396 protein-coding genes, 8 tRNA genes, 1 other RNA gene, 4 pseudogenes and 2 riboswitches (2 of these 411 cut by a window edge) are annotated in these 455157 nt (G+C 66.2%); of the genes and pseudogenes, 155 read left to right on the plus strand and 254 right to left on the minus strand.

Annotated features, from left to right (window positions below):
* The 4 genes from frc to AB4Y35_RS14595 all read right to left on the minus strand — a co-directional run.
* A protein-coding gene (gene frc / locus AB4Y35_RS14580) for a formyl-CoA transferase (RefSeq protein WP_368704869.1) crosses the window boundary here: on the minus strand, positions 1 to 456 show its beginning. Its footprint begins 795 nt before the window's first position; 456 of the gene's 1251 nt are visible here — the first part of the coding sequence; the start codon lies at positions 454 to 456; its stop codon lies beyond the left edge, outside the window.
* Positions 457 to 492: 36 nt separating this feature from the next.
* A complete protein-coding gene (gene oxc / locus AB4Y35_RS14585) occupies positions 493 to 2241 on the minus strand; it encodes an oxalyl-CoA decarboxylase (protein WP_368704870.1) in 1749 nt (582 codons plus the stop codon).
* A 65-nt stretch (positions 2242 to 2306) separates the two neighbouring features.
* Positions 2307 to 2435, minus strand: a complete 129-nt coding sequence (locus AB4Y35_RS14590; RefSeq protein ID WP_368704871.1) for a hypothetical protein — start codon at positions 2433 to 2435, stop codon at positions 2307 to 2309.
* Between the two features lie 149 nt (positions 2436 to 2584).
* Positions 2585 to 3304 (minus strand): GntR family transcriptional regulator, encoded by a 720-nt coding sequence (locus AB4Y35_RS14595; protein ID WP_368704872.1) that lies wholly within the window; start codon positions 3302 to 3304, stop codon positions 2585 to 2587.
* Positions 3305 to 3553: 249 nt separating this feature from the next.
* Between AB4Y35_RS14595 and AB4Y35_RS14600 the strand changes: the two genes are divergently transcribed.
* Positions 3554 to 3916, plus strand: coding sequence for a hypothetical protein (locus AB4Y35_RS14600; RefSeq protein ID WP_368704873.1), 363 nt, complete (start codon positions 3554 to 3556; stop codon positions 3914 to 3916).
* Positions 3917 to 4040: 124 nt separating this feature from the next.
* On the opposite strand, the gene AB4Y35_RS14605 is transcribed toward AB4Y35_RS14600, so the two are convergent.
* Complete coding sequence (locus AB4Y35_RS14605; RefSeq protein WP_368704874.1) at positions 4041 to 5756, minus strand: long-chain fatty acid--CoA ligase; 1716 nt, start codon at positions 5754 to 5756, stop codon at positions 4041 to 4043.
* Between the two features lie 81 nt (positions 5757 to 5837).
* Positions 5838 to 6611 (minus strand): SDR family oxidoreductase, encoded by a 774-nt coding sequence (locus AB4Y35_RS14610; RefSeq protein WP_342920633.1) that lies wholly within the window; start codon positions 6609 to 6611, stop codon positions 5838 to 5840.
* 372 nt (positions 6612 to 6983) lie between these two features.
* Between AB4Y35_RS14610 and AB4Y35_RS14615 the strand changes: the two genes are divergently transcribed.
* The 3 genes from AB4Y35_RS14615 to AB4Y35_RS14625 all read left to right on the plus strand — a co-directional run bounded on the left by AB4Y35_RS14615 (position 6984) and on the right by AB4Y35_RS14625 (position 11818).
* Positions 6984 to 8090 carry a porin gene (locus AB4Y35_RS14615; protein ID WP_368704875.1) on the plus strand — a complete coding sequence of 369 codons (1107 nt, stop codon included), beginning with the start codon at positions 6984 to 6986 and terminating at the stop codon, positions 8088 to 8090.
* A gap of 484 nt (positions 8091 to 8574) precedes the next feature.
* The gene (locus AB4Y35_RS14620; RefSeq protein WP_368694678.1) at positions 8575 to 9792 is read left to right on the plus strand and encodes an MFS transporter; all 1218 of its coding nucleotides are present in this window, start codon (positions 8575 to 8577) and stop codon (positions 9790 to 9792) included.
* Between the two features lie 205 nt (positions 9793 to 9997).
* Positions 9998 to 11818 carry an AMP-binding protein gene (locus AB4Y35_RS14625; RefSeq protein ID WP_368704876.1) on the plus strand — a complete coding sequence of 607 codons (1821 nt, stop codon included), beginning with the start codon at positions 9998 to 10000 and terminating at the stop codon, positions 11816 to 11818.
* Between the two features lie 28 nt (positions 11819 to 11846).
* On the opposite strand, the gene AB4Y35_RS14630 is transcribed toward AB4Y35_RS14625, so the two are convergent.
* The 5 genes from AB4Y35_RS14630 to AB4Y35_RS14650 form a co-directional block, all read right to left on the minus strand.
* Entirely contained in the window at positions 11847 to 12230 is a 384-nt protein-coding gene (locus tag AB4Y35_RS14630; protein WP_368704877.1) for a hypothetical protein, read from the minus strand.
* Positions 12231 to 12308: 78 nt separating this feature from the next.
* Positions 12309 to 13910, minus strand: coding sequence for an FAD-binding protein (locus AB4Y35_RS14635; RefSeq protein WP_368704878.1), 1602 nt, complete (start codon positions 13908 to 13910; stop codon positions 12309 to 12311).
* Between the two features lie 25 nt (positions 13911 to 13935).
* Positions 13936 to 14760 carry an anti-sigma factor gene (locus AB4Y35_RS14640; RefSeq protein WP_368705408.1) on the minus strand — a complete coding sequence of 275 codons (825 nt, stop codon included), beginning with the start codon at positions 14758 to 14760 and terminating at the stop codon, positions 13936 to 13938.
* Positions 14761 to 14831: 71 nt separating this feature from the next.
* Positions 14832 to 15338: a sigma-70 family RNA polymerase sigma factor gene (locus AB4Y35_RS14645; protein WP_368705409.1), complete on the minus strand. Its 507-nt coding sequence runs from the start codon at positions 15336 to 15338 to the stop codon at positions 14832 to 14834.
* Positions 15339 to 15407: 69 nt separating this feature from the next.
* The gene (locus tag AB4Y35_RS14650) at positions 15408 to 15575 is read right to left on the minus strand and encodes a hypothetical protein (protein ID WP_368686430.1); all 168 of its coding nucleotides are present in this window, start codon (positions 15573 to 15575) and stop codon (positions 15408 to 15410) included.
* Between the two features lie 510 nt (positions 15576 to 16085).
* On the opposite strand from AB4Y35_RS14650, the gene hfq reads away from it, so the two are divergent.
* Both hfq and AB4Y35_RS14660 read left to right on the plus strand, forming a co-directional pair.
* Positions 16086 to 16586, plus strand: a complete 501-nt coding sequence (gene hfq, locus AB4Y35_RS14655) for an RNA chaperone Hfq (RefSeq protein WP_342920640.1) — start codon at positions 16086 to 16088, stop codon at positions 16584 to 16586.
* A gap of 236 nt (positions 16587 to 16822) precedes the next feature.
* Positions 16823 to 17011: a hypothetical protein gene (locus AB4Y35_RS14660; protein ID WP_368704879.1), complete on the plus strand. Its 189-nt coding sequence runs from the start codon at positions 16823 to 16825 to the stop codon at positions 17009 to 17011.
* A gap of 143 nt (positions 17012 to 17154) precedes the next feature.
* Here the strand turns inward: AB4Y35_RS14660 and AB4Y35_RS14665 are convergent, their stop codons facing one another.
* Together AB4Y35_RS14665 and AB4Y35_RS14670 are read right to left on the minus strand one after the other, a co-directional pair.
* Positions 17155 to 17901 carry a DUF2968 domain-containing protein gene (locus AB4Y35_RS14665; protein ID WP_368686433.1) on the minus strand — a complete coding sequence of 249 codons (747 nt, stop codon included), beginning with the start codon at positions 17899 to 17901 and terminating at the stop codon, positions 17155 to 17157.
* Between the two features lie 48 nt (positions 17902 to 17949).
* A pseudogene (locus AB4Y35_RS14670) lies at positions 17950 to 18093 on the minus strand (sigma-54-dependent Fis family transcriptional regulator); the annotation flags it as partial.
* A 126-nt stretch (positions 18094 to 18219) separates the two neighbouring features.
* On the opposite strand from AB4Y35_RS14670, the gene AB4Y35_RS14675 reads away from it, so the two are divergent.
* The gene (locus AB4Y35_RS14675) at positions 18220 to 18684 is read left to right on the plus strand and encodes a DUF2147 domain-containing protein (protein WP_368704880.1); all 465 of its coding nucleotides are present in this window, start codon (positions 18220 to 18222) and stop codon (positions 18682 to 18684) included.
* Positions 18685 to 18804: 120 nt separating this feature from the next.
* On the opposite strand, the gene AB4Y35_RS14680 is transcribed toward AB4Y35_RS14675, so the two are convergent.
* The 6 genes from AB4Y35_RS14680 to typA form a co-directional block, all read right to left on the minus strand.
* Complete coding sequence (locus AB4Y35_RS14680; protein WP_368704881.1) at positions 18805 to 19260, minus strand: transposase; 456 nt, start codon at positions 19258 to 19260, stop codon at positions 18805 to 18807.
* A 200-nt stretch (positions 19261 to 19460) separates the two neighbouring features.
* Complete coding sequence (gene zapE, locus AB4Y35_RS14685; protein ID WP_342920645.1) at positions 19461 to 20558, minus strand: cell division protein ZapE; 1098 nt, start codon at positions 20556 to 20558, stop codon at positions 19461 to 19463.
* A gap of 116 nt (positions 20559 to 20674) precedes the next feature.
* A complete protein-coding gene (gene lpdA / locus AB4Y35_RS14690) occupies positions 20675 to 22105 on the minus strand; it encodes a dihydrolipoyl dehydrogenase (RefSeq protein WP_368704882.1) in 1431 nt (476 codons plus the stop codon).
* 145 nt (positions 22106 to 22250) lie between these two features.
* The gene (gene odhB / locus AB4Y35_RS14695; protein WP_342920646.1) at positions 22251 to 23522 is read right to left on the minus strand and encodes a 2-oxoglutarate dehydrogenase complex dihydrolipoyllysine-residue succinyltransferase; all 1272 of its coding nucleotides are present in this window, start codon (positions 23520 to 23522) and stop codon (positions 22251 to 22253) included.
* A 105-nt stretch (positions 23523 to 23627) separates the two neighbouring features.
* The gene (locus AB4Y35_RS14700; protein ID WP_368686437.1) at positions 23628 to 26492 is read right to left on the minus strand and encodes a 2-oxoglutarate dehydrogenase E1 component; all 2865 of its coding nucleotides are present in this window, start codon (positions 26490 to 26492) and stop codon (positions 23628 to 23630) included.
* 338 nt (positions 26493 to 26830) lie between these two features.
* Positions 26831 to 28657, minus strand: coding sequence for a translational GTPase TypA (gene typA / locus AB4Y35_RS14705; RefSeq protein WP_342920648.1), 1827 nt, complete (start codon positions 28655 to 28657; stop codon positions 26831 to 26833).
* Between the two features lie 410 nt (positions 28658 to 29067).
* Between typA and AB4Y35_RS14710 the strand changes: the two genes are divergently transcribed.
* The 4 genes from AB4Y35_RS14710 to AB4Y35_RS14725 all read left to right on the plus strand — a co-directional run bounded on the left by AB4Y35_RS14710 (position 29068) and on the right by AB4Y35_RS14725 (position 34296).
* Positions 29068 to 29571 (plus strand): MarR family winged helix-turn-helix transcriptional regulator, encoded by a 504-nt coding sequence (locus tag AB4Y35_RS14710; protein ID WP_028204820.1) that lies wholly within the window; start codon positions 29068 to 29070, stop codon positions 29569 to 29571.
* Positions 29572 to 29660: 89 nt separating this feature from the next.
* Positions 29661 to 31262, plus strand: coding sequence for an efflux transporter outer membrane subunit (locus AB4Y35_RS14715; RefSeq protein WP_368704883.1), 1602 nt, complete (start codon positions 29661 to 29663; stop codon positions 31260 to 31262).
* A gap of 77 nt (positions 31263 to 31339) precedes the next feature.
* Positions 31340 to 32620 carry an EmrA/EmrK family multidrug efflux transporter periplasmic adaptor subunit gene (locus tag AB4Y35_RS14720; protein WP_368704884.1) on the plus strand — a complete coding sequence of 427 codons (1281 nt, stop codon included), beginning with the start codon at positions 31340 to 31342 and terminating at the stop codon, positions 32618 to 32620.
* Positions 32621 to 32727: 107 nt separating this feature from the next.
* On the plus strand, positions 32728 to 34296 hold the full coding sequence (locus AB4Y35_RS14725) for a DHA2 family efflux MFS transporter permease subunit (RefSeq protein WP_368704885.1): 1569 nt from the start codon (positions 32728 to 32730) through the stop codon (positions 34294 to 34296).
* 117 nt (positions 34297 to 34413) lie between these two features.
* On the opposite strand, the gene truB is transcribed toward AB4Y35_RS14725, so the two are convergent.
* The 9 genes from truB to AB4Y35_RS14770 all read right to left on the minus strand — a co-directional run bounded on the left by truB (position 34414) and on the right by AB4Y35_RS14770 (position 46880).
* Entirely contained in the window at positions 34414 to 35412 is a 999-nt protein-coding gene (truB, locus tag AB4Y35_RS14730; RefSeq protein ID WP_368704886.1) for a tRNA pseudouridine(55) synthase TruB, read from the minus strand.
* Between the two features lie 8 nt (positions 35413 to 35420).
* On the minus strand, positions 35421 to 35786 hold the full coding sequence (gene rbfA, locus AB4Y35_RS14735; RefSeq protein WP_042272510.1) for a 30S ribosome-binding factor RbfA: 366 nt from the start codon (positions 35784 to 35786) through the stop codon (positions 35421 to 35423).
* Between the two features lie 185 nt (positions 35787 to 35971).
* Positions 35972 to 38929, minus strand: a complete 2958-nt coding sequence (gene infB, locus AB4Y35_RS14740) for a translation initiation factor IF-2 (RefSeq protein WP_368704887.1) — start codon at positions 38927 to 38929, stop codon at positions 35972 to 35974.
* A 155-nt stretch (positions 38930 to 39084) separates the two neighbouring features.
* Positions 39085 to 40560 carry a transcription termination factor NusA gene (nusA, locus tag AB4Y35_RS14745; protein ID WP_069267875.1) on the minus strand — a complete coding sequence of 492 codons (1476 nt, stop codon included), beginning with the start codon at positions 40558 to 40560 and terminating at the stop codon, positions 39085 to 39087.
* Positions 40557 to 41015 (minus strand): ribosome maturation factor RimP, encoded by a 459-nt coding sequence (rimP, locus tag AB4Y35_RS14750; protein ID WP_028204813.1) that lies wholly within the window; start codon positions 41013 to 41015, stop codon positions 40557 to 40559. The genes nusA and rimP overlap by 4 nt, the downstream gene beginning before the upstream one ends.
* 501 nt (positions 41016 to 41516) lie before the next feature.
* Positions 41517 to 43286: a 23S rRNA pseudouridine(2605) synthase RluB gene (gene rluB / locus AB4Y35_RS14755; protein WP_368686443.1), complete on the minus strand. Its 1770-nt coding sequence runs from the start codon at positions 43284 to 43286 to the stop codon at positions 41517 to 41519.
* 62 nt (positions 43287 to 43348) lie between these two features.
* Positions 43349 to 44341 (minus strand): SMC-Scp complex subunit ScpB, encoded by a 993-nt coding sequence (scpB, locus tag AB4Y35_RS14760; protein ID WP_368704888.1) that lies wholly within the window; start codon positions 44339 to 44341, stop codon positions 43349 to 43351.
* 339 nt (positions 44342 to 44680) lie between these two features.
* Positions 44681 to 45880, minus strand: a complete 1200-nt coding sequence (locus AB4Y35_RS14765) for a pyridoxal phosphate-dependent aminotransferase (protein WP_368704889.1) — start codon at positions 45878 to 45880, stop codon at positions 44681 to 44683.
* 97 nt (positions 45881 to 45977) lie between these two features.
* Positions 45978 to 46880, minus strand: coding sequence for a LysR substrate-binding domain-containing protein (locus tag AB4Y35_RS14770; protein WP_368704890.1), 903 nt, complete (start codon positions 46878 to 46880; stop codon positions 45978 to 45980).
* A gap of 425 nt (positions 46881 to 47305) precedes the next feature.
* Here AB4Y35_RS14770 and AB4Y35_RS14775 point away from each other — a divergent pair.
* Positions 47306 to 47692: pseudogene (locus AB4Y35_RS14775) on the plus strand (transposase); the annotation flags it as partial.
* A 298-nt stretch (positions 47693 to 47990) separates the two neighbouring features.
* The gene (locus AB4Y35_RS14780) at positions 47991 to 48278 is read left to right on the plus strand and encodes a hypothetical protein (RefSeq protein ID WP_368704891.1); all 288 of its coding nucleotides are present in this window, start codon (positions 47991 to 47993) and stop codon (positions 48276 to 48278) included.
* Positions 48279 to 48516: 238 nt separating this feature from the next.
* Here AB4Y35_RS14780 and AB4Y35_RS14785 read toward each other — a convergent pair whose 3' ends face one another.
* Entirely contained in the window at positions 48517 to 48831 is a 315-nt protein-coding gene (locus AB4Y35_RS14785; RefSeq protein WP_069267881.1) for a hypothetical protein, read from the minus strand.
* A gap of 286 nt (positions 48832 to 49117) precedes the next feature.
* Here AB4Y35_RS14785 and AB4Y35_RS14790 point away from each other — a divergent pair, with 286 nt between their 5' ends.
* From AB4Y35_RS14790 to AB4Y35_RS14805, 4 genes are all read left to right on the plus strand, one after another.
* Positions 49118 to 49840 carry a YdcF family protein gene (locus tag AB4Y35_RS14790; protein ID WP_368704892.1) on the plus strand — a complete coding sequence of 241 codons (723 nt, stop codon included), beginning with the start codon at positions 49118 to 49120 and terminating at the stop codon, positions 49838 to 49840.
* A 159-nt stretch (positions 49841 to 49999) separates the two neighbouring features.
* Positions 50000 to 50227, plus strand: coding sequence for a hypothetical protein (locus AB4Y35_RS14795; RefSeq protein ID WP_342920661.1), 228 nt, complete (start codon positions 50000 to 50002; stop codon positions 50225 to 50227).
* A gap of 257 nt (positions 50228 to 50484) precedes the next feature.
* On the plus strand, positions 50485 to 50745 hold the full coding sequence (locus AB4Y35_RS14800; protein WP_028212153.1) for a hypothetical protein: 261 nt from the start codon (positions 50485 to 50487) through the stop codon (positions 50743 to 50745).
* Positions 50746 to 51014: 269 nt separating this feature from the next.
* Positions 51015 to 52319 carry an EAL domain-containing protein gene (locus tag AB4Y35_RS14805; RefSeq protein WP_368704893.1) on the plus strand — a complete coding sequence of 435 codons (1305 nt, stop codon included), beginning with the start codon at positions 51015 to 51017 and terminating at the stop codon, positions 52317 to 52319.
* Positions 52320 to 52360: 41 nt separating this feature from the next.
* Here AB4Y35_RS14805 and arfB read toward each other — a convergent pair whose 3' ends face one another.
* A complete protein-coding gene (gene arfB / locus AB4Y35_RS14810) occupies positions 52361 to 52765 on the minus strand; it encodes an alternative ribosome rescue aminoacyl-tRNA hydrolase ArfB (protein WP_368694667.1) in 405 nt (134 codons plus the stop codon).
* A gap of 244 nt (positions 52766 to 53009) precedes the next feature.
* Between arfB and AB4Y35_RS14815 the strand changes: the two genes are divergently transcribed.
* Both AB4Y35_RS14815 and AB4Y35_RS14820 read left to right on the plus strand, forming a co-directional pair.
* Complete coding sequence (locus tag AB4Y35_RS14815) at positions 53010 to 53681, plus strand: VC0807 family protein (RefSeq protein WP_368701492.1); 672 nt, start codon at positions 53010 to 53012, stop codon at positions 53679 to 53681.
* Between the two features lie 122 nt (positions 53682 to 53803).
* On the plus strand, positions 53804 to 56338 hold the full coding sequence (locus AB4Y35_RS14820; protein ID WP_368704894.1) for an FUSC family membrane protein: 2535 nt from the start codon (positions 53804 to 53806) through the stop codon (positions 56336 to 56338).
* Positions 56339 to 56358: 20 nt separating this feature from the next.
* Here the strand turns inward: AB4Y35_RS14820 and AB4Y35_RS14825 are convergent, their stop codons facing one another.
* Both AB4Y35_RS14825 and AB4Y35_RS14830 read right to left on the minus strand, forming a co-directional pair.
* Entirely contained in the window at positions 56359 to 56553 is a 195-nt protein-coding gene (locus AB4Y35_RS14825) for a hypothetical protein (RefSeq protein ID WP_368686453.1), read from the minus strand.
* A 113-nt stretch (positions 56554 to 56666) separates the two neighbouring features.
* Positions 56667 to 57128 carry an Lrp/AsnC family transcriptional regulator gene (locus AB4Y35_RS14830; RefSeq protein ID WP_028204798.1) on the minus strand — a complete coding sequence of 154 codons (462 nt, stop codon included), beginning with the start codon at positions 57126 to 57128 and terminating at the stop codon, positions 56667 to 56669.
* A gap of 125 nt (positions 57129 to 57253) precedes the next feature.
* Here AB4Y35_RS14830 and AB4Y35_RS14835 point away from each other — a divergent pair, with 125 nt between their 5' ends.
* Positions 57254 to 57862: a cysteine dioxygenase gene (locus AB4Y35_RS14835; protein ID WP_368704895.1), complete on the plus strand. Its 609-nt coding sequence runs from the start codon at positions 57254 to 57256 to the stop codon at positions 57860 to 57862.
* Here the strand turns inward: AB4Y35_RS14835 and AB4Y35_RS14840 are convergent.
* Genes AB4Y35_RS14840 through AB4Y35_RS14855 form a run of 4 tightly spaced genes read right to left on the minus strand, consistent with a single transcriptional unit; the run spans position 57859 to position 62596 of the window.
* The gene (locus tag AB4Y35_RS14840; protein WP_368704896.1) at positions 57859 to 59223 is read right to left on the minus strand and encodes an MFS transporter; all 1365 of its coding nucleotides are present in this window, start codon (positions 59221 to 59223) and stop codon (positions 57859 to 57861) included. The two genes, AB4Y35_RS14835 and AB4Y35_RS14840, sit on opposite strands and share 4 nt — an antisense overlap.
* A 60-nt stretch (positions 59224 to 59283) precedes the next feature.
* Positions 59284 to 60381, minus strand: coding sequence for an NAD(P)H-dependent flavin oxidoreductase (locus tag AB4Y35_RS14845; RefSeq protein ID WP_368704897.1), 1098 nt, complete (start codon positions 60379 to 60381; stop codon positions 59284 to 59286).
* A 36-nt stretch (positions 60382 to 60417) separates the two neighbouring features.
* Entirely contained in the window at positions 60418 to 61608 is a 1191-nt protein-coding gene (locus AB4Y35_RS14850) for an acyl-CoA dehydrogenase family protein (RefSeq protein ID WP_368704898.1), read from the minus strand.
* 34 nt (positions 61609 to 61642) lie between these two features.
* Positions 61643 to 62596, minus strand: a complete 954-nt coding sequence (locus AB4Y35_RS14855) for an IclR family transcriptional regulator (RefSeq protein WP_368704899.1) — start codon at positions 62594 to 62596, stop codon at positions 61643 to 61645.
* Between the two features lie 186 nt (positions 62597 to 62782).
* Here AB4Y35_RS14855 and AB4Y35_RS14860 point away from each other — a divergent pair, with 186 nt between their 5' ends.
* The gene (locus AB4Y35_RS14860; RefSeq protein ID WP_368704900.1) at positions 62783 to 64039 is read left to right on the plus strand and encodes a CaiB/BaiF CoA transferase family protein; all 1257 of its coding nucleotides are present in this window, start codon (positions 62783 to 62785) and stop codon (positions 64037 to 64039) included.
* A 23-nt stretch (positions 64040 to 64062) separates the two neighbouring features.
* Here the strand turns inward: AB4Y35_RS14860 and AB4Y35_RS14865 are convergent, their stop codons facing one another.
* The 5 genes from AB4Y35_RS14865 to AB4Y35_RS14885 all read right to left on the minus strand — a co-directional run bounded on the left by AB4Y35_RS14865 (position 64063) and on the right by AB4Y35_RS14885 (position 69012).
* Complete coding sequence (locus AB4Y35_RS14865) at positions 64063 to 66405, minus strand: mechanosensitive ion channel family protein (protein ID WP_368705410.1); 2343 nt, start codon at positions 66403 to 66405, stop codon at positions 64063 to 64065.
* Positions 66406 to 66683: 278 nt separating this feature from the next.
* Complete coding sequence (locus tag AB4Y35_RS14870) at positions 66684 to 67328, minus strand: NAD(P)-dependent oxidoreductase (protein ID WP_368704901.1); 645 nt, start codon at positions 67326 to 67328, stop codon at positions 66684 to 66686.
* Between the two features lie 105 nt (positions 67329 to 67433).
* The gene (locus tag AB4Y35_RS14875; RefSeq protein ID WP_368704902.1) at positions 67434 to 67889 is read right to left on the minus strand and encodes an Rrf2 family transcriptional regulator; all 456 of its coding nucleotides are present in this window, start codon (positions 67887 to 67889) and stop codon (positions 67434 to 67436) included.
* A gap of 125 nt (positions 67890 to 68014) precedes the next feature.
* Positions 68015 to 68473, minus strand: coding sequence for a hypothetical protein (locus AB4Y35_RS14880; protein WP_342920670.1), 459 nt, complete (start codon positions 68471 to 68473; stop codon positions 68015 to 68017).
* A gap of 2 nt (positions 68474 to 68475) precedes the next feature.
* Positions 68476 to 69012: a GNAT family N-acetyltransferase gene (locus tag AB4Y35_RS14885; protein WP_368704903.1), complete on the minus strand. Its 537-nt coding sequence runs from the start codon at positions 69010 to 69012 to the stop codon at positions 68476 to 68478.
* 59 nt (positions 69013 to 69071) lie between these two features.
* Here AB4Y35_RS14885 and AB4Y35_RS14890 point away from each other — a divergent pair, with 59 nt between their 5' ends.
* Positions 69072 to 69653 (plus strand): DJ-1/PfpI family protein, encoded by a 582-nt coding sequence (locus tag AB4Y35_RS14890; RefSeq protein WP_342920672.1) that lies wholly within the window; start codon positions 69072 to 69074, stop codon positions 69651 to 69653.
* Positions 69654 to 69798: 145 nt separating this feature from the next.
* Positions 69799 to 70128: a hypothetical protein gene (locus AB4Y35_RS14895; protein ID WP_368704904.1), complete on the plus strand. Its 330-nt coding sequence runs from the start codon at positions 69799 to 69801 to the stop codon at positions 70126 to 70128.
* A 16-nt stretch (positions 70129 to 70144) separates the two neighbouring features.
* On the opposite strand, the gene AB4Y35_RS14900 is transcribed toward AB4Y35_RS14895, so the two are convergent.
* Positions 70145 to 71962 (minus strand): ATP-binding protein, encoded by a 1818-nt coding sequence (locus tag AB4Y35_RS14900; protein ID WP_368704905.1) that lies wholly within the window; start codon positions 71960 to 71962, stop codon positions 70145 to 70147.
* A 406-nt stretch (positions 71963 to 72368) separates the two neighbouring features.
* Between AB4Y35_RS14900 and AB4Y35_RS14905 the strand changes: the two genes are divergently transcribed.
* Positions 72369 to 73571: an ammonium transporter gene (locus AB4Y35_RS14905; protein WP_254314253.1), complete on the plus strand. Its 1203-nt coding sequence runs from the start codon at positions 72369 to 72371 to the stop codon at positions 73569 to 73571.
* 69 nt (positions 73572 to 73640) lie between these two features.
* Here the strand turns inward: AB4Y35_RS14905 and AB4Y35_RS14910 are convergent, their stop codons facing one another.
* Both AB4Y35_RS14910 and AB4Y35_RS14915 read right to left on the minus strand, forming a co-directional pair.
* Positions 73641 to 74390 (minus strand): SDR family oxidoreductase, encoded by a 750-nt coding sequence (locus AB4Y35_RS14910; protein WP_368704906.1) that lies wholly within the window; start codon positions 74388 to 74390, stop codon positions 73641 to 73643.
* 132 nt (positions 74391 to 74522) lie between these two features.
* Positions 74523 to 75440, minus strand: coding sequence for a LysR family transcriptional regulator (locus AB4Y35_RS14915; protein WP_368704907.1), 918 nt, complete (start codon positions 75438 to 75440; stop codon positions 74523 to 74525).
* Between the two features lie 277 nt (positions 75441 to 75717).
* Between AB4Y35_RS14915 and AB4Y35_RS14920 the strand changes: the two genes are divergently transcribed.
* From AB4Y35_RS14920 to AB4Y35_RS14940, 5 genes are all read left to right on the plus strand, one after another.
* Positions 75718 to 77265 carry a class I adenylate-forming enzyme family protein gene (locus AB4Y35_RS14920; RefSeq protein WP_368704908.1) on the plus strand — a complete coding sequence of 516 codons (1548 nt, stop codon included), beginning with the start codon at positions 75718 to 75720 and terminating at the stop codon, positions 77263 to 77265.
* A 481-nt stretch (positions 77266 to 77746) separates the two neighbouring features.
* On the plus strand, positions 77747 to 78583 hold the full coding sequence (locus AB4Y35_RS14925; protein WP_368704909.1) for an IclR family transcriptional regulator: 837 nt from the start codon (positions 77747 to 77749) through the stop codon (positions 78581 to 78583).
* Between the two features lie 400 nt (positions 78584 to 78983).
* Complete coding sequence (locus AB4Y35_RS14930; RefSeq protein WP_368704910.1) at positions 78984 to 80348, plus strand: MdtA/MuxA family multidrug efflux RND transporter periplasmic adaptor subunit; 1365 nt, start codon at positions 78984 to 78986, stop codon at positions 80346 to 80348.
* 6 nt (positions 80349 to 80354) lie between these two features.
* Positions 80355 to 83477, plus strand: coding sequence for an MdtB/MuxB family multidrug efflux RND transporter permease subunit (locus AB4Y35_RS14935; protein ID WP_368704911.1), 3123 nt, complete (start codon positions 80355 to 80357; stop codon positions 83475 to 83477).
* A gap of 4 nt (positions 83478 to 83481) precedes the next feature.
* Complete coding sequence (locus AB4Y35_RS14940) at positions 83482 to 86778, plus strand: efflux RND transporter permease subunit (protein WP_368704912.1); 3297 nt, start codon at positions 83482 to 83484, stop codon at positions 86776 to 86778.
* A gap of 47 nt (positions 86779 to 86825) precedes the next feature.
* Here AB4Y35_RS14940 and AB4Y35_RS14945 read toward each other — a convergent pair whose 3' ends face one another.
* The 5 genes from AB4Y35_RS14945 to AB4Y35_RS14965 all read right to left on the minus strand — a co-directional run bounded on the left by AB4Y35_RS14945 (position 86826) and on the right by AB4Y35_RS14965 (position 90354).
* Entirely contained in the window at positions 86826 to 87089 is a 264-nt protein-coding gene (locus tag AB4Y35_RS14945; RefSeq protein WP_368704913.1) for a hypothetical protein, read from the minus strand.
* A 34-nt stretch (positions 87090 to 87123) separates the two neighbouring features.
* The gene (locus AB4Y35_RS14950; protein WP_254357527.1) at positions 87124 to 87666 is read right to left on the minus strand and encodes an outer membrane protein assembly factor BamE; all 543 of its coding nucleotides are present in this window, start codon (positions 87664 to 87666) and stop codon (positions 87124 to 87126) included.
* A gap of 71 nt (positions 87667 to 87737) precedes the next feature.
* On the minus strand, positions 87738 to 88205 hold the full coding sequence (locus AB4Y35_RS14955) for a hypothetical protein (protein ID WP_368704914.1): 468 nt from the start codon (positions 88203 to 88205) through the stop codon (positions 87738 to 87740).
* A gap of 130 nt (positions 88206 to 88335) precedes the next feature.
* Entirely contained in the window at positions 88336 to 88899 is a 564-nt protein-coding gene (locus tag AB4Y35_RS14960; RefSeq protein WP_368686471.1) for a peroxiredoxin, read from the minus strand.
* A gap of 162 nt (positions 88900 to 89061) precedes the next feature.
* On the minus strand, positions 89062 to 90354 hold the full coding sequence (locus AB4Y35_RS14965) for an EAL and HDOD domain-containing protein (RefSeq protein WP_368704915.1): 1293 nt from the start codon (positions 90352 to 90354) through the stop codon (positions 89062 to 89064).
* Between the two features lie 408 nt (positions 90355 to 90762).
* Between AB4Y35_RS14965 and AB4Y35_RS14970 the strand changes: the two genes are divergently transcribed.
* Both AB4Y35_RS14970 and AB4Y35_RS14975 read left to right on the plus strand, forming a co-directional pair.
* Positions 90763 to 92736, plus strand: coding sequence for a putative bifunctional diguanylate cyclase/phosphodiesterase (locus tag AB4Y35_RS14970; protein ID WP_368704916.1), 1974 nt, complete (start codon positions 90763 to 90765; stop codon positions 92734 to 92736).
* 48 nt (positions 92737 to 92784) lie between these two features.
* On the plus strand, positions 92785 to 94227 hold the full coding sequence (locus AB4Y35_RS14975; RefSeq protein ID WP_368705411.1) for an HDOD domain-containing protein: 1443 nt from the start codon (positions 92785 to 92787) through the stop codon (positions 94225 to 94227).
* A gap of 70 nt (positions 94228 to 94297) precedes the next feature.
* On the opposite strand, the gene AB4Y35_RS14980 is transcribed toward AB4Y35_RS14975, so the two are convergent.
* From AB4Y35_RS14980 to AB4Y35_RS15045, 14 genes are all read right to left on the minus strand, one after another.
* Entirely contained in the window at positions 94298 to 95683 is a 1386-nt protein-coding gene (locus tag AB4Y35_RS14980) for an EAL and HDOD domain-containing protein (protein ID WP_368704917.1), read from the minus strand.
* 328 nt (positions 95684 to 96011) lie between these two features.
* A complete protein-coding gene (locus AB4Y35_RS14985) occupies positions 96012 to 96812 on the minus strand; it encodes an ABC transporter substrate-binding protein (protein WP_368704918.1) in 801 nt (266 codons plus the stop codon).
* Positions 96813 to 97142: 330 nt separating this feature from the next.
* On the minus strand, positions 97143 to 98195 hold the full coding sequence (astE, locus tag AB4Y35_RS14990; RefSeq protein ID WP_368704919.1) for a succinylglutamate desuccinylase: 1053 nt from the start codon (positions 98193 to 98195) through the stop codon (positions 97143 to 97145).
* Positions 98179 to 99519 (minus strand): N-succinylarginine dihydrolase, encoded by a 1341-nt coding sequence (gene astB, locus AB4Y35_RS14995; protein WP_368694651.1) that lies wholly within the window; start codon positions 99517 to 99519, stop codon positions 98179 to 98181. The genes astE and astB overlap by 17 nt, the downstream gene beginning before the upstream one ends.
* A gap of 9 nt (positions 99520 to 99528) precedes the next feature.
* Positions 99529 to 100992, minus strand: coding sequence for a succinylglutamate-semialdehyde dehydrogenase (astD, locus tag AB4Y35_RS15000; RefSeq protein WP_368704920.1), 1464 nt, complete (start codon positions 100990 to 100992; stop codon positions 99529 to 99531).
* Between the two features lie 2 nt (positions 100993 to 100994).
* Positions 100995 to 102029 (minus strand): arginine N-succinyltransferase, encoded by a 1035-nt coding sequence (gene astA, locus AB4Y35_RS15005; RefSeq protein ID WP_368704921.1) that lies wholly within the window; start codon positions 102027 to 102029, stop codon positions 100995 to 100997.
* On the minus strand, positions 102026 to 103105 hold the full coding sequence (gene aruF / locus AB4Y35_RS15010) for an arginine/ornithine succinyltransferase subunit alpha (RefSeq protein ID WP_368686480.1): 1080 nt from the start codon (positions 103103 to 103105) through the stop codon (positions 102026 to 102028). The genes astA and aruF overlap by 4 nt, the downstream gene beginning before the upstream one ends.
* 42 nt (positions 103106 to 103147) lie before the next feature.
* Positions 103148 to 104365 carry an aspartate aminotransferase family protein gene (locus AB4Y35_RS15015; RefSeq protein ID WP_368686481.1) on the minus strand — a complete coding sequence of 406 codons (1218 nt, stop codon included), beginning with the start codon at positions 104363 to 104365 and terminating at the stop codon, positions 103148 to 103150.
* A 230-nt stretch (positions 104366 to 104595) separates the two neighbouring features.
* Positions 104596 to 105567: a GlxA family transcriptional regulator gene (locus AB4Y35_RS15020; protein WP_324154137.1), complete on the minus strand. Its 972-nt coding sequence runs from the start codon at positions 105565 to 105567 to the stop codon at positions 104596 to 104598.
* A 156-nt stretch (positions 105568 to 105723) separates the two neighbouring features.
* Complete coding sequence (locus AB4Y35_RS15025) at positions 105724 to 106512, minus strand: ABC transporter ATP-binding protein (protein ID WP_368704922.1); 789 nt, start codon at positions 106510 to 106512, stop codon at positions 105724 to 105726.
* A 23-nt stretch (positions 106513 to 106535) separates the two neighbouring features.
* Complete coding sequence (locus AB4Y35_RS15030; RefSeq protein ID WP_158758056.1) at positions 106536 to 107249, minus strand: ABC transporter permease; 714 nt, start codon at positions 107247 to 107249, stop codon at positions 106536 to 106538.
* Positions 107250 to 107262: 13 nt separating this feature from the next.
* Positions 107263 to 107952, minus strand: coding sequence for an ABC transporter permease (locus tag AB4Y35_RS15035; protein WP_028204762.1), 690 nt, complete (start codon positions 107950 to 107952; stop codon positions 107263 to 107265).
* 318 nt (positions 107953 to 108270) lie between these two features.
* Positions 108271 to 109023, minus strand: coding sequence for a CbtA family protein (locus AB4Y35_RS15040; RefSeq protein ID WP_368704923.1), 753 nt, complete (start codon positions 109021 to 109023; stop codon positions 108271 to 108273).
* Between the two features lie 13 nt (positions 109024 to 109036).
* Positions 109037 to 109255: a CbtB-domain containing protein gene (locus AB4Y35_RS15045; RefSeq protein WP_368686485.1), complete on the minus strand. Its 219-nt coding sequence runs from the start codon at positions 109253 to 109255 to the stop codon at positions 109037 to 109039.
* A 39-nt stretch (positions 109256 to 109294) separates the two neighbouring features.
* Positions 109295 to 109440: riboswitch (cobalamin riboswitch) on the minus strand.
* Positions 109441 to 109484: 44 nt separating this feature from the next.
* Between AB4Y35_RS15045 and AB4Y35_RS15050 the strand changes: the two genes are divergently transcribed.
* From AB4Y35_RS15050 to AB4Y35_RS15060, 3 genes are all read left to right on the plus strand, one after another.
* The gene (locus AB4Y35_RS15050) at positions 109485 to 110114 is read left to right on the plus strand and encodes a histidine phosphatase family protein (RefSeq protein ID WP_368704924.1); all 630 of its coding nucleotides are present in this window, start codon (positions 109485 to 109487) and stop codon (positions 110112 to 110114) included.
* 129 nt (positions 110115 to 110243) lie between these two features.
* Positions 110244 to 110588 carry an AbrB/MazE/SpoVT family DNA-binding domain-containing protein gene (locus tag AB4Y35_RS15055; RefSeq protein ID WP_368704925.1) on the plus strand — a complete coding sequence of 115 codons (345 nt, stop codon included), beginning with the start codon at positions 110244 to 110246 and terminating at the stop codon, positions 110586 to 110588.
* A gap of 7 nt (positions 110589 to 110595) precedes the next feature.
* Positions 110596 to 110934, plus strand: a complete 339-nt coding sequence (locus AB4Y35_RS15060; protein WP_368704926.1) for a type II toxin-antitoxin system PemK/MazF family toxin — start codon at positions 110596 to 110598, stop codon at positions 110932 to 110934.
* Positions 110935 to 110958: 24 nt separating this feature from the next.
* Here AB4Y35_RS15060 and AB4Y35_RS15065 read toward each other — a convergent pair whose 3' ends face one another.
* The 6 genes from AB4Y35_RS15065 to hpnI form a co-directional block, all read right to left on the minus strand.
* On the minus strand, positions 110959 to 111996 hold the full coding sequence (locus AB4Y35_RS15065; protein WP_368704927.1) for a patatin-like phospholipase family protein: 1038 nt from the start codon (positions 111994 to 111996) through the stop codon (positions 110959 to 110961).
* Positions 111997 to 112039: 43 nt separating this feature from the next.
* On the minus strand, positions 112040 to 112621 hold the full coding sequence (locus tag AB4Y35_RS15070; protein ID WP_368704928.1) for a hypothetical protein: 582 nt from the start codon (positions 112619 to 112621) through the stop codon (positions 112040 to 112042).
* A 78-nt stretch (positions 112622 to 112699) separates the two neighbouring features.
* Complete coding sequence (locus AB4Y35_RS15075) at positions 112700 to 113797, minus strand: lysylphosphatidylglycerol synthase domain-containing protein (protein ID WP_368704929.1); 1098 nt, start codon at positions 113795 to 113797, stop codon at positions 112700 to 112702.
* Positions 113794 to 114693: a hopanoid biosynthesis-associated protein HpnK gene (hpnK, locus tag AB4Y35_RS15080; RefSeq protein ID WP_368705412.1), complete on the minus strand. Its 900-nt coding sequence runs from the start codon at positions 114691 to 114693 to the stop codon at positions 113794 to 113796. The genes AB4Y35_RS15075 and hpnK overlap by 4 nt, the downstream gene beginning before the upstream one ends.
* Positions 114693 to 116114 (minus strand): hopanoid biosynthesis associated radical SAM protein HpnJ, encoded by a 1422-nt coding sequence (gene hpnJ / locus AB4Y35_RS15085; protein WP_368704930.1) that lies wholly within the window; start codon positions 116112 to 116114, stop codon positions 114693 to 114695. Before hpnJ ends, hpnK begins: the two co-directional genes overlap by 1 nt.
* A gap of 87 nt (positions 116115 to 116201) precedes the next feature.
* Positions 116202 to 117491: a bacteriohopanetetrol glucosamine biosynthesis glycosyltransferase HpnI gene (gene hpnI, locus AB4Y35_RS15090; protein WP_368704931.1), complete on the minus strand. Its 1290-nt coding sequence runs from the start codon at positions 117489 to 117491 to the stop codon at positions 116202 to 116204.
* Between the two features lie 702 nt (positions 117492 to 118193).
* On the opposite strand from hpnI, the gene AB4Y35_RS15095 reads away from it, so the two are divergent.
* Positions 118194 to 119198 carry an LLM class flavin-dependent oxidoreductase gene (locus tag AB4Y35_RS15095; RefSeq protein ID WP_368704932.1) on the plus strand — a complete coding sequence of 335 codons (1005 nt, stop codon included), beginning with the start codon at positions 118194 to 118196 and terminating at the stop codon, positions 119196 to 119198.
* Positions 119199 to 119222: 24 nt separating this feature from the next.
* Here the strand turns inward: AB4Y35_RS15095 and AB4Y35_RS15100 are convergent, their stop codons facing one another.
* Positions 119223 to 120332 carry an alpha/beta fold hydrolase gene (locus AB4Y35_RS15100; protein ID WP_368704933.1) on the minus strand — a complete coding sequence of 370 codons (1110 nt, stop codon included), beginning with the start codon at positions 120330 to 120332 and terminating at the stop codon, positions 119223 to 119225.
* A gap of 395 nt (positions 120333 to 120727) precedes the next feature.
* On the opposite strand from AB4Y35_RS15100, the gene glgC reads away from it, so the two are divergent.
* The 5 genes from glgC (at position 120728) to AB4Y35_RS15125 (ending at position 126682) form a co-directional block, all read left to right on the plus strand.
* The gene (glgC, locus tag AB4Y35_RS15105; RefSeq protein ID WP_368704934.1) at positions 120728 to 121993 is read left to right on the plus strand and encodes a glucose-1-phosphate adenylyltransferase; all 1266 of its coding nucleotides are present in this window, start codon (positions 120728 to 120730) and stop codon (positions 121991 to 121993) included.
* A 93-nt stretch (positions 121994 to 122086) separates the two neighbouring features.
* Positions 122087 to 123577, plus strand: coding sequence for a glycogen synthase GlgA (glgA, locus tag AB4Y35_RS15110; RefSeq protein ID WP_368704935.1), 1491 nt, complete (start codon positions 122087 to 122089; stop codon positions 123575 to 123577).
* A 161-nt stretch (positions 123578 to 123738) separates the two neighbouring features.
* Entirely contained in the window at positions 123739 to 124611 is an 873-nt protein-coding gene (gene pdxY / locus AB4Y35_RS15115) for a pyridoxal kinase PdxY (RefSeq protein ID WP_368686498.1), read from the plus strand.
* 101 nt (positions 124612 to 124712) lie between these two features.
* Positions 124713 to 125174, plus strand: a complete 462-nt coding sequence (locus tag AB4Y35_RS15120) for a hypothetical protein (protein ID WP_368704936.1) — start codon at positions 124713 to 124715, stop codon at positions 125172 to 125174.
* A 293-nt stretch (positions 125175 to 125467) separates the two neighbouring features.
* Complete coding sequence (locus AB4Y35_RS15125) at positions 125468 to 126682, plus strand: branched-chain amino acid ABC transporter substrate-binding protein (RefSeq protein ID WP_368704937.1); 1215 nt, start codon at positions 125468 to 125470, stop codon at positions 126680 to 126682.
* Between the two features lie 7 nt (positions 126683 to 126689).
* Here the strand turns inward: AB4Y35_RS15125 and AB4Y35_RS15130 are convergent, their stop codons facing one another.
* From AB4Y35_RS15130 to AB4Y35_RS15140, 3 genes are all read right to left on the minus strand, one after another.
* Positions 126690 to 128597, minus strand: coding sequence for a DUF3857 domain-containing transglutaminase family protein (locus tag AB4Y35_RS15130; protein WP_368704938.1), 1908 nt, complete (start codon positions 128595 to 128597; stop codon positions 126690 to 126692).
* 76 nt (positions 128598 to 128673) lie between these two features.
* Complete coding sequence (locus AB4Y35_RS15135) at positions 128674 to 129660, minus strand: helix-turn-helix domain-containing protein (RefSeq protein WP_368704939.1); 987 nt, start codon at positions 129658 to 129660, stop codon at positions 128674 to 128676.
* Between the two features lie 102 nt (positions 129661 to 129762).
* A complete protein-coding gene (locus tag AB4Y35_RS15140; protein ID WP_368704940.1) occupies positions 129763 to 131013 on the minus strand; it encodes an aminotransferase class I/II-fold pyridoxal phosphate-dependent enzyme in 1251 nt (416 codons plus the stop codon).
* Between the two features lie 117 nt (positions 131014 to 131130).
* Between AB4Y35_RS15140 and AB4Y35_RS15145 the strand changes: the two genes are divergently transcribed.
* The gene (locus AB4Y35_RS15145; protein WP_368704941.1) at positions 131131 to 132009 is read left to right on the plus strand and encodes a LysR substrate-binding domain-containing protein; all 879 of its coding nucleotides are present in this window, start codon (positions 131131 to 131133) and stop codon (positions 132007 to 132009) included.
* A gap of 31 nt (positions 132010 to 132040) precedes the next feature.
* Here the strand turns inward: AB4Y35_RS15145 and AB4Y35_RS15150 are convergent, their stop codons facing one another.
* From AB4Y35_RS15150 to AB4Y35_RS15165, 4 genes are all read right to left on the minus strand, one after another.
* Positions 132041 to 132691: a hypothetical protein gene (locus AB4Y35_RS15150; RefSeq protein ID WP_368704942.1), complete on the minus strand. Its 651-nt coding sequence runs from the start codon at positions 132689 to 132691 to the stop codon at positions 132041 to 132043.
* A gap of 243 nt (positions 132692 to 132934) precedes the next feature.
* Positions 132935 to 133630 carry a histidine utilization repressor gene (gene hutC, locus AB4Y35_RS15155; RefSeq protein WP_368686503.1) on the minus strand — a complete coding sequence of 232 codons (696 nt, stop codon included), beginning with the start codon at positions 133628 to 133630 and terminating at the stop codon, positions 132935 to 132937.
* Positions 133631 to 133679: 49 nt separating this feature from the next.
* Positions 133680 to 135215 carry a histidine ammonia-lyase gene (hutH, locus tag AB4Y35_RS15160; protein WP_368704943.1) on the minus strand — a complete coding sequence of 512 codons (1536 nt, stop codon included), beginning with the start codon at positions 135213 to 135215 and terminating at the stop codon, positions 133680 to 133682.
* A gap of 124 nt (positions 135216 to 135339) precedes the next feature.
* The gene (locus AB4Y35_RS15165; RefSeq protein ID WP_368704944.1) at positions 135340 to 136272 is read right to left on the minus strand and encodes a LysR substrate-binding domain-containing protein; all 933 of its coding nucleotides are present in this window, start codon (positions 136270 to 136272) and stop codon (positions 135340 to 135342) included.
* Between the two features lie 115 nt (positions 136273 to 136387).
* Between AB4Y35_RS15165 and AB4Y35_RS15170 the strand changes: the two genes are divergently transcribed.
* Positions 136388 to 137302, plus strand: coding sequence for an NAD-dependent epimerase/dehydratase family protein (locus AB4Y35_RS15170; protein ID WP_368704945.1), 915 nt, complete (start codon positions 136388 to 136390; stop codon positions 137300 to 137302).
* A gap of 108 nt (positions 137303 to 137410) precedes the next feature.
* Positions 137411 to 137593: a hypothetical protein gene (locus tag AB4Y35_RS15175; protein ID WP_110388606.1), complete on the plus strand. Its 183-nt coding sequence runs from the start codon at positions 137411 to 137413 to the stop codon at positions 137591 to 137593.
* A gap of 73 nt (positions 137594 to 137666) precedes the next feature.
* Here the strand turns inward: AB4Y35_RS15175 and AB4Y35_RS15180 are convergent, their stop codons facing one another.
* Genes AB4Y35_RS15180 through AB4Y35_RS15190 form a run of 3 tightly spaced genes read right to left on the minus strand, consistent with a single transcriptional unit; the run spans position 137667 to position 139233 of the window.
* Positions 137667 to 138407 carry a DUF899 domain-containing protein gene (locus tag AB4Y35_RS15180; protein WP_368704946.1) on the minus strand — a complete coding sequence of 247 codons (741 nt, stop codon included), beginning with the start codon at positions 138405 to 138407 and terminating at the stop codon, positions 137667 to 137669.
* A gap of 35 nt (positions 138408 to 138442) precedes the next feature.
* Entirely contained in the window at positions 138443 to 138847 is a 405-nt protein-coding gene (locus AB4Y35_RS15185) for an SRPBCC domain-containing protein (RefSeq protein ID WP_368705413.1), read from the minus strand.
* Positions 138781 to 139233, minus strand: coding sequence for an ArsR/SmtB family transcription factor (locus AB4Y35_RS15190; protein ID WP_368704947.1), 453 nt, complete (start codon positions 139231 to 139233; stop codon positions 138781 to 138783). The genes AB4Y35_RS15185 and AB4Y35_RS15190 overlap by 67 nt, the downstream gene beginning before the upstream one ends.
* Before the next feature lie 140 nt (positions 139234 to 139373).
* On the opposite strand from AB4Y35_RS15190, the gene AB4Y35_RS15195 reads away from it, so the two are divergent.
* The gene (locus AB4Y35_RS15195; RefSeq protein ID WP_342925096.1) at positions 139374 to 139769 is read left to right on the plus strand and encodes a hypothetical protein; all 396 of its coding nucleotides are present in this window, start codon (positions 139374 to 139376) and stop codon (positions 139767 to 139769) included.
* A 120-nt stretch (positions 139770 to 139889) separates the two neighbouring features.
* On the opposite strand, the gene AB4Y35_RS15200 is transcribed toward AB4Y35_RS15195, so the two are convergent.
* A complete protein-coding gene (locus AB4Y35_RS15200) occupies positions 139890 to 141293 on the minus strand; it encodes an NCS2 family permease (RefSeq protein WP_368704948.1) in 1404 nt (467 codons plus the stop codon).
* 519 nt (positions 141294 to 141812) lie between these two features.
* On the opposite strand from AB4Y35_RS15200, the gene AB4Y35_RS15205 reads away from it, so the two are divergent.
* Entirely contained in the window at positions 141813 to 142850 is a 1038-nt protein-coding gene (locus AB4Y35_RS15205; RefSeq protein ID WP_368704949.1) for a PRC-barrel domain-containing protein, read from the plus strand.
* 11 nt (positions 142851 to 142861) lie between these two features.
* Positions 142862 to 144112: an MFS transporter gene (locus tag AB4Y35_RS15210; protein WP_368686513.1), complete on the plus strand. Its 1251-nt coding sequence runs from the start codon at positions 142862 to 142864 to the stop codon at positions 144110 to 144112.
* Between the two features lie 212 nt (positions 144113 to 144324).
* Here AB4Y35_RS15210 and AB4Y35_RS15215 read toward each other — a convergent pair whose 3' ends face one another.
* Together AB4Y35_RS15215 and AB4Y35_RS15220 are read right to left on the minus strand one after the other, a co-directional pair.
* Positions 144325 to 144798, minus strand: coding sequence for a DUF3331 domain-containing protein (locus AB4Y35_RS15215; RefSeq protein ID WP_051482004.1), 474 nt, complete (start codon positions 144796 to 144798; stop codon positions 144325 to 144327).
* Positions 144799 to 145560: 762 nt separating this feature from the next.
* A complete protein-coding gene (locus AB4Y35_RS15220; RefSeq protein ID WP_342925092.1) occupies positions 145561 to 146469 on the minus strand; it encodes a LysR family transcriptional regulator ArgP in 909 nt (302 codons plus the stop codon).
* 144 nt (positions 146470 to 146613) lie between these two features.
* Between AB4Y35_RS15220 and AB4Y35_RS15225 the strand changes: the two genes are divergently transcribed.
* Entirely contained in the window at positions 146614 to 147231 is a 618-nt protein-coding gene (locus tag AB4Y35_RS15225) for a LysE/ArgO family amino acid transporter (protein WP_368704950.1), read from the plus strand.
* 57 nt (positions 147232 to 147288) lie between these two features.
* Here AB4Y35_RS15225 and AB4Y35_RS15230 read toward each other — a convergent pair whose 3' ends face one another.
* From AB4Y35_RS15230 to wecB, 5 genes are all read right to left on the minus strand, one after another.
* A complete protein-coding gene (locus AB4Y35_RS15230) occupies positions 147289 to 148221 on the minus strand; it encodes a hypothetical protein (RefSeq protein ID WP_368704951.1) in 933 nt (310 codons plus the stop codon).
* A 9-nt stretch (positions 148222 to 148230) separates the two neighbouring features.
* The gene (locus AB4Y35_RS15235) at positions 148231 to 150813 is read right to left on the minus strand and encodes a tetratricopeptide repeat protein (RefSeq protein WP_368704952.1); all 2583 of its coding nucleotides are present in this window, start codon (positions 150811 to 150813) and stop codon (positions 148231 to 148233) included.
* The gene (locus AB4Y35_RS15240) at positions 150810 to 152990 is read right to left on the minus strand and encodes a glycosyl transferase family protein (protein ID WP_368704953.1); all 2181 of its coding nucleotides are present in this window, start codon (positions 152988 to 152990) and stop codon (positions 150810 to 150812) included. The genes AB4Y35_RS15235 and AB4Y35_RS15240 overlap by 4 nt, the downstream gene beginning before the upstream one ends.
* Positions 152987 to 155290: a cellulose synthase gene (locus AB4Y35_RS15245; protein WP_368704954.1), complete on the minus strand. Its 2304-nt coding sequence runs from the start codon at positions 155288 to 155290 to the stop codon at positions 152987 to 152989. The genes AB4Y35_RS15240 and AB4Y35_RS15245 overlap by 4 nt, the downstream gene beginning before the upstream one ends.
* A gap of 126 nt (positions 155291 to 155416) precedes the next feature.
* Entirely contained in the window at positions 155417 to 156640 is a 1224-nt protein-coding gene (gene wecB, locus AB4Y35_RS15250) for a non-hydrolyzing UDP-N-acetylglucosamine 2-epimerase (protein WP_368686716.1), read from the minus strand.
* Positions 156641 to 157110: 470 nt separating this feature from the next.
* Between wecB and AB4Y35_RS15255 the strand changes: the two genes are divergently transcribed.
* From AB4Y35_RS15255 to AB4Y35_RS15265, 3 genes are all read left to right on the plus strand, one after another.
* Positions 157111 to 158103 carry a ferritin-like domain-containing protein gene (locus AB4Y35_RS15255; protein ID WP_368704955.1) on the plus strand — a complete coding sequence of 331 codons (993 nt, stop codon included), beginning with the start codon at positions 157111 to 157113 and terminating at the stop codon, positions 158101 to 158103.
* Positions 158104 to 158327: 224 nt separating this feature from the next.
* Positions 158328 to 159077 (plus strand): electron transfer flavoprotein subunit beta/FixA family protein, encoded by a 750-nt coding sequence (locus tag AB4Y35_RS15260; protein WP_368704956.1) that lies wholly within the window; start codon positions 158328 to 158330, stop codon positions 159075 to 159077.
* A 24-nt stretch (positions 159078 to 159101) separates the two neighbouring features.
* The gene (locus AB4Y35_RS15265) at positions 159102 to 160037 is read left to right on the plus strand and encodes an electron transfer flavoprotein subunit alpha/FixB family protein (protein WP_368694744.1); all 936 of its coding nucleotides are present in this window, start codon (positions 159102 to 159104) and stop codon (positions 160035 to 160037) included.
* A gap of 104 nt (positions 160038 to 160141) precedes the next feature.
* Here AB4Y35_RS15265 and AB4Y35_RS15270 read toward each other — a convergent pair whose 3' ends face one another.
* The 13 genes from AB4Y35_RS15270 to AB4Y35_RS15330 form a co-directional block, all read right to left on the minus strand.
* Positions 160142 to 160945, minus strand: a complete 804-nt coding sequence (locus AB4Y35_RS15270; RefSeq protein ID WP_368704957.1) for a CoA ester lyase — start codon at positions 160943 to 160945, stop codon at positions 160142 to 160144.
* Positions 160942 to 162321, minus strand: coding sequence for an MmgE/PrpD family protein (locus tag AB4Y35_RS15275; protein WP_368704958.1), 1380 nt, complete (start codon positions 162319 to 162321; stop codon positions 160942 to 160944). Before AB4Y35_RS15275 ends, AB4Y35_RS15270 begins: the two co-directional genes overlap by 4 nt.
* Before the next feature lie 45 nt (positions 162322 to 162366).
* Positions 162367 to 163545, minus strand: coding sequence for a CaiB/BaiF CoA transferase family protein (locus tag AB4Y35_RS15280; protein ID WP_368704959.1), 1179 nt, complete (start codon positions 163543 to 163545; stop codon positions 162367 to 162369).
* Positions 163546 to 163560: 15 nt separating this feature from the next.
* On the minus strand, positions 163561 to 164724 hold the full coding sequence (locus tag AB4Y35_RS15285; protein ID WP_254356125.1) for an acyl-CoA dehydrogenase family protein: 1164 nt from the start codon (positions 164722 to 164724) through the stop codon (positions 163561 to 163563).
* Between the two features lie 37 nt (positions 164725 to 164761).
* On the minus strand, positions 164762 to 165607 hold the full coding sequence (locus tag AB4Y35_RS15290) for a MaoC family dehydratase N-terminal domain-containing protein (RefSeq protein WP_368704960.1): 846 nt from the start codon (positions 165605 to 165607) through the stop codon (positions 164762 to 164764).
* 165 nt (positions 165608 to 165772) lie between these two features.
* Positions 165773 to 166561, minus strand: a complete 789-nt coding sequence (locus AB4Y35_RS15295) for a citryl-CoA lyase (protein WP_368704961.1) — start codon at positions 166559 to 166561, stop codon at positions 165773 to 165775.
* A gap of 32 nt (positions 166562 to 166593) precedes the next feature.
* On the minus strand, positions 166594 to 167463 hold the full coding sequence (locus AB4Y35_RS15300; protein WP_368704962.1) for a MaoC/PaaZ C-terminal domain-containing protein: 870 nt from the start codon (positions 167461 to 167463) through the stop codon (positions 166594 to 166596).
* A gap of 21 nt (positions 167464 to 167484) precedes the next feature.
* Positions 167485 to 168276 carry an enoyl-CoA hydratase/isomerase family protein gene (locus tag AB4Y35_RS15305; protein ID WP_368704963.1) on the minus strand — a complete coding sequence of 264 codons (792 nt, stop codon included), beginning with the start codon at positions 168274 to 168276 and terminating at the stop codon, positions 167485 to 167487.
* Complete coding sequence (locus AB4Y35_RS15310; protein WP_368704964.1) at positions 168273 to 169409, minus strand: biotin/lipoate A/B protein ligase family protein; 1137 nt, start codon at positions 169407 to 169409, stop codon at positions 168273 to 168275. Before AB4Y35_RS15310 ends, AB4Y35_RS15305 begins: the two co-directional genes overlap by 4 nt.
* Positions 169406 to 170581: a phenylacetate--CoA ligase family protein gene (locus tag AB4Y35_RS15315; protein WP_368704965.1), complete on the minus strand. Its 1176-nt coding sequence runs from the start codon at positions 170579 to 170581 to the stop codon at positions 169406 to 169408. Before AB4Y35_RS15315 ends, AB4Y35_RS15310 begins: the two co-directional genes overlap by 4 nt.
* A gap of 45 nt (positions 170582 to 170626) precedes the next feature.
* Positions 170627 to 171826, minus strand: coding sequence for an acetyl-CoA C-acetyltransferase (locus AB4Y35_RS15320; protein WP_368704966.1), 1200 nt, complete (start codon positions 171824 to 171826; stop codon positions 170627 to 170629).
* Between the two features lie 59 nt (positions 171827 to 171885).
* Entirely contained in the window at positions 171886 to 173178 is a 1293-nt protein-coding gene (locus tag AB4Y35_RS15325) for an acetyl-CoA hydrolase/transferase family protein (RefSeq protein WP_368704967.1), read from the minus strand.
* Positions 173178 to 174083: an SDR family NAD(P)-dependent oxidoreductase gene (locus AB4Y35_RS15330; RefSeq protein WP_368705414.1), complete on the minus strand. Its 906-nt coding sequence runs from the start codon at positions 174081 to 174083 to the stop codon at positions 173178 to 173180. Before AB4Y35_RS15330 ends, AB4Y35_RS15325 begins: the two co-directional genes overlap by 1 nt.
* Before the next feature lie 293 nt (positions 174084 to 174376).
* Here AB4Y35_RS15330 and AB4Y35_RS15335 point away from each other — a divergent pair, with 293 nt between their 5' ends.
* The gene (locus AB4Y35_RS15335) at positions 174377 to 175279 is read left to right on the plus strand and encodes a LysR substrate-binding domain-containing protein (protein WP_342921940.1); all 903 of its coding nucleotides are present in this window, start codon (positions 174377 to 174379) and stop codon (positions 175277 to 175279) included.
* 41 nt (positions 175280 to 175320) lie between these two features.
* Here the strand turns inward: AB4Y35_RS15335 and AB4Y35_RS15340 are convergent, their stop codons facing one another.
* From AB4Y35_RS15340 to AB4Y35_RS15355, 4 genes are all read right to left on the minus strand, one after another.
* Positions 175321 to 176478 carry an acyl-CoA dehydrogenase family protein gene (locus AB4Y35_RS15340; RefSeq protein ID WP_368704968.1) on the minus strand — a complete coding sequence of 386 codons (1158 nt, stop codon included), beginning with the start codon at positions 176476 to 176478 and terminating at the stop codon, positions 175321 to 175323.
* A 70-nt stretch (positions 176479 to 176548) separates the two neighbouring features.
* Positions 176549 to 178081, minus strand: a complete 1533-nt coding sequence (locus AB4Y35_RS15345; protein ID WP_368704969.1) for a class I adenylate-forming enzyme family protein — start codon at positions 178079 to 178081, stop codon at positions 176549 to 176551.
* A gap of 269 nt (positions 178082 to 178350) precedes the next feature.
* Positions 178351 to 179724, minus strand: coding sequence for an MFS transporter (locus tag AB4Y35_RS15350; protein ID WP_368704970.1), 1374 nt, complete (start codon positions 179722 to 179724; stop codon positions 178351 to 178353).
* A 47-nt stretch (positions 179725 to 179771) separates the two neighbouring features.
* The gene (locus AB4Y35_RS15355; protein ID WP_368704971.1) at positions 179772 to 182111 is read right to left on the minus strand and encodes a cytochrome P450/oxidoreductase; all 2340 of its coding nucleotides are present in this window, start codon (positions 182109 to 182111) and stop codon (positions 179772 to 179774) included.
* 164 nt (positions 182112 to 182275) lie between these two features.
* On the opposite strand from AB4Y35_RS15355, the gene AB4Y35_RS15360 reads away from it, so the two are divergent.
* Positions 182276 to 183160 carry an IclR family transcriptional regulator gene (locus AB4Y35_RS15360; protein ID WP_368704972.1) on the plus strand — a complete coding sequence of 295 codons (885 nt, stop codon included), beginning with the start codon at positions 182276 to 182278 and terminating at the stop codon, positions 183158 to 183160.
* A gap of 67 nt (positions 183161 to 183227) precedes the next feature.
* Here AB4Y35_RS15360 and AB4Y35_RS15365 read toward each other — a convergent pair whose 3' ends face one another.
* Together AB4Y35_RS15365 and AB4Y35_RS15370 are read right to left on the minus strand one after the other, a co-directional pair.
* Positions 183228 to 184469, minus strand: coding sequence for a cytochrome-c peroxidase (locus AB4Y35_RS15365; protein ID WP_368704973.1), 1242 nt, complete (start codon positions 184467 to 184469; stop codon positions 183228 to 183230).
* A 76-nt stretch (positions 184470 to 184545) separates the two neighbouring features.
* Positions 184546 to 186423, minus strand: a complete 1878-nt coding sequence (locus AB4Y35_RS15370) for an alkaline phosphatase family protein (protein ID WP_368704974.1) — start codon at positions 186421 to 186423, stop codon at positions 184546 to 184548.
* A 273-nt stretch (positions 186424 to 186696) separates the two neighbouring features.
* On the opposite strand from AB4Y35_RS15370, the gene AB4Y35_RS15375 reads away from it, so the two are divergent.
* Positions 186697 to 188055, plus strand: a complete 1359-nt coding sequence (locus AB4Y35_RS15375; RefSeq protein WP_368704975.1) for an NYN domain-containing protein — start codon at positions 186697 to 186699, stop codon at positions 188053 to 188055.
* A 295-nt stretch (positions 188056 to 188350) separates the two neighbouring features.
* Here AB4Y35_RS15375 and AB4Y35_RS15380 read toward each other — a convergent pair.
* From AB4Y35_RS15380 to AB4Y35_RS15420, 9 genes and pseudogenes are all read right to left on the minus strand, one after another.
* Positions 188351 to 188584 (minus strand): annotated as a pseudogene (locus AB4Y35_RS15380) (hypothetical protein); the annotation flags it as partial.
* Positions 188585 to 188648: 64 nt separating this feature from the next.
* Positions 188649 to 189455, minus strand: a complete 807-nt coding sequence (locus tag AB4Y35_RS15385) for a hypothetical protein (RefSeq protein ID WP_324162908.1) — start codon at positions 189453 to 189455, stop codon at positions 188649 to 188651.
* Entirely contained in the window at positions 189452 to 191683 is a 2232-nt protein-coding gene (locus tag AB4Y35_RS15390) for a cation:proton antiporter (protein WP_368704976.1), read from the minus strand. The genes AB4Y35_RS15385 and AB4Y35_RS15390 overlap by 4 nt, the downstream gene beginning before the upstream one ends.
* A 12-nt stretch (positions 191684 to 191695) precedes the next feature.
* Positions 191696 to 192283, minus strand: coding sequence for a lactate utilization protein C (locus AB4Y35_RS15395; protein ID WP_368686542.1), 588 nt, complete (start codon positions 192281 to 192283; stop codon positions 191696 to 191698).
* A complete protein-coding gene (locus AB4Y35_RS15400) occupies positions 192270 to 193664 on the minus strand; it encodes a lactate utilization protein B (RefSeq protein ID WP_368686543.1) in 1395 nt (464 codons plus the stop codon). Before AB4Y35_RS15400 ends, AB4Y35_RS15395 begins: the two co-directional genes overlap by 14 nt.
* Positions 193661 to 194404, minus strand: coding sequence for a (Fe-S)-binding protein (locus tag AB4Y35_RS15405; protein WP_368704977.1), 744 nt, complete (start codon positions 194402 to 194404; stop codon positions 193661 to 193663). The genes AB4Y35_RS15400 and AB4Y35_RS15405 overlap by 4 nt, the downstream gene beginning before the upstream one ends.
* A gap of 117 nt (positions 194405 to 194521) precedes the next feature.
* Positions 194522 to 195733: a porin gene (locus tag AB4Y35_RS15410; RefSeq protein ID WP_368704978.1), complete on the minus strand. Its 1212-nt coding sequence runs from the start codon at positions 195731 to 195733 to the stop codon at positions 194522 to 194524.
* A gap of 140 nt (positions 195734 to 195873) precedes the next feature.
* A complete protein-coding gene (locus AB4Y35_RS15415) occupies positions 195874 to 197328 on the minus strand; it encodes an APC family permease (RefSeq protein WP_368704979.1) in 1455 nt (484 codons plus the stop codon).
* A gap of 314 nt (positions 197329 to 197642) precedes the next feature.
* Positions 197643 to 198659: an AraC family transcriptional regulator gene (locus AB4Y35_RS15420; protein ID WP_342921927.1), complete on the minus strand. Its 1017-nt coding sequence runs from the start codon at positions 198657 to 198659 to the stop codon at positions 197643 to 197645.
* A gap of 207 nt (positions 198660 to 198866) precedes the next feature.
* Between AB4Y35_RS15420 and AB4Y35_RS15425 the strand changes: the two genes are divergently transcribed.
* From AB4Y35_RS15425 to crcB, 5 genes are all read left to right on the plus strand, one after another.
* On the plus strand, positions 198867 to 200849 hold the full coding sequence (locus AB4Y35_RS15425; RefSeq protein ID WP_368704980.1) for a primary-amine oxidase: 1983 nt from the start codon (positions 198867 to 198869) through the stop codon (positions 200847 to 200849).
* A 7-nt stretch (positions 200850 to 200856) separates the two neighbouring features.
* On the plus strand, positions 200857 to 201837 hold the full coding sequence (locus AB4Y35_RS15430; protein ID WP_368704981.1) for a hypothetical protein: 981 nt from the start codon (positions 200857 to 200859) through the stop codon (positions 201835 to 201837).
* Positions 201838 to 201925: 88 nt separating this feature from the next.
* On the plus strand, positions 201926 to 203365 hold the full coding sequence (gene styD / locus AB4Y35_RS15435) for a phenylacetaldehyde dehydrogenase StyD (RefSeq protein ID WP_368705415.1): 1440 nt from the start codon (positions 201926 to 201928) through the stop codon (positions 203363 to 203365).
* 123 nt (positions 203366 to 203488) lie between these two features.
* Positions 203489 to 204235 (plus strand): SDR family oxidoreductase, encoded by a 747-nt coding sequence (locus AB4Y35_RS15440; protein WP_368704982.1) that lies wholly within the window; start codon positions 203489 to 203491, stop codon positions 204233 to 204235.
* Between the two features lie 181 nt (positions 204236 to 204416).
* Positions 204417 to 204797, plus strand: a complete 381-nt coding sequence (gene crcB, locus AB4Y35_RS15445) for a fluoride efflux transporter CrcB (RefSeq protein WP_368704983.1) — start codon at positions 204417 to 204419, stop codon at positions 204795 to 204797.
* A 67-nt stretch (positions 204798 to 204864) separates the two neighbouring features.
* Here the strand turns inward: crcB and cfa are convergent, their stop codons facing one another.
* Positions 204865 to 206028: a cyclopropane fatty acyl phospholipid synthase gene (cfa, locus tag AB4Y35_RS15450; RefSeq protein ID WP_368694604.1), complete on the minus strand. Its 1164-nt coding sequence runs from the start codon at positions 206026 to 206028 to the stop codon at positions 204865 to 204867.
* A 233-nt stretch (positions 206029 to 206261) separates the two neighbouring features.
* On the opposite strand from cfa, the gene AB4Y35_RS15455 reads away from it, so the two are divergent.
* Entirely contained in the window at positions 206262 to 206678 is a 417-nt protein-coding gene (locus AB4Y35_RS15455; protein ID WP_368704984.1) for an HIT family protein, read from the plus strand.
* A gap of 36 nt (positions 206679 to 206714) precedes the next feature.
* Here the strand turns inward: AB4Y35_RS15455 and AB4Y35_RS15460 are convergent, their stop codons facing one another.
* Together AB4Y35_RS15460 and AB4Y35_RS15465 are read right to left on the minus strand one after the other, a co-directional pair.
* The gene (locus AB4Y35_RS15460) at positions 206715 to 207386 is read right to left on the minus strand and encodes a nitroreductase (protein WP_368704985.1); all 672 of its coding nucleotides are present in this window, start codon (positions 207384 to 207386) and stop codon (positions 206715 to 206717) included.
* An 82-nt stretch (positions 207387 to 207468) separates the two neighbouring features.
* Positions 207469 to 207618, minus strand: a pseudogene (locus AB4Y35_RS15465) (porin); the annotation flags it as partial.
* Positions 207619 to 207800: 182 nt separating this feature from the next.
* Between AB4Y35_RS15465 and AB4Y35_RS15470 the strand changes: the two are divergent.
* A tRNA-Ser gene (locus AB4Y35_RS15470) sits at positions 207801 to 207891 on the plus strand.
* A 114-nt stretch (positions 207892 to 208005) separates the two neighbouring features.
* Here AB4Y35_RS15470 and AB4Y35_RS15475 read toward each other — a convergent pair.
* The 4 genes from AB4Y35_RS15475 to acs all read right to left on the minus strand — a co-directional run bounded on the left by AB4Y35_RS15475 (position 208006) and on the right by acs (position 213223).
* Positions 208006 to 208368, minus strand: a complete 363-nt coding sequence (locus AB4Y35_RS15475) for a hypothetical protein (protein WP_368686554.1) — start codon at positions 208366 to 208368, stop codon at positions 208006 to 208008.
* Between the two features lie 391 nt (positions 208369 to 208759).
* The gene (locus AB4Y35_RS15480) at positions 208760 to 210778 is read right to left on the minus strand and encodes a sodium:solute symporter family protein (RefSeq protein ID WP_368704986.1); all 2019 of its coding nucleotides are present in this window, start codon (positions 210776 to 210778) and stop codon (positions 208760 to 208762) included.
* On the minus strand, positions 210775 to 211140 hold the full coding sequence (locus AB4Y35_RS15485) for a DUF4212 domain-containing protein (protein ID WP_342921918.1): 366 nt from the start codon (positions 211138 to 211140) through the stop codon (positions 210775 to 210777). The genes AB4Y35_RS15480 and AB4Y35_RS15485 overlap by 4 nt, the downstream gene beginning before the upstream one ends.
* A gap of 100 nt (positions 211141 to 211240) precedes the next feature.
* Complete coding sequence (gene acs, locus AB4Y35_RS15490; protein ID WP_368704987.1) at positions 211241 to 213223, minus strand: acetate--CoA ligase; 1983 nt, start codon at positions 213221 to 213223, stop codon at positions 211241 to 211243.
* A 337-nt stretch (positions 213224 to 213560) separates the two neighbouring features.
* On the opposite strand from acs, the gene AB4Y35_RS15495 reads away from it, so the two are divergent.
* The 9 genes from AB4Y35_RS15495 (at position 213561) to AB4Y35_RS15535 (ending at position 221370) form a co-directional block, all read left to right on the plus strand.
* Positions 213561 to 214457: a DMT family transporter gene (locus AB4Y35_RS15495; protein ID WP_368704988.1), complete on the plus strand. Its 897-nt coding sequence runs from the start codon at positions 213561 to 213563 to the stop codon at positions 214455 to 214457.
* 203 nt (positions 214458 to 214660) lie between these two features.
* A complete protein-coding gene (locus AB4Y35_RS15500) occupies positions 214661 to 215305 on the plus strand; it encodes a TIGR00645 family protein (protein WP_342921915.1) in 645 nt (214 codons plus the stop codon).
* Positions 215306 to 215358: 53 nt separating this feature from the next.
* A complete protein-coding gene (locus AB4Y35_RS15505; protein WP_368704989.1) occupies positions 215359 to 216882 on the plus strand; it encodes a fumarate hydratase in 1524 nt (507 codons plus the stop codon).
* A 201-nt stretch (positions 216883 to 217083) separates the two neighbouring features.
* Positions 217084 to 217563 (plus strand): bacterioferritin, encoded by a 480-nt coding sequence (gene bfr, locus AB4Y35_RS15510; protein WP_110857464.1) that lies wholly within the window; start codon positions 217084 to 217086, stop codon positions 217561 to 217563.
* A 70-nt stretch (positions 217564 to 217633) separates the two neighbouring features.
* Complete coding sequence (gene murI / locus AB4Y35_RS15515; RefSeq protein ID WP_368704990.1) at positions 217634 to 218494, plus strand: glutamate racemase; 861 nt, start codon at positions 217634 to 217636, stop codon at positions 218492 to 218494.
* 366 nt (positions 218495 to 218860) lie between these two features.
* A complete protein-coding gene (locus AB4Y35_RS15520) occupies positions 218861 to 219115 on the plus strand; it encodes a bacterioferritin-associated ferredoxin (protein WP_028208420.1) in 255 nt (84 codons plus the stop codon).
* Positions 219116 to 219403: 288 nt separating this feature from the next.
* Positions 219404 to 220135, plus strand: coding sequence for an energy transducer TonB (locus tag AB4Y35_RS15525; protein WP_368704991.1), 732 nt, complete (start codon positions 219404 to 219406; stop codon positions 220133 to 220135).
* A 47-nt stretch (positions 220136 to 220182) separates the two neighbouring features.
* Entirely contained in the window at positions 220183 to 220932 is a 750-nt protein-coding gene (locus AB4Y35_RS15530) for a MotA/TolQ/ExbB proton channel family protein (protein WP_368704992.1), read from the plus strand.
* Positions 220933 to 220950: 18 nt separating this feature from the next.
* Complete coding sequence (locus tag AB4Y35_RS15535) at positions 220951 to 221370, plus strand: biopolymer transporter ExbD (RefSeq protein WP_324161023.1); 420 nt, start codon at positions 220951 to 220953, stop codon at positions 221368 to 221370.
* A 417-nt stretch (positions 221371 to 221787) separates the two neighbouring features.
* Here AB4Y35_RS15535 and AB4Y35_RS15540 read toward each other — a convergent pair whose 3' ends face one another.
* The gene (locus tag AB4Y35_RS15540) at positions 221788 to 222828 is read right to left on the minus strand and encodes a LysR family transcriptional regulator (RefSeq protein WP_368694601.1); all 1041 of its coding nucleotides are present in this window, start codon (positions 222826 to 222828) and stop codon (positions 221788 to 221790) included.
* A 121-nt stretch (positions 222829 to 222949) separates the two neighbouring features.
* On the opposite strand from AB4Y35_RS15540, the gene AB4Y35_RS15545 reads away from it, so the two are divergent.
* The 4 genes from AB4Y35_RS15545 to hemP all read left to right on the plus strand — a co-directional run bounded on the left by AB4Y35_RS15545 (position 222950) and on the right by hemP (position 225321).
* Positions 222950 to 223831, plus strand: a complete 882-nt coding sequence (locus tag AB4Y35_RS15545) for a pirin family protein (RefSeq protein WP_368704993.1) — start codon at positions 222950 to 222952, stop codon at positions 223829 to 223831.
* 137 nt (positions 223832 to 223968) lie between these two features.
* Positions 223969 to 224367, plus strand: coding sequence for an OsmC family protein (locus AB4Y35_RS15550; protein WP_368686564.1), 399 nt, complete (start codon positions 223969 to 223971; stop codon positions 224365 to 224367).
* A 38-nt stretch (positions 224368 to 224405) separates the two neighbouring features.
* Positions 224406 to 224891 (plus strand): SRPBCC family protein, encoded by a 486-nt coding sequence (locus tag AB4Y35_RS15555; RefSeq protein ID WP_321926936.1) that lies wholly within the window; start codon positions 224406 to 224408, stop codon positions 224889 to 224891.
* Between the two features lie 169 nt (positions 224892 to 225060).
* Complete coding sequence (gene hemP / locus AB4Y35_RS15560; RefSeq protein ID WP_368686565.1) at positions 225061 to 225321, plus strand: hemin uptake protein HemP; 261 nt, start codon at positions 225061 to 225063, stop codon at positions 225319 to 225321.
* 376 nt (positions 225322 to 225697) lie between these two features.
* On the opposite strand, the gene AB4Y35_RS15565 is transcribed toward hemP, so the two are convergent.
* From AB4Y35_RS15565 to uvrB, 6 genes are all read right to left on the minus strand, one after another.
* Positions 225698 to 226105 carry a heme-binding protein gene (locus AB4Y35_RS15565; RefSeq protein WP_368704994.1) on the minus strand — a complete coding sequence of 136 codons (408 nt, stop codon included), beginning with the start codon at positions 226103 to 226105 and terminating at the stop codon, positions 225698 to 225700.
* Positions 226106 to 226247: 142 nt separating this feature from the next.
* A complete protein-coding gene (locus AB4Y35_RS15570) occupies positions 226248 to 227675 on the minus strand; it encodes a 4Fe-4S binding protein (RefSeq protein WP_368704995.1) in 1428 nt (475 codons plus the stop codon).
* Positions 227672 to 228517 carry an FTR1 family protein gene (locus AB4Y35_RS15575; protein ID WP_368704996.1) on the minus strand — a complete coding sequence of 282 codons (846 nt, stop codon included), beginning with the start codon at positions 228515 to 228517 and terminating at the stop codon, positions 227672 to 227674. The genes AB4Y35_RS15570 and AB4Y35_RS15575 overlap by 4 nt, the downstream gene beginning before the upstream one ends.
* A gap of 52 nt (positions 228518 to 228569) precedes the next feature.
* Positions 228570 to 228923, minus strand: coding sequence for a cupredoxin domain-containing protein (locus tag AB4Y35_RS15580; RefSeq protein WP_042261500.1), 354 nt, complete (start codon positions 228921 to 228923; stop codon positions 228570 to 228572).
* An 82-nt stretch (positions 228924 to 229005) separates the two neighbouring features.
* Positions 229006 to 229554 (minus strand): iron transporter, encoded by a 549-nt coding sequence (locus tag AB4Y35_RS15585; RefSeq protein ID WP_368704997.1) that lies wholly within the window; start codon positions 229552 to 229554, stop codon positions 229006 to 229008.
* A gap of 318 nt (positions 229555 to 229872) precedes the next feature.
* Positions 229873 to 231954, minus strand: a complete 2082-nt coding sequence (uvrB, locus tag AB4Y35_RS15590) for an excinuclease ABC subunit UvrB (protein WP_368704998.1) — start codon at positions 231952 to 231954, stop codon at positions 229873 to 229875.
* A gap of 344 nt (positions 231955 to 232298) precedes the next feature.
* Here uvrB and AB4Y35_RS15595 point away from each other — a divergent pair, with 344 nt between their 5' ends.
* Positions 232299 to 233498: an amino acid aminotransferase gene (locus tag AB4Y35_RS15595; RefSeq protein WP_368704999.1), complete on the plus strand. Its 1200-nt coding sequence runs from the start codon at positions 232299 to 232301 to the stop codon at positions 233496 to 233498.
* A 124-nt stretch (positions 233499 to 233622) separates the two neighbouring features.
* On the opposite strand, the gene AB4Y35_RS15600 is transcribed toward AB4Y35_RS15595, so the two are convergent.
* Positions 233623 to 234903, minus strand: coding sequence for a DUF3734 domain-containing protein (locus AB4Y35_RS15600; protein WP_368705000.1), 1281 nt, complete (start codon positions 234901 to 234903; stop codon positions 233623 to 233625).
* Between the two features lie 29 nt (positions 234904 to 234932).
* On the minus strand, positions 234933 to 235736 hold the full coding sequence (locus AB4Y35_RS15605) for a 3-hydroxybutyrate dehydrogenase (protein ID WP_368686573.1): 804 nt from the start codon (positions 235734 to 235736) through the stop codon (positions 234933 to 234935).
* 261 nt (positions 235737 to 235997) lie between these two features.
* Here AB4Y35_RS15605 and AB4Y35_RS15610 point away from each other — a divergent pair, with 261 nt between their 5' ends.
* Positions 235998 to 236969, plus strand: coding sequence for a potassium channel beta subunit family protein (locus tag AB4Y35_RS15610; protein WP_368705001.1), 972 nt, complete (start codon positions 235998 to 236000; stop codon positions 236967 to 236969).
* Between the two features lie 195 nt (positions 236970 to 237164).
* Positions 237165 to 238010, plus strand: coding sequence for a 23S rRNA (adenine(2030)-N(6))-methyltransferase RlmJ (locus tag AB4Y35_RS15615; RefSeq protein ID WP_368705002.1), 846 nt, complete (start codon positions 237165 to 237167; stop codon positions 238008 to 238010).
* 29 nt (positions 238011 to 238039) lie between these two features.
* Here the strand turns inward: AB4Y35_RS15615 and AB4Y35_RS15620 are convergent, their stop codons facing one another.
* From AB4Y35_RS15620 to cueR, 3 genes are all read right to left on the minus strand, one after another.
* Positions 238040 to 238432 carry a hypothetical protein gene (locus tag AB4Y35_RS15620; RefSeq protein ID WP_368705003.1) on the minus strand — a complete coding sequence of 131 codons (393 nt, stop codon included), beginning with the start codon at positions 238430 to 238432 and terminating at the stop codon, positions 238040 to 238042.
* A 182-nt stretch (positions 238433 to 238614) separates the two neighbouring features.
* Positions 238615 to 238764: a DUF3563 family protein gene (locus AB4Y35_RS15625; protein ID WP_110388587.1), complete on the minus strand. Its 150-nt coding sequence runs from the start codon at positions 238762 to 238764 to the stop codon at positions 238615 to 238617.
* A 297-nt stretch (positions 238765 to 239061) separates the two neighbouring features.
* Positions 239062 to 239487, minus strand: coding sequence for a Cu(I)-responsive transcriptional regulator (gene cueR, locus AB4Y35_RS15630; RefSeq protein ID WP_368705004.1), 426 nt, complete (start codon positions 239485 to 239487; stop codon positions 239062 to 239064).
* A gap of 163 nt (positions 239488 to 239650) precedes the next feature.
* Here cueR and AB4Y35_RS15635 point away from each other — a divergent pair, with 163 nt between their 5' ends.
* Both AB4Y35_RS15635 and AB4Y35_RS15640 read left to right on the plus strand, forming a co-directional pair.
* Positions 239651 to 239857 (plus strand): heavy-metal-associated domain-containing protein, encoded by a 207-nt coding sequence (locus tag AB4Y35_RS15635; RefSeq protein ID WP_368705005.1) that lies wholly within the window; start codon positions 239651 to 239653, stop codon positions 239855 to 239857.
* An 11-nt stretch (positions 239858 to 239868) separates the two neighbouring features.
* A complete protein-coding gene (locus AB4Y35_RS15640) occupies positions 239869 to 240786 on the plus strand; it encodes a dTDP-4-dehydrorhamnose reductase family protein (protein WP_368705006.1) in 918 nt (305 codons plus the stop codon).
* A gap of 73 nt (positions 240787 to 240859) precedes the next feature.
* Here AB4Y35_RS15640 and AB4Y35_RS15645 read toward each other — a convergent pair whose 3' ends face one another.
* The 5 genes from AB4Y35_RS15645 to AB4Y35_RS15665 form a co-directional block, all read right to left on the minus strand.
* Positions 240860 to 244342 carry an error-prone DNA polymerase gene (locus AB4Y35_RS15645; RefSeq protein ID WP_368705007.1) on the minus strand — a complete coding sequence of 1161 codons (3483 nt, stop codon included), beginning with the start codon at positions 244340 to 244342 and terminating at the stop codon, positions 240860 to 240862.
* A 34-nt stretch (positions 244343 to 244376) separates the two neighbouring features.
* Entirely contained in the window at positions 244377 to 245987 is a 1611-nt protein-coding gene (locus AB4Y35_RS15650) for a DNA polymerase Y family protein (RefSeq protein WP_368705008.1), read from the minus strand.
* Positions 245896 to 246753 carry a translesion DNA synthesis-associated protein ImuA gene (imuA, locus tag AB4Y35_RS15655; protein ID WP_368705009.1) on the minus strand — a complete coding sequence of 286 codons (858 nt, stop codon included), beginning with the start codon at positions 246751 to 246753 and terminating at the stop codon, positions 245896 to 245898. The genes AB4Y35_RS15650 and imuA overlap by 92 nt, the downstream gene beginning before the upstream one ends.
* Before the next feature lie 293 nt (positions 246754 to 247046).
* The gene (locus AB4Y35_RS15660) at positions 247047 to 248663 is read right to left on the minus strand and encodes an NAD(P)/FAD-dependent oxidoreductase (protein ID WP_368705010.1); all 1617 of its coding nucleotides are present in this window, start codon (positions 248661 to 248663) and stop codon (positions 247047 to 247049) included.
* 173 nt (positions 248664 to 248836) lie between these two features.
* Positions 248837 to 248913: transfer RNA gene (locus AB4Y35_RS15665), tRNA-Pro, on the minus strand.
* 164 nt (positions 248914 to 249077) lie between these two features.
* Between AB4Y35_RS15665 and sixA the strand changes: the two genes are divergently transcribed.
* Together sixA and AB4Y35_RS15675 are read left to right on the plus strand one after the other, a co-directional pair.
* On the plus strand, positions 249078 to 249542 hold the full coding sequence (gene sixA, locus AB4Y35_RS15670; protein ID WP_368705011.1) for a phosphohistidine phosphatase SixA: 465 nt from the start codon (positions 249078 to 249080) through the stop codon (positions 249540 to 249542).
* Between the two features lie 230 nt (positions 249543 to 249772).
* On the plus strand, positions 249773 to 250591 hold the full coding sequence (locus AB4Y35_RS15675; RefSeq protein WP_368705012.1) for a GNAT family N-acetyltransferase: 819 nt from the start codon (positions 249773 to 249775) through the stop codon (positions 250589 to 250591).
* Between the two features lie 134 nt (positions 250592 to 250725).
* Here the strand turns inward: AB4Y35_RS15675 and ppx are convergent, their stop codons facing one another.
* Entirely contained in the window at positions 250726 to 252348 is a 1623-nt protein-coding gene (ppx, locus tag AB4Y35_RS15680; protein WP_368686719.1) for an exopolyphosphatase, read from the minus strand.
* A 193-nt stretch (positions 252349 to 252541) separates the two neighbouring features.
* On the opposite strand from ppx, the gene ppk1 reads away from it, so the two are divergent.
* Positions 252542 to 254605: a polyphosphate kinase 1 gene (gene ppk1, locus AB4Y35_RS15685; RefSeq protein ID WP_368705013.1), complete on the plus strand. Its 2064-nt coding sequence runs from the start codon at positions 252542 to 252544 to the stop codon at positions 254603 to 254605.
* A 79-nt stretch (positions 254606 to 254684) separates the two neighbouring features.
* Here ppk1 and phoR read toward each other — a convergent pair whose 3' ends face one another.
* The 12 genes from phoR to AB4Y35_RS15745 form a co-directional block, all read right to left on the minus strand.
* Positions 254685 to 255998: a phosphate regulon sensor histidine kinase PhoR gene (phoR, locus tag AB4Y35_RS15690; RefSeq protein ID WP_342921891.1), complete on the minus strand. Its 1314-nt coding sequence runs from the start codon at positions 255996 to 255998 to the stop codon at positions 254685 to 254687.
* Between the two features lie 132 nt (positions 255999 to 256130).
* Positions 256131 to 256832, minus strand: a complete 702-nt coding sequence (phoB, locus tag AB4Y35_RS15695) for a phosphate regulon transcriptional regulator PhoB (RefSeq protein ID WP_042261377.1) — start codon at positions 256830 to 256832, stop codon at positions 256131 to 256133.
* 35 nt (positions 256833 to 256867) lie between these two features.
* Entirely contained in the window at positions 256868 to 257572 is a 705-nt protein-coding gene (gene phoU / locus AB4Y35_RS15700) for a phosphate signaling complex protein PhoU (RefSeq protein WP_028208453.1), read from the minus strand.
* A gap of 19 nt (positions 257573 to 257591) precedes the next feature.
* Positions 257592 to 258452 (minus strand): phosphate ABC transporter ATP-binding protein PstB, encoded by an 861-nt coding sequence (gene pstB, locus AB4Y35_RS15705; protein ID WP_368686584.1) that lies wholly within the window; start codon positions 258450 to 258452, stop codon positions 257592 to 257594.
* 18 nt (positions 258453 to 258470) lie between these two features.
* Positions 258471 to 259367 carry a phosphate ABC transporter permease PstA gene (gene pstA, locus AB4Y35_RS15710; protein ID WP_368705014.1) on the minus strand — a complete coding sequence of 299 codons (897 nt, stop codon included), beginning with the start codon at positions 259365 to 259367 and terminating at the stop codon, positions 258471 to 258473.
* Complete coding sequence (pstC, locus tag AB4Y35_RS15715) at positions 259364 to 260350, minus strand: phosphate ABC transporter permease PstC (protein WP_342921887.1); 987 nt, start codon at positions 260348 to 260350, stop codon at positions 259364 to 259366. The genes pstA and pstC overlap by 4 nt, the downstream gene beginning before the upstream one ends.
* Positions 260351 to 260562: 212 nt before the next feature.
* The gene (gene pstS / locus AB4Y35_RS15720) at positions 260563 to 261594 is read right to left on the minus strand and encodes a phosphate ABC transporter substrate-binding protein PstS (RefSeq protein ID WP_368686586.1); all 1032 of its coding nucleotides are present in this window, start codon (positions 261592 to 261594) and stop codon (positions 260563 to 260565) included.
* Between the two features lie 98 nt (positions 261595 to 261692).
* Positions 261693 to 261962, minus strand: coding sequence for a hypothetical protein (locus tag AB4Y35_RS15725; protein WP_368705015.1), 270 nt, complete (start codon positions 261960 to 261962; stop codon positions 261693 to 261695).
* Positions 261963 to 262018: 56 nt separating this feature from the next.
* Entirely contained in the window at positions 262019 to 263371 is a 1353-nt protein-coding gene (glmM, locus tag AB4Y35_RS15730; RefSeq protein WP_368705016.1) for a phosphoglucosamine mutase, read from the minus strand.
* A gap of 99 nt (positions 263372 to 263470) precedes the next feature.
* Positions 263471 to 264376: a dihydropteroate synthase gene (folP, locus tag AB4Y35_RS15735; RefSeq protein ID WP_368705416.1), complete on the minus strand. Its 906-nt coding sequence runs from the start codon at positions 264374 to 264376 to the stop codon at positions 263471 to 263473.
* 119 nt (positions 264377 to 264495) lie between these two features.
* The gene (gene ftsH / locus AB4Y35_RS15740) at positions 264496 to 266382 is read right to left on the minus strand and encodes an ATP-dependent zinc metalloprotease FtsH (protein WP_133183568.1); all 1887 of its coding nucleotides are present in this window, start codon (positions 266380 to 266382) and stop codon (positions 264496 to 264498) included.
* Between the two features lie 198 nt (positions 266383 to 266580).
* Positions 266581 to 267243 carry an RlmE family RNA methyltransferase gene (locus AB4Y35_RS15745; protein WP_368686721.1) on the minus strand — a complete coding sequence of 221 codons (663 nt, stop codon included), beginning with the start codon at positions 267241 to 267243 and terminating at the stop codon, positions 266581 to 266583.
* A gap of 275 nt (positions 267244 to 267518) precedes the next feature.
* Between AB4Y35_RS15745 and AB4Y35_RS15750 the strand changes: the two genes are divergently transcribed.
* Complete coding sequence (locus AB4Y35_RS15750) at positions 267519 to 268064, plus strand: YhbY family RNA-binding protein (protein ID WP_368699169.1); 546 nt, start codon at positions 267519 to 267521, stop codon at positions 268062 to 268064.
* 75 nt (positions 268065 to 268139) lie between these two features.
* On the opposite strand, the gene AB4Y35_RS15755 is transcribed toward AB4Y35_RS15750, so the two are convergent.
* The 6 genes from AB4Y35_RS15755 to gloB form a co-directional block, all read right to left on the minus strand.
* Positions 268140 to 268580 (minus strand): DUF4149 domain-containing protein, encoded by a 441-nt coding sequence (locus AB4Y35_RS15755; protein WP_368705417.1) that lies wholly within the window; start codon positions 268578 to 268580, stop codon positions 268140 to 268142.
* Between the two features lie 87 nt (positions 268581 to 268667).
* Positions 268668 to 269144: a transcription elongation factor GreA gene (gene greA, locus AB4Y35_RS15760; protein ID WP_042261359.1), complete on the minus strand. Its 477-nt coding sequence runs from the start codon at positions 269142 to 269144 to the stop codon at positions 268668 to 268670.
* A 218-nt stretch (positions 269145 to 269362) separates the two neighbouring features.
* Complete coding sequence (gene carB, locus AB4Y35_RS15765; RefSeq protein ID WP_368705017.1) at positions 269363 to 272617, minus strand: carbamoyl-phosphate synthase large subunit; 3255 nt, start codon at positions 272615 to 272617, stop codon at positions 269363 to 269365.
* 141 nt (positions 272618 to 272758) lie between these two features.
* Positions 272759 to 273898, minus strand: coding sequence for a glutamine-hydrolyzing carbamoyl-phosphate synthase small subunit (carA, locus tag AB4Y35_RS15770; RefSeq protein WP_368699171.1), 1140 nt, complete (start codon positions 273896 to 273898; stop codon positions 272759 to 272761).
* A gap of 614 nt (positions 273899 to 274512) precedes the next feature.
* Positions 274513 to 276156, minus strand: coding sequence for a transglycosylase SLT domain-containing protein (locus AB4Y35_RS15775; RefSeq protein ID WP_368705018.1), 1644 nt, complete (start codon positions 276154 to 276156; stop codon positions 274513 to 274515).
* A 154-nt stretch (positions 276157 to 276310) separates the two neighbouring features.
* Positions 276311 to 277147, minus strand: a complete 837-nt coding sequence (gene gloB, locus AB4Y35_RS15780) for a hydroxyacylglutathione hydrolase (protein ID WP_368705019.1) — start codon at positions 277145 to 277147, stop codon at positions 276311 to 276313.
* A 20-nt stretch (positions 277148 to 277167) separates the two neighbouring features.
* Between gloB and AB4Y35_RS15785 the strand changes: the two genes are divergently transcribed.
* From AB4Y35_RS15785 to AB4Y35_RS15800, 4 genes are all read left to right on the plus strand, one after another.
* The gene (locus AB4Y35_RS15785) at positions 277168 to 278061 is read left to right on the plus strand and encodes a class I SAM-dependent methyltransferase (RefSeq protein ID WP_368705020.1); all 894 of its coding nucleotides are present in this window, start codon (positions 277168 to 277170) and stop codon (positions 278059 to 278061) included.
* Positions 278058 to 278507 carry a ribonuclease HI gene (gene rnhA, locus AB4Y35_RS15790; RefSeq protein ID WP_324160204.1) on the plus strand — a complete coding sequence of 150 codons (450 nt, stop codon included), beginning with the start codon at positions 278058 to 278060 and terminating at the stop codon, positions 278505 to 278507. Before AB4Y35_RS15785 ends, rnhA begins: the two co-directional genes overlap by 4 nt.
* 58 nt (positions 278508 to 278565) lie before the next feature.
* Positions 278566 to 279312 carry a DNA polymerase III subunit epsilon gene (dnaQ, locus tag AB4Y35_RS15795; RefSeq protein WP_368686593.1) on the plus strand — a complete coding sequence of 249 codons (747 nt, stop codon included), beginning with the start codon at positions 278566 to 278568 and terminating at the stop codon, positions 279310 to 279312.
* A gap of 48 nt (positions 279313 to 279360) precedes the next feature.
* Positions 279361 to 279435 (plus strand) — tRNA-Val (locus AB4Y35_RS15800).
* Positions 279436 to 279624: 189 nt separating this feature from the next.
* Here the strand turns inward: AB4Y35_RS15800 and AB4Y35_RS15805 are convergent.
* The 3 genes from AB4Y35_RS15805 to AB4Y35_RS15815 form a co-directional block, all read right to left on the minus strand.
* On the minus strand, positions 279625 to 280089 hold the full coding sequence (locus AB4Y35_RS15805) for a DUF2214 family protein (protein ID WP_368705021.1): 465 nt from the start codon (positions 280087 to 280089) through the stop codon (positions 279625 to 279627).
* 91 nt (positions 280090 to 280180) lie between these two features.
* On the minus strand, positions 280181 to 281161 hold the full coding sequence (locus AB4Y35_RS15810) for a hypothetical protein (RefSeq protein WP_368705022.1): 981 nt from the start codon (positions 281159 to 281161) through the stop codon (positions 280181 to 280183).
* Positions 281162 to 281496: 335 nt separating this feature from the next.
* Positions 281497 to 282561: a glycosyltransferase family 4 protein gene (locus tag AB4Y35_RS15815; RefSeq protein ID WP_368705023.1), complete on the minus strand. Its 1065-nt coding sequence runs from the start codon at positions 282559 to 282561 to the stop codon at positions 281497 to 281499.
* Positions 282562 to 283340: 779 nt separating this feature from the next.
* On the opposite strand from AB4Y35_RS15815, the gene AB4Y35_RS15820 reads away from it, so the two are divergent.
* Entirely contained in the window at positions 283341 to 285176 is a 1836-nt protein-coding gene (locus AB4Y35_RS15820; RefSeq protein WP_368705024.1) for an ABC transporter ATP-binding protein, read from the plus strand.
* A 132-nt stretch (positions 285177 to 285308) separates the two neighbouring features.
* Here AB4Y35_RS15820 and otsA read toward each other — a convergent pair whose 3' ends face one another.
* Together otsA and otsB are read right to left on the minus strand one after the other, a co-directional pair.
* Positions 285309 to 286739 carry an alpha,alpha-trehalose-phosphate synthase (UDP-forming) gene (gene otsA, locus AB4Y35_RS15825; protein ID WP_368705025.1) on the minus strand — a complete coding sequence of 477 codons (1431 nt, stop codon included), beginning with the start codon at positions 286737 to 286739 and terminating at the stop codon, positions 285309 to 285311.
* A gap of 112 nt (positions 286740 to 286851) precedes the next feature.
* Positions 286852 to 287604, minus strand: a complete 753-nt coding sequence (otsB, locus tag AB4Y35_RS15830) for a trehalose-phosphatase (RefSeq protein WP_368705026.1) — start codon at positions 287602 to 287604, stop codon at positions 286852 to 286854.
* A gap of 360 nt (positions 287605 to 287964) precedes the next feature.
* On the opposite strand from otsB, the gene AB4Y35_RS15835 reads away from it, so the two are divergent.
* The 3 genes from AB4Y35_RS15835 (at position 287965) to AB4Y35_RS15845 (ending at position 290066) form a co-directional block, all read left to right on the plus strand.
* Positions 287965 to 288558, plus strand: coding sequence for an SCO family protein (locus AB4Y35_RS15835; RefSeq protein WP_368705418.1), 594 nt, complete (start codon positions 287965 to 287967; stop codon positions 288556 to 288558).
* 66 nt (positions 288559 to 288624) lie between these two features.
* Positions 288625 to 289092, plus strand: a complete 468-nt coding sequence (locus AB4Y35_RS15840) for a copper chaperone PCu(A)C (RefSeq protein ID WP_368686600.1) — start codon at positions 288625 to 288627, stop codon at positions 289090 to 289092.
* Positions 289093 to 289181: 89 nt separating this feature from the next.
* A complete protein-coding gene (locus AB4Y35_RS15845) occupies positions 289182 to 290066 on the plus strand; it encodes a cytochrome c oxidase assembly protein (RefSeq protein WP_368705419.1) in 885 nt (294 codons plus the stop codon).
* A 39-nt stretch (positions 290067 to 290105) separates the two neighbouring features.
* On the opposite strand, the gene AB4Y35_RS15850 is transcribed toward AB4Y35_RS15845, so the two are convergent.
* The 7 genes from AB4Y35_RS15850 to uvrC form a co-directional block, all read right to left on the minus strand.
* On the minus strand, positions 290106 to 290594 hold the full coding sequence (locus AB4Y35_RS15850) for a GNAT family N-acetyltransferase (RefSeq protein WP_368705027.1): 489 nt from the start codon (positions 290592 to 290594) through the stop codon (positions 290106 to 290108).
* A gap of 85 nt (positions 290595 to 290679) precedes the next feature.
* The gene (locus AB4Y35_RS15855; protein ID WP_368705028.1) at positions 290680 to 290952 is read right to left on the minus strand and encodes a DUF2164 domain-containing protein; all 273 of its coding nucleotides are present in this window, start codon (positions 290950 to 290952) and stop codon (positions 290680 to 290682) included.
* 124 nt (positions 290953 to 291076) lie between these two features.
* Positions 291077 to 291150, minus strand: a tRNA-Cys gene (locus AB4Y35_RS15860).
* 128 nt (positions 291151 to 291278) lie between these two features.
* Positions 291279 to 291354 (minus strand) — tRNA-Gly (locus tag AB4Y35_RS15865).
* Between the two features lie 79 nt (positions 291355 to 291433).
* Positions 291434 to 291509: transfer RNA gene (locus AB4Y35_RS15870), tRNA-Gly, on the minus strand.
* A gap of 174 nt (positions 291510 to 291683) precedes the next feature.
* Positions 291684 to 292274: a CDP-diacylglycerol--glycerol-3-phosphate 3-phosphatidyltransferase gene (gene pgsA, locus AB4Y35_RS15875; RefSeq protein ID WP_368705029.1), complete on the minus strand. Its 591-nt coding sequence runs from the start codon at positions 292272 to 292274 to the stop codon at positions 291684 to 291686.
* Positions 292275 to 292396: 122 nt separating this feature from the next.
* The gene (gene uvrC, locus AB4Y35_RS15880; RefSeq protein WP_368705030.1) at positions 292397 to 294613 is read right to left on the minus strand and encodes an excinuclease ABC subunit UvrC; all 2217 of its coding nucleotides are present in this window, start codon (positions 294611 to 294613) and stop codon (positions 292397 to 292399) included.
* Between the two features lie 200 nt (positions 294614 to 294813).
* Between uvrC and earP the strand changes: the two genes are divergently transcribed.
* The 4 genes from earP to AB4Y35_RS15900 all read left to right on the plus strand — a co-directional run bounded on the left by earP (position 294814) and on the right by AB4Y35_RS15900 (position 298956).
* Positions 294814 to 295998 carry an elongation factor P maturation arginine rhamnosyltransferase EarP gene (gene earP / locus AB4Y35_RS15885; protein ID WP_368705031.1) on the plus strand — a complete coding sequence of 395 codons (1185 nt, stop codon included), beginning with the start codon at positions 294814 to 294816 and terminating at the stop codon, positions 295996 to 295998.
* 168 nt (positions 295999 to 296166) lie between these two features.
* The gene (gene efp / locus AB4Y35_RS15890; RefSeq protein ID WP_133183590.1) at positions 296167 to 296724 is read left to right on the plus strand and encodes an elongation factor P; all 558 of its coding nucleotides are present in this window, start codon (positions 296167 to 296169) and stop codon (positions 296722 to 296724) included.
* Positions 296725 to 297031: 307 nt separating this feature from the next.
* A complete protein-coding gene (locus AB4Y35_RS15895) occupies positions 297032 to 297241 on the plus strand; it encodes a CsbD family protein (protein ID WP_368686604.1) in 210 nt (69 codons plus the stop codon).
* A gap of 329 nt (positions 297242 to 297570) precedes the next feature.
* Complete coding sequence (locus AB4Y35_RS15900) at positions 297571 to 298956, plus strand: sigma-54 dependent transcriptional regulator (RefSeq protein ID WP_342921866.1); 1386 nt, start codon at positions 297571 to 297573, stop codon at positions 298954 to 298956.
* A 90-nt stretch (positions 298957 to 299046) separates the two neighbouring features.
* Here AB4Y35_RS15900 and nagZ read toward each other — a convergent pair whose 3' ends face one another.
* The 23 genes from nagZ to AB4Y35_RS16015 form a co-directional block, all read right to left on the minus strand.
* Entirely contained in the window at positions 299047 to 300087 is a 1041-nt protein-coding gene (gene nagZ, locus AB4Y35_RS15905; protein ID WP_368705032.1) for a beta-N-acetylhexosaminidase, read from the minus strand.
* Positions 300088 to 300131: 44 nt separating this feature from the next.
* Positions 300132 to 300530 carry a holo-ACP synthase gene (gene acpS / locus AB4Y35_RS15910; protein ID WP_069262930.1) on the minus strand — a complete coding sequence of 133 codons (399 nt, stop codon included), beginning with the start codon at positions 300528 to 300530 and terminating at the stop codon, positions 300132 to 300134.
* 55 nt (positions 300531 to 300585) lie between these two features.
* Positions 300586 to 301350, minus strand: coding sequence for a pyridoxine 5'-phosphate synthase (gene pdxJ, locus AB4Y35_RS15915; protein WP_368705033.1), 765 nt, complete (start codon positions 301348 to 301350; stop codon positions 300586 to 300588).
* Complete coding sequence (recO, locus tag AB4Y35_RS15920; RefSeq protein WP_368705034.1) at positions 301347 to 302360, minus strand: DNA repair protein RecO; 1014 nt, start codon at positions 302358 to 302360, stop codon at positions 301347 to 301349. Before recO ends, pdxJ begins: the two co-directional genes overlap by 4 nt.
* Before the next feature lie 18 nt (positions 302361 to 302378).
* Positions 302379 to 303284, minus strand: a complete 906-nt coding sequence (gene era, locus AB4Y35_RS15925; RefSeq protein WP_133183594.1) for a GTPase Era — start codon at positions 303282 to 303284, stop codon at positions 302379 to 302381.
* A 54-nt stretch (positions 303285 to 303338) separates the two neighbouring features.
* The gene (gene rnc, locus AB4Y35_RS15930; protein WP_368705035.1) at positions 303339 to 304508 is read right to left on the minus strand and encodes a ribonuclease III; all 1170 of its coding nucleotides are present in this window, start codon (positions 304506 to 304508) and stop codon (positions 303339 to 303341) included.
* A 220-nt stretch (positions 304509 to 304728) separates the two neighbouring features.
* A complete protein-coding gene (gene lepB, locus AB4Y35_RS15935; protein ID WP_368705036.1) occupies positions 304729 to 305625 on the minus strand; it encodes a signal peptidase I in 897 nt (298 codons plus the stop codon).
* A gap of 35 nt (positions 305626 to 305660) precedes the next feature.
* The gene (gene lepA, locus AB4Y35_RS15940; protein WP_368705037.1) at positions 305661 to 307454 is read right to left on the minus strand and encodes a translation elongation factor 4; all 1794 of its coding nucleotides are present in this window, start codon (positions 307452 to 307454) and stop codon (positions 305661 to 305663) included.
* 178 nt (positions 307455 to 307632) lie between these two features.
* On the minus strand, positions 307633 to 309339 hold the full coding sequence (ltrA, locus tag AB4Y35_RS15945; protein ID WP_368705038.1) for a group II intron reverse transcriptase/maturase: 1707 nt from the start codon (positions 309337 to 309339) through the stop codon (positions 307633 to 307635).
* A 1164-nt stretch (positions 309340 to 310503) separates the two neighbouring features.
* Positions 310504 to 310839, minus strand: coding sequence for a glutaredoxin family protein (locus AB4Y35_RS15950; RefSeq protein ID WP_368705039.1), 336 nt, complete (start codon positions 310837 to 310839; stop codon positions 310504 to 310506).
* 5 nt (positions 310840 to 310844) lie between these two features.
* The gene (locus tag AB4Y35_RS15955) at positions 310845 to 312362 is read right to left on the minus strand and encodes a DegQ family serine endoprotease (RefSeq protein ID WP_368705040.1); all 1518 of its coding nucleotides are present in this window, start codon (positions 312360 to 312362) and stop codon (positions 310845 to 310847) included.
* Between the two features lie 24 nt (positions 312363 to 312386).
* Positions 312387 to 313448, minus strand: a complete 1062-nt coding sequence (locus tag AB4Y35_RS15960; RefSeq protein WP_368705420.1) for a MucB/RseB C-terminal domain-containing protein — start codon at positions 313446 to 313448, stop codon at positions 312387 to 312389.
* A 5-nt stretch (positions 313449 to 313453) separates the two neighbouring features.
* Positions 313454 to 314101: a sigma-E factor negative regulatory protein gene (locus tag AB4Y35_RS15965; RefSeq protein ID WP_368705041.1), complete on the minus strand. Its 648-nt coding sequence runs from the start codon at positions 314099 to 314101 to the stop codon at positions 313454 to 313456.
* Between the two features lie 90 nt (positions 314102 to 314191).
* Complete coding sequence (gene rpoE / locus AB4Y35_RS15970; RefSeq protein WP_027795258.1) at positions 314192 to 314791, minus strand: RNA polymerase sigma factor RpoE; 600 nt, start codon at positions 314789 to 314791, stop codon at positions 314192 to 314194.
* A gap of 113 nt (positions 314792 to 314904) precedes the next feature.
* The gene (locus AB4Y35_RS15975) at positions 314905 to 315402 is read right to left on the minus strand and encodes a protein YgfX (protein ID WP_368705042.1); all 498 of its coding nucleotides are present in this window, start codon (positions 315400 to 315402) and stop codon (positions 314905 to 314907) included.
* On the minus strand, positions 315399 to 316640 hold the full coding sequence (fabF, locus tag AB4Y35_RS15980) for a beta-ketoacyl-ACP synthase II (RefSeq protein ID WP_254354937.1): 1242 nt from the start codon (positions 316638 to 316640) through the stop codon (positions 315399 to 315401). The genes AB4Y35_RS15975 and fabF overlap by 4 nt, the downstream gene beginning before the upstream one ends.
* A 191-nt stretch (positions 316641 to 316831) precedes the next feature.
* Positions 316832 to 317071 (minus strand): acyl carrier protein, encoded by a 240-nt coding sequence (gene acpP / locus AB4Y35_RS15985; RefSeq protein ID WP_004197638.1) that lies wholly within the window; start codon positions 317069 to 317071, stop codon positions 316832 to 316834.
* Between the two features lie 167 nt (positions 317072 to 317238).
* Positions 317239 to 317988: a 3-oxoacyl-ACP reductase FabG gene (gene fabG / locus AB4Y35_RS15990; protein ID WP_368604846.1), complete on the minus strand. Its 750-nt coding sequence runs from the start codon at positions 317986 to 317988 to the stop codon at positions 317239 to 317241.
* 34 nt (positions 317989 to 318022) lie between these two features.
* Entirely contained in the window at positions 318023 to 318961 is a 939-nt protein-coding gene (gene fabD / locus AB4Y35_RS15995; RefSeq protein ID WP_368705043.1) for an ACP S-malonyltransferase, read from the minus strand.
* A 124-nt stretch (positions 318962 to 319085) separates the two neighbouring features.
* Positions 319086 to 320075: a beta-ketoacyl-ACP synthase III gene (locus tag AB4Y35_RS16000; protein ID WP_368686617.1), complete on the minus strand. Its 990-nt coding sequence runs from the start codon at positions 320073 to 320075 to the stop codon at positions 319086 to 319088.
* Positions 320075 to 321214: a phosphate acyltransferase PlsX gene (gene plsX, locus AB4Y35_RS16005; protein ID WP_069262574.1), complete on the minus strand. Its 1140-nt coding sequence runs from the start codon at positions 321212 to 321214 to the stop codon at positions 320075 to 320077. The genes AB4Y35_RS16000 and plsX overlap by 1 nt, the downstream gene beginning before the upstream one ends.
* A gap of 134 nt (positions 321215 to 321348) precedes the next feature.
* Positions 321349 to 321528 carry a 50S ribosomal protein L32 gene (gene rpmF, locus AB4Y35_RS16010; RefSeq protein WP_018441573.1) on the minus strand — a complete coding sequence of 60 codons (180 nt, stop codon included), beginning with the start codon at positions 321526 to 321528 and terminating at the stop codon, positions 321349 to 321351.
* 134 nt (positions 321529 to 321662) lie between these two features.
* Positions 321663 to 322304: a DUF177 domain-containing protein gene (locus AB4Y35_RS16015; protein WP_368705044.1), complete on the minus strand. Its 642-nt coding sequence runs from the start codon at positions 322302 to 322304 to the stop codon at positions 321663 to 321665.
* 433 nt (positions 322305 to 322737) lie between these two features.
* Here AB4Y35_RS16015 and AB4Y35_RS16020 point away from each other — a divergent pair, with 433 nt between their 5' ends.
* Both AB4Y35_RS16020 and AB4Y35_RS16025 read left to right on the plus strand, forming a co-directional pair.
* Positions 322738 to 323376 (plus strand): Maf-like protein, encoded by a 639-nt coding sequence (locus AB4Y35_RS16020; protein WP_368705045.1) that lies wholly within the window; start codon positions 322738 to 322740, stop codon positions 323374 to 323376.
* Positions 323373 to 324095, plus strand: coding sequence for an SAM-dependent methyltransferase (locus AB4Y35_RS16025; RefSeq protein ID WP_368705046.1), 723 nt, complete (start codon positions 323373 to 323375; stop codon positions 324093 to 324095). The genes AB4Y35_RS16020 and AB4Y35_RS16025 overlap by 4 nt, the downstream gene beginning before the upstream one ends.
* 96 nt (positions 324096 to 324191) lie before the next feature.
* Here AB4Y35_RS16025 and AB4Y35_RS16030 read toward each other — a convergent pair whose 3' ends face one another.
* The 4 genes from AB4Y35_RS16030 to AB4Y35_RS16045 are packed head-to-tail and all read right to left on the minus strand — an operon-like array spanning position 324192 to position 327389.
* Complete coding sequence (locus tag AB4Y35_RS16030; RefSeq protein ID WP_368705047.1) at positions 324192 to 325196, minus strand: S49 family peptidase; 1005 nt, start codon at positions 325194 to 325196, stop codon at positions 324192 to 324194.
* Between the two features lie 40 nt (positions 325197 to 325236).
* Entirely contained in the window at positions 325237 to 325641 is a 405-nt protein-coding gene (locus AB4Y35_RS16035) for a Rieske (2Fe-2S) protein (RefSeq protein ID WP_368705048.1), read from the minus strand.
* On the minus strand, positions 325638 to 326297 hold the full coding sequence (locus AB4Y35_RS16040) for an HAD-IA family hydrolase (RefSeq protein WP_368705049.1): 660 nt from the start codon (positions 326295 to 326297) through the stop codon (positions 325638 to 325640). Before AB4Y35_RS16040 ends, AB4Y35_RS16035 begins: the two co-directional genes overlap by 4 nt.
* A 33-nt stretch (positions 326298 to 326330) precedes the next feature.
* Entirely contained in the window at positions 326331 to 327389 is a 1059-nt protein-coding gene (locus tag AB4Y35_RS16045) for an RluA family pseudouridine synthase (RefSeq protein WP_368705050.1), read from the minus strand.
* A gap of 868 nt (positions 327390 to 328257) precedes the next feature.
* On the opposite strand from AB4Y35_RS16045, the gene AB4Y35_RS16050 reads away from it, so the two are divergent.
* The 6 genes from AB4Y35_RS16050 (at position 328258) to AB4Y35_RS16075 (ending at position 335668) form a co-directional block, all read left to right on the plus strand.
* A complete protein-coding gene (locus AB4Y35_RS16050; RefSeq protein WP_368705051.1) occupies positions 328258 to 331494 on the plus strand; it encodes a ribonuclease E/G in 3237 nt (1078 codons plus the stop codon).
* A gap of 160 nt (positions 331495 to 331654) precedes the next feature.
* Positions 331655 to 332776 carry a GTP 3',8-cyclase MoaA gene (moaA, locus tag AB4Y35_RS16055; RefSeq protein WP_368686625.1) on the plus strand — a complete coding sequence of 374 codons (1122 nt, stop codon included), beginning with the start codon at positions 331655 to 331657 and terminating at the stop codon, positions 332774 to 332776.
* 16 nt (positions 332777 to 332792) lie between these two features.
* Positions 332793 to 333416, plus strand: coding sequence for a molybdenum cofactor guanylyltransferase MobA (gene mobA, locus AB4Y35_RS16060; RefSeq protein ID WP_368705421.1), 624 nt, complete (start codon positions 332793 to 332795; stop codon positions 333414 to 333416).
* Positions 333417 to 333523: 107 nt separating this feature from the next.
* Entirely contained in the window at positions 333524 to 334828 is a 1305-nt protein-coding gene (glp, locus tag AB4Y35_RS16065; protein WP_368705052.1) for a gephyrin-like molybdotransferase Glp, read from the plus strand.
* A gap of 67 nt (positions 334829 to 334895) precedes the next feature.
* Positions 334896 to 335171 carry a hypothetical protein gene (locus AB4Y35_RS16070; protein ID WP_028206699.1) on the plus strand — a complete coding sequence of 92 codons (276 nt, stop codon included), beginning with the start codon at positions 334896 to 334898 and terminating at the stop codon, positions 335169 to 335171.
* Positions 335171 to 335668, plus strand: a complete 498-nt coding sequence (locus tag AB4Y35_RS16075; RefSeq protein WP_368705053.1) for an N-acetyltransferase family protein — start codon at positions 335171 to 335173, stop codon at positions 335666 to 335668. The genes AB4Y35_RS16070 and AB4Y35_RS16075 overlap by 1 nt, the downstream gene beginning before the upstream one ends.
* Before the next feature lie 80 nt (positions 335669 to 335748).
* On the opposite strand, the gene AB4Y35_RS16080 is transcribed toward AB4Y35_RS16075, so the two are convergent.
* The 5 genes from AB4Y35_RS16080 to pncB form a co-directional block, all read right to left on the minus strand.
* Positions 335749 to 337311, minus strand: a complete 1563-nt coding sequence (locus tag AB4Y35_RS16080; RefSeq protein ID WP_368705054.1) for a DNA recombination protein RmuC — start codon at positions 337309 to 337311, stop codon at positions 335749 to 335751.
* On the minus strand, positions 337308 to 338297 hold the full coding sequence (locus tag AB4Y35_RS16085) for a 2-hydroxyacid dehydrogenase (protein WP_368705055.1): 990 nt from the start codon (positions 338295 to 338297) through the stop codon (positions 337308 to 337310). The genes AB4Y35_RS16080 and AB4Y35_RS16085 overlap by 4 nt, the downstream gene beginning before the upstream one ends.
* Before the next feature lie 105 nt (positions 338298 to 338402).
* Positions 338403 to 339839 carry a sodium:proton antiporter gene (locus AB4Y35_RS16090; RefSeq protein ID WP_368705056.1) on the minus strand — a complete coding sequence of 479 codons (1437 nt, stop codon included), beginning with the start codon at positions 339837 to 339839 and terminating at the stop codon, positions 338403 to 338405.
* Positions 339829 to 340491 (minus strand): lactate utilization protein C, encoded by a 663-nt coding sequence (locus tag AB4Y35_RS16095; RefSeq protein ID WP_368705057.1) that lies wholly within the window; start codon positions 340489 to 340491, stop codon positions 339829 to 339831. The genes AB4Y35_RS16090 and AB4Y35_RS16095 overlap by 11 nt, the downstream gene beginning before the upstream one ends.
* Positions 340492 to 340576: 85 nt before the next feature.
* A complete protein-coding gene (gene pncB / locus AB4Y35_RS16100) occupies positions 340577 to 341788 on the minus strand; it encodes a nicotinate phosphoribosyltransferase (protein WP_368686632.1) in 1212 nt (403 codons plus the stop codon).
* Between the two features lie 326 nt (positions 341789 to 342114).
* Between pncB and fdxA the strand changes: the two genes are divergently transcribed.
* The 8 genes from fdxA (at position 342115) to AB4Y35_RS16140 (ending at position 346457) form a co-directional block, all read left to right on the plus strand.
* Positions 342115 to 342438 (plus strand): ferredoxin FdxA, encoded by a 324-nt coding sequence (gene fdxA, locus AB4Y35_RS16105; RefSeq protein ID WP_028206706.1) that lies wholly within the window; start codon positions 342115 to 342117, stop codon positions 342436 to 342438.
* Between the two features lie 139 nt (positions 342439 to 342577).
* Positions 342578 to 342653 (plus strand) — tRNA-Asn (locus AB4Y35_RS16110).
* Positions 342654 to 342722: 69 nt separating this feature from the next.
* Positions 342723 to 342798: transfer RNA gene (locus AB4Y35_RS16115), tRNA-Asn, on the plus strand.
* A 108-nt stretch (positions 342799 to 342906) separates the two neighbouring features.
* Positions 342907 to 343398 carry a CreA family protein gene (locus AB4Y35_RS16120; protein WP_368705058.1) on the plus strand — a complete coding sequence of 164 codons (492 nt, stop codon included), beginning with the start codon at positions 342907 to 342909 and terminating at the stop codon, positions 343396 to 343398.
* 28 nt (positions 343399 to 343426) lie between these two features.
* Positions 343427 to 344374, plus strand: a complete 948-nt coding sequence (locus AB4Y35_RS16125; RefSeq protein ID WP_368705059.1) for an AraC family transcriptional regulator — start codon at positions 343427 to 343429, stop codon at positions 344372 to 344374.
* Positions 344375 to 344521: 147 nt separating this feature from the next.
* Complete coding sequence (locus tag AB4Y35_RS16130; RefSeq protein WP_368705422.1) at positions 344522 to 345241, plus strand: AzlC family ABC transporter permease; 720 nt, start codon at positions 344522 to 344524, stop codon at positions 345239 to 345241.
* Positions 345238 to 345561, plus strand: coding sequence for an AzlD domain-containing protein (locus AB4Y35_RS16135; RefSeq protein WP_158758285.1), 324 nt, complete (start codon positions 345238 to 345240; stop codon positions 345559 to 345561). Before AB4Y35_RS16130 ends, AB4Y35_RS16135 begins: the two co-directional genes overlap by 4 nt.
* 134 nt (positions 345562 to 345695) lie before the next feature.
* Positions 345696 to 346457: a DUF4088 family protein gene (locus AB4Y35_RS16140; RefSeq protein WP_368705060.1), complete on the plus strand. Its 762-nt coding sequence runs from the start codon at positions 345696 to 345698 to the stop codon at positions 346455 to 346457.
* Between the two features lie 45 nt (positions 346458 to 346502).
* Here AB4Y35_RS16140 and AB4Y35_RS16145 read toward each other — a convergent pair whose 3' ends face one another.
* Both AB4Y35_RS16145 and AB4Y35_RS16150 read right to left on the minus strand, forming a co-directional pair.
* The gene (locus AB4Y35_RS16145; protein WP_368705061.1) at positions 346503 to 348761 is read right to left on the minus strand and encodes an ATP-dependent helicase; all 2259 of its coding nucleotides are present in this window, start codon (positions 348759 to 348761) and stop codon (positions 346503 to 346505) included.
* Between the two features lie 169 nt (positions 348762 to 348930).
* On the minus strand, positions 348931 to 349443 hold the full coding sequence (locus AB4Y35_RS16150) for a hypothetical protein (protein ID WP_324154229.1): 513 nt from the start codon (positions 349441 to 349443) through the stop codon (positions 348931 to 348933).
* A gap of 296 nt (positions 349444 to 349739) precedes the next feature.
* On the opposite strand from AB4Y35_RS16150, the gene AB4Y35_RS16155 reads away from it, so the two are divergent.
* The 5 genes from AB4Y35_RS16155 (at position 349740) to fumC (ending at position 356181) form a co-directional block, all read left to right on the plus strand.
* Entirely contained in the window at positions 349740 to 349961 is a 222-nt protein-coding gene (locus AB4Y35_RS16155; RefSeq protein ID WP_028206712.1) for an RNA-binding S4 domain-containing protein, read from the plus strand.
* A gap of 145 nt (positions 349962 to 350106) precedes the next feature.
* Positions 350107 to 351516 carry an MATE family efflux transporter gene (locus AB4Y35_RS16160; protein WP_368705062.1) on the plus strand — a complete coding sequence of 470 codons (1410 nt, stop codon included), beginning with the start codon at positions 350107 to 350109 and terminating at the stop codon, positions 351514 to 351516.
* Positions 351517 to 351722: 206 nt separating this feature from the next.
* On the plus strand, positions 351723 to 352685 hold the full coding sequence (locus tag AB4Y35_RS16165) for a bile acid:sodium symporter family protein (protein ID WP_368694569.1): 963 nt from the start codon (positions 351723 to 351725) through the stop codon (positions 352683 to 352685).
* A 213-nt stretch (positions 352686 to 352898) separates the two neighbouring features.
* Entirely contained in the window at positions 352899 to 354533 is a 1635-nt protein-coding gene (locus tag AB4Y35_RS16170) for a phospholipase D family protein (protein ID WP_368705423.1), read from the plus strand.
* Between the two features lie 238 nt (positions 354534 to 354771).
* Positions 354772 to 356181, plus strand: coding sequence for a class II fumarate hydratase (gene fumC, locus AB4Y35_RS16175; RefSeq protein WP_368705063.1), 1410 nt, complete (start codon positions 354772 to 354774; stop codon positions 356179 to 356181).
* Positions 356182 to 356274: 93 nt separating this feature from the next.
* On the opposite strand, the gene AB4Y35_RS16180 is transcribed toward fumC, so the two are convergent.
* The 3 genes from AB4Y35_RS16180 to AB4Y35_RS16190 form a co-directional block, all read right to left on the minus strand.
* A complete protein-coding gene (locus tag AB4Y35_RS16180; RefSeq protein ID WP_069262939.1) occupies positions 356275 to 356778 on the minus strand; it encodes an acyl-CoA thioesterase in 504 nt (167 codons plus the stop codon).
* Positions 356779 to 356904: 126 nt separating this feature from the next.
* Positions 356905 to 357942, minus strand: coding sequence for a GlxA family transcriptional regulator (locus tag AB4Y35_RS16185; RefSeq protein WP_368705064.1), 1038 nt, complete (start codon positions 357940 to 357942; stop codon positions 356905 to 356907).
* 102 nt (positions 357943 to 358044) lie between these two features.
* A complete protein-coding gene (locus AB4Y35_RS16190; RefSeq protein WP_342921823.1) occupies positions 358045 to 358194 on the minus strand; it encodes a hypothetical protein in 150 nt (49 codons plus the stop codon).
* 216 nt (positions 358195 to 358410) lie between these two features.
* On the opposite strand from AB4Y35_RS16190, the gene AB4Y35_RS16195 reads away from it, so the two are divergent.
* Together AB4Y35_RS16195 and AB4Y35_RS16200 are read left to right on the plus strand one after the other, a co-directional pair.
* The gene (locus AB4Y35_RS16195; protein WP_368705065.1) at positions 358411 to 359133 is read left to right on the plus strand and encodes an ArsR/SmtB family transcription factor; all 723 of its coding nucleotides are present in this window, start codon (positions 358411 to 358413) and stop codon (positions 359131 to 359133) included.
* A 228-nt stretch (positions 359134 to 359361) separates the two neighbouring features.
* Positions 359362 to 361977 (plus strand): DUF6600 domain-containing protein, encoded by a 2616-nt coding sequence (locus tag AB4Y35_RS16200; RefSeq protein ID WP_368705066.1) that lies wholly within the window; start codon positions 359362 to 359364, stop codon positions 361975 to 361977.
* A 96-nt stretch (positions 361978 to 362073) separates the two neighbouring features.
* Here the strand turns inward: AB4Y35_RS16200 and AB4Y35_RS16205 are convergent, their stop codons facing one another.
* Both AB4Y35_RS16205 and AB4Y35_RS16210 read right to left on the minus strand, forming a co-directional pair.
* Positions 362074 to 363045, minus strand: a complete 972-nt coding sequence (locus AB4Y35_RS16205; protein WP_368705067.1) for a thymidylate synthase — start codon at positions 363043 to 363045, stop codon at positions 362074 to 362076.
* A gap of 314 nt (positions 363046 to 363359) precedes the next feature.
* On the minus strand, positions 363360 to 364745 hold the full coding sequence (locus AB4Y35_RS16210; protein WP_342921819.1) for a sigma 54-interacting transcriptional regulator: 1386 nt from the start codon (positions 364743 to 364745) through the stop codon (positions 363360 to 363362).
* Between the two features lie 550 nt (positions 364746 to 365295).
* Between AB4Y35_RS16210 and AB4Y35_RS16215 the strand changes: the two genes are divergently transcribed.
* From AB4Y35_RS16215 to AB4Y35_RS16255, 9 genes are all read left to right on the plus strand, one after another.
* Positions 365296 to 365850 (plus strand): hypothetical protein, encoded by a 555-nt coding sequence (locus AB4Y35_RS16215; protein WP_368705068.1) that lies wholly within the window; start codon positions 365296 to 365298, stop codon positions 365848 to 365850.
* A gap of 122 nt (positions 365851 to 365972) precedes the next feature.
* On the plus strand, positions 365973 to 366473 hold the full coding sequence (locus AB4Y35_RS16220) for a hypothetical protein (RefSeq protein WP_368705069.1): 501 nt from the start codon (positions 365973 to 365975) through the stop codon (positions 366471 to 366473).
* Positions 366470 to 367099, plus strand: coding sequence for a hypothetical protein (locus AB4Y35_RS16225; protein WP_368705070.1), 630 nt, complete (start codon positions 366470 to 366472; stop codon positions 367097 to 367099). The genes AB4Y35_RS16220 and AB4Y35_RS16225 overlap by 4 nt, the downstream gene beginning before the upstream one ends.
* 27 nt (positions 367100 to 367126) lie before the next feature.
* Positions 367127 to 368704 (plus strand): cell wall anchor protein, encoded by a 1578-nt coding sequence (locus AB4Y35_RS16230; protein ID WP_368705071.1) that lies wholly within the window; start codon positions 367127 to 367129, stop codon positions 368702 to 368704.
* Positions 368705 to 368852: 148 nt separating this feature from the next.
* Positions 368853 to 369542 carry a C39 family peptidase gene (locus AB4Y35_RS16235; RefSeq protein WP_342921955.1) on the plus strand — a complete coding sequence of 230 codons (690 nt, stop codon included), beginning with the start codon at positions 368853 to 368855 and terminating at the stop codon, positions 369540 to 369542.
* A gap of 13 nt (positions 369543 to 369555) precedes the next feature.
* Positions 369556 to 370401 (plus strand): peptidase C39, encoded by an 846-nt coding sequence (locus tag AB4Y35_RS16240; protein WP_368705072.1) that lies wholly within the window; start codon positions 369556 to 369558, stop codon positions 370399 to 370401.
* Between the two features lie 156 nt (positions 370402 to 370557).
* Complete coding sequence (locus AB4Y35_RS16245; RefSeq protein WP_368686648.1) at positions 370558 to 372042, plus strand: hypothetical protein; 1485 nt, start codon at positions 370558 to 370560, stop codon at positions 372040 to 372042.
* Positions 372043 to 372058: 16 nt separating this feature from the next.
* Positions 372059 to 373585: a sigma 54-interacting transcriptional regulator gene (locus tag AB4Y35_RS16250; protein ID WP_368705073.1), complete on the plus strand. Its 1527-nt coding sequence runs from the start codon at positions 372059 to 372061 to the stop codon at positions 373583 to 373585.
* A 96-nt stretch (positions 373586 to 373681) separates the two neighbouring features.
* A complete protein-coding gene (locus AB4Y35_RS16255; RefSeq protein WP_028206731.1) occupies positions 373682 to 374179 on the plus strand; it encodes a dihydrofolate reductase in 498 nt (165 codons plus the stop codon).
* Between the two features lie 94 nt (positions 374180 to 374273).
* Here the strand turns inward: AB4Y35_RS16255 and pmbA are convergent, their stop codons facing one another.
* Positions 374274 to 375644, minus strand: a complete 1371-nt coding sequence (gene pmbA / locus AB4Y35_RS16260; protein WP_368705074.1) for a metalloprotease PmbA — start codon at positions 375642 to 375644, stop codon at positions 374274 to 374276.
* Positions 375645 to 375901: 257 nt separating this feature from the next.
* Between pmbA and yjgA the strand changes: the two genes are divergently transcribed.
* The gene (gene yjgA, locus AB4Y35_RS16265; RefSeq protein WP_368705075.1) at positions 375902 to 376516 is read left to right on the plus strand and encodes a ribosome biogenesis factor YjgA; all 615 of its coding nucleotides are present in this window, start codon (positions 375902 to 375904) and stop codon (positions 376514 to 376516) included.
* A complete protein-coding gene (gene mog, locus AB4Y35_RS16270) occupies positions 376503 to 377126 on the plus strand; it encodes a molybdopterin adenylyltransferase (RefSeq protein ID WP_368705076.1) in 624 nt (207 codons plus the stop codon). Before yjgA ends, mog begins: the two co-directional genes overlap by 14 nt.
* A 61-nt stretch (positions 377127 to 377187) precedes the next feature.
* Here mog and orn read toward each other — a convergent pair whose 3' ends face one another.
* The gene (gene orn, locus AB4Y35_RS16275; protein WP_368705077.1) at positions 377188 to 377817 is read right to left on the minus strand and encodes an oligoribonuclease; all 630 of its coding nucleotides are present in this window, start codon (positions 377815 to 377817) and stop codon (positions 377188 to 377190) included.
* 112 nt (positions 377818 to 377929) lie between these two features.
* Between orn and AB4Y35_RS16280 the strand changes: the two genes are divergently transcribed.
* From AB4Y35_RS16280 to AB4Y35_RS16290, 3 genes are read left to right on the plus strand one after another with little or no spacing between them, the layout of a single operon-like run.
* A complete protein-coding gene (locus AB4Y35_RS16280) occupies positions 377930 to 379207 on the plus strand; it encodes a M48 family metallopeptidase (protein WP_368705078.1) in 1278 nt (425 codons plus the stop codon).
* A complete protein-coding gene (gene rsgA / locus AB4Y35_RS16285; protein WP_368705079.1) occupies positions 379204 to 380145 on the plus strand; it encodes a ribosome small subunit-dependent GTPase A in 942 nt (313 codons plus the stop codon). Before AB4Y35_RS16280 ends, rsgA begins: the two co-directional genes overlap by 4 nt.
* A 24-nt stretch (positions 380146 to 380169) precedes the next feature.
* Positions 380170 to 380493, plus strand: a complete 324-nt coding sequence (locus AB4Y35_RS16290) for a DUF2007 domain-containing protein (RefSeq protein ID WP_321912620.1) — start codon at positions 380170 to 380172, stop codon at positions 380491 to 380493.
* Between the two features lie 82 nt (positions 380494 to 380575).
* Here AB4Y35_RS16290 and AB4Y35_RS16295 read toward each other — a convergent pair whose 3' ends face one another.
* The 6 genes from AB4Y35_RS16295 to rpsP form a co-directional block, all read right to left on the minus strand.
* Entirely contained in the window at positions 380576 to 381514 is a 939-nt protein-coding gene (locus tag AB4Y35_RS16295; RefSeq protein ID WP_028206739.1) for a CobD/CbiB family protein, read from the minus strand.
* Positions 381515 to 381664: 150 nt separating this feature from the next.
* Positions 381665 to 382387: a CoA pyrophosphatase gene (locus AB4Y35_RS16300; protein ID WP_368705080.1), complete on the minus strand. Its 723-nt coding sequence runs from the start codon at positions 382385 to 382387 to the stop codon at positions 381665 to 381667.
* Between the two features lie 86 nt (positions 382388 to 382473).
* The gene (gene rplS, locus AB4Y35_RS16305; RefSeq protein WP_028206741.1) at positions 382474 to 382869 is read right to left on the minus strand and encodes a 50S ribosomal protein L19; all 396 of its coding nucleotides are present in this window, start codon (positions 382867 to 382869) and stop codon (positions 382474 to 382476) included.
* A 150-nt stretch (positions 382870 to 383019) separates the two neighbouring features.
* Positions 383020 to 383787, minus strand: coding sequence for a tRNA (guanosine(37)-N1)-methyltransferase TrmD (gene trmD, locus AB4Y35_RS16310; protein ID WP_368705081.1), 768 nt, complete (start codon positions 383785 to 383787; stop codon positions 383020 to 383022).
* A gap of 72 nt (positions 383788 to 383859) precedes the next feature.
* Entirely contained in the window at positions 383860 to 384612 is a 753-nt protein-coding gene (gene rimM / locus AB4Y35_RS16315; RefSeq protein WP_368705082.1) for a ribosome maturation factor RimM, read from the minus strand.
* Positions 384613 to 384709: 97 nt separating this feature from the next.
* Positions 384710 to 384973 carry a 30S ribosomal protein S16 gene (gene rpsP / locus AB4Y35_RS16320; RefSeq protein ID WP_028206744.1) on the minus strand — a complete coding sequence of 88 codons (264 nt, stop codon included), beginning with the start codon at positions 384971 to 384973 and terminating at the stop codon, positions 384710 to 384712.
* Between the two features lie 174 nt (positions 384974 to 385147).
* Here rpsP and AB4Y35_RS16325 point away from each other — a divergent pair, with 174 nt between their 5' ends.
* A complete protein-coding gene (locus AB4Y35_RS16325) occupies positions 385148 to 386362 on the plus strand; it encodes a sorbosone dehydrogenase family protein (RefSeq protein WP_368705083.1) in 1215 nt (404 codons plus the stop codon).
* Positions 386363 to 386515: 153 nt separating this feature from the next.
* On the plus strand, positions 386516 to 386989 hold the full coding sequence (locus AB4Y35_RS16330; RefSeq protein ID WP_368705084.1) for an NINE protein: 474 nt from the start codon (positions 386516 to 386518) through the stop codon (positions 386987 to 386989).
* A gap of 16 nt (positions 386990 to 387005) precedes the next feature.
* On the opposite strand, the gene AB4Y35_RS16335 is transcribed toward AB4Y35_RS16330, so the two are convergent.
* On the minus strand, positions 387006 to 388154 hold the full coding sequence (locus AB4Y35_RS16335) for a PA0069 family radical SAM protein (RefSeq protein ID WP_368705085.1): 1149 nt from the start codon (positions 388152 to 388154) through the stop codon (positions 387006 to 387008).
* 114 nt (positions 388155 to 388268) lie between these two features.
* Positions 388269 to 388757: an Lrp/AsnC ligand binding domain-containing protein gene (locus AB4Y35_RS16340; protein ID WP_028206748.1), complete on the minus strand. Its 489-nt coding sequence runs from the start codon at positions 388755 to 388757 to the stop codon at positions 388269 to 388271.
* A 176-nt stretch (positions 388758 to 388933) separates the two neighbouring features.
* Between AB4Y35_RS16340 and AB4Y35_RS16345 the strand changes: the two genes are divergently transcribed.
* The gene (locus AB4Y35_RS16345; RefSeq protein WP_368705086.1) at positions 388934 to 390220 is read left to right on the plus strand and encodes a D-amino acid dehydrogenase; all 1287 of its coding nucleotides are present in this window, start codon (positions 388934 to 388936) and stop codon (positions 390218 to 390220) included.
* A gap of 79 nt (positions 390221 to 390299) precedes the next feature.
* Here AB4Y35_RS16345 and AB4Y35_RS16350 read toward each other — a convergent pair whose 3' ends face one another.
* The 6 genes from AB4Y35_RS16350 to AB4Y35_RS16375 form a co-directional block, all read right to left on the minus strand.
* The gene (locus tag AB4Y35_RS16350; protein WP_368705087.1) at positions 390300 to 392087 is read right to left on the minus strand and encodes an acyl-CoA dehydrogenase; all 1788 of its coding nucleotides are present in this window, start codon (positions 392085 to 392087) and stop codon (positions 390300 to 390302) included.
* Between the two features lie 132 nt (positions 392088 to 392219).
* Entirely contained in the window at positions 392220 to 393155 is a 936-nt protein-coding gene (locus AB4Y35_RS16355) for an electron transfer flavoprotein subunit alpha/FixB family protein (protein WP_368705088.1), read from the minus strand.
* Between the two features lie 15 nt (positions 393156 to 393170).
* Positions 393171 to 393920, minus strand: coding sequence for an electron transfer flavoprotein subunit beta/FixA family protein (locus tag AB4Y35_RS16360; protein WP_368686662.1), 750 nt, complete (start codon positions 393918 to 393920; stop codon positions 393171 to 393173).
* A 210-nt stretch (positions 393921 to 394130) separates the two neighbouring features.
* Positions 394131 to 394928 carry a MetQ/NlpA family ABC transporter substrate-binding protein gene (locus AB4Y35_RS16365; protein ID WP_368705089.1) on the minus strand — a complete coding sequence of 266 codons (798 nt, stop codon included), beginning with the start codon at positions 394926 to 394928 and terminating at the stop codon, positions 394131 to 394133.
* A 54-nt stretch (positions 394929 to 394982) separates the two neighbouring features.
* A complete protein-coding gene (locus tag AB4Y35_RS16370) occupies positions 394983 to 395636 on the minus strand; it encodes a methionine ABC transporter permease (RefSeq protein WP_368705090.1) in 654 nt (217 codons plus the stop codon).
* Entirely contained in the window at positions 395626 to 396660 is a 1035-nt protein-coding gene (locus AB4Y35_RS16375) for a methionine ABC transporter ATP-binding protein (protein ID WP_342924972.1), read from the minus strand. The genes AB4Y35_RS16370 and AB4Y35_RS16375 overlap by 11 nt, the downstream gene beginning before the upstream one ends.
* 277 nt (positions 396661 to 396937) lie before the next feature.
* Between AB4Y35_RS16375 and AB4Y35_RS16380 the strand changes: the two genes are divergently transcribed.
* Entirely contained in the window at positions 396938 to 397828 is an 891-nt protein-coding gene (locus AB4Y35_RS16380) for a lysophospholipase (RefSeq protein ID WP_368705091.1), read from the plus strand.
* A 13-nt stretch (positions 397829 to 397841) separates the two neighbouring features.
* Here AB4Y35_RS16380 and AB4Y35_RS16385 read toward each other — a convergent pair whose 3' ends face one another.
* On the minus strand, positions 397842 to 398636 hold the full coding sequence (locus AB4Y35_RS16385) for an enoyl-CoA hydratase (RefSeq protein ID WP_368705092.1): 795 nt from the start codon (positions 398634 to 398636) through the stop codon (positions 397842 to 397844).
* Positions 398637 to 398700: 64 nt separating this feature from the next.
* Entirely contained in the window at positions 398701 to 399627 is a 927-nt protein-coding gene (locus tag AB4Y35_RS16390) for a histone deacetylase family protein (protein ID WP_368705093.1), read from the minus strand.
* A 215-nt stretch (positions 399628 to 399842) separates the two neighbouring features.
* On the opposite strand from AB4Y35_RS16390, the gene mltB reads away from it, so the two are divergent.
* Complete coding sequence (gene mltB / locus AB4Y35_RS16395; RefSeq protein WP_368705094.1) at positions 399843 to 401204, plus strand: lytic murein transglycosylase B; 1362 nt, start codon at positions 399843 to 399845, stop codon at positions 401202 to 401204.
* Positions 401205 to 401262: 58 nt separating this feature from the next.
* Here the strand turns inward: mltB and cysM are convergent, their stop codons facing one another.
* From cysM to gyrA, 17 genes are all read right to left on the minus strand, one after another.
* Complete coding sequence (cysM, locus tag AB4Y35_RS16400) at positions 401263 to 402165, minus strand: cysteine synthase CysM (RefSeq protein WP_368705095.1); 903 nt, start codon at positions 402163 to 402165, stop codon at positions 401263 to 401265.
* Positions 402166 to 402408: 243 nt separating this feature from the next.
* Positions 402409 to 402759, minus strand: a complete 351-nt coding sequence (locus tag AB4Y35_RS16405) for a ComEA family DNA-binding protein (protein ID WP_368705096.1) — start codon at positions 402757 to 402759, stop codon at positions 402409 to 402411.
* Between the two features lie 73 nt (positions 402760 to 402832).
* The gene (rfaD, locus tag AB4Y35_RS16410; RefSeq protein WP_368705097.1) at positions 402833 to 403825 is read right to left on the minus strand and encodes an ADP-glyceromanno-heptose 6-epimerase; all 993 of its coding nucleotides are present in this window, start codon (positions 403823 to 403825) and stop codon (positions 402833 to 402835) included.
* A 105-nt stretch (positions 403826 to 403930) separates the two neighbouring features.
* Positions 403931 to 404935 carry a D-glycero-beta-D-manno-heptose-7-phosphate kinase gene (gene rfaE1, locus AB4Y35_RS16415; protein ID WP_368705098.1) on the minus strand — a complete coding sequence of 335 codons (1005 nt, stop codon included), beginning with the start codon at positions 404933 to 404935 and terminating at the stop codon, positions 403931 to 403933.
* Positions 404907 to 406304 carry a UDP-glucose/GDP-mannose dehydrogenase family protein gene (locus tag AB4Y35_RS16420; protein WP_368705099.1) on the minus strand — a complete coding sequence of 466 codons (1398 nt, stop codon included), beginning with the start codon at positions 406302 to 406304 and terminating at the stop codon, positions 404907 to 404909. The genes rfaE1 and AB4Y35_RS16420 overlap by 29 nt, the downstream gene beginning before the upstream one ends.
* 128 nt (positions 406305 to 406432) lie before the next feature.
* Positions 406433 to 407608 carry a lipopolysaccharide assembly protein LapB gene (lapB, locus tag AB4Y35_RS16425; protein ID WP_368705100.1) on the minus strand — a complete coding sequence of 392 codons (1176 nt, stop codon included), beginning with the start codon at positions 407606 to 407608 and terminating at the stop codon, positions 406433 to 406435.
* A 64-nt stretch (positions 407609 to 407672) separates the two neighbouring features.
* On the minus strand, positions 407673 to 407966 hold the full coding sequence (locus AB4Y35_RS16430; protein WP_028208175.1) for a lipopolysaccharide assembly protein LapA domain-containing protein: 294 nt from the start codon (positions 407964 to 407966) through the stop codon (positions 407673 to 407675).
* A 294-nt stretch (positions 407967 to 408260) separates the two neighbouring features.
* Complete coding sequence (locus AB4Y35_RS16435) at positions 408261 to 408584, minus strand: integration host factor subunit beta (RefSeq protein ID WP_027817382.1); 324 nt, start codon at positions 408582 to 408584, stop codon at positions 408261 to 408263.
* A 25-nt stretch (positions 408585 to 408609) separates the two neighbouring features.
* Positions 408610 to 410340: a 30S ribosomal protein S1 gene (gene rpsA / locus AB4Y35_RS16440; RefSeq protein WP_258365450.1), complete on the minus strand. Its 1731-nt coding sequence runs from the start codon at positions 410338 to 410340 to the stop codon at positions 408610 to 408612.
* Between the two features lie 181 nt (positions 410341 to 410521).
* Positions 410522 to 411205, minus strand: a complete 684-nt coding sequence (gene cmk, locus AB4Y35_RS16445) for a (d)CMP kinase (RefSeq protein ID WP_368705101.1) — start codon at positions 411203 to 411205, stop codon at positions 410522 to 410524.
* Between the two features lie 28 nt (positions 411206 to 411233).
* Complete coding sequence (gene aroA, locus AB4Y35_RS16450; protein ID WP_368686673.1) at positions 411234 to 412538, minus strand: 3-phosphoshikimate 1-carboxyvinyltransferase; 1305 nt, start codon at positions 412536 to 412538, stop codon at positions 411234 to 411236.
* Between the two features lie 82 nt (positions 412539 to 412620).
* Positions 412621 to 413565: a prephenate dehydrogenase gene (locus tag AB4Y35_RS16455; RefSeq protein ID WP_368705102.1), complete on the minus strand. Its 945-nt coding sequence runs from the start codon at positions 413563 to 413565 to the stop codon at positions 412621 to 412623.
* Positions 413566 to 413595: 30 nt separating this feature from the next.
* A complete protein-coding gene (gene hisC, locus AB4Y35_RS16460; protein WP_368705103.1) occupies positions 413596 to 414717 on the minus strand; it encodes a histidinol-phosphate transaminase in 1122 nt (373 codons plus the stop codon).
* A gap of 129 nt (positions 414718 to 414846) precedes the next feature.
* Positions 414847 to 415932 (minus strand): prephenate dehydratase, encoded by a 1086-nt coding sequence (gene pheA, locus AB4Y35_RS16465; RefSeq protein WP_368705104.1) that lies wholly within the window; start codon positions 415930 to 415932, stop codon positions 414847 to 414849.
* 62 nt (positions 415933 to 415994) lie between these two features.
* Complete coding sequence (serC, locus tag AB4Y35_RS16470) at positions 415995 to 417077, minus strand: 3-phosphoserine/phosphohydroxythreonine transaminase (RefSeq protein WP_368705105.1); 1083 nt, start codon at positions 417075 to 417077, stop codon at positions 415995 to 415997.
* 222 nt (positions 417078 to 417299) lie between these two features.
* The gene (locus tag AB4Y35_RS16475) at positions 417300 to 417905 is read right to left on the minus strand and encodes a DUF2059 domain-containing protein (protein WP_028208183.1); all 606 of its coding nucleotides are present in this window, start codon (positions 417903 to 417905) and stop codon (positions 417300 to 417302) included.
* 196 nt (positions 417906 to 418101) lie between these two features.
* Complete coding sequence (gene gyrA, locus AB4Y35_RS16480; RefSeq protein WP_368686678.1) at positions 418102 to 420711, minus strand: DNA gyrase subunit A; 2610 nt, start codon at positions 420709 to 420711, stop codon at positions 418102 to 418104.
* Positions 420712 to 421273: 562 nt separating this feature from the next.
* Between gyrA and ompA the strand changes: the two genes are divergently transcribed.
* The 4 genes from ompA (at position 421274) to ssrA (ending at position 424112) form a co-directional block, all read left to right on the plus strand.
* The gene (gene ompA / locus AB4Y35_RS16485) at positions 421274 to 421918 is read left to right on the plus strand and encodes an outer membrane protein OmpA (protein ID WP_042260999.1); all 645 of its coding nucleotides are present in this window, start codon (positions 421274 to 421276) and stop codon (positions 421916 to 421918) included.
* Positions 421919 to 422132: 214 nt separating this feature from the next.
* The gene (ubiG, locus tag AB4Y35_RS16490) at positions 422133 to 422831 is read left to right on the plus strand and encodes a bifunctional 2-polyprenyl-6-hydroxyphenol methylase/3-demethylubiquinol 3-O-methyltransferase UbiG (RefSeq protein WP_368686679.1); all 699 of its coding nucleotides are present in this window, start codon (positions 422133 to 422135) and stop codon (positions 422829 to 422831) included.
* Positions 422832 to 422917: 86 nt separating this feature from the next.
* A complete protein-coding gene (locus tag AB4Y35_RS16495) occupies positions 422918 to 423640 on the plus strand; it encodes an HAD-IA family hydrolase (protein WP_368705106.1) in 723 nt (240 codons plus the stop codon).
* Positions 423641 to 423742: 102 nt separating this feature from the next.
* Positions 423743 to 424112, plus strand: a transfer-messenger RNA (tmRNA) gene (gene ssrA / locus AB4Y35_RS16500).
* A 197-nt stretch (positions 424113 to 424309) separates the two neighbouring features.
* Here ssrA and AB4Y35_RS16505 read toward each other — a convergent pair.
* A complete protein-coding gene (locus tag AB4Y35_RS16505; RefSeq protein ID WP_342924989.1) occupies positions 424310 to 424576 on the minus strand; it encodes a hypothetical protein in 267 nt (88 codons plus the stop codon).
* A gap of 112 nt (positions 424577 to 424688) precedes the next feature.
* Positions 424689 to 425786 carry a substrate-binding domain-containing protein gene (locus AB4Y35_RS16510; RefSeq protein WP_368705107.1) on the minus strand — a complete coding sequence of 366 codons (1098 nt, stop codon included), beginning with the start codon at positions 425784 to 425786 and terminating at the stop codon, positions 424689 to 424691.
* A 130-nt stretch (positions 425787 to 425916) separates the two neighbouring features.
* Between AB4Y35_RS16510 and AB4Y35_RS16515 the strand changes: the two genes are divergently transcribed.
* Genes AB4Y35_RS16515 through AB4Y35_RS16530 form a run of 4 tightly spaced genes read left to right on the plus strand, consistent with a single transcriptional unit; the run spans position 425917 to position 431179 of the window.
* On the plus strand, positions 425917 to 426429 hold the full coding sequence (locus tag AB4Y35_RS16515) for an NAD(P)H-dependent oxidoreductase subunit E (RefSeq protein WP_368705424.1): 513 nt from the start codon (positions 425917 to 425919) through the stop codon (positions 426427 to 426429).
* A complete protein-coding gene (locus AB4Y35_RS16520; protein WP_368705108.1) occupies positions 426426 to 427985 on the plus strand; it encodes a formate dehydrogenase beta subunit in 1560 nt (519 codons plus the stop codon). Before AB4Y35_RS16515 ends, AB4Y35_RS16520 begins: the two co-directional genes overlap by 4 nt.
* A gap of 13 nt (positions 427986 to 427998) precedes the next feature.
* Positions 427999 to 430935 carry a formate dehydrogenase subunit alpha gene (fdhF, locus tag AB4Y35_RS16525; protein WP_368705109.1) on the plus strand — a complete coding sequence of 979 codons (2937 nt, stop codon included), beginning with the start codon at positions 427999 to 428001 and terminating at the stop codon, positions 430933 to 430935.
* Between the two features lie 4 nt (positions 430936 to 430939).
* A complete protein-coding gene (locus AB4Y35_RS16530; protein ID WP_254316108.1) occupies positions 430940 to 431179 on the plus strand; it encodes a formate dehydrogenase subunit delta in 240 nt (79 codons plus the stop codon).
* Between the two features lie 48 nt (positions 431180 to 431227).
* Here AB4Y35_RS16530 and AB4Y35_RS16535 read toward each other — a convergent pair whose 3' ends face one another.
* The 3 genes from AB4Y35_RS16535 to AB4Y35_RS16545 form a co-directional block, all read right to left on the minus strand.
* Positions 431228 to 432916, minus strand: coding sequence for an FAD-dependent monooxygenase (locus AB4Y35_RS16535; protein WP_368705110.1), 1689 nt, complete (start codon positions 432914 to 432916; stop codon positions 431228 to 431230).
* Positions 432917 to 433352: 436 nt separating this feature from the next.
* On the minus strand, positions 433353 to 434450 hold the full coding sequence (locus tag AB4Y35_RS16540) for a cation diffusion facilitator family transporter (RefSeq protein WP_368705111.1): 1098 nt from the start codon (positions 434448 to 434450) through the stop codon (positions 433353 to 433355).
* A complete protein-coding gene (locus AB4Y35_RS16545; protein WP_368686686.1) occupies positions 434447 to 434767 on the minus strand; it encodes an ArsR/SmtB family transcription factor in 321 nt (106 codons plus the stop codon). The genes AB4Y35_RS16540 and AB4Y35_RS16545 overlap by 4 nt, the downstream gene beginning before the upstream one ends.
* Positions 434768 to 434920: 153 nt before the next feature.
* Between AB4Y35_RS16545 and AB4Y35_RS16550 the strand changes: the two genes are divergently transcribed.
* Positions 434921 to 436858, plus strand: coding sequence for a tetratricopeptide repeat protein (locus tag AB4Y35_RS16550; protein WP_368705112.1), 1938 nt, complete (start codon positions 434921 to 434923; stop codon positions 436856 to 436858).
* Between the two features lie 82 nt (positions 436859 to 436940).
* Here the strand turns inward: AB4Y35_RS16550 and AB4Y35_RS16555 are convergent, their stop codons facing one another.
* On the minus strand, positions 436941 to 438236 hold the full coding sequence (locus AB4Y35_RS16555) for an MFS transporter (protein WP_368686688.1): 1296 nt from the start codon (positions 438234 to 438236) through the stop codon (positions 436941 to 436943).
* A gap of 343 nt (positions 438237 to 438579) precedes the next feature.
* Between AB4Y35_RS16555 and AB4Y35_RS16560 the strand changes: the two genes are divergently transcribed.
* Both AB4Y35_RS16560 and AB4Y35_RS16565 read left to right on the plus strand, forming a co-directional pair.
* On the plus strand, positions 438580 to 439110 hold the full coding sequence (locus tag AB4Y35_RS16560; protein ID WP_368705113.1) for an N-acetyltransferase family protein: 531 nt from the start codon (positions 438580 to 438582) through the stop codon (positions 439108 to 439110).
* A 170-nt stretch (positions 439111 to 439280) separates the two neighbouring features.
* Positions 439281 to 440153 (plus strand): hypothetical protein, encoded by an 873-nt coding sequence (locus AB4Y35_RS16565; protein ID WP_368705114.1) that lies wholly within the window; start codon positions 439281 to 439283, stop codon positions 440151 to 440153.
* Between the two features lie 88 nt (positions 440154 to 440241).
* On the opposite strand, the gene AB4Y35_RS16570 is transcribed toward AB4Y35_RS16565, so the two are convergent.
* The 3 genes from AB4Y35_RS16570 to AB4Y35_RS16580 all read right to left on the minus strand — a co-directional run bounded on the left by AB4Y35_RS16570 (position 440242) and on the right by AB4Y35_RS16580 (position 444470).
* Positions 440242 to 440949 carry a DUF2968 domain-containing protein gene (locus tag AB4Y35_RS16570; protein ID WP_368705115.1) on the minus strand — a complete coding sequence of 236 codons (708 nt, stop codon included), beginning with the start codon at positions 440947 to 440949 and terminating at the stop codon, positions 440242 to 440244.
* 262 nt (positions 440950 to 441211) lie between these two features.
* A complete protein-coding gene (locus tag AB4Y35_RS16575) occupies positions 441212 to 442579 on the minus strand; it encodes a gamma-glutamyl-gamma-aminobutyrate hydrolase family protein (protein WP_368705116.1) in 1368 nt (455 codons plus the stop codon).
* A gap of 133 nt (positions 442580 to 442712) precedes the next feature.
* Entirely contained in the window at positions 442713 to 444470 is a 1758-nt protein-coding gene (locus tag AB4Y35_RS16580) for a cation:proton antiporter (protein ID WP_368705117.1), read from the minus strand.
* A gap of 213 nt (positions 444471 to 444683) precedes the next feature.
* On the opposite strand from AB4Y35_RS16580, the gene AB4Y35_RS16585 reads away from it, so the two are divergent.
* From AB4Y35_RS16585 to AB4Y35_RS16620, 8 genes are all read left to right on the plus strand, one after another.
* On the plus strand, positions 444684 to 446063 hold the full coding sequence (locus AB4Y35_RS16585) for an amidase (protein ID WP_368686692.1): 1380 nt from the start codon (positions 444684 to 444686) through the stop codon (positions 446061 to 446063).
* Positions 446064 to 446202: 139 nt separating this feature from the next.
* Positions 446203 to 446733 carry a disulfide bond formation protein B gene (locus tag AB4Y35_RS16590; RefSeq protein WP_342924131.1) on the plus strand — a complete coding sequence of 177 codons (531 nt, stop codon included), beginning with the start codon at positions 446203 to 446205 and terminating at the stop codon, positions 446731 to 446733.
* A gap of 394 nt (positions 446734 to 447127) precedes the next feature.
* Positions 447128 to 448684 carry a xanthine dehydrogenase small subunit gene (xdhA, locus tag AB4Y35_RS16595; protein WP_368705118.1) on the plus strand — a complete coding sequence of 519 codons (1557 nt, stop codon included), beginning with the start codon at positions 447128 to 447130 and terminating at the stop codon, positions 448682 to 448684.
* Entirely contained in the window at positions 448681 to 451065 is a 2385-nt protein-coding gene (gene xdhB, locus AB4Y35_RS16600; RefSeq protein ID WP_368705119.1) for a xanthine dehydrogenase molybdopterin binding subunit, read from the plus strand. Before xdhA ends, xdhB begins: the two co-directional genes overlap by 4 nt.
* Before the next feature lie 118 nt (positions 451066 to 451183).
* Positions 451184 to 452242, plus strand: a complete 1059-nt coding sequence (xdhC, locus tag AB4Y35_RS16605) for a xanthine dehydrogenase accessory protein XdhC (RefSeq protein WP_342924128.1) — start codon at positions 451184 to 451186, stop codon at positions 452240 to 452242.
* A gap of 40 nt (positions 452243 to 452282) precedes the next feature.
* Positions 452283 to 453344, plus strand: coding sequence for an adenosine deaminase (locus AB4Y35_RS16610; protein ID WP_368705120.1), 1062 nt, complete (start codon positions 452283 to 452285; stop codon positions 453342 to 453344).
* A gap of 193 nt (positions 453345 to 453537) precedes the next feature.
* A complete protein-coding gene (guaD, locus tag AB4Y35_RS16615; protein WP_368705121.1) occupies positions 453538 to 454845 on the plus strand; it encodes a guanine deaminase in 1308 nt (435 codons plus the stop codon).
* Positions 454846 to 454881: 36 nt separating this feature from the next.
* Positions 454882 to 455075: riboswitch (yybP-ykoY riboswitch) on the plus strand.
* A gap of 54 nt (positions 455076 to 455129) precedes the next feature.
* On the plus strand, positions 455130 to 455157 hold the 5' end (the start) of the coding sequence (locus tag AB4Y35_RS16620; RefSeq protein ID WP_368705122.1) for a TMEM165/GDT1 family protein. Its footprint extends 545 nt past the window's final position; the window shows 28 of its 573 coding nt (coding positions 1-28); its start codon is at positions 455130 to 455132; the stop codon falls past the right edge of the window.

Genomic DNA, 455157 nt, shown 5'->3' on the forward strand with positions numbered 1-455157 from the left:
GGTCGAGGCCGCGCCGCCCGCGCACTGCGCGACGTTCTCATAGACCTTGAGGTCGTCGTAGTGGTGGCCTTCGCTGAAGCCCTTCACCGAAGCGACGATCATCTTCGGGTTGAGTTCCTTGATGCGCTCCCACGTGAAGCCCATGCGGTCCAGCGCGCCGGGGCCGAAGTTTTCGACCATCACGTCCGATTCCTGAATCAGCTTCTCCAGCACTTCCTTGCCTTCGGGCTTCTTCGTGTCGAGCGTGAGCGAGCGCTTGTTGCTGTTGAGCATGGTGAAGTACAGCGCGTCGACTTCGGGAATGTCGCGCAGTTGCGAGCGCGTCACGTCGCCGGCGCCCGGGCGCTCCACCTTGATCACGTCCGCACCGAACCACGCGAGCATCTGCGTGCAGGCGGGACCGGCCTGTACGTGCGTGAAGTCGATGATCTTGATACCGTCGAGGGGTTTGCTCATTTCTCGTATCTCCTGGTCTACCTGATCTATGGGGGCTTATTTCTTCATCGCCGCGCTTTGCGGATTCAGATTCGTGAGACGGCCGCTCTCGGTCCCGGCCGATTCGTCGATGACTGCGTTGATCAACGTGGGCTTGCCCGACGCGATCGCCTCGAGCAGCGCGCTCGTGAGTTCTTCGGGCGTCGTCGCCTGATGGCCGATGCCGCCGAAGGCCTCGATCATCTTGTCGTAGCGCGCGTTCTTCACGAACACCGTCGGCGCGACGTCGCAGCCGCCGCTCGGGTTGACGTCCGTGCCGCGATACACGCCGTTGTTGTTGAACACGATGGTGCAAACCGGCAGGTTGTAGCGGCAAATCGTTTCCAGCTCCATGCCCGAAAAGCCGAACGCGCTGTCGCCCTCGATCGCGACGACCTGCGTGCCGCTCGTCACCGCGGCGCCGATCGCGAAGCCCATGCCGATGCCCATGATCCCCCACGTGCCCGAGTCGAAGCGCTTGCGCGGCTGGTACATGTCGATGATGCTGCGCGCGTAGTCGAGCGTGTTTGCGCCTTCGTTGACCACGTTGATGTCGGGACGCGTCTTGAGCACGTCGCGGATGGCGCGCAGCGCGCTGTGGAAGTTCATCGGTGACGGGCTCTTCGCGAGCGTCGCGGCCATCTTTTCCAGGTTCTTGTTCTTGCGTTCGGCCACGGCGTCGAGCCACTCTGCCGGCGGCTTCGGGAAGTCATTGCCGAGGGCTGCAACGAGCGCTTCCACGCATGAACCGATGTCGCCGATCACGGGCGCTTCGATGGCGACGTTGCTGTCGATTTCCGTCGGCGCAATGTCGATCTGGACGAACTGCTTCGGGCCGGCAGCCGCACCCCAGGTCTTGCCCTTGCCATGCGAGAGCAGCCAGTTCAGGCGCGCGCCGATCAGCACCACGGCGTCCGACTCGGCCAGCACGAACGAGCGCGCGGCCGACGCCGACTGCTCGTGCGTGTCGGGCAAGAGACCCTTGGCCATCGACATCGGCAGATACGGAATGCCGCTCTTCTCGACCAGTTCGCGGATTTGCGCGTCGGCCTGGGCGTAGGCCGCGCCCTTGCCGAGCAGGATCAGCGGACGCTTCGCATTCCTGATAACGTCGATGGCGCGTTGCACCGCATCCGGTGCGGGAATCTGGCGCGGCGCCGCGTCGACGACCTTGATGAGCGAGTGCTGGCCTTTCACTGCGTCGATGGTCTGCGCAAGCAGCTTGGCCGGCAGGTCGAGATACACGCCGCCGGGGCGACCCGAGACGGCTGCGCGAATCGCGCGCGCCACGCCGACGCCGATGTCCTCGGCGTGCAGCACGCGATACGCCGCCTTGGCATAAGGCTTCGCCGCGTTGAGCTGGTCCATCTCTTCGTAGTCGCCCTGCTGCAGGTCGACGATCTCGCGCTCGCTCGAGCCGCTGATGAGGATCATCGGGAAGCAGTTCGTGGTCGCGTTGGCCAGTGCCGTGAGGCCGTTCAGGAAACCCGGCGCGGAGACGGTCAGGCAGATGCCCGGCTTCTTCGTCATGTAGCCCGCCACGGCCGCGGCGTTGCCGGCGTTCTGCTCGTGCCGGAAACCGATGAAGCGCATGCCCTCGGCCTGCGCGAGACGGGCGAGATCGGTGATCGGAATACCGACGAGACCGAAGATCGTGTCGATATCGTTGAGTTTCAGCGCGTCGATGACGAGATGAAAGCCATCGGTCGTTTGCTGCGCTTCCGGCACAGGGTTCTGCTGTGCCTCGTTGATGCCTGCTTCTGCCATGACGTCTCCTCTTTGGCGGGGCGTTGTGTGATTCGTGATATACAATATTCCACACACAATATTAGTCAAGACGTTTTTTTACCCATGCCGCGTTTGCTGCACTGCGTCGCGCCGTGCTGCACCGTTGCTGTCTCGTGCGATCGCTCGCGCAGCGGCAAACTTTGACGCAGCACACCATGGGCAAGCACCTTCATTCGGCCCAAACGTCCTGACGAACTTGTTACGGACTCCATACCTTTCTTTCAGCATCGCGGCGCTCATTCAGACGAACTGCGTATCGATGCCGCTGACTCATGCGTCGAGCCGATATGAACCGGCGGCCCGACGCGGCGCGCTCTACGTTTCAGTCCAGAAAATCGCAGTTGGCTTCCACGAACAGCGCGAGTTCGATCGAGTGCTGCCGCACGAGCTGCTCGACGCGCTCGGTGTCGCGCGCCTCGAGCGCCTCGATAATGCGCATGTGCTCGACGATCGAACGCGACGCGCGATCGCTCTGCGCGATCGTCATGCGCCGGATCGCGCGCACATGCATGAAGATGTTCTTGATGGTGTCGACGATGATGGGCGACTTCGATAGCTCCACCAGCGACTGGTGAAACATGATGTTCGCCTCCGAGTACTCCTCTATGTGGTCCGAGGGCGTCGAATCGCCGAAGGTCGCGAACATGCGCCGCAGACCCGCAATGTCGTCGTCCGAGGCACGCTGCGTCGCGAGGCGCGCGGCGATGCTTTCGAGCGCGGCCCACATATAGATCATCTCCACGATCTCCTTGCGCGTCTTGCGCAGGATGTAAACACCGCGGCGCGGCACCGTGCGCAGAAAGCCCTCCTGTTCCAGCAGCGTCATCGCCTCGCGAACCGGTGTTCGGCTCACGCCGAGCTTCTCGGTCAAATCCTTTTCGTCTAGCCGGATCTCGTCTCGCGAGCGGTAGATGTCGGTTTCGGCAATGGCCTGCTTGAGCCTCGCGTAAGCCTGATCGCGCAGCGAAGCGGTTGCGTTGATCGGCTCCAGCGTCAAGGTGACCGGGGGCATCCCGGTGACGAATTCTCTTTCGGCGGACATCGGTCGTTTGTCTCCAACGTTCTGTTTAGCCGGCGCTGCTGGGGAATTTCATATTTCCAATACAATATATCAGCAACACGCTCGCAGCTAAGCGGGGTTTACGCGTACCGGGCCATGTCTCGCTCGATTCGCGGGGCTGATCCGCCATCCATACAGCTTTACTTATATTTTTCGAAAAAAACTTTAACTATCGTTTATTCATTGGCGCTTCTACTCTTGCTTCACGCCACTCGACATGAGGAGACAGCCATGAGCCACCTGGACACCCGCCACGATCGCCAACTGGAGGCGCAGTTGTGCGCATTCAACACGGCATTCGCCGAACTCGGCCTGCGTTTTCGCTGGGATGCGCGCACGCTCTACTCGCTCGCATCGATTGCCGGTGAACAGGCGCGCGTCGCCGCCTATATCGAAACGAATCACCCGCATCTGCTGAAGGCGTACAGCATGGAATTTCTGTGCGAGGCGATCCTTGCTCGCAAGAACGCGCAGGCGCCCGGTGAATGGCCACTGGCCGTGCCCGCTCAACGCGGTTCACAGGAATGGGGCATGGCAGCCGTCATGGAGCAGGATTGGCGCGAAGGCGGTTTGCCCGCGCTTGCCGGCGCCTGATGCGCACGCACGAAAGTGCGAGCCCAATAAGAACGAAAAGAACGAAACCCGTCTGGATTGGCGCGCACTAGCGCGCTATCCAGACGGGCTCGATATTGAAGGACAACGAAGGAGAACTGCGCGCTCAGGCGTTGCCGCGCGCCTCGGCCTCTTCTTCCTGCAGCTTGCGCCACAGAATCTTGCCGCTGCCCGACTTCGGCAGCGCGTCGACGAACTGCACGATGCGCGGCGCCTTGTACGCGGCCATGTTGTCGTGCGCCCAGGCGATGATGTCATCTTCGTTCACGCTGCCGACCTGCTTCGGATCGAGCACCACCACGGCCTTCACGGTCTCGCCGCGGCGCTCGTCCTGGGTACCGATGATGCACACTTCGTTGATCGCCGGGTGCCGGTACATAAGCGCCTCGACCTCGGCCGGCCAGACCTTGTAGCCCGACGCGTTGATCATGCGTTTGAGGCGGTCGGTCATGAAGTAATAGCCTTCTTCGTCGCGCCGCACGAGGTCGCCCGTACGCAGGAAGCGCTTGCCGTCGCGTTCGATGAACGCTTCGCTCGTCGCCTTGGGGTTGCGCCAGTAGCCCTGCATCACCTGCGGCGCATGCATGATCAACTCGCCCGACTCGCCTGGCGGCACCTCCTCCAGTGTGATCGGATCGATCACACGCGAGTCGACGTCGAATACCGGAATGCCGAGACATTGCGGCTTGGGACGCTGCGGCGGATTGATATGCGTGCCCGCCATGGTTTCCGACATGCCATAGCCCTCGACGAAGTCGAGCCCGGTCAGATCCTTGAGCTTCTTCACGACCGCGTCGGGCATCGTCGCGCCGCCGCCGCGCATCCAGGCGAGGCTCGACAGGTCGTACTCGTGAATGCGCGGGTTCGAGATGAAGTCCACCACCATCGTCGAGATTGCCTGCCAGCCGTTGATGCGGTAATGCTCGATGGCGCGCGCCGCGGCGTCGCGATCCCAGCGCGGCAGCAACACCACGGTCGAGCCGTTGTAGATCGGGCTGTTCATGCCGCCCTGCATGCCGGTTACGTGAAAGAGCGGCAGCACCGAAAGTTGTACGGCATCCTGATTGCTTCCGAACCAGTTGCAGCCGCCCACGGCCGTCGCCATCACACTGCGATGCGTGTGCATGCAGCCTTTGGGCTTGCCGGTCGTGCCCGAGGTGTACGGCATCACGCAGAGGTCGTCGGGCCCGGCGGTTAGCGCTCCGGGTACGCATCGCGCCTCGAGCACGTCGATCCAGTGCGCAACACCCGGGCCGCTCACGGAACGCGGCGCGCTCACGAACTCAGGCGGCGGCGAAAACGGCTCGCACTTCAGATAGTCGCTATACGTCGCAACGAGCAGATGCTTGAGGCCCCCGCCTTCCTGGACGAGCGGCGCAACACGCGGGTAGAGATCCTGCGCGACGAAAACCGTCGTCGCGCCACTGTCTTCCACGTAATGCGCGAGTTCCTCGGTGAGGTTCATCGGGTTGACCGGCACGACCACGGCGTTGGCGCGCAGGATGCCGTAGTAAGCGATGACCCATTGCGGGCTGTTCTGCATGTAGAGCAGCACGCGGTCGCCGGCCTTCACGCCGCACTCCTGCTGCAGATAGCCGGCAATGCGCTCGGCCTCGTCCTTGAACTGCGCGAACGTAATGGGCGTGTCGTAGAAAACGATGAACGGCTTGTCGGGATAGCGCGCCGCCGAGACCTCTGCGTTATAGAAGAGGTTCGTTTGCGGAATGCTCAGATGCGGCGAAAGATGCGCGGGCCAATGCGGCGAGGCTGGCTGGGGCGATGCCGGCGAAGGTGCGGAAAGCGTCGGGGCGGACGTGGACATGGCGGGCTCCGTCAGGCAAGACTTGTGAAGAATGCGGACGCCAACCGCTCGCTGAGGGCCGGCGCCACCTACCATGCGCAATCAGACGATGCTCGAGCCGCCATCCACGGCGAGATACTGACCCGTCATATGCCGCGAGGCCTGGCTCGCGAGAAACACCACGGCGCCTTTGAGATCGTCGTCGTCGCCGAGACGGTGCAGCGGCGTGTGGTCGATCACCACCTGCCCCAGCTTGTCGAGCAGCCCGGCCGACATCTTCGAGGGAAAGAACCCCGGGCAGATCGCATTCACGTTGATGTTGTACTTGCCCCATTCGGCAGCCAGCGCACGCGTAAAGTTGATGGCCGCCGCCTTCGAGGTGTTGTACGCGATGGTCTGCATGGGCCCGAGCGACCCCTTCAGGCCCGCAATCGAAGCCACGTTGATGATCTTGCCACGCTGGCGCGGGATCATGCTGCGCTTGCCCACTTCGCGCGCGAGGAAGAACGGCGCGGTCACGTTCAGGTTCATGACCTTGTGCCACGCCTCGTCGGGATAATCCTCCGCGGGGGCGCCCCACGTGGCGCCCGCATTGTTCACGAGAATGTCGATCTGACCGCCGGCCGCCAGCGTCTCGTCCACGAGCGGCTTGACGGCCTCGGCGCGCTGCAGGTCGCTCACGATCGTGGTCGCCTTGATGCCGAGCGCCTGCAGATGGCTCTGCGCCTCACCCAGTTCGTCGGCCTTGCGCGCCGTGATCACCACGTGGCAGCCCATCTCGCCGAGCGCCTGCGCCATCTGCAAACCCAGCCCGCGCGAGCCGCCGGTGATGAGTGCGACCTGACCGCCCAGCTCGAACATTTCCCTGACCCGCATGCTTTCGTCTCCTTGATGTCTTGTGGACCGGCCGACGTTCCCGGATGGCGGAACGCGATGAGATGCCAACGATTCTAGCGAGGCCCGCTAGTCAGAAAAATAGGGAAAAGCACGACCGTTCATTAAACGGTATTTGTGCTGTTGCCACCGGCCGTATGCGGGTTGGGTAGGCTGAAAAAGCAAACATGCGGGGAGTTAATTGCGCGCGCAACCGTTGCAAGCACGCGACAGCCCGCGTTTTCACCCCTTCACCAAGCGTCTATCATCGGCCCCCCGGCCAGCATCCACTGGCCGGCATACGAAAAAATCGGGCCCCGGCACCCCGGCGGTCCGACGGACTGACAACACGCAGCAGAAGAAAAGGATTTCACCGTGAGACACACCCAGATCGCATCCGCCGTCGGCGGCCTCGCCCTCGCACTGGCTTGCCAGCACAGTTTCGCGCAAAGCTCGGTCACGCTCTACGGCATCGTCGACACCAGCATCCGCTACCTGACGAACGCCAACGCGCACAACGACAACGAGCTGCAGATGACGCAAGGCCCGATCACCGGCAGCCGCTGGGGCCTGAAGGGCTCCGAGGATCTGGGCGGCGGCCTCTCGGCCGTGTTCCGCCTCGAGAACGGGTTCAACCTCTGGAACGGCCAACTGGCGAGCTCGAATACGCTGTTCAACCGGATGGCGTACGTGGGGCTGTCGAGCAACAAGTACGGTACGGTCACGATGGGCCGTCAGAACACGCCCATGTTCGACCAACTGGGCAACACCTTCGACCCGCTGACCGTTGGCAATTTCGACCAGGACGGCTGGCTGCCGGGCGCGCTCGGCTACGGTCTGCGTGAGAACAACTCGGTCAAGTACGACGGCAAGTTCGGCGGCCTCGAAGTCGAAGGCATGTACAGCTTCGGCGGCGTGGCGGGCAGCGTCGGCGCGAGCAACATGTACGGCTTCACGGCCACCTACGCAGCCGGTCCGGTCTCGCTGCTCGCGGGCTACCAGCAGAATAGCGACGCACACAACAACAAGTACCGCGTGGCCAACCTCGGCGCAGTCTATGCGCTCGGTCCGGTCCACCTGTACGGCGGCTGGCTGTGGGGCCAGGACAATACCGGCGTGGTCGACCAGTACATGGCAGCCGCGAACTCGCCCGCGGCGATCAACTTCGTGACGCCCGTGACGAAAACCAACCGCATCGACAACGGTCTCTATGCCGGCGCAACGTGGCAGGTCAGCTCGCCGCTGCTGCTGACCGCGGCGTACTACTACGATCACGCAAAGAACGGCCTGAATGGAGACGGCGTGACGCTCAGCACCGGTGTGCGCTACTCGGCAGTACTGCTGGCCGAGTACTCGCTGTCCAAGCGCACCGAAGTGTATGGCACGGTCGACTTCATGCGCGGCACCGGCTCGGCAACGGCCGACTTCCCGGGTCGCAACAACCAGACCGGCGTCGCCGTCGGCTTTCGCAACATCTTCTAATAGCGGGTTGCCTCGCCGGGTCTGATCACCGGCACAACGGCGGCGCGGCGCTTCGAGCGCGGCGCCGCCGTTTTTCTTTGCGACGCGCCGACGGCGCCGTCCACGCGATATCTCCCATTCGTCCGATTCGAGCGGGTAAATGCCCGCTCGTTTGCATTCGTTCATGCGCATCGATTAACTCATTCGTGCATTGAGTTACCTTCATTTAAATTACATTTAAATTACGAATAAAACAAAAAGCTTTCGCCTTTACCCGAATTCCCCAGGGATTACTACGGGTTCCAGTCAAGATGCATGCAAATGTTTAATGCCGGGCGTACACTGCTGGCGCGTGGCCCATTGCGGGGGGGCCGCCCCAAGTCACACAACCAGGCCACACAAGGCAATGCCGACACGTGCATGAGATCGCGCGAGGTGCACAAGCGCCCATCGCGATCGACAGGAGACATGGCATTGCCCCCAGTATCAAAGGAGAACAATCAACATGAGCTGGACGCGTGAACAGAAGAACGTCACGATCGCGGCGTACCTGGGATGGACGCTCGATGCATTCGATTTCTTTCTGATGGTTTTCGTTCTGAAAGACATCGCCACCGAATTCAACACCAAAATCCCGGCAGTGGCATTTGCCATTACGCTGACACTGGCCATGCGCCCGCTCGGCGCGCTGATATTCGGCCGCCTCGCCGACAAATACGGCCGCCGTCCCACGCTGATGATCAACATCGCGTGCTACTCGATCCTCGAACTGCTCACGGGCTTCTCGCCCAACCTCGCGACCTTCATCGTCCTGCGCGGGCTCTTCGGCGTCGCCATGGGCGGCGAATGGGGCGTGGGCTCGGCGCTCACCATGGAAACCATTCCGCCCAAGTCGCGCGGCATCATTTCCGGGCTGCTGCAGGCGGGCTACCCGAGCGGCTATCTGCTCGCCTCGATCGTGTTCGGCGTGCTGTATCAGTACATCGGCTGGCGTGGCATGTTCTTCGTCGGCGTGCTGCCCGCGCTGCTCGTGGTCTATGTGCGTATGCACGTGCCCGAGTCGCCGGCTTTCAAGGAAATGGAAAAGCGCGCGCGTCCGAGCCTGCTCACCACGCTCAAGCACAACTGGAAGCTTTCCCTGTACGCCATCGTGCTGATGACGGCGTTCAACTTCTTCTCGCACGGCACACAGGATCTGTATCCGACCTTCCTGCGCGAACAGCATCACTTCGATCCGCACACGGTTTCGATCATCACCATCGTGCTCAATATCGGCGCGATCGTGGGTGGCCTCTTCTTCGGCCGGATTTCCGAAAGTATCGGCCGCCGCAAGGCAATCTTCATCGCCGCGCTGATCGCGCTGCCGGTGCTGCCGCTGTGGGCATTCTCGCAAGGGCCGGTGCTGCTCGCGCTCGGCGCGTTCCTCATGCAGATTTCGGTGCAGGGCGCCTGGGGCGTGATCCCGGTTCACCTCAACGAAATTTCGCCTGACGAAGTGCGTGCGACCTTCCCGGGCCTCGTCTATCAGCTCGGTAACCTGTTCGCTTCGGTGAACGCCACGCTGCAGGCGTCGCTCGCCGAAACGCACAACCAGGACTACTCGATGGCCATGGCGATCGTCGCCGGCACGGTCGCCATCGTGATCGCGGTGCTGATCCCGTTCAGCCGCGAACGTCGAGGCATCGACATGACGCAGACCGCGAAAGAGGTGTCGGGCGTCTGACGTGCCACACGCGGCCGCCCCGTAACGCCGCACCGCAGCACCACGATGAAAGGCCGTGCCGGGTTCGCCCGCACGGCCTTTTTTGCTGGTTTTGACGATGGTCGAGCCGCCCGCGCCCGCACACCGGGTAACACCTCCTGGCCGCACGGCGCGTGGCGTTGCATGATGAAAGGCACTCGGTTGCCCTACCGTCCGGAGATTCACCATGAGCGAAACGCCCCAGCCCGATCCGGCGAGCCCCGTGGCGGCTTCCGCACCTCAGGCGGTCACACCTCAGCCGGCCCCACCTCAGGCGGCCACTCCCAACACCGACGGCATCTGGTACGCCTCGTACCCTCCCGGCGTGCCGCGCGAAATCGCCGCGAGCCAGTACGCCTCGCTCACCCATTTCTTCGACGACTGCACGGCGCGCTTCGGCGAGCGCGTCGCCTACGTGAGCGCCGGCTCGCCGATGACCTACGCCGCACTCGCCCGCAGGGCCACGGCGTTCGCGTCCTGGCTGCAAGGCGCGGGCGTGCAGCCGGGCGAGCGCGTCGCGATCATGCTGCCCAACACCTTGCAGTATCCGGTTGCCCTCTTCGGCGCGCTCAAGGCCGGCGCCGTGATCGTCAACGTCAACCCGCTCTACACCGTGCGCGAGCTCGAGCATCAGTTGCAGGACAGCGGCGCGCAGACCATCGTCGTGTTCGAGAACTTCGCCGCCACGCTCGAAGCGGCGCTGCCCGGCACGCAGGTGCAACGCATCGTCGTGACTGCGCTCGGCGACTTGCTGGGCGAAGGACTGAACCTCAAGGGCCGCTTCGTCAACATCATGCTGCGCCACGTGAAGAAGATGGTGCCGCCCTACCACCTGCCGCGTGCGGTGCGCCTGCTCGATGCGCTCGCGCAAGGCGCGCGCGCCCCGCACGCGCCGGTGGCGACCCGTGCCGACGATCTCGCGTTCCTCCAGTACACGGGTGGCACCACGGGTGTCGCGAAGGGCGCGATGCTCACGCACGGCAACGTGCTCGCGAACGTGCAGCAGGCAAAGGCGTGGATTGGCAACCAGTTCGACGCCAACGCCGAGACGGTGCTTACGCCCTTGCCGCTCTATCACATCTATTCGCTCACCATCAATGCGCTGATCTTCCTCGCACTCGGCGGACGCAACATCCTGATCGCCAATCCGCGCGACATGAAGCGCGTGATGAAGGTACTGGAGCACGAGACGTTCAGTTGCATCAGCGCGGTCAACACGCTCTATAGCGCACTGCTCGACAACGCGGCGTTCCGCCAGCGCGACTTCTCGGGCCTCAAACTCGCGATGGCGGGCGGCATGGCCATGCAGAAGGCCGTCGCCGACCGGTTCCGGGCCGTCACGGGCAAGCCCGTCGTGGAAGGCTACGGTCTCACCGAATGCTCGCCGATCGTTTCGATGAATCCCGTCGATATCGCGCATGCAGAGGGGGACGAGGCGCATCCGGAAGGCTCGATCGGGCTGCCCGCGCCGTCCACGCAGGTGCGCTTTCGCAGGGACGACGGCACGTGGGCCGGCATCGGCGAAGCCGGCGAGCTCTGTGTCAAGGGTCCGCAAGTGATGAAGGGCTACTGGAATCGCCCGGACGAAACGGCAAAGGTGTTTGCCGATGGCTGGCTCACGACCGGTGACATCGGCGTGATGGATGCGCGCGGCTATATCCGCCTCGTCGATCGCAAGAAGGACATGATTCTGGTGTCGGGATTCAATGTGTATCCGAACGAGATCGAGGACGTGGTGGCGATGCACCCCGGCGTGCGCGAAGTGGCGGCGATCGGCGTGCCCGATCCGGTGCAGGGCGAGCGCGTGAAGGTGTTCATCGTGAAGCGCGATCCCGCGCTCACGGAAGCCGCGCTGATCCAGTTCTGCCGCCAGCAGCTCACGGGATACAAGGTGCCGCGCATCGTGGAGTTCCGTGCGTCCCTGCCGCAATCGACCATCGGCAAGATCCTGCGCCGCCAGCTGCGCGACGAGGAAATCGCGAAAGCGGCGAAGAAGCCGCCGACGTGAGATGTCGATGCGCAATCGCCAAGGTTGCCTAAGCGAAGTCGCGCAGCGTCACCCCGCGCGCGCTGGCGAGCCGCGCGAGCACGAAACGGTCCGAGGGACGCAACGCGCCAGTCAAGGCCGCACCGGGCTCGAGCCGCTGTGCAATGCGTGCGTGCCACAGGGTGCCGATGTCGCTAGCGGCCGTGTCGGCGCAGCCGTCGCCGATGGCCCACGCAACGCATCCCGCGCGCGCCGCGGCGCGTGCGAGCACGCGGCCCTGGGCGAGCGCCGGGTCGTACACCGCAACACTACGCGCAAACGCTGCGCCCGCACGAGGCGCGCGTTCGCCAATCGCAACGCTGAGCGGATGCGCCTGCCATGCCGCGCCTAGCACCACGGCACCGGCATCGCAGAGAAAAGCCCGCCTGTCCATCGAGTCCTCCGTGCGCCGTCCTGTCAATCCTTGCTACCTGCTTTTCTGCCAATCGCTACGCAGTCTTGATTAAATCGATCACGTATAGCCGCGCTCCGCACGCCACGCCTCGGGCCAGATGCCCTGCTTGCCCGGTGAGAGCACGCCCTGTGGATCGAGTGCGTCTTTCACGGTTTGCGCGAGGCGCAACAGCGCGCCGTCGTTGAAGGCATACTGCGCCGCGGCGTAATCCATGTAGAGCAAATGCGAACGGTAGACGCCGTAGCCGGCCGCGCCCGCGTCGCTCATCAGCGCGCGCAGCAGGTCTCCTGCGCGCGCGGCGTCGTCACGGCGCTCACGCGCGAAGATCGCGGCGAATACGTGATGCAGATAGCGCCCCGCCGCCGTGAAACCGCCGTAGTAATCGAAACCGTACTCGGCCGCGCGCGCCTTGACGAGCGCGTACTGACGCAGCGCGTCGCGGCCGTCGGCGGGACACAGCGGCGAGAAGTCCACGTGCGCGCCGTCGCCGCCGCGCCAGTCGAGCATGCGAAACGCGCTCATCGCCGGAATGCCGGCGAGATTGCGGTCAGCGCCGCCCTGCGGTTCGTCGCCTTCGGCATAGCGCCGCGCCGAGAAACGCACACCCGGCACGCCGGCAAACGCACGCTCGACGATGCGCCGCTCCACGTCGATCACCTCGGGCTCGCCATAGAGCGCGTAATGCAGATTCCAGCGGCCCACGTTCAGATCGCGCTGCATCGCGGCGACGGCTGACTCGGGCATCGCGCCCTCGCCTTCGTACCAACGGGCACGCGGCGCGAGGCTCGCGGCGCGGCGGATCGCGCCTTCGATCGCCGCGTGCTGGCGTATCGTGCCGCCGAGCTGCAGCGCGCGCAGCGTATCGACGAGCACGCCGAGATCGTCCTCGCGCGCGAACTGGATCTCGCCGATCACGAACGCCCGCGGCGCCGGCATGAGCCAGAGCCCCATCTTCGTGACGACGCCGTAGTTCGACTGGGTAAAGAGCGCATCGAACGAGGGCCCATAGCCCGGCCGGTAGAGTTGCCACGCCGTGCCGTTGGCGATCGCGCCCATGCCGGTGCGCACCACGTCGCCGTTGGCGAGCACGACCTCCATGCCACACTGCGACGCGGCGTGGTCGCCGTAGGCGGTCGTACCGAAGCCGCGCTCGAGCGTGTTGCCGACCACGCTGCCCCAGCCCGCCGCGGGCGGATCGACCCACAGCCGCAGATGCTGCTCGCGCAGATGCGCGTGCAAATCGAAGTAGCTCACGCCCGGCTCGACGCGCGCCCATGCAAGGCGCTCGTCCACCTCGAGGATGCGGTTCAGGCGCTGCAGGTCGAGCACGACCGAGCCCGCCAGACGCGGCGCGGCGCCGCCGTAGGCGAAGTTGCGCCCCGTGGACACGGTCCACAGCGGCACGCGCGTTTCGTTCGCGACGCGCAGGATCGCGCGGATCTCTTCGACACTCGCGGGGAGGATCGCAGCGGAAGGGGCGAAGGCGTGCGCATCGGCGAGCGGCACGAACGGATCGAAATACGGATCGAGCGCTGCGCCGCCGCGGCAGACGTTCGGCGCGCCCACGATGCCTTCGAACGCAGCGAGCGCACGCGCGAAACGGGCCTCGTCGATGCCGGGAGGCAAGGTGGGCGCGGGATGGCGCGCGGCGTCGCTCATGGGCCCGCTCCGCCGGCGTCGCGCATCACCACTGCCCGGGCTTGCCGCCCAGCGCGCCGCACACGTCGAGCGCGATCTCGCGCAGCTTGGGTTCTGTCTGCGGACCGGAGAGCGCGTAGCCCGTGCGTTCGGTGCTCCAGTAAAACGTGCGGCGGTTGCCATCGCGCAATAGGCGCACGGGGTCCCTATCCCTTGCCGAACTGCCCACGTAGAGCGTGAGGCGCTCGCCCGCATCGTTCTCGTACATGAATTGCGCAGCCGGCCCCGTGTTGCCGGGCAAGAGACGCCCGCCCACGAGCGTGTAGCCGTATTCGGCCAGCGACGGCACCGAGAGCGGCTTGCCGAGCCGCTTGGAGAGCCACGCGACGAGGTGCGCCTCGTCGGCCGCGCCCACTTCCACGGGATGCCGCTGCTCCGGCGAATACACCGCGTAGGCGATGTCGGCGCGGCGCGCGAACGCCTCGGGCGTTTCGCTGCGCACGGCCGCCGGCGCGGAGACGGCCGCCAGTTCTGGAGCCAGGCCCGGCGCGAGCCGCGGCACGAGCGCCGTGGCCGCCACCGCGAGCCCCGCACCCACCGCCACCCACGCCGCCGCGATGCCCGCGCGCCACCACCACGGCGCGCCCGCACGCAGGACGAGCACGGCGGGCGTGCCGCCTGCTGCTTCGGCGGCGCCGGGCGCGGCATCCTCGCCCGACACGCGCGCGCCTTCGCACAACGCCTGCAGCGCGGCCTTCTGAGCGCGCCAGGCCGCGACGCGCGCCGCCGCGCGCGGGTCGTCCGCGAGGCGCGCCTGCAGCGCCTCGCTCTCGCCCGCCGGCAGTTCGCCGTCGACGAAAGCGCCCAGCATCGTGAGGTCCTCTTCAGGCGAAGCTGGCGGCACGCCTTCGCCGTCGCGTCCGTGGCCGAGATCGTTGTCGTTCATCGTAGCGTCCCCACCACCCTGAGCGGCGCGGCGCGTTGCGCCGGATCGCGCCCCGGGTCCTGCACCGGCCCCGTATCGAGCAACGCTCGCAGATGCTCGCGCGCCCGCGACAGGCGCGACATCACCGTGCCGGCCGGCACCCCGAGCACCGCCGCCGCCTCGCTGTAGCTCAACTCCTCCACGCACACGAGCAGCAGCACCTCGCGCTGCGCCGCAGGCAACGCATAGAGCGCGCGCTGCAGATCGCGCAGCACGAGGCCGTCCACCTCGCCGTGCGGCGCCTCGAGCGTGCGCCACGGCGCGGCTTCGTCGTCGACGGCGATCTCGCGCCGGCCGCGCAACTGATCGATGTACAGATGCCGCAGGATCGTGAGCAGCCACGCGCGCAGATTGCTCTGCGGGCGAAACGAAGTCCAGCGCGAGAGCGCACGCTCCGCGGCGTCCTGCACGAGGTCGTCAGCCCAGGCGGCGTCGCCGGTCAAGGCGCGCGCATAGCGGCGCATGGGCCCGAGCTGAGCCACGACCTGCGCTTCGAACTCCGGCGACGGATGACGCAACACGCCGCACGCCGCTCAGTAGCCACCGCCCGACGAGCCGCCCGAACTGCTCGACGACGCCCCGCCTGTATTCATGTCGCTGCAAGCCGTGAGGCCGGCACCCGCGACGCCTGCGAGCGCCGCACAAACGAGACACGCGAGAACTTTGCGAAACCGCTCCATGACCACCTCCATTGAGTTCATCGCCGATATCGCGTTAAACGTTACAAGCGGTGCGCTTATTCCGCGCAAGCGGTGATTTCGCCTTGCGTGTGCCGCCGCACGGAACGAAGCCCTCGGGCACCGCGAGAATCGTCGCAAGCGGATCGAAATCCATCGTGTAAGCGCCGGTCCGGCCTCGAATCGGTCGAGCATGGCCTGCCGCCATGGACTACGCTGTGTGAGTGAGTGCATGCGCGTCGAAAGGTCGCGCGGGTCTGACAACCCGCGGGCGTATCGTCGGCAGGCCTCTTTCCGAAAACCGCTGTCGCTGCCCATCGCAACCTGTCATCCGGACTCGCCGCTTGCCGGCAGCCGACGACGAGGGACGCAGCGATGCATTTTTCGTCAATCTGCGGTCGCGGCCGCGAGCCGGTATAGTTCTGCAGTAAGCTTACTTTCCCGCACGCGCGCTTCGCCGACACAAGGTAGAATCGCGGCGAGCAAACGTTTCCAACTGATTGCGGCATTGCGCCGCCTGGCCAAATCTAGTCCATGCCTTCCGCAGAATCGCACCCGCAAAACGACTTCATGAACGCCGCGCGTAAGGAAAGAAAGCGCGTCGAAATCTATCTGGTCAACGGCATTCGCCTGACCGGATGCATCGAGTCGTTCGATCAGTACCTGGTGATGCTGCGCACGCCCGTCGGCCTGCAAGGCATCTACAAGCGCGCCATTTCGACCATCCAGCTCGACACCGGCACCCGTCCGGGTCCGCGCCCGGGCGGCGCTCGCAGCTCGCACGGCGAGCATACGAGCCGCGGCCCGCACGGCAGTCACGGCGGCCATGGCCCGCGTGAACAACGAGAACCGCGTGAATCGCGCGAGCCGCGCGAGAGCTGGTCGGCGCCGTCCGGCGCGCCATCGGGCGCATCGAGTGCCCCCGGCAATGACCGTGGCTCGCAGGACGGCCCAGTCGTCGTGACGCGCCGCCGCCGCCTCTACGGCGCGGTGAACAACGGCGGTAACGGCGGCGAAGGCTCGGGCAACAGCTAAGCCGCTGATGGCTGGCGCACCTGCTGCACGGTACGCCGACCACGCCGACATTTCAGTACAGTACGGGCGCGCCTTGGCGCGCCCGCTTGTTTGCGCGCGCAGTTTCGTACAACTGCGGTGCAGTCGCGTTCAGTTTCGTCCCGTGTCTTCAGAAGCGCTCTGGCAGCCGTGGCTCACGGTCACGATTCTCGCTTTGCGTTATTCTGGGGCTGACGCATATCGCCACGGAGGCCGCCATGAGCGCATCCAAGCCGAAAGCCCCGCACCCCCCGCAGGAAGACCCGCTCGACGAAGCGCTCGACGAAACCTTCCCCGCGAGCGATCCGATCGCCGTCGACCCCTCGCCGACCGGCTCTCAACCGAAGCCCCATTCCGCAGACGAAACCCACAAGGGCCGCGACACGCATCGCCACGGCAAGCACTGAGCGCGCCCTGAACGATCGCACCATGAAGAAAGGCGGAGCGCCCACGACGCTCCGCCTTTTGCGTGCCGCATCGGCGTGTCTTGCTCAACCGGTGGCACGACCAGGCGCCTGGCGAGCACCCTGGCCACACCGCGTACCGGCGATCAGCGGATCGGCAGACCGCCTTCCACTTGTTGCTGCAGCTCACGCACCTGACGCTGAACCGTACGCAGTTCCGCCTGGGCAGCCGTCTTCTGCGCCTGCAATGCGTTCGCCTGATCGCGGCCCTGCTTCTGCCGGTCCGCGACGAGCGCCTGCTGCTCGCGCGCGATGGCCAGATCCGCCTGGAGCCGGTTCGCATGGTCCTGCGTGAGGGCGATCATGCGGTCCGTGAACGCCTTCTGCGCTTCGAGGCGCGTGCGGCGGATTTCCACTTCGGCGAGCTGCCCCGACTTCACCGCGAAGTCGCGGTAGATCGCTTCAGCGCGCGTCTCGTCGCTCGTCTTGATCACGCGCCAGAACGTCTTGTTCTGGAACAGCGTGACGTAGTACGTCATTTCCTTGCCGTAAAACAGCAAGCTCGCGCCATACGAGCCGTTGTAGGTCGTGCGTAGCTCGGCGAGATCCGAGCCTCGCAGCATCTGCTGCAGTTCGGCGACGTTGCCCGCGGCGTTCTGCTTCGCTTCATCCGGCGTGAGTACGCCCGGCTGGCTCGCTGCCAAAGGCAGCGCAGGGGTCGCGGCCTGCTCGTCCTGCACTGCGGGTGCGGCGGTGGTCTGTGCTACGGGCGCCGCTGCTGCATTCGCTGCTGCTGAATTGTCAGGCGGCGTCTGTGCGCAGCCCGTACCGATTCCCCCGATTAATACCAGCGCCGCCAAGGCGGTGCGACGAACTCTCCACTTGTAGTCCATGTAGTACCTGCTTTGAACAGTTCTAATTTTTACAAATCGGCACAATTATTACTCACTTTCACATGTTTCGGGCCCCTCGTAGAAAATTTGCCGATTACGTATCTTTTCCCACAACACCTGGCAAGAAATTCCTGGAAATTGCGCGGTGTCCTTGCATCGCCCGCCGTTTTGGTCCAGCGCGGCGAGAGGCCGACCAAACTAGAGTGCCTTCTCTCAAACGCGCGCGATGCTTTCCAGTATCCTGCCCTGACCTTGCGGCGTGCCAGGCGCGACGCACGGTCGGCATCGACACGACAAACAACATCAGTGGAGGAAGACATGAACCGAGTCATCGGACGCGCGGCGCGCCAAGTCGCGCTTGCGAGTGTCCTGCTGTGCGGCGCCCTCGCCGCACACGCTCAAACCGACACGCCCGTCGGCGTCTGGCAGACCATCGACGATCACACCGGCCAGCCGAAAGCGCTCGTGCAGATCAGCGCCGACGCCAACGGCGATCTGAGCGGCAAGGTCATCAAGGGACTGGGCGCGAATGACCAGCCCGACCGGCGCTGCACGGCCTGCACCGACTCGCGCAAGGATCAGCCGATCCTCGGCATGACGATCATCGACAGCATGAAGAAGACCGGCGAGGGTTATGACGGCGGCCACATTCTCGACCCTGAGAACGGCAAGCTGTACCGCTGCAAGATGCATACGGAAGACGGCGGCCAGAAACTCGTCGTGCGCGGCTATATGGGCATTTCGCTGCTCGGCCGCTCGCAGACGTGGGTGCGTCAGCAGTAAGTGGATGCGTGAGCGGATCGACCTGAGCACCGGTGCGCAAACCGGCAAGGGGACCTGAGAGACGAAACCGGCCGGAGCGCGCGCAAGCGCCGCTTCGGCCGGACCTCGTATGCGCCAGGATTACGCCGTGTGACGATACACGGAGCCATAGTGGAAAGGCTGCGATTGCGCGGACGCGCTCGCCGCCGGCACGAACGGCGAATTGCGCGGCGTGTTGCGCGCCGCTTCCTGCCTGCGCGCCGCTTTTTCCGCACGGCTCGCGTGCTTGCGCATGCGCGTTTCGATGGTGCCGCACAACCTCACGCCGTCCTCGCCGAACAGCTCGCCCATCACGCGCTTGAGCGCGCCGTTGTAGTGCCAGGTCTTGAAGCGGCGATGGCAGGTTTGATACGAAGGGTAGCGGCGCGGCATGGCCGACCAGTTCGCACCGCTATACATGACCCACAGCACGCCGTTGAGCACCGAGCGCGTGTTGGCAAGCGGCCGGCCGCGCAACTCGGTGCGCGGACGCAGTTCGGGCAGGAGCAGCATCACGCGCTGCCATTCTTCGTCGGTGATATCGCGATGCGGGGTCATGGAAGGTCCTTTGTCAGAGGGTGTGCTGACAAACGATATCCACTCGCCCCCGTCGCCCATATCAGACGAGTCCGAATCTTGAAAATGGTGCCGCCGCGCTATTTTGCGACTGGCTCGGCACCGGCGTGGCGCCAGCTCGACATGGGTGTGTCGCCGCAGATGCGCCCACAGCTCGCAGGTGCGGCGCGGACGCCGTACCCTCAGGTCAGGGCCGTATCGACGATGCGGCGCGGCGTTTCGAGATATTCCTTCGACTGCATTTCGACGATGCGCGACACCGTGCGGGTGAACTCGTTGGCCATCGGGCCTTCCACGTAGAGTTCCTCGGGCGGCACCGCGGCCGACATCAGCAGCTTGACCTTGTGGTCGTAGAACACGTCGATGAGCCAGGTGAAGCGGCGTGCTTCGGACTGCATACGAGGCGTCATCTGCGGCACGTCGGAGAGGATCACGGCGTGGAAGCGGCTCGCCAGCTCCAGATAGTCGTTCTGCGAGCGCGGACCGCCGCACAGCGTCGCGAAATCGAACCACACCACGCCGTCCGCCTTGCGCAGCGCCTTCAGTTCACGCTTTTCGATGCGCAGCAGCGGGCTTTCGTCGGGGACGGCGGCCAGCTCCGCGAACGAGTGGCGCAACGCCTTGTCGGCGGCGGCGCCGAGCGGCGTGTGATAGACCTCGACCTGCGCGAGCGTGCGCTGGCGATAGTCGATGCCCGCATCGACGTTGAGCACATCGAGCTTGCTCTTGATCAACTCGATCGCAGGCAGCATGCGGTCGCGATGCAGGCCATCGGGATAGAGCAGATCGGGATCGTAGTTGGACGTCATCACGAACTGCACGCCGTTCTCGAAGAGACGGTCGAGCAGTCGGTAGAGGATCATCGCGTCGGCGATGTCCGAGACGTGGAATTCGTCGAAGCAGATCAGGCGATAGCGCTTCGCAATGCGGCGCGCGAGTTCGTCGAGCGGATCGGCCTGGCCCTTGAGCTCTTCGAGCTCGCGATGCACCTCGCGCATGAATTCGTGAAAGTGCAGACGTGTCTTGCGCTGCAGCGGCACGACCGCATAGAAGCTGTCCATCAGGAAACTCTTGCCGCGCCCGACCCCGCCCCACATGTACACGCCGCGCGGCAGGTCCGGGTGAATGAGAAACTTCTTGAAGGCGTTCGAACGTCGCGACTTGTAGGCGACCCACTCGTCGTAGCACCGCTGCAGCCGGTCGATCGCGACGCGTTGCGCCGTATCGGGCTTGTATCCCCGCTTCTGCAGTTCGTTTTCGTAGTATTCGGTGACGTTCATTTTCCGGGCCGCAAATGAGGAAAGGCGGGAGAGCAAAAGCCCACCCGCCTCCGTACGTAATGCTGGGTACTGCGGAGCAGCGCGGCCAAAAAAGTCGGCCGCCCTGCCCTTCGCGCTTACATGTTGAGCGCGCGCTTGTCAGTGGCGAGTGCAGCTTCGCGCATGACTTCGGACAGCGACGGGTGCGGATGGCAGATGCGGCCGATGTCTTCGGCGGCAGCCTTGAATTCCATCGCCACCACGGCTTCCGCGATCAGGTCCGAAGCGTTGGCCGAGATGATGTGCACGCCGAGCAGCTCGTCGGTCCTGGCGTCGGCGATCATCTTCACGAAGCCGTCCGCCTTGTTGATGCCCAGTGCGCGGCCGTTCGCCATGAACGGGAACTGGCCCGTCTTGATGTCGCGGCCTTCTGCCTTGAGCTGCTGCTCCGTCTTGCCGACCCATGCGATTTCCGGCTCGGTGTAGATCACCCACGGAATGCAGTTGTAGTCGATGTGCGGCTTCTGGCCGTCGATGATCTCGGCCACCAGCACGCCTTCGTCTTCGGCCTTGTGCGCGAGCATCGGGCCACGCACCACGTCGCCGATCGCGTACACGTTCGGCACCGACGTTGCGCAGTGGTCGTTCACGTCGATGAAGCCGCGCTCGTTGGCCTTCAGGCCGATCGCTTCGAGACCGAGGTTGTCGGTGTTCGGCACGCGGCCAACCGACACGATCAGGCGGTCGGCTTCGAGCTTCTGCGCGTTGCCGTCCTTGTCCGTGTAGTTGATCGTGACGCTCTTGTCGGTCGTCGTCACTTCGCCGACCTTCACGCCCACGTGAATGTCGAGGCCCTGCTTCTTGAAGAGCTTCGCGGCTTCCTTCGCGAGCGCCTGGTCAGTCGCGCCAAGGAATTCCGGCAGCGCTTCGAGGATCGTGACGTCGGCACCGAGACGGCGCCACACCGAGCCCAGCTCCAGACCGATTACGCCTGCGCCGATCACAGCGAGCTTCTTCGGCACGCTGTCGAACGTGAGCGCGCCTTCGTTGTCGGAGATGATCTTGTTGTCGACCGGAATGCCCGGCAGATGGCGCGCCTTCGAGCCCGTCGCGATGATCACGTTCTTCGCCGTGACGACTTCGGTTTCGCCTTCGCCGCTCACTTCGATCTGCACGCCGGCTTCGTTCTTGCCGGTGAACTTGCCGTGGCCCTTGAGCCACGTGATCTTGTTCTTGCGGAACAGGAATTCGATACCCTTCGTCATCTTCTCGACGATGCCTTCCTTGCGGGCGATCATCTTCGCGACGTCGATCTTCACGTCGCCCACGCTGATGCCGTGATCAACGAGGTGATGCTGGGCGTTCTCGAACTCCTCCGACGAGGCGAGCAGCGCCTTCGACGGAATGCAGCCGACGTTCAGGCAGGTGCCGCCGAGCTTCAGCGCGCCGGCCGGGTTCTTCCACTTTTCGATACACGCAACCGATTTGCCGAGCTGCGCGGCGCGGATCGCCGCGATATAGCCGCCGGGGCCGGCGCCGATCACGACGACGTCAAATTCTTTGGACATGACTATCCTTTGGATGGCGAGCCAGCGCGGCCGCGTTTCGCGGCGCGCGTGGCTTCAATACTGCGGAAATGCGAGAGACTTGCTGCGTATATCGCGACGGCGGCGCCCGGTTTCAAGCCGCACCCTGCCGTCGCGCGTCATGCGATTACAGGTCGAGCAGCAGACGAGCCGGATCTTCCAGCGCGTCCTTCATCGCGACCAGCGACAGGACGGCTTCGCGGCCGTCGATGATGCGGTGGTCGTACGACATCGCGAGGTAGTTCATCGGACGGATCACGATCTGGCCGTTCTCCACCACGGCGCGCTCCTTCGTGGCGTGCACGCCGAGGATCGCCGACTGCGGCGGGTTGATGATCGGGGTCGAGAGCATCGAGCCGAACACGCCGCCGTTTGAGATCGAGAACGTACCACCCGTCATTTCCTCGATCGAAAGCTTGCCGTCCTTGGCCTTCTGGCCGAATTCGGCGATCTTCTTCTCGATGTCGGCGAGGCTCATCTGGTCTGCGTTGCGCAGGATGGGCACCACCAGACCGCGCGGCGAGCCGACCGCGATACCGATGTCGAAGTAGCCGTGGTAGACGATGTCGTTGCCGTCGATCGAGGCGTTGACGAGCGGGAACTTCTTGAGGGCGTGCACCGCAGCCTTCACGAAGAACGACATGAAGCCGAGCTTCACGCCGTGTTCCTTCTCGAACTTGTCCTTGTACTTGTTGCGCAGATCCATGACCGGCGCCATGTTCACTTCGTTGAACGTCGTGAGGATGGCGTTGGTTTGCTGCGACTCGAGCAGACGCTCGGCGATACGCGCACGCAGACGCGACATCGGCACGCGCTGTTCCGGACGGTCGTTGAGCCAGCTCGCAGCCGATGCCGGCGCGTTGACTTGCGGCAGCGACGGCTTGGCGGCAGCCGGCTTCGCAGCCGGTGCGGCGGCGGGAGCGGCCTTCGGCGCGCCTGCGCCCAGCACGTCCTGCTTCGTGATGCGGCCGTCGCGGCCCGTGCCGGCGACGTCGCCGCCCGACAGACCCTTCTCGGCCATCAGCTTGTTCGCTGCAGGCGAGGCGATCGTGCTGCTCGCCGTCGTTGCGGCGGCAGCGGCAGCCGGTGCAGCGGCAGGAGCCGCGGCAGCAGCCGGAGCAGCAGCGGCTGCGGGAGCCGCAACGGCGCCAGCCTTGGCTTCCGTGTCGATCTTTGCGATCACCTGTTCGCTGGTGACGGTAGCGCCGTCGCCGATGAGGATCTCGGCCAGCACGCCGGCAGCCGGCGCGGGCACTTCGAGCACGACCTTGTCGGTTTCGATCTCGATGACAACTTCGTCCTGGGCGATAGCTTCGCCCGGCTTCTTCTTCCACTGCAGCATCGTGCCTTCCGACACCGACTCCGAAAACTGCGGGACTTTGACTTCTACGATAGCCATGTGATTTTCCTGAATACGTATCTGGGTACGAACCGGGTCGCGCACTTGAGCGCGGGAAAGCGCGCGTCGTTCAGCACGCCTTCCCGGTTCGATTTGCTCTAGTGCTTACTTCGCGACCTGCGCGCCCTTCAGGCGGCCGAATGCACCTTCGATCAGCGCCTTCTGCTGCTCGTAGTGCTTCGCGTAGTAGCCAACAGCCGGCGATGCGGAAGCAGGACGGCCGCTATACGCGAGCTTCATGCCTTCCTTCATGCCTTCCTTCAGGTGGTGCTCGATGTAGAACCACGGGCCCTGATTCTGCGGCTCGTCCTGCACCCAGACCACTTCGGTCGCGTTGTCGTACTTCTTCAGCTCGGCTTCGAACTGCTTGTGAGCAAACGGATAGAGCTGTTCGATACGGATGATCGCGACGTCGTTCGCCTTCGATTCGCGGCGGTGCGCGACGAGGTCGAAGTACACGCGGCCCGAGCAGGCGACCACGCGCTTGACCTTCTTCGCGTCGATGGCTTCGTCCACTTCGCCGATGACCGGCTGGAACGAGCCCTTCGCGAGTTCGGACAGGTCCGACACGGCTTCCTTGTGACGCAGCAGCGACTTCGGCGTGAAGATGATGAGCGGCTTGCGGAACAGGCGGATCATCTGGCGGCGCAGCACGTGGAAGATCTGGGCCGGCGTGGTCGGCTGAACGACCTGCATGTTGTGCTCGGCGCACAGCTGCAGGAAACGCTCGATACGCGCCGACGAGTGCTCCGGACCCTGACCTTCGTAGCCGTGCGGCAGCAGCATCGTGAGACCCGAAACGCGGCCCCACTTCACTTCGCCCGACGAGATGAACTGGTCGATCACGACCTGCGCACCGTTGACGAAGTCGCCGAACTGGCCTTCCCACGCGACGAGCGTGTTCGGCTCGGCGGTCGAGTAGCCGTATTCGAAGCCCAGCACTGCCTCTTCCGAGAGCACCGAGTCGATCACCGTGAACTGCGCCTGGTTCTCGCCGATGTTCTGCAGCGGCACGTACGTGCCGTCGTCCCAACGCTCGCGGTTCTGGTCGTGCAGAACGGCGTGGCGGTGCGTGAACGTGCCGCGGCCCGAGTCCTGGCCCGTCAGGCGAACGGCGTACCCCGAAGCGACCAGCGACGCGAACGCGAGGTGCTCGCCCATGCCCCAGTCGAGCTTCGCTTCGCCCTTGCCCATCGCGCGGCGGTCGTTGATGACGCGCTCGACCAGCGGGTGAACCTTGAAGTTCTCGGGGACCGTGGTGATGCGCTCAGCCAGACGCTTGAGTTCGGCGAGCGGCACGGCCGTGTCGGCAGCGTCGGTCCACTTGCGGTTCAGGAACGGCACCCAGTCCACCGCGTACTTGCTCTTGTAGTTCGAGAGCACGGGGTCGACCGTGTGGTGACCTTCGTCCATCGCGGCGCGGTAGGCCTTGACGTAGTTGTCTGCGTCTTCGGCCGTGATCACGCCTTGCTGCACGAGCTTCTCTGCGTAAAGCGCACGGGTGCCCGGGTGCTTCGCGATCGTCTTGTACATGAGCGGCTGCGTGACCGCCGGGGTGTCCTGCTCGTTGTGGCCGAGCTTACGGAAGCAGATGATGTCGACCACGACATCCTTGTGGAACTGCGTGCGGAAATCGACCGCGAGCTGGATCGCCAGCACGACCGCTTCCGGATCGTCGCCGTTCACGTGCAGCACCGGCGCTTCGATCATCTTGACCACGTCGGTACAGTAAAGCGTCGAACGCGCGTCGCGCGGGTCCGAGGTCGTGAAACCGATCTGGTTGTTGATGACGATGTGCAGCGTGCCGTGCGTGCCGTAACCGCGCGTTTGCGCGAGGTTCAGCGTTTCCATCACGACGCCCTGGCCTGCGAAGGCCGCGTCGCCGTGGATCTGCACCGGCAGCACCTGCAGGCCGTCTGCATCGCCGCGGCGATCCATACGGGCCTTCGCCGAACCCTCGACCACCGGGTTGACGATTTCGAGGTGCGACGGGTTGAACGCGAGCGACAGGTGGACCGGACCGCCTTCGGTCGCGACGTCCGACGAGAAGCCCTTGTGGTACTTCACGTCGCCTGCCGGCAGGTCGTCGACGTGCTTGCCTTCGAATTCGGCGAAGAGGTCAGCCGGCATCTTGCCGAGCGTATTGACCAGCACGTTCAGACGGCCGCGGTGAGCCATGCCGATGACGATTTCCTGCACGCCCTTCGCGCCCGCGTGACGAACGACTTCGTCCATCGCGGCGATGAAGGACTCGCCGCCTTCGAGCGAGAAGCGCTTCTGGCCGACGTACTTGGTGTGCAGGAAGCGCTCGAGGCCTTCGGAGGCCGTCAGGCGCTGCAGGATGTGCTTCTTTTTTTCAGCCGTGAAGCTGGGCGTCGAGCGGATCGACTCGAGACGCTCCTTCCACCAGCGCTTCTGTTCAGGATCGCTGATGTACATGTACTCGGCGCCGATCGTACCGCAGTACGTATCGCGCAGCGCCTTGACGATCTCGCGCAGCGTCGCGCGCTCGAAGCCGAAGTACAGGTTCGTGGCGCTGAACGTCTGGTCCATGTCGGCTTCGGTGAAGTCGTAGAACGCAGGCTCGAGTTCGGGGATGTTCGGACGTTCGCGACGCTTGAGCGGATCGAGATTGGCCCATTGCGAGCCGAGGAATCGATAAGCGCCAATCAGGGACTGAACGTAGACTTGCTTGCGTGCCGTGGCGAGATCTTCGCCGCCCCCGCGCGGAACAAATGCATTGGCCTTCGCGCGTTGAGCGAAGGATTCGACGATCGGCCCGTGGGCGATGTCGTTGTCTGCCGTGCCACTCGACGACGGCACGTTTTGCAGTGCGTCGAAGTACTCACGCCAGTTGTCCGGAACGGACGCAGGGTTATCAAGATATGCTTCGTATAGCTCTTCGACATACGGAGCATTGCCGCCGAACAAATAGGAGTTCAGCTGGAATTGCTTCATCGTTTCCGACATTTACGCTCACCTTTCTTCGAGTTTCTCGAGAAATAGCGGGTTACTCAACCTTCCGCGCCACGGCCTGACCGTTTAGCGGATTGCGAATCAAGTCTGCTTGGAAGGACCTAAATCATGCATCCGCGGAGTATAGCGCATATGCGCATCTCGCCACAGGATGCAATGCGACCGAACACCACGCGGGAACCCTTTTTACACGGGCCCTTGCGGCATTCGCAACGCACTCTTCCCGCACCGCAATGCAATCCCCGCCAGACGCAAAAAAGCCGCCCGTAAAGCGGCGGCTTTTCTGTGAGTCTTTGTGCATTGCAGTGCAAAAAAAGCGCTAAAAATGCAAATTACTCGGCAGCGCCTTCGCGGCTCGCGCGGCGACGCTCGTGCTCTTTGAGGTGACGCTTGCGCAGACGGATCGACTGCGGCGTGACTTCCACGAGTTCGTCGTCGTCGATGAATTCGACGGCGTACTCGAGCGACATCTGGATCGGCGGCACGAGACGCACGGCTTCGTCGGTGCCCGAGGCGCGCACGTTGGTGAGCTGCTTGCCCTTGATCGGGTTGACGACGAGGTCGTTGTCGCGGCTGTGGATGCCGATGATCATGCCTTCGTACAGCGCGTCGCCCGGCTTCACGAACATGCGGCCGCGGTCCTGCAGCTTCCACAGTGCGTAGGCGACAGCGGCGCCGTCGTCCTGCGAGATCAGCACGCCGTTGCGGCGCTCGCCGAGCGAGCCTTCCTTGATCGGACCGTACGCGTCGAACACGTGGCTCATCAGGCCCGTACCGCGCGTGAGCGTCATGAACTCGCCCTGGAAGCCGATCAGGCCACGCGCCGGAATGCGGTACTCGAGACGCGTGCGGCCGCGGCCGTCCGAAGCCATGTCGAGCATTTCACCCTTGCGGCGGCCCAGTTCTTCCATCACGCCGCCCTGGTGGCCGTCTTCGACGTCCACGGTCAGCATTTCGTACGGCTCCTGCTTCACGCCGTCGACTTCGTGCAGCACCACGCGCGGACGCGACACGGCGAGCTCGTAGCCTTCGCGGCGCATGTTTTCGATCAGGATCGTGAGGTGCAGCTCGCCACGGCCCGACACTTCGAACGTGGTTTCGTCGCCGGTGTCTTTCACGCGCAGCGCGACGTTGTGGTTCAGTTCCTTCGTGAGACGGTCGCGGATCTGGCGGCTCGTCACGAACTTGCCTTCGCGGCCGGCGAGCGGCGACGAGTTCACGAGGAAGTTCATCGTGAGGGTCGGCTCGTCCACCGTGATCATCGGCAGGGCTTCGGGGGTGTCGACCGCGCAGATCGTCGCGCCGATGCCGATGTCTTCGATGCCGTTGATCAGGACGATGTCGCCGGCTTCAGCCGATTCGACCTGCACGCGCTCGAGGCCGCTGAACGACAGCACCTGGTTGATCTTGCGGTTCATCACCTCGCCTTCCGGGCCGAAGCGCAGCGCCACCGGCTGACCCGGCTTGATGCGGCCACGCTTGATACGGCCCACGCCGATACGGCCGACGTAGGTCGAGTAGTCGAGCGAGGTGATCTGCAGCTGCAGCGGGCCTTCTGGATCGGCGTCGCGAACCGGCACGTGCTCGAGCACGGCTTCGAACAGCGGGCGCATGTCGCCTTCGCGCGCGTCCGGCGACAGCGAAGCGTAGCCGTTCAGGCCCGAAGCATAGACCACCGGGAAGTCGAGCTGCTCTTCGGTCGCGCCGAGCTTGTCGAACAGGTCGAAGGTCTGGTTGATCACCCAGTCGATACGGGCGCCCGGACGGTCGATCTTGTTGACGACGACGATCGGCTTCAGGCCGAGCGCGAGGGCCTTCTTCGTGACGAAGCGCGTTTGCGGCATCGGGCCTTCGACGGCGTCGACGAGCAGCAGCACCGAGTCGACCATCGACAGCACGCGTTCCACTTCGCCGCCGAAGTCGGCGTGGCCCGGGGTGTCGACGATGTTGATGTGGGTGCCTTCGTACTCGACCGCGCAGTTCTTCGAGAGAATCGTGATCCCGCGCTCTTTTTCGATGTCGTTCGAGTCCATGACGCGTTCGGCGACCTGCTGGTTGTCGCGGAAGGTGCCGGACTGGCGCAGCAGTTGGTCGACGAGCGTGGTCTTGCCGTGGTCGACGTGGGCAATGATGGCGATGTTGCGAAGAGCGCGGGACATAGGAACCTGGGTACAGTTGAGTGCGCCGCGCATGCCCTGCTGGCAGGCCCTGCGAGGGCGCGCGGCCGCCGCTTCGATCCGTCCCGGACTACTGCCGGCGGGTCAATTCAGCATCGCTGCGATGACGCACTTTTGGGAACCTGAAATTATAGCACGCGCAGATGAATTGATCTCGCGCATATCAGGGAGCACCCTGGATCGGGGCGGCCGGCGTCGCAACCGCGCAACGCGGGTAAAGATTCGACGGTCGCCGCGGCGCGCCGTTCACGCCGCATTCTCCCATGCCCATGGGGCCGGATTAAGCCCCTACTCTGCAAAGGTTTCTCGGCAAAGGCAGAATAAACCTTGCCGCGTCAACTAACCGCCCCTATAATCCCTGCCTGGTCAACCATTGCAGTCGCAGCAGAATCATGACGGATCCGACTCCCACGCCCCCGCCCGAAGTCCGCGACTATGACCTCGGCGAAAGCGTCGGCTACCTGATCTCGCGGGTGAAATCGACGATGTCGAACATGGTCACCCAGCGCGCCGTCGCCGAACTCGGCGTCACGAGCCAGCAGGCCAGCATCCTCTTCATGGTCGCGACGGGCAAATGCACGCTCGCGGCCGAACTCGCGCGCGAGTACGGCATCGACGCGAGCGCCGTCACACGGCTCGTCGACCGGCTGGAGAAGCGCGGCCTCCTGAAGCGCGTGCGCAGTTCCGAAGACCGCCGCGCGGTACGCCTCGCGCTCACGCCCGAGGGCCTTGCCATCGCCGCGCGCATGCCGGCGATTTTCCGCAGCGTCACGGAGCATCTGTCGGCCGGATTCACGCCCGAGGAAGTCGGCTTCCTGAAGAGCATGTTGCGGCGGATTCTTTCGAATAGCTGCGAAGCTAGCCAGAGTTCGAACCCGAATCCGTCCGAGAATTGATGACGGGGCAAGCAAATTTGAAAGCGCCGAACAAGAAAATAGCTGCATCGTCCAGTATCACCACACACTCTCACGCATCGAGACGAGCAATGAAATCCCAAACCGAGTTTGCGCCAGTTCCGGCCGAGCGGGCACTGTCCTGCCGGGCGGCGGTCGCCGCCGCGGTCGCGGCGCTCGCCCTTGCGGGTTGCGCGAACTACATCGGCATCAAGAGCGACAAGACCATCGATCAGCCGCAGCAGTTCGAAAGCTCGCAGAGCATTCCGGCGCAAGGCGGCCAGTGGCCCACGCTCGACTGGGCGAACCAGTTCGGCGATCCGCAGCTGCCCAAGCTGATCGACGAGGCGCTCGAGGGCAGCCCGACCATCGCTCAGGCGCAGGCGCGCCTCGCGAAGGCGTCGTCGTATATCGAAACCTCGCGCTCGGCGCTGTTCCCGAAGGCCAACCTGAGCTACTCGTGGACCCGCGAGCTGTACTCGGCCAACGCCCTCTTCCCGCCCCCGTATGGCGGCACCTGGTATAGCGAGAACAACGTGCTCGCCAGCGCCTCGTGGGATCTGGACCTCTGGGGCAAGAACCGTCAGCGCCTCGCGCAAGCCGTGTCCTCACAGCGTGCCGCGGAAGCCGACATGCAGCAGGCGCGCATCACGCTCGCCTCTTCGGTCGCCCGCACGTACAACCAGCTCGCCCAGCTCTACGAACTGCGCGACATCGCGGTGCACGAGATCGACAACCGCAAGACCATCGGCACGATCACGAACGGCCGCGTGGTGGCGGGCCTCGACACCAACGTCGAGAAGCAGACCGCGAACGGCAACATCGCGACGAGCCAGGCGAACCTCTCGCAGATCGACGGCCAGATCGAATCCGTGCGCTATCAGCTCGGCGCGCTGCTCGGCAAGGGCCCCGACCGCGGCCTGCAGATCGCAAAACCGGTGCTCAACCCGGTCGCCAACGTCGCCCTGCCCGACAATCTGCCCGCCGACCTGCTCGCGCGCCGCCCCGACATCGTCGCCGCGCGCTGGCAGGTGGAAGCCGCGATGCACGACGTGAAGGAAGCCAAGGCCGAGTTCTATCCAGACGTGAATCTCGCGGCCGGCTTCGGCTTCGACGCGTTCGGCTGGGGCAAATTCCTGAACTTCACGAGCCGCCAGATGAACATCGGCCCGGCCGTGCATTTGCCGCTCTTCGATGCGGGCGCGTTGCGCGCGCAACTGAAGGGCCGCTACGCCGACTTCGAGCTCGATGTGGCGAACTACAACCAGACGCTCATCGGCGCGTTCCAGGACGTGGCGACCAACGTGTCGACGATCCACTCGGCCGACCGGCAGCTGGTGGACGCCGATCGTGCGCTCGACGCGTCGACCAAGGCCTGGCAGCTCGCGGTGATCCGCTACAAGGCGGGGCTCTCCGAGCAGCTTCAGGTGCTCACCGCCGACCAGAACCGCCTCGCCGCGGAGCAGACGGTGTCGAACCTGAAGGCGCAGCGCCGCGACCAGCAGATGGCGCTCATCAAGTCGCTTGGCGGTGGCTTCGAAGCGCAAGGCGCGGGGCTCACGCCGCCCGCCGAAGTCGGCAGCGAAGCACGCGGCCAGAGCGACGTAAACGGCGCACCGTGGCGCGGTACGCGCTCGCCGCAGAACGCGGCGGCAGCGGCGAATGCGGCCAACGCCGCGCCCGTGTCGAACTGAGTGTCGAACTGAGCGCCGCGCAGCACACGCACATCAAAAACTGAACGAACAGCACGCAAGCATCCGGAGATCCTTCCATGAGCACCCCCCAGCAGCCGGCGGCCAATCCGCAGCCGAACGCGAACAGCGGCAAGCGCAAGCGCATGATGACGCTGCTTGTCCTCGTGATCGTGATTGCAGCCGTTGCCTACGGCCTGTACTACTTCCTCGTCGCGCGCTTCACCGAAAGCACGGACGACGCCTACGTGAACGGCAACGTCGTGCAGATCACGCCGCAGGTCACCGGCACGGTGATCGCACTGAAGGCGGACGACACGCAAACCGTGAACGTCGGCGACCCGCTCGTGCTGCTCGACCCGGCCGACGCGCGCGTCACGCTCGAGCAAACCGAAGCGCAGCTCGCGCAGACGGTGCGCCAGGTGCGCGGCCTCTTCGCCGACGACAGCCAGTACGAAGCGCAAGTCGCGCAGCGCCAGTCCGACCTCTCGCGTGCGCAGGACGACCTGCGCCGCCGCATGCAGGTCGCACAGACGGGCGCGGTCTCGCAGGAAGAGATCTCGCACGCCCGTGACGCCGTGCGCAGCGCCGAAGCCGCGCTCGAAGCCGCCCAGCAGCAGCTCGCGGCGAACCGCGCGCTGACCGCCAACACGACCATCGCCAATCACCCGAACGTGGAGGCCGCCGCCGCCAAGGTGCGCGACGCCTATCTCGCGAATGCGCGCAACACGCTGCCCGCGCCGGTGACCGGCTACGTCGCCAAGCGCTCGGTGCAGGTGGGCCAGCGCGTCTCGCCGGGCAATCCGCTCATGTCGGTGGTGCCGCTGAACTCGCTGTGGGTCGACGCCAACTTCAAGGAAGTCCAGCTCAAGCACATGCGCATCGGCCAGCCGGTCGAGATGACCGCCGACGTGTATGGCTCGTCCGTCGTCTATCACGGCAAGGTGGTGGGTTTCTCGGCGGGCACGGGCTCGGCCTTCTCGCTGCTGCCCGCGCAGAACGCGACGGGCAACTGGATCAAGGTGGTCCAGCGCCTGCCGGTGCGTATCTCGCTCGATCCGGAAGACCTGCTGAAGCACCCGCTGCGTATCGGCCTGTCGATGCAGGTGGACGTGAACATCCGCAACGACGCGGGCACGCAGCTCGGCAATGCGCAGAACACCGTCTACGAGACCGATGTGTTCGCCAAGTACGGCGCGGAAGCCGATGCGGAAATCGCGCGCATCATCGCCGAAAACGCCGGTCCGAATGCGCACAAGGCAGCCAGTGCAAGTAACAACGCCAGCGGCGCGAGCAACAATGCAGCCGCGAAGGCGCAGATGTCGTCCGCTCACGCGGCGAAGCCGGGCGCAAAAGGCTGATTGAAGAAGCCCTGATACAAGCACTCGCAAACGCCGGCGCGGGCTGATCCTCAGCCCGCGCCGCTTTGTTTCGCGCGGCCTCCAACCGGTCAACAAGAAAGGACGCAATGGCAGCAGCACAACAACCCGTCGCGCATCCGCCGCTACAGGGCGCGCAGCTCGTGATCGGCACCATCGCGGTGTCGCTCGCGGTGTTCATGAACGTGCTCGACACCTCGATCGCGAACGTGTCGATCCCGTCGATCTCGGGCGACCTCGGCGTGTCGTCGGACCAGGGCACGTGGGTCATCACCTCGTTCGCGGTGGCCAACGCGATCTCCGTGCCGCTCACCGGCTGGCTCACACAGCGTTTCGGCCAGGTGCGCCTGTTCATGGCGTCGATCATCCTGTTCGTGATCTCGTCGTGGATGTGCGGCCTCGCGCCCACGCTACCCTTCCTGCTCGCCTCGCGCGTGCTGCAAGGCGCCGTGGCCGGCCCGATGATCCCGCTTTCGCAAACGCTGCTGCTCGCGAGCTATCCGCGCGCGAAGGCGCCCATGGCGCTCTCGATGTGGTCGATGACCACGCTGATCGCGCCAGTGGCCGGCCCGATTCTCGGCGGCTGGATCTCCGACAATATCTCGTGGCCCTGGATCTTCTACGTGAACATTCCGGTGGGCATCGTCGCGGCGCTCGCCACGTGGGCGATCTTCCGCAATCGCGATTCGGAGGTGAGGAAGGCGCCGATCGACGGCGTGGGCCTCGCGCTCCTCATCATCTGGGTGGGCTCGCTCCAGGTGATGCTCGACAAGGGCAAGGACCTCGACTGGTTCTCGTCCACCACGGTCGTCGTGCTCGCGCTCACCGCCGTGATCGCATTCGCGTTCTTCGTGGTGTGGGAGCTGACCGCGGATCACCCGGTGGTCGACCTGTCGCTGTTCGCGCGACGCAATTTCACGGGCGGCACGATCGCGCTTTCGGTGGGCTACGGGCTGTATTTCGGCAATCTCGTGCTGCTGCCGCTGTGGCTGCAAACCACGCTCGGCTACACCGCAACGGACGCGGGCCTCGTGATGGCGCCCGTGGGCTTCTTCGCGGTCATGCTCTCGCCGATCACGGGCAAGATCCTGCCGCGCACCGACCCGCGCTACATCGCCACGACCGCGTTCCTCGTGTTTGCGCTGTGCTTCTGGATGCGCTCCCAATACACGACCGGCGTGGACACCTGGGCGCTCACGCTGCCGACGCTGATTCAGGGCATCGGCATGGCGGGCCTCTTTATTCCGCTTGTGTCGATCACGCTTTCCGGCTTGCCGGGCCATCGCATTCCCGCAGCATCGGGCCTATCCAACTTCGTGCGGATCATGTGCGGCGGCATCGGCACGTCGATCTTCGAAACCGCGTGGGATCACCGCACGACGTTCCACCACGCACGCCTGACCGACGTGGCAACGCCGGGCAACCCGGTGTTCAACCAGTCGATGCAGCAGTTCCAGCACGGCCTCGGCATGGACACTGCGCAGGCGCATGGCCTCTTCGACCGGATGCTCTCGCAGCAGGCCGCGCAGCTCGGCGTGAACGATCTGTTCTGGATTTCCTCGATGATCTTCATCGTGCTGATCGCGCTCATCTGGATCACGCGGCCCGAGCGCGCCGGTGGCGCGGACGCGGGTGCGGCGGCTTCGGCTGCGCATTGAGGTCGATGGGCTAGCCCTCGCGGCTGACGATAGCAAAACGGCACGTCCGGTCGTTCACCGGCGTGCCGTTTTTGTTGGTGCGTTTGTTTGTGCGCTCCGCGCGCGATGCGAGTGCGCTCAGGCTGCGCCGCTGACCACCAGCCGCTCCGGCGCAAGTACGCCGTTCGCGGCCTTGGCGACGCCGAGCAGGCGCCCATCTTCCGCGTAGACGCGCACGCGCTCAGCCGCTTCGCAGACCGCGCGGTCGAGCACCAGCTCGTTGAGCGGCAAGCGCTGGCCATGCGTGAAGCGGCGCGCCGCTTCAGCGTTGAGAGTCACGGCGGGGAACGTGGAGAGCAGCGCATCGACGGGACGCAGCCAGGTGTCGCGCCCGGGCTCGTCGGCGGCGGTGAGCGCGTCGAGCGTCACCGCGTGCTCGAGCGTGAGCGCGCCCACACCCGTGCGCCGCAGCATCACGAGATGCGCGCCGCAGCCGAGCGCCTCGCCGATGTCTTCGGCCAGCGTGCGGACGTACGTGCCCTTGCTGCACGTCACGCGAAACGTCACCTCGGGAACCTCGGGAAGTGCGCAGGCGATCATCTCCAGCGCAAGGATCTTCACCTCGCGCCCTTCGCGCTCGACCGTCTGACCCGCCCGCGCATATTCGTAGAGCGGCTTGCCGTCGCGCTTGAGCGCCGAATACATCGGCGGCACCTGCACGATGTCGCCGAGAAAGCGCGTCATCGCCTCACGCACGGCCGCCTCGTCGCTGGTGACCTCGCGCGTTTCGATCGCCTCGCCTTCGGCGTCGCCGGTGGCCGTGCGAATGCCGAGGCGCATGGTCGCCTCATAGGTCTTGTCGGCTTCGAGCAGATCCTGCGAGAACTTGGTCGCCTCGCCAAAGCACAGCGGCAGCAGACCCGACGCGAGCGGGTCGAGCGTGCCGGTGTGGCCGGCCTTCTTCACGCGGTACAGGCGCTTCGCACGAATCAACGCGTCATTGCTCGAAAGGCCAACGGGCTTGTCGAGCAGCAGCACGCCGTCGAGCAGACGGCGCGGAACTTTGGGTCGGGCCGCGTCAGGCCGCGCCGCGTCAGATCGCTGCCCGCCATGATTCTGTTTCGATGATGCAGTCATTGCCCGCGTCAGTCGTCTTTCGCGCGCGTGGCGTTCGCTTCGTCGATCAGGCGCGACATCTCGACACCCTTCTCGACCGACTGGTCATAGTGGAAATGCAGCGTCGGCACCGTGTGAATGTGCAGGCGCTTGAAGAGCTGGTTGTGCAGATGGCCTGCGGCGTGATTGAGCGCTTCCTGCGTGGTCTTCGGGTCGCCCGTGAGGGTCGTGAAGTAGACCTTGGCGTGCGCGTAGTCGGGCGTGAGCTCCACGCTCTGGATCGTCACGAGCCCGATTCGGGGGTCCTTCACTTCGCGCATCAGCTCAGACAGATCGCGCTGGATCTGATCCGCGATCTGCACGTTGCGATTCGGGGAAGTACGTTTTTTCGGCATGATGGTTCCACCTCTTTATCTGCGAGGCATTCAGGCGGCGTTGCGTCCATGAAGGCGCACACGGCCGCGCAAAAAACAAAACGGGCGGAGCTGGCCAGCGCCCGCCCCGCCCGTTATCGGCAAACCCGCGGCGAACCCGCGGTCAGGCGGGCGACCCCGAAGGTCTGCCCGCGGGCGCCGCTGTATTACAGCGTACGCGCGACTTCGGTGATCTCGAACACTTCGAACTGGTCGCCTTCGACGATGTCGTTGAAGTTCTTGATCGACATACCGCACTCGAAGCCTTGCTTGACTTCCTTGACGTCGTCCTTGAAGCGCTTGAGCGAGTCGAGTTCGCCGGTGTGGATGACCACGTTGTTGCGCAGCACGCGCACCGACGACGAACGCTTGACGATACCGTCCGTGACCATACAGCCTGCCACCGCGCCGACCTTCGGCACCTTGAAGACCGCACGCACTTCGACCATACCAGTCACGACTTCGCGCTTCTCCGGCGCCAGCATGCCCGACATCGCCGCCTTCACCTCATCCACTGCGTCATAGATGATGTTGTAGTAGCGGATGTCCACGCCGTTGGTTTCGGCCAGCTTGCGCGCCAGTGCATCGGCACGCGTGTTGAAGCCGATGATGACCGCCTTCGAAGCCGTTGCCAGGTTGACGTCGCTTTCGCTGATGCCACCCACCGCGGCGTGCACGATCTGCACACGCACTTCGCTCGTCGAGAGCTTGAGGAGCGCGTGAACCAGCGCTTCCTGCGAGCCCTGCACGTCGGCCTTGACGATGAGCGGCAGGTTCTGCACTTCGCCTTCGCCCATTTGCTCGAGCATGTTTTCGAGCTTCGCGGCCTGCTGCTTCGCGAGCTTGACGTCGCGGAACTTGCCTTGACGGAACATGGCGATTTCGCGCGCCTTGCGCTCGTCCGGCAGGACGATGACTTCTTCGCCCGCGCCCGGCACTTCCGACAGACCCTGGATCTCGACCGGAATCGACGGGCCCGCTTCCTTCGTGGGCTTGCCGGTTTCGTCGAGCATGGCGCGCACGCGGCCATAAGCGCTGCCAGCCAGCACCACATCGCCACGGTTCAGCGTACCGGACTGGACAAGGATCGTTGCAACCGGACCCTTACCCTTGTCGAGCTTCGCTTCGATGACGAGACCCTTGGCCGGTGCTTCGACCGGTGCCTTCAGTTCCAGCACTTCGGCTTGCAGCAGCACGTTTTCGAGCAGGTCGTCGATGCCCGCGCCGGTCTTCGCCGACACCGGCACGAACGGCGAGTCGCCGCCGTACTCTTCCGGCACGACGCCTTCGGCCACGAGTTCCTGCTTCACGCGCTCGGGGTTCGCATCGGGCTTGTCGATCTTGTTGATCGCCACGACGAGCGGCACACCCGCAGCCTTGGCGTGCGAGATCGCTTCCTTGGTTTGCGGCATCACGCCGTCGTCGGCTGCGACCACCAGAATGACGATGTCGGTTGCCTTCGCACCGCGGGCACGCATGGCCGTGAAGGCCTCGTGACCCGGCGTGTCGAGGAACGTGATGACGCCACGCGGCGTTTCGACGTGGTAAGCGCCGATGTGCTGCGTAATGCCGCCCGCTTCGCCCGCTGCGACCTTGGCGCGGCGGATGTAGTCGAGCAGCGAGGTCTTGCCGTGGTCGACGTGACCCATGACCGTGACGACCGGCGGACGCGGCAACTGCTCGGCGTCCGTAGCCGTGCCCTGGCCTTCGACCAGCAGCGCTTCCGGATCGTCGAGCTTCGCGGCAACCGCACGGTGGCCGAGTTCCTCGACGATGATCATCGCCGTTTCCTGGTCGAGCATCTGGTTGATGGTGACCATCTGGCCCATCTTCATCATCGCCTTGATGACTTCCGATGCCTTCACGGACATCTTGTGCGCGAGGTCGGCCACCGTGATGGTTTCCGGCACGTGCACTTCACGCACGATCGGCTCGGTCGGCGCCTGGAACGTCGACGCGTCCTGGTGACGGCCACGGCCCTTCGGGCCGCCGCGCCAGCCGCGGTCCACGCCGCCCGACGAGTCGCCGCGCGTCTTGATGCCGCGGCGCTTGGCCGCGTCGTCCTGCCAGCCGCCCTTGCCTGCGCCCGGCTTCTTGTTGCGGTCGCCCGCGCCGGCACCCGGCGCGCTCGTCGAAGGCGCGGCCGTCGTGGCCGGCTTCTTCGCCGCGGCGCCGGCACCGCCTGCCGGACGCGCCGGCGCACCTTCCGGACGAGCCGGCTTGTGCAGCGTGCCCTTGGCTTCGGCGGGCTTGGGCGGCTCGACCGGCTTGGGCGGCTCGGGCGCCTTCACCTGCGCCTTGCGCGGCGTGTTCATCATTTCGCGGATCGCGCGCGCTTCGGCTTCGGCAGCCGCGCGGCGGCGGGCGATCTCGTCCTGTTCCTTCTGCGCCTTATCGGCGGCTTCGCGTGCGGCCGCTTCGGCCTTCTGGGCCGCTTCGCGCTGCGCGGCGCGCTCGGCTGCGGCGCGCTGTTCTTCCTGCTGGTCCTGCGCTTGCTTCACTTCTTTCGCTTCCGCTTCGGCATTGCGCTGCGCAGCCACGGCCTGAGCGGCCAGCTCGCGAGCGGCGGCATCGGCCGCTGCCTTCTTTTTGGCAGCTTCTTCTTCGGCACGGCGGCGCTCGGCCTCGGCGGCCTCTTCGCGCGCACGGCGCTCCGACTCTTCACGCGCGAGCAGTTCCTGGCGCTCCTTGAGCTCCAGAGCCTGACGCTCGAGCAGTTCTGCCTCGCGGCGCGCTTCTTCCTCGCGGCGCTGCAGCTCCGCCTCTTCGGCGGCAGCGGCTGCGTCGGCTGCATGATTCGATGCATCCGCCTCACCGGCGGACTCGTCGCGGCGGACGAACGTGCGCTTCTTGCGCACCTCGACCTGAATGGTGCGTGCCTTACCCGTCGAATCGGACTGCTTGATCTCCGACGTATGCCGTTTCGTCAGCGTGATCTTGCGTTTGTCTGCATCAGTCGAGCCGTGAGACTTGCGCAAGTGATCGAGCAGACGCGCCTTGTCGGTCTCCGACAAAGCATCGCTCTCGCTCGCTTTCGTGACGCCCGCCGCCTGCAGCTGCTCGAGCAGCACGCCGGCAGGCATTTTCAGTTCCGCGGCAAATTGGGCTACGTTGTTACTCGCCATTCATTCCTCTTAATGCAAGGACCGATTCCTTGCGGTTGACATCGGGTCATGCGGCCTTCGGTGCCTCGCGTTCTGCAAGGCTCCGCCGCGTTCAGTTCAGTGGGTCATGGTCGCTTCCTGCTCGTCGCGCCCTGATGCAGTTTCCCGTTGGCGGGTTACTGGAACCAGTGCTCACGTGCCTTCATGATCAACGCCTTGGCGGCGTCCTCTTCCATTCCCGTCATTTCGACCAGCTCGTCCACGGCCAGCTCGGCGAGCTCGTCGCGGGTGTGAACTTCATGCTGCGCCAGTTTCGCGAGCAGGTCCGGGTCGATACCGTCCAGGCTCTTCAGGTCCAGGGCGGCGCTTTCCACCTTCTCCTCGTTCGCGATGGCCTGCGTGAGCAGCGCGTCGCGTGCACGGTTGCGCAGCTCGTGCACCGTGTCCTCGTCGAACGCCTCGATTTCCAGCATTTCGTTGAGCGGCACGTAGGCGATCTCTTCGAGGCTCGTGAAGCCTTCGTCGATCAGGATGTCGGCGACTTCCTCATCCACGTCGAGACGCGCCATGAACAGGTCGCGCAGCACCGTGCGCTCCTGATTCTGCTTTTGCGCGGATTCATCCGGCGTCATGATATTGATTTGCCAGCCGGTCAGTTCGCTGGCGAGACGCACGTTCTGGCCACTACGGCCGATCGCGACTGCGAGTTCGCTCTCGTCGACCACGACGTCCATCGAGTGCTTTTCCTCGTCGACGACGATCGACTGCACGGCAGCCGGCGCGAGCGCGCCGATCACGAACTGGGCGGGATCTTCCGACCATAGCACGATGTCGACGTTTTCGCCACCGAGCTCGTTGCGCACGGCCTGCACGCGCGAACCGCGGATGCCGACGCAGGTGCCGATCGGATCGATGCGCTTGTCGTAAGCCACCACGCCGATCTTGGCGCGCACGCCCGGATCGCGCGCCGCCGCCTTGATCTCGAGGAGGCCCTGTTCGATTTCGGGCACTTCCATTTCGAACAGCTTCATCAGGAACTCGGGCGCCGTGCGCGAGAGTTCGATCTGCGGGCCGCGCGCGGTGCGGTCGACCTTGCCGATCCAGGCGCGCACGCGGTCGCCCACGCGCAGGTTTTCCTTCGGAATCAGCTGGTCGCGGCGCAGCAGCGCTTCCACACGGCCGGATTCGACGATGAAGTTGCCCTTGTCCATGCGCTTGACCGTACCGGTCATGATGCTTTCGCCGCGCTCGAGGAAGTCGTTCAGGATCTGCTCGCGCTCGGCGTCGCGCACCTTCTGCAGGATCACCTGCTTGGCGGCCTGCGCGCCGATACGGCCGAACTCGACCGAAGGTACCGGCTGCTCGACGAAACCGTCGATCTGTGCTTCCGGGTCTTGCTCGCGGGCCTCGAACAGCAGGATTTCCTGGTCCGGCTCCTGCAGGCCCGCCTCGTCCGGCACGACGCGCCAGCGGCGGAACGTTTCGTGTTCGCCGCTTTCGCGATCGATATGCACGCGGATATCCGCATCCTCGTCGAAGAGTTTCTTGGAGGCCGACGCAAGCGCCGCTTCAAGGGCGGCGAACACCACGTCCTTGTCGACATTCTTCTCGCGTGCCAGCGCATCCACCAGCATCAACACTTCGCGACTCATTGTTTGCGGCTCCTAAAGTCAACTTTGGGGACAAGGCGCGCTTTGTCGATGTCCGCGAGCGTGAAATCGAGCATCGCGGGACCCGCCTTCCCTTCGAATTCCAGACCGATGGATTCGCCTTCGGGAGCATGCACGATACCCCGGTACGATTTCCGTCCGTCCAATGGCTTTTTCAACGTGATTACCGCTTCGCAGCCTGCGAAGCGTTCGAAGTCCGCCAGTTTCTTCAGCGGACGGTCGAGACCCGGCGACGAAACCTCGAGTCGCTCGTAGTCGATGTTCTCGACCGTCAGAACGTGCTGCAGCTGACGCGTGACCTTCTCGCAGTCCTCGATCGCGATCCCCGCGGGCTGATCGATGAAGATGGTCAGCATGCCGCGCCCGGTGCGCTCGAGGTCGACCAGCTCGTAACCGAGCCCGGTGACCGTGGTTTCAATCAGTTCCGTCAGTTGCACAATGCCCACTCCAGATGTTCTGCGCAGCGGGCCAGCAACTTCCTTCGCTCTAATTCTTGCTTCGCTAGGGATTCGCGGGCCGCGCGCCAGGTGAGCGCGCGCGCTTCTCACCTACTGCCCCCCGATGACGAACGACCTGGATGGTTAGACGGCCCCCAAATTGACAATGCCGAACGTGAAACGTCGGCATCTGTTGGTATCCAATATGGGGCGAACCAAAAAAAAATGGGCGAAACGCCCATCTTCTCACTTAGCCAGGTGGTCGCACCTGGGGCGCGAATTACTACCCAGATGACAGCCGCACGCCCAGCGACTTTGTGATTCTAGCCTTTTTTGCACATTAACGCAAATCACCGGTCAAGCCCAATGCGCCTTTTGCCGTTATTTATGGGCTCGCAAGGGGATTTTCCGGTGTTTTACGCGCGAACCGCGCGCATTGCCGCCGTTGCATGGCCGCGACGCCCGCCGCATGTCGCAGACGGACGTCGCGCGCTTCGCGCGTCAGTGGCCGCGAGTGCGGTTGCGCGGCGTGCCGCGCTGGCCGCCACGGCTGTTGCCGCCCGCGCGGTTGCCATTGGGGTTGGCATTGCCGCCGCCGTTGCCGGGACCGCTGCGGCGATTGCCGCTGGCATTGCCGCCCGCACGCTTGCCCTGCGCGCCCGGCGCACGGTTGCCGTCGACCTCGCGGCCGCCTGCACGGTTGCCGCCACGGCCGCCGAAACCGGAGCCCGCGCCGAAATTGCCGTGACCGGCACCCGCGCCGCCGCCGAAGCCACCCGCTGCGCCGCGCCGTCCCTGGCCCTGACGCGGCTGACCCATCGCACCGTGCGAGCTCAGCACCGGCTCGCGGTTGATGAAGCCCATCGACGTCTGCATCGGATCGGGCTGGCGACGCTCCTGCTCCTTGCCGCCACGACCGCCCTTCTCTTCGCTCGGCGCCTTCAGGCCGACCGCGGCCATCAGCGCGCGCACCTGGTTGTCTTCGAGCTCTTCCCAGCGGCCGCGCTTGAGCCCCTTGGGCAGCGCGATCGGGCCGTGGCGCGTGCGGATCAGGCGGCTCACCATCAGGCCCGCCGCCTCGAACATGCGGCGCACTTCGCGGTTGCGGCCTTCGGCCAGCGCGACGTGATACCAGTGGTTCGTGCCTTCGCCGCCGCCATCGCGGATACGCAGGAAGCTCGCGGGGCCGTCCTCGAGCTCGACGCCCTTGAGCAGCTTCTGGCGGTTCCCCTCGGTCAGCTCGCCCACCACGCGCACGGCGTATTCGCGCTCCACACTGTAGCGCGGATGCATGAAACGGTTGGCCAGATCGCCCGAGGTGGTCAGCATCAGCAGACCTTCGGTGTTGAAGTCCAGACGGCCGACGGCCAGCCACTTCGCCGTTTTCATCGGCGGCAGGCGGTCGAACACCGAGGGACGGCCTTCCGGATCGGCATGGCTCACGATTTCGCCGGTCGGCTTGTGATAGATCAGCACACGCGGCGGCTTGTTCTGCAGCTTGCGCTTGATCGGCTTGCCATTGATGCGGACCTGGTCGGTCGGCAGAATGCGCTGGCCGATGTGCGCGGGTTCGCCGTTCACCGAGACGCGCCCGGCGATGATCAGCTCTTCCATGTCGCGGCGCGAGCCCATGCCCGCATCCGCCAGCACCTTGTGCAGCTTCGGTGCGTCGTCGTCCGGGCTCAGCACGCGCTTGGGCTGCTGGGCACGGCCGCGGCGCAGCATCGGCGCGCGCACGCCCGAACCGGCGCCGTTGTCGGCGTCGAACGCCGGCGACGTCACGTAGAGGAACAGGTCGTCCTGGGTGGACTCGCCCGCGGCGGCGGCCGGCTGGCCTTCGCCTCGGCCCTGGCCCTTCTGGCGCTTGCCCGCGCCCTGCTGGCGCTCGCCCTGCTGGCGTTCGCCCTGACGCTCACCCTGAGCGGCGGCGCCCGCGTTCTGCCGGCGGCCCGGCTTCTTCGCGCCTGCGTCCTTGCGCGGTGCACGGCCGGCGGGAGCGCGCTCAGGCGCCGCTTCCGGCGCGTCAGCGGGCGCTGCGGCCACGTCGGCGCCTTCCGCGCCTTCGGTCGCTTTTGCCTTCGCGCCCGCGCGGCGGCGCGCGATCAGGCTGCGCGGCCCGCGGCGCAGACCGCGGCGTGGACGCTCTTCGCCCTCGCCGCCCTGTGCTTCGCCTTCGACCTGCGAAGCACGCGTGTCGTCGTCGCGCGCGGAGGACGCGCGGCGCGCGGATTCGGACGCGTCGGTCGAATCGGTGTCGTGGATATCAGTCAAAACAACCTCAAAATGTCAGGTTGCGCGCCCGCTTGCGGGGCGCGTCAAAAATGCTTGTTGCTTCAGATGCCGCGTCGTGCGGCTTCGTCGTCCGTCGTCGAGACGGGGTCGTCCTGCGCCGCGTCGCGGCGGTCTTCGTGTTCTTCTTCGCCCGCCGCATCTGCTGCGTGCGCGGCATCCTGCGCGTGAGCGTCGGGGGCTGACCCGTGCTGCGCGAGGCTGGTTTCTTCATGTACCGCTTCGCCCGAGGCAGCGGCTGCGTATGCAACGTTTGCGCCTGCCGCCTCGTGTGTTTGTTCCGCTTCTTCCGTTGCGTGCGTCCCGTGCGCTGCGCTTTCGGGCTGTGCGGGCGTTTCGAAGCCCGACTCATCGCCCGATGTTTCGACGCCCGACGCTTCGCCCTGCGCTACCGGTGCCAGCGCATCTTCCGCGCCCGCGACATCGGCGGCCGCCTCGGGCTGGCCTTCCGCGACGAACTGCGCCGCGGCGCTGTCGGGAAACTCGATCGCATGCTGGGCAAGCAGTTGCTCGCCGAACTGGCTCGACGGATCGTCGAGCGGCGGCAATTCGTCGAGCGACTTCAGGCCGAGATCGTCGAGAAACTCCCGTGTCGTTGCATAGAGCGCCGGGCGGCCCGGCACGTCACGATGACCAATGACTTCGATCCAGTTACGGTCCTCGAGCTGTTTGACGACCTGCGTGTTGACCGTGACGCCGCGAATTTCCTCGATGTCGCCGCGCGTGACCGGCTGCCGGTACGCGATGATCGCGAGCGTTTCGAGAACCGCGCGCGAGTAGCGCGGCGGCTTTTCGGGGTGCAACCGGTCAAGGTAGGTCCGCATGGCCGGCTTGCTCTGAAAGCGCCAGCCCGACGCGAGCCCCACCAGCTCGACGCCGCGCCCGGACCATTCGTGCCGCAGGTCTTCGAGCAGGTTGCGGACCGTGTCGGCCGAAATGTCGTCGGCAAACAGTTTGCGCAGTTCGCCGATCTTCAACGGCTCCTGCGTGCAGATCAATGCAGTCTCGAGGACGATTTTCGCCTCTTGGGTATTCATGCAGCCAGGTCAGACCCTAAGTAAGGTAAATCAGGTTCAAGGAACCGGATCAGACAGACGAAAGACGATATGGAACTTGGAGACGCGCTCGCCCGATTCTGATCGGTCATATTGATGGGAGCACGCACCGGGGGGCCGAAATTCAGGCAAAGAGCCAGACCCAGCCGGAGGGAGCCGCGAAGTTCCCGCAGGGAATCGCTTGACTGAGCGCCATATTACGCAAAAACGCTGGGTGCGTAAAGACGCCATTCCGCATGAGCGGCCTCATTTTAATCCGGACCCCGCCACCGCTTTATGCCCGCTCGCGCCACGCCGGTGCATGGCGCGCCGCGAGCCGCCTCAATGCGCTCCCACTGTCTCCAGGTAGCGCGCGAGTCGCTCGACGCCTGCGTCGAGCCGCGCCGGATCGCAGGCATAGCACCAGCGCACGAAGCCTTCCCCTTGCGGTCCGAAGGCGCTGCCCGGCGCGAGGCCGAGGCCCGCGTCGCGGACCAGCGCCTTGCACAGCTCGAGGCTGTTCTGCGCGCCGGCCAGCCGGAAAAAGAGGTACATCGCGCCGCGCGGCACTTTCACATCGACGCCGGGCAGCTTTGCCAGCGCCGCGGCGAGGTGGTCGCGCGAGGCCCGCAGATCGGCCACCAGCGCGTGCGTGAACGGCTCGCCGTGCTCGACTGCCGCAATGCCGGCCTGCTGTACGAACGACGGCGCGCACGAGGTGTTGTACTCGACCAGCTTGCTCAGATCGTCGGTCAGGCTGCGCGGCACGACCATCCAGCCAAGCCGCCAGCCGGTCATGAGCCAGGCTTTCGAGAACGAATTGACGCAGATCAGGCGCTCTTCGCGCGACGCAAGATCGAGGAACGAGGGCGCGGTGCGCTCACCCGCGTCGCCGTAGTAGAGGCGCTCGTAGACCTCGTCGGCGACGATCCAGATGCCGAGGCGCCGGCAATGCTCGAGCACCGCGCGCTGCTGGTCGCGCGTCATCACCCAGCCGGTCGGATTGTTCGGCGAGTTGATCATCAGCAGGCGCGTCTCGGGCGTGAGCGCCGCCAGCAGCCGGTCGAGATCGAGCGTCCAGCCGCGCTCGCCGTAGCCGAGCGAGACCGTCTCGACCGTGGCGCCGAGGATCTTCGGGATTTCGACGAGGTTCGGCCACAGCGGGGTCACCGCCACCACCCGGTCGCCCGCGCCGACGACGAGCTGTGCCGCCAGCATCAGCGCGTTGACGCCGGCGCTCGTGACCGCCACGTTGTCCACCGACGTCGCGCCGTGCAGTTCGCTCACGTAGCGCGCGAGCGCTTCGCGCAACGGCGCGATGCCGAGGTTGTGGGTATAGAACGTGTCGCCGCGCCCCAGCGCCTCGGCCGCCGCCTCGCGGATGAACGGCGGCGTCACGCGGTCGGACTCGCCGAACCAGAACGGCAGCACGTCGGCAACGCCGAACCCGGCATTCGCCACTTCGCGGATCTGCGACGAGCGCAACGCACGCACCGCTTCTCGCGGCAGGGAGAGGGGGGACGACGGTTCGAAATCGCTCATCGGGGTTCCGGATGGCACAGCATGTGGGAAAGCATCGAGTGTAGCGCGCGGCCCCGCGCGACGAGGGCGGCGCCTGCAAAGCGTGAGCGCAGCGGCTTCAGTGCTGCGCTTCGGGCTGACCGGCAAGTTGACGGATCAGCGACCAGACCGCTTCGGCGGCCGGCGAAAGCGAGCGGTCGCGCCGCCGCACGAGCTCGACGGTGCGCTCCGCGCGCGGCACGAGCGGCCGCGCAAGCAAGGGCGCGCCCGCCGGCACGGGTAGCGCGAGCCAGGGCAGCACGCTGATGCCCACGCCCGCCTCGACGAGCCCGAAGACCGTGGCCGGATGCCCCAGTTCCTGCACCACGCGTGCGCGTACGCCCTGCTCGCTCATCACGGCGTCGATGAGCGGACGGCTGCCCGATGCGTAATCCAGCATCACCAGACGCTCGCCGTCCAGCTCCTTCCACGAGACTTCCTGGCTCAACGCGAGCGCGTGATCGCCGCGCACGACCACGCAGAACGAATCCGTGGTCAGGCATTGCGTTTCGAGATCCTCGGCGGCAAAGGGTCCGATGATGACGCCGAAGTCCACCTCGCCCGAGCGGATCTTGCGCACGACGTCGCTCTGCACGTCGTCGCGCAGTCCAAGCGTGATGTAGGGAAACTGCCGCCCGCATGCGGCGACGACCTGGGGCATCAAGCGGCACGCGACCGTCGGACTGGCCGCCACGACGACGCGGCCGCGCCGCTGCTCGCCGATCTCGCGAATCTCGCGCAAGGCGTCGTCGAGATCGCCCAGCAGGCGCGGAATGCTCGCGATCAGGTTCGCGCCGACATCGGTGAGCTGCACATCGCGCGTGGTCCGGTCGACGAGCTTCACGCCGATCTCGGCTTCGAGCTCGCGCACGCAGCGGCTCACCGCCGACTGCGTGAGCCCGATTTCGTCCCCGGCCCGGCTAAAGCTCTGCAACCGGGCGACCTCGATGAACACCCGCAACTGCCGCAGCGTCACATTCATCCGCTTGCCTCATGAATTGTCCGTTTTCATGCAATTTTATGCCGGACACCCATCGTTGCGGGTAGAGGAACCTCGCTGCCCATTGTTCGCCGCAATGCAGCAATACGGCGCAAACGCACGTCCGACGGGCTTGCCTGCACAAGATTGGTGATTCTCCCGATTTTCTCGATAAGTGTTTTCGAGTCTTATACGCCCCTGGCAATCTCCCGCGCGGGCTTGGCGCCACGCGGCTTCAAGACGAGAACGTACGTGCTGGCACGGTTTTCGCATTAAGGCACGCACAGGTTCGATGGACGTACCGGAAGCATGCAGTCCGGGACGATCCAGCCGGGCCCGCCTGGTACTCCGGCATCCGGCCGGGAGTACATGAAGAGTGCGCAGCGCGGGGCAGCGCACCGGAGATAGCTTCGCTGAGGTGAAACATGATGCTGTTCGACGATTTGAGAGACAACGAATGGGCGCTGGTCGAGGCGTTGTTCTGTGCTGAACCGGCACGGAGCGAGCGGCGCGGACGGCCTCGCGTCGAAGCGCGTGCTGTGGTCAACGCGGTGCTCTGGGTGCTTTCGACGGGTGAAGGCTGGTCCAAGCTGCCGGGCCGCTACCCCTCGCCGCCGACTTGCCGCCGTCGTTTCGACGAGTGGCAGGCGGACGGCACGCTTGCGGAGATCGTCAAGCGACTGAGCACGAACGGGCGTGAAATTTCGCTGCGCGGCCGTATCGGCGCCACGGCGACCAAGCCGCCCGCGCCGCCCAGCCGTGATCGCCTGCGCGGCGCGTTCTGGACCAATCCGGAATCGTGGCGCGCGCCGGTCAAGATGGCCTGAGCCACGCTTGAACTGCTTTTCCGCCGGGCGCTTCGTGCGCCCGGCGTGTTTTTCTCCCAACCCTTCCGCACTGCGTGGCCGCTGCAGACCGCTTTCCGGTCATTGACTGACAGCGCCGCCCCTCTCCTGACGATGCAGGCTGCATCGACCTCGCTGCGTCCGCAACCAGGCGACCGGCACCGCGCGATACATCTCTTTACCAATATTTACAGCGCGCTTTCGCGCCCGACGTTAGTTTAGGAGCATGTCCACTAACGTCAAGAAACTGGATTGACGGGGAACCACCATGAAATCCATGAACCTGCACATCCGGGGCATCATGGTTTCGCTGTCCGCCCTCGCCCTTTTCGCGCCGACGGCCTCGTTCGTGTCGTTCAGCGCCGCGGCCCAGCCGCCGCATGCCTCCGTACCGAAATGGTCGATCTCGCGCACCGGCGCGCGCGCCATGCCGCCCGTAGCGCCTGGCCCGAACGCTGGCAAACCGCCCGTGCCGCGCGGCGACCTGCGCGGCGACATTGCGGACAATGCCCGCCGCAGCGCGCCGCAGAGGCAGGAACCAACGCAGCGCCGCTAAGCCGGCCAGCGAAACACCATCGAGGGGACTGCCGGAACCGATGAAAGAGCCGCGATGACGGAGGACGGCAAGAGCCTCCGGTACGTCGCGGCTCAGCATATACCCTGCCCCGGGGAACCACCGCGCTTCATGTGCGGTCTACCCTTACGCCATCAAGCACAGCGTGGCAGCAGTAATTCCGGTAAGCCCGTATCTTTCGATGCGGGCTTTTTTTTGGCGGGACGAAGAGAACAGAGTGCTACTGGCTGGCTTCGAGGCCGGATTGGGGCACGCGCTCGGCGACGTAGTCGGCCACGCGATGGGCGCTCCACTGCACCGTGCGCTCGTCGCGAGCGAGCCGGGCGAATTCGGCGCGGCCGCGATCGGTCAGCACCGCGATATCGACCGGCGCATGGAAACCCGGCGCCGGCGCAACCGTGCGTTGCCGGACGATGTCCATCATGCCGAGATCGCGCAAATACTGGAACACTTCAGGACGACGCGCCCACGGGACCTGCCGATACTGCACCCGCCTCAGCGCTTCGAGTACTGCTTCGTTGGAATACGTGGTCATCTCACTTCTTTCTTAAAATGCAGTCCTGCGATCATTGAGCCTCACGCGAGCCGGCAGCGGCGCAATGCGGACCTGAGAACGGCGCAGTCTGTGCCCTGGCGGGCCCACGCGCCCTATCCGTGCGATGTGCAGCGGCAGGGACTGCAGGTTATCCGGGCCCCCGTGAAAGCGGCTTCACCGCTTCCCGCACGGCCAACGCCGCGCCACGCTCGCGGCGCAAAGGTCGGTTGGACGCGCATTTTCCCGAAAACAATACGTTACCTCATCCAAATTGATTCTATTCGTTTTGTTTGTGCTATTTGTTGCGCTCGGCCTGCTGTGGCGCAGCGCGCGCTGGCGTGTCGCGGTCTGCGCGGCCGGGGTCTTCTGGCTGCTCGCGACCGGCTGGCTCACGGGGGTGCTGCTCGATATCGCCCAGCCGGAGTTGTATCGCACTCCCTACGATCAGGCGAAAATCGGCCCGGCGCACTTCGGTGCGCGCACTGCCATCATCATGCTGGGCGGCGGCACCGAATCCCGCGGCGGCCAGCTGGTCCCCGCGCGCGACGTCTACGCACGCATTGCCCTTGCCGCCGACCTGTACGCGCAGTGCGCGCGCGCGGGCGGCACGTGCCGAGTGATCGTGAGCGGCGGCAACCCGGAGCACCATGCGAGCGCCGAGGCCGACAACTACGCGCCCTACCTGCTGCGCGCCGGTGTGCCGGGCGCCGATCTCGTGCTCGAAAACCAGAGCCTCACGACGTATCAGAACGCGCGCAACGTTGCGCCCATCGTCCGGGCCGGGAACGATGAAACGCTCCTGCTCGTGACGTCCTCGTACCAGATGCGCCGCGCGATGCTCGATTTCCGGCGCTTCGACATGCACCCGCTGCCCGCGGTTTCCAGCGTGCGCCACGTCGAGCGCGGCCTGCTCCCGCGCATCGCGAATCTCAAGTCTGCCGAAACGGCGCTCCACGAATCGACTGGGGTTGCGCAGTTTTATGTCTATCGGATGATCGGCTGGTTCTAGTATGACGGTTAGGCGACATCAGATGTAACGAGATGTAACTCCCGTGCGAACGGCTTACGTGATGTCATCTGGCGCGAGTATTTGATCGTTAGAATGGCATGTCCATCCTGCTTGGACAGGTAACGGCTGGGTCCATAAACCGCTCCTTCGGAGGTAGAGATGAAAAAAGTGTCCCTCGCAGTCCTGATTTCACTTTCCGCACTGGCGGGCGCTGCGCATGCGCAGTCGGATAACGGCATCACGATGAGCACCGATCCGGCCAAGGCGGACGACGTCCTGCAACGCGCGCAGGCCCTGCAGCAGCAACAGGAAGCCGCGCCCGCGCCGGCGCCCATGCCGCATCACAAGTCGGGGCATCCGCATCACAAGAAGGCCCCCGCCCAGTAAGAACGGGCGAAGCCTGGCCGCGCGCTGCCCAGCGTACGCGGGCAGCGCCTTCCCTGGAATGCAGCCGATGCCGGTCTAGCCGCCATCGGCTTTTTTTCGCCGCGCCACTCCGCTGCGCTTGCGGTCCCGCGCGCATCGCCGCCGCGCCGACGCGCCGGCGCGGTATGCTAAAGTCGCGCACCTCGAAAACGCCCCGGTCGGCAGACGCGGTCGGCATAGACCCAACCTTTTGTGCGCGCCACGCGCGGAGAAACGCAATGAGCAACATCCAGCTCGACATCGAATGGACCGAAGCGGCCTCACGCAAGATCGAAAAACTGATGCCGCGCGGCGGCAACCAGGACGCGTATCTCGCGCTGCCCCCCATCGAATGCCTGCCGATGGAAGGCGACGTGCTGTTTCTCGGCCCGGCGGGCAAGCAGCAGCCATTCATCGTGGCGGAGCGTCAATACCATCACGAAGGCGACGCGGACTGGACCATCATCCTGATTCTCGACGTGCCCAACACGGCGCACTGAGCGGCAAACCAGGCCGCCAGCAGGCGGCATGCGAGGCGCTCGCACCCGACGCGGGCGCCCTCTCGCGGCATCACCACCTCCCGCCTTGCATGGCATGCCTCGCCGCGCCAGGCACGGCGAGTGCGCGCAGTTTCTACCCATAATCCCAGACTTGACGACAGGCCCTGGCGGTGACCGCCGTCGGGCGAGCGCCTGCTTTGGACGGCAGTTGCGCGGCCCGCGCGGTAAAGGCGCCCACGCACCGCCCGCGCCGCCGTGCGTCCCGAGCCATGCCGAACGATCCGTCGAACGCGAAGGCGACTGCCACCGCCAGCCTGCTCGCCCAACTGCAGCCGCATACCGACAGCTGGGGCGCGCAATGGCATGGTTGCGCGCTCGCCAGCGCATTCCAGCCGGTGCTCTCCATCCCGCATCAGCGCGTGGTCGGCTATGAGGCGCTGTTGCGGGTCACCGACCAGTCGGGCCGGGCGCTCGCGCCCGAGGAGCTGTTCGCCACGGTGCAAGGCGCCGAGGCGCAGCAGCTCGATGAACTGGCCTGCGCCCTGCACCTCGCGAATTTCGTCCAGCAAGGCGTGGGGAGCGGCTGGATCTTCCTGAACACGCTGCCGCGCAGCGCACGCGCCGCCGACCCCGCGCACGCCGCCATCGACGGGCTGTGCCGGCACTTCGGCTTCCCGCACGAACGCGTGGTGATCGAGGTGCTCGAGCAGCGCGGCGGCGACGAGCCCGGCCCTTTCGTCGACGCAACGGCGCCTGCCGGCGGCCGTGACTTCCTCGTCGCACTCGACGACTTCGGCGCGGGCTTCTCCAATTTCGACCGCGTCTGGCGCTACCGGCCCGACATCGTCAAGCTCGACCGCTCGCTCGTCACGCGCGCGGCCAGCGGCGAGAGTCACGTGGCATTCATCTCGGAGCTCGTCTCGATCCTGCATCATGCGGGCACGATGGTGCTGGCAGAAGGCGTCGAGACCGAGCTGCAGCTCATGGTGCTGATGCAGGCCGACATCGATCTCGTGCAGGGCTTCTGGTTCGGCGAGCCGCAAGCTTCGGTACGGCAAGCGGGCGCCGCTGCGCCCGCGCTCGCGCAGTCGATGTGGCGGCGCTTCGCCGCTTATCAGCGCAGCACCGAGATCATCGAGCAGGTCAATTTCGGCGCGCTTTCGCACGCCATGCTGCGCGGCGCGCGCGTGCTCACGGGCGGCGGAACGCTCGAAGCAGCGGCCGAGGCCATTTTCGGCGACAACGGCAGCCACGCGCAGCGCGTATTCACCGCGGATGAACACGGCGAGCAGCACGAGCCTTCGATCGCCATGCCCGGCGTCGGGCCGCCCGCGCGCCTCGCGCCTTTCTATCCCGACACGGACAGCAACTGGTCGCGCCGCGAGTATTTCCGGCGCGCGCTCGCCGCGCCCGGCCGGGTCGCGGTGATGGGTCCGCACTATTCGCTCAACGACGGCGAGCTCTGCTACACCGCCGCCATCGCGCTCGACTACGGCGGCGCGACGCACGTGCTGTGCGCGGACTTCCCGCCCGAGCACGGTCCGCGCGAGCGCCCGTGGCGCGAGCCGGGTTGAGCGGCGTCGCAGGCCGGCTATCCGCCGCGCGGTCCGGGGAACTATTCGGTGACGCGCCGGCGCCCCGCCTTCAGCTCACCGGTGCGCGCCTTGCCGTCGAGCCGGCGCAGCTTCGAGGCGCGCGTAGGGCGCGTCGCCACGCGCGCCTTGCGCGTCACGCTCACGCTGTCGACCAGCTCCTCGAGGCGCGCAAGCGCGGCCACGCGGTTCTGTTCCTGGGTACGGTATTCCTGCGACTTGATCACGACGACGCCCTCGCTCGTAATCCGCCGGTCGGCGAGCGCGAGCAGGCGCATCTTGAGCACCTCGGGCAAGGACGAGGCGCGGATGTCGAAGCGCAGATGAATCGCGCTCGACACCTTGTTCACGTTCTGGCCGCCCGCGCCCTGTGCGCGAACGGCGACGAGTTCGATTTCCTGCAACGGGATGGGCGCGCGTGCGGTCATGGGCAACCAGAAAGAAAGCAGGCCGCATCGGGCCGGACACGCGGCAGTGTCGCACAGCGCGGCGGAATCGGCACAGGCATGACATACGCGTGACACCTCCTCGCGCAAGCGGCGGCCCGATGCGCCGCGGGCATGCGCAATACCGCCCCGCAGTCGGCGCGCTGCGCAGCCAGTTTGCCGCCGCGCGGCGCATGAACCATACTTGCGACATTCCCTTGGGCGAACCCTCAGGAGCACGCACCCCATGAAGCTGCGTCCCGCATTCGTTGCCGAACTGGCGGTCAACCTGCTGCTTCCCTGGGTCGCCTACCGTCTCGCCGAGCCGCACTGGGGCGAGGTCGGCGGCCTCATTGCCTCGGCCGCGCCGCCGCTTGCCTGGAGCATCGTCGAACTGGTGCGCTTTCGGCGGGTGGATGCGCTCTCCGCGGTCATTCTGCTCGGCATCGTGCTCTCGCTGCTCGCCGTGGCGTTCGGCGGCAGCCCGCGCGTGCTGTTGATGCGCGAGAGCCTCGCCTCGGGCGCAATCGGCGCCGCGTTCCTGATCTCGCTCCTCGCGAAGCGCCCGCTCGTGTTCTATCTCACGCGCGCGACGGTCGCGCGCGAGACCCGCGAGGGCGTCGCGCGGCTCGAACAGCTCTGGAAGGAGAATGCGAGCTTCGCGGCGGCCATGCGGCTGCTCACGTTCATCTGGGGCTTCGGGCTTTGTCTCGATTCCGCGCTGCGCACTTATCTGGCCGCCACCTGGCCGATCGAGCGCTTTCTCGTCGTCTCGCCGATCATCGGTTATGGCGTGTTCGGCGGCCTGATGGCCTGGACCTTCTGGTATCGCACGCGCATGCGGCGCATTCACGGCACGCACGGCCTGCTCGGCGACGCGGCCGCGGCAACGAACGCAAGCACGCTCAGCGTGGACTGAAACGGCGGCGCCGCCTTCGGCCCGTCCGGCACGCATCGGCGGTCAGATCGCGCCCGAAATACGTTAGACTCAGCGCCACAGTCCGCGGCGTACCGTCCGCTCTCGAACTTCCCCGGCAGTCGATGCGCTACTCCGTAGAAATCAGGAAATTCCTCTATAGCCAGTACTTTTACGGCGGCCTGCGCATCGCGATCGGCATCTCGCTTCCCGCCGTCCTGTGCCTGTTCGTCTTTCACAAGAGCGAGCTGGGCTTCACCATCTCGACCGGCGCGCTCGGCGCCTGCGTGGTCGACATGCCGGGGCCGCTCAAGTACAAGCGCAACGAAATGCTCGCGTGCAGCGTGATCGGGTTTCTCTCCGCTTACGCCACGGGCCTCGCCACCTTCAGTCCCATCGCGCTCTGGGCCACCGTGGTGCCGCTCACCTTCGTGCTCTCGCTGATCGTGGTCTACGGCAACCGCTGGCCGCAGATCAGCTTCGCCACCCTCTTCATGATGGTGATGACGCTCGAGGAGCATTTCACGCCGCACCTCGCGCTCGTCAATGCGCTGTGGATTCTGCTGGGCGGCCTCTGGTACACGGCGTGGTCGACCTTGATCAGCCAGCTCATGCTCGATCGCATCGAGCAGCAGGCGCTCGCCGAAAGCGTGTTCGCCTGCGCCGACTACCTGCTCGCGCGCGCCCAGTTCTTCGACCTCGACAACGATCTCGACGAGTGCTATCGCAACCTCGTCGCGAAGCAGATCGCCGCTGTGGAGCGCCAGGACGCGGCGCGCGACATCGTGCTGCGCAACCTGCCCAAGCTCAGGGCCGGCAAGGTCGATGCGCGGCGCGCAATGCACTTCAACCTGTTCATCAACACGGTCGATCTGCACGAGCTGTTCGTGGGCGCGCACACCGACTACCCGCTCGTGCGCAACACCTTCGGCGGCTCCGACCTGCTCGTGTTCTACCGCGACCTGATCCGCAAGGCCGCCGCCGATCTCGAAGACATCGGCCTCGCGGTGCTGCAAAACGAGGCACCGCGCGCGAGCGTGAACGTGAAGGCCGAATTGCGCGCCATCGAATACGAACTCGAACTGCTGAAAAAGCGCGACCTGGCCGCGACCGACCCGGAGGCCTATGCGGCGATCTCGGCGTCGTTCCGGCGCATCTGGAGCGCGACACGCCTGATCGACCGCATGCGCCGCAGCCTCGCGAGCGAAGTGCCGACGACCGAAACCGAGCTGCGCATCGACGAGGCGCTCACGCGCTTCGTGACGAACCGCCGCGTGTCCTGGCTGCAGATCTTCTCGAATCTCACGATGGCCTCGCCGAGCTTTCGCCACGCGCTGCGCGTGACGATCGCGGTGGCGGTCGGCTTCTGGCTCGGTCGGCTTCTGCCGCTCACCAACGCCTACTGGATCGTGATGACGAGCATCATCATCCTGAAGCCCGGCTACTCGCTCACGCGCCAGCGCAACGCGCAGCGTATCGTCGGCACACTGATCGGCTGTATCGCCAGTATTGCGTTGATCCTGCTCGTGAAGCAGCCGCTCGTGCTGCTCGTCTCGATGTTCGCGGCGATGGTGATGAGCTACAGCCTCCTGCTCTTCAACTACACGGCGAGCGTGGTGTTCACGTCGGCCTACGTGCTCCTGATGTTTCATCTGCTCGCGCCGGGCAGCATGCGCATCATCGGCGAGCGCGCGATCGACACGGTGGTGGGCTGCATGATCGCCATCGCCGCGAGCCATCTGTTCCCCTACTGGGAATACCGCCTGATGGGCAAGCTCGTGCACGACATGATCGCCGCGACGCGCAGCTATCTCGAGGCGAGCTGGTGGTGGAGCGGGCGCACGAGCGCGCCGCAGCCGGCGTTCGCGGGAGCCGCGGTGAGCGAGGCCGGCGCACGCGTGGCCGCCCATGCGGCGCCCGCGGCGACGCGCGCAACCGATGCGGGTGGCGCGGCGAATCCGCTGCTGCCCGGCAGCGTGAGTGCGATGGCGAGCGCTTCGGCGAACGCGGCGAGCGTCATCGAGGAACCCGTCGCGGCCACCGCCGCGACCCTCGACGACTCGCCTACAGCCGGCGCGCCGGGCTCGCCCGTGTCGGCCGTAGGCGCGAAGGCCGCTGCGCAAACCGCGCAGGCCACCGCGGGCGCGGCCGCAGCGGCACCGTCGCTCGCGCGCGACTTCCGCTACCGGCTCGCGCGCAAGAACGTGCACGTGGCGTTCGCGAATCTCGGCCAGGCGTTCCAGCGCATGATGCTCGAACCGAAGGCCGCGCAGAAGTTCGTGCCCGAGCTCAACGACCTGCTCGTGCGCAGCCACGTGCTCGCCTCGCAGATCACGGCCACCGCCCCGCTCCTGCGCAGCACGGCGCGGCCCGACCAGCCGGAGGTCAAGCTCGACGCGCTCGAGCGCGCGCTGTCGTGCGTGCGCGAGAACCTCGTCGCCGCCGAAGCGGGCACGGCGGCGCCCGCCGATCAGGCCGACATCACGAAGCAGCTCACGCGCGAACTCGATGCGATGGTGGTGGAAGCCGAGCGGGCACTCGGCGCCTCGGCGGAACTGGCGCAGGAACTCAAGCTGCTCGCCCACCAGTGCAAGCAGATGATCACGGCGTCCTGGCTGATTCGCCGGGACGCGAGCATCATCCGGCTACCGGAGGAATAAGCAGGCGAAGGCCCGGCGCGTCACTGCGTCGAGCCGCCGGCTTGCGAGGCGGCCGTGCTCGCGGACGCATGCGCCGCGCCGGCGCCCACGGTCTCGTCGTACTCGCGCTTGCTCTTCAGCGCGTTGAACAGCACGGTGCCGATCACGAACAGCACCACCACGACGATGAGCACGGCAACGCCAACGGTGGGGTTCTTCTTGCGCGGTTCGTTCATCGGTCGTGCCCAGCCTCGAGTTGGATGACAGGAACGGGCATTCTACGCCGCCATGCCTTGCAGACGGCTTGCGCCGCGGGCCGCCGGGTGCCGCTAGGTGCCGCTAGGTGCCGCTAGGTGCCACTGCGCACCGGTAGGGCCGTCGAATATTTGAGCTGCTCCATCGCGAAGCTCGAACTGACGTCGAACAGCGGCACGGCGCGAATGAGCTGCTTGTAGACGCGGTCGAAATCGTCGATATCGGAGACCACGATGCGCAGCAGGTAGTCGGTCTCGCCGCTCATGCGATACGCCTCGACGATCTCGGGAATCTCCTGCACGGCGCGCGTGAAGGTCTGCGCCCATGCCTCGGTGTGCTGGTTTGTGCGCACGGCGACGAACACCGTCGTCCCCACGCCGAGCTTGCGCGGGTCGCACAGCGCGACCTGCGCGCGGATCACGCCCGTTTCCTTCAGGCGCTGCACGCGCTTCCAGCACGGCGTTTGCGAAAGATTGACGCGCTGCGCCAATTCCGCGACCGGCATGGTCGCGTCCTGCTGCAGCAGCTCAACCAGCTTTCTGTCGATGAGATCCATTTCCGCACTCCCCGAAGCGTAGAAATTTATTCTACACGATGGGCAAACGGGAAAAAAATAGGAAAACTCTTTCTCGGCGCGAACGGCTATAAATCTTCTTGTAGATACCGGAAGAAGAACACGCCATGAACGCCCCTGCCGAACTCGCCCTGTTGAGCGCCGTCCACACCGCGGAGCAGCATGCTGCCGCCGTCGCGCGCTTCACCGCCGCACTCGACGCCGCCTTCGATGCCTGCGCGACACCCGCCGACCCGTCGCGCTGCGCCCGCTTCGCGCGCGGCATGCGCGCGGCGCTCACGCGCGCGTTCGCCGACCCGGCGCTCGTCACGCACGCGCAGCGCGAAGGCAGCGCCGAGACGTACCGGCGTCATGTCATCGCGGCCGACCGCCGCGGCCGCTACACGGTCGCGGCGCTGGTCTGGCAGCCGGGCCACGCGAGCCCGATCCATGCGCATCACACGTGGTGCGGTTACGCCGTGCTCGACGGCACGCTGACCGAAACGCTCTACGCGTGGGACGACGCACGCCAGGGCGCCGACGTGGTTCGCTCGCATCCGCGCGCGAGCGGCGCGGTGTCGTTCGGCGGACGCGGGCGCACCAGCATTCACCGGCTGTCGAACGGCAGCGACGCGCAGGCCGTCTCGCTGCATGTCTACGGCGTCGCCGCCGAAGACATCGGCACGCAGGTCAACGGCGTGCTGCCGCTCGTGCGCAAGACGGCGCTCGTGTCTTAACGCGACTGCCCCATATCCATCGAAGGCGCCATCGCGCGCTGCTGCGCCCCCGCGCTGACGGAAGACTGTGCGGCATCGCGCCGGGCCGCTTCGAGAATGCGCTGGCGCGATTGCTCCGGGTTCAGCAGCACGAGACCGAGCGCGCCGCTCGCGAGCAGCAGCGCCCCCACCACGATGAAACCGTGCTCGTAGCCGAGCGCCGGGTTGCCATGATTGGCCTGCACGATGCCGCCCATCAGCGCCGGCGCAATCAAGCCGGCAAGCGTGCCGATCGAACTGTTGATGCCGAGCAGCGCGCCGCGCTGCCTGACCGACACGATATCGCTGATCATCAGCGGTCCGAACGAAAACACGAGCTGGCTGAGCGCACCGCCGATCGCGAGGCAGGCCACCTTGAGCGCGGGACTCAGTCCGCTCGAAGTCGCGAGGAACAGCACGCCGCCGAGCATGGCAAAGCCGCTCACCATCACGCCGCGCGCGAGCCGCGAACTGACGCCCTTGCGGATGAGCCGCTGCGAGACCCACGCGAGCAGCAGCGTGACCGGAATGAACGAGCCGACGATGGTGGAAAAGAGCCAGCCCGTAACGATGGGGGCATAGCCCAGGCCCAGCCGCAGATAAACCGGGAACCAGGTGAACGCGAGCGAAATGACCGCGTACTCCACGAAGTAGATGAAGAGCACGCCGATGAACGTGCGGTTGAGCAGCAGGTGACGATAGGCGATCGTTTCGCCCGCGCCGTCATGCGCCACGCCCGGTGCATGGCTTGCCGCGCCCACCGGTCCGTCGCGGCCGATCACGAGCCATAGCGCCGTCCACACGAGTCCGACGATCCCCAGCGCGAAGAACGCCATGTGCCAGTCGTAGCGCACGATGAGGTACGAAAGAATCGGCCCCGCGAGCATGAGGCCCGCGCTCGCGCCCTGCTGCACGATGGTGTTCGGCACATTGCGGTGCGCATTGTCGAACCACTTGTAGCAGGCGTGCTGCGCGAGCGGAAACGCGGGGCCCTCGCCGGCGCCGAGCAGCACGCGCGAGGCGATCAGGATGGGCAAGGTCACGCTCGCGGTCACGAGCGGAAACTGGACCGCGCTCCACACGACGGCCAGCAGCGCGAGCAGCCATTTGCTCTGCACCCGGTTCGCGACGAAGCCAAAGCCGATGCCCGAGAGCGAGAACAGCAGGAAAAAGCTGCTGCCGACGAGGCCAAACTCGCGCGGGCTGAGATTCAGGTCATGCATCATCGGCACGGCCGCGAGGCCGAACACGGCTTTGTCGGCGAAATTGATCACCATGAACAGGAACAGCATGGCGACGATCAGCCACGCGCGTGTCGATCCGCCTGATGCCTTTGCATCCATTGTCGTCTCCGTATCGTTTTGTATTCGTCCGGCGTCTGTGCCTTGGACAGCGCCCTCGCTTCAATTGGACATTGCCGCTCCGAGCGTCGCGAGCGCCGCGTTCGCATCCGCGACCAGCGTCGCCATTTGCGCCGCGACCGTCGTGGGGGCATCGATGGCAAAGACGCTCTGCCCCGCCGCCTCGTAGATGAGATCCGCGCGGTCGTATTCGTGCATCGCGCTGAAGTCGCCGCCCGTGAGCGCCTGCTGCTGCGGCATGGGCAGCGGCGCGGGCGCGTCGCTGGCCTGCCAAGCGTCGATCCATGCGCTGCGCACGACGCGGCACGGCTTGCCGCTGTGCGCGCGCGTAACGAGCGTGTCGTCACTGTCCGCTTCGATGAGACGTTGCAGCAGCGCCGACGGCGTATGGTTCTCCTGCGCCGCGAGCCAGAGTGTGCCGAGCCACGCCCCTTGCGCGCCCATCGCGAGCGAGGCGGCGACCTGCGCACCCGTGCCGATGCCGCCCGCCGCGAGCACGGGCCGCCCCGCCGCCACGGCCACGATTTGCGGCACGAGCGAGAAGGTGCCGATCGGGCCCGTGTGGCCGCCCGCATCCGCGCCCTGGGCGACGAGCGCATCGACACCGAGCGCGAGTGCCTTCTGCGCGTGGCGCGGCGAGCCGACGAGCGAGATCGTGTACTTGCCCGCGGCTTTCGCGCGCGCGATCAGCTCGGGCCGGATGCCGATCGCCGTCGCCACGGCACGCGCGTTCGACGCGAGCACGGCTTCGATCTGCGCATCGAAGAGCGCCTCGCTGCGTACCTGCGTCGTGAAGAAGCTCGGCCGCGTGGGGGCGGCGAGTCCGAAGCGCTCGCGCAACGCCGCAACGAATTCGACGTGCGCTTCCGGCAAGCCGGCGCGCACGCTGCCGATATCGGCATGCTGGGGCACGCCGGCGGGCAGCATCAGGTCGATGCCATACGGCTTGCCCGCGAGCCTTTGCTCGAGCCGGGTGATGATCGGCGCAATGTCTTCGGGCATCTCGCGCGCGAGACCGAGCACGCCAAACCCGCCGGCCTCGGCGAGCGCGACGATCACATCGGGCGAATGCGAAAAGCCGAACACCGGGTAGCGCGCGCCGAGTTCGCGGCAGATGGCGGTGGGACCGAGTCGGATCATGAGGCGCCTCCAATGGGCGGATGTTGCGCTGCCTGCCTACTCGGCGCTCTGATGCAGCTGGTGATGGCGCGTGTCGTGCAATGGCGCACGCAGCGTCAGCTTCGCGATGTTGAGCTCGTGAATCTGCGACGTGCCCTCGTAGAGCCGGAACAAGCGCACGTCGCGATAAAGGCGCTCGACGGCGTTATCGGCAACGTAACCGCCGCCGCCAAAGACCTGCACGGCGCGATCCGCCACGCGTCCGCACATTTCCGAGGCGAACAGCTTGCACATGGAAGCCGCCATCGTCACGTCCTCGCCGCGGTCCCGCGCGCTGGCTGTCTGCAGCACGAGGGCGCGCGCCGCGTGAATGTCGGTGTTGCTTTGCGCGATGAGCTGCTGCACGAGCTGGAATTCGGCGATCGGCTTGCCGAACTGTTCGCGCGCCTTCGCATGGGCCAGCATCTCGTCGAGCAGGCGGATCGCCGGCCCCACGCACAGCCCCGCCAGATTGATGCGCTGCTTGTTGAGCGCCTTCATCGCGCTCCTGAAACCGCGCCCGGGCTCGCCGCCGAGCACTGCTGACGCGCTTACGCGGCAATCCTGCAAATGCACTTCGCCCACGGGCGAACCGCGCTGCCCCATCATGCGATAGCCGGCGGAGGTCGTCAGGCCCGGCGTGCCGCGTTCGATCAGGAATGCTGAGATTCCCCCCGCGCCTGGGTCGTCCGGATTCGTGCGCGCGAACACGGTGAACAGGTCGGCGATCGGTGCGTTCGTGATGTAGCGCTTGCTGCCGTTGAGCACGTAGTCGTTGCCTTCGCGGCGCGCCGTGGTGGTGAGCGCCGTGGCGTCCGAGCCCGCATCGGGCTCGGTCAGCGCGAAACAGCCCGTGATTGCGCCGCTCGCGAGACGCGGCAGATAGCACCGCTTCTGCGCCTCGGTGCCGTCGGCGATCAGCGCTTCGGAGCCGATGCCGGTATTGCCGCCGAAGCGTGCGCGAAAGGTCGGCGCGGCCTGGGAAACCACCATGTTCACGCACGCGAGTTCTTCGGTCGTGAGGCCCGCGCCGCCGTACGCCTCGGGAATGCTATGGCCGAAGAGACCCAGTTCGCACATGCGCGCGACGAGCGTTTCGGGCAGCACGTCGGTGCGGTCGATTTCCGCCTCGAGCGGAATGCACTCGTCCTGCACGAAGCGATAGAGCTGCGTGAGCAGGCGGTTCAGGCGTGCGGCGTCGCGAATCATGGCGTCTCCTTTTGATGGTTGCGTGCGTTCGGTATCAGCGCGGCGGCGGCGCCGCGCTCGCATCCGTCACGCCACAGGCGCGCTCGATGCGCAGCGCCGCTTCGAGCAGCAGCGGCGCGACCGTGCGCTCGATCCAGTCGTCGGCGAGACGGCGGCTCACGATCGTGCAGTTGAGCGCGATACGTTCGTCGTCGGGCGGCTGGCGCACCGGCACGGCAATGGCGTGAATGTCGCGGATCCAGTCGCCGCGGCTCAGCGTGTAGCCGCGCGCGGGGAAAGCGGCCTGGTCGGCGTCCCACAGCGGCCAGTCGGCGGCGTAGCGTTCGGGGTCGTCGAGGCGCAGGCGGTTGAGCACGGCCTGACGCTCCTGCGCGCCCTCGCTGATCAGCAGCGCGCGCCCGATCGACGTGGACAGCAGCGGCCGCGTGCTGCCGATGTCGGGTTGCGCGTTGTTGTCGCGGCCCGGGCGGCAGCTGTCGACGTAGACCACGTTGAGCCGGTCGCGCATGCCGAGGTTCACGGAGCAGCGCGTCTCGCGCGCGAGCTTTTCCATATAAGGCCGCGCGATCTGCCGGATCTGCATGGCGGCGAGCATCGGATAGCCCAGTGTCAGCACACCGGCGCCGAGCCGGTAGCGCTGGTACTTCTCGCTGCGGTTCAGATAGCCGAGCAGCGTCAGCGTGTAGGTAAGCCGCGAGATGGTGGCCTTGGGCAGCCCCGTGCGGTCGGCCAGCTCGCGGTTGCCCAGCATCGGCTCGGCCGGCGTGAACGCGCGCAGCACCTGCAGGCCGCGCGCGAGGTTGATCGCGAACTGGCGGTCGGTCGATTCGGCGTCGGGCGGCGCGGGCAAGAGCGGTTCGCCGGCGCGCGGCACAGGCGTACCGTCCTCGCCGTGCACGGCAGCGGCAGCCGGCCCGCTCGCGCGGCGCCGCACGCGGCCGGTGGGCGCGGTGCGGTTTTCGGTGACGGATGACGTGGGCGTTTGCATCTGCGTAGTCGGGCGACGAGGCGGGTTGGGCGATCTGGATCTGGACGAACTCATGGTCGATAAACGCCTTCCTGGGGTCAAGAAAATCAGCATAGTGTTTCGCTCTGCGGTACGCCAGTTGAACCCAAGCGCGACTCTCGCCTACTGTTGCGGGCAGACAATTCCCATTTGGCACGAGGAGACACGATGCTCACGGACAGCGCTCTCGCCACCGCCACCGGCGCGCCACAAGACACGCCACAAGGCCAGCAAGGCGGGCCACTTGCCGGCGTGCGCATACTCGACCTCTCGACGGTCGTGGCCGGTCCGTTCGGCGCCACGCTGTGCGCCGATCTCGGCGCCGACGTCACGAAGATCGAGTTGCCCGACGGCAGCGACGCACTGCGCAAGCTGCAGCCCGTCAAGGACGATATTTCGCTCTACTGGAAAGTGACGAACCGCGGCAAGCGCGGCATCACGCTCGATGTGCGCAAGGCCGAGGGGCGCGCGCTGCTGCTGCGGCTCGCGGCGCAGGCGGACGTGCTCGTCGAGAACTTCCGCGCGGGCAAGCTGGAGGAATGGGGGCTCGACTTCGAGACGCTGCATGCGGCCAATCCGCGCCTCGTCGTGCTGCGTCTGACCGGCTTCGGCCAGACCGGCCCGTACCGGCAGCGCGGCGGCTTCGCGCGTATCTTCGAGGCCATGAGCGGCCTCACGCAACTCACCGGCGAAACGAACGGTGCGCCGCTGCACATGAACTTCCCGATGGGCGATACGGTCGCGGGCCTGTTCGCCGCGTTCTCGATCGCCGCGGAGATGGTGCGCATGCGCTCGGACCCGGCCGCACGCGGCGTGGAGATCGATCTCTCCGCCACCGAGGCGCTCTTTCGCATGCTGGAGCCGCTCGCGGTCGAGCGCGAACAGCTCGGGCTCGTGCGCGGCCACCACGGCAACCGCGCGACCTATACCGCGCCCTCGAACATGTATCGCAGCGCCGACGGCGTGATGTTCTCGCTCGTGGCGTCGTCGCAACCCATCTTCCGGCGGCTGTGCGCGGCGCTCGAGCTGCACGACGTGCCTGACGACGCGCGCTTCGTCGACAACGTGAGCCGCGTGACGCATGCGGCCGAACTCGACGCGCGCCTGGAGAGGGCTTTCGCCGCACTGCCCTTCGCACGGCTTGGCGCGCGACTGACCGAGGCCGGCGTGCCGCACACGAAGATCTACACCATCGACGATATCGCCGCAGACCCGCATTTCATCGCGCGCGAGACGATCATTCGTCTGCCCGATGCGGATCTGGGCTCGGTGCCGGCGCCCTGCGTGGTGCCACGCGTGAAGGGGCGGCCCGCCGGCGTGCCGCGCAGCGGACCGGCGCTCGGCGAGCACAACGAAGCGGTGTACGGCGCGTTGGGGCTGAGCGCCGAAGCGCTCGCGCAACTGCGGCGCGACAAGGTGATTTGAGTCGGCCTGAGCGGCGCAACCGTTCAGCCGCGGCTGCCCGCCGTGGGAATCTGCGGCGGCGCGCCCTCGGGGCCCGCCGTCGGCGGCGGCGCAGGCCGCGGCTCGTGCGAGGCATCGCGCGCGACGCCGCCCCCCACGTGCACGCCAGACGGATGCGGATGACCATGCGGCTCCTCGACATCGCCACCGCGCGAGGACATGTGCACCTGCATCTGCGGCACCGGCATCTCGATGCCGGCTTCGTCCATGTGGCGCTTCAGGCGCGCATTGAACGCACGCGCCACGCTCCACTGCTGCAGCGGCCGCGTCTTGATCTGCCCTTTCACGACCATCCAGTTCGGGTCGAACCGGTCGAGTCCCCACACTTCCACGGGCCCGAGTATCTCGCGGCGATAGCGGAAGTCGGCCACGAGTTCCGCGCCGGTCTCGCGAATCATGCGCGTGACCGTATCGAGATCGACCGAGAACGGCACGCGCACCTCGAACACGGCGAACGCGAAATCGCGCGAGAGGTTCTTCACGATCTTGATCTGCGAGAACGGAATCGCGTGAATCGCACCCTGCCCGTCGCGCAGCCGCACGGTGCGAATCGACAGATGCTCGACTGTGCCCGCATGGCCGTTGTCGATGTCGATCCAGTCGCCCACCGAAATCGTCTCCTCGATGATGATGAACAGACCGGTGATGAGGTCGGCCACCAGCGACTGCGCGCCAAAGCCGATGGCAAGACCGATCACGCCAGCGCCGGCGAGCAGCGGCGTGACGTTGATGCCGAGATTCGCCGCGGTGACGATGCCGGTGATGGTGAGGATCGTCACGAGCACCGCATTGCGCACGAGCGGCAGCATGGTGCGCGCGCGCGTGCTGGGCGCGCGGCCCTTGGTGCGCGGACCGCTCGGATTGAGGGCTTCGAGAATCGCAGTATCGACCGTGATCCAGACGAGCCAGGCGAGAAACACCGTCGACACGATCGCGAAAATGGCGTGCGCGATACCGCGCGCGGCCACGCTCGCCTCGATGATCGCGGCGAGCGAAATGTCCCAGAGGCGCGCGCACGATTCGAAATACGCGAACCAGATGAACACCACGAGCAGCGTGCCGGCAAAGCGCAACAGGCGCCGCAGATACGGCGAGCGCCGCCGCACGCGCGCGGGGTTCGGCCGCGTGATGCGCAGCACGACCGCCGAGAGGAAGAACGCGAGCACGAGCAGAAGCGCGGAGACCACCGAGATCTGCAGCACGTCGTCGCGGCTGCCGATGCCGCCGAACGTCGCAACGATCGAAGCGCCGGCGAGCAGCAGCATCGGCAGTTGCCAGAGCGAGGCGAGCACGTCGAGGACTTCGGTGAGCGCCTTGTGGCCGTGGCGCAGCGAATAGCTGCGGTTGCGGATCAGATGCGCGACCGGCCGCCGGAAGCCAAAGGCGAACATCACCGTCAACACCGCAGCCGCCATGTTCGCGGCGGTGCTGACCAGGGCGGCCAGGTTCGCGCCCAACTGGCGCGCGACTTCGAAATTGGTCGCGGCGTCGCCGAGCGCGGCCAGCACGCCGATCGCGAAGAGCAGCCGGCGCGAGCGCGCGATCAGGAGGCGCACGGCCGCGCGCCGGTGCCCCGAGCCGAACAGCGAAAACATGATCAGGCAGATCGACGAGAACACCGCGCCCGCGACGATCGCGTACGCGATCACGAGCGCGAGCGTGCGCCCGAGCGCGTCCGGCAGCGAACGCTCGACCACGAGCGCGCCGAGGAACGCCACGATCCATGGCGCCGCACGATGCACGACGAAAATCAACAGATCGATGGTGCGCGGATCGGGCCGCAGGCCGGTCTCGACATCGAAACGCCTGAGCAGCCGCCGCTCGATCCAGCGCAGCACCGCGGCGCACGCGCCCCAGCCGGCCAGCATGGCGAACAGATCGAACACGATGCGGCCGAGGCTTTCGCCCTCCCCGCCCGAGGCGATGTCGTAAAGCTCGACGCCGGCTGCCCTGAAGCGCCCCGCCCAGTAGTGAAACGGACTGCGGCCGCGGCGCGCGTCCGCCTCGACCGAGGCGAGCCCCGATGCGATCGCGCCCAGCAGCCCCGGCGAGTTCGCCGCCGCGCCCGAAGCGGGCGCGGGCGCCACGTTTTGCGAAGCGCTGCGCAGCTTCTTGAGCTGATTCAGGAGCGCGGTGCGCTGGCGCTCGTTGTCGAGCGTGGTAATGACGCTGTCGAGCGAGCGCGTGAACTCAGCCTGGCTCGCCGGTGACGGCGCCGAGGCGGCCTCGGCCGCAGAAGCCCCCGAGGCCGCCGCCGGCGCCCCGGTGATGATGCTCTTGAGCACCGGCAGCACCGGCGCCGGCGCGGCCTGGGCGGCGGCCCGCATGGGCATGGCGAGGCACGCCGCGAGGCATGCGAGGAGCATGAGCGCGTGCAGGAACGCGCGTACACACCGGCGCGCCGGCGCGGCGCGCGAAAGAAGTGCACGATCCGCCGGTCCGAAGCGCATGCGCGGCGGCCCGGCGCCCGCGCCATCGCGTCCGATGCTGGAATTCATGGCGGAGGGGCAAAAAACAGGACGTTCCAGTTTAGCCGCACTCCGCCTCCCCGCGCCTCGCGCGTGCGTAACAGTTTGTCAGCGCGCGGGGCGCGCCGCTGCGCGCCTCAGTAGGCCACCGTTGTGATCTGACGAATAAAGCGGCCCTGCTCCAGTTCGTCGACGAAGGCGATCGCGTAGTCCTCGGCCGAAATGCGGCTCTCGCCCTTCGCATCGGCGATCAGCGTATTGGCGCCCGTGCGGAACGTGCCCGTGCGCTCGCCGGGTGCGATGATCGCGGCCGGCGCGAAGAAGGTCCAGTCGATGTCGGTGACCGTGCGGTAGTAGTCGAACGCCTCGCGATGGGCGAGCGCGATCGCCTTGTAGGCGTCGGGGAAGCCTGCGGTATCGACGAGCTGCTTGCCGGGCGCGACCTCCAGCGAACCGGCGCCGCCCACCACCACGAGACGCTTGAGCCCCGCGGCGCGCACGCCTTCCACGAGCGCGCGGCTCGCGACCAGCAGGTCGTCGAGCTGATCCTTGGGCGGCGCGTAGGCGCTCGCCACCACATCGTGGCCGCGCACCGCGGCGGCGACGCTCGCCGCGTCGAGCACATCGGCCTTCGCCGCGTGGACGTTCGGTGCGGCGGCCACGCGCTCGGGCTGGCGCACCAGCGCGCTCACCTCGTGGCCGCGGCGCGCAGCTTCGGCGGCGATGCGCGAACCGACCATGCCCGTTGCACCAAAGAGGGCGATTTTCAGCGTCTTGCTCATGAACTGACTCCTGTTTTCCGTATTTATGTAACTAACGAAGTTACATTTCAGGGGTGAAAAAACGGGGCAATGCCCCGCCGATGATTCTGGTTGCGCGCAGCCCGCTCAGACTCGCCGCGCCCGCGCGCGTTCGAGCTTGCGCTCGCTGCGCGCCATGTCGTCGACGACGTCCGCGAGCGTGCGGGCGGCGAGCGACGCCTCCATGGCGCGCTGTGCGTCGTCGATCACGCCGCGCAGCGTCTGCTGGATATGACGCCCGACGAGGCAGGCCGGATTCGGCTCCTCGCGGTGCATGGCGAACAACTGCGCGTCGTCGACCGCGTGGTAGACGTCGAGCAGCGTGATTGCCTGCGGCTCGCGCGCCAGCAGCGCGCCACCGCCCGCGCCCAGTTGCGACGTCGTGAGGCCCGCGCCGGCAAGCATCGACAGGAGCCGGCGAATCAGCGCGGGATTCGTGTTCACGCTGCCCGCGATGATCTCCGACGACAGCGGCACGCCCTCCTGCTGCGCCAGCAGCGCGAGCACGTGAACGGCAAAAGCGAAACGGCTACTCGTATTCACGGCGAACCTGCCACTGCAGAGCGGCGCGCGAATGGTGCGAACCCCGTGCGCCAAAAAGTGTAACCATCATAATTACATTAATTCGGAGCGTCAAGCCGTGAGCCGCGGGCCGCACGGCTGCGGCCTTACTTCGCGGCATCCGATGCCGGCGCCGACGCGGCGGCGTTGCTCGCCCAGCGTTGCAACGAGTGCCCCGCACTCGTCAAACCGGTGCCGGTGGCCGCGGCGGCCTGCCCGAGCAAGGCTTGCGCCGTGCTTGCCGCCCCGCGCAGCTGGCCCTGCGCCGCCGAAGCCAGCTCGGCCGTGGACGCGCTCGCCTGCTGACCTTGCGAGGCCGCCGAATCGAGCTTCTGCTGCGCTGCACCGAGTTGCTGGTTCACGAAGCTCGCGGCCTTGTCGAGCGTTTGCGCCGCCTGCTGCGCGGCCTGGCTGGCGGCGTCCTGGGTGGCCTGCTTCACCGCGTCGGCGGACTGCTTGCCCAGATCGGGTGCGGAAGCGTCGTGCTTGTTACAGCCGGCGGCGAGCGCCGCACACACGAGCAGGGAGGCAAGCGTGAGCCTTTGCGTCGAAACCTTCGAATACATGGTCATCCTGAAAAATTCGCCGCATGAAGCGGCTTGCATAGATGAAAACGCGGCAATGATACGCCGTCGCGCAACACCGTTTCTGACGAAATCAGCGAAAAGCCCGCGCGCTCGAAGACCGGCCGCGACACCGCGCTCGCATCGGCGCTCAACACCGTCGAGGGCGCCTCGCGCGCGAGCGCTTCGAGCCGCGCCAGCATCGCCGTCGCGAGGCCGCGGCGCGACCACGCCGGCGCGACGTAAAGCATCTCGACGTGATCGAGCGGAAAGAGCTGCCCGAACGCCGCCGCCGCGCCGTCACAGTGCGCCACGAGCGTGACGCCGCGTGCCAGGCGCGCGTCGAAGTCGGCGAGATCGTCGGCGGCCGCGGCCCACGCGCTGCGCTGCGCCGCGTCGTAGCGCGACGCCGCGAGCGTGGTCACGGACGCGCGAAACAAGGCGGCCAGCGCGCTCGCATCGCGGCCCGGCACGTAGCGCCGCCAGTCGATGGTTTGCAGTGCGTCGCCCGCGACGCCGCGCTTTGCGAAATCGTCAAACATGATGGAGTAGACTGCCCACGCGCACGATCTGTTCCACCGTCCACCTCTGGAGACAAACGATGGCCGTCAAGAAGATCCTGTTCCTCACCGGCGATTTTGCCGAAGACTATGAAACGATGGTGCCGTTCCAGGCGCTGCAGGCCGTCGGCCACCGCGTCGACGCCGTGTGCCCCGGCAAGAAGGCCGGCGAGCGCGTGAAGACCGCCATCCACGACTTCGAGGGCGACCAGACCTACACCGAAAAGCCGGGGCACCAGTTCGCGCTCAACGCGACCTTCGACGAAATCGACGCCGCCAGCTACGACGCGCTCGCCATTGCGGGGGGCCGCGCGCCCGAATACCTGCGTCTCGACCCGAAGGTCATCGAGATGGTGCGTCACTTCGCCCACGCGAACAAGCCCATCGCGGCGATCTGCCATGCAGCGCAGCTGCTCGCCGCGGCCGAGGTGATCCGCGGCAAGCGCATTTCGGCCTATCCGGCCTGCGCGCCCGAGGTGCGGCTCGCGGGCGGCGAATACGCCGACATCGCCATCGACAGCGCCGTGACGGACGCGCCCTTCGTCACCGCGCCGGCGTGGCCCGCCCATCCCGAGTGGCTGCGCCAGTTCCTCGCGCTCCTCGGCACGCGCATCGAGCCGTGAGCGAGCGCTGATCCTGTCTCACGTCGCCCCCGTTTCGCACGGGGCGCGGCGCGCGCCGGCCGCCAATTCGGACTGGTCCGATATCACCGCAACGCCCCGCTGGCCAGAATAGCCGCCACTTGTTCTGGAGTACGGAGTGCGTGTCGTGGAGCTAACGGACTGGCTGGTGATACTCGCGGTCGCCCTGGCGGCGATCCTCTTCTTTTGCAGGCGCGGCGGCCGCAAAGGCGGCTTGAGCGACCGCGCGCGCCACGTGCACGGCACGCGTCTGCTCCTGCTGGGCGCGTTCGCGCTGTGGGCCGCGCTGCTCATGCTCGTGCGCAGCTTCGCCTTGCCGCTGGGCGAGCCGTTCGGCATCGCCATCGGTCATCACACCATGCTGGCCATCGCGCTCGCGCTCGCTGGCGTGGGCGCCATCTGGACGTTTCGCGCGAGCCGCCTGCTCAAGCCGCGGCGCATCTTCAGCCCGTGCTGAGCGCTGGTCTGGGGGGCTAAGCGCCCGCCGGTGGTCGCAACGCCGTTGCGGGTCCCGTCCGCAATTCGCTTCGCACGCTGCCCTTCGGGTTCGCACCACCCGCGCCGCCCGCACCACCCGCGCCGCCCGCGCCGCCCGCGCCATCGCCCGCAGCATATCCTGCCAGGCCACCGGGCGAAGCTTCCGAACGCTCCGCGCGTTCGAGCGCGCTGATGATCTGTTCCGCGTCGCCGGGCAACGGCGGCGCGACCGCAAGCGCATCGGGCAGCGACAGATAGAACGTCGTCCCCTCGCCTTCCGTCGACTCCACCCAGACGCGCCCACCGTGCCGCTCGACCACGCGGCGCACGAGCGCGAGCCCGATGCCCTCGCCCGGCGCCACGTTGCCGTGCATGCGCTGGAACGCCTGAAAGAGCCGCGGCAGGCCCACCTCGGGGATGCCGAGCCCGTTGTCGCGCACATAGAAAATCTGCAGCGACTCCACGCCCGGCGGGGCATGAGCCGTGCCGATCTCGACGCGCCCGTCGCGCGCCGGATCGAGATAGTTGAGCGCGTTGCCGATCAGGTTTGCAAACACCTGCTCGAGCGCCGTCGGGTCGCCCCATACGTCGGGCAGCGTTTGCACGCTCACCTGCGCGCCGCGTGCGCGGATCGAGGCGTGCATCGCGTCGACCACGCGCTGCACCAGCTCCTGCACGCTCACGCGCTGTCGCCGGTACTCCACGCGCCCCACGCGCGCGAGCCGCAGCAGCGCGTCGATGATGTGCGATGCGCGCAGCACGGCCGTTTGCAGGTAGCGCAGCGCCTCGCCGATGTCCTCGTTGATGGTCCGCTCGATGCGCGCGCGCGCCTGCGGCGAGAGCGAAGAATGCGCGATGCGCTCGCGCAGGTCGTTGCACGCATGATTGAGCTCGCGCGAAAAGCCCTGCAGGTTCACGAGCGGCGCACGCAGATCGTGCGACACGCCGTGGATGAACATCTCGTTTTCCTGCGTCTGCTGGCGCAGGTTTTCGTTGATGCGCGCGAGCTGGTCCGCGCGCCGCGCGAGGTCCGCCTGAAAACCGAGGCGCAGCCGCTCGGCTTCGATCAGCCGGTGGCTGATCTGGTGCAGCGTGAGGTCGAGTTCGGCGATTTCGTCGCTGCCCGCCGTGAGCGGCGTGAGCGGCTCGTTCGCGGCCAGCCGGTTAGCGTTGTCGGACAGCGCATCGAGCCGCCCGCGCACGCCGCGCGTAAACACCCAGACGGCAAGCGCGACCAGCACGATCGAGCCGAGCACGGCCGTCATCACGAGCGTCTGCTGCTGGGCGCGCGCCGCTTCGGCGGCGGACACCCGCAACACGTCGAGGCGGCGCTCCTCGGTCTGTAGCGAGACGATCTGCGTGCGCACGCGGTCCAGCACGTCGGCGGCCATCAGCGCGCGAAAGCGCTCGGCGAGGTCGGCGCGCCGGCCCGAGCGCAACAGGTCCTGCACGCGGTCCGACCATTGGCGATAGTTCTGCACGGCATAACGGATCTGCACGGCGCGCTCGACCTGCGAGGGATTATCGGAGACGAGATCGACGAGCCGGTCGATGCGGCGGTCCACGTCCATCCACATCAAAACGGGTGTGGCGTAGCTCGTGTCGTTGGCCGCCACCGCACCGCGCAGCTTGACCGACTCGACCAGCACCGGTTCGAGCACGCGCGAAGCCTGCGCCAGCACGGCCTGGCTGTGCTGGCCCCAACGCTCCGCGGCGGCGGCGTCGGTCTCGGCCTTCACGACGGCCGACAGCAGGCTCAGTTCGAATACGGCGGGAATCGCGATCAGCAGAAGCCCTTTGGTCGTGAGGCGCATTGCGTGGCGGGTACCGGGCGACCGGACGTGCGTGAGGTGGCAATCTGGCCATTATGTCGGCGTTTGCGCCCTATGTGCGCCCGAAGTTTATCCTTCACGAAAACGCGAGATGATTTCGATTAGCCGACAATCCGTTGATCCGGAAAGGAAAATCGAATCAATCGCCCTATTCTGGCGCGCGATTTCCCCACCTTTGCGCGCAGGCCCCGAGTTTGTGCCGAAACATGGTGCATGCGCCCCAGATCCCGGCACCCGCTCTGACGACACGGTATCGACATTTTTCCGCATCGGTGCACGGCCGCACCGGCTTGACGCCTGTTGCGCCCGCAAATTCACCAGTTTGGCGCCGAAGCTGGCCCGCATCTTGCTCACTATGCGCCCATTTTGGGCAAACTGGGTACGCCAGATGGACAATCTAAAAACCGGCACCGACACGCTATTTCTGCTGCTGGGTGCCGCCATGGTGCTCGCCATGCACGCGGGGTTCGCGTTTCTCGAACTCGGCACCGTGCGCAAGAAGAACCAGGTCAATGCGCTCGTGAAGATCCTCGTCGATTTTTCGATTTCGACGATCGCCTACTTCTTCATCGGCTATACGCTCGCCTACGGCGTGCAGTTCTTCTCGCATGCCGACGTGCTCGCCGAGCACAACGGCTACGCGCTCGTGCGCTTCTTCTTCCTGCTCACCTTCGCGGCGGCCATTCCGGCCATCGTGTCGGGCGGCATCGCCGAGCGCTCGAAGTTCAATCCGCAGCTGTTCGCGACCTTCGTAATCGTCGGCTTCATCTACCCGTTCTTCGAGGGGATGGTGTGGAACAACCGCCTCGGTTTCGAAGATGCCATGACGCACGTGTTCGGCGTGCCGTTCCATGACTTCGCGGGTTCGGTGGTCGTCCACGCGTTCGGCGGCTGGATCGCGCTGCCGGCCGTGCTGCTGCTCGGGCCGCGCCACGGCCGCTATACGCGCGACGGCCGCATCGCCGCGCATCCGCCTTCGAACATCCCGTTCCTCGCGCTCGGCGCGTGGGTGCTCGCGGTGGGCTGGTTCGGCTTCAACGTGATGAGCGCGCAGACCATCGACAAGATCAGCGGTCTCGTCGCCGTCAACTCGCTCATGGCGATGGTGGGCGGCACGCTCGCCGCGTGGTTCGCGGGCCGCAACGATCCGGGCTTCACCTACAACGGGCCGCTCGCGGGGCTCGTGGCCGTGTGTGCGGGCTCGGACATCATGCATCCGCTCGGCGCGCTCGTGACGGGGGCGGTGGCCGGCGCGCTGTTCGTCTATATGTTCACCTGCGTGCAGAACCGCTGGCGCATCGACGATGTGCTCGGGGTGTGGCCGCTGCACGGCCTGTGCGGCGCGTGGGGCGGCATCGCCGCAGGCATTTTCGGCCAGCGCTGGCTCGGCGGGCTGGGCGGCGTCTCGCTCGGCGCGCAGATCGTCGGCACGCTTGCAGGCATCGTGATCGCCTTCCTCGGCGGCCTCGTGGTGTACGGACTGCTGCGCAAATTCGTCGGCCTGCGCATCGATCGCGAACAGGAATTCAACGGCACCGACCTGTCGATCCACAAGATCACGGCCACGCCGGAACGCGAAACGGTCTCCTGAGCGGCGCACAAGAAGCTCATGCGGGCGGCGCCCTGCCGCCCGCACGCCGTACGCATCACTAACTAGCCATCAAAGCTGGCCCATGCCGCCGGCGACGATCACTTCGGTGCCGATCATGAAGGCCGATTCCGCCGCGCTCAGATGCAGCACGGTCGAAGCGATCTCCTCCACCGTCGCAAAGCGCTTGAGCGGCACCAGCCCACGAATCGATTCCTCGGCCGCCGCGAGCGTGGCGGCGTCCATGCCGAACTTGTTGTAGAGCGGCGTCTTCACGGGACCGGGGCTCACCACGTTCACGCGAATGCCGCGCGGCAGCAGTTCGGCCGAAAGCGTCTTGGCGAACGAGATCAGCGCGGCCTTGCTCGCCGCATACACCGACGAAGTGGGCATGCCGATATGGGCGTTGATCGAGCCGTTGAGCACGATGGCCGCACCGTCGTTGAGCACTGGCAGGAGCGACTGAATCTGGAAGTAAGCGCCCTTCACGTTGGTGTCGAAGGTGACATCCCAGAGCGCTTCGTCCACTTGCTCGAACGGCGCGAGCTTCGCCACGCCCGCGTTGATGAACACCGCGTCGAGGCGCAGGCCGGCGTCGCGCACGGCGGCGGCCAGTTCGCGCGCGCCGGCGAGCGAGGCCGCGTCGTTGCGCCATGCGTGTGCGTTCGCGCCGAGCGCGCGCCGCGCGGCTTCGAGGCCGGCTTCGTCGCGGCCCGTGACGATGACGTGGGCGCCTTCGGCGGCGTAGGCTTGCGCGGCAGCGAGGCCGATGCCGCTGGTTCCGCCGGTGACGAGGACAGTTTTGTTTGCAAAGCGGTTCATGACGTTCTCCTTGAAGGGGATAGTCTCGATCTGAGACTGTGATGCCATATTGCCGGGCAGCGCGCTTTCTGCCGTACGACGGTTTTGGCGCAAACGTTCGAAGCCGTCGAACGTTTGCGCGGGCAACCGGCTTCAGCCCGTGACCTCGATCCCGTCCACGAGGCGCCTGGCAAGACGCGGTTCGCGCAGCCTGTCGATCCACCATTGCAGTGCGCGCCCCACGTGTTCGCCGCGCCACGCCACGTAAAGCATGTTCGGCTCGCGCGGGTTCGCCGTGACCTTCTCCACCAGTTCGCCGCGCTCGATGAGCTTCGCGGCGCGCCGCCGCGGCACCCAGCCGACGCCGAGGCCCTCGCGCTGCGCGAGGATCTTCGCGCGCATCGACGGCACCGCCAGCACCTCCTGCCCCCCGAACAGCCCGTAGCCGCGCCCCGGCGTGAGCCGCGCCGAATCTCCGACCGCCACGCCGCGCTCGGCCAGCATACGCTCGCGCGTGAGCGGCGCCTGCTCGCGTGCGAGCCGATGGCGCGGCGCCACGGCGAACGCCCACTCCACCACGCCGAGTTCGAACCAGTGCAGGCCGTCGATGGCGGGCGGCTCGTTGGTCGCGCCGACGATGAGATCGGCGCGGCCGTCGCGCAGCGCCTCCCAGGTGCCGGCGAGCACCTCGTGCGTGAAACGCAGCTTGACGCCCGACTGCAGCGCGTCGAAGTCGCGGATCACCGGCATCAGCAGTTCGAATTCGAGGATCTCGTCGGTGACGATCCACAAGCGGTCTTCCCAGCCGTTCGCGACCTGCCGCACGCGCTGCGTCATGCGCGCCACGTCCTGCATCAGGCGGCTCGCCTCCTCGGCGAGCAGATGGCCGGCCGGAGTGAGCTGCAGCCGGTAGCGCCGGCGGTCGAACAGCAGCGCGTCGAAGCGCGCCTCGAGTTGGCGCGCCGCGTGCGAAATCGTGGAAGGCGCCTTGTTCAGGCGTGCCGCCGCGCGCGACAGGCTGCCGGTTTCGCGGATGGCGTCGAGCAACGCCAGTTCCTCTTCGGAGAGCATGTGCGACTCCATCGAACGGGTGATCACGCGATGGTATGGCAGAAATGCGGCGCGGGTCGGATCACATGACGCCGCGGCCGTGCGCGCAGACTGTCAAAGTCGCCTTGACGGTCTGTCCAACAAAATTGTCGTTGCCTCGCGTAATGACCGGCCCGAGAATCGAACGCACGTTCACAAACCGTGAAGCGTGCCCGCGCGCCCACCAGAAGGGAGACCATTGCGCAAGAGAACCGCATCACGCCACCGCGAAGCCATCTTTCCAGTGAGGTATGAGGCCATGTCCGTGCAGTCCCCGTCACCCGACTCCCCGTTCGTCGACTTGACCGCCATGATTCGCCACCGCACGGTGGAACACGGCGCGCGTGCGGCCATTGTCTGCGAAGACGAGACGGTCACGTTCGCCGCGCTCGATGCGCTGATCGACCGCTGCGCTGCCGCGCTGCAGCGTGACGGGCTGGCTCCCGAAGACGTCGTTGCCATCTGTGCGTCGAGTTCAATCTCCTATGCCGCCGTCTTCTTCGGCGCGCTCCGGGCAGGACTCGCGGTCGCCCCGCTGTCGCCCTCCACGCACCCGGACAGCCTCGTCGCCATGCTGGAAAACTCGCGGGCGCGGATCCTCTTCGCCGACGACACGGTTCGCCAGTCGCTCGCGGGCGTCACGCTGCCGCCTGCGCTGCGCGTCATCGACATCGGTGCAGCCGGGCAATACGATGCCTGGCTCGCGCCAGTGGGCGCCGCGCCCCGGCAGGTGGAGATCCGGCCGGAGTGGGCCTTCAACATCATTTACTCGTCCGGCACGACGGGCGCGCCCAAAGGGATCGTCCAGTCGCACGCGATGCGCTACGCCTATACGCTGCGTAGCCTCGAGCGCGGATACGGGCCGGAGTGCGTTACCTTGATTGCGACGCCCCTCTATTCGAACACCACGCTGGTGAGCTTCTTCCCGACCCTGGCGCTCGGCGGAACGGTTGTCCTCATGCCGAAGTTCGATGCGAAGCAGTATCTCGAGCTTGCCGAGCGCAAGCACGTCACGCACACCATGCTGGTGCCGGTGCAATACCAGCGCATCCTCGGCCATCCGGACTTCGATCGCTACGACCTGTCCCGTTTCCACTCGAAGTTCTGCACGAGTGCGCCGTTCGCGGCGGCCCTCAAGGCGGACGCCCTGCGCAGATGGCCCGGCAAGCTCACCGAGTTCTATGGCATGACCGAAGGCGGCGCGTCATGCGAGCTTTGCGCGGACGAGTTTCCCGACAAGTTGCACACCGTTGGCCGCCCGCTGAGCGGCCATGAAATGCGCCTGATCGATGCGGACGGACGCGAGGTCGCCACCGGGGAAGCGGGTGAAATCGTCGGGCGTTCGCCAGCCATGATGACCGGCTACTACCGGCAACCGGACAAGACGGCGCAAGCCGAGTGGTACGACAGCGATGGCCGGCGCTTCATCCGGACCGGAGATGTCGGCCGCTTCGACGAAGACGGCTTCCTCGTGCTGATGGACCGCAAGAAGGACATGATCATCTCGGGCGGCTTCAACATCTACCCGAGCGATCTGGAACAGGTGCTCGCCCGGCATCCCGAAGTCCTTGAATCCGCAGTGGTCGGCGTGCCGTCGGCGCGCTGGGGCGAAACGCCGGTGGCGTTCGTCACGCTCCGGCGCGCTTCGGCATTGACCGCCGACACGCTCGCCGACTGGGCCAACGGGCAATTGGGGAAGATGCAACGACTTGCCGACGTGGTGATCGTCGACGCGCTGCCGCGCAGCCCGATCGGCAAGGTGCTCAAGCGCGAGTTGCGCGAGGGTTTTCGCGGCGAAGTTGCATGACCGGCCGCCAGGCGCGGGAGTGCCCGTTTGCCCGTTTGCCTGTTTGCAGCCGGGCGGAAAAAAAAGCGCCACGTTTGCACGTGGCGCCTTGAAAAGTTCTAGCCATTCCGAGGGCCGTGCTAGAACCTGAGAGACGGTATTCGGATGCGCCGTGCCATCGGAAAAAGATACGCAATTATGCGAATTGCATAACACGAGGCACATTAAAACCCCGCAATGTTGCGGGGTCGAGGCGGATTGCCGAAATCGGGTTCCATTTTTTACCTACATGCTGACTAAGTCAAGCAAAATCTCGCCAAAATGCGCCAATCGTCGAGCTTCTGGCATCCATTACAATCGTCTGATAATTTGCACCCTAATTTAGGGAGCGACGCGTTGATCGAACGCAAACGACCGTACCACGCGGCACGCCGCGCTGACTTTGTAACGCCTCGCGCGAAATCTCAAAACTGAAATCCTGTTTCGGAAAATTGTCCCGCCAATGACTTCCGCACCCGATTCGCGCCATCTTGATGAACCTCCGCGAGATAAAGACGGCGGCGCCGACGAAGTGACCGCGCTCGCGCGCGGCCTTGCCGTCCTGCGCTGCGTCGCGGCCGCCGACGCGCCGCTCAGCAACCGCGAACTGACCGAGCTGACCGGCATTCCCAAGCCCACGCTTTCGCGCCTCACGGGCACGCTCGTGAGCACGGGCTTTCTCGCCCGGCTGCCCGACAGCGAACGCTTCGTGCTCACCTCGTCGGTGCTCGAGCTGTCCAACGGCTTCCTGCGCAACTCCGACATTCGCAGCCGGGCGCGGCCGTTTCTCACGCGGCTGGCCGAGCGCACCGCGCTCTCGGTGCACCTGACCGTGCGCGACCGTCTGGACATGGTCGTGATCGACGCGATCCGCCCGCGCACCGCCGTGCTCGTCACGCGCCTCGAGGTCGGCTCGCGCATCGACATGGGCCGCACCGCCGTCGGGCGCGCCTACCTCGCCGCGCTCGATCCGCACGCGCGCGCCGAACTCACCGCCGCGCTGCAGACTTCGACCGGCAACGACTGGGGCGTCTTCGGCAGCCGGCTCGACGCGGCGCTCGCCGAGACAGCCGCCCACGGCTACGGGCTCGCGATCGGCGAGTGGTACGAGGGGCTCAACGCCATCGCCACGGCGTTCGCGGGTCCCAACGGCGAGATCTACGCCATCAACTGCGGCGGCGCCGCGCAGCAGTGCCCGCGCGAGTGGCTCGTCAGCCACGTCGTGCCGCTGCTGCGCGAATGCGTCGCGCGCGTCGTCGACGAAATCGGCGGCGCCCTGCGCCTGCCCCACGCGACCTGACAACCCGAGCGCCTGCGCCTTACAAAAAACACACGAAGGGTGTAACGCTCGTAACGTCTCGAAAGAAACGGCACTGGACTGTAACGAAGCGGACAACGTAGCATCATGCTTTTTGGCGGCACGGGCCAGCTGCGCCGCCGCCCTTCGCCCGTAACGCCAGCCAGTCGCCAGCGACGCCTTCCATGCCCGTGAGCGCATGGCGCGGCATGCGGGCCGCAGCGCGGCGCGTCCTGACATCTTGCTTGCGCACGGCCTGCGTAGCATCGGCGCGCGCCCGCTGCGCCGGCGCCGTGCGCTGCTGCGCGCGCCTCTGCGAGCGCCTCGCGGCCGGCCCCCTGTAGTGCGCTCAGCCAAGAGCCTTCGAGAACCCCGCTTCGAGAACCTGTTACCGACCTGACCGATGGATCAACAAGAAAAGCGCCCGGATTCCCCCCGTAAAGACACGACGCCGCAGTCCCCCGCTCCGGTCGCCGCGAGGCGCGGCAAGGGCAAGTTCATCGCGCTGGGCGTGGTCATCGTGATCGCCGGCATCGTGCTCGCGCGCTGGCAGCCGTGGAACAAGGCGCTCTCGGGCGGCAACGCCGCACCGGCGGCCGGCGCGCACGCGCGTCGCGGCGGTCCGGGCGCCATGGCCAACATGCCGCAGCCCGTGAGCGTGGCCACGGCGAAGGCCGGCGACATGCCCATCGTCATCACCGCGCTCGGCACGGTCACGCCGCTCGCCGACATCACGGTGCGCACGCAACTATCCGGCACGCTTCAGGACGTGTACTTCCAGGAAGGCCAGATGGTGAAAAAGGGCGACGTGCTCGCGCAGATCGACCCGCGCCCGTACCAGATCTCGCTCGCCAACGCCGAAGGCCAGCTCGCCCGCGACCAGGCGCTGCTCGCCACGGCGCGCCTCGACCTCAAGCGCTACCAGACGCTGCTCTCGCAAGACTCGATCGCGAGCCAGCAGGTCGACACCCAGGCCTCGCTCGTCAAGCAATACGAGGGCACCGTCAAGTCCGATCAGGCCAGCGTCGATACCTACAAGCTCGACCTCACCTACGCGCGCATCACGGCGCCCGTCTCGGGCCGCGTGGGCCTGCGCCAGGTCGATCCGGGCAACTACGTGACGCCCAGCGACACCAACGGCATCGTCGTGCTCACGCAGCTGGAGCCGATCAGCGTGATCTTCACGACTTCGGAGGACAACCTGCCCCCCATCATGAAGCAGCTGCGCGCGGGCACCAAAATGTCGGTCACGGCCTACGACCGCAGCAACACGACGATGCTCGAAGCCGGCTCGCTGCAGACCATCGACAACCAGATCGACACCACCACGGGCACCGTCAAGCTGCGCGCGAGCTTCACGAACCACGAACAAGGGCTCTTTCCGAATCAGTTCGTGAATGCGCGCCTGCTCGTCGATACGATCCACGACGCCGTGATCGTGCCCACATCGGCCGTGCTCAACGGCTCGCAGGGACAGTACGTCTATGTCGCGAAGCCCGACAACACGGTCACGGTGCGGCTCGTGAAGGTCGGCCCCGTCGATGCCGAGCGCACCAGCATCGCCTCGGGCCTCACCGTGGGCGAGCGCGTGGTGACCGACGGCTCCGACCGTCTGCGCGAAGGCGCGAAGATCACGATTCCCGCCGAGCATCCGCAACACGCGAAGGGGGCGTCGGGCGCCGCGGGCGCGCAAGGCGCCTCGTGGGCCGGCGCGGCCTCGGGCGCGCGTCATGGCCATCGCCACGCCTCGCAGACGCAAGCCCAGTAAGCCAGCATGAATCCATCCCGCGCCTTTATCCTGCGGCCGGTCGGCACGGCGTTGCTCATGGCGGCGATCATGCTGGTCGGCCTCGTCGCGCTGCGCTTCCTGCCGCTTTCCGCGCTGCCCGAAGTCGATTACCCGACCATCCAGGTGCAGACCTTCTACCCGGGCGCGAGCCCGGACGTGATGACGTCCTCGGTCACGGCGCCGCTCGAACGCCAGTTCGGGCAGATGCCGTCGCTCAACCAGATGTCGTCGCAGAGTTCGGCGGGCTCCTCGGTCATCACGCTCCAGTTCAGCCTCGACCTGCCGCTCGACGTGGCCGAGCAGGAAGTGCAGGCCGCCATCAACGCGGCCGGCAACCTGCTGCCCTCGGACCTGCCCGCGCCGCCGATCTACGCCAAGGTCAATCCCGCCGACGCGCCGATCCTCACGCTCGCGATCACCTCGAAAACGCTGCCGCTCACGCAGATCCAGGATCTCGCCGACACCCGCCTCGCGCAGAAAATCTCGCAGGTGGCGGGCGTGGGCCTCGTGAGCCTCTCGGGCGGCCAGCGCCCGGCCGTGCGCATCCAGGCGAATCCGCGCGCGCTCGCGGCCTACGGCCTGAACCTCGACGACCTGCGCACGAGCATTTCGAACCTGAACGTCAACACGCCCAAGGGCAACTTCGACGGCCCCACGCGCGCCTACACGATCAACGCGAACGACCAGCTGACCGACGCGGACGCTTACAAAGACGCCGTGATCGCGTACCGCAACGGCCGCCCCGTCATGCTCACCGACGTCGCGAACATCGTGCAGGGCGCGGAAAACACCAAGCTCGGCGCATGGGCCGACGGCACGCCCGCGATCATCCTGAACGTGCAGCGCCAGCCGGGCGCGAACGTGATCCAGGTGGTGGACAGCATCAAGGCGCTGTTGCCGCAGCTGCAGGAAGCACTGCCCTCTTCGCTCGACGTGCAGATCGTCACCGACCGCACCACCACGATCCGCGCCTCGGTGCGCGACGTGCAGTTCGAGCTGCTGATGTCGGTGGTGCTCGTGGTGCTGGTGATGTACCTGTTCCTCGCGAACATCTACGCCACGATCATTCCGAGCCTTTCGGTGCCGCTCTCGCTGATCGGCACGCTCGCGGTCATGTACCTGTGCGGCTTCTCGCTCGACAACCTGTCGTTGATGGCGCTCACCATCGCCACCGGTTTCGTGGTGGACGACGCCATCGTCATGATCGAGAACATCGCGCGCTACGTGGAGGCGGGCGACACCCCGCTCGAAGCGGCGCTAAAGGGTTCGAAGCAGATCGGCTTCACCATCATCTCGCTGACGGTGTCGCTGATCGCCGTGCTGATTCCGCTGCTCTTCATGGGCGACGTGGTGGGCCGCCTGTTCCACGAGTTCGCCATCACGCTCGCGGTGACGATCGTGATCTCGGCCGTGGTCTCGCTCACGCTCGTGCCGATGATGTGCGCGAAGATGCTGCGCCACACGCCGCCGCCCGAAAGCCACCGCTTCGAGGCGCGCGTGCATGCGTTCTTCGACTATGTGATCGGCCGCTACGGCGTGGCGCTCGAATGGGTGCTCGCCCGCCAGCGCCTCACGATGATCGTGTTCCTCATCACGCTCGTGCTCACCGGCATTCTCTACGTGATCGTGCCCAAGGGCTTCTTCCCCGTGCAGGACACGGGCGTGATCCAGGCCATCACGCAGATGCCGCAATCGGTCTCGTATGCGTCGATGGCCGAGCGCCAGCAGGCGCTCGCCGCGGAGATTCTCAAGAACGAGAACGTGGAGAGCCTCACCTCGTTCATCGGCGTGGACGGCACCAACATCACGCTCAACAGCGGCCGCATGCTCATCAACCTGAAGCCGCGCGACGACCGCAGCGAAACGGCGAGCGAGATCATCCGCGACCTGCAAAAGAGCGTGGCCCACGTGCCGGGCGCGACGCTCTACATGCAGCCGGTGCAGGACCTCACGATCGACTCGACGGTGAGCCCGACGCAATACCAGTTCATGCTCACCACGCCGAACATCCAGGACTTCACGACCTGGGTGCCGAAGCTCGTGCAACACCTGAAGCAACTGCCCGAACTCGCGGACGTGGCGACCGACCTGCAGGACCAGGGCAGCTCCGTGTTCATCGAGATCGACCGCGCGAGCGCGGCGCGCTACGGCATCACGCCCGCGACGGTGGACAACGCGCTGTACGACGCCTACGGCCAGCGCATCATCTCGACGATCTTCACGCAATCGAACCAGTACCGCGTGATCCTCGAAGCCGATCCGGTTCTGCAGCACTACACCGACGCGCTAAATTCGATCTACCTGCCCTCTTCGACCTCGACCACGGGCCAGGTGCCGCTGTCGGCCATCGCGAAGTTCCACGAGCGGCCCGCGCCGCTGCTCGTCACGCATCTCTCGCAGTTCCCGGCCACGACGGTCTCGTTCAACCTCGCGCAGGGCTCCTCGCTCGGCGCGGCCGTGAAGGCGATCCAGCAGGCGGAAAAGGACATCGGCCTGCCGGGCTCGTTCCAGACGCGCTTCCAGGGCGCCGCGCTCGCGTTCCAGGCGTCGCTGTCCAACGAGCTGTTCCTGATCCTCGCGGCCATCGTCACGATGTATATCGTGCTCGGCGTGCTGTACGAGAGCTTCGTGCATCCGATCACGATCCTCTCGACGCTGCCGTCGGCCGGGATCGGCGCGCTGCTCGCGCTGATCCTGACCGGGCACGACCTCGACATCATCGGCATCATCGGCATCGTGCTGTTGATCGGCATCGTGAAGAAGAACGCCATCATGATGATCGACTTCGCGCTCGAGGCCGAGCGCCACGAAGGCAAGCCGCCGCGCGAGGCGATCTACCAGGCGTGTCTGCTGCGCTTCCGGCCGATCATGATGACGACGATGGCGGCGCTGCTCGGCGCCGTGCCGCTTATCCTCGGCTACGGCGCGGGCAGCGAGCTGCGCCGGCCGCTCGGCATCGCGATTGCGGGCGGCCTGATCGTGAGCCAGGCGCTCACGCTCTTCACGACGCCGGTGATCTACCTCGCGTTCGACCGGATCGCACAGCGTCTGCGCCGGCGCTTCGGCGGTGGTTCGCACGGCGCGGCGTCGTCTTCGTCGGAGAGCTGACGCGATGAATCTCTCGCGCCCGTTCATCTCGCGCCCCGTCGCGACCACGCTGCTCGCCGTCGGCATTGCGCTGGCCGGCCTCTTCGCGTTCACGAAGCTGCCGGTCGCGCCCTTGCCGCAGGTGGACTTTCCGACCATCTCCGTGCAGGCCACCTTGCCGGGCGCGAGCCCCGAAACGGTGGCGACCAGCGTGGCGAGCCCGCTGGAGCGGCACCTCGGCTCGATCGCCGACGTCTCGGAGATGACCTCGCAAAGCTCGGTGGGCAGCACGCGCATCACGCTGCAATTCGGCCTGAACCGCGACATCGACGGCGCGGCGCGCGACGTGCAGGCGGCGATCAACGCCGCGCGCGCGGACCTGCCCACGAGCCTGCGGCAGAACCCGACCTACCACAAGGTCAACCCCGCCGACGCGCCGATCCTGATTCTCGCGCTCACCTCGCCCACCTTGAGCGCGGGCCAGCTCTACGACTCGGCGGCCACGGTGCTGCAGCAGTCGCTCTCGCAGGTGGACGGCGTGGGCGAAGTCGACGTGAGCGGCTCGGCCAATCCGGCCGTGCGCGTGGAGCTGGAGCCGCATGCGCTCTTTCACTACGGCATCGGCCTCGAAGACGTGCGCGCGGCGCTCGCCTCGGCCAACGCGAACAGCCCCAAGGGCGATATCGAATTCGGTCCGCAGCGCTTCCAGCTCTACACCAACGACCAGGCGAGCAAGGCGAGCCAGTACAAGGACCTCGTGATCGCCTACCGCAACGGCGCGGGCGTGAAGCTCTCGGACGTGGGCGAAGTGGTCGATTCGGTGGAAGACCTGCGCAACATCGGCCTCGCCAACGGCAAGCGCTCCGTGCTCGTGATCCTCTACCGCCAGCCGGGCGCGAACATCATCGAGACCGTGGACCGCGTCGTCGCCATGCTGCCACAGCTCAAGGCGTCGCTGCCCGCCGACGTCGAGGTGATCCCGACGTCCGACCGCTCGGTCACGATCCGCTCCTCGCTCAAGGACACCGAGCACACGCTCATGATCGCCGTGGCGCTCGTCGTGATGGTGGTGTTCCTGTTCCTGCGCAACTGGCGCGCGACGCTCATTCCGAGCGTGGCCGTGCCCATCTCGATCATCGGCACCTTCGCGGCGATGTACCTGATGGGCTTCTCGCTCGACAATCTCTCGTTGATGGCGCTCACCATCGCGACCGGCTTCGTCGTGGACGACGCGATCGTCGTGCTGGAGAACATCTCGCGACATATCGAAAACGGCGTGCCGCGCATGAAGGCGGCGCTGCTCGGCGCGCGCGAGGTGGGCTTCACGGTGCTCTCGATCAGCGTCTCGCTCGTCGCCGTGTTCCTGCCGATTCTGCTGATGGGCGGCATCGTCGGGCGCCTGTTCCGCGAGTTCGCGCTCACGCTCTCGCTCGCCATTGCGGTGTCGCTGGCCGTCTCGCTCACGCTCACGCCGATGATGTGCTCGCGCCTGCTCGAAGAGGCGCACGAGAAGAAGGAAGAAGGCCGCTTCGCGCAGTGGCTCGAGCGCGGCTTCCAGCGCCTGCAGGGCGGCTACGAGCGCACGCTCGGCTGGGCGCTCGCGCATCCGTTCATCATCCTGCTCACGCTCATCGCGACGATCGCGCTGAACGTCGCGCTCTACGTGGTCGTGCCCAAGGGCTTCTTTCCGCAGCAGGACACGGGGCGCCTGGTCGGCGGCATCCAGGCCGACCAGTCCACCTCGTTTCAGGCGATGAAGGTGAAGTTCGCCGAGATGATGCGTATCGTGCAGGCGAACCCGGCCGTGGAATCGGTCGCGGGATTCTCGGGCGGGCGCGCGACCAACTCGGGCTTCATGTTCGTCTCGCTCAAGCCCAAGAGCGAGCGCAAGCTTTCCGCCGACCAGGTGATCGCGCAACTGCGCGGGCCGCTCTCGAACGTGGCGGGCGCGCGCACCTTCCTGCAGGCGGTGCAGGACATTCGCGTGGGCGGCCGGCAGTCGAACGCGCAGTACCAGTTCACGCTGCTCGCAGACAACACCGCCGATCTCTACAAGTGGGGGCCGAAGCTCACCGAGGCGCTGCAGGCGCGGCCCGAACTCGCCGACGTGAACTCGGACCAGCAGCAAGGCGGCCTCGAGTCGATGATCAACATCGACCGGCAGAGCGCCGCGCGGCTGAACATCACGCCCTCGCAGATCGACAACACGCTTTACGACGCGTTCGGCCAGCGCCAGGTCTCGACGATCTACAACCCGCTCAACCAGTACCACGTGGTGATGGAAGTCGCGCCAAAGTACTGGCAGAGCCCGACCATGCTCAACGAGATCTGGGTCAGCACCTCGGGCGGCACGGCGAGCGGCGCGCAGAGCACCAACGCGACGGCCGGCACGGTGACGGCCACCACCGCCTCGACGGGCGGCACGGCCGCCACCACGGCGACGAGCGCCGCGGCCATCGCCGCCGATTCGGCGCGCAACCTCGCGACCAACTCGCTCGCCGCGAGCGGCAAGTCGAGCGCGTCGTCGGGCGCGGCGGTGTCCACGTCGAAGGAAACCATGGTGCCGCTCTCGTCGATCGCCTCGTTCGGCCCCGGCACGACGCCGCTTTCGGTGAATCACCAGAGCCAGTTCGTGGCCTCGACGATCTCGTTCAACCTGCCGCCCGGCAAATCGCTCTCCGACGCGACCCAGGCGATCTACGACACGATGGGCGAGATCGGCATGCCCGCGACGATTCACGGCAGCTTCCAGGGCACGGCGCAGGCGTTCCAGCAGTCGCTCGACAACCAGCCGCTGCTGATTCTCGCGGCGCTCGCGGCCGTGTATATCGTGTTGGGCATTCTCTACGAGAGCTACATCCACCCGCTCACGATTCTCTCCACCCTGCCGTCGGCGGGCGTGGGCGCCCTGCTCGCGCTGCTGCTCTTCAAGACGGAGTTCAGCATCATCGCGCTGATCGGCGTGATTCTGCTGATCGGCATCGTGAAGAAGAACGCCATCATGATGGTGGACTTCGCGATCCAGGCGTCGCGTGAGGGGCTGAGTTCGCGCGATGCGATTTACCAGGCCTGCCTGCTGCGCTTCCGGCCGATCATGATGACGACCTGCGCGGCGCTGCTCGGCGCGCTGCCGCTCGCGTTCGGGCGCGGCGAAGGTGCGGAGTTGCGCGCGCCGCTCGGCATTTCGATCGTGGGCGGTCTGATCGTGAGCCAGATGCTCACGCTCTATACGACGCCGGTGGTCTATCTGTACATGGACCGGCTGCGCGTGTGGTGGGATGCGAAGCGCGGGCGCGCGGCGCCCGCAGCGCAGGCGGAGTGAGCGTTCCTGCTGTAGACAACGGCTGAAGCGTGGCTTCAGCCGTTTTTTTATGCGCGTGCCCGTCGAGGCTCGCGCTGGCGCAAATGCGCCGGCAGGCACCGCACGATCAGATGCAGCAACAGCGGCACGATGATGCCGTCGTCCACGACACCGGCGACCGGCAGCGCGAGATTGAACGGGTCGAGCGCATAGAGCGCGAGCAGCGCCGTGGCGGGCACGAGCCACACGGGGCGCCCCGGCTGACGCAGCGCGTGCCACAGCACGCGCGCATCGCCCTTCACCACATGCCATAGCAACGCGATACGTTTCATCTGCTTCCTCCTTGCGGCTGGCGCGCTCGCCGCCTCAATGCTGCTCGTGGCCCGGTGCGTCCGAGCGCGACGTCCTGATCACGAGTCCATCCGGCGCGAAATGGGCGTTGAACATGCCGTCCCCCGCCACGCCGCCTTCGGCCCAGTGCCAGCTCCACACTTCCTCGTGGCTCAACGCGTATTTTGCTACCGTGGCCGGCTTGCCGAGCAGGCGCCGCACTTCGTCCTGCGGCATGCCCGGCACGACCTGCGCGATATTCTGCGCCGTGAGCGCCTGGGTCATCGCCACGAGCTTGCCGTTCGCGTCGAAGTCGAGCATCCACGTGGTGAGGCCGTTGGGCCCGCGCGGGTATTCGAGGCGCTGCGCGCCGTCGTCGTCCTCCCACACCATTTCGGGCTTGCCCGCCTGCCGGCGTACGTCCTCGACCGTCGACACGCCAATGCGCAGGCCGCCGAACGCCATCGAATCGGGCTTGATCGCGTTGACGGCGTCGGCGACCTTTTGCTGGTCGCACGCCGCGAGCAGCGTGGCGCAGACGGCGATCAGGGCCGCCGCGATCCAGGGTTTTCGTGACATATCCAGTGTGCGTTGCCGGGAAGTAGTTGGGACAGCGCTGCGCCCGGAACGTTCGGCGGCGGTTGCGACGCTCAGAGTTTTTGCGCGATCGCCAGCGTAAAAATGCGCGCCCAGCGCTTCGCTTCGCGCTCGCTTTGCATCGGCAATTGCCAGAGCGGGCGCTTCGGGTCGGCCACACGCAACACCACGTGCCAGCCGTTGGCATCGCGCGCCGGCTGCGCGCCTTGCAGGTCGGCGAAGATATACGCGCCATGCGCGCCGCCCTGGGTCAGCTCGCAAAAGCGCTTGCCGGCCGCGAGACGGGCCTCGCCCCAGGCGCCGGCCACGCGGTGCGTCCAGTCGCCTTCGCCGCACACGTTGGGCGCCACGTCGCGCATCCGGCGCCACACCCAGGCGATGAGCGCGACGAACAACGCCGCGGCCAGCACGGCGGCGCCCACGGCAACGCCCGTGCCGAACTGCGCCGCGATGGCGTTGAAGGACCAGTAAGCGCCGTAGACGAGCGCGGCGAAAGCTAAAAGAACAACGACGATCGGCATGCGAGGAATCCGTGCGGCGGGAGAGAGAAGTCAGGGCGAAACGCGGAGGGGCGACTGGAACAGATCGCGACGAGGCCCGCGCGCGTGGCGGGCCTCGTGGCTTGCTACGGTTTGCGATGACTCGCGATCACTACTGCTGCGGATGCTGCGCGGCCCATTCCTTCAGGGCGCGCAACGTGTTCGTCACGTGCTGGTCCGGCGACAGGCTCGTGTATTCGTAGATGATCTTGCCGTCCGGCGCGATCACATATGAGACGCGATTGGCCATCGACTCGTGCATCGGCATCGACGCGTCGTACGACTTGATGATCTTCGAGTCTTCGTCTGCGGCCACTGGGAACTTGCTGCGGCACTCGCTCACCGAGAACTTCGTGAGCGTGTCGATGTTGTCGTGCGAAACGCCGATCACGGTCGCGCCGTACTGCTTGTACTGATCGACCGCTTCAGCGAATTCGTGCGCCTCGATCGTGCAACCCTTCGTGAACGCGGCCGGGTAGAAGTACACCACCACCGGCCCCTTCTTCAGCTCCGAAGCGAGCGAATAGGTATAGGTCTTGCCACCCAGCGATGCCTGGGTCGTGAAGTCGGGTGCGGCATCGCCCGGCTTCAGTGTCGCCTGTGCAGACAGCGTAAAGAGCGCAAGCCCGGCGCAGACGAGCGCCGCGGCTCCCGCCGCAAAGAACCTCGGTTTCATGTCAAATGCCCTCGAGTTGAATCGCCACGCCGGCGCGCGTTTTGCCCGCGGGTCTTGCCCATCATGCAAATGAGACGCATGACGCCGCGGCGATACCAATATTGGATCACACAATTGCGGCACCCGCAGCGCGCCCCCCGGCGCCAACCTTACGATCTTATTTCAACCCTCGGCATACGCCGTGAACCACGCGCCGGCCCACAGGTTCAACTCGCCGAGCAGCGGCGGCGTGAGCGCGTTGAACATGCCGCCCGCCTCGCGCGCGAGACGCTGCGCGCCGTCGTGATCGCCACGCTCGGCCGCGGTCGCGATGCGCAGCAGCGTGCCGAGCTCGCCGCGATGACCGTCGACGGCCTCGACGATCTCGCGCGCAAGGCCGAGACGATCGAGCGTGTTCTCAGGCGTCGAACCCACCAGCACGTGCACGAGGGAAAAGATGCCGGTCATGAAGGCGGCATCGGCGAAATCGGGGTCCTGCGGGCTCAGGCTGCGTGCGGCAAGCTCCATGAAGTGCGAGCGCGTGCCCGCGAGCTGCACGAGCGGGTCCGAGCCCCAGGGCAGGTCGCGTCCGCTCGCGTAAAGCAGCAGTTGCGCCCAGCGCGCGATCTGGCGCGTGCCCGCCGCGAGCACCGCTTCGCGCAGCGACGAAATCGGCCGCCCCGGCGAGTACGCGCTCGAATTGACGAGACGCAGCAGTTGCACCACTACGCCCGGGTGGCTGCGCAGTTCGCGTTCGAGTTCGGCCGTGCCGACGTCGTTGGCGACCAGCGCGAGCAGGCGCACGAGCGCAAGGCGCGAAGCGCGCACGCGCGGCGCGCGCAGCACCTGCGGGCGCGCGAAGAAGTAGCCCTGAAACAGCTCGAAGCCGAGCGACGAGGCCAGTTCGAAGTCCTCGCCCGTCTCGACCTTCTCGGCGATCAGCGTCTTGCCGTGCGCGGCGAGGCTCGCGACGAGGCCGGGCAGCGCCGCGCGCTCGGTCTGCAGCAGGTCGACCTTGATGATGTCCGCGTACGGCAAGGCGCGCAGCAGGTTCTCCGTGATCTCGCACACGTCGTCGAAGGCAATGCGGTAGCCGGCGCGGCGCAGTTGCGCGAGACGCTCCAGCACCGCGGCGTCGAAGCGCACGTGTTCGAGCACCTCCAGCACGAAGCGGCCCGGCGGCAGCAGATGCACGATGTCGTCGAACAGCAGCTCGCGGCTGATGTTGACATAGCCGTAGTGACGGCCGAGCACCGCGGGCACGCCGAGCTGGCCGATCGTGCGCGTCATCACCTGGGCCGTGGCGAGCGCGTCGTCGTCGACGTCCGCGCGGTTCTGCGCGCCGCCTCGGAACAGCAACTCATAGGCGTTGAGCGCGCCATTGCGATCGAGAATAGGCTGCCGCCCGAGATAGACGAACGGCTGCGGACCGGTTGATGCCCCGGGAGCAAGGCCGGGTTGTGAAGCTGACGGCATAGAAGGCGCGGAACCAGGGGTGCCCCTGCCCGCATCGTCTCGCGCAGCCTCGCTTGCCGGCGCGGCAAACGCTGACGATGAATCGGACATGGCGGATGACTCGTACGGATGGAATGGCCGGTAATGGCCGCCGACGCGCCGGGCCGCCCCTGCGGCCCGCAAGACGGGCGCTTCACGCGCGCCGACCCATCGCGCATGGCGAACGGCGTCTCGACCGGCGCCACTTTAACCGAATCTGGACGCCACCGCACCGATCTCCCGTCACGTTTGTGCGTTAGGTGTTTTTTCGGTCGCCGCGGCTAAAGATTTCTCGTCCGGGGTCGATAACTTGCTCTGATGGGCGGCTTCAGCCGGATATGGAAACCGGCCGGGACGCCACAGACAAACAAAGGGTTGCCAGCGACAGACATGGAAGCGAACAGGATCTCCGCGCCCCGCCAGGGCTGGTTGCGCACGGTCGTCGACCGGTTTTACGCGCTTGCCGGCCTCAAGGGCATTGCCGGCGACCCGCCCATGCCTGGCGACGCGAACGCCTCTCATGCCGCGCAGGCACAGGGCGCAGCGCAAGCGGCCGAAGCCGCCGTCGACCAGGGCGCCGCGCCGCTCGTGCCCCCGTCGCCCGCCGCAGCCGGACCCGACTACGCCGACGCCGTTTCACTCTCGTTCGAGAACACGGCCGCGGCGGTGGACTTCCTCGTCCACGTGGACGCGAGGCTGCACTTTCTTTACGTCTCCGACGCGAGCCTGCGCTTCGCGGGGTATCACCGCGAGTTCCTGCTCGGCGCGACGCTCGCCGACATCGTCACGCCCGAGCATCACGAGCGCCTCGAGGCGCTGATCGCGCGCGCCACGCACAGCGGCGCCGTGGAAAAAGACACGATCGACCTCGTCAAGGCCCTCACCTACCCGCTTCCCGTGGAGCTGCGCGTGCAGCGCGCCCAGTACGGCGAGACGGCCGGCTTCGCCGTGGCGGGCTTCGACGTCTCCGGCTGGCAAGGCACCGAGGCCGCGCTCACCCACGCGCTCCATCACGACCCGCTCACCGGCCTGCCCAACCAGACCGCGCTTGCGCCCGCGCTGCAGCGCGCCCAGGCCGACGCGGACCATTTCGGCGTGCCGGTGGCGCTGCTGCTGCTCGACCTCGACGACTATCAGCGCGTGAACCGCGCGCTCGGCTACGACGCCGGCGACGAGCTGCTGCGCGAGACCGCGCGGCGCCTCACCCACCTCGCCCTGCAGGGCGAAATGATCGCGCGCATCGGCAGCGACGAGTTCGCCATCCTGATCACGCCGCAACGCCACGCCGCGCCCGACGAAGTGCGCGCCGCCGCCGAAGCGCTTGGCCGCCGCCTGCTCACCTCCATCCTGCAGCCGTACTCGTTTCGCAACCAGCCCGTGCACCTTTCGGCGAGCATCGGCATTGCGTTCCATCCGGACCAGCGCCCGGATGCCTCCGGCCTGGGCGACGCCGATGCCAGCGCCGACACCACGCCGCTCATCCGCCGCGCGGACCAGGCGCTCCAGCAGGCCAAGGCGATCGGCGGCAACACGCTGACGTTGCACGTGCCCGTCGACGATCCCACCGACGCCATGCGCCTGAAGCTGGAGTCGGACCTCTACGACGGTGTGCGCAACGGCGAATTCTCGCTACACTTCCAGCCCATCACGAGCAGCGCGTCGCGCGGCGTGGTCGGCGTGGAGGCATTGATCCGCTGGCAACATCCATTGCACGGTCTCGTGCCGCCTTCAACATTTATTCCGCTTGCGGAATCCGTCGGCCTGATTAATTATCTCGGCAATTGGGTTTTGAAGGCTGCCTGTATGCAACTGACCCAATGGGACGAGCAAGGCATCGAGCTGCAGTACGTGGCGGTCAATGTCTCGCCCCAGCAGTTCCGCAATCCGCGGTTCAGGGAAAGTGTCGAGGAGGCGATCGAGCTCACCGGAGTCGATCCGTGCCGGCTGGTGTTCGAGATCACCGAAAGCCTGCTCATGCACGATCCGCAGCATGCGAAAACGCTGCTCGAAGAGCTCACGTCGCTTGGCATTCGCTTCGCGGTGGACGACTTCGGCACCGGGTATTCGAGTCTCGCGTACCTGCAGCGCTTCCCGCTCTCGAAGCTGAAGATCGATCGAAGCTTCGTCGAGAACCTCATCACTTCGCGCAACGATCAGGCGATCGTCAACGCGGTGGTGGGGCTCGCGCGTACGCTCGATCTCGAGCTCGTGGCCGAGGGCGTGGAGACGGAGGCGCAGCGCGAGCTGCTGACGAACATGGGTTGCGAGCACATCCAGGGATGGCTCGTCTGCAAGGCGCTGCCTTCAGAAGAATTGCAGCAGCGCTTCGTTTCGGGTGCGTTGCACGTGCACGAGGTGCAATGATGCGGGCATCGCAAACAGCAGGGCTTTCGCGAAATTGACATGGTTCAGATGGTAAAGGCCGTCCTGCTAGACCGCTTGTGGGCCCGCATGAATGAACGCGGGGACTTCCCCTTGCTGTCGCAATCGCTGCGCACCACGGTCGCGGCGATGACCAACGACGACTACGATTTCAGCGCGCTCGTGAAGGTCGTGCTCTCGGATTTCGCGCTCACGCAGAAGGTGCTGCGTCTCGCCAATTCGGCCATGTACATGGCGTTCGGCGGCAACATCACGACCGTCACGCGCGCGCTGATGGTCCTCGGCATGGACGCGGTCGGCCATCTCGTCGTCGGCCTGAAGATCGTCGATCACTTTCACCACAGCGCGCCGCGCCGCATCGACGCCAAGCTCGAACTGAACCGCACCATGCTCTCGGGCTGCGTCGCACGCAAGCTCACCGAGCACGGCGACCTGCGCGCGGGCGAAGAGGCCGTGGTCTGCACGCTGATGCGCCAGGTGGGCAAGCTGCTCGTGGTGTTCTATCTCGAACCCGAGTGGGACCAGATCCGCCGCGAGATCGATGAAGGCTCGAGCGACGACGAAGCCTGCCTCGAAGTGCTCGGCGTGACCTTCGAAGAACTCGGCCTCGAAGCCGCCACGCGCTGGCGCCTGCCCGACACGATCCGTGCGGGCATGCGCCAGTACGACCCGGCCGACAAGGAACCGCGCGACGTGCAGTGGCTGCGCGCCATCACCAACTATTCGACCGAAGTCGCGCGCGTGCTGACCACCCAGGGCCTCTCCGAAGAGATGCGCGAGACGCATATCGCCGAGCTTGCGCAGCACTACGGCCGCGCGCTCTCGACCGATGCCGATGTGCTCGTGCAGATGAGCCTCGCGCTCGCGCGCGAGGAAGCCGAAGACGGCGTGATGCGCGAGATCGTCGAATTGCGCGCCAACGCCGACGCCATCGCCCGCGAAGCGCTCGATCCCGAGGCGCGCATTGCGGCCGGCGTCGAGGACCTGCGCGCATTGCCGGCCGACAGCGCGCTGAGCACCGCCCTCACGCTCGCAACCGAAACCGTGCTCGCGGGCCTCGGTTTCGCACGCAGCGTGGTGTTCGTGCGACGCGGCGCGAACATGTTCGAGGCGCAGCACGGCTTCGGCCCGCACATGGGCGACGTGCTGCCCAAGCTCGCGTTCTCCGCCGCGTTCCAGCCCGACGTGTTTCACCTTGCCATCGCGAACAAGGTCGGCATCTTCATCGAGAATGCACGCGACGCGAAGATTCTCGCGCGCCTGCCCGGCTGGTATCGCTCGAGCTTCGACGACGCGCGCGCGTTCGTCCTGCTGCCCGTGGGCGCGCCTGGCGTCGAGCCCGTTGCGCTGATGTACGGCGACTGGCTCGTGAACCAGGAGCCGCGCCGCATTTCACAGAAAGAGATGAGCGCGCTGAACGACCTCGCGCAGCAACTCGCGCGCTTCTTCACGCACGTTCCGCAGACCGCCTGAGTCCTGCCTGTCCCGACTGAATCTTCACTGAGCGCGGCGCCGCATCGCTTCGCGGCACCGCCCCGCCCGCTCAATCTTCGATCCGCTCCAGCCCTTCGTCTTCCGCGTCGCGGCCGGACGTGCCCGCCCATTCCGCGGCCGTGAGCGTGATCGCCGCGACCGTCGCGGCGTCGAGCGGCTCGAGTTCCGCGCACAGCGCATCCACGCGGGCCCAGTCCGCACGCTCGAGCGCCTCGGAAAGTTCGAGCAGCCGCCCGAGCGCGCCCTCGCGCTTTACGATCGCCGTGCGGATCGGCTTGGCCAGCGTGAGCACTTCGAGCGTGCTTTCGAGGGGACCGCCGAACACCGCCTCGACGAACGAGAACACCCCCACGAGGAACGCCGCGTCTTCCTCTTCGAGGTGTGCCTTGGCAAGCTGCGTCACCGCGATTTCCATGAAGCGCGCGCGCGTGGCCACGAGTTGCAGCAGCGGGTCGTCTTCGGCGGCGATCTTGCGGCCGTCGGCGTAGAGCAGCAACTGCGTCCAGCGCGCGATCGCGTTGGTGCCGGTCGCATTGATCGCCTCGCGCAGCGTCGTCACCTTGCGGCCGATGTTCATGCTGCCCGAGTTGGCGAGCCGCATCAGATGCATCACGAGCACGGGGTTGAGCTTCAGTTCCGCTTCGAGCTGCGCAACGGTGGGTTCGGCCGCAAGCAGATGCAGGAGGTTCAGCAGCGCCTGGCGCGGCGCGCTGGAGCGGCGCGCGCCGCCGTGCGGTTTCGCGAAGAAGTAGCCCTGGAAGCGGTCGAAGCCGAGTGCGTGCGCGCGCTGATAGTCTTCCTGGGTCTCGACGCCCATCGCCACGAGAAGCTTGCCCGCCGCCTTCATCACGCTCGCGAACTTCGGCAGCACCGCGGGCGCGATCTCGCGGATATCGATCTTGATGGCGTCCACATATGGCAGCAGTTTCGCGAGCGACTCATCCGCCTTCGACACGTGGTCGAGCGCGAAGCGGTAGCGGCGGCGGTGCAGCTCGACGAGCCGCGCGATCAGGTCCGCTTCCGCGCCGATGTCCACGGGCAACTCGAGCATGACGCGCTCGGGGCTCACGCGCAGCAGACCGTCGTGGAAAAGCGCATCGCGCGTCATGTCGAGCCAGGCGGGATGGCCCGCGAGCGAGGCGCGCAAGCCGGGCGCGGCGAAGCTTTTGAGGAGCGCGGTGCTCGTGGCGGAAGGCTTGGGCGTCATGCCCGAGGCCTGGTCTTTGGCGGCCGCTTCGGCCTCTTGTTCGATTTCGGCGCTTTCGCGCCGGTCCACGAGGCGCGGCGACGTCTCGAACGCGCAGAGGAGGCCCTCCCGGTCGAGCATCGGCTGGCGCGCGAAATACACGTCGATGGGCGGGCCGGCTTGTTCCGGCGACTGCGTGCTGCCCGCGACTCCTGACATCTGCGGCCGGTCTGCGGCGTTCAAGCTCATGGGGTCCCCCGCGCGGCGCCGCGCGCATGGCGGCGCCCTGGTCTTGTTTCTTGGCATGCCGCAACCGTTTGCGCTTCGCACACATTGCGCGCCGGACGCGGCACTTTCTTGTGTCGATTTTATCCTGGCAAGTAAGGCGCGGAAATGAAGTTCTGCGCGATCCGCGGGATTTTTTTGTGGTTTTTGCAGTGCCGCACGCGTCACCGGCGCTGCGTTGCCGTTCGACACAAGAACGATTTGATAGGCAATCCGAAGCAAAGGCGCAAAAAAACCGGCCGGCTGGATTTCGTCCAGCCGGCCGGTCTATCGATCTATCGATGCGGGTCGATTACTTCAGCACGACCTTCACGTCGAAATACTTCGCCGCGATGCGGTCGAGCGTGCCGTCCGCCTTCAGGTCCTTGAGCGCGCCGTTCAAGGCGGTCTTGAGCGCCGCATCGTTCTTGCGCACACCGTAGCCCACGCCCTCGCCGAGCAGCTTCGCGTCCACGACCTGCGGGCCCGCGAACGCGAAGGCCGCGCCCTGCGGCTTGTTCAGGAATCCCTTGGAGGCGGCTTCGGCGTCGAGAAACGAGGCGTCGAGGCGGCCCGACACGAGGTCCGCGTAGATCTGGTCCTGCGTCGGGTACGGCACGACGTCGACGCCCGCCGGCGCCCACTTCGCTTTCGCGTAGGTTTCCTGGATCGTGCCCTGGAGCACGCCCACGTGCTTGCCCTTGAGCGACTCGGGCGTGGGCTGCAGCGTGCTGCCCTTCTTCGCGATCATCTGGTTCGGAATCGCGTAGATGGGGTCGGTGAAGTCGATGGCCTGGCGGCGCTGGTCCGTGATCGACATGTCGGAATTGATCGCGGCGAACTTGCGCGCCTGCAGCGCCGGGATCAGGCCGTCGAACGAGTTTTCCACCCACACGCACTTTGCCTTGAGCTTCGCGCAGACGGCATTGCCCACGTCGATATCGAAGCCCTGCAGTTCGCCCGCGGGCGACTTCGATTCGAACGGCGCGTACGACGCCTCCACGCCAAAGCGGATTTCCTTGATATCGGCGGCGTGTGCGGCCCCTGCCGCGCCTGCCGTCATGGCGGCCGCGCAGAATGCGAGCGTTGCCAGCTTGTTCCAGTTCGTCTTCATCAATGTCTCATTCCAGTCAGATTGGGTGCGCCGGCGGAGCCCGTTCAGGCCGCTTCATGGTTCGATTCGCGGCTAAAAAACGGCTTCCCGGCGCCGGCACAGGATCGCTGCGCCAACAACACGGCTCAATCGCGCGCACCGTGTGTGGTGCGCCGCAACAACCGCGAGGGCGCGATTGTACCGCGACGGCGCCGGCGCCCCGCCCCGCGGGCGGCAAGCGGCGCATGGCGGGCCCGCGCGCGGCGGCGAGCTCACGCGCTGCGTTCGAACATGCAAGTGGGTGTCGTGGCTGCGCAAGCGCGGGAGCGCGCGTGCGCGTGCGGCTAGCGCTCAGGCGAGCGCGGCGAGCGTCTCGCGGGTCGTATCGACGACGAGCAGGCCCGCGCGCAAGCCCGGCTTCACGCCCGGATTCGGAAACACGATGCGCTCCTCGTCGTGCTGTACGACGTAGCGGTAGGCGCCGTCTTCCGCCAGCACCTCGCCGCGCGGGAACGGGGTGAAGTTGGGCACGTCGGCGGCCACGTTGAGCTTGAGCGCCGCGCTCTGCTTCGTGATCTGGCCGATCACCGTGAAGATGCGCGGCATCTGCGCGCCCTTCGGCAACGACAACTCTCCCGCCACGAGACGGCGCACGGCGGCATCGGCACCGGCGAAGCGCGCCAGGTCATTCTGGCCGAACGGACGCACCTTGCCCAGTTCGAGCGTGCAGGCGAGCGCCCCGCACGTTTCGGCCGTAAACGACGACAAGGTCGCGCCCTTCTCGGTGTGGATCAGCACGGCCGCGATGCGCGCGTCGGCGAGCCATTCGAGCATCGCGCGCGCGGGCGGCGCGCCCGTGTGCGGCAGCAGCGCGAACTGCTCGAACGCCGAAGCGCGGATCGCCGTATGCATGTCGAGGTGCCAGCGCGCGAAAGGTGCAGCGGCGGGACTCGCGGCCTGCGCGAAGAAGCGCTGCGCCGCCGCTTCGAGCGCCACGGCGCGCGGCGCCTCGCGGCTCGCCGGCACACGCGCATGGCGGCCGCCGAACAGGCGGTTGAGATCGTCGTCGAGATAGCGCTCGCCGGCGCGCATCGCGCCGGCATTGCCGAGCACCGCGAGCACGCGGCAGGCGAGCGGCGCGCGGCCCGCCGCGATGTCGGCCACGAGCTGCGAGAGCAGTTCGATCGGCGCCGTTTCGTCGCCGTGCACGCCTGCCGACAGCAACACGCTGCGCGTCGTCTCGTCGATGCGTGCCGGTTCCAGCTCCAGCACGCCCTCGTCGAGCCACTGCCAGCGCACGCCGCCCGCGCATTCGCCACGCGCCGCTGCGGGCGTGGCCGGACGCGCGCCCGCGAGCGTGTACGCGAGAAAGTCCGCGAGCGGGGTATCAGCGCTGGAAGTCATAGAGCGATCCAAGGCCGAGAATCTGCGTGAGTTCGTCGAGCGCCGTGCGCGACTCGACAAGCAGCGCCGGATCGGTCAGGTCCTGCGGCGCGAGCCGGTCGCGATAGTGCCGCTCGATCCAGCCGTCGAGGCGCGTGAAGAGCGCGTCGTTCATCCACACGCCGGGGGCCGTCGCCGCGCGCTCTTCCGCGCTGAGCACCACGCGCAGACGCAGGCACGCCGGGCCGCCGCCGTTCTTCATGCTCTCGCGCAGGTCGAACACGAGCACTTCGTCCACCGGCCCGCTGCTCGCGACCAGTTCGTCGAGGTAGATCGCCACGTGCGGATTCTCGCGGCACTCCTGCGGCACGACGAGAATCTGCGTGCCGTCCGCGCGGCTCAGCAACTGGCTGTTGAAGAGATAGGACGACACCGCGTCGGCCACGCTCACGCGCGCTTCGGGCACTTCGATCACGTGGAACGGCGCGTCGTACGCCGCGAGCTTCGTGCGCAACTCGTCGTAGACCGCCTTCTGGTCGACGAACGCGCGCTCGTGGCAAAACAGCGTGCTGCGGTTGCCCACGGCGATCACGTCGTTATGGAACACGCCGGCGTCGATCACATCCGGATTCTGCTGCGCGAACACGGTGCCCGCATCGGTCAGGCCGTGGCGCTGCGCGATGGCGCGGCTCGCCTCGAACGTCTGCCGCGCCGGGAAGCGCTTGGGCTCCGGTCCACGACGGTATTCGCTGCGCCCGTACACGAAGAACTCCACGCCGCGCTCGCCGTACTGCGCGCTGAAGCGCGTATGGTTGGCCGCGCCTTCGTCGCCGAGCGCGGGCGTGCCGGGCAGCGCCTCGTGCACGACGAAGTGCGACGGGTCCGCGAACACCGTGGAAAGCGTGCGGCGCGTGGCCTCGTGCTCGATCGCACGATGCAGCTTGCTGCACAGGTTCGCAGGCGTGAAGTGCACACGCCGGTTCGGCGTATCCGCCGAAGGGCTCACCGTGGCCGCATTCGCGGTCCACATGGCCGACGCCGAGCTTGCCGCCGCGAGCAGTTCGGGCGCGTCCTTCGCGGCGCGCGCAATCGCTTCGGCATCCTTACCGCCGAAGCCCAGCTCGCGCAGCAGCCGCATGGACGGCCGCTCCTGCGGCGGCAGCACGCCTTGCGCGAAGCCGAGGTCGGCGAGCCGCTTCATCTTGCGCAAGCCCTGCTGCGCCGCGGCGCGCGGGTTCGCGACGGACTTCTCGTTGCTCTGCGAGGCGACGTTGCCGAACGACAGCCCGGCGTAGTTGTGCGTGGGGCCGACGAGTCCGTCGAAGTTGGCTTCAAGGGTTTGCATCGTCGTTCCTTAGAAGTGAAGACCCGGCGAAACGCTCGCGGGCATCTGCAGTTGCGCGCTTTCCACCGAGGCCATCGGATAGGCGCAGTAGTCGGCGGCGTAGTAGGCGCTCGGCCGGTGGTTGCCCGAGCGGCCGGCGCCGCCGAACGGCGCGCCGCTCGACGCACCGTTGGTCGGCCGGTTCCAGTTCACCACGCCCGCGCGGATCTCGCGCGTGAAGCGCTGCCACAGCGCTTCGTCGTCGGCGAGCAGGCCCGCCGAGAGGCCGTACGCCGTATTGTTGGCCTGCGCGATAGCGTCGTCGAAACCCGCGTAGCGGATCACCTGGGCGAGCGGCCCGAAGTGCTCCTCGTCGGGCAGGTCGGCCACGCCCGTCACGTCGAGAACCGCCGGCGTCACGAAGCCGAGCGCCGGGTCGCGCTGCGTCATCGGCAGCAAGGCGCGTGCGCCGCGCTCGAGCAGTTGCGCCTGCGCACCCATCAGCTTGCCCGCCGCGCGCGCCGAAATCACGGCGCCCATGAAGGGCTGCGGTTCGGCGTCGTACTCACCCACCGTGATGCGCGAACTCACTTCGACGAAGCGCGCGAGGAAGCGCTCGCCGAATGCGTCCGCGGGCACGAGAATGCGGCGCGCGCACGTGCAGCGCTGCCCCGCCGAAAGAAACGCCGACTGGATCGTGTGATGCACGGCGGCATCGATATCCTCGACCGGCGCGACGACGAGCGGATTGTTGCCGCCCATCTCCAGCGCGAGCACGATCTCGGGCCGGCCGCCGAACTGGCGATGCAGCAGCGTGCCCGTGTCCGAGCTGCCCGTGAAGAAGAGCCCGTCGATCTGCTTGTGATTCGCAAGCGCAATGCCTGTGTCGCGCTCGCCCTGCACGAGGTTGAGCACGCCCGCGGGCAAGCCGGCCTCGCGCCAGAGTTCGACCGTGACGCGCGCCACTTCCGGAGCGAGTTCCGACGGCTTGAACACGACCGCGTTGCCCGCGATCAGCGCCGGCACGATATGGCCGTTGGGCAAGTGGCCCGGGAAGTTGTACGGCCCGAACACGGCGACGACGCCATGCGGGCGATGGCGCAGCACCGCCACGCCGTCGGCCATCGGCGCGCGTTTCTCGCCGGTGCGCTCGCCGTAAGCGGTGATCGAAATCGCGACCTTCGCGGCCATCGACGCCGCTTCGGTGCGCGCTTCCCAGAGCGGCTTGCCGGTCTCGCGGCCAATCGCCTGGGCAAGCGTCTCCTTCTTTTCGGTGACGAGCGCGGCGAAGCGCTGCACGATCTCGCAGCGCGCTTCGAGCGGCGTTTGCGCCCACGCGGCGAACGCGCGGCGCGCGGCGTTCACGGCGCGATCGACCTCTTCGGCGCTCGCGGCGTTGCCGCTCCACACGGTCTCGCCCGTGCCGGGGTTGCGCGAAGCGAACGCGGGGCCCGAGGCCACGCACCATTGTCCATCGATGTAAAGCTCGTTCATGGTCATCCTTTTTGTTGCTTCTGGGCCGGCCCGAGCACGCGCACCGGATCGCCCGCGGCGACGTTCAACGCCGCCGCTTCCGTGGCGCCCAGCGTGAACACGCCGTCGTGCACGACGCCCGGCGCGAAACCCACACGAAAATCGCCGAGCGACGTATTGGATACGAGTGAACGCACCCCCTCTTCGGCGTGCGCCTCGCCGATCTCGACCGGCACGACCACACTGTCACGCACCGTGCGCAGGTCGCTGATATGGCATTCGAGCACCGGGCCCGCGTCGAAGATATCGACGTGATTCTCGTAGCGCAGCCCCTCGGCTTCGAGCATGCGGCGCGCGGGAATCGTGTCGGCATGCGTGAGGCCCACGCATGCCTGCGCTTCCTCGGGCAGCAGTTCGACGTACACCGGGTAACGCGGCATCAGCTCCGCGAGGAACGACTTGCGTCCGTGCGAGCTGAGGTAGTCGGCAGCGTTGAAATCGATTTGATAGAAGTGCGAACCGACCGCGCGCCAGAACGGCGACGTGCCTTGCGCGTCGAAATGGCCGCGCAATTCCGCGCACAGGCGCTCGGGGAAGCGCTCGCGAAACTGCGCGATGAACATGAAGCGCGAACGCGACAGCAGGCTGCCCACCCCGCCCGTGCGATAGCGCGGCGAAAGAAACAGCGAGCACACCTCGGCGTAGCCCGTGAGATCGTGCGAGATATTGAGCGCGCGCATGCGCGTCCAGATGCCGAGTTCCTGGCTCGCATGCACCACGGTGCTCACGCGGTAGTTGTAGAACGGTTGCTCCAGGCCCACGGCCGTTTCGATGCCGCAAACGCCGGCCACGTCGCCCGTGGCCGTGTCTTCCATCACGAAGAAGTAGCCGGCTTCGCGCGGCGCGGCCTCGCCCGCGAGCGTACGCCGCGCGCGCTCGATGCGCGCCTTGAGCGCCTCGCGGTCGGGCTTGAAGGTGGTGAGGCCGGGGCCCGTTTCCTGGGCGAGCGCGACGAGCGCGTCCACGTCGCCCGTTTGCACGACGCGTACCACGATCATTGTGCGTCTCCCATATAAGCGTCCTCTGTTTGCGGGGTGGCGCGATACAGCGGCGCACAGCGCACCGGCTCGCCGTCCTGCACGCCGAGCGCGGCGCGCGCGCTCGCGTCGAGCGGCGCGATGATGCCCGCGCCCTTCTCGCTTTCGGGCAGCGTCGCGAGCACGCAGCGGAACTCGCCCGCGTGCTGGCTCGCGACCAGATACGCCGCGCCCTCTCGATTCGTTGCGAGCGCAACTTCACGCACCGTGCGCGTCTCGCTTCCAGCGACGGAAGCCGTGCGATCGACCTGCGCGGTGAGCACCGGACCCGCATCGAAAATATCGACGTAGCGGTCGGGCTCGAAGCCCTCTTCCAGATGAATTTCGTAAGCGAGCAAGGCGCTCGGATCGGGCTCGCCGAGCACGCGCTGCGCGGGCTCCGGCAGCAGCGGCACGTAGAGCGGATAAGCCGGCATCACCTCGGCGATGAAGGTACGGCTGCGTCCGCCCGACGCCAGTTCGATGTCCTTGAAGTCGCGCCCGAAGAATTTGCGCCCGACGGCCTCCCAGAACGGCGACACGCCCTTGTCGTCGGTCACGCCGAGCAGCAGCGTGAACACTTCAGGCGTGAAGCGCCGGCGGTTCATCGCGACGTACATCATGCGTGCGCGCGACATGAGATGCGCGGCCGCGTCGCCGCGCAGCGACGGCTCGATGTAGAAGCCCGCGAGGCGGCTCTTGCCCGTGAGTTCGTGCGACATCGTGAGCGCGTGTATCTTGCGGTTCACGTGCAGCTCGCGCGACGCATGAATGAGCGCGTCGTTGCGAAACGCGTAGAACGGCTCGGCATAGCCGGCCGCCGCCACGATGCTCGAGGTGCCGACGAGCCGCCCCGTGGCGGAGTCTTCGAGCACGAACAAATAGAACTCCTCACCGGGGAAGTCCACGTCCGCGCGGAACGAATCTTCGGAAAGCGCGATGCGCGCTTCCAGCGCCGCGCGGTCGTGCGGCAGCGAATGCAGCACCGGCTGCGCGGTGCGCGCCATGTGGGCGATCGCGTCGAGATCGGAAAGCCTGGCGGGGCGAACGAATAGCATCGTCGGTCCTGTGTGTGCGCTGGGTTGCGGCTGGGTTGCGATTTAGCGTGCGCCGATCACATCTGCGCAGGCCTGCTCGAAGCGCGCAAAGCCTTCGTCGAGGTCTGCTTCGGGAATGATGAGCGAGGGCGCGAAGCGCAGCACGTCCGGCCCGGCAATCAGCATCATCACGCCGCGGTTCGCGGCCGCCCCGTTGAAGTCCTTGGCGCGGCCCGCAAAGCGCGCATTCAGCTCCGCGCCGATCAAGAGCCCCTTGCCGCGCACTTCCTTGAACATGTCGAAACGCTCGTTGAGCTTCGCGAGCTTGCCGCGAATCGCTTCGCCGCGCGCACGCACGCCCGCCAGCAGCGCCGGATCGCTCACGAGCTCGACCACCTTGCCCGCCAGCGCGGCGCCCAGCGGATTGCCGCCATAGGTCGTGCCATGCACGCCCACCTTGAAGTGCGCGGCAATCGCTTCGGTCGTCAGCATCGCACCGATCGGGAAGCCGTTGCCGAGCGCCTTGGCCGTCGTGAGGATGTCGGGCGTGACGCCCGTATCTTCGTAGGCGTAAAAGTGGCCCGTGCGGCCCACGCCCGTTTGCACTTCGTCGAAAATCAGCAGCGCGCCGTGCGCGTCGCACGCTTCGCGCAGCGCGCGCAGGAACGCGGGATCGGCGGGAATCACACCGCCCTCGCCCTGCACCGGCTCGACGATCACGGCGCAGGTCTGCGCGCCGATGGCGCGCTTTGCCGCTTCGATGTCGTTGTACGGCAGATGCGTGATGCCGCCCGGCACGGGGCCGAAGCCTTCCGAATACTTGGGCTGGCCGCCCACGCTCACGGTGAAGAAGGTGCGTCCGTGGAACGACTGCGTGAACGAGACGATCTCGAACTTGTCGGCGCCGTGCCGATCGAACGCCACGCGGCGCGCGAGCTTGAGCGCCGCCTCATTGGCCTCCGCACCCGAGTTCGCGAAGAACGCGCGATCGGCGAACGTGAGCGCTTCGAGCTGGCGCGCGAGGCGCAGCACCGGCTCGTTGGTGTAGCCGTTGCCGATGTGCCAGAGCTTGCTGCCCTGCTCCTGCAGCACGCGCAGCAGCTCCGGATGCGCATGGCCCAACGACGTCACGGCGATGCCGCAGGCGAAGTCGATGTAATCGCGGCCCTCGGTGTCCCACACGCGCGAGCCGACACCGCGATCCGGCACGAACGGCGCGGGCGAGAAACACGGCACCATCACTTCGTCGAAGGTCTTGCGGCTCACAGTCTGGTCGTTCATGGCGATTCCTCTATTTCTCGGTGCGTGTCGAATTCGGGGTCGGTGTGCGTTGGGGCCGTGCCCTTTCGCTCAGGTGGCGTTGCATGGGACGGGACTAAGCGCTCAAGCGCCAAGTCCCGTCGACACTTGAGCAGTGTAGGCAAGCTCGCGGCAAACGTCTTGCGCAGGCGCGACGCGTTTTTTCGTACGGAACCTGCAAGCTCCGGGCGTTTGCTGCACCGCGGCTATGCTCACTGCACTTCCGGCGGCTCGACGAGCGCGCCCGCGCGCGGTTCGGCGGCGGCCCCGCCGTGCTGGCGCTCGATCCAGTTGCGGCGGTCCTCGCGCGGCGTCACGCCGAAGCGCTCGCGGTATGCATTCGAAAAATGCGCCGCCGACGAAAAGCCGCACGCGAGACTGATCTGCACCACCGACTTGCTGGTGCGCTGCAATTGCGAGCGCGCCTTGGCAAGGCGCAGGCCCAGGTAATACTTCGACGGCATCGCGCCGAGGTACTGGCGAAAGAGCCGCTCGAGCTGCCGCCGCGACACGCCCACGAGATTCGCGATCTCGTCGGTCGTGAGCGGGTCTTCGATATTCGCCTCCATCAGCTTGAGCGCATCGTTCAGGCGCGGGTGCCGCTCGCCGGGCGCGGTCACGAATGGAATGCGCTGGCGCTCGTCGCCGCTGCGCAGCGTGCTGGCGCCCAGCGCGTCGGCAATGCGCTCGGCGAGTTCCGGGCCATGGTCGCGGCCGATCATCGCGAGCATGAAGTCGAGCGTGGCCTGGCCGCCCGAGCAGGTCGCGCGATCGCGGTCGATTTCATAGATGTGCTGCGTGACGATGGTGCGCTCGAACTGCTCGGCGAACTGCTGGAAAGTTTCCCAGTTCGCGGCCACTCGGTAGCCCTGCAACTGCCCCGCCATCGCGAGCCACCAGATGCCGTGGTGAATGCCCGTGACGAGCGGCGTGCGCTGCCCCACACGCGCGAGACTCGCGAGAAAGAGCCGGTAGTCGGCGAACTGCTGGTAGCGCTCGGTCACGACGATCAGCCAGTCGGCCGCAACGGCGTCGCCGAAGGCGCAGTCGGCGGGCCACTGCGCGCCGCCCGCGAGCGGCACGGGGCGGCCGTTCCACGAGCACATCTGCCAGCGGTACAGCGCGCGGCCGTCGATCTCGTTGGCGAGATTGAGCGCGTCGACGATCGGGCCCACGCCCGACATCGAAACGGGCGGCAGCGCGACGATCGCCACCTGGGTCGTGCGGCTGGCGCGCGCGAGCGGCGCCTGGCCGCCGGGCGCGGCGGCAGGCAAGGCAGCGGGAGGAAGAACGGTGGAACGGACCATCGGCGAGACGAGGCGCGAGACTGAACGCGCCGCTTACTTGAGACTGCCGGAGAGGAACTGGCGCAGACGTTCGCTCTTCGGCGCGCCGAGCACATCGGCGGGCGAGCCCTCTTCCTCCGTGCGCCCCTGGTGCAGGAACATCACATGATTCGAGACGTTGCGCGCAAAGCCCATTTCGTGCGTGACGACGATCATCGTGCGGCCCTCGTCGGCCAGCTTTTGCATGACCTTGAGCACTTCGCCCACGAGTTCGGGGTCGAGCGCCGAAGTCGGCTCGTCGAACAGCATCACGTCGGGATGCATGGCGAGCGCACGCGCAATCGCCACGCGCTGCTGCTGGCCGCCCGAAAGATGCGAGGGATATTGCTTCTCCACGCGGGGTGCCAGGCCCACTTTCTCCAGATACTGCCGCGCGCGGTCCTCGGCTTCCTTGCGCGGCACGCCGAGCACGTGGATAGGCGCTTCCATCACGTTCTCGAGCACGTTCATGTGCGACCAGAGATTGAAGTGCTGGAACACCATCGCGAGCTTGGTGCGGATGCGCTGCAACTGCTTGTGATCGGCCACATCCAGGTCGCCGTTGCGGCCCGCCTTGGTGCGCACGGCCTCGCCGTCCACGACGATCTCGCCCGCGTTCGGCTTCTCGAGGAAATTGATGCAGCGCAGGAACGTGCTCTTGCCCGAACCGCTCGCGCCGATGATGCTGATCACGTCGCCCTTCTTCGCGTCGAGCGAGACGCCCTTGAGCACCTCGTTGTCGCCGTAGCGCTTGTGGATGTCGCGCGCGACGAGCTTGCTATCTGAGGATTGCGTCTGAGCCAAGATGGTCTCCAGTTTCCGGTGAATCAGCGGGTGCGCACGGCGAGATGGCCGAGCCAGCGTTTTTCGGCGCGGCGGAACGCGGCCACCAGCACGAACGATACCGCACAGTAGATCAGCGCCGCGAGGCCGAACGACTCGAACGAGCGGTAGGTGGCCGAGTTGGCGTCGCGCGCGACCTTGAGGATGTCGGGCACCGTCGCGGTGAAGGCCACCGTGGTCGCGTGCAGCATCAGGATCACTTCGTTACTGTACAGCGGCAGTGCGCGGCGCAGCGCCGAAGGCAGGATCACGCGCCAGTACATCGTGAACGGGCTCATGCCGTAGGCGCGCGCCGCTTCCACTTCGCCGTGCGAGGTCGCGCGGATCGCGCCCGCGAAAATCTCCGTCGTGTACGCACAGGTGTTGAGCGCGAACGCGAGCACCGCGCAGTTCAGGCCGCTGCGGAAGAACGCGTCGAGCAGCGGCTCCGAACGGATGAACGCGAGACTGTACACGCCCGTGTAGATGAGCAGCAACTGCACGTAGAGCGGCGTGCCGCGAAACACGTAGGTGTAGAAACGCACCGGCAGCGAGAGCCAGCGGCGGCTCGAGACGCGCGCCACGGCGAGCGGCACCGCGCACACGAAGCCGAAGGCGACGGAGATCACGAGCAGCCACAGCGTCATCGCGAGGCCCGAGACATGCTCGCCGTCCCAGTAGAGGAACGCGCGGCCGAATTGCTGAATGATTTCGTTCATGACGGCCTTTTCCTCACAGTTGCGCGTGACGCACGCCCACCGAATAGCGGCGTTCGAGCCAGACGAGCGCGAAGTTCGAGAGCGTGGTGATCGCGAGATAGATGAGCGCCGCGATCACAAGGAAGAAGAACAGGTTGAAGGTGCTGCGGCCCGCGTCCTGGGCGGCCTTCACGACATCGGCGAGACCGATGATCGAGACGAGCGCCGTCGCCTTGACGAGCACCTGCCAGTTGTTGCCGATGCCGGGCAGCGCGAAACGCATCATCTGCGGAAAGAGGATGCGGGCGAACACGCGCGCGCCGCTCATGCCGTAGGCGTGGCCCGCTTCGAGCTGGCCGCGCGGCACCGCGAGAAACGCGCCGCGGAAGGTTTCGGTGAAGTACGCGCCATAAATGAAGCCGAGCGTGACGACGCCGGCCACGAACGGATCGATATCGATCTGCGCCATGCCGAGCGCGTCGGTGGCCTCGTTCACGCCGATCTGGATGCTGTAGAAGAGCAGCAGCATCAGCACGAGGTCGGGCACCGAGCGGATCAGCGTCGTGTAGGCGGTCGCCACGGCCGCGAGCGGCCGGTTGAACGAGAGCTTGGCCGCCGCGCCCGCCAGGCCGAGCAGGACAGCCACGCCGAGCGAGAGGAGCGAAAGTTCGATGGTCTGGATCGTGCCGGCGAGCAGCACCGGGCCAAAGCCGTAAAGGATCACGCGCGTCTCCGGAACAAAGTTGTTTTGTCGTTTCGGGCGGCCTCGCGCGGCACGTGGGCGCCGCTGAAACCGATGAACTGGCGCGGATCGTCTCAGTGCAAAATGGATTGCTCAAACTAGCGCGGCGCGGATATTGCAGTGCAGCATTACCGTGTGGCGCATCGACGCGTGCGGACCGGGCCCGCACAGCCGCGGGTGCGATGCTTTTGAAAGGCGAAAAAAAAATGCCCCGGCACGCGAGGCGCGCGGGGCATTTACGCAAGTTTGGGGTCGCTTTTTCGATAGGCGCGCGGCGTGCGCGCCGCGACCCGGCGGAGCTTACGCGGCGCGCGTTTGCGTGCCGCGTGCGCTGCCCGCACGGGCGTTCGCGCCGAGCAGCTTTTCGGCGAGCGCGCCGAACAGCAGGCCGATCGTGGTCCAGAGAATGAGCTGCATGCCGATCGACACCGTGCGGAACTTCCACAGCAGCACGGCCGGGAACGCGGCGGGCACCTCGTTGATCGTCGGCAGCGCGAGCTGGACCGCGCCGATCACGACGACGAACAGCACGAGCGCCACGATCGAAGCGTTCCAGACGCCCAGACGCGGCACGAACGCGGCGCGCACCTTGAGCGAGAACACCGACACGGCGATCGAGATCGCGATCATCAGGAAGAAGAGCCCGGTGCGATAGCCGATCGTCTCCGGGTCGCCGACCGAGGGCGGATTCGCCGGATACTTGATGTTCGGCACCATGTAGATCGCGACGAACGCCGCGAGCGCGAGGCAGGCCGAGAGCGCGCGCGGCGAAAGACGCCCCACGCGGCCATTCGCATACGCGAAGACGAGCGCAAAGAGCCCGCCGATCGACGCGCCATAGACCATCACGCCCGTGAAGAGACCGAAGCTCGCCTGAGTCTCGCGGCTGACGATTTCGGGCTCGGGCGCTTCGCCCTTCGCGGCGTCCGCTTTCTCCTCGAAGGAGATCGCCTGATCGACCTGGGGCTCGCCCGCGATCTTCGCGAAGCCGAACGTGAGGAGTCCCGCGGCGATGCCTGCGAGCATGCCGCGTACCAGCAACTTGCCAACCATGTTCAGCTCCCGGTCAGTGGCAGGGGAAGCCGAGCAGATGGCGGCCGTCGTGAACGAACTCGTGGACGTACATGCCCGGGAAGATCGCGGTGGCGCCCTGCTCGGCGCCCACGAAGTACAGGGCCAGCAGCAGCATGAGGCCGCCGAAGATCGCCCAGGGCAGGATCTCCCGCAGCGGAATGGGCGCCGGCGCGGCCGGTGCGTGCTGCAAGGGGAAAGTGGTTTCGGACATGCTGACTTCTCCTGGGGTTACGCGCCCCGCTAGTCGTTGAAAGAGTGGTTCACGACGCGCAGGTCTGACTTCCGTTGCTTCGATGTTTTCGACGGCAACCAGTTACAGTGGCGCGACCGCGCCGGACTTGCACCGGCTTCCGCGTGTCGTGGAGCCTGTATTCTACGCGCTGCGGCGGCTGGCCGCGGCTCGAATGTCAGCCACAGAGTGGCGAAGCAAAAGGAGAAGCATGTCGACGACAGTCTGGCTGGTGTGCCATGCGGCGAATGCCGTGTTGCGCTCGGGCACATTCCCGAAAGTGCCTGAAGTGCCTGTACCGGGCGATGACGCCGAGGAAGCGCTCGACGCGCGCGCAGTCGAGGCGCTTGCCGCATGGCGCGAGCGCTGGCATGCGCGGCTGCCCGGCGGCAATCGCAATGGCGAGGCGCCGCGCGCACTCACGAGTCCCGCGGCGATCGCCCGCGCGAGCGCACGCGCGGCGGGCTTCGCGGGGGCGACAACTGGTGACGCGCTCACGGAAACCGCCTTCGGCGCGTGGCAAGGCCGGCGCCTGACGGATCTCGCGCGTGAAGCGCCCGAAGCCCTTGCGGCCTGGACGCGCGATCCGGGCTTCAGGCCCCCGGGCGGCGGCGAATCGTTCGACGATGTCCGCGCGCGCGTCGGTTCCTGGCTAGATACGGTGCCCGAGTCGGGCCACAACCTGATCGCCTTCACGCACGCGAGCGTGATCCGGGCGGCGATCCTTCACGCGCTGGGCGCGCCGTCATCGAGCTTTCGCTCGATCGAAATCGCGCCGCTCTCCGTGACGGCGCTACGCCGCACGCAGCACGGCTGGGTATGGGTCGCGGCGATGGACTGATGACAGGGACGGCATTCCTTGATCTACGTACATGCGCCGCGAAACTACGCGTATCAACGCGTTGACACATGCATATGTGAAGCCTAGCATCGAGAATGTATCAACCACGTAGATACATCGCGATCCGGTATGGACATCAAGCTCAATACGTCATTGGCCAGACGGCTAATTCAGTGCGAGGACGAAATGGCGATACAAACCCTGAAGCGCTGGGGAAACAGCCTTGCGGTGCGCATTCCGGCCAGCCTTGCCAGCAAGCTGGCGTTGGCGGAGGGGCAGGAAGTCGAGGTGGAAGTCGAAGATGGCTCGCTCACGGTTCGCCCGCACACGGCGATCCGACGCTTCTCGCGCGAGCGCTATTTGCAGCAGTTGCGCGAGAGGAAGCTCGAGCCGCACCCGCTCGTCGACTTCGGCCAGCCGCAAGGGACCGAAATCGGCGGACCCGATGACCCCACGCGTTTCGACCCATGGTAAGGAACGCATGAAGAACGGAACACCAGACGCAGGCGACATCCTCTGGCTCAACATCGGGCCGGGTGCAGGCAGCGAGCAGGACGGCTATCGCCCTGCCCTCGTCCTCACCGACGCCGAGTTCAACGAACTCACGGGCCGCTTCGTCGGGCTGCCCATCACCAGCATCATTCACGGGTGGGAGTCGGAAATCCCCATCAGCGGCCTTGCCAGACCCTGCGTCGCGATGGCCGACCAGATCACCACGCTTTCGCTGGCTGGCAGAGTCTGGCGGCACAAAGGAGAAATGGCGACAGCCGAAGAACTGGAGGCGGCGAAATTCGCCGTCGCCGGCATTCTGGATCTGTAGCTAAGAGCGCGCACTAGACATGCCCTAGTCCAGCCCAAGCTGCGCCTTGATGGCAGGCATCATGTACTGCACGGCTGCGCGCCCTTCCTCGATGGCGGGCGCGGCGCGATGAAAGTCGAAGATCCCCATGCCGCCCAGGCGCGGCTGGATCAGCACGTCGGCGGGCTCGCCTGCAAGGCGGCTGCGCGTAATGCGCACCTGCATGATGTCGATGCTCTGCGCCACCGAGCTCAACACGGAAGGCACGCGCGTGCTGGGCGGCGGCGCCACGCGTACGTCCGGGCCGCCAGCCGCGCCGGGGCCTGCAGGCTGCAGCCAGCGCGGAAAGCGCTTGCCGTTGCGGCGCAGGAGCGGTTCGGGCGCCGCTTCGCTGTTTTCAGCACCATTGGCGCCACCGCTGGCCGCCCCGGCAGCCGATGCCGCCGTCGCCGCGTCGCTCGTCTCCACGGGCAGTTCGCGCGGCATCGTGTCGATCGCGCCGCCCAGGTCGCGGCCGTTGAGAATGTCGTGATTGAGGTCGATGGCGATCACGGTGTCCGCGCGCATCGCGCGCGCGGCGGACACCGGCACCGGGTTGCTCAGTCCGCCGTCCACGAGCCACACGCCGTCATGCCAGATCGGCGTGAAGATGCCGGGAATCGCGATCGACGCGCGCACGGCATCCACCACGCCGCCTTCGCGCAGCCAGACTTCGCGCCCCGTGTCGAGTTCGGTGGCGACCGCCGTGAACGGCAGCTTCAGGTCATCGATCGAGCGGCCGTTGAACTGGTGCGCAAACAGGTCGATCACCTTGCGCCCGCCGAGCAGGCCGCCCGAAAAACGCAAGTCGAGCAGGCGCACCACGGTCTGCCAGGTGAGCTTGCCCACCCAGTCCTCGAGCCAGTCGAGATCGCCGTTCGCGTACACGGCGCCGACCAGCGCGCCAATCGACGTGCCGCACACCACGTCGGGCTTGATGCCCGCTTCCTCGAGCGCGCGAATCGCGCCGATATGCGCCCAGCCGCGCGCCGCTCCACCGCCGAGCACGAGTCCCACACGCTTGGGCCGTCGCCGGTTCATCATGCGCGCCTCCTTGCGTGGCCCTGGGTCGACTGGCTCGACCGAGTCAGCGACCGCGGATCACGTCCGAGCGCGAGGTCGTCGTGACCCGCCCGTCCGGTCCGAAATGCACATTGAAATACGCTTCGGGCGTCACGCCCCCTTCCAGCCACTTCCAGCTCCACACCGTCTCCTTCTTCAAGCGGTAGCCGGCCACTTGCCCAGGCTTACCGAGCAATTGCCGGACCTCGTCCTCACTCATGCCGACGCGAATCTTCGCGAAGTTTTCCGCCGTGAGCGCCTGAGTGATGGCCACGAGCCGCCCGTTCGGACCGATGTCGACCATCCAGGTCTTCAGGCCCTGCGGGCCGCGCGGATATTCGAGGCGGCGCGAGCCGTCGTCGAACACGCGCTCGGTCTCGGGCTTGCCCATTTGCCCGCGCACCTGCTCGAGCGTGGAAACGCCGGGCGTGAGGCCCTTGAGCAGCAGCGCGTCGGGCTTCACGGAATCGAAGAACGCCTTGAATCCCTGCCGGATGGTGTCGAGCATGGCATCGAACTGGCGATCGTCGCAGCCGGAAAGCGTGAACGCCGCCGTGGCGGCGCACGCGAGCGCGAGCGAACGCGTGAGTGAAAACGTGGGCTTCATGTCCTTGCTAACGCATCAACATGGGCTTGCGTCTACGCGCGCCGATCCGGCGCGCCACGACATGCCCACAATGTACCGTCAATGGACCTGATCGTGCTGCGAGTCCCGCTTCGGACGGAGCGCGCGTGCGGACACGCTCGCCGCGGCGGGCAGCGCATCGGCAGACTGTGTGGCGGACTGCGCGGCGGCCTGCGCGCCGTGGCGCATGGCGCGACGCGTGCGAACGATTTCCGCGGCCTGCCACGAGAGCAGCGCGAGCACGCCGAACACCACTTCGCGCATGCGCTTGACGAGCGCGAGCGAGAACGCCACGTCCTGGCTCACGCCAAAAAGCTGCGCGAGCAGCACCACGGCGACTTCCTGCACGCCGAGGCCCGCGGGCACCATGAAGGCGGCATGGCGCACAGCCTGGGTGATGGCCTCGATGGCGAGCGCGTCGCCCACCGTCACCGGATGGCCGAGCAGCGCGAGCGCCCACCACGTCTCGAACGCGCCGAGCATGTAGCCGGCGAGCTGCCAGAAGAAAGCGCGAAACATGAGGCCCGTGCGCGACATCAGCGCGTCGAGATCGGCGTCCAGCTGCTTGCCGTCGATGCCGAGCATGAGCGGATTGTCGGCGCCGAGCAGCTTCGCGGCCCAGCGTTCGATCGCATGGAAAACGCCGCCGCGCCGCACCAGAAACACCGCGAGCACCGGCAGCGGCGCCGAGAGCACGAGCGCCAGTGCGAGCGTGACGATCGTGCGCAGCGAACCGCCATCGCCGGTCGCCGCGACGATCAGCACGACGCCGAGCGCCGAGAACGCGTATTGCACGGCGATCGTCACGAACACCTCGACGATCACCGAAGCCGTGACCTCGCTCGCATTGCGCACCTTCCAGCGTGCGAGGCGAATGCCAACGAGTTCGCCGCCCACGCCGACCACGGGCAGCAGCCGGTTCACGGCCTCGCGCACGGTCGCGGTCCACCAGAGGAAGCTCAGCGGTGCGCGCTTGTCGAGCAGGAGGCGCCACGCATGAGCGTCGAGCAGGAGCGGCAGCGCGTGGAACGGCACGAGCCAGAGCAGCATGGGGCCTGCCGTGCCGATCACGCGCAGCACGTCGTGCGCGCCATGGACCACGAGACCGATCAGGATGGTGATCCCGACCGGCAGGCCCAACCATTGCAGCCACTTCATGACACCTGCACCTCGGGGCCGCGCGACGCGGCGGGATCGGAGCCCGAAGCCGCGCCGAAGAAGACGTCGGTAAAGCCGCCGCGGCGCACGCCCGCCTGCGCGAGCGCTGCGGCCACGCGCGGCGAGATCAGCGCGCCGAATTCGTCGGCGTGGCGATACGTCTGCATCGACGGCGTGATGGGTCCTTCGTGCGCTTCATCGGCGAGCGCCGGATGGCAGTAGATCTCGCCCACGCCCTGCGCGGGCAGATGCGCGAGCGCGTCGAGCACGGCGGCCTCGTCCATTGCGCCGGTCTTCGCGATGCCGACCACGTAGTCGTTGTGCGCAACCCCCGCACGCGCGAGCCGCGCGCGCACGAGCGCGAGCCAGGGCTTGAGCGCGAACGGCGCGCCTGCCTCGAGCGGCAGACGCATCGCGCGCAGACCGTAGTCGCGGCCGATCTCGAGGATCAGCGCGAGCACCGTAGGATGCAGATGAAAATGCTTGTGCGTGTTCACGTGATCGAGCGCGAGCCCGGTCGCCGCGAACGCTTCGAACTGCGCGCGGATCTCCTTCGCGAGCTGCCTGCGCACGTGCGGCAGGAAGAAGAAACGCACGCCGTCGCGGACCATGTTGTCGCCGAAACGCCCTTGCGCATCGACGAGCGCGGGAATCTGCGCGCGCGGCAGCATGGCCGCGCCGTCCGCCAGCACCAGATGCAGCCCCACGCGCAAACCCGGCGTGCGGCGCGCCCGCGCCACGGCGTCCGCCGCGGCGGGCGCGGCCACCATCAGGCTCGCGCAGTCGAGCACGCCCTCGCGATGCGCACGCTCCACCGCCGCATTGACCCGCTCGTGCAGGCCAAAGTCGTCGGCGGTGAAGATGAGCGCGCGCGCATCGGGGGACGAGCGGTCCATCATGCCTCGTGTGCGCGCAGGAAGCGGAAGAACTCCACGCCTTCGCGCAGACGCCGCTTCATCATGTCCCAGCTCGTGAGCATCTCGCGCACGATCTCCCAGATCTTCGACGGCCGGAAATAGAACTGGCGATAGAACTGTTCCAGGTGGTGATAGATCTCGTCGCGCGACAGGTGCGCATAGCCGATCGCGGCCAGTTGCACGCCCTCTTTCGAAACGAGGTTGATGGTCTTGTTCTCTTCCATCCAGCCGTTTTCCACGGCCTGCTTGTAGAGCGTCGTGCCCGGATAGGGCGCAGCCAGCGACACCTGAATCGTATGCGGATTGATTTCCTTCGCGTACTCGATCGTCTTCCTGATCGTGTCCTGCGTCTCGCCCGGCAGCCCCAGAATGAAGGTGCCGTGCACCTTGATGCCGAGCGTCTTGCAGTCGGCGCTGAAGCGGCGCGCGAAGTCCGTACGCACGCCCTTCTTGATGTTCACGAGAATCTGGTCGTCGCCCGATTCGAAGCCCACGAGCAAGAGGCGCAGGCCGTTTTCCTTCATGACCTTGAGCGTCTTGTACGGCACGTTCGCCTTCGCGTTGCACGACCACGTCATGCCGAGCTTGCCGAGACCCATGGCGATCGCTTCGGCGCGCGGCAAGTCGTCGGTGAAGGTGTCGTCGTCGAACATGAGCTCCTTGACTTCCGGCATGTTCTCGCGGATCCACTTCGCTTCCTCGAGCACGTTCTCGACCGAACGCGTGCGGTAGACGTGGCCGCTCACGGTCTGCGGCCACAGGCAGAACGTGCAGCGCGACTTGCAGCCCCGGCCCGTGTAGATCGACACGTACGGATAGTTCAGGTAGCCGATGAAGTAATTCTCGATCTTCAGGTCACGCTTGTAGATCGGCGCGACGAACGGCAGCGAGTCCATGTCTTCCAGCACCGGGCGGCCCGGGTTGTGCTCGATCGAGCCGTCCTTCGCGCGCCACGAAATGCCCTTGACCTCGGCGAGCGGCATGCCTTCGGCGACTTCCTTGCAGGTGAAGTCGAATTCCTCGCGGCAGACGAAATCGATCGCCTCGCTTGCCGTGAGCGAATTATGCGGATCGACCTGCACCTTCGCGCCCACCAGACCGATGACGATCGACGGCTTGCGCTTCTTGAGGTCTTCGCAGAAGAGCGCGTCGGTCGGGAACGACGGCGTGCTCGTGTGGATGATGACGAGGTCGTACGCGGCTGCAATCTTCAGCGTCTCTTCGACACCCAGGCCGTCGGCCGGCGCGTCGAGCACGCGGCTGTCGGGCACGAGGGCCGCGGGCTGCGCAAGCCAGGTGGGATACCAGAACGAGCGGATCTCGCGCTTTGCCTGGTAGCGCGAGCCCGCGCCACCGTCGAAGCCGTCATACGACGGGGCCTGCAGAAACAGCGTTTTCATGCGATGAGTGCTCCGGGTACCCGTACTCTGTCGGGTGATGATTGAGGTGACAATTCGGTAAAGAAGCGCGGTAAAAAAGCGACGCGCTCAGCGAGCGTCCGATCCTTCGACGGCAGGCCGCCGCGTGCTCGCGGGCCTCGCCATGGCGGAATGCGCTTCGGCCTCGGGGTTGGCGACGCTCACGCGCACGCCGCGCCAGATCACGTGCGAGCCGAACGCGGCCGAAAGCCACTGCAGGGCCAGCAGCACGTCGCGCAGCGGCACGAGCGGCAAATCGCGCCAGAACCCGCGCCAGCTTCCGCTCGCTCGCGCGTGCAGTATCAAACGCGCAATGATACCCGCCATCGTGGCCGTGGCGAGCCCGGCCAGCGCCGCGCGCGTCGTCGCGCACGCGCCGATGCCCGCGCCCGCCGCGAGCAGGCCGTAGAACAGCGCGCCCAGCACGAGCCACGGCGTGGGAAACGTAATGAACAGGGAAGCGAAGCCCGCCGGATTCACCGAGCGGATGGTGCGCAGCCAGCGCGTCTCGCGCAGCCAGAGCGAGCCGAAGGTCGGCTCGATCACGTCGGTGGCGACCACCACGGGCGCCAGCACCGTGGCGAGGCCGTGATCGCGCGCATAGCGGGCGAGCAGATAGTCGTCGGCAAGGCAGTCCTTGAGTGCGGCGAAACCGCCGATGCGCTCGAGCGTCGCACGGGAAAGCGCGAGCGTCGCGCCAAAACCGAACGCGCGCGAGCCCGTCGAATGCGCCACGCGCACCGAAGGCGCGAACCACTCGTTGATGAAGAGCGCGCCCACGCGGGGCCAGAAACCGCCGATGCTGCGGGCGCTGTAGAGGCAGGTCACGACGCCCACGTCCGGGTCGGCGAGCGGCGCGGTGACGATCTCGAGATAGTCGGGCTCGACGGCGATATCGCTGTCGGCCACGACGATCGCGTCGTAGCGCGCGCGTGCAGCCAGATTGATGAGGTTGCTCACCTTGAGATTGCTGCCGTGCACGCGCGGATCGATCACGAGCTCGATGTCGTGGCCGGGATACGCCGCCTGCAACCGGCGCACCACGGCAATGGCCGGATCCGCCGGCGAGGACACGCCGAACAGCAACTGAAAGCGCGGATGCCGCTGCTCGCAGAAGGTCGCGAGATTCTCGTAGAGGCGCGGCTCGGCGCCGCACAAGGGCTTGAGCACGCTCACGGGCTGCGGGTGCGCACGGCGCGCGCGGCGCGCGGCTTCGCGCACGAGCGCCGCCGAACCGAGGCGCGGCATCGTCAGCGCGGCGACGAGGCCGTAGAAAGCGGCCACGCCGCACAGCACGACCACGACCCAGACGAGCACGGGCCAGGGCGCCGGGATGGCGAAAACCTGCGACACCGTCATGACGCGCCGCCTTGGCCGGTCACGTGGGCCGAGCCGCGCTCGCCGCGGGCTGCGCGCAAGGCGAGAAGCTCCTGCGGTGCCCCGACCGGAATTCGCGTTTCACCACGTACCATTTCCCTGCCCTGAAAATCCAGAAATAAGCCGCGCATCGTAGCCGCATTACGTATTTGAAGCTGAAAACCGGCCAATGAATGCCGGTTTGCATGATGCGAGGTAATTGAACAAACAACGAATGGAGATAAACCATCGTATGAAACCGTTGGACATGGTCGATCCCCGATTCGACGCCGAAAATTGTATCAGCAAGCTCCGTCAGTTGCTTTCGACGGACGCGGGAAAATGCGTTGCCAAAGTTGTAAAAGCGTAACTATTTCAGCGATAAAACAGCCGCCTTCCAGAGCTTTTCCGCCCCGAAAAAATTCGGTAAGCATCTAGAAATGATTCTTTAATAAATTTGAATTAAAAGTACGTTCTTCGCATTTAAACGGGAGTAGTTCTCGTTAATATTCAAATCGACTGGGTGCAAAAGCAATCAGCCGTTTCTGAACCCACGCGGGCGGCATGGGTTCCCGAAGGCCGCCAGCACGAACGAAAGTGCTTTGGCACAATGGCCGCACCTTGCGACTGCCTTGCGGCCCCGCGTCGGGCAACCGGCGCACAGCACGCGTGTCGCGCTCTCCATACCAGGCCCCACGCTAGCCCATGACCCTCTTCTCCGTACTCGACCTCTCGCCCATCCCGGCAGGCTCCCATGCCGGCGCCGCGCTGCACAACACGCTCGATCTCGCCCGCCACGCCGAGCGCCTCGGCTACCACCGCTTCTGGCTGGCCGAGCATCACAACATGACGGGTATCGCCAGCGCGGCGACTTCGGTGGTGATCGGCTACGTGGCGGGCGGCACGCAGACCATCCGCGTGGGTTCGGGCGGGATCATGCTGCCGAACCACGCGCCGCTCGTGATCGCCGAGCAGTTCGGCACGCTCGAAGCGCTCTACCCCGGCCGCATCGACCTCGGCCTCGGGCGCGCGCCCGGCACCGACCAGACCACGGCGCGCGCGCTGCGCCGCGACCTGCAGGGCAGCGCCGACAGCTTCCCCGACGATGTGGCCGAGCTGCAGCGCTATTTCGCCGCGCCCGTGGAAGGCCAGCGCGTGCGCGCGGTGCCCGGCGCGGGCTTGAACGTGCCGCTCTATATCCTCGGCTCGAGCCTCTATGGCGCCCAGCTTGCGGCGGCCATGGGTCTGCCGTTCGCGTTCGCCTCGCACTTCGCGCCCGACCATCTGCTCACGGCGCTGCGTCTGTACCGCTCGCAGTTCCGTCCATCGGCGGTGCTCGCCAAGCCCCATGCGATGGTCGGCGTGAACGTGTTCGGCGCGCCCACCAACGAAGAAGCGCGCTTTCTCTTCACCTCGCTGCAGCAGCAGTTCGTGAATCTGCGGCGCGGCACGCCGGGGCAGTTGCCGCCGCCGGTCGAGCAGATCGCGGCCAACGAGTTCGAACTCGCCGGCGTGTCGCACTCGCTCGCCTGCTCCGTGGTCGGCGACCAGGAGACCGTGCGCGCGGGCCTCGCCTCGGTGATCGAGCAGACCGGCGCGGACGAGCTCATCGTCACCGCGCAGATCCACGACCACGCGGCGCGCCTGCGTTCGTTCGAGATGGCGGCGCAAGCGCGCGAGGAATTGAAGGAAGCCGCCGCGGGACGCTAATCGCGCCCGCCCTCGACCGCGCCTTTAGTGCGAGGTGTTCAACGCGTCGAGACCCTTGAGCAGCGCGGCATGAAACGCCCGCGGATCCTGCATCTGCGGCGCGTGCCCGAGATCGGCGAACTCCACGAGCGTCGCGTGGGGAATGGCGCGCTGCGCGGCTTTGGCCAGCACCGGATAGTGCCCGAGCTGCGCGCGCACCTCGGGCGGCGCGAGATCCTTGCCGATGGCGGTCGTGTCCTTGTCGCCGATGAGCAAGAGCGTCGGCATCTGCAACTGGCCGAACTCGTAGATCACCGGCTGTGTGTAGATCATGTCGTAGAGCAGTGCCGAATCCCACGCCACCTGCGTCTTGCCCGGCCCGCGATACATGCCCGCCAGCATCTGCACCCACGGCTCGTAGGCCGGGCGCCACTGGCCCGCGTAATAGGTGGCCTGCTCGTAGCGGCGAATGCCGTCGGCGCTCGTCTTGAGCTCGCGCGCGTACCAGTCGTCGACCGAAATCGACGGCACGCCCTTCGCCTTCCAGTCTTCCAGCCCGATCGGGTTCACGAGCACGAGCTGCTCCGTTTCGCGCGGATACATGAGCGCGTAGCGCACCGCCAGCATGCCGCCCGTCGAATGGCCGACGATCGTCGCGTCATGCACGCCGAGCGCCGCGAGCAGCGCATGCGTGTTGCGCGCGAGCTGCTGGAAGCTGAACTGGTACGCGGCGGGCTTGCTCGACTTGCAAAAGCCGATCTGGTCCGGCGCGATCACGCGGTAGCCCGCGGCGTGCAACTCGCGGACGGTGGCGTCCCACGTCGCCGAGCAAAAGTTCTTGCCATGCAGCAGGACCACGGTGCGTCCGTTCGGTTTCGCGGGCTGCACGTCCATGTACGCCATATGCAGCGTTTGGCCCTGCGAAACGAATGCAAAGTCATGCACGGGATGCGGATACTCGAAGCCCTGCAGTTCGGGACCATACGCGGGGCCGTCGGGCGTCTCGATCGCGGCTTGCGCTGACGACGCCGCCGAAGCCGCAGCCCCGCTCGCCTCGGAGTCGGCAGCGAGGGCGACGTGACAGAGCGCGGCCGCACCCAGCGCGGCAACGAAGGGAGCAAGGCGGGCAAGCGAGTGGTTCAGGATGGCTCTCATCGACGGGAGATCGGGCGAAAGGTCGGACAGAAAAACAGGACGGCGAAATGGCGCCGGTACAGCCAGCGATTCTAGCGGTCCCGCCCCACTCATGCCGGCTTTCTCGCCCGGCGAACCTTAGCGGCATGCCGTTTGCTGCTCATCAACGCCTCGCACGAACGCGGCGCGCATGTCCGACCCTGGGCACAGGCAATTCGCGCTACGCTGCATTCGGTGCTAGAACAGTCAATACAGGACGCACGAGACGTCCGCGACGCGAGAGACGCACGCGTGTTGCACCGCGAAACGCGCCGCATCAGGGACACGCGAAGCACGCGAGAGAAGGACCGCACCGGCCCGGGCACGACGAGGCGGGCCGCGGCGGCCGTACCGGGGGGCACAACAAGGAGACGACCATGGAAACTCCGGCAAGCCTCAACGATCTGCAACGCACCACCCTCGCCATCGTGCTCGCTGGCGGCCGCGGCACGCGCTTAGGGCCGCTCACCAACAAGCGCGTGAAGCCGGCCGTGTACTTCGGCGGCAAGTACCGCATCATCGATTTCGCCCTCTCGAACTGCCTGAATTCGGGCATCCGCCGCATTGCGGTCGTCACCCAGTACAAGGCGCACTCGCTCTTGCGCCATCTGCAGCGCGGCTGGGGCTTCCTGCGCGGCGAATTCAACGAGTTCCTCGACCTGTGGCCCGCGCAGCAGCGTGTGGAAGGCGCGCACTGGTACCGGGGCACCGCCGACGCCGTCTACCAGAACCTCGACATCATCCGTTCGATCAGCCCGAAGTACGTGGTGGTGCTGGCCGGCGACCATATCTACAAGATGGACTACACGCGCATGATCGCCGATCATGCCGCGAGCGGCGCCGACTGCACGGTGGGCTGCATCGAGGTGCCGCGCCTGGAAGCGCGCGCGTTCGGCGTGATGGCCGTGGACGAGTCGCGCCGCGTGACCGGCTTCGTCGAAAAGCCCGACGACCCGCCCGCCATGCCCGGCCGCCCCGACATCGCGCTCGCGAGCATGGGCATCTATGTGTTCGACACCAACTACCTCGTCCATCTGCTCGAAGAGAACATTTCGCGCTCGGCCACCGACCACGACTTCGGCAAGGACATCATTCCGCGCGTGGTGAGCGACGGCCACGCCATCGCGCATCCGTTCAGCATGTCCTGCGTGTCGTCGGACCCGGCCGCCGAACCGTACTGGCGCGACGTGGGCACGGTCGACGCCTACTGGTCCGCCAACCTCGACCTCGCCTCGACCATTCCCACACTCGATCTCTACGACCGCAACTGGCCGATCTGGACCTACCAGGAACAGTTGCCGCCCGCCAAGTTCGTGCGCGACCTCAACGGCCTGCAGGGCTCGGGCACCAACCTGATCGTGTGCGGCGGCAGCGTGATCTCGGGTTCGCAGATTTCGCGCTCGGTGCTCTCGTCGAATGTCGTCGTGCAGTCGTTCTGCAACATTGCCGAGGCAGTCTTGTTGCCACAGGTGACGGTGGGCACGAGTTGCCGGCTGCGCAAGGTCGTCGTCGACCGCGGCTGCACGATTCCCAACGGCACCGTGATCGGCGAAGACGCCACGCGCGACGCCGAGCGCTTTTATCGCACCGAGAGCGGCGTCGTGCTCGTCACGGGCGAGGCACTGGCGAAGCTGCCTGGCTAGCCGTGCGCCTCGCGAGGCCGATCCAGCGGATCGGCTTCGCTCACGGGCGCGCCAATCCGCAAGCAACCCGAGCACCGAGAGGACTGACTCCCGATGACCATTCGCGTCCTGCACGTAGCCAGCGAGCTGTATCCGCTCCTGAAGACCGGCGGCCTCGCCGACGTCACCGCCGCCCTGCCCGCCGCGCTGATCGAACAGGGCGCCGACGCCCGTCTGCTGCTGCCGGGCTTCGCGCCCGTGGCGGCGGGGCTCGAGGACCTGCGCCCCGTCGCGCGCCTCGGGCGCACGTTCGGCGCGCCCGAGGCGACGCTGGAACTCGGGCGTCTGCCCGGCAGCGAGCTGGCCGTCTACATGATCCGCGCCGATGCGTTCTACGCGCGCCCCGGCAACCCCTACCTCGACGCCGAACACGTGCCCTACGGCGACAACGCCCAGCGTTTCGCGCTGCTCGGCTGGACCGCCGCGCAGCTCGCGCTGCACCTCGATCCCGACTGGGCGCCCGCCATCGTGCAGGCGCACGACTGGCACGCGGGGCTCGCGCCGGCCTATCTGCGCGCGGCGGCGCGCGAGCGCGGCACGAGCATGGCGCCCGGCGGCGCGCGCTCGATCTTCACGATTCACAACCTCGCATACCAGGGCATCTTTCCCGCACAGCAGTTCGACTCGCTCGGCCTGCCGCGCGACTTCTTCGACATGCACGGGGTGGAATTCTACGGCCAGCTTTCGTTTCTGAAAGCCGGCCTCTATTTCGCCGACAAGATCACGACGGTGAGCCCGACCTACGCACGCGAGATTCAGACCGTCGCCCAGGGCGGCGGCCTCGAGGCGCTGCTGCGCGGACGCACGCACGACCTCGTCGGCATCCTCAATGGCGTGGACTACGCCGTCTGGAATCCGTCGAGCGACGCGGCTATCGCCACGCGCTATTCGGCCACGCGCCAGAGCGGCAAGATGCGCTGCAAGGCGGCGCTGCAGGCGCGCCTGAAGCTCGCGCAGAAGCACGACGCCCCGGTGTTCGGCGTGGTGAGCCGGCTCACCGAGCAAAAGGGCCTCGACCTGCTGCTCGCGGCGCTGCCCGAGATCGTCGCGCGCGGCGGGCAGCTCGTCGTGCTCGGCACCGGCGACCCCAGCCTCGAACAGGGCTACACGCGCGCCGCGCACCAGCATCCCGAATCGGTGGCCGTGGAACTGGGCTTCGACGAGACGCTCGCCCACGAGATCGTCGCGGGCGCCGACGTGATGATGGTCCCCTCGCGCTTCGAGCCGTGCGGCCTCACACAGCTCTATGCGCTTGCTTATGGCGCCCTGCCGCTCGTGCACCGCGTGGGCGGACTCGCCGATACGGTGGTCGACGCCTCGCTGGAAAATCTCGCCGATAGTCTCGCCACCGGCTTCGTGTTCGAGCGCTTCGAGCCCGACGCGCTCACGGCCGCGATCCGCCGCGCCTTCGCGCTCTATGGGCGCAGCCGCGACTGGCGCGAGACGCGCACGCGTGCAATGCAGCAGGACTTCGGCTGGGCGGCGTCGGCGCAACGCTACATGGCGCTCTATCGCGAGCTGGCCGGTCAACACGTCGTGGCCTAGCGCCTGCCCAGGCGCCGTGCTGGCGCTCGCGGCAGGCGCACACGCAACACCGCGCCCACGCATCCATCGACTGGGCGCAGCGAATTCGGTTATCGTTGCTGCACCTGCGCAAAGGCGCGCTGCTCGAAGCGCCGCAAGCGATAACGAAATCTGGACCGGCCATGAAAAACGTTTTGAGCATCCAGTCGCACGTCGTGTTCGGTCACGCGGGCAACAGCGCCGCGGTGTTTCCCATGCGCCGCCTGGGCGTCAATGTCTGGCCGCTCAACACGGTGCAGTTCTCGAATCACACGCAATACGGCCACTGGACCGGCGCCGCCATCGGCTCGGACGAGGTCGTGGATCTCGTCGAAGGCATCGGCGCGATCGGCGTGCTGCCGCGCTGCGATGCGGTGCTGTCGGGCTACCTCGGCACCCCCGAGCAGGCCCAGGCCGTGATCGACGTGGTGCGCGCCGTGAAGGCCGCCAACCCGCAGGCGCGCTACTTTTGCGACCCGGTGATGGGCACGCTCAACGCCGAGAACGGCTGCCGCGTCGAGCCCGGCATCCAGGAGTTCCTCGTGCGCAACATGCCCGAGGTCGCCGACGCGATGATCCCCAATCACATCGAGCTGCAACGGCTCGTGGGCCGCGAGATCGAGACCGCGGAAGAAGGCGTGCTCGCGTGCCGCGAACTGTTGCGCCGCGGCCCGAAGCTGGTCCTCGTGAAGCATCTGCTCGACCGCAACAGCCCTGCCGACCGCTTCAACATGCTCGTCGTGACCGAGCATGAAGCGTGGCTCGGCCAGCGCCCGCTCTACCCGTTCGCGCGCCAGCCCGTGGGCGTGGGCGACGTGACGAGCGCGGTGTTCGTCGCGCGCCTGATGCTCGGCGACTCGCTGCGCCGCGCGTTCGAACACACGCTCGCGGCCGTGAACGCCGTGGTGAAGGCGACTTACGACGCAGGCCGCTACGAACTGGAAATCGTCGCGGCGCAAGACCAGATCGCGCGCCCGCGCGAATGGTTCGACGCCTGGGCGGTGGAAGCTGCCTAAACTGAAGAGGTGCGCGCGCGGCCTATAATGCCGTCCGCATGACTTGCGGCGGCCAGACACAGCGCACCGCCGCGGCGCCCACCGTCTTTAGAGAATGACCGATGTCCGATTCAATCCGTAGCGAACAGGAAGAGTATTTCGAGCAGCTTTGCCTCGCCGTCGACGCCGGCGAGACCCACGAGCAGGAAGCCATCGAATACTTCGAGGAACAAAGCCACGAGAGCGATTTCGATCCCGCCGTGTGGCTCGACATCGCGCTTTACCATGCGCCCGACGTCGCACGCGGCATCATCGACTTCGTCGACGAGAGCGACCGCCAACGCAGCGACATCGCCCAGACCATTGCCGACACGCTCGACATCTCGTACGGCGACGACGAATGCGAACGCTTCGAAGCGACGATTCGCCTTGCGCTCGCCAACGGCGTTCCCGTCGATCTCGACGTGGTGCTCGACGGCTGCAACCGCGCGCTCGACGACCTCGAAGGATGGGCGAGCGCCGACACCATGGCGCCGCTCGTGCACCTGCGCGACGCGCTCTTCGAACTGCAAAGGGGCGAGTAGCCCACCCGCGCGACACGGCGTGAGCGATTGACCCGGCGGCCTGCTATATTGCTCGCCATCCGCCGCCTCACGAAGGCGCGCGCCCAGCCGGCGCACATGGGGACCCGGCTGAGCCACCCCACCCACGCGCGCAGCCGTCGCACAGCCCGTCCCGGCAAGCCGCAGTCGCAAACCGCAAGACGCAAGACCTGAAAACGAGACGCCCAGCCTCCGCGCCACGCCGGCGCGCGGCGCGGCGTACCCGGACAAAACGCACACAAGAACACCGCGCCGCTGTCGCGCAAGGAGTCACCATGAGTCTCGCTGCCGCGCCTGGAACCACTAGCGCCTGCGCATTCGCCCAGCCGTACCGTGCGTGCCGCAAGCTTGCGGCCGGGCTCCTGATCGGCGCGCTGGCTACCGTCGGGACGCTCGGCGCGAGCCGCAGCGCCCTGGCCGCCGGCCCGCTCGACGTGCGCATCGGCTTCGTCTCGCCGCTCTCGGGCGACTACGCCAATTACGGCCGCGATCTGCAAAACGGCGTGCAGCTCGCCCTCGACGATGCGAACGCGCAAAACCTCAAGATCGGCGAGCAGACGGCGCACTTCGAACTGGTCCCCATCGACGACCGCAGCGACCCGCGCCTCGGCGTGCAGGCCGCCGCGACGCTGGCGAATCAGGGGGTCAACGCCGTGGTCGGCCACTTCAATTCGGGCTCGGCCATTCCCGCCTCGCGCATCTACGAGAGCGCCGGCATTCCGATGATCAGCCCCGCGGCCACCAATCCCGTCATCACGTCGCAAGGCTTCGCCAACACCTTCATGGTGATTGCAAACGACGCGCAGAACGCAGGCATCGCCGGCGCGTGGGCCGTGGACGTGATGAAGGCCAAACGCGTGGCCATCATCGACGACCGCACCGCCTTCGGTCAGGGCGAAGCCGACGTGTTCGAGCACGCGGTGCGCGAGCATGGCGGCAACGTGGTGGCGCGCGAGTTCGCGGAAAGCATCGCGAGCGACTTCGGCCCGCAGCTCGCGAAAATCAAGGCCGCCGATGCCGATCTGCTCTACTTCGGCGGCCTCGCGCACCAGGGCGCGGCGCTCGCGAAGCAGATGAAGGCGCGCAGCATGAACGCGCAGTTCGTGGGCGGCGGCGGCGTGGCGAACGCCGACTTCACCCAGGCCGCGGGCGCAGCCGCCGAAGGCGCGATGGCCTGGGAGTACGGCCGCCCGCTCGCGCAGCTGCCGGAGGGCCCGCGTTTCGAGCAGGCTTTCAAAGCCCGCTTCGGCGCCAACGTGCTCGCCTACGCGCCGTTCGGCTACGACGCGGCGTGGGCCGCGATCCACGCGATGGTCAATGCGAAATCGGCGCAGCCCGAGGTTTACCGCAGCGCGCTCAAGGCGCTCGCCTTCGACGGCGTGACGGGCCGCATCGCCTTCGAGCCGGACGGCTCGCTCAAGAACGGCGCCTCCACGCTCTGGCAGGTGAAGAAAGGCGTGTGGGTGCCGGTGACGACGCGCGGCGGCTGAGCCCCGCTCACGGTTGCTGCGGCGCGCTCGCCGCCCGCACGACGATCTGCGCGTGCGTGTCGCGCTCGATGCGCACGAGCGCGTCGCGCATCTGCGCGAATTCGTCGGCCGCGCACATCTGGTGACCAAAACGCGCCGCCAGCCGCCGCTCGATCTGCAGCGTGCGCGAGCGCGCGTCGAACACGTAGTGCGACGTGTAGTCGAGAAACGCGTCGCTCACCTGCGTGTCTTGCGGCACATCGGTCACGCGCGCAAACGCGGGCAGCGCGATCTGCGCGCTCTCCGTAAATTCCCCGCCGATGCACGCCCAGGGCTGTGTGCGGCGCGGCTGCGCGAGCCAGCTGTCGATCTGCGTGGCAATGCCGCCCGTGAAGCTGCTCGTGGTGGGGATTGCCGTCGTGCCGTCGCGCCAGACCAGATGATCGAGCGTGCCTTCCATCGTCACCGAAAACGGTCCGTCGGTTGCCTCGGTCGGGCCCGTGCTCACGTGCGCGGTGCCGGCGAGTCCGGTGAGCCGCAGGCGCTGCGCCGCGAGTTGCTGCGCCTGCGCGTGTGTCGCGCGGCGAAACGAGTTGCGCTCGGGCTCCGCGCCCGCGCCTTCGTCTTGCACGTAGTAGCTGTAGGCAGCGTCGCCGGTCGCGCCCACCTCGAGCGACAGGCGCGCCGTGCGCTCGCGCCGCTCGGTTGCGGGCGTACGCGAAAGCACGCCGTCGTCGACGAGCAGCACGGGCCGGTCCATCACGCCCGGCGGCAGGTAGCCGAACGCGTAGCCGCCCGAGGAGGTGTCCGCATACACGCCGAGGTCGGGCAGCCACGCGATCGCATGGTTGATCGCATGCGCGCCATAGCCCGGCACGTCGGGCAGCGTATAGACGGGGCCGAGATTGAGCAGCACGGGCTCGGCGCGTATGCCCACCGCCGCGAGCAGCGCGCTGAAGAGCGCCACGTGGTCCTTGCAGTCGCCGTAGCGGTTGCGCAGGATGTCGGTCGCGCGATGCGGCACGGCCGCGGTCTCGCCAAGAAACAGTGCGACGTAGCGGATATTGAAGCGCATCCAGTCGTAAATGCGGCGCGCCTTGTCGCGCGGGTCGCTCACGCCCGCCGTGAGCGCCTGCGCGAGCGCTGCGATGGCCGGATCGGTCGAGGTGGGATCGGCGGCGGCATCGCGATAGCGCGCGGCGAACGCGGCGAAGTCGGGCACCGCCGACACCATCAGCCGGTCGCCCCAGTTCACGTACGCCACCGCCCCCGCTTCGAGCGGCGCATAGGGGCCGTGCCGGTAGTCGAACGCGTAGCGGGTACGGCCGTTCGCCGTCTCGGGGGCGAGCGCCGTGTAGCCGCGCGCGTCGGCGTGGAGCGGCACGTCGGCGGGCAAATCGAAGATGAGGCGCTGGAACTCCACCGGTTCGCCGGTCGGCTCGACGAAGTACGAGAACGTGCCCGCGTCGAGCGCCTTCGCGCGGCGTTTGGCGAAATGCAGATGCACGCGCGACCCGACCTGGACGCCCGGAAAGATCACCGTGCGCAGCACGCCGTCCTCGAACGTGGGCGCGCCCGCCGAGCGCGGCTCCTGCACGTCGCGGATGCCGCTCGCGCCGACCGCGTGCGCGCTGCCGTCCGGATCGATGGTCTCGGCCGAGAGCTGGGTAATCGTTTCGATATCCTTATTGAACCAGACATAGCGCTGGGCGATCTCGTCCACGCCGGCGGTGGTGTTGGCGCGCAGCACGGTGTCGTCGTCCTCGACGACCGAGCCGTCCCGCTGCACGACGAAGAGATGGACGTCGCGCTCGAGCGTGTACGGCGGAACGTCGGTTTGCGCAGCGCGATCGGCCGGCTCGACGCGCGCCGCGCTGTCGGGGCTTCGGTCGCTCGCCTGGGCGCGGGCAGGGCCGCTCGCGATCGTCAGAATCAACGCGAGGCTCAACGCAAGGCACGACGCGACGCACCGGGCGCCGCGCCTGATCCCCTCGCCTCGCGTCATGGGCGTCTCAGGCGCGCGCCGCCGCTTGCGCGGCGTTCGGCCATGACGTCCGCGCGAGATGGCGCTCGCGCTGCGCGGCACGCCATGCACGGGGACTCGCGCCGAACTCCGTGCGAAACGCCGCGTTGAAGTTCGACAGATCGTTGAAGCCGCTCGCAAACGCAACGTCGACGATCTTCGTTTCGTCGTCGTCGGCAAGACGCAGTGCGGCGGCGCGCAATCGCGCGCGCAGCAGATATTGATGCGGGGTCACGCCGGCCACCGCCGCGAAGGTGCGCAGAAAATAGAACTCACTCACGCCCGCCGCGCTCGCGAGGCTGGCGAGCGTATGCGCATCGTCGGGCGTTTCGTCGATCAGGCGCAGCGTCGCCACCACGCGTGCCGCCGCGGCGGCGCCCGGCGTGGCAGGGGTGGCCGCGTCCTTGCCGCTCGCGACCACCCGCAAGGTCGTGAGCGCCAGTTTCAGCGCAATTTCAGCCCAGGCGGCGGCGCCCAGTCCGGGCGCGTGGCCCCGCTCCTGCGCGAGCGCGTCGGCGCAAGCGTGCGCCACGAGCGGCGCGAGCGCGCGCACCGGCGGCACCCGCGCGGCTCGCCAGCGGCGCGCGCCAGGCGCGAAGCCCGCGGCCGCGGCCTGCTCGTCGAGCCAGGCGGGGTCGTAATGGAACGAGAGGCAGCGGTCGCCCGCCGCGTGACGGTGGCCGCATTCGAAGCAGGCGCCGGTTTCCCCGAGCATGAGCGCGCCGGGCGTCATCAGCGCGCGCGCGTTGCCGCTGCGGTAGCCGAACACGCCGGCCGCCACGACGGCGAGGCACGCGCTCGTGTGGCGCTCCTCGTAGGGCCGGTCGCCAGGACCGAGCGTGCAGACGACGTCGTCGACCGACCAGCCGGCGCCCGCCGCGAGCGGGCGCGCCGTGGGCGCACGGCCGCTATCGGCGCGGCCTTCGCGCTCGCGCTGGGCGAGCGCGCGTTGCAATGAAACGGCGAGACCTTGCACGGCAACCTCGCGTGAAGTTGGCAACGTTCGTTGGCTACGTTCGTGGGCTACGTCTGCCGTTGTAACACATCGCCGCGCGCGCCGCCGGACCCGCCCCGGCCGCTATCCCCGCCGTTCTTCGATGGCGCGCAGCAGCGACAGGGCGATGCCCTCGGCGGCAAGGCGCACCTCATCGAGCGCCGGAAACGACGGTGCAATCCGCAGATGGCTGTCGTGCGGATCGACGCCATACGGGAACGCCGCGCCCGCGGGCGTGAGGACGAGTCCCGCCGCCGCCGCGAGTTCGACCGTGCGGCGCGCGCAACCCTCGGGCGCATAAAGGCTGATGAAATAGCCGCCGCGCGGCACGTTCCAGATCACGCCGGGCAGGCCGGCGAGGCGCGCGCGGAACACCGCGTCGACCGCATCGAACTTCGGCTTGAGCAGCGCGCGATGGCGCGCCATCAACGCGGTGAGCGTCGCGCGGTCGCGCAGAAAGCGCACGTGGCGCAACTGGTTGAGCTTGTCCGGCCCGATCGTGCGCACGGCCGAGTGCTTCTGCCACCAGGCGACGTTGCGCGGCGCGGCGGCGAGCCACGCGAACGCGCCGCCGCCGAACGTCACCTTCGAGAACGACGCGAACATCAAGGCGCGCTCTGCGTGGCCCGCCGCCGCGCAGGCCTCGAATACGTCGAGCGTCGTGTGCGCTTCGTCGCTGAGGTGGTGGAAGCGGTAGGCGTCGTCCCAGAAGAGTCGGAAGTCGGGCGCGGCGGGCATCGCGGCCAGACGCCGGATCACCTCGTCGGACCAGATCGCGCCCGTCGGGTTGCTGTAGAGCGGCACGCACCACATGCCCCTGATCGATGGATCGTCGCGCATGAGCGCTTCCACGCGGTCCATGTCGGGGCCGTCTTCGCGCATCGGCACGGCGATCATGCGCACGCCCAGTGCCTCGCAGATCGCGAAGTGGCGGTCGTAGCCCGGCGCCGGGCAGAGGAACGCGATCTCGCCCTGCGCCCGCCACGGCGCGCCCACCTCCGCGCCCTCGCCCACCGGCACGCCGTGCAGCAGCGCGAAGGTCAGCGCGTCATGCATCAGTTCGAGGCTCGAATTGCCCGCCGCGATCACCTGGGCGGCCGGCACGCCGAGCAGCCCGGCGCCCAACTCGCGCGCCTCGGGCAGGCCGCTCGCCAGACCGTAGTTGCGGCAGTCGAAGCCGTCGCGCGCGAGATAGCCGGCCTGCCCGGCTTCGTCGATGAGCGCCTGCGAGAGGTCGAGCTGTTCGGGCGAAGGCTTGCCGCGCGACATGTCGAGCCGCATCTGCAGTTGCTGGAATCGTTCGTAGGTCAAATCGACGGGCGGCGACATCAACATGGGCTTCTCCGGAGGCGAAGAACAACGCGAAGGGTCGGTACGGCCCCAGTATCGGCGCGTCCCCGCGTTCAGACAAACGCGTTATATTGAAGCCTTCGATCAATTTTTCTTATACCAATGAAGACCCTCGACCTCGACGTGCTCGCCATGGTGGTGGCCGTCGCCGACGCCGGCAGCTTCGTGCGCGGCGCCGCGCTCGTGCATCGCTCGCAGGCCGCGCTCAGCATGCAGATCCGCGCGCTCGAGGAGTCCATCGGCAAGCCGCTGTTCATCCGCGCGCCGCGCAGCGTCACGCCCACGCCCGACGGCCAGACGCTGATCGCCTACGCGCGGCGCATGCTCGCGTTGCGCGACGAAGCGTGGGCCTCGCTCGCGCACCCGGAGGTGACGGGGCGCGTGTCGATCGGCGTGCCCGACGACTACGCGTCCTCGCTCATGCCGCCGGTGCTGCGCAAGTTCTCGGCGAACTGGCCAAAGGTGGAGATCCAGGTGATCGGGCTGCCGAGCAGCGCACTCCTGCCGCTCCTGAAGGACAACAAGATCGACCTCGCCTGCATCACGCGCACGCGCGGGTTGGCGGGCGAGTTCATCCGCTTCGAGCCGATGGTGTGGGCCGCGCCCCCCGCGGCGGTGAGCGCGGCGAGCGGGCGCGAGATCTGGCGCGAGCGTCCGTTGCCGGTCGCCCTCTTCGGCGGCGGCAGCGTCGCGCATACGAATGCGATCCAGGCGCTGGAGCGCGCGAAGATCGCCTATCGCACATCGTATGAAAGCCCGAGTCTGATGGGCCTGTGCAGCATGGTGGCCGCGGGGCTCGCCATCGCGCCGCTCGCGCGCTGCGCGGTGCGCGAGACGTTCGTCACGCTCGGCCGCCAGCACGGCCTGCCGGCACTCCCCGAGCTCGAAGTGGTGCTCGCGCGCAGCGCGCGCTCGAACCGACCGCCGTGCGACTTTCTCGCCGACCAGATCCTCGCGGAACTGCGCGTCCAGGAGCGATGATCTTCCGACGATGATTCGGGCAACGAATCAGTCAGTCGTCACCCAGCCGCGACAGCAGCGCGTAGAGGCGCGAGACGTGCCGCAGCAGCATTTCGCGATGCTTCTCGATCTGCTCGAGGCGGCCTTCGAGATCGGCGCGCACGCGTTCGTCGGGGTCGGCGTAGTTGATCACGTCTTCGATACGCGAGCGCAGCACCGCCGGCTCGACCGGCGGCACGCTCAGGTAGCGCTCGAGCTTGCGCACGTCCTGCGCGGCGAGATCGCGGATCTTGCGCGTGCCCGCGAGACGCCGGTGCGCCTCGGGCGTCGCCGGCGCTTCCTCGCGCTTCGCGCCCTGGCCGAAGATCGGCTCCACGCGCAGCACGGGCGCCTTGCGCACCGGATGCGCGGTGCCGCGAAAGCGCGCGCGCGGCGTCTCGCTCGCGATCGCTTCGCGCGTCTCGTCGGGCACGTCGGCGCTATCGTGCTTCACGTCCATCCAGCCTTCGGGCAGGCCCGTGACGGCTTCCACGCCGCGCACGAACTCCGCGCTGAAGTCGCGCTGGCCCGACACGATCAGCTTCATGTAGCTCGCGGAAAACGTCATCATGCGCGCGAGCCGGGTGGCGGACCCGACCTCGCGCGTGAGCAGCGCCAGATTGGCCCGCCACATCGGCATGAGCGTGGCGTTGGCATCGTCCATTGCGGAGCTCCTCCTTCGTTCGCGTCATCTGCCAATGATACGGGCTGCGGCGCACCATGCGCGCTTTCGCTGGCCGTCTGACCCCATCCGCGCAACGTTGTTGGCACTTAGTTGGCGACCTTGGTCAGCCATCCGTAAAGCGAGCAAGACGCATGCCGATGACGGCCAGAGAGGCACAGAAAATGACTGAGGAAATCGCGGCGAGCGGCGCGAAGGGACCGGGGCGGCCCGACCTGGATGGCCTTAGAAATGCCCGGTGAAGCGGTAACGGCTGCCCGGATGCCAGAGATTGGCGACCGACGCGACGAGCCCGCGCGAGCGGGTGCGCCGATGCAGCACGAGGCACGGCTCGGCCTCGCCCATGGCGAGGTGGACGCGCGTCTGCGCCTCGGGGGCGAGCGCCTCGATGCGGTACTCGACGCCCTGCAGCGGCGCGACATGCACGAGGTACTGGTTCGGCGTGATGTGCGTGAAGTCCTGCGCCGCGTAATCGGGCGCGACGGCGGGATTGACCCAGCGCTCTTCGAGCTGCACGGGCTCGTCGTTCTCGAAGTGGAGCACGCGCGAGTTGAACACCTGATCGTTCGCGGCGAGCCCCATTTCGACGGCGAGCGCCTCGTCGGCGCGATGCACGCCGATCTCGAGCACCTCGGCGCGGTAGCGGTGCCCGCGCGCGAGGATTTCGTCGGAGATGCTGCGAATGGCGACGAGCGTCGATTCGTACTTGGGCCGCGCGACGAAGGTGCCCGCGCCCTGCACGCGCGTGAGCACCTGTTCCGCGGTGAGTTCGCGCAACGCCCGGTTCACGGTCATGCGCGCGACCTTGAACTCGCGCGCCAGTTCGTTCTCCGAAGGCACCTGGTCGCCCTCGCTCCACTCACCGGCGTGAATGCGCGCGAGGATGAAGTCCTTGATGCCCTGGTATGCGGGAGCGTTCATCGCGTTGGCCCGTGCTTTGGCTTGGCGCCTGTTTGCGCGTGGTTGCGTGTTATTGCGCCTCGGATTCGAACGCGAACGGGCTGTGCGAAGCGATCGCACCGTTCTGCACGAGACGCGTGATCGCTTCGATATCCGGCGCGAAGTAGCGATCGAGGTCGTAATGCGGCACCTCGGCGCGCACCGACTGCATCACGTGCGCGAGCGCCGGGCTCGTGTGGTGCGGCGCGCGCAGGTCCACACCCTGGGCGGCGGCGAGCAGTTCGATCGCGAGGATGTTGGCCGTGTTGTCGGCGATATCGGCGAGCTTGCGCGCGGCGAACGTCGCCATCGACACGTGGTCTTCCTGGTTTGCCGAAGTCGGCAGCGAATCGACCGAGGCCGGATGCGCGAGCGTCTTGTTTTCCGACGCCAGGGCAGCCGCCGTAACGTGCGCGATCATGAAGCCCGAGTTCACGCCGCCGTCCTTCACGAGGAAAGGCGGCAGGCCCGAAAGCGTCGCGTCGATGAGCAGCGCGATGCGGCGCTCGGCCAGTGCGCCGATTTCGGCCGCGGCCAGCGCGAGATTGTCGGCGGCGAAGGCCACCGGTTCCGCGTGGAAGTTGCCGCCCGAGAGCACTTCATTCGTTTCCGGGAAGATCAGCGGATTGTCCGACACCGCGTTCGCCTCGATGAGCAGCACCTGCGCCGCGTGGCGCATCTGGTCCAGACACGCGCCCATCACCTGCGGCTGGCAGCGCAGCGAATACGGGTCCTGGACCTTGCCGCAGTCGCGGTGCGAGAGGTTGATCGCCGAGCCTTCGAGCAGCGTGCGATAGGCCGCGGCCGCCTCGATCTGGCCGCGATGGCCGCGCAGTTCGTGAATGCGCGCGTCGAACGGTTTCACCGAACCGGCCGCGGCGTCCACGCTGAGCGCGCCCGAGACGAGCGCCGTGCGGTAGAGGTCCTCGATCGCGAACATGTTGTAGAGCGCAAGCGCGGCGGAAGCCTGCGTGCCGTTGAGCAGCGCGAGACCTTCCTTCGCCTGCAGCGCGAGCGGCTTGAGGCCCGCAGCCGCGAGACCCGCTTCGGCGCTGGCGCGCTCTCCGCGGATGAACACCTCGCCGATGCCGAGCAGCACCGCCGACATATGCGCGAGCGGCGCGAGGTCGCCCGAGGCGCCCACCGAGCCCTTCACGGGAATGAGCGGCAGCACGTCGGCGTTGAACAGCGCGATGAGCGCGACCATCACTTCGCGGCGGATGCCCGAATAGCCGCGGCCGAGGCTCGACAGCTTCAGCGCCATGAGCAGACGTACGACCGGACGCGACATCGGCTCGCCCACGCCCACGGCGTGCGAGAGCACCAGATTGCGCTGCAGCAGTTCGAGCTGGTCGCTCGGGATATGCGTGCTCGCCAGACGCCCGAAGCCCGTATTGATGCCGTAGGCGGGCTCGCCCTTCGCCGTGATCTCGGCAACGGCGCGTGCGCCTGCGTCGATGGCGGCGAAGCTGGCCGGATCGAGCTCGAGCCGCACTGCCTCGCGCGCGATCTGGCGCAGTTGGGGCAGGGTCAGATGGCCGGGCGTGAGGCGAAGGGTCGGGAGCATGGTCGAATCCTGTCTATACAAGTCGCGAAAGTGGCCGAAGTCTAGCCTGGCGCGCCTGTCTATACAACTCCCCTTTGCGGCCCGTGTAGCCTGGGACTATCCACGAGAGCGCCGCCACTGCCCGTCACGCGTCGAGTTGCAGCCTGCCCCCAATAAACGCGAGAAAACACTGCACGCGCGCCGCGAGCGCCGCGCTGCGGTAGTAGACGGCGTGGATCGGCTGGCGCGATTCGATCAGCGCGTCGTCGAGCACGGTGACGAGGCGGCCCGCGTCGCGGTCGGCCGTGGTGAGGAAGTCGGACAGGCACGCAACGCCGCTGCCGGCGAGCGCGAGCTGGCGTATCGTCTCGCCGCTCGACGCCGAAAGCGCGGGCGCGATCGTGTAGCCGGGCTCGATCTCCTGGGTCTTCGTGGTCGCGCGCGTTTGGTCGCCGCCCGCCACGCGCAGCGGCCAGCCGTTCAGATGCGCGGGCGCCGTAAAGCCGATCAGCCGATGGTCGCGCAACGCGGCCACGCTGCGCGGCGTGCCGTGCGCCGCGAGATAGCCCGGGCTCGCGACAATGCGCAAACGGCTCGTGCCGAGCGAGCGCGCGTGCAGCGTCGAGTCCTGCAGCGTGCCGATGCGAATGGCGATATCGACGCGCTGCTCCAGCAAATCGACGATGCGCTCGTTGTTCGTGAGTTCGAGTTCGATCTCGGGATACGCGTCGGCGAATGCCGCGACGTGCGGCACGATGCAATGAAGCATGAACGGCGTGGCCGCATCCACGCGCAGCCGCCCGGAGGGACGCTCGCGGTGGCGCGTGACGGCCTCCTCGGCGTCGGCCAGCGCCGCGAGAATCGTGCGGGCGCGATCGAGGAACAGCTCGCCCTCTTCGGTGAGTTGCAGGCGCCGCGTGGTACGCAGGATCAGCGCGACGCCCAGCTGCTTTTCGAGCCGCGTCAGCGCGCGGCTCACGCCCGAGACGGTCTGCTCGAGCTTTTCGGCCGCGGCGGTGATCGACCCCGCATCGATCACGGTGACGAATACGAGCAGTTCGTCGGTCGACGTCTTCATCGTGGCTATTTTTGATCCGCAGTCAATATTCATTTGAGACTAACACGGTTTTTGCAAAACCCGGATGCCCCGATACTGGCTCCCATCGCAATCAAGACAGGATCAGGAGCCACTCATGAAAGTCTTCGTGACAGGCGCAGGCGGATTTATCGGCGGCACGATCGCGGCGCATCTCGTGCGCGCGGGCCACACGGTGCGCGGCCTCGTGCGCCGGCCCGAGCAGTTCGCCGACCTCGAAGCGCTCGGCATCACGCCCGTACAGGGCGATCTCGACGACCGCGCGACGCTGATGGCGGAAGCACGCGCCGCAGACGCCGTGATCAACGCGGCGAGCAGCGACCACCGCGGCGCGGTCGAGGCGCTGATCGACGCGCTCGAAGGCTCCGGCAAGACGCTCCTGCACACGAGCGGCTCGAGCATCGTGGGCGACGCGTCGGGCGGCGAGGCGACCGAGCGCATCTACCGCGAAGACGCCCTGCCCGAGCCGACCGCCGACAAGGCGCCGCGCGTGGCCATCGACAATCTCGTGCTCGCGGCCGCCGCGCGCGGCGTGAAGAGCGCCGTGCTCTGCAATACGCTGATCTATGGCGTGGGCGCGGTGCCGGGCGCCGCGAGCGTGCAGCTGCCGCGGCTCATCCGCCAGGCGCAGAAGAGCGGCGTGATGCGCCACGTGGGGCGCGGCCTGAACATCTGGTCGAACGTGCATGTCGACGACGTCGCCGAACTCTATCGCCTCGCGCTCGACAACACGCCCGCGGGCACGTTCTACTTCGTGGAAAGCGGCGAGGCGAACTTCCGCGACATGACCACGGCGCTCGCCGAAGTGATGGGTCTGGGCGCGCCGCAGGACTGGCCGCTCGCAGCCGCGATCGAAGAATGGGGCTACGAAATGGCGTCGTACGGCCTCGGCTCGAACAGCCGCGTGCACGGCGAGCGCGCCCGCACGCTGCTCGGCTGGCAGCCGCGGCGCACTTCGGTCACGGACTGGATCCGCACAGCAATGCCGAAAGTGCCGATCGCGCAAAAATAAGTGTTGTAGCGCACGTAATTGTTGCGTATCCGTAAGGTCGATCCGCTAGAATCCGGGCGGTTTGCACTACCCGCCGGCGCACGCCATGCGCCGGCTCCGGATACGCCGATGCTCCTCGCGCTGAACTTCGACTGGCTGACCAATCTGCTCGCCATCCTGTTCGTCGTCGCGTGCCTTTACGACGCGCGCTACGACGAATATGGCACGCTGACGCTCGCCGCCGGCGCGATGGGACTCATCGTGATGGCGATCGAAGTGCTGCTGCGCCCCGCGTTCGACATGTCGCTCTAGCGCGCTTTTCACGATTCTTTCGCGACCGGCGCCGCTTTCTTTCGTTGCGCTAACAACTGACCGCCCAACGCATCTACTGCTTCTCGTGCGCACAGCACGACGACGGCGCGGGCGCGTCTTCGTAGCGATCGTGGTGGCGCATCCACTCGCGCATGTCCTTCTCTTCGTTGCGTCCCTTTGCGGTCAACTCCAGCATCGCATAGGTGCCGATCAGCATCTCCCCGCCGCGCGCGTAGGTCGAATACGTGTGGTACACGTTGCCCGCTTCGTCGCGATAAAACGCGCTGACGCCGGGCAGTTCGTCGCTCATGTAGTCCTGCTCGGTGTAGTTGTAGATCGCCTTGCCGCGCGCCTTGTCGGCCTCGCCGAACGACACGTGATAGTCGAAGTTGAAGTCGCTCGCATGCGACGATACCCACGGAAAACGCCAGCCCATGCGTTGTTTGAACGCCTCGATCTTCGCGAGCGGCGCGCGCGAAACGGCCACGTAAGTCACGTCGTGATGCTCCAGATGCGGCAGCATGCCGTCCACGTGGTCGGACAGGAACGAGCAGCCCGGGCACCCCTCTTCCCAATCCGGCCCGAGCATGAAGTGATAAACGACCAGCTGGCTGCGCGGCCCGAATAGCTGCGCGAGCGTGCGCGGGCCTTGCGGCGTCTCGAACGTATAGGTCTTGTCGACCTTCACCCACGGCAGCGCCTGGCGCTTCGCCACCAGTGCGTCCCGTGCATGCGTGAAGGCGCGCTCTTCGGCGAGCAGCGCCTGGCGGGCCTCCAGCCATTCGGTCTGCGAAACGATCTTGTGCGATTCCATCTTTCGATTCCTCCTTGCGCTTGAATGAGCGCCATTCAGTCGAACAGCGCCACCAGTTGATCGATCGAACTCGTCCAGCCCTCGTTGTGCGCGTCGCGCGCCGCGTCGTCGAAGAAGCGTTCGTGCTTGAGCGTGAGGTCGGTGGCGGGACCGTCGGCGCGCAGCGTCACCGTGACGAGCGACTCGCGCTCCGGCGTGCTGCGCCACGCCCACGTGAAGACGAGCTTTGCGTCGGGCACGACTTCGAGATAGGTGCCGCTCACGTCGTGGTCCTCGCCGTTCGCGCCGCGCATGATCACGCGAAAGCGCCCGCCCACGCGCACGTCGGCTTCGGCGTGAATGCAGGTGGTGTCGAGCGGCTGCATCCAGCGCATCAGTTGCGACGGCTGCGTCCACGCGGCGTAGACCTTCGCGGCCGTGGCGTTGAGGCGTCGCCGGATGGTGAGGCTGGGAGCTGGATGGGCAGCGCCGGGTCCGGCTGCGGGTTGGGTAGACATGCATCTTCCTCCACGAAAGCGGCGAGTCGATCGAGCGATTCACTCCAGAAGCGTTGATAGTGCGCGAGCCACTGCATCGCGTCCTCCATCGGCCCCGCGGCGAGCCGGCACGCGACGGTGCGGCCGGTTTTCGCGCGCGTGACGAGGCCCGCCTGGGCGAGAACGTCCAGATGCTTCATGACCGCGGGCAGCGACATCGCGAACGGCTGCGCGAGCGCGCTCACCGAGAGCTCGTCGTGCTGCGCGAGGCGTGCGAGCAGCGCGCGCCGCGTGGGATCGGCGAGCGCCGCGAAGGTGCGGTCGAGGGTAGCGTCTTCATACTTAACCATGTGGTTTAGCATAGGCGACGAGCCGGCGATGTCAAGGAACGGGTTAGTCATTCGCGAACGGCGGTTCGCATGGCAGCATCGCCGCCACTAGAATGGCGATTTCTGCGCGCCGCGCCCTGCTATTTCCGCCACGTCACGCCATGCCGTCCAAAATCCGCAACTCGCTGCTCTGGATCTTCGACGCCTTCGAGCGCGAGGCCGGCTATATCCGCAAGCCGATGTTCGGCTGCGACGCCGCGTATCTCGACGGCCTGCTGTGCCTCGTCGCCGCCGACCGCGATCCGCCGTTCAACGGCGTGCTGGTCTGCACGTCGCGGGAGAACCATGCGTCGCTCATCGATGCGATGCCGGCGTTGCGAGTGCACCCCGTGCTCGGCAAATGGCTCTATGTGCCGCAAGCCGATGCGGCGTTCGAAGACACGGCCGCGCAGTTGAGTGCGCTCGTGCTCGCGCGCGACCCGCGCATCGGCGTGGAGCCCAGGCCACGCAAGCCGCGCAAAGCGGGCAAGACGCGCAACAGCGTGCTGCCGGAGTAACGCGCTACCCAGCAGCGCGCAAAAGCCACACGGCCCGCGCCGCCGTGAAGCGACGCGGGCCGTGCAGCCGCCCGGGCGGGCCGCCGTGGCCGCCGGACGAATGACCGGGTCATCCGATGGTCAGATGGCCCAGCCGCCCAGGTAGAACGCGGCCAGCACGCCGGCGATCACCACCGTGCCCACGTTCAGCTTGCGGATCTCGCCGCTCACCACGCGGCCGATCACGAGCGTGCAGAAGCCCAGCATGATGCCCGTGACGATGTTCGCCGTGAGCACGATGAACACGGCGCACACGAGGCCCGACATCGAATCGACCATATCGGCCATGTCGAGGCGGCTCACGCTCGAGAGCATCATGAGGCCGACGTACATCAGCGCGGGCGCCGTCGCATACGAGGGCACGAGGCCCGCGAGCGGCGCGAAGAACATCACCGCGAGGAACAGCACGCCCACCGTGGCGGCGGCGAGGCCCGTCTTCGCGCCCGCTGCCACGCCTACCGTCGATTCGATATAGGCCGCCGCCGGTGCGCCGCCCAGGAAGCCCGAGAAGATCGAACTGACCGAGTCGGCCGTGAGCGCGCGCCCGCCGTTGACGATGCGCCCGTTCGCGTCGAGCTGGCCCGCCTGCCCCGCCACGGCGCGGATCGTGCCGGTGGCGTCGAACACGGCCGTCATCACGAGTGCCAGCACGCTCGGCAGCACGGCGAGCGAGAGCGCGCCCTTGATGTCCATCGCGCCGATCAGCGAGGCATGGCCCGGCGCCGACAGCGAAGGCCACGCGAACACGCCATGAAAGCTCACGGCCGGATCGATGGCGAGACCGAGCGCCGAGATCGCGACGATCACGATCAGGATCGAGCCCGGCACGCGGCGGCGCACGAGGCCGAAGATCGCGGCGAGGCCGACCACCGAAAGGATCACGGGCAGCGAGGTGATATGGCCGAGCGAAACCGGCAGGCCCGCGCCCGGATTCTTGACCACGAGGCCCACGTCATTGGCGGCGATCAGCAGCAGGAACAGGCCGATGCCGATGCCCGTGCCATGCGCGATGCCGTGCGGCAGGTTGCGCAGGATCCACGAGCGCACGCCCGTCACCGAAATGCCCGTGAACACGAGGCCCATCAGGAACACCGCGCCGAGCGCCACTTCGGGCTTCAGGCCCTTGCCGAGCACGAGGCCGAAGGCGGTGAACGCCGTCAGCGAGATGGCGCAGCCGATGGCGATCGGCAGGCGCGCCCACAGGCCCATGAGCAGCGAGCCGAACGCCGTGGTCAGGCACACGGCCACGAACACGGCGCTGGTGTCGAAGCCCGCCTTGCCGAGCATGCCCGGCACGACGAACACGGAATAGACCATCGCGAGGAAGGTCGTGACGCCCGCAATCGCCTCCTGACGCAGCGAGCTGCCGCGCGCGGCGACGTCGAAATAACGGTCGATGAATCCCGAGGCCGGGCCCAATGCATCTGTGGACTCGACTTCGGCGGCGGTCGCACCGGCAAGCGGCTGCGCGTGGGGTTCGATCATGGTGAGTGCCTCCTTTATCAGCATGCTGAAACGGTTCACGGCTCACCAGCCCGATCCGTCATCAGGTTTGTCTCGAATGATTTAGTCGTGTCGACGCGTTGCCGGCGCCTTCGTCAACTTCCCGGCGCTCATCGTTTTGACATCTCTTTATGGATGGAGCGAAGGTTAGGCGAACACGATTTGCGCTCCCATCGCACGATTCGCATTGAGTTCATGCCGCGATGCTTATATGCCCGTGTACAGGGCGCGACGTGAGGCCCGGCCCCGCGTTTACACCTGGGCGTGAAGCGGGCCGTTAGCGCGCGGACCGGAGCCGGTTTCGTATGACGAAGCGCGATCGTCCCGGCGCGGCGCTTGCGGCGAGTTGCCCAGCCGGTCACCCGCGCCGTTCGCCGACGCCATTCGCTCACGCCGTCATTAAGCGGATCGGGCCGGTGCGCGGGTTACACTCACGCATCCCGACCCGGTTTCCCCCTGCCGCGCGCGCGCCGCGCCGGCCGCTCCAAGGAGTTTCAGTAGATGAGACGCGGCTTCTTGCGTTCCACACGTCCCGTTTTTCACTTCCCGTATGCCCTGACGCTGCTGATGCTGCTCACGCTTTCGGGCTGCAGCCTGTTCCGGCCGGCCCCGCCGCCCGAACCGGAAGCGCCCGTGGCCACGGAGCCCGAGCCGGCCGCGAGCGAGCCCGAGGCAGCGTCCGCGCCGGAAGCCGCGAGCGAGCCGGAAACGGAGGCCACGATCAAGCCCTCGCCGAAGAAGCCGCGCCCCGCGCCGGTGCACCGCCGCCGACCGGCGCCACTGCCGCCAGCGCCCGCCAGCGCCCCGCCGGCGCCGCCCCCGGCGCCCATCGTGCAGGTGCGCACGCTCGAGCGCGGCACCTTCCGCACGCTGCTCGACAGCGAAGTGCAAAAGACCGACGGCAAGGTCGTGGGCCGCGCCGTCGACATGGTCACGGGCCCCGGCGGCAAGCCCGTCGACGTCGTGGTGAACCTGCAAGGCTTCATGGGCATTGGCGACCGCAAGGCCAATTTCCCGTGGAGCGGCGTGCGCGTGAACACCCAGGCGAAAACGCCCGCCATCACGCTCGCCCTGCCGGCCAGCCAGCTGCAGATCCCCGACCGGCCCAAGGCCGGTGCGCCGCAGCCCGGCAACCCCGAAGCGAGCGCGACGCGCCTGCCCATGCTCGACGCGGACGTGGAACGCGCCAACGGCGGCAAGGTGGGCCGCGTGGTCGACGTGCTGCTCGACGGCAGCGCCGCCCCGCAGGCCGTGGTGCTCGACGTGAGCGGCACGCTCGAGAAACGTCATACGATCGCGGCCGACTGGTCGGCGCTGCGCTTCGTCACGAAGAACAACACGCTCGAAGCGCAGCTCGAAATGAGCGATCAGCAGGTGGATGCCTCGCCGCCCTACGCGCCCGACCAGCCGGTGCATGCGGTGACGCCGGCCGCCCCGCCGCCGGCCCCGGCGCCGGCCGCTTCGGCTGCCTCGGCTGCGCAAGCAGCGCCCGCTGCCTCGCCCGTCGCCTCGGCGGCCAATGCCCACGGTGCCAAATGACGGACGGCACCATGCAACAACCCAATCCAAGCCAGCGCAGCGTGCGCGCTCTCGACTGGCTGAACTTCTTCGTGGCGAACGTGCAGACGGGCTTCGGGCCGTTCATTGCCTCGTATCTGGCGTCGCACAAATGGACCCAGGGCGAGATTGGCCTGGCGCTATCGGTGGGCACGATCAGCGCAATGGTGAGCCAGGTGCCGGGCGGCGCGGCGGTGGACGCCCTGCGCAACAAGAAGGCCGCCGCCGCGTGGGCGATTATCGCGATCATCATCTCGGCCGTCCTGCTCGCCGCGAGCCCGACCGTCGTGGCCGTGATGGCCGCCGAGATCTTCCACGGCTTTGCCAGCTGCATGCTCGTGCCGGCCATGGCAGCGCTCGCGCTCGCGCTGGTGGGCCGCCAGAACCTGGGCGACCGGCTCGGCCGCAACGCGCGCTGGGCCTCGATCGGCAGTGCGGTGGCCGCCGGCCTGATGGGCTTGTGCGGCGAGTACTGGTCGCCGCGCTCCGTGTTCTGGCTGACGGCCGCGCTCGCGTTGCCCGCGCTCGTCGCGCTCGTGATGATCGAGTACGACCAGAACGCCGCGTACGCCAAACCCGCGGCCAGGCCCGGCAAGGCCGGCGCGGCAGTCGCCGGCGAACCGCGCGAAACGATCTTCGACCTGCTGCGCGACCGGCGCATGCTGACCTTCGCGGCCTGCGTGGTGCTGTTCCACCTCTCGAACGCCGCGATGCTCAACCTCGCCGCCGGCGAAGTGACGGCCGGCATGGGCGACAACGTCCAGCTCGTGATCGCGGCGTGCATCATCGTGCCGCAAGCCATCGTCGCGTTGATGTCGCCCTGGGTCGGCCGCACCGCGCAGGCCTGGGGGCGCCGCCCCGTGCTGATTCTCGGCTTTTGCGCGCTGCCGCTGCGGGCGCTGCTGTTCGCCGCCGTCGGCAACCCGTATTTCCTCGTGCCGGTGCAAATGCTCGACGGCCTGTCGGCCGCCGTGTTCGGCGTGATGCTCCCGCTGATCGCCGCCGACGTGGCGGGCGGCAAAGGTCGCTATAACCTGTGTATCGGGCTCTTCGGACTGTCGGCGGGGATCGGGGCGACGCTTTCGACGGCGCTGGCCGGCTTTATCGCCGATCACCTGGGCAATACGGTGAGCTTCCTCGCGCTCGCGAGCGCAGGCGCCGCGGCGGTGCTGATGGTCTGGCTGGCAATGCCCGAGACGCGCGACGCGCTCGAAGAGGAAAACGCCCGCGATGCGACCGTGTGAGCGGTGCGCCGCCGGGGCGGGGGCCGGTTGCGCCCGCCCCGGCGCACGGTGGCGCCCCGCCTTTCGACCGGCAAACGAACAACGGCGCCCCTTGGGGCGCCGTTTTGTTCTTGTGCAGCTATGACATCGGCATGACGAGGTGTGGCTCAGCCGCGTGGCTGGTGAGCGGGTGGCATACCCGCGCGGGCGACCGGTGCGCCCGGGGACGCCGCTCAGGCGGCCAGCGCCTCGTCCAGACGCGCCGCGACCACGGCGTTGGGCAGGTTGTCGAGCTTGCTCGCAAGGATCATTGCGTCGGCGTTGGCCGGGCGATGACGGCGATTCGGGCTCGGCCGGAACACCGCGTCGCCGCGGCGGATCTTCTCGCCGGTCAGCGCACAGACCGCGCTGCGGCGCGCCGTGCAGACCCGCCACAACTGGTCGGAGTAGCGGCCATAGGTGGCGTCGCTCCAGCAAACGGTGATGCTGTCCGGATCATGCCGCCGGATCAAGGTGATGCCCTGCGCATCCCACGAACGGACGGTGGCGCGCCGCCGGTTGGCCGCCTCCGATGCGCCGCGTGTGATGGGTACCGGTTTGCAGCTTCTGCCGCCTTCGAATTCGCTGTCCAGGCTCAACGGCTCGGAAGCCGCGGACAGAAGGTCAATGGTTTGTTGCCAAACGCTGCCGGTATCTAATTTCGTCATAATGCACCTCGTGCACGTGGAAACGATTCAAATATGCCGGTCGAATAAGCACTCTGCCACGTCCGGATTATAGCGTGTCCAACTCGCAATCCACAGGAAAAACGCAATTTTCACACGATAATGCCAAACGCAAAAAACGAGATGGCAGAGCTTTCAGTTCCGACTGTAAGCCTCCAATGTTGGTTTCTTTACATCCGTGAACTTTTTTGCCGATTTGACGATACTTAACAATCTCACTGCGGAAAAAATAACCGGTTTCAGGCTGGATGTCACTAGTCGCACGACTTTTCCACATAACTGAATTGTTACAGCGCCCGCTTCGCCGCGCGCAGGCATATAGCCTGAAATGCCCGTCCATGGCCGCTCTCACAGGCTGTACCGGGATCGCGCGGACTCCACTCTTACACACGGGACGTGACCGATCAATGAAACGCAATGCACCTATTCGACATAGGTGCATCAGACATATCACATACTAAACGTCAGTCTATTGGACGCGAAATTCTCGCACGAAGCTTGCGTTCTCCACACCCATGGAATATCGAAGCATTCCACTATTCGAAAAGCAATTAATGGATTTCGAATATTGCTTTAGCCGCATTGCCGCGCGCCAATGCCGACATTGTGCAACTCACAGGAGACGAATTGCAACAAAACGGTGATGTTACGAGCACTTTCGTCCGCACCGAAAGTCAGCACACTAATCCACCATTGAATCCGCGGATAAAGACAAACGAATGAAGATATCGCGCGGCGCGCGTCTTACGCGCCGCGGCCCTGATCGAGAAATTCGCCGGCGCGCACCTTGAGCATGGCGCCGAAGTCGTCGAGCCAGCCAATGGAAAGCCGCCAGCTCTGCCAGTACAGTTCGACGTCGAGCGCGCGGCCGGGCGTGAGTTCGACGAGTTCGCCGCGCGCGAGATGCGGCGCGATCATGCGCTCGGGGCACATGCCCCAGCCCAGACCGTTCAGGCAGCAGCGCAGAAACCCGGCCACGTGGGGAATCCAGTGCAGCGGCGCGTCGATCTGCGCGCGCGTGATACGGCGAATGAAGCGCTTTTGCAGTTGATCCTTGGGGTTGAACTCGACGCACGGCGCGTGGCGCAGCGTGTCGCGCGTCACCCCTTGCGCGAAATGCCGCTCGAAGAACGCCGGCGAGCACACCGCGAGGTAGCGCATGCGTCCGAGGCGCGTCGAGCGGCAGCCCTGCACGGGCTCGGCCTGCGTCGTGACGGCGCCCTGCACGCTGCCGTCGCGCATGCGTTGCGCGGTGTGATCCTGGTCGTCGATCACGAGGTCGAGCAGAACGCCGCGTTCGACGCAGAAGCCCGCCACGGCGTCGATGAACCAGGTGCCCACGCTGTCGTCGTTGACGGCCACGCGCAGTGTCGGCCGCGCCGCCCCCAGCGCGCTCGTGAAGGTCGGCATTGCCCCGCCCAGCTCCGCCTCGAGCAACTGCACGCGCTCCGTGTGACGGCACAGCAGCGCGCCGGAAGCCGTCGCGACGCAAGGCTGGCCGCGCTTCACGAGCACGGTGCCCACGCGCTCCTCCAGCAGCTTCACGCGCTGCGAAACCGCCGACGGCGTGACATTGAGCGCGCCCGCGGCGCGATCGAACGAACCGTGCCGCACGACGGCGGCGAGCGCATCGAGCAAGGCATAGTCGAGCATTAGCGTTCCTTAATCTGGTTAATGAAAATGAGCTTTGCTTATGTGGCTCATCGCGGCAGACTAGCGCCATTCCCTGTCGATGTCCAATGACCGCAGGCGCCGCGCCCCGCGCCGCCCGCGGCCCCTACTTTCTCCGCAACCGTCATGAACTGGCTCGCTTTCACTCACGGCGCGGCGCTCTGCGCCTCGCTCATCGTCACGATCGGCGCACAAAATGCGTTCGTGCTGCGTCAGGGCATCCTGCGCTCGCACGTCGGCAAGATCGTCCTGCTCTGCGCACTGTCCGACTTCGTGCTGATCGGCGCGGGGGTCGGCGGCGCCTCCGCGCTCGTCGAGCGCTATCCGACCTTCGTGCACATCGTGCTGTACGTGGGCCTCGCCTGGCTCGTGTGGTTCGGCATCGGCGCACTGCGTCGTGCGGTGCGTCCGTCGCACGCGGTGCTGGAGAGCCAGGCCGCGGCGGATGCGCCCGAGCAACGCGCCTGGCCGATCATCCTCATGACGCTCGCGTTCACCTGGCTCAATCCGCACGTGTATCTCGACACCTTCCTGCTGATCGGCACGGCCGGCGCGCGCGAACCGCAGGGCAGCCGCCTCGCCTTCGCGATCGGCGCGATGTTCGTGAGCGCCGTGTGGTTCGTCGCGCTCGGCTACGGTGCGCGCGTGCTCGCGCCGCTGTTCCGGCGTGCGGGTGCGTGGCGCGTGCTCGACGGCGCCATCGGCGGCATGGTCCTGTTGATCGCCTTCGCGCAATTGCGCTGAAGTCCGCGAACGCGCCGAGCGCGCGTTACGCGTTCGCCGCGTTTTCCATACGACCCGCTACTGTGCCGCGCCCCGCGCCTTCTGCTGCTGCAGCAGGCCCTCGACGAGTTCCGGCGACATGTAGTGCGGCCCGTCGAAGAGATACACGCGATATCCGTGATACGCCTCGAGCTGCGGCGCCAGCTCGGCGGCCGTGGCCGCGCGAAAGCCGCCGCCCTGTTTGGGCCGGAACGCCTCCGCGATGATGCGCACGCGCTTGTGGCCCAGATGCGCGGACAGCGCATCCGCATATTCGCGCGCCGCCGCCGGGCCGCGCGCATAGACGCCGCAGCCGTCCTGCAGCAACACGCCGACATCGCGCGGCAGCCAGGAGTCGAGCCATTTCGCGAGCGCCTCGCCGCCGATGTTGCTGGTGTCGTACACGCTGATCCACAGCGGATGCGGCAGCTTCTTCAGTAGCGGCGCCATGCGTGGCGCGTCGGTCCAGGTGGGATCGACTTCGACCGGGAAATACCAGCCCGTGATGTGCACCGGCGGGCGCACGGCCGCGAGCTTCAGTGAACGATCGACGAGCGTCTCGAGGTTCTCGCGCGCTTTCTTTTCGTCCGAATAGCCCGCGAGGCCGACGATCACGCCGCGCGCCCACGGTTCGCTGGCAATGCGCACCCAGTCGGGCACGCGCGGCGCGGGAATGCCCGCGCCCGCCATGAACGCGACGTCATCCACGGCGATCCATTGCACCAATAGCTCGTTGACGCCCAACCGGTCCCAGTCGCCGCGCAAGTCGAGATGGTCGTTGTCAGGCTGCCAGACGATGCCTTGCGCGAGCGCATCCGCGTGTGCGGGCACCTGCAGCGTGCATCCGGCGGCAGCGAGCGCGCACAGCGCCGCGCATGCGAGGCGCGCGTAGCGCGGCCGCGCACGCAAGCGCGTTCGGCCGCCCGCCTCTGCCTCGTCCGCGATGCCTCGAGCCTTTCTGCGCACCATCATCAGGTTTCCTCAATAAGAGAGCACGGCACCGAAGAACACGCCGCCCGCCCGGTCGTCGCCCGTGATGCGCCAGCGGTACTGCACCGTCACGTCGACGTAGGAGCGCGGCGCGTCGTAAAAGCTGTCGCGGAACCAGTAGCGCGTCGAGACGCCCACGCCCATGCCGACCGGCGCGCTGCGGTTGATGCTCGAATCGTAGTCCACGCCGGCCACCGCGTACGGAAAGACCGTGAGCTTCGGGCTGATGGTGTCGAGCCGCCACGTGCGGCCCGCCTCGATATAGCCCGTACCGTAGTTCCAGCCGTTGCTCACGTAATGGCCGACTTCGCCATAGTCCTGCACCGTCCACCACGAAGGCACGTCGAGGCGCCGCTCGGTGCCGATGCCGCCCGAGTAGGCGAGGCGCAGCAGCCAGTCGGAAGGCGCGCGCGAGCCGATGGGGATGAGCCGCTCGAACGCCACCACCGCGTTGATCGATTCGAACGGCTTGGCGCGCGCGCCGATCGCTCCGAGCGCCGTGGAGATGCCGCTCGGCGCGTCGCCCTTTGCGCCGACGTCCTGATAGACGCGCGCGTAGACCTCGAAGTTGCGGTCGCCGAGCGTGCCGAACGGCCGCCAGTATCCTTCGACACCCATCTGCCAGTTGTTGTACGAGCCGGGCACCTCGCCGGTCGACACGCCGGGCTGCAGCCCAGCGCCGCGATAGTTGACCGAGGCGATCGCGCCCCAGTCGCGTGTGACGTCGGCGTGCGCGTTGCGCAGGTCTTGCAGCTGCACCAGCGTGGCAGGCGCGACGCCCGGTGGTGGCGAGGTGCCGTAGTCGATCGCGCGCCTGAAATAGCTTGCGGCCAGCGCGTCGAACGTCGCGCGGTAAGCGCTGTAGCCGGCATCGCCGGTGGCTTGCGGCGGGAGTTGGCCGGCAGCGTCCGCCTGCGCGAAGTACGTGGAAGCACGGCGGTCGTCTCCCGCGCGCTGCGCGACGTAGGCAGCGGAAAGCGGCGGCAGCGCGTCGAGCAGGCCCGCGTCGGCCATCGCGCGCGCTTCGCGCTTCGCGCCTTCGGTGTCGCCCGCCGCGGTGAGCGCGTCGATCAGTTCGAGCCGATGCTGCGGATTGCGCGGGTCCGCGGCGACTGCGCGGCGCTGCGCGTCGAGCGCGGCCGCCTGATCGCCGCGCTGCGCCGCGACGATTGCCGCGCGCCGGTACGCAAAGCCGGGATCGGCCGCATAGACGTCGCAGGCGCTGCCGTACTGGTCCACCGTGCAGTCGAGCACCGGGCGCGCCGCCGTGGCCACCCGCTCACCGGGCGTAGCCGGCGAGGTCGGCGCGGCGGACTGCGCGAGCGCCGCGCGCGCGTAGTAGCGGCGCATGGCGATCAGGGCATCGGTATCGTCGCCGACGGGCGGCAGCGTGGCCAGCAGGTCGAGCGCGCGCTGCGGCTGCCCTTCGGCCGTCCACACATCGGCAATGATCGCGTGCGCCACGCGCTCGTCGCGCAGCGAGGCGCCTTCGCTCAGCAGCGCCTGCGCGAAATCCTCATCGGCCTGCGCCGACCTGCCCTGCGCTGCGCGTGCATAGCCGCGCAACACGTACGGCATCAGCGTCGGCGTGGCACCCGATGCAATCGCCTCGCCCGCCGCCGCCTCGAGGCCCGCCATGTCGTTCTGTTCGAGCAGCATCTCGCACAGCAGCAGCCGGTTGCCCAGTTGCAGCGGCGCGTAGCCGATCGCCTCATGCATGAGCGCGACAGCCTGCGCGGTGTCGCCGCGCGTGCGCGCCGCCTGGGCCGCCTGCACCGCCGCGGGCGCGAGCCGCGCGCCGATCTGCGTGCGGCGCTCGCGCAGCGCCTCGCTGTCGCCGAAACGCCGCTGCGCGTCCTGCGCAGCCTGCCAGGCTTCGCGGTCGTGGCCGCCCGCCGCGGCGGCGTCGATGGCGAGCAGCCGCAGACGCAAGATGTCGGGCCGCAACGCGATGACGGCATTCGCCTCGCGCCAGGCGGCGTCGTATTGCTTCGCGCCGTATGATTTGTAGGCGTCCTGAGCAAGCTGCCATGCCCGACCGGTCAGGTAGTCGGGCGGACCGGAACCCGGCGGCGGCGCGGCGCGCGCCGTGCGGCCGCCAGCGGTTGGCGCGCCCGGCCGCGCCAGCGCCGCCACCTGCGCATCGACCTCGCGCCGCCGGGCCGTGAGCGCCGCATCGGGACCGATCTGCGCGATCGCGTCGGAGAGCGTGCGGCTCGCCTCGCGCCATTGCCCGCGCGCCGCCTGGGAGTTCGCGAGCAACAAGCGTAGCGTGGCGAGATCGGGCCGTTGCCGGATCGCCTCGCGCGCATAGCGCTCCGCCGCCGCGTAGTCGTGGCGCGCATAAGCGTCGTAGCCTTGCTGGGCGACGCGATAGGCCGCACCGCTCAACGGCAACGGCAACGGCTGCGTACCCTGCGGCAACGCCTCGGCCTGAGCGCGCCCCGCGCCCGCGAGCGCCGCCCACAACGCGGCGAGCAGGAGCGCACGCGGCATCGCCGCACGACGCGGCACACCCCCACCCCAGCCGGATGAAGATCGCGTCGCCGGAAAACGCTTCGGAGTCCGTCTCATGACGCGGCTGCACCTTCGGCGCGCAGGCGTTCCTGCTCCGCGATCGCCGCAGCCAGCGCATCGCGTGTGATCACGCCCTGCTCCACCATGAAATCGCCGATCCGTCCGTGCTCGGCGGGCCGATAGCGTTGCAACGCGCCTTCGAACGCGGCGCGCTTGACCGCGCCGCGTTCGATCAACAGGTCGCCGAGCAGCGGCACGCCCGGCGTGGCGGCGCCGTGCGCTTCGGCGTCCGCCTTCGCGTCATGCGCCTCGCGCACCTGCGCCGGCGGCACGCCGCGCAACAGGCGCAAGCCGTCCGCCACCTCGCCCTCGCGCACGATGCGCTGCACGATCGGCAACGCGCATTGGGCCTGCAATTCAGCGAGCGCCGCCTGCGCGAGCGGGCTCGCGCACAGCAGCACTTCATGCCCCTTGCCGTCGTCGCCTTGCGGCAGCACGCGGTAACGCACCGCATATTCGATCGGCAGGTCGCTCGCGTAACGCGTGAGCCGTTCGCGATCGAGCCGGCCGCGCGGCAGGTCCGCCTGGAACGCGATGGCCTCCGCGAGCGTTTCCTCGTCGAGCCAGCCCTGCGCCATCAACACGCGCCCGAGCGGCGCTTCCTGCGCGTGCTCCTGGGCCAGCGCCTGCTCCAGCTCCTTCGGGCCGATCGCCTGCCACGAAAGCAGCAGTTCGCCGAGGCGTTGCCGGCGGTCCGTGAAGCCGTCCGACGACGGGAAGTCGTGCATGGTCTTGTCCCACACGAGCCGCTTGCCGGTGACCAGATACGCGAGATACATCTTCCACGCGCGCGAGACCGCCATGAAGTTCACGAAGTTGCCGATCACCATGCGCGGCACCGACAGCACGCCATGCTCCCAGCCGTAGAGCCGCGACACGAAGTAGACGCGCTGGATCACGCGCAGCAGCAGCGCGACACCGTTGGCCCACAGCACGATGGTAAGAAAGCGCGAGCCCGCGAACGGCGAGGCGACCAGTTCCGGCCGAATGCCGAGAAACTCGGCGTACGCGAAGAGCAGGAACTGCGCGAGCAGCACGTAGGCAATGATGCCGACGAACGCCGTGACGATGCCCTTGCGGTCGCGCGCGAGCAGATACCGGTTGGCGATCGTGCCGACCCAGCCCGTCTGCTCCCAGCCTTGCAGGCCGATGCCGAGCGTCCAGCGCGCGCGCTGACGGTAAGCGGTCCGAAACGTATCGGGAAAGAACTCGCGCACGCATAGCGGCATGGTCAGCGTGACGTCGCGCTCGGGCCCGAAGCCGAACCACGACTTGCGCCGCGTGGCGAACTCCACGGGAAAGCGCGCAAAAATCGAATGCATGCCCATGCGGCCAAGGCGCTCGCCCACGTCGTAGTCTTCGGTCAGCGTCTCCGTGTTGAAGGGCTGGTTCTGCGTTTCCTCCGCGAGCCCGGCCAGCGCGCGGCGCGAAAAACACGTGCCCACGCCGGCCGACGGCACCGTGCCGGCCAGGCTCTCGCGCACCACGAGATCCTTCGCATGCCATTCGGCGAACTCGTCCATATAGGTGCCCGCGACGAGTTCGTACCATTCGCGCTCGAGCGACGCCACCGGCAACTGGATCATGTCCTTGCGCGGCAACAGGTAGTTGAAGAAGCGCAACTCGAGCGGATGCAGCACGTCCTCGCTGTCGTGCAGGATCACGCCCGCGAATTCGATGCCGGTTTCCTTCTCCATGCGAAAGATCGCCTGCACGATCCAGTTCAGGCAATCGGCCTTGCAGGTGGGACCGTCGTGCGGCACCTCCACGCGGTGGAGCTGCTTGTAGCGCCGCCGCATGCGCTCGACTTCGGCAATCGTCGCCGCGTCGTTCTGGTAGGTGCCGGCGAACACGACATAGTTCTTGTAGTCGAGCACGCGCACGAGGTCGGTGACCATCGAGGCGATCACATCCTCCTCGCGCCACGCGGGCACCATGATCGCCAGCGGCTGCTGCTCGCGCGTGTAGAGCTGCTCGGCGCGCAACGGTTCGTAGCGGCGCTCGATCGTGTAGTGGCGGATGATGCGGCGGACCCAGTACCACGCATCGATAAAGAGATCGTCGATGCTCGACAGCAGGATCACCACCGCCACCACCGCGGCGAGATACTCCATGCCCTCGTAGTAACGGCCGGCATAATAGTTGAGCCACCAGTCGATGGCGTTCGCGCTCACGATCCGCTCTGCTTGTTGTCCGGGTTTTCGGCGCTCTCCTGCGCCGCGCGCGCCGCGGCGGCCGCCGCCGTCCTCGCCCGCGCCCGCTTGCGCGCGAAGCCCGCTGCGAGCAGCAGCAGCACCATCACCGCGATGGCAATGCTCGGCACGCCCCAGCCCGCCCAGTGACGCGTGAGCCACGCGCGCTGATCGTCCGTCGGCGGCACGCCGCCGGGATACTGCGTGTCGAAGGTCTTGAGCACGCCGCTCGCATCGACGATCGCCACGTCGCCCTGCTGCAACTGCATGCCGGGCGGCAGAACCGGGGCCTCGCCCACGCTGCGGTAGACGATGCCAGGCGTCGTGCCCGAGCGCACCACCTGGATCAGGCCGAGATTCGCGAGACCCGACATGTCGACGAGCATCGAGCCGCCGCGCCCCTTGAGCGTGAGGCGGCCGTTTGCAAAGCTCGCGTGGCCCGCCTCGCTGTCGAGCGCGACATCGGCGGCGAGGAACGCGTCTTTCGGCTGCGCGCTCTGGCCGTTCGGCACCACCTGGAGCGTCGCGCGCGTGGGCGCCACGCCCGCCGCGTTGGCGAGCCGCGCCATGCGCGGCAGCGTCGTTACCGGGTCGGCCAGATAGGCGTCGGGCACGAGCACATTTGCTGTGCGCGAAAAACGCGCCACCATGCCCGTGAAGTTTTCGCCGAGCGGTCCCTTGCCGATGACCAGATGGCTGCCCGGCAGCACGGCCGCGGGATAGCCCTGCTCGCGCGGGCGGCAGCCGCCCGCCGGCTGGCGCTGGAACAGCACGCGCAGCGCATTGGTGGTGCCGAGCGCATACACGGGGATGTCCGCGCTTACGCGTTGCGCGTGGCCGTCGGTGTCGAGCAGGTGCGAGCCGATCAGCACGCCGTTGAAGAAGATCGACGCCGTCTGGCCATTGCGGTCCGCCGCGGGCGCGGCGGCCAGATCGAGCACCACGCGGCGCGGAATCCGTCCATCGCCGGAGACGGCCGCGAGATCAAAATTGGCCTCCCATGCCGCGCTCGTCAGCACCTCTAACGTTCGCGGCGTGCCGCCGATCAGCGAAAGCGCGATCCGGTCGCTCGACCCCCCTGCGCTCAGGTTCGGCGACGCGGCCAGTTCGTGCACGACGAGCCGGCGCGACACGTCGATGCCGCTCCACGTGCGCGAAAGCGCGCTCACGCCGGTGTCGTCGCCGACCACCACGGTAGGCAGGCCCCCCAGATGCGCGAGGCGCAATTCGCCCTTCTCGAACGGCGCGGCAAGTGCGCCGCCGGAATGCGTGCGCCACGCGTCGAAGGCGCTCGCGGCGTCGGCGGAAACCGCCAGCACTTCGCCGCGCAATGCATCGAGCGCCGCGCCCGCTTGCGCGCGCAGCGCGTCGTCGGCGACCACGACGTTGGGCGCGAAGGCGCCCGCCGGCGCGAGCGCGATGAGTGCACCGAGTTCCGCCGGATTGGCGATCTTGTGCGAACCGCCCGCTGCCAGCGCAGCAAAAGCGGGCACCGCCTGCAACGCGGCCGGCACCTGCACGGTGCCGGGATTCACGGTGTCGCCCACCGCGGGCATGCGCGTCGTGACGGGCGTCGCGCCGCCGCGCATCAACAGGGCTTCGAGCCGCCACGCCACGTCGTAAGCCGCGCCATCGAGCTTGCCGCCGCTCACGAGCACCACGGGTTTCGCAGGCAGCGCGCTCCACGCGGTGCGCACGTCGTTGACGGCCGACGTGTCGAACTGATACGTGAGGCGCGTGGTGGGCGCGACCTGCCAGACGTTGCCGATCGCCGTCTGGTCCGTGCAGACGTTTTCGTTGAGCACCGACGACCATTGCAGCCCCACACGCACGAAGCCCGAAGGGCGCGGCCCGCCATCGACGCCGATGCTGAGCGAGCCGTCGCCCTGCGCGTCGGTGACGTTGCGCGCCTGCACGGGCGAGCCGTCGAGCGAGAGCAGGAAGGTCGTGCGCCCGCCGTTGCCGCGCAGATAGTTCGCGTCGAGCTGCAGCGTCGCGTTGCTGATCGGCAAGCCCGCGGGCACCGGCAGATAGAGTTCCTGAGTCGCATCGGGGGCGCGCAGCACGACCGGATCGCGCACGCCGAGATCGGCCAGCGACACGGTTCGCGATTCCACGCGCCCGGCTCCGAGCTGTGCGAACGCACCGGCCAGTTCGCCAGGCGCCGCATATGCACAGTGCCCCAGCACCGCGAGCAACGCTGCGGCCACATAGACGCAAACCGGCGCGCCCACGCCCTTGCGCCCCGCTGCGCGCCCCTGCCCGATCGGATCGAATCTCACGTGTCATGCCTCATGGTGTCGGCGCGGCGGCGCATCCGCCGAGTGGCGGTCCTTGCCATCCCGCCTTTGGAATGCACTGATTGCCTGGCACTGCGATGCAACTGATGCGTCGCCATCGAACCGCCGTCAAGGCGCCGCGTCGGCCTCGTCCGCCTCGCCGGGCTCCGGCCTCATGGCGACCACCGGATGCCGGTAGCCTGGCAACTCGCGACTCGGGAACGGCTCGAACGGCTGCCCGGTGAGCGCCGCGACGATGCGCTCCGAAGCGTGCCCGTCGCCGTACGGATTGACGCGCCGCGCGTAGGCGCGCCGCTCGTCCTCGTTCTCGACGAGTTCGAGCACCGCGCGCACGATCGCGGTCCGGTCGGTGCCGATCAGCTTCACGGTGCCCGCGGCGAGCGCTTCGGGGCGCTCGGTCACGTCGCGCATCACGAGCACCGGCTTGCCGAGCGCGGGCGCCTCCTCCTGCACGCCGCCCGAATCGGTCAGCACGATCGCCGCGCGCTGCATGAGGCGCACGAACTCGGGGTAGTCGAGCGGATCGGTGAGGTGAACGTTGGGTGCATTGCCGAGCGTGGCGAGCACGGGGCCGCGCACGTTGGGATTCAGATGCACGGGATAGACGATCTGCATCTTGCCGGAATGCGCGAGCGTGGCGAGCGCCGCGCAGATATGCTCGAAGCCCGCGCCGAAACTCTCGCGCCGATGCCCGGTGACGAGCAGCAACGGGCGGCCGGTGTCGGCGGGTTCGAGAAACGGAAACTGCGCGTCGAGGCGCTCGCGCAACGCCGCGTCGTTGTCGAGCCGCTCGCACATGAGGTGCAGCGCATCGATCACGGTATTGCCCGTCACGACCACGCGCCCGGCCAACGCCTCCGCTTCGAGGTTCGCCTGCGAGCTAGCGGTCGGCGCGAAGAGCAGATCGCTCACGACGTCCACCACGCGCCGGTTCATTTCCTCGGGCCACGGCTCGAACAGATTGCCGGTGCGCAGCCCGGCCTCCACGTGCCCGACCGGGATGCGCCGATGAAAGGCGGCAATGGCGCCCGCCATGCTCGTCAGGGTGTCGCCGTGCACGAGCACGCGCTCGGGCTGCTCGGCGGCGAGCACGTCGTCGAGCCCGGCGAACAGGCGCCCGGCGAGACCATTGAGCGTCTGGTTCGCGGTCATCGCACCGAGGTTGTGCGCGGGCACGATGCCGAACAGGTCGAGGACCTGCTGCAGCATGGTCTGATGTTGTCCCGTCACGCAGACGACGGACTGCACGCCGGGTTGCGCTTCGAGACGTTTGACGAGCGGCGCCATCTTGATGGCTTCGGGCCGCGTACCGAATATCGACAGGATGCGCACAGGCAGGTTTCCGGTTAGCTGGAGTGTCCAGGCGCCGCGGCGTTGCCCGCATGCGACGCCCCCTTGACCGACTGTCTTCATGCCGTTGCCGCCGGCCCCCGTTGCGCCGCCTGAATTCAGACGGCGCAACGGCAGGCCGGTCAGCAGTACTCTACCTGCTTAATTAGACTGTTGCGCGCATGCGTGCCGCAGCGCAATGCTCAGGCACGAGCGTTCGCGCCGCGATTGTTTCGATTGTTCAACGATTCGATATGGACCGGGGCATTATTGCGTCGAACGAGATGCATTGAATATCGAAGCCGCGCCCGACGTTCACGCGCATGAACGATAGCTAACGATTCGACGGCACGTCGTGCTCGTCGCGCGTTGTGCCGGTTCGAAGTAAGCTCTGGCGACGACTGCAATCTCTTATGCATCCCGGCGACCGCGAAAACATCGCGTGCGTTAGCCACCAGCAAAAGAACAGCGAGATGGACGACCTGATCCTCGACGCCTTCGATGCGTCGCAACTCATTCCCGGCTTCAGCGCGCCCGCGTTGCCCGTCGAGCGTCCGGACCGCGAGACGCTCGACGCCGCCGAGCGCAACACGCGCCACTGGACGAGCCGTGTCACCGGTGCGCTCACGCCCGGCTCCGACGTCCATCGCGACGAGATGTGCCGCATGTTCCGCGAGACCTTCAATCCTTACCGGCCCTCGGTACTCGACTGGCCGCAGCTCGAACCCGCGGCGCTCAAGCGCATTACCGACCTGCCCATCTGGGACATTGCCGTGCAAACGGAAGGCCGCGCGCGCCTGCGCATGGCCGCCTATGCCGCCTCGCTCGACGACGCCGTGATGCGCGATGCGCTCGCACTCAACGCGTGGGAGGAGAACCGCCACAAGGAAGTGCTCTCGCGCATGGTGGCGGCGTACGGCATCAAGCTCGCGAGCGAGCCGCCCTACGTGTATCCCAAGGACGCCGAATGGGCCTACCTCGTGACGGGGTACAGCGAATGCGTCGACAGCTTCTTCGCGTTCGGCCTCTTCGAAGTGGCGCATCGCTCGGGCCTCTTTCCGCCCGAACTGATCGACACGTTCGAGCCCGTCATGCAGGAAGAATGCCGCCATATCCTGCTGTTCGCGAACTGGGTGGCCTGGCATCGCGCCCGGCTCAACTGGTGGCAGCGCATTCGCTTCGAGCTGAAGGTGGCCGGCGTCTGGGCGTTTCTGGCGTGGGAACGCGTCGGCCTCGCGCGCGCCATGGATGCCGAGGGCAACGAACACCGGCACGACAACAACTTCACGATGAACGGCGCGCAGCAGGTGACGGACGTCGACATCAGCGTGCCGGAACTCATGCACCTGTGTCTCGCCGAAAACGATCGGCGCTTTGCGGGCTACGACAAGCGTCTGCTGCGGCCCGAAACCATGCCGCGGCTCGTGCGCTTCGCACTGCGCTTCGTGCGCGACAAGAAGAACTGACACTCCCCTCTCGCTTCCATGCGCGCCGCTTCGTTCGAACGGACGATTGCGGCGCGCGCTGCTTTCATGCGACGCTTCGCGCCCATGCAGGTTGCGCGGCGCCGCTTTAGCGCGCTCGAAGCACGCCTTCCACAAAGCTGAATTCCGCGCAGCTCACGCGTCTGTCACAGTGACGAAGGTCTTCGTCAGCGACGAAAGCATTGCCCCTATCGAGGAGAAAGAGCTTGAAAATTCTGGTGCCCGTCAAGCGCGTGGTCGATTACAACGTGAAGGTTCGAGTGAAGTCGGACGGCACGGGGGTGGATATCGCCAACGTGAAGTTCTCGATGAACCCGTTCGATGAAATTGCCGTGGAAGAAGCGGTGCGTCTGAAGGAAGCCGGCGTGGCGACCGAGGTAATCGCCGTTTCGTGCGGTGTTGCGCAGGCCCAGGAAACGCTGCGCACGGCCCTCGCTATCGGTGCGGATCGCGCCGTGCTGGTCGAGTCGAACGACGATCTGCAGCCGCTGGCCGTGGCGAAGCTTTTGAAAGCGCTGGTCGACAAGGAACAGCCGCAACTGGTCATTCTCGGCAAGCAGGCCATCGACGACGATTCGAACCAGACCGGGCAGATGCTCGCTGCGCTGGCGAACCTGCCGCAAGCGACGTTCGCTTCGAAGGTGGTCGTAGCAGACGGCACGGCCACGGTTTCGCGCGAAGTGGATGGTGGCGCGGAAACGCTGTCGCTCGAGCTGCCCGCCGTCGTCACGACGGATCTGCGCCTGAACGAGCCGCGCTACGTCACGCTGCCGAACATCATGAAGGCGAAGAAGAAGCCTTTGGAGACGATCCAGCCATCGGATCTGGGTGTCGACGTCGCGCCCCGGCTTAAAACGCTGAAAGTTGCCGAGCCGCCGAAGCGTTCGGCAGGCGTGAAGGTGCCGGACGTTGCCGCGCTGATCGAGAAGCTGAAAACCGAAGCCAAGGTGCTGTAAGGGGAGCGAAACAAGATGACGAATCTGGTGAATCTGGTAATAGCCGAACACGACAATCAGTCGATCAAGGCCGCGACGCTGAACACGGTCGCCGCAGCGCGGAAGATTGGTGGAGACGTGCATGTGCTGATCGCAGGCCACGATGCGCAAGCCGCTGCCGACACAGCCGCGAAAATCGTAGGCGTTACGAAGGTGCTGTTGGCCGACGCGCCGCAACTCGAGCAGGGCCTCGCGGAGAACGTCGAAGCGACGGTCCTCAATATCGCAAAGGACTACTCACACATCCTGGCTCCGGCAACCGCTGCGGGCAAGAACGTCACCCCGCGTATCGCGGCGAAGCTCGACGTCGCCCAGATCAGCGACATCACCGCGGTGCACAGTGCCGACACGTTCGAGCGTCCGGTCTACGCGGGCAACGCGATCGCGACGGTGCAATCGGCCGATCCGGTCAAGGTCATTACCGTGCGTACGACGGCGTTTGATGCGGTTGCGGCCGAAGGCGGCAACGCAGCGGTCGAGAAGATCGAAGCCGCAGCAGACAGCGGACTCTCACAGTTCGTGAGCCGCGAAGTCACGAAGCTCGACCGTCCGGAACTCACGAGCGCGAAGATCATCGTTTCGGGTGGCCGGGGTCTCGGCAGCGGCGAGAACTACACGAAGGTGCTGGAGCCGCTCGCGGACAAGCTCAACGCAGCCCTGGGCGCCTCGCGCGCAGCCGTCGACGCCGGCTACGTCCCGAACGACTACCAGGTCGGTCAGACCGGCAAGATCGTCGCGCCGCAGCTGTACGTGGCAGTGGGCATCTCGGGTGCGATCCAGCATCTGGCCGGCATGAAGGACTCGAAGGTCATCGTCGCGATCAACAAGGACGAGGAAGCGCCAATCTTCAGCGTGGCCGATTACGGCCTCGTGGGCGACCTGTTCACGGTCGTGCCGGAACTCGCTGGCGCTATTAGCTAATACGGTTCCCTGGCGAGCCGCAAACAAGAAAGGCGCCTTTGTGAACACAAAGGCGCCTTCTTTATCGACTGCATCGCGGCAACTTCAACGACAGCGGCCAGCGTTCAAACACCCAGAATCCGCCGCGCCTTGAGGATCACCGGCATGTCGACCATCTTGCCGTCGAGCGCCACCGCCGCCCCGCCACTCGCCTGCACCGCATCGAGCACGCGCTGCGCCCATGCGCGCTCCGTCTCGCTCCATGCGTACGCGCGATGCACGGGCTCGATCTGCTTCGGGTGAATGCACAGCTTGCCGCCGTAGCCGAAGCGCCGCCCACGGCGCGCTTCACGCTCGAGCCCATCGGCATCGTCGAAGACGGTCGAAACGCCGTCCACGGGCGCCGCAATGCCCGCAAGCCGCGAGGCCAGCACGATCTGCGAACGGAATGCGTCGAGTTCCTCGCCGTCGCCGTCGATGCCCATATCCACCTGAAAGTCGAGCGTGCCGAACGCCACGCGCAGCACGCCTTGCGCGCCACACAGCGCATTCAGGCCCGCAATGCCGCGCGCCGTTTCCACGATCGGCAACACCTGCAGCGTGCCGTGCGCGCCTGAACGCACCGCGGCGACCTGCTCCGCGCTTTCCGCCTTCGGCAACATGATGCCCGCCACGCCCGCATGTCCGGCGAGCGCGGCGGCGTCATCGGCGAACCAGGCCGTGTCGGTGCCGTTCACGCGCACCCACACGGGGCGCGCGGCGTCCAGCGCCGCAAGCACGGCGTCGCGCGCCGCGCCCTTTTCCGCCGGCGCAACCGCATCTTCCAGATCGAGGATCACGGCATCCGCCCCTGCGCCGCGCGCCTTCTCGAAGCGCTCGGGCCGGTTGCCCGGCACGAAGAGATACGAGCGGGAAAGCGCGGCGCTCATACGCTCGCCCCGTCGCCGAACAGCGTGCTCACGCGCGGCGCTTCGGCGATGCCCCACGCCGCGTCGAGCAGGCGCTGCGCATCGCTTTCGCTCGCTGCGCCCGAGAATGCCGCGAGCCGCACGAACTTCGCGCCGATCTCCTCGCGCGAGAGCGTATTGCCCGGGTCGCCCTTCGGTTCGTCCACGCGGCCTTGCAACGTGCGGCCGTCGCGCGTCGTCACGCTGACCTTGCCGATCCAGCGCGCGGGGTATGCGCGGTCGACTTCCGCGTCGAGCGCCATCGTCACGCGTTCGCGAAACGCGGCGATATCGGCCGCCGAGTAGTCGCGCTCGAACTCGTTCACGCCCGCGTAGCCGCGCCAGGCGACCAGGCCGAGCACGGTCCCCATGTTGAATTTCGCCTGATGAACGGTGCTCGGCACGACCACGCTGCCAAGCACATCGATGGCGCCTTGATGCACATGCGCCGTCACGCTCGCGATATCGTCGGGATTCAGACGGTGCGCTTCGATCACGGACAGCAGCGCGTCGGCGGCCGGGTGCGTGTGACGGCACGCGGCGTGATACTTGAACGACGTTTCGACCGTGGCCCACCGCTCGCCCAGGCGATCGACCAGCTTTGCGGGATCGGCGTCGCTCGACATGCCCGCCGCCATGCCCTGTGCGCCTTCGAGAATGCGTTGCGCGCCGCGAAAACCGTCCGCCGCGAGCTGGGCGGCCATCAGGCCGTTCGCCGCCGCCATGGCCGTGTGCAGTTGCTTCGAATCGGCCGCGTCGCGCAGGAACTCCCACAAGCCGCTCGCCTGCGTGCCCGCCGATCCGAACGCGTCGAGCATCTGCTCGGGCGTGAGCTTGAGCAGACGGCCCGCGGCGGCCGCAGCCGCGATCGTGCCGACCGTGCCCGTGGTGTGAAATATCTTGTAGTGCGAACGCCCCATGAATTCGCCGACGCGGATGCCCACTTCGTAGCCCGCCACCGAGGCCGCGATGAACTCCTGCCCCGAGACGCCCAGCGCCTGCGCGAGCGCGAGCGTCACCGGAAACACGACGGTGGCCGGATGCAGCACCGAGCCGTTGTGCACGTCGTCCTGCTCGACGAAATGCGAAGCGGCGCCGTTGGTCATGGCGGCGAAATACGCCGTGGTGCGTGTGCGGTCGATGATGACATCGCACGGCCCCTGCGTTTCGGGCGCGCCGCGCGCGGCGCGTGCGAAACGCGCGATCGTCTCGACCGGACGCGCGCCCTTGCCGCCCAGCGCCGAGCCGAGCCAGTCCACGTAGAGATTGACAGTGCGCTCGACCACGTGAGTCGGGATCGAATCGAAGCGCAGTTGCGAGGCGAACGCCGCGAGTGCGCGGCTGGGATGATCTGTCATGGCAGCGAAGTTCAGTGAAGTCGGTTTGCGAGGCGCGAGGCGCGTTCAGATGGCGCCGGCTTCGCGCAGCGCACCGATGCGCGCCGCGTCATAGCCAAGCTCACGCAGGATTGATTCGGTATGCTGACCGAGCGCCGGCACCGCATCCATACGCGCATCGAATGCGGATGGCGCGCCCGGCGGCAACAAGGCTGGCACGGTCCCCGCCGAGGTCTGCACATCGCGCCAGCGCTCGCGCGCCTGCAGTTGCGGATGCGCCCACACGTCGGCCATGGTGTTCATCTGGGCGTTGGCAATGCCGGCGCGCTCGAGCCGCTCGATGACCTGCGCCGCGGTCAGCTTCGAAAATGCCTCGACGATCAGCTCGCGCAGTTCCGCACGGCGCGCGGAACGCTGGGAGTTCGCGGCAAAGCGCTCATCGGTGGCGAGTTCCGGTTGCAACACCACGTGCTCGCAAAAGAGCTTCCATTCGCGATCGTTCTGCAGGCCGAGCATCACCGACTTGCCGTCGCCCGCGGGAAACGGCCCGTACGGGTAGATCGTCGCGTGCGACGCGCCCGCGAGCGGCGGCGGCGTTTGTCCGTCGATCGCGTAGTAGAGCGGATAACCCATCCACTCCACCATGCTCTCCAGCATGGAAACGTCGATGCGGCAGCCGCGCCCGGTGCGACCGCGCATCAGCAACGCGCTGAGGATGTTCGAGTAGGCATACATGCCTGCGGCGATGTCGGCGATCGAGCAGCCCGCCTTCGCGGGCTCGCCGGGCGACCCCGTGATGGACAGAAAGCCCGATTCGCTCTGGATCAGCAGGTCGTAGGCCTTGCGCTCGCGGTAAGGACCGTCGTCGCCATAGCCGGAGATGTCGCACACGATCAGCTTCGGGTAGCGCTCGCTCAGCGCCTCGTAGTTCAGCCCAAGCCGCGCCGCAGCGCCCGGCGCGAGATTCTGCACGAGCACGTCGGCGTCCGCGAGCAGCGCGTCGAGGATTGGCGCGGCCTCCTTGTGCTTGACGTCGAGCGAGAGGCTTTCCTTCGAGCGGTTCGTCCACACGAAGTGCGAGGCGAGTCCATGCACGCGCTCGTCATAGCCTCGCGCGAAGTCGCCGACGCCCGGCCGCTCGATCTTGATCACGCGCGCGCCGAGATCGGCAAGCTGGCGCGTGCAGAAGGGCGCGGCGATCGCGTGTTCGAGCGTGACGACCTTGATGCCGTCGAGTGGTCTCATGGCGCGCGCCTCCGGTCAGAACGAACGCGGCAGGCCCAGCACATGCTCCGCCACGTACGAGAGGATCAGGTTGGTCGAGATCGGCGCGACCTGGTAGAGGCGCGTCTCGCGGAACTTGCGCTCCACATCGTACTCGCAGGCGAAGCCAAAACCGCCGTGGAATTGCAGGCAGGCATTCGCGGCTTCCCACGACGCGTCGGCGGCCAGCAGCTTCGCCATGTTGGCCTGCGCGCCGCAGGCCTCGTGCGCGTCGAAGCGGCGTGCGGCCTCGAAGCGCATCAGGCTCGCGGCCTCGACGTTGACGAACGCGCGCGCGATGGGGAACTGCACGCCCTGGTTCTGGCCGATCGGCCGCCCGAACACGATGCGCTCCTTGGCGTAAGCGCTCACCTTGTCGATGAACCAGTAGCCGTCGCCGATACATTCGGCCGCGATCAGCGTGCGCTCGGCGTTCAGGCCGTCGAGGATGTACTTGAAACCCATCCCCTCCTCGCCGATCAGGTTTTCGGCCGGAATTTCGAGGTTATCGAAGAAGAGTTCGTTGGTCTCGTGATTGACCATGTTGAGAATCGGCTGCACCGTGAGGCCGTTGCCGATCGCCTCGCGCAAGTCCACCACGAAAATCGACATGCCTTCGGACTTCTTCTTCACATCGGCAAGCGGCGTGGTGCGCGCAAGCAGGATCATGAGGTCCGAATGCTGCACGCGCGAGATCCACACCTTTTGCCCGTTGATCACATAGCGGTCGCCCTTGCGCACCGCCGTGGTCTTGATCTTGGTGGTATCGGTGCCCGTGGTGGGTTCGGTCACGCCCATCGATTGCAGCCGCAGTTCGCCGCTCGCGATCTTCGGCAGGTATTTGCGCTTTTGCTCGGCCGAGCCGTGGCGCAGCAGCGTGCCCATGTTGTACATCTGGCCATGGCAAACGCCCGAGTTGCCGCCGGAGCGGTTGATCTCTTCCATGATGACCGAAGCCTCGGTCAGGCCCAGACCCGATCCGCCGTACTCCTGAGGAATCAGTGCAGCGAGCCAGCCGGCTTTCGTGAGCGCATCGACGAATGCCTCGGGATAGCCGCGCGCCTCGTCGATCTTGCGGAAGTATTCACCGGAGAACTGCTGACACAGATCGCGCACGGCTTCGCGGATGTCCTGAAACGAATCTTGTTGCGTGGTTTGCATGATCGATATGAGTTCGCTATGTAGTTCGTGTTGCCGTTCAGGCCAGCGTGGCGGTGGCCTGCATCGTCAGATAGCCGTCGTGGTCTTTCGCCCAGAGCTCCACCGAGCGCGCGTCGTCCGCGAGCTTGCCGCACAGCGTGAACGGGTTGCCCGCGAACGTGGGCCGCACCGCGCGAAACGCGAACGTCGCGATGGTGGCGTCGGGCCGCTCGCGGTGCACGAGGTCGAGCAGCAGCGTGGCGATGAGCGGGCCGTGCACGACGAGGCCCGGATAGCCCTCTTCCTGCGTGACGTACGGGAAATCGTAGTGAATGCGATGGCCGTTGAAGGTCAGCGCGGAATAGCGGAACAGCATGAGCGCGCTGGCCGTGAGCGTTCGCGACCATGTCTCGCCTTGAGGCGCCGCGACCGGCTTTGGCGCGCTTGCGCCGGGCTGCGGCGCGTCGCGATAGACGATGTCGTGCTCTTCCTCGATGCACAGCGCACCGCCGCTCTCGTAGCGATGCTGCACGGTCACGAACACGAGGCGGCCGCTGCGGCCGGGCTTGTCCTCGATGTTGGCGATGGTGGAAGTGCGCGCGGCCTCGCTGCCCGCGCGCAGGGGCGCGTGGAAGGTGAGGCGTCCGCCCGCCCACATGCGGCGCGGCAGTTCGACCGGCGGCAGGAAGCCGCCGCGTTTCGGGTGGCCATCGGGACCCGCTTCCGCTAGCGGCGAGACAGGCAGGAAATAGAGCCAGTGCCACAGCGGCGGCACGGCGCTATCGGGGGGGGCGCGATCGAGCGTGGCCGCGAGCGCGCGCAGCGGAAACGCGGTGATGTCGTCGGTGAGCGTTTCGGTCTTGTCGAGCCACGTACTGAGCGTTGGCGTTTGCGATTCCGGCATGGCGTTTCTCCGTAGCGAGATCAGGGCCTGGTGGCCATACTATGAACGGCTCACGTCGTTTCGCGAAGTTGCCTTTGCCGAATCAGCCCTTTCGCTTTCGTTAATCCCCCGACCATTGCCGCCCGACACTTGCACGAGGCTTTCAACCAGGACCGCGCGCCAGCCTCACGCTTCCCCGCGCAAGTGCGCGGAGGCCTCGTCTTCCACGCGCTGCCACAACTCGAACGACATGGGGCGCTCGCCTTCTTCGAGCAGATGACCCACGAGGCCGATCGCGCGCGCCATCACGCCGAAGCCGCGCACGATGCGCCACGGGAAGCCGAATTCGCAGCAGATCGCGCCGATGGCACCCGTGGCATTGATCGGCAGCGCTTTGCCCGAGACACGCTCGGCTTCCGCGCCAATCAGTTGCATGAGCTTCACATAGCGCCCCGACATGCCGTTTTGCGCAGCCAGTTCGAAAAGGCGCGGCGTGCGCGGATCGATGGGCTTGTGCAGCGGATGGCCGAGCCCCGGAATCGGCGTTCCGCGCGCGCGCCATGCGGCGACGGTATCGACCGCGAGTTTCTCGAGGTCGTCGCAGTGGCCGTCATAAGGCAGCGTTTCAGACAGCATGCGGCACGCGCCTTCCATGCTGCCGACGAACACCGAGCCAAGCCCGCATAGCCCTGCTGCGACGGCCGCCTGCAGCGACTCGGGCGCGCCCGCATAGGTCATGCGCGCGGCGATGGCGCTCGGCGTCATGCCGTGCTCGACGAGCGTGATGACGATCGCGTTGAACATCGCGGACTGCTGCGGCGTAGCCGCCTTGCCCGTGAGTTGCAGAAACGCGAAGTCGCCGAGATTCATGTGGCCGAGCACTTCGTCGGGCAGGCTCTTGCCGCGCACGACGATACGATCGGGCGTGCTGTACGCGATATCGGAGCGCACGAGCGGTTTCGGTTGACGGGCCATAGTCCTGATTCCTTCGTTATACATAATAGCGTTCAGCGCAATTGTGCGCGGCCGTGGTTGAGCACCAGCACGTCGCGTTCCAGCACGCGCGCGCGGAAGCTCACCTCGTTGTCGTCGCGCCACATCTCGGTGCGGATCGTCTCGCCCGGATACACCGGCGCGGTAAAGCGCGCGTGAAAGGCCGCGAGGCGTTGCGGGTCGCTCGCGCACAGCGTCTTGAGCACGGCATGCGCGGCCACGCCCCACGTGGCGAGCCCGTGCAGGATAGGCCGCTCGAAACCCGCCGCACGCGCGACCTGCGGGTCGGCATGCAACGCGTTGTCGTCACCGCACAGACGATAAATCAGCGCCGTTTCCGGGCGCGTAGGCAGATCGCAATGATGATCGGGCGCGCGCTCGGGCATCGGCGGCGGCGGCGCGGGCGCTTCATCGCTCAAGCCGTCGTTCGCGCTGAAGCCGCCGTCGCCACGGCAGAACGTGAGTTGCGTGACAGTGGCATACCGCTCGCCGCTTGCCTTGTCCGTAATGCTACGCTGGATTTCGAGCAGCGCGCCCTTGCCTGCGCCTTTGTCGACCACGCGTGTAATGCGCGAACGGCCGATCACGGTCGCGGCCGGCGGCAGCGGCTTGTGCATCACGAGGCTCTGCTCGCCGTGCAATAGCCGTACCCAGTCGATGCCCGAGCGCGGGTCGCGCGCCCAGAAGCCGGGAAAACCGAGCACGACGGCAAGCGTCGGCGGCACGCGCAATTCTTTTTCGTAGACGAATGCCAGGTCGTCCGGATCAACGGGATCGGCGCCGTATCCCACGGCGAGGCTATAAAGCATGGCGTCGCGCGCGGTATAGGTCTGCTCGACGTCCTTGAACGGCCAGTTGCGCAGGGTGTGATAGTCGATCGTCATGGCGGTGCGTTCGGTGAAAGTTCAGGCCTCGGCGGCGGGCCACTTGAAGAGCGGATCGGCCTTGTCGCGAAAGCGCTTCACGGCTTCGCGATGGAATTCGGTCGTGAACGCAATGCCCTGCGCCGCCGACTCGATTTCGAGCATTGCGCGCAGGTCGCTGCCAAGCGACTGGTTCAACGCGCGCTTGGCCAGACCGAACGCAATGGGCGACGCCGTCGCAAGACTGGCCGCGACCTGCGTAGCGCGCATATGAAGCTGTTCGTGCTCGACGACTTCGAGCACCGCACCAATCTCCTTCGCTTCTGCGGCACGTATTTCGCGCGCCGTAAAGACGAGATCCTTCGCGCGCGCGAGTCCCACCACGCGCGGCAGCGTATAGAACGCTCCGCAATCGGGCACGAGACCGACTTTCATGAAAGGCATGCAAAAGCGCGCCCGCGTGCTGGCAATCACGAAATCGGCGGCGAGTGCGAAGCTGAAGCCCGCGCCGTAGCACACGCCATCCACGGCCGCGATCACCGGGCGGTCGAGGTCGATCAGCATGCTCACCCAGCCGTGCAGGTCGTCGATCCGGTCGCGTCCCGCTTCGGCGCTCGTCACGTTCATACCGCGCACGTCGCCGCCCGAGCAGAAGTCATTGCCCGCGCCGCGCAAAACGACCGCGCGCACGCTGCGGTCGGCACGGATGCGCTGCACGGTGTCGAGCAATTCCACCCGCATCTCGCCGTTGAGCGCGTTCTTCGCCTCCGGACGATTGAACGTGAGCGTCACGACGCCCGCGTCCTGTTCAACCAGCAGGGTTTTTTCGCTCATGCGCTCACCCCGGCGCTTGCGAGTTCGGCGAGCGCCTTGTCGAGCGCCGTGATGAGATGCACCGGCTCGACGCCTGCGAACTCGACGTCGGGACGCGCGAGAAATGCCTCGATGTGCGCCGCGCACGCCTCGCGTGTGGCGGCGAGTCCGGTGAAGCCGTCTTCGAGCCAGGCGACCGAGGCCAGCGGACGCGGGTGCCAGTCGCCATTGACGATCGCCTTGACCACCGTGCCGTCACGCACGAGCAGGCTCAGCCAGATCAGACCGGCCGGCGCCTTTTCACGTCCGCGCACGATACGGTCGCCCGTCAGGGTAACCGGGCTGTAACGCGTGGCCTCGCTCTTTTCATGAAACCAGCTTTCCTCGTGCAGTTCGCGCTCGTATTGCTGGGCGAAAACGCGTTCGTCGCTGCCCAATGCGCCAGATTCGAGCGCCATTTCACCGAACGTGCGGCGAACGCAGGCCGTGACCCAGGCGGTCAACTCATCGGCGCTCACCGCGCGGCCGAGTTCCTGCTCCAGAAACGTGTAGCGCGAGCCGAGATCCTTGTGCTTCTTGTCCTTGACCTTTTCGGGCGCCATCGGCATGGCGCGCGCCGCGATCGCCGTGTTGATCGCCTTCACGTTCAGCAGAATGCGGAACGTCAGCACCCCACCTTCGATCTTGAGCGACGTGGCCACCAGCTTGCGTCCGTCGATCTCGACGTCGTTCAGCGGCCGGTAAGCGGCCTGCAGGCCGAACACATCGCGCAGCGCTTCGGCGACGTGGCCCAGGATCGTGGGAAACGCCTGCGCCGCCGTTTGGGGCACGCCGGGCAGTCCGATCGGTAGATAGAACGCGAGAAACGCCGAACCGCGGCCCGCGTAGATCGCACCGCCGCCGCTCACGCGTCGCCGCGCGAGCACGTTGTTGTCGCGGCAGAACGGCAGATCGAGCACCTGGTTCGGATCTTCGTTCACGCCTACCGTGATGCTGTCTTCGTTGAAGACGTTCAGATAGACCGTCGGCGGCGCGAGATTCTCGGCCACGGCGCGCTCGACGGCCGGCGACACCGAAATCGAAAAATCCGCGTAGCTGTGGCCGCCTACGACGAGGCGCCACGGGGTTGGGGTAGGCGTTGCGCTTGCATTCATGTCGTCTCTCTCCGTTGATCTTCTACCAGGGCCGCGCCTTCGATCTTCGCAACCGTCTCGATGGCGTCCGCGTGTATCAGCGTCTGGCGCTTGAAGCACTCCGCGATGGCCTCGATCGCGCCGCCCTGCACCGCCCCCTCCACCTGCAGCGTGAGATGGTCGCCGCCATGAGCCTTTGTGCCGACCACGAGCCGATACGCGCCCGTCGCGCCCTCCACGCCCAGCAGCACCGTCTTCAGCTCGGAGGGGTACACCTTCACGCCCTTGATCTTCACCATCGAATCGGCGCGGCCGAACACCACGCGCGGCAGCGACACCGTGCGCCCATGCACGGGCGCGGTGCGCTCGAGCACGGTGAGGTCGCCGGTGCGATAGCGCACGAGCGGTTGCAGTTCCTTCTTCAGATGGGTGAGCACGAGTTCGCCACGTTCGCCCTCGGCAACCGGCATGCCGGTGTCCGGGTCGATGACTTCGGCATGCAGCAGTTCGTCGAACACATGTACACCCGTGCCGCCGGGAAACGTACGCGCCACGGGCAGGCATTCGGAAAGCGAGTAACTGTCGATCAGCAACGTACCCGGCATCGCTTCGCGCACGCGGGCGTACAGCGCGGCATTGCCCGTGAACGCTTCGCCGCCCGCGAAGAACACGCGCGGCACGGGGCAGCCCGCTTCGATGAGCTTGAGCGCATGCGATGGATTGCCGGCCAGCACCGTCACGCCGCATTGCTGCGCAACGCGCGCCGCGCGCTCGGTCTCGCCGGGACCATGCGGAATGCACGCGACGCCGCGCGCTTCCATCTGGGTCTGATAGAAAAGCCCCGCAACGAAGAGGTGATAGCCGAACGTCACCATGCACACGTCGCCGGGACCGATGCCGCACGCGTCGAGATGCTGGCCACACGCGGCTTCGATCGCGCGCAGATCGGCCGCGCTCTGCAGGATCGGCACGAGCGACGCGCCCATCGGCGTGAGGTGCACGCGCACCGGCGGCACGGCCGGCGCGAACGCGCCGTAGCCCGGGCGATTCATCTCGGCCACCAGTTCGGCGCGCGTCATGAGCGGCACGCGCTCGGCGTACTCCGCCGCGCTCGCGACGCTACGCGGCAGACGTCCTTCATAGAACGGATGCGTTTGCAGCCGCGCAAGCTGCGCGTTGAGTGCATCGAGCATCGTCTCCTCCTTCTTATGTTCAGTAGGGATGCGAAGCGTTCGTCCTCAAGCCGCCCGCTCGAAGATGGCCGCGATGCCCTGCCCGCCACCCACGCACATCGTTTCGAGGCCATAGCGGCCCTTGCGGCGCTGCAGTTCGTAAAGCAAGGTCGTGAGCATGCGCACACCGGTCGCGCCGATCGGGTGACCGAGCGAAATGCCCGAGCCGTTCACGTTCAGCCGCGCTTCGTCATGCCAGCCCCAGCCCTTGAGCACCGCGAGCACCTGGCACGCGAAGGCCTCGTTCAGTTCGACGAGATCGAGTTGATCGAAGGTGAGCCCGGTCTTTTGCAGCAGCTTTTGCACGGCCGGCACCGGGCCGATGCCCATCGTCGCGGGCTCGCATCCCGAAGCCGCCCAACCCGTCAGGTAGCCAAGCGGCGTGAGACCCAGTTTGTCGAGCTGATCTTCGGCGACGATCAGGCACGCAGCCGCGGCGTCGTTCTGCTGGCTCGCGTTGCCCGCCGTCACCGTGCCGCCTTTCATGAGCGGCTTGAGCTTCGCGAGCGACGCCTCGCTCGCGTCGGCGCGCACGCCTTCGTCACGTGCGAACAGCACCGGGTCGCCCTTGCGCTGCGGCACCGAAACCGCCACCACCTCTTCGGCGAAGCGGCCCGACTCCCATGCCGCCGCCGCGCGCTGGTGGCTGCGCACGGCATAGGCGTCGGCTTCCTCGCGCGTGATGCCGTATTCCTTCGCGAGGTTCTCCGCCGTCTCGATCATCCCGGAGATGTAGCCGAAGCGCGCTTCGGGCTGCGAGCGTTCGCGGCCGCGCTCGAGACGATCGTGCATCTTCACCGAGCCCGCGCGGGCACCCCAACGCATGTCGGTCGTGTAGTACTCGATGTTGCTCATGCTTTCCACGCCGCCGGCCACCACCACGTCCGCCGCGCCGCTCTGCACCATCATCGCGGCGGTCACGACCGCCTGCAGGCCGCCGCCGCAACGGCGATCGAGCTGCATGCCGGGCACCTGCACGGGCAGCCCTGCTTCGAGCGCGGCCCAGCGGCCGATGCAAGGCGTTTCGCTGTTCGCGTACGACTGCGCGAAGACCACGTCTTCGATGCGCGCCGGGTCCACGCCGCTGCGCGCGATGGTTTCGCGCAACACCGCGGCCGCGAGCGTCTCGACGGAAACAGGGCGCAGGCTGCCGCCGAACGTGCCGACCGGCGTGCGTACCGGTGCGACTATCGCTGCTCTTCTCATTTCGGATTCCTTTGCATGGTGTCTGGTTGTTGTTCGCCGCGTCATGCGCCTGCGTACCGTCAAACCGCTATCGCATCCCGCCGCGCATGGTGTTGCGCGGCCAGCTGTTCGCGCCACTCCGGCGGCGCGATGGCGAGCATGCGTTCAGTGCGCTGCGCAAGCGTAAGCCCTCGCAGATCGGCCACGCCGTGCTCGGTGACGATCACCGCCGCGTCGCTGCGCGGCGTGCTGACCGGTCCCGAAAGTCGCGCGACGATGCGGCTGCCATGCCGCGTGCTGGCTGCGAGCGCGACGATCGCGACGCCCCCGTGCGAGCGCGCTGCGCCGCGCATGAAGTCGAGCGCCCCGCCCACCGCGCCCACATAGCGGCCACCTGCGGCCTCCGCATTGACCTGGCCCGTCAGATCGACTTCGAGCGCCGAGTTGATCGCCACGAACCGGTCGAGGCTGCCGAGCACGTCGATGTCGTGCGTATACGCCGTGGCGCGAAACTGAATCTGCGCGTTGCGATGCGCATGCGCGTAGACCTTGCGCGTGCCCATCATCGTGCCGGCCACGCTCACGCCTCGGTCGCGCGCCTTGCGGGCATTCGTCACCACACCGGCTTCGATCAGATCGACCACGGCGTCGCCGATAGTGCCGCTATGCACGCCAAGGTCGCGCCGGTCGCGCAACTGCGCGACGATGGCCTCGGGCAGCGCGCCCAGCCCGAACTGGATCGTCGAGCCGTCTTCGATCAGGGAAGCGGCGTGCTGCGCGATGCGCCGCTCGATGTCGCCGGCCTGCGTGGCTGGCGCTTCCAGCGGCGTGCGCTCGGTATGGATCAACACGTCGAAATCGTCGGCACGCAACATGCGCTCGCCGTAGGTCCACGGCGCCGCCGCATTCACCTCGGCAATGACTACGCGCGCGCTGTCGATCAGCGGCACGAGATACTCATGGGCGATCGAGAGGCTGTAGCGGCCCGCCTCATTGGCGGGGGCCACTTGCAGCAGCAACACGTCGATGCGGTTCGGACCGCTCGTCAACGCGCTGCGAAACTGCGAGTAGTGACACGGCAGGATGTCGAGCACGCCTTCGCGTTCGAGCCGCCGGTTCGTTCCCGACGCGCCATAAGCCATGAAGTCCACGCAGTCGGCATACGCGGGCTCGAGCGTGTCGGACCACGACGCACCTACGAACACGCGAAAGCGCCCGCCGATCGCCTTGCGCTGCGCCATCAGCAGCGTGGTGAGCGTGCACGGCTCGGCTCCGCACTGGCCCCACGCGAGCGTGTCGCCGGGGCGTACGTACTGTGCGAAATCGAGCTGCGCGGCGTCGACGATGCGCGCCGCGCGCGGGCCGCGCGTCATCAGACGGGGTCCCAGCTGAAGACATCGGCGGAAACATCGAGCGTGTGGAACGACTTGCGCAGCGCCGGCATGGCGTGCTCGGCGATCGTCTCCGGCGTCCAGCCCTCGCCGCGATGCACCGAGCGCACAGGGCGCGGCTGGCTCATCAGGAAGATTTCGTTGTTGCGTACCGCGAAAATCTGGCCCGTCACGTCGGCGGCCTGTTCGCTGGCGAGGTAGACGGCGAGCGGTGCGATCTTCGCGGGCGTCATCTGCTTGATCTTGGCGACACGGGCTTCCTGTTCCGGCGAATCGATCTTGATCGAGTTGATCATGCGGCTCCACGCGAACGGCGCGATGCAGTTCGAACGGACACCGAACTTTTCCAGATCGAGCGCGATGGATTTCGACAGGCCCGCAATGCCGAGCTTCGCCGCACTGTAGTTGGCCTGCGCAAGATTGCCGATCAGCCCGGACGTCGACGTCATATGCACGAATGCCCCGCTGCGCTGTTCCTTGAAGTGATCGGCGGCGGCGCGCGAAACGTAGTAAGAGCCGTAGAGGTGAACCTTCAGCACGGCGTCCCACTCTTCCTCGCTCATCTTGTGGAAGAAGCGGTCGCGCAGGATGCCCGCGTTGTTCACCACGCAATCGATACGGCCGAACACATCCAGCGCGTTCTGCACGATGCGGGCGGCGCCGGCGGCGTCGGCCACGCTGTCGGTGTTCGCAGTGGCCTGGCCGTCCAACGCCTTGATCTCGTTCACCACGGCCTGCGCGGGGCCGTCGTTATGGCCCTCGCCGGTGAGCGAGGCGCCCACGTCGTTCACCACGACTTTCGCGCCGTGGCGCGCCATCATGAGCGCGATATCGCGGCCAATGCCACCGCCCGATCCCGTCACCACCACGACCTTACCATCCAGCATTCGTTGCGTCGTCATCGTTTTCGCTCCTCCAGCCCGCATGGCGCCGGGCATTCATTCAATTTGAATCGTTATGCGGCAAGCTGTGCCGTTCGTGTTGCAGCTTGACGCATCGGCCAGGGCTGCACAATTTGGATATGCCGAACGCCTGTTTCGGCCAGGATTAACCCGTACTATCGCTAATGGCGTGCATTGCGCTGCGGCGCAATAATGGCTGGAGTCTGCTCGTCCCGCATGTTTTTTGCATCCCTCGAACGAACGAGCTGACGGACATTGGAGTCACGGCAAGCCAACCCATGCATTTCGATCTCGTCGACCTGAAGCTCTTCACCCACGTAGCCGAAGCGAGCAGTCTCACGCGCGGCGCGGAACGCGCGCACCTGTCACTGCCCGCGGCGAGCACACGTATCAAGAATCTCGAAGAACAGGTGGGCGTGAAGCTCTTGAGCCGCACGAGTCAGGGGGTCACGCTGACGGGCCCCGGCGAGACGCTGCTCGCGCACGCGCGCCGCGTGCTCAAGCAGCTCGAGCAACTCACGGGAGACCTGCAGGAATACTCGCAGGGGGTGAAGGGCCATGTGCGCGTGTTTGCGAACACGACGGCGATGAGCGAGTTCCTGCCCGCCGTGCTCCGCACCTACCTCATCAATCATCCCGACGTGTACGTGGACATTCACGAGCGTCTTTCGCCCGATATCGTGCGCGCGGTGCAGGACGGCACGATCGATATTGGCATCGTGGCCGGCAATGTGCGCACCGAGGGACTGCAGGTGCTGCCCTACCGGCGCGACCGGCTCGTGCTCGTCACCGCACTGAGCCACCCGCTTTCACAAGCGAGCGAGATGGCGTTTGCCGATACGCTCGACTACGACTTCATCGGGCCTCCCGACGAAAGCGCGATCTTCTCGTTTCTCAAGCGCGCCTCGTCGGATTTGCAGCGCACGATACGCTGGCGCATCCAGATCGGCAATTTCGAATCCGCGTGCCGCATGATCGAGGCGAACATCGGCATCGGCGTGCTGCCCGAGGGCACGGCGCGCCGCCACGCGCAAACCATGTCGCTCAAGATCGTGCCGCTCACCGATGAGTGGGCCGTGCGCAAACTGCAGATCTGTATGGCCGACCGCGATGCGCTGCCGCTGTTCGCGCGCAAGCTCGTCGATCTGCTGGTGGCCGACGGCATCGGCCGCCTCGAATAAGCCCATGACGCGGCGCGCGTGCTGCGCGCCGCTCCCCTTACTTAGCGCCCGCCGGCCGCGCGGATCATGTTGCGCGCAATGACGATCTGCTGGATCTGGCTCGTGCCCTCGTAGATGCGGAAGATGCGCACATCGCGGTAGAAACGCTCGATGCCATAGTCCGACATATAGCCCGCACCGCCGAAAATCTGCACCGCGCGGTCGGCCACCCGTCCGCACATTTCGGATGCGAAGAGCTTCGCGCACGCCGCCTCCGTGCTCACGTTCTGGCCGGCGTCGCGGCGGCGCGCCGCGTCGAGCACCATGCAGCGCGCCGCGTAGAGTTCGGTCTGGCTATCGGCGAGCATGGCCTGCACGAGCTGGAACTCGGCAATCTTCTCGCCGAACTGCTCGCGCTCCATCGCGTAGCGCAGCGCGTCGTCGAGCATGCGCTGCGCCACGCCCACGCAGATCGCCGCGATATGGATGCGCCCCTTGTCGAGCACCTTCATCGCGGTCTTGAAGCCCACGCCTTCCTTGCCGCCGATGATGTTCGCCGCGGGCACCTTCACGTCCTCGAAGATGACATCGCAGGTATGCGCGCCGCGCTGTCCCATCTTCTTGTCGCGCTTGCCGAAGCTGATGCCGGGCGTTTTCGCGTCGACGATGAACGAGGTGATGCCGCCCGCGCGCGGCTCGTCGGGATTGGTGCGCGCCATCAGCGTGAACATGCCGGCCTGCGGCGCATTCGTGATGAAGCGCTTGGTGCCGTTCACCACATAGTGGTCGCCGCGCCGCTCGGCGCGCGTCTTGATCGAGGCGGCGTCCGAGCCCGCGCCCGGCTCCGTGAGCGCAAAGCTCGCGATGATCTCGCCGCTCGCAAGCTTCGGCAGCCACGTGGCCTTTTGCTCGTCGGTGCCGTCGATCACGATGCCCTGCGAGCCGATGCCCACCGTCGTGCCGAAGATCGAGCGAAACGCGGGCGAGGTCTTGCCGAGTTCGAACATCACGAGCACCTCTTCTTCCATCGTGAGATCGAGCCCGCCGTACTGCTCCGGAATGGTCAGACCGAACAGACCCATCGCCTTCATGTCGTCGACGATATCGGCCGGAATTTCATCGGTTTCGGCCACGCGCTCTTCGTTCGGCACGAGACGCTCGCGCACGAAGCGCGCGACGTTGTCGAGCAGAACGTTCATCGTTTCCTGGTCGCGAATCATGGTGTATGCCCTGCAATCGTTGATCGGGCGGCATAACGCCGCCCGTGATGATGAGAAAAATCAGGAATGCTCAGTGAGCGCGTACGGCGCGTTTGGCCATTTCGCGCAGCGGCTGCTTTTGCAGCTTGCCGCTGGCCGTGGTCGGAATCATGTCGATGGCCACGATCTCCGAGGGGCGCTTGTAGGCCGAGAGCCGCTCGCTCAGGTAGTGGGCGAGATCGGCCGTGTCGATCGTTGCGCCCTCCTTCGCTTCCACGAAGGCCACGACTTCCTCGTTGCCTTCCGCGTCGCGCCGCCCCACCACGGCGCTTTGGCGCACCGCCGCGTAGGTGTTGATGACCGACTCGACCTCGATGGGATACACGTTGAAGCCCGAGCGGATGATGAGATCCTTCGAGCGGCCCACGATGAAGAGCGCACCGTCCGCGTCCAGCCGGCCGAGGTCGCCGGTCTTGAGCCAACCTTCTGCGTCTAGCACTTCGGCGGTCAGGCCCGGCTCGCGATAGTAGCCGTGCATGACGCCGGGACCGCGCACCCACAACTCGCCCGCTTCGCCGCGCGGCACATCGTGGCCATCGGGCCCGACCACGCGCAACTCGGCGCCCTCGACGATCTCGCCCGAGGACACGTCCCTGCGCGGCCGGTCCATGCGCGTGATGAAGAGCGAGCCCGCGTACTCGGTCATGCCGTAGCCGTGATGCAGCGGCATGCCGAAGAGAGTTTCGACCTGCTGCTTGAGCGTGGGATCGAGCGGACCGCCGCCCGTATAGAGGTAGCGCAGACGCGGCGCATGCACCGTGCCGCCGTGCTCGCGCACATAGGCGACGATGCGCGTGAAGAGCGTCGGCACGCCCTGAAGGATGGAGATTTCGGAGGCGCCGAGCGCTTTCACGACCTCTTCCGCCGAAAAGCGCGCCGCGAGATGCAGGCTCGCACCGGCCTCGAACGTGGCGAGCAGCAGCGTGGCGAGGCCGAAGATATGCGACATCGGCATGACCGCGTATGCGCAGTCTGCCTGTGTCATGTCGCGCGATGTCGCCGAGACATGCGCGAAGTGCAGCAGCCCGCGATGCGTGGCCATCACGCCCTTGGGCTGGCCCGTGGTGCCCGACGTGTAGATGAGCACCGCGACCTCGTGCGCGAGCGCCTCGGCCTCGCGCGCGGCGTTGACATCGGGCGCGGCCATCATCAGCGGACCGAGTCCGGCGGGCGCGATTTCGCGCGCGCGATAGCGCACGCCGTGGCGCAGCGCGTCGGGCGAAGCACCGTGCGTAAACAGCATGAGACGCGGCCCGCAATGCGCGCGGATCGTCTCGATCTCGCGCTCGGAGAGCCGCGCATTGACCACGGCCGGCCACGCGCCGATCTCCGAAAGCGCGAACAGCAGCGTCACCACGGCCGAGCAGTTTTCGGCCACGATCAGCACGCGGTCGCCCACGTCCACGCCCTGCTCGCGCAAAAACCGCTGCGCTTGCCCAACGTCGCTCCAGAGCTGCCCGAAGCTCGTCACCTTTGCTTCTTCGCGTATCGCCGCGGCCTCGGGCGACGCCTCCGCCCAATGCCGCGCGATATCGCTGATCTTGCGCGCCGCTCGCCTCACCACTGTCACCTCCCGTCGTTGCTCTTTGACTGCGTACGGCGCACCGTGGCACGCCGCATCGCGACAGGTATCAGTGTGGTTCAGGCGCGGCCTGCCAACAATTCGTTTTCGAGAAAGCCGGCATTCGTCTGCCGAGAAGTCGTAATTCACCCCGATGGCCGGAGCTTCGAGGCGATTATCTGCTCGACCGGCTGCGTGCCTGGCGGGCGCTCAGCCCTCGTGCGTGACGCGTACGAGGCACCGGCGCGGCCCTGCGCAGGCGCTGGCGCCAGTCACTCCATCTGCGCCGCCGCACGCTCGCCTCCCATCGTGCCCCTGGAAGCGCCATTCGCCCGATGAATCGCCACGATGCCCGCGAGCGACACACAGGCCGGCACGGCAGCCGCGAGAAAGAGCGCCGAGGACGACCATTGCAGGTGCAGGAGCGCGCCGCCCAGCACCGGGCCAACGACCGAGCCGATACGCCCCACGCCGAGGCTCCAGCCGATGCCGGTCGAGCGCAGCGAGGTCGGATAGTAGGTCGCGGCGAGCGCGTTGAGCGCGGGTTGGCCGCCGATGATCGTAAAGCCCGTGACGAAGATCGCCACGAACATCGCGGCCACGGAGACCATCACGGCCGGATTGCCGATGGCGGCCGTCGAGACGATCGCGATCAGGAACGTCGTGGCGAGCACGCGCGTAAAGCCCGCGAAGTCGATGATGCGCCCGAGCAGAAGCGTGCCGATCACCCCGCCGCCCCACAGCGCGGTGCCGGCGAACACGGCGGTCTGGGTCGAATAGCCGGCGTCGCGGATCACGGTCGGCAGCCAGTTCGAGAGGAAATACATGGCGAGCAGGTTCGCGAAGTTCACGACCCACAGCAGCATGGTTACCCGCGCGCGCCCTTCCTTGAATAGCTCGACGAACGGCACGCCGCGCGAGCGCGTTTCCGCGCTCGTGAACTGCACGCCGGCCGGCCACGCGAGCGCGGGCGCCACGCGGGACAGATTGCGGCGTACGCGCGCCTGAGTCTGCTCACCACGGCCGCGAAACAGCAGGAACTGAATCGACTCGGGCAACGCGAGCCACATCAGCACGCCGAGCACGAGCGGAATCGCGCCGCCCACGAAGAACACGGCGCGCCAGCCGAACGCGGGAATCAGCGCCGCCGTGATCAGGCCGCCCACCACGCCGCCCAGCGTAAAGCCGCACGAGACGATCATCATGAGCGTGACGCGCATGCGGCGCGGGCTGTACTCGCCCGCGAGCGCCATCGCATTCGGCATGATGCAGCCCAGGCCCAGACCCGCAACGAAGCGCCAGGCCACCAGCTCCGCGATCGAATGCGCGAAGCCCGTCGCGACCATACACGCGGAAAAGAACAGGGTCGCGCCGATCAGCACCGGGCGGCGGCCGATCTTGTCGGCGAGCGTGCTGAACGTGAGCGAGCCCACCAGCATGCCGAACAAGCCCGCGCCGAACACCGGCGAGAGCGTTTCCTTCGCAATGCCCCACTCGCGGATCACGACCGGCGCCACGTAGCCCATCGCCTGCACATCGAAGCCGTCCATCACGAGGCACAACGCGCACAGCGTGACCACGAGTAGCTGATACGGCCCGAACCGGCTTTCGTCGATGATGCCGGTAACCTCCACCGCCTTGTTCATGCAATGTCTCCAATATTGTTTGGTCGTCCTCGATCGCTCTGCGGCGACTAAAGTTCGAGGATCAATCGCCCGCTTTTCGCGCGTGAGCAGCAGGTCATCATGCGGGTTTGCGTGTCGCGCTCGGCGCGCGTGAGCACCACGTCGCGGTGGTCGATCTCGCCCGCCAGCACGCGCACCTCGCACGAGCCGCACAAGCCCTCTTCGCAATCGCTTTGCACGTCGATGTTCGCGCGGCGCAGCGCGTCGAGCACGGTCTGGTCTGCGTCCACGTTGACCACGAGCCCCGAGTCTTTCAACTCGACTTCGAACGCGTGCTCCTGCGAGGGGTCGAGCTTGCCGCCGGTCGCCGCGAAATGCTCCACGCGCAGCGCATCCTCGGGCCACGCCTCGCTGCAGGCTTCGAGTGTTTCGAGCATACGTGCGGGGCCGCACGCGTAGACGCGCGTATGTTCGTCCACGGGCAGCGCGCCAAAGTCGTTGCGCGTGCCTTCGTCCGAAACGTGCAGATGCAGGCGCTCGCCGTGCAGCCGCGCGAGTTCGTCGACGAGCGCCATCGTCTTGCGCGAGCGCCCGCTATAGTGCAATTCGTAGTCGATGCCCAGCTCGCGCGCACGGCGCGCCATGGCGCTCACCGGCGTGATGCCGATGCCGCCCGCGATGAAGATCGCGCGCCGCCCCGCTTCGTCGAGCCGGAAGTGATTACGCGGGCCGCGAATCTTCAGGCGCATGCCCGCGCGCAGCGTATCGTGCATCCAGGCCGAACCGCCGCGGCTTTGCGTTTCGCGCAGCACGGCGATCTCGAACGCGCCCGTGTCGGCGGGGTCCGAGCACAGCGAGTACTGGCGCGAGATGCCGGTGTCGCCGCACTCCACGTCGATATGCGCGCCCGGCGCCCAGCGCGGCAGCGCGCCGCCGTCCGGCGCGACGAGTCGCAAACGGACGATGCCTTCGGCCACGGCGTCCACACGCTCGACCACCACGGGCCGCGAAAGCGCGTGTGCCGACGGCTCGCCGATGCGTACCGCCGCGTGCGCGCCGAGCAGCGCCGGATTCGCGCGCTCGGGGTTCCGTGCGGGGTCCCATTCCACCAACAGATGCTCGGGACCCCGGAACGACGTGTTGGGCACGTACGTGAACGTCTGCTCGGCCAGGCGCATGTGCGGCAAACGACGCGTAAACTCTTCGAGGAAGATCTGCATCTCCATGCGCGCGAGGTTCTTGCCCATGCACTGGTGCGAGCCATAGCCGAATGTGACATGATCGCTCGCGTTGTCGCGCCGAATGTCGAACAGGTCGGCATCGGCAAAATGACGCTCGTCGTGATTCGCCGAGGAAGTCACGATAAGCAGCTTCGAGCCCGCCGGAATGTCGATGCCGCCAATCTGCACGTCCTTCGTCGCGAGGCGCCGCCAGGCCGCCACCGACCCGTTGTGGCGCAGACACTCCTCCACCGCGTTCGGAATCAGGCTCGGGTCCTCGCAGATCTCGCGCCACGCGTGCGGGTGCTGCAGCAGCAGCTTCATCGCGTTCGCCGTGGCGTTGGCCGTGGTCTCGTGCGCGGCCACGATGCCGGCCATCATCATCGAATGCAGATAGGAATCCGTGACGACTTCGGGATGCGTCTTCTGCTTGCGAATGCCGTATTGCATCCAGCCCGGGCCATCCGGATTCTGGCGCATCTTGTCCAGCACCTTGCCCGCGAACTGCCAGAAGTTGCCCACCGCGTGGGCGACTTCGACCTGCTCGTCGGGGCGCGGCCGGCCCCACGTATTGACCGTGTGCGCGATCGAGTACTTGCGCAGCAGGTCCATATCCTCCTCGGGTACGCCCAGGAAATGCAGCGCCACGGTGAGCGGCACTTCCCAGAGCATCTGGTCCACGAGGTCGGCGCGGCCTGCGTCGATGAAACGGTCCACGTACTCGCGCGTGAGGCGCCGCACCATCGGTTCGTGGTGCTTGAGATGTTCGGGCGTGAACGGCTCCATCAGCGCGCGGCGGCGCGGCATGTGGGCAGGTTCGTCCTCGTTCACGAGCGTGCGGTTCATCGCGTAGCCGTACGACTCCAGCACCGCGTTCGCCTCGGGACCGGTGGGCGTGATCTTTTCGAGTGCGATGGACGGTGAGAAAGTGAGGTTGTCGCGAAAGATCGCCTTGATGTCGTCGTAACGCGTGACCACCCAGTAGCCGAGCTGCGGGCTGTAGAACACGGGCTCCTGCTCGCGCGCCCAGCGCACGTAGTCGGGCGGGTCCTGCTGGTAGCCGTCGCTGAAGGGGTCGAATTCTGCGGCATTGGCGCTGACCGGGCAGCGCGGCGCGGCGTTTGCGTCGTTACTCGCTGCGTGGGGGAACGGGCAGCGGCCCGTCGATGGGGAAGGTGTCTCGCTCATATGCCTCTCCTGCATCTTGCATGCATTACGTTTTGCGTAACTCTAGTACGCATTGCGTAATTACGAGATAGGGGTTAACGTGCAAGCACAGCAGGCACTATGCTGCCGCTCCGCGCCCTAAAATCCGCGTGAACCCAACCGATACGCCAGCCTCTCCGCCCAGCATGGAAAGCAGGAAACCCCCCCCCCGTCGCCCTGCGGCAAAAATCTCCGAAGCCACCACGTCCCCCAAAGTCGCGAAAGAGACGAAGGCCGTAGCCGCGCCGCGCGAGCGCCGCCAGCGCGTGCAATCCGCGCAAACGGGCATGGCTGTGCTCAAGGGTCTCGCGCGCCTGGGCGGCCGCGCGAGCCTCTCGGGTCTCGCCGCCTGCGTGGGCGAGAGTCCCGCGAAGGTGCATCGCTATCTCGTGAGCCTGATCGAGGAAGGCCTCGTCGCGCAGGACACCGCCACCCAGCAATATCGGCTCGGCGTCGAGGCGATGATGATCGGCGTGGCCGCCATGCGCCAGGCCGATCCGGTGCGCATTGCGGAGCCCGCGCTCGTGCGCCTGCGCGAGACGCTCGAAGTGACGTCATTCGTCGCGGTGATGGGCAACAAGGGACCGACGATCATCCGTTTCGAGGAGCCGGGGCTGCCCGTGACCGTCAATGTGCGGGTGGGTTCGGTGATGTCGCTGCTATGGTCGTCCACGGGCCGCGTGTTTCTCGGCCTGCTCGACGACACGCGCGTGCTCGCGCAAGCTGAAGAAGAACTCGCGCACGCCGACGCTTCGTTGCGCGCGCAACTGAGTGCGAGCGATCCGATCGGCACGCTGCGGCGCGACGTGCAGCAAGCGCGCTGCGCGAGCGTGCGCGACACGAATCTCAAAGGCATCAGCGCCGTTTCTGCGCCGCTCTTCGATCACACCGGCAAGCTCTGCGGCGTGCTCACGGCGCTGGGCGCCACGGGCGGTTTCGACGCCACGCCCGAGGGCCGGAACGGACGCGCCGTACGCCGCGAAGCGGACGCCGTGAGCGCCCTCCTCGGCTACGTGGCGAGCAGCGCTTAACGCTTCGTCAGCGCATAAAAAAACCCGGTTCAAAAACTGACCGGGTTTTTCCTTTTTCTGAACGACGTTAGCGAGCCACCGTCTTTGCGTCCGCGTCGGTGAGGGTATCCAGGAACGCCATCACGTCGCGGATATCCGCGTCTGACCAGACCGGCTTGGCGCCCAGGTGATTCGTCAGCGGCTCCGTCTTGGTATCCACATTGCTGCGCAGATTCTTCGGCAGGTCGTCAAACTTCACGACGTGGCCGTGCGCGTCTTTCGAATACCACTTCTCCGGGTTCGTGTCGCGCTCGACATAGAAGCGTAACGAATCTTCGAGCGTGTGGTACATGCCATTGTGAAAGAAGACGCGTCGCGTGGCGACGTTGCGAAGCGTGGGCGTGCGGAACATCCCGCAGAACCACTTCTGCTGCTTGGCCTCGTCTTGACGCAGCGGCCCACATAAGCCCATGTCGAAGAAGTTCGGATCGCGGTTGGCCGGAATTTCCATGTTGCGTGGCACACCCAGCGTCTGAAAGTTGTAATCCGTCAATGTCGGATGCGCGCCGTGAGCGCCTTTGTTGATCAGGTGACAGCTTGCACAGTTGCCCTTGTCCGGGTCGCTGAACAGCACCAATCCGTGCGCTTCCTGTGGCGTGAAATGATCCTTGCCGTCGAGCACCCGGTCGAACTTGCTGGAGTACGGCGCGAACGACGGATCGTTGAACTGGAATGCCTGCAATACCTTTCCAAGGTCCGCCAGCGCCTGCGCCGGTCGCGAGAAAATGTCCTGACCGAATGCTTCGCGGAACTGCTGTGCGTAGGCGCTCTTGCTCAGCTTCTGCGCCACGTCATCCGCGCTGCTGTTTGCCATTTCATCCGGATTGAGCAGGGGAAATGCAGCCTGATCCGCGGGGGAGTTGTAGCGTCCATCCCAGGTGTATCCGCCGCTGGGCTGATTGTCTCCGTCCTCGAGACGCTCTTTCAGGCTATTTGCCTGCGTGAACGTCCAGTAAGGCACAGCACGCAGATAGCGCAGCGACGGCGCCGCGCGCAGTCCGGCGTGATCGAGGTTGGGACCGCCCAACTGGACAGCCAGACCGTTCGGCGGCCCATAGGCATTCGCAGGGCTGTGACAGGAGGCGCATGACTGCTTGCCGGAAGCCGACAGCGACGGATCGAAGAACGCTGCCTTGCCGATGGCTGCCAGATCAGGCGCACGTGCTTCGACCGTGGCGGCTTGAGCGCCCGGTGCATGTTGGTCGCATGCGGAAAGCAGGCAAATGCAAAGGGCCGTTGCGAGAACAGCCCTTAAAGGAAATTGGCGCATGACGGATCAAGAAAAGAGCCCGGTTCGAACCGAGAACCGGGCTACGACAACAAAGTACTTGTGCAACCGCCAGGGATTAGCGGTTATCGATGTTGGCCGACGTGAAGATCGGCTGGAGCGATGCATCATCGGCGTAGCCGAGATACGAGCCCATGCCGAAGTTGTCTTCGAGCGAACGCAGCAGCGCGTAGTGGTTGTAGCCCGTGCTATCCACATGGCCGCCCTTGATGAACGGCGACAGCAGAAGCGTACCAATCTGATCGCCACCGACTCCCATGTAGTTCAACGCAAGCGACACGTACTGGATAGATGCAGGCAGCGTCGCAGCGTTAATGCCGAGCGAGCTTGCTTTAGCCACCGGCAGCGTCGACATCGTGACCTGTTCCGGACGCGTCACGTTCGGACCCGTTTGCTGGTTGCAGCCAGGACATTGATTGCCCATTTCCGGAATCAGCAGGGAGAGCGTCGCGCCATCAGCACTGACTTGCGTCGTCGGCGTGAGGCCGGTCACAACGCCTTCATCGGTGGTGATGATGATCAGGCCGTCCTGCTTGTACGCGGGCGAAGCCTGGATGAGCGGAATCGTCTTCTTCAGGAACGCGTCAATCGAAGTCAAACCGCCAGGCTGGCCGTTTGCGCAACCCTTGCCCGCCGCACCCGTACCGTCACCATCATGGCCGTCGTTACACAGGTTCGGCGTGATGAAGGAGAAGTTCGGCGTAGTGTCGATCGACTGAAGATCCGTTGCCAGATCGTCCTGCAGATTGACGACGTGCGCGTCGCAGTTCGCCAGATCATCGATGGTCGAATGGAAATACGGGAACGGATTGTGACGCGTTGCGTACTCGTCGCTCACCACGTCGCCCGAAGCAGACGGCGCCTGTGCGGACTGCGTGCCGTCCACAGCCTTCGTCGGGTCGGTGCCCGCAAGCTGCGCGGTTCGGCGCGGGAACGAGCAGGTCCTCGTACCGTCACGGTTCAGGTCGTTGCCCATGTCCTCGTTGTAGCTGCGCCACGTGAGCCTGGCTTGTTCCATCTGGTTGCCAAGATGCTGCACGCGAGCCGGGAACACGCAGCCGCCACTCTGGTGGCCGTTGACGTCCGTACCTGCCTTGAGAACTTTGGGGTTCGCCGAGTCGTTGCCGGCATCCACGACATCAGACCACACCTGGAAGCAGTCCGTTTCGGTGTCGTGCGTCGACGGCTGACCCGACACCATCGAGATGTAGTTGTCCAGCGAAACGTGGCCAGTGCCGTAGTAGTTCGAAAGGTACGTGCCCTGCGGAACCAGCGATTTCAGGTACGGGTCCTGGCTCGAATCCGAGGCCGTCGTGCCGTACGTCGATTCCGCGCTCTTGTTTTCGAGCACGATAACCCACACGTGCTTGATCGCCTTGCTCGAAGCGACGGTTGCAATGTACTGGTCGCTCGCTGCCTTCACCGCGGCGTTGCCGTTGGTGTTGAAGTCGCCCAGCAGGGCGTCCGGCGTCGTGCCGATCTTGTTCGCCAGTTGCGTTTGAGCATCCGACTGCGACAGGCCGCTGTCGATCAGTTGCGAAAGCTGCGTGGTGATCGCGCTGACTGAACTGACGCCGCGCGGCGAACGGAACGTCGCCGTGCTGTTGAACGCCGTGCCCATGTTCTTGCCCGATGCGTCGTTCTCCGTGGCGCCGTTCAGGTCGGCAACGATGTACTTCCACGACCCATTGCTCGTATCGGAGATCGAGAACTTGCCCTGGGCATCCGAGCGCGCGACCGGCTCGCCCTGGTCGCACTTGCCATTGTTGTTCACATCGAGGCAGATAGCCGCATTCTGGATATAGCTGCCGAGCACCTGACCGGTGACCTTCGGTCCACCGTCCGAACCGTTGCTTCCGCAACCAGATAACCCCGCCAATACGCCGACGCTCGCCAGCATCGCGAGCGCACCCCTGCGCGACTGTATTTTCTTCACAACTGTCCCTCGTTATAAGTCGGACACACCCGACGGATTTTGACTCGCGGAAAGTCTATGTAAGTTGTGTTACACGCCTGTTAAGGAGCTGTTAGATAAATATAAAAAGACTGCGTTTTACGAGCGCACGCTCGAAAAACGTTCAAAGGAACCATGCTTGCGCACACAACCAACCTGCGCGCCAGGCGACTCACGGCCATCGCGATTCCCGGCCCGCCGCGGTGCAACCGGCTATCATGTGAATTCACACCGTAGATGGAACGAATCAATCACATGGCTTCCCCCCAGGAAAACGTCAGCATGGCGGTGTTCTGCGACTTCGAGAACGTCGCGCTCGGCGTGCGCGACGCGAAGATCGACCGCTTCGATATCCAGCCCGTGCTGGAGCGGCTCTTGCTCAAGGGCAGCATCGTCGTGAAGAAGGCCTATTGCGATTGGGAGCGCTACAAGGGCTTCAAGGCCGCGATGCACGAGGCCAGCTTCGAGCTGATCGAAATTCCCCACGTGCGCCAGTCGGGCAAGAATTCGGCCGATATCCGCCTCGTCGTGGACGCGCTCGATCTCTGCTATACGAAGTCGCACGTCGACACGTTCGTGATCGTGAGCGGCGACTCCGACTTTTCGCCGCTCGTCTCGAAGCTGCGCGAAAACGCCAAGAAGGTGATCGGCGTGGGTGTGAAGCACTCCACCTCCGACCTGCTCGTCGCCAATTGCGACGAGTTCATCTTCTATGACGACCTGGTGCGCGAGCTCGTGCGCGACCAGCACGCGCACGGCAAGGGCAAGAACAAGGACGGCGGCGCGAAACGCCAGGGCGGCGACGAACGGCAGCCGAAGCAGGACGGCGACGAGCGCAAGTCGAAGGCCGTGGCCTTCGCGATCGAAACGCTCGACGCGCTCGTGCTCGAGCGTGGCGAAAGCGGCAAGATCTGGGCTTCGGTGCTCAAGAGCGCCATCAAGCGCCGCCGGCCTGACTTCAACGAAACGCGCTACGGCTTTCGCGCATTCGGCAACCTGCTCGAAGAGGCGCAGTCGCGCGGCCTGCTCGAAGTGGGCCGCGACGACAAGTCGGGGACCTGGGTGTCGCGGCTGAACCCGCCCCCGCTCCCGGCTGCCGCCGCGAGCGTCTCAGCGCCGGAAAGCCCGGCGGCGCGTGCCGAGGAGCCGCGCGGCCGGCGCAAGGGCCGTCGCAACGGGCGCGGAAGCGGCGCCGCGGACGTGCGCGAAGCCGCCGTCGAGCAACCGGTCGAGACGCAAGGCGAAATTCCGTTCGAGCCGGTCGAGGCGCTCGCGCAGGCAGCGCATCGGCACGAAGCCGTGCCGCCCTTCTCCGCCGAGCCGTTCGACGCGAACGAGAGCACCCACGCGCCGCAAGAGGCCTACGAGGCGCATGCGGCAGCCGAGCCGGCTGCCGATGTCGAGCCCGCCGCGCCCGCCCCCGCGCGAGCGCGCAAGACGGCGGCCCGCAAGAGCCCTGCGCGCAAGAAGACAGCGAAGAAAGCGGCCGAAACGCCGGCCAGCACCGGCGAGGAACCGGCGGCCGCCGCAGCGGCGCCGGCCGAACCCGCTGCCAGGAAAGCGCCGTCGCGTGCGCGTCGCGCGCGCAGCAAGGCCGCTGCGGAAGAAAGCTGAAGATCGCGCCACGCGCGCCGCTCGAACTGGGCGGCGCGCGGCGCATCGATCAATCGCCGAACGGATTCGCAGGGCGCTTGGCCTTCGCAGGCGGCGCTTCCTCGCTCTCGGGCGTGGTATTGCCGAAAGGATCGGGCTTGCCCGACGGCCCCGCCTCTCCAAACGGGTTCGCGGCCTGCGCGGGTTCCGATCCGCCAAACGGATTCTGTGCGGCGGCGCGCTTCGCTCCGCCGAACGGATCGCGCGGGTCGGCCGCCTCGCCGGCATCGTCCTCCACGGCTTCATCCTTTGCCTGCGCGAGGTTGTATTCGGCCTGCACCTGCTCCAGCACGCGCGTCACGCTCGCTTCGAAGCCAGCCGCGTTATGAAGGTGCTGCATCGTCCAGTTGCAGCCGCTGCGGTCGGGCTCCTGCAGCTGCGGGCGCGGCACGCCGATCTTCACGCCGTCGTCGACCACCTCCTGGAGCTTGTGGATGCGGCGGTGCACTTCCTCCTGCAGCCGCGAAGCATTGAGCATCTTGCGCAACATTGCGAACCTCCTTTCCTGTACGCGTCACGTCGGGCGAGTCTAGCGCAATGGCTCGCTCGCGTCGCTACGTGGCCGGCGCATTCATGTGCGCGAGCGCGTCGCGCATCGAATCGCTCGGCACCACGAGCTGCCCCGTGAACGGCGTATCGAGGTCGGCGATCACATAGACCGCCGATGAAATCGACACCGCGCCAAGCAGGATCAGCACGATCGCCAGCGCATTATGCGGCGCGACGAGCCCGAAGCTCAGGAAGATCAGGATCAGCCAGAGCGCGAGCATCGTGAAGAACGGCCGCGAAATCGTGCCATGCGCCTCTTCGATCAGACGCCAGCGCGTATCGGTCACGCGGTCGAACATCTGCGAGAGCGGGCTCACGAGCGCCTGGTGGTAGGCGTCGCGTGGCGCGAGCGTTTCGATCTCGTGCCCCACCGAGTCGAGCAGCGCGCCGAGCGGCCGGCTTTCGAGTTCGTCGTTGCCGACGCCAGGATCGTGCGGATAGTAGTTGCCCGGCGGCGGCTTCTCCTGCTCCCAGGTCGAGGCAATGGCACTTGCCGTATAGGCGCGCAGCAAGGTGCGCGCTGCGGCCGCATCGGGGCCGTATTCGCGCAGGCGTTGGTCGAGCTGGATCAGGTCGGCGGCGTAGGCGCGCATGTCGTTGGTCGCCGTATCGAAGCTCGATTTCGCGGACGCGGTGAGGAGGCTCAGTACGAGCGCCGCAAAGGTCACCAGCATGCCGATCACGAGTTGCACGAGCTGCACGGTTTCATGCTTGCGATGCTCCTCGGGCAATAGCGGCCGCAACAGCACGCCGAGCCCCGTGCCGCCGAGCAGCAGCGCGAACACGAGCAACGCCGACTGGATTTCGGTCATGGCGACGGCCTGCGCTCCTCGGCGGCGGCGTTGAGCACCTGCGCGGCGGTGTCGGTGTGCGCCTTTGCCGGCTCTGCGTAGGCCTCAGCGCCGCCAACGTTCAATGCGTCGATGCGCGTATGAATCTCCTTCGCGTGGGTCTCGCCCGGCACGAGATCTGGATGCGCCCGCGGCACTGCGAGCTTCCACGCGGCGTCCAGCTCGCGCCGGATCGAATCGTAGATCTCCTTCGAAATCGAGCGGTCCTCGTACATGGCCTGCACGCGTTCGCGCCCTTCCCGCAGCGCATAGAGCAGCAGCATGCGCCGCTCGAGCACATCCGAAGCCTGGCCGAAGCAACGGCGCACGTCCGCCAGTCCATGCTCGGCCGTCGCGATGCGCGCCTTGAGTATCGTCTTGAGCAACGCCGCGAGACGCTCGCCCAGCAGCGGCGTCAAGCTGCGGTCGTTGAAGACGATCAGCTGATGCAGCACCACGCGGCGACACATCAGGAGTTCGAAGCGATCGGCGAGCGCGTCGCCATACGGCTGCCGCACGCGCAGCCAGCGATACAGCAGGCGCGCGACGCGCATTTCGATCGTATCCGCCAGTATTTTTGCGGCCGCGCGCTGATAGCCGAGGCGCCCGCCCACGCGCGCCTCTTCGATCATGGCGTCGGTGTTGCGCATCATGGCGTCGAGATTGCGGATCGTAATGATGCCGCTGCCATACTGCGGAATGAGGTCGCGCTCCTTCGCCGCGAGGGTCACGAGGCCGATGACGAGACGCTCGCGGTCCGAGAGCGCCGCTTCGAAATCGAATGCCGTCGCGCTCATGTCGACGCTGCACCGGAACGTATGGCAGGCCTGGTCGGCGATCGCATCGGGAATGTGAAAGGTTCGCGCCGCCATATGCACGCGCTCGGATACGCCGATCGACGACAGCTGCACCGCCTTTTGCTGCAGCGCCTGCTCCTGCGGCGACAGCAGATCGAGGCGCAGCCGCCGGATCAGCAGCTTGAGCGACGTGCCGTTCACGATCAGGCTCACGAGCACGAAACCCGTCGCGAGGATCGCGACGAAGCGGCGCGTGGAATCGGGCAGCGCCGTGTCCTGCGCGAGGCCGAGCGCGAGCACGAGCGTCACCGCACCGCGCAGCCCGCCCCAGGCGATCACGAGCTTGTAGGCGGCGCTCACGGGTTCGGTGAGCCGCAGGCGGCTCAGTAGCGGCAGCATGCCGAACACCACGACGACGCGTGCCGCGAACGCCGCCACCACCACGACGGCGAGCGCGACGAGATCGAGCCACTGCGCGTTGCGCAGCGTGGCCGGAATCTGCATGGCCGCGAGCAGAAAGATCGCCGCGCCCGCCATGGCCGCGATCTGTTCCCAGATCAGTTGCAGATGCTTCCAGTTGACAGGCGACAGGCGCGTGCTCCCCAGCCCGCTGATGACGAGCCCGGCCGCGACCACGGCCACCACGCCCGAGACGTGCAACATCTGGTCGGCGAGGAGATAGAGCGGATACGGCAGCGCGAAACTGAGCGAGATCTCAGCTTTGCCCTCGCCGCCCAGCGCAGGCAGGAGCCACGCGAACGCGCGCCCGGCCAGCGCCCCGACCAGCAGCCCGCCGCCGAGCGCGATGCCGAGCGCGCGCAGCGCGGACGTTGCCGAGACATGGGCGGCGTCTCCGGTGATCGCGGCGATCAGCACACTGGCAATGGCGATGGCGGCCGCGTCGTTGAGCAGGCTCTCGCCTTCCACGAGGCGCACGAGCCGCTCGGGGGCGCCCACTTCGCGGAACACGGCGAGCACGGCGGAAGGGTCGGTCGTCGCGATCATGGCGCCGAGCAGGAGGCCGTCGGCGAGCGGACCGAGGCCCGTGAGCCGGACCGCGCCGCCCACCATGCCGGTCGCCACGAACACGGCCACCACGGCAAGCAGCAGAATGGGCGCCGCGTCGCCGAGCATCTCGCGCACGTTCACGCTGAGCGCGGCCTGGAATAGCAGCGGCGGCAGGAAGATCCACAGGTAAGCCTCGGGCGGCAGTCGAGGCGCAAGCGCGGGCATCACGAAGTTCGCGGCGAGCGTGGGCCAGGCCTCGCCGCTCACGAGATAGATGCCGCCCAGCGTGAAACCCCACGCGGCGAGCAGGACCGATTCGGAAATCGACCAGCGCAGGCTCACCGCCTGCACGAGCGCGATACTCGCCAGAAGGAAGCCGCTCAGGAGAAGGACGTGGATGACCATGGCGTGCAACCGTCACGGCGCCGGCAGCCACACCACGGTCAACGACCTCACCCCTTGTGCCCCCTGGATCAGCACGCCTTCGATATCGGCCGTCGCGGACGGCCCTGTGACGAGCGCCGCATAGCGCGCGCTGCGAAAATCGTCGCGCCGGTACGCGTCCTGCAGCCCCGCCACCAGTTGTGCGGGATCGAGCAGCACCACGAGATGCTGCACGATATAGCCGAGCGCGTTCACCACGTACTCGCGCTCGCTCAGCCAGAGCGATCCCGTTTCCGCCACGCCGAAGCGCGCGCGCACCACGCCCACGTCGACGTCTTCGAGCGAGGCCGGTTTCGTGGCGGCGCTGATCTCGCGCGTGCCCGGCACCTCCGGCGTGGCCGATGCGATGCGCGCCTCGCTGCCAAAGCGGCGCAAGATCATGGCGCGCACCTCGGCCGCGCTTTGCACCTGCGTCTCGCCGCCGCCCATCAGTTTGAGAGCGACGCCGAAGCGCTCGCGTAGATCGCCGGCGGGCGCTTCGAACAGCGGCACCTCGGGCAACGGTTCGTGCGCGGGTTGCGCGGCGCGCACGCGCGCGAGAAACGCCTCACGATCCGCCATCGCCGCCTCCCTTGCGGTTTTTCCGGTACCAGGCATGAAACGTGGTGTGCGGCACGTGTGGCAGATCGCGCTGCTTGCCCCAGATATTGAGCGGGTTGTAGAGCATGAAGTTCGGCAAGCGCCGCAACGCGCCCTCGAGCGATTTCACCGTGCCGCGATAAAGCGTCGGACTGCCGAGCAAGCGGCCAGCCATCTTCAGCACTTCCTGCTTCACGAACGGCACTTCGTGCTGTGCCGCGATGACCTGCCGCCACTGGTAGATCTGCTCGTGAATATTGATCTTCACGGGGCACACGTTCGTGCAACTGCCGTTGAGCGTCGAGGCGAACGGCAACGCACTGAAGCGTTTGAGGTCGAAGGTCGGATTGATGATCGCGCCGATCGGCCCGGCATAGGTGCTGCCGTACGAGAGGCCGCCGCTGCGCCGGTACACGGGACAGGTATTCATGCACGCGCCGCAGCGAATGCACTTGAGCGAATACCAGAACTCGGGCATGGCGAGCCGCTCGGACCGGCCGTTGTCGACGAGCACGAAATGCATTTCCGCACCGGGCCGCGGCGCGCGGAAATGCGAGGTGTATTGCGTGATCGGCGAGCCGAGCGCGCTGCGCGAGAGCATGCGCACGAATACGCCGAGATCGGATAGACGCGGGATCAGCTTCTCGATGCCCATCGAGACGATGTGCAGCGGCGGCACGTTGGCGGAAAGGTCCGCGTTGCCCTCGTTGGTGCACACCACCACCGTGCCCGTTTCGGCCACCGCGAAATTGCAGCCGGTCATGCCCGCCGTCTTCTCGCGCACGAACCACGGCCGCGTATTCATACGCTGGCTTTCCGCGAGATAGTGAATGTCGTTGTTGTGCGGGTCCGTACCGATGGTGCGGCCGAACACTTCGGCCACGTCGTCGCGCAGCTTGTGCACGGCGGGTACGACGATATGGCTGGGCGGCTGCTTGTCGAGCTGCTGGATGCGCTCGCCAAGGTCGGTCTCCATCACCGAAATGCCGCGCGATTCCAGGTACGGACGCATCTCGCACTCGTCGGTGAGCATCGACTTGCTCTTCACGAGCGCGGTCATGCCCCGCTCGCTCAGGATGCGATAAACGATTTCGTTGTGTTCCTCGGCCGTATCCGCGAAATGGACCTGCACGCCATTGGCTTGCGCCGTGCGCGTGAAATGGTCGAGGTAGTCGGCGAGATGCGAGAGCGTATGCGCCTTGATTTGCGAGGCGAGCGTGCGCAGCATTTCCCATTCGGGGATGGCATGCGCCTGGGCGTCGCGCTTCGAGCGCAAGTCCCACAGACGCTTGTCGTGGAAGGCGACATGCTCGGGCCGCGAGAGAAACGTGCCGGCGAGCTTCGCGTGTTCGACTCGCTTCATTCGCGCGCTCCGTTCAGCACCTGGGCAATATGAATGAAGCGGATGTCCGCGTTCATGCGCTCGGCGCAGCCCTGCTGGTGCATGAGGCAGGACATGTCGGCCGACACGATGTATTGCGCGCCCGCGCTCACGTGATCGATCACCTTGTCCTGACCCATGCGCACCGACACCGCCTCTTCGGTCACGGCGAACGTGCCGCCGAAGCCGCAGCATTCGTCGGGGCGCGCCGGCTTCACGAACTCGATGCCCTTCACATGTTCGAGCAGCGCGAGCGGCTTCGAGAAGGTCGGACCCGCGATTTCCGAAACCGAGGCTTCCTTCAAGTGGCGTAGTGCGCTGCAGCTATTGTGCAAACCCACGCGCCAGGGAAATTCGGCCCAGGGGAATTCGCGCACGCCCAGCACGTCATGCAGGAACTCGACGAGTTCGTAGGTGCTCTCGCGCACCTTGCGCACGGTCTCGGTCTGCTCGATCGCGGTGAAGTGGTCGCGCACGTGATTCACGCAGCTCGCCGAAGGCCCGACGATATAGTCGTAGCCCGCGAAGGCGCGCGCAAACACGCGCTCCGCGCCGGCTGCCTCGGCCTGCGCGCCGCTGTTGGCCATGGGCTGGCCGCAGCAGGTTTGTTCGAGCGGATAGTCGACCTCGCAGCCTAAACGCTCCAGCAGTTCCAGTGTGGCGATTGCCACCTCGGGGTAGAACGCGTCGATGAAGCAAGGGACGAACAAGGCAACTTTCATGCGCGGGCTCACACGAAAAGCGGACCCGAACATTCTACTGCCGAACGGCGCGGGCGTCGCGCCAAGCGTGTACGCGCCGCGGGTTGCCGCGGCGCATCATGCGCGATGGCTTTTCGCTCAAAAGTTGTGGCGAATGCCCGCGATCACGGCAAGCTGCTTGTCGGTGTTCGAATTCACGAGGTTCGGAATCTGCGCCAGGTTCTGCGTCGCGCCGCTCGCGGCATCGATCCCGAGACCCGCCCCCGACGACTTCTGGCCGATCGCCACCGCATAGACTGCGGTGCGCTTGGAGAGGCTGTAGACCGCGCCCAGGTTGATCTGGTGAAGCCGCGTGGACGAGCCACCGTCCGGATGCGCGTCGTTGAAGATATACGCGAAGCCGAACTGCAGCGCGGGTGAGTATTGCCACGACGTGTTGAGTTCGGCAATATCGAACGAGATGTCCGCGCCCTGCGGCCGCGCCGCGTCCGCGAAATACAGACTCTGCGAGAGGAGCGTATGCGTATAGCTGAGCGCCACGCTGACCTTGTCGAACGCGTACGAGCCACCCGCGCCGAAAATGCTCACGCGCTGCGCGTTCTGCAGTTCGCAGTACGATGCATTCGGGTTGCTGCAACTGAAGTCGCCGATATAGCCGGTCTCGCCGCCCAGCGCCGCCTGCAGCGGATTGCGCAACTGGAGGTAGCCTGCAGAAAGCGAAAGCGGCCCGTTGGCGTAATTCGCCGCCACCGACCAGCCGCGGTTCTGCGAGAAGTTGCCGGCCACGCCGCCAAAACTGAACAGGCCGCCCAGCGTGAAGCCGCCGAAACTCGGGCTCACGTATTTGATCGAGTTATTGAAATTGAACGCTTCGTTGAGGTTATCCACGTCGCCAAAGTGCGAGCCATAGAGCGTCGCCCAGTTGTTGCTCGACACATAGGCGCCCAGATCGTCGGAAAACGGATCGTACTGGCGGCCCAGCGTGAGCGTGCCGTAGTGGCTGTTCGCCACGCCCACCCAGGCGTTGCGGTTGAAGAGCGTGCCACCCTGCAATAGCGCGCCGTTCTGCGAAAAGAAGCTGTTTTCGAGCGTGAAGTTCACGCTCGTGCCGCCGCCGATGTCCTCGCTGCCCGTGAGACCCCAGCGCGACGGCACGAGATTGCCGCCGCCCAGTTGCCAGTTGGCGTGGCCGCTCGTGCTGCCGTCGGCGTGCGTGGTCTGCTGGTTGGTCGAATAGACGAGGCCCGCGTCCACCGTGCCGTAAAGCGTGACTGAAGATTGCGCGAGTGCGCCAGTCGCGAGGGCGCACGAAGCCAGCGCCAGCGCCGAGCGCTTGACGAGATTTGCCATGTCGTTGTCTTGTCCAAGAGAGGTGGGCCGCTGCGCTGCATGCACGTGCGCGCCCGGAGCGCGGCGCCAGAGGGCGCGCCGCGCTAGTCAGGAACTGCGGGAATCGAGGGCTTGGCGCGAGGCGCGTCCCGGGCGTCTAGTTATTGGCCGAAGCGCGCGTAGATGTCCGGCCGCGAACGCTTGAGCACGAAGGCGATCATCACGCCGATCAGCGCCACCGCGAGCACGACCCACGGGAACGCGCGCACGACGGGACTATCGGAGCCGGCGAGCGCGTCGAGATTGCCGATCAGCACGATGCCGATGGAGAGCAGACCGCAACCGCCCAGCACCGGCGCGAGGAAGGCGTGCCACAGGCGCGTGTCCTTCTTGGTGGTGCGGAAAAACGCCGCCACCGAAAAACTCGTGACCGCCTGCAGCATGACGATGCCGATGGTGCCGAGCGCCGAGCCCCAGCTGAACACGATATTGAACGGATCGCTGCCCGCGAGAACGAAAAGGCCGACCGGCAGCGCGACCGAAAGCGTCTGCAGATAGCTCGCGAGATACGGCGACCCATACTTCGGATGCAGGCGATCGAGCACCGCGGGAAGAATCCCCTCGCCCGAGAGCGCATGGATGTAGCGCACGATCGTGTTGTGGAACGACAGCAGGCTCGCGAAGATGCTGGAAAGCAGCAGGAAGCTCATCGTCGTGGTCATCGCGCCGCCCAGGTACTTCGTCGACTGGATGAACCAGAAGTCGCCTGGCTGTTTCGTCGCGACGTCCGCAACGTTACTGATGCCGTAGGCGCAGACGATGGCCCACGTGACGAACGCAAAGAACACGAGAATCAGCGTAACGGAAACATAAGTGGCACGCGGCACCGTGACCTTCGGATCGCGGCACTCCTTGCCGTAGATCGCCGTGGCCTCGAAGCCGATGAACGACGCGAGCGCGAACATCACCGCGATGCCGAGGTGGCCGCTGAAGACGTGACGCGGCGAAAACGGCGCGAGCGTGAGGCCGTCCGGTCCGCCATGATGAATCACGATCGCGAGGCTCAGCAGCAGCAGGATGCCGAGTTCGAGACACATGAGCACGCCGAGCAGGCGGCTGTTCAGGTCGATGCCGCGAATGCCGGTGAACTGCACGACGACGAGGCACGCGAATGAATACGCGTACCACGGCAACGAACTATGCAGCAATGGCCCGAGCACCACCGTGCAGAAGAAGCCGAACAGGCCGTACAGCGCAATCTGGATGCTCGTGTACGAGAGCAGCGCGACGAGCGCGCCGGCCATGCCGACGGGGCGGCCGAAACCCGCCGTGATGTACGCGTAGAACGCGCCGGCGCGCACGATGTGGCGGCTCATCGAAGCGAAGCCCACGCTGAACACGAGCAGCACCACGCCCGCGATCACGAATGCGCCGGGAATGCCCGCGCCATTGCCAAGGCTGATGGCCGGGGGCACCGCGCCCAGCATGCCGGTGAGCGGCGCCGCTGCGGAAATGACGAGAAAGACGATCTGCCAAAGCCCGAGCAGGCTGCGCTGTGAGTCCACTGCCGCGTTGTCTCCAACGAGGTGAGCGGGAGAAGAATACGGTTCGTTCATCGTTGCCTCTGCTGGTGTCTGTTCTGGGTTCGCCATACGACACGATGAAGAACCGCGTGCCTCCGGCGCTCGACGAATCGAATTTCCCGATTCGGATTGAGCGCATGGTAGGCAGCTAATAAACTCGCCGACCTGGCGCAACGCGCCAATTACTCGATAAAGTGCGCCAGGGCTGGAGCGGGTTTTCACTTAACCGCGCTGAAGCGGTCGATATTACCTTCGGCATCCTGATTAATGCCGCGAGCTGGGAATTCGTACTTTATTCAGCCCACAAACTTACTGAAAGCCATCAGTCAGCTTTCACGATTTGCGCGCTAGCGGGTTCGTTTCGCGCCTGCACGGCCCCAGTTGCGCGTCGCACGCCATAGCACCGTGGCGTCGGCATAACCCACCGCGCGGGCGACGGCCGCGTTGGTCATGCCCTCCTGCTCGCGCAGCACCGCCACGCTGCGCTCGCGCTCTTCACGAATGATCTGGCGCACGGAGGTGCCGGCGTCGGCCAGATGCCGCTGCAAGGAGCGGTCCGAAAGCCCGAGGTCCTTCGCGATATCGCCGACCACGAGCTTCTCGCGCGCGAGGCGGCGCGTCACGAGATCGCGCACCTGGTCGACGAGCGTATGCGGGATCGTGTCGCGCGAAATGAGGTCGGTGGCATGGCGCTCCATCATGCGCGCCATCTGCACGTCGGCGCTCTTGAGCGGCGTGTCGAGATCGTGCGGGTGCAGGACCACGCCGTTGGCCGGCTGCTGGAACCGCACGGGCACGCGAAAGAGGCGCAAATAAGGCTTGAGGTCCTCGGGCGCTGCGTGCTCGAAATGAATCTCGCACGGCGTCCACGCGGCGCCCCGCACCTGGCGAATCATGTGGCACATGGCGGATACGCTGTACTCGGCGTCCTGCCGGCGCGGCCAGATCTGCGTATGCGCGATGCGATAGCTCCACATCGGCCAGGCGTTGTCGCTCACGAGATCGACGGCCGTCGCGCTTTGCCACGAGCCGAGCGTATCGGTGAACTTACGGATTGCGGCGCCGAGCGTGGGCGACGACATGAACACGAGGCCAGCCGGCCCCAGTTCCGTGAGCTGCAATTCGGCGCCTAAACGCAGGCCGAGAAAGGGCTCGTCGAGCACTTGCGCCGCGCGTTCGAACGCGCCCACATAGCGCCCCAGCGCCACGATTTCATAGGGATTGGAAAGCTGCCGGCGACTCAGTCCGAACTCGGCCAGCAATGCATCGCAGTCCGCACCAGCGGCGTCGAGGGCACGCACGATGGGACCCATCACGGCACCGCGAATCATCGGAAACCCGCTATTGACAGGCACTCTTTTCATGTCTCGCTCCATTAGGGCCTGTATGCGTCGACGGTATTAACCATCGATCTTCTCTGGCGCACTCTATCGCCCCTTTGGCGCGCTTTGCAAGCGCGAAAAAAATACGGCGTTTCTACGATTCACCCATCGACATCGCACGAGACGAATGCGGATTCTTCATACCGTCCCATGCCCTGTTGCGCCCAACGTCTTCCTTACGAAATGCTTATGAACACGAATCTGAACGCGCATCCGCTCGACCCGTTGAGCCTCGCCGAAATGCAGCTTGCCTGTGACATCGTGAAAGCCGCCGAGCAGCTCGATGAATATGGGCGTTTTCCTGTCACCGAATTGCGCGAGCCGCCCAAGGCGGAAGTGCTCGCATACAAGCACGGCGATTACTACTCGCGCCGCGCCTTCGTCATCGCGATCGATCGCACCCGCAGCCAGACGCTCGAATTCGTCGTGGACCTGCGCGAGAAGAAAGTGGAATCGCGCAAGGCGCTCGCCTTGCAGAACGCGCCCTATGGCCAGCCGCCCGTGATGATCGAAGACTTCATGAATGCGGAGCGCATCGTCAAGGAAGACACGGCATGGCGCGAGGCCGTGAAAAAGCGCGGCCTCACCGAAGACGAACTCGAGCGCGTGCAGGTCGATCCGTTCTCCGCCGGCGCGTTCGACCGCCCGAACGAGAATGGCCGCCGCCTCGTGCGCTGTGTGAGCTACTACCGCGAGTCCCTGACCGACAACGGTTACGCGCACCCCATCGAAGGTGTCGTCGCCGTGGTAGACCTGCTCGCCCACAAGGTGATCGAGCTGATCGACGACGGCCGCATCATCCCCATTCCGCGCGCGAAACACAACTACGACACGCCGAGCCTCGGCGAGCCGCGCACCACCGTCAAGCCGCTCTCGATCAACCAGCCCGAAGGCCCGAGCTTCACGATAGACGGCTGGCAGGTTAGTTGGCAGAACTGGAAATTCCGCGTGGGCTTCACGCCGCGCGAAGGGCTCGTGCTGCATCAGATCACGTGGGACGACGGCAAGAGCGCGCCGCGCCCGATCGTCTACCGCGCGAGCGTGACCGAGATGTGCGTACCCTACTCGGACCCCACCACGAACCACTACTGGAAAAGTGCGTTCGATGCGGGCGAATACGGACTCGGCAAGCTCGCGAACCAGCTCGAGCTGGGCTGCGACTGCCTCGGCACGATCCGCTATTTCGACATCCCCTCCGCCGACGACTTCGGCAACGGCTTCGCCATGAAGAACGCCGTGTGTCTGCACGAAGAAGATTACGGCACGCTCTGGAAGCACTACGAGTTCCGTAACGGCGTGTTCGAGATGCGCCGCTCGCGCCGCCTCGTGATCTCGTTCTTCGCGACCGTGGGCAACTACGACTACGGCTTCTACTGGTACTTCTATCAGGACGGCACGATCCAGCTCGAATGCAAGCTCACGGGCATCATCCAGACCTCGGCGGTGGCTGATGGCGACACGTACCCGTGGGGCGGGATGGTCACCGAAAACCTCGGCGGCCCGACGCATCAGCACTTCTTCAACGCGCGCCTGCACATGATGGTGGACGGCGAGAAGAACGCCGTCACCGAGCACGAATTCGTGCCGCGTGCGATGGGTGCGGAGAATCCGTACGGCAACGTGTTCGATACGACCAGGCGCGTGCTCAAGACGGAGCAGGAAGCGGCGCGTAACGCCAACGGTCAGACGGGGCGCTTCTGGAAAGTGGTGAACCCGAACGTGAAGAACCGCGTCGGCGCGAATCCGGGCTACAAGCTCATCATCAACGACTCGCCGCTCATGCTCGCCGATCCCAACTCGAAGGTGCGCCAGCGCGGCGGCTTCGCCACGCGCCACGTATGGGTCACGCCGTACGACACGACGCAGCGCTACGCGAGCGGCGACTACCCGAACCAGCACGCGGGCGGCGACGGCCTGCCGCGCTATATCGAGGCGAACCGCAACGTGGAGAACGAGGACATCGTGCTGTGGCACAGCTTCGGCCACACGCACGTGTGCAAACCCGAGGATTTCCCCGTGATGCCGGTGGAGTATGCGGGCTTCATGCTCAAGCCCAACAACTTCTTCTATGGCAATCCCGCGATGGACCTGCCGGGCGGGCGCGATCCGCACAGCGTGCAGGACGGCGCAGACGCGCCCGAAGCAAAATCGTGCTGCCACAGCAAGCAGTGAGCACGCGATGATGCCGCGTAAGCGCCGCCTCGCTGTGATGCACGCCGCGCGCCTGCTGTGTGTCTGGGCGTCGATCACCGGTGGCGCGAGCGCGCTTGTGGGAGGCGTCATGATCGCGGCAATGCAGGCCGGCGCGCCGTTCACCGCATTCGCCGCGAGCGCGCTTGCCTTGCTTGCGATGGCGCTGATCCCGGGCACGCTCGCGCGCGGCTTCGCCACGCGTGCCACCGTGCCGATCGCGAGCGCACTCGTACTCACGATGGCGGCAATGGGCGCCGGTGCTCACGCAGGAGCAACGTCCGCGCCGACGCCGCTCATCCTGGGCGGCATCGTCCTGCTCGCCGCTGGGTGCATGCACTTGCGGCGCACGCGTGATAGCGCGGCAAGATCGGTGCATACGCATACCATCGCGCCGGCATCGCGCAACGGCATGCTGCTGATCGCACCCGCGCTGCTTGCGGGCCTGTCGAGCGGCGTGCTCGCGCGCTTCCAGTTTTTCGCGCTCTGCGGCGGCGCCGCGATGTCCGTGACGCAGGTCGTGACGTCACTCGCAATGGTGGGTCTCGCAGGCTGGCTCGCCGATCGCGTCGATTACCGGCGCGCGCTGCTCGCGCTCTTCGTGTTGCGCGGCGCGCTGCTCGCCGCGCTCACGTTCGATTGCCTCGCACCGTGGGCCGCGCTCGCTGCCCCTGCATTCGCTGTGCTCGACTATCTGACGCTCCCCACGCTCATGCGCGGTGGGCGAGCGTCGCGCGCGTCGGGCGCCGGCTGTCCCGGCCTCGCCCATCACGCGGGCATGCTGGCAGGCGCGGCGTTCGCCACCACGTCATGGGGCTTTGGACAAGGCTTTTACGCGCTGTTCCTCATTGGCGGCACGCTCAATCTTGCATGCGCATACGCATTCGCGACGCCACGCCGATTCCGTACGCGCGCGCCCTACCCTGCTTCAGCCGCACTCGCTGCGGGCAACGCAATCGAATTACGCTGAGACACTCACCGAATAAACGTACGCATTACTACCGAAATCAGGAGACGGAATGGACCGCCATGACTTCACGCACACGATCCGCACGCAGATGTTCGTCGACGGACGTTTTAGCGAAAGCGGCAACGGCCGCACGTTTGCCGTATTCAACCCCGCCACGGGCGCGGAGATCGCGCAGGTGCCCGACGCCAGCGACGCCGACATCGACGCCGCCGTCACCGCCGCGCGCCGCGCATTCGAAGCCGACACGTGGCGGCGCATGCCGCCCGCCGCGCGCGAGCGCCTGCTGCTCAAGCTGGCCGACCTCGTCGAGCAGCACGGCGACGAACTCGCCGCGCTCGAAACGCTCAACCAGGGCAAACTGCTCGGCTTCTCGAAGATGCTCGAAGTGGCCGGCAGCGTGCAATGGCTGCGCTATATGGCCGGCTGGGCGACCAAGATCGAGGGCAGCACCGTGGAGCTCTCGCTCGCGTTCCCGCCCGGCGTGCGCTACAACGCCTCCACGCGGCGCGTGCCCGCGGGCGTAGTCGCCGCGATCGTGCCGTGGAATTTTCCGCTGCTGATGGCGGTCTGGAAAATCGCGCCCGCGCTCGCCTGCGGCTGCACCGTGGTGCTCAAGCCCGCCGAGGAAACGCCACTCACCGCCATCCGCCTCGCCGAACTCGCGCACGAAGCCGGCTTTCCGCCGGGCGTGTTCAATGTCGTCACGGGCCAGGGCGAAACGGCGGGCGCCGCACTCGTGCGCCATGCACAGGTCGACAAGGTCACCTTCACGGGCTCGACCGAAGTGGGCCGCATCATCGGCAAGCAATGCGCAAGCGACCTCAAGCGCGTCTCGCTCGAACTGGGCGGCAAGAGTCCCGTGATCGTGCTCGACGACTGCGATCCGCAGCGCGCGATCGAAGGCGCTGCCGGCGCAATCTTCTTCAATCACGGCCAGGTCTGTACGGCAGGCTCGCGCCTGTATCTGCCGCGCGCGCGTTTTGATGAGATCGTCGACGGCATTGCACAGGTTGCGCGCGCAACCGTGCTCGGCTCGGGTTTCGACACGGCCACGCAGATGGGCCCGCTCGTTTCGGCACGCCATCGCGCCAAGGTCGCCGGCATGATCGCGCAGGGACGCGCCGAAGGCGGCGAGATCGTGGCAGGCGGCGGGGACGGCAATCGCCCCGGCTTCTTTATCGAGCCCACAGTGATTGCGAACGCGGCCAACAAGCCGCTTACCGTCGTGCGCGAAGAAGTGTTCGGGCCGGTGCTCGTCGCCATGCCGTATGACGACGTCGAAGAAGCCGTCGCGGCGGCGAATGCTTCGGAGTACGGTCTGGGCGCGAGCGTCTGGACCAACCAGCTCGACCGCGCGCTGCGCGTGGTGGATGGCGTGCAGGCCGGCACGGTATGGGTGAACACGCACAACATGGTCGATCCGGCGCTGCCCTTCGGCGGGTTCAAGGCCTCGGGCATCGGCCGCGAGCACGGCCGCGCGATCATCGACGCGTACACGGAGACGAAATCCGTCTGCATCGCCTACTGAGCGCCGCCCTGCAGCATTGTTAATCGAAATGGAATGATGAAACCCGGCGGCGCGCAATGATCGCCGCTGCGGTTTCGTCCATGATCGAGCCCGTTCTCACCACTCGCGAGAAGGACTCCGATCATGAATGCATCCACGAATTCGCGCGGCGTCGCCATCATCACGGGCGCCTCGCGCGGCATCGGCGCCGCCATTGCCGAACGTCTCGCGCGCGACGGTTACGCCGTCGTCATCAACTACGCTTCGCGCAGCGCGGAAGCCGAGGCGCTCGTCGCGAAGATCGCGGCGGGCGGCGGGCGCGCCGTCGCCGTGCAAGCGAACATCGCGAAGGCCGACGAGGTGTGCCGCCTCTTCGCAACCACCGCCGAAGCGCTGGGCCAGCCCACGCTGCTCGTGAACAACGCGGGCATCATGAAGACGGTCACGGTTGCCGACTCGACCGACGCGATCTACGACGAAACCTTCGACATCAACGTGCGCGGCACGCTCAACACGCTGCGCGAAGCGGCGACGAAGCTCGCGGACGGCGGCCGCATAATCAACTTCTCGACCTCCGTGCTCGCGATGAATCTGCCCGGTTACGCGCTCTATACGGCGAGTAAGGCGGCCGTGGAGACGATCACGCGCGTGTTCGCACGCGAACTGCGCGGCCGCTCGATCTGCGTGAACGCGGTTGCGCCGGGGCCGGTGGCGACAGAGTTGTTCCTCAGCGGCAAAACCGAAGAGCAGGTCCAGCATTTCGCGAACATGCCGCCGCTGCAGCGTCTCGGGCAACCCGACGACATTGCGAGTGTCGTGTCGTTCCTCGCGGGCCCGGACGGAGGCTGGGTCAACGGCCAGGTGCTGCGCGCGAACGGCGGGATCGTCTGACGCGCCGCCCGGCGTGGGTTCGCGTCTGAACCCGGGCAGGACGTGGTCTGAGGACAAGCCGCCGTGGCGTGAAACCGCCGGTCCCGGCCGGTGCTACACTCCGTGCTCGAAAACGGTAGACAGACAGGGCCGTCGGCGCATGGCGCACCGGCTCATATTGCGCCCTCAACCACTCCAGACCATGTATTTGTCCATCTTCGCCGTCGGCCTTGGCGGCGCGCTCGGTTCGCTGCTGCGCTGGGTTCTCGGGATACGCCTGAATGCCCTCTACCCTGAACTGCCGCTCGGCACGCTAGCGTCGAACATCATCGCGGGCTATGTGATCGGCGTCGCGGTCGCCTACTTCGGGCGCATGCCCCAGCTCTCCGCCGAATGGCGCCTCTTCGTCATTACCGGGCTCATGGGCGGCCTCTCCACGTTTTCGACCTTCTCCGCTGAAGTCGTTTCGCATCTGCAGCACGGGCGTTTCGGCTGGGCCGCGGGCGAGATCGCGATTCACGTGTGCGCCTCGGTCGTCATGACGATCCTTGGCATCGCAACGGTCTCGGCACTGATTCGCTGATCGGCAACGAAAACGACCGCGTTCGCCATTCGCGCAACGCGGCCGCATCGGTGAGGCGACGGGAAGATCAGGCAGGACGCCGATAGCCGCCCAGCAAACCGTTCTTCGAAAACACCCACTGCCACAGCTGGATGTCGCGCGCACGGAACGCCCCGGCGCACGAAAGCAGGTAGTAACGCCACATGCGGTAGAACCGCTCGCCCATCTGCGCCTTGAAACGCGGCCACGCGGCCTCGAAATTTGCGTGCCACGCCATCAGCGTGCGGTCATAGTCGGCGCCGAAGTTATGCAGGTCTTCGGCCACGAAGAGGCCGCCAGAAGCGTCGGCGATCTGGCCGATGGTCGGCAGCTCGCCGTTCGGGAAGATGTATTTGTCGATCCACGGATCGGGCGTGGTGTCGCGGCGGTTCTTGCCAATGGTGTGCAGTACGAACAGACCGTCGTCGACAAGACACCGCTGCGCGACTTCCATATAGGTGCGATAGTTCTTCGGGCCTACGTGCTCGAACATGCCCACGCTCGCAATGCGGTCGAACTTCTCGTCGAGCAACCGGTAGTCCTGCAGGCGGAATTCGACGGGCAGATCCTTGCAGCGCTCGGCGCCGAGCGCGGCCTGCTCCTTCGAGATCGTCACGCCCACGCACGACACGCCATAGTGTTCGGCCGCGAACTTCATGAGGCTGCCCCACCCGCAGCCGATGTCGAGCAGGCGCATGCCGGGCTTCAGGCCCAGCTTGCGGCAGATGAGATCGAGCTTGGCGTCCTGCGCCTCGTCGAGCGTCTTCGCGCCGCCCGACCAGTAGCCGCAGGTATAGGCCATGTTCTTGTCGAGCATCGCCTCGTAGAACTCGTTGCCGATATCGTAGTGCTGCTGGCCCACCTTCCATGCCCGGCGCACGGTCTGGCGGTTCATGAGGCGCGCCTTGAGCGCGTAGAAGACGAGACGGGAGGGATCGATCTGGTCATCTAGATGCGCGCGCAACACATGCGCGAAGAATTCGTCGAGCTGCTCGCAGTCCCACTGGCCGTCCATGTAGGCCTCGCCGAGGCCCAGGTTGCCTAGCGCCAATACGCGCTCGGGCAACTGCGGATCGTGGATGCGCATGTCCCACGGCCGGGTGCCGTTGAACTTCACGTCAGCGCGCGCCAATAGCTGGGCTATGAACCGCCAGGCCCCCGAAACGGTGGCCTCACGAACGGGTTGAGCTGCTTCGAGATCAGTCGTTGCCATACGTGCTCCATGCGGTCGGAGCGGGTCCTTGGTACCTTGCTCCGATGCCATTCAAGAGGTTGCAATCAAGACATTCGTCGTCGCGCGCGCTGCGAGAAACTCTATGATGCACCTACTTCAAAAATTGTGCAGGAACACGCACAGGCCATACGGGGCGGGCCATAATCGCAAACTCGACGAAACCCATCGCCCCTGCGCGAGCAAACGGCGCGCCCGAACTGGAGAGACTGACCATGGCCTACGACGACAAGAACATCTTCGCGCGCATCCTGCGCGGCGAAGCACCCTGCATCAAGGTGTACGAGGACGACGCGACGCTCGCGATCATGGACGTCATGCCGCAATCCGAAGGCCATCTGCTCGTGCTGCCGAAGGAAGGCGCCGAGTTCATCTATGAGCTTTCGCTGGAAGCCGGCGCCGCCGCGATGGCGACGGTGCAGAAGATGGCGGTCGCGGTGCGCAAGGTGCTTGCACCCGAAGGCCTGTTGATCGCGCAGTTCAACGGCGCCGCCGCCGGGCAGACCGTACCGCACGTGCACTTTCACCTGATTCCGCGCCGCGCGGGTGAAGAGCTGCGTCCGCATGCGCGCGAAATGGCCGACATGGCGCAGCTCGAAGCGCTGGCCGCGCGCATTCGCGCCGCACTGTAAGCAATGTGTATTGCTAACGTTAGTTATTCATAGGATTTAAATGCCGTCGAATTGCACGAATTCGTCGAGCGGGACGCGCGCCGAGCGCCACTGGTTGATGGGCGCGTCCGCGTCTTCGTGACCGATCGCCATGCCGCAGAACACCATGCGTTCGCGCGGCAAGGCGAGAAACTCGCCAACGCTCTGCGCGTAGCGCGCCCAGCATTCCTGCGCGCAGCTATGCAGGCCGGCTTCGCGCAGGAGCAGCATCACCGTCTGCAGGAACATGCCGAGGTCGGCCCATTGCGGCGGCCCCATCTGACGATCCACGCTGCAAAAGAGCGCGAGCGGCGCATCGAAAAACGCGTAGTTGCGCGCGAATTGCCGTAGCCGGCCGGGCCGGTCCTCGCGCGCCACATCGATGCTGCGGTAAAGATCCTCGCCCACCTGATAACGACGTTCGCGATACGGCGAACCCAGCTCGCGTGGATACACGTCGTACTCCATCGGCTCGCCCGCCGGCGCCTGCGCAATGCGATCGGCCATGATCGACTTGAGCTTCGCGAGCGATTCGCCGCCCACGACATGGACATGCCACGGCTGCAGATTGCCGCCCGAGGGCGCGCGCGCAGCGGTATCGAGCACGCGGCGCATGATGGCGGGGTCCACCGGATCGGGCAAAAACTGGCGCACGGACTTGCGGCTGGTGACGGCTTCGCTGACCTTCAAGCAGATTCTCCTCGGGGGATCGACGAAGCATTATCGGCGATCCCCCGTGCGGCTGCCGACGCCACATAGGTCCGCGTTGGCGTCAGAACTTGTGTCGGATCCCCACTACGACGAGCGCCTGATTGTCGGCGCCCGAACTCACGCCGAAGTCGCCGATCGATGCCTGCGCAACGACACTCGAACCCTTCGCGTCGAGCGTGTGGCCGCTCGCCTTCTGGTAGCCGGCGAGCGCGGTCCTTGCGAGGCGGCTGCAAGGCCGGTGCGACAACGTTACGGAATGCCCGGCAAGCGGGGAACGAACGATTTCTGCGTTGCTTGAGCGGCGCCGGAGACTTTGCCAAGCGCAGATCGTGCCAGGCGCCGCGCGGGCGCTTTCCCCCGGCGCGCGGAGTCTGCTATAATTCGCGTCCCGCCGGAGAGATGGATGAGCGGTTTAAGTCGCACGCCTGGAAAGCGTGTATAGGTTAATAGCCTATCGGGGGTTCGAATCCCCCTCTCTCCGCCAGAACGAAACGCCGAAACCCCGTAAGCTCAATGGCTTACGGGGTTTTTGTTTTTCAAGCCCGTCAAATAGCCCGCCCGAGAGGGAACAACGTGCGCGAGGCACGTCCAGACGCCCTCAATTACACCCACTCACCGTGCAATACTTGTTGTACACGAGCCCCTTCCCATCCATCCCCGAGATCGTTCTTGTGCCGTTGCCGTAGTTCGTGATCGTCTCGGTCCACGTCGACCCATCGGCGGCCTGCCCCGTGATGAACGTCGTGTCGCCAATGGATGCGCCGGTCTGCTCCCAGGCCTCTCCCGGCAGCTTTTGCTGATACCCGTTGACCGTAGACGTGTTGCCGAAGCGCTGCACCGTGTACGAATTGCCCGATTCGTCGACGCAGTTCTGGAAGGCGTCGTTGCCCCAGCATTTGGCAAAAGCGGCGGGCGCCGCAAAGGCGCCGACAATGATCAGGCTGAGTGCAATGCGCTTCAATGACTTCCCCGAGAAAACGCCTATTTTTCTGGCTCGATTCACCGCGAGTCCCAGCCGGCGGCGCGCGAAATTGTACCGTAGCCGCGAAGGCGATCTACTGGATGCGCCGGACATGCGTGCGTCGCACGCTCCCGCTGGTTATCGGACAAAAAGCGGATGACTTGATGGGCGCAATGAGAACAGCAGCGCCGCCGGTCGTTGAACACTCAACGTTGGAAGGAAGTCCGAATCGACCAGATCAGGCAAGAGAAAAGGACGTCGGGCCGCAGCCCGACGCCGAATTCCCGCGTACTGCTTCGAGGACCGGCGCGGGAACGAGAGGACTTCAGTATCGCCTCGCCCGCCCGTTTTTTAAGTGCTCGACCGCACACCGGCAATCAGGTCCCCACCCTCACGGGTGGCGGATATAGTCCACCAGCGCGAGCGTATACGCGTCCGGCTTGCGATCGAGCAGACTCACGCCGATCGCCACGAGAAAGCCAGCGGGCACACCGAACACGCCCGAGCTGATGGGTTCGATGCCGAACCATCGCGGGCCCGCGAAGCCCGTGAGCTGCGTAAAGAACGGGTACGTGGAGACGATGTAATAGACGCACACGGTCAGGCCCGCAATCATGCCGGCCACGGCGCCCAGACGCGTCGTGCGCTTCCAGAACACGCCAAGCACGAGCACGGGAAAAAGACTCGACGCCGCCAGCGAAAACGCCGCCCCCACCAGAAACAGAATGTTGCCCGCGTTGAGCGACGCCACATACGAGGCAAACAGCGCCACGCCGAGCAGCAGGATCTTCGACATCGTCACGCGCCGTTGGCTCGACGCGCTCGGATCGACCATGTGGTAGTACACGTCGTGCGAAAGCACGTTCGAGATGGTGAGCAGCAGGCCGTCCGCAGTCGAAAGCGCGGCCGCGAGCGCACCTGAGGCGATGAGCCCCGACATCACGTACGGCAGCCCCGCGATTTCCGGTGCCGCGAGCACGACCATGTCGGGCTGCATCTGGATGTCACTCCAGCGCACCACGCCGTCGCCGTTCACATCCGCAATGCTGATGAGGTACGGCTCGACGCGCCGCCACTGCATGACCCACTGCGGCAGATCGTCGAAGCGCTGCCCCATCAGATGCGTGAGGATCTCGAACTTGATCAGCACCGCGAGCACCGGCACGGTCAGATAGAACAGCGCGACGAAAAAGAGCGTCCAGCCCACCGAGCGCCGCGCCGAGGCCACCGAGGTCGTCGTGTTGTAGCGCGTGAGGATGTGCGGCAGGCTCGCCGTGCCAAGCGAAAGGCACAGGAGCAGCGAAAGGAAGTTGCGTTGATGAAGGCGTCGCTCGGCATCGTCGGCGGCGGGAAACGGTTCGTTCATCGGCACGGGCGGCGTGGCGCGCTCGAGCAGGTCGTCGCGCTGGCGCGTCCACACCATGCGCGCAGCGTCCACGTCGCGCGGAAAGGCGTTCAATTCACGCTCGAGCGAATCGATATCGCGCAGCGGGCCGTTGTGGCGGCGCAGGTTCGCGAGCGATTCGACGAGGTGCGTCTTCTCCGCGACGTACGACTGCGGCAGCGTGTCGAGGCGCGTCTGCCATTGCGCCGCGCGCTCGCGGTAGGCGTCGCGCACGGTGGCTTCGGCACTCGCGCCGCGCACGTCGTGCTCGAGCGCTTCCACGCGCTGCATCACGTTGCCGTAATCGACTTGCGGCAGCCAGCCGAGGCCGTCGCGGTGCGCGATCAGCGAAACCGGAATCAGGATGGCCGCGATGAGAATGATGTATTGCGCGACCTGCGTCCACGTCACGGCGCGCATGCCGCCGAGAAACGAACACACGAGAATGCCCGCCAGCCCGCAGAAAATGCCGATGGCGAAATCCACGCCGATGAAGCGCGTGGCGATCAGCCCCACGCCCTGGATCTGCGCGACGAGATAGACGAACGAGCAGAGGATGGTCGCGAGCACGGCGAGCGCACGCACGAGGTTGCTCGAGAAGCGCGTGCCGAGGAAGTCGGGAATCGTGTAGCGGGCGAGCTTGCGCACATACGGCGCGAGCAGGAAGGCGACGAGGCAGTAGCCGCCCGTCCAGCCCATCAGGTAAGCGAGGCCGTCGTAGCCACTCGCGTAGAGCGAACCCGCAAGGCCGATGAACGACGCGGCGGAAAGCCAGTCGGCGGCCGTCGCCATGCCGTTGAAGAACGACGGCACGCGCCGCCCCGCCACGTAGTATTCGACGAGGTCCGAGGTGCGCGAAAGCAGCCCGATCACCGCGTAGACCGCGATCGGCACGAACAGGAACACATAGCCGATCCACATGCCGGGGCCGGTGGAAAGCTCGATCCGCCACATCACATAGACGAAGGCGAGAAAGCCGAGCGTGTACAACGCGTAGGAGCGTATGAGCCGGTGCGCAAGCCTCATCGTTGCTGTGCCTTGCTGGCTTCGCGAATGGCGATGTCGGCTTCGAGCGCGGCTTGCAGCACGCGGTCGGCGCGCTGCATCAGCACGATATAGATCGCGACGAGCAGCACGTAGAGCAGGATCGCGCCCTGTGCGCCGAGGTAGAACGGCAGGCTGAAGCCCGCGAAGCGCAGGCCGGCGAGCTGCCGCGCAAAGAGCGGCGCAACGAACGAGACGAGGAAGCCGATCGTCATCAGCACGGCGATCAGCGCGAGATTGAAGCGCCAGTAGCGCCGATGCGCGCGCGCCATCGCCTCGCTCACCGGGGGCGGCTCGGGCAAGGGATTGAGATTGTTCTGCGGAGTAGTGTGTGGCGCGGCCATGCGCCTGTGTAGCAAAAACGCGTATGGCCGGCAATCCGGGGCAATGCGGGGATCGATGCGGCGCGCGGCGCCAGCCAAGGCGCCGCGCGAACCTCGGCGTTTAGAGCGATTCGCCGAGCTGGTCCAGAATCGCCGGGTTTTCCAGCGTGGAAACGTCCTGCGTGATCGCCTCGCCCTTCGCGAGCGAGCGCAGCAGACGGCGCATGATCTTGCCCGAGCGCGTCTTCGGCAGGTTCTCGCCGAAGCGGATGTCGCGGGGCTTGGCGATCGGCCCGATCTCCTTGCCCACCCAGGCGCGCAGATCGTTGGCGAGCTTCACGGCCTCGTCGCCCTGCGGACGCGTGGCCTTGAGCACCACGAACGCCACCACGGCTTCGCCGGTGGTGTCGTCGGGGCGGCCCACCACGGCGGCTTCGGCCACGAGCGGGTTCGCCACCAGCGCCGACTCGATCTCCATCGTGCCGAGGCGGTGGCCCGAGACGTTCAGCACGTCGTCGATCCGGCCCATGATCGTGAAGTAGCCCGTGTCCTTGTCGCGCACGCTGCCGTCGCCGGCCAGATACAGCTTGCCGCCGAGTTCCTCGGGGAAATAGCCCGACTTGTAGCGCTCGGGTTGTCCCCAGACGTTGCGGATCATCGCGGGCCACGGACGCTTCACGACGAGAATGCCGCCCTGCCCGTTCGGCACGTCCTGGCCGGTTTCGTCGACGATCGCGGCCATGATGCCCGGCAGCGGCAGCGTGCACGAACCCGGCACGAGCGGCGTCGCGCCCGGCAGCGGCGTGATCATGTGGCCGCCGGTTTCGGTTTGCCACCACGTGTCGACGATCGGGCAGCGCTTGCCGCCCACGTTTTCGTAGTACCACATCCACGCTTCGGGATTGATCGGCTCGCCGACCGTGCCGAGAATGCGCAGCGAAGAAAGGTCGTAGCTCTTCGGATGCACCTTCGCGTCGGCTTCGGATGCCTTGATGAGCGAGCGGATCGCCGTGGGCGCGGTGTAGAACACCGTGACCTTGTGCTTGGCGATCATGTCCCAGAAGCGGCCCGCGTTCGGGTACGTGGGCACGCCTTCGAACACGACCTGGGTTGCGCCGATCGTGAGCGGACCATAGGCGATATAACTGTGGCCCGTGATCCAGCCGATGTCGGCCGTGCACCAGAACACGTCCGAGGGCTTGTGATCGAAGGTCCACTTCATCGTTTGCGCGGCCCACAACAGGTAGCCGCCCGTGCTGTGCTGCACGCCCTTCGGCTTGCCCGTCGAGCCCGACGTGTAGAGGATGAAGAGCGGATGTTCCGCGCCTACCGGCACCGGCGCGCACGTATCGCTCTCGGCCGCCGAAAGTTCGTGCATCCACTGGTCGCGGCCTTCGTGCCAGGCGACCTTGCCGCCCGTACGCTTGTAGACGATCACGCTGTGCACCGCTTCGCAGCCGCCCATGGCGAGCGCTTCGTCGGCGATGTTCTTTAGCGGCAGCGCCTTGCCGCCGCGCATCTGTTCGTCGGCGGTGATGAGCGCGACCGCGCCCACGTCGACCATGCGTTCGTTGAGCGACTTCGACGAGAAGCCGCCGAACACGACCGAATGCGTCGCGCCGATGCGCGCGCAAGCCTGCATGGCGACCACGCCTTCCACCGACATCGGCATGTAGATGACCACGCGATCGCCCTTCTTCACGCCGCGTTTCTGCAGCGCATTGGCGAAGCGCGACACGCGCGCGAGCAGGTCCTTGTAGGTGACGTTCGTGACGGTGCCGTCGTCGGCTTCGAAGACGATCGCGACGCGCTCGCCATTGCCCGCTTCGACGTGGCGGTCGAGGCTGTTGTACGAGGCATTGAGTTCGCCGTCTTCGAACCACGTGTAGAACGGCGCCTTCGATTCGTCGAGCACCTTCGTGAAGGGCTTTTGCCAGCTCAGGGTTTCGCGCGCGAGGCGCGCCCAGAAGCCTTCGTAATCGCGTTCGGCTTCGGCGCACAGCGCCTTGTATGCGTCCATGCCGGACACCGTGGCGCCCGCCACCGTTTGCTCGGAAGGCGCAAAGACGCGGCGTTCCTGAAGAACCGATTCAATCGCAGACATCGACAACCCCTTGGTGAAGATGAAACGTCAAATTCGTGGACACGCATGAGCATCTTCAATGCCCGTGCGTGCCGTCTCCGTGCGCCGCCGCCCGCATGCGGGCACGGCGCTATTGGCTTGCGCCGGGAGCCGCCATTGTGGCATCCCGGCATGCATGGGCGCGCGATACAGGCACGATCGTGCGCGATCTTCGCAAACTACCCATGCCGGCAAGATTAAGCGTAGCAACTTACCGGCCACTTACGCGCGCCCATGCAGACCATGCAAGCAGCGCGCCATGGCACGCAAGTAAGCAGACATTTAGAATGCTAACTGAACTGCGCACCCGGATTCCAGCTTGAATCGCTATTCCCTGTTTCTCATTGCCTCGATGCTGCTCGTGGGCAGCAACGTCGGCATCGGCAAGTCGATTGTCGCCTTCATTCCCATACCACTCTTCGCGCTGCTGCGCTTCGTGATCGCTCTCGCGGTGCTCGGTCCGCTCCTGCGACGCTCCAGAATGCAACAGGTGAAGCGCGGCGAATGGATCAATCTGTTCCTTCAGGCGCTGTTTGGGACATTCGGGTTTACGCTGCTGATGCTCGGCGGCGTGCATCGCACGAGCGCGGTCGCGGCCGGCGTCATCACGAGCACGATCCCCGCCGTGGTCGCCCTCTTCTCCTGGCTCTTCCTGCGCGAGCGCCCCGACGCACGCGCGCTCGCTTCCATCGTGCTCGCCATTGCGGGCATCGCGGTCATCAATCTCGCGCACGTGGGCGGCAACGGCGACACCGGCGCCAGTTCGTTGATCGGCAACCTGATGGTGCTCGGCGCGGTGTGCTGCGAATCGCTCTATGTGATCCTGTCGCGCCGTCTCACTCAAACGCTCGCGCCGCTCGATATCTGCGCATACACACATCTGTTCGGCTTTCTGCTGATGCTGCCCGTGGGGCTGTCCGGCGCACTGTCGTTCGATTTCTCGAGCGTGCCCGCGGGCATCTGGTGGCTCGCGCTCTGGTACGGGCTTTCGGCGAGCGTGTTCTCGTTCTGTCTCTGGATGATGGGCATTCGCCACGTGCCGGGCAGCATCGCCGGCGTGTTCACGGCCGTGCTGCCGGTGGCGGCGGCCGTGTATGGCATCGCGTTTCTTGGCGAGCGCCCCACCCCCGCGCACGGCATTGCGCTCGCCTGCGTGGTGGCCGGCATCGGGCTCGCGAGCCTCAAGATGAAGCGCCTGCCGCCGGTGGCCTCGTGACCATTCCGTAATCAGGTTGAAAGTATCGGGGCGCGGGCGGTGCTGCCGGAATCCCGGCGAGCCCGTCCTGCGACGCTGTACAATAGCGCCCGCCCGGCCCCTCACGCGCCTTCTGGCCCCAACCAGACGGCTGCGCTCAAGGCAGCCCCACTTAGGCAGCCCCACTTAGGCAGCCCCGCCCGAATTCGCCACCGTGATTGCCCATGTCCGCCGCACGCCCCCAGCCGCCTTCCGCCGCCGCACCGGGTAAAGCCCGTCGCCGCATGCGTCCGTTGCCCAGCATCATCTTCATGAGCCGCTGGCTGCAGGTGCCGCTCTATCTGGGTCTGATCGTCGCGCAAGCCGTGTACTGCGTGCTGTTCCTCAAGGAGGTCTGGCACCTCGTGAGCCACGCCACCACGCTCGACGAAACCAGCATCATGCTGGCCGTGCTCGGCCTGATCGACGTGGTGATGATCTCGAACCTGCTCATCATGGTGATCGTGGGCGGCTACGAGACCTTCGTCTCGCGCCTGAATCTCGAGGGCCATCCCGACGAGCCCGAATGGCTCGACCACGTGAACGCTGGCGTGCTCAAGGTGAAGCTCGCCATGGCGCTCATCAGCATTTCGTCGATCCATCTGCTCAAAACCTTCATCAATCCCGATGCCGCCTCGACGCATACGGTGATGTGGCAGGTGATCATCCACGTGGCGTTCCTCGTCTCCGCGCTCGTGATGGCGTGGATCGACCGCATCACCACGCATACGCACCCCGAACACTACCAGGAGCTCGCCGCCCGCCATCCGGTGCCAGGCGGGCAGGCCGCGGCGCGTCGAGCGGTTCCCGAGCACGCCGAGTCCGACTGAACCGCGCACACGGCAGACATTATTCAAAACACCCGTCCCCACAGAAGCTAGCCATGACCGTCATCAAACAGGAAGACCTCATCCAGAGCATTGCGGATTCGCTGCAATACATCAGCTACTACCATCCGCAGGACTACATCGAGGCGCTGGGCCGCGCCTACGAACTCGAAGAGAGCCCGGCCGCGAAGGACGCGATCGCGCAGATCCTCACCAACAGCCGCATGTGCGCCGAGGGCAAGCGCCCCATCTGCCAGGACACCGGCATCGTCACGATCTTCGTGAAGGTCGGCATGGACGTGCGTTGGGACGGCGCCACGATGGGCGTGACCGACATGATCAACGAGGGCGTGCGCCGCGGTTACCTGAACCCGGACAACGTGCTGCGCGCCTCGATCGTGAACCCGCCCGAAGGCGGCCGCAAGAACACGAAGGACAATACGCCTGCCGTGATCCATTACGAGATCGTGCCGGGCGACAAGGTCGACGTGCAGGTTGCAGCGAAGGGCGGCGGCTCGGAGAACAAGTCGAAGTTCGTGATGCTGAACCCGTCCGACTCGATCGTCGACTGGGTGCTCAAGACCGTGCCGACGATGGGCGCGGGCTGGTGCCCGCCGGGCATGCTCGGCATCGGCATCGGCGGCACCGCCGAGAAGGCGATGCTGATGGCGAAGGAATCGCTCATGGAGTCGATCGACATCCAGGAGATCATCAAGCGCGGTCCGAAGGACTGGGTCGAAGAACTGCGTGTGGAACTGCACGAGAAGGTCAACGCGCTCGGCATCGGCGCGCAGGGTCTGGGCGGCCTCGCCACCGTGCTCGACGTCAAGATCATGGCCACGGCCACGCACGCGGCTTCGAAGCCCGTCGCGATGATCCCGAACTGCGCCGCCACGCGCCACGCGCACTTCGTGCTCGACGGCTCGGGCCCGGCGAAGCTCGAAGCGCCCTCGCTCGACGCATGGCCGAAGGTCAACTGGGAACCGAACACGGAAACGAGCAAGCGCGTCGACCTCAACACGCTCACGCCGGAAGAAGTCGCTTCGTGGAAGCCGGGCCAGACGCTGCTGCTCTCGGGCAAGATGCTCACGGGCCGCGACGCCGCGCACAAGCGCATCGCCGACATGCTCGCCAAGGGCGAGAAGCTGCCGGTGGACTTCAAGAACCGCGTGATCTACTACGTCGGCCCGGTCGATCCGGTGCGCGACGAAGTGGTTGGCCCGGCTGGTCCCACCACCGCTACGCGCATGGACAAGTTCACGGAGCTGATGCTCTCGCAAACGGGCCTCATCTCGATGGTCGGCAAGGCCGAGCGCGGCCCGGTCGCCATCGAGGCGATCAAGAAGCACAAGGCGGCTTACCTGATGGCGGTGGGCGGTGCGGCTTACCTCGTGTCGAAGGCGATCCGCGGCTCGAAGGTCCTCGCGTTCGAAGACCTCGGCATGGAAGCCATCTACGAGTTCGACGTGCAGGACATGCCGGTGACGGTCGCCGTCGATTCGTCGGGCACCTCGGTCCACAAGACCGGCCCTGCCGAATGGCAGGCGAAGATTGGCAAGATTCCGGTCGCCACGGTTTGATGCCTGCCTGATGCCTGTTTAAAAACCGGGGCCGCGCGCCCCGGTTTTTTTTGCGTCACGCGAGGCGTACTGAGATTAATTCTCAGCACTGAGTAAATCGCCGATATTTACCGCAATTCAATGTGGATTCGGCCTTGGCTTTTGTGTATTGAGCGTTTATTGTTGGAAACCAGTCACCGCCCCACAAAGAAAGGAAAGACTATGCAAGGCGACAAGAAGGTCATCGAATATCTGAACGCGCAGCTCAAGAACGAGCTCACGGCTATCAATCAGTATTTCCTGCATGCCCGCATGTACAAGCACTGGGGCCTCGAGAAACTCGGCAAGCATGAATATGACGAATCGATCGGTGAAATGAAGCATGCCGATATGCTCATCGAGCGTATTTTCATGCTCGACGGTCTGCCGAACCTCCAGGACCTGCATAAGCTGCTGATTGGCGAAGAAACCAAGGAAATTCTCGAGTGCGATTTGAAGCTCGAACAAATTTCACAGTCCACCTGCAAGGAAGCGATTGTTTATTGCGAATCGGTACGCGACTTCGTTTCGCGCGAGATTTTCGTGACGATTCTCGAAGACACCGAAGAGCACATCGACTGGCTCGAAACGCAGATCGACCTCATCGGCAAGATCGGCATCCAGAATTACCAGCAGTCGGCCATGGGTTCGGTAGAATCCTGATCGCGCGCCTCGCGCCCGCGCGCGTCCGTCCGCCTTGCGGGTGCGCCCCAACCCTTTTGCGCCCATCCCCGTGAACCTTCCGGCCTCTTCCAGCGCTGCGCCCATCGGCATCTTCGACTCCGGCCTCGGCGGCCTGTCGGTGCTGCGCGCCGTGCGCGCGCTGTTGCCCGCCGAGCGGCTCGTGTATGCCGCCGACTCGCGCTACGCCCCCTACGGCCAGCGCGACGACGACTTCATCGCCGACCGCACGCTCGCGATCTGCGAATGGCTCGTGGCGCAGGGCGCGAAGGCGCTGGTGGTGGCCTGCAACACGGCCACGGCGCAATCCATTGCGCTCGTGCGCGAGCGGCTCTCCATCCCGCTCATCGGGGTGGAGCCGGGGATCAAACCGGCGGCACTGGTCTCGAAATCGCGCGTGGCGGGCGTCCTCGCCACCCAGGTCACGCTGCGCAGCGCGCGCTTTCAGGCGCTCGTGGAGCGCCACGCGGCCGACCTGCGCGTGCTGTGCCAGCCGGGCCATGGCCTCGTGGAAGCCGTGGAGCGCTGCGACATCGGTTCAGCCGAATTGCTCGCGCTGCTGCGCGCATACGTCGAGCCCATGCTCGACGCGGGCGCGGACACGCTCGTGCTCGGCTGCACGCACTACCCGTTTCTCGACGCGGCGATCCGCTCGATCGTCGGCGAACGCATGACGCTCGTCGACACGAGCGTCGCCATCGCCCGGCAGCTCGAACGCGTGCTCGACCAGCACGGCCTGCGCGCGAGCGGCGAGCCGGCCGGCGCGGGCAGCGACGAGATTCGCTTCTGCTCGACGAGCGACGGCGCACACCTGCGCGAACTGGCGGCCGCGCTGCTGGGTCTGAACGCCAACGTCGAGCGCGTGGTCATCCCCTCGCGCCGCACGCGGCAACTGGAAGCGAACGCGGCCTGACGCGCCGGCGCCACACGCCGCGCGCGATGCGAGGTTCGCGATTCGCGCCTCGCCCTGGCGTTCACGTTTCAACCCCGTTTCTACCCATCTGACTCACCCGCCTCGTTGAGCCTCGCTCCTGCCAGAAGTCCCCTGGTGGGCTCCCGCGGCAATGCGCCACCCTGCCGACAGTAACGCAACGGATAAGCTCTAGGCGGCTCACCAAACGCCTTGACGAGCGCCCCACCCTGGCTCGCCTTTTCCTGACGCAAAGCAAAACCCCTGCTAGGCCTCCGGTTATGTTACAAAAAATCCGCCTACGCGCTTGCCAAACCCAGCAAACATAATGATAATAATTCGCATTAACTCTCTCTATTGCGGTCCATCATGATTGTCTGCGTTTGCAAATCCGTCTCCGACCGGACGATCCGCGCCTCCATTCAGGAAGGCATGGATTCTTTCGACGAGCTGCAGTTCGAGCTCGGCGTCGCGACCTGCTGCGGCAAGTGCGAAGAATCCGTTCGTGACGTGATGGCGCAAAGCGGTGTCTGTGCGAGCCGCTGCGGGGTCACGCAACCGGCGCACCCCGCCGTGGTCCCCCATGCGGTTCCGCTCACGTTTTACGAGCGCAAGGCTGCCTGAAGCCATGACGCGCATCCGGCCACCGATGCGCGTCCGCCCCGTCCGCCCGTTTAGCCAAAGGCGCCTCAGGCGCCACGCGCCGCGGACGTCAAATCGCCGCCGACAGCAAGCCCGTCTCCCGACCAGCCAGCTACCGCTCGTACCCCTCAAAGGAGGTCGTGATGGAACTGCTGCTCGGATTCGTAACGACGTTGTGCATCTCGCTGTTGATCTTTCGCAAATAAAGCTGCCCGACACGACGCGTAGGTTCGCCTGCGCGCCGTCGTCCGCATGGCAGCCACGCTAAACATGCAGGCTTTCCAAACCACCGCTGGCACGCTGCCGACTCCCTCCGTTCGCGTCAATCGCCGTGTCGTCACGGCGAGCGCGATCGTGGTCGCGCTGCATGCCGCGCTCATCGCCGTCGTGCTGATGAAGCGCGAACCCGTGACGCCCGTCGCGCTCCAGTCGCAGACGATGATGGCCGAACTGCTCAAGCCCGAGCCGGTCTCCGCCCCGGCTGCAATCCAGTCCACGCCCACGCCGCCTCCGCCCAAGCCGGTCCCGCACGTGACGCGCGAGAAGCCGAAGGTCCAGCCCAAGCCCAAGCCCACTCCGCTGCCCGTGGCCGAAGCGCCCTCGCAGCACGCGATCGAGTCGGCCGCGCCCACTGCGCCTACGCCGCCGGCTCCCACGCCGCCCGCGCCCGCTCCGCAAGCCGCGGCGGCCACGGACGCGAAGCCGACCATGGCGCTCTCGGCGCCGAAGAACGTCTCGCACCTCGACTGCCGCATCGTGCAGCCCGACTACCCGACGCTCTCGCGCCGGCGCGGCGAAACCGGCACGGCATTCGTGCACTTCGTCGTGGGCCTCACGGGCAAGATCGAGAACATCGAGCTGAAGAAGTCGAGCGGCTCCAGCCGCCTCGACGACGCCGCGCTCGACGCGATGCGCCAGAGCTCGTGCAAGCCGTACCTGGAAAACGGCGAAGCCGTCCGCGCGGCCTATACGCAACCATTCGAGTTCAGCCTGAATAATTGACGGGCTGAAGCCACACGCTTTCATGAATTGAATAAAGAGGATCAGGAATGCAGAACTACGGTATCGCCCACGTCTGGGCGCAAGGGGATTTCGTGACACGCGGCATCGCGCTCGCGCTGTTGATCATGTCGGTGCTGTCGTGGTGCGTGATCGTCGTGAAGGGCTGGAATGTCGCGCGCCTCAAACGCCTCACGAAGAACGCCGAGCAGCAGTTCTGGCACTCGGACGATCTCGCCGACGGCGTGAAGAAGCTCGGCAGCGGCTCGCGTGAAGACAACCCGTTCCTCGCACTTGCGCTGTCGGGCCAGGAAGCCGCCGACCACCATCACCAGACGCAGCCGCATCTGCACGACCGCATGGACGTGTCGGACTGGGTCACGCGCTGCCTCAAGGACACGATGGACGAATCGGTCGCGAAGATGCAAAGCGGCCTCGCCATTCTCGCCTCGATCGGCAGCACGGCGCCGTTCGTCGGCCTGTTCGGCACGGTGTGGGGCATCTATCACGCACTGCTTACGATCGGCGCGACGGGTCAAACCTCGATCGACGCCGTGGCCGGCCCGGTTGGCGAAGCGCTCATCATGACGGCCTTCGGCCTCTTTGTCGCGATTCCCGCCGTGCTCGGCTACAACGCCCTCACCCGCGCCAACAAGGCGATCGTCACGAAGCTCAACCGCTTCGCGCACGGCCTGCATGCCTTCTTCGTGACGGGCGCGCGCCTCACCTCGACCGCACGTGGCGGCGCGAAGGAAGGCAGCAACACGAGCAACCTGCGTGTCGCTGCGCGCAGCCACTAAAGAGCGGAGGCAAGCATCATGGCGATGAGCCCCTTTGCCAGCGACGACGACGATGGCCTGATGAACGAAATCAACATGACGCCGCTCGTCGACGTCATGTTGGTTCTCCTGATCGTTTTCATGGTGACGATTCCCGTGATCCGTCACGCCGTGAAGATCGACCTGCCGCATGCGAGCAGTCAGAAGGAAGACAGCAAGCCCGCGCAGATCAACATCTCGATCGAAGCGGACGGCACGGTGCTGTGGGACGGCACGCAGGTCGACGACGCGGCGCTGAACCAGAAGATCGCAGCCGCGGCGCAAACGACGCCGCAACCGGAACTGCATCTGAATGCGGACCGCAAGGTGCAGTACGAACGCGTGGCCCAGGTGATGTCTGCCGCGCAAAGCGGCGGCCTCACGAAGCTCGGCTTCGTCACCGACCCTGCGCATCACTGATCGCGTCACTGCACGCAGCACGCAAAATTGAGCGGTACAAAGTAAAAGGCCTTCATCGTCAGATGAAGGCCTTTTTTCGTGCGCACGCGGCGCATTCGGGCGGTGGCGGCGACTCCCCGACAATCGATCGGTTCACACCGGCACATGCGACTGCCGTGGGCAACACGGACTGCGCTTTCGGCCCTGAAGGCCCACTATGATAGCGGCCATCAATCCCCACTCAAGACCGGTGCTTGGCGAGGAGGACTTCAATATATTCCTCTCGCTTCGTACCTTCAAGAGTTAGGCCATTGAAAGTAGCGATGGCCGCTCACGCTTGAATGCCTAAAAACAAATGGCGCTAGACGTTGCGCACAAATGCACTGCATGAAAACTCAAGTTTCATACAAGCGCACGCGCGTGCACGTTCGCAAAGCTTCATGCAGTTTCGATCCTGCTTGTGCTCTTTGTGCGCGAGAGCCCAACCTTGCCGCTGGATGCATTCTCCGTTTCTGCCTGCGTTCCAGGCGCAGCGATCTCGCTTCTGAGCGGACATTCCTGCTGCAAGCCCTTATCGGCATCGAGCACTTCGACGAGGTAATCGACGAAGGCACGCACGGCCGGAACCATGCCCTGGCGCGAGAGAAATACCGCATAGAGCTGCGGCACCGGCAGCGTCCAGCCCGGCATCACCGGAGAAAGCTTGCCTGAGCGCAGCGCGGCGCCATACATCATCTCCGGCAAGGCCGCGATGCCGAGGCCCTGCAGCGCCGCTTCACGGATCGTCGTGAGGTCCGCGGTGATGAGGCGCGGCTCGTGTTCGTGCGCGTGGCGCGTGCCATCGGGCGCGATGAGCTGGAACACGTGGCGGCCGTCGCCCGTGGGCGTATCGAGCGTTTCGAAGCGCGCGAGGTCTTCCGGCGTGAGCGGCGGCGCGTTCTGCGCGAGCAGGCTCGGCGCGCCCACCAGCATCTGCTCGGTGCGCCACAACGGACGCACCACGATATTGGCGTTCTGCGGCGGCTCCGAGCGCACGCGCAGCGCGATATCCACGGAATCTTCGAACAGGTCGATCACGCGGTTCGTCACGCGCATCACCACCCGCACCTCGGGGTAGCGATGCATGAATTCCGGTATGACCTGCGAAAAGATCGTTTGCGAAAGCGTGACGGGCACGCTCACGCGCACCGTGCCGCGCGGCGACGAGCGCAGCGACTGAACGACGTTCACCGCGGCCTGCGCCTCGGCGAGCATCGAGCGGCAATGCTGGTAGAAGAGTTCGCCCGCTTCCGTGAGCGCAAGCTTGCGCGTGGAACGCTGCAACAGGCGCACGCCGAGCGAGGCCTCGAGTTCGCTCACCCGCCTCGACAGACGCGACTTCGAGATGCCGAGCACGCGTTCGGCAGCGGAAAAGCCGCCATGCTCGATCACCTGCGAGAAGTACATCAGGTCGTTGAGGTTATGCGAATCGATTTTCATGTCGTCGTTCCAGCGATGGGACAATCCATTGCGATGAGGCCGTAAAACAGGCCAAATTGGCTACCTATAATAGCGGTTTGTTTCGCATATAACGCAATTCCCACAATTCGAGGTGATATCCATGACCACGACCCGTACGATTGAGCGCGTTTATCCCGCGGTTCGCACCACCGAGGGTGGCGGATTCATCGTCCATCGGCCGTTTCCGACCCGCCAGTTGATGGACTTCGATCCGTTCCTGCTGCTCGACGAAATGGGCCCCGTCGATTACGCCCCCGGCGAGGCCAAGGGCGCGCCCGACCATCCGCACCGCGGCTTCGAAACCGTCACCTATATGGTCGAAGGCCGCTTCGGCCACAAGGACTCGGCGGGCCATTCGGGCACGCTGCGACCCGGCGACGTGCAATGGATGACGGCCGGCGCGGGCGTGATCCACAGCGAGATGCCCGACCCCGAATTCACGCGTACGGGCGGCCGCATGCATGGCCTGCAGCTGTGGGTGAATCTGCCCGCGCGCGACAAGATGATGGCGCCGCGCTACCAGGAGCTGCCCACGGAACAGATTCCGGTGGGCCGCTCGAAGGACGGCAAGGTTGCGGTGAAGGTGATCGCCGGCGAAGCGCTGGGCGTGAAGGCCGCGATCGAAACGCGCACACCCATCCTCTACCAGCACTTCACGCTCGCGCCCGGCGCGCGCGTGGAGCAGCCGGTGCCGAGCGACTATCGCGTGTTTGCGTACGGTCTCTCGGGCAAGGGTCTTTACGGGCCCGACGCGCAGGCCATCGACGCCCAGCAGATGGTGACCTTCGCGAGCGACGGCGACACCGTCACGCTCGCCGCCCCGGCCGACGCGAGCGCGCCGCTCAGCGTCCTGCTGATCGGCGGCGTGCCGCTGAACGAGCCGGTCGTGCGCTACGGCCCGTTCGTCATGAACACGGAGCAGGAGATCCGCGAGGCCGTGCTCGACTATCAGGCCGGGCGCATGGGGCGCATCGCTCACTGAAGCCGGACGGCGCAGCGACGCGGGTTTCCGAAGCATCGCCACAGGCCCGCCCGCTTTCCGTCACAATAAGGTTTCTGGGGCGCGCATCGCAGGTTGCGCGCCCGTCCCTCTTTAACCGTCCCGCCCGCGAGGAGCGCATGGCCGAACCCGCAGTCACCGCACACATTGGCTCGACGAACTACCAGGTCCAGTTCGACGACGGCACCCACACCTGGATCGCCGACGAACCCGCCTCGCTCGGCGGCGGCGACCGCGGACCGTCGCCTTTCTCGCTGTTGCTCTCGAGCCTTGGCGCCTGCACCTCCATCACGCTGAAGATGTATGCGCAGCGCAAGGAGTGGCCGCTCGAAGGCGTACGCGTGAAGCTCACGATGGAAACCGGCAGCGAAGGCACGAAGATCGACCGCCAGATCGTGCTCGAAGGCGCGCTCACCGACGAGCAGCGCGAGCGCCTGCTGCAGATCGCCAACGCCTGCCCGGTCCACAAGGTCCTCACGAACACGATCACGATCCGCACGGGTCTCGTCGTCGCTTGAGCGGCGACGCGCGGACACAGACACAGGAAGGCGCCGCCTTGAATTTCGAACACCTCATCCAGATCAACGATCCGCTGAATCCGCTCGTCGAGGCCATGACGCGCGAACAGCTCTGGGAAGGGCTCGTGCTGCGCGCCGAGCAGCCACAGCTCTTCGTGATCGGGCTCGACAGCTGCACGATCCTCTCGCGCACCGAGAGCACGATGGAACGCGAGTTGCACTATGGCCACGCCACGGTACGCGATCGCGTCACGCTCACGCCCAACGAGAGCGTGCGCTACGACATCATGGCGACCGCCGAGTACGTGGGCGGCTCGCTCACGATGACGATCGAGCAGCCCGACGAGCTGCAGCTCTTTCTGCGCTTCGAGTACCGCACGACGCTGCCCACCGCCGATACCGAGGACGACCGGCAGACTTCCGAGATCGTGAAGTCGGCCTATCGCGAGTCGGACATCGACACCGTGCGTCTCATCCGCCAGTTCGTGCAGGGCGACGGCAGCGCGCCGAACGCGCTGCACTGAAGCCTCCGGCGCTTGCCCTCCTGCGCGGCACGGCGAGCGCCGATTCACACGACAGCACGCTTCGGTTCAGGCTATCGGCATTCGATTCCGATGAATATCTCGTAGTTGCAAATACGAACTATTATCATTTAGAATTCATCCATCGAATCGAGACAAAGACGTGACGTTCATGACCGAACTGAACCGCACCTCCACACTAAGCTTGCGCCGCAACGGCAGCTCGGCATTGACCAGCGCGCGGCCCAAGCCTGCCGTCGCCCAGCCGAAGCCGCGCAAGAGCGCCGAGCCGGCGGCCGCCGCGGCAAGCGACGAGAGGAAACTGGATAGCGCGGCGCTGCTGCAAGGCCGCAGCCATGTGAGCATCATGCACAACGGCGAAACGTATCAGCTGCGGGCCACCCGGCTCGGCAAGCTGATCCTGACGAAATAGGTTTCACGCAGGTTTCAACCGGGTATTGTGGGGACCGCCTCCACCGAGAGGCGTTGGGGCATTAGCCAGCAACGACGGCTTGCACGCGAGATCTAGACCCCTTCGTGCAGACATCCTTCAAGCTTCAAGCCGGCCGTCGAAGCAAGCCACGCCACTTTTTTGTTCTCATACCTTTGTGTCGATCCGGAGTTGGCGCTTTAGCGCTTACTCCGGTCCCATGCAAAGCTCGATCCGGAGTTGGCGCTTTAGCGCTTACTCCGGTCCCATGCAAAGCACGGGGCGGCGCGCGAAGCGTGAGCCGCCCGAGACAAAAGCCGCGGCATCCGTCCGCGGCTTTTGTTTTTTCTGGCGTCGTCGAGCGCGACAGTGGATCGAATTACTCCACCCCGAGCGCCGCGATGCCCGCACGCGCAATGGAGGCATCCTGGTCGGACTTCACGCCCGAGACCCCGACCGCGCCAATCACATCGCCGTTCACGCTCACGGGTACGCCGCCTTCCAGCATGCCGGTGAGCGGCGCACTCAGGAACGCCGTGCGGCCCTGCTTGATCACGTCCTCGTACACCTTGCTCTCGCGGCGGCCCAGCGACGCAGTGCGCGCCTTGGCCACGGCGATCTCCGCGCTGACGGGCGCGGCGCCGTCGAGGCGGCGCAAATACAGCAGATGGCCGCCCTCATCGACGACGGCGATCGTCACGTGCCATTCATTCGAGCGGGCGTGCGCGACGGCTGCGTCGCCTACCCGGATCACGTCTTCATCGGTCAGTACTGCTCGCGTTCGCATGCGTCTCTCCGAAAAGTCAAAAACCGGGTTTGGCGAAATCGCCAACCCGGTTTCGAGAGTAACACTCAGACTTGTGCCGCGACGCGCGGATCCCTCGTATGTCGCCTATATCAGCGGCAGATGAAGAAACGCCGAAGCAGACTCAGCGCACCCAGCCCCAGAACATGAGCCACCATGCGCTGTCCACCACGGCGAGCGCAAGCGCGAAGCCCGCGAGAGCGAGCGCGCGCTGCCAGAACCGCGAGCAGTAGCGCCCTGTCACGCGCCACGCGAGCCAGGCGCTCCAGAGGTTCGTGATGACCAGAATCGCAATGCGCACCTCGGCGGCCCAGTCGAGCGGCACGTGCTCCGCGCGCAGCAGCGAGAGCGTCGTGGCCGACAGGCCGAGGAACACGCCCGCTCCCGCCAGCGGGATCAGCGACTGCGCGAAGTGATGCAGACGCCGCATCTCGAAACGCCCGAGCACGGTAGTCGAGCCCGCGAGGATCGCGAGCAGCGCCGTGCCATAGACGAGCCCCGTCGCGACGATATAGCCGACGATCATCGCGCCGTCGAGCCACGAGAACACGTCGTTCTGGGCCGGGTAATGCGTGAGCAGGAACCATGGCGCGTTGGTGTCGAGCGGCCAGGTGATGTCGCGGTCGATGAGCCAGCCCGCGAGCCACTGCTTGATGTCGATGAACCACGGCGAGCCGGTCCAGTGGAACGCGCCGATCGCCACGCCGAGCAGGCCGTAGAGAATCAGCGCCGTGTCCCACGCGCTGGCCTGGCTGTCGCCGAGTTCGACCACTTCTTCCGCCGGCGAGCGCCACGAAAGCGCGATGGCGTCGCGGTGGCCGCTGCAGCGACCGCACATGTGGCACTGCGCAGCGCCCTTCATGTTGCGCAGCGGCACGAGCGGCGCGCAGTTCACGGGAATCACGCGATGCCCGCCGTGCTCGCCGTGCGTGTAGGAGTTGCGCCAGGCGTCTTCGTCGACCTTGTAGCGAAACGGCGCGAGACGCGCCAAAAGCGCGAAAACCCCGTTCACGGGGCAGAGATACTTGCACCAAACGCGCTTCTCGCGCCCGTACAGAAAGCCGATCACCATCGCGCCGAGCGTCGATCCGCCCAGCACCAGCAGCACCGCCTTGGGGTACTGGTAGACACTCACCATCTGTCCGTAGATCGTGGTGAGGCCGAAGGCCACGAAAGGCCAGCCGCCCCAGCGCATCCAGTGCGGGATGGCGCGGCCGCGGCCGAACTTGCTCGCGAACTCGGTGAGCGCGCCTTCGGGGCAGAGTACGCCGCACCACACGCGACCGAGCATCACCATCGAGAGCAGCACGAACGGCCACCAGATGCCCCAGAACACGAACTGCGCCGCGAGCGTGAGGTTGTTCCACAGGTGCGCCGTGTCGCCGGGCAGCGGCATGGCTGCCGGCACGAGAATCAGGAACGCGTAGACAGCGACCACGACCCACTGCACGGCGCGGATCGCCGCGCCGTGACGTTGCATCCACTGGCCCGCCTGGGCGAGCTTGCCAAGGCGCCCGTTTGCCTGCGTCGGGCGAGCGGATGCACAACTCATGCTGCCTTCCTCTTCGCAACCGCGCCCGCGCGGCCGGTGGCGCGCCGCACGAGGAACCACACCACGAGCCAGTACACGGCATAGGCGATCAGGTTCATGAGCGCCGGATGCGCGCGGTAGCCCGTGAGCGTCGCGACGAGCGAGCCGAAGGTGCTCGAGTCGTCGAGGATCGCCGAGGAGTTCCACAGCTGGTCGACGATGGTCGGCAGGACTTCCTTGTCGATCAGCTTGTCCACGCCGGTCTGGAACAGGCCCGCGCCGAGAAACAGCAGCATGATCTCGGTGACGCGGAAGAAGTGCCGCCACGAGAAGATCTTGCCGCCTAGCTGCAGCAGATAGAACGTGAGGAACGCCAGCGCGAGGCCGATCAGCACCGCGAGGTACTGACTCGCATCCACATGGCCCGACTGACCGAAGCCGAGGCCGTAGAGAAAGATCACTGTCTCGCTGCCCTCACGCGCGATGGCAAGCGCGACGAGTATCGTCACGCCCCACCAGTTCGCGTCGCGCGTGCTCTTTTCCAGCGACTCTTCCATCTCGCGCTTGAGCGTACGGCCGTGCTGCTTCATCCACAGCACCATCTGCACGATCAGCACGCACGCCACCAGCACCATGCCGGTCTGGAAGTAGTCCTGCGCATCGCCCGACAGCACTTCGGTAAAGCCGACCAGCGCCGCACCGAGGCCGATGGCGGCAAGAATGCCGAGCGCCACGCCGCCCCACAGGTACGGCACGCCGCGCCGCGCATCCGCGTCGCCGTTTTTCAGCCACGCATAAAGAATCCCGACGACGAGCAGCGCCTCGACGCTCTCCCGCCATACGATGAACATCACCTGACCCATTCAACACCTCCTGCTACCGGCGATACGCGCCAGCGGCCTCACTTCTCAATGCTCACTTGGCGACGATCACGCCTTGCGCCTGCTGATGGAAATCGTCGAAAAACTTGTATTCGCCCGGATCGAGCGGCGCGATCACGACGAATGAGTCCGCGCCCGGCGCCAGGACTTTTTCCTTGCGCAGCTGAACGCTCTCGAACTCGGCCGCGCCCTTGCCCGTATTGCGCACCTCGATCTTGATGCGCTTGCCCGCCGGCACTTCGATGCGCGCGGGGTTGAGCTTGCCGTCGGTCATTTCGAGCTTGAACGTGGGCAGATCTTCGGCGTGCGCCGTCGTGGCCACGCCCGCCAGCGACACCGCAAACGACGCGCTGAGTGCGAGCGCCGCAAACTTCCGCATTCCAGTCATTGGTTTTACCTGCTCCTTGCTGCCATTCATGCGGCGGCGCTGCACGAGATGCGCGCCGCCGCCCGAGCTGCTTCGCGACGGCTTAGTAGCCGCCCTTCTTGCCGATGCCCGCGAACGGGAAATCGTATTCCAGCGTGATCGGCTTGAACCACGGACCCACGCCCGTTTCCTTGTCGACGTGACGGCCGAACGCCATGTGGCCCGTCTGCATCGGCGCGTCCACGATCAGCTTGAGGTGGTACTTGCCGGGACCGGCCAGCTTCACGTTGTCGCCATAGTGCGGACCGTCGTTCGCGACCATCGGCATCAGGTCGCCCTTTTGCACGTAGCTCGAACCCGGCTTCGTCAGTTCGTAGTGCACCTGCAGATACGGCATCCAGTCGCCTTCGGCGAAACCAGTCGGGTTGTTCTTGACCGCGTGGATGTCCGATTCGAGGTGAATATCGGAATCCGATGCCTTGCGCATCATGCCTTCGGGCTCCATCGTGATCGGCTGCAGATAGACCGCGCCGATCTCCATGCCGCCCTGGATGGCCTGCTTGCCGATCGGGTATTCCGCTGCGTTGGCAGCCAATGCCGCCGTGGCGGCCGCGATGACGGCGGTGCCGCGCAAGAGAGTGTGAATCCGCATCGAAACTCCTGGTTTTTTTATGAGGGTGACTTCGCACTGAGCCTGCCGCATGCACATAGAAAAGTTAATGCGAACAATTCTCAATAATGGCGAAGTTTAACACCGATGCAGATGAGGGACAAATTCGGCGCCATGAAAAGCCTCAGTGGAACAGGGTTTTAGCAGCGTTTAGTTAACAGAGGCTTAGGGCGCCTTACAGCGCGGTTCCGGGGCCGCGAATACGCGCAAGGCAATCGAAGGCATACGGCGATCGAGGCCGCCGCAGAGCGGCGTGCATGCCGCCCTGCCCGCCCGAACGAACAGCCTGCTCGAAACCCGTCAGATCGGATGGTCGCCCACGTTCGCCCCGAACACGCGCTGGCGCAGCACGGCGAGCTGGTCGCGCGCCTGCGCGGCCTTCTCGAATTCGAGGTTCTTCGCGTAGTCCATCATCTGCTTTTCGAGCTTCTTGATTTCCTTCGCGATCTGCTTCTCGGACATGTCCTCGAACTTCGCGCGCTCCTGCTCCTCGCGCAGCTCGGCGCGGGCTTCATCGACGTTATAGACGCCGTCGATGATGTCCTTGATGCGCTTCACGACGCCGCGCGGCACGATGCCGTGCTCTTCGTTGAAGTGCATCTGCTTGGCGCGGCGGCGCTCGGTTTCGTCGATGGCTCGGCGCATCGAGTCCGTGATGCGGTCGCCGTAGAGGATCGCCTTGCCGTTCACGTTGCGCGCGGCGCGGCCGATCGTCTGGATCAGCGAGCGCTCGGCGCGCAGGAAGCCTTCCTTGTCGGCGTCGAGAATCGCCACGAGCGAGACCTCGGGAATATCGAGGCCCTCGCGCAGCAGGTTGATGCCCACGAGCACGTCGAACGTGCCCAGACGCAAGTCGCGGATGATCTCCACGCGCTCGACCGTGTCGATGTCGCTGTGCAGATAGCGCACCTTCACGCCGTGGTCGGCGAGGAACTCGGTGAGCTGCTCGGCCATGCGCTTGGTGAGCGTGGTCACCAGCACGCGCTCGCCCACGGCCACGCGCTCGTTGATCTCGCCGAGCACGTCGTCGACCTGGGTCGATGCGGGCCGCACTTCGATCACCGGGTCGACGAGGCCCGTGGGCCGCACGACCTGCTCGGCGATCTGGCCCGTCACCTTCTTCTCGTAGTCGGCCGGCGTGGCCGAGACGAACACCACCTGGCGCATCTTGCGCTCGAACTCGTTGAACTTGAGCGGCCGGTTATCGAGCGCCGAAGGCAGCCGGAAGCCGTAATCGACGAGATTTTCCTTGCGCGCGCGGTCGCCGTTGTACATGCCGTTGAACTGGCCGATCAGCACGTGCGACTCGTCGAGGAACATCATGGCGTCGGTCGGCAGGTAATCGACGAGCGTGGGCGGCGGCTCGCCGGGCAGCGCGCCCGAAAAGTGCCGCGAGTAGTTCTCGATGCCCTTGCAGAAGCCCAGTTCCTGGAGCATTTCCAGATCGAAACGCGTGCGCTGTTCGAGGCGCTGCGCTTCCACGAGCTTGCCTTCCGTATGGAAGAACTCGAGGCGATCGCGCAATTCCGACTTGATGGTTTCGACGGCGCGCAGCACGGTCTCGCGCGGCGTCACGTAGTGCGACGACGGGTACACCGTAAAGCGCGGAATCTTCTGGCGCACGCGGCCCGTGAGCGGATCGAACAGCTGCAGCGTCTCCACTTCGTCGTCGAACAGCTCCACGCGCACCGCCATTTCGGCGTGTTCGGCCGGAAAGATGTCGATGGTGTCGCCACGCACGCGGAAGGTGCCGCGCTGGAAGTCCTGCTCGTTGCGCGTGTATTGCATGGCGATCAGGCGCGCGATGACGTCGCGCTGGCCGAGCTTGTCGCCGTGGCGCAGCGTGAGAATCATCTGGTGGTATTCGGACGGATTGCCGATACCGTATATCGCCGAAACCGTCGCGACGATCACCACGTCGCGCCGCTCCATCAGGCTCTTGGTGGCCGACAGCCGCATCTGCTCGATGTGCTCGTTGATCGACGAATCCTTCTCGATGAAGAGATCGCGCTGCGGCACATAGGCTTCCGGCTGGTAGTAGTCGTAGTACGAGACGAAGTACTCGACGGCGTTGCGCGGAAAGAATTCGCGGAATTCCGCATAGAGCTGCGCAGCGAGCGTCTTGTTCGGCGCGAACACGATGGCCGGGCGGCCGAGGCGCGCGATCGTGTTCGCCATCGTGTAGGTCTTGCCCGAGCCCGTCACGCCGAGCAGCGTCTGGAACGAGAGGCCGTCTTCCACGCCTTCGACGAGCGTTTCGATGGCCGTAGGCTGGTCGCCGGCCGGCAGGTACGGCTGGTAGAGCTGGAACGGCGAGCCTTCGTACTGGATGAATTTCGACTCGTCGAGCGCGGGCGCGTCGGCGACGGGGTGGTCGGACATGGGGGGCATCCTGTGCGCGGAGCAAACAACTATTCTAGCGTCTCGCCGCATCTTGCCGAGGGGAGAGCCTGGGTGGATCTGGGTGAACCTGGGGTCTGGAGTGCTAGATGGGGTGCGGCGGCCGGCCCTGCAAGGGCCGCGCGCGGCGATGACGGTCGGCAGGCGGTGAACGCTGCGCAACGACGCGCCAGAAATCGCCCAATCGCGCCGGAAATAGCCCCGAAAACGGCGCGGGGAATGGCAAATCCGCGGAAATCCCGCTTGAGGATTCGTTACAATAGCGAGTTCCGTGGCCGGTGCAGCATGTGGCCCAACCGATCTTCCTTCACTTTTGCCGAACGATCATGTCCCTCTTTTCCGCTGTCGAACTCGCCCCCCGCGACCCGATCCTGGGTCTGAACGAAGCCTATAACGCCGATGCGCGCGCGACCAAGGTGAACCTCGGCGTGGGCGTGTACACCAACGAGGAAGGCAAGATTCCGCTGCTGCGCGCCGTGCGCGAAGCAGAAAAGGCCCGCGTGGAAGCCGGTCTGCCGCGCGGCTATCTGCCGATCGAAGGTTTGGCCGCCTATGACGCCGCGGTGCAAAAGCTGCTGCTTGGCGACGACTCGCCGCTGATCGCCGCGGGCCGCGTCGTCACGGCGCAGGCGCTGGGCGGCACGGGCGCGCTCAAGATCGGCGCCGACTTCCTCAAGCGCGTGAACCCGAACAGCAAGGTCGCGATCAGCGACCCGAGCTGGGAAAACCACCGCGCGCTGTTCGAAAGCGCGGGTTTTGAAGTCATCGCGTATCCATACTACGACGCGCAAACCAACGGCGTGAACTTCGAAGGCATGCTGAGCGCGCTGAACGGCTACGCCGCCGGCACCGTCGTCGTGCTGCACGCGTGCTGCCACAACCCGACCGGCGTGGACCTCACGATCGACCAGTGGAAGCAGGTCATCGAGGTCGTGAAGGCGCGCGGCCTGGTGCCGTTCCTCGACATCGCCTATCAAGGCTTCGGCGACGGCATCGCGGAAGACGGCGAAGTCGTGCGCCTCTTCGCCGCTTCGGAACTCAACGTGTTCGTCTCGTCGTCGTTCTCGAAGTCGTTCTCGCTGTACGGCGAGCGCGTGGGCGCGCTGTCGATCCTCACCGCCAGCAAGGAAGAGTCGGCGCGCGTGCTCTCGCAGCTCAAGCGCGTGATCCGCACGAACTACTCGAACCCGCCGACGCACGGCGGCTCGGTGGTCGCAGCCGTGCTCGGCTCGGCCGACCTGCGCGCCATGTGGGAGGCGGAACTCGGCGAAATGCGCAACCGCATCCGCGCGATGCGCACGGGCCTCGTCGAACGCCTCACGGCCGCCGGCGTGGACCGCGACTTCAACTTCATCAACGTGCAGCGCGGCATGTTCTCGTACTCGGGCCTGACCGCTGCCCAAGTCGACCGCCTGCGCGAAGAGTTCGGCATCTATGCCGTCAGCACGGGCCGCATCTGCGTGGCCGCCCTGAACACGCGCAACCTCGACGTCGTGGCGAGCGCAGTCGCCCAAGTGCTGAAGTAAGCGCGTTCGCCAGCAAGACGGGCCGCTGCGAAGCGGCTTGCTGGCGCGATAAAAAAGGCGTCCGTTCTTGCGAACGGACGCCTTTTTCTTTGGCGAACGCCTTGGAAAAATTCGCCGGAAAACGTCAGCTGCCGTGGCCTCGCGAATCGCGATGGATATCGTGCGTGACGAAGCCCGAGTCGTTGTCCGGCTTGTCGAGCCAGTCCGGCTGCGCGAGCGAGGCGCGGATGTCCTGCAGGCCGCTAGCCCAATGCTCGTGCATGGTCGAGAGGCCGAACTGGTAGTCCTTGAAGTGCCCCTCGTATTCCTTCTGCCGGTAGATGAGGTGGATCACGTTGTACTTCTTCGAGCACGAAAGCTCGTCCGCCAGCGCAACCCACGGGTCATTGCGATGCTCGGGCGCGACGCGGTCGAGCACCTCGCGCAGCACATGCCGGTAACGCTGCGAGCGCTGCAGGATATCGGTCACGAGGCGCGTGCGGCTCGAATACTGAATGTCCTTCACGCGTCCCTGCACGTCGATGAGGTTGTCGGGCACCGGCCCGCGCGCGCTCCAGAGATCGACCTGAAACGCGAGGGTGTCGCGCCGCGGCGTAGTCTGGATCACTTCATAGAGCGGCGTGTTCGACATCAGGCCGCCGTCCCAGTAGTACTCGCCGTCGATCTCCACGGCCGCGAAGCCCGGCGGCAGCGCGCCCGAGGCGATGAAATGCTCGGGACGCAAGGTCGTGGTCTTGTTATCGAAGTAGACGAAGTTGCCGCTGCCCACGTTGACCGCGCCCACCGACACGCGCGTTTCGCCCGAGTTGATGCGCTCGAAGTCGCACAGGCGTTCCAGCGTGGCCTTGAGCGGCTTGGTGTCGTAGTAGCTGGCCGTTTCGGGCGAACCCGATCCGTTGGGCAGCGGCGGCGGAAAGCGCGGCACGAAGAAGCCCTTCTGCCCTTCCACGATCGCGCCTGCCGCCTGCATGGCCGTGAAGGTCTTGCGCACGGCGGCGTTCGCATTGAACAGCGCATGCTCGACGAAGGGCGGCAACGGGAAGCTGAAGGCGGGCTGGCAGATCGTCTCCCAGAACTCGCGCAGCCGCGCCACGCGATGTTCGGGCGCATTGCCCGCGATGATGGCGGTATTGAGCGCGCCGATCGAGATACCCGCGATCCAGTTGGGCGCGATGCCGGCCTCGACGAGCCCTTCGTACACGCCCGCCTGATACGCACCGAGCGCACCGCCCCCTTGCAGCGTGAGCGCGATGGTTTCCCATTCCTTCGCTTCCGCGCCGCAGTTCGAAACATGTGGCTGTGGTGCACTCCCGTGCGGTGCGTTGCCGATACGCGCGCCGGTATGCGCACCGACCTCGTCGTCGACTGCGCTCGACTGGACCTGCCCCTTCTTGCGTTGCGCCATTGCCGCGCCTCCTGGGCCCGATGTTTGCGTTATTGCATGAACCAGCCGTGGCTCACCACGAAGGACTGGCCCGTAAACGCTGCGCTCGGGAACGCCGAGAGGAACAGCACGGTTTGCGCGACGTCGTCGACGGTCGTGAAGATGCCGTCCACCGTGCCGCCGAGCATGACGCGCTTGACCACTTCTTCTTCGGAGATGCCGAGTTCCTTCGCCTGCTCGGGAATCTGCTTTTCCACCAGCGGCGTGCGCACGAAGCCCGGACACACCACATGCGAGCGCACGTTGTGCTTGCCGCCTTCCTTGGCGAGCACGCGCGCGAGGCCGAGCAGCGCGTGCTTGGCTGCGACATAGGCCGACTTGAGCGGCGACGCTTCGTGCGAGTGCACCGAACCCATGTAGATCACGACGCCGCCGCGGTCGTCCTGGTACATGTGCTTGAGCACCGCCTTGGTGGTGAGGAATGCGCCGTCCACGTGGATGGCCTGCATCTTTTTCCAGTCGGAGAACGCGTAGTTTTCGATTGGGTTCACGATCTGGATGCCGGCATTCGAGATCAGGATGTCCACCGGGCCGAGTTCGGCCGCCACGCGGTCGATGCCCTGATTCACGGCCTCTTCACTGGTGACGTCCATGGCGACGCCGATGGCCTTGCCGCCTGCGCCCTTGATCTCTTCGGCCACGGCGTCCGCGCCGCTCTGGTTCAGGTCGGCGATGGCGACTGCGGCGCCCGCCTGCGCGAGCGTGAGGGCAATCTGCTTGCCAATGCCGCTGGCCGCGCCGGTAACGACTGCGACCTTGCCATCGAGTTTCGTGTTCAGGGAGAGAGACGACATCGGGCACCTCCAGGTAAGTGAACGGGACAGGATGAAACCTCGGAGCGCGCGCCGTCAAACCTGACGAATGGCTTATGCCATCCGCCCGGATGTTGCGTCGCGGCCAACGAGGCTATTGTGCATGAAGGCGCCTCGTCGAAGCATCGAGCACGACAGGCAAAAGAGATTTTCGCCGCACTGCAAGGCGCGGCGCGCGGCGCAAGCCCGTTCAGCAGCAACGGCCAAGTCGTGCTAGCTTTAGCGGCTCACAAGGAGGCGTTCATGAACTATCGGCGACTGGGCCGCTCAGGCCTGCAGGTAAGCGAACTGTCCATCGGCTCGTGGGTCACCTACGGCAACCAGGTCGACGCCAGGCTCGCGCGCGAATCGCTCGCGGCGGCGCGCGACGCGGGTATCAACTTCTTCGACAACGCCGAGGCCTACGCCGGCGGCAAGTCGGAAGAGCTCATGGGCCAGGCGCTCAAGGAGCTCGCATGGCCGCGCGTGAGCTATGTGGTCTCGACCAAGTTCTACTGGGGCTTGAACGAAGCGCCCAACCAGTACCACACGCTCAACCGCAAGTACCTCATGAACGCCATCGACGGCTCGCTCGAGCGGCTGCAACTCGATTACGTCGATCTCGTGTTCTGCCACCGCCCCGACCCGAACACGCCGGTCGAAGAAACCGTCTGGGCAATGAGCGACATGATCACGCGTGGCAAGGCGCTCTACTGGGGCACCTCGGAGTGGAGCGCCGACGAAATCCGCGCCGCGTGGGAAATCGCGGAGCGCCACCACCTGCACAAGCCGGTCATGGAGCAGCCGCAATACAACCTGTTCCACCGCACGCGTGTGGAAGACGAATACCGTCGGCTCTACGAGGACATCGGCCTCGGCCTCACCACCTGGAGCCCGCTCGCCTCGGGTCTGCTCACCGGCAAGTACCGCGGCGGCGTGCCGTCGGGCAGCCGCGCGGAACTGCAGGGCTACGACTGGCTGCGCAAGAACGTCACCGACCCCGACAAGAACGAGATCGTCGGCAAGCTCGCCGAGTTCGCGAAACAACTCGACTGCTCGGTGGGGCAGCTGGCGCTCGCGTGGATCCTGAAGAATCCGCGCGTGAGCACGGTCATCACCGGGGCCTCGCGCATCGAGCAGATCGGCGAAAACATGAAGGCGCGCGACGTGGCGGAAAAGATCACGCCGGACATCAAGGCGCAGATCGAGGCGATCGTCGGCGAAGCTTACGACTGATGTAGGGCGCGTGCCCGCAAGGCGCGGCCCGCCCGAAACCGCGGGGCGGGCTCACGCGCGGGCGTAGCCGGCCAGGCGGCGTACCGCGGCTCACGTATCGCGGTGGCGTACAATACGCGGCCTCGCGGGCGGCGCCGTCATCGCGCCGCCGCTGCCGTCTTCCCCGTTTTCACCGGACCCCGTGTCCCGTCCATCATGCTGAGCTACCGTCACGCCTTCCACGCCGGCAATCATGCCGATGTCCTGAAACACGCCGTCGTCGTGCAACTGCTGCATTACCTCGGCAAGAAGGACAAGGCGTACTGGTACATCGACACCCACGCGGGCGCCGGCGCGTATGCATTGCGCGAAGGCTACGCGACGAAGAACGCCGAGTTCGATACAGGCATCGGCAAGCTGTGGGGCCGCAACGACCTGCCCGTGGCGCTGGCGGACTACGTCGACGAAGTGGCGGCGCTGAACCCCGACGGCGAACTGCGCTTCTACCCAGGTTCCCCCTATCTCGCGTGGCGGCTCATGCGCGAGCAGGACCGCATGCGGCTGTTCGAATTGCACAGCACGGAAATCGACGTGCTGCGCCACCGCTTCCACGACGCGGGCCGCCGCGTGATGATCTACGCGGGCGACGGCTTCGACGGCATCAAGGCGCTCCTGCCCCCGCCGCCGCGCCGGGCGCTCGTGCTGATCGACCCGTCTTTCGAGGACAAGCGCGACTACGCGCGCACGCTGACGTGCGTCGAAGAAAGCCTCAAGCGCTTCGCCAACGGCACCTATGCGGTCTGGTATCCGCAAGTCACGCGTCCCGAATCGCAGCGCTTCCCGGAACAACTCAAGCGCCTGCAGAACAAGAACTGGCTGCACCTCACGTTTTCGGTGAGCAACCCGCCCGAAGACGGCTTCGGCCTCTACGGCAGCGGCATGTTCATCCTGAACCCGCCCTACACGCTCGAAGCGCAGATGAAAGAGGCGCTGCCGTGGCTCGTGAAGACGCTTGGCCAGGACGCCGGCGCGCAATTCAGGATCGAGTCGCGCGGCGACTGAGCCACGGACTCAACCCCGCGCGAGCGGCCTTACTGCCCGGATGGCAGCGGCTGGGGAAGCGGCGGCGTCGGGCGATGCGGGGGACGCGGCGGGCGCGGCGGCGGAGTCGGCCGCCCACCACCCTGCTGCACTTCCACGTACGGCGCGACGACATACGGCTGCGACGAATCCGGCGCGAGACCCGCCGGTTGCACCGCCTGAACCATCGGCTCATGCGAGAGCGGCGCGTTTTGCAGCACCAGCCCCGGCTGGCCGTCGCTGATCCCTCTTTGTGTATCCAGAATGAGCGGCTGCCCGGCATGCGCGCCGGCGCTGGCGCACGCCATGACGACGGCGATCAGGCCCGCACGCACAACAGAAAAACGACGCAACGCGCGGCGAGGCGACACAGGCGTGCGGTGGGAAATGCGGTCTTGCACCATGAACGGCCCCCGGAGAGAAAGCGACACCATTGCTATGACGGCTTGTCGCAAAAAGACTTTACCTTACCCCGGTGGGAAGGCTCAGACTCTGTTCCATCGGCGGTGCAGAAATGACAAAGCCCCGCCGATGCGGGGCTTGAGACCGTGCTGCTTCAACCGGACCGAGCCCGGTTGAGACTGGCTTACAGCGAGTTGTAGCCGTTCGTTTCGATCGAACGAAGGCGCTGCTCGAGCTGGACGATATCGGCCGACGAGGCGAGATACGCTTCGCGGCGACGACGTTCAGCAGTTTCAAACCAGTTGCTCAGCTTTTCAAGAACGAATGCAAACATGATGGTGTGCTCCAGGGATTCGGTTCGGCGATCCCCGGTGAATTCGCATCAGGGATAACCCTCATCAGGGATAACCCGTATTGTAGCGGTTGCACCGAACTTTGCTAGTGAATTGCCCGAATACTGTGCATTCCATTTTGGAATGATCCCAGAGCGCGAATTGGCAACATCATGTTTTATCGACATATTTTCCGGGGAATTCGCGGGGACTTGGCGGCAATCCCAGTTTTCTGCACCAATGCGGTGCGCGCAGCCCATGCGGTTGCGTCAATTTGCCCGCCGCGGTTGCACCTGCGCTCAGTGTACGTGGCCGGGCTCGTGGCAGTCTGCCGGGGCGACGTCGGCAAGCCGTTCGATGATCGGGCAGTCGGGCCGGTCGTTGCCCTGGCAGTGCGAGGCCAGGTGGGCGAGCGTGTCGCGCATCTGGGACAGTTCCGCGATGCGCTGGTCGAGTTCGGCGACATGTTCGAGCGCGATCGACTTGACCTCGGCGCTCGCGCGGGAGCGGTCGTGCCAGAGCGCCAGCAGGCGCCGGATGTCGTCCACCAGAAAGCCGAGCCGGCGCGCCTGGCGGATGAAGCGCAGCGAATGCACTTCCTCCTCGCCATAAACCCGGTAGCCGGACTCCGTGCGCCCTTTGGGCGCCAGCAGCCCGACACTTTCGTAGTAACGGATCATTTTTGCCGTCACGCCCGATTCGCGCGCCGCTTCGCCGATGTTCACGCCGTTCTCCCACTGTATGGCCGATCGTTTGATCAATGTTCTGATCGTACACCTTCCCACAATGGGAAGGTCCAGCGCGACATCCGGTCTCCGCTGGCATAATCCGCCGGCGGCCTCATATCGGGTAGTAACCAGCCTCAATCTCTGAAAAAAGGAACACACGATGATCCAGTTCAACGTCGAAGGCATGAGCTGCCAGCACTGCGTAGGCGCCGTCACGCGCGCGATCCACGAACATGACGCGCAAGCCCGGGTCGAGATCGATCTGGCCGCCGGCCGCGTGAAGGTCGAGTCGAGCCAGAGCGCCGAAGTCCTGAAGTCGGCGATCGACGAAGCCGGCTACACCGTCGTCGGCACGGCCGGCGTCTGACGGACCGGGCCATGTTCAAGGTTGCCGTGATCGGCGCGTCTGGCCTGCTTGGGCGCGCCGTGGTGCGCGAACTCGCCGCCGAGACCGCCTGGCAAGTCGTGCCGACCGCGTTCCGTCACGGCGGCCCGCAGCAGACCGTGCTCGATGTGCGCGACGCGCAGGCCGTGAACGCGTTCGTCGAGCGCGAGGCGCCCGACGCGATCGTGCTGGCCGCGGCCGAGCGCCGCCCCGACGTGTGCGAACACGATCCGGCGGCGGCGCGCGCGCTCAACGTCGATGCGGTGCGCAGCGTCGCCGCGGCGGCGCGGCAGCGCGGCGCATGGGTGCTGTCGATCTCCACCGACTACGTCTTCGACGGCACGCAACCGCCCTACCGCGCCGGCGACACGCCGAATCCGCTCAACGCCTATGGCCACAGCAAGCTCGAAGGCGAGCGGGCCTTGCTCGAAACCAGCGACAACGCCCTCGTGCTGCGCCTGCCCTTGCTGTATGGGCCGATCGTCGGCTGGCACGAATCCGCGGTCACGAGCCTCGTGCCGGCCATCGTCGCTTCGGCAGAGCCCGGCGCGCAGGCGGCGCCGATGGACGCGTGGGCCACGCGCTACCCCACTTTCACGCCCGACGTGGCGTTCGCGATCCGCGAACTGTTGCTGCGCTGTGCGGACGGCAACGCGGTGCGCGGGGTCGCGCAGTGGTCCGGCGACGAGCCGATGACGAAGTACGACATCGCCCAACGGATCGCGCAGGCACTTGGCGTGGAGGCGCGTCTGCTCGCACAGCCGACGCCCACCGACGCCACGCCGCGCCCGCGCGACTGTCATCTCGATTCGAGCCGCCTCGAAACGCTGGGGATGGGCCGCCGCACGCCGTTCGACGTGGCGATTCGTGCCGTGCTCGACGCTTTCATGAGAGACGGCGAGCAGCACTGAGCAGCGCCGCAACGGCCAGTAACGAGGCCGTTGCGCGGCGAGTTTCTACATAGAAACTCGCCGCGAATATCCCTCAATGAAAATTGCGGCTCTCCGTGGCGAGCCGCCCGAGCAGCCGGCTGTGGTCCTCCAGCCGGTGCGCCACGAGGTGCACGACCTCGCCCTCGCGCTGCACCACGCCCGCCACCGCCAGCAGCGAAGACCCTAGCAGCTCCTTGCGCTGCGACTCGACGAGCGACGCGTGCACGATCACGTTGACGCTGCCGGTCTCGTCCTCGAGCGACACGAAGATCGTGCCGTTCGCCGTGCCCGGCCGCTGCCGCACCGTCACGATCCCGCACACGCGCGCGAGCATGCCGTGCCGGCAGTGCGCCAGCTGCTCCGCCGTGCGAAAGCGCTGCTTCGCGAGGCCGTGGCGCAGCAGTTCGAGCGGATGGCGATTGAGCGTGAGACGCAGGCTCGCATAATCGGCGACGATTTCCGCGCCTTCGGAAGCGCGTGGTAGCGCGAGCGGCGCCTCGGCAACGGGCGCATCGCGCAACAGCGCGGGCACCGCGTGCTGCGCGGTCACGGCCCACCACGCCTCGCGTCGGTGGCCCGCGATGCTCGCGAGCGCGTTCGACGCCGCCAGCGCCTCCAGCTCGCGCCGCGTGAGCGCCGCACGGCGCGCGAGATCGTCGACGTCGGCGAACGGTGCGCGCTCGCGCGCTTCCATCACCCGCCGCGCGGCATCTTCGGAAAAGCCCTTGATGAGACTGAAGCCGAGCCGCACGGCCGGCCCGCCGCGTCCATAGCGGCGCGGCGCAAGCGCAATGCGCGAGCGCACGACGCGCTCGAGGCCGTCCATGAACCTGTGCCGCCGGCCGCCGCGCTTGAGCGTGCCCCTGCGCATCAACGCGGCCGCGCCCAGCAGCGCGCGATGACGCAGCCCCTCGGCGTTGCGCGCGCGAACCGCCTCGTCATCGAGCCGCTCGCCGGGTGCGCCGCGCCGCTCCAGCACCGACGCCCAGTCGCTCAACGCGATATCGGGCGCGCGCACCGGCACGCCGTGACGCTTCGCATCCTGCACGAGCTGGGAAGGTGAATAGAAACCGAGCGGCTGGCTATTCAGCAGTCCTGCCAGGAATGCGGCGGGCTCGTAACGCTTGAGCCACGAACTCGTGTAGACGAGCAGCGCGAAACTCGCCGCATGGCTTTCCGGAAAGCCGTAGTCGCCGAAACCCTCGATCTGCTTGCAGATGCGCTCGGCAAATTCCAGCGTGTAGCCCTTCTTGAGCATGCGTTTCGTGAGATCGGCCTGATACGGTCGCAGATCTCCATCGCGCCGCCATGCGGCCATCGCGCGGCGCAGCTTGTCGGCTTCCTCGCCAGTGTAGTCCGCGGCGACCATCGCGAGATGCATCACCTGCTCCTGGAAGATCGGCACGCCGAGCGTGCGTTCGAGCACCGGGCGCAATTCCTCCTTCGCATATTCCACCGCCTCGTCGCCGTGCCGGCGCTTGAGGTACGGATGCACCATGTCGCCCTGGATCGGCCCCGGCCGCACGATCGCCACCTGGATCACGAGGTCGTAGTACGTGCGCGGCCGCAAACGCGGCAACATGCTCTGCTGCGCGCGCGACTCGATCTGGAACACGCCGACCGTATCGGCCCTGGCGCACATGCGATACACCGCCGGGTCCTCGACCGGAATGTCCTGCACGCGCATCTCGGGCAGCCCGCGCCTCTCCGCAACAAACTCGAGCGAGCGGCGGATCGCCGAGAGCATGCCGAGCGCGAGCACGTCCACTTTCAGCAGCCGCAGCGCGTCGATATCGTCCTTGTCCCACTCGATCACGTAGCGGTCCTTCATCGCCGCGTTTTCGATCGGCACGAGACGCGAGAGCTTGTCGCGCGCGATCACGAAACCGCCCACGTGCTGCGAGAGATGGCGCGGAAAACCGCGCAGCTCGCGCGTGAGGCGGATGAGCTGCTGCGTCACGTGCGAGTCGGGCGAAAAGCCCGCTTCCTCCAGATGGCGCGCGATCGAATCGGGGCCGTCCCACCACTGATGCGCACCCGAGAGCTTTTCGACGAGCGCACTGTCGAGGCCGAGCGCCTTGCCGACATCGCGCAACGCGCTGCGCGAGCGATAGGTGATGAGCGTCGCGGCCAGCGCGGCGCGGCGCGTGCCGTACTTGCGGTAGATGTACTGAATGACTTCTTCGCGGCGCTGATGCTCGAAGTCGACGTCAATGTCGGGCGGCTCGTTGCGCGCCCGCGAGAGAAAACGCGCCACGAGCATGTTCATGCGCACGGGGTCGATCTCCGTGATCTTCAGGCAGTAGCACACCACCGAGTTCGCCGCCGAGCCGCGCCCCTGGCACAGGATCTTCTGATCGCGCGCGAAGCGGACGATGTCGTGCACCGTGAGGAAGTACTTCTCGTACTTCAGCTCGTCGATGAGCCCGAGCTCCTGTTCGATCTGATCCCGGCGCTTGTCGTTCAGGCCGTCGGGCCAGCGCTCCAGTGCGCCCTTCATCACGAGCTTGCGCAGCCACGACTGCGGCGTCTCGCCGGGCGGCACCAGTTCCTCGGGATATTCGTAGGCCAGCTCGCCGAGCGAAAACGTGCAGCGGCGCGCGACGTCGAGCGTCGCGTCGAGCGCCTCGCGCGGATAAATCGCGCCAAGCCGCACGCGCGAGCGCAGATGCCGCTCCGCATTCGCCTCCAGCGCGCGCCCGCACGACGCGAGCGGCTTGCCGATCCGGATCGCGCTCAGCGTATCCTGCAACGGCTTGCGCGAACGGGCGTGCATCAGCACGCCGCCCGCCGCGACGAGCGGCAGGCCGCTCTCCTGCGAGACGTGGCGCAGCACTTCGATCTGCGTGTCGTCGCCGCCGGTTTGCCAGAGTTCGAGCGCGAGCCAGGCGCGCTCGGCCGCGAAGCCCGCGAGCCAGTGCGCGGCGCGCAGCGTTTGCGCGAGCGTGGCCGCGCGCTGCGGCACGAGCAGCAACACGCACTCGCGCAAGTGCTTCAGATGCTCGAAGCCCGGCTCGGGCTCGGTGAAATCGGCGGGATGCACGCGATAGCTGCCCTTTGCCGCCCGCGAGCGCGCCAGCGTGATCAGCTCGCAGAGATTGCCGTAGCCTTCGCGGGTCGTTGCGAGCGCAACGATCGTGCAGAACGGCGCGCCATGTTCGTCGACGAGATTCAGCTCGCTGCCGATCAGCAGGTGCAGCGACGGCTCGAACGGGCCCAGGGCCGCGGCGGCGGCATGGCCGCCGCATTCGCGAGCCTCGCGCACGGCTTCGTCATACGCCTTCTTGCGCGCCTCGTCGTATTCGTTGAGCGCGCTCCAGGCGCGCACGACGCCCGCGAACGAGCATTCGTCGGTGATCGCGAGCGCGCGGTAGCCGTGGCGGATCGCCTGCTCGACCATCTCGCCCGGGCGCGACGCGCCGTGCAGGAAGGTGAAATTGGTCAGGCAGTGCAGCTCGGCGTAGTCAGGCAGCTGCGCGGCCCACTGCGCCGGCAGTTGTGGAGGCGACGACGCGCCCGTCCCGCTGATCGACATGATTCCTGAAACCCGAAAGAACGACGAATAAACGCTAGCCGAACAGCCCTTGCAGATACCACTGGCCGCCAATGCGCTCGCGATACAGCCAGAACATGCGGCCCTGGTCGTCGGCGGCGACGTAATAGTCGCGCCCGACGCCCTCGCCGTCCCACCAGCCGGACTCGATGCGCTCGGTACGCGTGAGCGTCTTCAGCGGCCGTCGATAAACGGGCCGGTCGCCGCGTGTCGCGAGCTTGAGCGGCTTTTCGAGCAGCCACGCCGGACGCGGCTGGGTCGGCAGCGGCACCTCGGGCAGATCGAAGGCGCTTTGCACGGGCGCGCTCGCGCCGGCCTCCTGCTGCGGCTTGCCTGCCTTGCGCGGCTTGCGCGGACGCTTCGCGCCGCTCTCGCGGTAAGGCCGCGCCGACATCGCCAGTTCGGGCCGGTGATCGTCCTCGACGAAAAGCTGCAGCACGTTCTGCTCGCCAAGCCGCGCGCCGATGCGCTCGAAGAGCTGCCCGAGCGACGCCTCGGCGGCCTCGGCCATCGGAAAGAGCGTGTCGGTGGGCGCCGCGTATGCGCTCACCTGCGAGGCGACGAGCGCAAGGCCGATCACGGGCGCGGCAAGCTCGGTCTGATTCAGGCGCTCGCGAAGCAGCCACAGCAGATGCTCGGCGTCGCGCGAAGGCGACGCCCAGGCGATCGTGAGGCTAGATGTGCGCGGCGCGTGACGCGAAGCCAGCTCGTGCTCCAGACGCAGCTCGAAGCCGCTCAACGCCGCGTGCTGCGCCGCCAGCCAGCCGGCCAGCTGCATCACGAGCCGGCGCGCGGCAAAGAGCAGCGCTTCGGCGCTCTCCACGCGCGCCTGCAATTCGAGCGACGCGTGAAACGACGGCGGCGCGGCAAACCAGACGCGCGGATCGGGCGCCTCGCCGCGCGCCTGCGCGAGCCAGCCGAGCACGCCGTCGCCGAAACGCCGCACGATGCCGTCGCGCGGCAGCCGCCGCAAGTCGCCGAGCGTCGCGCAGCCGATCTGCGTGAGCGCGTGGTCGTGCTGCGCGGCGAACGGCGCAAGCGTGACCGGCAGCGAATCGAGCACGCGCGCGAGCGTCGTTTCCTTGAGCACATGCCAGCGGCGCGACGAACGCGTGACGTGCGCCTGCGCGAGCGTCCACGCCCCCCACGCCGTGGGCGCGCACGCCATGCGCGCAGTGTGCCCGCAGCCGGCCACCGTCGCCGCGACCCTGGCGAGCAGCGCACGCACGCCGCCGAACAGACGCAAGCCCGAACCGACTTCGAGCAACAGCGTGTGCGACTGCGCGAACGACACCTTGGGCGTATAGGCGAGCAACGCGAGCGCGAGCGCCTCGAACGCGCGGGTCTCGCGCGCCGGATCGGCTTCGAGCAGCACCAGCCCCGGCGCGAGCGCGAGCGCATGCGAGCGCGTGTTGCCGGGCTCGACGCCGGCGCGCAGCGCGTCGAGATCGGCGCTCAGGATGCGCGTGTGGTCGGCGAGCGCGTAGCAGCGCGGCGCGCTGGCGACATCGGCATCGGCATCGGCATCGACGCTTTCAGGCGGAAGCGGCGTTGACGGCGCCGGCGGCATCAGAGGTCTGACGGCCTCCAGCGGCAACAACGGCAAGGTGACGGCGATCCACAGCATGATTGACCCCGGGCCACGGCATGACGACGGAAGCTGCGTCCGGCTGGGGCAGCACCGCGTCCTGCAGCGGCAATGTAATGACGAGTGGCTGGGCGGGCGGCGGCCCGCGGCGCTTGAAAATATCGACGGAGAGCGCGGCGAGCTGCATCCATTGCCGGCGGTTCAGACTCGCGTCGTCGGGCGGCGGCACCGGCGAGCAGGTCATGCGCAGCGGCGCCGGCGACGACTGGTTGCGCGCGGCGAGCGGCCGCACGAGAAACGCGAGCGCCTGCGAATCCTGGGCGGCGACCTGCAGACGGCGCACGGCGTCGGCGCGCGCCTTCGTCTGCCAGAGCAGCACGGCGCCCATGCCTTCCTGCTTGAGCGCCTGCTCGGCCACCCAGGCGGCCTCGTCTTCGGCCGCGCGCACCCAGATCACGCGCTCGAGCGCGACCCCCCATGCCTTGAGCGCGCAGGCGTAGGGGCGCCACGGCGGCGCGACGAGCAGCACGTGCCGGCCCGCCTGCGCGGTGAGCGCGCGCAACGCCGGCGCGACGAGCCGCATCTCGCCCACGCCGCCCTGCTCGACGAGCAGCTCGGTCAGGCTGCCCGAGGGCCAGCCGGCGCCGGGGAGCTGGGCGTCGAGCGTCGCGTGGCCGCTCGGCACCGTGCGCTCGCTGGCGCGCGCGAGCTGATCGCCTTGCCACACGCGGCTTTGCAGCCGGGGGGGCAAGTGCGCGGCGAGTTGCGCTGTAGTCTGCGCAGTGATCTGGGCTGCTGCTGCCATGGTTCGTGGCCTGATTGATGGGAACGCTCCGCCCTGCCCGGCAAGAAATGGGGCATCGGCAGGAAGGAGGTCGACTCGCCTCCACCTGTATATTTATACAGTATTTTGAGAGATTGGAGGAGGCGGAAATTGGGGGAGGGTCATTTTGCGATCCATTGCAAAATGCTGATCCAGGCGCTTGCGCGATGGATCGGCCGCCGGACGTCGCGCTGACGTCCGGGGCAAACGCCGCTTAGTATTCGCCGCCAGCCCGATGCGGGCGACTGCGATAAACGGCGCGGAGCTTGTTGCTATCAGGACGCCGACGTCATATCGAGCGCCACGGCTTGCGCCACCTCGATGCCGTCGATGGCCGCCGAGTAGATGCCACCGGCATACCCGGCGCCTTCGCCGGCCGGATACAGACCTTCGACGTTCATGCTCTGGTAATTGTCCTTGCGACGAATGCGCAGCGGCGACGACGTGCGCGTCTCCACGCCGGTGAGCACGGCGTCGTGCATCGCGAAGCCTGCGATCTTCCTGTCGATCTGAGGCAGGGCTTCACGGATGGCTTCGATCACGTAGTCGGGCAGCGCGGTGCTGAGATCGGTCGGGTGCACACCCGGCTTGTAAGACGGCACCACGGAGCCGAGCGACGTCGACGGGCGGCCGGCGATAAAGTCGCCGACCAGCTGGCCCGGCGCCTGGTAATTGCCGCCGCCGAGTTCGAACGCCCGCTCTTCCCACTTGCGCTGGAAGGCGATGCCCGCGAGCGGACCGCCCGGATAGTCCTCCGGCGTGATGCCGACGACGATGCCCGCATTCGCGTTGCGCTCGGCCCGCGAATACTGGCTCATGCCGTTGGTGACCACGCGGCCGGGTTCGGAGGTCGCCGCGACCACCGTGCCGCCGGGGCACATGCAGAAGCTATAGACCGCGCGTCCATTGTTGGCGTGATGCACCACCTTGTAGTCGGCCGCGCCGAGTTGCTTGTGGCCCGCAAACTTGCCGAAACGGCTGCGATCGATCAGCCCCTGCGGATGCTCGATCCGGAAACCCAGCGAAAACGGCTTGGCTTCCATGAACACGCCGCGATCGTGCAGCATCTGGAAGGTGTCGCGGGCGCTGTGGCCCACGGCCAGCACGACGTGGTCGCACGGCAGCGTCTCGCCGTTCGAAAGCTTGAGCGCGCGCACCTTGCCCTGCTCGATTTCGATGTCTTCGACGCGGGTTTCGAAGCGCACTTCACCGCCCAGCTCGTGGATGGTGGCGCGCATTTTCTCCACCATGCTGACGAGACGGAACGTGCCGATGTGCGGCCGGCTCAGATACAGGATGTCTTCCGGCGCGCCGGCCTTGACGAATTCCTCGAGCACCTTGCGGCCGTAGTGGTGCGGATCCTTGATCTGGCTGTACAGCTTGCCGTCGGAAAACGTCCCGGCCCCGCCTTCGCCGAACTGCACGTTGGATTCGGGGTTGAGCACGGACTTGCGCCACAGCCCGAAGGTGTCCTTGGTGCGCTCGCGCACGGCCTTGCCGCGTTCGAGGATGATGGGACGAAAACCCATCTGCGCGAGGATCAGTCCCGCGAACAGGCCGCACGGCCCCATGCCGATCACCACCGGACGCGGACGCGTCGAGTGCTCGGGCGCCCTGGCGACAAAGCGGTAGGTCATGTCCGGCGTCACCCCGCAATGCGGCTTGCCGGCGATCCGCTTGAGCGCGGCCGCTTCGTCCTTGACTTCGACGTCGACGATATAGGTCAGCTTGATATCCGAGCGCTTGCGTGCGTCGTGCGCACGGCGGAACACGGTGTAACGCACGAGCGCATCCGCCCCTACGCCGAGTTCCGCGAGGCGTCCCCGAATCGCGGCGTCAAGTTCGCTTTCGGCGTGGTCGAGGGGGAGTTTGACTTCGGATAAACGTAACATGGCTGCCAGGGTGCGATCGCCACGGGAGTTGTGGCCGATCCGTATTTTATAAGCTCGGCGGCTTTTCAAAGGGAACGCAAGCCGTACGACGAAACGCGAGCGCGTTTGACCCAACATGGGACAAAAAAGAAAAAGGGGCTACAGGCCAATGGCGTGTAACCCCTCGGTATTGCTGGTCGGAGCGATAGGATTCGAACCTACGACCCTCTGATCCCAAATCAGATGCGCTACCAGGCTGCGCTACGCTCCGACGAATCAGCGATTGTACCGGCACTGATGCCACGCCGTCAAATCTTCGCGATCCATAGCGACGAAAAGCGATCCACAACACGCGCTTGCCGCACTCCGGCCTGGCGTGCACCATGACAGGACACGCCGTACGTGCACCCCATACCGCCAAAAAAAGGAGACGCCATGCACCTCATCCTCTGGCGCCACGCCGAAGCCGAAGACATCGCCGCCAGCGACCTCTCCCGCCAGCTCACCACGCGCGGGCGCAAGCAGGCGCAGAACGTCGCGCGCTGGCTGCGCGCGCGCCTGCCCGACGACGCCGTGATCCTCGCGAGCCCCGCCGCACGCACCATCCAGACTGCCGAGGCGCTCACCGATCAATATCGCGTCGTGCGCGAACTCGCACCCGATGCGAGCGTCGAGCAGGTGCTCACCGCCGTCGGCTGGCCCGAGGGCCTCGCATCCACGGTCGTCGTGGTCGGCCATCAGCCCACGCTCGGCGAGGTCGCGGCGCGGCTGCTCTCGGGCGGCGCCGATTCGCGCAGCTGGGCCGTGAAGAAGGCCGGCGTGCTCTGGCTCGCGAGCCGCGAGCGCGACGGCGGCGACCAGGCCGTCCTGCACGCGGCCATCACGCCCGATCTCGTGTAATCCTCCCAACCGCCTGCGCATCCCCACCGGGCCGCCTCTACGCGGCCCCTAAAGCGATTCAAGCGCGCTTCAAGCTCGCTTCAAACGCTCCCGCCGCCCCCAGCCTTTCGGGCCACCTCGTCCGTCTGCCTTACGCCACGTCATCGAATCGTCATTGCGTTTTCATGGAAACGTAACCGCGTATTACTACATTGCCGGAAAAGTTCTCTTACTTCCGACCAGGACGCCCCATGCGAGATCTGCCGACGCCCACCCTGCCGTTCGCCTCGACGCTGTTCGAGTCGAACCGACGCTTGCCGCGTGCCGAAGAAACGGTCACCGCGCAGCATCGGCTGCAGGTGGCCTGGGCGCGCACCGACGAGGAGCTGCGCGAAGCCCAGCGCCTGCGCTACCGCGTTTTCGCCGAAGAGATGGGCGCACGCCTGGCCGGCCCCGCCGGCCTCGACGTCGACGCCTTCGACGCCTACTGCGACCACCTGCTCGTGCGCGACCTCGACACGCTCAAGGTCGTCGGCACCTACCGCGTGCTGCCGCCGCACCAGGCGGCGCGCATCGGCCGCCTCTATGCCGAAAGCGAATTCGACGTCTCGCGCCTCGCGCATCTGCGCCCGAAAATGGTCGAGGTGGGCCGCTCGTGCGTGCATCCCGACTACCGCAGCGGCTCGGTCATCATGTCGCTGTGGGGCGGTCTGGGCGGCTACATGCAGCACAACGGCTACGAGACGATGCTCGGCTGCGCGAGCGTGGCCATGGCCGACGGCGGCCACTACGCGGCGAACCTGTACTGCGCGCTCGGCGCCGACGCGCTGACCGCGCCCGAATACCGCGCGTTCCCGCACACGCCGCTGCCCGTCGAGGAACTGCGCACCGGCACGCCCGCCGTGCCGCCGCCGCTCATCAAGGGCTATCTGCGCCTTGGCGCGAAGATCTGCGGTGCGCCCGCCTGGGACCCCGACTTCAACACCGCGGACTTCCTCACGCTCTTCCGCCTCTCGGAGATCAACGAACGTTACGCACGCCACTTCCTCGGCGAAGCCGTCACGCGTTAAGGCCTCATCGGCCCTTCACCGGGCAAAATCAGTAGGCAAACTCCGCGGGCAAAACCAGCGGACAAAAAAGCCCGGCTCACCAACGAGCCGGGCTTTTTTATCGGCGCAGTAAGACGAGGCGCAGCGCGCTACGCTTACTCCTCCGTATAGACCACGCGATACGGAATGCCGATCTTGCCCCATTCCGCCGCTTCCTGAACGAGGTTGTAATCGGTGAGCGGATTGTTCTGGACCCAGGCATTGGGCAGCAGCACTTCGTAGCCGTTGCCCTCCTCCTCCACCTTGATGTGCGGCAGGCCGACATCGGCGCGGCGGCGCGTCAGCAGCGCGGCGAGGCGCAGACAAAACAGCAGCGTCCATTCCACATCGCGCGTTTGCGAGAGCTTGCCGAGCTTGCCCACGTGGCCGAGCACGAGCGCGGCGAGGCGCGCCTGGTCGGTGCGCGAGAAGCCGGGCATGTCCGCGTTGCTGGCGATGTAGGCCGAATGCTTGTGGTACGCGCTGTGCGAGATGGAAAGCCCGATTTCGTGCAGCGACGCCGCCCACGTGAGGAACATGCGGTTCTCTTCGCGGCGCTCCTCGTCGGGCTCCTCGAACTGGTCGTAGAACTTCACGGCCAGTTCGCCAATGCGCCCCGCCTGCGCGCGATCCACGCCGTAGCGGCGCATGAAGCCCTCCACCGTGACCGTGCGCATGTCCTCGTGCTGCGAGCGGCCCAGCAGGTCGTAGAGCACGCCCAGGCGCAGCGCGCCATCTGTGGTATCGACATAGTCGATGCCGAGCTCCTCGAACACCGCGATCATGATCGAGAGACCGCCCGCCAGCACCGGGATGCGGTCGGGCTTGAGCGCGACGAGCTTGAGCCGGTTGACGTTCTCGGCCTTGATGAGCGCGCGCTTCAGGCGCTCGAGGCCGCCGCGCGAAATGCCATGCGTGATGCCGGGATCGTTGAAGCCGTTCGCCTCGACGAGTTCCGCGAGCGCGCGCGCCGTGCCCGACGAACCGATCGCCTGGTCCCAGCCGGTCTTGCGGTAGTCGCCGGAAATGATCTGGATTTCGCGCGTGGCCGCGAGTTCGGCCTGGCGCATGGTGTACTCGTCGACGTTGCCCGAGGGGAAGAACTGGCGGCTATGGCTCACGCAGCCGATATACAGGCTTTCCATGCGGATCGGCGTGTAGTGCGCGCCGATGATGAACTCGGTCGAGCCGCCGCCGATGTCCACCACGAAGCGCTTGCCCGCGCTCGCCGGCACCGAGTGCGCGGCGCCCGCATAGATGAGACGCGCTTCTTCGCGCCCCGCGATCACCTCGATCGGGAAGCCGAGCGCCGCTTCCGCCTCGGTGAGGAACTCGCGCGCGTTCTTGGCGACACGCAGCGTATTGGTCGCCACCGCGCGCACCTGGTCGGGATGGAAGTCGCGCAGGCGCTCGCCGAAGCGCTTGAGCGCGTCCCAGCCGCGCACCTGCGAGGCGCGGTCTAGCAGTTTGTCCCTCGAGAGGCCGGCCGCGAGGCGCACCGGTTCGCGCAGCGCGTCCACCGGGTAGATCTGGCTGCCGGCATCGGTTTCCTCGACGCGGCCTACGATCAGACGAAAGCTGTTCGAACCGAGATCGACGGCGGCAAGCAGTTGGGGATTGGTGACCATCGAAGGGGCAGGCTCCATGCGTGCATACAGAGACGAACGCGCAGCCATGCGGGCTTGTTGCGCCGCCGCCGCGCTGTCCAAATGCGTCATTTTAAGCGTAGCCGACTTCACCATGTCGCTCCTCGCATTGGTCATGACCATGGGTACTTTTACCCAGCGTGCATGTTCGCAACGCGACTTGTCGATTTCGTGAAAATGCGGCGTAAAATTTATGACACTACGAATGTCACAATAAAGTCATATTACTGTGAGAATTTCCGAGCGTCCGTTCGAATCCATTCCTGACATTCCGTTTTCATTGCCGATGTCCATCCGCTATCCCCTACTCAATCGCGAACTGGGCATTCTGGGATTCAATGAGCGCGTGCTCGCACAGGCGTCCGATCCCGCTGTTCCTTTGCTGGAGCGCTTGCGCTTCATCTGTATCACCAGCAGCAACCTCGACGAATTCTTCGAAGTCCGTATGGCCGGGCTTCAGGAGCAGATGCGCGACAACCCGGGCGCGCTCTCGCCCGACGGTATGTCGCTGCAGCACGTGTACGACCTCGTGGTCGAGCGCGCGCAGCGTCTCGTGCATCGCCAGTACCGCATGCTGCACGACACCGTGCTGCCCGCGCTCGAACAGGAAGGCATCTACTTCCACGGCACCGACGCCTGGAACGAAGCGCAAACCGCATGGGCGCGCAAATACTTCTTCGACGAACTGCTGCCGGTTCTCACGCCCATCGGGCTCGATCCCGCGCACCCGTTCCCGCGCGTGCTCAACAAGAGCCTGAACTTCGTGGTCGAACTCGAGGGCAAGGACGCCTTCGGGCGCCAGGCCGTCATGGGCATCGTGCAGGCGCCGCGCGCGCTGCCGCGTCTCGTGCGCATGCCGCAGGAGCTTTCCGGCTTCCAGCACGGTTTCGTGCTGCTCGGCTCGCTGTTGCAGCGCTTCGTGGGCGAGCTGTTCCCGAGCCTCGTCGTGCGCAGCTGCAACCAGTTCCGCATCACGCGCAACAGTGAACTCTTCGTCGACGAAGACGAAATCACCAACCTGCGCGTGGCGCTGCAGGGCGAACTGCCCGCGCGCCATCTGGGCAATGCGGTGCGGCTCGAAGTGTCGGCGGAAACGCCTCCGCATCTCGTGAAGCGCCTGCTCGACGAAAGCGGCCTCGACGAAAAGGACTGCTATTTCGTCGACGGCCCCGTGAATCTCGTGCGGCTCATGCAGCTGCCCGAGATGGTCGATCGCCCCGACCTCAAGTTCGTGCCGCACGTGCCCGCCATTCCGCAGCGCATCGCCGCGAACAGCAACATGTTCGACGTGATCGATCAGGGCGACGTGCTCCTGCATCATCCGTACGAGAGCTTCCAGCCCGTGCTCGAACTGCTGCTGCAGGCCGCGAACGATCCGAACGTGGTCGCGATCAAGCAGACGATCTACCGCACCGGCACCGACTCGCCGCTCATGGACGCGCTCATGCAGGCCGCGCGCAACGGCAAGGAAGTGACGGTGGTGGTGGAGCTGCTCGCGCGCTTCGACGAAGAGACCAACATCAACTGGGCCGCGCAGCTCGAAGCCGTGGGCGCGCACGTGGTGTACGGCGTGGTGGGCCACAAGTGCCACGCCAAGATGATGCTGATCGTGCGCCGCGTGCCCGTGAACGGGCGCATGGTGCTGCGCCGCTACGTGCACCTCGGCACGGGCAACTACCATCCGCGCACCGCGCGCCTCTATACCGACTTCGGCCTCATGACCTCGGAGCCGAAGATGTGCGAGGACGTGCACCACGTCTTCCAGCAGCTCACGGGCATCGGCGGGGAGCTGCAGCTGCACGATCTGTGGCAGTCGCCGTTCACGCTGCATCCGAAGATGATCGAGGCGATCCGCAACGAAGCCGACGCCGCGCGCGCCGGCAAGAAGGCGCGCATCGTCGCGAAGATGAACGCGCTGCTCGAGCCGACCGTGATCGACGAGTTGTACGAAGCCTCGCAGGCCGGTGTGAAGATCGATCTGATCATCCGTGGCGTGTGCTCGTTGCAGCCGGGCGTGCCGGGGCTCTCCGAGAACATCACGGTGCGCTCGATCGTCGGGCGTTTCCTCGAGCACCACCGCATCTACTACTTCTATGCGGGCGGCAAGGAAGACGTCTACCTGTCGAGCGCGGACTGGATGGATCGCAACCTGTTCCGCCGCGTCGAAGTGGCGTTCCCGATTCACGACCGCCGGCTCAAGCGCCGCGTGATCGCCGAAGGGCTTTCCACCTTCCTCGGCGACAATCAATCGGCGTGGCTCATGCAAAGCGACGGCCACTATCGCCGCCGCCGCGCGGGCAAGGCCGTGCGCAATGCGCAGCTGAGCTTGCTGGCGAAGTTCTGTCCGTGACGCCTTGACGGCTCGATCACGCTGGACGCAAAAAAGCCGCTTCGAATGAAGCGGCTTTTTCAATTACGGCGGCGCTTCGTTACACCGGCGCCGGCTGCCGTCTCGTCGTGCGCGCGGCCGGGAAGCGCACCGTGAACGTGCTGCCCCGCCCTTCCTCGCTCTTCACTTCGAGCGCCGCGTCGTGACGCTGCAGCACGTGCTTCACGATCGCGAGGCCCAGTCCCGTGCCTCCCGTGTCGCGCGAGCGGCTGCGGTCCACGCGATAGAAGCGCTCGGTCAGGCGCGGAATATCGGCGGCCGGAATACCGAGGCCGCTGTCGGTGACCGCAAAGACTGCGCTGCCGTGTTCCGCGCGCCACGACAGATGCACCGTGCCGCCGTCCGGCGTGTAGCGCACCGCGTTGGTCGCCAGATTGCCGAGCGCGCTCATGATCTCGGTTTCGGAACCGGTGACGCTCAATCCATCGTCGAAATCGGCCGTGATGCGGTGACGCCCGCCCGAGAGGCTTTCGGCGTCCTCGCGCACGTGCCCGAGCACCGCGCGCATGTCGACCATATGGTCGCCGGGCTGACGCCCCTCGCCTTCGAGCTTGGCGAGCACGAGCAGGTCGGTGACGATGTGGCGCATGCGCGAGGCCTGCTGCTCCATCAGCTCCAGGTAGCGGTTGCGCTCGGCTTCGCCAAGCGGCAGCTCGCGCATCGTCTCGAGGAAGCCGGAGAGCACCGTGATCGGCGTTTTCAGCTCGTGCGAGACGTTGGCCACGAAGTCGCGCCGCATGGCGTCGGTGCGCTCGAGTTCCGTGATGTCCTGCGACAGAATCAGCTTGCGGTTCTCGCCGTACGGAAACACCTGCACCGAGATCACGTTCTGACGCTTCGCGCCCATGCCGCGCATGATCAGCATGTCCTTGTAATCGTGCGAATTGAGGTAGCGCACGAAGTCGGGCTGACGCACGAGATGCGTGATGTGCTGGCGCAGGTCGCGCTTGGCGTCGAGGCCGAAGTGGACTTCCGAGATCGCGTTGCACCACTCGATCTGGTCGTGGTCGTCGAGCATGGCGACGCCGTTGGGCGAAGCCTGGATCGCCTGGATGAAGCGCGAATGCTGCTGCTCCACCTGGCGCACCTGAGCGTGCCAGCGCTTCGCGAGCTTATGCAGACGGTAGTAGATTTCGCCCCAGATGCCGGGGGCGCTCGGCACTTCGCCGTAGACCGGCGCGTCGAGCAGGCGCCACAGACGCTGCTTGTGAAACGTGCTGAAGAGCATTTGCGCGAGCAGCGCCAGCACGGCGATGCTCAGCGCGAGCTTGACGCCAAAAATCGCGCCAATACCCGCGCAAATGAGCGCGAGCAATACGATCGATACGAGGGAGCGCGCCCAGATGATGTTCATGTTCCTGCAATCGAAGATAAATACGGTCGGATGCGGGCACGCGACATCGAGTGACTACCGCGCGAGTACCGGCGGCAGTGAAACGGTCGCGCCGCCCGGTGAGTCACCCTGCGGCGCGGCCATGGGTCCAGCTCAGGCGCTCTTGGCGAGACGGTAGCCGCTGCCGCGCACCGTTTCGATCATAGCATCGCACCCAGCCGGCTTGAGCGCGGCGCGCAGACGCTTGATATGCACGTCCACCGTGCGCTCTTCCACGAACACGTGATCGCCCCATACCTGGTCGAGCAGCTGCGTGCGGCTGTGCACGCGCTCGGGATGCGTCATGAAGAAGTGCAGCAGGCGGAACTCGGTCGGGCCGAGATCGAGCTTGATTTCCGAGCCTTCGGCGGCGGCCGCGACGCGGTGCGTGGCCGGATCGAGCTTCAGACCGTTGATCGCCACCACGTCTTCCGTGAGCTGCGGCGCACGGCGGCGCAGCACCGCCTTGATGCGCGCCATCAGCTCCTTGGGCGAGAACGGCTTCGTCACGTAGTCGTCAGCGCCGATTTCGAGGCCGAGCACCTTGTCCTGCTCGTCGCCGCGCGCCGTCAGCATGATGATCGGAATATGCTTCGTGCGTTCGTTGTTGCGCAAGTCGCGCGCGAAGTTCACACCCGACTTGCCCGGCAGCATCCAGTCCAGCAGGATGAGATCGGGCAGCACGTCGCTGATCAGGTTCTGCGCCTGCTCCGCGTTATAGGCGCGGATCGGGCAGTGGCCTGCGTGCTGCAGGTTCACCGAAATCAGCTCGGAAATGGCGGGCTCATCTTCGATGACGAGAATGCTGCTAGGCATCGGCACCTCTTGACCTTGTTACCTGTTAAATCGGATTAGCTGAGCGCTTCGCGTTCGAGGGCGTCGCGCGACTTGTGGCGCACGTCGGTGCCCTTCACGATGTAGATGATGAATTCCGCGATGTTCTTCGCGTGGTCGCCGATCCGCTCGATCGCCTTGGCGATGAACAGATAGTCGAGGCCCACCGAGATCGTGCGCGGATCTTCCATCATGTAGCTCACGAGCTTGCGCACGAACGCGCGGAATTCCTCGTCGATCGCCTTGTCGTCGCGCACGATCTGCGCGGCGGCCACGGTGTCGAGGCGCGCGAACGCGTCGAGCGCGCGGCGCAGGATCGACACGGCCATTTCGCCCGAGACCTTGATCTCGGCGATGTTGACGGTGCGCGAAGCGCCGTCTTCCATCAGGCGCTTGGTGCGCTTGGCGATCTTCTCGGCTTCGTCGCCGGCGCGCTCGAGATTCGTGATGGTCTTCGAAATGGCGAGCACGAGGCGCAAGTCACGCGCGGCCGGCTGGCGGCGCGCGATGATATTGCTGCACTCCTCGTCGATCTCGACTTCCATCGTGTTGAGGCGGTCCTCGGCGGCGATCACGCGTGCGGCGGCCTCGCTGTCGAAGTCGTTGAGCGCCTGCATTGCCGTGATGATCTGCGATTCGACGAGGCCGCCCATTTCGAGCACCTTCGACGAAATGAGGTTCAAATCGGCGTCGAACTGGCTGGACAAGTGTTTGTCGGACATGATTTGCTCCCTGCTCCGATTAGCCGAAGCGGCCGGTGATGTAGTCTTCCGTTTCCTTGCGGACCGGCTTGATGAAGATCTTTTCGGTGTCACCGAATTCGATCAGTTCACCAAGGTACATGTAAGCAGTGTAGTCCGAGCAACGCGCGGCCTGCTGCATGTTATGGGTGACGATCACCACCGTGTAATCGCTCTTGAGTTCCGCGATCAGCTCTTCGATGCGGCCCGTGGAAATCGGGTCGAGTGCCGAGCACGGCTCGTCGAGCAGCAGCACTTCGGGGCGGATCGCAATGCCGCGCGCGATGCACAGGCGCTGCTGCTGGCCGCCCGAGAGGCCGTAGCCGCTCTGACCGAGCTTGTCCTTCACTTCGTTCCAGAGCGCGGCCTTGGTGAGCGCCCATTCCACGCGGTCATCCATTTCCGGACGCGAGAGCTTCTCGAACATCTTCACGCCGAACGCGATGTTGTCGTAAATCGACATCGGGAACGGGGTCGGTTTCTGGAACACCATGCCGATACGCGCGCGCAAGAGCGAGATGTCGCGCTTGGTCGTCAGCAGGTTCTCGCCGTCCATCACGATCTCGCCTTCGGCGCGCTGCTCCGGATAGAGCGCGAACATCTTGTTGAAGGTGCGCAGGAGCGTGGACTTGCCGCAGCCCGACGGGCCGATGAACGCCGTCACCTTGCCGTCGGGAATCTGCAGGTTGATGTTCTTCAGCGCGTGATACTTGCCGTAGAAGAAGTTCAGGTCCTTCACTTCGATCTTCGGCTTGCCCAGCGCCGGCAGGCGTGCGTTCTGGGCGGGATCCGCAGGTTCAAACCCAGCGGAGGGCGCATTGCCGTGCGCAGCGGTGTTGAGGTGACTCTCAGCCATGTTCATCGGGAACTCCGCCCTTGCTTACTTGTTCGAAAAGATCGTGCGCGCGAGGATATTCAGACCCAGCACGCCCAGCGTGATCAGGAAAACGCCGGCCCACGCAAGCGACTGCCATTGCGCAAACGGGCTCATCGCAAACTTGAAGATCGTGACCGGCAGGTTCGCGATCGGTTGATTCATGTTCGCGGTGAAGAACTGGTTCGACAGCGCGGTGAAGAGCAGCGGCGCGGTTTCGCCGGCGATACGCGCAACCGCCAGCAGCACGCCCGTCACGATACCGGCGACCGATGCCTTCAGCGTGATCGACATCACCATCTTCCACTTCGGCGTGCCGAGCGCGAATGCGGCTTCACGCAGGTTGTTCGGCACGAGCTTGAGCATGTTCTCGGTCGTGCGAATCACGATCGGAACCTGCAGGAGCGCCAGCGCAATTGCGCCGGCCCAGCCGCTGAAGTGCCCCATCTTCGCCACGACGAGCGCGTACACGAACAGGCCCACGACGATCGAAGGCGCCGACAGCAGAATGTCGTTGATGAAGCGCGTGACGCTCGCGAGCCAGCTCTTCTGGCCGTATTCCGCGAGATAGATGCCCGCGAGAATGCCGATCGGCGTGCCGACGAACGTTGCGATCGCAACGAGCATCAAGCTGCCGACGATGGCGTTGGCGAGACCGCCGCCGTCGGTGTTCGGCGGCGGCGTGGACTGCGTGAACAGTTCCACCGAAAGGCCGCCGATGCCAAGCGAGAGCGTCGTGTAGAGAATCCACACGAGCCAGATAATGCCGAACGCCATCGCCGCGAGCGAGCAAGTGAGCGCGATCGCATTGGTCACGCGGCGGCGGCGCTGCAGCTTGTCGCGCATGCGATCCAGTTCGGAGCCGTAAATCGCACCCGGAATTTTCATCATCGGTTCGCTCATCGCGCACCCTCCGCTTTTTCAAGGCGCAGCAACATGAGCTTCGAGATCGACAGCACGATGAACGTGATCACGAAAAGGATCAGGCCGAGTTCCATCAGCGCGGCGGTGTGCAGGCCCGGGCTCGCTTCCGCGAACTCGTTGGCGAGCGCCGAGGTGATGCTGTTGCCCGGCGAAAAGAGCGACACGTTGTCGAGCAGGTTCGTATTGCCGATCACGAACGTGACAGCCATCGTCTCGCCGAGCGCGCGGCCGAGACCCAGCATCACGCCGCCGATCACGCCGGTCTTGGTGAACGGCAGCACGATCTTCCACATCACTTCCCACGTCGTGCAGCCAATGCCGTAGGCGGACTCCTTGAGCAGCACGGGCGTGACTTCGAACACGTCGCGCATGACCGAAGCGATATACGGAATGATCATGATCGCGAGAATCACGCCGGCGCACAGAATGCCGATGCCGATGGGCGCGCCCTGGAACAGCGCGCCGACGATCGGCATGCCGCCGAGCAGCGAGCCGAGCGGCTTTTCGAACCACTGCGCGAAGATCGGCGCAAACACGAGCAGACCCCACATACCGTAGACGATCGACGGGATCGCGGCGAGCAGTTCGATGGCGATGCCGAGCGGGCGGCGCAGCCACGCGGGCGAAAGCTCGGTGAGGAACAGCGCGATGCCGAAGCTCACGGGCACGGCGATGATGAGCGCGATGATCGAGGTGGCGATCGTGCCGTAGATGGGCACGAGCGCGCCGAACTGCTCGCTGGGTGGATCCCAGTCGGCAGTCCAGAGGAATGCGAAACCGAATTTCTGGATCGTCGGCAACGAGGCGATGATCAGCGACACGATGATGCCGCCGAGCAGCAACAGCGTGACGATGGCGGCGAGGCGTGCGAGGCCGCCAAAAATGATGTCCCCTGCCGGGCTGGGCGCTTTTTGCTGCGCGGCGTTGCCGGGCGGGTTCGACACGAGCGGGACGTCGGACATGGTGACCTGGGTTCCAGTTGCCGCGAGCGTGGGGCTCACGACGTTGATGCAGCCGTGGGACTGCAGATCGCCCGACTTCCGGCCGTTAATACTGACGACTCAGCCGGAAGGCGGACGGCACATCTTGGACAGCGCGGTTTCAGGCAAGCCACAAGCGAACAGGCCGCGCGCGTCACGCGGCGGCCTTTTTTTACGCTTGCCTGACGCCTTGCTTACTCAGCGATGGCTTTGCCGCTCGCGTCCTTGACCTTCTCCTTCCACTGCGACTTGATTTCGGTCACGACCGACTGCGGCAGCGAGATGTAGTCGAGGCTGTCAGCAGCCGGCGTGCCATTCTTGAACGCCCAGTCGAAGAACTTGAGCGTTTCCTTGCCCTGGTCCGGCTTGTCCTGTGCCGTGTGCAGCAGCACGAAGGTCGCGCCGACGACCGGCCATGCGTCCTTGCCCGGCTCGTTCGTGAGGATCTGGTAGAACGACTTCTTCCAGTCCGCGCCAGCGGCCGCTGCCTTGAACGTTTCGGTGTCCGGCTGAACCACAGCGCCCGACTCGTTCTTCATGGCAGTGTAGACCATGTGGTTTTGCTTGGCGTACGCCCACTCGACGTAGCCGATTGCGCCCGGCAGACGCTGCACGAAGGCTGCGACGCCGTCGTTGCCCTTGCCGCCCGTACCCGTCGGCCAGTTCACGGTCGTGCCTTCGCCGACCTTGCTCTTCCAGTCGGGGTTGACCTTCGAGAGGTAGTTCGTCCAGATGAAGCTGGTGCCCGAACCGTCGGCGCGGCGGACCACGGCGATGTCGAGATCAGGCAGCTTGACCTTCGGGTTCAGTGCGACGATGGCCGGATCGTTCCACTTCTTGATCTTGCCGAGGTAGATGTCGCCGAGCACCGGGCCCGACAGGGTGATCTCGCCCGGCTTCACGCCCGGCACGTTGATCGCCGGCACGACGCCGCCGACCACCGTCGGGAACTGGAACAGGCCTTCCTTGGCCAGATCCTCGTCCTTCAGCGGAGCGTCCGAGCCCGCGAAGTCAACGGTCTTGGCTTGAATCTGCTTGATGCCGCCCGACGAGCCAATGCCCTGGTAGTTGACCTTGCCGCCGCCCGACTTTTGATAGGCATCCGCCCATTTCGTATAGATCGGTGCTGCGAAGGTGCTACCCGCGCCGGTGATGTCAGCAGCCTGCGCTGCGATCGCGAAGAGCGCGCCAGCAACGCCAGCGAGCGCGGTTTGCATCAATTTCATGAGACCTCCAGTGTGTGAGCGGATGAACGACACCGCGAAGCTTAGGGGGTCTCTGTGACAGTACCGTGACGATTCATGAAGCGAACGTGACAGTTCGATTACTGGCTGAAAGGCGTGTGGATATGCGTTTTGGGCGATTTTGCAGGCGCGGTTGCGGCATGGCCTGCACGTGCTTTGATAGCTAAAAAGCCCGCCAGGCGGGCGTTTAGCGGACGCCCAGGGGTCCGATGAAAAAATTCGAGGATTTCCTCGAAATTCGTTTGCAAACCGTTATTCGATTGTTTTAAACGTTTGCCTGCTTGCGTTGCGACGCCGAAAAAATCGCAAAAAAAGATGAGCACGACGGCGGATTGCAACGTCGTGCTCATCGGTTTGGTGCTGGCGCGACCCAGTCGCGCGGTTTGCGCGACTGACTCGCCGGCGATCACGCGATCGAACGCTTCACCACGCTGGCGATCGCCTCGGCGTAATGCATCGTGTCGCGCTCCTCGCGGGCTTCGACCATCACGCGCAGGACCGGCTCCGTCCCTGAGGCGCGAATCAACACACGACCCTTGCCCTTCAATTCCGCCTCGGCGGAAGCGATCGACTGCTGGATCTCGGCGTTGCCCTTCCAGTCGGCGCCCTGTGCGATGCGCACGTTGATGAGCTTCTGCGGAAATAGTTTCACGCCGTCGAGGAGCTGCGCGATCGTCTTGCCGCTGCGCTTCATCGCCGCGAGCACGAGCAGCGCCGAGACGATGCCGTCGCCGGTCGTGTGACGGTCGAGCGACAGGATGTGGCCCGATCCTTCCGCGCCGAGCTGCCAGCCGCGCTCGCGCAGTTGCTCCAGCACGTAGCGGTCGCCCACGTTCGCGCGCACCAGTTGCACGCCGAGGCCTTCGAGCGCCTGTTCCACCGCGAGATTGGTCATGAGCGTGCCCACCGCCCCTTCCACCTTGCCGTCGGTCGCGATGCGGTCCTTCACGAGCACGTAGAGCAGCTCGTCGCCGTTGTAGAGGCGGCCTTGGGCATCGACGATCTGGAGCCGGTCGGCGTCGCCGTCGAGTGCGATGCCGAGGTCCGCGTGATTCGCACGCACCGCGCGCACGAGCGCGTCGGGCGCGGTCGCGCCCACGCCGTCGTTGATGTTGAAACCGTTCGGCGACACCCCGATCGGAATCACGTCCGCGCCCAGCTCGTGGAACACGTGCGGCGCGATGTCATAAGCCGCACCGTTGGCGCAATCGATCACGAGCTTCAGGCCGCGCAGATTGAACGCCTGCGGGAACGTGCTCTTGCAGAACTCGATGTAGCGGCCGCCCGCGTCGTGCAGGCGGCGTGCGCGGCCAAGCTGCTCGGACGGCGCGCAGGCGAGCGGCTGCTCGAGCTGCTCCTCGATCAGCGTCTCCACCTCGTCGGGGAGCTTGTTGCCGTCGGCGGAGAAGAACTTGATGCCGTTGTCGTAGTAGGGATTGTGCGACGCGCTGATCACGACGCCCGCGGCGAGCCGCAGCGCGCGCGTGAGATAGGCGATGCCGGGCGTCGTCATCGGACCGGCCAGCATCACGTCGATGCCCGCAGCCGAAAGCCCCGCTTCCAGGGAGGCTTCGAGCATATAGCCCGAAATACGCGTGTCCTTGCCGATCAGCACCGACGGGCGCGGCCCGGATGCCGCAGCCGCCCCCGCGAGCACCTTGCCCGCGGCATAGCCTAGCCGAAGCACGAAATCGGGCGTGATCGGCGCCTCGCCGACCTTGCCACGCACCCCATCAGTTCCGAAATAACGACGTCCCATCTTTCTACCCCTCGGTTTGGTGCTGCTTTGTCCTGTATTGTGGCGCCTGGATTTGCTCCGGCGCACTTCGCGCCCGCCGGCGTTCTGCCGGGCGATGGCTCAGTCTTGTGTAGCCGACGTAGCGGCGGACATCGCGTCGCGCATCGCCGCCCAGACCTTGAGTGCGTCCACGGTGGGCGCCACGTCGTGCACGCGAACGATCGCCGCACCACGCTCCGCCGCGCACACGGCCGCCCCGACGCTCGCCGCCACTCGCTCGGGCGCGGGCCGGTTCACGAGCGCGCCGAGCATCGACTTGCGCGACATGCCGGCCAGGATCGGATACGGCGCGACACCTGCCGCAACCTCGGGCGCCGTCGCGGGCAGGTGCGCGAGCAGCGCGTAATTGTGCTCGACCACCGACTTGCCGAAGCCGAAGCCCGGATCCACGCTGATACGCGCCTTCGCCACGCCCGCCGCTTCGAGTTCGGCGCAACGCCGGGCGAGAAACTCGCGCACCTCGCGCACGACGTCCGCGTAATCGGGCTCGCCCAGCTGCATCGTCTGCGGCTCGCCGAGCATGTGCATCACGCACAGCCCGCAGTTGCTCTCGCGCACGGCCTCGATCGCGCCGGGCATCCGGAAACCCCAGATGTCGTTGATCATGTCGGCGCCCGCCGCCAGCGCCGCGCGCATGACTTCGGGCTTGTACGTGTCGATCGACAGCGGCACGTTCGCGCCCTTGAGCTTTTCCACCAGCGGAATCACCCGTTCGAGTTCCTCGTCGAGCGGCACGGGCGGCGCGCCGGGGCGCGTCGATTCACCGCCGATGTCAATGATATCGACGCCGTCGAGCATCATCTGCTCGGCGCGGCGCAAGGCGTCGCCGAACGCGATATAGCGACCGCCGTCGGAAAACGAGTCAGGTGTGGCGTTGAGGATCCCCATGACGAGCGGACGCTCGAACGTCAGCGTGAAGCGGCCGCACGCGAGCGGTTCAGGTGGGAGACTACCTTGCGAGGAGATGTTGGGCACGTCAGAAAACGTCAGATGTGTAACGAGATGCGGCGGCACAGCGGCACGCCAGAAATGCAAAACGGGCCGATGTGAACATCACACCGGCCCGCAACTTTACTCGATAAGGATCACGCCGGTGCGGTCGCGCTACCGGGCTTGACCTCGGTGCCCGTGCTGCCGCCCGACGACGCGTCGCCCGGCGACGGCGTGCTCTTCGGCGAGCGGGGCGGACGGCCGGCCATGATGTCGTTGATCTGGTCGGCGTCGATCGTTTCCCACTCCATGAGGGCCGCGGTCATGGCTTCGACCTTGTCGCGGTTCTCGTCGAGCAGGCGCTTCGCGAGGTTGTACTGCTCGTCGAGCACGCGGCGGATTTCCGCGTCGACCTTCTGCTGCGTCGCTTCCGAAATCGCACGCGTGAAGCCCTTGCCGAACGGGCCACCGTCGTTGTCGTCGTCGGCGTAGACCATCGGTCCGAGCGCGTCGGTCATGCCGAAGCGCGTGACCATGGCGCGAGCCGTTTGCGTGGCCTTGTTGAAGTCGTCCGAGGCGCCCGTGCTGATCAGGTTCATGAACAGCTCTTCCGCCACACGGCCGCCGAACAGGATGGCCAGACGATCCAGCAGATAGTCCTTCGAGTACGTTTCGTTGTCGTGCTCGGGCAGCTGCCACGTCACGCCCAGCGCGCGACCGCGCGGGATGATCGTGACCTTGTGCACCGGGTCCGCCTTCGGCAGCAGCTTCGCGATCACCGCGTGACCCGACTCGTGGTACGCCGTGGCGCGCTTCGCTTCCTCGCGAATGACGGCTGACTTGCGCTCCGGACCCATGAAGATCTTGTCCTTCGCGTCTTCGAAGTCCTGCATTTCGACGATGCGCTTGCCGCGGCGCGCCGCGAACAGCGCAGCTTCGTTCACGAGGTTCGCGAGGTCGGCGCCCGAGAAGCCCGGCGTGCCGCGTGCGATCACCGCTGCATCCACGTCGTTGGCGATCGGCACCTTGCGCAGGTGCACCTTCATGATCTGCTCGCGGCCGCGGATGTCCGGCAGGCCCACGTAGACCTGGCGGTCGAAACGGCCCGGACGCAGCAGCGCCTTGTCCAGCACGTCCGAACGGTTGGTTGCCGCGATCACGATGACGCCCGAGTTCGCCTCGAAGCCGTCCATCTCGACCAGCATCTGGTTCAGCGTCTGTTCGCGCTCGTCGTTGCCGCCGCCCATGCCGGCGCCACGATGGCGGCCGACCGCGTCGATTTCGTCGATGAACACGATACACGGCGCATGCTTCTTGGCTTGCTCGAACATGTCGCGCACGCGGGCCGCGCCCACGCCGACGAACATTTCGACGAAGTCCGAACCCGAGATGCTGAAGAACGGCACCTTCGCTTCGCCGGCAATGGCGCGCGCCAGCAGCGTCTTACCCGTACCCGGAGGGCCGACGAGCAGCACGCCGCGCGGAATGCGTCCACCCAGCTTCTGGAATTTTTGCGGATCGCGCAGGAAGTCGACGAGTTCGGACACTTCTTCCTTCGCTTCGTCGCAGCCCGCGACGTCGGAGAAGTTGACCGCGTTGTTGTTCTCGTCGATCAGGCGGGCGCGCGATTTACCAAAGGAGAACGCCCCGCCTTTGCCGCCCCCCTGCATCTGTCTCATCATGTAGAACCAGAACACGATGATGAGTATGGTCGGCCCGAGGTAGTACAGCGCGGAAACGAGCGCGTTCGGCTCTTCGTCAGCCTTGCCGCTCACCTGCACGCCATATTTCATCAGGTCGCCGACCATCCAGATGTCGCCTGGGGAGACGATCTGGTATTTCTGGCCATCAGCCGGAGTGACCGTGAGGTTCCGCCCCTGCACCACGACGCTCTTGACCTTGCCGTTCTTCGCGTCGTCCATGAACTGCGAATAGGAAACGCCTTCCTGGACACGGGGCTTGTCGAACTGCTTGAACACCGTAAACAGCACCAGTGCGATTACCAGCCACACTGCTGCCTTCGAAAACATGTTGTTGTTCAAAGCACCACTCCTTCACTCATAGATGGGCGCCTACATTTGCCTTGCGACTGCGACACCACCAAAGCATTCTAATCCAGTACACGGACCCCTGCCATAACGTTTCGCTACCGCAGGAATAGCCCGAGCGCCTTGTCCTGACCGCCTCTCGGGGTCATTTTGCGACCAGATTGCGCCTTTTGCACGGCAATCATGCCCCGTTTAACAGGGACGCTTCAGATGTTTACCCAATATAAACGTTTCGGACGATTTATCACGCGAAGCCTTCGGTTTGCGCGCCGCCACGACCTTGAATTGTTGCTTGAACTTCTCGACGATCTGACTGTAACCGCTGCCGTGGAAGCATTTGACTAAAAGGGCTCCATCGGGTTTCAGATGATTCTGCGAAAACTCGAGCGCGAGGTCGCACACGTGCTCGATGCGCGCCGCATCGGCCGACGCGACCCCCGAGAGATTGGGCGCCATGTCCGAAATTACAAGGTCGACCGGGCGGCCGCCCACCAATTCTTCCAGTTGCGCGAGCACGTCGTCCTCGCGGAAGTCGCCTTGCAGGAACTGCACGTCGGAGATGGGTTCCATCGGCAGGAGATCGAGCGCGATGATCGTGCCGTCGATGCCACCCTGCCGCTCTTCGTCACGCTTCGTGCCCTGCGCGAGCTTGTTGCGGGCGTACTGGCTCCAGCTGCCGGGCGCCGCGCCCAGGTCCACGATCACCATGCCGGGGCGGATCAGCTTGTCCTGCTCGTCGATTTCCTTGAGCTTGTAGGCAGCGCGGGCACGATAGCCCTCCCGCTGCGCCATTTTCACGTACGGATCGTTGATATGGTCGTGCAGCCACGACTGGTTGAAGCGATTTTTTGCCATTAAAGATGAACTCTTGCTGCGTGATTCCGCGCTTTTAGCGGATAATACGCGTTTTATTCGTGCGGCCGTCGCGGCCCGCCTGGCCGGATGTTCGTTGCTCCGCCGGCGTTTTTTGGCCCGCGCCCTGCCGTTCCCCACGGTTTTCCGTTGTTCCGACGCGCTTTGCCCGCTGGCGGCCCGCTTTTCGCGGACCGCAATCCACGTCTGCCCAGGTTGTCAATTCACGCCTGTCGACCCGCGCGGCGCCGTCATTTTAGTCGAGTCTGCCACATCCCATGCCCGCCCTCACTCTTTCCGCCGAACAGCGCTCCGAGCTGCGCTCCCAGGCTCACGCGCTCAAACCGGTCGTGCTCATCGGCGCCGAGGGACTGACCGACGCTGTCCTCAAGGAAATCAAGGTTCACCTGGCCGCCCACCAGCTCATCAAGGTGCGCGTGTTCGGCGACGAGCGCGAAGAGCGCCTCGCGATCTACGAAGAGATCTGCGACCGCCTGAGCGCCGCCCCGATCCAGCACATCGGCAAGCTGCTCGTCATCTACAAGCCCGAGGAAGCCAGGGCGAAGGCCACGACTGCGCGCGCCGGCGCCCGCGGCACCGTGTCGCGCCCGGCCGCCGACGTGCCGAGCGCGCGCGAAGCGGGCAAGCGTGGCGCCGCGCCGCGCACCGTCAAGGTCGTCAAGGCCAGCGACAACCCCATGCGCAAGCCGAAGGCGCAAAAGGTGACGGTCAAGGGCAACGAGCGCGTCACGCAAGGCGGCAACATCAAGCGCGCCAAGAAGCGCCAAACCAGTTCCAAGCGGGCCCACCAGGGTTCGAAGTAAAAAGCGCGGCCTTCGAGCCGCGCTTTTTTTGCCTGACCCGGCTTCAGGCCACTTTCAGCGCGGCGCGGTTTCCATTCACTGCGCCAGCGTGCCGCGTGCCGAAGGCAGCAGCCAAACGAGCCACGCACCCAGCAGGCTCTGCACCAGATAGAACAGGCTCGACACACCGTGCAGCAAGCCGAAGCGGCTCGCATACGGCGAACTGGCCACGTCCATGCCCGCGCTCATCGCCTGAACGCGCAACGCGTTCATGAACGGCTGCAGCGCGAAATAGCCGATCAGCACGCACAGCAGCATCACGGCCAGAATCCAGCGCAGCCGGCGATAGCCCAACGCGCCGCGGCGCACGAGCACGCTCGAGAGCCCGAGCAGCAGCACGCCGCACACCACGCCGATCAGGCCTTCGAGGCGAAACAACTGCGCGGCGAGTTCGCCGGCCACCGGCCTTTCGAGCGACGCGAACAGTACGGGCGCGACCGCATAGCCGATGGTCAGCTGGCTGCCGACCCACAGCATGGCGAGCAGCCCGAAGAGCCGGTGCGGAACGAGCGAAACGGGAGTGGCGGAACCCACGTGGCTTGCAGTACTCACGTCGACGCGCCCTCAGACGTAGCGAACCTCGATGACCTCGTACTCGCGCACGCCGCCGGGGGCCTGCACTTCGGCGACATCGCCTTCGGACTTGCCGATCAGCGCACGGGCGATAGGCGAGCTGACCGAGATCAGGCCGTGCTCGAGATCGGCTTCGTCGTCGCCGACGATCTGGTAGGTCACCGTCTTGCCCGAATCGAGGTCTTCGAGATCCACGGTCGAGCCGAACACCACGCGGCCGTCCGCTTCGAGCGTGGCCGGGTCGATGATCTGCGCGGCCGCCAGCTTCGACTCGATCTCGGCGATGCGGCCTTCGATGAAGCCCTGCTTTTCCTTTGCGGCGTCGTATTCCGCGTTTTCCGACAGATCGCCCTGCGCGCGCGCTTCCGCGATCGAATTGATGACCGCCGGACGCTCGACGGATTTCAGGCGCTGCAACTCTCCGCGGAGTTGGTCTGCACCGCGCTTGGTCAAGGGAATCGTGCTCATAAACAACTCGTACGGCCCACGAGGGCCTAAAGAAGGCCGCGCCACGCACGCTTGTCGCGCGCGTTGCGGCCATAAAAAAATTCCGCGGTTAAGTGCATCCCGCGAGGGCGGCCGCGCGGTCTGGCGCAGCCTGAAAACCCTGTTGGGACGCCGCTTAACCGCGGCACATTCAGCTTTTGTAGCCTGCCTCGTCGAGCGTTAGACAGACAATTGAAGCCTTAGTTTAGGCGAGCATGGAGGCCTTGTAAATCATAGACTTCCAGGTTCTTCAGGTAGCGCAGACCCTCGACGGCCGCGCGTGCGCCCGACATCGTCGTGTAGTAGGTGACCTTGTTGGCCTGCGCGCTCATGCGGATCGAACGCGAATCGGCGATCGCCGAGCGGGTTTCGTCGACGGTCGTGAAGACGAGCGAAATCTCGCCGTTCTTGATCATGTCGACGATGTGCGGACGGCCGTCCTTCACCTTGTTCACGACCTTCACCGGCACGCCGGCCGCCTCGATCGCGGCAGCCGTGCCGCGCGTGGCGACGATCGGGTAGCCGAGTTCGTGCAGCATGCGCGCGACTTCGACAGCCTTGGGCTTGTCGGCGTCCATCACGGTGATGAAGACGGTGCCCGACTCCGGCAGGCGCGAGCCCGCTGCGAGCTGCGACTTGAACAGCGCTTCGCCGAAGGTCTTGCCCACGCCCATCACTTCGCCCGTGGAACGCATTTCCGGTCCGAGCACCGGGTCGACGGTCGGGAACTTGACGAACGGGAACACCGCTTCCTTCACGCTGAAGTACGGCGGCACGACTTCCTTCGTCACGCCCTGCTGCGCCAGCTTCTGGCCGACCATGGCGCGCGCCGCGATCTTCGCGAGCGGCAGGCTGGTCGCCTTCGAAACGTACGGCACGGTACGCGAAGCGCGCGGGTTCACTTCCAGCACGTAGATGATGTCCTTCTTCGAACCATCGTCCTGCGGCACCTGCTGGATCGCGAACTGCACGTTCATCAGGCCGACCACGTTCAGCGCCTTGGCCATTGCGGCCGTTTGACGCTTGAGTTCGTTGACCGTTTCCTGCGACAGCGAGTACGGCGGCAGCGAGCAGGCCGAGTCGCCCGAGTGCACGCCCGCTTGCTCGATGTGCTCCATCACGCCGCCGATGAACACGTCCGTGCCATCGGAGATGCAGTCCACGTCGCATTCGATCGCGTCGTTCAGGAAGCGGTCGAGCAGCACCGGCGAGTCGTTCGACACCTTCACGGCCTCGCGCATGTAGCGCTCGAGGTCGCGCGGCTCGTGGACGATTTCCATGGCGCGGCCGCCCAGCACGTACGACGGACGCACGACGAGCGGGTAGCCGATTTCGTCGGCGAGCTTGAGCGCTTCGTCTTCGGCGCGTGCCGTGCGGTTCGGCGGCTGGCGCAGGTTCAGGTCCTGCAGCAGCTTCTGGAAACGCTCGCGGTCTTCGGCGGCGTCGATCATGTCCGGCGACGTGCCGACGATGGGCACGCCGTTCGCCTCGAGGTCGAGCGCGAGCTTCAGCGGCGTCTGGCCGCCGTACTGCACGATCACGCCAAGCGGCTTTTCCAGGTCCACGACTTCGAGCACGTCTTCGAGCGTGAGCGGTTCGAAGTACAGGCGGTCGGACGTGTCGTAGTCGGTCGAAACGGTCTCGGGGTTGCAGTTGACCATGATCGTTTCGTAGCCGTCTTCGCGCATGGCGAGCGCGGCGTGCACGCAGCAGTAGTCGAACTCGATGCCCTGGCCGATCCGGTTCGGGCCGCCGCCCAGCACCATGATCTTCTTGTTGCTGGTCGGGTTGGCCTCGCACTCTTCCTCGTAGGTCGAGTACATGTAGGCGGTCTTCGTGGCGAACTCGGCCGCGCAGGTGTCCACGCGCTTGTAGACCGGGCGCACGTTCAGTTCGATACGGCGCTTGCGCACATCCGTGGCGTTGCTGCCGAGCAGCTTCGCGAGACGGCGATCCGAGAAACCGCTTTGCTTCAGGAAACGCAGCTCGTCCTTCGAGAGGCTTTCGAGCGTGCGGCCCTTGCAGGCCTCTTCCTTCTTGATGATCTCTTCGATCTGCGCCAGGAACCACGGGTCGATCGCGGTTTCTTCGAAGATCTCTTCGCGCGTCATGCCCACGCGGAACGCGTCGCCCACGTACCAGATGCGGTCCGGACCGGCTTCGCCGATCTCGCGGATGATCTCGTCGCGGCTGGTGGTCTTTTCGTCCAGACCGTCCACGCCGACTTCGAGGCCGCGCAGCGCCTTCTGGAACGACTCCTGGAACGTACGGCCGATCGCCATGACTTCGCCCACCGACTTCATCTGCGTGGTGAGGCGCGGGTCGGCTTCGCGGAACTTCTCGAACGCGAAACGCGGAATCTTCGTGACGACGTAGTCGATGGTCGGCTCGAACGAAGCCGGCGTCTGGCCGCCCGTGATTTCGTTCTTGAGCTCGTCGAGCGTGTAGCCCACGGCCAGCTTCGCGGCGACCTTGGCGATCGGGAAGCCCGTGGCCTTCGAGGCCAGCGCCGACGAACGCGACACGCGCGGGTTCATTTCGATCACGATCATGCGGCCCGTCTTCGGGTCGATCGAGAACTGCACGTTCGAGCCGCCCGTATCCACGCCGATCTCGCGCAGCACCGCCAGCGAGGCGTCGCGCAGGATCTGGTATTCCTTGTCCGTGAGCGTTTGCGCCGGCGCGACCGTGATCGAGTCGCCGGTGTGGATGCCCATCGGGTCGAGGTTTTCGATCGAGCAGACGATGATGCAGTTATCCGCCTTGTCGCGGACCACTTCCATCTCGTATTCCTTCCAGCCGAGCAGCGATTCTTCGATCAGCAGTTCGCGCGTGGGCGAGAGGTCGAGACCGCGCTTGCAGATCTCTTCGAACTCTTCACGGTTGTAGGCAATGCCGCCGCCCGAGCCGCCGAGCGTGAACGACGGACGGATCACGACCGGGTAGCCGCCCGTGCCGGTGGCTTCGGCGATCTCGCCTTGCACCTTGAGCGCCTCTTCCATCGAGTGCGCGACGCCCGACTTCGCCGAACCAAGACCGATCTTCGTCATCGCGTCCTTGAACTTCTGGCGGTCTTCGGCCTTGTCGATGGCTTCCGGCGACGCGCCGATCAGCTCGACGTTGTACTTCTTCAGCACGCCGTGGTGGTGCAGGTCGAGCGCGCAGTTCAGCGCGGTCTGGCCGCCCATCGTCGGCAGGATCGCGTCGGGGCGCTCCTTCTCGATGATGCGCTCCACCACTTCCCACGTGATCGGCTCGATGTAGGTGACGTCGGCCGTGTTCGGGTCGGTCATGATCGTCGCCGGGTTGCTGTTGACGAGGATGACCTTGTAGCCTTCTTCACGCAGCGCCTTGCATGCCTGCGCGCCCGAATAGTCGAACTCGCACGCCTGGCCGATGATGATCGGACCCGCGCCGATGATGAGAATGCTCTTGATGTCTGTCCGCTTGGGCATAACGCTCTCGCTAAATATTCCTGTGTCTTGTACGTCTGGCGGCTCGCGGGTGACCCAGCTTGCCGCCCGGGTGCGCGCGTGGGCCGTTCTTCGAACCGGCTCGCTGCGCACCCTGCTCTGCTGTTGTGCTCGAGGCGGCGCTTACGCCGCCTTGGCCTTGTCCATCAGCGCCGTGAAGCGGTCGAACAGATAGCCGATGTCCTGCGGACCCGGCGATGCTTCCGGGTGGCCCTGGAAGCAGAACGCGGGCTTGTCGGTCAACTCGAAGCCTTGCAGCGTGCCGTCGAACAGCGAAACGTGCGTGACGCGCGTGTTCGCGGGCAGCGTCGCGGCGTCCACTGCGAAGCCGTGGTTCTGCGACGTGATGACGACGCGGCCGTCGGCGAGATCCTTCACCGGATGGTTCGCGCCATGGTGGCCCGTCTTCATCTTCATGGTCTTCGCGCCCACGGCGAGACCCATGATCTGGTGGCCGAGGCAGATGCCGAAGGTCGGGATGCCGCGCTCGATGAAAGCTTGCGTCGCCTTGATCGCGTAGTCGCACGGTTCCGGGTCGCCGGGGCCGTTCGAGAGGAACACGCCGTCCGGGTTCAGTGCGAAAGCATCTTCAGCCGTAGCTTGCGCCGGCAGCACCGTGACGTCGCAGCCGCGCTCGGCCAGCATGCGCAGGATGTTCTGCTTCACGCCGTAGTCGAACGCCACGACCTTGTACTTCGGCGCCGATTGCGTGCGGTAGCCTTCGCCCAGACGCCATTCCGTGGTGTTCCACTGGTACGGCTTGCCGGTCGACACGACCTTGGCGAGGTCCATGCCCGCGAGGCCCGGGAACGAGCGCGCGAGTTCGATGGCCTTCGCCTCGTCGTCGGAGCCTGCGAGGATCGCGCCGTTCTGCGCGCCCTTGTCGCGCAGGATACGCGTGAGCTTGCGCGTATCGATGCCGGCGATGGCGACCACGCCTTCGTCCTTCAGATACTGGCCGAGCGTGCGCTCCATGCGGAAGTTCGAGGCGAGCACGGGCAGGTCGCGGATGATCAGACCGGCGGCATGGACTTTCGTGGCTTCGACATCTTCGGCGTTGACGCCGACGTTGCCGATATGCGGATACGTGAGGGTGACGATCTGGCGAGCGTAGCTCGGGTCGGTCAGGATTTCCTGATAACCGGTGATGGCCGTGTTGAACACGACTTCACCGATCGTATGACCCGGCGCGCCGATCGAGTAACCACGAAAGACCGTGCCGTCGGCGAGCGCGAGCAGAGCGGGAGAGAATGACGGCAACACGGGAGACTCCTTGGGGGAGCACCCTGTGCCGACCTGTTATCCGACGTTGCGATCTTGCGACCTGTGGGAGCGGCTGCGGCGTCGGCACCCCTTTCCGTAAGGATCAGGATGCGCGCGCGGCGCGCTCGCTTGCGCGACCTCTTCGTGCGGTCGACCGTTGTGGCGCCGGGCCACGAGCGCGCGTTTGTGACGCAGGATCGGGCGGCAGCCGGCCAGTTGACGATGAAGCGCGGGCGGCGGATGAACGGATGGGAGGAGGTAGGCGCTAGGGTGCGGGTTGATAAGCTCAAACCTTGAAATTATAGCGCGAAAGTCACCTTTCCTTCAAATTTCAGGATGACGCTGGCGACGGGGAGCGTGCTCGCAGCCCGGTGCGCGGCCCTTTCCACTATAGCGGGCGGGAGCGCGGCGGCAAGCGCCGCCCGTTCGGCGCCGCCCGAAGTGTTACCCATCTCCCCGCACACCTGTTACCCATGTCTGCGCTCACACCCACCAATGAAAACGCCGCCACCTGGCGGGGTGACGGCGTCAAACACAACAAAACGGAAAAGTGATCGGAGCGAAATACCATGCGCTGCCCCCGCAACGCATGTTTGAGCACCCTTCGCCAGCCGCTATTTTGTATGGTGTTTCTGCGTGTGGGTTTCGGCCTTCGGGCGGCTCGCCGCACCCTTCGACGCCTTGCTGGGCGCAGCGCTGACCGTCTTTGCCTTGACAGGTTCGGAAACCTTGACAACCTCGGTGCGCGCGCGACCGTGCTTCTTATCGTATCGCGACTTCGACCCGGTGTCTGCAACGCGGGTGCCAATTCGCTGCACGCCAGCACCAGAAACGTTCGTTGCCAGACGCTCCGGCCCGGGTTCGCTCGGCATCGCCTTGTTGACCGGCACGTGCAACACCAGCACCTGGCCCGGCGCAACGTAGTCGCGGCGGGTCTTGTTCCATGCCTTCAACTGGCCGAGCGACACGCCATAGCGGCTCGCCACCGCTTCCATCGACTGCTTGCGGCGCACGCGGATCAGCATCTTGCGCGTGTCGGGCACGTCCGGCTCCATGGCCAGCACGGCGCTTTCCGCCACGTCGGCGCTGATGTCCTCGTCGTCGCCGTCGTCGGTGCGCGGCACCACGAGCGTCGAGCCCGCCTTCAGTCGCATGCCCGCCGGAATCTTGTTCACCGACATCAGCGTGTCGGCGTCCACGCCGATCTTCTGCGCGATCGCCGCCGGCGTGGCGCGCGAGTCGGTCGTGTAGACGGTCCACGACGAAAGCTGGCCGGAATAGGCCTTCAGGTTGCGCTCGAACGCGCTCGCGTTGTCGAACGGCAGCAGGATCTGCGGATCGGTCGCGCCGAGAATCACGGGCTTCTTGAACGACGGGTTGAGCGAGCGGAACTCGTCGGTCGTCATGTTCGCGAGCTTGGCGGCGACGTCCACATCGATGTCGTGCGAGGTCGTGACCGTCACGAAATACGGGTGGTTCGGAATGGACGGCAGCGTGAGCCCGTACTGCTGCGGGTTCATCACGATGTTCTTGACCGCCTGCAGCTTCGGCACGTAGTTACGTGTTTCGCTGGGCATGCGCAGGCTCTGGTAGTCGGTCGGCAGGCCCGCCGCCTCGTTGCGCGCGATGGCGCGCTGCACGTTGCCCTCACCCCAGTTGTAGGCGGCCAGCGCGAGATACCAGTCGCCGAACATGTCGTGCAGGCGCGAGAGATAGTCGAGCGCGGCGCTGGTGGAGGCCAGCACGTCGCGGCGCTCGTCCTGCCACATGTTCTGCTTGAGGTTGTAGGTGCGGCCCGTGCCCGGCACGAACTGCCACATGCCGGCGGCCTTCGCGACCGACAACGCCTGCGGGTTGTAGGCGGACTCGATGAACGGCAGCAGGGCGAGCTCGGTCGGCATGTGACGCGCCTCGAGCTCTTCGACGATGTGATAGAGGTACTTCTGCGAACGCTCGGTCATGCGCGCGACGTAGTCGGGCCGCTGGGCGTACCAGTTGGCGTTCATGTCGACGAGGTCGCTCTGCAGGTCGGGCATCTGGAAGCCGCGGCGAATGCGCGCCCAGAGATCGGCGTCGGGACTCGTCAGCTGATCGACGGAGCCTTGATCGACGTTAATGGTTTCTTTCGCAGCGGAGGTCTTACGAATGAGGTCGGCGTTCGCCTGGGCGTTGGCTGGTGCTAGAGAAGTCGCAGACGGTCCCCCGCTCGCACAGGCGGCGAGCATGAGGACCAGCAGCGCACTGATTATGAATCGCATGAAAATCTACATCCGCATGGCTGGAATTTGCAGCCGATAGTACGGAACGCGTCCGTTTCCGTCAATCGGAATTATTGGAAAAAAAGCCATGAAATCCGCAGCTTGGGCGTGATTCCATACGATTGGGTTGAGCATACCCCCTGACCCTGCTGGGTCAGCGGAACCGATTCTTCCATTCACGCATCATTGCGAAAGCCGCCAGCCGGTCCGGCACCGATTCGTGCAGCGCTTCGGTGAGCGCAGCTTGCACCGCCGCATCGCCCGCGCGCAGGAAAGGATTGACGGCGCGCTCGTGCGCGATCGTCGTGGGCAGCGTCGGTACACCGCGCTCGCGCAGCGCCGCCGCCTCGCGGCTCCAGTCGCGCAGATCGGCGTTCTCGGGATCGCAGGCGAGCGCGAAGCGAATGTTCGACAACGTGTATTCGTGTGCGCAATGCACATGGGTATTGCCGGGCAGCGCCGCGAGCGCGTCGAGCGAGTCGAGCATCTGCGCGGGCGTACCCTCGAAGAGGCGGCCGCAGCCGCAGGCAAAGAGCGTGTCGCCGCAGAACACGTGAGGCGTGCCGGCGGCATGCGCTGCCTGGAAATAAGCAATGTGGCCACGCGTATGGCCAGGCACGTCGATCACCGTCAGGTCGAGCGCGGGTGCATCCAGATGGACGGCGTCGCCGCCCTTCACGCGCGTGACGAACGCATCGAGCGGGCCGAGCGCCTCGCCGGCCGGGCCATATACGGGCACGCGGGCGTCGGCGAGCAGATCCGCCACACCGCCGACATGGTCGTTGTGGTGATGGGTGAGTAAAATAGCGACGAGCCGCCAGCCGCGCTTCGCGAGGTACGCGCGAACCGGAGCGGCGTCGCCCGGATCGACGGCAACGGCATTCTGGCCGTCCGAAACGACCCAGATGTAATTGTCTTCAAACGCCGGAACCGGTACGTACTCGTAGGCGCACGCATCGCTCGAACGCGCGTACTCAAGCGGACTCTTCATGGGGCGACGTATTCTTCGACATGTCTGACCGATTGATTATAGACTGGCCCGCCTGGACCGCCTCACCCGCTGGCAGGTATGTGCTCGGCTGGGAGCAGGAGCAGCTCGACCGCGTGGTGTCGAACGCTTTCGGCTACCATGCGCTGCAGCTCGGCCTGCCGCAGCTCGACGCCCTGCGCGAGAACCGCATGTCGTGCCGCGGCCTCGTGCTCGACGCCGCCAGCGCCGCGAGCGCGCCCTACTCCGTACCCGGCGCGGCGGCCCATGCGCACCCGAACGGCGGGCAACCGTCGCCCGACGCGGGCGGCGCAACCCCAGACCGCGCCCCGGCTGCGGACGGTAGCACGTTGCTTCACGCGCCCGCGGGCCGCAGCACCGTCTGGTGCGACTTTCTCGATCTGCCGTTCGAGGCGCAGAGCGTCGACCTCATCGTGATGCCGCACACGCTCGAATTCACGAGCGACCCGCACCGTCTGCTGCGCGAAGCCGAACGTGTGCTGATGCCCGAAGGGCAACTGCTGATCGTCGGCTTCAACTCGCTTTCGCTGTGGGGTGCGCGCCAGTCAGTCGGCAAGCTGACCGGCCATCCGTTCCTGCCCGCGCGCCAGGACCTGATCGCCTTCACGCGCCTGAAAGACTGGATCAAGCTGCTTGGCTTCGAGCTTGAACGCGGGCGCTTCGGCTGCTATCGTCCGCCGCTCGCGACGGACAAGTGGCTCGGCCGCTACGGCTTCATGGAAGCCGCCGGCGACCGCTGGTGGCCGATTTTCGGCGCTATCTATATGGTGACGGCGATCAAGCGCGTGCGCGGCATGCGCCTCGTCGGCCCACTGAAGGTCAAGAAGCCGGTGCTGGCCGCGAGCCTGAAGCCCGCGGCGACCACGCCTTCCCCAACACGCAACAAGGACTCATGAGCACACCCGACTTCGTCGAAATCTTCACGGACGGCGCCTGCAAGGGCAACCCCGGCCCCGGCGGCTGGGGCGCGCTGCTGCGCTTTGGCGCGCAGGAAAAAGAACTGTTCGGCGGCGAGGCCGGCACGACCAACAACCGCATGGAGCTGATGGGCGTGATTGCCGCGCTCGAAGCGCTCAAGCGCCCGTGCAAGGTGATCGTGCACACCGACTCGCAGTACGTGCAAAAAGGCATCAGCGAGTGGATTCACGGCTGGAAGAAGAAAAACTGGATGACGGCCGCCAAAACGCCGGTCAAGAACGACGACCTCTGGAAGCGCCTCGACTCGCTCGTCGCCCAGCACGAGATCGAGTGGCGCTGGGTGAAGGGTCACGCCGGCCACCCGGAGAACGAGCGCGCCGACGCGCTCGCGAACCGCGGCGTCGCCACGCTCGCCGAACTCTGAGACCGCGGCTTTCCAGGACCGCTTCGCGGCTGCCTCACGCTTTCACGCCTTACAAGACATGCGCCAGATCATTCTCGATACCGAAACCACCGGCCTGAACGCCCGCACGGGCGACCGCATCATCGAAATCGGCTGCGTCGAGCTGGTGAACCGCCGGCTCACGGGCAACAACCTGCACTTCTACGTGAACCCGGAGCGTGACAGCGACCCGGGCGCACTCGCCGTGCACGGCCTCACGACCGAGTTTCTCTCCGACAAGCCGAAGTTCGCCGAAGTCGCGGACGAGATCCTCGACTTCATTCGCGACGCGGACATCATCATCCACAACGCGCCGTTCGACATCGGCTTTCTCGACGCCGAACTCGCGCTGGTCGGCAAGCCGGGGTTCAAGGAGCACTGCGGCGAGGTGATCGACACGCTCGTGCAGGCCAAGCAGATCTTCCCCGGCAAGCGCAACTCGCTCGACGCCCTGTGCGACCGCTTCGGCATCAGCAACGCGCACCGCACGCTGCACGGCGCGCTGCTCGACTCGGAGCTGCTCGCCGAGGTGTATCTCGCGATGACGCGCGGCCAGGAAAGCCTCGTCATCGACATGCTGGGCGAGCACGCCGCGCCCGGTGCGGCCGCCGCGCCGCGCATCCAGCTCGGGTCGATCGATCTGCCGGTGATCATGGCGAGCGACGAAGAAATCGCCGAACACAACGCCGTGCTCGACGGTCTCGACAAGGCGATCAAGGGGACATCGGTTTGGCGCACCGAGCCGGCTCCCGCCGAAGCCAATGCGGCCGATGCGCAAAATGCTTAAAAAGGGCTTTACAAGATCGAAAACACCCTGCATAATCTCAATCTCTTCGGGTGGTTAGCTCAGCGGTAGAGCACTGCCTTCACACGGCAGGGGTCACTGGTTCGATCCCAGTACTACCCACCAGAATTCCTGGTGTTGGTAACGACAGACACCGAAGAATAAAAGGCCTCGTTGCGAAAGCAACGAGGCCTTTTGCTTTGGGTTTCGGCTTTGCACGAAACATCCATTCGGCGCGTTTCACTGTCAGCAATCCGAATCAACCAATAGAACGGGTTTTCTGTTTCGCGACGAAATTGACGACCTGAGTGCGCCCTACTCGCCGCCGGCATCGAGACCGATGCCGCGCGCCATGCCCGTGGCCGCGAACACCATCACGACGAGCAAGAGCGTCTGCCATCTGCCAATAAGTGCGTATTTCGGCGCGCCGGTGAGATCCGGCACGTCGCCGCGCCGCACGGCGAGGCGCCAGCGCAGCAGCGCCATCATGGGGACGATCTCGAGCAGAAGGATCAGCACGAGCGCGGCCATCTTGACGAGAAAGAGCGGTTCGTGGATGTAGTACTCGGCGCCCTTCTCGAAACCACCGAACGCACGCATGGCGCCAGTGACGATCAGGACGACCGCCGAGCCGCCCCAGCCGTTGTCGGCGCTGAAGATCATCGGCAGGTCTTCGGTCGACGTGCAGCGGCGCAGGCCGCGCGTGCGCCGCAGGATCGAAGCGAGCGCGAAGCCGAAGGCGAGCAGATGAACGGCGGCGAGCAACCAGCGTATCAGCATTGCAACTCCTTCCGGTAGACGACAGGAACGGCAAGCAATGGTAAAGCGGCTAGCGCGCGGACGGCGCGCAATGCGGCCGGGCCGCGGGTCGTCAGGCCTGCCTGAGCGCGGCGTCGAGGGCGCGTGCAGCCGTGCGGTCGCCTTCGGAGGCGAGCCCCACGCGAAACACAGTCTGACGGTTGTGGCCTGCCGCAGCGGGCGAATCCCAGAGCAATTCGATCTTTGCGCGGCGCGCAGGCTTGCCCGCAGGCGCCGCAGCAGCGGATGCGGATGCCGGCCGCTGCGCAGCGGGCGCGCCCGGCTCAGGCGTGACCGCAGACTGGCCGGCCCCCAGCGCCGCGGTGGAATCCGCGGAATCCACCGAATTCGCGGCATCCGAAGCAGCAACCGGTTCGGCGACGCCACCCGCGGGCGCAGGATCGTCGGTCTGCGGCGGCGCGGGCAAGAGCGCGGGTCCGGACGCAACGGCCCCGCCCTGCGGCGCGCCGGAGAGCCAGCGCACCGACAGTTCGCGGGCATCGTACTGACCGACCTTGCGGCTCTCCTGCCAGACGACCGTCGTGCGCGTCGCGGCATCGATCGAGACGGCGAAGCGGCCGATCGCGAAGCGCCGCGCCGCGAAGTTGCTGCGCCAGAGCGCGCGCGGCCGGCAGATCCAGACCACGGCCGCATAGAGCGCGGGCGCGGCCACGAGCCAGCCGTTGGTGTCGGCCACGGCGTGGAAGGTGCGCCGCCAGCCGGCGGTCCAGACGAACACGCCGATCGAGCCGATTGCGAACAAGAAGCCGAGCACGCCGAAAAAGCGCAGCGCCTGACGCAGCCACTGGGGCAGCGGGTGAAACGGCCGCTCGACGCGCGCCCTGGCGCCCGGCAGCACGATCAGCAGAAACAGGAAGACGAGATTCAGGCTCGCCGCCGGCGACGACGCCATGCCTTCCAGCGCGGCGACGAAGTTCATTTGCGCCATGGAGTGCAGCCAGCGCGCGAGGATCACGAGCCCGATCGCGCGCAGCGCGAAAAGCGTCCCGGCACCGGGTACGGTGGCCGTGGGCGTCGGTCGGGTTCTGGCCAAGGGTATTCTCCTCTGTCGACCAGAGTCGACGCTTTAGCGTCTTACTCTGGTCCCATGCATAGCTGTTGCCCGGAGTCGACGCTTTAGCGTCTTGCTCCGGTCCCATGCAAAGCTGTCGACCAGAGTTCGCGCTTTGGCACGTCACTCCGGTCCCATGCAAAGCACGCTTTCGTGGGCGCCGCGGATTTTACGGCACGGCCATTATAGGGACATTAAGCGTGCGCCTCACCCGCCGCCGCCGCGAATGTGACAACGCCCCGGTGCATTGCACCGGGGCGTTGGGGAACAGCGGGAAAACCGGGCGCGCCGCAGCGCGTCCGCTTTCAGTACGTACCTTAGCCGGCGTTGACTTCGCGCAGCACGGTGCGATGCTTCTGGCGCAGCAGTTCTTCGTACACGGCCACGTAGTTGCGTGCCATCACCTTCGACGAGAAGCGTGCCTCGAACGCGCCGCGCACCTTCTCGCGCGACAGTGTCGACAGGCGCTTGACCGCCGCGACTGCGCTGATTTCGTCTTCCACGACGAAGCCCGACACGCCGTTCTCGATGACTTCCGGCACCGAGCCGCGCTTGAACGCGATGACCGGCGTACCGCAAGCCATGGCTTCGATCATGACGAGGCCGAAGGGCTCCGGCCAGTCGATCGGGAACACCAGTGCATGTGCATTGCCGAGGAACTCGCGCTTTTCGTGCTCGCCGATTTCGCCGATGTACTCGACATGCGGCAACGCCATCAGCGGCTTGATGACTTCTTCGTAGTAGGCGCGGTCGGCCTTGTCGATCTTGGCGGCGACCTTGAGCTTCATGCCTGCCTGGCCGGCGATGCGGATCGCGCGGTCAAGACCCTTCTCCGGCGAAACGCGGCCGAGGAATGCGAGGTAGCCCGGCTCGACGTTCGGGATCGGCGTGAGCACGTCTTCCGGCAGGCCGTGGTACACGGTCTGCTGCCAGTTGGCCTGCTGCAGCGGAATACGCTGGTTGTCCGAGATCGACACCACCGGCACGTCGTTGAACGCGCTGAACACCGGCTGCAGTTCGGGCAGGTCCAGACGGCCGTGCATGGTCGTGACGAACGGCACCGGCTGGCGCTGGAACAGCGAGAACGGGTAGTAGTCGATGTGGAAGTGCAGCACGTCGAACTCGTCCGCGCGGCGGCGAACTTCTTCGAGCAGCAGCATGTGCGGAGCCATCACGTCGCGAATCGTGGGGTCGAGGCGCAATGCCTGCGGCCAGAACGCTTCGAGCTTTGCCGAGGTGATCGAATCGCCGCTGGCGAACAGCGTGACGTCGTGGCCCTGTTCGACCAGCGCTTCGGTCAGGTAGGAGACCACCCGTTCCGTGCCGCCGTACAGCTTGGGAGGAACCGCCTCGTGCAACGGAGCGATTTGAGCGATTCGCATAGTGGTGAACTCCTTCCTCGTAATAAATCGGGCAATAGACTGCAAATTTGACAATCGACCTATGCAGGCTGCGGCTTCCTTGTCGCCACGCGCCTTACAGGCGTTCCATACCGCTAACCGCGCCGGAAATCCGGACACAGACCCGACGCAGTTGTGAAGCGGCAAGAGAGCGCACACGCGGCGGTTCAGGCGGTAAACGCGCAGGGTTCGCGGCCGTTGACACAGAAGCTGTCAATTTCCCTACGCTGTCCGAGTCGGCATTATCCCGGTCCAGGGTAAATACCGGCTAGATCATTTCAAAGTCTTTACGTTGTTACAAACCGGAAACACTCCGCAACCCATTGTTTTCCAAGAGAGTTCTAGATTGGGTGCTGCGCTGCAGGAAGCAACTGCGCGAGATTGTCGCGGCCCTTGTGCGCATGAATCGATCCTGCCCGTTTCCTGGTTCGCAACCGGCGGACAGCGTGTTGCGAGCAAGCACAGCGCTTTTCCGAATGCAATCCGTAATTCTATCTCTAAAACACCTATCTCTAAAACGGTCCACGATTCCTGTTGAACCTCCACTGCAACAACGTGTCCCCAATCTGTATCCCGCGCTATCGTGTCGCGATATGATGCGCGTCCGCCGGGCACAGGCGGTGCGCGAGACCCATGGGGTGTTTACAATGCGGTAAGTCCGCCTTCGTTGCCGTGCGCCCGAAGCCGTTCGTCGCCTCAGCGCCCGCCATCTTCCTTGAACTTGCACGGACGAAATTCCGTCAGACCGACCACCCGATCAATTGGAACATCTGACCATCGCTCAGCGTAACGCCCACAACGCAAAGCTTGCGAGCTATGCGCGGCACCCGCTCGCGTTCCTTTTCCGCTACATCAAGCGCCATCCGTTCGCCCACACTGTCGTGCTCGCCAGCGTGTTCGCGGCAGTCGGTTGCGCGCTTGCGTCGCAGTACGCCATCAAGCATCTGATCGACGTGCTCGGAGCGGGACGCCATCATCCGGGCCCGCTGTGGACCGCGTTCGCCATCCTCGTCGGCCTGATCGCCGCCGACAACCTGCTCTGGCGGGTCGGCGGCTGGTTCGCGGCGCACACCTTCGTCGCCGTGACGGGCGACCTGCGGCGCGACCTCTTTCAGTATCTGAGCGGACACTCGCCCACTTACTACGCCGAAAAACAGCCCGGCACGCTCGCCAGCCGCATCACGGCGACGTCGAACGCCGTCTACACGGCCGAGAACACCACCGCCTGGAACGTGCTGCCGCCCTGTATCGCCGTGGCCGGCGCGATCGTCATGATCATCGCCGTGAACCCGCTGATGGCGGCGGGCCTCCTGCTCTGCTCGGCGATCCTTTCGGTGATCCTCTTCAAGCTGGCCGGGCGCGGCTCGTCGCGCCACCACACCTTCGCCTCGAAAGCGGCCGCGGTGGATGGCGAGCTGGTCGACGTGATCGGCAACATGGCGCTCGTGCGCGCTTTCGGCATGACGTTCCGCGAGCAGAAGCGCTTCGGTTCGACCGTCAAGGCCGAACTCGACGCGCGCCGCTCGAGCCTGCTCTACCTCGAAAAGCTGCGTCTGCTGCACGCCGTGATCACGGCCATGCTGTCCGCCGGGCTGCTCGGCTGGGCGCTGTGGCTCTGGGATCAGGGCAAGGCGACGTCGGGCGACATCGTGCTGGTCAGCTCGCTCGGCTTCACGATCCTGCACGGCACGCGCGACCTCGCGGTGGCACTCGTGGACGTGACCCAGCACGTGGCACGCCTCGCCGAGGCCGTGCAGACGCTGCTGGAGCCGCACGGCATGCCCGACCGCGACGACGCCAAGGAGCTCGTGGCCCAGGGCGGCCGCGTCGATTTCGAAGGCGTGACCTTCGCGTATCCGCACCGCAAGGCGATCCTCGACCATTTCGACCTGCGCATCGAGGCCGGCCAGCGCGTGGGTCTGATCGGCAAATCGGGCGCGGGCAAGACCACGGTGCTCGCGCTGCTGCAGCACTTCTACGACGCCCAGGGCGGCGCGATCAAGATCGACGGCCAGGACATCGCGCACGTCACCCAGGACAGCCTGCGTCACGCCATCGCGCTCGTGCCGCAGGACATTTCGCTGCTGCACCGCTCGATCTACGAAAACATCGCCTACGGCCGCCCCGAGGCGAGCCGCGACGAAGTGCTCGCCGCGGCCCGCGAGGCCCGCTGCGCCGAATTCATCGAAGCGATGCCCGAGGGCTACGACACGATCGTCGGCGACCGCGGCGTGAAGCTGTCGGGCGGCCAGCGCCAGCGCATCGCGATCGCGCGCGCCATTCTCAAGAATTCGCCGATCCTGCTGCTCGACGAAGCCACCTCGGCGCTCGACAGCGCGTCCGAAGAGGCCATCCAGCAGGCGCTCGACCGGCTGATGGTGGGCCGCACGGTGATCGCGATCGCGCACCGCCTCTCCACGCTCAACAACTTCGACCGCATCATCGTGATGAGTGCGGGCAAGGTGATCGATGACGGCAGTCCGGAAGAGCTGCGCAACCGTCCGGGCCTCTACCGCGACCTCCTCGCCAAGCAGTACGGCAAGCAGTCCACGCTGCATCTGGGCAGCAAGAAGGCCGACGAAAAGCACGTGGCCTGACACCGCCACCGCGCAGGCGGCCGCCTTGCCCGCTGCGTCTCGCCCCGGACGCCCAAACGCAAAAAAGCCGCTTCAGTGCATCGACTGAAGCGGCTTTTTTCGCTCTCGTGCGGGTGCGCGAGGCGCGGGTGCTCAGCCCTGCGCGCGCTCGAGCGGCGGCGCGCTCACCCCTTGCCGCACGCTGACCCGGCCGAGATCACGCATGAAGCGGTCGCGCCAGACCGAGACATTGTTCTCGCGCAGCTGGGCCATCATGTCCTGATAGCGCGCGAGGCGCTCGGCAAGCGGCATGGCAAGCGCGGTGCCCAGCGCATCGGCCATGCCGTCGATATCGAGCGGATTGACGATCAGCGCGCCCGACAGCTCCTGCGCCGCGCCGGCGAAGCGCGAGAGCACGAGCACGCCCGGATCCTCGGGATCCTGCGCCGACACGTATTCCTTCGCGACGAGGTTCATGCCGTCGCGCAGCGGCGTGACGTAGCCGACGTTCGACGCCCGGAACAGCGCGGCCAGCACCGCCCGTTCGTACTGGCGGTGGATGTACCAGATCGGCGTCCAGTCGAGTTCCGCGTAACGGCCGTTGATGCGACCCGACTCCGCCTCGAGGCGCAGCCGGATGTCCTGATAGGCATGCAGGTCGGCACGCGTGGGCGGCGCGATCTGCACGAACGAGACCTTGTTGCGCTGCGCCGGCGCGTGGTCGAGCAAGCGTTCGAAAGCGCGAAAGCGCTCCACGAGCCCCTTCGAGTAGTCGAGCCGGTCCACGCTCATGATCACCTTGCGCCCGTGCAGCGTGGATTTGAGCGTGCGCACCGGCTTGCCGCGCTCGCCGGCCTTGGCGAGTTCCGCGATCTCGTCGGGATAGACGCCGATCGGGTAATCGCCCGCGCAGAGCGTCTGCCCGAACGCCTCGATGCGCGTGAGGCCGTCCGGCTGCATCGCCGTCGTGCCCCCCGCCTCGTTCACGATGTAGTCGCAGAATGCGCGCAGATCGGGTTTGGTCTGGAAGCCGAGCAGGTCGAACGCGCACAGCGCCTCAACCAGCTCGCGATGCGGCGGCACCGCCAGCAGCACCTGCGAGGCCGGAAACGGAATGTGCAGGAAGAAGCCGATACGGTTCTTCACGCCCGCCGCGCGCAGCGCCTGGGCGAACGGAATGAGGTGATAGTCGTGGACCCAGATCACGTCGTCTTCGCGCAGCAGCGGCACGAGCTGCTGCGCGAGCCACGCGTTCACGCGGCTATAGCCCTCGTACTCGTGGCGGTCGTACTGGACGAGATCGGCGCGGTAGTGGAACGCGGGCCAGAGCGTCGCGTTCGAGAAACCGCGGTAATACTGGTCGTAGTCGCGCCGCAACAGGCCGATGGTGGCGAAGGTCACAGGACCGCGCTCCTCGAGCGCCATCTGCGGCTGGCCGGAGGTGAGCACGTCCCCGCTCCAGCCGAACCACATGCCGCCGGTTTCCTTGAGTGCGTCGTACACGCCCACCGCGAGGCCGCCCGCGGCCGGACCGCCTTCGGAAATCGGCGCGACGCGGTTCGACACGATGATCAATCGGCTCATGAGGGGCGGGGTCCGTGCAGGAAATCAGGAAGACGTGGCGCGCGCGAGGCGAGGCCTCGGCTCGGGCAAGGCAGGCAATCTACGTGGGTGATGGAGCGAGGCATGCGTGCGATCACCGGGCGCCCGGCATGGCCGCAACGAGCGAGGCGAGCCAGCCGATCAGCGCGTCGACCGAGTCGACGCGCGTCTGCGCGATGGTGTCGCCGCCGCCGACCTTGATCGACAGCCCGCCCAGCGCGTTGACGACAGAGAAACCCTTCTCGTCGGTCAGGTCGTCGCCGGCGAACACCGGGCTGCGGCCCGCGAACGGCGGCTCGTCGAGGAACGCGCGCAGCGCGCGGCCCTTGTCGACGTCCTTCGGCTTGATTTCGTAGACCATCTTGCCGGGCTGCAGCACGTAGGCGTCGGCGTAATCGGCGGCGAGGCGCTCGGTCGCGGCGCGCGCTTCGGCCTCTCGTTCGGGCGCGTTGCGGTAGTGCAGCGCGAGCGACGCGCCCTTGATCTCGAGCAGCATGCCCGCATGCGTACGCACCACTTCCGCGAGCACCTGCTCCATGTGTAGCAAGCGCTGGTCGTTGAAGCCGACACGCTGCGTGTCGCCGTTGGCATCGCGGCGCTCGGCGCCGTGCAGGCCGGCGACGGGCAGATCGGGCATGCCGAGGAAACCGTCGATGCTCTCGATGCCGCGCCCGGAGACGATCGCCACCGCGCCGTGGGTCGCGCGGCGCAACTCGCGCAGCAGCGCGAGCATGTCCGGTCGGACGAGCACGCCATCGGGCGTGGGCGCGAGCTCGACGAGCGTGCCGTCGAAATCAAAGAAAAATGCCGTCTGTTCAGGCGGCAGGACTGCCGGAAGTGCTTGCATTGCGTTCTTTTCACCCATCGGCCTGCTGGCCGGGTATGGCCCCGGGCTGCGCCCAGGGAAAGTGTGCGAATCTTACCGCGCCTTGGATCGATTATCGAGAAAGTAAGGGGCTGACCGCCTGTGCACGCATCCCCGGACTCGAAGATGCGGCATATCGACGCGAGCGATCGGCATGACCGGGGCGCTCGCGACCGCGCGGACCCAATTTTGCTACAGTCGCAGCGACAAGCCGAGCCCGATGGTCTGAGCGAGCGCGGCCGACATAATCCAATCGAGTCGACGAGATTGCCTTTGTTCCCCACCTTCGAGCCCACGCTGCGCACGTTCCGCACCCGCTTGAGCCGCTACCTTCGCGGCGGCATGCGTAGCCTGCGGCATGCGGCGGTGGTGGCCGGTGCGGTGCTGCTCGCCGCGTGCTCGCACCCGGGCGAGGCGTGGCAGCTTACGAACGTGAGCGGTCATCTGCCCGACCTCGACTTCGCGCTCACGGCCGACAATGGCCAAAACGTGACCGGCGCCAGTTTTCGCGGGGACACGACGCTCGTCTACTTCGGCTACACGCATTGCCCGGACGTCTGTCCGGAAACCATGGCGCGCCTGATGCAGGTTATAGCGAAGCTCGGCCCCGATGCGGACAAAGTGCGGATACTCTTCATCAGCGTCGATCCGGCGCGCGACACGCCGCAGGCATTGCACGCCTACGTAGGCGCGTTCGACGCGCGGCATGCGCGCGGCCTGACCGGCACCGACGCCCAGATCGAGTCGCTCGCGCGGCGCTACCGCGTGGCCTACCAGATGGAAAAGCGCGACCCCGACGGCAGCTACGAAGTCACGCACAGTTCGGCCGTGTATGTGTTCGACGCGCAAGGCCATGCGCGCCTGCTCGCCACCGACCACGACTCTCCGGACGCGATCGCGCATGACCTGCGCCGCGTCATAAACGACACGGCGTGAACGCATGCGGCCTCGCCGGTCCAATCATCGGGTTTTGACGCAACAGCAATCGCAACAGGAAACGTTATGACGAAGAACCTCAAGTCACTCACCGTCTCGCTCGGCTGCGCGCTGAGCACCTTCGGTGCGCTCGCCGCCTTCGCGCCCGCCGCACACGCCGCTGCCGGCACGCTGAGCGCGCAGGACGCATGGGTGCGCTGGCTGCCCAACGACCTCCCGGCCGCGGGCTACGTGACGCTCAAGAACGATGGCGACCAGCCGGTCGACCTCGTGGGGGTATCGAGCGACGCTTACGGCATGGTCATGCTGCATCAGACGGTCTCGAATGGCTCGACGCAGAAGATGATCATGGTGCACAAGGCGACGGTGCCCGCGCACGGCACGCTCGCCATCGCACCGGGCGGCTATCACCTGATGCTGGAGAAGGCGAAGCACAAGGTCGCGCCGGGCGACACGGTGAACGTGAAGCTGCAGTTCTCGGACGGCGAAACGCTCGACACGCCGTTCGCGGTCAAGCCGCCCTCGGGACAGTAAGGCCGCAGCACTACCACCGCGCGCGCATTCAAGACTGGTTGCGCGCGCAAGCATGTTGAATCCGCGATGAAGCCGCCGCCATGCTCGCGATGACCCTGCTCTACTGGCTCCAGCCCTGGGAGCCCTCGCCGACCGTGATGATCAGCACGCTGCTCGCCGCGGTGCTGTTCGTGCGCGGCAAGCGGCACGCGCGGGTGTCGCTCGCACGCCAGATCTCGTTCTGGTTCGGGCTTGGCGCGCTCTACGTCGTGCTCCATACGCGTCTCGACTACTACTTCGAGCACGAGTTCTTCATGCATCGCGCGCAGCATCTGGTGCTGCACCACCTGGGGCCGTTCTTCATCGCGCTCGCCTACCCGGGCGCGGCGCTGCGCGCGGGCATTCCGTTCAGGTGGCGGCAGCGCTTCGTGCGCCCCGCGCTCGCCGCACGACCCGTGCGCGTGGCGCTCGACATCGTCATGCATCCCGTCGTCGCGGTCGGGCTCTTTGTCGGGCTCATCTACTTCTGGCTCTTTTCACCGATCCACTTCATCGCCATGCTCGACTGGCGTCTCTACCGCGTCATGAACTGGAGCATGGTGATCGACGGGCTGTTGTTCTGGTGGCTCGTGCTCGACTCGCGCCCCGCGCCGCCCGCGCGCCTCTCGCCGGGCAAGCGCGTGCTCGTCGTGATCGCGGCGATTCCGCCGCAGATCGTGCTCGGCGCGTTCATCTTCTTTACGCCGCGCGAGCTTTACCCGGTCTACTCGATCTGCGGCCGCGCGTTCACCTGGCTCTCGCCCATGCGCGACCAGCAGATCGGCGGCCTGCTACTGTGGATTCCGGGGTCGATGATGAGCGTGGTCGGCGCGCTGGTCGCGCTGCGCCACTGGATGCGGCTATCCGCGCGCGGACGCTTGCAGCGGGACCGTCGGCCCGGCATGCGTCCGGCGGACGGCGTGCGTCAGGAGGAAGAGCGCACCTTGCGCACGTAACGCACTCGAGTGCCGGCGCAAGGTGCGATGAACGTCGAATCAGGCCGAGCGCATCCACACGTGCGGAATGCCGTCCTCGTCGTGAATCTCGCCAACGGGTGAGAAGCCGAACGCACCGTAGAACTTCTGCAGGTGCGCCTGCGCATGCAGACGCATGGCGACGTCCGGCCATTGACGGACGATCTGCGCGATGGCGCGTTCGAGCAGCGCGTTGCCGAGTTTGATGCCGCGGTGGTTTTGCGAGGTCACCACGCGGCCGATGCGCACGTCGGCGTCCTGCGCGTCGGGCAGCAGCACGCGCAGATAGCCCGCGAGCTCTCGCACGCCGCCCTGCTCGCTCCATGCAAACAGATGCCACGCGCCGAAGTCGAGTCCGTCGATATCACCGTACACGCAGTTCTGCTCGACGACGAACGCGTCGGAGCGCAGCTTGAGCATGGCGTAGACTTCGCGCGCGTCGAGCGCATCAAAGGCTTTCCATTGCCAGTCGAATTGGGGCAGCGGCAAGGCGGTGGACTGCACGGTCATGGTCAGTGATTTCCATCAAGGCATCGTCAATGATCACGATTATGCCGCGCGCCGCGCGCGCCACAAACCCGCCACTGCGCAGCGCTCACTTGCGCCGGCGTGCTTGCTCGTATTTGCGCCAGTACTGGAACGGCTCTTCGTGCAAATCGATGTCGAGATCGACGATGCGTGCCTGCATGCTCTCCTGCGCGTCGGCAATCGCCTTGTTGTAGACCGCCGGCGCGATCTCTTCGAGAAAGAAGCCCAGCAGCGCGCCTGCCGCGACGTTGCCGATCGGCTCCTCCATGTTCGCGTCGAAATAGCGCTGGATGGAGGCAATCGCTTCGGTGCGCGCGTCGTCGGGGAGTTCGATGGACATGTGGGGAAACCGCAGAGGAAGGGTTGCGGCTATTTTGCGCCACGTGCGTTCGCGCATCGCGAAAAACGCAGCAAAGCGGGCGCAAAAGACAAAAGCCACCCGAAGGTGGCTTTTGTCTTGCATCTGGAGGCGCGAGCCGGAGTCGAACCGGCCTACACGGCTTTGCAGGCCGCTGCATAACCGCTTTGCTATCGCGCCAGAAGCGGACTGACCGGGATGCGGCAAACTGCTTGCGCCCGCAACGACCGGACAGATTTGTTTGATGGCTTGATACGCTGCTCAAAGCCTGCCAAACAAAAAGGGAAGCGCTGCTTCCCCTTGGCATTTGGAGCGGGAGACGAGTCTCGAACTCGCGACCTCAACCTTGGCAAGGTTGCGCTCTACCAACTGAGCTACTCCCGCAAATGTCCTGCTTTACTGCGACTTTTACTGCTTCGGCACTTCGCTTTTCGCGACTGCAAAAACGCCGCACCTTAAAATCTGGAGCGGGAGACGAGTCTCGAACTCGCGACCTCAACCTTGGCAAGGTTGCGCTCTACCAACTGAGCTACTCCCGCATATTTGCTTCAGATTTCGCCGAATTTTCAACTAACTTCGGCTTATCTTCTGCGATCTCTACCGCATCTGACTGCTTGCTACTTTGTCGTGCAGCGGAGAAGTGAGATTATGTATAACCCGCAGAATCGTGTCAACCCCTTCGCGTGATCTTTTTGGAAAAAGACATAAGGGATTCACAAGCTCCCGCGTTCGCGGATCTGGGGCCACGCGAGCTTCATGTAGTAGAGCATTGACCAGATCGTGAGGAACGCTGCCACGTAGATGAGCCACGCGCCCCACACGCGCGAGTCGAACAGCGTCACGCCGCCGAGCGTGAGCGGCGCGTAGAACAGCAGCATGGGAATCGCGACCATCTGGCACGCGGTCTTGAACTTGCCGAGCGAATTCACGGCCACGCTCTTCGACGCGCCGATCTGCGCCATCCACTCGCGCAGCGCCGAGATCGCGATCTCACGTCCGACGATCACGAGCGCGATCACGGCGTCGAGCCGCTGCAGATGCACGAGCACGAGCAGCGCCGCGGTCACCATGAGCTTGTCCGCGACGGGGTCGAGAAAGGCGCCGAACGAGGAGGTCTGATTCCACTTGCGCGCGAGAAAACCGTCGAACCAGTCCGTGAGCGCCGCCAGCACGAAGAGCAGCATCGCCAGCACGTTCTGCTGCATCGGGGAAAGCACCGTCTGCGGCAGATAGAACACGCCAACCACGAGCGGAATCGCCAGGATCCGCAGCCAGGTCAGGAGAATCGGAATATTGAACGGCATCGGCTGGCGCTATCTGTCGGGGAGATGCAATTATGGGAGATGCAATTGTGCCGCGTCGCCGCACGTGCCACAAGCAACCGTAAGGAATGGCCAGGCCGGAGCTGGCCAACGACGCCGCCGCATCAGTGCAGCTGCTGGTAGATCTGCTCGGCAAGCGAACGCGAGATGCCCTCCACGCTCGCCAGATCCTCCACGCTCGCCGACATCACGCCGCGCAGGCCGCCAAAGCGCGCGAGCAGGCGCTGGCGACGCTTCGCCCCCACGCCCTCCAGCTCTTCGAGACGCGAAGTCTGACGCGTTTTGCCGCGCTTCGCGCGCATGCCCGTGATGGCGAAGCGGTGCGCTTCGTCGCGGATCTGCGCGACGAGCATGAGCGCGGCGCTCTCCTTGCCGAGTTCGAGCGGCGCGCGGCCGTCGGCGAATACGAGCGTTTCGAGGCCGACCTTGCGGCCCTCGCCCTTCGCCACGCCCACCAGCATCGCCGGATCGAGACCCAGTTCGGTGAACACCTGGCGCGCGATCTCGACCTGCCCCTTGCCGCCGTCGATCAGCACGATGTTGGGCAGCGTGCCGCCGGGCGGCGGGGCTTCGACGGTCTCGCCGGCCTCCACGGCTTGCGACTCTGCATCCGGGTCGGCGGGATCGGGCGCCGGCACCGGCGGCGTCTCGTCGGCTTCGGCGCGCGCCGCTTGCGCGACCATCTTCTCGTAGCGCCGCGTGAGCACCTGGCGCATGGCGGCGTAGTCGTCGCCGGGCGTGATGCCCGTGATGTTGTAGCGCCGGTACTCGGCCGACTGCATCTTGTGATGGTGATAGACCACGCATGAGGCCTGGGTCGCCTCGCCCATCGTGTGGCTGATGTCGAAGCACTCGATGCGCAGATGCGCGAGATCGTCCAGTTCGAGCCCGAGCAGTTGCGCGAGCGTGCGCGTGCGGGCCTGCTGCGAGCCCTGCTCGGAGAGCAGACGCGCGAGCGCGAGGCGCGCGTTTTGTTCGGCCATGGCGAGCCATGCGCGCTTCTGACCTTGCGGCTGACGCAGCACCGCGACCTTGTGCCCGGCCTGCTCGCTCAGCACGTCCACGAGTTCGCGGTTCGCGGGCGGATGGCTCACCACCAGCACGGGCGGCACACGATTGCCGAAGTAATGCTGCGCGATGAAGGCGTCGAGCACTTCCGATTCGATGCCGATCTCGCGCGTTCTGCGCGCATCCCCCTGCGGCTCGAGTGCGGCCGTGGCGGATTCGGCATCGCTTGCCGCGTCGTCGTCGCCGGCAAGATCGGCCGCGATGGCGAGCGGATCCGCTTCGAGCGCCGCATCGTCGCGTGCGTCGTCCGCTTGCGCTTCCTCGACGTAGTCCTCCACCGTCTTGCGCGCGAGCGACGGCAGCGACTTCAGCGCGCTCGCTGCGACCACCGTCTCGCTGTCGATTTCCTCAGCGACGCCGCCCTCCTCGTCGGTCAGCGCGCGCTCCACATGCGCGGGGAAATAAGCCTTGTCGCCCAGATGCCGGCCGCCGCGCACCATCGCGAGATTCACGCAAACGCGCCCGCCCAGCGCCACCACGGCAAGAATATCGACGTCGCTCTCGCTGCCGGTTTCGATGGCCTGTTGATGCAGCACCGTCGACAGCGAACTCATCTGGTTGCGCACGGACGCCGCCTGCTCGAACTTCAGCTCGGAGGCGAACGCGTGCATCTTCGTCTCCAGTTCCTTCATCACCTCGTTCTGACGGCCCAGCAAAAAGCGCGATGCGTTGCTCACGTCGCGCGCGTAATCCTCTTCGCCGATGGCGCCCACGCAAGGCGCCGTGCAACGCCCGATCTGATGCAGCAGGCAAGGCCGCGTGCGGTTGTTGAACACCGAGTCCTCGCAGGTGCGCAACTGGAATACGCGTTGCAGGATCTGGATGCTCTCGCGCACCGCCGAGGCGCTCGGAAACGGCCCGAAGTACTGGTTGTTGCGATCCACCGCGCCGCGGTAGTACGCCATGCGCGGGAACTTGTGCCCGGTGATCTTGAGAAACGGATACGACTTGTCGTCGCGAAAAAGGATGTTGTAGCGCGGCGTGAGCGCCTTGATGAGGTTGTTTTCGAGCAGCAGCGCCTCGGCCTCGGAACGCGTGACCGTGGTTTCGATGCGCGCGATACGCGTGATCATCATCGCGATGCGCGGCGAAAGCTGCGTCTTGGTGAAGTAGCTCGACACGCGCTTTTTCAGGTCGCGCGCCTTGCCGACGTAGAGGACCGCGCCTTGCGCGTCGTAGTAGCGGTACACACCCGGCAGATGCGGCAACTGCGCGAGCGCCTTTTTCGGGTCGAAAACGTCGGTGTCGGTCATCCAGTTTCGGGGACGGGCGGTGCGTCGAGAGAGATGAGACCTGGCCTGGCGCCGCCGTCGCGACGCATTCATGGCTGTGTCCTAGAATCGCAAGTTTAGATCATTCCATGCCGCACGGAGCCTGCGCCGAACTTGCCGGCCGGGCGTTCCCCACCCGCTTGCAGCATGGCGGTCCTGATTCTCCGCGTCGTCCGCTACCCATGACAGAAGCCCCCACGCCCACCACCGCCAGCGCTAGCGCCATTGCCTGCGACCTCTTTTGCGCCGTCATCGACAATTTCGGCGACATCGGCGTGTGCTGGCGGCTCGTACGCCAGCTCGCGCACGAGCACGGCTGGCAGGTGCGCCTGTTCGTCGACGACCTGCACGCGTTCCAGCAGCTCTGCCCCGCGCTCGACCCGGGCCGCGCCACGCAAGCGGTCGAAGGCGTAGTGATCGAACACTGGCACGCGCCCGAGCATGCGGGCGACACGCTGCAGATCGCCGATGTCGTGATCGAGGCGTTCGCGTGCGAGCTGCCGGGCGTCTATGTCGCGGCGATGGCCGGGCGCGCGCGCAAGCCCGTCTGGCTCAACCTCGAATATCTGAGCGCCGAGGACTGGGTCGCGGACTTTCATCTGCGGCCCTCGCCGCACCCGCGCTACGCGCTCGCCAAGCACTTCTTCTTTCCCGGCCTCGGCCCCGGCACGGGGGGCGTGCTCAAGGAGCGCACGCTCGATGGCGGGCGCGCCGACTTCGAGCGCTCGCCCGACGAGCGTGCCGCATGGTGGCAGCGCGCCACGGGCGGCGCGCCGCCCGGGCCGGACGCCACCGTGATCTCGCTGTTCGCCTATGAGAACCCCGCCGTCGACCCGCTGCTCGAGCAATGGCGCGACGGCGCGAAGCCGGTGGTCCTGCTCGTGCCGGAGGGCCGCATCTCCGGCGCGCTCGCGCGCTTTTTCGGCGAGCCGGCGTTCGGTGCAGGCTCGCAGGCCACGCGCGGTGCGCTGCGCGCGCACGCACTGGCGTTCACCGAGCAGCGCGGTTACGACCCCCTGCTCTGGGCGAGCGACCTGAACTTCGTGCGCGGCGAGGACTCGTTCGTGCGCGCGCAATGGGCCGCGCGACCGTTCGTGTGGCACATCTATCCGCAAGCCGACGACGCCCATCTGCCGAAGCTCGACGCCGCGCTCGCGCACTACGGCCGCACGCTGCCGAAGGCGCCGCGCGCCGCGCTCGAACGCTTCTGGCATGCGTGGAATGGCCGCGGCACGCCGGACTGGGCCGATTTTGCGCAGCATCTGCCCGTCTACGCGGCGCGTGCCAACGCCTGGGCGGCCGAACTCGGGCAGGTTGGCGATCTCGCCGGAAATCTCGCCGAATTCGCAAAAAGTCAGTTAAAATAAGCGGTTATCCGACGGCAGCCGTCTCAAGCGCTTCGAGTTCCGCGCCCTCCATCGTGCACGCATGAAAGAGGGTCGCAGCAACTGCAGCAGCAGCAACCGAATCCGCTTGCGACGTTTGCCGTCGAGCACACTCGAAGCTACTCAATCTGGACAGGACAGTTTTTTACTATGAAGACCGCACAGGAACTCCGCGTCGGCAACGTCGTGATGATCGGTAACGACGCAATGGTCGTGCAGAAGGCCGAATACAACAAATCGGGCCGCAACTCCGCCGTCGTGAAGATGAAGTTCAAGAACCTGCTGACCGGCGCGGGCATGGAAACCGTGTACAAGGCGGACGACAAGTTCGACGTCGTCGTGCTGGATCGCAAGGAAGTGACGTACTCGTACTTCGCCGACCCGATGTACGTGTTCATGGACGCCGACTACAACCAGTTCGAAGTCGAAGGCGAGATGATGGGCGACGCCCTGAACTACCTCGAAGACGGCATGGCCTGCGAAGTCGTGTTCTACAACGAGAAGGCCATCTCGGTCGAACTGCCGACCGTGCTGGTGCGCGAGATCATCTACACGGAACCGGCCGTCAAGGGCGACACGTCGTCGGGCAAGGTCCTGAAGACCGCCAAGCTGAACACCGGTTTCGAGCTGCAAGTGCCGCTCTTCTGCAACATCGGCGACAAGATCGAAATCGACACGCGTACGAACGAGTACCGCAGCCGCGCCTAAAAGCAGCCTGAACGCAGCGTCAGGCCAACAAGGCGCCCGCCCGCCGCCCCGGCGGCAAAAGGCGGACACCGCGATGAAAGCGCCCCCTCGGGGCGCTTTTTCTTTTTTTGCCGAACGTGTATGTTTGAGAGTGCTACGGAAAACCTTACCGGTTATGCGCAATGGATTGCGTGCTTGCCGCCTTCAGCGGGCAAGCGGCCAAGCAAGCGCGGCGCGCACCGGTCAAAGTGACTCCCGCGGCACGGTTTCTGCTGTGGGGTGAGAGAGCATGCGTACCACGCTCTTTCCCCTTATCAGGAGAAACACAATGAACAACGACATTGCCGAAGGCAAGTGGAAGCAGATGATCGGCAAGGCCAAAGCGGCATGGGGCGAGTTGACGGACGACGAACTCGCAAAGGCCGAAGGCCGTGCGGATCGGCTCGCCGGGCTTATCCAGGAACGTTACGGCAAGACGCGTGACGAGGCAGAACTGGAAGTGCGCCGCTGGTTCGACGCGCACCGGCCACGCGACTGACGCACCGTCCACGGCATGGCCGGTGCGGTGGTCGCCCACTTGCAGGCAAACAGGGGGTTGCACGCATGCCAAAGCGCCTCGCGCTTCGGGCTTGCGCTGCTGCCCGGCCGCCACGCTGCCGGGCAACGCCGTCGCGCCCCCGCTCTGGCGCAGCACAACTGGGAGGACCGGAACTGAACACCCTGCTACGAGACATCTCCGTGATCTCGGTGAAATCTTTCGCATCGTGCCGCGCTCCCGCGCGCCGCGCGGCTGCCTGCCGGGGCGCGTGCGCGACCCCGCGCGCGCAGCGCCGGCGCGACTGCGCTCATCCGTAAGCCGCTACCGCCATGCCACACGCCCTGATTGTCGAAGACGATCCCAATAGCCTGTCAGGTCTCTCTGCGATCCTGTCGGCCGACGGGTTCTCCGTCGACACCGCTGCCACCCTCGCCGAAGCGCGCGCCGCCCTAGCGCGCTTCATCCCCGACGTCGTACTCGTCGACCTGAACCTGCCCGATGGCGGCGGCCTCGAGTTGCTGCCGCATTTGCCCGCGCAGCCGCCAGGCGGCGCGCTGCCCGTGATCGTGATGACCGGCAACGCCACGGTCGAAAGCGCGATCGAAGGCCTGCGCCACGGCATCTGGGACTATCTGCTCAAGCCCGTCAACATTCCGCGCCTGCGCAGCCTGCTCGCGCGCATTCCGCGTCCTTACGAGCTGACCGAGGAAGTCCGCGCGCTGCGCGCCACGCTGCGCAAGATGGGCCACTTCGGGCCGATGCTCGGGCGCAGCAGTGCGATCCAGCATGTCTACGACACGCTCGAACAGCTCGCGCCCACCGAAGCGGCGCTGCTCGTGCACGGCGAAGCCGGCACGGGCAAGGAAGTCGCGGCGCGCACGCTGCACCAGCTGAGCCGCCGCCGCAAGGGGCCGTTCATTGTGTGCGACGCGCGCTCGCTCGTGGCCGAGGCGGCCGCGGGCCGGCCGCTGGCGAGCGTGCTGTTCGGCCACGAGCGCGGTGCGTTCAGCGGCGCGGAACAGCGCGAGCCGGGTCTCGTCGATCAGGCGAGCGGCGGCACGCTCTTCATCGACGAGCTGACCGACCTGCCGCGCGAGCAGCAGGAAACGCTGCTGCGCGCGCTCGATTCGCAGACCTTCATGCGCGTGGGCGGCAACAGCGAGGTGGGCACCGATTTCCGCCTGATCGCGGCAACCCGCGCGAACCCGCGCGAAGCCGTCCAGCAGGGCGCGCTGCACGACGATCTGTGGCTGCGCCTCGACGCCGCGGCGATCCAGCTGCCACCGCTGCGAGAGCGCGACGACGACGCTGCCCTGCTCGCGCTCGCGTGCATCGACGAACTCAATCAGGAGGCCCAGGCGCACGGTCTGGCCGGCGCGACGCGGCTCGTCGCGCCCTCGTTCATCCGCGAGTGCCTCGCGTATGACTGGCCCGGCAACGTGCGCGAACTGCACGAACGCGTGAGGCGCGCGTGGCACGCCTCGGGCGAGGTGCTGGAAACGCTGCAGGCCGAGGAAAGCAGCGGCGCGGGCCCGCGCGAGATGAACGGCGGCCGCGTGCAGGTCACCGTGGGCACGCCACTCGCCGACGTGGAGGAAATGCTGATCCGCGCGACGCTCGACGCCGTGGGCGGCACGCGGCACCGCGCCGCGTCGCTGCTCGGCATCAGCCCCAAGACGCTCTACAACAAGCTCCAGCGCATGCGGCTCAACTGAACCGGCAAAGCGCACGCACGTTGTAAAAAGGCTGCCCTTCGTTTCCGAAGGACAGCCTTGTTTCATTGCGCCGATGCGGCAGTCAGGGCGTCAGGGCAATACGCTGCGCAGCAATGCCTGCGCCTCGATGTACCCCGGGTCCGCCACCATCCTGTCCCAGCGCTGCGCCTTGCCGCGCGCGCGCATGCGCCTGATGCGCAGGCCCGAAGCCTTGGCGGCGCGGCGCGGCTCAATGGTGCGCAACGCGTCGAGCACCTTTTCGGCCTCGTGCGGCTGGTTGCAGATCAGCACCATGTCGCAGCCCGCCTCGAGCGCGGCGCGCGCGCCCTCGGTGAGCGTACCGCCCTGGCGCGCGGCCTCCATCGAGAGGTCGTCGCTGAAGATCGCGCCCGTGAAGCGCAGGCGCTTGCGCAACACTTCCTCGACCCAGATGCGCGAAAAGCCCGCGGGCTTCGAGTCGACCTTCGGATAAATCACGTGCCCCGGCATCACCGCTGTGAGCGACAGACCGAGCCAGTCGTAAGGCTGCGCGTCTTCGCCGAGGATCGCTTCGAGCGGACGCTCGTCGACGGGCACCGCGACGTGCGAGTCCGCCGTCGCGAAGCCATGCCCCGGGAAGTGCTTGCCGCAATTGGCCATGCCCGCAAGCGAAAGCCCGTGATTGAGACTCTTGGCGAGCAGCGTGACGACGCGCGGATCGCGATGGAACGCGCGATCGCCCACCACCTTCGACTGACCGTAGCCGAGATCGAGCACCGGGGTGAACGAGAGATCGATGCCGCACGCGCGCAGTTCGCTCGCGAGGATATAGCCCACTGCCGTCGCGAGCTTGGTGGCGAGCAGCACGTCCTTGTCCCACAGCGCGCCGAGGCGCCCCATGGCGGGCAGCACGGTGAAGCCGTCGGTGCGAAAGCGCTGCACGCGGCCGCCTTCGTGGTCGACGGCGATCAGCAGGTCCTCGCGCACCGCGCGGATGGCGTCGGTCAGCGCGACGAGCTGCGCGCGGTTCTCGTAGTGGCGCGCGAACAGGATCGCGCCGCCGGTCATCGGGTGCGCGAGGCGGCGGACATCGTCGTCGTTCAGCGTGGTGCCGACCACGTCGAGCATTACTGGCCCGGGATTATTCTTCATCGATGAGTTTTGCGTAGATGCCGCGCAACGCACGGCGAAAGAGATCAGCCGTTGATTTCCGCCACCACGAACGACACCGCGTAGTCATGCTCGTCGGTGATGCTCACGCGCGCCGTGATACCGCGTTCGTCGAGCCACCGCGCGAGTTCGCCCGAAGCGACGATCACCGGACGGCCGCCCGGCTCGTTGAGGGTCTGCATGGCGCGCCAGGTCATCGGCATGCGCATGCCGAGGCCGATCGCTTTCGAGAACGCCTCTTTCGCGGAGAACCGCGTGCACAGATATGCGAGGCCCCGCGCCGCCGAGCGCGCCTTGCGCGCCTCATAGACGGCAAGCTCGTCCGGGCCGAGGACGCGCGGCGCGAAGCGCCCGTTGGTGCGCTCCATGACTGCCGCCACGCGGCTCACCTGGATGATGTCGGTGCCGATACCGTAGATCGCCATGAGACTCCCGTCGATGTCTGTCGATTGCGCGCGGCGCGATGGCGCGGGGTAGCAGTCAGCCGCGCGTGCCGAGGCGCGCCGCCACCATGATCGCCTTCATTTCGCGCACCGCGTTCTCCCAGCCCGCGAAGACCGCGTGCGCCACGATCGCGTGGCCGATGTTCAGCTCGACGATGCCGTCGATGGCCGCGATCTGCTGCACGTTCGTGTAGTGCAGACCGTGGCCGGCGTTCACCTTCAACCCGAGGCTGTTGCCGCAGCTCACGCCGGTGACCACTCGCTCGTATTCGCGCTCCTGCTCGCCGGCGTCGTGCGCCTCGGCGTAGCGGCCCGTGTGCAGCTCGATCACGGGCGCGCCCGTTTCGTGCGCCGCGCGGATCTGCGTTTCGTCCGGGTCGATGAAAAGCGAGACGCGGCAGCCCGCATCGGCAAGCTGACGGCAGGCGGCGGCAACGGCGTCGAAGTGGCCCGCGACGTCGAGGCCGCCTTCGGTCGTCAGCTCCGCGCGCTTTTCGGGCACGAGGCAAACGTCGTGCGGTTTGATCTCGCACGCGATGTCGAGCATCTCGGCCGTCACCGCGCATTCGAGGTTCATGCGCGTCTTCAGTTGCGGACGCAGCGCGCGCACGTCGGCGTCGACGATATGGCGGCGATCCTCGCGCAGATGCAGCGTGATTGCGTCGGCGCCCGCCTCTTCGGCGAGCAGCGCCGCGCGGATCGGATCGGGATAAGCGGTGCCGCGCGCGTTGCGCAGCGTGGCGACGTGGTCGATGTTCACACCGAGGTCGATCACGTTGGGCGAAGTGAGAAAGAAGCTCATAAGTTCTGCAAGTCGATCAGAATCTGGCGCGTCGCGAGCGGCGTGCCGCCAAGGTACGTGTTCAGCAGGAAGCGCATGAGCGCCTTGCTCTGCGCAACCGTCTGGGGTCGATGGTAATCGTCCTCTTCCATGTCGAGCAACGTCTGGCCCGAAAGCCGGGGCCATTGGGAAGGCCATTCGTCTGACGCCTCGCGCACGCCGCGTTCCGGATCGAACACGTAGCGCCCTTCGGCCGCGACGGTCTTGCGGTTCACGGTGCGGTTGAGCGCGAGCGCGTAGCCCGCCTCGCGCAGCAGCACGCGCTCGAACGAGCGCAGCACCTGCACGGGCGGCTCGTCGTGCGCGAGGCGCGTGAGCGTCACGACGTAGTGGCGAAAGAGTTCGGGGTGCGGGTCTTCGCGCGCAATGAACTTCACGAGCAGCTCGTTCACGTAGAAACCGCACAGCAGCGCGTCGCCGGTCAGCGGCAACATGCCGCCGACCCACTCGGCGCCGGTGAGCGTGCGCACCTCGCCCTTGCCGGTCCACGAAAGCGCGAGCGGCTGGAAGGTCTGCAGCACGCCGCGCAACGCCGAATGCGGACGCTTCGCGCCCTTCGCGACGAGCGCCACGCGGCCGTGATCGCGCGAGAGCACATCGATGATGAGGCTCGTCTCGCGGTACGGATAGCTGTGCAGCACGAAAGCCGGCTGCTCGGCGATGCGGTAATCGGGGGTCGTGCTGCGTGACGCGCGCGGCAATTGCGAGCGCGCGGTGGTCTTGCGGCCGTTGCGCGGTTCGGCACGGCCTTCGAGCGTGGCGTCGGCGCCTTCGGTCATCGCGTTGCGCGTGGCGGCGCCTTTCGTCGCCTTCGTGCTGCGCGTGCTCGTCGTGCCTTGGGTGCCTTTCGCGGGCGAGCGACGCGCGCTGCGGGAACCGGTCGGTTCGTCCGCAGCGATTGCCTCGTCGGCCTGCGCGTCTTCGTGCGCGGGCCAGTCGTCGTGCAGGGTTCCGGCTGCGCCGTCACTCATACGCGGTGCCCGTCGTGCTTACTCGTAACCGTAGGCGCGCAGCCCGGCTTCGTTGTCGGCCCAGCCGCTCTTCACCTTCACGAAGGTTTCGAGGTACACGGGACCGTCGAACAGCTTCTCCATGTCGAGTCGCGCCTCGGTGCTGATCTGCTTGAGCTTCGCGCCCTTCTGGCCGATCACCATCGCCTTCTGCGTGTCGCGCTCGACGAGAATCGTCGCGAAGACACGGCGCAGCCGCCCTTCCTGCTCGAACTTGTCGATCAGCACCGTGCTCGTGTACGGGAGTTCGTCGCCGGTCCAGCGGAACACCTTCTCGCGCAGGATTTCGGCTGCGAGGAAGCGCTCGCTGCGATCGGTGAGGTCGTCTTCGCCGTAGATCGGCTCGCCTTCGGGCAGATACGGCTTGAGCGTCGCGAGCAGGCGCTTGATGTCGTCCGGATTATTTGCCGAAAGCGGCACGATCTCGCGGAATTCGCGCAGACCCTGCACCTGCTGGATGAACGGATAGAGCGTGCCCTTGTCGGTCACGCGGTCGATCTTGTTGGCGATCAGGATCGTGGGCGCGTTCGGGGGAATCAGGTCGAGCACTTTCTGGTCGTCGGGACCGAACTTGCCGGCCTCGATCACGAACAGCACGGCATCGACCGAACTGAGCGTGGAGGTCACCGCGCGGTTCAGCGAGCGGTTGAGCGCCGTGCTGTGGCGCGTCTGGAAACCGGGTGTGTCGACGAAAATGTACTGCGCGTCGTCGATCGTGTTGATGCCGGTGATGCGATGGCGCGTGGTCTGCGCCTTGCGCGACGTGATGCTGATCTTCTGGCCGACCAGCGCGTTCATCAGCGTCGATTTGCCGACGTTCGGACGGCCGACGATCGCGACCATGCCGCAACGGAAACCGGCAGGAGTGGAGGTGGGAGCGTTCATGATCGGACCGGAATAGAAAAACGGGAGGCGCGCTCGCGGCGCGCCTCGGTGGAATCAGTGGCCGGCATCGGCCGCGCGCACGGGAATGGCCGTCGTGGCTTCGGCATGCGTCTGGGCATCGGTGCTCGCGCTGCCGGTCGTTGCGGTTTGCACGCGCTCGACGGTGCGCAACGCCGCTTCGGCTTTCACCGCGGCCGACCGGTGGCCGATGGCGCCGGCGCTCGGTACGGCGTCGAAGCCCGTGGCTTTGTCGGCGGGCTTGTCGCTGGCCTTGTCAGCACCGCGCTCGGCCTTCTCCGCGGGCTTTTCAGCCGGTTTGTCCTTCTCCGCCGGACGCTCCTGGACGTGCGCCGCGCGTATCACCGCGAGCGGCGCGCCTTCGGCTGCCGCGGTTTGCGCCGCACGCTCGCTACGCGCCGAAGCGCGCTCGCGGCGCTCCGGCGAGCGCAAATCGAGGGCGCCCTGCACACCGGTCACGCCGGGGACGACCTCAGGCTCCGGTTTGGGCGCGCGCGCGCCCTTCGAGCGACGCGGCTTCGCGACCAGCGCGGGCGCCGCCGCCATGACCTCGTCGAGCGCCTTCTTCGCCGCGGCCTGCTCCGCCGCGCGACGGCTCGCGCCCGAACCCGACACCTTCACGTCGAGCTTCGGCACCGTGCATTCGACTTCGAACTGCTGATTGTGCGCCGCACCATGCGTCGCGACGACCGTGTAGGTCGGCAATGCGATCTTGTGACCCTGCAGGTATTCCTGCAGCAGCGTCTTGGAATCCTTGCCGAGCGTGCGCGGATCGATGTGATCGAGGATCGGCACGTAGAGGCGCTTGATGACCGTCTGGGCGGCGTCGAAGCCGCCGTCGAGGAAGATCGCCCCGAAGATCGCCTCCAGCGCGTCGGCGAGGATCGACGGGCGGCGGAAGCCGCCGCTGCGCAACTCGCCTTCGCCGAGGCGCAGGCCGTCGGCAATATTGAGGGCCTGAGCGATCTCGTAAAGCGACTGCTGCTTGACCAGGTTCGCGCGCACGCGCGAGAGGTCGCCTTCGTCCAGCTTGCCAAAACGTTGGAACAATAGGGCAGCCACCGCGCAATTCAGAACCGAATCACCGAGGAATTCGAGGCGTTCGTTATGCGTGGCACTGTGACTGCGGTGGGTTAAAGCCTGGCGCAGCAATTCCGCATTGCGAAATTCGTAGCGCAAACGGCTTTCCAACGGAGATTGGGGCATGGGGAGAGTATAACGCGCCCGCCGCCCCCGGCGAAAACAGGGGGCGGCGGGCGAAAAACCGTGACGAAGCGACGTTACCGGGGATTCTTCAAGTAGCGCGCGAAGATGCAATGCGCGTGATGCGAGTGAGTCTCGGGTTCGAGCATACGCTTTTCGTTGCTGCTTCTAATGCTTCTTCGCGCGCGTGCTCGACGTGCATCGCACGTCGAGCCAACACGAATTACTCGAACGAACCGATGCGGCGCAGGTTGCTGAAGTTCATCCAGATGAAGAACGCGCGGCCCACGATGTTCGCGTCGGGCACGAAGCCCCAGTAGCGGCTGTCCGCGCTGTTGTCGCGGTTATCGCCCATCATGAAGTAGTGGCCCGCCGGCACCTTGCAGACCACGCCGCGCGCGTTGTACTGGCAGTTGTCGCGATACGGATAATCCTCTGCGCCCACGATGAACGGCGGCACCGCGGGGTTGTTGAGGATGTTGTTCTTGCGGCCGCTGCCGAGATCTTCCGTGAACTGCTTCGCGTAGCCGATGCGCTCTTCGTCGAAGAAGTCGCCCTGCGGCACTTCCGGCACCGGCTTGCCGTTGATCGTGAGCTGCTTGTCCTGATAGGAAACCACGTCGCCCGGCAGGCCGATCACGCGCTTGATGTAGTCGACCGACTCGTCCTTCGGATAGCGGAACACGACCACGTCGCCACGCTCGAGCGGGCGGCCCTGGGTGATCTTCGTGTTCGTGATCGGCAGGCGGATGCCGTAGTCGAACTTGTTCACGAGGATGAAGTCGCCCACGAGCAGCGTGGGCACCATCGAACCCGACGGAATCTTGAACGGCTCGACGACGAACGAGCGCACGAGGAACACGATCAGGATGACGGGGAAGAAGCTCGCCGTGTACTCGAGCCACCACGGCTGGCGCAGCTTGTCGTTGCGCAGGTTCTGACGCGTGACGGGCGCGTTTTCATCGGCGAAGCGCTCGCCCACACGTTCCTGCTGACGGTCGAACTCCGCGACCGCCGCATCGGCGGCGAGGCGCCGGCGCGGCATGAACACCAGTTTGTCTGCAACCCACGCAACGCCCGTCAAGATGACGAGCACAAAGAGTATCAGCGCAAAATTCATGTAGAGAGATCCGTTGTCCGGCTTATTTGCGTTACTTATTTATCTTCGACACGAAGGATGGCGAGGAAGGCCTCTTGCGGAATCTCGACCGAGCCGACCTGCTTCATCCGCTTCTTGCCTTCCTTCTGCTTTTCGAGCAGCTTCTTCTTACGCGTGATGTCGCCGCCGTAGCACTTGGCCAGCACGTTCTTGCGCAGCGCCTTGATGTTCTCGCGCGCGATGATGTGCGCCCCGATCGCGGCCTGAATGGCCACGTCGTACATCTGGCGCGGAATGATCTCGCGCATCTTCGCCGCGACTTCGCGGCCGCGGTACTGCGACTGCGAACGGTGGACGATGATGGACAGCGCATCGACCTTGTCGCCGTTGATCAGCATGTCGACCTTCACGACGTCGGAGGTGCGGTATTCCTTGAACTCGTAGTCCATCGACGCATAACCGCGCGACACCGACTTCAGACGGTCGAAGAAGTCGAGCACGATTTCCGCCATCGGAATTTCGTACGTGAGCTGCACCTGGCGGCCGTGGTACTGCATGTTGATCTGGTTGCCGCGCTTTTGCGTACAGAGCGTGATGACCGAACCCACGTACTCTTGCGGCATGTACAGGTTCACCGTCACGATCGGCTCGCGGACCTCGGCAATCTTCGAGGGCTCAGGCATCTTCGCCGGGTTCTCGACCTTGATCGTGCTGCCGTCCGCCTGCACGACTTCGTACACCACGGTCGGCGCCGTGGTGATGAGGTCCATGTCGAACTCGCGCTCGAGACGCTCCTGCACGATTTCCATGTGCAGAAGACCCAGGAAGCCGCAACGGAAGCCAAAGCCCAGCGCCTGCGAAACTTCCGGCTCGTATTGCAGCGAGGCGTCGTTGAGCTTGAGCTTTTCGAGCGATTCGCGCAGCGCGTCGTACTGGTTCGCCTCGACCGGATAGAGGCCCGCGAACACCTGCGGCTTCACTTCCTTGAAACCCGGCAGCGGCTCGACCGCCGGCTTCGTCGCGAGCGTGACGGTGTCGCCCACCTTGGTCGCGGCGAGTTCCTTGATGCCGGCGATGATGAAGCCCACCTGCCCCGCCGAAAGCTGCTCGAGGTTGCGCGACTTCGGCGAGAACACGCCGACGTGCTCGACCGGATACTGCGCGCCGGTGGCCATCAGCTTGATCTTGTCCTTCGGACGCAGCGTACCGTTGACGATACGCACGAGCATCACCACGCCCACGTAGTTGTCGAACCACGAGTCGATGATGAGCGCCTGCAGCGGCGCTTCCGGATCGCCCTCGGGCGGCGGCACCTTGGCGATGAGCGCTTCGAGCACGTCTTCCACGCCGAGGCCGGTCTTCGCGCTGCAGCGCGTGGCGTCGGTGGCGTCGATGCCGATCACGTCCTCGATCTCTTCGATCGCGTTCTCGGGGTTGGCCGCGGGCAGGTCGATCTTGTTGAGCACCGGCACGACTTCCACGCCGAGTTCGATCGCGGTGTAGCAGTTCGCCACCGTCTGCGCCTCGACGCCCTGGCTCGCGTCCACCACGAGCAGCGCGCCCTCGCACGCGGAGAGCGAGCGGCTCACCTCGTAGGAGAAGTCGACGTGCCCGGGCGTGTCGATCAGGTTCAGGTTGTAGACCTTGCCGTCACGCGCCTTGTACGTGAGCGCAGCCGTCTGCGCCTTGATGGTGATGCCGCGCTCGCGCTCGAGATCCATCGAGTCGAGCACCTGCGATTCCATTTCGCGGTCGGACAAGCCGCCGCACAGCTGGATGATGCGATCGGCGAGCGTCGACTTGCCATGGTCGATGTGCGCAATGATCGAGAAGTTACGAATATGATCCATTCAGTGCCGATCAAGCGAAAAAGGCGCGCCCCAACGATAGCTGGACACGCCTCGTAAACAGATGAGTAGGGTAGCCCCTATCCCTTCCGGGATAGGGGCCCCCGTGGAACCGGACGTGCGAGTTGTCCCCGCATCCGGCTCGAGCCATACCTTTAAAGGTGTCCCTTTAAAAGCCCCATCATGTCTTTGACGGAGCCGGCTTAGTTACGTTCAAACCCCGGGCATGTACTTGCCGGTGGCAGTTCGGGTGAAGCAGTACCCGATTTGACAGAGAGTTAGTTCCCCCGTACACCTTGTAGATTAGGTGATGGTCGTGCCAACCCGTATCAAACTCGAGAACCTGTTCGCAGAGTGCACATCTGCCCTCTTGCGATGTGTACAGCTTGAACCACTGTCGCAGATAGCCTCTGGATTGCTCCATTCGCTGCTGCCGTAGCTGCTCGCCGTACTGCTCCCATTCCGGATCAAAGGGATTGAAATCCCCTTTCACCTTCTTGTGCCGCTTAATCGCTGTGCCACCGAGGTGATACAGCTCAAGTTGCCCCGTACTACCGTCTACACGTTCTGCAGTGGCAGAGAACACCCAGCCTCGGTCGCCGATCTGGTGGAAGTACTTCCTCCGAATCCAGTCAGCTCTCTTGTTTGAGTGCCGCCGTTTTGCCCACCGCCAGAGCCTCTGAAACAAGAGATGCTCCATGCGGCTGTACGCCTGTTTTGCAACCACGTGATGGTGGTACTGCGCCCATCCTCGCAGCATCGGGTTGAGCGTGCGGATCAAATCCACCTGCTTCACCGTCTTGTTCCCGCTGATCGTTTCCGCCACCTTGCGATAGAACGTCTTCACGTTCTTCTTGCTCGGTTTGATGAGTAGCTTTCCCGAGTATTTCCGGAAATTCCACCCAAGGAAATCAAAGCCTGTGTCTACGTGTGTCGTCCGCGTTTTCTCCTCGGAGAGTTGCAACCCTCTGACCGCGAGGAATGCTTCTACCCAAGGTCTGACTTCCTGCTCCAGTGTCTCTCGCGAGTCACCGGTGATCACGAAGTCATCCGCGTATCGCACCACGTGGACCTTCAGCTTCCTAGCTCGTCCGATTCCAAATTTCGCACCCAAGTGCTCCATAAGGTCTCGTTCGAGCCCGTTCAGCGCCATATTTGCCAGCGTCGGGGAAATGATGCCTCCCTGTGGCGTCCCGGCCTCTGTCGCCTGATACCGGCCTTGATAAATCAGGCCAGCTTTCAGCCATTTCCGCAGGATGCCCCTGTCCATTGGGACATGGGCGACCAGCCAGTCATGGTTGATCCAGTCAAAGCACCCCTTGATATCCGCCTCTAGTACCCATTGGGCAGAACCCCTCTGGGACAAAGAGACAAATAACTGGGACATAGCATCAGCCGTCGAGCGATTTCTCCTGAACCCGTAAGAGTTCGGGTCGCTCGTCGACTCTGCTACTGGCTCCAGGGCCAGCAGATACAGGGCTTGCATCGCTCTGTCCCGCATGGTTGGGATGCCCAGAGGGCGCTCCTTCCCATTGGCCTTGGGGATAAAGACTCTCCGTAATGGCAGGGGCTTGTATCCGCGCCGCTTCAACCTGCCGACAGCTTCCCATCGGCTTTCAGGCGAATCCCACAACTCGCGATCGACTCCAGCCGTTCGCGCACCCTGGTTCTGCGTAACACGTCGTACCGCGTACAGCTTCGCGGACAACGTGCGGGTCAGCATCCGCTGCAGGGCTTTCACCCTGCGCCAGTCGCCTTCCCGCGCCGCCTTCGCAATTCGAATCTGCATCCCTCTCACGTTCCGTTCAATGCGACGCCAATCTACGGCGTGCCAGTTGTCCGGCGCGTGTGAGAGCGCAGACCCATCCTTTCGGACAGATACTCTCATGCTGCTCTCCCGCTTGAAGAAGTGAATCCCATGCGAGGAGCAACACGTCCCTTGCGGGAGCGTTTTGCTCCCGCAAGGGGTAAGAACAACACTGACGACTAGAAAGCCGCCAGCTATCACAATTTCCGCTAGAGGGTAGTCAGCCGTCTTGCGACGGTAGACCAGACGGAAGTCTGCCCGCTTTCGCGTGGGGTAATGTCTCAACCCCTATGCATCCCATTACAGGACGCCTTTCGCTTTCTCCGTCCTCCCATACCCGCACGATCATCAGCGTTCCTTACGGTCCGCCTGCCTGCAATTCTCCGCAGGCAACCATACGGGCTTACCACGTTCCCGACATGTCACACGACTGAGGCAGGTCCTGCCTTTTCCCCGGTGGCTTGAATGACGACGTAACCCGAAGTTCCAGCGAGTTATCCAGCCACGCACCTTTTGGTTAGAGCCCAGCAGCAATTAGCTCTTCAATAGTAACGAGGTTTATCAGCAGTTCACTTATGTTGACCGTTTCAGCCAGCCTTGCTCCGCGCCCCCCGCTGCTGGGGGGCCTCCATGCGCGCGCCTCACGGCGTTCGCGTGCCCGAGACTTCCGGGGGCTACGTTGTCAGAAGAGCTTCACACCCCACCGTTAACCAGTGACGCATGTCTTCCTAGGCTACTGCTGGTCGTACAGCAGGTTCTCTACACTCACCAATGCGCCGGTGAGGCCGAACAATGACACATCGAGCTTTCGCTCGTATCGGCTAGCGAAATCCCCCATCCAGAAGCTGGGGGAAATTGCAAACGTCATCCCGCCCTGTCGGCGGAGAGAACGCCGCTGACTGGGCGGGACCTGACGATAATCAGGTCAATGCAACACGGTCTCCGGCTGACTGCTCCGGTTTCCAATTTCACTACAACGGTGTGTCCCGGTAAGGACACATCTACTACTTCAATTGCGGCCCACAAGGTGACCGCCCGCGGAGGGCATGGTGAGTTTCCTCAATAACCCTCAATAAGATACTTCAGTCGATGCTCCGTAACGTGGAGCAGACGGACACGAGCGTGCGTGTCGCACAAAACCGCACTATTTTAGCCGAAAAGGGGTCCCACGGGCGAACCATCCGGTGATGTAACGGATGTGTCATGGCGCGGGGGCTCGTCTTGCTGCGCCCGCGCGCGCGCGTTTCACGCACCACCCGGCGGCGCCGGCGGCACGCTCGGTGCGTCGGCGCCCAGGCCCAGCGTCGCGCGCACGCGTGCTTCGTCGAGGTGGTAGTGACACAGCTCGATGCCGTCGCAAAGGAGCACCGGCACGAGCTCGTCGTAACGCGCGAGGAGTGCGGGGTCGGAATCGACATCGACGACGTCGAGCCGCGCGCCCGCCGCGGCGGCGAGCGGCTCGAGCGCCACGCGCATCTCCTCGCACAGGTGACACCACGCGCGCCCGTAGAGCACGAGGTGCGCGCTCGCCCGTTCGAGCGCGCCCGGCGCCGCCGACGAAGACCGCATGGGCGTGCGCATCGGCGTTACTTCTGCCCCGGCGCGCGCGGGCGCAGTGGCACGAACTGCGTGTTGTCGCCGCGACGCACGAGCACTGCCACCATCTTCTGCGGGTCGAGATGCGCCGTGACCTCCTGGAACTGCTTCGCGCTGGTGATATCGGTGTCGCCCACGCGCAGGATGATGTCGCCCTTCTGCAGGCCGGCGCGCTGTGCGGGGCCATCGACCGAGTCCACCATCGCGCCGCCCTTGACCTTGAGCTGGGCGAGCTGGTCGGCGGGGATGTCGACCACCGCGATACCGAGCGCGTTCATCGCGCGCGGCTTGGGCTCGGGCGCCTTTTTCTGGTCGGCCTTCGCGCTCTTGTCGGTCTGCATCTCGGCGATCGTGATCGGCAGATCGCGCGTTGCGCCCTTGCGCCAGATCGTCACGGTCGCCTTGGTGCCCGGCTTCGTGTCGCCGACCATGCGCGGCAGGTCGGTCGCGGCGTCGACGCTCGAGCCGTTGAACTTCAGGATGATGTCGCCCGGCTGGATGCCCGCCTTGTCGGCCGGGCCGCCCGGCTCGACGCTGGAAACCAGCGCGCCTTGCGCCTTGGGCAGACCGAGCGAGTCGGCCACATCCTTCGTCACCTCGCCGATGGCCACGGCAATGCGGCCGCGCGTGACCTTGCCCGTGGACTTGAGCTGATCCGCCACGCGCATCGCCTCGTCGATCGGAATCGCGAACGAGATGCCCATGAAGCCGCCGGTGCGGCTATAGATCTGCGAGTTGATGCCGATCACCTCGCCCTGCATGTTGATGAGCGGACCGCCCGAGTTGCCGGGATTCACGGCCACGTCGGTCTGGATGAACGGCAAATAGTCACCCGTGTCGCGTCCCTTCGCGCTCACGATGCCCGCCGTCACGGTGTTCTCGAGGCCGAACGGCGAACCGATGGCCACGACCCACTCGCCCACGCGCACCTTGTTCGAATCGCCCATCGTCACGGCCGGCAGATTGGCGGCCTGGATCTTCACCACGGCGACGTCCGTGCGGTCGTCCACGCCGATCAGCTTCGCCTTGAATTCGCGCTTGTCGGTGAGCGTCACGTAGATGCTGTCCGCGTCGTCGACCACGTGCGCGTTGGTCATCACGTAGCCGTCAGCCGAGAGGATGAAACCCGAGCCGACGCCGCTGTTCTGTTCGGTGTCGTTGCCGTTGTCCGGACCGGAGTCCGAACCGCCGCCCGGGCTTCCGCCCTGGCTGCCACCCTGACCGCCGCCCTGCCCACCCTGCGGCCCTTGCGGGAGCGGAATGCCGAAGAAGCGGCGGAAGAATTCCGACATGTCGCCCTGATCCATGCCCGGCGGCAGGCCGCGCTGAGCCGAGGAGACACGCGTCGTGGTGCGGATATTGACGACCGACGGCCCCACTTTGTCCACGAGGTCGGCGAAGTCGGGCAAGTTGGCAGCCGGCGCCGCCGATGCCACGTGCGGTGCGAACGGCAGGCACGCCGCCACGACCGCGGCCGCGAAGAATTTGCGCAGCGGGAGAATCGTCATATCGAAGTCAGCCGAAGGAAGGAGTTACCTGGGAGCCTTGTATTCTATGGCAGACGCAAACTGCTGCAACGTGGTCTGGGGCACTTCGCCAAGCAACGTGATGAAGTAATCGCCGTTGCGCTTCACGAGCACGTGGGTCGCGCCACTGCTGCCCGAGCCTTCCTTGCGACTGTTGTTCTTGACCGGTTCGATAAACACCGAAAGCGTGGACAGTCCGTCAGAGAATACGGCCTGATCGACCGGAATGGGCGGATCGCTCGCGTCGCGCGCCGCCATCGGCCGGCGCACTTCGCGAATCTTCTGGAAGCCCGGCGCGGCCTGGCCAAACGACCAGCCCTGCGCCTCGATGTCGACCGGCTGGAGCGGCGGGCGCACCACGTTCCAGCCCTCGATATTGCGGATGCCGTTGACGATCGGCGTCTTGTCGACGGGACCGCCGATGCGCACCTGCGTGAACGCGAGCTGCTGGAGCACCTGGCCGTTCGTCGGATCGAGCATCTGCGAGCGCAGCAGCAGACCGGTTTTCGCGTCCGCCCACAGCTTGTAGGCGAAGCGGAAATTGTCCTTCGGGTCGAGCTGGATCACCTGGCTGTCGAGGCCGGCCACCCGGTCGTTGGCGAGCATCTTCGGCTCGTAGACGCCCAGCACCTGATCCCCGCTCGTGGAAAGCAACGCCGGGAAAGCGTCCTTGTTCTGGCGCTTTTCGACGACGAGCAGCTTGCGCTCGGGCACGAAGGTATAGAGATCGTCGTTGTGGCGCAGCATCGTGCGCGGCTTGCCGTCGAGGCTTTCGAGCTTTTCGAACTCGCCGTCCTGCTTCGAGGCGTAGTGCGTGATGCGCGAGGACTGCACGAACTCGCCGCGCTGATAGACGAACGTGCCTTCGTAGCTTTGCTGCTGGGCGGCCTGCTGGATGCGGTCGAGCAACTGCGCCGCGCTCTGGCGCGTGGCGGCATCGGCCGCGGACGCGCCTTGCGCGTGGGCACGCGGGGCGACAGACAGTGCGGTGAACATCACGGCCGCGCAGCACAGGTATGCCGGCAACCGCCCCCAGATTGTCTTTTTATTCAACCGCAATGTCTGCATCAAACTTATTGGCCTTGCGTGGTAAGAGCGGCTGAGCGGACGTACGGCATGGAATCCGATATGACCGGTTGCTGCGCGAACTGCTGGTGCGCCTGGAGATATTCGTCGAGACGCGCGTCGCGGATGATGTTGCCGTCCTGGCCGCCCGCCACAGGCGCCGGCGTGGTGTTCATCGCCACGCGCTGCACGCCGTCGCCCTGTGACTGCACAGCGGCGATTTGCGGCGCGCCGGCCATGCCCACACCGCGCATTTGTGGCATGACGATCCAGGTGAGCGTGGCGGCCGCGGCGGCCACGGCCAGCGACGGCATCACGCGGCGGCGCAGCGCCAGAATGCGGCCCACGCGCTCATTGCGGCCACCCTGCGCCTGCGCCTGCGGCAGCGCGGCCGGCGCGAGCAGATGCGGCTCCGCTTCGAAGCGCGCCGCGAAACCCGTCATGAAGGCGCGGCTCGCGGCCTGGCTGAGGGCCAGATCGTCGGAACGCAGTACGTCGCCGATCAGATGGTACTCCGACCAGGCTGCGCGCCCTTCGCCGTCGAGTTCCAGAAAATTTCCGTTCAGATGCTCCTGCGCCGACGCTTCACCGTCGACGAAGGCGGACAGACGCTCGCCGCGCGAGCTTGATACCGATTGCATCGAGACCGAACCCATGATGCTCCCCATTCCCTAACAGACGTCCCTGTGACACCAACTCATTCTGGTGAATCGCGTCGCCGCCCGGGGCGAAGCTGGTTCTTCTTCTTACCAGCGCTTGCCTTCCGGAGTGTCCAGCAGCGGACGCAATTTTGCCGCAATGGCTTCCCGAGCGCGGAAAATTCTCGATCTGACGGTGCCGATCGGGCACCCCATCATTTCGGCGATTTCCTCGTAGCTTAGGCCTTCTATTTCCCGAAGCGTAATGGCGGTGCGCAGCTCTTCCGGTAAAACCGCCATCGCAGCATTGACCGTCTGTGCGATCTGCTTGCTCATCAACATCGACTCGGGCGTATTGATATCCCTTAGTTGATCAGCGTCCGAGAAAGTTTCCGCTTCTTCAGCATCTGCCTCGGTAGAAGTCGGCGCGCGTCTTCCCTGGGTCGCAAGGTAGTTCTTCGCCGTATTGACAGCAATCCGGTACAACCACGTATAGAAAGCCGATTCGCCACGAAACTGCGGTAGTGCGCGGTAAGCCTTGATAAAGGCGTCCTGGGCCACGTCCTCGACCTCGGCGGGGTCCCGCACGAGGCGCGAGATCAGCCGGATGATCTTGCGGTGGTATTTCGAGACCAGGAGCTCGAACGCGGCCTTGTCGCCTTTTTGCACGCGCTCGACCAGAACCTGATCAATTTCTTTTTCGCTCACCTGAGAAATCCGTTAGCACATGAAGTAGACGTGGGGGCACCATTGTAGCGTCCTCGCCACGGTCTCACGTTACGCGAGTAACAGCGGTTACAAGCTTTACAGCGAAGGGAAGCTCAGCGGCCGGCCGCGCTGCGCGCGCGCACGGCGAGTGTGCGGAAGACTTCTGCCGGAACGGCGTCGGCGGCAACGAGAATCGTCGTGCGGCGTGCGCCCTGCTCCACGACGAGCGCGAGCAGCCACGCGCCCCATTGCGACGCGCCGGCAAGTCGCCCGGCTGCGAGGCAGGCACCGTCGCGCGACCAGGCCGCGAGAAAATCTGACCCGATTTCGAGGAAGGCCGGCTGCTTGCGTCGCCACGCCGCAGCCGCGAGGCCGCCGGTCGCCAGGAACGCCAGCGTGGCGGGCAACGCTTGCCAGACGCCGGACCAGGGTGCGAGCGTCGTGTAGACGGCGGCCGCGGCCACGCCGAGACCCGCGGCAACGAGCAGTTGCAGCGCAAGCGATGGACGCAGGGAAAGCAGCGGCGCGCTCGCGCGCCGCGAGGGGAAAGCAGGAGGAACGCGGCCGGCCGAAGCTTTCGGCGCGGCCGCTGTCTCGTCGTGCGCGATCAAGCGTGGCGCTTGAAGACGAGCGTGCCGTTGGTGCCGCCGAACCCGAACGAGTTCTTCAGCGCGACGTCGATCTTCATGTCCCGCGCGGTGTTCGCGCAGTAGTCCAGGTCGCATGCCGGATCCTGGTTGAAGATGTTGATCGTCGGCGGCGACACCTGGTTGTGCACGGCGAGCACCGTGAACACCGACTCGAGGCCGCCCGCGCCACCCAGCAGGTGGCCCGTCATCGACTTGGTCGAGTTCACGACGATGTCCTTCGCATGGTCGCCGAAGGCGCGCTTGATCGCCGTGGTTTCCGCGAGGTCGCCGAGCGGAGTGGAGGTACCGTGCGCGCTCAGCCAGTTCACTTCGCTGGTGTTGACGCCCGCGTTCTTCATCGCGGCGATCATGCAGCGGCGCGCACCGTCGCCGTCTTCGAGCGGCGCGGTCATGTGATACGCATCGCCGCTCATGCCGTAGCCGCCGATTTCCGCGTAGATCTTCGCGCCGCGCGCCTTGGCGTGTTCGTACTCTTCGAGCACCATCACGCCCGCGCCTTCGCCGAGCACGAAGCCGTCACGGTCCTTGTCCCACGGACGGCTGGCCGTCGCCGGATCGTCGTTGCGCTGCGACAGCGCGCGCGCTGCCGCGAAGCCGCCGATGCCGAGCGGCGAGACGGTCGATTCCGCGCCGCCCGCGATCATCACGTCGCAATCGCCGTATTCGATCAGACGCGACGCTTCGCCGATGCAGTGCAGGCCGGTCGTGCAGGCCGTGACCATCGCCAGATTCGGGCCCTTGAGGCCGTACTTGATCGACAGATGGCCCGAGATCATGTTGATGATCGAGGCCGGCACGAAGAACGGCGAGATGCGGCGCGGGCCGCGGTTGAGCAGCTCGGTTTGCGTGACTTCGATCATCGGCAGACCGCCGATGCCCGAGCCGACGTTCACGCCGATCCGTTCCGCGTTCGCTTCGGTGACTTCGAGACCGCTGTCCTGGATCGCCTGCATGCCCGCCGCGATGCCGTAATGGATGAACGTATCCATATGGCGCGCTTCTTTCGCCGGCATGTAGTCTTCGACGTTGAAGCCCTTCACTTCGCCGGCAAAGCGGGTCGAGAAGTTCGTAGCGTCGAACTTCGTGATGTTGGCGATGCCGGACTTCCCGGCGACCAGATTGGCCCAGCCGTCGGCAACATTATTGCCAACAGGCGAAATCAGCCCCAGGCCTGTAACAACAACTCGACGACGGCTCACGGTAACCCCTTATCCATAGATGACAAAAACAAAAGCCACAGAGGCCACAGGAAATGCTCCTGTGAGCCCTGTGGCTAGTTGACCGGCAGATGCCCCGCAGCGAGTGCGGCAGGCGTATGCGGTTTCACGGGCAAGCGTCCTCGCGGGCCGCCAGCGCACTGCGTTGCGCGGCCCAGGCGGGAATCTGGCGCTTAGGCCTTGACGTTCGCGCGAGCGTAGTCGATCGCTTGCTGAACCGTCGTGATCTTCTCGGCTTCCTCGTCCGGGATTTCCATGCCGAACTCGTCTTCGAGAGCCATGACCAGTTCGACGGTGTCGAGCGAGTCGGCGCCCAGATCGTTCACGAACGAAGCTTCGTTCTTGATTTCAGCTTCGGCGACGCCCAGTTGCTCGGCGACGATCTTCTTGACGCGCTGTTCGATGTTGTCCATTACCCCTCCAAGGGAAAAAAGTTAGCTCATGAATGCGAGTGCGCGCATTTTATCAGGTTTGACCTGGCTGAAAAGCGGCGCTCAAGGTTCCGGAAGGCTATCCGCGAAGGCGCTTGCGCAATGTTTTGCATCAAGCGCATCAAGGCGCGGATAGTACCTGAATCCGGTTAAGACATATACATGCCGCCGTTCACGTGCAACGTCGTGCCCGTGATGTAGGCCGCCTGCGGCGACGCGAGGAACGCGACCGCATGCGCGATGTCGTCCGGGCTGCCGAGGCGGCCCAGCGGAATCTGCTGTTTGAGGGCGGCCTGCTGCTCCGCCGGCAGGTCCTTCGTCATGTCGGTGTCGATGAAACCGGGCGCGACGCAGTTCACGGTGATGCCGCGGCTGCCGATCTCGCGTGCGAGCGCGCGCGTCATGCCCGCCACGCCGGCCTTGGCGGCGGCGTAGTTGGCCTGGCCCGGGTTGCCCGACGAGCCCACCACCGAGGTGATGTTGATGATGCGGCCGCCCTTCGCCTTCATCATCGGGCGCAGCACGGCGCGCGAGAGGCGGAACACCGACTTCAGGTTGGTGTCGATGACCGAGTCCCACTCGTCGTCCTTCATGCGCATCGCCAGGTTGTCCTGCGTGATGCCCGCATTATTGACGAGGATCGCAAGACCGCCGAATTCCTTGACCGTTGCGTCGATCAGCGCTTCCGCTGCAGCGGCGTCGTTCACGTTGAGCACCGCGCCGCGGCCCTTCAGGCCCGCTGCTTCGAAAGCGGCCGAGATGGCCTGCGCGCCGGCTTCGCTCGTTGCCGTACCGATCACCGTCGCGCCCTGGCGCGCCAGTTCCAGCGCGATCGCGCGGCCGATGCCGCGGGTGGCGCCGGTCACGATCGCGGCTTGATTGTCGAGAGTCTTTTCCATCGTTTGAATCCGTTAGCGGTGGTGGCGTAGGCGCTTAAGCCTTCAGAAGCGCGAGCGCTTCGTCGAGCGACTTCGGATCGAGCACCGAGGCGCCGACCAGGTTGCCGTCGATACGCCTGGTGAGGCCCGCAAGCACCTTGCCCGGACCGCATTCGACCACGTGCGTCGCGCCTTGCGCCGCGATGGCCTGCACGCACTCGACCCAGCGCACGGCGCCCGCGGCCTGGCGCACGAGCGCGTCGCGGATCTTCGCGGGGTCGGTCTCGAAAGCCACGTCGACGTTGTTCACCACGGGAATCTGCGGCGCGTTCAGCGTGACGTTCGCGAGGTAGTCGCGCAGCTGATCCGAGGCGGGCTTGAGCAGCGACGAGTGGAACGGCGCCGAAACCGGCAGCGGCAGCGCGCGCTTGGCGCCCTTCGCCTTGGCGATTTCGCAGGCCTTTTCGACCGCGCCCTTGTGGCCCGCGATCACGACTTGCGCCGGCGCGTTGAAGTTCACGGCTTCGACCACGCCGCCGCTCGCAGCCGCGGCTTCCGCGCAGACTGCGCGCACGGTGTCGTCGTCGAGACCGAGCACGGCGGCCATGCCGCCCTCGCCCACCGGCACCGCGCTTTGCATCGCCTGCGCGCGAAAACGCACGAGCGGCACGGCGTCGCGGAATGCGAGCACGCCGGCGGCGACCAGCGCCGTGTATTCGCCGAGGCTGTGGCCGGCGACGATGGCAGGCAGAGGACCGCCCGCCTGCTGCCACGCGCGATAGACGGCGTAAGCGGCGGTGAGCATGACCGGCTGCGTGTTGGTGGTGAGATTGAGTTCTTCGGCGGGGCCTTCGGCGATCAGCTTGCCGAGGTCCTGGCCCAGCGCGTCGGACGCTTCTTGCAGCGTCTCGCGCACGACGGCGCTATCGGCGAAGGCGTCGAGCATGCCGACGGCCTGCGAGCCTTGTCCGGGAAAAACGAACGCGAATTTCATAACGTCCCCAAATTCGTTCAATACGGGTGGGCAATGCGCTCGGATGAACCGCCGCCGGCTGCGCGCGACGTGTTCGTCGTGCGCCAGGACCGGCTGCGGGAGCGCGAGAGCCCGCTCAGGATGCTTAGAAGCGGATGACGGAGGCGCCCCAGGTGAAGCCGCCGCCCACGCCTTCGATCAGCACGTTGTGGCCGCGCTTGATGCGGCCGTCGCGCACCGCAACGTCGAAGGCGAGCGGAATCGAGGCCGCCGAGGTGTTGCCATGCTCGCCCACCGTCACCACCATGCGCTCGGCGGGCAGGCCGAGCTTGCGGCAGGTGCCCTGCATGATGCGGATGTTGGCCTGGTGCGGGATCAGCCAGTCGACCTGGTCGGCGGAGAGCTGCGCCTTGTCGAGCGCCTCGATCGCGACCTTTTCGAGCACGTTCACGGCCAGCTTGAACACGGCCTGGCCGTCCATGTGCAGGAACGCGTTGCCCGCGATCGCGCCGCCGTGCACGTTGCCCGGCGTGCACAGGATGTGCGCGTAGCTGCCATCGGCGTGCAGCGCGCTCGAAAGCACGCCCGGTTCGCTCGACGCCTGCAGGATGATCGCGCCTGCGCCGTCGCCGAACAGCACACAGGTGGTGCGATCGTTGAAATCGAGAATACGCGAGAAGGTTTCCGCGCCGACCACGAGCGCCGTGCGATGCTGGCCGCTGCGGATCAGGCTGTCGGCCACCGAAACGGCGTAGGCGAAGCCCGAGCACACGGCCTGCACGTCGAACGCCGCGCCGTGATTGCGGATGCCGAGCTTGTTCTGCAAGAGGCAGGCCGTGCTCGGAAAGACAAAATCGGGCGTGGAAGTAGCGACGATGATGAGGTCGATCGACTGCGGATCGACGTCGGCGGCCGCGATCGCACGCTGCGACGCCGCAAGCGCGAGATCGCTCGTCGTGACGTCGGGCGCGGCGAAGTGGCGTGCGTGAATGCCCGTGCGGGCCACGATCCATTCGTCGCTCGTCTCGACGCCTTTTGCGGCGAGCCGTTCGGCCAGTTCCTGGTTGGTGACGCGATCAGGCGGAAGATAGCTGCCCGTGCCGATCACGCGGGAATAGAGAGTCGATTGAGCCATTATGCCTTCGAGGATGATGCGGCGCCGGGCGGTACCTCGCCCGCTGCCTGGCTGGGCGCACTGGTAGCCTGCCCCGCCTGCGCGGCTTGCACGTTCTGGGCGCCGCCGGGCTCGTCTGCCGCCTGTTCGAGCGAACCGGCGTTTTCTTCCATGGCGTGCGCGAGGCGCTCCAGCACGCCATTTTTGACGGCATCATACCCGCGATTGATCGCACACTCAAACGCGTAGGCATCGGCCGAGCCGTGGCTCTTGATGACGAGGCTCTTCAGGCCGAGCAGCGCCGCGCCGTTGTACTGGCGATGGTCGACACGCTTCTTGAAGCGCATGAGCACGGGCAGTGCGGCAATCGCCATGAGCTTGGTGAGCCACGAGCGGCCGAACTCTTCCTTGATCATGTCGTTGAGCATCTGCGCGAGGCCCTCCGACGTCTTGAGCGCGACATTCCCAACGAAACCGTCACAGACGATGACGTCGACGGTGCCCTTGTAAATGTCGTTGCCTTCGACGTTGCCGCGGAAGTTCAGCGTGCTCGCGCGCAGGAGCTCGCCCGCGCGCTTGATGGTGTCGTTGCCCTTGATGACTTCTTCGCCGATATTCAGGAGCCCGATGGTTGGGCGATCCTTGCCCTCGAGCGCCGCGACGAGCGCGTGGCCCATCTCCGCGAACTGCAGCAGGTGCTGCGGTTCGCAGTCGACGTTCGCGCCGAGGTCGAGCATCGTCGTGTAGCCGCGCGGGTTCGGCAGCGCGAAGGCGATGGCCGGGCGTTCGATGCCGGGCAACGTCTTGAGCACATAGCGCGACACGGCCATCAGCGCGCCGGTGTTGCCGGCCGAGATGCAGGCTTGCGCCTCGCCCTCTTTCACGCGATTGAGCGCGACGCGCATCGACGAATCTTTTTTCTTGCGCAGGGCGACTTCGACCGGATCGTCCATTTCGACGACCTCGGTGGCGGGCACGACGGTAAGCGCGGGGTGGTCCGACGCCTTCAGCTTCTTCAACTGGGCGCGAACCGCCGACTCGACGCCCACGAGCATGAGATGCGCGTCGGGGTGCGAGCGGACGAAATGGACTGCGGCAGGCACCGTCACAGACGGGCCGTGGTCGCCTCCCATGCAATCTATCGTGAGCGTAACAGTCATGGAATGCGACGGATTTCAGGCATAAAAAAGCGGCAGTTGAATGCCGCCTTTTTGCCGAGCCGAAATATGGTCAAGCGAACGGAATCGTCAGATGCGGCGCCCGGTGTCAAACACCGCGCCGCACGCTGAAACGATTAGTCGTTCTTGGTCTTGACGACTTTCTTGCCGCGGTAGTAGCCGTTCGGGCTGATGTGGTGACGCAGATGCACTTCACCCGTGCTCGGCTCGACGGCCAGCGGCGCGCCCGTGAGGAAATCGTGCGAGCGGTGCATACCGCGCTTCGACGGCGACTTCTTGTTTTGTTGAACTGCCATGATAACTCCTGAAAATTTTCCGAATTCTAACACAGCCCGATCCGGCCGCCGCCACCCTTGGGGGATGGCCGGACTCCGGGCTCAGGCCCACGCGTCTGGTACTGCCTGCCCCGCACAGCCGCCCAAGGCTTGCCTTAGTGCTTGCTGCCAGGACCGTCCTTCTTGAGCGATTCGAGCGCCGCAAACGGGTTGACGCGCTCTTCCGGCTCGATTTCCTGCTCCGGCACGTCGTCCACGGAATCCACGCCCTCCGCGCCGTCGGGACCCGAGGCGAGGCTTTCGTGAATTTCCGGACAGACTTCGTGCTTCGGCACCAGCGGCAGCGCGAGCAACAGCTCCTCTTCGATCAAGTCGACGAGATCGAAATGGCGCGAGCCCACGATCACTTCGACTTCATCGTCGTCGAGCGGAAACTCGTCCGCCTCTTCTTCCGTCTGGACGATACGGAAGGTCGCATCCGCATTGAATGCCTGCTCGTAAGGAGCGAGGCACCGCTGGCACGTGAGCCACGCGCCACCGTGAACTGCAAGCCGCAGGTATGGCTGCGGCCCTTCGGTGCCGTTGTCCTGCAATTCCTGCTGGATAAAGCCCGCAGCCTGCCAGGTGAACGCGGTGTCGCGATCTGGCGCCTCGGCCGGGACTTCGTTTAACATGCGCGGCAGTTGCGAAACGCGCACGACGCCTGCCGCTTCGCGCTCGCTGCGCGCGAATTCGAAGATATCGAAGTCGCGCGGATTCAATTCGGCGCCTGCAGGCTTGCCAGTGTGTTCGGTCATGTGCGCTCTCCTGCTTCAAGGCCTGGGGCGCGGCAAGCGATGCGCGAAAGCCGCCAGCGGCTCGCTGCAATCCAGCTTGTGCCGGCCCTCACAGGTCTCTATCGACCTGCGTTTGCCTACATTCGCCCATCGACACGCTACTGCCGGCAAGGTTTTTCGAGCCGTGACGCCGCTAAATTCAGGCGCCCGCACAAGACGTGCGGCGAGAGCATACGGATGAAAAGCCCAAAATCATATCGCCTTTATCTTTGTGAGTCAAACACTTAAGCTCGCGTACGCAAGTGTCTGTGCGAGCGCGGCTTTCGGGAGCCTCTGACGACGTTTTGCGGGATATCCGCCCCCGTTATCGAGGCGAAATCCACCCGAAAATCGCCAAACCACAGCCGCCTTTTCTCCAGCCACATTCGCAGCCGCTCTCATACTCCGATCGAACATGCAGGATTCTCCCTCGCAGGCCCCGCGCACGGGCCGCCCCGCCCTCATCCTCGCCTCCAGCTCGCGCTACCGGCGCGAGTTGCTCGAGCGTCTGCGCATTCCCTTCGACACGGCCGTACCCGCCGTCGACGAAACGCCGCAGCCCGGCGAAGCGCCCGAAGCGACGGCGCTGCGCCTGGCTGCCGCGAAGGCGCGCGCCGTGGCCGCCGCCCTGCCCGCCAGCGCTGCGCGCACGCTCGTGATCGGCTCCGACCAGGTCGCCACCTTCGATGGCCGCCAGATTGGCAAGCCCGGCACGCACGAACGCGCGCTCGAGCAACTGCAGGCCATGCGCGGCCGCGAAGTGTTGTTCCATAGTGCCCTGAGCGTGCTCGACACCGCGACTGGCCAAACGGATACCGTCGATGTCGTGACGAAGGTGCGCTTTCGCGACCTGCCCGACGCCGCGCTCGACGCCTATCTGCGCGCCGAAACGCCGTACGACTGCGCGGGCAGCGCGAAATCGGAGGGGCTCGGCATCGCCCTGCTCGAAGCGATCGAATCGGATGACCCCACCGCCCTGATCGGCCTGCCACTCATCGCGCTCACGCGCATGCTGCTTGCCGCGGGCTATCCGCTGCTGGAGACGCAAGCATGAGCCTCGGCACCCTCTATCTGATCCCCAACACGCTGGGCGAAGGCGACGATGCCGCGCTCAACGCCGTCCTGCCCACGCCCGTGCGCGAACGCGCGGGCGCGCTCGCCAGCTATATCGGCGAAAACGCCAAGACCACGCGCGCCTTCCTCAAGCGCGTGGGCACGACGCGTCCGATCCAGGAAATCGAGATCCGCGAACTCAATGTCAACACGCCCGCAGGCGAGGTCGACAAGCTGCTCGCACCGCTGCTCGCCGGCATCGACACGGGGCTGGTTTCCGAGGCGGGCGTGCCCGCGGTCGCCGACCCGGGCGCGCTGCTCGTGCGGCGCGCACACGAGCGCGGCATCAAGGTCGTGCCGCTCGTGGGCCCGAGTTCGATCCTGCTCGCGCTGATGGCGTCGGGCCTGAACGGCCAAAGCTTCGCGTTTCATGGCTACCTGCCCGTCGACGCGAACGAGCGCGTGAAAAAGCTGCGCGATCTCGAGCAGATTTCGCGCAAGATCAAGCAGACGCAGATCTTCATCGAGACGCCCTATCGCAACCGCACGCTGCTCGACGCGCTGCTCGCGACCTGCGCGCCCTCCACGCTCGTGTGCGTCGCCGCCGATCTCACGCTGCCCACCGAGACGATCGTGAGCCGCGCCGTGTCGGACTGGAAGAAGAAGCCAGCGCCCGAATTGCACAAGCGGCCGGCGATCTTCCTGCTGCTCGCACATTAAAAGCTTCGGCGCGCAAAAACGAATCGGCCGCTGCGCAACCATCGCGCAGCGGCCGATTTTCTCGAGGACGACGGGAAACGAAAGCGTCGCCGTCGCTCAGTGCACCGATACCTTGCCGCCCATCAGCAGCGAATGCACGGCCGCCGAGCCGATGTTCGCGCCCACGCGCTTCGCTACGCGGTCGGTGAGGCTCTGCTTGACCGTGTAATCGACGACGTCCGGCGCCTTGATGACCTCGCGCGCCACGTAATCGGTGTCGCCGTAGCCGTCCGCGAGGCCGAGCTCCACGCTCTTCTGTCCGGTCCAGAACAGGCCCGAGAAGATATCCGGCGAATCCTTCAGGCGCTTGCCGCGGCCGGCCTTCACGGCGTCGATGAACTGCTGGTGGATCTGATCGAGCATCTCCTGGGCGTGCGCGTCCATTCTCGGTGTGTCGGGCGAGAACGGATCGAAGAAGCCCTTGTTTTCGCCGGACGTACGCAGGCGCCGCTGGACGCCGAGCTTGTCCATCAGGCCGGTGAAGCCGAATCCGTCCATCAGCACGCCGATCGAGCCCACGATACTCGCCTTGTTGACGTAAATCTTGTCGGCGGCCGCCGCGACGTAATAGCCGCCCGAAGCGCACATGTCGCCCACCACCACGTACAGCGGGATGGCCGGGTACTTGGTGCGCAGACGGTGGATCTCGTCGTTGATGATGCCGGCCTGCACCGGGCTGCCGCCGGGGCTGTCGATATGCAGGATCACGCCCGCGGTGCCGTCGTCGTCGAAGGCGCTGTCGAGCGCGCTGATGATGTCCTCGGCGTTCGCCGGGGTGTCGGAGCCGATTTCGCCGTCGAGCGAAACGAGTGCCGTATGGCGCCCCCCACTCTCCACGCGCGCGCCCGAAAGATCGAGGATCGCCCACGCGATCACCACGAACACCGCGAGAAACGCGAAGCGAAAGAAGATGCGCCAGCGCCGCGCCGCGCGCTGCTCGGTGATGGCCGCGAGCGCGATGCGTTCGAGCGCCTCGCGCTCCCAGCCTGGCGCGGGCGCGCCGCGGTCTGACGAAGCCGCGCGGGGCGCTTCGTTCGAATCAGGGGTCGGATTGTCGGACATGCGAGCGGGTAACGGGTCGAAAGGGGTCGATAGTCAGGAATCAGGTTGGGGTCGGACGCAAAGCGTCGTCCGGCAGCCAGAATACCGCACGCCCCTCTGGCGTGTCGCGTTCCTCGACCTGCACGGGGCGCAAACGCCCGCCGCGGCACGGGCCGCCCACGCACTTGCCCGTGTCGGGCTGGTAGATCGCGCCGTGCGTGGCGCACATCAGATAGAGCCCCGACGACTCGAAGAACTGGCCCTCGACCCAGTCGAGTTCCATTGGCACGTGCGCGCAGCGGTTCAGGTAGCCGTACACCTCGCCTCCGTAGCGTACGAAGAACACCACCGCGTCGCCGCCCGCGTAGGTCGCGTTCATGCGCCGCCCCTCGCCACCCTCGGCGAGTTCTTCGGCCGCGCAGATGCGCACGGGCTCGAGCGGCGCTGTCTCGGGCGCCGCGCTCATGCGTTCTCCCGCAGCCAGCCCGCGAGCGCGGCCACGTCCGACGCGACGAAGCGCGGCTCGAGCTTTTCGAGCGCGCCGGACGCATGCGCGCCATACGCCACGCCGATGCCCGCCGCGCCCGCGTTGATCGCCATCTGCAGGTCGTGCGTCGTGTCGCCGATCATCACCGTGCGGCCCAGATCCTGCCCCAGTTCGCGCGTGAGCTCCTGAAGCATGGCCGGATGCGGCTTCGAGAAGGTTTCGTCGGCGCAGCGGGTGCCGTCGAAGAGGCTCGTGAGCCGCGAATCCGCCAGCGCGCGGTTCAGCCCCACGCGGCTCTTGCCCGTCGCCACGGCGAGCAGGTAGCCGGTGTCGCGCAGTTCCGTGAGCATCTCGCGCACGCCGACGAACAGCTCGGTCTGCTGGTCCTTCAGCAAATAGTGGATGCGATAGCGCTCGACGAGCCGCGGGTAGTCGGCCGGATCGAGCGTGGGCGCGGCAATCTGCAGCGCCTCGCGCAGGCCGAGGCCGATCACATAGCTCGCCGCCTCGTCGCCGGGCACCGGCAGGCCGAGGTCGCGGCACGCCGCCTGGATGCTGCGCGTGATATGGGCGGTCGAGTCCATCAGGGTGCCGTCCCAGTCGAACACAATCAGGTCAAATAACTCTCGAGCCATGCAGGACTTCTCCAAACGCTGTCAGATTCGGTGTCATTCGGGTCGCGCCGCGTCAGGTCGGGCGGTGCCAGGTCGGGCTGCGTCGGTTGCCGCGCCTGCCTCGCGTTGCGCGCGCAGCGCGTCGACGAAGCCGCGGCAATCCGCCGGCAGCGGCGCCTCGAACTGCAACGGGACGCCCGTGATCGGGTGAGCGAGCTTCAAGCGGTGCGCATGCAGAAACATGCGCTTGATGCCCGGCCGCGCGCCCGTGCGCGCGAGGTCCTTGTTCAGTGCGAAGTCGCCGTACTTGGCGTCGCCGACGATCGGCAGGCCGAGGTGGGCGAGGTGCACGCGGATCTGGTGCGTGCGGCCCGTCTTCAGCTCGGCTTCGAGGAGCGCGTATCCCGGCCAGCGCTCGACGAGATTGAACACCGTGTGCGAGGGCAAGCCGTCCGGCTGCACGCGCACACGGCGCTCGCCTTCCGGGGTCAGATACTTGTGAAGCGGCTCCTTCACAGCGCGCCGACGCCCCCAGTCGCTCGCCCATTCGCCGTGGACGCAGGCGTAATAGCGCTTGTCGGTCTGGTTGTCGCGCATCTGCGCATGCAGGCCCACGAGCGCGGCGCGCTTCTTGGCGAGCATCAGCACGCCCGACGTTTCGCGGTCGAGCCGGTGGACCAGCTCGAGAAACTTGCCCTGCGGGCGCGCCTCGCGCAACTGCTCGATCACACCGAACGCCACGCCGCTGCCGCCGTGCACGGCCACGCCCGCGGGCTTGTCGATGACGAGCAGCGCGTCGTCCTCGTAGATGATGGGAAACTGGGCCGCCGGCACGGGCGCGGCGCCGGCCGTCGCACTCGACTGCGACGTGCGGATGGGCGGCACGCGCACGATGTCGCCTTCCGCGAGCCGATACTGCGCGTCGACCCGGCCCTTATTTACGCGCACTTCCCCGCTGCGCAAAATGCGATAGATGTGGCTTTTCGGCACGCCCTTGCAGACGCGCACGAGAAAATTGTCGATACGCTGACCGGCCGCGCCCTCGTCGATTTCGACGAACGAAACCTGGTCGCTTGCGACCTGATTTTGGGATGTTTTGCCTAACCCTTTCATTCTGAATATAATTTGCCCAGCGCCGACGCAACGGTAGGCCATACGGCCAAATGTTCTGCGAACCACCCAATGGACACCCCAAGGGGGTTATCCTGGACTTGGACCACGCGGCGAGCGCAGGCTGCAAGCGATAAACGGTTATTTTACTTGCGCCCGGGGCTGGTTGCTCACCCCGCTTGATGAGAAGCAACGAGTTGCACGCACGGATCACCACTCCGGCAGGGACGGCGCCCACAGGCACGTTCGGTCAGGAGCGGCTCCGACGGTAACGGAACATTGGTATAAAGAATTTATCCGGCGCGTCCCGCCGCGCGGTCGAAGTGACCGCCGCAGGAGGCGCTGGTGGCGAAAATACGGCGAGCGCCCGAAGCGTCCCGGCAACGTGCGGGACACGGCGACGTCAAAAGTGGCGAGACACCCCGAGGGGGAAGACGGGCGTTCCTGAAAAGCTTCCCGTGCGCGGCCCTGATTGAATCGAGAGGCCGCGAACCTGATCCAGTCGCAAGCGCGCGCGGTTCGCCGCTGCGGCCGGCGTCTGTCACGGCCAGTGCGATGGGCACACCCATTGGCACGCTCATGGTCACGGCAGCCAGGTGGATTGGAAGCGCAGGAAAACGCTGCCGTCGCGAACCCGCGGCATGTCTCTTCGCTTCTTGAAGACGTATTTCGCATGTGCCCACGCGGCCCCGTCCACGGCAACGCAACGCCGGACCGGCGCCCATAAAAGGCAATTCTCCCCGCCATCGTTCCCGCTCCAGCGTGCTTGTGACAACACAATAAGGCGCGGCTCGCCGCTGCCCGCACCGTGCTGCCTGGCGTCGTCGCCGCGCACCGTGCGGCACGCGCGCGAACGCACTGGAGTCGTTCAATGAAACGAATGCTGTTCAACGCGACACAGCAGGAAGAACTGCGTGTCGCCATCGTCGATGGACAGAAGCTCATCGACATCGACATCGAAACCGCCGGGCGCGAACAGCGCAAAGGCAACATTTACAAGGGGATCGTCACCCGTATCGAGCCTTCGCTCGAGGCGTGTTTCGTCAACTACGGCGAAGACCGCCACGGCTTCCTGCCGTTCAAGGAAGTCGCCCGCCAGTACTTCCGCGAAGGCATCGACATGCGCGGCGCGCGCATTCAGGACGCCCTCAAGGAAGGCCAGGAGCTGATCGTCCAGGTCGAGAAGGAAGAGCGCGGCAACAAGGGCGCCGCCCTCACCACGTTCATCTCGCTCGCCGGCCGCTACCTCGTCCTCATGCCGAACAACCCGCGCGGCGGCGGCGTCTCGCGCCGCATCGAGGGCGACGACCGTCAGGAACTGCGCGAAACCATGGCGCAGCTGCAACTGCCGGACGGCATGAGCATCATCGCGCGCACGGCCGGCATCGGCCGCTCTGCCGAAGAGCTCCAGTGGGACCTGAACTACCTGCTGCAACTGTGGCGCGCCATCGAAGCCGCGTCGCAGGCCGGCCAGTCCGGTCAGCCCATGCTGATCTACCTGGAATCGAGCCTCGTCATTCGCGCGATCCGCGACTACTTCCAGCCCGACATCGGCGAAATCCTCATCGACACCACCGAGATCTATGACCAGGCGCGCGCCTTCATGGATATCGTGATGCCGGACAATGTCAATAAGGTGAAGCGGTATCACGACGACGTGCCGCTTTTCTCGCGTTTCCAGATCGAGCACCAGATCGAGACGGCGTATTCGCGCACGGTACCGCTACCCTCGGGCGGCGCGATCGTGATCGACCACACCGAAGCGCTGGTCGCCATCGACGTGAACTCGGCGCGCGCCACCAAGGGCGCCGACATCGAGGAAACCGCCGCGCGCACCAACCTCGAAGCCGCCGACGAAGTGGCGCGCCAGCTGCGTCTGCGCGACCTGGGCGGCCTGATCGTGATCGACTTCATCGACATGGAGTCGGCCAAGAGCCAGCGCGAAGTCGAGCAGCGCCTGAAAGACGCGCTGCGCCACGACCGCGCCCGCGTGCAGATGGGCAAGATCTCGCGCTTCGGCCTGATGGAGCTGTCGCGCCAGCGCCTGCGCCCCGCCCTCTCGGAAGGCAGCCACGTGACCTGCCCACGCTGTAACGGCACGGGGCATATCCGCGATACGGAATCGTCGGCGCTTCAGGTCCTGCGCATCATCCAGGAAGAGGCGATGAAGGAAAACACCGCGGCAATTCATTGCCAGGTGCCGGTCGAAGTGACCGCCTTCCTGCTCAACGAAAAGCGCTCGGAAATCAACAAGATCGAGTCGCGCTTCAAGGTCGCGGTCGTGCTGATCCCGAACAAGCACCTCGAAACGCCGCACTACAAGCTCGAGCGCCTGCGTCACGACGATGCACGCCTCGACGACCCGCGCGCCTCGTGGAAGATGGCCGAGGAAGCGGCTCGCGAACTCGAGTCGGAAACCGGCTACAGCAAGCGCACTGCCGAAGCCAAGCCCAAGCAGGAAGCCGCGGTGAAGGGCATCACGCCGGAGCGTCCGGCGCCGAGCGCGCCGGTCAAGCCGGCCGAAACCGCGCCCGTCGCGGCGCAACTGGCCGTCACGCCCGCGGGCGGCGGCTTCTTTGGCTGGGTCAAGCGCCTCTTCGGCGGCGCACCGGCTGCGGCGCCTGCGCCGGCACCGGTCGCGCAACCCGAAAAGACCGCCCGTCCGACCCGCGAAGCGCGTACCGAGCGCGGTGAGAAGACCGGCGGCGACCGCAACCGCAATCGCCGTTCCGGCGGCCGCGACGCGGCAGGCCGTGGCGAAAGCGCAGGCGGCGCCCGTACCGGCCAGCCGGCCGGCCGCCGTGAGGAGCGCGAGCCGCGCGAGCAGCGTGAACCGCGTGAACCGCGTGAAGCACGCGAAGGCCGTGGTGCCCGCGAACAGCGTGAACAACGTGAGCCGCGTGAGCCGCGTGAGCCGCGTGAAACCCGCGAAGCACGTGCCGAGCGCGAGCAGCGCATCGAACGCGTCGAGCGCGGTCAGGAGCGTAGCGATGTGACGGCGGAAGCCGGCGCCGCACGCGGCGAGCGCCAGGAACGTGGCGAGCGCCGCGAGCGTGGTGAACGTGGCGAGCGCGGTGAATCGCGTCGCCGTCAGCAAGCCGAGGCCGCTGAAGCCCAGGAAGCGCGTCTTGACGCCGCATCGGCAGGCGCCGAAGGCGACGAAGCGCCGCAGACGGAAGACCTGCCCGAAGGCGTGGGTGCCGACGAAGACGGCGCACCGCGTGAAGGCGAAGAACGCCGTCGCCGCCGCCGCGGCCGCCGTGGCGGTCGCCGCGAGCGCGAAACGGATGCAGCAGGCCTGACGCCGGGTGCGGACGCACCGGAAGGCGAAGAGCAAGCCGCACCCGCTCAACCGGCCATCGAGCAGCCTGCCATTGCCGCGCAAGTGCATGAAGCACCGGCCGTAGAAGCACGCACCGAAGCGGCTGTCGAGACTGTCGTGACCGCACTGCCGGCCGCAGCTGTCGTCGCCGAAGCCGGGCACGTGCCCGCCGCCGCCGTGACGACTACGCCCGTCGAGACCGTCGCGCCTGCTGCAGAGCAAGCTCCGGCCGAGCCGGCTCCGGCACCCGCCGAAGCCGCACCGGTGAGCGTCGAAACCGCACACGCGGTCGAGCCGATGGCCGAGGAACCCGTGGCACCTGCCGCACCTGTCGCTCCTGTGGCGCCTGCCGCAGCGGACGAACCGGTCGCACCGGCGGCCCCGGTTGAGCCGGTTCAGGCCGAAACGCAGCCTGTCGTGCGCGAAGACCGCGTCGAAGCGCCGCGGACCGAAGAGCCGGCGCAAGCACCCGTCGCTCAACCGGAGCCGGCGCAGGAAGCGGCAGCCGCCGCTCCGGCGGTCGTTGCGATCACCGAGCCGGTCGCACAGCATCCGGCCCCGGTGGCAACGGCAGCCCCCGCGCCTGCGGCCACCGCAGACACGCTGCGCCCGATGCTGGAATCGGCGGGTCTCGTCTGGGTCAATACCGACGCCGACAAGCTGCGCGCCGCGCAGCAAGCCGCCGCGCAACTGGTGAAGCCCGCGCGCACGCCGCGCGAGCGCAAACCGCTGCCACCGGTCGACAGCACGCCGATGCAGCAGGTCGAAACCACGCGCCAGCCGTAAGCACGGCAAGCGCAACTGGCCGCGCGCCGGGCCCCGAGCCCGGCGCCCCCGAAAAGCCCGCCCCTCCCGGCGGGCTTTTTTTGATATATCAGCGTTCTCCCTTGTCTGTAGGCCGGTGCTGGTTCGGCTAAAATTGAGGCAACGCGAGAACGAAGAGACCATGACACGACGCATCATCCCTGTTGCCGACGTTCGATCGCTGCCGCCCGAACTGCCCAGGCCGGCCGCGGGAACCGTGCGCGCGCCGTCCGGCGCGGTCTTCGACGCGCTCGCCAGACCCCTGCGCGACCTTCGCATCTCGGTCACGGACCGCTGCAATTTCCGCTGCGTGTACTGCATGCCGCGCGCAGTGTTCGACAAGGACTACCCGTTTTTGCCCCATTCCGCGCTGCTGTCGCTCGAAGAAATCGAGCGGCTCGCGCGGCTTTTCGTCGCGCATGGCGTCACCAAGATCCGCCTCACGGGTGGTGAGCCGCTGCTGCGCAAGAACATCGAATTCCTGATCGAGCGCCTCGCCGCGCTGCGCACGCCCGAAGGCGAGCCGCTCGACATCACGCTCACCACCAATGGCTCGCTGCTGGCCCGCAAGGCGCGCGCTCTGCGCGACGCGGGCCTCACGCGCGTGACGGTGAGCCTCGACGCCCTCGACGACGCCCTCTTTCGCCAGATGAACGATGCCGACTTCGCGGTGGCCGACGTGCTCGACGGCATTGCGGCGGCGCAAGCCGTGGGTCTCGCGCCGATCAAGGTCAACATGGTCGTCAAGCGCGGCACGAATGACGGCGAGATCGTGCCGCTTGCACGGCATTTCCGCGGCACGGATGTGACGCTGCGCTTCATCGAGTACATGGACGTGGGCACCTCGAATGGCTGGAACATGGCCGAAGTGCTGCCGTCGGCGGAAGTCGTCGCGCGCATTGCCGAGCACTGGCCGCTCGTGCCGCTGGAGCCTCACAACGCCGCCGAAACGGCGCAACGCTGGGGCTATGCGGACGGCGCGGGCGAGATCGGCGCGATCTCCAGCGTGACGCGCGCGTTCTGCGGCGACTGCACGCGCGCGCGCCTTTCGACCGAAGGCAAGCTGTACCTGTGCCTGTTCGCCTCGATGGGTTACGACCTGCGCGCGCTGTTGCGCAACGGCGCCACCGACACGGCGATCTCCGGCGCCATCGCCCAGGTATGGGAAGGCCGCGCCGACCGCTATTCGCAGTTGCGGGGCAGCGCGCAGGCGCCGGCGGCCTCCGACGAGCGCCGCATCGAAATGTCCTATATCGGCGGCTGAGCAGCCCATGACGCCGATGAGCGCCAACGCCATTTCCTCCGCATCGATCACGGGCCTCGTGCTCGCGGGCGGCCGCGGCCAGCGCATGGGCGGCGCGGACAAAGGCTTGCAGATGCTGCACGGCAAACCGCTTGCCGCGTACGTGCTCGCGCGCCTCGCGCCGCAGGTCGGCGCCCTCTCGATCAGCGCGAACCGCAACGCCGAAGCTTATGCGGCACTCGGCGCGCCATGGCGAGCGAACGTACTCGCCGATCCGCTGCCCGACTTCCCCGGCCCGCTCGCGGGGCTCCTCGCGGGACTGCGCGCGGCGCAAACCGAATGGCTCCTCACGGCGCCCTGCGACTCGCCCTGGCTGCCAGCCGATCTCGCCGGGCGCCTGGGCCACGCCGCGCTCGCGGAGCGCGCCGACATCGTGACTGCGACCACGACGAACGCCGAAGGCGAAGTCTCGCTGCACCCGGTATTCGCCTTGGTACGCACCTCGCTCGCCGACGACCTCGCCGCCTTCCTCGCCGCCGGCGAGCGCAAGGTGCGTGCGTGGTACGCGCGCCACACGGCCGCCGAAGTCGCCTTTGCCGACGAACGTGCGTTTTACAATATCAATTCCTTACAGGAACTGGCCGAACTCGAACGCGCCTGAATTGCAATCGGGCGGCGCCCGGCCAGCCGCCGTCCCCGGCACACGGCCGGCACGCCCGCCTGGACGATCGCCGCACACGCCGTGCGGATGCGACGCTTCCTCACTCGATGACCACGCTTAACCATCCCTCCGGCAGCGCCGGCTGCATCAGCCAGTACGATCCGCAAGCTTTGCCCGTCAGCGCCGCGCAGGCCATCGCGCTGCAGTGGGCGACGCCGCTTGCGGCGAGCGAACGCGTGCCGCTGCGCGAGGCGCTCGCGCGTGTGCTGGCCGAAGACGTGATTTCGCCCATCGACGTCCCTGCGCACGACAACGCCGCGATGGACGGCTACGCGTTCGCTGGCGCGGCGCTGGCCGACGCTTCCGGCACCCTCTCGCTCGCCGTATGCGGCAAGGCCTTCGCCGGTCACGCCTACGCGGGCGAAGTGGCCGCCGGCGCGAGCGTGCGCATCATGACCGGCGCGCCGATGCCCGCGGGCTGCGACACCGTCGTGCCGCAAGAGCAGGTGTCGGCGCAGGGCGACGTCATCGTTTTCGAAGCCAACGTCGTCAAGCGCGGCGCGAACGCCCGCCGCAAAGGCGAGGACCTCGCGCGCGGCGGCGTGGCGCTCGCGGCCGGCCGCGTGCTGCGTGCGTCGGACATCGGCTTGCTGGCCTCGCTCGGTCTCGTCGAGGCGCACGTGAAGCAGCGCCTGCGCGTGGCCTACTTCTCGACCGGCGACGAACTGCGCTCGCCGGGCGAGCCGCTCGAGCCGGGCTGCATCTACGACAGCAACCGTTACGCGCTCGGCGCGATGCTCCAGCGCCTGAACGTCGAGGCGATCGACCTGGGCGTCGTGCGCGACGACCCCGCGGCGCTCGCCGCCACGCTGAAACTCGCTGCCGAAACCGCCGATGTCGTGCTAACCTCCGGCGGCGTCTCGGTCGGCGAAGCCGATTTCACGCGCACCCAGTTGCAAACGCTCGGCGACGTCTCGTTCTGGGGCCTCGCCATGCGCCCCGGCCGCCCGCTCGCGTTCGGCCGCATCTGGTCGGGCGGACGCCCGGGCGCGGGCCGCGCGGCGCTCCTGTTCGGGCTGCCCGGCAACCCGGTCGCGACGATGGTTTCGTTCTACCAGATCGTGCGCCCCGCGCTCATGGCGATGGCGGGCGCGCAAGCGCAACCCGTCCCGCTCGTGCCGGCATTGAGCGATCAGCCGATCAAAAAGCGCGCGGGCCGCACCGAATTCCAGCGCGGCCTCGCGCGCCGCGACGCCAGCGGCCAGTGGCGCGTCGCGCCGACCGGCTCGCAAAGCTCGGGCGCGCTCAGCACGATGAGCGAGGCGAACTGCTTCATCGTGCTCGCCCATGAAGCCGGCGATCTCGATGCCGGCGACGCCGTCGACATCATGCTGTTCGATGGCCTCGTCTAGCGCGGCGGCGCCCGAGAGGCCGTCAAAACCAACCACACGTCCACACCTGCATAACGGACCGACTACTATGAAAAAACAGATCTCGTTCATCGCTGCGGGCCAGACCGCCAAGGCGCTCATCCTCGTGTACCTGACCTTCAGCGTGCCGATCGTGCTGCTCGGCGTGCTCGTGGCGTTCGTGCGCTATGGCGCGGTCGAACTCTCGACCATCTTCAGCGCGCTGCTGCTCAACGCGATCGTCGGCTTCATCCTGCTGTGGATCGCCTGCCACGCCTACAACTGGGTGGCCTCGCGCTTCGGCGGCATCGAGATCCATCTGTCCGACGTGCCCGAGGAAGCGTGATGGCCGCGACGATCCGCGCCGCCACGCCCGCCGACGTCGGCGCGGTGCACGCGCTGATGTACGAACTCGCGGAGTTCGAGAAGCTCACGCATCTGTTCACGGGCACGGCCGACGGTCTCGCCGACGCCCTGTTCGGCACGCGCCCCGCCGCCGAAGCGCTGGTCGCGGAAGACGCCGGCCGCATCGTCGGCTACGCGCTTTTCTTCCACAACTACTCGACGTTCCTGAGCCGCCGCGGCCTTTATCTCGAGGACCTCTACGTGCAGCCGTCGCAGCGCGGCACGGGCCTCGGCACGGCGATGCTGCGCGCGCTCGCGGCGATCGCCGTCGAACGCGGCTGCGCCCGCTTCGAGTGGACCGTGCTCGACTGGAACACGCCGGCCATCGGTTTCTATGAAAAGCTCGGCGCGACCGTGCTGCCCGACTGGCGCGTCGTGCGCATGACCGGCGATGCGCTCGAAAAGCTCGCCGCGCCCGGCGAAGCGGTCAGCGGGTAAGCAAACGCACCGCATACGCCCGAATGCAAACGGGCCGCCTGGATCAGGCGGCCCGTTTGCTTTTGGCGCGCGCGTTGCGCTCACTCGTCGCCGAATCCCGCTTCGCTTTCTGCGTCGTCGTTGCCATTGCCATTGCCATTGCCATTGCCATTGCCATTACGCAGCGCGTCGCCGAGAAGATTCGCGGCGGCCTCGCCCGGCAGCGCCTCGACGTCGCGCAGCTTGCGGTTCATCGCCCGCGTGCGCACCTCCGCCGCCTCGATGGAACGCGTGACCGTTTCGAGCTGCGTCTTGGTACGCGCGAGCACGTCGCCGAACTTGCCGAACTCCGTCTTCACCGCGCCCAGCACCTGCCACACCTCGCTCGAGCGGCGCTCGATCGCGAGCGTGCGGAAGCCCATCTGCAGGCTGTTGAGGAGCGCCGTGAGCGTGGTCGGACCCGCCACGCTCACGCGGTAGTCGCGCTGCAGGACGTCGGTCAAGCCCGGGCGGCGCAGGATTTCGGCGTAAAGCCCTTCGGTCGGCAGGAACAGCAGCGCGAAATCGGTCGTGTGCGGCGGCGCGACGTACTTCTCGGCGATGGTGCGCGCCTCCGCGCGAATGCGCACTTCCAGCGCGCGCCCGGCCTCCTCGATCGCGAGCACGTCCGCGCGCTCCTGCGCATCGATGAGACGCTCGTAGTCTTCGCGCGGGAATTTGGCGTCGATCGGCAGCCAGACCGGCTCGCCCTGCTCCGCGCCGCCCACGCCGCGTCCCGGCAGGCGAATCGCGAATTCCACGCGCTCCGTGCTCTTCGGCACCGTCGCGACGTTCTTCGCGTACTGGTCGGGCGTGAGCATCTGTTCGAGCAGCGCTTCGAGCTGCACTTCGCCCCAGGTGCCGCGCGTCTTCACGTTGGTGAGCACCTTCTTCAGGTCGCCCACGCCCGCGGCCAGCGTCTGCATCTCGCCAAGCCCGCGATGCACCTGTTCCAGCCGGTCGGAAACGAGCTTGAACGATTCGCCAAGCCGCTGTTCGAGCGTGGCGTGCAGCTTCTCGTCGACCGTGCGGCGCATTTCCTCGAGCTTCGCCGCGTTGTTCGCTTCGATGTCCTTGAGGCGCTGTTCGAGCGTCGCGCGCACTTCGGCGAAGCGCCGGTCGTTGACTTCGGTGAGTTGCCCGAGCTGCTGCGTGAGCAGCGAGCCGAAGTGGCGCAGCGCGGCGCCCTGCTCGTCGCGCGCCTGCTGCGCCTGCTGTTGCAGGCTCTGGCGCACGGCGTCGAGCTGCTGCGTATTGGCCGCCGTGAGTTTGGCGAGCTGCTGGGCGAAGCCGTCGATCTGGCTGTTCTGCACGGTCGCGATGCTGCCGAGCTGCGCCGCCAGCGCCTGCTGCACCTGTGCGAAGCCGCCGCCGAACTCGCTGCGCGAGCTCTGCGCCGTGCGCGCGATCTCGTTGCGCAGCTCGCGCTCGATGCGCTCGGCCGCGCGAGCCTGGGTGTCGGTCGAGGCGGCGAGGCGGTCGCTCAGTTGATCGAGCGCGTCGAGCGTAGCCTCGGCATCGCCATCGCCATGGCCTTGACGCGCGCGCAGCAGCGCCACGAGCGTCACGACGAATGCGATCGCCAACGCAACGAGCGCCAGCGACATGACTGCGAGCGGACTCATTTACGCGCTTGCCCCAGCACGGCGGGGTTGATCGGATTGGGCGGCTGCCCGGCGCGCGGTCCCTCGCCGAGCGCGGCGATCAGGTTGTCGGCGGCGAGGTTCGCCATGGCGCGGCGCGTGGCTTCGCTCGCACTCGCGATGTGCGGCGTGAGCACGACGTTCTCCACTTCGAGCAACGCCGGATGCACGCGCGGCTCGCCCTCGAACACGTCGAGACCCGCCGCCGCGATCTGGCGCGTGCGCAGCGCATGCGCGAGCGCCGCGTCGTCGACGATGCCGCCGCGCGCGATGTTGGTGAGCGTAGCCGTGGGTTTCATCAGCGCGAGTTCGGCGGCGCCGATCGTGTGATGGTTCTCCGCCGTATAGGGCAGCACAAGCACGACGTGATCGGCCTGCTTAAGCACGTCCGCTTTCGACAGATATTCCGCGTTCAGCTCGCGCTCGATCTCAGGCGCGACGCGCGAACGGTTGTGATACACCACGCGCATGTTGAAGCCGCGCGCACGGCGCGCGAGCGCCTGGCCGATACGGCCCATGCCGATCACGCCGAGCGTGGCGCCATGAATGTCCGAGCCGAGAAACGCGTCGAACGACCACTTGTCCCACTTGCCCGCGCGCAGGAAGTGCTCCGATTCGGTCACGCGGCGCGCGGCCGCCATCATCAGCGCCCAGCCGAAGTCGGCCGTGGTTTCGTTGAGCACGTCGGGCGTGTTGGTGCCGAGCACGTTGGCCGCGTTGAAGGCGGCCATGTCGAAGTTGTTGTAGCCCACGGCCATGTTCGAGACCACGCGCAGGCGCGGCGCGGCGGCGAGCGTTGCGGCGCCGATCGGGTCGCCCGCGGTGAGCGCGCCGTCCTTGTCGACGAGACGCTGGTGCAGCGCCTCGGGCGAAAGCGCCTCGCCGTTGTTCCAGTCCACGTCGAAATACTGCTCGAGCCGGTCGATCACGTCGGGAAAGATCGGGCGCGCCACGAGAATCTTTTGCATCGTTGCTCTCCACACTTCAGTCGATGTCCGTCATTGTTGCGCGTGACGGGGCGCTCCGGGAAGTCTCGCGCGCTTTTCGCCGAGCGGCTCGCAAGCCGCCTGCGGCTAGACGAAAAAGAGCCAGGTGGCCGCGAGAAAGACCGGCGCGAGCAGCACGCCCGACCAGCCAAGATAGCCGAAGAAGCCCGGCATGCGCACGCCGCGCGACTGCGCGATCGCCTTCACCATGAAATTCGGCGCGTTGCCGATATAGGTGAGCGCGCCCATCCACACCGCGCCCGCCGAGATCGCCGCGAGCGTTTTCGCGCCGCCCGACATGAGCGCGTTGGCGTCGCCGCCCGCGAGATTGAAGAACACGAGGTAGGTGGGCGCGTTGTCGAGAAACGACGAGAGGAGCCCCGTCGCCCAGAAGTACAGCGCCTCGTTGGGGCGGCCCGGTGCGTCGTTCACGACCTGGATCAGCGCGGCGAATGCGCCCGCCTCGCCCGCGCGCAGCATCGCGATGACCGGCGTGATCGTTACGAAAATGCCCGCGAACAGCTTGGCCACCTCGACGATCGGCGCCCACTCGAAGCCGTTGTCGGCGCGCGCGGCTTTCGACGTGAATGCGAGCGAAATGAGTGCGAGCGCAACGAGTCCCGCATCGCGCACGAGATTCTGCAACTGCAGGTGCGCGCCCGCGACCTCGAAAACGATACCGGGACGCCACACGCCGCTCATCAGCACGAGCGCGACGAGCACTGCGAGCAGCAAGAAATTCGCCTTGCCGCCGATGGAGAGCGCGTCGGTGTCCGGCGTCGGGTCGAGCGCAGCGGCGCGCGCTTCCCCGGCGCGGCGGAAGTACCAGCTATCGAGCGCGTAGAACACCGCGAGCAGCACGCCGCACACGAACAGCATCGGCAGCGCGAGATGCTGCGCAGTCCAGAAGAATCCCACGCCGTTGAGAAAGCCGAGGAACAGCGGCGGATCGCCGAGCGGCGTGAGCAGGCCGCCCGCGTTCGCGACGAGAAAGATGAAGAACACGACCACGTGCACGTTGTGCCGGCGGTTGTCGTTCGCGCGCAGGAGCGGGCGGATCAGCAGCATCGCCGCGCCGGTCGTGCCCATCACGCTCGCGAGCACGGTGCCGAGCGCGAGGATCGCCGTGTTCATGCGCGGCGATCCGTGCAGATTCCCATAGACGCAGATGCCGCCCGCAATCGTATAGAGCGCGCCGAGCAACACGATGAAGGGGAGATATTCGTCGACGACGGCGTGCACGAACAGCGGATACGTCACGCCGACACCATGCGTGGCCGCGAACGGCAGCAGGAACGCGAGCGCCCAGGCCGCCGAAATCTTGCCGAAGTGGTGATGCCAGAACGCGGCCGCGAACATCGGGAAAAACGCGATCGACAGCAGCATGCCGGCGAACGGCAGCGCCCACGCGGCGCCGAGCGATGCGCCGTCGAAGGCCGCCGCGTGGGCGTTCGTGCTGAAGAGTGTCAGCGCGGCGAAGCGCGTCAGCGCGCAAGCGCTCGAAGAAGTGCCCTTACGCGCCATGCACGACGATCACATGCACGCGATACGGCCCGTGTGCGCCAAGGATGATGGTCTGCTCGATGTCGCCGGTGCGCGAAGGCCCCGAAACGAAGTTGACCGCGCGCGGCAGCTCGCCGCGTTCGGCGCGCATCAGCGCGAAGGCGTCCTCGTGGCCCGCGACGATGCGCGAAGCGGGCACGACGGCGATGTGCGTTTCGGGCAGCAGCGCGCCCGAGGCCCATGTCTGCGGGCTCGATAGCAAGACCAGCGTGCCGGTCTCGGCCGTGGCGCAGAAGCAGCCCGTGAGGCCGACGAGATCGCGATCTTCGGGCTTGCGGAATTGCACGGCGAGACCCGCGCCGGCCCAGTCGAACGTGTCGAGCGTCTGCCACGCGACGGCCTGCATGGGCAGGCTTTGCTCGGCGAGATAGCGTTGCGCGGCAGCGGGCACGTCGGCGAGCTGCTGGACTTCGTCGACGGTGCTCGACATCTTGCGCGCCTCGCCCACGAAGCGCGCGACGAGATCGCCTTCGAGCGGCGGGCGCGGACCCTCCGGATGAAGCGCGAGGTACTCGGCCACGGCTTGCCGCTCGTGCGCCGCGGGCGTGGCCTCGCGTCCCTGCGCCGCGCGAATGCGCGCGAGTATGCTGCGGCGGGCGGCCGTCGTGTCCATGAACGTCCTCGTCAGATGAAGAAAGGCGACGCGCCGATTATACCGGGGCGTCGCCTGCGATCTGCGGGTCAAGCGTGCGCGTTGTTCAAGACGCCTGGTTGCCCCCGCACTCTTCCTCTACGGGCTGCTCGATGCCGAACACCTGGCGCAGATAGGCGAGATACGCCTTGTCGTCGCACATGTTCTTGCCCGGCGAATCGGAGAGCTTGGCGACGGGCTGACCGTTGCAGCGGACCATCTTGATGACGATCTGCAACGGCTGATAGCCCAGGTCGTTGGTGAGGTTCGTGCCCACGCCGAACGCGAGGCGGCAGCGGTCGCCGAAACGCTCGTACAGGCGCAGCACCTTGGGAATGTCGAGCGCGTCCGAGAAGATCATCGTCTTCGTGCGCGGATCGCAGCGGTTGTCCTCGTAGTGCTTGAGCAGGCGCTCGCCCCACTCGAACGGATCGCCCGAGTCGTGCCGCGCGCCGTCGAAGAGCTTGCAGAAGTACATGTCGAAGTCGCGCAGAAAGGCCTGCATGCCGTAGACGTCCGAGAGCGCGATGCCGAGGTCGCCGCGGTACTCCTTCGCCCACATCTCGAAGCCGAAGATCTGCGAGTCGCGCAGACGCGGCCCGAGCGCCTGGCACGCCTGCAGATACTCATGGGCCATCGTGCCGAGCGGCGTGAGGTTGTGCTTCATCGCGTAGTAGACGTTGCTCGTGCCCGTGAACTGCTCGCCGAGATCGTCCTTGAGCGTGAGGATCACCTCCTCGTGCCAGCGCTTCGAGAAGCGGCGGCGCGTGCCGTAATCGGCGATCTTGCAGTCGGCGAATTCGGGCTTCGCGCCGAGCAGCTCGATCTTGTGGCGCAGGCGCTCGCGCCCCTCCTCGTACTGCGGATGATGCTGCGTGTTGCGGAAGTACACCTCGTTGACGATGGCGAGCACCGGGATCTCGAAGAGGATCGTGTGCAGCCACGGACCCTTGATCGCGATGTCGATCTCGCCATTGGCCTTGGGCGACGGCGTGACCGAGATGTACTTTTCGTTGAGGTGAAAGAGCGCGAGAAAGTCGATGAAGTCGCTCTTGATGAAGCGCATCTTGCGCAGGTACTCGAGCTCGGTCTCGGCGAAGCGCAGCCTGCACAGCTTCTGGATCTCGCTGCGGATCTCGTCCACGTAGGGCACGAGATCGACGTTCGGCGTGCGGCAGCGGAAACGGTATTCCACATTGGCCGCGGGGAAATGATGCAGCACCACCTGCATCATGGTGAATTTGTAGAGATCGGTATCGAGCAGCGAAGTAATGATCATGATGGGCCAGCCGGACTGCAATCGGATAGCGCCCGCGAAGCGGGATCCGGACACGCTGCCGGGCAGATGCCCCGCAGCGGTTCCGGGCGGCAGGCGCCAGCGGTGCGTCCATGTTACCCGAATGCCTGCGCGCGCCGCGTGCCCGCCGGCACGGCCCCTCGCGCACAAGGGGTAAAACGTTGCGGATCACCCCGGCATATAAACTAATCACGAAACGATCTAAGGACCGTTGCGGGCCTGTGGTTGGGGTAATTCCTCATCAGTTACAATAGCGTTTTTGGCGAACCGCCATCCCCCGATACAAAAAGCTTGCAGGAGCTGCCTGAATGACTCACGTTGTGACCGAAAGCTGCATCAAGTGCCGCTATACCGACTGCGTCGATGTGTGCCCGGTGGACTGCTTTCGCGAAGGTCCCAACTTCCTCGCGATCGACCCGGACGAGTGCATCGACTGCGCCGTGTGCGTTGCCGAGTGCCCGGTGAACGCCATCTACGCAGAGGAAGACGTGCCTGGCGACCAGCAATCGTTCATCGAGCTGAACGCCGACCTCGCGAAGGGCTGGCCGAGCATCACCAAGACCAAGGCCCCGCTGCCGGAAGCCGACGAATTCAAGGACGTGAAGGACAAGCTCGCGCTGCTCGCACGCTGATCGCTTGTTCGGGGTGTCTCCCCGTCGCCGTCGCTTATGTGGACAGTCCCTCGCGCAGCGGATTGCCCTAAACAGATCGCGACAGGGTATTGACAGGCCCAGCCAGACCCCATAGAATCTCGTTCTCTGCTTTTGTTGATCCCCGATAGCTCAGTCGGTAGAGCGCCGGACTGTTAATCCGTAGGTCCCTGGTTCGAGCCCAGGTCGGGGAGCCAAGATTCGCAAAAGCCCGTTAATCAAAACGGGCTTTTTTATGACGTAAAGTGTTGTAGCTGTACTGCTGTTCCCCGATAGCTCAGTCGGTAGAGCGCCGGACTGTTAATCCGTAGGTCCCTGGTTCGAGCCCAGGTCGGGGAGCCAAAATATCGAGGGGTTGCGTGGTTGCACGCAACCCCTTTTTCTTTTGCTGCGCGCATCGCGCACGCCACCCTCCCCGATAATGTCGCTTCGTCATCTTCGGGAATCCGCATGAAATCCACCCGCCTTGTCGCACGCCTCGCACGCCCGCTGCTCGCCTGCGCGAGTCTCGTCGCCTTTGCCGCCGCCCACGCCGAGCAGATCGGCAGCGTGAACACCAACTTCCGCGTGACCGGCTCGGACAAGGTCGTCGTCGAGGCCTACGACGATCCGCAGGTGCCAGGCGTGACCTGCTACGTCTCCCGCGCACGCACGGGCGGCGTGAAGGGCACGCTCGGCATTGCGGAAGATCCGACCGAGGCGTCGATCGCGTGCCGCCAGGTCGGGCCGATCTCGTTCGCAGGTCCGCTCAAGCAGCAGGACGACGTCTTCAACGAGCGCATGTCGTTCCTCTTCAAGACCTTGCACGTCGTGCGCGTGGTCGACGCGAAGCGCAACGCGCTCGTGTATCTGACCTACAGCGACCGCGTGGTGAGCGGCAGCGCCAAGAACAGCGTCACGGCCGTGCCGGTGCCCGCGGGCACGACGATTCCGCTGCGCTAAACTGGGGATCTGTGCAGGATCCTTCACCATGACCGATTCCCGTTTTCGAGACTCCGCCCGCTACTGGCGCACGCCGCTTCTGCCCGGCGCGGATCTCGTCACGGCCGAATACAACGAACATACGTTCGCGCCGCACTGGCACGAGGCCTACACGATCCCCGTAATCGAAGGCGGCGCGGAATGCTTTCGCTATCGCGGCACGCAGCATGTCGCCGCAACGGGCAGCGTGCCGGTGATCAATCCGGGTGAGCTGCACACGGGTTCGCGCGCCGTCGAAGAAGGCTGGAGCTATCGGGTGATGTACGTGCCGATCGACTTCCTGCATGAGCTCGCCGGCGAAATCGCCGGGCGCACGCAGCCGCTGCCGTGGTTCGACGCCGAGGTGATCCGCGATCTCGATCTCGCGCACCGGCTTTCGCGCGCCCACCGGCTGCTGGAAGCCGACGCCGACTGGCAGCGCGCCACGGCCGCCCCGGAATCCGGCACGAGCGCCAGCCCGGCTGGCGTGGCGGCGCTTCCCGCGCCTTCCGGTGCACCGCATTGCGCCCCCGCTTCGGCGCAGTGTGCCGACCTCCTCGCCGTGGAAAGCTCGCTGCTCGACGCCCTCTCGACGCTGCTCACGCGCTACGGCCGCACGCGCGAGGCGGCGCTCAGGCACGGTCCGAACGATCCGCGCGTGGAAACGATGAAGGCGCTGCTCGCCGCCGATCTCGCCACGCCGCTGCGCGTGGCCGATCTCGCCCAGGCGGTCGGCCTCTCGCCATTTCACGCCACCCGGCTCTTCACACAGGCCACCGGACTGCCGCCGCACGCCTGGCGCACCCAGCTGCGCCTGCAACGCGCCCTCGCCCCGCTGCGCGAAGGCGCCACGGTCGCCGACGTCGCCGCGGCAAGCGGTTTCACCGACCAGAGCCATTTCACGCGGCACTTTCGGCGCATGTTCGGCGTGCCGCCGGGGCGCTGGCAGTCGTCCTGAACGCGCCAGCCCGCGTTCCGCCGCAAGAACGTACAAGCCACGCGTAAGGCCGCCCGCTATGCTGTCCCCATGTATCAGGAGGACAGCTTGACCACGCATCCCAACCGCCTTGCCGAATTCGTCGCCGGCGCGCGCGACACGATCCCCATGATGATCGGCGCCGCGCCGTTCGGCGTGATTTTCGGCACGCTCGTCACCTCGGGCCCGCTTTCGCTCTGGCACGGCCAGTTCATGTCGCTCGCCGTGTTCGCCGGCTCGGCGCAGTTCATCGCGCTTGGGCTGATCGCCTCGCACGCGAGCTTCGCCGTGATTCTCGCCACCACGTTCATCGTGAACCTGCGGCACGTGCTCTACAGCGCGACGCTCGCGCCCTATGTCTCGCACCTGCCGCTGCGCTGGCGCCTCGTACTCGGCGGCCTGCTCACCGACGAGGTCTTCGCTGTCGCGTGGGCGCATTTCCGCCGCCATCCGCCCGGCGACGACGTCTCGCCGTGGCATTTCCTCGGTTCGGGGCTCTCGATGTACCTGAACTGGCAACTCTGGACCGCCGCCGGCCTGCTGTTCGGCGCGGCATTCCCGGGTCTGCAGTCGCTCGGCCTCGACTTCGCGATGGTCGCGACCTTCATCGCCATCGTCGTGCCGCAGCTGGTGGCCGTGCGCTACCTCGCCGCCGCCGCGACCGCGGGCGCGCTCGCCTTTTTCTGGCAGGGCTGGCCGTACAAGCTCGGGCTGCTCGGCGCCGTGCTCGCGGGTGTGGTCGTGGGTGTCGTGCTTTCGCGCCCGGGTTCCCCGCGCGGCGCCCGCGCCGGCAGCGAGTCCTCCCGCAAGTCACCCAACGTCCAACGCACCGCAGGAGCCGGGCAATGAACTACGTCGTCCTGATTCTCGGCATGGCCCTCATCACCCTGGTCATTCGCACCGCGGTGTTCGTGCTCGGCGACCGGCTGGTGTTCCCGCCGCTCGTGCGTACCGCGCTCGGCTTCGTGCCTGTCACCGTGCTCACGGCGATCATCGTGCCGATGGCGGTGTCGCCCCACGGACAAGGCGCCGAGCTGACCTGGCGCAACCCGCAGCTCGTCGGCGCGCTCGCGGCGATCGTCGTCAGCGCGCTCACGAAGCGCCCGCTCCTCACCATCGCGGTCGGGCTCGGCGTGTTCTTCCTCTGGCAAGGCGTCGTCCTGCGCTAGAGGCGAGCGTCGCCCCTTACGCTCAAGTTTCACCCCGGAGCGCCGTTAAACCCGTCAGGGCCTGCTCTGGCAGGCCACTGCTCGAACGGCGAGAGCACGCGAGAAGCGACAAGGATTACACCGGGGCAACCACAATGGGGCATATCACCCTTAACCTGAAGGACGAAACGCTTGCGTCGCTGCGCAAGGATTTCGACGCGTTCCTGCGCGTCTCGCTCAAACTCGACCCGCAGTTCGCCACGCCGGAATTCGAGGATTACCTGCGCGCGAAGCTGCTCGACAACATGACGCCGCTCACGGAGCACGCTGTGCAGCGGCTCCTGCAGGGCGGCCAGTACGCGTGGGCCAAGCGCACGCTCGACAAGGAATTCCCCGAGGTCGTCTCGATCCTGATGCGTCAGGCGGGCGAATTCGGTTTCGGCTTCGCGTCGCGGCCCGAGTGGACGCCCGACGAACTCTCGAAGCAGTGCCGCGACTGGGCGGCGGCCATCGTAAGCGAAGCCCAGGGCGACGACACGCTGGTCGATCCGCTGGCGGCGCAGATCAAATCGGGCGTGCAGGACATCCAGGCGCTCGAAGAGTCGATGCAGACGCCCGCGTGGCGCCTCACCGAGTCGCTGCGCCAGCGCGTGTACGAGGCGAAGATCGGCTGTGAACAGGCGAGCGGCAGCGCGGCACGCGAGCGTCTGGGCGAACTGCGCGGACTGCTGAGGCTCGGCGTCACGCATGGCGTGTTCCAGAAGCAGGAAGCGCAACAGATCATGGAGTATCTGCGCCTGCTCAAGCCCGAGATTTTCGTGGAGGAGCCCGACGACGTCTTCACGCGCCTCGCCGAGTGGATGCGCAACTTCTTCATGCCGCCGCAGCGCAGCACGGCGCGCGAGCAACGGCGCTGAGCGCTGGCGCGCCGCCTGAAAACGGCGCGCGCCCCGCTCTCCCCCTCAATCCCACATCTTCCTGAGCTTCGCGGCGATCTCGACCTTCGCCTGCGCGGCGGCGGCGAGTCCCGCCGCGCTCGGCGCGCCCGCCACCGGCGCGGGCGGCCAGGCGCGCGATTCGAACAGCGGCAGCATGGGCGTGGCGATGAAGCGCGTGCGCGAGGCCCACACGTGCCGGTCGCCCGACGCCACCTGGTTGTGCACGTAAAAGCGCTGCGGCACGACGATGTGCAGATCCTCCTTCGCGCGCGTCATCGCCACGTAGAGCAGCCGGCGCTCCTCCTCCAGCTCCTCGTCGCTGCCCGCGCCGAGATCGGACGGAATGCAGCCGTCCACGCCGTTGAGCACGAACACGTTGCGCCACTCCTGCCCCTTCGCCGAATGGATCGTCGAGAGGATCAGATAGTCTTCGTCGAGCAGCGGATCGGCGGATTCGGCGCTCGTGGCGTCGGGCGGATCGAGCGTGAGTTCGGTGAGAAAACGCTCGCGCGAGGCGTAGGTGCTCGCGATGCTCTCCATCTGCAGCAAGTCGGCGAGACGCACCTGGGCGTCTTCGTGATTGCGCTCGAGATGCGGCTCGTACCAGCGCCGCACGCGCTCGAATTCGGCCGGCCACGGCGTCGAGCGCATCGAGAGGCCGTCGATGAGCGACGCAAACGCGGGCCAGTCCTCGGCCGCGCGCGGCGGCGGCGCGAATGCCGCGAGCGCCTCGGCGGCGCGATACGCGCCCGTGCACGCGGCCACCTGGTCGAGCAGGCGCGCGGCGTTGGCGGGCCCGACGCCCGGCAGCAACTGCGTCACGCGAAACCCCGCCACACGGTCGAGCGGATTCTCGGCCCAGCGCAGCACCGCCAGCACGTCTTTCACGTGCGCGGCGTCGAGAAAACGCAGTCCGCCGAACTTCACGAACGGGATATTGCGCCGCGCCAGTTCGATTTCGAGCGTCGCGCTGTGGTGCGCCGCGCGAAACAGCACGGCCTGCTGCTTGAGCTTCATGCCCGCTTCGCGCGCCTCGAGAATCTGCTCGACGACGTAGCGCGCCTGGGTGGCCTCGTCGGCCACGGTGACGAGGCGCGGGCGCTGCTGCGAGGGGCGGTCGGTCCACAGGTTTTTGGTGAAGCGCTCGGCGGCGGCGTCGATCACCGCGTTCGAGGCCGCGAGGATCGGCGCCGTCGAACGGTAGTTGCGCTCGAGCGTCACCTGACGCGCGGGCGGATCGAACTGCGCCGGGAAGTCGAGAATGTTGCGCACGGTCGCGCCGCGAAACGAATAGATCGCCTGGGCGTCGTCGCCGACCACGGTGAGGCCGCGGCCATCGGGCTTGAGCGCGAGCAGGATCGAGGCCTGCAGGCGGTTGGTGTCCTGGTATTCGTCGACGAGGATGTGGTCGAAACGGCCCGCGAGATCGGCGGCAATGGCCGGCTCCGCGGCCATGTGCGCCCAGTAGAGCAGCAGGTCGTCGTAGTCGAGGACGTTCTGCTTCTGCTTGGCGTCCACGTACGACGCGAACAGCGCGCGCAGCTGCGGCTCCCACTCGAGGCACCACGAGAACGAGCGGTTGAGCACATTGGCGAGCGAATCGCCCGTGTTGACCGCGCGCGAATAGATCGCGAGGCAAGTCGATTTCGAGGGGAAACGCTTTTCTTTGGCCGAGAAACCCAGTTCGTGACGCACCAGATTCATGAGGTCCGCGGAATCCTCGCGGTCGTTGATCGTGAACGCCGGCGACAGGCCGATGTGATCCGCGTACTCGCGCAGCAACCGCGCGCCCACGCCGTGAAAGGTGCCCGCCCAGCTGAGCCCCTGCGCGAGCACGGCGGCCGCGCCCGGCGCGCTGGCGGCGATGCGCGCCACGCGCCGCGTCATTTCCTGAGCGGCGCGCCGCGAGAACGTGAGCAGCAGAATGCGGTGCGGGTCGGCGCCGCCCGCGATCAGATGCGCGACGCGGTGAGCGAGCGTATTCGTCTTGCCCGACCCGGCGCCCGCGATCACGAGCAGCGGGCCCGGCAGCGCCGAACCCGGCGCATAGCCCGCTTCGCCGCCGTGCTCGACGGCCTCGCGCTGTGCGTCGTTGAGTTTCGCGAGCCACGCGGAAACGGCATTGGCCGCTTCGGCGCGCGCCTGGCTGGCATCGGAGGCGGAGGAATCGGCAATGGAAACGGTGGACACGGCGGGCGCTGGGACGATGAACGAGGCGAATCGGGAAGGAGCGACGCATACTGTATATCCATACACCCCGCATCCGCAAGCGCCTGATTCCATGGCGATCTGGCGGGATTTAACGACAACGTCGTGGCGCGTTACGGCGCCGCCGACCTCCGGGAGTCACCAAACGAAACGGCGGCGCCCGTTGCCGGACGCCGCCGCTCACAAGCCCTGGCACAAGGCCGGCGCCCCCAAAGGCACGGGCGCCATCGGCATCAGCCGCTCGTCACTGCGACTGGCCGCCCTGCTGCTGGGCCGACATGCCGTTCATCTGGTCCTTCATTTCCGAGTCGTTGGCCTGACGGTCGGCCTTGTGGTTGATCTTCGCGTCCTTCACCTGCGCCTTGTACTGCGACTTCGCCTGCTTCTTCGCGTCGCCGTACTCGGCGTTCGCCGACTTCTTCGCGCTGCGGTATTCGGCGTTCGCCGCCGCGTTCGCGTTGCGCTTTTGCACCAGCGGGTCGGTGGACTGCGGTGCGGTCATGCCCTGCGGCGCGGGGGCGGGTTGCGCGATGCCCGCGGCCGCCGGCGCCTGGCTCGGCGCCTGGCCGGTCATCTGGCCCGGGGCAGCGCCCGGCGCCATGGCCGGTGCGCCGGAAGGCGCCATCGTTGGGGCTTCGCCGGCCTGTGTCGCGCCCTGGGTCGCGTTTTGGGCATACGCGCCCTGCGCGAATACGGCGGCAGTGGTCACGGTGGCAAAAGCGGCGGTAGCAGTGAGCAGCTTGGCGATCTGGGTCATGGCGTATCCTCTTTGCAGTGGTTCCGAAGGCGCTTTTGCAGCGGGCCAGCCCGCCACATCCGCACCCCCGCTCGATGGAGCCGCGCAGGAAAAACCTGGGCGGCGCTGTCGATCCGGGTGAAACCATTTTGGTATGAAGATCGCCGTGGGGTCCCGCGACGTTACTCAACGTTTCATTTACTGACGAATTCATAACATCTGGCCCCGAGATGTGACAGACGCTCTGGCAGCCCGCCATCGCTTATGATGCTCACCCTTCGCGCGCTAGCCGCACGCCTTTCGAATCTGAATCCGCCATGCCCAACCTCGATTTCACGCTGACCGGCGACTACGTCGAACTGCACAACCTCCTGAAGATCACCGGGCTCGCCGACAGCGGCGGCTCGGCCAAGCAGATCGTCGCCTCGGGCGCGGTGAAGGTGGACGGCGAAGTCGAGCTGCGCAAGACGTGCAAGATCCGCGCGGGCCAGGCCGTGCTGCTCGGCGACACGCGCATCGCCATCAAGGCGAGCGAGTGAGCCCCGCCGAAACTTGCCCGCAGGCGCCGGCTATGCACCAGATTTGAGCATCTGGATCGACAAGGTCGCTGTCTCGCAATAAGCTTTCAGTTCTGACAGACGAACCCTGCCACGCGGCGCGCTTATCTCGCGCCGCTTGTTTTTCATGACTCGAACCACGCTTTCCCGCCGCGCCGTTGCCGCGCCGCCCACACTGCGCCGCCATGCCGCCGATACCGCGCGCCTCGCCGGGCCGCTCGCGATCGCCCAGCTCTCGCAAATGGCGATGAGCGTGACCGACACGGTGCTGCTCGGCTCGCTCGGCGCCGACGCGCTCGCCGCGGGCGGCCTCGGCGCCAACATGTTCTTCGTGGTGGTGACCGTGCTGCAGGGCGTGCTGACCTCGGTGAGCGTGAGCGTCGCGCAGGCGCGTGGCGCCGACAACGAAAGCCACGTGCCGCACATCTACTGGACCGGTTTCGCGCTGTCCCTGCTGCTCTCGGTGCCGGCGTTCGCGCTGCTCTCGTTTGCCGAGCCGATCCTGCGCGCCCTCGGGGAGCCGACGCTGCTCGCGCATCACATCGGCGAATACACGGCCGTGCTGCGCTGGGGCGCGCCCGCCAGCCTCATCGGCGTGGGGCTCATGCGCTCGTTCCTGCCCGCGATCGGCGCGGCGCGGCGCCTCCTGTGGGTGTCGGTTGCGTGCGTGTTCATCAACGGCTTTCTCAACTTCGGCCTGATCCACGGTGCGTGGGGCCTGCCGCGCCTCGGCTTTCTCGGCTCGGCGGTGGCGACGACCATCACCGTATGGCTCACCGCGTTCGTGCTAATGGCGCTGCTGCACCTGCGGCCTTCGCATCAGCGCTTCGTCGTCGCGCGCCGGCCTACGGCACCGCTGATGGGCGAACTCTTCACGATCGGCTGGCCGGTTGCGATCACCTACGCGGTCGAAGCGACGCTCTTTCTCGCCACCGGCCTGCTCGCAGGCCTGCTCGGGGAGACGCCGCTCGCGGCGCACCAGATCGCCCTGAACGTGGCCTCCGTCACGTTCATGGTGCCGCTCGCGATCGGCCAGGCCGCCAACGTGCGCGTGGGTTACTGGTCCGGCGCGGGCGTGCCGCGCGCGGCGCGCCATGCGGGCTTCGTCGCACTCGGGCTCGGCGTCGGCTTCATGTCGCTCTCGGCGCTCGTGATGGTGCTGGCGCCGCACTGGATCGTCGGGCTCTACCTGCATCTCGACGACCCGGCCAATGCGCACACGGTCTCGCTCGCCGCCACGCTGCTCGGCGTCGCGGCCATCTTCCAGATCGTCGACGGCGCACAGACCGTGGGTTCGGGCTGCCTGCGCGGCCTCAAGGACACGCGCGTGCCGATGCTCGCGGCCACACTCGGCTACTGGGGCATCGGCTTTCCGCTCGGCTACGCGCTCGCGTTTCACTTCGGCCTCGGTGCGCTCGGGCTCTGGTGGGGGCTGGCGGCCGGGCTCACCACCGTCGCCGTGCTCATGACATGGCGCTTTCACCGCATGAGCCGGCGCTCGCCGGCTCATGCCGCCACGGCGAGCCGTGCGGCCTGAAGCGCAGCCTGAAGCGTTTACTTAACCGGCCGGGCCGCACCGGCTCGACCGGTTAAAATACGCGCCTGGCGCCGCAAGCGGCGTCCGTCCCACGAGGGCAAGAACATGGCGCTGCAAGGGACTGGAGACAGCCGCGCCCCGCGAGCGCCGCCGGCCACCCCGGCACCGTGCGCCAGATAACGAACCCACTCACGGACCACCCCTTCATGCTTGCCCCGATTACCCGACTCTTCCCGCTCTGGGCCGTCCTCGTTTCCCTGCTCGCCTACTTCGATCCGGGCCTCGTCGCGCCGATCGCGCCGCACGTCACGACGCTCCTGATGATCATCATGCTGTCGATGGGCGTCACGCTCTCGTTCGCCGACTTCCAGCGCGTCTTCACGCGGCCCGCGCCGGTCGCCGCGGGCATCTTCCTGCACTACCTCGTCATGCCGCTGGCCGCCTGGGCAATCGCCAAAGTGCTGCACATGCCGCCCGATCTCACCGCGGGCATGGTGCTCGTGGGCAGCGTGGCGAGCGGCACGGCATCGAACGTGATGATCTATCTCGCGCGCGGCGATGTCGCGCTTTCGGTGACGATCAGCGCGCTGTCCACCCTCGTCGGCGTCTTCGCGACGCCGCTCCTGACCCGCCTTTACGTCGATGCCTCGATCGTCGTCGATGTGCGCGGCATGCTCATGAGCATCCTGCAGATCGTCGGCCTGCCGATCGCCATCGGCCTCGTCGTGAACCGCCTTGCGGGCTCGCTCGTGCGCCGCGTCGAGCCCGTGCTGCCGCTCGTCTCCATGGTGTCGATCCTCGCGATCATCGCCGCCGTGGTGGGCGGCACGCATGCGAGCATCGCCACGGTCGGTCCGCTCGTCGCGCTCGGGGTGGTGCTGCACAACGGCATCGGCCTGCTCGGCGGCTACTGGGGCGGCCGCCTGCTCGGCTTCGACGAATCGGTGTGCCGCACGCTGGCCATCGAAGTGGGCATGCAGAACTCGGGCCTCGCCGCGACGCTCGGCAAGCTCTACTTCTCGCCGCTCGCCGCCCTGCCGGGCGCGCTCTTCTCGGTGTGGCACAACCTCTCGGGCTCGGTGCTCGCCGGCTACTGGGCCGGCAAGCCGGCGCGCGGCAGCACGCGCGATGCGCAAGGCGCTGCGAACGCGTCGACCGAGCGCGTTTGATCGACCGCGGACATTTCCGGCCGCGCTCAAACCTCAGATGCTTGCGGCCCGGAAATTGCAAACGCAGCGTGTCCGCCGCCGCAAGCCCGGCGGGCCGCTTCCCGTAGAATCTTCGTGAAGCCGTGCAATGAAAACGAACCATCACGCGGCGCGCCGCCATGGAGAATCCGTTTGCCCGCGCATCCCGCCCGATCCGAAGCCGTTACGCAACCCATGACCTTGCGGCGCGCGCCGCTGCAGGCCCCGTTCCGAGCCTTCTTCGCGCTCGTTTGCCTCGCGCTGGTCGCCGGTTGCGCGACGCGGCCGCCCGCCACGGACTACCCGCGCGAGACGAGCGCGGCGCTGCCGGCGCAGCAAGCCAGCGCCACGCCGCTCGGCGCCGCGCTCGCCGCCCCCGTTGCGGCTCACCCCGACGAATCGGGCTTTCGTCTGCTCGCCACCGGCACCGACTCGCTGCAGATGCGTGTCGCGCTCGCGCGCGCGGCGACGAAGACGCTCGACATGCAGTACTACATCGCCAACGAGGACACCACCGGCAAGCTGCTGCTCGGCTCGGCGCTCTATGCGGCCGATCGTGGCGTCCGCGTGCGCATGCTGGTCGACGACCTGAACTTTCACGACATCGACCGCCTGATGGCCGCGCTCAACAGCCATCCGAACATCCAGATCCGCGTGTTCAACCCGTACGGCAGCACGAGCGAGTCGATGTACCTGCGCACGCGCAACTTCTTCACGAACGTCGACCAGTTCACGCGCCGCATGCACAACAAGGCGACGATCGTCGACAACGAAATGGCGATCGTCGGCGGCCGCAATCTCGGCGACGAGTACTTCAACGCGAGCCCGACGATCGACTTCCGCGACCTCGACGTGCTCACGGCGGGCCCGGTCGCGCAAAGCGTCTCAGCAAGTTTCGACGAGTACTGGAACAGCTCGATCTCCTACCCCTTGCGGGTGCTCAATCATCAGAAGTTCGACGCACACGATCTGGACACCGCCCGCGACGACCTGCGCCGCCACTGGCGCGAGAGCGCCGAACCCTACAACGCCAAGCCGCTCAACGCCACGCCGCTCGCGCAGCAGATCGCGGGCAACACGCTCGGGCTCGTCTGGGCGAAATGGGCGTTCGTGGCCGACTCGCCCGGCAAGATCGCGGGCACCGAAAAAGGCGAGCTGGGCGACGCCATGCGCGCGCTGCTCGATCGCATCCATCAGGCGCACAGCAGCGTGCTGGTGTTCTCGCCTTACTTCGTGCCGCACGACACGGGCGTGCAGAGCATCCGCGCGCTCACCTCGCACGGCGTGCGCGTGGCGATCCTCACCAATTCGCTCGCCGCCACCGACGCCGTGGCGGTGCAGGCCGGCTACAGTCCCTACCGCGTGCCGCTACTCGAGGCCGGCACCGAGCTTTACGAGTTCAAGCCGCAGCAGGGCGAGCACGCCGACGAGCGGCGCTTCGGCGTGGTCGGTTCGCGCTCGCGCGCGAGCCTGCATGCCAAGGCCTACGTGATCGACGACAGCACGCTCGTGATCGGCTCGCTCAATCTCGATCCGCGCTCGGCGCGCCTGAACACCGAGCTTGCGCTCACTGTGGAAAGTCCGCCGATCGCGCATGAAGTTGCCGACCTGTTCAAGCGTGCGACCTCGCCGCAGGTGAGCTACCACGTGACGCTCGCGACACCCGCGCAACTGGCCCTGCTCAAAGGCACGACGGTCACCTCGCCGCTCGTCTGGACCGACGAGGAGAACGGCATGATCCGCACCTACAACCTCGACCCTGGTGCGGGTTTCTACAGAAATGTCCTAACCGGGCTATTCTTGCTCTTGCCGGTCGATAGCCAACTGTGAAGCGGATTTGAGCGCAGGTCGCTATCGGGCGAGCAAAACGTAGAACGCTTGATTTACGTCGTACCGTCCGCCGTCGAGCCAGCCGCGAAGCCGCTTGCGTCACAGTTGCCACGCGAGACGCGCAGCGCCGCCGCAGCCCAGCCACCACGCGGATCCGAACCCGTCACGAAAGCGGCGCTCTCCTGCGCAGCGCAAGGCGCGCGAGCCGAAGGCGCCGCCTCAATTACCGGAGTATCAAATGACCGCAAGCAACGAAAACGTCCGCATGGAGCGCGACACGTTCGGCGAGATCGCCGTGCCCGCCCAGCAGCTTTGGGGCGCGCAGACGCAGCGATCGCTTCAGAACTTCCGCATCTCCACCGAAAAGCAGTCGCCGGAACTGATCACGGCGCTCGCGACGATCAAGCGCGCCGCGGCCGAAGTGAATCTCTCGCTGGGCGTGCTCGACGAGACCAAGGCGCACGCGATCATGCAGGCCGCCGACGAGATCATCGCGGGCAAGCATCCGGGCGAATTCCCGCTCGCGGTCTGGCAAACGGGCTCCGGCACGCAAACCAACATGAACCTCAACGAGGTGATTGCGAACCGCGCGAGCGAGATTCTGGGCGGCGAGCGCGGCGAGGCGCGCAAGGTGCATCCGAACGACGACGTTAACCGCGGCCAGTCGTCCAACGACGTGTTCCCGACCGCGATGCACGTGGCCGCCGCCTACGGCATCGTCAAGCATCTGCTGCCGGCGCTCAAGACGCTGCGCGATACGCTCGATGCGAAGGCGAAGGCCTTCGCCGACATCGTGAAGATCGGCCGCACGCACCTCCAGGACGCCACGCCGCTCACGCTCGGCCAGGAGTTTTCGGGCTACGTCGCGCAGCTCGATCACGGCATCAAGCACGTGGAATCGTCATTGCCGCATCTCTACGAACTCGCGCAGGGCGGCACGGCCGTGGGCACGGGCCTGAACGCGCATCCGCAGTTCGCGCACAAGGTGGCGGAAAGCATCGCGAAGCTCACGGGCGTGCCCTTCGTCACCGCGCCCAACAAGTTCGAAGTGATGGCCGCCGCCGACGCGCTCGTGTTCGCGCACGGCGCGCTCAAGACCGTGGCGGCGAGCCTCATGAAGATCGCCAACGACATTCGCTGGCTCGCGAGCGGTCCGCGCTGCGGCCTGGGCGAACTGTCGATTCCCGAGAACGAGCCGGGCAGCTCGATCATGCCGGGCAAGGTGAACCCTACGCAGTCCGAAGCAGTGACGATGCTCTGCTGCCAGGTGTTCGGCAACGACGTCGCCGTGAACATGGGCGGCGCGAGCGGCAACTTCGAGCTGAACGTGTTCCGCCCGATGATCGCGCACAACGTGCTGCAATCCATCCGCATGCTCGCCGACGGCGCGCTCAGCTTCAACGATCACTGCGCGGTGGGGATCGAGCCGAACCGCTCGCGCATCGACACGCTGCTCAACGAATCGCTCATGCTCGTGACGGCGCTCAATCCGCACATCGGCTACGACAAGGCCGCGCAGATCGCCAAGAAGGCGCACAAGGAAGGCACCACGCTCAAGGCCGCCGCGCTCGCGCTGGGACACGTGACCGAGCAGCAGTTCGACGAGTGGGTGAAGCCCGGCGAGATGGTGGGCAACGCGAAGCAATAGGCTTGATTTGCAGGGCTGAAATGCAAAACGGGCGGCGTGGTTCAAACCCTCGCCGCCCGTTTTTTCATGCTGGCGCAACAGCGTGCCTGTGTATCAAACCTGTCCTTTCGCGACTTCCTCGGGCTTGAGTTCGACGATCGCGTCGAGCGCTTCCTTCACGTCGAGCGCGTACTTCGCGAGGCGCTTCTGCTCGTCCGTTTCCGGCACGTAGGTCGGCACGGGAATCGGATTGCCGTTTTCGTCGACGGCCACGAACACGATCAGGCAGTCCGTGGTGAGGCGCAGCTGGCCGCTCTTCGGATCGCCGGCGTGCACGGTGATGTGAATATGCATCGACGTGCGGCCCGTGGCGACCACGCGCGCGCGCAACTCGACCATGTTGCCGACGAGAATCGGCCGGCGAAAGCGGATATTGCCCACGCTCACCGTCACGCAATAGCGGCCGGACCAGACCGCGGCGCACGCATAGGCCGTCTCGTCGATCCACTTCATCAGCGCACCGCCGTGCACTTTGCCGCCGAAGTTCACCGAAGTCGGCTCGGCGAGGAACCGGAACGTCGTTTCCGAACGGTCCAGCGGCTGGGTAGGCGTCTTCATCTCGGCTTGGCTCATGGCGAAAAGCCGCGTACGGCGGCTCGTATGGTGGGGTAAGGAGGCGTCGATTATACGAGCGCAATAAGACAGACGGTCGCAGCCATTTACGAAACGCCATCTGCAATGGTTTTAGTTCGCCGCGAATCGCGCCCGGTAATCGAGCGGCAGCACGCCGTAAGATCTTTCGAACGCGCGCCGCAGATTCTGTTCGGTCCCGAAACCGCAGTCGGCCGCAATGCGCTTGAGCGGCCGGCGCGACTGCACGAGCGCGTGCGCGGCGGCCTCCACGCGCATCGCCGCGACCGTGCGCGCCGGCGTGCGCCCCACCGCATCGACATAGCGGCGCGCGAACGTGCGCGGGCTCATGCGCGCTTCTTCGGCGAGGCGCTCGACGCTGAGCTCGCCGTGCAGATTGGCGGCCATCCAGCCGTGCAGCGCGTCGAACTCCGCGCCCGCGCTGGCCTGAGCCGTGAGCGCCTCGCTGAACTGCGACTGGCCGCCGGGCCGCTTCATGAAGACGACGAGGCGGCGCGCCGCCTGCATCGCGACCGCATGGCCGCAGTCCTCCTCGATCAGTGCGAGCGCGAGATCGATGCCCGCCGTGACGCCCGCCGACGTCCACACCGCGCGACCGTCGCGCTCGTCGCGGATGAAAATCGGCTCGGGATCGACTTCGACGCGGGGAAAGCGCCGCGCGAGCTGGGCGGCGTTGCGCCAGTGCGTGGCTGCGCGGCGGCCGTCGAGCAGGCCCGCCGCGGCGAGATAGAACGCGCCCGTGCAGACCGAGGCGACGCGGCGCGCGTACGGCGCAGCCGCCGCGATCCAGGCGACGAGTTCGGGTTGCAGCGCGGTGCTGTCGTCCTCTGTGTCGTAGATAGGGATGCCGGGCACGATCAGCGTGTCAATCATGGCGGGGTCGAGCGTGTCGAGCCGCTCGGTGACGATCGGCATGCCTGCGAAGGTGGGCAGCACGCCGCCGGCGACCGAGGCGAGCGTCGTGCGGTAGGCGCAGGACTCGCCGCCGCTTGTGCCGCTCGCGGCGCGCATCGCCAGCTCGGCGCGCCAGAACGCCTCGACGGGGCCGCAGGCGTCGAGCAGCACGAGTTCGGGCGCGACGGCGAACACGACATGGCGTGCGGCGGCATGGGACGGCGGTTGAAACGGCATGGCGGCGGACTCGATGCTGACGATGTGTCCGCATCATCGCACGCGCGCGTTTGGCAGTCAGGTCAAAGTAACATCAAATACTGCCAGATGAAGCCTCGCCGCTCACTTGTGGAACGTGATGCCCTCGTCGATCGTGCCGTACATCGTGATGCCGCTCGCGCCGCTCGACGACGGCGGCGCGGAACCGCCTGCACAGGCGGCGCACAAGGCGGCGAGCGCCGCGGCGGCAAAAAGAGCCAGAAAGCGTTTCATAAAAGGCCGGGCCAATTGCGTGAACAAACAATTTTAGCGCGGGGCTCCTGCGCGCCGCAGTACGGACCGTCGCAGGCAATGCTTCGGCCCCGTCGCGGGGCTATCCAACGCCTGCAATCGATACTTCAGCGTAGACTGAAACGTCGAATGCGCGATTTCACTAAAATAACGATATGGGCGACGTTAGCCGCCATCGCAACCCACGAAGGAGCCGCCATGAACCTTCCCGCCACCGACGAATCGAGCCACTTCCCGGGCCTCGCACGCGTTGCCGCACTGCTCGCCGATCCTGGCCGCGCCGCCATGCTGTGGGCGCTGATGGACGGCAGCGCGCGGCCCGCGGGCGAGCTCACGATGATTGCGGGCCTGTCGCCTTCGGCGGCGAGCGGCCACCTCGCGCGCCTGACCGACGGCGGGCTCCTCGCGCTCGACGTGCGCGGCCGCCACCGCTACTACCGCATCGCCAACCCCGAGATCGCCGCGGCGATCGAGGCGCTCATGAACGTCGCGCAGGTGTCCAACGCCGTCACCTCGCAGCGCCCCGCGCCGCGCCCCGCGCGTACGGTGCCGCTCGAGATGCGCCATGCGCGCACCTGCTACGACCACATGGCCGGCGAAGTGGCCGTGCACGTGTTCGAGCGCCTCGTGGACGGCGGCCTGCTGGTGCGCGACGGCGACACGCTCGAAGCCACGCCCGCGGGCGCGGCGCGTCTCGCGGCCTGGGGCGTGGACGTGGCGGCGTTGCGCACGCGGCGGCGCCGTTTCGCCTGCACCTGCCTCGACTGGAGCGAGCGCAGGCCGCACCTGGGCGGCGCACTCGGCGCGGCGTTGCTCGATTCGTGGACGCAGGGCGGCTGGGTCGAGCGCACGAGCCGCGCGCGCGTGTTGCGCATCACGCCCAGGGGACAGCGCGAGTTCGACGCGATCGCCGGCGCCTGAACGCCGCGTGTGCGCGTCGAATTAGCTGACAAATACCCGACAAAATCGCCGATTTCGCGCGCAAAAATGCGCGTTTCGCCTGCGGTCACACGTTCTGTTACATCTGGTGCATAAGCCTTAACAAATCCGTGAGCATGGAAACAAGCCCGCCGGATACAGTGCCCTGCATGGGATGGCGCTAAACGCTGCGGCATCAAAGCGCCCAATCCCATCGACAGGAGAACAACGATGACGACGCGCACACCTACGATCACCCAGTTCCGGCGCACCTCGCGCCGCACGCTGTTTGCGCTCGCCGCGCTCGCGGCGCTGAACCTCGCCGCCGCGCCCGCGGTGTTCGCGCAGGCGGCGCCGCCCGATGCCGCGACCGCCCCCGCCGCCACGGGCGGCGATCCGCCGAGCCGCGTCGCGCGTCTGGACTACATGGCCGGCGCCGTGACCACCGAGCCGGCCGGCGCCAGCGACTGGTCGTACGCGCAGCTCAACCGCCCGCTCACGACCGGCGACCAGCTCTGGAACGACGCCAATGGGCGCTCGGAACTGCACATCGGCTCGACGGCGGTGCGCCTCGGCGCGCAAACTAGCCTCGACGTCCTCAATCTCGACGATCAAACCGCGCAGCTCAAGATCGCGCAGGGCACGCTCTCGACGCGTGTGCGCGACGTGCCGCCCGGCAGCTCGTATGAAATCGACACGCCGAATCTCGCGCTCGGCGTGACGAGCCCCGGCGACTATCGCGTGGATGTGGCGCCCGACGGCAGCAGCACGACCGTCACCGTGCGCAGCGGGAGCGTGACCGTGTACGGCGAAAACGGTCAGACGCCGATGTCGGCCGGCCAGCAGATCCGCTTCGCCGGCACCGACCTGCAGCAGGTGGCGAGCGACCAGACGCCGCCGCCGGACGCCTTCGACCAGTGGGGGCTCGCGCGCGACGCCGCCGAGGACCGCTCGGTCTCGGCGCGCTACGTCTCGCGCGACGTCCCGGGCTACCAGGACCTCGACAACAACGGCACGTGGCGCAACGATCCGCAGTACGGCGAAGTCTGGACGCCGAACTCGGTGCCCACGGGCTGGGCGCCGTATCACGACGGCCACTGGGTCTGGCAGGCGCCGTGGGGCTGGACCTGGGTCGATGACGCGCCCTGGGGCTTCGCGCCGTACCACTACGGGCGCTGGGCTTACGTCGACGATTCGTGGGCGTGGGTGCCGGGGCCGATCGTCGAGAGCGCGCCGCCCGTCTATGCGCCGGCGCTGGTCGCGTTCGTGGGCGGCGGCGACGGCGGCACGGACTGGGGCGTCAACCTCGCGGTAGGCGGCGTCGCGGCCGCGGGCGTCGCGTGGTTCGCGCTCGGGCCGGGCGAGCCGTGGCATCCGCACTGGGGCGGCTGGAGCCCGCACTACTACGAGCGTGTGAACCAGACCGTCGTCGTCAACAACTACCGGCGCGACGTCAACATCACGAATATCAACGTTCACAACACCTACGTGAACTATCGCGCGCCGGGTGCGGTGACGGCGGTGCCGGCCACGGCGTTCGTCCACGGTCAGCCGGTCTCGCGGTTCGCGCAGCGTGTCGATCCGCGGCAATGGCGCAATGCGCGTATCGACCCGGGCACGCCCGGCATCGCGCCTGTGAAGGGCAGCTTCGGGCCCAATATGCGCCGCGCCGATTACCGGCCGCCCGCGACGCTCAATCAGCGCCAGGTCGTGGCCACCCGCGCGCCGGTCGCACCACCCGCGTTCCGCGACAACCTCGCGCAGCGCTTCGCCCACGCCGGCGGCACGGTGCCGGGTGCGGGCGCGCCCGTGGTGCGCGTCTCGGCGCCGTCGCATGCGCCCTCCTCGCCGTTCGCTCCGGCGGCTCACGGCGCGTGGCCCGCGCAGAACGTGCGCGTCGTGCCGCCGCATTCACCGGTGCTCGGTGCGACGGGCAGGCCGGCGGCCCCGCAGGCGCAAGCCGGCCGTCCAGGTATGCCCGGCGGTGCGCCCCAACCGGGCGCCACGGCCGCCAACGCCATGCCGCGCGGCGCCGAGCATGGCCAGCCGGGTGTGCCGCCCGCCGCCGCGCAGGAACATGGCGTGCCGCGTCCGCCACAGTTTGCGGGCCGGCCCGAAGGCGGTGCGCCCGCAGCCGGCCAGCCCGGTCCGGGCGCGATGAACGCGGCGAATGTGGCGAATGCGGCGCACGGTGAAGCGCATCAGCCTGCCTGGACGCAGCCGCACGCGCCGATGGCCACGCGTGGCCAGCCTGGCGCCAACGAGGCGGGCCGGCCGCCCGCCGCCGCGATGCAGGCGCAGCGTGACGCGGCGCATGGCCAGCCGCCGCAGCCGCAAGCGCAGCAACGGATGCCCGAGCCGGCCGCGGCGCAGCACGGCCCGCAGATGCCGCCGCAAGCCGAAGCGCGGCCGGCGCAGCAGCCCGCGGCGCGTCCCGAGTTCCATCCGCAGGCGCAAGCTCAGCCGCAACCGCAGCCGCAGCCGCAACAGCGTGCCGAGGTCCGTCCGCAGCCCCAGCCGCAACCGCAGCCGCAGCAACGCGCCGAGGTCCGTCCGCAGCCGCAACCGCAGCCGCAGCAGCAACGCGCCGAGGTCCGTCCGCAGCCGCAGCCCCAGCCGCGTCCGGAATTCCACCCGCAGCCGCAACCGCAGCCGCAGCCGCGCGCGGAAGCCCGTCCGCAGCCGCAACCGCAGCCGCGCCCGGAATTCCATCCGCAGCCCCACCCGCAGCAGCACGCGGAGGCCCGCCCGCAGCCGCAGCCTCAACCGCGTCCGCAGCCGCAGCCCGCGCCTCATCCGCAAGAGCGCGCAAGCGGGGGCAATCGCGACGACCACCACCACGGCTGATCGCCGCGCCGCCAACGAAAAAGCCCGCGAACGTCGCCGTTCGCGGGCTTTTTTCATGGCGCGGTCATACCGGCCACTAACGTAGAGGCAGGCGCCTCACACCGCCATCGGCGCGGTCAGCGGCTCGTGATGCCGGTAATCGACGAGCGAGAAGTCCGACGGCTCGACCTTTTCGAGCCACTCTGGCTCGTAGACGCCCGTCTTCGCGTACTCGGGCACGCGCTCGGAGATGGCCAGACGCGGGCTCGCGTAGGGCTCCCGGCGCAGCTGCTCGTTGAGCATATCGAGCTGGTTCTCGTAGATATGCGCGTCGCCGATGAAGTACGTGAACCAGCGCGGCGTATAACCCGTCAGCCGGCCCACGAGGTGTAGCAGCACCGCGCCTTCGGTCAGGTTGAACGGCGTGCCGAGGCCCACATCGTTGCTGCGGATATAGAGGCACAGCGAGATTTCGCGCTTCGTCGGGTTCGGCAGGAACTGGTACAGCAGGTGGCAAGCCGGCAGCGCGATCTCTTCGAGCACGGCCGGATTCCAGCCATGAAACAAAATTCGCCGGTCGGCCGGGTTGTTCATGATCGTATCGAGACACTGGCGCAACTGGTCCACCGCCTTGTAGAGCAGCACCTTGGCGCGGCCATCCTCGGTAAATTCTGCCACGCGCGCGTAGCCGCGCGATTGCGCGTCGGCGAGCTGTGCGGCGGCGTCGGCATCGAGCACTTTGTAAGCTGGCCAGCGCCGCCATTGCACGCCGTACACGTCGCCCAGGTCGTCCGTGCCCTGGCGGTACGGGTTGGCGAGCCACTGGGCGTTCTCGTTCGCGTTGGCGTCCCAGACCTTGCAGCCCAGCGCCCGGAAGTCGGCTGCGCTGCGCGAGGCGCGCAAAAATCCGATCAGCTCGCCCACGGCCGACTTGAACGCCAGCTTCTTCGTCGTCACCGCGGGAAAGCCCTCCTGCAGGTCGAAGCGCAGCATGGCGCCCGGCTGGCTGATCGTGCGGATGCCGGTGCGGTTTTCCTGCCAGGTGCCGGTGTCGAGAATCGAGCGGACGAGCTCGAGATACTGTTTCATGCGCGGTTCCCTCGTCGGGCACGTGGCGCCCGGTTCGGATTCAGGATGGAAAAGGAGGATTTTACCCGGCGCGCGCGTCGCGGGTCGGCGGCGCCGAAAGCGCGAGCCTGTCAAACCATGGGGACAAGGGCGGAACGCCCACAGGACGGGCTACGACGAGCCCAAGGAAAGGCGCGCGGCGCAACAAGGCGCGGCGAGATGAAACGCCATGGCAATGGCCCGGCAAAAGCGACGGCGCGCGGTCTATGCGCGGAGCACGAAAGCGCCGGTCGCCTCAATCGACATCAGTCACCTACAAACAGCCCCACTGCGCCTCAACCGCCCGAAGCCAGGCCGCCCGGATGCGGCGCGAGCGGCTCGCTTTCCATATGGCGCATGCCATGCGCGCACAAGAGCCGGTACAGGGTGACGCGCGAGATGCCGAGCTCCTGTGCAGCGTCGCCAAGGCGGCCGCGGTGGCGCAGCAACGCGAGTTCGATGGCCTGGCGCTCGGCGGCTTCGCGCGCCTGGGCGAGCGAGACCGGCACCACCTCGACGTAGTCGCCGAGTTCGAGATCGCGCGCCGTGATCGCACGGCCCTCCGACATCACGATGGCGCGCCGCACGCGATTGATCAGCTCGCGCACGTTGCCGGGCCAGCTGTAGTTGTGCAGGGCTGCGATAGCATCCGGCGAAAAGCCACGCAGGCGCCGGCTGCCGTCCTTCTTGAAGCGCTCGAGCATGTGCCGCGCGAGCAGCTCGATGTCCTTGCCGCGCGCGCGCAGCGGCGGCTCGTCGATCTGCAGCACGCACAGACGGTGATACAAATCCTGGCGGAAGCGCCCTTCCACCATCGCCGCGCGCATGTCGACGTGGGTGGCCGAGATGATGCGCACGTCCACGGGAATCGACTGATGACCGCCCAGGCGCTCGATCTTGCCTTCCTGCAGGAAGCGCAGCAGGCTCGCCTGGCTTTCCATCGGCAGGTCGCCGATTTCGTCGAGGAAGAGCGTGCCGCCGTTGGCCGATTCGACCCGGCCGACCTTGCGCTGGCTCGCGCCCGTGAACGCGCCGCGCTCATAGCCGAACAGCTCGGACTGCAGCAGGTGCGGGGGAATGGCGCCGCAGTTGATCGGCACGAACGGCGCGCTGCGGCGCGCCGAGCGCTCGTGGATCGCCACAGCCGTGAGTTCCTTGCCCGTGCCCGACTCGCCCGAGATGAACACCGGCGCATCGGTCAGCGCGACCTTGCGGATCGAGCGGAACAGCGCCAGCATCGCCTCGCACGAGCCGACCATTTCGCCCTCGGTGCCGCCCGTGGTGTCGTTCGAGGCGACTTCGCCAAGCGAAACCATGCCATACGCATGGCCGACGGAATCGACGATCCGGTCGCCGTTCCATGGGACCGTTACGTAATCGAAACAGTAATCGCGCACCAGCCGGCGCAGCGTGGCGTCCTGCAGCTGCCCCGTCGTCGTCGCCGCGACCCAGCCGACGTTGGGCAGCGTGAGGCACGGCTCGAACGAGCCGATTTCATGCAGATGGAATTCGCTTGAAAGATCGAGCAGCCCGCCCGCAGGCATACCCGCGCGGAGGGCGCGCCGCGCGTCCCGTGCGTTGCCGACGATCTCCACCTGCCAGCCACGCTCGTGGAACCGCTCGTTCAACGCTTCGACCGGTTTTCGCGTCACGTACACCAATTGCCGCGTTGCAGGTTCCATTATTCAGATCCTCTTGCCAACACCATCGTTTGGGAATGACGGCACGCACCTGAATGTACAGACACGCAGCAAAAAGCGACTTTCGCGTACCTGAAAAAAAACAGTGAACGCGCATGCTTTTGCTGACAGTGAATCCCCGAGTTGTGGCGTGTGTGTCAACTTGCCCAGTTGCGGGCGTTTTCTTTTAGGCATTACGGCTTTTTCTGAAGCTTACTATAGCCTCGTGGCACTTGGATAGAATTTATGCGGCAGGAATGGATAAGGGACCGATGGAAATGTTTCCACCACTTTCCCGGCATTTTGTCAGTGCAGAAATAATTACGGATGTTTCCTTTCTCTCAATAGTTAAGCGCCTCACGCGCAAACGTTCTCCTTTGAAACCCATATCGCATTCCAAACGGGTTTAAACGGCCTCACGTTTCAGCGCTGAAACATTTTGGCGAATATCCGCCATTCAAATTTTGCAGAGAATAGTGCGGTTCGAAGCGTATCAATGGATTGCGGGCGATGGCACACGTTTCGCTAAATGTCTCGCACCAGGAGATACGCCATGCGACTCAACATCCAGCAGGTCCGGCGCAGTGTCATCGGCTACAGCAGTGCATGCGCCGCCATGCTCGTTCCCGCCGCCCTCCTCGTCCTCTCGCCCGGTGCTCGCGCACAGGCAGTGGACGATGCGCCTGGCGCGCCAGGCGCCGTTGCCAGCGTCGCCAGCGCCGCCCCGGATGTCGTTCCTGCAACACCTGCGGCACTCGTTCCCGCCACGCTCGCAGTGAGCGCGCCGGCCGGCGACGCTACTTCGACCGCCGCGGACCCAGCCAGCACGACGTCCGCCAGCCCCGCGACCGCCAGCGCCCCGGCCGACCCCGTCACCTCTGGCAACGACGGCGTCTTCGCGGGCATCGGCTCTCTCGACGACCAGACGCTTTCGCGCCAGCGCGGCGGCGCCGTCGGCATGGTGATGGTGGCGGCCACCCCGCAACTGATGCGCGGCAACAACAACGTGACGCTTTGGGACGAAATCGCGCCGCCCGCACCGCTGCCGATCCCTGTCGACGCCACCCAGAACGCGCAGGGCAACCTCGCGAGCTACACGAGAAAGTAACGATGAGATAGCACCCGCGCCGCTTGCGGCGCGGTGTCCTGGTTCGCTGCGAACACGCGCAGCCAGGACGAAATGACCGGACCAGGCGCCAATGCGCCGACTCCGGCCAGGAGGAGACCAGCATGAGAGCACGCAATTCGACGAGCGGCGCCAGCCGCCGCTCGGCCCAGTTCGCCGCCGCCCTGTGCGGCTTACTGGCCGCGAGCGTCACGGCGGGCGTGGCCGCCCAGCAGGTCACGAACCCCGGCGACGTCATCGTCGAACGAGACATCACGCCGCGCAGCGCCTTCGACAACGTGCCGAAGAGTCAGGACCCGGTGCTCGTGCGCGCCACGACCTTCCCCAAGAACAGCTTCGATCCGGCAATGGCGACGCTCGTCACCGACACGGATCTCACCAACGCGCACGGCTCGAGCGGCGTCAACGCGAACGGCGCATTGAGCGCGCAAACCGCCGGCGTCCAGGCGCTCACGCGCATTCTCACGGGCAGCGCGACGGGCTCGAACGTGGCGGCTGGCGCCGGCGCGACCGGCGGCGTCGGCGCCGGCCTCGGCGGCACGATTTCCTCGACGATCACAGGCGCGCTCGCCCCGCTCACGGGCGCCATGGGAGGCATGAAATGAGCCGTTCGATCCAGACGTCACGCACGTTGCGCACGACGCTTCTCTGCTCGCTCGCCTGCGCCGCCGTGCTCGCCTTCGCGAGCGCCGCGCAGGCCCAGGTGAGCGTCGGCGCGACGGCGAGCATTGCCCCGGGCGCCGCCACGTCGACGACCGGCGCGCTCACGGTGAACGAAACCGCGGGCGTCGACAACGCGCAGGCCAACCAGCTGACGATCACGACCGGCAACGTGTCGATCAACGTGAACGGCGACGAGCAGCTCGCCAGCGTCACGGCGCAGCTCAAGGGCGCGAGCGCGACGATAGGTGCAGGAGCTTTTGCAAACACGAACGGCGCAATGATGGTGAATCAGTCGGCGGGCGTGGGCAATGTCCAGCGCAACACTGCTCTCATCAGCAGTGGTGCGATTGGTGTAGTGGCGGTCTCGGACGGGGAACTGTCCGCGGCGGCTGCTCAAAACGGCGGTCATGGGCAAACGGCCCAGGCAGGGGGTATTCGTGAGGTACGCATCGACAATGCGGCATTCAGGAATGCGACGGGCCTCGTGCAGGTGAACCAGACAGCCGGCGCCGGTAACGCTACGGCAAACAGTTTTGTGCTCCGTCCCCCGGCGGGCACTCTTTTTTAACTGACCACTCAGTATCGGAGCGAAATCATGAAGCGCACCCTCATAGCAGCGGCAGTTCTTGCGTCGGCGGTAGGTTCCGCTCACGCAGCTAGTTCGGCGTATCTCTTCAACGCCACAGGCGTCACCGAATACGTCGGCATCAACGGCTTTGTCACGCTGTTCGGCTGCGTCTCGGTTTCGAGCACCGCCGGCGCCGTCATCAACAACAACCAGACCACCGGTGGCGGCACGCTTCTGCCGCAAGCGCAAAGCTACGAAAGCGGCAAGATCACCACGGCAGTGAACAACACCACGTGGAGCGTGACGGGCACGGGCAGCAATTCCTTCTCGAAGTCCTCGAGCTCGAGCGAGTCGAGCAGTTCGTCTTCGTCGAGCAGTTCGTCGCATTCGCATCAAGTCAATGCGTCGAACTCGAAGAGCTCGTCGAGCAACTCGAGCTTCAGCAAGACCTTCAACGCAAGCGCGAGCGCCGACTATCACGTCGCGACCGACAATGGCAGCACACATGACCACACGACTGCCAGCACCTATAGCGACACCGGCAGCGCGGCCCTTGGCACGAGCTACAACAGCGTAGGCAACAACACGTCGACGAAGTCGCAGAGCGGCAATGGCAGCCTCCAGGCCAACGCATCGTGGTCGCACACCGGCAACCACAAGAACGGCTCAGCCGGCATCAACCTCAGCGGCTCGGAAAGCACGTCGCACACGACGACCAACGCCCACAACAACAGCGACACGACGAACGTCGGCGCGGCCTGGTCCGTGAACAACAACAAGAATACGAGCAACAGCTCGATGACCGCCAATACGGCTCATGCCGACGGCACGGCCAGCGCCGCGCTTTCGACGAGCGTGAACGGCACGAGCGAAAAGTCGAAGAACTCGTCGAGCACGTACGCTTCCATGTACAGCTCGTCGAGCTCCAGCTCGGATTCGCATAGCCACTCGTCGTCGCGCAGCTCGAGCTCGAGCAAGAGCTGGGGCTACAACGTGAGCGACTCGCTCAACACCGTCGACGAGCACACCACCGGCTCCGTCACGCAGCATATCAACACACAACAGGCGGGCACGCTCGACGCCAACACCGGCAGCGGCGCAGCAACCGGCGTGACGGGCAACCTCGGCGTGAACATCGCGGAAGGCATCAACAACGCGCAAAGCAACGATGTCGCGCTCGCTTCTGTCGACATGGGCAACGTGTTCGGCAACGCGCAGATCTTCAACAATCAGGCGTCCAGCGGTAGCGCCCACGTGAAGAACTTCAACCTGAACGCGTCGGTCGGCGACGGCTCGCTCGCCAACGTATCGGGCAACGTCGGCGTGAACGTCGCATCGGGCATCGGCAACGCGCAGAACAACAGCCTCGCCGGCTCGGTGACGACGGCAACCCCGGGTGCCTACTCGACGGTTGCGATGGTCGCGACGGATAACAACTCGCAGAACGCCAACATGTCGGCAGTCGGCCAGTTCCAGGGTACGGCCAGCCTCGGCGCCAATACGCTCACCGGCGCGCAAGGCAACATCGGCGTGAACATTGCCGGCGGCATCGGCAACCTGCAGCACAACGGCATGGCAATCGCCGCGATGAACAACGGCCACTAGGCACGGCTGGCAGCACTGCAGGAACTGGGCTCGCCCCAGGCAGAAAACGCAGCAAGCAACGCGCGCCGGCTGTCCCACCGCAGCCGGCGCGCATACCAGAAGGTAGGAGACCACCATGTCCGGGCCCGTATCGACCCCGGCATCAAGGATGTTTGTCGTCGCGCTGACGCTCTCGGCCAGCGCAGCCCTTGTGCCTGTGCATGCGCAGCAGTCGACGCTCGACGCGACCCACCTCATCGGCGTGCCGGTGAAGCTGCCGCTGCACTCGATGCGGGACCTGCGCTATCGCAGCATCGTCAGCCAGCAGTATGACTACAGCTGCGGCGCCGCCGCGCTCGCCACACTGCTCAAGTATGGCTACGGCATCGACATCCCCGAACCTGAGCTGATCCGCCAGATGATGGTGTTCTCCACGCCCGAGGTGGTCGTCAAGAACGGCTTCTCCATGCTCGACATGAAGAAGTTCGTCGAGACGATCGGCTTGCGCGGCCGCGGTTTTCGCGTCAATACCGACGCGCTCTACCACCTGCAGATTCCCGTGCTGGTGCTCATGAACATCGATGGCTATGAGCACTTCGTGATCGTCAAGCACGCCGAGAACGGCCGCATCTTCATTGCGGACCCCGCGCTCGGCAACCGTATCGTCGCCGAAGACGACTTCGCCAAAACATGGAACGGACTCGTCTTCGCGGTGCTCGGCAAACCGTTCCTGGAGGACTCTCCGCTGTTGCAGAACAACGAGTCGCTCGCGCTCAAGCTGCGTGAACAAGCCTTGCTCAATGGCACTGCGGCGACTCCCTTCTTCGAATACGGCCTCGATAAGGCCGTCATGTTCTGAAGTCCGAAGAATCATGAAACGCAACCTCTCACAGTGTGGCATCGCGGCAGCCGTCTCCGCGCTCGCCTGCGCTTTTTCGAGCGGTGCGCTAGCGGCTGAAGGCATCGGCTTGCCGCAACCGATGCCGGCGTTTCTCTCGAACGCCGACGCGCAGGCGCAAGGCATCCGCTGCGAAGCCGTCGGCGACGACGTGCTCGCGCATCAGACCGGCAAATATGCCGGCAGCGACATGATTTCCGGGTTCGTTCTGAACCTGCTTTCTCAATGGCAATTGCCAAACGGCGCGACCGCAGTCGCGCAAGGCGCGCTCGCGGTCGCCCAGAACGCGGCCAACCAGGTGAGCGCGCAGGTGAAGACCTATGCAACCGTGATCGACCCGACGCAGGGCGGGACCACGGGCGCAAACAGCGGCGCCAACCCGAACGCGACGGCCACCGGCGGCCAGAACGTTTCGGTCAACGGCGTCTCGCAGATCACCCAGGTGGCCGGCAACGGCAATACGGGCGCCAATGCCGCAACCATCTCCTATGACAACAACGCGCCGCAGCTCGCCAGTCTGCCAGGCGCCGCCAACCAGTCGAGCGCGTCGGCATCGAACGCGACCGGCAGCATAAGAGCGGGCATCTCGTTCGGCAGTAACGGCGTCAACGTGACGCTGCAGACGCCGGCGGGCATCGCCACGCAGAACATCGTGCCAGGCAACATGCAGCAGGCCGGCGCGATCGCCCAGCTACTCCAGGTCGCAGGCAACAACCAGCAGGTCGCCAACCAGCTGCAACTGAGTCTGCAGACGCAGCAGATGACGTCGCAAATGATCCGGCAGACCGGCGTATTACAGGCGCTGCGAAATCTCCACTAACCGAGGGCTCGGAACGAGACGTACCAGCAAAGGAGACCACCACGCGGGCAAGGACCCGCGCGAGAAGCAGCACCTTGAATGAGGAGCATCGACGTGCGCGGGCGTGGAACCAGGGGGTTCCGCCGGGCGCCCGCATTCGATCCCGGGGGAAGAACAATGAAGATGATGTCCAGGGCGGCCGCGCCACACGTGTCGCTGGCCGCCATTCCAGCAGCCGTTTTACTATTCGCGCTCTCGCAGTCCGCCCACGCGCAGGCGCTACAAAGCCAGTCGATCGAAGACCGCCTGAATACGCTCATGCGCGTCGTCGACGAGCAGCAGAGGCAAATCCAGTCACTCGAGCGCCAGGTGACGAACCTCGAAATGGCGCAACGCGGTCGCGGCATGCCGGGCGCAGGTGCGCCCGACGCCGCGTCGGACGCGACGGTCGCGGAACAACCGGGCGCAGACGGTCTGCCTGTGCCCCTGCCGCCGCTCGCCCAGGCGCTGCCGGGCGCGACGGCGCCGGGTGCGCTCACCGGCACGGCCACGGGCGTGCCCGTGAACCCGCCCTCGCCCGACGCGGGCGCGACCAATGGCGCGACCGGCAGCTCGGCCGCGAGCGGGCCGCAGCAGGGCGCACCGGTTGGCGTGAACCCGAACAACCCGACCGTGGGCGAGACGCAAAAGAGCGCCGAGCCGTCGCGCACGCAAGCCGAAGAAGCGGTCGTGCAGCGCGAGCACGCGCCGCTCTTCGACCACAAGCTGACGTTGGACTGGGGCATCAGCGACAGTTACTACGATCGCCGCCAGCTGCAGCTTTCGGGCTTTCTCGCCCTCGACGCGATCTTCCTCGGCAACATCAATCTGGGGCAGACCAAGTCGCACACGATCACCGCCGACCTCGACACGCGCTACGGCCTCACCGACCGCATGAGCATCGATGTGGACGTGCCTTACGTCTACCGGCACAGCACCTTCATCGTCGGTGGCGCGGGCGGCTCGGCCAGCACGCTCACGGATGCGTCGGTCAATTCGAACTCGATCGGCGACGTGAACTTCGGGATCTACTACCAGTTCCTGAAGGAAACCAACAACATTCCCGACGTGGTCGGCAGCCTGCGCGTGAAGACGGACACCGGCACCTCGCCGTTCGGCATCAAGGTTCAGCAGATCACGCCCGACAACACCAATCTCGTCGCCCCCAGCAAGCTGCCCACGGGCACGGGCTTCTGGAACGTCACGGCCGGCATCTCGGTGCTGAAGACCTACGACCCGGTGGTGCTGTTCGGCAGCTTCTCGTACACGTACAACATCTCGCGCTCGTTCGCCGACATCTCCTCGGTGATCGGGCAGACCGAGCCTGCCGAAGTGAAGCTCGGCGACATCATCCAGTTCGGCGGCGGCGTCGCGCTCGCCTTCTCGGACAAGGACTCGGCAAGCATTTCGTACACCATGGCCATCGAGCCGCAGTCGAAGACCAAGTCGCCGGGCGGCACCTGGACCGGCGTGCCGGGCAGCGAGACGACGGCCTCGGTGCTCAACTTCGGCCTGAATCACGTGGTCAACAAGCACCTGACGATCAACGGCGCGGTGTCCGTCGGGCTCACGCCCGATGCACCGAACTTCGTCGTCGGCGTGCGTTTCCCTTACACCTTCTGATGACATGAGGCCGATCGTGCGCGAATCCTCACATCTGGGCGCCACTGTGACACCGCTCGCCGGAGCCGGGCAGCGTCTCGCCGTGGGCGGACCGCCGCTTGCCGGCGATGTCCCCGACGCCGGCCGCGCGCGCGATGCGAAGCCCGAGGCGAGTCTCGAGCGCACCTTGCTGTATGTCGCGCGCACGCCCGACCCGCTGCTGTGCGCCTACCTCAAGAGCCGCGGCTGGGAAATCGCGACCGCGCGCACGGTGCACGAGGCCTCGCGCCTCGTGAAGCCGGAGGCGGCCTATGCCGGCATCGTCGATCTCACGGGTTTCGCGCCGCGCGAGTTCGCGGGCCTCGAGACGATCCTGCGGCTGCAGCAGGTGGGATGGATCGCGCTCACCGATGATTCGCGCCTCACCGACGCCGAAGTGCGGCGCCTGATCCGCCACTACTGCTTCGACTACGTGCACGTGCCGGTCGCGCACGCGACGCTCGACTACCTCGTGGGCCACGCGTTCGGCATGGTGTCGCTGTGCGATCTCGACACGCCGGCCGCCGCCGCGAGCCAGGACGAAGACGAAATGGTCGGCACCTGCGAAGCGATGCAGCAGCTCTTTCGCACGATCCGCAAGGTGGCCAACACCGACGCCACGGTGTTCATCTCGGGCGAATCGGGCACCGGCAAGGAACTCACGGCGCTCGCGATCCACGAGCGCTCCGCGCGGCGCAAGGCGACCTTCGTGCCGATCAACTGCGGCGCGATCCCGCATCATCTTCTGCAATCCGAACTGTTCGGCTACGAGCGCGGCGCGTTCACGGGCGCGAACCAGCGCAAGATCGGGCGCGTCGAATCGGCCAACGGCGGCACGCTCTTTCTCGACGAGATCGGCGACCTGCCGCTGGAAAGCCAGGCAAGCCTGCTGCGCTTTTTGCAGGAAGGCAAGATCGAACGCCTGGGCGGCCACGAGCAGATTCCCGTGGACGTGCGCATCATCTCGGCCACGCACGTCGATCTCGAGGCGGCCATGCGCGACGGACGCTTTCGCGCCGACCTCTTTCACCGCCTGTGCGTGCTGCGCGTGGACGAGCCGCCGCTGCGCGCGCGCGGCAAGGACATCGAGATTCTCGCGCACCACGTGCTGCACAAGTTCAAGCAGGACAGCGCGCGCCGCATCCGCGGCTTCACGCCTGACGCCATCGAGGCCCTCTACAACTACAACTGGCCTGGCAACGTGCGCGAACTCATCAACCGCGTGCGCCGCGCGATCGTGATGGCCGAAAGCAAGCTGATCTCGGCGGAGGATCTCGATCTCGCGCACTTCACCGCGCAGCAGACGGTCTCGCTCGCGCAGGCGCGCGAGGCCGCGGAGCGGCGCGCGATCGAGGCGGCGCTGCTGCGGCACCGGCACCGGCTCACGGAAGCCGCGGCGGACCTCGGCATCTCGCGCGTGACGCTTTACCGGCTGATGGGCACGCACGGCCTGCGCGACGAAAAAACGTTCTTCGGCGGCGAAGCGGAGAACCAGGCGGAATTGCCGCCCGACGGGCAGGACTGAAACAGCCGATCGCGTGGAGGAAGCGCGCCGGGGCGTCCGGCGCGCTCAGGTAGAATCGCTGCGAACAGCTTACAACCTCGCACCTCTACCCTTTCGATGACGACGCTCACCCTCATCGTCGCGCGCGCCCGCAACGGCGTGATCGGCCGCGACAACGCGCTGCCCTGGCGGCTCCCCGAAGACCTCGCGTTCTTCAAGCGCACCACCATGGGCGCGCCCATCATCATGGGCCGCAAAACCCACGAATCGATCGGCCGCGCCTTGCCGGGCCGCCGCAACATCGTCGTGACGCGCGACGCGGGCAAGCGCTTTCCCGGCTGCGACACCGCCACGAGCCTCGACGAGGCGCTCGCCCTCGCGGCCCAGGACCAGGCGCCCACGGCGTTCCTGATCGGCGGCGCGCAACTCTACGGCGAAGGACTCGGGCTCGCGCATGAACTCGTGGTGACGGAAATCTCCGCGGACTTCGAGGGCGACGCCACCTTTCCCGCGCCCGACCCCGACGTCTGGCAGGAAACGTCGCGCGAGACGCTGCATGCGAATGCGCCGAACGACTTCGATTTCGCGTTCGTGCGATACGTGCGGCGGGATTGATCGACGGGGCGCGCAGCGCGGCACCCAAAAGCAAAACGGCACGCCTGGGCGTGCCGTTTTTCATCGAGCCAGCGCAGAAGGCGTTAAACGGCGCTTACTGCCCCGCCACCGTCATCCGCTCGATCAGCACCGAACCGGTCTGACGCGTGCCGCGCGCGAGCGTATCCGCGCCCACGGCGACGATATGGTGGAACATCTCCTGCAGCGTGGACGCCACCGTAATTTCCTCCACCGGGTACTGGATCTTGCCGTTCTCCACCCAGAAGCCCGACGCGCCGCGCGAATAGTCGCCCGTCACGAAATTCACGCCCTGCCCCATCAGTTCGGTCAGCAGCAGGCCCGTGCCGAGCTTTCTCAGCATCTCCTCGAAGTCGTCCTCGGGCTGCGTGAGCGAGCTCTGGAACTGCAGGTTGTGCGAGCCGCCGGCGTTGCCGGTGGTCTGCATGCCGAGCTTGCGCGCCGAATACGACGACAGGAAATAGCCCTGCACGATGCCGTCCTTCACGACTTCGCGGCGCTGCGTGCGCACGCCCTCTTCGTCGAACGGCGCGCTGCCGGCCGCGCGCGGCACATGCGGGTCCTCGACGATCTGGATGTGCGGCGCGAACACCGGCTTGCCGAGGCTGTCGACGAGGAACGACGTCTTGCGATACAGCGCGCCGCCGCTCACGGCCTGCACGAACGCGCCGAGCAGGCCCGCCGCGAGCGGCGCCTCGAACAGCACCGGCACCTTGCGCGTGTCGAGGCTGCGCGCGTTCAGGCGCGAAAGCGCACGTTCGGCCGCATAGCGCCCGACGGCTTCGGGCGAGGCCAGCTCGGCCGCGCTGCGCCGCGAGGTGTACCAGTCGTCGCGCTGCATGTTGCGGCCGACGCCGGCGATAGGCGCACACGAAACGTAGTGGCGCGAGTACGGATAGCCGTGTATGAAGCCGCCCGAGGTGGCGAGCACGAACTGCGAGTGCTGTGCCGACACGCTCGCGCCTTCGGAGTTCTTCACGCGCGGGTCGACGGCGAACGCCGCGTCTTCGGCGCGGCGCGCGATTTCCACGGCCTCGTCGGCGGAGAGATTCCACGGGTGATAGAGGTCGAGGTCGCGCGGCGCGGTTTCGAGCAGATCGCGCTCGGCGAGGCCCGCGCAGTCGTCGTCGGCGGTGAAGCGCGCGATGTTGTACGCGGCCGCCACCGTGTCCTTGAGCGCCTGCGGCGAGAAGTCAGAGGTGCTCGCGTTGCCGCGCTTGTTGCCGATATAGACGGTCACGCCGACCATCTTGTCGCGGTTGTGCTCGATCGTCTCGACCTCGCCGCGCCGCACCGAAACGGACAAGCCGTCGCCTTCGGAGATCTCGGTCGCGGCGTCGCTCGCGCCGAGCGCGCTGGCGTGCCGCAGGATGTCTGAGGCGATCTCCTTCAGCTCGTCCTGGGTGTGCGGGAAAAAGCGTTGCCGGGCTTCGATGTCTGCTGCCATTGTCGTTACGGTCCGGTATTGGGCCGGTGCGGCCCGCTGGTGTCGTGTTTCGCTGGTGTCGGTTCAGGTGCTTCGGAACGCGCTGCGTTCGCAAAGCGCATCCCGCGATCATAGCAAGGTATGTGAACACGCATCACAGGCGCTTTCGCCGCCTGGTCCCTCGCACCAACTGCCGCGCCAACGCCCGCCCCGGCATCGGGCCGCCGGCGCCGCCTTCCAGCCCGAGCCGCACGCGCGCGCACGCTACAATACGCCCCATGAAACGCAAAACCCGCATTCAACCGATGAACGACGCTGTCGCCGAGCAGGACGACAACGGCTACGATCGCCCGAGCAAATCGCAGCTCAAGCGCGACATGGAAGCGCTCCAGGAACTCGGCCAGGCCCTCGTGGAACTGCCCAAGGACGCGCTCAAGCGCATGCCGATGACCGAAGACCTCGCGGACGCCGTCCACGAGTGCCGCCGCATCACCGATCACGAAGGCCGTCGCCGCCAGCTCCAGTACGTGGGCCGCATGATGCGCGGGCTCACGGAGGCCGAAGTCGCCGCGCTGCGCACGAAGCTCGACGAGCACCGCGGCGTGAACAAGGCCGCCACGGCGCGCCTGCACTGGATCGAGCGCACGCGCGACAAGCTGCTCGCGGACGACGCCGCGCTCACCGAATTCATCCGCCACCACCCCGCCGCCGACCCGCAGGAAGGCCGCACGCTGATCCGCAACGCGCGCCGCGAGCAGGAGCAAAGCAAGCCGCCCAAGTCGTTCCGCGAGCTGTTCCAGTGGATCAAGGACGCGAGCGCCCAGGGCGCCGACGAGGGCGAAGACCACGAAGACGAGCGTGCCGACGAGGACCGCGAAGATGACGAAGCCTGAGCGCAGCCATCCTGACGAACTCGTGATCGGCCTCGTGTCGGTCAGCGACCGCGCGACGAGCGGCGTCTACGAGGACAAGGGCATTCCGTCGCTGATGGAGTGGCTCGGCAACGCGCTGAAAACGCCGTGGCGCGCCGAAACGCGCCTGATCCACGACGACGCGGCGACGATCTCCGCGACGCTCACGGCGCTCGTGGACGGCCTCGGCTGCGATCTCGTGCTGACGACGGGCGGTACCGGCCCCGCGCGCCGAGACGTGACGCCCGAGGCGACGCTCGCGGTGGCGACGAAGGAAATGCCGGGCTTTGGCGAGCAGATGCGCCAGATCAGCCTGAATTTCGTGCCGACGGCCATTCTGTCGCGCCAGGTTGCCGTGATCCGCGAGAACGACGACCACGCGGCGCTCATCATCAACCTGCCGGGGCAGCCGAAGTCGATCAAGGAAACGCTGGAAGGCTTGCGCGACGATCAGGGCGCCGTGAAGGTGCCCGGTATTTTTGCTGCGGTGCCGTATTGCATCGACCTGATCGGCGGCCCGTATATCGAAACCGATCCGAACGTCGTGGCGGCGTTCCGGCCCAAGAACGCGCAGCGGGCGTCGCGCGCTTGACACTCGAACTTCAACGATCACGCAGCAGCGGCAGAACCGCTGTTGCGTGTCTCAACGGCGCTCAGAGCGCCGGACCGGCCTCGCCCGCGGCCATGTCGGGCACGATGCCCGGCGCCGCAACGAGGAAGTGCTCGCGGTAGTACTTGAGTTCGTCGATCGACTCGTGGATGTCGGCGAGCGCCGTGTGCATCGCGCGCTTCTGGAAACCCTTGTAGATGGTCGGCTGCCAGCGGCGGCACAGCTCCTTGAGCGTGCTCACGTCGAGGTTGCGGTAGTGGAAGAAGCGCTCGAGCGTGGGCATCCAGCGCGCCATGAAGCGGCGGTCCTGACAGATCGAGTTGCCGCACATCGGCGACTTGCCCGGCGGCACGTATTGCGAAAGAAACGCCATGATCTGCTCGGTCGCGGTTTCCTCCGTGACGGTCGAGGCGCGCACGCGCTCGGTGAGGCCCGAGCGGCCGTGCGTGTTGCGGTTCCATTCGTCCATGCGGTCGAGCACCGTCTCCGGCTGATGGATGGCCAGCACGGGGCCTTCCACGAGCTTGTCGAGCGTCGAATTCGTCACCACCACGGCGATCTCGATGATGCGGTCGTTGTCGGGATCGAGGCCCGTCATTTCCATATCGAGCCAGATCAGGTTCATGTCGGTGCGCTCGATGAGCGGCGCGCCGGCAGCGGTAATGTCAGTCATGAAAGGCAACCCGGAGAGCGTTGGTGGCGCGGCGCGTGCGCGGCATCGACAGGATGCGATGCCCGGCCGGCGAGAACATATAATTGTCGCATAGATACCACGGACTTCCTGGATGCCTAATCTGTCCCCCTCCCCTGCGCTGTACTTCAGCGTGCTGTTCGTCGTCGGCGTGCTCGCCATGGTCGCGACCAAGCTCTGGCTCGCCTCGCGCCAGATCCGCTTCGTGGCCGCCCACCGCGGCGCGGTGCCCGCGCAGTTCACCGCCACCATTCCGCTCGCCGCGCACCAGCGCGCCGCCGACTACACGGTCGCGCGCACGCGCCTCGGCATGATCGAGATCGTGCTCGGCGCCGTGGTGCTGATCGCGCTCACGCTGCTCGGCGGCGTGCAGGCGCTCGATCTCGGCATTTCGGGCGCGATCGGGCGCGAATATGTGGGCCAGATCGCGCTGGTCGGGGCCGTGCTCGCCATTTCCGGCCTGGTCGAGCTGCCGCTCGACTACTACCGCCAGTTCGTGGTCGAGGAGCGCTTCGGCTTCAATCGCATGACGAGGCGCATCTTCATCATGGACCGCATCAAGGGGCTCCTGATCGGCGCCGCGTTCGGCATTCCGCTGCTCTTCGTCGTGCTCTGGCTCATGAAGCAGGCGGGCAGCCTCTGGTGGCTCTGGACGTGGGCCGTCTGGGTCGCCTTCCAGATGCTCGTGCTGGTGCTCTACCCCACCTTCATCGCGCCGCTCTTCAACAAGTTCGAACCGCTGCGCGATGAGGCGCTGCGCTCGCGCATCGAGGCGCTCATGCAGCGCTGCGGCTTTGCAGCCAAGGGCCTGTTCGTGATGGACGGCAGCCGCCGCTCCGCGCACGGCAACGCCTATTTCACGGGTTTTGGCGCGTCCAAGCGCATCGTCTTCTTCGACACGCTGCTCGCGCGCCTCTCCGGCAGCGAGATCGAGGCCGTGCTCGCGCACGAACTCGGCCACTTCAAGCGCCGTCACGTGATCAAGCGCATGGTCGTCACGTTCGCGATCAGCCTCGCGCTGCTCGCCCTGCTCGGCTGGCTCTCGCAGCGCGTCTGGTTCTACGAGGGTCTCGGCGTGCGGCCGTCGCTGCTCGGCGGCAACGAAGGGCTCGCGCTCGTGCTGTTCTTCCTCGCCGTGCCCGTGTTCCTGTTCTTCGTCACGCCGCTTGGCAGCCTCTCCTCGCGCAAGCACGAGTTCGAGGCCGACGCCTTCGCCGCCACGCAAACCGACGCGCAGCATCTCGTCAACGCGCTCGTGAAGCTCTACGAGGACAACGCGTCGACGCTCACGCCCGACCCGCTCTATACCGCGTTCTACTACTCGCATCCGCCGGCTTCGCAGCGGATCGACCGACTGCTCGCGCACGCATGAACCGGCGCGCAACCAAAGCCGCCGGCAACGCAAAAGCTGCAGGCGCCACGCTGCACGGCGTGGTGATCGCCGCCCACGGGCGCCACTATCTGGTCGCGCCCGACGGCGGCGGCGCGCACCTGCAATGCTTCCCGCGCGGCAAGAAGAGCGAGGTCGCGGTGGGCGACCGCGTCGAGTATCAGTCGACTTCCGCCGACCAGGGCGTGATCGTCGCGATCGGCGAGCGGCGCAACCTGCTCTATCGCTCCGACCAGTTCAAGTCGAAGCTCTTCGCGGCAAACCTCGACCAGCTGCTGATCGTGCTCGCCACCGAGCCGCACTTCAGCGAGGACCTGCTCGGGCGCGCGCTCGTGGCCGCTGAGGCCAACGACCTCAAGCCGCTCATCGTGCTCAACAAGATCGACGTCGAAGCCGCGCTGCCGCTCGCGCGCCAGCGCCTCGAGCGCTATCGCGCGCTGGGCTATACGGTGCTGGAGGTGTCGGTGAAAGGCCGCCCCGTGGAGGCGCACGCGACGCTGGCCGAGCATCTGCACGGCCATCAGACGATCCTGCTCGGCCAGTCGGGCATGGGCAAGTCGACGCTCGTGAACCTGCTGATTCCCGACGCCGAAGCGGCCACGCGCGAGATTTCGACGGCACTCAACAGCGGCCGCCACACCACGACGTTCACGCGGCTCTACACGCTGCCCGAGGGCGGCGCGCTGATCGACTCGCCGGGCTTCCAGGAGTTCGGCCTCTATCACCTCACCGAAGGCAAGCTGGAGCGCGCGTTCCCCGAGTTCCGGCCGCTGCTCGCGCACTGCCGCTTCTACAACTGCCATCACCTGCACGAGCCGGGCTGCGCAATTCTGGAGGCCGTCGACGACGGCCGCATCGCGCCCGAGCGCCAGGCGCTGTACGCGCAGCTCATCCACGAGATCAGCCAGGTCGTGCGCTGACGCGCCGCCTGCCCGCAAACGCCTATGCTCAAGCTCGTGCGCGCGCCGAATCTGCTGATCGCCCAGCACTGGATGAACATCCTGGCGACGGCGGGCGTGCCCTGCGAGCTGCACAACCGCTACCTGAGCGGCGCGATGGGCGAGATTCCGGCCGAGCAGTGCGCGCCCGAACTCTGGCTCGTCGACGAACGCGACGAAAAGCTCGCCCGGCGGCTGATCGACGAAGCGGTGAGCGGCCCGCCGCCGGGCTCACCGACGTGGCGCTGCGCGCGCTGCGGCGAGGTGCTCGAAGCGCAGTTCACCGTGTGCTGGAATTGCGGACGCGATCGCGACGTGCGCGACGAGTGACGTCAGGTGCTGACCCAAACGGAAATGGGCCGCTGGAAGCGGCCCATTTGCATTTTTACGACTCAGCGCTGCGCTGCGGCGCTCAGAGCCAGACGGCGATCGTCAGCATGAGCAGCAGGATCATCCACAGGATCACGGCGCGCCACACGAGGCCCACGGCCGATTGCAGCGTGCGCGGCGTGCAGTCGTCGCCCACCGTGTACGGACCGCCCTCGCCCGGCTGCGCGAGCACATCGACGCTGGACTGCTCGGCGAGCGGGCCAGAAAGCCGCGCGCCCAGCGCGCCGCTGCCGGTGGCGAGCAGCACGCCTTCGTTGGTGTCGGGCCACTGGTTCGTGTGGTTGCGCCAGGAGTAGATCGCGTCCTCGAAGTTGCCGACGATCGCAAAGCCCAGCGACGTAAGCCGCGCCGGCACCCAGTCGATCACGAAAAACACATGCTGCGCGAAGTTCGAGAACGCCTCGGTGCGGTCTTCGGCCGGACGCGCCCACTCGCGCGCGAGGTATTCGGCGATGCGGTACAGCACGGCGCCCGCGGGCCCGATCGGCACGAGAAACCAGAAGAACACGCCGAACACGTGCCGGTGCGAGGCGATCACCGCGTGAATCAGCGTGTGGCGCACGATCTCGCTCACGGGCATGTCCACGGCGTCGATGCCGGTCCATTCATGGAGGATTTCACGCGCGCGCGGCACGTCGTCGTTGTTCAGCGCGAGATGGATGTCGGTGAAATAGTGGCTGAACTGGCGGAAGCCGAGCGTGAAGTACACGACCACCACGTTCCACAGGAACGCCAGCACGAAGCTGATGTGGTACAGCACGTAGTAGACGAGCGCGGTGGCGAGCGTCCACGGCAGCACGACCACGAGCCACGCGATGAGGCCATGCTTCTGCTTGCCGGCGTCGAAGCCGTGAGCGGCCCACTCCGCATTGAGGCGCACGAGCGCCATGACCGGATTATTGGGCGACAGCGCCCGCACCTGTTCGATGACGAGAGCCAGCAATACGGAAAAGAAGGTCATGCGACGCGCCGTGCAGATCGGGTTGCGAAAGGGGTTTTATGAAAGTGTTGCAACGATATCACAGGGCCAGATGTGCCTGACCATCGCCGGCAATTCGGGCGGCAAACTCGCAACAGTGCACGGCGGTGCTTGCACGCGCCGCCAGACGTGTTACGCGAGCAGGAAACGGTAGAAGTTGCGCAGCATGCCCGCCGTCGCCCCCCAGATGAAGTGCGAGGACCCGACGCCGGAAGCGATTATGGGTTCGGGCACGTTGAGGTCCGGCGAATGGCGGTCCGGATACGGCATCGCATAGAAGCGCCGCTCGCCGCCTTCCCAGCGGAACACGCGCACCTGGTGATGCACCGGGTTCATGAGAAAGCTGAGCGGCACCTCGAAGATGCTCGCTACTTCGAGCGAGTCCGCCGCGAGACTGAACGGCTCGTGCACGAGACCGACCACGGGCGTGACCCTGAATCCGGTACCAGTGAGGTAATCAGGCAATGCGCCGAGCACCTCGACACGCGCGGGGTCGAGGTTCACTTCCTCGTGCGCCTCGCGCAGCGCGGCGGCGATGGGCGTGGGGTCGGAAGGTTCGCGGCTGCCACCGGGAAAGCTCACCTGGCCCGCGTGATTGCTGAGGTTGTCGGCGCGCTGGGTGAGCAGCACGGTCAGGCCGCCCGGGCGCATGGCGATGGGCATCAGCACGGCGGCCTCGCGCGGATCGCGCATCTCGAACAGACGGGCTTCCTGAGGTTCGGGGTCCCACGGCAGGCGCTGCTCGAAGCGCGTGCGCAAGCCGGCGGCGGTCAGGCGCTCCGCGGCGACCTGCGGAAGGCTTGCGCCCGTCGATTCGATCGGCAGGCTTTCGGGTTCAAATGCTGGGCGGATCAACGGGCGTCTCGGATGACACGTACACGAGATTATTTTGCGGCCAAAAAGAAAAAAGCACCCCCGAGGGTGCTTCTTTCTTACAGCTTTTACGCCTGGTCGGCCGGAGCAGCTGCGCGGTCTTTCGACACCAGCTTTTCCTTGATACGTGCCTTCTTGCCCGACAGGTTGCGCAGGTAGTACAGCTTCGCGCGACGCACGTCGCCGCGACGCTTCACCACGATGCTGGCCAGCAGCGGCGAGTACGTCTGGAACGTACGCTCGACGCCTTCGCCCGACGAGATCTTGCGCACGATGAACGACGAGTTCAGGCCGCGGTTACGCTTCGCGATCACGACGCCTTCGTATGCCTGAACGCGCTTGCGGTTACCTTCAACCACGTTCACGTTGACGATCACCGTATCGCCGGGGGCGAATTCGGGGATGGTCTTCTCGCCCAGCACGCGCTGGATTTCTTCCTGCTCGAGTTTTTCAATCAGATTCATGGATTGACTCCGTATGCCATCTTGTCGGCGTTCGTACCTGTGCAGGGTTGCCTGCACTACGGCCCCGATAGAGGATGGATTCACAACTGGCGCCGTTCACGCATGAAGCGGCACCGCCTTTTGCGCCCCTTGTCGCGCACGCCCGAAGCCTTACGCTTCGTCCGCGCCCTTCGCGAGACTAGCGAGCCACGCCTCGTCGGCCCGGCTCAACATCTTGTTCTTTCTGGCCCGCGCGATCAGATCGGGCCGCTTGTTCCACGTGTTGCGCAACGCCTCGCGGCGGCGCCATAGCTCGATTTCCGCATGATGGCCGCCAAGCAGCACATCGGGCACGCGCACGCCGTCGTATTCCTCGGGGCGCGTGTAATGCGGGCAGTCGAGCAAACCGTCGACGAAGCTGTCCTGCACCGCCGAAAGTGCGTCACCCAGCACGCCCGGCAGATTGCGCACCACGGCGTCCATCAAGGCCATCGCGGGCAATTCGCCCCCCGAGAGCACGAAGTCGCCGAGGCTCACTTCTTCGTCCACGCAGCGGTCGACGAGACGCTGGTCGATCGCTTCATAGCGGCCGCACAACATCACGAGGCCCGGCTCCTGCGCGAACTGCATGACGCGTTCGTGCGTGAGCGGCTTGCCTTGCGGCGACATCAGCAGCACACGCGGGGCGCTCACGCCGGCTTGCGCCTGCGCGACCCTCGCCGCGTCGATCGCCGCTTCGAGCGGCCTGGCCAGCATGACCATGCCGGGGCCGCCGCCGTAGGGGCGGTCGTCGATCGTGCGGTAGTTGTCGGTCGTGAAATCACGCGGATTCCACGTGCGCAACGTGTAACGCTGCTGCTTCGCCGCCCGGCTGGTAATGCCCCAGTCGGTCAGCGCGCGGAACATCTCGGGAAAGAGCGTGACGACATCGAACTGCATCGCTCTCTCCGTTCAGCGAAATTGAATCAGGGCGCGCGGCGGGGTTGCCACAGCACAGCGTTGCCGCGGCGCCTAGTAGTCGGCTTCCCAGTCGACGACGATACGCTTCGCCGCCAGGTCCACCGTCTTCACGAACACGCCCACGAACGGGATCAGGCGCTCGCCGGTGGCCGGCTTGCCATCCTTGTCTGTGGACGCATACGTGACACGCAACACCGATTGCGCGCCATTGTCGATCAGGTCGGCAACCTTGCCGAGCTCGACACCCGCCTCATTGGCGACATCGAGACCGATCAGGTCGACCCAGTAATATTCATCGGCTGCGGGCGCCGGGAATTCGGCCCGGCTCACGTACACGCGCGCGCCGCGCAACAGCAGCGCGGCATCGCGGTCGTCCAGGCCCGAAAGCTGGCCAACGACGCTGTCACCATGAACCTTGGCGCTCACGCGCACCGCGGAATGACGCTCGCGATGGGCCTGACCCTCGCGGCCCTTGAGGAGCCACCAGCGCCTGGCGGAAAGCAGCGCGCGGCCGTCCTGCGCGTGCGGCGCGATCTTCAGCCAGCCCTTGAGGCCATAGGCGTCGATCACGGCACCGACTTCAACGGCGTCGGCCGGCCAGCTCGCTTCGGTTTCGGCGCGCAGACTCTCGCCTGCGGGCGCAGCTTTCGCGGCGCTCTCGCGTGCAGGCTTGCGCACGAACGCGCCAAACGACGGCGCGCCGCGGGCGGCAGCCTTGCCGGCGCCGCCGGTCGCAACTTCGGGCGCCCCGCTTTCCGACGCGTCGTTCGCCTCTACGGCAGATTTGGCGTCATGCGCGGACATCGGCACCCCTTGCGACCAGCTTGATATTGCATACGCGGATCATGCAGCGCGTACGCGGGCAAAACACGGACAACAGACTGAAAAGACGCTTAATGACTTAAGCAGCCGGCGCAGCGGCGGCGGTCTTTTGCGCTTCCTTCACGAGGCGCTCGACGGCCGGCGACATTTGCGCGCCGTTTTCCTTCCAGTACGTCACGCGATCTTGAGCGATACGCAGCGTTTCACCCTTGGTAGCGACCGGGTTGTAGAAGCCCACGCGCTCGATGAAACGGCCGTCGCGACGGTTGCGCGAGTCGGTTGCGACGATGTTGTAGAACGGGCGCTTCTTCGAGCCGCCGCGTGCCAGACGGATGATGACCATACTAAAATCCTTGAAAACCGGGGGTTCGGGACTACTGAAACATGCGATTATAGCCCGAAACCGGAGGCATAACAAACACTTAACGGGAAATTGCGCGCCGGCGCGCAGAAAGCGGCAAGACACAGCGGTCAAACTGCGGCCCATGCCCACGACGGGCGGGCCCTGGAGCGAATTGTGGCGACTTTCAGACGACTCGTGCAATGGCCGCGTCGCGGTGGCGGCCGCGGCATGGGTAACGGCTCGCTTTTCCCAGTGTCTCGCGAGACGGCCAGACGCCTGGCAGCGGCATGGCTCGTCCTTGCCGCCGCCCTGCTCGCGGCACCGCTCGCTCACGCGGCGCTTCCGATCGACCGCATCAAGCTGCCACCGGGCTTCCACATCGAGGTGCTGTCCGCCGACGTGCCCGGCGCACGCGAAATGACGCTGTCGGGCAACGGCACCCTCCTGTATGTGGGGAGTATGGGCGGTGACGTCTACGCACTCGAACTCAGGGACGGCAAGGCCATCAAGCGCCATATCGTGGCCTCGGGACTGACGATGCCGGTGGGCGTGGCCTGGCGCAACGGCGAACTGTATGTCTCGGCGGTGTCGTCGATCGTCCGGCTCGACGACATCGACCGCCATCTCGACGATCCGCCCAAAGCCGTCGTCGTCACGGATTCGCTGCCCACCGAGCACCACCACGGCTGGAAGTTCATCGCCTTCGGCCCCGACGGCAAGCTCTACGTGCCGCAAGGCGCGCCGTGCAACGTCTGCCTGCCGGCCAGCGACCCGCGGCGCGTGCACTTCGCGATGATCGGGCGCATGGACCCCGACGGCTCGCACTACGAGACCATCGCCCGCGGCGTGCGCAACACGGTCGGCTTCGCGTGGCATCCGCAGACGCACGAACTCTGGTTCACCGACAACGGCCGCGACATGCTCGGCGACGACATCCCCGACGACAAACTCAACCGCCTCGCGCACGTGGGCGAGGACTTCGGCTTTCCCTATTGTCACGGCGGCAATGTCGCCGACCCCGAGTTCGGCGCAGGCCATCCGTGCAGCGCTTTCACGCCCCCGGTCCTCAAACTCGGCGCGCATGTGGCGTCGCTCGGCATGCGCTTCTACACCGGTTCGATGTTCCCGGCCGACTATAAGAACAGCATTTTCATCGCCGAGCACGGCTCGTGGAACCGCAGCAAGAAGGTCGGCTATCGCGTGGTGCGCGTGAGCGCCAACCCCGACGGCACCAACGCGCACCAGGAAGTGTTCGCGCAGGGCTGGCTCAATTCCGACGAGACCCAATGGGGCCGCCCCGCCGACGTGCTGCCGCTGCCTGACGGATCGCTCCTCGTCAGCGACGACTACGCGGGCGCGATTTATCGCGTGACCTACGCCAAACCGTGACGCGACGGCCACGTTGAAGCTGCAGGCACGGTGCCGGGCATAAGCGTGCGCTTGTGTTGCAAGCGCGGCGTGCGGCATACAATGCCCGGCGGCCCGTGTGCGTTCGACGTGATGCGCCCATGACGGCCGAACGTCCACGTTTCGCCCGAGCCCATGCCCAACGACAAGAACCCCGCACGCTTTCGCTCCAAGACGCTCACCGCCGCCCTCGCCTTCCTGTTTGGCAGCCTCGGCGCACACCGCTTCTATCTGTACGGCCCACGCGACGTGTGGGGCTGGGCGCATTTGCTCGGCACGCTCATCGGCATTCCGGGCGTGATGCTGCTCGTCGCCACCGAACGCACCTCGATTCCCGGCTGGGTGCTCGCCGTGATCGGCGCGGTGTCGGTCATCTCGGCGTTTCTGGCGGCGATCGTCTACGGGCTGCGCCCCGACGCCAAATGGGACGCGCAGTTCAACGCCGCGTTCGTGGAGCAAGGCCGCACGAGCCGCTCGGGCTGGACGGTGATCTTCGTCGTGATCTTCTCGCTGCTGATCGGCGCGTTCCTGCTGATGACGGGACTCGCGCTCTCGTTTCAAACGTACTTCGAGTCGCAGGTCGAGGCCGCGAAGGCGATCTCGCAGTAAATCGCTCAGTATCGGCTCAGAACAGGTCGAGCTGCGGCTTCTCGCGCACGGTCTTCGACTGCACGAACGCCGACATGTCCAGAATGCCGTGACGCCGCTCGTTGAGCCCGAGGCGCCGCACGGCATTGTGAAAGCGCTGCTTGAGCAGGTCGGCCCACAGCCCCGTGCCCTTCATGCGCTGCGAAAATGCCGACTCGTAGTCCTTGCCGCCGCGCATATCGCGCACGCGGCTCATCACGCGCTCCGCACGCTGCGGGAAGTGCGCCGCCAGCCAGTCCTGGAACAGCGGCGCGACCTCCCATGGCAGGCGCAGCACGATGTAGCTTGCGCTTGTCGCACCGGCCTCGGCGCAGGCTTCTAGCACGCGCTCCATGTCGGGCTCGGTCACGAACGGGATTACGGGTGCGATGCTCACGCCCACCGGCACACCGGCTTCGGCTAGCGTGCGGATGGTGCGCAGCCGCCGCGCGGGTGTCGCCGCACGCGGTTCGAGCGTGCGGGCGATATCGGCGTCGAGCGTGGTGATCGTGATCGCCGCCATGAACTGCTGGCGCGCGGCCATCGGCGCGAGCAGGTCGAGATCGCGCTCGATCAGCGAGGATTTCGTGATGGCCGCGAACGGATGCTGCCGCTCGGCCAGCACTTCTACCACGCGGCGCGTGATGCGCAGGTCGCGCTCCACCGGTTGCCAGGCATCGGTATTCACGCCCAGCGCGATCGGCTCGGGCTCGTACGACGGCTTGGCGATTTCCCGCGCGAGCAACTCCGCCGCATTGACCTTCGCGTAGATCCGGCTCTCGAAATCGAGCCCCGGCGAGAGGCCGAGATAGCTGTGCGTGGGCCGCGCGAAGCAATAGATGCAGCCGTGCTCGCAGCCGCGGTACGGATTGAGCGAGACGTTGAACGGAATGTCCGGCGACTGGTTGCGCGTGAGAATGCTTTTCGCGCGCTCTTCGAAGACTTCGGTGCGCAGCCTGGGCTCGCCGGTTTCATCGCCATCGCCCTCCCCGCCGACACCCGTCTGCTGCCAGCCGTCGTCGAACGCTTCGCGCTGGTCGACTTCGTAGCGCCCTTGCAGGTTCGTGACCGCCCCGCGCCCCTTGCGCGCCGTGGGCGGCGCAACGGGATACCAGGCGTCGGGATCGGGGTGATGGGAGTCGGTCACGGCTGGAGCGAAATAGACAAGAAAACGCGGATCGATACTGTATAAATATACAGTATCGATCCGCGTTGTCGAGTCCTAAAAACGGGGCGCTTTCAGCCGCCACACTGGCTCGGGTCATTCCCCCACGGCGATGGTCAGCGTCTCCTTGATCTCTTCCATCACCACGTAGCTCTTCGACTGCACGGCGCCCGGCAGTTGCAGCAGGATGTCGCCGAGCAGCTTGCGGTAGTCCGCCATTTCGCCAATGCGCGCCTTGATGAGATAGTCGAAGTCGCCCGAGACGAGATGGCATTCGAGCACCTCCGGGATCTTCTGCACCTCGCGGCGGAACTGGTCGAACATGTTGCCGCTCTTGTGGTCGAGCGTGATCTCCACGAACACGAGCAGCGCCGCACCCAGCACCGTGGGATTCACGCGTGCGAAGTAGCCCGTGATCACGCCGTCGCGCTCCATGCGCTTGACCCGCTCGATGCACGGCGTGACCGAGAGCCCGACCTGCTCCGCGAGGTCCTTCATGGCCATGCGGCCGTCCTCCTGGAGCAGCTTCAGGATGCGGTGATCGAGCCGGTCGAGCGCGCGGACCGGTTGGCGCTGCGTTCTCATGATTTCTTCCCGAAAATCTGAAAAATACGATAACAAAACCTGGACGTACAACAATAGCATAGCTACAAATACTGGCTACACCCGAAATTTCATGCCTTCTTCCCTATCGGTGCCAAAACACGGCTTCCAGGGTCCCGGCAACGCGGCGTAGCTCAACGAATCTATCTGGAGCAGCTATGCGAGTCGTCGTGTTGGGCAGTGGTGTGGTCGGTGTGGCCAGCGCCTGGTATCTCGCCCGCGCGGGCCACGAAGTCACGGTGATCGACCGCGAGGCCGGTCCCGCGCTCGAAACCAGTTTTGCCAACGCCGGCCAGATCTCGCCGGGCTACGCCGCGCCGTGGGCCGCGCCGGGCGTCCCGCTCAAGGCGATCAAGTGGATGTTCGAGAAGCACGCGCCGCTCGCCATTCGTCTGGACGGCACCAAATTCCAGCTGCAATGGATGTGGCAGATGCTGCAGAACTGCACGGCCGAGCGCTACGCGCTCAACAAGGGCCGCATGGTGCGCCTCGCCGAATACAGCCGCGACTGCCTGCAGGCGCTGCGCGCCGACACGGGCATTCAGTATGAAGGCCGCACGGGCGGCACGCTTCAGGTGTTCCGCACGCAGCAGCAGTTCGAAGGCGCAGCGAAGGACATCGCCGTGCTCGAAGACGCGAACGTTCCGTACGAACTGCTCACCGCCGCCGAACTCGGCCGCGCCGAACCCGCGCTCGCCGCGGTCTCGGGCAAGCTCACGGGCGGCCTGCGTCTGCCCGGCGACGAAACCGGCGACTGCCAGATGTTCACCACGCGACTCGCCGCCATGGCCGAACAACTGGGTGTGAAATTCCGCTACAACACGCCGATCGACGGCCTCGCCATGCAGGGCGACCGTATCGCGGGCGTGCAATGCGGCAGCGAGCTGGTGCGCGCCGATTCGTTCGTTGTCGCACTCGGCTCGTTCTCGACGAAGATGCTCGCGGGCCTCGTGAAGATTCCGGTCTATCCGCTCAAGGGCTATTCGATCACGGCGCCGATCGTGAATGCGAGTGCCGCGCCGGTTTCGACCGTGCTCGACGAAACCTACAAGATCGCGATCACGCGTTTTGACGACCGCATCCGCGTGGGCGGCATGGCCGAGATTGTCGGCTTCGACAAGACGCTCAAGCAAGCGCGCCGCGAAACGCTCGAAATGTGCGTGAACGACCTGTTCCCGGGCGGCGGCGACACGACGAAGGCCACCTTCTGGACCGGCCTGCGCCCGATGACGCCGGACGGCACGCCGGTCGTCGGCCGCACGCCGATCTCGAACCTGTTCCTGAACACGGGGCACGGCACGCTCGGCTGGACGATGTCGTGCGGCTCGGGCCAGTTGCTCGCCGACCTGATCTCGGGCAAGCAGCCCGCCATCCGCGCCGACGATCTTTCGGTGCACCGCTATCTCGGCGACACGCAAGGCTCGCATCGCCCGGCTTATGCCTGAAGCCAGTCACGCAGCATGAACGAACACGGCGCCTCCTGGGCGCCGTGTTTCATTTCTCGCTTTCAATAGCACGGCGAAGTCAGAACTGATCCTCCGCCAGCGCCAGCACGCCCTCGCTGCCGTTTGCGCTGACGATCGCCGCTTCGAGCGCCACCGCCTGCGGCAAGACGTGTTGCGCGAAGAACTGCGCCGTGGCGATCTTCGCGCCATGAAACTTCGGGTCCTCGTCCATGAGACGCTGCGAGGCGAGCATGGCGCGCGCCATCTGCCAGCCGCCCAGCACGATGCCCGCCAGCTTCAGATACGGCACGCTGCCCGCGAACACCGCGTTCGGATCGCTCTTCGCCTTCGCGAGCACGAAGTCCACGGCCGACGCCAGCGCCTCTTTGCCTGCCGCGAGATGCTTGCGCATCGACTCGAACGCCGCGCCTTGTTGTGCGGCTAGCGCGTCGACGGTCTGCGCGATATCGGCAAGCAGCGCCTTTGCTGCCTCACCGCCGTCGCGCAGCGTCTTGCGCCCGATGAGATCGTTCGCCTGGATCGCCGTCGTGCCCTCGTAGATCGGCAGGATGCGCGCGTCGCGGTAGAACTGCGCCGCGCCCGTTTCCTCGATGAAGCCCATGCCGCCATGCACCTGCACGCCGAGGCTCGTCACTTCGAGCGCCAGTTCGGTGCTCCAGCCCTTCACGATCGGCACCAGGTATTCGTAGCGCGCCTGATGCCGCGCCCGGGCCGCCTCGTCGGGGTCGCCATGCGCGCGGTCGCTCTCGCCCGCCGCCACGTAAGCGAGTGCACGCGCGGCTTCGGTGAGCGCACGCATCGTGGCGAGCATGCGGCGCACGTCGGGGTGATGGATGATGCTCACCGCCGCTTTCGCGGAACCGTCCACCGGACGGCTCTGCACGCGCTCCTTCGCATAGGCGAGCGCCTTCTGGTACGCGCGATCGGAGACGGCCACACCCTGCATGCCGACCGCAAAACGCGCGGCGTTCATCATGATGAACATGTACTCGAGGCCGCGATTCTCCTCACCGATCAACTGGCCGATCGCGCCGCCATGATCGCCGAACTGCAGCACGGCGGTCGGGCTCGCCTTGATGCCGAGCTTGTGTTCGATCGACACGCAGTGCACGTCGTTGCGCGCGCCCAGCGTGCCATCGTCGTTCACGAGGAACTTCGGCACGATGAAGAGCGAGATGCCCTTCACGCCTTCGGGCGCCGTGGGCGTGCGCGCGAGTACGAGATGGACGATGTTCTCCGCCATGTCGTGCTCGCCCCACGTGATGAAGATCTTCGTGCCGAACACCTTGTAGGTGCCGTCGCCCTGCGGCTCGGCGCGCGTGCGCACGGCGGCGAGATCGGAGCCCGCCTGCGGCTCGGTGAGGTTCATCGTGCCGGTCCAGTCGCCGAAGATGAGCTTCGGCACGAAGCGCTGCTTTTGCGCTTCGCTGCCGGCGGTGAGGAGCGCTTCGATGGCGCCGTCGGTGAGCAGCGGACACAACGCGAACGAGAGGTTCGCCGCGTTGAGCATTTCCACGCACGGCGTGCCGACGAGCTTCGGCAAACCTTGTCCTTCGTATTCCTGAGGATGCTGCACGCCTTGCCAGCCGCCTTCCACGTATTGCCGGAATGCCGCCTTGAACCCGGGCGTGGCGTGCACGTTGCCGTTTTCCCAACGGCTCGGATTGCGGTCGCCTTCGGCGTTCAGCGGCTCGAGCACTTCGCCGCACAGCTTCGCGGCTTCGTGCAACACCGCTTCGACCGTTTCGGGCGTGGCGTCTTCGCCGCCCGGTAATTTGGCGATTTCTTCGAGGCCGGCCAGTTCCTTCATGACGAACAGCATGTCGCTCGTGGGCGCCTGGTACATTTCAGTCTCCTCCTGTCGGTATGCGGTTCCTCAAATGACAAAGGGGCGCCGCGGCGCCCCTTTGTTGCTTCGTCTCACGCCACGCGTTCAATCATGATACGCGGCGCTCGTCGCTCGATACACCGGCCGGATTCAGCCGAGTTCCTTCACGAGTTCCGGCACGACCGTAAACAGGTCGCCCACGAGGCCGTAGTCGGCCACGCTGAAGATCGGTGCTTCTTCGTCCTTGTTGATCGCGACGATGACCTTCGAGTCCTTCATGCCGGCCAGATGCTGGATCGCACCCGAGATGCCCACCGCCACATACAGTTGCGGCGCGACGATCTTGCCGGTTTGACCGACCTGGTAGTCGTTCGGCACGTAGCCGGCGTCGACGGCTGCGCGCGAGGCGCCCAGGGCTGCGTTGAGCTTGTCCGCGAGCGGCTCCAGCACCTTCGTGTAGTTCTCGCCGCTGCCCAGACCCCGGCCACCCGAGACGATGACCTTCGCGCTCGTGAGTTCCGGACGGTCGAGCTTCGTGACTTCACGGCCGACGAACTGCGTGAGACCGTTGTCCGCTGCCGCTTCGATCTTCTCGACTGCCGCGCTGCCGCCATCGGCCGCGACCGGGTCGAATCCCGTCGTACGGACAGTGATGACCTTGATCGGATCGATCGATTGAACGATCGCGATCGCATTGCCCGCGTAGATCGGACGCTCGAACGTGTCCGGCGAATCGACGGCGGTGATGTCGCTGATCTGCGCGACGTCGAGCTTCGCGGCGATACGCGGCGTGACGTTCTTGCCCGCTGCCGTTGCCGGCGCCAGGATGTGCGTGTAGTTCCTGGCGATGGCGAGGACCGTCGCTTCGACGTTCTCGGCGAGACCCTGCTCGAGTTGCGGCGCGTCGGCCAGCAGCACCTTTGCAACGCCTGCGATCTTCGCGGCGGCATCCGCTGCGGCTTGCGCGTTGTGGCCCGCGACCAGCACGTGCACGTCGCCACCAATTTTCTGTGCTGCGGCGACCGTGTTCAGCGTCGCGGCCTTGATCGACTGATTGTCGTGTTCGGCAATAACCAGATTCGTCATTTTGTTTCGCTCCCCTTACAGCACCTTGGCTTCCGTCTTCAGCTTCTCGACCAGCGTCTTCACGTCCGGCACCTTCACGCCTGCGCTACGCTTCGGCGGCTCGGCAACCTTCAGCGTCTTCAGACGCGGCGTGACATCGACGCCAAGGTCTTCCGGCTTAACGATTTCCAGCGGCTTCTTCTTCGCCTTCATGATGTTCGGCAGCGTGACGTAGCGCGGCTCGTTCAGGCGCAGATCCGTCGTCACGACCGCGGGCAGCTTGAGCGACAGCGTTTCCGCGCCGCCGTCCACTTCGCGCGAGACGGTCGCCTTGCCGTCGGCAACGACCACCTTCGAAGCGAACGTAGCCTGCGGCAGGTTCGCCAGCGCAGCGAGCATCTGGCCGGTCTGGTTCGAATCGTCGTCGATGGCCTGCTTGCCGAGGATGACCAGTTGCGGCTGTTCCTTGTCGACCAGCGCCTTCAGCAGCTTGGCCACAGCCAGCGGCTGCAGGTCTTCGTTCGACTCGATGAGGATCGCGCGATCCGCGCCGATGGCCAGCGCCGTGCGCAGCGTTTCCTGCGCTTGCGTCACGCCCGCCGAAACGGCGATGACTTCCGTCGCCACGCCCGCTTCCTTCAGACGCACCGCCTCTTCCACGGCGATCTCGTCGAACGGGTTCATCGACATCTTCACGTTGGCGATGTCGACGCCCGTGCCATCCGACTTCACACGAACCTTCACGTTGTAATCGACTACGCGTTTGACTGGCACAAGGACTTTCATTCACATGCTCCGAAGTTACGAATACGTCAACCTGGCGGACATTATAGCGATAGCCCTGTCGGGCCGATCTGCCACCAGCAATTTTCACGAACCACCGCTGCCGCACCCCGGTCGTCAGTAGCGAACGATCGTGCGATTTTACGGTGGAAAAAACCCGGGCATCAAGCCCGGGCGCCGAAAAAAATCTCTAATTCCACGGCCTGGAGGGTCTTACCAGGAGGTAATGACCGCCCCGCCGAACGTCGTTTCGACGTAGTGCTTCACCTCCGGCGAGTGATACGCGGCGACCAGTTTCGCCACCCAGGGCTTGTTGCGGTCGGCCTCGCGGATCGCCAGGATATTCACGTACGGCCCCTTCGGGTCTTCGATTGCGATCGCGTCCTGTTTCGGCTTCAAGCCCGCTTGCATGGCGAAGTTCGTATTGATCGCGGCCACCTCCACGTCGTCGAGCGAACGCGGAATCTGCGCGGCGTCGAGTTCGACGATCTTCAGCTTCCTGGGGTTTTCCACGATGTCGAGCGGCGTCGCCTTCAACCCTGCGTCGGCGCGCAACTTGATGAGACCCTGACTCTGCAGCAGCAGCAAGGCACGGCCGCCATTCGTCGGATCATTGGGCACCGCGATGCGGGCACCCGGCTTCAGTTCGGCGAGCGATTTGATCTTCTTCGAGTAGATGCCCATCGGGAACGTGACCGTGTCCGCGATCTTGATGAGCTTGTAGCCGCGATCCTTCACCTGCGCGTCGAGATACGGCGCGTGCTGGTAGCTGTTGGCATCGAGGTCGCCGCCCGCGAGCGCCGCGTTCGGCTGCACGTAGTCGGAGAACTCGATGATCTTGATGTTCAGGCCACTCTTCGCGGCCACGCTCTTCACGACTCCCATCACCTGCTCGTGAGGGCCGCCCGTCACGCCCACCTTGATGGTTTCGTCCGCATGCGCAGCAAGCGGTGCGATGAGCGAAGCCGCGCCAAGCGCCGCCGCGAGCCGGATCATGAAACGACGTTGCATACCCAACCTTTGTCTTGTGTTTTATGTTGATCGAAAAACTGCCTGTTTTAAGGCTTATTTGTGGCTCAGGCGCCGCACGAGCCAGTCGCCGAACGACTGCACGAGCTGCACGAACACGATCAGGATCACGACCACGATCAGCATGACTTCGGGTTCGAAGCGCTGATAGCCATAGCGGATGCCGAGGTCGCCAAGACCGCCGCCGCCGATCGCGCCGGCCATCGCCGAATAGCCGACGAGCGAGATGAACGTGATGGTGAGGCCCGCCACCACGCCCGGCAGCGACTCGGGCAGCAGCACCTTGAAGACGATCTGGCTCGTGCTCGCGCCCATGGCCTGGGCCGCTTCGATCAGGCCGCGATCGACTTCGCGCAGCGCCGTTTCGACGAGCCGCGCGATGAACGGCGCAGCGGCGATGGTGAGCGGCACGACGGCGGCCGCCGTGCCGATCGACGAGCCCACCACGAGACGCGTGAGCGGAATGACGGCGACGAGCAGGATAATGAACGGCGTGGAACGCACGGCATTGACGATCACCCCCATCACGCGATTCGCGGCGACGTTCTGCAGCACGCCGTTGCGATCGGTGAGATAGAGCAGCACGCCGAGCGGCAGGCCGATGGCCGCGCCCACGAGTCCCGAGATGCCCACCATGACGAGCGTCTCCCAGAACGACTGGACGAACATGTCGAACATTTCACTCCACATGGGACAGTTCCTCCACGACGACACCTTGTTCGCGCAGCCACGCCATGGCCTGCGCCACCTTCACCGGATCGCCGCCCGCGAGCACCGCGAGCGAGCCGAACGCCTGCCCCTGGATCTCGTCGATCTGGCCGTGCAGGATGTTGAAATCGAGTTCGAAGCGGCGAATCGTCTCCGAGAGAACCGGCTGGTCGACGCCCGTGCCCTTGAACGCGAGGCGCAGCAAGTGGCCGCTGCCCTTCGCGAGATGCTCGGCCACGCGCGCCTTGAGCGCGGGCGGCAGCTCCTGGGCGATCACGTCGCCGAGCAGCGCGCGCGTGACTTCGTGGCGCGGCTGCAGGAACACGTCGATCACGGGGCCGCTTTCCACCACGCGGCCCGCATCGAGCACGGCCACGCGATCGCAGACCTGTTTGATCACTTCCATCTGGTGCGTGATCATCACGATGGTCAGGTTCAGTTCGCGATTGATCTTGCGCAGCAGGTCGAGAATCGCGCGCGTGGTTTCGGGGTCGAGCGCCGAGGTCGCCTCGTCCGAAAGCAGCACCTTCGGCTTGCTCGCGAGCGCGCGCGCAATGCCCACGCGCTGCTTCTGGCCGCCGCTGATCTGCGAGGGATAGCGGTCTTTCTGCGCGGTGAGGCCGACGAGTTCGAGCAACGGCAGCACCGTCGCTTCGATCTCGGCGCGCTTCACGCCGGCCAGTTCGAGCGGCAGCGCGACGTTGTCGAACACGGTGCGCGACGACAGCAGGTTGAAGTGCTGGAAGATCATGCCGATCTCGCGGCGCGCTTCGCGCAGCTCGGCCGTCGAGAGCGACGTGAGCGTGCGAGCGTTGACGACGATGTCGCCTTCGGTGGGCCGCGTGAGCAGGTTGATGGTGCGCACGAGCGTGCTCTTGCCTGCGCCGCTGCGCCCGATGATGCCGAACACTTCGCCCGGCGGAATCGTCAGATTGACGTTGTGCAGCGCCTCGATCCAGCCTTGTGGGCCGGCGAAGCGCTGGGACACGTTTCGAATTTCGATCATGGAAAAAAAGCAAAACGGCGGGTGTGCCGCGCGCCGCTCACGCAGGCCGCTCCTTTTCAGTAGCGGAAAACGCGTCGCGCCGGCAGACAGCCGCCGTTTGATGGACTGGATTTAGCCCCGCATTTTACCCTGGCATGCAAAATTCCTTTTAATAATCAATTTCGATAATTTCATAACTCATTTGCATTAGAGGGTTCTGGCGGCGCGTGGCCGCCCGCGCGGCCGCTACACTGCTGCCGACAGACTGATACCGAAAATTGCGCAAACAGGGAGTGAGATGGAGACCAGTCAGAACATCGCCATGGCGCAAGCCGCCGAACCCACCGGGCAAGCGACGCTGCGTACGCGTGACGGCGTCGACCTGCCGCTCTACGTCTGGCGCGCGAGCGCGACGCCGCGCGCGGCCATCGCGCTGGTTCATGGCCTGGCGGAACACGCGGGCCGCTATGCGGCGCTCGCCGCGCGGTTGAATGCCGCAGGCATCGATGTCTACGCAATCGATCTGCGCGGCCACGGGCGTGCCCCCGGCCGCCGCACCTGGGTCGCACACTTCGACGAATATCTCGACGACGCCGAGGCACTTCTCGCCCACGCGAGCGCGCAATGCGCCACACGGGGCACTCCGCTCTTCCTGATGGGGCACAGCATGGGCGGCGCAATCGCCGCGCTCTACGCCGTCGAGCGCCTGCCGCAATCGCGCGTGCGGCTCGCGGGCCTGCTGCTTTCGAGCGCGGCGCTCGCGCCGGGCCGCGACGTGCCCGCGTGGAAAATCGCCGCGAGCCGCGTGATCAGCGCGGTCTGGCCGACCTTTCCGGCGATGAAGATCGACGCGGCGCTGCTCGCGCGCGTGCGCGACGTGGTCGAAGCCAATCGCGCCGATCCGCTCGTGCATCACGGCGCGATTCCCGCCCGCACGGGGGCGCAATTGCTGGAAGCGATGAAGCGCATCGAGGCGGGACGCGCGCAACTGCGACTACCCGCGTTGATCTGGCATGGCACCGCAGACAAGCTCACCGAGCCCGAAGGCAGCCGCGCCTTCGCCGCGAACGTGGGATCGCCCGATCGCACGCTCACGCTCTATGAAGGCAGCTACCACGAAACGCTCAACGACCTCGATCGGGAGCGCGTGATTGGCGCGCTGATCGACTGGATCGACCGGCACGGCTGACCGGCCAGGCGTGTTACTTCGCGCCGCGTTTCTCGATGAACGCCTGCACGCCGTCGAGCGCGGGGTCGGTCATCATGTTGCAGGCCATGGTCTGCCCGGCCAGCTGATACGCGGCGTCGATGCCCATTTCGAGCTGCCGGTAGAAGAGCCCCTTGCCTGCCGCGACCGCCTCGCGCGGTTTCGCGCAGATACTCGCGGCCAGCGCGGTCACGGCGGCGTCGAGTTCGTCGGCGGGAACCACGCGGTTCACGAGGCCTTCGCGCAACGCTTTTTGCGCATCGATGAACTCGCCCGTCATCAGCATCTCGAAGGCCGCCTTGCGCGAGACGTTGCGCGAGAGCGGCACGGCGGGCGTCGAGCAAAAGAGCCCCAGATTGATGCCTGATACCGCAAAGCGCGCCGAGTCCGCCGCCACCGCCAGATCGCACATCGCGACGAGCTGGCAGCCCGCCGCCGTCGCCACGCCCTGCACGCGCGCGATGACGGGCTGCGGCATCTTTTGAATCGCGAGCATCATCTTCGAGCAGCGCTCGAACAGTTTTGCGTAGTACTCGTGCGAGGGCGCCGCGCGCATTTCCCTCAGGTCGTGGCCCGCGCAGAACGCGCGCCCCGCCGCTGCGATCACGACCACGCGCGCGTCGGATTGCGCCAGCGCGGCGAGTTCGCCCTGCAATGCATCGATGAGCGCCTCGGAAAGCGCGTTGAACGCATCCGGGCGGTTCAGCGTGAGGCGCACGACGCCTGGCACACCGTACGCATCGCGTGTGACCTCGACGAGCACCGGCGATGAAGAGGGGATAGCACTCACGTTGCGTGTCTCCTTCGTTCGAATGGGTGCGATGCGGGTCTGCGCTCAGGGCCGCACCGAAAGCCTAGATATCCGCCAGCACGCGCAGATGCGCCACCACGCTGCGGCCAAGCGCCGAGAGGTTATAGCCGCCTTCGAGGCTGCTCACGATGCGCCCCTTCGCATAGCGGCCCGCGATTTCGCGAATCTGTTCCGTGATCCACGCGAAGTCGTCCTCGACGAGCCCCATGTTGCCGAGGTCGTCTTCGCGATGCGCGTCGAAACCCGCCGAGACGAACACCATCTCCGGCTTGAACTCGTGCAGCCGCGGCAGCCACATGATGTCGATGGCCTCGCGCACTTCCATGCCTTTCGTGCGCGCCGCGATCGGCAGGTTGACCATGTTCGGCGCCGGATTCTCGGCCCCCGAGTACGGATAGAACGGATGCTGGAAGAAGCTGCACATCAGCACGCGCGAGTCGCCCGCGAACGCCGCCTCGGTGCCGTTGCCGTGATGCACGTCGAAATCGACGATCGCCACGCGCTGGAGGCCATGAACTTCGAGTGCATGGCGCGCCGCGATCGCGATGTTGTTGAAGAAGCAAAAGCCCATCGCGCGCGCGGGCTCCGCGTGATGGCCGGGCGGGCGCACGCTGCAGAATGCGTTCTCGTAGCGCCCGGCGAGCACCGCGTCGGTGGCCGCGATCGCCGCGCCCGCCGCACGCAGCGCCGCCTGCCACGTGTGCGGATTCATCAGCGTGTCGGGGTCGATGCTCGCGTAGCCTTCCTTGGGCGCCATGTTGCGGATGAAGTCGATGTGCGCCTGGGTATGCACGCGCAGGAGGTCCGCCTCGGTCGCGAGCGGCGCCGATTCGTCGCGCTCGACCAGCGCGTCGATGCGGCTCGCGATCAGCTGGTCTTCGATGGCCTGCAGACGCGCGGGGCATTCGGGATGCCATTCGCCCATCTCGTGCAGCAGAAAATCGGGGTGAGAGAAGAAACCGGTCGTCATGAGTCGCTCTCGCCGCGGGCTTCGCGCATGCGCGCGGCCGCGGGTCTCCTTCTGTCTTTAGTCTAGCGGCACGCCGGCTGGCGCGCGAACAAACACCACGTTACCACAGCGACCTGGTGCTCACGCGCCACGCCGGCGCGCAACGGCCCAATTCCCGTAAGGCGCTCGGTTATACTGCCCGGGTTCTTCCTGGACCGCTCTCCCCCCGCTCTCTCATGACCCTCAAGACCGCTCTGTCCGCCTCCAGCCGTCCACGTCGCACGACCTTCGCGCTCGCGCTTTGCGTCGCGGCGTCGTTGTGCACCGGCGCGGCGCGCGCGCAAACTGCCGCGCCGAAATCGCGACAGACGCCGCTCACGCTCGCGCAGGCACAGCCGCAAACGCCGACGCAGGGCCAGACGTTCGAAGAGGAAATCGTCCCGCAGCGCTACGCGAACAATCCGGACGTCGACGGCTTCATCAACGACATGGTGGCGCGCTACGACTTCGATCCCACCGCACTGCACGCGCTGTTCTCGAGCGCGAACTATTCGGCGACGGCGGTGAAGCTCGTCACGCCCTCGCCCGTGCCGGGCGTGAAGAACTGGCGCGCGTATCAGGCGCGCTTCCTCGACCCGGTGCGCATCAATGCGGGCGTGCGCTTCTGGCGCGCGAACCAGGCCACGCTGCAGCGCGCATCGGAAGAGTTCGGCGTGCCGCCCGAGGTGATCGTCGGCATCATCGGTGTGGAGACGATCTACGGCCGCTACATGGGCAACTTCCGCGTGCTCGATGCGCTCACCACGCTCGCCTTCGATTACCCGAACACGCCGAACCGCGCCGAGCGCATGGCGACGTTCCGCAAGAACCTCGAGGACTACCTCGTGTGGACGCGTGACGCGCAGATCGATCCGTCGTCGGTGCAAGGCTCGTACACGGGCGCGATCGGCATTCCGCAGTTCCTGCCGAGCAGCATCGTGCAGTACGCGGTGGACTACGAGGGCAACAATCACATCGACCTGCGCGCGAGCACGGCCGACGCGATCGGCAGCGTGGCGAACTATCTGCGGCAGAACGGCTGGGAATCGGGACGGCCCGTGGTGTGGAACATCGCCACCGATGCGGGCAGCCTCGGCATCGCCCAGGCCGCCGCCGACGGCAAGCCCGAACCGCGCTGGCCGCTGAGCCAGTTGCTGCGCTCGGGCCTCGTGCTCGACCAGCCGGACGTGGATATCGCCGCCGAGGCAAGCACGCCTGTCACGGTGATCGACCTGCCCTCGCCTGGCCGCGGCACCGAGTACAAGCTCGGCCTCAAGAATTTTTACGTGCTGACGCGCTATAACCGCAGCTTCTTCTATGCGCTCGCGGTGTATCAGTTGGGCATGCGCGTGAAGGCACAGATGCTGGCGACGCAGCCGGGCGTGGGTGTGGGCCCCGCGAACGGAAACGGTGGAAATGGCGGCAACGGCGGCATCAACGGCGGCAACGGCAACGGCAACGGCAATGGCAATGGCAATGGCAATGGCAATGGCAATGGCAACGGGATGAACAGCGCCCCGAATGGTACGGGCACGACGCCGCCCGCGCAGCAAGACTGATTTCAGCGCTACAAAGCAAAACGGCCTTCATCGAAGGCCGTTTTTTTGCGTCCACGCTTCAGGCGGGAAACACACCCGTCGAGAGATACCGGTCGCCGCGATCGCAGACGATGAACACGATCGTCGCGTTCTCGAGCTGGCGCGCAAGACGCATCGCCACCTCGCATGCGCCGCCCGACGAAATACCCGCGAAAATGCCTTCGACCGAGGCAAGACGGCGCGCCATGTTCTCGGCGGCGGCCTGGCTCACGTTCTCCACGCGATCCACGCGGCTGCGGTCGAAAATCTTCGGCATATACGCTTCGGGCCACTTGCGAATGCCCGGAATGCGCGAGCCTTCTTCAGGCTGCGCGCCGACGATCTCGATCGCCTGATTCTTTTCCTTCAGGAACTGGGACGTGCCCATGATCGTGCCGGTCGTGCCCATCGACGAGACGAAGTGCGTGATGCGCCCTTCGGTGTCGCGCCAGATTTCCGGGCCGGTGGTCTCGTAGTGCGCAAGCGGATTGTCGGGATTGGCGAACTGGTCGAGGATGATGCCCTTGCCGTCGCGCTGCATTTGCTCGGCGAGGTCGCGCGCATATTCCATGCCGCCCTTGACCGGCGTAAGCATGATTTCGGCGCCGTAAGCCGCCATGCTCTGGCGACGCTCGACCGAGAGATCCTCCGGCATGATGAGCACCATCTTGTAGCCGCGGATCGCCGCCGCCATGGCGAGCGCGATGCCCGTATTGCCGCTCGTCGCTTCGATGAGCGTGTCGCCCGGCTTGATGCGGCCGCGCTCTTCGGCTTTACGGATCATCGAGAGCGCCGGTCGGTCCTTTACCGACCCAGCCGGGTTGTTGCCTTCGAGCTTGGCCAGCACGACGTTGTTGCGGGCGCGGATTTCGTCGTCCGGCATGCGGACGAGTTGCACGAGCGGGGTATTGCCGATCGTGTCTTCAATGGTCTTGTAGGGCATGGGGATGGCAGTGAGGCGCGATGACGTGACCCGTCGATTCTAAACCACGCGGGCAGCGACCGCAGGGGACCCATAACGCCGGTATGGACGCAGGCTGGCGACCCGACCACCATGTGCGGCAAAAAGCCCGCGGCCCGGGCCGCGGGTCAACGTCGCGGGTCGACATCACCTGAGCGACACCTGAAGGAACCTACGCCCCGCGACGGAGAAGCACGACGCGCGGGGTAAAACGCAAGCGGCCTGCTACTTCTTGACCGCCACGGCGGCCGGCTGCTGGGCGCCCGCCTTCGCGGGCGTTGCCTGCGCAACCTTCGCCTGCGCCGCCTGGGGCTGCGCGGGGCCGATCGCCAATCCTTCGGCCTGCAAACGTTCGACGGTATGGCCGCCCATGCCCTTCACGCGCTTGCCGAGGTCACTGGCATCCTTGTACGGGCCGTGCGCGCTGCGCTCGTCGAGAATCGCCTTGGCGCGCGCGGGCCCCACGCCCTTGATGCCGCGAAGCGCGTCTTCGTTGGCAGTGTTGACGTCCACGGCCGCGAAGGCGTGGCTGAATACGGCCAGAAGCGCGGCCGCCGCAAGGACTTTTCGGAACATGCTGGATCTCCCTGAAAACGCCGGCGACCATCGCCGGCGAGGAGAGTCCAGTTTATGAAGTCAGGGCTTCGCGTTACACCTGGCCAGAAAGCCAACGTACGTAACGATCCACGCCTTCCTGCACCGTCAGGAACGGCGCGTCGTAGCCCGCTGCGCGCAGCTTCGACTGGTCCGCTTGCGTGAAGCATTGATACTTGCCGCGCAGCGCGTCGGGGAACGGGATGTACTCGATCAGCCCTTCCTTGACCTGCTCCGCGAGCGAGAGCGCGGGCTTGCCTTCCATCGCGCGCAGCGTGTTCACCACGGTCGTGGCGATGTCGTTGAACGGCTGGGCGCGGCCGCTGCCCAGATTGAAGATGCCCGTCTTCTCCGGATGATCGAAGAAGAACAGGTTCACCTTCACCACGTCCTCGACGGAGACGAAGTCGCGCGTCTGCTCGCCCGGCGCATAACCGTTGTATTCGCCGAACAGTTTCACGCGGCCTTCGGCGCGGAACTGGTTGAAGTTGTGGAACGCCACCGACGCCATGCGCGCCTTGTGCGTTTCGCGCGCACCGTACACGTTGAAATAGCGAAAGCCCGCAATCTGGCTTTGCGCCGTGGGCAGCACGCGGCGGATCACCTGGTCGAACAGGAACTTCGAATAGCCGTACACATTGAGCGGCGCTTCCACGTCGCGCTCCTCGACGAAGCGCGTCGAGCCGCCATAGATCGCCGCCGACGACGCATACAGAAACTGCACACGCTGCGCGAGGCACGCGTCGAGCACGGCGCGGCTATAGCGGAAGTTGTTGTCCATCATGTAGCGGCCGTCGGTTTCCATCGTGTCCGAACAGGCGCCTTCGTGGAACACCGCGCGCACGTCGCCGAAATCGCCGCGCGCGAAGCGCTCGACGAACTCGGTCTTGTCGATGTAGTCGTCGATCTCGCAATCGACGAGATTCCTGAACTTGTCCGCGCGGGTGAGATTGTCGACGGCGATGATGCGGTCTTCACCGCGTTCGTTCAGCGCCTTGACGATGTTGCTGCCGATGAAGCCGGCCGCGCCGGTGACGATGAGGGTCATGATAGGTCTGCGGTGACGAGGTTCACGCGAGGTTGATAGCCCGCCGGAAAAACGCTGCGGAAATGCCGGCCGGGGCGCGAGCGCTGCGCGCTCGCGTGCACAACGTTATTGAAAGAGTTCGTCGTAGTCGACGGTGGCCGTACCGAGCTTGCCGACCACGATGCCGGCCGCGCGATTCGCGAGCGCAACGCCTTCGACGAGCGGCAAGCCCGCGCCCAGCATGACCGCGACGGTCGCGATCACCGTGTCGCCGGCGCCCGAGACATCATACACTTCGCGCGCGTCGGCCGCCGCGTGCAGCGCGCCGTCGTCGGAAAAGAGCGTCATACCCTCTTCCGAGCGCGTGAGCAGCAGCGCGTCGAACTGCAGTTCGCGGCGCAGCTTCGTCACGCGCGCGTGCAGGTCCTCCTCGGACTTCCACGTGCCCACCACTTCGCGCAGCTCCGCGCGGTTGGGCGTGATGAGGCTCGCGCCGCGATAGCGTTCCCAGTCGTCGCCCTTGGGATCGACGAGCACCGCCTTGCCCGCGGCGCGCGCCTTCGCGATCATCTGCGTGACGTGCGTGAGCCCGCCCTTCGCGTAGTCGGAGAGCAGGATCACGTCGTGCGTGGGCAGCAGCGCGTCGAAACGCGCGAGGCCGGCGAGCAGGATCTCGTGCGCGGGCGTGTTTTCGAAGTCCACACGCAACAGCTGTTGCTGGCGCGACAGCACGCGCAGCTTGATGGTGGTCGGCAAGGCGGGATCGCGCTCGAGATACGCGTTCACGTTGCTTTCGTCGAGCAGCTCGACGATGCGCTCGCCGGGCTCGTCGTGGCCCACCACGCACAGGAGGCCCGCATGCGCGCCGAGCGCGGCCGCGTTGCGCGCGACGTTCGCGGCGCCGCCCAGGCGGTCTTCCTTGCGCTGCACATGCACGACCGGCACCGGCGCTTCCGGCGAGATGCGGTTGACGTCGCCGAACCAGTAGCGGTCGAGCATGACGTCGCCCACCACCAGCACGCGCGAGGTCGCGAGCTTTTCGCGCGGCACGACGCGCACTTCGGGTGCGATCGCAGTGGCAAGCGCGGCGACGGGCGCGGCTTCAGGCTGCGGAGTTTGCGAGATTGACATGAGGCCGCCCAATCGAGTGATAGTCAATGCCGAGCTCCGCCATGGCGTCGGGCTCGTAGAGGTTGCGTCCGTCGAAGATCCGCGGTGCCTTGAGCACCTTCTTCAAATGCGCGAAATCAGGCGCCTTGAAGGCGGTCCATTCGGTGACGATCACCAGCGCGTCCGCGCCCGTGAGCGCGTCGTCCTGGCTCGATGCGAACGTCAGGCGCGCGTGCTGCTCCGGCTCATGCGCGAGATCGAGCGCGAACACGCGCTGTGCCTCCTCGGCCGCGACCGGGTCCCACGCCGCCACCGTGGCCCCGCGCGAGAGCAGGTCGGCGATCAGGCGGCGGCTCGGCGCTTCGCGCATGTCGTCGGTGTTCGGCTTGAACGCGAGGCCCCACACGGCGAAGTGCTTGCCGGTGAGGTCGTCGCCGCACACGCTGGCGATCTTCTTCACGAGTACTTCCTTCTGGCCGTGATTGACTTCCTCGACGGCTTCGAGCACGCGCAGATTCTGGCCCGACTCCGCGGCCGTGCGGATCAGCGCCTGCACGTCCTTCGGGAAGCACGAGCCGCCATAGCCGCAGCCCGCATAGAGAAAGTGATAGCCGATACGCGGATCGGAGCCGATGCCGCGGCGCACCGACTCGATGTCGGCGCCCACGCGGTCGGCGAGATTCGCCATCTCGTTCATGAACGAGATGCGCGTGGCGAGCATGGCGTTGGCCGCGTACTTCGTGAATTCGGCGGAGCGCACGTCCATGTAGATCGTGCGTTCGTGATTGCGGTTGAACGGCGCGTAGAGGCGCTTCATCTTCTCGCGCGCGGCGGTCCCGTTCTCGTCCTCGTCGAGGCCGATGATGATGCGGTCCGGGCGCATGAAGTCGTCCACGGCCGCGCCTTCTTTGAGGAACTCGGGGTTCGAGACGACCGAGAAGCGGTGATCCACGCTGTGCGCGAGGCCGCGTTTCGCCAGTTCCTCGGCCAGCACGCCGTGCACGCGCTGCGCCGTGCCGACCGGCACCGTCGACTTGTCGACGACCACCTTGAAGCCGTTCATGTGGCGGCCGATGCTGCGGGCCGCCTCGAGCACGTACTGGAGATCGGCCGAGCCGTCTTCGTCGGGCGGCGTGCCCACGGCAATGAACTGCACCTCGCCGTGCTCGACGCTCGCTGCGATGTCGGTGGAAAAGGTAATGCGCCCGGCCGCGCGGTTGCGCGCGATGAGTTCGAGCAGGCCCGGCTCGTGAATCGGGACGCCGCCGCCGTTCAGGATATCGATCTTGCGCGGATCGACATCGAGGCAAAACACGTCGTGGCCGATTTCGGCAAGACACGCACCGGTGACGAGGCCGACGTAGCCGGTACCGACAATGGTGATCTTCATAGGCGCTCCGGTGACAGATGCGGATGTTGGAATGACTGTGGGCGCGGCCGGCTAGGCGTGGCCGGCCAGGCGCGGCCGGCCAGGCGCGGCCGGCCAGGTGCCGGGCCGGGCACGCGCGCCCTTAAGGCTCAGCTCGACGCGGGAACCGGCTCGACACGGCGCGGCGCATAGGTTTCCCAGCCGCTGCAGCCCGGACACTGCCAGTAGAAGAGGCGCGCCCGGAAGCCGCAGTTCTGGCAGGTGTAGCGAGGCAGGTTCTTGGTGCGCTGCTGGAGCAGCTTGCGCATCAGCTCGAGTTCGCTGCGGCGCGGCTCTTCTGCCGTGGCCTGCTGCGCTTCGAGCAGGCGCGCCATGCCGGCGAGGTTCGGCGACTTCTGCATCTGCGTACGGGCGAGCGCGTGTGCCGCATCGGCGCCGCGCAGCGCGGCGACATACTTGTAGGCGACATCGAGCAGATCGTTCGACGGATACGCGTCGACCCACGTCGTGAGCAATTGTGCGCCCTCTTCGGCACGGCCGAGCGTCTCGTAGGCCTTCATGACCTTTTCGGCGACGAGCGGCAGATAAGCGGGGTTTTGCGCCTCGACTTCGCGCCAATGGCCAAGCGCCGTCTCGCAATCGCCGCTGGCCGCATCGACGTCGCCCGCGAGGATCGTCGCGCGCACGTTCTGCGCGTTGGCCTTGAGCGCGAGCGCCAGTTGACGGCGTGCTTCGTCGGGCTTTTTCTGCTGGAGCGCTTCCTGCGCGAGTTCGCAGTGGAACTGGGCGATCTCGAGGTCGAGCGAAGCCGCGCCCATCGTTTCGAGATGACGTGCCGTATCGATGCAGCGGTTCCAGTCCTTCTCGATCTCGTAAATCGCGAGCAGTGCGCGCTGTGCGCCGAGCGCGAAGTCGCCCGATTTGAGCTTGCCGAAGGTCTCTTCGGCGCGGTCGAGCATGCCGGCCTTCAGAAAATCCTGGCCGAGTTCATAGAGCGCGTGGTCGCGCTCGTTCACGGGCAAGTCGGAACGCGAGAGCAGATTCTGATGCACGCGGATTGCGCGGTCGGTCTCGCCGCGGCGGCGAAACAGATTGCCGAGCGCAAAGTGCAGTTCGACGGTTTCGGGGTCGAGCTTGGCGACCTCGATGAACGCGTCGATGGCCTTGTCCGGCTGCTCGTTGAGCAGAAAATTCAGGCCGCGGAAATACGAGCGCGGCAGGTTGGCGCTTTCGGAAAGCAGTGCCTTCAGGTCGTAGCGCGACGCCATCCAGCCGAGCGCGAAAGCCACGGGAATGACGAGGAGCCACCAAAAATCGAGATCCATGCGAGCGATGGTATGAGCGGGAAATCAGCCGCACGCGTTCAGGCGCGCGGCACGGCAATACAAATCAGATGAGCGGCGGCAACGGCGGCTCGACGCTCGGCGTGGGCGTTTCACGCGCCACCCGCAAGTCGCGTTTGAGGCGGCCGTTTTCCATGCGCAGCCGGAACACGCCGGGCAGCGCGGAAAGCAGCCCCGCCAGCAGCCCCACGACAAAAAACGCGAGGCCGATCAGGATCAGCGGGGCCTGCCACGAATATCCGGCCAGAAAGTTCAGCGTCGCGGTTTGCGTGTTGGCGAGCGCGAGTACGAGCAGCAGTACGAACACCAGCACACGGATCACCCAGGCGATCAATCTCATTGAAGGATTCTCTTGGCAGTTGAGAAAGGCGCCGGCACGGCGGACATGCTGCGTCGCAGCACAAGCCGCGCCGAAGTGTCCCGTATTGTAATTGAACGGCTCGCGGGCCGACACGTGTGAGCGAGCGCCGAGCGTGGCAACGCAGCTTGCCGGAACTAACCGCGTCGAAAAGGCGCGGACGAAAAAAAAGCGCCGGGGTTGTTCACCCCAGCGCTTTTTACCGGTCCATGCATTCTGGCCATCTGGCATTGACCGCCGACGACCGCAATCGCCCGATCGAAAACGATCCAACGCTTACAGGTCGTCGTCCGGCTCGTCCGCCTTCAGCGGCTCGCCCGAATTACGGTCCACGCGCTCGCGCAATTCCTTGCCCGGCTTGAAGTGCGGCACGAACTTCTCAGGCACCAGCACCTTTTCACCCGACTTCGGATTGCGACCGACGCGCGACGGCCGACGATTCAGGCCGAAGCTGCCAAAGCCACGAATTTCGATGCGATGGCCCTTGGCAAGCGCCTCGGACATCGCATCGAGCATCGTCTTGACCGCGAAATCCGCGTCCTTGAGAACAAGTTGCGGAAATCGCGTAGCCAGCTGCGCGACCAATTCAGATTTGGTCATACTTCAGCTTGCCCCCGTTTGAGGCTTACTGGTTCTGGCCGTCGAGCTTGGCCTTCAGCAGCGCGCCGAGGTTGGTCGTGCCGGTGGCAGCCTGACCCGAATCAGCCGACATGCTGCGCAGTGCTTCCTGCGTTTCAGCCGAGTCCTTCGCCTTGATCGACAGGTTGATGCCACGCGACTTGCGATCGATGTTGATGATCATCGCGTTGACCTTGTCGCCTTCCTTCAGCACGTTGCGAGCATCTTCCACGCGGTCTTGCGCGATTTCCGAAGCACGCAGGTAGCCTTCGACGTCGGCGTTCAGCGTCACGACTGCGCCCTTGGCGTCAACCGACTTGACCACGCCGTCGACGATCGAACCCTTGTCGTTGACAGCAACGAAGTTGCTGAACGGGTCGCCTTCGAGCTGCTTGATGCCGAGCGAAATGCGTTCCTTCTCGACGTCGATGCCCAGAACCACGGCTTCGACTTCATCGCCCTTCTTGTACTTGCGAACGGCTTCTTCGCCAGCTTCCGACCACGACAGGTCCGAAAGGTGAACCAGACCGTCGATGCCGCCAGGCAGACCGATGAACACGCCGAAGTCGGTGATCGACTTGATCGCGCCCTGGAGCTTGTCGCCCTTCTTGAAGTTGCGGCTGAAGTCATCCCACGGATTCGGCTTGCACTGCTTCATGCCGAGCGAGATGCGGCGGCGGTCTTCGTCGATCTCGAGGACCATGACTTCGACTTCGTCGCCCAGCTGGACAACCTTCGACGGAGCAACGTTCTTGTTGGTCCAGTCCATTTCCGACACGTGAACCAGGCCTTCGATGCCCGATTCGACTTCGACGAATGCGCCGTAGTCGGTGATGTTCGTGACCTTGCCGAACAGGCGCGTGCCCGACGGGTAACGGCGCGAGATGCCTTCCCACGGATCGTCGCCCAGTTGCTTGATACCGAGCGAAACGCGGTTCTTTTCCTGGTCGAACTTGAGGATCTTCGCGGTGACTTCCTGGCCAACCGAGAGAACTTCGCTCGGGTGACGCACGCGACGCCATGCGATGTCGGTGATGTGCAGCAGGCCGTCGATGCCGCCGAGGTCCACGAACGCGCCGTAGTCGGTGATGTTCTTGACCACGCCGTTGACGATCGCGCCTTCCTTGAGCGTTTCGAGCAGCTTTGCGCGCTCTTCGCCTTGCGTGGCTTCGATCACTGCGCGGCGCGACAGCACGACGTTGTTACGCTTGCGGTCGAGCTTGATGACGCGGAATTCGAGGGTCTTGCCTTCGTACGGCGTCGTGTCCTTGACCGGACGCGTGTCGACGAGCGAACCCGGCAGGAACGCGCGGATGCCGTTGACCATGACGGTCATGCCGCCCTTGACCTTGCCCGTGATCGTGCCGGTCACGAGTTCGTTGTTGTCGAGAGCCTTTTCCAGCGACAGCCACGAAGCGAGACGCTTCGCCTTGTCGCGCGACAGGATGGTGTCGCCGTAGCCGTTTTCCAGCGCGTCGATCGCGACGGAAACGAAATCACCCGCCTGAACCTCCACTTCGCCCTGGTCGTTCAGGAATTCCTCGATGGGAATATAGGCCTCGGACTTCAGGCCAGCGTTGACGACCACAAAGTTGTGGTCGACGCGCACGACTTCAGCGGAGATGACTTCGCCGGCGCGCATGTCCTGGCGGGTCAGCGACTCTTCGAACAGAGCCGCAAAGGATTCGGTATTGGGGGTGGAGGTTTGCAGGTCGGACATAAAAATCTGGATTTGCATGGTTTTCGCTGCCCTGCCAGCCAGTTTTGACTGCCGGGCGTTGAGGCCGGAACACGATGCTCGCGGCGCAGATGCAAAAGCCATACGGGGTTAAAGGGTTTAACACACGCCCTGTTTCTTTCCAGGGCACCAACTCGCACTGCTTACTGCTTTCTTTACTGCGCTTTGCCGTGTTCGTTGACTACCGCACCGGCAATGCCTGATACCACTGCACCACCTGTTCGACCGCCTGGTCGATGGAGAGCGCCGAGGTATCGAGAAGCTGCGCATCCGCTGCAGGCTTGAGCGGCGCGGCCGCGCGGTTACTGTCGCGCGCGTCGCGTTCACGCAAATCCCGAAGCAAGTCATCCATATTAGCAGAAAAACCTTTTTGGATCAATTGCTTATGCCGGCGGGCCGCGCGGGCCTCCACGCTGGCCGTCAAAAACACCTTCAGGACGGCGTCGGGGAAGATCACCGTGCCCATGTCGCGGCCGTCCGCGACGAGCCCGGGAAGCTTGCGAAACGCCCGCTGGCGCGCCACGAGCGCGGTGCGCACGGCCGGATGCGCGGCGATCATCGAAGCGCGGTTGCCCACTTCCTCGGCACGGATTTCGTTCGACACGTCGACGCCGTCGAGCTGCGCGAGCCCCTCGCGGAACGTGATGTGGAGGTCGTCGATCAGCTTCGCAAGGCTCTCGGCGTCATCGGCGGCAATCGTGTAGCGCACGCTCGCGAGCGCCGCCAGCCGATACAGCGCGCCGCTGTCGAGCAGGTGAAAGCCGAGTTGCGCGGCGACCAGCGCGGCCACCGTGCCCTTGCCGGAAGCAGTCGGGCCGTCGATCGTGATGACGGGCGTCGGATAAAAGGGACGGGTCGATTTCATGCGGCAAAGGTACTCGGCTTCATTTGAATCAAGGTTGCGCGAGCGCCAGGAAGCGCTCGAAGTAATCAGGGAACGTCTTGCCGACGCACTTCGGGTCGTTGATGCGCACCGGCACGCCGCCGAGGCTCACGAGCGAGAAGCACATCGCCATGCGGTGATCGTCGTACGTGTCGATCGCGGCGTTCGGCGTGAGTGTCTCGGGCGGACGCACGATCAGGTAATCAGGCCCCTCTTCCACGTTCGCGCCCACCTTGCGCAGTTCCGTGGCCATCGCGGCGATGCGGTCGGTTTCCTTCACGCGCCAGCTCGCGATGTTGCGCAGCGTGGTCGCGCCATCGGCGAAGAGTGCCGCCACGGCGATCGTCATGGCCGCATCGGGGATCAGGTTGAAGTCCATGTCGATCGGGTCGAGCTTGCCGTGATCGTTGCCGATCCCGCGCACCTCGATCCAGTCGTCGGCGACCGTGACGTTCGCGCCCATGCGCATGAGCGCCGCGGCAAAGGCGACGTCGCCCTGGATGCTCGAGCGTCCCACGCCTTCCACGCGCAGCGGGCCGCCCCCGATCGCGCCGGCGGCGAGGAAATACGACGCGCTCGACGCATCGCCCTCGACCATGATCTTGCCCGGCGACTGGTAACGCACGCCCGCCGGGATCTCGAAGCGATGCCAGCCGTGGCGCTCGACCTTCACGCCGAAGCGCTCCATCAGCTTGATCGTGATTTCGATGTAGGGCTTGGAGATCAGCTCGCCGTCCACCTCGACGATCGTGACGCCGTCCTTGGCGCGCACAAGCGGCAGCGTCATCAGAAGCGCCGTGAGGAACTGGCTCGACACGTCGCCGCGCACGCGGATGGGCGCCTCGACCGAAATCGGCGCCGGGCGGATGCGCAGCGGCGGGTAGCCTTCGTTTTCTTCGTAGTCGATCTTCGCGCCGATCTGGCGCAGGCCGTCGACGAGGTCGCCGATCGGCCGCTCGTGCATGCGCGGCACGCCGTGAATGCGGTAGTCGCCGCCGTTCACCGCGAGCGCGGCCGTGAGCGGACGCACCGCCGTGCCCGCGTTGCCGAGAAAGAGATCCGCGCGCACCGCCTGGAACGCGCCGCGCGTGCCCTGTACGACGCAGGTGTCGTCTTCGCGCTTGAGCTTCACGCCGAGCTTTTCCAGCGCGTCGAGCATCACGCGCGTGTCGTCGGAGTCGAGCAGGTTCGTGATGGTCGTTTCGCCCTCGGCCAGTGCCGCGAGCAGCAGCACGCGGTTCGAGATGCTCTTCGAGCCGGGCAGACGGATCGTGCCGGACGCACGGGTGAACGGTCCGAGATCGAGGTGTTCCATGAGCGTGTCCTGAGAATGCCTGGTGGTACCTGGGGTTGCCTGAGGTTGCGGCGCGCGCGCCGTCGGGCTGGGTCCTGCTTGCTTATTTGCCTGGTGCCACATCGATGGGCGATGCCGCGCCCTTGCCGCCGCGCTCCTGCCACGCCTCGCGCGCCGCACGCGAACGCGCGAACACGGTTTCGAGCGCCGCGCCGTCGCCGGCGTCGATGGCCGCGCGCAACCTGGCCAGCACCTCAGTGTAGCCGTCGAGTTCGGCGAGCAGCGCGGCGCGGTTCGCGAGGCACACGTCGCGCCACATTTCGGGGCTCGACGCGGCAATGCGCGTGAAGTCGCGGAAGCCGCCCGCGGCGAACGAGAATTTCAGCTGGGCGTCGGGCGACGCGAGAATCTGGTCGACGAGCGCAAACGACAACACATGCGGCAGATGACTCACCGACGCGAACACGCGATCGTGCTGCGCGGCCGGCATCTCGCCGATCACGGCACCCGTGGCGCGCCACATCGCAGCGATGCGCTCGACCGCTGCCGGCGCGTTTTCCGCGAGCGGGCACAGCACGACGTTGCGGCCCACGTAGAGATCGGGCAACGCGGCGTCGACGCCGCTCGACTCGCGCCCGGCGATGGGATGCCCCGGCACGAACTGGGCGATGCGCGCCCCGAGCGCGGCACGGGCCGCGGCGATCACGTCGCTCTTGGTGCTGCCGGCGTCGGTCACGATGGTGGCTTGCCCCAGGTGCGGCGCGATGCGCTCGAGCAGCACGTGGGTTTGCGCGACGGGCGCGGCGATCAGCACGATGTCGGCGCCGGCGAGCGCGGCGGCGAGCGCCGCTTCGTCGTCGAGCGTCGCGGCGGCGTCGATCACGCCCAGTTCGAGCGCGCGCGCTACCGACTTTGCGCTGCGGCCCACGCCGATCACCTGCGCGCCCTGGCCGCCGTGCGAACCGCGCTCGCGCAACGCGCGCGCGAGCGACCCGCCGATCAGGCCCACGCCGAAAATCACCAGTTTGTTAAACGAAAACGCACTCACGACGTCACCGAAAAAGTAAGGGTTGCGCGCTCACGGCGCGCCAAGCGCTCGTTCGAGGGCCGCGACGAATGCCGCGTTCTCCTCGGGCAAGCCGATCGTCACCCGCAGCCATTGCGGCAGGCCATAGTTGCCCACCGGACGTACGATCACGGCTTGCTTGAGCAGCGCGAGATTCACGCGCTCGCCGGCGCCGTCGTCCGCTGCGTCCTTCGCCACGCGCACCAGCACGAAATTGCCGTCCGACGGCACGTATTCGAGGCCGAGGCGCTCGAACGCCGCGGTGAGCGTGCGATAGCCTTCTGCATTGAGCGCCGCGCTGCGCTCGAGGAACGGCGTGTCGCCGAGCGCGGCAATCGCAGCGGCCTGCGCGAGCGTGTTGACGTTGAACGGCTGACGCAGACGGTTGAGCAGATCGGTCAGTTCAGGCTGCGCGACCGCGAAGCCGATACGCAGGCCGGCGAGTCCGTAGGCCTTCGAGAACGTGCGCGAAACGAGCAGGTTCGGAAAGCGGCGCACCCACGCGATCGAGTCATAGCGCTTCCCGGCCGCGAGGTATTCCGTGTACGCCTCGTCGAGCACGACCGCGACATGCGCGGGCACCTTCGCGATGAACGCCTCGAGCGTCGCGCCGTCGACGAACGTCCCAGTCGGGTTGTTCGGGTTCGCCACGAACACGAGACGCGTATCTTCGTCGATCGCCGCCAGCATCGCGTCGAGATCGTGGCCGTAGCGCACCGCCGGCGTCACGATATGGCGCGCGCCGAGGCCCTGGGTCGCGAGCGCATAGACCGCGAACGAGTACTGCGAATAGACGATCGCCTGACCGCGCTCGACGAACGCATGCGCGGCCATTTCGAGAATGTCATTGCTGCCGTTGCCGAGCGTGATCCACTCGGACGGCACGTCGTAGCGCGCGGCCAGCGCGGCCTTCAGCTCGAACGCGTTCGAATCGGGATAGCGGCCCAGTTCGCTCGCGGCCTGCACGATCGCGCGTTGCGCCGATTCGGGCATGCCGAGCGGATTCTCGTTCGAGGCGAGCTTCACGATGCGCGCTTCGTCGAGCCCGAACTCGCGGGCGACTTCGGAAATCGGTTTGCCGGCGATGTAAGGCGCGATGGCGCGCACATACGAGGGGCCGAATTGCGTGGTCATGCGTCTCTCCAGGGCTCAAGGCGCCGGGCGTACAACGGTCTCGTCCAGACGGATCGGGAAAGGCGCGCCGCCCGGCACATTCATGCGGCGGGCGGCGGTTGGCGGCGGGCCGCCCGCGCCTTCCGCGCGTTAGCGTGCGCGCGGATACGAGCCGAGGATCTTCAGATACGCGGCCTTCTTGCTGAGTTCGTCGAGCGCGGCGGCCACGGCGGGTTCGTCGCGGTGACCTTCGAAGTCGATGTAGAAGTAGTACTCCCACGTGCTGCCAAGGCGCGCCGGCCGCGACTCGAAACGCGTCATCGACACGCTGTGGCGCGCGAGCGGCTCGAGCAGCTTGTACACCGCGCCCGGCTCGTTCTTCACCGACACGATCATCGAGGTCTGGTCGCGACCCGTCGCGCCCGCCGGCTGCTTGCCGATCATGACGAAGCGCGTACGGTTGTGCGGGTCGTCCTGAATCAGCGCGTTCGCGATCAGCAGACCGTAGTGCGTGGCGGCGCGATCGCCCGCAATCGCGGCGACCGTCGGGTCGGCGGCAGCGAGGCGCGCGGCTTCGGCGTTGCTCGACACCGGCTGACGCTCGAGCTGCGGTGCGTTCGCCGTCAGCCAGTGCTGGCACTGTGCGAGCGCCTGCGGGTGCGCACACACGCGCGTCACGCCTTGCAGGTTGCCGCTTTGCGTCATCAGATTATGCTGGATCGGCAACGCAATTTCGCCGCCTATGACGAGCTGCGTTTCGAGGAACAGGTCGAGCGTGCGCGAAACGGCGCCCTCGGTCGAGTTCTCGACCGGCACGACGCCGAACTCGGCGGCGCCCGCCTCGACCGAGCGGAACACCTCGTCGATCGACGGGCACGGCAGGCCTTCGATCGACTGACCGAAGTACTGGTACATCGCCTGTTCGCTATAGGTGCCGACCGGGCCGAGGAACGCAGCCGAAATCGTCTTTTCGAGCGAGCGGCTCGCGGCCATGATCTCGCGCCAGATCGCGCTGATGTGATCGTTGCCGAGCGGGCCGTCGCTCATGTTCTGCAGGCGCTCGATCACCTGAAGCTCGCGCTCCGGGCGAAACACCGGCGCGTTGAAATGCTTCTTGACCTCGCCCACTTCGAGCGCGACCGAGGCGCGCTGGTTCAGGAGCGCGATGAGCTGCGCGTCGATCGCATCGATGCGTTCGCGCAGCGGCTTGAGTTGGGAGTTGAGTTCGTCGTCCATGCGTGAAACCGGCAATCTGAAAGGATGCGCGCGGCGCCGCTTCGCCCGTGAGCGAGGAGCGCTTACGCGTGCTTCGCCTCGAATTCCTTCATGTACTCGACCAGCGCATTCACTGCTTCGAGCGGCACCGCGTTGTAAATCGATGCCCGCATGCCGCCGACGGACTTGTGGCCCTTCAGCTGCAACAGCCCGCGCTCTTTGGCGCCGGCGAGGAAATCTGCGTTACGTGTTTCGTCGGCGAGGAAGAACGGCACGTTCATCCGCGAGCGCGCGCGGCGCTCCACCTTGTTGATATAGAAGCTGCTCGCGTCGATCGTGTCGTAGAGCAGCTTCGCTTTTTCCACATTGCGCGCCTCGATGACTTCGAGACCGCCCTGACGCTTCAACCACTTGAACACGAGCCCCGCGATATAGATCGCGTAGGTCGGCGGCGTGTTGAACATCGAGTTGTTCGCGGCCACGGTCTTCCATTCGAACGCCGAAGGACAGATCGGCATCGAGCGGTCGAGCAGGTCCTCGCGCACGATCACGACCGTCACGCCCGCCATGCCGATGTTCTTCTGCGCGCCGCCGTAGAGCACACCGTACTTGGCGATGTCCATCGGGCGCGACAGGATGTGCGACGAGGCGTCGGCCACGAGCGGAATGTCGCCGAGGTCGGGAATCTCGAAGGTCTCGACGCCGTCGATCGTCTCGTTCGTGCACAGGTGCAGGTAGGCGGGGTCGTCGGAGAGCTGCCACTCGCCCTTCGGCGGCGAATGCGTGAAACCGGCCTCGGTGCGGCCCGTCGCGGCGATATGCGCTGCGCCGTACTTGAGCGCTTCCTTCTGCGACTTCTGCGACCACGAGCCGGTGATGACGAAGTCGGCGCGCGGCTTCGAGCCGAACAGGTTGAGCGGCACGATCGCGTTTTCGCCGATGCCGCCGCCCTGCAGGAACAGGATCTGGTGACTTGCGGGGACCTGCATCAACTCGCGCAGATCGAGCAGCGCCTCGGCGTGGATCTGCATGAATTCCGGGCCGCGATGACTCATTTCCATCACACCCATGCCGCTGCCGTGCCAGTCGAGCATTTCGTCAGCGGCCTGACGCAGGACTTCTTCTGGCAGCGCTGCCGGCCCAGCTGAGAAGTTGTAGACGCGCATCGTAAAGGGATCCCCGAGGCAGGCGCTGTGGCAAAAACCGCCGGAAAACACGCCAGAAAAAAGAAAATGGCCGCTTGCGCTCATCGCGCAAACGACCATTATCGCATTGTCGCCGGGAACCCGCCACGCACGGCGTGGCGACGGGCTTCCCGGTCTACGCGGCCGATCCGACCCCGCTACCGTACATCATGGCTGCGGGCCAGAGGGCGCGTGACGCCAGACTTACTTGCCGACCTTGACCGAAGCGACTTCCTTGTCGGCCTGGTCGCGCGTTGCCTTGATCGACTGCGGCATGTACTTCTGCATCAGGCTGTTCACGACGTCGCGGCCAACCTGGTCTTGAACCTGAATGAACTTGCGGCCGGTCGGGCTGCGGTAGAACGTCGTCAGGTCCTTGATTTCCTGCGTGCTGTAGTACTTCGCGTAAGCGTCGTACTGAGCTTGCATGGCGTCCGTCTTGAACGAGTCGGTCGCGAAGACCTGGCCTGCCGAGTCAACCAGCTTCGGCACGGCGTTCTTCTGCAGCGACGGAACGGCAGCTTGCTTCTGCTTGTCCGTCATCGTCTTGTTTTCCGAGAGCGCGTCCGAGAGGATGGCCGGGACGAGCTGCTTGGCTTGCATCTGGGCGCTGTTGCCGATTGCGCCGACGAGCTTCTGTGCGTCGATCGCGTCGAGCAGGTCCTTGATCGCGGCTTGCTTGGCCGGATCGACGGGTGCTGCAGCCGCTGCCGGTGCCTGGGCGGGCGCCTGGTTCTGGAGCGCCTGAGCCATGGCAAACGTCGGCACGAGAGCGGCCAGCAACATCACCTGCTTGAATCGTTTTTGCATCATTACTCCCTTTGAGAAATTAATCGATTTGCACTGCCGCGCGGACTGCGGGGCGCCGCATTGCGTTCTGCGCCCGCTCACCGGTCCGCCCGGCACACCATTCATTTCGCTGACACTAACAAGGTTCGCTGAAACCCACCTTAAAGCCCGCGTAAGCGCATCGATTGAACACGCTTGTGCGGGCCCGGATAACGCATCACTCTTCGCTTTCGCCCGCTTCGCCCTCACCTTCGGCGTCCACTTCTGCATCTGCTTCGGCGACCTGCTGCAGCCCGGAAAGCTTCGTACCTTCGTCAAGGCTGATGAGTGTAACACCTTGCGTTGCACGGCCCATTTCGCGGATTTCCGACACGCGGGTGCGAATCAGAACGCCCGTGGTGGTGATCAACATGATCTGCGCTTCGGAGTCGACGAGTGTGGCCGCAACCACCTTGCCGTTGCGCTCCGAAGTCTGGATCGCGATCATGCCCTTCGTGCCGCGGCCATGGCGCGTGTACTCCGTGATCGGGGTGCGCTTGCCATAGCCGTTCTCGGTCGCGGTGAGCACCGACTGCTGCTCGTCGCCCGCCACGAGGAGCGCGATGACCTGCTGATTGTCTTCGAGCTGCATGCCGCGCACGCCGCGCGCTTCGCGGCCCATCGGGCGCACGTCGTTCTCGTCGAAGCGCACCGCCTTGCCGGCGTCGGAGAACAGCATCACGTCGTGTTCGCCGTCGGTGATCGCAGCACCGATCAGGTAGTCGCCGTCGTCGAGACCGACCGCAATAATACCCTTGCGCAACGGGCGGCTGAAGGCTTCGAGCGGCGTCTTCTTTACCGTGCCCAGCGCCGTGGCCATGAAGACGAACTTGTCGGCCGAGAACTCCTTGACCGGCAGCACGACCGTGATCTTCTCGCCGTCCTGCAGCGGGAACATGTTGACGATCGGACGGCCGCGCGAGTTGCGCGAACCCTGCGGCACTTCATATACCTTCACCCAGTACACGCGGCCGCGATTCGAGAAGCACAGGATGTGGTCGTGCGTGTTGGCGATGAAGAGCGTGTCGATCCAGTCGTCGTCCTTCATCGAAGTCGCCTGCTTGCCGCGACCTCCGCGCTTCTGGGCGCGATATTCCGACAACGGCTGCGATTTCACGTAACCGGCGTGCGACATGGTCACGACCATGTCCTGCGGCGTGATCAGGTCTTCGGTGTTGAGCTCGGTGGCGTTCATCTCGATCTTCGAGCGGCGCGCATCGCCGAATTCGCTCTTGATCGAGGTGAGTTCGTCGGAGATCATGACAGTTACACGCTCGGGGCGCGCAAGGATGTCGAGCAGGTCGGCGATCTGCGCCATCACTTCGCGGTACTCGCCGATGATCTTGTCCTGCTCCAGGCCGGTCAGGCGCTGGAGGCGCATTTGCAGGATTTCCTGCGCCTGCGTGTCGGACAGACGGTAGAGGCCGTCGGACTGCATACCATATTGCGGGTTCAGCCCTTCCGGACGGTAGGCTTCGCGCCCGCCCGCCGCCGCATTGTCCTGCTCCGCGCGCGTGAGCATCTCGCGCACGAGCGACGAGTCCCACGAGCGGTTCATCAACTCCTGCTTCGCGATGGGCGGCGTGGGCGCGGCCTTGATGAGTTCGATGAAATCGTCGATGTTCGCGAGCGCAACCGCGAGACCTTCGAGCACGTGGCCGCGTTCGCGCGCCTTGCGCAGCTCGTACACCGTGCGGCGCGTGAGCACTTCGCGGCGATGCGAGAGGAAATGCTCGAGCATTTCCTTCAGGTTCAGCAGCTTCGGCTGGTTGTCCACCAGCGCGACCATGTTCATGCCGAACGTGTCCTGCAGCTGCGTCGCCTTGTACAGATTGTTGAGGATGACCTCGGGCACTTCGCCGCGCTTGAGCTCGATCACGACACGCATGCCGCTCTTGTCGGATTCGTCGCGAATATCGGAGATGCCTTCGAGCTTCTTCTCGTTGACGAGCTCGGCGATGCGTTCGAGCAGCGAACGTTTGTTCACCTGATACGGCAGCTCGTCGACGATGATCGCCATGCGTTGACCGCGATCAATTTCCTCGAAGTGCGTAGCCGCGCGCATCACGACGCGGCCGCGGCCGGTGCGATAGCCGTCGCGCACGCCGGCGACGCCATAAATAATGCCGGCGGTCGGGAAGTCGGGTGCGGGAATGATCTCGATCAGCTCGTCGACCGTTGCCTGCGGGCTCTTCAGCAGATGCTGGCACGCGTCGACGACTTCATTGAGATTGTGCGGCGGAATGTTCGTGGCCATGCCGACCGCGATACCCGACGAACCGTTGATGAGCAGGTTCGGAATGCGCGCGGGCAGGATCTGCGGCTCGCTCTCGCTGCCGTCGTAGTTCGGCCCGAAGTCGACCGTTTCCTTGTCGATGTCGGCCAGCAGCTCGTGGCCGATCTTCGCCATGCGGATTTCGGTGTATCGCATGGCGGCGGCGTTGTCGCCGTCGATGGAGCCGAAGTTGCCCTGGCCGTCGACCAGCATGTAGCGCAGGGAGAAGTTCTGCGCCATCCGCACGATCGTGTCGTAGACAGCCGTGTCGCCGTGTGGGTGGTACTTACCGATGACGTCGCCGACGATACGCGCCGACTTCTTGTAAGCGCGGTTCCAGTCGTTATTCAGCTCGTGCATTGCATAGAGCACGCGCCGGTGGACAGGCTTCAGGCCGTCACGAACATCCGGAAGTGCTCGCCCGACGATCACGCTCATCGCGTAATCGAGATACGAGCGGCGCATTTCCTCCTCGAGGGAGATTGGCAGAGTCTCTTTGGCGAATTGATCCATTATCGATGTCTTATTTGGGCACGCGGTGTGCTAGCGCCTCGCCCCAACTGGAAGAGCGCAGGTCGCCGCAGTCACCGCGGGACGCCCAGCTGTCGCATGGACGCCGCGGACGCAGCGCATCACGCGATTCTACCATGCACGACACCCTCGCCCGCCGCCTGCGTATACCTATTAGAGGAGTGAAGCCGAACGGCTCAAAGCGCCTTGAGCGTGGCGCAAACGCCGCAGTGCGAACCGGAATCAGATGCATCGCCACCGATTTGGATGACAATGTGTGACGCTCACGCTACCCAGGCGCAATACCAGGTAAAATTAAGGGAACTTTTTTGTTGCGGGCGTACCACGTTCGACCAGCCGCAGTGAAAGGGGCGGATTTTTTTTATCGTCGGAGGGGAACGATATGGCAAAATGCCAACGCACAAAGTTAGACACTGCTCGAAGTCTACACAACGCAAAGCGTTCCCCACAACTTGCCAATGTTATACTTCGAGCAATGTATGACTTGTCTTCGTCATATGGCTCGCAGTAAACCTGCGGTAATCTCAATTTCGAGAGGAGAAATATGAATAAACTTTCAAAGCTCGCGTTCATTGCAGCTACCGCAGTTGTGGCTGCATCCGCTCAGGCACAATCGGTGCCGGCGTCGCGACAAGCCGTCAATGACAACTGGGTGAATGGTACCGGCGAATACGTGTGGATGAACGGCACGAACGAGCTTTGCTGGCGCGATGCATTCTGGACGCCGGCCACCGCCAACGCCAAGTGCGATGGCGCCCTGGTCGCCCAGGCACCGCAGCCGCCGGTCGCACCGCCGCCGCCGGCCATCACCAGCCAGAAGATCACGTACCAGGCTGACGCCCTGTTCGACTTCGACAAGGCCATCCTGAAGCCGGCTGGCAAGGAAAAGCTGGACGACCTGGCAAGCAAGATCCAGGCTCTGAACCTCGAAGTCGTCGTCGCGACGGGCTACACCGACCGTATCGGCTCGGTTGCCTACAACGACCGTCTGTCGCTGCGCCGTGCGCAAGCCGTCAAGTCGTACCTGGTCAGCAAGGGCGTTCCGGCAGAGCGTATCTACACGGAAGGCAAGGGCAAGCGCAACCCGGTTACGACGGGCTGCAACCAGAAGAACCGCAAGGCTCTCATCGCCTGCCTCGCACCGGACCGTCGCGTGGAAGTCGAAGTCGTCGGCACGCAAAAGCAGTAATCGCGAGCTCTCGACCGCAAGTCTCAAAAGCCCCGCTTCGGCGGGGCTTTTTTTATCCCGCGTTTTATCCTTCTTTCATTTCGCCTGTCTCCGCGCGGCGTGATCGTTCCGGAAAGCCTGACGGCACGGCGCGGCATTTTGCTGCCCTGTGCACCCGCCTGTATACTCGGGGCTTATTCTTTCCGACCCGCACCGCGCTTCAGGCTGCCACGACATGACGAATGCCGATCCCCACGAGCTGCAGAAATTCAGCGATCTCGCTCATCGCTGGTGGGACCCGAACGCCGAATTCAAGCCGCTGCACGAACTCAACCCCGTTCGCCTGGGCTGGATAGACAGCCATGCGCATCTGCCATCCAAGCGCGTGCTCGACATCGGCTGCGGCGGCGGCATCCTCTCCGAATCGATGGCGGGGCTTGGCGCAACCGTTAAAGGCATCGACCTGTCGCGCGAGGCGCTCGGCGTGGCCGACCTGCATAGCCTCGAGAGCGGCGTGACGGTGGACTACGAGCTGATCGCGGCCGAAGCGATCGCCGCGCGCGAACCGGCGTCGTTCGACGTCGTGACCTGCATGGAAATGCTCGAACATGTGCCGCAGCCCGCCGAGGTCGTGAAGGCCTGCGCAACGCTCGTGAAGCCTGGCGGCTGGGTGTTCTTTTCGACGCTCAATCGCAACGTGAAGTCGTATCTGCTCGCCGTAATCGGCGCGGAATACATCGCGCAGATGCTGCCCAAGGGCACGCACGACTACGCGCGCTTCATCCGCCCCTCGGAGCTTGCCGCGTTCGTGCGCGACGCCGGCCTGCACGTCGCCGAGATCAAGGGCATCACGTATAACCCGCTCACGCGGCACTTTGCGCTTTCGAACGACTCCAGCGTCAATTACATGATCGCCTGCCGGCGCGACGCCTGACGGCATATGCACGAGCGGCGCCGCCGGTTCCCCCTGCTCCGGCGGCTTTTACTGCACACCGGCGCGCCGCGCCATTGCTTCCAGACATGAACTCACCCACGAACGCCCAACCTGCCGCGGACAGCGCCGCAGCGCTTGCCGCCTGCGACGCCGTGCTGTTCGACTTCGACGGCACGCTCGCCGATACGGCCCCCGACCTCGCCGCCGCCGTCAACCAGATGCGCCACGCGCGCGGCCTCGCGCCCACGCCGCTCGAGAAGCTGCGTCCGCTCGCTTCGGCGGGCGCGCGCGGCCTGATTGGCGGCGCGTTCGGGATCGGCCCCGACGATCGCGCGTTCGCCGCCATGCGTGAGGAGTTTCTCGCCAACTACGCGGCGAATCTGCGCATCGAGACGGCGCTCTTCGCCGGCATCGACGCCGTGCTCGACGACCTCGACGGCCGCGGCGTACGCTGGGGCATCGTGACCAACAAGGTCGCCCGGCTCACCGAGCCGCTCGTGAAGCTGATGCACCTGGACACGCGCGCAAGCTGCGTGGTGAGCGGCGACACGACGCCCTATTCCAAGCCGCATCCGGCGCCGTTGCTGCACGCGGCCGAGGCGCTCGGCATTGCGCCGCAGCGCGTGGTTTACGTCGGCGACGATCTGCGCGACGTGCAGGCGGGCGCCGCGGCGGGCATGGCGACGATCGCCGCCGCCTATGGCTACTGCGGCAACGACGTGCCGCCCTCGCAGTGGAACGCGCAATATGTCGCCGACACCACGGCGACGCTGTTCGCGCTGCTTCAGCACATCCGCAAGCCGGCCTGAGGCGACGTAAAAGCGGCTTTTGATCGCGAACAGCGCGCGCGCCCTTGAACCGGGCGCGGTTCGCCTCATATGGCGAACTATGGGATAATTATCCCTTCCTCTGGGGCCGACCTGGTTTCGACAGGGGTTATGAAGTAATCAGGGCATGCCGAGGACCCGTCACCTCGTTAATCAATGGGAAAAACGTAACTGCAAACGACGATACGTTCGCACTGGCAGCCTAACGGCCGCCGTCCTCTGCCTGGCTCACTGACGGGCTAGCGTCGCAAGACCGGTAGCAATACCGCCAGAGGTCATTTACGTCAGTTAAGCCTTGGTGGCGTCACGACGCCAAGGTCGAAAATTTAGTGAATCGCCGTAGCGCAGCGTGTTCGTCCGCGTCGCTGCGGTTAAATCAAATGACAGAACTACGCATGTAGAACTGGTTATGGACTGCTTCTGGACGCGGGTTCGATTCCCGCCGGCTCCACCAGATATTTCCGGTCGTCCACGACGATCGGACTCGAGCCCCGGCGCCGCAAGGCTGTCGGGGCTTTTTGCTTGCCACGGTCCCGACGCCGGCCGCGCCTGCACAGCGCATACAAAAAAACTCGCGACAGCCTGTTCGGGCTTCGCGAGTTTTTCTTTGCTCCACAGGCGGCGCAACTTTCGCGCGCGCCCCCTGGATCATCAATTGTCCTGCGGGCACTGCAGATTACAGCCGTTTTGATCACCCAGATCGCCACGCTTGCGTGCGGCACTCGGCTTGCCATGCTGATACTTGGCCGACGGCGCCGAAGCGGCGAACTGCATCTGTGGATGCTCGTTGAACTTGAACTGATCGCTCAGAATGCCACCCGGCACGCCCGGCGAGTTCTGCGCAAAGGCAACGTTGAATGTAGCCAACAACGCTGCCGCCGTAGCGGCAGCAGCACCAACTTTGAGGACAAATTTCATGGTCGATCGGCGCGACGGGCGCGCAACTGAAACGTGAGAGCGAATACAAACTGAAAGTATCACAAAAAGCGCCTCAGTCTGCAGCGTAGTCTGGCCAATCCGTTGCCTTCTATTACAACGGCCGCGCCTCGCCCTCGAGCGGGCCGCCCCACGCGGCTTCGAGTTCCACCACGTCGCCGCATGACGCCGGATCGTATCCCTCCAGTTGCGCAACGGACGCACGGAACCCCGCGCCGCGTAGCAAACCCAGCACGGTCGCCAGCGGCTCGTGCGTGAGATGGCCGCGATCGCACGCAAAGTAGTAGTCTTCGTCGGCGATCTCGATGAAATCGAGCCCGAAATGGTGCGCAGCCGGCGCCACGCCGAAGCCCACGTCGGCCATCCCGCTGGCCACGAACGCGGCGATCGCCGAATGCGTGAGTTCCGACGACGCGTAGCCGTTCACGCGCTCGGGATCGACGCCGATGCGTGTGAGCAGCAGATCGATCAGCATGCGCGTGCCCGACCCCGGCTGCCGGTTCACGAAGCGGATATCGCCGCGCGCGAGGTCGGCGAGACCCGTGACCTGCTTCGGGTTGCCGCGCCCGACCAGGAGTCCCTGCTTGCGCTGCGTGAGATGGACGAGCACGTGCCGCTGCGGATCGAGCCAGCCGCGGTAGGCGTTGGCGCAGGCGGCCCGAAAGTCGCCGCGCGGCAGATGAAAGCCTGCGAGATCGCATTCGCCGCGGGCGAGCGCCGTGATCGCGTCCACGCTGTCGCGGTACTTGATCTCCACGGGCACCTGGTCGGCGACAAGCGCCGTCACGAGCGCCGCCACCGCGTAGCCGTGCGAAGCATGGATGCGCAGGTCCTGGCCAGCGGGCGCGAGCCAGCGGTTCAGGTCGCTCGCCACTTCGCTTGCCAGCGCCTCGAGGTTGCCCTGCAGCCGCTCTCCGCACAGGCGCTGCGAGCGCAGCACAGCCTCGCCCAGTTCGGAGAGCACGGACCCGCGGCCGCGCGCTTTCGCGATCAGCGCGCCCCCCAGGCGCTCCTCCACTTCACGCAAAACACCCCACGCATGGCGATAGGACAAACCCTTACGCTGCGCGGCCTGCGCAATGCTTCCTTCCTCGGCGACGAGCGCAAGCAACGGCACAACGTCCGTCAGGCTTGCCTCGCGGCCTTCCGCGTCGCGCACGACTAGCTGCGCATGGCACTCGACCTTGATCATTATGAAATATTCCTTCCTATTGCGTCCGCCATTCCACGGGCCTATTGTTCGGTCAGACAACAAGACAACCGCAGCATAGATGCACACTTTATGAATAACAAGTGCATATATGCCCAGGAGAAGCCCCATGATGGAAGAGACAACTGTTAGCGCGCCGGACGATCTCGTCCTGCGTCACGCGCAACCAGGCCGCACACTGCTTGCGATCCTGCATGCGATCCAGGACGAAGTCGGCTTCGTGCCGCCGGCCACGGTCGTGCCGCTCTCGAAGGCGCTGAATCTCTCGCGCGCCGAGGTCCACGGCGTGATCACCTACTATCACCACTTCCGCACTGCGCCGCCCGCGCCGGTCACGGTCCAGCTGTGCCGCGCCGAGGCCTGCCGCAGCATGGGCAGCGAGGCGCTCGCGCAGCACGTCGAGGCGCATACCGGCTGCCGGTTCCAACAGCACGGACACGACGCCGAACACGCGCACGCGCATGAAGGCCCGGTCGCGCTCGAATCCGTCTATTGCCTCGGGCAATGCGCGCTCTCGCCCACCATGATGATTAACGGCACGTTGCACGCAAAAGTGACCCCGCAGAAGTTCGACAAGCTCTACGCTGCCGCGCTCGCGACCGTGCGCACCGAGGAGGCCGCATGACACGCGTCTACGTTCCCCGTGACTCCTCGGCGCTTGCGCTCGGCGCGGATGCCATCGCCGAGGCCATCGAACGCGAAGCCGCCGCACGCGGCGCGAGCATCGAGCTCGTGCGCAACGGCTCGCGCGGCCTGCTCTATCTCGAACCGCTCGTCGAAATCGAAACGGCCGACGGCAGAGTCGGCTATGCGAACGTCGAAGCCGATGAAGTCGGCGCCCTCTTCGACGCCGGCTTCCTGCAAGGCGGCCAGCACGCACGCAGCGTCGGCCTCGTCGAGCAGATTCCGTATCTGCGCAAGCAGCAGCGCCTCACGTTCGCACGCATCGGCATCACCGACCCGCTTTCCACCGACGACTACGTCGCCCACGGCGGCCTCGAAGGATTGCGCAATGCGTTGAAGATGACCGGCGCCGATATCTGCGAAGCGCTGCTCGAATCGGGCCTGCGCGGCCGCGGCGGCGCGGCGTTCCCGGCCGGCATCAAGTGGCGCACGGTCGCGAACGCGCAAGCCGACCAGAAGTACATCGTCTGCAATGCCGACGAAGGCGATTCGGGCACGTTCTCCGACCGCCTCGTGATGGAAAGCGATCCGTACGTGCTGATCGAGGGGATGACGATCGCGGGCATCGCGGTGGGCGCGACCGTTGGCCATATCTACGTGCGCAGCGAGTATCCGCATTCGATCGAAGCGCTCGAAGAAGCCATTCGCCGCGCACGCGCAGCGGGCTGGCTCGGCGACGACGTGCTCGGCAGCGGCAGGCGCTTCGAGCTGTTCGTGGCCAAGGGCGCGGGCGCTTACGTGTGCGGCGAGGAAACGGCGCTGCTCGAGTCGCTCGAAGGCAAGCGCGGCATCGTGCGCGCCAAGCCACCGCTGCCCGCGCTCTCCGGCCTCTACGGCAAGCCCACGGTCATCAACAACGTCATCACGCTCGCCACGGTGCCGATCATCTTTGCGAAGGGCGCGGCGTACTACAAGGACTTCGGCATGGGCCGCTCGCGCGGCACGCTGCCGTTCCAGCTCGCGGGCAATATCGCGCGCGGCGGGCTCGTCGAGCTTGCGTTCGGCGTGACCTTGCGCGAGCTGATGGTCGACTACGGCGGCGGCACCGCCAGCGGCCGTCCGGCGCGCGCCGTGCAGGTGGGCGGCCCGCTCGGCACCTATCTGCCCGAAAGCCAGTGGGACATTCCCATGGACTACGAAGCGTATGCGGCGGTTGGCGCGGTCGTGGGTCACGGCGGCCTCGTCGTGCACGACGACACGTCGAATCTCGCCGAACTCGCCCAGTACGCCATGGAGTTCTGCACGCTCGAATCGTGCGGCAAGTGCACGCCGTGCCGCATCGGTTCGACGCGCGGCGTCGAGGTGATCGCGAAGATCCGCAAAGGCGACACGTCCGAAAAGCAGGTCACGCTGCTGCGCGACCTGTGCGACACGATGGTGTCCGGTTCGCTGTGCGCGATGGGCGGCATGACGCCCTACCCCGTGATCTCCGCACTCAACCATTTCCCTGAAGATTTCGGTCTCGAACCCGTCGCCCAACAACCGGCGGCCGCCTGAACGAGGAACCACCATGTCCGACATGCTCATGAACCAGGCCGGCGGTTGCGGTTCCGGCAATTGCGCCTGCAAGTCCCAGGCTAAGAAGCAACGCTCGCCGTTCGACGATACCGATTTCGGCACGCCGCTGGTCCACGCCGACGTGGACGTCACGCTCGAGATCGACGGCCAGTCCGTCACCGTCCCGGCCGGCACGTCGGTGATGCGCGCCTCCATCGAGGCCGGCATCAACGTGCCCAAACTCTGCGCGACCGATTCGCTCGAACCGTTCGGCTCGTGCCGCCTGTGTCTCGTGGAAATCGAAGGCCGCCGCGGCTATCCCGCTTCGTGCACGACGCCCGTCGAAGCGGGCATGAAGGTGCGCACGCAAAGCAACCAGCTGCAGAAGCTGCGCCGCAACGTGATGGAGCTGTACATCTCCGATCACCCGCTCGACTGCCTCACCTGCCCCGCCAACGGCGACTGCGAGCTGCAGGACATGGCCGGCGTGACGGGCCTGCGCGAAGTGCGCTACGGTTTCGACGGTGCGAATCACCTGAAAGACAAGAAGGACGAATCGAATCCGTACTTCACGTACGACCCGTCGAAGTGCATCGTCTGCAATCGTTGTGTGCGCGCCTGTGAAGAGACGCAAGGCACGTTCGCGCTGACCATCGCCGGTCGCGGCTTCGAATCGCGCGTGGCGGCGGGCGCGAGCGAATCGTTCATGGACTCGGAGTGCGTGTCGTGCGGCGCCTGCGTGGCAGCGTGCCCGACCGCCACGCTGCAGGAAAAGACCGTCGTGATGCTGGGCCAGGCCGAGCACTCGGTCGTGACGACCTGCGCCTATTGTGGCGTGGGCTGCTCGTTCAAGGCCGAGATGAAGGGCAACGAAGTCGTGCGCATGGTGCCGCACAAGAACGGCCAGGCGAACGAAGGCCATGCCTGCGTGAAGGGCCGCTTCGCGTGGGGCTACGCCACGCACAAGGACCGCATCAAGAAGCCGATGATCCGCGCGAAGATCACCGATCCGTGGCGCGAAGTGAGCTGGGACGAAGCGATCAACTACGCCGCGAGCGAGTTCCGCCGCATCCAGGCGAAGCACGGGCGCGATTCGATCGGCGGCATCACGTCGTCGCGCTGCACGAACGAGGAAACTTACCTCGTGCAGAAGCTCGTGCGCGCCGCGTTCGGCAACAACAACGTCGATACCTGCGCACGCGTGTGCCACTCGCCCACGGGCTACGGTCTCAAGACGACGCTCGGCGAATCGGCGGGCACGCAGACCTTCGCTTCCGTCGATCACTCCGACGTGATCATGGTCGTGGGCGCGAACCCCACCGACGGTCACCCCGTGTTCGGCTCGCGCCTGAAGCGCCGCGTGCGTCAGGGCGCGAAGCTGATCGTCGTCGATCCGCGCCGCATCGACATCGTCGACACCGCGCACGTGAAGGCCGAGCATCACCTGCAACTGCGCCCGGGCACCAACGTCGCGATGATCAACTCGATCGCGCACGTGATCGTCACCGAAGGGCTCGTCAACGAAGCGTTCGTGGCGGAGCGCTGCGAAAGGCGCGCGTTCGAGCAATGGCGCGATTTCGTCTCGCTGCCGGAAAACTCGCCCGAAGCGATGGCCGAAGTGACCGGCGTGCCGGCCGAGCAGGTTCGCGCCGCCGCGCGCCTCTACGCGCAGCAAGGCAATTCGGCGATCTACTACGGCCTCGGCGTCACGGAACACGCACAGGGCTCGACGATGGTGATGGGCATCGCCAACCTCGCGATGGCCACGGGCAACATCGGACGCGAAGGCGTGGGCGTGAATCCGCTGCGCGGCCAGAACAACGTGCAGGGTTCGTGCGACATGGGTTCGTTCCCGCACGAGCTGCCGGGCTATCGCCACGTGGGCGACTCGACCGTGCGCGGCCTGTTCGAAGACGCCTGGAACGTCGCGCTGCAAAGCGAGCCGGGCCTGCGCATTCCGAACATGTTCGAAGCAGCGCTCGACGGCACCTTCATGGGCCTCTATTGCCAGGGCGAGGACATCGTCCAGTCCGACCCGAACACGCAACACGTGGCGGCGGCGCTTTCGTCGATGGAATGCATCGTCGTGCAGGACATCTTCTTGAACGAAACGGCGAAGTACGCGCACGTGCTGCTGCCGGGCTCGTCGTTCCTCGAAAAGGACGGCACGTTCACCAACGCCGAGCGCCGTATCTCGCGCGTGCGCAAGGTCATGCCGCCGATCGCCGGTTACGCCGACTGGGAAGCGACGATCCTGCTCTCGCGCGCGCTCGGCTACGAGATGGACTACACGCATCCGTCGCAGATCATGGACGAGATCGCGCGCCTCACGCCCACCTTCCACGGCGTCTCGTACAAGAAGATCGACGAGATGGGCAGCATCCAGTGGCCGTGCAACGAAGAAGCGCCCGAAGGCACGCCGATCATGCACATCGACGAGTTCGTGCGCGGCAAGGGCAAGTTCGTCATCACGAAGTTCATCGCCTCGCCGGAGAAGGTCACGCGCCGCTTCCCGCTCCTGCTCACGACGGGCCGCATCCTCTCGCAGTACAACGTGGGCGCGCAAACCCGCCGCACCGAGAACTCGCGCTGGCACGAGGAGGACCGCCTCGAGATCCATCCGGTGGACGCCGAAGACCGCGGCATCCGCGACGGCGACTGGGTGGGCATCGAATCGCGCGCGGGCCATACGGTGCTGCGCGCGAAAGTCAGCACGCGCATGCAGCCGGGCGTGGTCTATACGACGTTCCACTTCCCCGAGTCGGGCGCGAACGTCATCACCACGGATGCCTCCGACTGGGCCACGAACTGCCCCGAGTACAAGGTGACGGCCGTGCAGGTCAGCCACGTGCAGCAGCCCTCCGAGTGGCAGCGCGAATACTCGCGCTTCAACACGACCCAGCTCGAGCTGCACAGCAAGCGCGAACCGCTTACAACCTCAGGGAAATAAAGCGATGAAAGCTGATCACTTGATCGAGATGGCCAACCAGATAGGCATGTTCTTCGACTCGCTGCCCGATCGCGAGGAAGCGCTCACGGGCATCGCGGAGCACATCCGCAAGTTCTGGGAGCCGCGCATGCGCCGCACGCTGCTCGCGGCGCTCGATGGCGAAGGCGAGCAAGCGGGCTTCACGGAGATCGTGCTCGCCTCGCTCACGAAGCATCGCGAGGCGCTGATGCCCGCGGCGGCTTGAACCGGGCCAACTCCGGCCCGTCACACGGGATGCACGGCGCCGCACAGTTCAGACCGGCGGCGCCTGGCCAAATCCCGCCGCCGCGTACCACGTCTCGCAGTGGCGCAGCAGCGCATTGAGGTCCGAGGCGGGACGCCCCCGCGCGCCGATGTAGCCGTCGGGCCGCACCAGATAGAACGCGGGCCGCGTGCGCCCATACGATTCGGTGAGCGTTGCCGCGCCCTCGCCCGCCAGCGGCGTCTCGCCGTTGGCGAGTTCAGCGATCCACCAGACCCGCAGCGCCTGCGGAAACAGCCGCTCGACGGCTTCGGCAAAACGCTTGAGCGTTGCCCTCACCTCTGCGCCGTTTTTCGCCGTTGCCGCGTCGGCGTCGCCCTCGACCAGCAGGAACAACGAAAAGCACGCCGGGTCGTGCAGATCGAAGATGCGCCCCTTGCCCGGCGCCTTGCCGAGCGGTCCGTCCACCACGCGCACGAAGGCGTCCGGGGCGCGCTCGCCCGCGCGCGGGCCGCCGTCCAGCACGCGCTCGAGCGTGAGCGGGCTGCGGCGATACTGGATCGACAGCTCGCTCACCGCCTGGCGCGCCGCGTCGCGCAACGGCCCAAGCGCGACGAGCGCCGGCATCACGCGCTCGCGCAGCAGCTTGAGCGGGCCGTGATCGGCCTCCACCAGTTGCGTCATGAAGCTCGTCTGCTGCAGCACCAGCCGCTCGATCGGATAACGCTCCGCGTGATAGGTGTCGAGCAGGCGCTCGGGCGCGCCGCGCGCGTGCACGCGGGCGATCTTCCAGCCCAGATTGAAGGCTTCCTGAATGCCCGTGTTCAAGCCCTGCGCGCCTGCGGGGCTGTGCACGTGCGCGGCGTCGCCGGCAAAGAAGGTGCGCTCGACGCGCAACTGCCGCACCATGCGGCTGTTCACGCTGAAGTACGAAGCCCAGCCCATGTCCGAGACGGACACCGGATGGTGCACGCGCTGCAGGATGATGTCGCGGCATTCCGCCAGCGTCGGCACGGGGATCGTGCCTTCGGGCGCGGCGGGCAGCATGGCCTTGTGATCGGCGATCAGGCGGTAGCGGCCGTGGCCGAACGGAAAGAGCGCGGCGAGACCGTCGCCCGAGGCGAAGATGTGGAACTCGTCGTCGGACCACGGCGTGCTCGCGCTCAGGTCGGCGAGCAGGAACGACTGCGCCATCGTCTCGCCGTCGAACTTCATGTCGAGACGATGGCGCACGGTGCTGTGCGCGCCGTCGGCGGCGATCACGTAAGCGCAGCGCACCGACTCGACGCGCCCGTCGGGCCGGCGCACTTCCGCGCTCGCGCCGGCCGAGCCCTGGGTGTACTCCAGCAGCTCGCAGCCGCGCTCGATCTCCACGCCGAGTGTCGCGAGATGCCCGCCGAGGATGCGTTCGGTAACCGTCTGTTCAATGAAAAGCAGATAGGGATAGCGCGTGAAGAGCGGATCGAAATCGAGCCGCGCGCGGCGCTGGCCGTTCGAATAGAGATTCGCGATATGCGCGCGGTGGCCGAGTTCGAGAAACGGCTCGACGATGCGATGCTGCTCGAACAGTTCGAGCGTGCGCGCCTGAATGCCGATCGCCCGCGAGTGGCGTCCGGGCTGCGGCGCGCGATCGATCAGCCGCACGGGGATATGCGCGCGCGCAAGACTCATCGCGGCGGCGAGCCCGGTGGGTCCCGCGCCCACGATGAGCACGGGCGCGAGAGAAGAAGCCACGGCCATGCAGACCTCCATGCGCTCGACACGATACAAGGGCCTGCTCACATGAATAACAGGCTTGCGAACGCGCCTTGCCGGCTGCAGTGCAAGGAGGGCGTCGCGCCGTTTGGCCGAGCCAAATGCCCCGAAGGAAATCCCCTTGGGGGACAAGCGACGCGCGACGCTGCAATGCGGCCGGCAAGGCACGTTCCCCAAACCAACTAATTGCATTACAGGGGCTGGCCACCAGAAGGGCCGATCGCTGCGTCATGCTCCTCACGAATACGTTGAGTATTCGCTTCGTCGCAATCCTTGCGCTCGGCCCTTCTGGTGGCCAGCGCAAGCCTGTTATTCATGTGAGCAGGCCCTTAGTGTATCGCCCGCGCCGGGACCGGTCGCGCGGCAGCGCATCAAATGCGGCCTGAATCGGGCGGGAGGTCGCTGCCCGTACGGCCGCGCTTCAGTGCGCGTGCGGATGCCCGTGCGCTGGCGTGTGCCTGGGCACGCCGTCCGGCATGTCCAGTGCGCAGCGATGCTCGCTCGTGCCGAGGTCCACCTGCAACGTCACGTGCCGCATGCCGAAGCGCAGCTGGAGCGACTCGACCATATGATCGAGCGCGGCGTCGCCGGGGTGCCCCGACGGCATCACGAGGTGCGCGCTCAGCGCGCAGCCCGTGGTCGAAAGCGCCCAGACGTGCAGGTCGTGCACGTCGACTACGCCCTCCTGCTGCGCGAGGAAGCCGCGCACGCGCACGATGTCGACGTTCTCGGGCACGGCCGCGAGGGCAAGCCGCACCGACTCGCGCAGCAGTCCCCAGGTGCCGTACACGATCACGAGCACGACCGCGATCGACATGAGCGGATCGATCCCGCTCCAGCCGGTCGCGAGGATCAGCAGACCGCTCACGGCCACGGCGGCGGAAACGCCGGCGTCGGCGGCCATGTGCAGGAAGGCGCCGCGAATGTTCAGGTCGTCCTTTTGCCCGCGCATGAACAGCCACGCCGAAAAGCCGTTAACCACCATGCCGATGGTCGCCACGACGAACACGTCGAAGCCCGCGACCGGCGCCGGATGGAACAGCCGGCCAAGCGCCTGCGCGAGGATTGCGCCGCACGCAAGCAGGAGCAGCGCGGCATTGGCGAGCGAGGCGAGAATCGACGAGCTGCCGAAGCCGAATGTGAAGCGCGCCGACGGACGGCGTGTCGCGAGCCACGCGGCGCCCCAGGCGAGCAGCAGGCCGAGCACGTCGGAGAGATTGTGGCCGGCATCGGCGAGCAGCGCGGTGGAATGCGCGAGCACGCCGTACACCGTCTGCACGACGACGATGAAGACGTTCAGCGCGACGGCGATGGCGAACGCGCGGCCGTGCCCCGCGACGGGCGCGTGATGATGGTGATGGTGGCCGTGCGTGTGAGCGTGTTCGTGCGGCGCGTGTTCGTGCGGCGCGTGGGCGTCGTGCGCGTGGCCGTGGGCGTGGCCGTGCTCGCCCTCGTGCCCGCCCTCGTGCTTCCCGGCGTCTTCGGCGTCATGGGCGTGTTCGTGATCCGCTGCGCTCATGCGCCCTCCTGCCATTGCGCCGAGGGCTCGGCCACATGTTCCAGCATGCCGGCGATCATCGCGCTGATATGCGCGTCCGCGGCCGTGTAGAACACCTGCTTGCCCTCGCGTTCGGCGCGCACGACGCGCGCGGCGCGCAACAGCCGCAGATGGTGACTCACGAGCGACGGCGACAAACCGAGAGTGTCGGCGATCGCTCCCACCGCGATCCGGTCCTGCACACAGGCGAGCACGATACGCAGGCGCGTGGCATCGCCGAGCAGACGGAAGAGGTCGGCGAGCGGAACGACGCGCTCGTCATCGGAAACTGGGGTCATGACGACACACCACACATATGAACAAGTGTTCAGATGTTAGTTCAGCAACGGATGCCGGTCAACTTTCGATCAACATTCGGCCATCTTCGGGAACGGGTCCGCGAGTGTGGGAAAATGCCGCCTTTGTGTCTCGAACGCTTTGCTTCTTCAGTCATGGAACAGCTTTTTGTCCGCGCGTACGCCGCACATCGCGACGGCCGGCTGGACGACGCCGAGCGCGACTACCGCGCGACGCTCGCCGCCGATCCCGTGCACGTCGATGCGCTGCATCTGCTCGGCGTGCTGCGGCATCAACGTGGCCAGCACGCCGAAGCCGCGGACCTCGTGCGCCGCGCGGTCGCCTTGCGCCCTGACGACGCCGCGCTCCAGCTGAACCTCGGCAACGCGCTCAAGGCGCTCGGCGAACTGGAAGGCGCGATCGAACGCTTTCGCAACGCGCTCACGCTCGCGCCCGCCTTTGCCCTCGCGCATTACAACCTCGGCAACGCCTATGCGGCGATAGGCCGGCACGAGGACGCGATGTACGCGTTCGGCCAGGCCGTGCGCCTGCAGCCCGGCGACGCCTCATCGCACAACAACCTCGGCAACGCGCTGCACGCGCTCGGCCGCCATGCCGAAGCCGCCGACTCGTTTCGCCGCGCCCTCAAGATCCGCCCGGGCCACGCAGGGGCGCACAACAACCTCGGCATGTCGCTCAACGCGCTGGGCGACAGCGCGAGCGCGGTCGAACATTTCCAGAAGGCGCTGCGCGTGCAGCCTCGCTTCGTCGCCGCGCATTTCAATCTTGCGAATACGCTCGATGCGACCGGCCATCACGGCGAGGCCGTGGCCGCCTTCGAAACGGCGCTTGCGCTGCAGCCGCATTTCGGGCCTGCCCTCTTCGGGCTCGGCAATGCGCTCGCCGCGCTCGGCCGCCACGACGCTGCCATCGGACCCTACGAGCGCGCGATCGGCTTCGATCCGAAATTTGCCCTCGCCTGGCTTGCGCTCGGCGTGGCGCATCACGCGCTCGGCCGCCATGCGGCCGCGCTGCGGGCCTTCGACGAAGCGCTGCGCGTGCGGCCCGATCTGGCCGCCGCGCATTTGAATCGCGCGCTCACGTGGCTCACGCTCGGCGACTTCCGGCGTGGACTGCCCGAGTACGAATGGCGGCTCGACCCGGCCGCGCGCGACGAGGCGCACGCCAACGCACCGCGCGGCGCTGGCTACGCCCTGCCCCCGCAGGTGAGTGCACCGATTGCGCCGCGCACGCCGCAAAGTGCGCTGCCACGCTGGCACGGCGAGCCCCTGAACGGCCGCACGCTGCTGATCGAGGCCGAGCAGGGTTTCGGCGACACGCTTCAGTTCGTGCGCTTCGTGCCGCAAGTCGTCGCAACCGCACAGAGAACCGGCGCGCGCGTCGTGCTCGAAGTGCAGCGCCCGCTCGTGCCGCTCATCGCGCCCGCGGCCGAGGCCTGGCGCGTGACGCTCGTCGAGCAGGGCGCGCCCCGGCCCGCCGCCGACCTGCACTGCCCGCTCCTCTCGCTGCCGCTCGCACTCGGCACGAGCCTCGACACATTGCCCGCGCGCACGCCCTACCTCAACGCCAGCGCGGCGTACGGGCGCAAGTGGCGCGGCTCGCTGGGCGGCCAGGCGCGGCGCAAGATCGGCCTCGCGTGGTCCGGACGCATCCAGAAGCACGAGAATCGCGCGATTGCGCTCGCCACGCTCGAACCGCTCTTCGCGCTCGACGGCATCGACTGGATCGTCCTGCAACCGGAACTCAGCGCCGCGGAACACGCGGCGCTCGACGCGCATCCGCGAGCCCGCTCGATCCACCGGCTCGGCGGCAAGCTGCAGGACTTCGCGGATACCGCGGCCGTGATCGAGCGTCTGGACGGCGTCGTGTCGATCGATACCTCGATCGCCCACCTCGCGGGCGCGCTGGGCGCGCAACTCTGGGTCATGCTGCCGTTCGCCGCGGACTGGCGCTGGTTTGCGGGCACTGACGAAAGCCCCTGGTACCCACGCGCGCGGCTCGTGCGTCAGCCGCGCCCGCATGCATGGGCGGAAGTCGTGGATACGGTCGCGCGCGAACTGCGCGACGCGTAAGCGGCACAATGAAAAACGGAGCGCCCGAGCGCCCCGTTCTTTTCGCTTTTGCCGCGAAATCGCGGATCACCCGATCCGCAAATCAAGCCGCCTTGTACTGATTGCGCGCTTCCGGCGTGCGATAGAGCACGAGCGTCGCGACGAGGCCGCACACGCCCGCGACGCCCATCCACGCCCCCGGCGCGGCCTTGTTGCCGCTCACGTGGATGAGGTAGGTCGAGATCGCCGGCGTGAAACCGCCGATCGTCGTCGCGAGGCTGTAGGCGAGCGAGAAGCCGGCGGTGCGCACGTCGGCGGGCATGACTTCGGTGAGCGCCACGACCATCGCGCCGTTGTAGCAGGCGTAGAGGAACGACAGCCACAGTTCGACCGTGAGCAGGCGGCCGAACGACGGTTCCGCCACGAGCCACTGCACGGTGGGATAGGCGGTGAGAATCGTGAGCACGGTGAAGGTGATCAGCATCGGGCGGCGGCCCACACGGTCCGAAACCGCGCCGGAAACCGGCAGCCAGAAGAGGTTCGACAAGCCGATGCAGACCGTCACGATCAGCGTGTCGAGTTCATTCAACCTGAGCACTTCCTTGCCGAAGGTCGGCGTGTAGGCGGTGATGAGGTAGAACGACACGGTGGTCATGATGACCATGCCCATGCCGGCGATCACGACGCCCCAGTTCTGCAGCATCGACGCCATGATTTCGCCCATCGACGGACGATGCTTCCTCTTCGCGAACTCCTCCGTTTCCTGGAGCGAGCGGCGAATGATGAACAGGAACGGCACGATCAGGCAGCCGATGAGAAACGGCACGCGCCAGCCCCAGTTCGTCATGTGCTCGACGGGCAGCAGGCGATGCAGCAGCACGCCCAGCAGCGCGGCAAACACCACGGCGACCTGCTGGCTGCCCGACTGCCACGAGACGTAGAAGCCCTTGTTGCCCTTGGTCGCGATCTCGGAGAGATAGACCGAGACGCCGCCCAGTTCCACGCCCGCCGAGAAACCCTGCAGCAGGCGCCCCAGCAGCACGAGCGCGGGCGCGAGTATGCCGATGGTCGCGTAGCCCGGCACGACGGCGACCGCGAGCGTGCCGAACGCCATCAGGCCGAGCGTGAGCATGAGGCCCTTGCGGCGGCCGTGATGGTCGATGTACGCGCCGAGGATGATGGCGCCGAGCGGACGCACGAGGAAACCTGCGCCGAACACGGACAGCGTGAGCATCAGCGAAGCGAACGCATTGTCACTCGGGAAGTAGGTCCGGGCGATCGCCGAAGCGTAGTAGCCGTAGACCATGAAATCGTACATTTCCAGGAAGTTGCCGCTGACGACGCGGAAAACTGTCCGAAACTTTGATTCGCCTGGGGATGCGTGGGACGCGGTAGACATGACACTCTCTGAAGAGACTGTCCGGGAAGCCTGAGCGGCTCGCGGGACAGTGAAAAACAATCACTCGCGGTCAGCGAGGGTCGCGCGGGCGCGCGCGCGGGCATTTTATTGTGCGGTACGCGCCGGGACTCAGATATTCGGGCATTTCCTTAAAAGAGGCTAGCAAAAAACATCAACAAAGGCCAATTCTTCCATTTTTATTACGATATAGATTCATTATTCTTTCATTGCGGGCGAGCCCGCCGCGAGCGTCCTCGAATGGGGCAAAATATCCTGCAGCAGGGCTCGGCGCGCGGCCCCCGACGCGCGCCCTGATCCAGACGCCCACACGTCCGCCATCCGCATGACCGAAATCCCAGCCCTCACGCTGCGCCCGGCCACCGTCGCCGATGCTCCCTTGCTCGCCGCCATGCACGCCGCAAGCTGGCAGGCCACGTATCGCGCGCTGCTGCCCGTTGCGTTTCTCGAGCGCGAAGTCGACGCCGAGCGCGCGGCTTACTGGCGCGCGCGCATGGAAGCGCCGGGCGGCGAACGCCGGCTCGTCCTGATCGCCGAGCTGGCATCGGGTGCGGCGGTGGGCTTCGTGTGCGTCGAACGCCAGCCGGGCTCCCCCTGGGGCGTGCTGCTCGACAATCTTCATGCGCTGCCGGCGCATCAGGGCACCGGCGTCGGCAAGCGGCTCATGCGCGCGGCGCAGGACTGGGCGCGCGCCCAGGGCGAAACGCAGCTCTATCTGTACGTGCTCGACGGCAACACGCCCGCGATTGCGTTCTACGAGCGCCAGGGCTGGACCTATTCGGGCTCGGAGCCCGACCGCATGGGCGGCATCGACATCACGGCACTGCGTTACGTGTACCGGCTCGGCGGCCAGTGAAATCCGCGACACGCAGCGCAAGGAACCCAGGCTTTTAAGCCATTTCCGATGGAACGGCGAAATGGCGACGGTCATGATCGGCGGCATCCCTTTAATTGCATGCGCCGCAGGCGACCCATCGATGACATTGCCGCGCGGCGCCGTCGCCAGACCGGGGTTGCGAGAGATCGATGTCAACATTTCAGTTCGTTCAGGTCGAAGGCGCGCTCGCGTTGCCGCATATTCGCCCGCTGGCCCATTTGCCGGCGTCGTTTGGCCGGGAATGGGCGCTTACGCCTCCCCATTTCAGCCTGCGCGCCGAACTGCGCGCGCTTTATGCCGCCATCATGCGCACGGTGTGTCTGAGCGCCGAAGCGTTTCGTGCCGCGGTCGGCTGGGGCGACGATCACCGTCCGGCTTCGCAGCCTCCGAGGCCCGTTGCAGCGCCTGTTCCCGCACCCGCCGGGCGAGCCGCAGATGCGGGGAGCACGCCAAAGCACACATCGCCGCTCGAGCAGCGCAGGCTGACCGGCGGCGCGGTCGCGATTGGCGGCGCCGCACTGCTGGCATGGATCGTCGCGAGTCATGCGCCGCGTGAGTCGGCAAGCGCAAGCAGCAACGCGACCCTACGCGCAAATGCGAGCACGGTTCAAGACACCTCGCAGCGCCTGGCCGATGCGCGCTTACAGCAAGCAGCGCCCGCGAGACTGGCAGAGCGCGAAACGCTCAGCAATGAGCGTGCGGTCGAGCGCAGTGCCAGTCAGCGCGTTGCAGAACGCGGCACGAACCCGCGTCGCGACATCCGCGCGTTTGCGCCATATCGCGAAGCGCGTCCGGCAACGTCACATCGCGCGCATGGCGCCTCCCCGCAAGCGCAAGGCTATGCGCCACGGTCAACCGGTGCGAATCCCGCCGACGACTATGCGTCCGTCCTTGCCTATGCGAGAACGTACGTCCCTGCACGCGCATCGAATTCGCCGGCCGTGCCGGTCGACAGTACGGCGTGGGTCGATCATGTTTCGCAACGTCGCATCACCGAGGTGCCCGACCGATTCGCACAGTGACTCGCAGAGCCACCCGCCGTTGCACCATAAAAAAGCCCGGCAAATGCCGGGCTTTTTTGTCGCTCGCAGGAACAAGGACGAGTTGCTCTCAGCGCCCCACCCCGGGCAGGCCCGACTCCGTTGCGCGCTGCAGTGCGTCCACCTGCCTCTGCAACTCTCGCAATTGCGCCTGGGCCTGCGCCTTCTGCGCGTTGAGCGCCGCTGCGTCGCCCCGCGCCTGGCGCTGGTCGTCGTCGACTCGCGCCTGCTGCGTGCGAGCAATGGCAAGATCGGCCTGCAGGCGGCGGGCGCGTTCTTCGGACATCGCGATCACGCGTTCGATGAAGGTCTTTTGCGCCTCGAGCACCGTGCGGCGTATTTCGACCTGGGAAAGCTGCTCGCTTTGCCGCGCGAAGTCGGCGTAGATCGCCTCGGAACGTGCTTCGTCCTGCGAACGGATCACGCGCCAGAAGTGCTTGGTCTGAAACAGCACGACGTAGTACGTCATCTCCGGCGCGTAGAAGAAGAGACTCGCCCCATAGCTCGCGTTATAGGTCGTACGCAGTTCGACGAGCTGGGCGTCGTGAATCAGTTGCATGAGCGTGGCAACGTCGCCTTGCGCGGCGCCGGCGCTGGCCTGCTCGTCCGCGTTGGCCATCTTGCCCGCCAGCGGCACACGCTCTCCAGCCGCTTCGGACATGGCGGCCGGGTCCGCCGCGCCGACCGGCGTGCCGGCCCATGCCGTCGTGCCCTGCTGCAGCAGCACGAATGCTGCGGCGCTGAGCATCACACGCCGCAACGTGATTGAGTGCTTCATACCCGCCTGGCCCATTCAGGATTGTCAGTAACCCTTCATTATCGCCGCCGGGAAATCTCAAAAACGACGCTTAAATCTGGATAAGCAGTGGAATCGAAAGATTAGGACGAGTCTTATGCAGAAAGCGCGCCGATCAAGGATAAAGCCGGCGCAAGGCACGCAGGACGCCGGGGAAGGAGATCGAATTGAGAAAGCCGCGCGCAGGTCGCGCGCGGCCGGGATGGCGTTGCTGTGATTCGCCGTGATCGCCGGTGGTTGGCAATCAGAAGCGGGTTTCGCGCGCGGCTCGCAAGAAGGTGTCGAGCAGCGGCGTGCAGTCGAGCAGTTCGGGACCGCCCGCGCGATGGAACTCGGGGTGCCACTGCACGCCCACGACGAACGGCGAGCGCCGGTAGCGCACCGCCTCGATGAGCCCGTCGCCGGCCGACACGGCCTCGACGGTCAGGTCACGTCCGAGATTCCTCACGGCCTGATGGTGAATCGAGTTGACGATCGCCTCGCGCCGCCCGGGGAACAGGGTCGCGAACGTCGAGCCCTCCGGGAACGTGACCGCGTGGCGATGCTGGTCGTAATGCTCGCTCACGTGCACGTCGGCCGTGGGCACGTCGCTCGCAATGTCCTGATAGAGCGTGCCGCCGAACGCCACGTTGATGAGCTGGCAGCCGCGGCACACGCCCAGCACCGGCTTGCCCGATTCGACGAACTCATGCAGCAGTTCGAGTTCGTACATGTCGCGCACGCGGTCGCCCGGCCATTCGGGGCGCGGCGAGATTTCCGCATACGTCTGCGGCGAGACGTCGGCGCCGCCCTGGAGCAGCAGGCCGTCGAGATGCTTCGCGTAATCGCGCAGGCGGATATTGCTCGGGTGCAGCATCCCCTGGTGCCCGACCGTCGGGATCATGAACACGATGACGTCCCGGGACATCACCCAGTGTGCGATCGATTCCTCCAGGTATTGCAGCGTCTTGCCGCGCAGCCCTTGCGCGCCCGGCTCCGGGTGGAAGATCCGCGCCGAGACGCCGATGCGCAGCGTGCGCTGCGTGATCCGCTGACCGGCGCGGTCGAACAGTTGCCGCGCGCGCGCCGCGACGATGCGGCCGAACACCGCCCAGGCCGAATCGCTCGGGCGCAGATAGCGCGGCGGTTCCGGCGGAATGGCGCCGGGCGGCGGCGGGTGATGCGCCGTGAAGTCGGGCGCCTGGCCGAAGCCGGCCGGCGCCGCACCGGGACGTTGCGGCGCAGCAGACGCGGCCGCCTCGCGAGTGCTGGCCGGTTCGGTATGCGGGGCCGGCGCGGGCGCGGCCTTGCCGGCCTCGGCGGTTTCGCTGATCGGAATACTCGGCGTGGTCCCCGTCGGTGGCTGCTTCGGCAATTCACCGGGCGTGGAAGCCGCTGCCGCCCCTCCGGCGCTGGGCGTGACGGTCGAAGCGCTTTCGGGCGCATCGGTCGAGGCACGTTGCGCGGCTTCCCCAGAGGGCGAAGCGGAGGGCGAGGCAGAGGGAGAACCAGCAGAAGCGCCGGGAGAACCGGGAGGAGAGGACGAGGCCGCGGGGGCGCCGGCAGGACCGGCATCGGCAGGACGGCTTGCGCCGTCAGGGACCTCGGGTTGGTCTGATTTGTTATCGCTCATGACGTGGGGTCAGGCGCGCGGCGCGCGAACGAATGAACAGGCTTTGATTATCCGTCGCACGGCACGCCGCCGCCACCCCCGCACACAATTGCTCACATCCCGTCACACCAGCGGCGCCTCGAACACGTTCAGGTCAGGCATCCGGCCGCTCGTCGAAGGTCTCGCGCAACGCAATCTGCATCGACGCGTGGATCTTCACGCACCAGCGCCACAGCAGCATGGTGAGCGCCGCCGCGCACACCAGCACGCCGACGAGGAAGCCCGTGGGCGGCAGGATGGTCCCCGAGAGCGCCGCCACGAGCAGGAACACGCCGAACATCGAGACCACCGGCACCAGTTCCGCAATCACATGACGGATCGCGCGCGTAAAGCGCCCGGCCTTCTCCGGCTGCACGCTCACTTCGGCGAGCAACAGCGCGAGCGACTGCGTCTTGCGCCACACCGCCACGAGAAACGGCATCGCGAGCACGAGCGCGGCGCTCCACAGCACGACGCGCTGGATGCGCTCGTCGCCGATCCAGTGCGCAAGCAACGGCGCCGCGTAGCGCGCGCCATACGACACGCCGATGAAGATCGCCGAGACGAGCGCGAGATTCACGGCAATCTGCACGACGATGCGCTTCGTGAGCGAGAAGATCGTGGGCCCGTCCGAGCGCGGCACGAGGCAGCGCAGCCACTGGCTGTACATGCCGAACACGTTCGAGACGGCGGGCGGCATGGCGCGCGCGAGGCGCTGCGAGAGCGGATCGGCAATGCGGATCAGGTAAGGCGTGGTGAGCGTCGTGATGGCCGAAACGGTCACCGCGATCGGATAGAGAAAGCCGCTCGTCACCTTCAGCGTGAGACCGAGCGAGGCGATGATGAACGAAAACTCGCCGATCTGCGAGACGGTCATGCCCACGCGCATGGCGGTGCGCCCGTCGCGGCCCGCGAGAAAGGTGCCGAGGCCGCACGACACGAGCTTGCCGAGCACCACGGCAAGCGAGATCACGGCGATCGGCCAGGCGTAATCGACCAGCACGAGCGGGTTGAGCATGAGCCCGATCGTCACGAAGAAGATGGCGGAGAACGCGTCGCGCAGCGGCGCGACGAGATGCTCGATGCGATGCAGATGGCGCGACTCGGCCATCACCGCGCCGATCAGGAACGCGCCGAGCGCGATCGAATAGTCGAGCTTCACGACCAGCAGGCAAAAGCCGAAGCAAAAGCCCAGCACCGAGACGAGCAGCATCTCGTCGTTGCCCACGCGCGCGATATAGCCGAGCACGCGCGGCACGATCAGGATGCCCGCGAGCAGCGAGACCAGCATGAAAAGCAGCAGCTTGCCGAGCGTGATGAGCGCAATGCCCGGCGAGAGCTCGCCCGTTTGCGCAATGCCGCCCAGCAGCACGAGCATGGCAATGCCGAGAATGTCCTCGACGATCAGGATGCCGAACACGAGTTGCGCGAACGGCTCGCGCTTCACGCCGAGATCGGAGAGCGCCTTGACGATGATGGTGGTCGAAGAGATGGCGAGAATCGCGCCGAGGAACAGCGAATCCATCGTGGCCCAGCCGAACGCGCGGCCTATCTCGTAGCCGATCCACAGCATCAGCACGATTTCCGAGAGCGCCGCGACGATGGCGGTTGCGCCCACCTGGAAAAGCTTGCGCAGGCTGAATTCGAGGCCGAGCGAGAACATCAGGAACACCACGCCGAGCTCGCCGAGCGTCTGGATGGTCTGCTCGTCGTGAATGAGCTGGAACGGCGGCGTGTACGGCCCGATGATCACGCCCGCCGCGATATAGCCGAGCACGACCGGCTGCTTCAGGCGATGAAACAGCACGGTGACGACGCCTGCGAGCGCCATCACGACTGCCAGATCCTGAATGAAGCCGATTCCGTGGTGCATGAAGGTCTTTCCTTACAAATAGCTATCGATTCTGCGCATGTTACCCGATGCGCGGCGTGAGCCAAATCGCACGCAACGAAAAAAGCCGACCTACAATGATGCGACCCTTGCAGGCGCCGCCCGCCCTCGGCGCCCTTCGCCGGCGGCCCGCCCGCCTGCTCCGCTGAACTTCGCGCAGCGCGCCGCCGCGCATTGACCGAGTCTTCCGCCGCCATGACCACCGCTTTTACCCCGTTCCCTCCCCTCGCCCAGCTCGCGGCCGATCTCGCCGCGGGCCGCACGACGAGCCGTGCGCTCGCCGAAGCCGCGCTCGAACGCATCGCCGACCCGGCCGGCCAGGGCGCGACCGTCTTCACGCACGTCGATGCCGCGCGCGTGCGCGCCGCCGCCGACGCGCACGACCGCCTGCGCGCGGCCGGCACCGTGCTTTCGCCGCTCGCGGGCATTCCCGTCTCGGTGAAGGATCTGTTCGACGTGGCAGGCGAAGTCACACGCGCGGGCTCCACGGCGCTCGCGAACGCGGCGCCCGCCAAAGAGGACGCCACCGCCGTTGCGCGACTGCGCCATGCGGGCGCGGTGCTGGTCGGCCGCACCAACATGAGCGAGTTCGCGTTCTCGGGGCTCGGCCTGAATCCGCACTACGGCACGCCGCTCTCGCCCTGGCGCCGCGGCGTGGCAGGCGACGCGCGGGTGGCGGGCGGCTCGTCCTCGGGCGCGGCGGCCTCGGTCGCGGACGGCATGGCCGCCGTCGCGCTCGGCACCGACACCGGCGGCTCCATCCGCATCCCCGCCGCGTTCTGCGGGCTCACGGGCTTCAAGCCCACCGCCGGGCGGATTCCGAAAACCGGCGGCGTACCGCTCTCCCCCACGCTCGACTCGTTCGGCCCGATCGGCAACACGGTGGCGTGCTGCGCGCTCACGGACCGCGTGCTCGCCGGGCTCGCGCCGCACGTGCCGGCCGCTCGCCACCTCGAAGGTGTGCGCCTCGGCGTGCTGACCAACTACGTGACCGACGACGTGGACCCCGAAGTCGCGGAAACGATCGATACGGCGCTCAAGCATCTGGATGCGGCCGGCGCGATCGTGAGCGAAGTCCGCTTTGGCGCCTTCGAGCGCTTCGCGGGAATCAACCGCATCGGCTTCTCGCCGATGGAGGCGTATGCGTGGCATCGCGAGCTGATAGCGAAGCATCGGGACCAGTACGACCCGCGCGTGCTGGTGCGCATCCTGAAGGGCGAGCACGCCACGGCCGCCGACTATCTGGATCTGATCGCCGCGCGCGCAGCGGTCATGGCCGAGGCCCAGGCGACCCTCTGGTCGCGCTTCGACGCTGTGATCGCGCCGACCGTCCCCATCGCGCCGCCTCCCGTCGCCCCGCTTGCCGCCGACGACGATGTCTTCGCGCGCACCAACGCGCTCGTGCTGCGCAACCCGAGCGCGTTCAACTTCCTCGACGCCTGCGCACTCTCGCTTCCATGCCACCACTACGGCGCGGCGCCCGTCGGGATGATGCTCGCGGGCGCACCTGACAACGATGACGCGCTGCTCGCCATCGGCCGCGGCGTCGAAGCGGTGCTCGCGCCGCTGCGCTGATTTGAGCGGGAGTCACTCGAGCACGCCCTGCGCGCGGGCGAGGACACGTCCGCGCCGCGCGCACCCTTCGCGCTAGAATCCCGTCACGCCGTCGCAGCCGCCTGTGCGCTGCGCCAGATAACCCGAACGAACGAGCCTCATGAACGACGATAACGCGCTGTTGCGCCGCGAGCGCGGCCTGCTGGTCCTCCTTGGCCTGATCTGCCTCGCGCTCCTGGGCGGCGCCCTGTACTTCCAGTATGTCGAGCATCAGGACCCGTGCCCGCTGTGTATCCTGGGGCGCTATTTCCTGATCCTGATTGCGGTCTTCGCCTTTCTCGGCGCGCGTATGACGAGCTGGCGCGGCGTGCGCGTGCTCGAAGCGCTCGTGGTGCTTTCGGCGGTGGGCGGTGCGATTGCGTCCGCGAAGCTCGTCTGGGTGCAGGCGTTCCCCAACTACAGCTGCGGTTTCGACACGCTGCAGCCCATCGTCGATGGCCTGCCGTTCGCGCACTGGCTGCCCGGCGTGTTCAAGGTCCAGGGTCTTTGCGAAACCACCTATCCGCCGACGCTCGGCCTGACCATGCCGGTGTGGTCGCTGCTCGCCTTCATCATCGTGTTCCTGGCCGTGATCCTGAGCCTGTGGCGCAACCGGCGCCGCCAGGTGTCGTGGCCCGGCATCCGCCGCTGACCGGCTAGAGGGCACGGCGCAGGCGCGCCGCGCCTGGTCAAGCTCCACTGGCCCTTCCGGCTCACCCGCCTCATCCGCCGCCCGGCCATCGGGCGGCGCGCCCCGACAGCGCGATTTGCGCGTCAGCCTCGCACGGCAGGCTCGAATCGCGCACGACTTCCGCACCTTCCCCCGCCCCTCCGGCGCGCTCGCCGCACGCGGTGGCCTTGCACGGCCACACACGCTATGACGGCGTCATGACCCAACTCACATAACCCCCATCTTGCGGGGGAAATACTTTCCTGCGGCAAGCGGTGCTATCTTCGGAACTGGATGGCGATCTACGTGCGCGAGGCCGGTGTTGGCGCGCCCCTCTCGTAACGCGCGCCTGATCCGCAATGTCCCCGGGTTCACCATGACAACGCAAACCATCCGCTTCCTACACCGAGGCGCCGTGCACGAAGTGCGCGACCTGCCTCCCACGCGCACGGTGCTTCAGCATCTGCGCGAGGATCTGCATGCCTGCGGCACCAAGGAAGGCTGCGCGGAAGGCGACTGTGGCGCGTGCACCGTGGTCGTGGGCGAACTCGACAGCGCAGGCCGTCTCGCGCTCAAGGCCGTCAACGCCTGTATCCAGTTCCTGCCGACCCTCGACGGCCGCGCGCTCTACACCGTCGAAGACCTGCGCCAGCCGGACGGCGCACTGCACCCGGTCCAGCAGGCGATGGTCGATTGCCACGGCTCGCAGTGCGGCTTCTGCACACCGGGCTTCGTCATGTCCTTGTGGGCGCTCTACGAGAACCAGCCTGCCGGCGCGGGCCTGCCGACCCGCGAGGAGATCAACGAGGCGCTCTCGGGCAACCTGTGCCGCTGCACCGGCTACCGGCCGATCATCGAAGCGGCGCTGCGCATGTTCGACGAAACCTGCCATGCGCGCGTGGCGATCGATCGCGCTCGCGTCGAGGCGCAGCTGCGTGCGCTGCAGCGCACCGGCACCTTCGAATATCGCGGCCCCGACGTGCGAGGCGCCGTGCACGGCGCAAGCACGTTCTACGCGCCGCGCACGCTCGCCGACTTCGCGGCACTGCGTGCCGCGCATCCTGACGCGCGCGTGCTCGCGGGCAGCACCGATATCGGCCTGTGGGTCACGAAGCAGTTCCGCGACCTTGGCGACCTCATCTACACCGGCAACGTCGCGGAACTGACGAGCGTTTCGCGCGACGCCCAGACGCTCACGATCGGCGCGGCCGTTTCGCTCGAAGAGGCCTACGCCGCGCTCGCCATCGATTACCCCGAACTCGCGGAACTGTGGGCGCGCTTCGCCTCACTGCCCATCCGCAACGCGGGGACGCTCGGCGGCAACGTCGCGAACGGCTCGCCGATCGGCGACTCGATGCCCGCGCTGCTCGCGCTCGACGCCACGCTCGTGCTGCGCCGTGCGGCGCGCGTGCGCACGCTGCCGCTCGCGGCCTTCTACACGGGCTACCAGAAGAACGCGCTTGAAGCCGGCGAATTCGTCGAAGCGGTCCAGGTGCCCCGCCCCGCGCCGACACTGCGCTTTCGCACCTACAAGGTCTCGAAGCGCTACGACCAGGATATCTCGGCGGTGTGCGCGGCGTTTGCACTCGACGTGCGCGAGGACGGCACGCTCGCGAGCGCGCGTATCGCCTACGGCGGCATGGCCGCGATACCGCAGCACGCCGCGCATGCCGAAGCCGCGCTCACCGGCGCACGCTGGGACGAAGCCGGCGCGCAGCGCGCGATGGAGGCGCTCGCCGCCGACTATCAGCCGCTCACGGACATGCGCGCGAGCGGTGCCTATCGCCTGAAGGTCGCGCGCAATCTGCTGTGGCGCTGCTGGCTCGAAACGCGCGACGAGTCCCCACTCGCGCTGTGCGACGTCAACGCGTTCGCTTTCGCCGAAGGCGACGACGATGGCCAGGGCATTGCTGCCGCCGGAGTCACGCCATGAACGATCAGGCCGAAGCGCTCGTCATGCGCCCGCAGAAAGGCGATGAGCACGCCCACGAGCGCGCGCTCGGCGCGCCGCTGCCGCACGAATCCGCCGATGCGCACGTGAGCGGCGAGGCGCGCTACACCGACGACATCCCCGAACTGCACGGCACCGTGCACGCGGCGCTCGGCCTTGCGCGCCATGCGCACGCGCGCATCGTCGCGCTGGATCTCGAACGCGTGCGCTCGTCGCCGGGCGTGCTTGCGGTGCTGACGGCCGCCGACATCCCTGGCGAGAACGACTGCGGCCCGGTCGTGCACGACGATCCGGTGCTCGCGAGCGACGTCGTGCAATATCTCGGGCAGCCCGTGTTCGCGGTGATCGCCACGAGCCACGAACTCGCGCGCCGCGCCGCGGCGCTCGCCGCGAGCGAAGACGTCGTGCGCTACGCGCCGCTCGAGCCCGTGCTCAGCATCGAAGAGGCCCGCACGCGCCAGCACTACGTGCTGCCGCCGCTGCGTCTCGTGCGCGGTGCGCCCGATGCGGCGCTCGCCGCTGCGCCGCATCGCCTCGCGGGCACGTTTGCCGTGGGCGGCCAGGAGCAGTTCTATCTCGAAGGCCAGGTGGCCTACGCGCTCCCGCAAGAGCAGACCGGCATGCTCGTCTACAGCTCGACGCAGCACCCGAGCGAAATGCAGCAGGTCGTCGCGCATCTGCTCGGCTGGCCCGCGCATCGCGTGAGTTGCGAATGCCGGCGCATGGGCGGCGGCTTCGGCGGCAAGGAATCGCAGTCGGCGCTGTTCGCGTGTGTCGCCGCGCTCGCGGCGCACAAGCTGCAGCGCCCCGTGAAGCTGCGCGCGGATCGCGACGACGACTTCATGATCACCGGCAAGCGCCACGATGCGCTCTACACATACGAAGCGGGCTACGACGACTCAGGCAGGCTGCTCGGCGCGCGCGTGGAGATCGCGCTGCGCGCGGGCTATTCCGCCGATCTTTCGGGCGCGGTCGCCACGCGCGCGGTCTGTCACTTCGACAACGCCTACTATCTGCCGGACGTCGAAATCGTCGCGCTCTGCTGCAAGACGAACACGCAGTCGAATACCGCGTTTCGCGGCTTCGGCGGCCCGCAAGGCGCGCTCGTGATGGAGGTGATGCTCGACGAGATCGCCCGGGCGCTGGGCCGCGATCCGCTCGATGTGCGGCGCGCGAACTATTACGGCATCGGCGAGCGCGACGTCACGCCGTACGGCCAGCGCGTGGAGGACAACGTGCTCGCGCCGCTCACCGACGAACTGCTCGCGTCGAGCCGCTATCACGAGCGCCGCGCGGCCATCGCCGCGTACAACCGCACGAGCCCCGTGCTCAAGCGCGGCCTGGCGCTCACGCCGGTCAAGTTCGGCATCTCGTTCAACGTGCCGCATCTGAACCAGGCGGGTGCGCTCGTGCACGTGTATCGCGATGGATCGGTGCTCGTGAACCACGGCGGCACCGAGATGGGCCAGGGGCTCAACACCAAGGTCGCGCAGGTCGTCGCGGGCACGCTCGGCCTGCCGCTCGCACGCGTGCGCGTGAGCGCCGCCGATACCTCGAAGGTCGCCAATACGTCGGCCACGGCGGCCTCGACGGGCAGCGACCTCAACGGCAAGGCCGCCGAGGATGCCGCGCTCACGATCCGCGCGCGCCTCGCGGCGTTCGCCGCTGCACAATACGGCGGCACTCCTGAAGACGTCGCGTTCGAAGATGGCCTGGTGCGAGCGAACGGCAAGGCGATCGCCTTTGGCGAATGCGTTGAACTCGCGTACATGAAGCGTGTGCAACTGTGGTCCGATGGCTTCTATGCCACGCCCAAAGTGCATTGGGACGCGCGCACGCTGACCGGCCATCCGTTCTACTACTTCGCCTATGGCGCGGCGGTGTCCGAGGTGGTCGTCGATACGCTCACGGGCGAATGGAAGCTCGTGCGTGCCGACGTGCTGCACGACGCGGGCCAGTCGATCAATCCGGCGATCGATCTCGGCCAGGTGGAAGGCGGCTTCATTCAGGGCATGGGCTGGCTCACCACCGAGGAGCTTTGGTGGAACCGCGACGGACGGCTCATGACGCATGCCCCGTCCACCTACAAGATTCCGGCGGTGAGCGACACGCCAGAGGCGTTCGACGTGAAGCTCTATCGCCGCGGCGGCAACGACAATGTCGAACCGACCGTGTTCCGCTCGAAGGCCGTGGGCGAGCCGCCGCTGCTATTGCCGTTCTCGGTATTTCTCGCGATTCGCGACGCCGTGGGCGCGGCGGTGCCCGAGGCGCGCGAGGCCGCGCCGCTGCGCGCGCCCGCGACGCCTGAGGCGATACTCGATGCGCTGGACGCACTGCGGGAAAACCACCGCAAAATGGACTGACCGCGCGAACCTGCCGGCGCCTCGCACACTCCAACCGCGAAGCGCAGCCCGCGCGAAGCCACGAAGATTAACCGGCGGCACAGGCAAGAACGTGCCGCCCCGTAGGGAGAAGCGCCAGATGCAAACCTGGCTTTCCGATCTGCAGCAACTGCTCGCGCACGGCGACGCCGCCGTGCTGGTCACCGTTGCGCGCGTCGAGGGATCGGCGCCGCGCGAGGCCGGCACGAAGATGATCGTCACGCGCGAAGCGGCCCGCCACACCATCGGCGGCGGCCACCTCGAATGGAAGGCCATCGAAATCGCGCGCCAGGTGCTGCGCGACGGCATGCGCACGCCGCACGCGCGGCGCCTCGAGCGCCTCGCGCTCGGGCCGAGCCTCGGCCAGTGCTGCGGCGGCGCCGTGGTGCTCGCGTTCGAGCGCCTCGACGTGGCCGACCTCGGCTGGCTCGCCACGCTCGCGCGCCGCCTCGCGGCAGGCGCGTCGACCGTGCGTAGCGTATCATTTCGCTCCTCGCGGAACGGGAGCCCGGAAGGTGAAGGCACCGCAGCCGATCCGGCCATGCTTTCCGAGCCGGAGCCGGGCGTGGAAGCGCCCGACTGCCTGCTGTGGGAAACGGGCGGCGCACTGCTCCTCACCGAAACCATCGCGCCGAACGACTTCCCCGTCGTGCTGTTCGGCGCGGGCCACGTGGGCGCGGCGCTCGTGCGCGTGCTCGGCACGCTGCCCTGCCGCGTGCTGTGGGTCGACGAGCGCGACGCCGCGTTTCCGACGCCCGAGGCGTTCGCGCTGCTGAACGCGCCCAACGTCGCGATCGACGCCAACGACGCGCCCGACGAAGCCGTCGACACGGCCCCGCCCGGCACGAGCTTCATCGTGATGACGCACGATCATTCGCGCGACCTCGACCTCGCCGAGCGCATCCTGCGCCGCGGCGACTTCGTGTTCTTCGGCATGATCGGCTCGCATACGAAGCGCAAGCAGTTCGAGCACCGGCTCGCCGCGCGCGGCATCGATCCCCTGCAGATCGCGCGCATGAACTGCCCGCTCGGCGTGGACGGCATCGTCGACAAGTCGCCCGAAGTCATCGCCGTGTCGGCCGCCGCGCAGCTGCTGCAGGCGATCGAAGCGGCGAAGCTGGCCAGCGCGGCGCATGCCCCCGCCACCCATTCCGCGTGATGTCAAACACTGAAGAACCCATAAGCGAATCGAACCGAACATGACGATCACGACCACCGCCAATACCGCCGCCAACGCAAAGGCGCTCGTCGACAAGGCCGCCAATGCGCCGAAGGCCGAGCTGCACATCCATATCGAAGGCTCGCTCGAACCCGAGCTGATCTTCGCGCTCGCCCAGCGCAACAATGTCAAGCTCGCCTACGACTCGATCGACGCGCTGCGCGCCGCCTACGCGTTTACCGACCTGCAGTCGTTCCTCGACATCTACTACGCGGGCGCGAGCGTGCTGCTCTCGGAGCAGGACTTCTACGACATGACGATGGCGTACTGCGAGCGCGCGCTCGCCGACAACGTCGTGCACACCGAAATTTTCTTCGATCCGCAGACGCATACCGAACGCGGCGTGCCGATCGAAACCGTGGTCGCCGGCATCGACCGCGCGCTTGCCGACGCCGAAAAGCGCGGCCTCACGAGCAAGCTGATCCTGTGCTTCCTGCGCCATCTGAGCGAAGCCGATGCGCTCGCCACCTTTGAATCCGCGCGCCCGCTGTTCGCGCGCTATGCGCGCCTGATCGGCGTGGGCCTCGACTCGTCCGAGCGCGGCCATCCGCCTTCGAAATTCGAGCGCGTGTTCGAGCAGGCGCGGGCGATGGGGTTGAAGCTCGTCGCGCACGCCGGCGAGGAAGGCCCGCCCTCCTACATCTATGAAGCGCTCGATCTGCTCAAGGTCGACCGCGTCGATCACGGCGTGCGCAGCATCGAAGACGCGGCGCTCGTCACGCGTCTGGCCGACACGCGCGTGGCGCTCACGGTGTGCCCGCTCTCGAACACCAAGCTGTGCGTGTTCGACGACATGACGCAGCACACGCTCAAGGCCCTGCTCGACAAGGGCGTCGCGGTGACCGTCAATTCCGACGACCCCGCCTACTTCGGCGGCTACGTCAACGAGAACTACCGCGCCATCATCGAAGCGCTCAAACTCGACGACGACGAGGTGTACACGATCCTGCGCAACGGCTTCGAGGCTTCGTTCGTGACGCCCGAAGAGCGCGCCGCGCTGATCGCGAAGCTCGACGCGAACTGGTGCCGCGCAACGGCTTAGGGCGTGCACCCAGGCGCTAACTAAAACGCGGACTCGTCCGCACAGCAAGCCCCAGCCCGGGCTGTCACACGAATCCGGTCCAGCGCGCGAGCGCCGGACCGTGGGCCCTTGCGCGCCGCAATTTCAGGAGCGGCATGCGTGATGCGGGGCATGCATTGGACGATTACCTGAATTTATCGGAGACGAAGTTCACATGACTCAATCGGCTTACCGCGCAAAACTGTTGACGTTCACGGGCGACCCTGCGCAATCGTCCGACGCCGCTGTCTTTGACGAAGACGGCGTCGTGATCGTCGAAGACGGCCACGTGGTCGCCTCGGGCGCGTGGTCCGCGCTCAAGTCGCGCGTCGATGAAAACGCGACGGTCCACAATCTGCGCGACAAGCTGATCGTGCCAGGCTTCATCGACACGCACATCCACTATCCGCAGACTGACATGATCGCCTCGCCCGCGCCGGGTCTGCTGCCGTGGCTGAACACGTACACGTTCCCGACCGAGCGCGGCTTCGAAAACGAAGCGGTGGCGCAGGACACGGCGCGCTTTTTCGTCGACGAGCTGCTCGCCTGCGGCACGACCACGGCGCTCGTGTACTGCACCGTGCACAAGCAGTCCGCCGACGCGCTCTTTACCGCGAGCGAAGCGAAGAACCTGCGCATGGTCGCGGGCAAGGTGCTGATGGATCGCCATTGCCCCGAGTTCCTGCGCGACACGCCGCAAACGGGCTACGACGACAGCGCCGAGCTGATCGAGCGCTGGCACAACCGCGGGCGCCAGATGTACGCGCTCACGCCGCGCTTCGCGCCCACTTCGACCGAGGCGCAGCTCGAAGCGTGCGGTGCGCTCGCGAAGGCGCATGGCGACATCTTCATCCAGAGCCACGTGGCCGAGAACCCGGACGAGGTGAAGTGGGTCAAGGAACTGTTCCCGGGCCATCGCAGCTACCTCGACGTGTACGATCACTACGGACTCCTGCGCAAGCGGGCCGTGTACGGCCACTGCATCTGGCTCGACGATGAAGACCGCCGCCGCATGGCAGATACGGGCACGGTCGCGGCGCACTGCCCGACCTCGAACCTGTTCCTCGGCAGCGGCCTGTTCGACTTCGACAAGGCCGGCGCATCGTCGATGCCCGTGACACTCGCGACCGACGTGGGCGGCGGCACCTCGTTCTCCATGCTGCAAACCATGAACGAGGCGCACAAGGTCGCGCGCATGGGCGGCCACCACCTCACGGCCACGCGCATGTTCTGGCTGGCGACAGCGGGCGCGGCGCAGGCGCTCGATCTCGCCGACAAGATCGGCACACTCGCGCCCGGCAGCGAAGCGGACTTCGTCGTGCTCGACGCGCAGGCCACGCCGCTGCTCGCGCGGCGCTCGGCACGCGCCGAATCGTTGGAAGAATTGCTGTTCGCGCTCGCCCTGCTCGGCGACGACCGCGCCGTGTTCGAGACCTACGCGGCAGGCAAGCGCGTGCACAGCCGCGCCGGCACGCGCCGCTGAAAGCCCCGCCCAGCGCGGGTTGCAGGAAAAAGCGCGATACTATGATCCGCGCTTCATTGGGGAGTAGCCGCCTCGCATCGCGCCGCAGCGCCGGTCTTCGGATCCGGGGCTTGCCGCGCGCGAATTCGCGGGGGCGTCCGTCAACAGACCTGGCCTGTACGGCCATGGCGGACGCGGCCTTTGTCCCGGGCCTGGCGAGACCGATGACCCATGTCCGCCGCAACAGGGCCCGGCGGTTCGTGGGTCGTCGCTCGCAGACACACGGCCCGAGGATCCATCAGAACGTGAACCAAGCCTTCCTGGTCTCGGCCG

The organism is Paraburkholderia sp. EG286A (assembly GCF_040965375.1).
GTDB lineage: Bacteria > Pseudomonadota > Gammaproteobacteria > Burkholderiales > Burkholderiaceae > Paraburkholderia.

What these genes read in the sequence shown, in the direction of transcription:
- cmk (WP_368705101.1), bottom strand. Translation starts at nt 411,205, where the DNA reads ATGAAATCGACCCGTCCCTTTTATCCGACGCCCGTCATCACGATCGAC.
- AB4Y35_RS16215 (WP_368705068.1), top strand. Translation starts at nt 365,296, where the DNA reads ATGCGACTCAACATCCAGCAGGTCCGGCGCAGTGTCATCGGCTACAGC.
- AB4Y35_RS15165 (WP_368704944.1), bottom strand. Translation starts at nt 136,272, where the DNA reads ATGAAGACGTCGACCGACGAACTGCTCGTATTCGTCACCGTGATCGAT.
- AB4Y35_RS16130 (WP_368705422.1), top strand. Translation starts at nt 344,522, where the DNA reads ATGATGATCGGCGCCGCGCCGTTCGGCGTGATTTTCGGCACGCTCGTC.
- AB4Y35_RS14945 (WP_368704913.1), bottom strand. Translation starts at nt 87,089, where the DNA reads ATGAAACGTATCGCGTTGCTATGGCATGTGGTGAAGGGCGATGCGCGC.
- AB4Y35_RS14805 (WP_368704893.1), top strand. Translation starts at nt 51,015, where the DNA reads ATGCCGAACGATCCGTCGAACGCGAAGGCGACTGCCACCGCCAGCCTG.
- astE (WP_368704919.1), bottom strand. Translation starts at nt 98,195, where the DNA reads ATGACTTCCAGCGCTGATACCCCGCTCGCGGACTTTCTCGCGTACACG.
- AB4Y35_RS16155 (WP_028206712.1), top strand. Translation starts at nt 349,740, where the DNA reads ATGCCCAACCTCGATTTCACGCTGACCGGCGACTACGTCGAACTGCAC.
- AB4Y35_RS16420 (WP_368705099.1), bottom strand. Translation starts at nt 406,304, where the DNA reads ATGAAGATCACCATTGTCGGTACCGGCTACGTCGGCCTCGTCACCGGT.
- AB4Y35_RS16240 (WP_368705072.1), top strand. Translation starts at nt 369,556, where the DNA reads ATGAAACGCAACCTCTCACAGTGTGGCATCGCGGCAGCCGTCTCCGCG.
- AB4Y35_RS16020 (WP_368705045.1), top strand. Translation starts at nt 322,738, where the DNA reads ATGCAGGATTCTCCCTCGCAGGCCCCGCGCACGGGCCGCCCCGCCCTC.
- AB4Y35_RS15275 (WP_368704958.1), bottom strand. Translation starts at nt 162,321, where the DNA reads ATGACAGATCATCCCAGCCGCGCACTCGCGGCGTTCGCCTCGCAACTG.
- zapE (WP_342920645.1), bottom strand. Translation starts at nt 20,558, where the DNA reads ATGAACGTCACCGAATACTACGAAAACGAACTGCAGAAGCGGGGATAC.
- AB4Y35_RS15290 (WP_368704960.1), bottom strand. Translation starts at nt 165,607, where the DNA reads ATGCCGGAATCGCAAACGCCAACGCTCAGTACGTGGCTCGACAAGACC.
- AB4Y35_RS16565 (WP_368705114.1), top strand. Translation starts at nt 439,281, where the DNA reads ATGTCAACATTTCAGTTCGTTCAGGTCGAAGGCGCGCTCGCGTTGCCG.
- orn (WP_368705077.1), bottom strand. Translation starts at nt 377,817, where the DNA reads ATGACTGACATTACCGCTGCCGGCGCGCCGCTCATCGAGCGCACCGAC.
- AB4Y35_RS15190 (WP_368704947.1), bottom strand. Translation starts at nt 139,233, where the DNA reads ATGGTTAAGTATGAAGACGCTACCCTCGACCGCACCTTCGCGGCGCTC.
- AB4Y35_RS14885 (WP_368704903.1), bottom strand. Translation starts at nt 69,012, where the DNA reads ATGTTTGACGATTTCGCAAAGCGCGGCGTCGCGGGCGACGCACTGCAA.
- AB4Y35_RS14950 (WP_254357527.1), bottom strand. Translation starts at nt 87,666, where the DNA reads ATGTCACGAAAACCCTGGATCGCGGCGGCCCTGATCGCCGTCTGCGCC.
- AB4Y35_RS15020 (WP_324154137.1), bottom strand. Translation starts at nt 105,567, where the DNA reads ATGTCGGGCGTGGGCCCGATCGTCGACGCGCTCAATCTCGCCAACGAG.
- AB4Y35_RS14675 (WP_368704880.1), top strand. Translation starts at nt 18,220, where the DNA reads ATGAACCGAGTCATCGGACGCGCGGCGCGCCAAGTCGCGCTTGCGAGT.
- AB4Y35_RS16295 (WP_028206739.1), bottom strand. Translation starts at nt 381,514, where the DNA reads ATGACCTTCTTTTCCGTATTGCTGGCTCTCGTCATCGAACAGGTGCGG.
- xdhA (WP_368705118.1), top strand. Translation starts at nt 447,128, where the DNA reads ATGACAACGCAAACCATCCGCTTCCTACACCGAGGCGCCGTGCACGAA.
- AB4Y35_RS15335 (WP_342921940.1), top strand. Translation starts at nt 174,377, where the DNA reads ATGCATTTCGATCTCGTCGACCTGAAGCTCTTCACCCACGTAGCCGAA.
- AB4Y35_RS16570 (WP_368705115.1), bottom strand. Translation starts at nt 440,949, where the DNA reads ATGAAGCACTCAATCACGTTGCGGCGTGTGATGCTCAGCGCCGCAGCA.
- AB4Y35_RS14765 (WP_368704889.1), bottom strand. Translation starts at nt 45,880, where the DNA reads ATGAGCGATTTCGAACCGTCGTCCCCCCTCTCCCTGCCGCGAGAAGCG.
- AB4Y35_RS15320 (WP_368704966.1), bottom strand. Translation starts at nt 171,826, where the DNA reads ATGAGAAGAGCAGCGATAGTCGCACCGGTACGCACGCCGGTCGGCACG.
- truB (WP_368704886.1), bottom strand. Translation starts at nt 35,412, where the DNA reads ATGACTGCATCATCGAAACAGAATCATGGCGGGCAGCGATCTGACGCG.
- pstC (WP_342921887.1), bottom strand. Translation starts at nt 260,350, where the DNA reads ATGTCCGACGTCCCGCTCGTGTCGAACCCGCCCGGCAACGCCGCGCAG.
- AB4Y35_RS14915 (WP_368704907.1), bottom strand. Translation starts at nt 75,440, where the DNA reads ATGCTCTCCGAAGAGGAACTGGCGTTGCTCGACGCCATCCGCGAAACC.
- AB4Y35_RS14860 (WP_368704900.1), top strand. Translation starts at nt 62,783, where the DNA reads ATGCTCACGGACAGCGCTCTCGCCACCGCCACCGGCGCGCCACAAGAC.
- AB4Y35_RS15420 (WP_342921927.1), bottom strand. Translation starts at nt 198,659, where the DNA reads ATGAAAAGAGTGCCTGTCAATAGCGGGTTTCCGATGATTCGCGGTGCC.
- gyrA (WP_368686678.1), bottom strand. Translation starts at nt 420,711, where the DNA reads ATGGATCAATTCGCCAAAGAGACTCTGCCAATCTCCCTCGAGGAGGAA.
- AB4Y35_RS14890 (WP_342920672.1), top strand. Translation starts at nt 69,072, where the DNA reads ATGGCCGTCAAGAAGATCCTGTTCCTCACCGGCGATTTTGCCGAAGAC.
- AB4Y35_RS16125 (WP_368705059.1), top strand. Translation starts at nt 343,427, where the DNA reads ATGACCGATTCCCGTTTTCGAGACTCCGCCCGCTACTGGCGCACGCCG.
- AB4Y35_RS14970 (WP_368704916.1), top strand. Translation starts at nt 90,763, where the DNA reads ATGGAAGCGAACAGGATCTCCGCGCCCCGCCAGGGCTGGTTGCGCACG.
- AB4Y35_RS15050 (WP_368704924.1), top strand. Translation starts at nt 109,485, where the DNA reads ATGTCGACGACAGTCTGGCTGGTGTGCCATGCGGCGAATGCCGTGTTG.
- AB4Y35_RS14605 (WP_368704874.1), bottom strand. Translation starts at nt 5,756, where the DNA reads ATGTCCACGTCCGCCCCGACGCTTTCCGCACCTTCGCCGGCATCGCCC.
- AB4Y35_RS15120 (WP_368704936.1), top strand. Translation starts at nt 124,713, where the DNA reads ATGTCCGATTCAATCCGTAGCGAACAGGAAGAGTATTTCGAGCAGCTT.
- otsA (WP_368705025.1), bottom strand. Translation starts at nt 286,739, where the DNA reads ATGAGCCGATTGATCATCGTGTCGAACCGCGTCGCGCCGATTTCCGAA.
- AB4Y35_RS16025 (WP_368705046.1), top strand. Translation starts at nt 323,373, where the DNA reads ATGAGCCTCGGCACCCTCTATCTGATCCCCAACACGCTGGGCGAAGGC.
- AB4Y35_RS15725 (WP_368705015.1), bottom strand. Translation starts at nt 261,962, where the DNA reads ATGAGCACGACGTTGCAATCCGCCGTCGTGCTCATCTTTTTTTGCGAT.
- AB4Y35_RS16225 (WP_368705070.1), top strand. Translation starts at nt 366,470, where the DNA reads ATGAGCCGTTCGATCCAGACGTCACGCACGTTGCGCACGACGCTTCTC.
- lepB (WP_368705036.1), bottom strand. Translation starts at nt 305,625, where the DNA reads ATGAATTTTGCGCTGATACTCTTTGTGCTCGTCATCTTGACGGGCGTT.
- AB4Y35_RS15530 (WP_368704992.1), top strand. Translation starts at nt 220,183, where the DNA reads ATGCAGAACTACGGTATCGCCCACGTCTGGGCGCAAGGGGATTTCGTG.
- AB4Y35_RS16610 (WP_368705120.1), top strand. Translation starts at nt 452,283, where the DNA reads ATGACGATCACGACCACCGCCAATACCGCCGCCAACGCAAAGGCGCTC.
- AB4Y35_RS14645 (WP_368705409.1), bottom strand. Translation starts at nt 15,338, where the DNA reads ATGCGCCGCTATGCGCGCGCCTTGACCGGCGACGCCGCCTGGGCTGAC.
- AB4Y35_RS16230 (WP_368705071.1), top strand. Translation starts at nt 367,127, where the DNA reads ATGAAGCGCACCCTCATAGCAGCGGCAGTTCTTGCGTCGGCGGTAGGT.
- rnc (WP_368705035.1), bottom strand. Translation starts at nt 304,508, where the DNA reads ATGCCCCAATCTCCGTTGGAAAGCCGTTTGCGCTACGAATTTCGCAAT.
- AB4Y35_RS15745 (WP_368686721.1), bottom strand. Translation starts at nt 267,243, where the DNA reads ATGGCAAAAAATCGCTTCAACCAGTCGTGGCTGCACGACCATATCAAC.
- AB4Y35_RS16405 (WP_368705096.1), bottom strand. Translation starts at nt 402,759, where the DNA reads ATGTTCCGAAAAGTCCTTGCGGCGGCCGCGCTTCTGGCCGTATTCAGC.
- AB4Y35_RS16530 (WP_254316108.1), top strand. Translation starts at nt 430,940, where the DNA reads ATGAAAGCTGATCACTTGATCGAGATGGCCAACCAGATAGGCATGTTC.
- AB4Y35_RS14865 (WP_368705410.1), bottom strand. Translation starts at nt 66,405, where the DNA reads ATGCGGGCCGCCGCCCAGGCCGCGCCGGCGCCGGTGCTGCCGGTGCTC.
- AB4Y35_RS14920 (WP_368704908.1), top strand. Translation starts at nt 75,718, where the DNA reads ATGTCCGTGCAGTCCCCGTCACCCGACTCCCCGTTCGTCGACTTGACC.
- aruF (WP_368686480.1), bottom strand. Translation starts at nt 103,105, where the DNA reads ATGCTATTCGTTCGCCCCGCCAGGCTTTCCGATCTCGACGCGATCGCC.
- rplS (WP_028206741.1), bottom strand. Translation starts at nt 382,869, where the DNA reads ATGAATCTGATTGAAAAACTCGAGCAGGAAGAAATCCAGCGCGTGCTG.
- AB4Y35_RS15145 (WP_368704941.1), top strand. Translation starts at nt 131,131, where the DNA reads ATGAAGACCCTCGACCTCGACGTGCTCGCCATGGTGGTGGCCGTCGCC.
- AB4Y35_RS14610 (WP_342920633.1), bottom strand. Translation starts at nt 6,611, where the DNA reads ATGCGGGTCAGGGAAATGTTCGAGCTGGGCGGTCAGGTCGCACTCATC.
- AB4Y35_RS14975 (WP_368705411.1), top strand. Translation starts at nt 92,785, where the DNA reads ATGGTAAAGGCCGTCCTGCTAGACCGCTTGTGGGCCCGCATGAATGAA.
- AB4Y35_RS15430 (WP_368704981.1), top strand. Translation starts at nt 200,857, where the DNA reads ATGATGCCGCGTAAGCGCCGCCTCGCTGTGATGCACGCCGCGCGCCTG.
- AB4Y35_RS14845 (WP_368704897.1), bottom strand. Translation starts at nt 60,381, where the DNA reads ATGATCCGACTCGGTCCCACCGCCATCTGCCGCGAACTCGGCGCGCGC.
- AB4Y35_RS15550 (WP_368686564.1), top strand. Translation starts at nt 223,969, where the DNA reads ATGGCCGAACCCGCAGTCACCGCACACATTGGCTCGACGAACTACCAG.
- AB4Y35_RS16365 (WP_368705089.1), bottom strand. Translation starts at nt 394,928, where the DNA reads ATGCAACGTCGTTTCATGATCCGGCTCGCGGCGGCGCTTGGCGCGGCT.
- AB4Y35_RS15125 (WP_368704937.1), top strand. Translation starts at nt 125,468, where the DNA reads ATGAGTCTCGCTGCCGCGCCTGGAACCACTAGCGCCTGCGCATTCGCC.
- AB4Y35_RS15150 (WP_368704942.1), bottom strand. Translation starts at nt 132,691, where the DNA reads ATGGACGATGCCAACGCCACGCTCATGCCGATGTGGCGGGCCAATCTG.
- AB4Y35_RS14905 (WP_254314253.1), top strand. Translation starts at nt 72,369, where the DNA reads ATGGACAATCTAAAAACCGGCACCGACACGCTATTTCTGCTGCTGGGT.
- AB4Y35_RS15660 (WP_368705010.1), bottom strand. Translation starts at nt 248,663, where the DNA reads ATGTTACGTTTATCCGAAGTCAAACTCCCCCTCGACCACGCCGAAAGC.
- AB4Y35_RS16505 (WP_342924989.1), bottom strand. Translation starts at nt 424,576, where the DNA reads ATGAAATTTGTCCTCAAAGTTGGTGCTGCTGCCGCTACGGCGGCAGCG.
- AB4Y35_RS14820 (WP_368704894.1), top strand. Translation starts at nt 53,804, where the DNA reads ATGCGCTACTCCGTAGAAATCAGGAAATTCCTCTATAGCCAGTACTTT.
- AB4Y35_RS16085 (WP_368705055.1), bottom strand. Translation starts at nt 338,297, where the DNA reads ATGCAAAAGATTCTCGTGGCGCGCCCGATCTTTCCCGACGTGATCGAC.
- AB4Y35_RS15385 (WP_324162908.1), bottom strand. Translation starts at nt 189,455, where the DNA reads ATGACCGAAATCCAGTCGGCGTTGCTCGTGTTCGCGCTGCTGCTCGGC.
- cfa (WP_368694604.1), bottom strand. Translation starts at nt 206,028, where the DNA reads ATGGCAACGACTGATCTCGAAGCAGCTCAACCCGTTCGTGAGGCCACC.
- AB4Y35_RS16185 (WP_368705064.1), bottom strand. Translation starts at nt 357,942, where the DNA reads ATGCCGTTTCAACCGCCGTCCCATGCCGCCGCACGCCATGTCGTGTTC.
- pstB (WP_368686584.1), bottom strand. Translation starts at nt 258,452, where the DNA reads ATGAACATGGCTGAGAGTCACCTCAACACCGCTGCGCACGGCAATGCG.
- AB4Y35_RS14840 (WP_368704896.1), bottom strand. Translation starts at nt 59,223, where the DNA reads ATGGATGCAAAGGCATCAGGCGGATCGACACGCGCGTGGCTGATCGTC.
- AB4Y35_RS15755 (WP_368705417.1), bottom strand. Translation starts at nt 268,580, where the DNA reads ATGCTGTGGGTCGGCAGCCAGCTGACCATCGGCTATGCGGTCGCGCCC.
- AB4Y35_RS16170 (WP_368705423.1), top strand. Translation starts at nt 352,899, where the DNA reads ATGACCTTGCGGCGCGCGCCGCTGCAGGCCCCGTTCCGAGCCTTCTTC.
- moaA (WP_368686625.1), top strand. Translation starts at nt 331,655, where the DNA reads ATGACACGACGCATCATCCCTGTTGCCGACGTTCGATCGCTGCCGCCC.
- hpnI (WP_368704931.1), bottom strand. Translation starts at nt 117,491, where the DNA reads ATGACGGTGTCGCAGGTTTTCGCCATCCCGGCGCCCTGGCCCGTGCTC.
- mobA (WP_368705421.1), top strand. Translation starts at nt 332,793, where the DNA reads ATGAGCGCCAACGCCATTTCCTCCGCATCGATCACGGGCCTCGTGCTC.
- AB4Y35_RS16575 (WP_368705116.1), bottom strand. Translation starts at nt 442,579, where the DNA reads ATGAGCGATAACAAATCAGACCAACCCGAGGTCCCTGACGGCGCAAGC.
- pstS (WP_368686586.1), bottom strand. Translation starts at nt 261,594, where the DNA reads ATGAAATTGATGCAAACCGCGCTCGCTGGCGTTGCTGGCGCGCTCTTC.
- AB4Y35_RS15355 (WP_368704971.1), bottom strand. Translation starts at nt 182,111, where the DNA reads ATGAGCGAGACACCTTCCCCATCGACGGGCCGCTGCCCGTTCCCCCAC.
- AB4Y35_RS15280 (WP_368704959.1), bottom strand. Translation starts at nt 163,545, where the DNA reads ATGAGACCACTCGACGGCATCAAGGTCGTCACGCTCGAACACGCGATC.
- AB4Y35_RS15405 (WP_368704977.1), bottom strand. Translation starts at nt 194,404, where the DNA reads ATGAAAGTTGCCTTGTTCGTCCCTTGCTTCATCGACGCGTTCTACCCC.
- AB4Y35_RS15195 (WP_342925096.1), top strand. Translation starts at nt 139,374, where the DNA reads ATGCCGTCCAAAATCCGCAACTCGCTGCTCTGGATCTTCGACGCCTTC.
- AB4Y35_RS15295 (WP_368704961.1), bottom strand. Translation starts at nt 166,561, where the DNA reads ATGGCCCGTCAACCGAAACCGCTCGTGCGCTCCGATATCGCGTACAGC.
- AB4Y35_RS16040 (WP_368705049.1), bottom strand. Translation starts at nt 326,297, where the DNA reads ATGGCTCGAGAGTTATTTGACCTGATTGTGTTCGACTGGGACGGCACC.
- AB4Y35_RS14835 (WP_368704895.1), top strand. Translation starts at nt 57,254, where the DNA reads ATGAACGCCCCTGCCGAACTCGCCCTGTTGAGCGCCGTCCACACCGCG.
- hemP (WP_368686565.1), top strand. Translation starts at nt 225,061, where the DNA reads ATGACCGAACTGAACCGCACCTCCACACTAAGCTTGCGCCGCAACGGC.
- AB4Y35_RS16205 (WP_368705067.1), bottom strand. Translation starts at nt 363,045, where the DNA reads ATGAAACAGTATCTCGAGCTCGTCCGCTCGATTCTCGACACCGGCACC.
- fdhF (WP_368705109.1), top strand. Translation starts at nt 427,999, where the DNA reads ATGTCCGACATGCTCATGAACCAGGCCGGCGGTTGCGGTTCCGGCAAT.
- AB4Y35_RS16330 (WP_368705084.1), top strand. Translation starts at nt 386,516, where the DNA reads ATGCCCAACGACAAGAACCCCGCACGCTTTCGCTCCAAGACGCTCACC.
- AB4Y35_RS14910 (WP_368704906.1), bottom strand. Translation starts at nt 74,390, where the DNA reads ATGAACCGCTTTGCAAACAAAACTGTCCTCGTCACCGGCGGAACCAGC.
- AB4Y35_RS14850 (WP_368704898.1), bottom strand. Translation starts at nt 61,608, where the DNA reads ATGATTCGCGACGCCGCACGCCTGAACCGCCTGCTCACGCAGCTCTAT.
- AB4Y35_RS15070 (WP_368704928.1), bottom strand. Translation starts at nt 112,621, where the DNA reads ATGAAGCCCACGTTTTCACTCACGCGTTCGCTCGCGCTCGCGTGCGCC.
- nusA (WP_069267875.1), bottom strand. Translation starts at nt 40,560, where the DNA reads ATGAGTCGCGAAGTGTTGATGCTGGTGGATGCGCTGGCACGCGAGAAG.
- AB4Y35_RS15045 (WP_368686485.1), bottom strand. Translation starts at nt 109,255, where the DNA reads ATGTCCGAAACCACTTTCCCCTTGCAGCACGCACCGGCCGCGCCGGCG.
- AB4Y35_RS15365 (WP_368704973.1), bottom strand. Translation starts at nt 184,469, where the DNA reads ATGCGCCAATTTCCTTTAAGGGCTGTTCTCGCAACGGCCCTTTGCATT.
- AB4Y35_RS16000 (WP_368686617.1), bottom strand. Translation starts at nt 320,075, where the DNA reads ATGGCTCAATCGACTCTCTATTCCCGCGTGATCGGCACGGGCAGCTAT.
- AB4Y35_RS16075 (WP_368705053.1), top strand. Translation starts at nt 335,171, where the DNA reads ATGGCCGCGACGATCCGCGCCGCCACGCCCGCCGACGTCGGCGCGGTG.
- AB4Y35_RS15965 (WP_368705041.1), bottom strand. Translation starts at nt 314,101, where the DNA reads ATGGGTTCGGTCTCGATGCAATCGGTATCAAGCTCGCGCGGCGAGCGT.
- AB4Y35_RS16050 (WP_368705051.1), top strand. Translation starts at nt 328,258, where the DNA reads ATGAAACGAATGCTGTTCAACGCGACACAGCAGGAAGAACTGCGTGTC.
- AB4Y35_RS15375 (WP_368704975.1), top strand. Translation starts at nt 186,697, where the DNA reads ATGGCTTCCCCCCAGGAAAACGTCAGCATGGCGGTGTTCTGCGACTTC.
- AB4Y35_RS16510 (WP_368705107.1), bottom strand. Translation starts at nt 425,786, where the DNA reads ATGATCAAGGTCGAGTGCCATGCGCAGCTAGTCGTGCGCGACGCGGAA.
- AB4Y35_RS15605 (WP_368686573.1), bottom strand. Translation starts at nt 235,736, where the DNA reads ATGTCGTCTCTCTCCCTGAACACGAAACTCGATGGCAAGGTCGCAGTC.
- AB4Y35_RS15535 (WP_324161023.1), top strand. Translation starts at nt 220,951, where the DNA reads ATGGCGATGAGCCCCTTTGCCAGCGACGACGACGATGGCCTGATGAAC.
- crcB (WP_368704983.1), top strand. Translation starts at nt 204,417, where the DNA reads ATGTATTTGTCCATCTTCGCCGTCGGCCTTGGCGGCGCGCTCGGTTCG.
- AB4Y35_RS16255 (WP_028206731.1), top strand. Translation starts at nt 373,682, where the DNA reads ATGACGACGCTCACCCTCATCGTCGCGCGCGCCCGCAACGGCGTGATC.
- arfB (WP_368694667.1), bottom strand. Translation starts at nt 52,765, where the DNA reads ATGACCGCACGCGCGCCCATCCCGTTGCAGGAAATCGAACTCGTCGCC.
- pdxY (WP_368686498.1), top strand. Translation starts at nt 123,739, where the DNA reads ATGAAAAACGTTTTGAGCATCCAGTCGCACGTCGTGTTCGGTCACGCG.
- AB4Y35_RS16200 (WP_368705066.1), top strand. Translation starts at nt 359,362, where the DNA reads ATGACGACGCGCACACCTACGATCACCCAGTTCCGGCGCACCTCGCGC.
- AB4Y35_RS15835 (WP_368705418.1), top strand. Translation starts at nt 287,965, where the DNA reads ATGCGTAGCCTGCGGCATGCGGCGGTGGTGGCCGGTGCGGTGCTGCTC.
- AB4Y35_RS16495 (WP_368705106.1), top strand. Translation starts at nt 422,918, where the DNA reads ATGAACTCACCCACGAACGCCCAACCTGCCGCGGACAGCGCCGCAGCG.
- AB4Y35_RS15410 (WP_368704978.1), bottom strand. Translation starts at nt 195,733, where the DNA reads ATGGCAAATCTCGTCAAGCGCTCGGCGCTGGCGCTGGCTTCGTGCGCC.
- hutH (WP_368704943.1), bottom strand. Translation starts at nt 135,215, where the DNA reads ATGCTCCCGACCCTTCGCCTCACGCCCGGCCATCTGACCCTGCCCCAA.
- oxc (WP_368704870.1), bottom strand. Translation starts at nt 2,241, where the DNA reads ATGGCAGAAGCAGGCATCAACGAGGCACAGCAGAACCCTGTGCCGGAA.
- phoR (WP_342921891.1), bottom strand. Translation starts at nt 255,998, where the DNA reads ATGAACATCATCTGGGCGCGCTCCCTCGTATCGATCGTATTGCTCGCG.
- AB4Y35_RS16280 (WP_368705078.1), top strand. Translation starts at nt 377,930, where the DNA reads ATGCCTAATCTGTCCCCCTCCCCTGCGCTGTACTTCAGCGTGCTGTTC.
- AB4Y35_RS14960 (WP_368686471.1), bottom strand. Translation starts at nt 88,899, where the DNA reads ATGAAACCGAGGTTCTTTGCGGCGGGAGCCGCGGCGCTCGTCTGCGCC.
- sixA (WP_368705011.1), top strand. Translation starts at nt 249,078, where the DNA reads ATGCACCTCATCCTCTGGCGCCACGCCGAAGCCGAAGACATCGCCGCC.
- AB4Y35_RS14715 (WP_368704883.1), top strand. Translation starts at nt 29,661, where the DNA reads ATGAAATCCCAAACCGAGTTTGCGCCAGTTCCGGCCGAGCGGGCACTG.
- astB (WP_368694651.1), bottom strand. Translation starts at nt 99,519, where the DNA reads ATGCAAACCCTTGAAGCCAACTTCGACGGACTCGTCGGCCCCACGCAC.
- AB4Y35_RS15175 (WP_110388606.1), top strand. Translation starts at nt 137,411, where the DNA reads ATGCTCCTCGCGCTGAACTTCGACTGGCTGACCAATCTGCTCGCCATC.
- acpP (WP_004197638.1), bottom strand. Translation starts at nt 317,071, where the DNA reads ATGGACAACATCGAACAGCGCGTCAAGAAGATCGTCGCCGAGCAACTG.
- AB4Y35_RS14925 (WP_368704909.1), top strand. Translation starts at nt 77,747, where the DNA reads ATGACTTCCGCACCCGATTCGCGCCATCTTGATGAACCTCCGCGAGAT.
- AB4Y35_RS14595 (WP_368704872.1), bottom strand. Translation starts at nt 3,304, where the DNA reads ATGTCCGCCGAAAGAGAATTCGTCACCGGGATGCCCCCGGTCACCTTG.
- AB4Y35_RS16045 (WP_368705050.1), bottom strand. Translation starts at nt 327,389, where the DNA reads ATGAAAGGGTTAGGCAAAACATCCCAAAATCAGGTCGCAAGCGACCAG.
- lapB (WP_368705100.1), bottom strand. Translation starts at nt 407,608, where the DNA reads ATGGATCTCGATTTTTGGTGGCTCCTCGTCATTCCCGTGGCTTTCGCG.
- AB4Y35_RS15230 (WP_368704951.1), bottom strand. Translation starts at nt 148,221, where the DNA reads ATGATGGTGCGCAGAAAGGCTCGAGGCATCGCGGACGAGGCAGAGGCG.
- AB4Y35_RS15855 (WP_368705028.1), bottom strand. Translation starts at nt 290,952, where the DNA reads ATGTCCATCGAACTCCCCGACGACGCGCGCACCGAAGCGATTGCCTCC.
- rsgA (WP_368705079.1), top strand. Translation starts at nt 379,204, where the DNA reads ATGAACCGGCGCGCAACCAAAGCCGCCGGCAACGCAAAAGCTGCAGGC.
- AB4Y35_RS14900 (WP_368704905.1), bottom strand. Translation starts at nt 71,962, where the DNA reads ATGCGCCTCACGACCAAAGGGCTTCTGCTGATCGCGATTCCCGCCGTA.
- AB4Y35_RS15565 (WP_368704994.1), bottom strand. Translation starts at nt 226,105, where the DNA reads ATGCGAACGCGAGCAGTACTGACCGATGAAGACGTGATCCGGGTAGGC.
- AB4Y35_RS15545 (WP_368704993.1), top strand. Translation starts at nt 222,950, where the DNA reads ATGACCACGACCCGTACGATTGAGCGCGTTTATCCCGCGGTTCGCACC.
- AB4Y35_RS15095 (WP_368704932.1), top strand. Translation starts at nt 118,194, where the DNA reads ATGACCCTCTTCTCCGTACTCGACCTCTCGCCCATCCCGGCAGGCTCC.
- AB4Y35_RS15580 (WP_042261500.1), bottom strand. Translation starts at nt 228,923, where the DNA reads ATGACTGGAATGCGGAAGTTTGCGGCGCTCGCACTCAGCGCGTCGTTT.
- AB4Y35_RS14955 (WP_368704914.1), bottom strand. Translation starts at nt 88,205, where the DNA reads ATGCCGATCGTCGTTGTTCTTTTAGCTTTCGCCGCGCTCGTCTACGGC.
- AB4Y35_RS14800 (WP_028212153.1), top strand. Translation starts at nt 50,485, where the DNA reads ATGAGCAACATCCAGCTCGACATCGAATGGACCGAAGCGGCCTCACGC.
- AB4Y35_RS16585 (WP_368686692.1), top strand. Translation starts at nt 444,684, where the DNA reads ATGACCACCGCTTTTACCCCGTTCCCTCCCCTCGCCCAGCTCGCGGCC.
- AB4Y35_RS14785 (WP_069267881.1), bottom strand. Translation starts at nt 48,831, where the DNA reads ATGACCACGTATTCCAACGAAGCAGTACTCGAAGCGCTGAGGCGGGTG.
- AB4Y35_RS15620 (WP_368705003.1), bottom strand. Translation starts at nt 238,432, where the DNA reads ATGGTGCAAGACCGCATTTCCCACCGCACGCCTGTGTCGCCTCGCCGC.
- AB4Y35_RS16375 (WP_342924972.1), bottom strand. Translation starts at nt 396,660, where the DNA reads ATGATCGAAATTCGAAACGTGTCCCAGCGCTTCGCCGGCCCACAAGGC.
- AB4Y35_RS14825 (WP_368686453.1), bottom strand. Translation starts at nt 56,553, where the DNA reads ATGAACGAACCGCGCAAGAAGAACCCCACCGTTGGCGTTGCCGTGCTC.
- fabD (WP_368705043.1), bottom strand. Translation starts at nt 318,961, where the DNA reads ATGAAATTCGCGTTCGTTTTTCCCGGACAAGGCTCGCAGGCCGTCGGC.
- AB4Y35_RS15645 (WP_368705007.1), bottom strand. Translation starts at nt 244,342, where the DNA reads ATGTCGATCAGCGGGACGGGCGCGTCGTCGCCTCCACAACTGCCGGCG.
- AB4Y35_RS15015 (WP_368686481.1), bottom strand. Translation starts at nt 104,365, where the DNA reads ATGAACGACCAGACTGTGAGCCGCAAGACCTTCGACGAAGTGATGGTG.
- AB4Y35_RS16555 (WP_368686688.1), bottom strand. Translation starts at nt 438,236, where the DNA reads ATGTCTACCGCGTCCCACGCATCCCCAGGCGAATCAAAGTTTCGGACA.
- AB4Y35_RS14630 (WP_368704877.1), bottom strand. Translation starts at nt 12,230, where the DNA reads ATGGACAGGCGGGCTTTTCTCTGCGATGCCGGTGCCGTGGTGCTAGGC.
- AB4Y35_RS15850 (WP_368705027.1), bottom strand. Translation starts at nt 290,594, where the DNA reads ATGACCGTGCAGTCCACCGCCTTGCCGCTGCCCCAATTCGACTGGCAA.
- rfaE1 (WP_368705098.1), bottom strand. Translation starts at nt 404,935, where the DNA reads ATGTCAATCTCGCAAACTCCGCAGCCTGAAGCCGCGCCCGTCGCCGCG.
- AB4Y35_RS15455 (WP_368704984.1), top strand. Translation starts at nt 206,262, where the DNA reads ATGGCCTACGACGACAAGAACATCTTCGCGCGCATCCTGCGCGGCGAA.
- hutC (WP_368686503.1), bottom strand. Translation starts at nt 133,630, where the DNA reads ATGAACGCTCCCGCATACCAGGGCATCAAGGACTTCATCCTCGCGCGC.
- yjgA (WP_368705075.1), top strand. Translation starts at nt 375,902, where the DNA reads ATGAAACGCAAAACCCGCATTCAACCGATGAACGACGCTGTCGCCGAG.
- lepA (WP_368705037.1), bottom strand. Translation starts at nt 307,454, where the DNA reads ATGGATCATATTCGTAACTTCTCGATCATTGCGCACATCGACCATGGC.
- AB4Y35_RS15215 (WP_051482004.1), bottom strand. Translation starts at nt 144,798, where the DNA reads ATGACGAAATTAGATACCGGCAGCGTTTGGCAACAAACCATTGACCTT.
- AB4Y35_RS16180 (WP_069262939.1), bottom strand. Translation starts at nt 356,778, where the DNA reads ATGAAGACGCCTACCCAGCCGCTGGACCGTTCGGAAACGACGTTCCGG.
- nagZ (WP_368705032.1), bottom strand. Translation starts at nt 300,087, where the DNA reads ATGAAGAATAATCCCGGGCCAGTAATGCTCGACGTGGTCGGCACCACG.
- greA (WP_042261359.1), bottom strand. Translation starts at nt 269,144, where the DNA reads ATGAGCACGATTCCCTTGACCAAGCGCGGTGCAGACCAACTCCGCGGA.
- glgC (WP_368704934.1), top strand. Translation starts at nt 120,728, where the DNA reads ATGGAAACTCCGGCAAGCCTCAACGATCTGCAACGCACCACCCTCGCC.
- AB4Y35_RS15140 (WP_368704940.1), bottom strand. Translation starts at nt 131,013, where the DNA reads ATGTTGATGTCGCCGCCCGTCGATTTGACCTACGAACGATTCCAGCAA.
- AB4Y35_RS14625 (WP_368704876.1), top strand. Translation starts at nt 9,998, where the DNA reads ATGAGCGAAACGCCCCAGCCCGATCCGGCGAGCCCCGTGGCGGCTTCC.
- astA (WP_368704921.1), bottom strand. Translation starts at nt 102,029, where the DNA reads ATGATCGTGGTACGCGTCGTGCAAACGGGCGACGTGGACGCGCTCGTC.
- AB4Y35_RS16140 (WP_368705060.1), top strand. Translation starts at nt 345,696, where the DNA reads ATGGGGCATATCACCCTTAACCTGAAGGACGAAACGCTTGCGTCGCTG.
- AB4Y35_RS15750 (WP_368699169.1), top strand. Translation starts at nt 267,519, where the DNA reads ATGCCCGCCCTCACTCTTTCCGCCGAACAGCGCTCCGAGCTGCGCTCC.
- AB4Y35_RS15600 (WP_368705000.1), bottom strand. Translation starts at nt 234,903, where the DNA reads ATGGCGCAACGCAAGAAGGGGCAGGTCCAGTCGAGCGCAGTCGACGAC.
- AB4Y35_RS16360 (WP_368686662.1), bottom strand. Translation starts at nt 393,920, where the DNA reads ATGAAAGTCCTTGTGCCAGTCAAACGCGTAGTCGATTACAACGTGAAG.
- AB4Y35_RS16090 (WP_368705056.1), bottom strand. Translation starts at nt 339,839, where the DNA reads ATGGCGCGTAAGGGCACTTCTTCGAGCGCTTGCGCGCTGACGCGCTTC.
- serC (WP_368705105.1), bottom strand. Translation starts at nt 417,077, where the DNA reads ATGCGCGTCTACAACTTCTCAGCTGGGCCGGCAGCGCTGCCAGAAGAA.
- AB4Y35_RS16015 (WP_368705044.1), bottom strand. Translation starts at nt 322,304, where the DNA reads ATGACCGAACACACTGGCAAGCCTGCAGGCGCCGAATTGAATCCGCGC.
- AB4Y35_RS16475 (WP_028208183.1), bottom strand. Translation starts at nt 417,905, where the DNA reads ATGCAAAAACGATTCAAGCAGGTGATGTTGCTGGCCGCTCTCGTGCCG.
- lpdA (WP_368704882.1), bottom strand. Translation starts at nt 22,105, where the DNA reads ATGTCCAAAGAATTTGACGTCGTCGTGATCGGCGCCGGCCCCGGCGGC.
- AB4Y35_RS15075 (WP_368704929.1), bottom strand. Translation starts at nt 113,797, where the DNA reads ATGAAGTGGCTGCAATGGTTGGGCCTGCCGGTCGGGATCACCATCCTG.
- AB4Y35_RS15955 (WP_368705040.1), bottom strand. Translation starts at nt 312,362, where the DNA reads ATGACGATTCTCCCGCTGCGCAAATTCTTCGCGGCCGCGGTCGTGGCG.
- styD (WP_368705415.1), top strand. Translation starts at nt 201,926, where the DNA reads ATGTTCGTCGACGGACGTTTTAGCGAAAGCGGCAACGGCCGCACGTTT.
- AB4Y35_RS16135 (WP_158758285.1), top strand. Translation starts at nt 345,238, where the DNA reads ATGAACTACGTCGTCCTGATTCTCGGCATGGCCCTCATCACCCTGGTC.
- AB4Y35_RS14725 (WP_368704885.1), top strand. Translation starts at nt 32,728, where the DNA reads ATGGCAGCAGCACAACAACCCGTCGCGCATCCGCCGCTACAGGGCGCG.
- AB4Y35_RS15805 (WP_368705021.1), bottom strand. Translation starts at nt 280,089, where the DNA reads ATGCTGATACGCTGGTTGCTCGCCGCCGTTCATCTGCTCGCCTTCGGC.
- AB4Y35_RS15220 (WP_342925092.1), bottom strand. Translation starts at nt 146,469, where the DNA reads ATGCTCGACTATGCCTTGCTCGATGCGCTCGCCGCCGTCGTGCGGCAC.
- glmM (WP_368705016.1), bottom strand. Translation starts at nt 263,371, where the DNA reads ATGGGACGTCGTTATTTCGGAACTGATGGGGTGCGTGGCAAGGTCGGC.
- AB4Y35_RS16590 (WP_342924131.1), top strand. Translation starts at nt 446,203, where the DNA reads ATGAACGACGATAACGCGCTGTTGCGCCGCGAGCGCGGCCTGCTGGTC.
- AB4Y35_RS14930 (WP_368704910.1), top strand. Translation starts at nt 78,984, where the DNA reads ATGGATCAACAAGAAAAGCGCCCGGATTCCCCCCGTAAAGACACGACG.
- AB4Y35_RS16430 (WP_028208175.1), bottom strand. Translation starts at nt 407,966, where the DNA reads ATGAGATTGATCGCCTGGGTGATCCGTGTGCTGGTGTTCGTACTGCTG.
- rpsA (WP_258365450.1), bottom strand. Translation starts at nt 410,340, where the DNA reads ATGCAAATCCAGATTTTTATGTCCGACCTGCAAACCTCCACCCCCAAT.
- AB4Y35_RS14985 (WP_368704918.1), bottom strand. Translation starts at nt 96,812, where the DNA reads ATGAAGACGAACTGGAACAAGCTGGCAACGCTCGCATTCTGCGCGGCC.
- AB4Y35_RS15270 (WP_368704957.1), bottom strand. Translation starts at nt 160,945, where the DNA reads ATGAGCGCCGCGCTTTCCCGCTCGTATCTCTTCGTGCCGGGCAACCGG.
- AB4Y35_RS16030 (WP_368705047.1), bottom strand. Translation starts at nt 325,196, where the DNA reads ATGTCCGACAATCCGACCCCTGATTCGAACGAAGCGCCCCGCGCGGCT.
- AB4Y35_RS15060 (WP_368704926.1), top strand. Translation starts at nt 110,596, where the DNA reads ATGAAGAACGGAACACCAGACGCAGGCGACATCCTCTGGCTCAACATC.
- AB4Y35_RS15030 (WP_158758056.1), bottom strand. Translation starts at nt 107,249, where the DNA reads ATGAACGAAATCATTCAGCAATTCGGCCGCGCGTTCCTCTACTGGGAC.
- AB4Y35_RS16035 (WP_368705048.1), bottom strand. Translation starts at nt 325,641, where the DNA reads ATGAGCGCGGCGCCCGAGACAGCGCCGCTCGAGCCCGTGCGCATCTGC.
- AB4Y35_RS16550 (WP_368705112.1), top strand. Translation starts at nt 434,921, where the DNA reads ATGGAACAGCTTTTTGTCCGCGCGTACGCCGCACATCGCGACGGCCGG.
- rfaD (WP_368705097.1), bottom strand. Translation starts at nt 403,825, where the DNA reads ATGACCCTCATCGTCACCGGCGCGGCCGGCTTCATCGGCAGCAACATC.
- earP (WP_368705031.1), top strand. Translation starts at nt 294,814, where the DNA reads ATGACAGAAGCCCCCACGCCCACCACCGCCAGCGCTAGCGCCATTGCC.
- AB4Y35_RS15525 (WP_368704991.1), top strand. Translation starts at nt 219,404, where the DNA reads ATGCAGGCTTTCCAAACCACCGCTGGCACGCTGCCGACTCCCTCCGTT.
- guaD (WP_368705121.1), top strand. Translation starts at nt 453,538, where the DNA reads ATGACTCAATCGGCTTACCGCGCAAAACTGTTGACGTTCACGGGCGAC.
- AB4Y35_RS15170 (WP_368704945.1), top strand. Translation starts at nt 136,388, where the DNA reads ATGAAAGTCTTCGTGACAGGCGCAGGCGGATTTATCGGCGGCACGATC.
- AB4Y35_RS15440 (WP_368704982.1), top strand. Translation starts at nt 203,489, where the DNA reads ATGAATGCATCCACGAATTCGCGCGGCGTCGCCATCATCACGGGCGCC.
- AB4Y35_RS15675 (WP_368705012.1), top strand. Translation starts at nt 249,773, where the DNA reads ATGCGAGATCTGCCGACGCCCACCCTGCCGTTCGCCTCGACGCTGTTC.
- bfr (WP_110857464.1), top strand. Translation starts at nt 217,084, where the DNA reads ATGCAAGGCGACAAGAAGGTCATCGAATATCTGAACGCGCAGCTCAAG.
- AB4Y35_RS16435 (WP_027817382.1), bottom strand. Translation starts at nt 408,584, where the DNA reads ATGACCAAATCTGAATTGGTCGCGCAGCTGGCTACGCGATTTCCGCAA.
- AB4Y35_RS14635 (WP_368704878.1), bottom strand. Translation starts at nt 13,910, where the DNA reads ATGAGCGACGCCGCGCGCCATCCCGCGCCCACCTTGCCTCCCGGCATC.
- AB4Y35_RS15500 (WP_342921915.1), top strand. Translation starts at nt 214,661, where the DNA reads ATGTCCGCCGCACGCCCCCAGCCGCCTTCCGCCGCCGCACCGGGTAAA.
- AB4Y35_RS15895 (WP_368686604.1), top strand. Translation starts at nt 297,032, where the DNA reads ATGAACAACGACATTGCCGAAGGCAAGTGGAAGCAGATGATCGGCAAG.
- AB4Y35_RS16160 (WP_368705062.1), top strand. Translation starts at nt 350,107, where the DNA reads ATGACTCGAACCACGCTTTCCCGCCGCGCCGTTGCCGCGCCGCCCACA.
- AB4Y35_RS16545 (WP_368686686.1), bottom strand. Translation starts at nt 434,767, where the DNA reads ATGACCCCAGTTTCCGATGACGAGCGCGTCGTTCCGCTCGCCGACCTC.
- hpnK (WP_368705412.1), bottom strand. Translation starts at nt 114,693, where the DNA reads ATGGACCGCTCGTCCCCCGATGCGCGCGCGCTCATCTTCACCGCCGAC.
- mog (WP_368705076.1), top strand. Translation starts at nt 376,503, where the DNA reads ATGACGAAGCCTGAGCGCAGCCATCCTGACGAACTCGTGATCGGCCTC.
- pgsA (WP_368705029.1), bottom strand. Translation starts at nt 292,274, where the DNA reads ATGCCGTTCAATATTCCGATTCTCCTGACCTGGCTGCGGATCCTGGCG.
- AB4Y35_RS15840 (WP_368686600.1), top strand. Translation starts at nt 288,625, where the DNA reads ATGACGAAGAACCTCAAGTCACTCACCGTCTCGCTCGGCTGCGCGCTG.
- AB4Y35_RS15285 (WP_254356125.1), bottom strand. Translation starts at nt 164,724, where the DNA reads ATGCAAACCACGCAACAAGATTCGTTTCAGGACATCCGCGAAGCCGTG.
- AB4Y35_RS14640 (WP_368705408.1), bottom strand. Translation starts at nt 14,760, where the DNA reads ATGCTGGGCGCTTTCGTCGACGGCGAACTGCCGGCGGGCGAGAGCGAG.
- AB4Y35_RS16195 (WP_368705065.1), top strand. Translation starts at nt 358,411, where the DNA reads ATGAACCTTCCCGCCACCGACGAATCGAGCCACTTCCCGGGCCTCGCA.
- AB4Y35_RS15340 (WP_368704968.1), bottom strand. Translation starts at nt 176,478, where the DNA reads ATGATTCGCGACCAGGAAACGATGAACGTTCTGCTCGACAACGTCGCG.
- AB4Y35_RS16245 (WP_368686648.1), top strand. Translation starts at nt 370,558, where the DNA reads ATGAAGATGATGTCCAGGGCGGCCGCGCCACACGTGTCGCTGGCCGCC.
- AB4Y35_RS16190 (WP_342921823.1), bottom strand. Translation starts at nt 358,194, where the DNA reads ATGAAACGCTTTCTGGCTCTTTTTGCCGCCGCGGCGCTCGCCGCCTTG.
- AB4Y35_RS15520 (WP_028208420.1), top strand. Translation starts at nt 218,861, where the DNA reads ATGATTGTCTGCGTTTGCAAATCCGTCTCCGACCGGACGATCCGCGCC.
- AB4Y35_RS14660 (WP_368704879.1), top strand. Translation starts at nt 16,823, where the DNA reads ATGAGCGCATCCAAGCCGAAAGCCCCGCACCCCCCGCAGGAAGACCCG.
- AB4Y35_RS15305 (WP_368704963.1), bottom strand. Translation starts at nt 168,276, where the DNA reads ATGAGCGAAAAAACCCTGCTGGTTGAACAGGACGCGGGCGTCGTGACG.
- dnaQ (WP_368686593.1), top strand. Translation starts at nt 278,566, where the DNA reads ATGCGCCAGATCATTCTCGATACCGAAACCACCGGCCTGAACGCCCGC.
- glp (WP_368705052.1), top strand. Translation starts at nt 333,524, where the DNA reads ATGACCACGCTTAACCATCCCTCCGGCAGCGCCGGCTGCATCAGCCAG.
- ubiG (WP_368686679.1), top strand. Translation starts at nt 422,133, where the DNA reads ATGACGAATGCCGATCCCCACGAGCTGCAGAAATTCAGCGATCTCGCT.
- AB4Y35_RS14600 (WP_368704873.1), top strand. Translation starts at nt 3,554, where the DNA reads ATGAGCCACCTGGACACCCGCCACGATCGCCAACTGGAGGCGCAGTTG.
- AB4Y35_RS15505 (WP_368704989.1), top strand. Translation starts at nt 215,359, where the DNA reads ATGACCGTCATCAAACAGGAAGACCTCATCCAGAGCATTGCGGATTCG.
- AB4Y35_RS16520 (WP_368705108.1), top strand. Translation starts at nt 426,426, where the DNA reads ATGACACGCGTCTACGTTCCCCGTGACTCCTCGGCGCTTGCGCTCGGC.
- AB4Y35_RS15960 (WP_368705420.1), bottom strand. Translation starts at nt 313,448, where the DNA reads ATGCAGACATTGCGGTTGAATAAAAAGACAATCTGGGGGCGGTTGCCG.
- efp (WP_133183590.1), top strand. Translation starts at nt 296,167, where the DNA reads ATGAAGACCGCACAGGAACTCCGCGTCGGCAACGTCGTGATGATCGGT.
- AB4Y35_RS15575 (WP_368704996.1), bottom strand. Translation starts at nt 228,517, where the DNA reads ATGGGTCAGGTGATGTTCATCGTATGGCGGGAGAGCGTCGAGGCGCTG.
- AB4Y35_RS15040 (WP_368704923.1), bottom strand. Translation starts at nt 109,023, where the DNA reads ATGGTTGGCAAGTTGCTGGTACGCGGCATGCTCGCAGGCATCGCCGCG.
- AB4Y35_RS14855 (WP_368704899.1), bottom strand. Translation starts at nt 62,596, where the DNA reads ATGCAAACGCCCACGTCATCCGTCACCGAAAACCGCACCGCGCCCACC.
- AB4Y35_RS16145 (WP_368705061.1), bottom strand. Translation starts at nt 348,761, where the DNA reads ATGGAATCAGGCGCTTGCGGATGCGGGGTGTATGGATATACAGTATGC.
- recO (WP_368705034.1), bottom strand. Translation starts at nt 302,360, where the DNA reads ATGAGTGACGGCGCAGCCGGAACCCTGCACGACGACTGGCCCGCGCAC.
- AB4Y35_RS15180 (WP_368704946.1), bottom strand. Translation starts at nt 138,407, where the DNA reads ATGGAATCGCACAAGATCGTTTCGCAGACCGAATGGCTGGAGGCCCGC.
- AB4Y35_RS15845 (WP_368705419.1), top strand. Translation starts at nt 289,182, where the DNA reads ATGACCCTGCTCTACTGGCTCCAGCCCTGGGAGCCCTCGCCGACCGTG.
- AB4Y35_RS16560 (WP_368705113.1), top strand. Translation starts at nt 438,580, where the DNA reads ATGACCGAAATCCCAGCCCTCACGCTGCGCCCGGCCACCGTCGCCGAT.
- AB4Y35_RS14680 (WP_368704881.1), bottom strand. Translation starts at nt 19,260, where the DNA reads ATGACCCCGCATCGCGATATCACCGACGAAGAATGGCAGCGCGTGATG.
- AB4Y35_RS14620 (WP_368694678.1), top strand. Translation starts at nt 8,575, where the DNA reads ATGAGCTGGACGCGTGAACAGAAGAACGTCACGATCGCGGCGTACCTG.
- uvrB (WP_368704998.1), bottom strand. Translation starts at nt 231,954, where the DNA reads ATGTCCGACCACCCCGTCGCCGACGCGCCCGCGCTCGACGAGTCGAAA.
- AB4Y35_RS14780 (WP_368704891.1), top strand. Translation starts at nt 47,991, where the DNA reads ATGAAATCCATGAACCTGCACATCCGGGGCATCATGGTTTCGCTGTCC.
- AB4Y35_RS15425 (WP_368704980.1), top strand. Translation starts at nt 198,867, where the DNA reads ATGAACACGAATCTGAACGCGCATCCGCTCGACCCGTTGAGCCTCGCC.
- AB4Y35_RS14720 (WP_368704884.1), top strand. Translation starts at nt 31,340, where the DNA reads ATGAGCACCCCCCAGCAGCCGGCGGCCAATCCGCAGCCGAACGCGAAC.
- AB4Y35_RS15640 (WP_368705006.1), top strand. Translation starts at nt 239,869, where the DNA reads ATGTTCAAGGTTGCCGTGATCGGCGCGTCTGGCCTGCTTGGGCGCGCC.
- hpnJ (WP_368704930.1), bottom strand. Translation starts at nt 116,114, where the DNA reads ATGAAAACGCTGTTTCTGCAGGCCCCGTCGTATGACGGCTTCGACGGT.
- AB4Y35_RS15200 (WP_368704948.1), bottom strand. Translation starts at nt 141,293, where the DNA reads ATGATCGAACCCCACGCGCAGCCGCTTGCCGGTGCGACCGCCGCCGAA.
- AB4Y35_RS15310 (WP_368704964.1), bottom strand. Translation starts at nt 169,409, where the DNA reads ATGAATGCAAGCGCAACGCCTACCCCAACCCCGTGGCGCCTCGTCGTA.
- pheA (WP_368705104.1), bottom strand. Translation starts at nt 415,932, where the DNA reads ATGGACGACGAACTCAACTCCCAACTCAAGCCGCTGCGCGAACGCATC.
- AB4Y35_RS16120 (WP_368705058.1), top strand. Translation starts at nt 342,907, where the DNA reads ATGAAATCCACCCGCCTTGTCGCACGCCTCGCACGCCCGCTGCTCGCC.
- AB4Y35_RS16515 (WP_368705424.1), top strand. Translation starts at nt 425,917, where the DNA reads ATGGAAGAGACAACTGTTAGCGCGCCGGACGATCTCGTCCTGCGTCAC.
- AB4Y35_RS15065 (WP_368704927.1), bottom strand. Translation starts at nt 111,996, where the DNA reads ATGATGAACCGGCGACGGCCCAAGCGTGTGGGACTCGTGCTCGGCGGT.
- AB4Y35_RS15205 (WP_368704949.1), top strand. Translation starts at nt 141,813, where the DNA reads ATGAGACGCGGCTTCTTGCGTTCCACACGTCCCGTTTTTCACTTCCCG.
- AB4Y35_RS16580 (WP_368705117.1), bottom strand. Translation starts at nt 444,470, where the DNA reads ATGCACCACGGAATCGGCTTCATTCAGGATCTGGCAGTCGTGATGGCG.
- fdxA (WP_028206706.1), top strand. Translation starts at nt 342,115, where the DNA reads ATGACTCACGTTGTGACCGAAAGCTGCATCAAGTGCCGCTATACCGAC.
- AB4Y35_RS15330 (WP_368705414.1), bottom strand. Translation starts at nt 174,083, where the DNA reads ATGCTGGATGGTAAGGTCGTGGTGGTGACGGGATCGGGCGGTGGCATT.
- xdhC (WP_342924128.1), top strand. Translation starts at nt 451,184, where the DNA reads ATGCAAACCTGGCTTTCCGATCTGCAGCAACTGCTCGCGCACGGCGAC.
- AB4Y35_RS15775 (WP_368705018.1), bottom strand. Translation starts at nt 276,156, where the DNA reads ATGCGATTCATAATCAGTGCGCTGCTGGTCCTCATGCTCGCCGCCTGT.
- carB (WP_368705017.1), bottom strand. Translation starts at nt 272,617, where the DNA reads ATGCCCAAGCGGACAGACATCAAGAGCATTCTCATCATCGGCGCGGGT.
- odhB (WP_342920646.1), bottom strand. Translation starts at nt 23,522, where the DNA reads ATGGCTATCGTAGAAGTCAAAGTCCCGCAGTTTTCGGAGTCGGTGTCG.
- pstA (WP_368705014.1), bottom strand. Translation starts at nt 259,367, where the DNA reads ATGAGCGAACCGATGATGAAAATTCCGGGTGCGATTTACGGCTCCGAA.
- AB4Y35_RS15415 (WP_368704979.1), bottom strand. Translation starts at nt 197,328, where the DNA reads ATGAACGAACCGTATTCTTCTCCCGCTCACCTCGTTGGAGACAACGCG.
- AB4Y35_RS14940 (WP_368704912.1), top strand. Translation starts at nt 83,482, where the DNA reads ATGAATCTCTCGCGCCCGTTCATCTCGCGCCCCGTCGCGACCACGCTG.
- AB4Y35_RS14665 (WP_368686433.1), bottom strand. Translation starts at nt 17,901, where the DNA reads ATGGACTACAAGTGGAGAGTTCGTCGCACCGCCTTGGCGGCGCTGGTA.
- AB4Y35_RS16540 (WP_368705111.1), bottom strand. Translation starts at nt 434,450, where the DNA reads ATGAGCGCAGCGGATCACGAACACGCCCATGACGCCGAAGACGCCGGG.
- xdhB (WP_368705119.1), top strand. Translation starts at nt 448,681, where the DNA reads ATGAACGATCAGGCCGAAGCGCTCGTCATGCGCCCGCAGAAAGGCGAT.
- AB4Y35_RS16070 (WP_028206699.1), top strand. Translation starts at nt 334,896, where the DNA reads ATGAAAAAACAGATCTCGTTCATCGCTGCGGGCCAGACCGCCAAGGCG.
- AB4Y35_RS15615 (WP_368705002.1), top strand. Translation starts at nt 237,165, where the DNA reads ATGCTGAGCTACCGTCACGCCTTCCACGCCGGCAATCATGCCGATGTC.
- AB4Y35_RS14870 (WP_368704901.1), bottom strand. Translation starts at nt 67,328, where the DNA reads ATGAGCAAGACGCTGAAAATCGCCCTCTTTGGTGCAACGGGCATGGTC.
- AB4Y35_RS15480 (WP_368704986.1), bottom strand. Translation starts at nt 210,778, where the DNA reads ATGAGGCTTGCGCACCGGCTCATACGCTCCTACGCGTTGTACACGCTC.
- ppk1 (WP_368705013.1), top strand. Translation starts at nt 252,542, where the DNA reads ATGTCCATCCGCTATCCCCTACTCAATCGCGAACTGGGCATTCTGGGA.
- AB4Y35_RS14880 (WP_342920670.1), bottom strand. Translation starts at nt 68,473, where the DNA reads ATGTATTCGAAGGTTTCGACGCAAAGGCTCACGCTTGCCTCCCTGCTC.
- rbfA (WP_042272510.1), bottom strand. Translation starts at nt 35,786, where the DNA reads ATGCCGAAAAAACGTACTTCCCCGAATCGCAACGTGCAGATCGCGGAT.
- AB4Y35_RS16080 (WP_368705054.1), bottom strand. Translation starts at nt 337,311, where the DNA reads ATGAGTCCGCTCGCAGTCATGTCGCTGGCGCTCGTTGCGTTGGCGATC.
- AB4Y35_RS14650 (WP_368686430.1), bottom strand. Translation starts at nt 15,575, where the DNA reads ATGAACTCAATGGAGGTGGTCATGGAGCGGTTTCGCAAAGTTCTCGCG.
- AB4Y35_RS15325 (WP_368704967.1), bottom strand. Translation starts at nt 173,178, where the DNA reads ATGACGCGCGGCCCGCGCGCGGCGCGCATCGTCGACGCCGCGCAGCTC.
- AB4Y35_RS15255 (WP_368704955.1), top strand. Translation starts at nt 157,111, where the DNA reads ATGGACGACCTGATCCTCGACGCCTTCGATGCGTCGCAACTCATTCCC.
- AB4Y35_RS15395 (WP_368686542.1), bottom strand. Translation starts at nt 192,283, where the DNA reads ATGGCGGATCGTGAGGCGTTTCTCGCGCGCGTGCGCGCCGCGCAACCC.
- astD (WP_368704920.1), bottom strand. Translation starts at nt 100,992, where the DNA reads ATGAACGAGCTTTACATCGATGGACAATGGTGCGTGGCCTCGGGCCCC.
- AB4Y35_RS16235 (WP_342921955.1), top strand. Translation starts at nt 368,853, where the DNA reads ATGTTTGTCGTCGCGCTGACGCTCTCGGCCAGCGCAGCCCTTGTGCCT.
- uvrC (WP_368705030.1), bottom strand. Translation starts at nt 294,613, where the DNA reads ATGACCGACACCGACGTTTTCGACCCGAAAAAGGCGCTCGCGCAGTTG.
- AB4Y35_RS15650 (WP_368705008.1), bottom strand. Translation starts at nt 245,987, where the DNA reads ATGCTGTGGATCGCCGTCACCTTGCCGTTGTTGCCGCTGGAGGCCGTC.
- ompA (WP_042260999.1), top strand. Translation starts at nt 421,274, where the DNA reads ATGAATAAACTTTCAAAGCTCGCGTTCATTGCAGCTACCGCAGTTGTG.
- pdxJ (WP_368705033.1), bottom strand. Translation starts at nt 301,350, where the DNA reads ATGAGCTTCTTTCTCACTTCGCCCAACGTGATCGACCTCGGTGTGAAC.
- rpsP (WP_028206744.1), bottom strand. Translation starts at nt 384,973, where the DNA reads ATGGTCATCATCCGTCTGGCACGCGGCGGCTCGAAGAAGCGCCCGTTC.
- AB4Y35_RS14795 (WP_342920661.1), top strand. Translation starts at nt 50,000, where the DNA reads ATGAAAAAAGTGTCCCTCGCAGTCCTGATTTCACTTTCCGCACTGGCG.
- phoU (WP_028208453.1), bottom strand. Translation starts at nt 257,572, where the DNA reads ATGTCCGACAAACACTTGTCCAGCCAGTTCGACGCCGATTTGAACCTC.
- pncB (WP_368686632.1), bottom strand. Translation starts at nt 341,788, where the DNA reads ATGATCATTACTTCGCTGCTCGATACCGATCTCTACAAATTCACCATG.
- AB4Y35_RS15610 (WP_368705001.1), top strand. Translation starts at nt 235,998, where the DNA reads ATGAACTATCGGCGACTGGGCCGCTCAGGCCTGCAGGTAAGCGAACTG.
- AB4Y35_RS16095 (WP_368705057.1), bottom strand. Translation starts at nt 340,491, where the DNA reads ATGGACACGACGGCCGCCCGCCGCAGCATACTCGCGCGCATTCGCGCG.
- AB4Y35_RS16355 (WP_368705088.1), bottom strand. Translation starts at nt 393,155, where the DNA reads ATGACGAATCTGGTTATTGCCGAACACGACAATCAGTCGATCAAGGCC.
- gloB (WP_368705019.1), bottom strand. Translation starts at nt 277,147, where the DNA reads ATGAAGAGTCCGCTTGAGTACGCGCGTTCGAGCGATGCGTGCGCCTAC.
- fumC (WP_368705063.1), top strand. Translation starts at nt 354,772, where the DNA reads ATGACCGCAAGCAACGAAAACGTCCGCATGGAGCGCGACACGTTCGGC.
- ltrA (WP_368705038.1), bottom strand. Translation starts at nt 309,339, where the DNA reads ATGAGAGTATCTGTCCGAAAGGATGGGTCTGCGCTCTCACACGCGCCG.
- glgA (WP_368704935.1), top strand. Translation starts at nt 122,087, where the DNA reads ATGACCATTCGCGTCCTGCACGTAGCCAGCGAGCTGTATCCGCTCCTG.
- AB4Y35_RS15570 (WP_368704995.1), bottom strand. Translation starts at nt 227,675, where the DNA reads ATGAGTTGTGCATCCGCTCGCCCGACGCAGGCAAACGGGCGCCTTGGC.
- AB4Y35_RS15585 (WP_368704997.1), bottom strand. Translation starts at nt 229,554, where the DNA reads ATGCGGATTCACACTCTCTTGCGCGGCACCGCCGTCATCGCGGCCGCC.
- AB4Y35_RS14710 (WP_028204820.1), top strand. Translation starts at nt 29,068, where the DNA reads ATGACGGATCCGACTCCCACGCCCCCGCCCGAAGTCCGCGACTATGAC.
- AB4Y35_RS16370 (WP_368705090.1), bottom strand. Translation starts at nt 395,636, where the DNA reads ATGTGGAGTGAAATGTTCGACATGTTCGTCCAGTCGTTCTGGGAGACG.
- hfq (WP_342920640.1), top strand. Translation starts at nt 16,086, where the DNA reads ATGCCTTCCGCAGAATCGCACCCGCAAAACGACTTCATGAACGCCGCG.
- AB4Y35_RS14965 (WP_368704915.1), bottom strand. Translation starts at nt 90,354, where the DNA reads ATGCCGTCAGCTTCACAACCCGGCCTTGCTCCCGGGGCATCAACCGGT.
- acpS (WP_069262930.1), bottom strand. Translation starts at nt 300,530, where the DNA reads ATGGCGATCTACGGTATCGGCACCGACATCATCCAGGTGAGCCGCGTG.
- AB4Y35_RS16340 (WP_028206748.1), bottom strand. Translation starts at nt 388,757, where the DNA reads ATGAGAACGCAGCGCCAACCGGTCCGCGCGCTCGACCGGCTCGATCAC.
- AB4Y35_RS14815 (WP_368701492.1), top strand. Translation starts at nt 53,010, where the DNA reads ATGAAGCTGCGTCCCGCATTCGTTGCCGAACTGGCGGTCAACCTGCTG.
- AB4Y35_RS16350 (WP_368705087.1), bottom strand. Translation starts at nt 392,087, where the DNA reads ATGTACCAGGCGCCCACGAGCGACATGCTGTTCGTCATGAAGGAACTG.
- era (WP_133183594.1), bottom strand. Translation starts at nt 303,284, where the DNA reads ATGAACGCTCCCACCTCCACTCCTGCCGGTTTCCGTTGCGGCATGGTC.
- AB4Y35_RS15635 (WP_368705005.1), top strand. Translation starts at nt 239,651, where the DNA reads ATGATCCAGTTCAACGTCGAAGGCATGAGCTGCCAGCACTGCGTAGGC.
- AB4Y35_RS15950 (WP_368705039.1), bottom strand. Translation starts at nt 310,839, where the DNA reads ATGCGCACGCCCATGCGGTCTTCGTCGGCGGCGCCGGGCGCGCTCGAA.
- AB4Y35_RS16290 (WP_321912620.1), top strand. Translation starts at nt 380,170, where the DNA reads ATGCTCAAGCTCGTGCGCGCGCCGAATCTGCTGATCGCCCAGCACTGG.
- AB4Y35_RS16210 (WP_342921819.1), bottom strand. Translation starts at nt 364,745, where the DNA reads ATGGAACCTGCAACGCGGCAATTGGTGTACGTGACGCGAAAACCGGTC.
- rnhA (WP_324160204.1), top strand. Translation starts at nt 278,058, where the DNA reads ATGAGCACACCCGACTTCGTCGAAATCTTCACGGACGGCGCCTGCAAG.
- AB4Y35_RS14830 (WP_028204798.1), bottom strand. Translation starts at nt 57,128, where the DNA reads ATGGATCTCATCGACAGAAAGCTGGTTGAGCTGCTGCAGCAGGACGCG.
- AB4Y35_RS15785 (WP_368705020.1), top strand. Translation starts at nt 277,168, where the DNA reads ATGTCTGACCGATTGATTATAGACTGGCCCGCCTGGACCGCCTCACCC.
- cysM (WP_368705095.1), bottom strand. Translation starts at nt 402,165, where the DNA reads ATGCCCTACAAGACCATTGAAGACACGATCGGCAATACCCCGCTCGTG.
- otsB (WP_368705026.1), bottom strand. Translation starts at nt 287,604, where the DNA reads ATGCAAGCACTTCCGGCAGTCCTGCCGCCTGAACAGACGGCATTTTTC.
- AB4Y35_RS16535 (WP_368705110.1), bottom strand. Translation starts at nt 432,916, where the DNA reads ATGGCCGTGGCTTCTTCTCTCGCGCCCGTGCTCATCGTGGGCGCGGGA.
- fabG (WP_368604846.1), bottom strand. Translation starts at nt 317,988, where the DNA reads ATGGAAAAGACTCTCGACAATCAAGCCGCGATCGTGACCGGCGCCACC.
- hisC (WP_368705103.1), bottom strand. Translation starts at nt 414,717, where the DNA reads ATGACCACGCAATTCGGCCCCTCGTATGTGCGCGCCATCGCGCCTTAC.
- AB4Y35_RS15625 (WP_110388587.1), bottom strand. Translation starts at nt 238,764, where the DNA reads ATGTTTGCATTCGTTCTTGAAAAGCTGAGCAACTGGTTTGAAACTGCT.
- AB4Y35_RS15225 (WP_368704950.1), top strand. Translation starts at nt 146,614, where the DNA reads ATGAACTGGCTCGCTTTCACTCACGGCGCGGCGCTCTGCGCCTCGCTC.
- AB4Y35_RS16390 (WP_368705093.1), bottom strand. Translation starts at nt 399,627, where the DNA reads ATGACGACCGGTTTCTTCTCTCACCCCGATTTTCTGCTGCACGAGATG.
- AB4Y35_RS15900 (WP_342921866.1), top strand. Translation starts at nt 297,571, where the DNA reads ATGCCACACGCCCTGATTGTCGAAGACGATCCCAATAGCCTGTCAGGT.
- aroA (WP_368686673.1), bottom strand. Translation starts at nt 412,538, where the DNA reads ATGGAACACCTCGATCTCGGACCGTTCACCCGTGCGTCCGGCACGATC.
- AB4Y35_RS14770 (WP_368704890.1), bottom strand. Translation starts at nt 46,880, where the DNA reads ATGAATGTGACGCTGCGGCAGTTGCGGGTGTTCATCGAGGTCGCCCGG.
- AB4Y35_RS14700 (WP_368686437.1), bottom strand. Translation starts at nt 26,492, where the DNA reads ATGTCGGAAACGATGAAGCAATTCCAGCTGAACTCCTATTTGTTCGGC.
- rpmF (WP_018441573.1), bottom strand. Translation starts at nt 321,528, where the DNA reads ATGGCAGTTCAACAAAACAAGAAGTCGCCGTCGAAGCGCGGTATGCAC.
- AB4Y35_RS16165 (WP_368694569.1), top strand. Translation starts at nt 351,723, where the DNA reads ATGCTTGCCCCGATTACCCGACTCTTCCCGCTCTGGGCCGTCCTCGTT.
- AB4Y35_RS15815 (WP_368705023.1), bottom strand. Translation starts at nt 282,561, where the DNA reads ATGCGAATCGCTCAAATCGCTCCGTTGCACGAGGCGGTTCCTCCCAAG.
- AB4Y35_RS14980 (WP_368704917.1), bottom strand. Translation starts at nt 95,683, where the DNA reads ATGAGCTTGAACGCCGCAGACCGGCCGCAGATGTCAGGAGTCGCGGGC.
- AB4Y35_RS14590 (WP_368704871.1), bottom strand. Translation starts at nt 2,435, where the DNA reads ATGAAGGTGCTTGCCCATGGTGTGCTGCGTCAAAGTTTGCCGCTGCGC.
- trmD (WP_368705081.1), bottom strand. Translation starts at nt 383,787, where the DNA reads ATGCAGTTCGATGTCGTCACGCTCTTTCCCGAGATGTTCCGCGCGCTG.
- AB4Y35_RS15315 (WP_368704965.1), bottom strand. Translation starts at nt 170,581, where the DNA reads ATGCTCGATGCACTCAACGCGCAGCTTGCGCGGCTGCAAACGCATCCG.
- AB4Y35_RS15300 (WP_368704962.1), bottom strand. Translation starts at nt 167,463, where the DNA reads ATGACGATCGACTATCACACCCTGCGCAACTGGCCGTTCAAGGACGTC.
- AB4Y35_RS15360 (WP_368704972.1), top strand. Translation starts at nt 182,276, where the DNA reads ATGGAAAGCAGGAAACCCCCCCCCCGTCGCCCTGCGGCAAAAATCTCC.
- AB4Y35_RS16220 (WP_368705069.1), top strand. Translation starts at nt 365,973, where the DNA reads ATGAGAGCACGCAATTCGACGAGCGGCGCCAGCCGCCGCTCGGCCCAG.
- plsX (WP_069262574.1), bottom strand. Translation starts at nt 321,214, where the DNA reads ATGACTGTTACGCTCACGATAGATTGCATGGGAGGCGACCACGGCCCG.
- mltB (WP_368705094.1), top strand. Translation starts at nt 399,843, where the DNA reads ATGACCCTCAAGACCGCTCTGTCCGCCTCCAGCCGTCCACGTCGCACG.
- acs (WP_368704987.1), bottom strand. Translation starts at nt 213,223, where the DNA reads ATGTCTGCGATTGAATCGGTTCTTCAGGAACGCCGCGTCTTTGCGCCT.
- AB4Y35_RS15485 (WP_342921918.1), bottom strand. Translation starts at nt 211,140, where the DNA reads ATGGCCGCGCCACACACTACTCCGCAGAACAATCTCAATCCCTTGCCC.
- AB4Y35_RS15210 (WP_368686513.1), top strand. Translation starts at nt 142,862, where the DNA reads ATGCAACAACCCAATCCAAGCCAGCGCAGCGTGCGCGCTCTCGACTGG.
- AB4Y35_RS15540 (WP_368694601.1), bottom strand. Translation starts at nt 222,828, where the DNA reads ATGAAAATCGATTCGCATAACCTCAACGACCTGATGTACTTCTCGCAG.
- AB4Y35_RS15595 (WP_368704999.1), top strand. Translation starts at nt 232,299, where the DNA reads ATGTCCCTCTTTTCCGCTGTCGAACTCGCCCCCCGCGACCCGATCCTG.
- typA (WP_342920648.1), bottom strand. Translation starts at nt 28,657, where the DNA reads ATGTCCCGCGCTCTTCGCAACATCGCCATCATTGCCCACGTCGACCAC.
- AB4Y35_RS15400 (WP_368686543.1), bottom strand. Translation starts at nt 193,664, where the DNA reads ATGAAGCGAGTCGAACACGCGAAGCTCGCCGGCACGTTTCTCTCGCGG.
- AB4Y35_RS14935 (WP_368704911.1), top strand. Translation starts at nt 80,355, where the DNA reads ATGAATCCATCCCGCGCCTTTATCCTGCGGCCGGTCGGCACGGCGTTG.
- AB4Y35_RS15100 (WP_368704933.1), bottom strand. Translation starts at nt 120,332, where the DNA reads ATGAGAGCCATCCTGAACCACTCGCTTGCCCGCCTTGCTCCCTTCGTT.
- AB4Y35_RS15350 (WP_368704970.1), bottom strand. Translation starts at nt 179,724, where the DNA reads ATGAACAAGGCGGTGGAGGTTACCGGCATCATCGACGAAAGCCGGTTC.
- AB4Y35_RS15055 (WP_368704925.1), top strand. Translation starts at nt 110,244, where the DNA reads ATGGACATCAAGCTCAATACGTCATTGGCCAGACGGCTAATTCAGTGC.
- AB4Y35_RS16345 (WP_368705086.1), top strand. Translation starts at nt 388,934, where the DNA reads ATGCGAGTCGTCGTGTTGGGCAGTGGTGTGGTCGGTGTGGCCAGCGCC.
- infB (WP_368704887.1), bottom strand. Translation starts at nt 38,929, where the DNA reads ATGGCGAGTAACAACGTAGCCCAATTTGCCGCGGAACTGAAAATGCCT.
- imuA (WP_368705009.1), bottom strand. Translation starts at nt 246,753, where the DNA reads ATGGCAGCAGCAGCCCAGATCACTGCGCAGACTACAGCGCAACTCGCC.
- rimM (WP_368705082.1), bottom strand. Translation starts at nt 384,612, where the DNA reads ATGTCCGCGCATGACGCCAAATCTGCCGTAGAGGCGAACGACGCGTCG.
- scpB (WP_368704888.1), bottom strand. Translation starts at nt 44,341, where the DNA reads ATGAATACCCAAGAGGCGAAAATCGTCCTCGAGACTGCATTGATCTGC.
- phoB (WP_042261377.1), bottom strand. Translation starts at nt 256,832, where the DNA reads ATGCCTAGCAGCATTCTCGTCATCGAAGATGAGCCCGCCATTTCCGAG.
- pmbA (WP_368705074.1), bottom strand. Translation starts at nt 375,644, where the DNA reads ATGGCAGCAGACATCGAAGCCCGGCAACGCTTTTTCCCGCACACCCAG.
- AB4Y35_RS16150 (WP_324154229.1), bottom strand. Translation starts at nt 349,443, where the DNA reads ATGACCCAGATCGCCAAGCTGCTCACTGCTACCGCCGCTTTTGCCACC.
- AB4Y35_RS15390 (WP_368704976.1), bottom strand. Translation starts at nt 191,683, where the DNA reads ATGGTCATCCACGTCCTTCTCCTGAGCGGCTTCCTTCTGGCGAGTATC.
- AB4Y35_RS15235 (WP_368704952.1), bottom strand. Translation starts at nt 150,813, where the DNA reads ATGAGACGGACTCCGAAGCGTTTTCCGGCGACGCGATCTTCATCCGGC.
- AB4Y35_RS16380 (WP_368705091.1), top strand. Translation starts at nt 396,938, where the DNA reads ATGGAGACCAGTCAGAACATCGCCATGGCGCAAGCCGCCGAACCCACC.